Source organism: Herminiimonas sp. GW821-FHT09C12 (assembly GCF_059416385.1).
The window spans coordinates 403700-865072 of the sequence record NZ_JBWKPC010000001.1 but is presented as its reverse complement, the minus strand read 5'-3'; the positions used below and the strand labels follow the sequence as shown (position 1 = coordinate 865072).

The following is a 461373-nucleotide window of genomic DNA, read 5'->3' as shown; positions in this document are numbered from 1 at the left end:
TATCCTGATGGTTATACCTTGCTGTTGATCAGCAACGGTACGGCAGTCAGCGCTGGCTTGTTCAAGCGTTTGCCGTATGACACGCTCAACGATTTCGCCCCTATTTCTACTTTGGGCTTCTTTGATCTCGCCATCATTTCGAATAACAAGGCACCGTTCCGTAATGTTGGTGAACTGATTGCCTTTGCCAAAGCTAATCCGAACAAACTCAACATCGGCACCATCAATCGCGGCAGCACACAAAATCTGGCTGCGGAATTGTTTACGACGGTAGCAGGCATGGACGCATTGATCGTGCCTTACAAGAACACACCGGATGTAGTGACTGCAGTGACCACTGGCGAACTGGATGTCGCGGTAGAAATTCTTGGCCCGACATTGCCACAGATCAGATCCGGTAACGTGCGAGCGCTGGCCGTAACGTCGAACAAACGATTCTCGGGTTTGCCGGATGTTCCTACCGTTTCGGAAAGTGGTTTGCCTGCCTATCAGGCTGCGTCATGGAACGGTTTGGCTGCACCAGCCAAGACACCTCTTCCTATCATCGAGCGTCTGAACAAGGAAATTCTTGCAGCAGTGAATTCTTCCGACGTACAAAAGCGCCTTTTGAGTTTTGGTGTGACTGCTCAGGGCAGTACGCCTGAAGCGACCAAGCAATTACTCGCATCGGATATGGCCAAGTGGGCCGCCGTCATCGAAAAAGCAAAGATCGAGAAGCAGTGATCGATAGTTAGATCGCAGCAGACAGATTGATATGGCGTTCGCCATATCTGCCAAAGAATTCGTACACATGAACGAATAAACGCCCGCGGGGACGGTGGGCAACCTTTGTCTAATTACTTACAAGAGTCATCAAAAATGAAAAAAAAATATCAAAGCATGATGCGTATGGGAGTGGGGTGCGTCGCGATGGGAGCCGCGATGAGCACTCTGGCGCAAGAGACCTCCAAGGTCGAGATCTACGGCCTGGTAGGCGCGTATGTCAGTTCATCGGAACGTAGCGGCGGACCGAAAGCGGTTACGCAAGTGGGACATGGTGGCTTGACCACTTCCTTCTTCGGTATCCGCGGTAGCGAAGATCTGGGTGGCGGATACAAGGCCATCTTTGCATTGGAAAGTTTCTTCCGCACCGATACCGGCGCGCAGGGACGCAGCGATACAGATCCTTTCTTCTCGCGTAATTCTTATGTTGGTATTGAAGGTGGTTTCGGTAAATTGACGTTTGGACGTCAGACCAATCCAACTTATATCAATATGGGTACGCTCAGCCCGTTCGGCGTATCGGTGGTATTTTCACCGCTGGTCTTGCAATCATTCGTGGCGACTTACAACGGCGCCTTTATCGGTGACACAGTCTGGAACAATGCGATCCAGTACAGTACACCGCGTGTAGGTGGGTTTGCCGGCAATCTGGTGTACGGCATGGGCGAAGTAGCTGGTCATACAGGCACCGCCAATCTGGGAGCGCATGGTAATTACGTGAACGGTAATTTCACTGCCGCATTCTCGGCACAAAGTTTCCGTGCACCAGTGACCGCACCGATGACACGACAAGATGCTTATCTGCTTGGCGCTACCTATGATTTCAAAGTGCTCAAGGTTTATGGCTCGCTCGGAAAATCGAATGCTGAAGGCACCAAAAATGACACGCGTACTGTCGACCTGGGTGTAAAAATTCCAGTGACAGCAGCTGGTTCTATCCTGGCTGAGTGGGCACAAACCAAACGCACACGTGATCTGGTTCCGCGCAATACACGCGATACAGTATCGGTCGGCTACGATCACTTCCTGTCCAAGCGTACCGATGTCTATGCGATCTATTCGTATGATAAGCAAACCGCATTTAATTCGGCAGGAACTTACGGTGTAGGCATACGCCACACCTTCTGATCTGTATTTGATTCGGACCTAAAAAAAGCGGCGCTGCATTTGATTGCAGCGCCGCTTTTTTTTGTACATGCACAAAACGTGCATCTTCTCTTTAATCTATGTAACGCAGGCCGAGCTTCGCCAGCGGTTCGCGGAAATTGTACATATCGAGACCCAAGGTGCCGGCAGCAAGTTTGGCGCGCTTGGTTCTTTCATTCTCTTCGCGCGCATCGGCAGCATCTGCAACCAGTTGTGCAATCGCTGCAGGTACCACTACGACACCATCATCATCAGCAATCACGACATCGCCAGGATTGACCAGTGCACCGGCACACACCACAGGGATGTTGACCGAACCTAAGGTTGCCTTGATCGTGCCTTTGGCGCTGATCGCTTTGGAGAAGGTTGGGAATTGCATCGCAGTCAATTCTTTTACATCACGCACACCGGCATCAATCACGATGCCCTTGGCGCCACGCGCTTGAAATGAAGTCGCCAGCAAGTCGCCGAAATAGCCGTCAGTACATTCTGCAGTGACGGCAGCGATGACAACGTCTCCCGGTTGAATTTGTTCTGCTGCGACATGCATCATCCAGTTGTCGCCGGGATGCAGCAATACCGTGATGGCCGTGCCGCACATCTGCGCGCCGGTATAAGCAGGACGGATATACGGCAGCATCAGACCGACGCGGCCCATGGCTTCATGGATGGTGCCGGAGCTGAAACGAGACAGTTGTGCGACGGCGTCTTTATCTGCGCGGACGATGTTGCGTTTGACGATGCCGAGATTATTCAATTCCATGTGATTCTCCTATTAGATGCCTTTGGCCTTCAGGGCCGTATCGAGTCGGCTGAATACGCGACGCGCATTGCCTTCATAAAGTTGGTAACGTGTTTCTGCGTTGAGGTGTGGCGATGCTTCGATGTAGCGCTTGGTATCGTCGTAGTAGTAGCCGGTTTCCGGATCGATGCCGCGTACTGCACCTATCATTTCGGAAGCGAACAGGATGTTGTCGACCGGGATTACCTTGGTCAGCAAATCGATGCCGGGTTGGTGATAGACGCAGGTGTCGAAGAAAATATTTTTCAGCAAATGATCTTGCAGCAAAGGTTTTTTCATCTCTTGTGCCAGACCGCGGAAACGTCCCCAGTGATAAGGCACTGCACCGCCGCCATGCGGGATCAGGAATTTCAGCGTTGGGAAGTCGCTGAACAAATCTGACGTCAGACATTGCATGAAGGCCGTCGTGTCAGCGTTCAAGTAGTGCGCGCCGGTGGTGTGGAAGCAGCTATTGCAACTGGTGCTGACGTGGACCATCGCAGGGATGTCGTACTCCACCATCTTTTCGTAGATCGGATACCAGTGACGATCCGACAGTGGTGGCGCAGTCCAGTGACCGCCGGATGGATCTGGATTCAGATTGATGCCGACAAAGCCGTAATCGTTGATGCATTTTTCCAGTTCAGGAATGCACGTTGCCGGATCGATACCTGGTGATTGCGGCAACATTGCAGCGCCGATGAAATTATCCGGGAACAATTCCGACACGCGATGACACAGTTCATTGCAAATGCCCGCCCATGTAGCACTGGTATTGAAGTCACCGATGTGATGCGCCATGAAGCTGGCACGTGGCGAGAAGATGGTCAGATCAATGCCACGCTCGCGCATCAAACGCAACTGATTGCGTTCTATCGATTCGCGCAATTCATCGTCGCTGATTTTCAAATCGGCGACTTTCGGACCTGCATCCGGGGCATTCAGATTGTCGATCTGCTTGCGACGCCATTCTTCCAGTGCCTTGGGTGCTGTGGTGTAGTGACCGTGGCAGTCGATGATCAATGGATCACGCATTATTATTTCCTTTCCATACTGTTTCGTTAATCATTACTTCGCCGCGCATGATGAGACGTGCGGTGCGCAACAGCGCAGCCTTGGTCACCACTTGCGGATTATTCGGATCGGTGGCGAGTTCAACGCTGAATTCGCCGGATGGATGTTCTACTGAGACGTTCTTCAACTCACCATCGTTGATGACAGCCAGCTTGTCAGCGACCGAGCCGTCAAGGATGCAGGCGCTCGCGACCGTGACTGCCGCCAACACACCGATTGCGTCGTGACATACGTGCGGAATGAAGCAACGTGTGCTGATGCTGCCGCCATCTTTGGGCGCTGCCAGCAGACACATCTTCGGATAGCTTTTTTTGCTCACATCACCAAGACCCATCAACTGTCCGGTCTTGAGGCGCAGTGCTTCCAACAAGGTTTTCAATTCACTGTCGGCATTCATTTCAGCGACTGATTCGTAACCGCTACGACCGACATCGGCTGCACGCAGCAACACCATAGGCATGCCGTTGTCTATACAGGTCACTGCCAGTTGTATTTGTGTATCGCCGATTTCTAACGTGATGAGGTCTTGCACATTGCCGCTAGGTAGCATGGAACTGCATACCGAACCGGCGGTATCGAGAAAATTGATCGCGATCGGTGCGGATGTTCCTGGAACGCCATCGATTCTTGTATCGCCGTCGTAGCGCACCTTGCCGCCAGGTGTCTGTACGGTGATGTCGCATTGCATGCCGGTGTTCAAGGTCAGGACGCGCACGGTAGTGTTCTCGCCTTGTGCGGTAATCAGGCCGCGTTCCAGCGCGAAGGGCACCACGGCGGCCAGCATATTGCCGCAGTTCGGCGTGGTATCGACGATGTCATTCGTTGGCTGCAATTGAGCGAACAGAAAGTCCAAAGCAACATCTGGCGTGGTGCTTTTTCTGACGATTCCTACTTTGCTGGTGAGCGGATTGGCGCCGCCCAGTCCGTCTATCTGACGTTGATCGGGCGAACCCATTACGGCCAGTAGCACGCGGTCACGCTGTGCAATGTCTGCAGGCAGATCGGATGCCAGGAAAAAGGGCCCACGAGAAGTACCGCCGCGCATCAAATAGCACGGTATCGCGCTTAAACCCGTGTTCGTTTCGGACATGTGGCTACTCCATTTGTAATCTCGGCTTCCAGTATTGCAATTGCCACCTTGTCGAGGGTTGCCTTCTCGAGGTATAACCGTTCTAATTTGTTTATCGGTGGTTGGCAGGTGGATGTGCCAAAAATGCATGGAAAGCGTATATGTCCTCACTTAATCTTCATCATTTACGGACCTTTTGTTCTGTTGCGGCAACTGGTGGAGTTCGACCTGCGGCAGAAGTACTGTTGCGCGCGCCATCGGCGGTGGTGCGTGCAGTTGCAGCACTGGAGTCGGATCTGGACGTGCCCTTGTTCGAACGCAAGGGGCGCGGCATGTTGCTTACCGGTGCTGGCGAGATGGTGTTGTTGCGGGCATTGCGGATTGACGGTGAATTGAATGCCGTGCGCGAAGATGCGGTGCGCTTATGCGGACAAGGTGCACGGGTTGCTGCTGTGGATGTTTTGTTTAATACAAGTCGTTTGTCTATCGCGTCACTGCTGGCTCAGACACATCACATGCCTAGCGTTGCGCGCGCATTGGATTTATCGCAACCGGCAGTGAGTGCTGCCATTGCAGTGCTGGAGCAAGCATTGTGTCAACCCTTGTTCTTGCGTAGTGCGCGTGGCATGGTGCCGACTGATGTTGGTATACGCTGGATCGTACGCTTTGATCGCGCTCTTGCAGAGTTGACGCATATCGAAGCTGATATCTCTGCTTTGAATGGAACCTTGAAAGGTGTCGTGACTATCGGTGCTCTGCCGCTGGCGCGCACATCTATTCTGCCTGCGGCTATCGTCGCCCTACTCGCGCGTCATCCGAAACTGCAAGTGCGCTCTCTGGAAAGTCCCTATGAAGAACTGTGCGGGGATCTACTCAGTGGCAAGGTAGATTTCATCCTCGGCGGATTGCGGCCGGCATTGGATAAACAGTTGGTGACGGAGTTTTTGTTTGAAGAACCCACCGTACTGATTAGTCGTTCTGCGCATCCATTGGCGGCAAAAGCGCATCTTGATTTCAACGACATCCAGAAATTTCCGTGGGCACTGTCACGTGCCGGCACACCTTTGCGTGATGAATTTGAAAGCTTCTTTATTGAATCGGGCCAGACGCCACCGCAGCCAGCCGTTGAAACAGGCGATCTGGCTTTACTGCGTGGATTGCTTTTGCACAGCGATATGTTGACCGCGCTCACCGCGCATCAACTGCAGTATGAAATGGAAGCAGGCAGCCTGACGGTGTTGCCGTTTGAAATGAAAGGGATAGTGCGTGCTATCGGGATCACGACGCGCGCTGGTGCGCATCTGTCACCTGGTGCCGTGGCATTGCTGGCGGAAGTGCGTCGCTTGAGTTCTTTGCACGGCAGTATTCCAGAGCCGATTGCAAAGTAATCAGAGCTTGGTGCTTGAAGTTATATCTTCAAGCACCAAGCCACTACATTTACTTGCCGATACAGAAGCGGCTGAAAATCACACCGAGCAAATCGTCCGATGTGAATTCGCCTGTGATGCTGCTCAAACGTTCTTGCGCCAAACGCAATTCTTCCGCGAACAGATCGAGTGCCGGATCAGTTGTTTCGCTATCGTGTGCCGCATGTTGCGCTGCCATTTCCAGATGATCGTGTGCTGCTTTCAACGCGATCAAATGACGTTCACGTGCCAGATACAGCGACTCACCAGTTTGCTGCCAACCTACCAGTCGCAACAATTCGGTACGCAGTAAATCCATGCCGAGCAAATCAGTCGCCGACAAATAGATATGCGTTGCATCCGGCATGCGATCAATCGCTGGTCTGTGGCCGGAGAGATCGATCTTGTTCCAGATGCGCATCACAGGCACGTTGGCCGGGAAGCGTTCAACGATTTGTTCATCAGCACGTGTCGGGCCACGATTGGCGTCCAGCATGTGCACGATGACATCGGCCGTTTGTACTGCAGCCCAGGTGCGTTCGATACCGATGCGTTCGACTTCATCGCCAGCGTCAGCAGCATCACGGATGCCGGCGGTGTCGATCACGTTAACTGGTATGCCTTCAATCTGTATCGTTTCGATGACCTTGTCACGTGTGGTACCGGCTATCGGTGTGACGATGGCGACATCGCTGCCAGCCAGCGCATTCAACAGTGACGATTTGCCGACGTTGGGTTGGCCAGCGAGCACGATGTTCAAGCCGTCACGCAACAAGGCACCTTGCGATGCCTGGCTGAAAACGTTGCGCAATGCTTCGCGTATGCCGTCGAGCTGGCCGCGTGCATCGGATTTTTCCAGGAAGTCGATTTCTTCTTCCGGGAAATCCAGCGTGGCTTCAACCAGCATGCGCAGATTGGTGATCTTGTCGACTAACTCTTGTATGGTTTTTGAGAATGCGCCAGACAAGGATTGCGATGCCGATTTGGCCGCAGCTTCAGTGGACGCTTCGATCAAATCGATTACGCCTTCGGCTTGTGCCAGATCCAGTTTGTCATTCAGGAAAGCGCGATGTGTAAATTCACCCGGTTGCGCCAAACGCAAACCGATTTCCGTACCTGCTTCCAGACAGCGCGCGAGCAGCATTTGCAACACGACGGGACCGCCGTGGCCTTGCAACTCCAGCACGTCTTCGCCGGTGTAGGAATGCGGTGCCTTGAAATAGATCGCCAGACCTTGATCAATCACGCTGCCATCGGCATTAACGAAGTTGGTGAAAGTGGCGTGACGCGGCTGCAGTTCGGCACCTTTGGTGGCGCACACTGCCTCGATCACGGAAGAGAGATTTTTACCGGAGACGCGTACGACGCCGATGCCGCCACGGCCTGGTGCGGTGGCGATTGCTGCAATAGGGGAAGAGTCAAAGTTCATGCAGCAATTCTATAGGTTGTTCAGATGTTTTAGGCAACAAAAAAGCCCGTAAACAACACGGGCTTTTTTTATTTGCGGTAATCGATGATTACCGGTGCAGATTTAGTTCACGATGCCCATCTTTTTGCTGATGGTCCATTGTTGCGCAATCGACAGGATGTTGTTGACTACCCAGTACAGCACGAGGCCGGCAGGGAAGAAGAAGAACATCAGCGAGAATGCGATCGGCATGAACATCATCACTTTAGCCTGGATAGGATCTGGTGGTGTTGGGTTCAGCTTGGTCTGGATGAACATCGAAATCGCCATCAAGATAGGCAAGATACCGATCGTCAGATGGAAACCGAAGATGTTGTATGCACCGAACAGAACGTCTGGTGAAGCCAGATCGGTGATCCACAGCCATGGCGCATTACGCATCTCGACGCTGGCCAGCAATACCCAGTACAGCGAAATGAAGACTGGAATCTGAATCACGATAGGCATACAGCCGCCCAAAGGATTGATCTTCTCTTTCTTGTACAGCTCCATCATGGCCGCGTTCATCTTTTGCGGCTCACCTTTGTACTTGGTACGGATTTCGGTCATCTTAGGCGTGACCAATTTCATCTTCGCCATGCTGCGATAGCTGGCAGCCGACAATGGGAAGAAGGCCAGTTTGATGACGATGGTCAGGACGATAATGGTCCAGCCCCAGTTGCCGAGCAATTGGTGAATCTGAATCATCAGCCAGAAAATCGGCTTGGCGATAATCGTCAACCAGCCATAATCCTTGACCAGTTCAAAGCCAGGAGCAACTGCTTCCAGACGTTTGGATTCTTGCGGGCCGGAGTACAGCGTCGCATCCATCGATTGGGTTGCGCCAGGAGCGACTGCGCCCATAGGCATGATCGCGCCAACTGCGTACAGATTGGTTGCCAGTTTCTTGGTGAAGTACTCACGTGGCACATCAGCAGGTGGTACGAAAGCGGAAACGAAGTAATGCTGCACCATCGCGATCCAGCCGCTGTCAGCTTTCACAACGTGGTCGATTTTGCCTTTTTCGATTGATTCGAAAGTGACCTTCTGGAATTTGTCGGTGTTCGAGTAAATAGCAGGACCGGTGAAGGTGCTATAGAACATCGATTCATTATTCAGCTTGGAACCGTCGCGTACCAATTGCAGGTACAGCGATGGGTTGATAGCCGCAGCAGTATTGTTCACGACATCGTGTTTGATATCGATCTTGTATTCACCGCGTTTAAAGGTGAAGGTCTTGATCAGCTTGACGCCGCTTTGTTCAGCTTCCAATACCAGTTGTACCTGGTCGGAATTATCCAGTGCGCGTGGACCTGGACGTGCTGTAAATACGGACTTGTGATTCGGGTATGCGCCGCCGATCAAACCGGTTTGGCCGAGATAAGTGCGTGGCGGAGTGGAGTCGAACAGCACGACATCTTTGCTCGAATCCGAGCTTTCGTGATGCTTCAACAATTCCAGATGGCGGATTTCGCCGCCGGCGGTATCGATTTCGACTTTAACCAGATCGGTGGTGACCGTGATCAGTTCGCTTTTGCTTGGCGCTACGCCATCCGGCACGCTGCCTGCGTTAGCTGCATGTCCGCTGGAGGTCGGTACATCTGCAGTTGGCGCTGCTGCCGCTGCGGTGCTGCCGTCGCCCGCTGCTGCAGGTTTAGCTGCTGCTTGCGTGGTCGGATTGTCGAAGAAGATCGATGGTTTGCCGGTGTAGCGATTGTAGTTGTCCCACAGCATCAACAGTGAAAACGAGAACACAACCCACAGGACGGTACGTTTGATATCCATAAGTGTCTTAATCAGTAATCAGGAATGGCCGCAACCGCAAGCGGTTGTAGATGAAGTTTTGGATGATGATTTTTTCGGTACCGGATCAACTCCACCGGCATGCCACGGATGGCATTTGCACAGGCGCTTGGTCGCGAGAAAACTGCCCTTCCAAGCACCATGCTCTTCGAGCGCTTCGATAGCGTAGCTAGAGCAGCTTGGATAAAAGCGGCAGTTCTGTCCGAGAAAAGGGCTGATACCCAATTGGTAAGCGCGTACCAATAACTGCAGGATCGTTTTCATTTGCTTGCCTCCGGCAAACACTGCGAAACACCTTGATGCAGACTTTGAGAAGCAAACAGTCGCGTCAATTCTTCCCGCAATGCGACTTTCAGGCTGGCCGTGGTGGCGGGCCCTTTTTTCGTATTGACAGGTTGCGACAGGCGAACGATGCAATCGATGGACGGCAAAGCCGTTTGTCGGAACAGTTCGCGCGTCACGCGCTTGATGGTATTACGTGTCACGGCGCGAGGCGCAAGGCGTTTGGCAGCGACCACACCCAAACGGGCGTGCGGCAAATCGGTTTTGCGCACATAAAGAACAAAGTGCGCAGTACGTTGCACGGGTCGCAAACGAAAAACGGATGAAAATTCATCCGTTTTAACGATCCGCCGATCGCGTGCAAAGTCGAGCGAACGATCGCCGGTCACGCCATTCGCTTAAGCAGCGAGGCGTTTACGGCCTTTGGCGCGACGTGCATTGAGCACAGCGCGGCCACCGCGGGTTGCCATACGGACGCGAAAGCCATGGGTGCGCTTGCGGCGAACGACGGAAGGTTGGTAAGTACGTTTCATGTTGGTCTCGCTAATCAGCAAATAATAAATCGGAACATCACGCGCCCGTCGCCAAATTTCTGGGCAGCTGGTGCATGCTGATGCCTGACTGGCGACAACACAACTTACCAACATCCTGGGTAGTGAACCCTGAATTAGACAGCATTTTCTGCTTCCCTGTCAATCACTTAGCATACTTTTGCTGAATTAGTACTTATTGAAATAAGCGTCCAGCCTGTGGATAACTTTGCTCAGCAAGGGTAGAATAGCTGCAACATGTGGCGCGCCGACCGGCATATAAATAGACCACCCATGGCCGCCGCAGCATTACCCTCGAACAAATTCACGTAGAAGATTCATGGAAAATTTCTGGCAGACCTGCTCCGCCCAGTTGGAGCAGGAGTTGACGCCTCAACAATATAGTGCGTGGATCAAACCACTCGCGCCGCTCGATTACGAGGATGGCACGTTGCGGATTGCCGCGCCGAATCGTTTCAAGCTGGATTGGGTCAAAACCCAATTCGCCAGCCGCATCACGAGTATCGCTGCACAATTTTGGGACATGCCGGTAGACGTTCAGTTCGTACTTGATCCTCGCCTCAATTCGCCGAAGAAGCCGGCCGCACAAACCAGCAGTGTCGCCTCATCGCAATCTGACGAAGTGCCGTCCAATGTACTGGAACCTATCCCGTCCAGTGCCGCGGAACAAACTCCGCGCCGCGATCAAAGCCGTATTAATACAGCACTGACATTTGACAGTTTCGTTACCGGTAAAGCCAACCAGTTGGCGCGCGCGGCAGCGATTCAGGTTGCCAATAATCCTGGTAGTTCCTACAACCCGCTGTTCTTGTATGGCGGCGTTGGCTTGGGTAAAACCCACTTGATACACGCCATCGGCAATCAGGTTCTGGCCGACAATCCTAACGTAAAAATTCGCTACATCCACGCAGAACAGTACGTTCGCGACGTAGTGACTGCTTACCAACGTAAGGGCTTTGACGATTTCAAGCGCTATTACCACTCGCTCGATCTGTTGCTGATTGACGACATCCAATTCTTTGGCGGCAAGAGCCGCACGCAGGAAGAATTCTTCTATGCATTTGAAGCGCTGATCGCTGCCAAGAAGCAAATCATCATCACCAGCGACACTTATCCGAAAGAAATTACCGGCATGGATGATCGCCTGATTTCACGTTTTGACTCGGGTTTGACGGTGGCAGTAGAGCCGCCTGAGCTGGAAATGCGCGTTGCCATTTTGCTCAAAAAAGCGGTGCAAGAAGGCGTGACCTTCTCCGATGATGTGGCATTTTTTGTTGCCAAACATTTACGATCCAACGTCCGTGAGCTGGAAGGTGCACTGCGCAAGATTCTTGCTTACTCCCGTTTTCATGGGAAGGACATCACGATTGAAGTTGTCAAGGATGCACTAAAAGATTTGCTGTCGGTACAGAACCGCCAGATCTCGGTAGAGAACATTCAAAAGACCGTGGCGGACTTTTTCAATATCAAAGTGGCGGATATGTATTCCAAAAAACGCCCTGCGAATATTGCGCGACCACGCCAGATAGCGATGTATCTTGCCAAAGAATTAACGCAAAAGAGCTTGCCGGAAATCGGCGAGTTGTTTGGCGGACGTGACCATACGACGGTCTTGCACGCGGTACGCAAGATCGCCGCGGATCGGGGCAAGAGCCCGGAATGCAATCACGAGTTACACGTTTTAGAACAAACCTTAAAAGGTTGATGGGTAAATCGCTGCTGCCTATCGTCCTGTGGATAACTTTGTGGATATCCTTGGGATAAGCGGTTGATAACAGGTGAATAAGTAAGAAGCGGGACAAAATCGCGTCAAACCGGCTTTTAGACGAGGGTTTCTGTCAAAATACGGGGTGTCGTTACCAGTGCTGTTCAGTTAAAAATGCCGCACCCTACTTTGCCCTTTTATATAGGCATGAACGGGATGACGGCCAAAAAGAATACTGGGTGGCATCAAGTTGACCCGCATCTATATGAATAAGTAAGTTGCAGGTTGTGCGCATCAGGCATTTGTTTCACTGAATACCGCATTCGTTTAACTATCGATAAGGATCTAACTATGCAATTGGTCAAAACCCAACGAGACGCGCTGCTACGTCCGCTGCAGATCGTGAGTGGTATTGTCGAGCGTCGGCACACATTGCCGATTCTGGCCAATATCCTCATACGCAAGGATGGCGAGAGAGTCTCATTCCTGTCGACCGACATCGAAGTGCAAATCACCACGCATGCACAAGTCGGTAGCGGCAATGAGATTGCATCAACCACGGTAGCTGCACGTAAATTGCTCGACATCTTGCGCGCCTTGCCGGACTCCGGCGATGTATCGCTGACGCTGGCCAACAAACGCATGACCGTGCAATCGGGCAAGTCGCGCTTTGCTTTGCAAACTTTGGCAGCGGAAGAATTCCCTACCGTTGCGCAAGCCGAGCAATACAACGCAAAAGTCACGCTGCCACAAAAAACATTGAAGCACCTTTTCAACATGGTGCACTTCTCGATGGCGCAGCAAGACATCCGTTATTACCTCAACGGTTTGTTGCTGGTAGTCGATGGCAAGAACGTGATTGCAGTGGCCACCGACGGTCACCGTCTGGCTTTCTGCCAGGTTGAAACCGATCAGGAATTCGCGCGCCAAGAAGTCATCATCCCGCGTAAAACCATCATCGAATTGCAACGCCTGCTGGAAGATACCGATCAGCCTGTCGATCTGGAAATCGCCAACAACCAAGTCAAGCTCACGTTCGGCGATATCGAACTGATTTCGAAATTGGTCGAAGGCAAGTTCCCGGATTACACCCGCGTCGTACCTAAGGGTTACAAGAACAACTTCACGATCGGCCGCGATGCTTTGCTGCGTTCGCTGCAGCGCGCTGCGATCATGACGTCCGACAAGTTCAAAGGTGTGCGTTGCATCATGAGCCCGGGCAGCATGAAGATCAGTTCGACCAATGCCGATCAGGAAGAAGCAGTCGAAGAAATCGAAATCGATTACGGTGGAGATAGCGTCGATATCGGCTTCAACGTGACCTATTTGCTGGACGTATTGAACAATCTGAAAGGCGACAATATCAACATCGCCCTCGGCGACGCCAATTCATCCGCACTGATCACCGTGCCGGATAATCCTGACTTCAAATACGTCGTCATGCCGATGCGTATTTAAGCCTCAAAATAAGAGTCAGAAAAGGGGATAAATCGCTTTAAAAACAGCGGTTTGTCCCCATCTAAGAAAGTGACGCAAAGCATGATTGCTACCTTTGTTTTCTTATGAGATAAAGGTGGTTAGGCTTTGCAGTAGTAGCACTGATTTGTAGCTTGTTTTACAGCAATTTTTTGTAGTTAAGTTATTTGCAAGCATGTGTGAGGTCAAGCCAGCCAGCGCGGTAATCCGCGCAAGCCCGCTCTTTTCCTTCCAGGAAAAAGCCGGATAGGTCAGCCTCTTTGAGTAACCGCCAGGTATTCAAACCCGCCTTCCGCTTTTTCTCTTCTCGATCACCGCGCGGTGACGAGAGAAGGCCTAAGCTCCCACTGTTGGCAATGACTTAGTAACCGTTTTTTAAAGGTAGCCATGTCCGCGATCCCTAACGACAACACCCCGCAGTCGCAATCCGCTCAATACGGTGCGTCTTCCATCCAGATCCTCGAAGGGCTGGAGGCAGTGCGCAAGCGCCCAGGTATGTACATTGGCGATACGTCGGACGGTACCGGCTTGCATCACTGCGTGTTCGAAGTGCTGGATAACTCCATCGATGAATCGCTGGCCGGTCATTGCACCGAGATCCACGTCACCATCCATTCCGATAATTCGATCTCCATCACCGATAACGGTCGCGGTATCCCGACCGGCATCAAGTGGGACGACAAGCACGAGCCTAAACGCAGTGCGGCAGAAATCGTCATGACCGAATTGCACGCAGGCGGCAAGTTCGATCAAAACTCATACAAAGTCTCCGGCGGTTTGCACGGCGTTGGTGTGTCTTGCGTCAATGGTTTGTCCAAACTGTTGAAGCTGACGATACGTCGCGATGGCAAAAAACACGAGATGGAATTCGTCCGCGGCGTACCGCAGAATCGCCAGATCGAAACCATCGACGGCATGGTCGTCTCGCCGATCAAGGTTGTGGGCGATACCGACAAGCGCGGTACTGAAGTCCACTTCTGGGCCGATGAAGAAATTTTCAACAATGTCGAGTTCCACTACGACATTCTGGCCAAGCGCATCCGCGAACTGTCCTTCCTGAATAACGGCGTCAACATCAAGTTGAGCGATCAACGCACCGGCAAGGAAGAAATTTTTGCGTTCGAAGGCGGCACACGCGGTTTCGTTGAATACATCAACAAAGCCAAGAGCGTTTTGCATCCAACGATTTTCCAGGCAACTGGCGAACGTTTGTCCGATCAAAACACCAACATTACCGTTGACGTCTCCATGCAATGGAACGACGCCTACAACGAACAAGTGCTCTGCTTCACCAACAATATTCCACAACGTGACGGCGGCACCCATCTGACCGGCCTGCGCGCTGCGATGACGCGCGTCATCAACAAATACATTGAAGAACACGAGTTCGCCAAAAAAGCGAAAGTCGAAGTCACCGGCGACGATATGCGCGAAGGTCTGACTTGCGTCTTGTCAGTCAAAGTACCTGAGCCAAAATTCAGCTCGCAGACTAAAGACAAACTCGTATCGAGCGAAGTGCGCGGCCCGGTTGAAGAGATCGTTGCCAAAACATTGAGCGACTACTTGCAAGAAAAACCAAACGACGCCAAGATCATTTGCGGCAAGATCGTTGAAGCAGCACGTGCGCGCGAAGCAGCACGCAAGGCGCGCGACCTCACCCGTCGTAAAGGCGTGATGGACGGCCTCGGCCTCTCCGCCAAGCTGGCCGATTGCCAGGAAAAAGATCCAGCTTTGTGCGAACTCTACGTAGTCGAAGGTGACTCCGCGGGCGGCTCGGCCAAGCAAGGTCGCGACCGTAAGTTCCAGGCGATCCTGCCACTGCGCGGTAAAGTTTTGAACGTTGAAAAAGCGCGCTTTGAAAAAATGCTCGCCAGCGAACAGATCACCACACTGATCGCAACGCTCGGCACCAGCATCGGTGCGGACGAATTCAATATCGAGAAGCTGCGTTATCACCGCATCATCATCATGACCGATGCTGACGTCGACGGCGCTCACATCCGCACCCTGCTGCTCACGCTGCTGTATCGCCAGATGCCGCAACTGGTCGAGCGCGGCCACGTCTACATCGCGCAACCGCCGCTGTATAAGGTCAAGCACGGCAAGGATGAGCGTTATCTGAAGGATGACGTGGAAGAAGCCGTCTACATGATGCAGATTGCATTGAACGATGCAGCATTGATTCCGTCGGAAGGCGCAGCGCCTATCAGCGGCGATGCGTTGGCTGAACTGGTACGTCAATACAACACAGCCAATGCCATCATCAATCGTCTGACCCGTGCCGTTGATGGCGCAGCCCTCACCGCCATCATGACCGGCGTCACGCTGGATCTGAGCTCGGTAGCCGCAGCGGAAGATTCGGCGCAGCGTTTGCAACAAGGCATCAACGAACCATCGGTGACCGTGACTGTGAAGTCGGATGAATTGTCCGGCAAACACACCTTGCGTATCAACCGCATGTACCACGGCAACGTCAAAGCCAGCAGCATCGACAGTGACTTCGTCACCGGCGCAGATTACACCGTACTCGCAGCTGCTGCAGCAACCTTCAAAGGTTTGATCGGCGCAGGTGCAATGGTGCAACGTGGCGTTGGCGAAAAAGCCAAAACCATCGGCATCAACGACTTCCACCAGGCGATGAACTGGCTGCGCAGCGAAGCAGAACGCAACGTCGGCAAGCAACGCTACAAAGGTCTGGGCGAGATGAACCCATCGCAACTGTGGGAAACAACCATGGATCCAACCGTGCGCCGCTTGTTAAAAGTGCAGATCGAAGACGCGATTGCAGCGGATCAGATTTTCACTACCCTGATGGGCGATGATGTAGAACCACGTCGTGCGTTTATTGAGTTGAATGCGCTGTCTGCTGGGAATATTGATATTTGATTTGTGCAAGACTGTAGGTTTTCACAGATAATGAAAAATTAATCATTGGCGTGAAAAAAATTATGCACAAAAGATGAAGAATATTGATTAAATACTCGATCTATCGAAAAAAAGGACCCTATGGGTCCTTTTTGTTTTTCGGTATGTGCAGGTGCTAGGATTTTAGATGCACTAAGGTACTTACTGATAAATCCAACTTTGTAGCCGATGAGTCTTGAGTATGGGGCGCTCTACGGACTCTGGATAACACTCAGCCTCTATCGCTACGTTCAGCTAATCAAACTAGTCAGGAACTGAGATCGTTGAATTGCACCAAATACTGACGCGGAATTTGCTCAGAATTCTGACCCGCTCAGTTAATGATATTTTGAGATTAGGTAGTTGCTAATCGGGTCTTTTTTCCTTCTCGTGTTGATATGCTCGGAGAGTTGATCCACTGATCCACCACCCACTGTCTGGCGAAGGCTGCGATCCGCTAATACGACCCCGCATACCCCAATGAGCGCAAGTCGATTTGCATCTGTATAGGATGCGACGTTGCTTGCGTGACTTCGTTACCTCAGTCTTTAACGAGGCGCAAAGCTTGAGCGCGTACTTGTCGAGAGAAGTCGGAGAACGCCGATCAGCGTAGGCCGGTTCGATAGTTACAGCGAGTAGCTAACACCTGACTGTATTTCGAGAGATCTCCAATCGTTTGGATACCTCTCTCAGGGACAAGTGGTCACGAAGGTGGCAGTGTCGTAGAATTACAAGGAATGCCACGTCTATTATTTCAATCTATCTCTCACTTTGGTAAGTAGGATTGTGTTCTAAACGTGGGTCAGTTTTCGATGCAAATCAACACTCCCTGCTCTTCTTGAGCGGAGTTAATTCTGAGGCGTGAAAATCATTTTACGTTTGATGCTTACTTAGCAGATTCTGCAACAGGTCGCTCAGCTCAGACACATTCTCTGCTGTAGCCAGCGCCCCGTTGAAATTATAGCCTTCGGTAAATTTCGATCGCAATACAATGCATGGGATGTGAGCAGCTCTTGCGGCAGCAAGCCCGCGAGGAGAGTCTTCAATTGCAACGCACTCAGTCGCTTGTAGATTCATCTGCTCCAGGGCCAACAAATATGGTATTGGAGAAGGCTTGACTGCTTTTGATTCGTCTGCCGTAACCACATTCTCGAACAATTGCCGAAGGCCTGACCGATTATGAGATAGTTCGAAATGATGTCTATTGGCACCGGTCACTACGCCCATCAAAACTTTGGGTTCTAACGAAAGAAACAAACTTCTCATTTCATCGCTGGTAAGAAAATCACTATTTTTCTCAAGCTCATCAGAATAAAGTTGATCTCGTTGTTGACGTATTCGTGCTAGTTGGTCCGTTGAAAATTTCTTGTTATCAAACAGATGCCAGGCAGCGCGGTCTGTGAGGAGATACCAATCAAAAAAATCACGCTCGCTGAAATTCAATTTGTACTCGGCAAGAGTTCTACCCATCACTTCAAAAAAAAGTTTCTCAGTGTCGACTAGAACACCATCGTTATCCCATAAAATTGCTCTTATAGACATGATATAACTTTCAGAAGTTAGCTATTGCGAATTGACTGAGGCGACAACCTAGAAGCGATGGTTGGGATTTGAAAAGTCAAATCTATTGCACCGACAATTAATTTTTCATATCGAATTTTTTGGAGTGCGGGACAGTCTTGGTTGAGGCTTTGAAGGATGTAAGAAACTTCCTCAAGTAACGAATGGCCGAGCATATCGAGTACATAGTTTATGTTCACTGAAGGAATATCTTTTCCTCTAAAAGAATGAAATCCTTCGAGAACAGAGCGAAAATTTTTGATGTATTCATCTTGGGGATATGGATTTCCATCTGAGTTGATGATAACCATGTTTCTGATAGCAATGGCGAGCTCTAGTTCGCAACTAGCCATTCCCGATCGCTCAAAATCTATAATCGCGTGCGGCAAACCATTCGAACTAAAGATTACATTTGAAAACCGTAAATCGGCATGAATTAGTGTAGTACGCTCTTGCTTGAGCAACATCTTGTAACTATGGCTGGATAATTCATTTATCGAAATTAGTTTGTCCACAACGTATGGCGAGAGGTAATTTAGTTCGCCAGCTTTTGCTTTTTCTATAAAGTTAATTAAAGTTTTCACCTCCTCTGCAATATCCAAAAAGGGGTCGCCGGGAGTGGGAATAAATTTTGGGACTCGCGAAAGCAAGCTTACAGACTGAGCGCATGCCTTTCCAATCGATAATGCGAGACCTTCTTCAATAGAAAATGAGCCAAAAGGCTTTCTAGAAAATCCTTCTATAAAATTCGTCAGAAGACCGATATTTTCATTCGATCGCCCAATAAGTGTTCCACTTCGTGTCAAATTTAGATGTGGAACACTAATTGGCGGAAGTCGAATAGTACCTAAGAACTTTAAGAGATTTGCTTCCGACTCAAGCTTCTGTGACATCGCATTAAACAAATGCAATACGAATTTTTCATTTGAGGAGGTCTCGACCAGATACACAAGTCTAGATCTCCCTTGGGTGATTCTATTGACAGAGCGTACATTGATCTTCCACCGATTCTCGATGAGAGATTTAAGATTTTGTTCACTCAGATGAGGCAAGGCCTCAATTCTCGGTAGATGTCGAAGCAGAGTGATCTCGCAAATGGATAAAGTAAATTTCAGTTGATAAGCATCTTAGATGCCCAATACAGATATACGACGTAGTGATTGGCAGTGAATTTCGCTTATCTTATCGAAGCCTTAACGAGGGTTGATAAAGACTCGGCTGTGGCTAAATTCTCCGGGACAATAGCTTCATCATCAATGCTCGTTTGGAAAAGGTTTTCAATTTCAAGGAGTATGGAAATTATTTGAACAGAACTAATTCCAAGATTTCGTAATGAATCATTTAACTCAACCTTGGTATCAATATTCAACGAGTTAGAATATTTTTGAACTATTTTTAATACTTGCTCCTCTACGGAATCATTCATTTCTAGTCTTTCAATAATTTGTGAATAGAGATTTTTTATTCTACGAAATCGATTTCAATTTTGTGCGATCAACTTTTCCATTCTTTGTGATTGGTAGCATTGTTAGGAAAACCCATTTTTTGGGAATCATATAAGAAGGCAAAGAGCGTGCTAGATAAAGATGTAGAGCGTCTTTGGATGGCGCAAGCTTTATAGAAGATGGCACTACAAATGCGACTATTTCTTGCTCAGCGTCGTCTTGAACAGTTACCGCAACTGCAGAAACTTCTGGGTGGCAAAGAAGCGTGTATTCAATTTCAGCGATTTCGATACGAACACCTTGTAATTTGATCTGTTGATCAATCCGACCTAGATATTCAAGATTCCCGTCAGGAAGAATTCTTCCGTGATCGCCACTTTTGTAGAGATAGGCTTCAGCAGAAGAAAATGGCGAAAGAATGAATTTCTCGCGAGTTAGTTCGGCTTGATTTATATATCCTGCAGCAACTCCTGCTCCTCCAATATAGATCTCACCCCGGGATCCTGGATTCACTGGAACCATGTGCTCATCTAGTAAGTAGATATAAACATTTGAAATGGATTTTCCTATAGGCGACGGGCGATCCAAGTGGTCAAATGAATCTAGCACAGTGGCGTAGATAGTGGCTTCCGTGGGGCCGTATCCATTTAAAAGTACCAAATTTGGTAGGGCATCTTTGATGCGAGCTAGAAGTCGTTCAGATATGGGTTCGACACCGACTAAAAGAGATTTCAAGCTCGCGACGGGTAAGCTTGCAACTTCTTCTAGCATGAATGGAGGGAGGTACGCTGAGTCAATTTTCTTTTCCGTAAGCCATGCTACGCAAGATCGCGCATCAAACCTAACTCGTTCTGGAATTGGAAATAACGTCTTCCCAAAACAAATCGCAGAAAAAATCTCGAATACAGCTACGTCAAAAGTTGCGGCGCACCACCAAGAGAAACGACTCGGTTCATTTTTAAGACGAGAGTGCCAATCGATCAGTAAATTTACTACTGATTTATGCCTGACTAATACGCCTTTTGGCTTTCCTGTGGAGCCCGACGTATAGATACAGTATGCTAGGTCAGATTGACTTACGTTAATTGTGGGATTTGATTGAGATGAGGTTCCCCGAAGGGGATGAATATCATCAACGGAAATTACATTAAGGCCTTCACATCCCAATTTCTCTTTCAGCCCTTTTCGAGTCAGGATAATTGACAGCTGGGTATCGGAAACAATATGCGCTGTCCGCAAGGGCGGGCTGGTGGGATCAATTGGCGCATAGATGCCGCCAGCTTTTAGTACTGCCAAAGCAGACAATACAAACTCTATAGATCGCTCTATGTATATGCCAATGGGTGTTTGCGGAGGCATTCCGCTCCTAATCAGTAAGGACGCTAACTCGTTTGCTTGTAGATTTAGCTCCGCATAAGTGATCGAGCGATTCCTATCAAAAATAGCTATGCCAGTCGGGTCTGCAAGCACAGCTTGCTCAAAAAGCTGATGCAGACATCGCGCATCAATCCCATTTGCTCCTGTTGAAACATCGCTATGCAATTTTTTTGTCGGTAGGGGCGTCATCGGCCTTGCAAGTATAGGGAGTGACTTTGTTGGCTCACTCAAAGTAGTCGATGCAGATACTCTGCGAGTTGCTATCTTTCATATTTTTCAAAGAAAATGCCGTCGAACCGCACCATAAAATTCTACAAGCAGTAATTCAGCTTTATCTTCTGAAAGCATTTTTGAAAGTAATGGATGGAATAGCTGCGGTCAAACAACAAATACTTATATATAAAGAAGTTGAGCGAATATGAAATGGCTTCTACCGGAAACTATGATCAAAGAGAATCTCTTGAAAATTAATTGAACAGAACATTTCAATATATGAATATCAGAAATCATTGGTTGTTGAAAAATTGAATATTCAAGTACGCTAAAAACATAAACATTGATATCGAAGTAAGTGTGGCTTTGACTAAATAATCAAAAAGAGAGAAAAATTTTTAGGTAAAAAACGACATATTACGAGTGGATTGGCTTTGGCTTAAAGAGGGCATAAATACCTCGTCGATTCAGGATGATATATGTCGACTTAATTGAAAGTTGATATGCATGAGTATGTATTGCGCGGATACACAAGTGAATCTGCAATTGCTACAAAAATTATTGATACGGACTATACCTAACCTATGAGCACTGCTTTCTGGCCTTTAGTAGATGCAATCAATAGAAATTTTGATTCTCTTGATCCACATGAAAAACGCCTGCTATTGCTAGAGGCCGACGAAGAGAGTATGAGGCAAGCTGATAGCGTGCTTCTTGTTCTTTGGTTGATCGATCAATGGTTTGAACGAGAGTTTAGCTATCAGGGTATCTATGTATTAGAAGAGTCGGGATTGTATAAATTGATTCCGGAGCTAAATGAGCAGATGTCCCAAGGCACATGGCATCGCTCCCTTGTCGCGCTCCATATAAGCCAATTGATATACAGGTTTACCGCTGCTAAGAAATTCGGCTTGCTAGACCGTACGATAAAACAACTTAGAGTAAATAGTTGGGGGCGGGAACTACTGGCGCATGGCGTAATTTCTGATCAACAGAAGAAGAAATTTGAAGAAAGTATCCAGGTAAGTTTAAGTGCATGTCGGCCTAAGATATCTCGTGCGATGGAAATTTTGCGGGGTCATCTAGGTCGAGAAGAAGTTTCAGAACTTAATTCTATTAATCTAAATCTTCCAATTAGATTGGTCCAATAAAACCATGGAAGAAAATCTTGTATCCAGTGTTGGTGATTTGTCTGCGATATCTCTGGACGAATTGCAGGAAAGAGTCAAAAAAATCTATGGAGTTTATGACCAAGAAAAAGCTCTATTGTGGCTCTGCGAGGAGGTCGGCGAGTTAATACAAGCTATTCGGCGACATCGTCCCGCTGCAGAAATCGCTGGAGAATACCAAGATGTACTTGCTTGGGTCTTATGTCTATCAAATATTCTCGGCCTTTCATTGAATCAAAGCGCCGAAAATGCATTAAACAAAGAAGCTGCTAGGCAGCTAAGTTCTTACGGAAAACTTAAGTATTGGCGTTAAGAGTTACATGGTAAATCAGCAGATATCTACTCCGTTTGGCTTAATAAATTTTCAGAATCAACTTGATACTAACGTCAATTATTCGGACGTTCTAGGGGATAGTCTTCCTGATGTTGGACTATGTGTTCCCAAGCAGTTCATCTATCGAACTGGAGTTTTTGATGAAGGGCTAAATTCTTCATACCGCTCAAATGTCATGCAGCGAGGGATTCATGTGGGACATCATTTTGGCAAGCCAGGACATTCATATGTCGACCTGAATCAGATACACGTACGTTTACGTGACGGCTGTGCAGCCGATTACGAAAGATTGTTTTGGAACTATTCGCTTAAAATTCTCCTTACTCTGGAAGCTATGCGTGCTCGTGCGGCCCATATAAAAGCGACGATGTTATCGACAAATGATGGGAAGTGCATTCTATTGGTTGGAAGGGGCGGAGCTGGGAAAACTACGTTGGCCAACACTTTGAATTTGCATGGCTTTAAATTCTGCTCAAATACGCATGTAATAGTTCGAAATAATTTGGCGTGGCCTATTCGTACTTGGATACGAAACAGAACGACTGATGGCGATATTTATAAGCCACCGCCAACTATTGGGACGAGTAGTTCATACCCTATACATGCAATAGTTATCTGCGACAAAAATAACCAAGATGATTTCGACATGCGGGAAATTGGCGCTCTCGAAGCACAATATTTTCTAAAGAATTTTTCGTTTGCAATAGGAGCATATGATTTAAAGGAGGATGTTTGCGACGCATATCTAGAATCTGATGCCAAAGCAGATGTGGTCTCGATAATGTGTGACGCCGAAAAGATCTTTGACGAGGTGCTTCGATCTGTTCCGATATACAAACTTAACAGTGACGCTTTTGGGGAAAAGTCATTGAAACTAACGATCAATTCTCTAAAGTCTCTTTAAGATTTTCTGTCGCTCTCTAATTCAAGGTCTCTTAAATGGCAGTTATAGCGTTTCTTCCATCCTCCGATTTGAGCTATGAGTCGGGCAGTGTAATTTTCGCAAAGGCGCTTGCTAATCATTGCGCGAGTGCTGGGCACGTAGTCCAGATACTGGCAAGTCGACGGCCTAAATTGGGATCGTTGTCGGCAACAGTATTGCTTACGATAGAGGAGTCGTTGCTTGAACATCCAATTGTTACAGATCGAGTAATCACTGACGCGGAATTTCATGATTCCGAGGAAATTTGCTACCGTTTTTTAGAATCGGCGCATGCAAGGTCAGAGTTGGATTTGATTTATGTCCAGTATCTTTCATTTGGAAGCAAGGCCGCATGTCGATTCGGTAAGAACTTCGGTATTCCGGTGGTTGTGTCCAGTTTTGGACGCGACCTAAATGTGGGAACAAAGGAAGATCATCGCATAAATGATGCTGCTTTTGAGTCGCTAGAGCAGATAGCGGCCTTTATGGTTCCAAGTGAAGAGATACTTCGCGTTCTTGTTGCTGATTTCGGAGTGTCTAAAGAGAAGATATATTTAGTCGAACCTCCGATTGATAAGGAATTTCTGACCGCGAACGAAGAAGTTTTTTTTGCGGAAGATAAGGCCAATGCATTTATTTTGCTGACCGTGAACTCCTGCTTTAAACCTGATAAAGGTATTGAGACTATTCTTCAGGCAGTGGCCAAGTTGAAGCGTGATGAAAGAGTTAAATTTAAACTCTGTATAGCTGGTAGTGACGATCATCCATTACTACAGAATGAAAAGCGAATTAGGGATCTTGTTGCCACTTTGCAGATAGGAGAAGAAGTGGAATTTCTGGGCTACCTGGATAGAAAAGATGTTCGATCGGCGATGCTGGAGGCCAATGTAGTAGTAGACGCACGACATACTTCAAGTTTTAGCTCGGTTCTATTGGAAGCATTGACATGTGGAGCGGCAATTTGCTGCTCCAAAACTAGTGCATCTGAAAAATTCATCGCGCATGACGAAAATGGACTTCTTTTTTCTCCAGGGGATAGCCGTCAATTAGCCGCGAACTTATTGAGACTTGCGACAGACAAGAATTTGCTCTCAACGCTAAAAATACATACTGCACAATGGGCTGATGAATATGGCGCTCAGTATGATGAGACTTTAACTTTTAGGAGAGCTACTGAGTTGCTAGAAGCTGTTTCAAGGGATAGGCCATGATTATTGCGCTCCCTAAAGGGGGAGTTGCAAAACGGTCACTTAGTGTCATAGATGCGCTTCAAGGAACTCAATCTGAAAAAGGACAACTGTCGTTTGATTGTGGCGATAACTTAAAAATAATTCTGGTAAAACATAGAGACATTCCGCGGCTGTTGCGTCTAGGTCTTGTCGATGTGGGCGTCACCTCTACTGATTGGCTAGAGGAATGTGGTTTCGAAGGAAATATTATCTCGCATACAAATTGGTGCGAAAGCAAAATATCCCTTATAGCAAAGAATGAGTTTTCAATAGAGAAAAGTTCAACAGAGATAGTACGCTGCGCGACGGAGTTTCCAGTCCTGGCTAAACGATTTCTGACTCAGCTTGCACCCCCTTGGGCATTTGAAATATTGCCCGTTTCTGGATCAACTGAAAGCTATATCGGGTCTGTAAGCAACATCGCAATTGATTGCGTAGAAACTGGCGCCACGCTACAGGCAAATGGGCTGTGCGAGAAAAGAGTATTTTTTAACTCAAATATTGTGATTGTTGGCGCTACTAGTTACGTAAAAGAGAATCCACTAGTTGAACGGTTATTAAAGGCTTGTGCAGAGGTAGAGTCATGAAAAGAATTTTGTTAACCGGTGCAAGTTCAGGTATAGGCTTGGCGTTGTTATCCAGATTGAACGATCTTACGGAATGGGAAGTGGTGTCGGTTTCCAGGCGAAAGCCATCAGTGAAGGGAAACTATGTTCATATATCTTGCGACTTCAAAAATTTGAAGGACGTTGAAAAACTCGGATCACGTTTGTCCGATACCTACGGGCATTTTGATGCAATAGTTATGAACGCTGGCTTCGGTGCATTTGGCCCGATAGAGAAATTTCCACTTGTCGATTTTCAAGAACTACTAGCGGTCAATCTTCTTTCTCCTTTTCTACTTGTGCAATCACTGGTAGGGCATATGCGCGATAGTGGGAAAGGGAAATTGTTGTTTGTATCATCGGATGCTGATGCTGCCGGATTTCCTGGTGCTGCGGGCTATTGTTCTTCTAAGCATGCACTTCGTGGCCTTGTTGCTGTATTGCGCGAAGAGTTGAAAACGAGCGGGGTCGGAACATATATTGTTTCCCCCGGTAGGGTTGATACTTCGTTTAACAATAAGAGCCCTGGTGACAGGCCGCTTTCGTTAGATAGCGAAGAAATTGCCGATACATTGATGTTTATACTTAGTCGGAGTGACCGCTGTGATATTAGCTCGCTTCGCATTCAATCTAATTTGGAGTAATTATGTCTGACGAATATTCGAAGCTCGGCGTTTCAGCAATGAAAGCCGACGTACACAAGGCGATTCGAGGTTTGCCTGCCCCTTTGTATCCCGGCGCTTTCTGTCATCTTGTTCAAGATCCTTGGGATTCTTCCCAGGCTGTAGCTATTCATGCAGATGGTGCTGGGACTAAAGCAAACGTGGCATATATTGCTTACAAAGAATTAGGCGGAACGTCATGGTTTAGAGAGCTTGCACAGGACTCTACGGTCATGAACATTGATGATCTAATTTGTATAGGTGCGACAGGCCCTTTTGTTTTGTCTAATACTGTTGGCAGGAATGCTCAAATTATTAATGGCCAGATACTTAGTGAAGTTTTGGAGGGCTATTATGATTTCTCCTCTGATATGGCACAGCATGGGGTGGATATTATCCTTGCTGGTGGGGAAACGGCAGATTGCGGCGATACAGTACGCACTTTAGTTGTAGATTCAACGGTTTGTACTAAGCTCTCCAAGAAATCTGTCATTGATTTTTCAAGGGTTTCCGCAGGAAACGTTATTGTCGGATTGTCGTCGATCGGGCAGGCGACATATGAGAAAAAGCCGAACTCAGGAATAGGATCTAATGGCTTTACATTAGCGCGGCATGCACTTCTTTCGTCAAGCTATAGAGAAAGTTATCCAGAGACTTACGCCAGTGAGCTTAATAAAAGCGATGTCTATCGAGGAAGCTACCTGATTGGTGATCTGTTACCTGGGACAGACTTTACGGTGGCTGAAGCACTACTTTCGCCAACTCGAACATATGTCCCTATCTTGCAATCTGTGCTTAGAGAGATGCCTGATGCAATTACTGGACTTATTCACAATACAGGCGGAGGTTTGACGAAATGCATTCGCTTTGGCAAGGGATTGCGTTTTGTTAAGCGAGATTTATTTGGCCTACCGCCGGTTCATCAGGCAATTCAAGAAGCTAGTGGTATTAAACCTAACGCTATGGCTCAAACTTTTAATTGTGGTCATCGAATGGAGATATATTGCGACATTGATAGTGCCGCTTCAGTTATCGCTATTTCTAAAAGATATGGGATTGACGCCAAGATAATTGGAGAAGTTGAACAGTCGCGTGACGATTCGAATCAAGTAGAGGTTTTGCTGGGAGGTGAGACGCTTATATTTAACTCTGCGGATTAATTATCCTTTTGCAAGTCGCGATGGAAAACGCGATTCTAAAGAAATATAAATCTTAGTTTGTCGTTGCGGACATGGATCGCCGCTTGTTGTTTTTTTTGTGTAGAAAATTAATGTTCCAAATAAGGCTCGTTCGGGTATCTCTGACGAGCCTTATTCTATATGCGCTTTTACTTTGTATTAGACATCAAGCAGATGGTACGTAAATTTGTGGACAAATTTCAAAAGCTAATTTGTATGTTCGATTTGTGGAAATGAGATTGCGAATCTCCACAAGAAATTTAGAAACCAAATGAAGATACTCAATTGCTTCTTCAGTTGTAGAAAATTTACTGGGGAATAAAATTTTTAGACCGAAATCGGCGGTTTTATTAAAGAGTACTTTTTCATCACTCGCGAGTGTTGATTCATAGCGCTTTAGAAACAGCAGCCATTTGTCCCCAAGCCCAGCGAAACCGTTGCTGGCGAAAAATGCCCGGAATCCATTCTCAACTGCTAAGCGGCCTAGATATGCTGTTAGAAAAAAATCTCTTTGAGTTGCTGGCTTGGCATCTTCAAACAACTTGAGTGCGTTTATATAGAGCTGGGTTGACGCAAAAACATAGACTACGCTTTCATCGACACGTAACTTCGATGACTGGTTCTCACGTTCAAATAGTGTCCACCCTTTTTGCACCCTACTTAACAGCGTAGTTTCCTGCGTTGTAAGACGAGTTTTGCCTTTCTTAAGTCGATCATAAACGGACAGAAACTTCTCTGTTAAGACAACTGTAATGTCAATTTCAACACCTGATCGAATGCTATTTAAACCTGTTAGCACAAGCTCATTCACATCAGGATTAAACTGTAGTGAACTGCTATCTTCAATGGTATTTTTGCGAATATTTTTATCTGAAACCAAGACGACAAAATCGACATCTGAAACACTCGTGGCGGTTTGAAGTGGTAGAGACCCAGTTACTACTATTTTATCTATTGCTTCCGGATTCAACGATTCTTTAATAAAAGATACTGGGTCTATTCCCATGTGCTGGTCAAAAGTATAAATGAACTCCTCTCGGGTTCTGGCCTTGTATAAATTATGGTCTGCTTTGGAGTTGTAAAAATTTCCCATGTCTTGCTTTATGTCTAAATGAAATATTGCGAATCAGTAGAGTATGAAATTGGATTTCACTAGCCTGGTTTGAGAAATCCGATTCAAGGCGCGTTATGAAAGTAGTCCCCAGAGGTAGTTATTCCAGGAACATGGAAGGTTCTATCGTAGCTAATAAGGAAGGAGCCATTTTTAATGCTGGAACAGGAAATTTTTCTAGCAAAGAAGTGATCAAAAAAAATAATCTACTTGGTTAAAGAACAGAAAGATCAGTGTTCGGAGAGTCATCTATTCTGAGAAACCAAGAATAATTCCTCATGTTTTCGCAGTGAGTCACTACATCTCCAAGCCCTTTTTCAAAAGCTATATCGGAGATCCTAAGGGACACAACTTAAAACTCCAAAGCAGAAATATTTATATTGAAATTCTGATGTCTTTATATGCACATCCATTTTTGTGCCTTGTCTTCATACAACATTTACGGATATTGTTTGCTCAGTCAACGTGTCCGGATGCTCCTTAATGTTTAATCTGATCTTCGTAACTCTAAAAACACAAATAAAATTATCTTTACGAGATTGGGATGTGCTAACACCTATTTTTGTAATGCCTTTACAAGTGCTCCCGGCGTTGGCGGTCTTCGTCGCATCGCATCGTATAGACCTTGCAGGCTACGCTTTAACCGCAGCACTATTGTTTGTCGTCGGACAAATGTGCTTTTCGGTTAGTAGCGAGATCGTATCTAATGACAGAAGAAATGAACGTCTAGAGCTGTTTGTGGCAACGCCCGCCAATTACGCAGTGGTTTTGGCATCACGCTCACTGGTTTTATCGATTTTTGCATTAACTGGGATTGTGGAGGCATGGCTACTTGCACGCTTCGTCTTTGGCCTTTCGATAGAGGTGCATCATCCGGGGATATTGGTCGCGGCGCTCACTGCGACCGCCTTAGCGTCGGCGGGTACTTCTGTGCTCACAGCTGCCTTATTTAGTCTTGCTCGCGCCACCAGAACAATTCAAAACGCAGTAAATGGGCCGTTCTATCTGATGAGTGGCATTCTAGTGCCAGTCACTTTTTTGCCAGCTTGGTTGCAGATATTTTCTCCCTTCTTTTTCTTTTACTGGTCGGCAGGTTTGGTGCGCGACACGTTAGCGGCTACTGAAGTAGTAGATGCCGGATTCCGAGTGACAATGCTGATTGGATTGGGCCTTGTTGGAGCCGCCATTGGTACCCTGGTCCTCACCAGAATGCTCGATCATTTACGCCGTGAAGGCAGATTGGGGTTAGCATGAATTCACTACGCGTCTTCCGCTATGGGCTGCTTGTAGGCACGCGCGACTTTGCAATTTTCTGGAGTTGGAAGAGCTGGTTAGGCGGATGGATGCTGCGCATACTAACTAACGCACTGATCTGGGTATTGGTTGGTCGTTTGCTCGACTCTACAACCTTATTGAACTATCTTCTGATTGGAAATGCGGCGACTGCCGGATTCGGCACTTGGGCCGTTGCCGCGGCAGCCTGGGATAGAAATGATGGTACTTATCCCCTCTTAGTCATTGCACCCGCAAATTTAGCGGCAGCAATTATAGGTAGGATGTCGATATGGATGTTTGGCTGGGTCGTATCATCCTTTCTCACTTTTGTTCTCCTATTTGCTCTATTTGATTTTCGTCCGCACTGGCAAGCGTTAGTCGCGCTACCAGCAATCATCGTTCTGCTGAGTGTGAGTACATTCTTCTTCTCGACATTCCTTGGTTCGTTTGCCAACTTGGTTCCACAACTGCGAAATTTGATCGGGTGGGCGCTCATCTTTGGAATCATGACATTTACCGGTGTCACCGTCCCTGTGAATTTTTGGGCTGAAGGCGTGCAGCTTGTCGCTGCTGTTTTACCGGTAACCCATGGACTAGAGGCATTGCGGCTTCTGCTGAACCACGGGGCAATTATGGATATTTTGATTGGCTTAGGACTTGAGATGGTAGTGGGTCTAACGTGGTTGGCGCTGGCAGTAATGAGCTTCAATCGCTTTGCTGAACGCGGCCGTGCCGACGGCTCTATAGAATTTGTTTAAGAAAGTACCAAGATGAGCGCGATAAAAATAGATGGGTTGCAACGTCGGTATGAGAACAAGGGAAACGGGAGTGACATTCTCGCATTGGCCGATATGTCATTAGAGATTGAGGAGGGAGAAGTTCGAGGTTTGCTGGGGCCGAATGGTGCTGGCAAAACGACCTTGGTAAAAATATTGTCGACGGTGTTGCTGCCGACTGCGGGTCGAGCATCAATACTTGGGCACGATGTTGTGAAAGATACTGCTGCAGTCAGACGCTTGATCGGAATTGTCTTTGGTGGCGATCGTGGCTTGTATGCACAACTCACGGCACGTGAGACTTTGCGTTACTGGGCTGCACTCTATGATGTTCCAAAGCGTGAAACTGACAGCCGTATCGACAAATTACTAGAACGAGTCGGGCTAGCAGATCGTGCGGATACGAGAGTGGAAACATACTCACGCGGCATGAAGCAGCGCTTGCATTTGGCTCGTGGTTTGGTTTCCAATGCACGCGTCTTATTTCTAGATGAGCCAACTATAGGTATGGATCCAATAGCCGCACGTGATTTTCGGCTGTTGGTAAAAAGTCTGAAAGCTAGTGGTTGTACCATTCTTATCACCACGCATGACATGGCCGAAGCTGAGGCAGTATGCGATAGAGTGGCATTGATCGACAAGGGACGTCTGCTCGCTGTAGAGACCCCATCCAGTTTGGCAAGACTTATATCTGAACATGAGCGTGTTGATTTTGTGCATGATGATGCTGGAGTGATTGAGGTGCTGAAGAACATGCCAGGAGTGTCCTCCGTAGGAAAATTGTTAAGTGGTTTCGGCGCGCATCGCATCGAATTGAACAATGCCGCGGCTTTGAACCCAGTATTGGAGTTTCTTGTGGCATCCGGCGTGCGTCAGCTCGCCACGTCGCGTCCAAGTCTAGAAGAAGTCTACGTCAATATGATTGGGGACCGCGGGCTTAGAGTTTGAATCAGTTTCCGTATGGAGTGTTACTTTCACATTTGAGCTACAACATTCAATCTGGGATTAAATAATGTCTTTGTCGTTATCCATTCAAGATGTTGTAGCAATTGCTGCTAAATACGCCGACAACGTCGATATCGACAGTCGCTTTCCTGCCGAAGCAATAGATGCGTTAAAAAAATCTGGCCTTCTAGGGCAGGTAATCCCGGAACACCTTGGCGGTGAGGGGAAAACGCTTCTAGATGCCATGAAGACTAGTTTTCTTCTGGGACAAGCTTGTGCTTCTACCGGGATGATTTTTGCGATGCATCAAGCGATTGTTGGAACTATTGTTAGTCACAGTGCGGACAATTCTTGGTATTCAGAGTTTTGCAAGCATGTCGCCTCTGATTCGTTGCTAGTCGGAGGCTCGACCACCGAGCTCGGAACCGGGGGAGACCTAAGTAAAAGCATTTGTGGCTTAGAGATAAAAGATTCTGAGTTCACCATATCGAAAAATGCGCCTGTAATATCTTATGGGACGCATGCTGATGCGTTATTTATTACTGCTCGCAGATCTGTATCTAGTGCCAGCACGAACCAAGCGATAATCGTTTTGCATAAACATCAATATAAGTTGACTAAGACGTCACTTTGGGACGCTCTTGGGATGCGGGGTACATGTAGCGAAGGTTTTAAGTTAGATGGCGCGGGTCACATCGCTCAGATACTTCCTGTTGAGTTTGAAAAGGCGCACATAGAAACGATATTGCCTTGGACGCATCTTCTGTGGGGTAGCGTTTGGTTGGGGATTGCCGCAAATGCAGTCAAACGGACACGTTTATTCATAAGAAAAAAAGCTAGTTCGGATGGCAATCATGTCTACTCAAATTTTTTCCATTTAGTTGCAGAGTTGCAGGCATTAAAAAAGATAATTCATTCCTCTGCAGTTTCACATATTCACCGTTCAGAAGCTGGTATCCCTGCTAGTTCAATGGAATACACAATTGAACTGAATGGCCTAAAAATTATGGTTTCTGAGGGCGTACAAAAAATAGCACTATCGGCATTATCCATAATCGGTTTAAACGGTTATCTCAATAATGGCCCATACAGTGTCGGCAGACATATTAGAGATCTACTATCTGCGTCTTTAATGATCTCGAACATTAGAATTAGTAATGACACATTACCCTTGTCGCTTGTGTCGAATCTAGATGAAAAATGGGAGCTTAACTAATATGGCTGATAAGGCGGTTTAGCTTATGTCGATGCGCAGTGGAAATGATATTTATGCCTGCTCAGGAGAACTTCAGAACCATCCTGGTATCAAAAGCATCTATATTGGAGCGAGTCAGATAACAGATTCCGATGCACCGATTTACTGGCAGATAACTCCCTCGGATGACTGGTTAAAAGATCGCCATTTTAAAAATCAAGAAAAAAATAGAAAAATAAAACTCCGCCGGTCACAGCTTCTATTTGAATCTACGTACAGAAATGAAGATCCCATAGATGCTCCATACGTTGGCTGGACGAATAGTCTGACGGGTATTCCCTATTCGTTAGATGAAATGAATGAGTGGTCCAGGGCTACAATTTCCAAAATTCGTAATCTCCCATTCAGATCAGTTCTCGAAATGGGTTGCGGTTCTGGAATAATCGCAAAAGCACTGTTGCCAGATGTGGAGACCTATTATGCCTATGATATCTCTCCAACCGCTGTTCGATCTCTTTCCGAATGGCATAGACATACCCAATTCTTGGGATCATTGCATGTGTCTCAGGGAGACGCGACTGCACTTGCTGATGTCGCTGACAATTTGGTTGATTTAGTCGTTCTTAATTCAGTCATCCAGTACTTTCCTGACGAACATTACCTTGCCAATTGTATTTCTGAGTGTCTGCGAATACTGAAGCCAGGTGGTTATCTTTTTATAGGAGATATTCGAAATGTCTATCTAACGCCGTATTTGCATATTTCGGCAATCGGAAATGACCAACGTTCTAAGGGGCGGGAGCATATCCGATATGCGCTATGCCAATCTATCTTACGAGATGAAGAGCTCGCAATCTCTCCGGACTGGTTCTCATCCCTTTCATTTTTAACCGGGCAGAGGCTGAAAATACATACTTCAGTACGTCGCGGAATATTCAATACGGAAATGAATAATTTCCGATTCGATGCAATATTGACGAAAAATGAGTGTCTTAATGATGAGACATTTACGGAAACTGATTGGAGTAGATATATGCATCAGTTTTCCTTGTTAAAGAAGGAGATAGAAGAAAATGGAAAAGGTCTACGAGTTAAAAATATTCCTAGCTCGCGTATAGAAAAATGTAGAGATTCATTGAAGGAAATATGCGGTGATTTCGTGAGGCTTGAGTGTCTTGAAGATGATGTTGAAGTTAATGATGTAGGCATTGATACCGACGAATTTTCAAGGAGGCTTGAAGCAGAGGGCATAGTTTCTAGCTTCTCTTGGGATCCAATAAATACTGCCGGACGTTTGGAGGCATTCCTTTCCAAGCCCCCTTTTCCAGTTGCTGAAAGATCATACACTCCATTTCAAAATATGGGCGTTAGGGAGAATCAAGACCGGATAGTCTGGGATTCTGCGTACGCTGAAGCTTGTAAATTGTTGCTGTCTGAAGTCGTAGAGATAATGGTTTCCTATGGGTTATCTAGTCAGCACATTCCCTATATTGATATCTTAGGAAAAAACTGCTCTGTGAGTCAGTAAAGTCCATGGATTTTTTTATATGTTGTTGAAGAAATCGACCAAGGTTTGTGCTATCGATGCAAGGTGGTCTCCCGCCTTCTTGGGCGAGCCAGCTAATTTGCTAGCTTCTCAATGTGTAGAGATTTGGCTTTTAGGGATCGATGAATCAAGCGATATAGAATTTTTTAAAAAATCTTTATGTCCGGACGAAATTTCTGTTCTTGAGGCGTTAAAGGGACGCGATGCAAAGTTACAGTTTGCAGCATCTCGCTATTTGCTTCGTAGGGCACTTTCTTCTTATGAAAATTTTCCCGTAACAGATTGGCGATTTGGAAAGGGGAGGTACGGGAAGCCATATGTTTCTTATCCCATACTTGATCGGCCATTAAATTTTAATGTGTCTCATACCCACGGATTAGTAGCTTGTGCGATTACTCGCGACCTAGAGGTTGGTGTAGATGTCGAATATAGCAATATGGACTTGAGTGATTGTCTCTTATCGAAAAGAATTTTTTCACAAGATGAATTTCTCCTACTTAAAAATGAATCGATCCAAGGAAGAAAAAGTCTATTTTTTAAATTATGGACTTTAAAAGAAGCCTATTTAAAGGCAAAAGGCATAGGTCTTGTCGGGGACCTGAACAGTGTATCGTTTTCTTTCGACGATGAAGTTCCAGCTGTGCTTTTCTTTTCCAATACAGAGAAAGCCTATGCCTGGTCTTTCTTACAATTTAAACCCACAATTCACCATCAATTAGCAATAGCTATCTCAACCAAGAATCTTCCGTCTACTTCAGTACCAATTCATTGGATTGTCAAAAATTGGTGAGCTCTACTCGATCAATTTTATCTATCGAAACTGTGTCATTGGTCTTCTCTAATAAGGTCATTTTTCAATTGAACTTAGTGCGCTTGTAATGGGAGTCAAAGTAGATGAAGCCCCTCCTGTTAAGTTGGAAATGTTTCGGACAGCATTTGGAATATGAAAATTAGCAACGTAGAAAAGCTGATGCCCATAAAAACTGCACCTGATAAGGATATGAGTATTTATGCGTTGTCTTATCAACTTTCATCAATTAGCATTTTTGATGAATGTTAACGTCACAGATACTTGGCAAGTATCCCACGCTTTAGACTGAAAGTCTGGAAAGAATTAAATCGAAAGACACGTTGGACCGTCGCAATACGTTGCGCGAATCTGCCTCCGTGGCTCCTATTCCATAGCCACAACAAAGAAGATTATCTATGTTCTCCTTTAAGGAAGATGTTTCGTCTAACCATAAAAGACTTTTATTTCTCGATCAATTACATTCTGACGTACCTCTTTATAACGTACCACTTGCTTTTGATGTTCGTGGACCGTTGAATGCCGAAGCCTTTAAGAAGGCTATTCGAGCACTGGTTTCTCTCTACCCTTCTTTAAGGTTAAATTTTTCCCGTGAAGATGAGCAAGTAAGATTGATCTTCCGAGACGCAGAGATCTTCCGAGTTGAGTTTATTGACGGAATCGGCACAGAGGAGGATCTAAAAAAACGTTTACTATTTGAAAGCAAGTCACATATTGATCTTTTTTCAGATCGCCTATTTCGCGTTTTGGTTTTTCGTAAAGCCGCGGAAGAATTTACTGTACTAATAATTTCCCATCATATTATCTGTGACGGACAATCAATATCCATTCTGCTCCAGGAGATGGATAGTTTATATCGATCATTTTGTACCGTAGATGACGTTAAGCGATGCCTAAATGTCAGAAAGGAAAGTCAATTTAATGAACAGTTGCTCCCATCAAAAAGAGAAACCTATCGAGAAAATTTGAGCTATTGGAAGACGCAGCTTGATGGGATGTCACCACTAATTTCTTTCCCTATCGATCGACCTAGGCCTGCAACAAAGAGCTATCAGGGACAGGCACTTAGTTTCAACTTGTCGCCCGAACTGACACAGCGGATAAAAAAATACGCAATAAAAAAGCGTGTGACGGTATTTATTGTTCTTTTAACGGCATATCAGATTCTTCTTAGTAAGCTTAGTGGTCAGAGCGACATAATTGTCGGCGTCGCAGTCTCGGGGCGAACGAAGCAAAATAGCTCAAAACTTGGGATGTTTGTAAACACGCTACCTATTCGAACAATACTTAGCGAGAGCAAAACATTTGATGAGTGCGTTGAACGAGTTCGAAATACGTTTTTAGATGCGGAGTCAAATCAGCAAGTGCCGTTTGAAGAGATCGTCGAGGCGCTTAACCCTTCTCGAGATTTAGGATTGGAGCCGCTTTTTCAAACGATGATGAGTTTTAACAGAGAAAGGCCAATTCTATCCCTGGGCGATCTTCCAATTACACCCAGATCAGTTGGTTTGTCTATTGCTCGCTTTGACATTACGCTTAATTGGCATGATTGTTCGAATGTAATAGAGGGAGAATTTAATTTTGCGACGGACATTTTTGAGAAAGAGACGATTCGCAGATGGAGCTTGCATCTAGTAGAACTACTGGGAAATTCCGTTTCAGAGCCGGGAAATTCTATTTCAAAATTATCGGTTTTGACAGAATCAGATAGATCGCATCTTGTTTATGAACTAAACGATACGAAAGTGTCTTTGCCGAACATAAAGTCTCTTCATGAGGTAGTTCGGGCTCAGAGTATTGCTAATCCCAAAGCGATCGCTCTTATTTTGGGTGACGAAGAAATTAGCTACGAAGAGTTAGAGGCAAGATCTAACAACTTGGCTGTATCTATACTTAGCCAATATTCCATCCCTCAAAATTCTATCGTTGCGATTTGTCTTTACAGATCATTTGACATGATCGTTTCAGTACTCGCATCAATCAAAATTGGAGCGGCATACTTGCCATTGGATCCAGAGGCACCCTCATCCCATTTAAACAAAATTTTGCAAGATTCCAAGGCCGCGTTGCTGATCACGAATGAAGACGTAGCTTTTGATTTACACACTACAGGCATTAATGTCATGAAAATTGGGAAGATGGTGCCCGCTTCTGATGTTTTTGTTGATTTTCCGATTAGAAGTGTCGACGTTGATGACCTAGCATGCATCATTTATACGTCTGGCTCGACCGGTGCTCCAAAAGGAGTGATGATTAGCCACCGAAGTATTGTGAACAATCTCGCTTGGATTGAGGATCGATTCCGTCTCGATTCGGGGAGCAAAATGCTATTAAAAGCGAATTACTGTTTTGACCAATCCATATCAGAGATATTTTGGCCTCTCACTAATGGTCATACTCTGGTGCTTGTTCCGCCTGGTCATGAGGCCGATGGGCCCCATTTGATCTCGTTAATGAAGAAGCATAAGGTATCGATAGTACATTTCGTCCCATCCATCCTATCTGCTGTTTCTCAATACGCTGATCAACTAAAAGAGATCGCTTCGTTAAAAACAATCCTATGTGGCGGAGAAGCTCTTTCACCCACATTGTTGAATAAATTCGTTGGCGACGACCTGCAAATTCATAATGTCTACGGTCCCTCCGAAACCACAATTGAGTCTACAGCATGGGGGACGAACGAGATCTGTTCCGAATCGCTTGTGCCGATAGGGCGTCCTATTTGGAATAATCAAGTATATGTTTTGGATTCGAGCATGCAGCCTTGTCCAATCGGAGTCGTTGGAGAAATATTTATCGGTGGTGTTGGCTTGGCCCAAGGTTATCTTAATCGGCCTGATATCACGGCCGCACGGTTTCTGCCGAATCCGTTTATTGAAGGTGGTCGCATTTATCGAACGGGAGATCTCGGGGCGGTTCTTGCGACGGGGGACATAAGTTATCGAGGAAGAATCGATCACCAATTGAAGTACAACGGGCACCGGATCGAGGCCGGTGAGATTGAAAGCGCGATCAAGGCTCATGCCTACATCGAAGAAGTAATCGTTTGCTTGCGACACGATGTAGCAGAGATGCCTAAGCTAGTAGCTTACCTAGTAATTAAGAATGCTGATGATTTCGACAGAGAAAATTTGATACGAGCGCTTTCGGAAAAACTACCCAGATACATGCTCCCAACCCATTTCGTTTGTCTTACCTCTTTTCCGGTAACCCAGAACGGGAAATTAGATAGGGCGGCGCTTCCTCCTCCTGATACTGCTCAAACAAAAACATATCAACAGTCTGGCTTTGCAAATCCGATTGAGGAGGCTGTTGCGATTATATGGTGCGAGGTTTTGGGTGTGGATTCGTTTGATAGAGAAGAGGACTTCTTTTCGCTGGGTGGGCACTCTCTTATGGCCGCAATAGTTTTGATGAAAATTAATGAGATGTTTGCCGTCAACGTGACTTTCAGATTCTTCTTTTTGAATCCGACATTTGTTAGCGTGAGTGAAGAGATATCAAGGCAGTTGAAACTGAATGCTTATTCTCAATAAAAACTACGATGAACTTGCCGAACCAGGATGTGAGTATTAAAGAGATTGTGGAAAAAAACTTTCCAGTTATCGCTGTACAGAGATGGGGGAAAATTTCTGAGGACACTGCATGCATACTTTTGCATGGGTTTAATGAAAATCGACATGTATGGGGACCCGTCGCTAAGTTTATAAACAAGCACCAAGCATATGCAATTGATCTGAGAGGGCACGGTGATTCTGGTTGGTCAAAAGAACGAAAGTATCATGTAAACGATCATGTGAATGATATTGAACGAGTAATTAACAGTCTGAATTTGCGCCGCTATGTTCTTATGGGACATTCATTTGGCGGCATAATTGCGTTACGAATAGCTGCAAAAAGACCAGCCGAATTGGGTGGTTTAGTAATCGTTGACGCAAGTCCGAGTCCGCCATCTAGTGTCGGAAATTACGTTAAAGAACAAGCGTTAAAAAAACTGAAAGCGTATAAATCGGTAGATGAATACTGGAACTTATTGCGCGCTGAGCGGCCGCTTGTCGAGCCAAAGGATTTGTGGGACTTCGCTAAAGAATCGCTTCTTCTTGAAGGTACTATATATAAGCTGAAGAATGATCCTGCACTACTTGGAGAAAATTATAAGGTAGAAGGCGATAGTAACTTCGAGCGTTGGGAGGCACTCCGATTGGTAGCTTGTGAGACGTTGGTGATTAGGGGGGCGGCTTCAGCAGTATTGGATCGTAGCACAGCTAAACGAATGGTAGAGGTGTTGGATTCCGGAGTGGAAGCAGAGGTTTGTGGCGCTGGCCATGGAGTTTTGCTAGACAATCCTGCGGGATTTTATAATGTAGCTGAGCCAGTGTTAAATCGGATGTTAGCGACTAGCTGAGGTTAGACGAAAACCCCTTGAATGCTGCGGGTACACTTTCTCTGCTAGCGGCGTGTCAAGCACCTCCAAGTTGCGGTTATAGTCAGAAATCTAGTAATCTGATGCACGGCAATATTCAGCTAGTTAAATAGAAATGGAAGATCGTGCCGGAGCAGCGCTGCGAGATCGTGATCGGGGAATTTGTCCATGGCAGCTTTCCATACCTGCCGTGCTTCTTCCGCTTCTCTAGCGTTCCAATACACGCCGCCCATGTTGAACCATGCTAATGCGCAAGTGGGATTCAACTCAATTACCTTTTTATAGGCGTCGATTGAATCGCTCGTGTACCCCAATTTCTCATAGGCCAGCGCTACCTGAAACCAGCTCATATCGTCTGGCTGAATATCCGTGGCTTGAGAAAGCAAAATCGGAAGACTCTCTTTTGGTCTATCAAGGAAGTTCAGGGCAACGCCGAGACAATAGCCATACTGACCACCAGCAAGATCATACGCGGCGCGAAAGCACCGCACCGCTTCTTCCCAGTTATCGTCTTCCTGTGCCCAGTGCCCAAGACGGTCCCATAGGAAAGCTGCTGGCTCATTTCGAACATACCGGATACCCGCTTCGAACTCGGCTTTGAACTCAGGATAGATCAAATCTGCAGCCAGACCTTCTGATCGAAGATATAGTTGGTTCAGCAGTTTTTCTCGGATGCCGCTCGGACAGTCTTTATATACCTCTAAATATCGATTCCAGAAAGGTATGCTGAGCCTAGCATTGTCTGGCGAAATACGTCCGAAGTTAGCAACTTGCTGAGCGCACCATGGCCAAATCCAAGCATCTTCTCCAGCATCGTTTAATAATGCATTTATTTCGCGAAACGCGGCCTTGCCATCATCTAGATTGAAAAATAGGTTGACTCGCCATCCTGAGACCGAAGATTTTTTTGCTAGAGTAGGCTCACCGAAGACCACCTGATCGAAATGTTCTAGTGCTTGCTCATACTTCCCCGTCCGGTGATAAACAACGCCTATGGCGAAGTGAGCTTCTGCTAACAAGGGGTTGTGCCGCAACGCTTCGTGGAAACACTCAACGGCCCGTTCGCCATTACCTAGCTTCTCATAGCTAGTCCCAAGATTCTTGTAGCATTCTGCAATGGACGTATAGTCGCGCATGATCAGCAAGCGCTGAAGAGCCAGTTCGTATGCTATGACGGCGTCATTATTTCGTTCTAATGCGGAGAATCCGTTACCAATCGAATAATAAAGGTTTCCTGCATCGAAGCGATTCCTTGTGAGCATTGATTCGAGATAAGAGATGCCGTCCGTGATGCGGTCAATATTATTGCTAAGCTTAGCCATACCTAGATTGATCTCTGCCATGTAGCAGAAAATCATTGCATCATCGTCGCGAGAGAAAATAGATGAGAATTGCTCAAAAGCTGCACTAATTATGTCGTCAGCACCGCAGTCAAATAAGCTAGAGAGCATAGCTTTAGCTTGGTCTTTTTCTTCTGGAACATGCAGATCGAGGCGAGCAGATTTGACTATACGAGGTAAATCTTCGGGGCGAGCTAATGTTTGAGCGACCCGTCTATTTCTCATGGTTGCTGAGCTAGCTCTGGCCAAAGCTGCCAACGACTTAAGGCGCTCGACCGTAAGTATTTCAGAGAAAATTACGGTGAGGGTTTTTTGCTTGGTCCAATTCTGTCCGCTATGTTCGTATCGTCGTGCCACTGTGTCTGCGGAACAAAACCTCAATGTGTTAGTTTGAGCGTGATAGCAAACAAAGAAAGAATGCGGCTGCATTAGAAGGTAGTTAAGATTAAAGCGCTTTATCTCGACGCTAACGGTTCCATCTGCATTTTCATCCTTTTCTGTTCCCTTTAATTGGACATGAACTCTGACATTCGTCACGTTTTCACGATCGACAACTTCGATCTGATAGTCGCTCCCATAGTCCTTATGGTCGGATGTCTGCAGAATAAAATCTTCGGAACTCGCTAGCAAGTTCAGAAATGCTGATTCTGCCTTGTTTTCAGTTACATGAGTTTTGTGACGCTGAGGTAGATCATCGAAGTAACTCATACTTTTTACCTACATTCTCAAACATAGACGGATTTCGTACAGCATGTATACATCTTAAAAGTTCATAGATCTATGGACTTAATCATTGAAGCGATTTCATTTTGTCATACAAGTTCGGGAAAAATAAAATTAAACAACGCGGCATGCGTATCGTCGCTATCCCACTTCGTATAGTTTTGTTGCATCTCCATACGATATTTTCTTGCCTTGCGCTGCCAACTTCCATTTGAATCCCCCTTACGAATCAAGTCAGCTCGATCATAATGACTCAAAGCATGGCGAAATCTTCGGAGTTGCCCTGGGTATCGATCATAAACATGATGAGCCAGTTGAACGAGTGACTTGAAGCCCCAACCAATAGGCCTTCCAAACTTGGCGGAGTACAAAATATTAAGCTCGCGAAGCGGTAGATGATCTGGCCATTGTGGAAGCTCAATACCATGTTTCTCAAACTGAACGCGTAAGTTCGCCCATCTTTGGCCCCCTAGCCCTTGCATGTCTAGGGGGCCATGCACATAATCGAAAAAATCTGTATGAAGTGCTTCTATTTCTGATTTTGCAGCTAAGGTCATTTCCCGAGTTGATACATCGTTTCTAATAGTTTCTACATCAACGAAAAATACTTGCTGCTTAACTAGGTCAATAGTAAGTTCACTAAACTCAACCTGCTTCTTTTCTAGATGGGGATCAGCACCTCCTATCGTAGGCGTTGCCCACAGACACTCAAATATGAGCCTATGATTTTCTTTTGATCTCTGAGTGCTTTCTTCATTAACAAGGAATGCATTCTGATTATTGTTAAAGAAGACATCATCTTGCATTAAACGTCTACCAGTTTCATTAAACTCGGCAAACACCCAAAATAGTAATGCCCCTTCCGCTTGGTAGAAGACTCGACGTTCAGCGATTACATCCAGAAATGTTGTAGAAAGCTGTACTTCGAACACGATAGGGATCGGTATGGCATCGGGAGTAGGTCGATAGCGGGCCTGCACGTCTGGCTGTCGCCACTTTCCATTTGCGCCACTCCAGTGCTTCTCAGATTTTAAATCCGTAAATCGTTTGTCCTCGCGAAGTGATTGAAGCAGCAATGCTTTCATTCTGCGATGTTTGTCGCTCTCCTTCGCGCCGTTATACTGCCGTGCCTTAATTTCTTCTTGGGATAAACTGCCTTTTGTTTGATAACGGCAACGCCCATCTTCATGTTGATGTCGAAAAAAGAAACGTCTTGTATCGTGGTGCTGGAGAAGTGATACAGGTACATGGCATTCACTGCACACGTAAACTGGTCTACCGCGAATCATTGCTTCTTTGATTTCCATGCGTGTTTGCATTAACACGGCCCTAGATTTGCTAACAACGAGCTCTAAGGACTCATGTATGCCGGTTCTCATATTTAGAACCACTGGAATAGCAGGTTTGGTAACGGACTCAGATAACATTGCTTTTATCCATTAGACAGAAACAAGACTTGAGTCTAAACCTTATGTTTCTCAATGGCAAAAGCCTGACATTGCCGAGCTCGATCGTGCAGTGAGGTACGCGTGTCGCTACTAGTTCTTAGAGAAAAATTGCTAGACGAACTCAAGGCTTGTACGAATGTCCGCTTTCGACCCAAAGCAAATACTCGGCTATCGCGGGCCTCTCATCGGTTTGCAGTGATTGCTGTCGGTTGCACCTTTCGCCTTGCTGACAACAGGGGCCTGGCTCGAAAGCAATTATCCAGATGGCATATCCGTCTACGCGGGGAGCTATAGAGAAAAAATTCTTGGCCGCGACCTATTTGAATCACGCGTACATGTGTTGTCGAAGCTTGTCGGAACATTGGCAGCAGTTCTGTAGGGAGTCTTTGCATCGCTCTAATATCGGACTCATGAAGCATACAAGGTGCGAGATTCTAAGGCTTGTATGGCTGATAGAGCGGCTTTACCTGCAGATGAGTGGTCATGGAAACTGCGGACGAGTGTGAGATCGGTCGATTTTCCAAAGCTTCCGAGAACGTGGAGACAGAAGCTGCAGATGCCGTCTGTGCCACCAAGGATATTCCCTTCGTAGTAGCTGCGTTGAGCGTCTGGCTGACGCAGTGCCGCACGGCTGACGGCTACTGCCAAATCGGGATAGATCTGTGCTAACGACGGTCTAGTTCCGTCATTACTGAGCATCCATGAGGACGTCAGCGCGAGTGCTCCGGCTGCGGAAAACGTACATTCGTTTAGCAGGGTATTCCTAGCGTGTAATGTGAGCGGTGAATTGGGAGCGTCAGTCACATCTGGCCGTGAAATCCAGTAGTAAAGGTCAGCGCATGCTTGCATCGCGCGATCTACTTCGATCAGTTCTTCGCTTTCGTACCTCTCCAATCTCAGCTTTTCGTTAAAGGCCATGCCAGTTGTCGCGTTCTAGCCTCATTTCGCATAATTCCCTGTAGAAATTTTCCTTGTCGGAAACACAAATCGGTAGACTTGTAATCCACGGCACGCTTGCTTCGTGATGGCGCAGCGTCAACCTAAAAATCATAATAACTAACGCTGCCCAAGGGCGATCCGATGAAACACCGTTTTGTATCTTTGCTTGCCGGCGCTTTGCTGGCAATAGTCAGTGCTGCCACTTGTGCCGCCGATGCTGACAACACTTCCCTCCACTTCGATATCAATCGTTTTGACGTTCGCGGTAACACGCTGTTGTCGACGCAGACGGTTGATAAATTGGTTGCGCCCTACCTTGGCAAGCATCGCGATTTTGCTGATGTGATGGGTGCGCTGGAAGCGCTGGAGGCGGCTTATCATGTACGCGGTTATCAACTGGTGCGCGTCGATCTACCAGAGCAGGAGCTGGATCACGGCACCGTAGTGCTGAATGTGGTGCAGACCAAGATCGGTAATGTGGTCATCGAGGGTAATAGCCATTTCGATGATGCCAATATCCGTCGCTCGTTACCCGCCTTGCATGAAGGACAAACGCCTGACCTGAAGGCAGTGTCCAAGAGCTTGAAGCTGGCCAATGAGAATCCGGCCAAGAAGGTTACGATGCGCATGAAGTCCGGTGCGCAGGACGATGAAGTCGAGGCGACGTTAGCGGTGGTTGACGAGTCGATCTGGCGTACTACGGTGAATTTGGACAATACCGGCACGTCTTCAACGGGCCGCACGCGTGCCGGTGTGGTGCTGCAGAACGCCAATATGTTCGGCCTCGATCATGTGATGAGCTTGCAGTACACGACCACGCTGGAAGAACCGAGTCGTGTCGGCGTGTATGGCGTCGGTTATCACATACCGCTGTATGCGCTCGGTGATTCGATGGATTTCTATGCGAGTTATTCGGATGTGAATGCGGGCGTCTTAAAAGTTGCAGTTGGAACGGGTACTTCAGATATCGGTATTAGTGGCAAAGGTAGTATGTTTGGCGCGCGGTATAACCAAAATTTGCAAACACGAGGGAATTACGAATCGAAGGTGATTTACGGCATTGATTACAAGATATTCAAAAATAATGTACAGGTAGATCAGATAGACATGTCGTTCTATTCAGGTGCTGATGTAACCGTTCATCCAATCAGTGTTGGATACCAAGGTGACTGGACATTGGAGAGTGGTTCTGCAGGGATGGCCTTAACTCTTCTGCACAATATTCCGGGTGGTGCGCGCGGTAGTCAAAAAGATTTTGAAAATGCCAAGCCTGAAGCAAATGCGGATTACACAGTACTTCGTTTTGCTGGGAGCCTGACGCAGGCTTTGCCATCCGAATGGTTGGCACGCGCAATCATAAACGGTCAGTACACTAAAGATGCTTTGATTTCTGGTGAGCAGCTCGGGGCCGGTGGCTCAACATCAGTTCGAGGATTTAATGAGCGTGAAGTTGCGAGTGATTACGGTGTTATTGGGAACTTCGAGGTTTACACGGCACCTTTGTGCGGCAATGGTAAGTGGCAATGCCGTGCTTTGGCTTTTTATGACAACGCATATCTCAAGCCTAACCATGTTCAACCAATGGATTTTCGCAAAATTTATATCAGCAGCATTGGTTTAGGCGTACGTTTGCAAATGGGTAATGACGTTAACCTGCAAGTAGACGTTGGTCATGTGCTGCATGATTCGGCGCTGACGGTCACCCGCAGCGGTGACAACCGTGTCCATGCCCGTCTTGCTTTGTCTTTCTAAGGTGCCATGATGAAGAAATCTATGAATATGGCTTTGAATAAATCAGCAATCCTGGCACGCTCTATTCGCTATGCGTTCCTGCCATCTGTGCTGGCGGCTTGTCTGGGCGTCGCCGGTATTGGTAGTGCGGTGGCGAATCCATCGAATCCGACGGTGGTGAATGGGCAAGTGACCTTCTCGCAGAATGGTAATGTTTTCACGATTACGAATAGCCCGAATGCGATCATTAATTGGGCTAGCTTTTCTATCGGTGCCGGCGAGATGGTGCGCTTCATCCAGCAGAACAGCAGTAGCAGCGTACTCAACCGCATTACCGGTCAGGACCCGAGCCGCATTATGGGGGCCTTGCAGTCGAATGGTCGCGTTTTCCTGATCAATCCGAACGGCATTATGTTTGGTGCAGGTTCGCAAGTGAATGTGGCCGGACTGGTGGCATCGACGCTGGCGATTTCGAATAGCGATTTCCTCGCCGGTAAAAACAAATTCACTGCAGGTGATGTTGCCGGTGCAGTGAGCAACATGGGTGCTATCACCACGCCGTCCGGCGGGCAGGTCTACCTGATTGCACCGGATGTCACGAATAGCGGCATCATCACTTCACCTAAAGGCGATGTGGTGCTGGCGGCAGGACGTAGCGTGCAATTGGCCGATTCCACCAATCCCGATATGCACGTCGTCGTATCGGCGCCGACTGATCAGGCGCTGAACCTGGGCGAAGTCATCGCGCAAGGTGGCAAGATCGGCATCTACGGTGCCTTGATCAATCAGCGTGGCAAGTTGAATGCGAACAGCGCAGTCGTCGGCGAGAACGGCAAGATCATTTTGAAGGCGAGCCGCACGACGCTGCTGGAAACCGGCAGCGTGACGACGGCGACAGGTATCAATGCCGGTGGCGAGATTCATGTGCTGGGTGAACAGGTCGGCTTGATGGGTGATGCACGTGTTGATGTCAGTGGACAGAACGGTGGCGGTACGGCGCTGATCGGCGGCGATTATCAGGGCAAAAATGCAGCCGTGATGAATGCGCAGCAAGTGTTTGTCGGCAAGGATGCAGTGATCAAGGCAGATGCCATTGCGAGTGGTAATGGCGGCAAGGTCATCGTCTGGGGTGATCAGACTGCGCAGGTTTATGGCTCCATCTTTGCACGCGGTGGTGCGGCATCGGGTAATGGTGGCTTTATTGAAACCTCAGGCCTGCATCATCTGGATGTGGCAGGGATACGTGTAAATGCTGGTGCGCCGAAAGGGAAAAACGGCCAGTGGTTGCTTGACCCGGAAAATATCATTGTGAACGATGGGCCGTCACCTTTGAGTGATGCTGCGGCATTTGACAGTCGTCCCGGCGAAACTACAGAAATTAGTGCGCAGTTACTGTCGGATGCGACAGCAGATGTCATTCTGCAAGCGACTAACAACATTACTTTTCAATCTGGTGTCGGCAACACACATGAAGGTGTGAGTCTCACTGCTCAGGCCGGCAACAACATATACGTGGATGCGATGTTGATTTTCACTGAAAACATAACGCTGGCTGCGAATTACTTTGGTACTGGCGAGGGGCGGGTTCTAGGTGATGGTATAAATGCCATCAATGCCGGAGGGATCAAGACCATTACAGACTATTTGAATCCGCCCGTCGTAGTCCCTCCTGTGATTCCACCCGTCGTAGTCCCTCCTGTGACACCACCCCCTTCCGCTGACATCTGTAGCATCGCGCCCAACTCGGCCTTGTGCCAGGTACTGTCGCCACCAACCGCCAGTGAGCCGGTCAAGCCGGTACAACAGGCAAGCAATGAAGTAATCAAGACTATTACTTCATCGACGCCGAAGACCGATTTCGATCAGGTGGCTTTCCTCGATACGAAAAAGCAAGGTGATACATCATCGAGTGGATCGGGATCATCATCAGCCGCAAGTACATCCGCACCAGATGATAAAAAGTCCGATGACAAAAAGCCCGACACCAAAGAAGTCGCATCCAATGACAAGAGTGAGTTAAAAAATGAACCAGCTAAAAAACTTTACTGCAATTAAGTCTCTGCTGTTGCTGGCAGCCTTGTGTGCGGCAACAGTGGTTCAGGCTGCATCTGGCGTCGGTACGGTCACGCATCTGAGTGGTCCTTTGCTGGCGAAGAAAGCGAACGGCAGCGTGCGCGTGCTGGGCGCGAAGTCGGCGGTTGACGCCGGCGATACGCTGTCGACCCAGGGCAAAGGCTACGCACAAATCAAGTTTAGCGATGGCAGTACGCTCATCCTGCAACCGGATACGGTGCTGACGATCGACAAGTTTTCGTATGACGTAGCGAAACCGGCGGCGGACAGTATTGCCTTCACTCTGGTGCAAGGCGGTGTGCGTTCGAACACGGGTTTGCTTGGCAAGCGCAGCAAGGATAGTGTGCAATTGGTGACGCCTTCGGCAACCATTGACATGCAGGCTGCGAATGTCGTTGTGCAATACGTCAAGCCAAATGCCGAAGCGGTTGCAGTTGCGCGCCAGGCTTATTTATTGGCGAGTACTGCTGCGCTGGACATGTCCATGCAAGCTACGCATAGCGATATGCCCGCGCCTTCTGCCATCCAGCCTTTGCTGCTGGCGCAACTCAATATACCTGTGCCGAAGAACGGGCCGCTGACGGCCACTCCCGGCACATCACCAGCATTGCAGCCGGGTTTGTATGTGCAGGTAATCGATGGTTTGATTAATGTGGCGAATAAGGGCGGCGCGCAGACTTTTTCTGCCGGTCAGTTTGGTTTTACTGCCAATCCGACGGTGCCTCCTGCTCTCGTGCCGAAGAATCCGGGGCTGCAGTTCACGCTACCAGTGGCATTTAGCGCGCCTCCTCCGGTCACGAATAGCAGTGCACCGCCTAGATCCAATACAGTTGATTGTGTGGTTCGTTAAACAATAGACTCGACATGATGATTGATCATGTGGGGAATGATTTGCTGTGACTGCTGTCGTATAAGCTGATGTCGCTCATTTTGGCGATTAAGTTGATACAGTGAGTGCAATGAAACAATCTCAAAAATATTTCAGACTAGGCTTGGTTCTATTGTTACCTGCCCTTTTAGTTCTTGGTGGATGTGGCGGATATGCGCGTACGCCCAACAGCAGTTCTGGTATAGATGCTTATGGTGTTATCGATGTGGGTGTGCAACACGAAAGTCGCTAGGCTTTGTGCGGTATCACCCGCTTCTTGCAAAAAGGCTTCCTCGGGAAGCCTTTTTATTTATGCACTGAATATGTCGCAGTCAGATATCAGACCGGATTAGCAATCCACCAATAACCAATGCCGCTGCCATTGCGTAAAACGTAACGCACATTGTTGACGAAGCGTTGCGGGAATTTACTGGCGTCGTTGTTGCTGCCGACTTCTCTCATCATGTCAGTGACGAGTTCGGCGCTTTTGTTTTTACTCAGTTTGGGATTGACTGTTGCGGCGACAACTTCTGATATTGCCACTACATTGCTGCGGCTATCGGCTTGCGAGTTATCTTCTGCGACCAAGGCGGTGACGCTGGTGACGTGCCCGGTTTCCTTGGAGACGGCGGCAGTCAGCGATATTCCGCTGGAGAATGTTTGCTGAAAGTAATCGTGTGCGGAGCCATGCTGCACATCGACTTTGTTGATTCTGAATGCCTGGCCATAAGTGCGCGCGGCAGCGTTGAATGCAGTGGCAAATTGTTCTGGCGTTAATTCAAACGCAGCTTCCTTGCTGAAGCTGTTTTGTGTTTCTGTCATCGCTGCCGTTTTTGTCTCGACGGCTTGCCCGCAGGCGGCCAAACTTAACACCAGCAAGGTGCAAGCTAACTTCTTCATGTCTCCTCCAAAGCCACCGCTATAGCGATGACTGTCTATGTCTGTTTGAATCTATTTTTTTATTTTGTGTGCGGCCTCACTGGCTCCGCACAATTTGCAGATTACACCAATCGGATTGGGTATTTGCAGGTTTCTGCATGGGTGTTGTCGGTGGCCGACGTCTTGTAAAAAAGAGGTGGCTGGAGAAGATGTCTGGGATGCAATTTTTGGCATTTTTCAGATGCCGGATGTCGTCCGTGGTCGCGATCGGACGCTTGATTATTCCTGATAGCGCAAGGCGTCAACCAAGAGTCTGAATGCCGGTGACGCTTGTCGGCGGCTTGGATAGTAAAGGTGATAGGCCGGAAACGTCGGGCACCAGTCCTGCAGGACGTAAGCAAGTTCGCCGCTGGCAACATAAGGTTCCACCATATCTTCCGGTAGATACGCCAGGCCAAAACCTGCCAAGGCTGCTTTCATGATGGCGGTTCCTGTGTTGAATACCCATTGGCCATCCACATGCGCTTTCAAGGGCAGATTGTTTTTTTCGAATTCCCAAACCAGCAGGCTGTCGTGGGTAGGCAAGCGTAGATTGATGCAACTATGTGCGGCCAGTTCCTGTGGCGTCTTCGGTGCCGCATGTTTAGAGAAGTAAGACGGCGCACCAACAACCGCCATGTGCAGTTCCGGACTGATGCGCACGGCGATCATGTCTTTTTCTACTTGATCGCCAAGACGCACGCCGGCGTCAAATCGTTGCGCAACGATGTTGGTCATTCCATAGTCGAGATTGATTTCGACCTTGATGTCCGGATAGTCCGCCAGAAGTTTGGACAGCTTGGGCCAAATAATATGGTTCGCAGCATGTTCAGCTGTCGTGATGCGGATGGTGCCGGCAGGTTTGTCCCTCAGTTCGCTCAAGGCGGCGAGTTCTGCCTCGATTTCTTCAAAGCGTGGTCCTATGTTCAACAGCAATCGTTCCCCTGCCGCTGTTGGCGAAACACTCCGCGTGGTGCGAGTGAGCAGTCGCAGTCCCATGCGTGTCTCCAAACCACGGATGGTGTGGCTCAACGCAGATTGAGAAACCCCGAGCTGGGCTGCCGCTCTGGTAAAGCTTCCTTCGCGTGCTACCACCAGGAAAGCTTGGAGATCGTTGAAGTTTTCGCGTGCCATTGATGAGTTTAATTCATTAACCTATGCTGATTATAGGCTCTAATCAAGATAAAGCTTTCCCGTTACATTATGGTTAGTAATCAACGGCGCTTGAGCTGTATGCGGCCAGTGATATCCGGATCAACCAATTTTTGGAGATGAGGAAAACATGACTATGAACGTTCTGGGTTATGCGGCACAGTCCGCGCAGGAAGCTTTAGCCCCCTTCCGCTTCGATCGCCGTGATCTGCGTGCAGATGACGTAGCCATCGAAATTCTTTACTGCGGTGTGTGTCACTCGGATTTGCATAGTGCGCGCAATGACTGGGGAAACAGCATGTATCCGCTGGTGCCGGGACACGAAATCATAGGTCGTGTGTTGAGCGTGGGTAAAGCGGTCACGCGTTTCAAAGCGGGCGACCATGTGGGTGTTGGCTGCATGGTGGATTCTTGTCAGCAGTGCGATCCTTGCAAACAAGGGCATGAACAGTATTGCGTCAAATTTCCTATCGTGACTTATAACGCGCATGACAAGCACGACCACACACCTACTTACGGTGGTTATTCCGAGAAGATCGTGGTGTCGGATAAATTCGTGTTGAAAGTACCGGATGGCCTCGATCTGGCTGGTGCTGCGCCACTGCTGTGCGCCGGGATCACGACCTGGTCGCCCTTACGTCACTGGAAGGCCGGTAAGAACAGCAAGGTTGCCATCATTGGTCTGGGTGGTTTGGGCCACATGGCATTAAAACTGGCAAGCGCGCTGGGTGCAGATGTCACTCTATTCACGCGTTCCAAAGGCAAGGAAGACGATGCTACGCGTCTGGGTGCAAAGCATATCGTGCTGTCCAGCGATGACGCGCAAATGGCTGCAGTTCATGGCAAGTTCGACTTGATCATCGATACCGTGCCGTATGTGCACGACCTTAATCCCTACGTCACGACGCTGGCTATTAACGGCACGCTGGTTTTGGTTGGCTATTTAGGCGAGCTTGATCCCATGCTTAATACCGTTCCGATGATCATGGGGCGCAAAGCAGTGGCCGGTTCCCTGATAGGTGGTATTGCAGAAACGCAGGAGATGCTGGATTTTTGCGGCAAGCACAACATCACCTCCGACATTGAAATGATCAATATGCAAGAGATCAACGATGCCTACGAACGCATGCTCAAGAGCGATGTGAAGTATCGCTTCGTCATCGATATCGCCACGCTCAAAGCCTGAGCAAACAGTATTCATGAACATCACTTTGGTCGCGCACAGCGCGGGCCAGAAAGAAAAGGAAATTCAAAATGGAAATCAAACGTAGCGGCTCACAAGCATCCGGCAAAGGTCCGGTTGAATATTTCACCGGCACTGTGCGTGTCGATCCACTGTTCACTGCACAGGCGCCTGCTCGTGCCTTGGGCGTCAGCGTCACTTTTGAACCCGGTGCCCGGACTGCCTGGCATACGCATCCATTGGGTCAAACGCTGATCGTCACTGCTGGCGCTGGACTTGTGCAAAAACGCGGCAGTCCTATTCAGGAAATTCGACCAGGCGATGTGGTGTGGATTGCGCCGGGCGAAGAGCATTGGCATGGTGCGCAGGCGACGACTGCCATGACCCATATCGCAATTCAAGAAGAGCTCGAAGGAAAAACTGCTGATTGGCAGGGGCAAGTGCGTGAGCAGGAATATCTGGCGCACTAATTTTGGTGGCAGTGAGTGATGGGAATCGGGAGCAAGTGATGACGGACGTTGAAAGTAATAAAGGTCGAGAAAAACAGCGAGAAATGGTACTGCTGATCGTTTTGGTCAGCTATCTGATGCTCGTGCTCGACATTTCTATCGTCATCACAGCGCTACCGAAGGTACAGCAGGATCTTGGCTTCTCGTCGGCCGGGCTTTCGTGGATACAGAACGCTTATATGCTCTCCTTTGGCGGCTTGCTGCTGTTGGGTGCACGTGCCGGTGACATCCTCGGGCGTCGTCGCATGTTCGTGAGCGGCTTGATATTGTTCACCGCCGCATCACTTGCGATTGCATTGGCACAGTCGCCTGCATGGTTGCTGTGTGCACGCGCGATACAAGGCGTGGGCGCGGCGATTCTTGCACCATCGACATTGGCTCTGCTAACAGCCAATTTCCCGGAAGGCCCACAGCGCACGCGTGCAATTAGTCTTTATGGTGCGACCGCTGGTGTGGGTGCCAGTATCGGTCTGGTATTGGGCGGGATAATCGCGGACTGGTTGTCCTGGCGCGTTGGTTTCTTTATCAATCTGCCCATCGGCATCGCACTGATTGTCGGCGCGTTACGTTACATCAAAGAGACCGAACGTCACTCAGGACAGTTCGATCTGCTGGGTGCTGTGAGCTCGACATTAGGTATGAGCGCATTGGTTTATGGCTTGGTTCGTTCGGCCAGTACCGGATGGCATGACCCTCTTACTGTCAGCTCTCTTGTGGCTGGCGTCATATTCATTGTGCTTCTGGTTTGGAATGAGTCGAGAGTAAAACATCCGATCATGCCGCTGCGTTTGTTCGCGAGCCGTGAGCGGACAGGTGCTTATGCAGCGCGTGTTTTGTTCCTTGGTGCGATGGTGGGCTTCTGGTTTTTTACGACGCAGTTCATGCAAGGTGTGCTGGGCTTCAGCCCGTTTGAAGCCGGCTTGGCTTTTCTGCCGACGACCTTGCCTAATTTTGCAGCAGCAATGGCGGTGCCGATGTTGATTAGACGATTTGGCAATGGGCGTGTTCTTGCGGGCGGGCTGGTCCTGTCACTGATCGGTATGGCTTGGCTTAGCCAAGTGTCGGCACATACATCCTATTTAACAGGCGTCGCCCTCCCCATGATTTTGATAGGTATAGGTCAAGGCGGAACACTCAGCCCGCTCACGGTTGCAGGCATCGCTGGCGTACCTGCAGCAGATGCTGGTGCGGCATCTGGGCTGGTGAATGTTGCGCATCAATTGGGTGGTTCGTTTGGGCTAGGCATTCTCGTGGTTGTATTTGCGGCGGCGGGCAGCGGTTTATCTGGGGCAAACTTACTGGCGCATCAAATCGCAGCGTCATTTACCGCTGGTGTCGTGATGCTCGCAATCGCACTTGCCGTCGTCTTGTGGCTGATTGTTTGGCCGGGGATGTCGAGAAAGTCGGAGTCACTTTTAGTCCACTAGGTCCGCATTCTGCTTGGGTAGTCACGGACTGCTGGTTCGCAGATAGCACTTAGCACTCGCTAACCTTCCCTAAAGTCACCACTTATTTGATGGTGGCTTCTTTCTATCGGTTGGATGGGATCTGGGCAGTTTTTTGCATAAGTAATCTTGTGCAAAGAAGAATGTCTTGCTGGAAACATTTTCCCGCCAAGAGCGTAGAATCGCTGCCTCGTCGTTGCTGAGGTTTGAGCCGGAGAAAACTGACAAATTTGTCATTTCCCGGTAAGCAACAAGACATGGATGGCACGGTATATTGATTAACTTGCGGGCTTTTTATTCAAAGCGCTCGCTGTTTTGCCAAACGAGGATGCGGCCCTCGGTGGTACTGCCTCTGTTGTATCTAATACAAGAACGGAAATTACTCGATGTGGATAGTCAAAATCGCCTTGCGGCGACCGTATACCTTCCTTGTGATGGCACTGCTGATTTTTCTGGCGACGCCGATTGCATTGACACGCATGGCGACCGATATCCTGCCGGATATCGATATCCCGGTCATCAGCATCATCTGGAATTACAACGGTTTGTCCGCACAGGAGATGGGGCAGCGCATCACGGGCATCAATGAACGTGTGCTGACGACGACCGTCAACGACATCGAACATATTGAATCACAAACGCTGGCCGGCGTGGCTGTGATCAAGGTCTTCTTCCAGCCGAACGCGAATATCCAGACCGCGATCGCGCAGGTCGGTTCGGTATCGCAAGCGATTCTGCGTCAAATGCCACCTGGTATTACCCCGCCGTTGGTCATCAAATATTCCGCTTCCAGTATTCCAGTCATGCAGCTCGGTTTGTCCAGCCCGACGATGTCGGAACAGGGTTTGTTCGATCTGGCCTTGAATGCGGTGCGAACCAAGCTGGTGACGATACCTGGCGTTGCTATTCCTTATCCTTATGGCGGCAAGAGCCGCGTCGTCTCGGTTGATCTGGATGCACAGGCTTTGCAATCCAAGGGTTTGTCACCGATTGATATCGTCAACGCGATTAATGCACAGAATTTGATTTTGCCGGGCGGCACCGCCAAATTCGGCTCGACGGAATTTACCGTCAGCATGAACGGTTCACCGCGTGCGCTGGATGAATTGAACGATCTGCCAGTGCGCACGCTGAATGGCGCAACTACTTATCTGGGTGAAGTGGCGCATGTGCGCGACGGTTTTACACCGCAAACCAATATCGCGCGACAAGATGGTCAGCGCGGCGTGTTGTTGTCGCTGTTGAAGAATGGTGGCGCTTCCACGCTGGCGATTGTTGATAACGTGCGCGCTGCATTGGCCGACATCATTCCGGGTTTGCCGGATGATGTGAAAGTGACGGCGCTGTTCGATCAGTCGGTCTTCGTCAAGGCAGCGATTAGCGGCGTGATGCATGAAGGCTTGATCGCGGCTTGTCTGACAGCGGCGATGATTTTGCTCTTCCTTGGTAACTGGCGCACGACTTGTATCATCGCGATTTCGATTCCTTTGTCGGTGCTGTCATCGATACTTGCGCTGCATGCACTCGGCGAGACGATCAACATCATGACGTTGGGCGGACTCGCACTCGCGGTCGGTATTCTGGTCGATGATGCGACGGTGACGATTGAGAATATCGAACGCTATCTGCATCTAGGCCACGATCTGGAAACGGCGGTGCTGGAAGGCGCGGGCGAGATTGCGATCCCGACGCTGGTAGCGACACTGTGTATCTGTATCGTGTTCGTACCTATGTTCTTCCTCACTGGCGTGGCGCGTTACCTGTTCGTGCCGCTGGCTGAAGCGGTGATGTTTGCGATGATTGCGTCTTATATCCTGTCGCGTACCTTGATCCCGACCTTGGTCATTCTGTTCATGCGCAAATCGCATGGCACTGGCGCTGATGCGGATGCACAAAAAACCGGCAAGCCGAGTTTGCTGCAACGTACTTACAAAAGTTTCGATGCGCGTTTCGAGCGGATGCGCCGCGGTTATATTCTGGTGCTCAGCGCCTTGCTGCCGCGGCGGCGCTTTTACGCTTCGATCTTTCTCGGATTTACCGTATTGTCGAGTGGCCTTTATTTCACCTTGGGGCAGGACTTTTTCCCGAGCGTGGATGCCGGTTTGATACGTCTGCATTTCCGCGCACCGACTGGCACGCGGATAGAAGAGACGGCGCGTCTGGCTGATCAAATTGAAGCTGTGATACGCGAAAAAATTCCAGCCAATGAATTGGAAACCATACTCGACAATCTTGGCTTGCCGTATAGCGGTATCAATCTGTCGTACAGCAACGCCGGCACCATAGGTACGCTCGATGGTGAAATCCAGATCGCGCTGAAGAAAGACCATGCGCCGACGAACAAGTACGTCGAACAATTACGTGCAGAATTGCCAAGTCGTTTCCCCGGCATAGAATTTTTCTTCCAGCCGGCTGATGTGGTGACGCAGATCCTCAACTTTGGTTTGCCGGCAGCGATAGATGTGCAATTCGCCGGTAACAATATCAAGGAAAATTATCGCCTCGCCACGCAATTGCAGAATGCAGTGAAGCAGATCCCCGGTGCAGTGGATGTACACATACAGCAGCGTATCGATCAACCAACGATGAAGTTGATGATGGATAGAAGCCGCTTGCAACAGATGGGATTGAGCGCGAGCAATGTGGCGCAGAATGTCTTGATCCCGCTATCCGGCAGTTCGCAGACGGCACCATCGTTCTGGCTCAATCCGAATAACGGCATTCCATACAGCATCAGTGTGCAGACGCCACAGTACAAAATTGATTCCATTGATGCACTGATGCAGATACCAGTAAGTACCGGCGGTGCAAACGCGCAGACGCAATTGCTGAGCAATCTGGTGGACGTCACATCTGGTCGTGAACAAGCGGTCATCTCGCGTTACAACATTGAACCGGTGATCGACTTGTACGTCAGCGTCAACGGTCGCGATCTCGGTTCGGTTGCAAAAGATGTAGAGAAAGCGATAGAACCGATACGCGCACAATTGCCTAAAGGTTCGAAGATCACGATGCGCGGCCAGGTAGAAACGATGAAGTCTTCCTTCGTCGGTTTGGCGATTGGTCTGGCGATGGCGATTGTGTTGGTGTATCTGCTGATCGTGGTCAACTTCCAGTCGTGGATAGATCCTTTCATCATCATTACCGCACTGCCGGGCGCATTGGCCGGTATCGCATGGATGCTCTTTCTAACCGGCACTACACTCAGTGTGCCGGCGTTGACGGGGGCGATCATGACGGTGGGTGTAGCGACGGCGAATAGTATTTTGATGGTGTCGTTTGCGCGACAGCGTTTGCTCGCTGGTGAACCACCATTGTCGGCTGCACTGGAAGCGGGTGCGACGCGCCTGCGTCCGGTCCTGATGACGGCGCTGGCGATGATTATCGGTATGTTGCCGATGGCACTCGGCTTCGGCGAAGGTGGCGAACAAAATGCGCCGCTGGGTCGCGCCACTATTGGCGGCTTGCTGTTCGCGACTGTATCCACTTTATTCTTTGTGCCGCTGGTATTTGCCGGCGTTCATCAATTCCTGGCGCAGCGTGCAGCCAAAAAAGGTTTGCCGCCGCTCCACACTGCCGTACTCGAAGGAAAGAACTGATATGACTGAAGAACGCCACGCCAATATTGGCATCCAGGGCTTGCAGGCACACGGAGCTGCACGCGGTATCCATCGCCTGCGTTTGCTCGGTCGCGTGCAGAAATTCGCTTTACTGATTGTTTGTGTACTCATCATCGGTGCAGCCATCGTCATCGGTTTGCGTTTCGCCAAGGCGAGTGAGTTGGCGGATGTCTCCAAGCAGCAAGCGATGCGCTACGTGACAGTGGTGAATCCGCGCGACGCTGCCGCCGATAACTTGCTGCGTTTGCCTGGTACCTTGCAAGGCGCCATCGAAGCACCGATTTACGCGCGCACCAATGGTTACGTCACACGCTGGGTCAAGGACATCGGTGATCCGGTCAAGCGCGGCGATTTGCTGGCGCTGATCGATACGCCGGAAGTGGCACAGCAATTGAACGAAGCGAAAGCCACGCAGGCACAAGCTGTCACCAATCTGCAATTGGCGAAGAGCACCTTCGAACGTTGGGATGCCTTGCGCAAACGCGATGCAGTATCGCAACAGGATCTGGATGAGAAGCGTAATACTCTGGCCGTTGCAGTTGCGGCAGATAATTCCGCCAAGGCGACTGTGCAGCGCTTGCAAGATCAGCTCGGTTATAGCCGTGTCATTGCACCTTTCGATGGCATCGTCACGCGTCGCAATATCGATATCGGTACCTTGATCGATGCCGGTGGTGGTGCCCGCGTATTGTTCACCATGGCGAAAAGCGATCCCTTGCGCGTTCATATCTACGTGCCGCAAGGTTATTCGACGCAAATCAAGACTGGTGACAAGGTTGGTATCACCTTGACTGAAATTCCAGGCAAAGTATTTGAAGGCAGCATCGCGCGCACTGCCGGTGCAATCGATACGCTGACACGTACCTTGCAAGTCGTCGTTGACTTGCCTAATCCTAACGGCGAGCTGTTGCCCGGCGCGTATGTACAAGTTGCCGTCAAAGCGAACGGTAGTGGCACCGGAGCATTGACGATACCTAGCAATGCCTTGTTGTTCCGTCCGGAAGGAACGCGCGTGGCGATTGTTAACGATGGCAAGGTGCATTTGCAGCCGGTCGTGATTGGTCGTGAGCTGGGTGTGGATGTCGAACTGGCCAGCGGCGTAAAAGCGCAGGATAAATTGATCATCAATCCATCCGATTCCTTGAGCGAAGGCGATGCCGTCAGCGTGATCGTGCCGAAGGACGCCAAGCCTGCAGGCGGCAATACTGCACCCAAGGGGAAAGCATCGTGATGCTGCGTCGTGCCCCTGCTTCTGCATTGTTGCTGACGTTGTTGGCCTTGGGCGGTTGCGCAGTTGGTCCCGATTATAAAAAACCGGATGCGCCGATTGCACAAGCATGGAAGGCCGAACCAGGTTGGCAAGCCGGCAATCCGCGCGATGGCGAATTGAAGGGCGCGTGGTGGGAAGTTTTCAGCGATCCCGAATTGAATGCTCTGCAGGAACAGGCGCTGAAGAATGGTCAAACCATGGTCATCGCGCAAGCGCGTGTTGATCAGGCACGTGCGCAAGCGAATGTCGCCAACAGTGCCTTCTTCCCTAAAGTAGGCGTGCAGGCCGGTACTACGCGTAATCGCACTTCCGCCGACAGGCCGCTGACGAATCCTGCGACGCAGAATGTATCCATCATTCAAAACGACTTTAACGCCAGCTTCAATGTTAATTACGAATTGGACTTGTTCGGACGTGTGCGTAGACAGGCTGAAGGTGCAAGCGCCAGTGCGGAACAAGCGCAAGCCGATTTTGAAAATACGCGTCTGATCCTGACGGCGGAACTTGCTGCGGATTATCTGGCTTTGCGCCAGAGCGATAGTGAAATTGATTTGCTGCGACAAACGTTGGGTGCGCAAACCAAGGCGCTTAATTACATCAGTACCTTGCATGAACTGGGTGCGGTATCTGGTCTGGATTTGAATCAGCAGCAAGGATTGACCGCAGCGACACAAACGCAACTCACCTTGCTGGAAGATCAGCGTGCGCGTTATCAAACTGCGATTGCCACGTTGGTCGGTGTACCCGCGCCAGACTTCACTCTGCCGGTTAATTTGAAATTGGTTGTGGTGCCCAAGATTCCATTGACGGCACCGGCTGCCTTGCTGGAACGTCGGCCGGACATCGCTGCTGCCGAACGCGCGATGGCTGCGGCCAATGCGCAAATCGGTTTGGCGCGTAGTGCATTCTTCCCATCGCTAGGTTTGTCTGGATTGGTGGGCAGCGATGCGAATCAACTCAGCAATCTGTTTAGTGCACCGGCGCTGTTGTGGGCAATCGGTGTGAGTGCATCGCAGAATATTTTTGATGGTGGTCGTATCAGCGCCAATGTTGATTTTGCGAAAGCGGGTTATCAGCAATCGGTCGCCACTTATAGACAAAGCGTGTTGACGGCATTCCAGGAAGTGCAGGATGGCTTGAGCGGTGATGTGGCATTGGAACGTGCGGCAGGATCGGCCAAGATAGCTGCCGATAGCGCAGATCGTTCGCTCGGTTTATCGATGGATCGTTATCAGCATGGGATCACGACGAATCTGGAAGTGGTGATTGCACAGCAAACCTTCCTCAACTATCGTCGTCAGGAAGTGCAATTGCATGGACAGCGTTTGCTCAATACCGTACGCCTGGTCAAGGCATTGGGTGGTGGTTGGCACGCAGTGCATGAATAAATTTTTTACTCGGCTTTACTGATGCCGCTCGTTACGATTTATCTATCGACTCGGGAAATGGTGATGGTATGAAAATCCTGCTGGTTGAAGATGAAGTAAAGACAGTCGCCTATCTGCAGCGCGGATTGACTGAGCAAGGCTATGCCGTTGATGTCGCGAGTAACGGCATCGATGGTCAGCATCTGGCATTGACGGGTGACTACGATGCCATCGTGCTCGACATCATGCTGCCGGGTCGTGATGGTATCGAGGTCTTGCAGGCTTTGCGACTGCACAAGAGTACGCCGGTCATCATGCTGACTGCGCGTGGTGAAGTCGATCATCGCATTCATGGCTTGCAGAGTGGTGCCGATGATTATTTGGTCAAGCCGTTTTCCTTTCTTGAATTGCTGGCGCGATTGCAGGCGCTGAGCCGCCGCGGCCGTCCACAGGAATCGACGCATATCCGTATCGCCGATCTGCATATAGACCTGATGGCGAGACGCGCAATGCGCGGTACGCGGCGACTTGATCTTACGGCCAAGGAGTTTGCCTTGCTGGCGGCGTTGGCGCGGCATCGTGGTCAAGTTTTGTCGAAAACTGTCATCGTCGAAATGGTATGGGACGTCAACTTCGACAGTAATACCAATGTGGTTGAAGTGGCGATCAAACGCCTGCGCGCCAAGCTGGACGAGCCATCCGACATCAAATTGCTACACACGATACGCGGCATGGGTTATCTATTGGAAGAACGTAACGAGGCTGGTGCATGAGCGCGAAACTATCCGTCAATACACATTCAATTGCACGCCGCCTTGCCTTGATGTTTGCGGTAGCGGCGACGCTGGTGTTTTCCATCACCGGTTATGCCTTGTATCAATTCCAGTGCATAGAATTGCGTCGGCATCAGTTGCAGGAGCTGAATACGCGTTTTGATTTTGTGGAAAACATCATCGTCAAGCGCATCAACAATGCGCATAGATGGACGTTGCTGGAAGAAAAAATGGTGGACCTCGTGCCGCAGGATGGCAGCGTTGTTTATCTGGTCGAAAGCAATGATCCGCAGTATCGACTTGGTACGCCATTTGCCGCCGATGCGCAGGTCAGCAATGAAGGCAATCGCATGCGTCGTATCGAGACGGCGACGCGTACCTATCTGACGATCAGCGGCGAAGTTGCTGCATATGAAGACAGGCCGGCGGTGTTGTTGACGGTGGGTATGGATGCCAGCGCTTTTGATACAACTGCTCGTGCGATTAATGCGGGATTGGTGTTTGCTTTTTTCTTCTGTGTCGTTGCTGTTGCCGGTCTGGGTTGGTGGATTGCGCGCCGCGGATTGGCAGCAGTCGATGAACTGTCACGTCATGCGGAAAAATTGAGTCCGTTGAATTTGGCTGAGCGCTTGCCCGCACGTAATCTGCCTAGTGAGCTTAATGGTTTGGTGTTGTCGTTCAACGGTGCGCTGGATCGTGTTGAACAGGCGTATGTGCAATTGTCGACATTCAATGCAGATGTGGCGCATGAGTTGCGCACACCACTTGGTAATCTGATTGGCCAGACACAGGTGATCTTGTCACGTGAGCGCTCGGCAGAAGAATTGACGGAAGTCTTGCAATCCAATCTGGAAGAATTGGAGCGCTTGCGGACCATTATTAACGACATGCTCTTCCTGGCGCAGGCTGATCGCGGCATGCGTGCCGATAATTTGAAACTGACATCGATAGCGGCAGAAGTAGCCAAGAGTGCAGAGTTCCTCGATATGCTGGTCGAAGATGCAGGCGTGTCCTTGTCGATAGAGGGTGATGCCGATGCCTGTATAGACCGTTCCCTGTTCGGTCGCGCGATTACCAATCTCTTGTATAACGCAATCCAGCATTGCGATCGCAATTCAACGATACGCATATATATCGAAAAAACCGCTACCGATGTGGTGATCAATGTCAGCAATCAAGGTGTGCCGATTGCTTCACATCACCTAGACCGTCTATTCGACCGTTTTTATCGCGTCGATTCTGCGCGTACCGATAGCGGCAACAGTCACGGCCTTGGCCTGGCGATTGTTCAGGCAATTGCTCTGATGCATGGTGGTACGGTGTTTGCCGCCAGCAATGAGTATGTGACGACGATAGGATTTACAGTGGCGGACGGCTCTGCATCTGCCTAGTAAGGCAATAGTGAACATTTCTGCAACGTAAATGGGCATCAGCTTGATCCAAATGGCATACAACATTATGGTCGCAGCGTAGAATAATGGCAGCCATAGTTGAAGAGGATCAAAATGAAAAAAGTGGAGTTGGAGCACATACAGATAGTCTGGTATCAGGATTCCATTTCTGGTGAAACCGCCTCGGCTGGTTTTCAGGGGAAGACGCAGAACTTCTGGGTGCATCTGGAATACTTTCCGCGCGAAGTGACGGAAGCGTATTTGATGGATGAAGGTGAAGCCAGACCACATCCGAAAGACCATTGGGCCTATGCACGTGGAATTCTGGTTTAAGTACTGACGACAAGAAATAGTTTTTCTTGTTCACAAGTAAAACTACAGCTGTGTAGTTTCAATTCTCGTGTGAACCCTTAATTCCGATGTCGCTCTTCCCGTCTTTCAGAAGTAATGATGACGGGAAGAATGTTCGTGAATTATTTGGGGAATATCTCGAACGCTTCGCCTACTTTCAAGGCAACCAGATCGTAGAGTGAGTGGCGTGGCTCAGGCCCGGTACGTTCGAATCCTTCCACCGTATCCGGCTCTACACCTTCCGGTGGTGGCACAAACTGCATCCAGTCTTCATAACCGGGATGATCCTTCAGATTGCGATTGAGTTCGTCCAGAAACTCTTGCTTGCTCAGCTTTTTCACAGCCATGGCGACCTCCTTGAAGTATGGTTCATCTTAGCACGCTGAGTTGCGCATTGTTTTGCATCTATGCGTAAGGTCGCGCTGATGAATTTCTACAGAGTATCGCCTGATGTCAAAACAAAGCGCCACGTGCGGATACCGGCCATGCATGCTCCACCGTCTTGCCGCGAAATGCGATGAGCCAATCGTGCAGATTGACAGTCGGATCGCAATGACTGGGGATCAATCTAACCTTATCACCGACTTGCAAAGGTGCAGCGGTATCGTCGGGAATGATCACTGTGTGTTCGTCCGATAATGTTTTGACCGACCATCCTGGTAATTGAATACGCGGCAATCCTTGATCGACAGCAAATGCCTTCAAGCCGCCATCCAGTACTGCATGACCAGCTTGCACGCTGATTACTGTGCATAGACCGAACAACGCATGTTGCAAAGGCGTGCTTCCTTCTTCCAGCTTGTTCGCGGCGTAATCGGTATCCATCAATACATACGAACCTGGCTGTACTTCGGTGTACAAGGCGGAGCTTGCTTCATGCATATAGGTGCCGGTGCCACCGCCGGTAATCGTGGTGCATGGGAAACCGGCTGCTTCCAGTTCCTGCACGATGTTACGTACTTTTTCTACGGCAGATGTAACTGCAGCTGCACGTTCCTGCGGTTGTCGCATGTGTTGCGCTGAACCGCGGAAGGCATGTATGCCGACAAAGCGTAGATGTGGATGATACTGCTGGATGGTGCGTGCGAGATCGATAGCTTCAAACGCATTTGCTACACCGCAACGACCATGGCCGATATCGACTTCGACCAGCACGTCAATATGCGTGCCTTCTTTTACGACAGCATCGCCGAGTTGTTCGATCTGTATAGGATGGTCGGCACAAACACCAATATGCGCTCGACCGGCCAGTGCAGCCAGACGGTCAACCTTGCGCATGCCGACAATTTGATTCGTGATCAGTACATCTTGTATGCCTGCATCAACGAAGACTTCTGCTTCGCTCACCTTCTGGCAGCAGATGCCGTTGGCGCCAGCACCAATTTGTTTATGTGCGATGGCAGGGCTTTTGTGTGCTTTGCCGTGTGGGCGCACCTGTAATCCTGCTTGCAGGATCCGTGTATGTACGTGGGCCAGATTGTCTTCGAGTGCATCGAGATCGACCAGCAAGGCCGGCGTGTCCACGCTGTGGAGTAAATCACCGGTAGCGGCTGGTGCGGCCTGTATTTTGTTGAACGATAAATCCTTGTAATTCATGTGTTCCCTTAATGCGCCGAATTAATGCGCAAGAATATTGGAGAGGAATTGTTGCGCTCTTTCCGAGCGGGCATCCAGATTGCCAAAGAATTCTTCCTTGCTGCAATCTTCGACGATGATGCCTTTGTCCATGAAGATGATGCGATCTGCCACTTTACGGGCAAATCCCATTTCATGTGTGACGCACATCATGGTCATGCCTTCCTGTGCGAGTTCCACCATGACATCCAGCACTTCATTCACCATTTCCGGATCGAGCGCAGAAGTCGGTTCATCGAACAACATGCAGATCGGATCCATCGACAGTGCGCGTGCAATTGCTACGCGTTGCTGCTGTCCACCGGATAATTGCCCTGGATATTTATCGGCCTGCGTCTTCAAGCCGACGCGCTCCAGATACAGCATGCCTTTTTCCATCGCCTCTTCCTTGCTGCGTCGCAAGACATGTACTTGCGCCAGCGTCAAATTTTCGCGGATGGATAGATGCGGAAATAATTCAAAGTTTTGAAACACCATGCCGACGCGCGAGCGCAGCTTGGGCAAGTCGGTGCCGTGTGCGTTGACCGAGATGCCATCGACCATGATCTTGCCGGTGGTGATGGGTTCCAGGCCATTGACGGTTTTAATCAAGGTTGATTTTCCCGAGCCGGATGGGCCGCAGACGACGACTACATCGCCTTTGGCAATCTGCGTTGAGCAATCGGTTAATACTTGAAAATTGCCATACCACTTCGATACACGATAAATATCGATCATGATTTTTTTGCTCCTGATAAGCGCTTGACCAGCATGGATGCGGTGAAGCAAATAATGAAATAAGTTGCGCCGGCGACCAGCATCATTTCTTCGACGCGACCATCGCGTTCACCTATGCCTTCGGCACTGGTGAAGAAATCTGCCAGCGAGATGATGTAGACCAGCGAAGTGTCTTGAAACAGAATGATCAATTGCATCAAGAGCAGCGGCAGCATATTGCGGAATGCTTGCGGCAGGATGACCAGACGCATCGCTTGCATGGGACGCATACCCAATGCATAGGAAACGGCGAGCTGCCCTTTGGGTATGCTTTGTATACCGGCGCGCATGATCTCTGCGTAATAAGCAGACTCAAACAAGGCAAAGCCGATCAGTGCAGACAACATGCGAGTGTCCATCGTTTGCGGTACCCAGAACAAACTCTTGAGTAACTGCGGTACCACCAGATAGAAGCCCAGCAAGACCATGGCCAAAGGCATGGAACGAAAGAAGTTGACGTAAGCGGCAGAGAACAGCGACAGCACGCGGAAGCGTGATAGTCGCATCATTGCCAATACAGTGCCCCATATCAAGCCGACGGCCAGTGCAGTGCCCGCTACCTTCAGGGACACTTCCATGCCTTCGATCAACACGCTGATGGCTTCCGGCGTGAGGATACTAAAATCCAGACCTAGCATGATTTCCCCTTAATTTCCTGCAGTGCCGGGAATGCGCATGCGCTTCTCCAGCAAGTGCATCGCCAGCATGACGGTCAGGTTGATGATGAAGTAGCACACGATGACGGCGATGAAGGATTCATAGGCACGTGCGGTGTAATCGTTCAATTGCCGCGTGCGGGCAAACAGATCGATCACGCCTATCGTTGCTGCGATGGATGAGTTCTTGAAAATACTCAGCATCTCCGATGTCATGGGTGGCAGGATCACGCGGTAAGCAATCGGCAACAGAACGTAACGATAAGTTTGCGGTGTGGTAAATCCCATTGCCAGCGCAGCATTACGCAAGCCACGCGGTACCGATTGAATGCCTGAATACACTTGTTCACACACGCGTGCTGCAGTGAAAAATCCCAGGCCCAACGTTGCGGTCACGAATGCCGTCGTGGCCGGCGGTTGTGAGAACAACCATGAGCGCCAAGTCTCAGGCAGAAATTTTGGTGCGAGGTAATACCACAGGAATAATTGCACGATCAGCGGCACGTTGCGTACCACTTCCACATACGCCGTCGCGATGAAGGATAGAAAGCGATGGTTGGCAGTGCGCATAACGCCGAGGATGGAGCCAAGTACGAAGGCGAGTATCCAACCCAGCACGCCCATCTTGATGGTGGTCCAGAAGCCGGACAGCAGCCAGTCAAAATAAGTCTCGCGTCCATTGGCCGATTCGAGAAAAATTCCCCAATACCAGTCATAAGTCATGATGTTTCCTTAGCTGTTTCTTGTGATGCAGACGTTGCAAAGCCGGGCGACGCATACAACATGCCGCCCTTCCTATGCATGCGTTTGACTTGTTTATTGAATGGCTTTGTCGTTCGGATGGGCGTACAGATTTTTCACGTCATCCGATACGGGATAGCTGAGTTGCAACTGGCGTGGAGGAATAGGATTCTCAAACCATTTTTTGTAGATAGGCATAATTTGGCCGGACTTCATCAAATCGGCGACTACACCATCAACTAATTTCTTGAATGGAGCATCGTCCTTGCGCATCATGCAGCCATACGCTTCACGCGATTGCGGTGTGCCGACGACATGCCATTTTTCTGGATTCTTGGATTTGGCGCGTTCGCCGTAAAGAATCGCATCATCCATCATGAAGGCCACCGCTCGCCCGCTATCGACAGATAAAAATGCCTGGCCGTTTTCCTTGGCGGCGATGATATTCATGCCCAGATTTTTTTCATCATTGACCTTGTTGAGCAAGCGTTCCGAGGTGGTGCCTGCTGTGGTCGAGACATTCTTGCCTTTCAGATCAGCGAAATCCTTGATGCCGGAATCCTTGGCGGTCAGCAGACGTGTCCCGATGATGAAGATGCTGTTAGAGAAGGCAACCTGCTTCTGACGATCTTCGGTATTGGTGGTGGTGGAACACTCCAGATCGAGCGTGCCGTTTTGCATCAACGCAATACGATTCTGTGCGGTGAAAGGCATGATGCGGTATTGCAGGTTAGGAATTTTCAATTCGGTTTTTAGATGATCGACGACCTTCATCATGATATCGACTGAATAGCCGACGAATTGCGAACCTTCAAGGTTGTAGCTGAATGGCGCGGTAGATTCACGTGCACCCAGCGTGATCATGCCGGTGTCCTTGATTTTCTTGAGCGTACCTGTGAGTTCTTGTGCATGCACGACACCTGCGAACAGACCGGCGGAAAGGATTAAAGCGAAGCTATTAACAATTTTCATTTGATCATCCTGAAAGTGAACAAGGACGCAAGCTGTCTCGGCGGTATCATCGTGACGATGCCGCGCAGAATAAATGGTTTGCTACGGATAGGGCCGAGACGTGACATGCAGGGATTACTTGCGTCAAATAATTAGCCGCCCCGCTGTCCTATTTACCTGAGAGTTTCGCGAGCATTGCCCGCTTTCCCCTTCGGTGGGTTGCGTACCAACTATTCGCAACCTCTCTCCAGATCGGCCAAATTACGCCGCAGTTGTTGTTGCCTGAGTGATTATGGGGATGCACCTTCGGCGGGGGAAAACCCCTCTCTCCTGCGGAGTAATACCGATACAGCAATTGTTGTGCCACGGAAGATGCACAATCTTGGTGAATGAACGTTTTGCTTATTTTTTAGGCAAGCTCTTGTTTGCTATTTTGCAGAGAGAAGATGTTTAATATACAGCGCATCTGGAAAAAAATAATGGCGCCGATTTTCCATGTCTGATGGAAAACGGCGCCATGTATAGGATCAGTAATATTTTTTATGCAGCTTCTTTTTCGATACGCTTGTGACGAGCGCTTGCGTTATCTGTTCCGAGTCGCAGAGTATTTTTCTCTGTCGAAATTTGTTTGCGTCCTGGCTTGATCTGTTGCGTTGCACCTACTTCTTTATACACACCGCAACCGATAATCAAATCCTGATACTTGTCGAGGTACATGGACTTGGCTTCCATCTGTTTCGAGATGGGATTGAGGAACATGTAATCCTGCCAGCCCTTGCCGTGGTTCTTGATGATGGAGAGGCGTTCCTGAATGAACAGATTGCCGGCACCGTCTTTGGCATTGATTAAATCCTTGCCTATCAATGCAGGGTTGGCACCGTGTGCCAGATTCTTGCCGTGCATATCGTAGACCACGACGTATAGATCGCGATCGCAGAATGGGCCGAGCTTGTTATTGATCTCGGCGAAAGTTTCTGTCTTGCCGTTTGCATGCAGGGATGCAATCGCACGCGTGACCATCTCGCTTGCTTCTTCCATCGTGCCATGACTACCGTTCTTGATTTTGAAGACGTCAACGACATTATTCAGTTCTGTTGTTTGGTTTTGCAGCGCTTCTGCGGCAGCAGCAGCTTGTTCAACCAGCGCGGCATTTTGTTGTGTCACTTGATCCATTTGTGCGATGGCTTGGTTGACTTGTTCTATACCTATGCTTTGTTCGCGGCTGGCGGAACTGATTTCACTCATGATGTTGTCCACGCGTTGGATGCTGGTGACAACTTCATTCATGGTGGCGCCGGCATGTGCGACCAGCTTGCTGCCGCTTTGTACTTTGCTGACTGAGTCTTCGATCAGCGATTTTATTTCGCGTGCTGCGGCTGAGCTGCGTTGCGCCAGACTGCGAACTTCTCCTGCGACGACGGCAAAGCCACGTCCTTGTTCACCTGCGCGTGCTGCTTCAACAGCTGCATTCAATGCCAGGATGTTGGTCTGGAAGGCAATGCTGTCGATGACGCTGATGATGTCTACAATTTTCTTCGATGATTGATTGATCGAGTCCATCGTGTTGACGACCTCTGCCACGACGTTGCCGCCTTTTACTGCGACTTCGGATGCGGTGCGTGCTAATTGATTGGCTTGCTCTGCATTGGCTGCGTTTTCTTTCACGGTGGAAGTCATTTCTTCCATCGCCGATGCGGTTTCTTCCAGCGAGCTGGCTTGCTGTTCGGTGCGTGATGACAGATCCAGATTGCCGGCAGCGATTTCATTGGTTGCTGTCGATAAGGTTTTGGTACCGTTACGAATATTCCATACGACGTTGGCGAGTCCTTGACCAATACCGTTGATGGCATTCAGCAGATGGCCGACTTCATCCGAACGATTTGTTTGCAGTCTGACAGTGAGGTCGCCAGTAGAGAGTTTGCGTGCGGCTTGTGTTGCTTGTGCAAGAGGAGTGATCAACATCTTGCGGATGGTTGCGTATAACAGTGCAGCTAAAATCAGTGCAGCAGCCAGTGCAGCAGCAGCGAAAATATTGCGCAACATGCCGGCTTCCTGCGAGAACTCATAGGCATAGGTATCGCCGACCACTACCCAATTTTTATCTTTTGCATACGTGAATGTGGCTATGCGTTCAGATGAATCTGTAGCAGAGCGATAGCGGACGAGCCCTTCTTTCTTGCTCAGGATGTCTTTGATGAATTCGCGGCCATCGCTGGCTTTGCTTGCCAGAATGTTTTGTCCTTCCTTATTCGCCGCGATGATCAGCTTGCCGTAGTCTTTGCCTTGGTTGGCATCGAGTACATAGTAGCTTCCGGTCTGGCCGACTTTAAGCGATAGCAGCTTGTTCTTGATGAGTGCAGTATCGTTCGTCATGCCGAGTATCAGTTGGCTCTTGGCGTTGACTTCTTCTGCCGCGCGCTGTTCCAGCACATCAGATGTCGCTTGCTCGCTGATCCATACAAATGCACCGAAGACCACAGCAATGAGTAAAAAGGATATGGCAGAGAGTTTTACACCGACACCACGCTTGGCTATATAACGCTTAAGGCTGTTCATTTCTTACTTCCATCCATGATGAAGTTGTACGAAAACTATAACGAGCGGTTATTCCTGATGGAAACATCATAACTGTATATCTGATGATTTCTGCAGGAATCAAAATTGCTGCATTGCACGATGTTGTGTGCAGACAGCAGCATCTAATTCCATACAAATGACAGTCAGACATTAAAATCAAATGATTCAAACAGTTAGCCTGTAATGCTTCGGAACAGGAAGAGGTTGATGAAAACCCTATATATTTGTTATCGGCGACATTTTTAAAAACAATAGCGGTCAAATCAGGGCCGCACATTGACATAAATCAAATGAATCCCATTGTTCGCAGCCTGCTGGAAAACGATTTATACAAATTCACGATGTGGCAGGCCTTGCTGCATAGCCATCCCGATGCACAGGCTGAGTACGCATTCGTCTGCCGCAACACGCCGGCTTATCCTTTAAGTGAGTTGAAAGCGGATGTAGAGCGTGAGCTGGATCATTTATGCACGCTGTTCTTTGCGGAAGACGAATTGGCTTATCTGAGAAGCTTGCGTTTCATGAAAAGCGACTTTGTGGATTTTTTGACAGTGTTTCGTTTTCAACGGAAATTCATTACGGTGACGATAGATGGCGAGACACTGAATATTCACGCGGTCGGTCCGCAAGTGCATGTGATGGGTTTTGAGATTTTTGTTTTATATATCGTCAATGAACTCTACTTCCGTCGTTTCGATCAGCAAGCCTCATTGCTTGAAGGACGCAAACGCTTACAAGAAAAAATTCAGATGCTGCACGCATTTGGTGAAGACGTCGCGAAGAAGAATCAATTTGAATTTTTTGACTTCGGAGTGCGCAGGCGTTTTTCTGCTGCATGGCATGAAGAAGTTGTTGTCACGCTAGCGAAAGAAGTACCGCAATATTTCAAAGGCAGTTCGAATGTGTATTTCGCCAAGAAGTATGGACTGACGCCGATAGGTACGATGGCGCATGAATATCTGCAAGCGTATCAATCGTTCGGTGTGCGCCTGCGTGATTTTCAAAAAGTGGCACTGGAAGATTGGGTACAGGAATATCGCGGAGATCTGGGTATTGCATTGACGGATGTGGTTGGCATGGATGCCTTCCTTGCCGATTTCGATTTGTACTTCGCCAAGCTATTCGATGGCTTGCGCCATGATTCTGGCGATCCAGTTGTATGGGGTGAGAAGGCGCTGGCGCACTATGCCAAGTTGCGGGTGGATGCGAGTAACAAGCGTTTTGTATTTTCTGATGCGCTGGATCTGCCGACAGCATTTTCCCTGTATCGACATTTCGCAGATCGTGTGATGACGGGTTTTGGTATCGGCACTAATCTATCGAATGATACCGGTGTACCTGCGTTGAATATCGTGATGAAGTTGATGGCATGTAACGGACAGCCTGTTGCCAAGCTGTCCGATTCTGCGGGTAAGACTTTATGTACTGATGAAACTTTCCTGGCTTATTTACGGCAGGTTTTTCATCATCCTGCCGTCAAGTAGGCTTAGAACTTGTAGCCTAGCGACAAGAAGGTGACTGTTGGATTTATTGTCAGCGTGGTCGTGTTTCTGGAGATAACCGTGCCGGCAGCATTTCTGCCAATAATTTCTGCATCTGTTTTAAGTGGGATATAGGCAACCGAAAATCCGAGTGACCATCTCTCATTGAAATTATAGGTAATACCAACATTGGCGACCGGTGCCCACGATGAGCTGAGGTTAGCTGTTGCTGAACCACCGGCGCCACCAAAAGGAGCGGTAACGGCGTTTTGCAAGGAAGGCGTTAATTGAACACCCGTGTACCAGACGCGCGTTGCACCTAAACCGACAAATGGGCGGAATTTTGAAGTCTTATCACCGAAATACCATTTTGCAATGACCGCTGGACTCCATTGTTTGGCTTTGCCGAGTTCACCAAGACCGGAAAGCGTTCCACCACCATACAGTTTGAATTTTGGCGGTATGCCTAAGTCGGCAGTGAGAGCGAAGTTGTCGGTGAAGAAGTGAGTGAAGGCAAGTCCGAGTGTGTCTGCATTGCTGATGGTAGCGCTACTACCCGCGACCTGTCCGGGGGCAGGAAAGCTACGAGTGAGTGGTTCGCTTGATTCGTCGGGTTGCAAATGAAACCAACCAACATTGACGATATTGTCGCCGGCACTTTGCGCAGCAGCAGGCAAAGAAAATGCCGCGAATACAGAGATGGCGGCAATTTTTGGCAATACGCTAAAAGCTTTATTCATACATGTCCCCTCATAATGTTTATGTGGTGTTTGTTTTATATTGCACCTTTACATTACGCTCTTCAAAAAATATCTACAACTCCCATATTCATTTGTTGTGCGACTTCGCCACAGTTTGTAAAACTTACTCACTAGACGCGATGCAATTGCGACCGTTTCTTTTCGCCTGATAAAGACGTCTATCGACGGCTTCAATAAACTTGATGGGTTCATCATGATGGGTCGGGACTATCGTGCCGACGCCGAGGCTGATGCTCAGTATCTGGCTGACCTGGGATTTTTCGTGCGGTATCTGTTCCTTGAAAATCAGGCTGCGGCATCGTTCTGCTACCGTGAGGGCTGATTTTTCATTCGTCTCGGGAAGCACCAATATGAACTCTTCTCCGCCAAAGCGAGCAAAAAAGTCGTGCGATCGGGTTGCGGCAGAGCTCAAGGCTTTTGCTACTTGCTTCAGACAGTGATCGCCCTGGATATGGCCATAGTGATCGTTATATTGTTTGAAGTAATCGATATCCAGCAAAATGATGGAGAGTGGCTGGCTGTTGCGCCTTGCATTGGCCCACTCCATTTCCATGACAGTATCGAACATGCGTCGATTGGGGACGCCAGTTAAACCATCGTTGAAGGATAGTGTTTCCAGTTCTTTCTGCAGATCGATTAATTTTGCTTCCGTTTTTTTTCGCTCATTGATGTCAAACATGAATCCGATCAAGGAGTTGACCGAGCCATCGTCGTTACGCACGACATGTACAACATCACGTATCCAAACCGTCTCGCCATTCTTGGCAAGAGCGCGATAGTCTGCCTCGTGATCAACACCAGCTTGTGATTGCGCAACACAGAAATTGACGATGCTCTCTCTTTCATCGGGATGAATTCTTGCCGCCCAGTCTTCCACACCCACCCAACTGGATGGCGTCCAGCCAAGCAAACTTTCTATTTGCGGTCCGATATAGGCGAATTTCATCGTGGCCCAGTCTATTTTCCATGGAATGGCTTTTGTGGATTCCAGCAGGGTTTTATAGACGGCGCTATCTGGTTCCATCTTTGCGGCAATATCGGTCATGGTTTGCAACTCAATCGATTAAAGGCAATTTCTCTATGGCGTCTTGGATAGCTCATTATTTCAATAGTCAACCACCTTCAAAGAGTGGTTTGCCTTGCTAAGGTGGAATAACTCTACCATGCGTTGCATGGAAAAATGCCGTACGAGCATTGCCAGTCCTTGGATGAGCGCTGATAAATGGCGGAATGTTGTGCGTTCGCACCAAGCTATGCATGCGCGGAATATTACAAATCGGAGCGTTGCAACTGAGTATGCTTGGTTGGACTTTTTTCCTCGTGATAATGCGGCTTGGTGGCTTCGGCCATCATCGTGTCTTGATTGCCTAGAATTGTGGTGGTCAGCAAGGTCGCGTTCCCTTTCATAAACCAGCAGGCGCGGGCAGAGTTTCTGTTGCCATGTAAGTCAAGAATCAGGCGTCGTGGGTCGTGATAGCAAGTGTTATTAGGTGGGCTGGGGGCGACTTTTGGCGGAAGCAAAATGGCATCACCCGGTTTAACCCATAAATCGGCCAGTGCGATTTCATTCACGTAAGGACGCCAGCGTGCCACGCTGATGACTAACGGTGGTCCGCCAGCTCGTGAAAAGAAAACATGCGGAAAATTGTGATATTCCAGATCAGTTGGGTTGATGGGGAGTAGTTCACGGTCACGACCCGGACCAAGATACGGTGACTGATGTCCAGCCCATTTGCCGTAGGTGAAATCGCTACTAATCAGACCTTTGTATGGAAATGCCACACATTCGCCGCTCTTCAACAAGGTCATGCCGAAGGCTTGTACATTTTCCTTGTTAGCGGAAAAAGGCGTGTAATGCACTTCGCTGGCACCGAAATCAAATGAGGTTATTTCGTAGGTCACACCGCTATCGGAAGTGATCGTTTTGGGGGCGTGCTTGATATTGAAGTATTTGTTACCAAGATCGAGATCGGGATTATCGCGCTCGATGGTGATCAGTTTTCCATACACATCACTGTGCTGTTCACCTAGGCCGTTATTGTTATAAAGAAATGGGAATGCCACAGGATCTTTTAAATCCCGCGGTTTGCCGTCTTCGATGAAAGTGATGGAATCGAATTTTGTTTCGTCTTTTACCAAGGCTGGCTCCATGAGATAACAGTAAAATGGGCGACGATAGATTTATTGCTGCGGATACGCCCTTGTCCGAGCATCAACATTTTCGACAGCGATCAGCATCATGCCCGTTGCACTCACGACCATAGTGGTCTGAGGCGAGGAGATGATGCCTATTTCTATTTTGCTAAGCAAAAACTTTACCATGCGACAAGATGTCTATCGTGGTGCATAGCGCGCAAGATATTTAATTACAGAGAAGAACATGACAAAAAACGAAGCGATCAAGCGAGTCAACGAAGAGTTGCATGCCAACTTGCTGAATGACAGCAACACGCAATGGTCAACGGTGGTGCCGTATGCGGGAGATGAAGGATGGTGGCTGAATATTCCGCTATCCGGTTTTCGGCAGGAGCGGCATTTTCTGATTTGTAGCGAAAAAGCCAAGAGCTTCCGCCATATCAGAATCAAGGCGAATACGATACTGAGCCCGGCAACGAGATTCCGTTGCAAGGATCAGATGGCAGATGTTTTTATCTCGGCAAAAAATGCAAAACGATTGGTCGATACGCTGCCGGGCGGCACCAAGTTTAGTTTCGACAAATACGTATTCGGTGAATACAACTTTTAAAAGCGGTATCTTGTGATGCTCTTATGCCAGCAACTCCAGCAAGCTCCACGCAATTGCTTTGGTCGCAACGGACAGTGTAAATAGCGGGACTTTCTCATCTGCGCGATGGCCATTGGCTTCCAGCAGTGTGCGTGGTCCGGCACCATACATCACGGTAGCAACACCGGCTTCTGCATAAAGACGGGCATCGGAATACAGTGGCACGCCTATCGGTGTGACTTCTTCTCCAAGTGCGACAGATGCTTCTGCGCAGACGACATCACGTAAACGCACCGCATCACCAACCGGCTTGAATGGACTGGCCAGCAAAATACGTTCTACCTCACAGCGTATGCCGGGCATGCCATGCAGGGCGCGTTCAATTACGGCACGCAATTCTGCTTCCACTTCTTCTGGAATTTCTTCCGGGATGATGCGTCTATCCAGACGCAAAGTCACTTCATCCGGCACCACATTGGTGTTGATGCCGCCGTTGATCGTACCGACTACCAGCGATGGTGAGGTGATGCCATTGATTGCTGAAGTGCGATTCTGCAAGGTGTCGCGATAGCTGTAGAGCGCGGCCAATAGTTTGGTCGTCGCTTCCAGTGCATCGTGTCCGGTGTCGGGACGCGCTGCATGTGCGGAGACGCCATGCACTTTTATTTCCAGATGCAGGCAGCCGTTGTGTGCGGTCGTCACGTTGTATGAAAAGCCGGCGCAGATGGCGTAATCCGGTTTCGTTAAACCTTGTTGCAGTAACCAGCCAGGGCCGGCCAGACCGCCGGTTTCTTCATCGTAAGTCAAATGCAGTTCGACTTGGCCACGCAATGGAATCGACAATTCCTTCAAGGCGCGCAGGGCGAAGGCATACGTCGCGAAGTCGGATTTAGAGACAGCTACGCCGCGCCCTATCATCCAGCCATCGCGCACGGTGGCGGAGTATGGATCCACGCTCCAGCCGCTGCCTGGCGGCACGACATCGCCGTGCGCATTCAAGGCGACAGTTGGACCATCGGCAAAACGTTCACGTACGATCAGATTGATCGCACTTTCCAGACCTGTGCTGCGGGCAAATTCATTTGGTACTGCATGCTGCTCAACGGTGAATTGCATCTCCTCCAGCAAAGCCGCAGTCATGAGCGCATGCGGCGCGCAATTGCCGGGCGGATTGTCAGACGGGCATTGCACGACCTTGGCAAGAAAAGCGATTTGCTCGTCAGTATGCTGATCAACCCATGTAGCGATCTGTTGTTTGAGTAAGGCTTTATCCATCTTGGTTATCCAGTGGTGGAAATAATCGGTAAGCAAGCATCAGTATTTCAGAACGAATGCGTAGTGATGTAAGCAGCGTTCTGACAACACATATTGTTTAACGCAATATGCTTATGCGGCGTTCTTGTTCAAAGCATCGAAATGTTCGACAAAGTCCATGAAGACATCGGATGCCAGCGCAGCGTCTTCTACCGCCATGGTTTCTGCCGGATTGTGGCTGATGCCGCCATTGCCGCAGCGGACGAACAGCATCGCGATCGGAGCGACGGTAGCGATCGCCATCGCATCATGACCTGCACCGGATGGCAGGCTACGCATAGTGCAGCCATTGCGTTCCAGTGAGGCACGCCAACCTTGTTGCAGCCAATCGGCACAGACAGCGCTGGATGTTTCATAGGTTTTTTTCAAAGTGCTGCGGACGCCGCGTCGCGTACAAATGCGCTCAAGTTCTGCCGTGATATCCGCCGTGGCTGACAAGCGTTGCGCATCGTCGCCGGCGCGTACGTCGAGTGACAGAACGACGCGTCCCGGGATCACATTGGTCGCGCCATTCGGCACGGTCCATTGACCGATGGTGCCTACTAACTCGGGTGTATTACTGCAACGTTGTTCGACGAATAGCGCAAACTCCGCCGCCGCCATTGCAGCATCATGGCGCATATTCATAGGCACGGTACCGGCGTGGCCGGCGATACCTTCCAGTTCCAGCATGTAACGTGTGGCTCCGGCAATCGCGGTCACCACACCCAGCGCCAAATCCTCATCGAGCAGTACTGGGCCTTGTTCAATATGGACTTCGACAAAGGCGGCAATGCCGTCACGCGGTGCGGCAGCCGCAGTAATTTGCAAAGGATTGAAATCAGCAGCCTTCATTGCATCGCGCATCGTGATGCCTAGCTCATCGACGTGATCCAGTACGCTTTGCTGGAAAGTGCCGGCAATCGCACGGCTGCCCAGCATAGGCGCTTTGAAACGCACACCTTCTTCTTCACTGAAAGCGACGACTTCAATCGGAAACGGAAAGCGCTGGCCTTGTTTATGCCAGCTTGCAATGCAACTGATGGGTAACAGAATTCCCAGTAAGCCGTCATAGATGCCGCCGTTGCGTACGGTATCGAAATGCGAACCGGTCATTAACACTGGCGCATCTGCATTACTGCCTTCATAACGACCGATGACGTTGCCGACAGCATCGCGTCGCACCGTCATGCCGGCATCGCGCATCCATGCGGCTATCTGTCCGGCGGCGCCGCGATGAGCGGGTGTCAGATAGGTGCGCGTCATCATGCCATCCTGCTCGGTATATTGCGCCAGCAGATGCAGGCGCTCCATGATTTCATGGCCGATGGTGGGCTGGATGGCGCTGCTAAAAGTAAGACTCATGATGGTTCAGATCGTTGATTTTTTGTCAGACATCGTATTGACTACATGCGTATCAAGCTGCTGCCATCCCCAGAAACTGTTTCAATTCAGGTGTTTCAGGATGTGCAAAGATTTCTTCCGGTGCACCTATCTCATGCACTTTGCCCTGATGCATGAAGACGACGCGATCGCATACTTCGCGTGCGAAACGCATCTCGTGCGTCACCATGATGAGCGTCATGCCTTCTTCGGCTAGACCGCGTACGACATTCAATACTTCGTTGACCAATTCAGGATCGAGCGCGGATGTAACTTCATCGCACAGCAAAGCTTGTGGTTCCATGCTGAGCGCGCGCGCGATGGCGACACGCTGTTGCTGTCCACCGGAAAGTTGATCGGGAAAGCTGTCGAACTTTTCACCCAAGCCGACGCGCTCCAGATTTTTGATCGCGAGTGCACGCGCATCTTTCTCCGACACACCTTTGACGATCATTGGCGAGATCATCACGTTGCGACCCACACTTAAATGTGGAAATAGATTGAACTGCTGGAAGATCATACCGACCTTCAAGCGTAGATTGCGCAGCTCCAGTTCTGTCTTTCCCAAGTGTGTGCCGGCGACGCTAATCGATCCTTCATCTATGCTTTCCAGGCCGTTAATGCAACGCAGCAGCGTGCTCTTGCCGGAACCGCTCTTGCCGATGATGGCAATCACTTCGCCGGGTTCGACATCGAGGCGTATGCCTTTCAGAACTGAATTGCTGCCGTAGCTTTTCTTGACGTTATCAATGGCGATGAGCGGCATGGAACTTCCTTTCCAGGAATTGGCTGTACTTGGATAAAGGCCAGCAGAGGATGAAATAAAAGAAACCGGCAGCCGCATACACGGTGAACGGCATGAAGGTGGCGTTGGTGATGACAGTCGCCGCCTTCGACAATTCGACAAAGCCGATGATGGACGTAACCGCCGTACCTTTAATGATCTGTACGCTGAAACCGATAGTCGGTGGAATCGCGATGCGCAGTGCTTGCGGCAAAATGATGTAACGCATCTGCTGCACATAATTCATCGCCAGCACGGAAGATGCTTCCCATTGCCCGCGCGGAATCGCTTCGACGCAGCCGCGCCAGATTTCGGCAAGAAACGATGCGCTCCACAAAGTCAGTGTTAAGCCAGCGGCCAGCCATGCTGGCACTTCGACGCCGAACAAGGCGATGCCGAAGAACACCAGGAACAATTGCATCAGCAGAGGCGTGCCCTGGAATACTTCGATATAGACGCGTGCAACATTACGCAGCGTGCCTTGCTTGGACGTACGCATGAACAAGATCAACAGACCCAGCATGCCACCCAGTAAGAAGGTGACCAGCGACAAGACCACAGTCCAGCGTCCGGCTAAAAGCAGGTTGCGCAGAATATCCCACAGCGAAAAGGAAATCATGTGGGTCTCCTTCCAGAAATAAAGCGATTGCCGATTAGCCGCAACAGTTGCCGCAGCAGTATCGCCATGACGAGATAAATAGCAGTCGCGACCAGATACGCTTCAAATGCGCGGAAGTTGCGCCCCTGAATAAAGTTAGCAGCGAATGACAATTCTTCCACCGCGATTTGCGAACATACCGCTGAGCCCAGCATTACGATCACGATCTGGCTCGACAATGCCGGCCAGATTTTTTGCAAGGCCGGGCGCAGAATGATGTGACGGAATATTTGTAATCGCGTCATCGACAAACTCTGTGCAGCCTCGATCTGTCCTCGTGTGACAGCGACGACACCGGCACGAATAATCTCGGTGCTGTAGGCGCCCAGATTAATGACCATGGCCAGGATGGCCGCCTGCATTTCTGTAATTTGCACGCCTATGCTCGGCAAACCAAAGAAGATGAAAAAAAGCTGAATCAGGAATGGCGTGTTGCGGATCAACTCGACATAGGCGCTCACCAGCGGCCGCAACCAGCGCGGTCCCTGCGTGCGCGCCCATGCGCCGAAAATACCGACGGCAACACCGAGTACGCCGCCGACTGCAATCAATTCCACCGTCGTCAGCACGCCTTTGACGAGCACGCCGGTGTAATCGAAGGTCGACAGAAAATCAAATTGATAAGCCACGCTAGCTCCATTTCCTACAAGTGAGGTGCATTTCTGACAGCGCCTGTTTCAGCATGCATCCGCAACATGATGTGCGGATGCGTTTGCTTTACATATTGGCTGGCAGCGGCAGACCCAACCATTTTTCGCTCAAGGCATTGAGTGAGCCGTCCTTTTTCGCTTGTGCGAGGATGGTGTTCACTTTTTCCAGCAGTTTTTCTTCACCTTTGTTCAAGCCGATCGAGCATGGCGAGTTCTTGATGAGGAATTTTGTTTCTGGTTTTTTCGGTGGATTCTTCGCGATGATGGCAGCGGCGATCACGTTGCCGGTAGCAACCAGTTGCACCTGATTCGACAGGAAGGAACTGATGGTGCCGTTGTTGTCTTCATAGCGTTTGATGGTGGCGGTTTCGGGTGCGATCTTCGATAGTTCCAGATCTTCGACTGAGCCACGTGTGACGCCGATAGTCTTGCCTGCCAGATCAGCAGGAGCTGCGACTTTTTGATCAGCAGGGCCGAATACGCCGTTGAAGAACGGTGCATAGGCTGCGCTGAAGTCGATGACTTTTTCACGCTCGGGATTTTTACCCATGCTGGAAATTACCAGATCAACTTTTTTCGTTTGCAGATAAGGAATGCGATTGGCGCTGGTGACCGGAACCAGTTCGACTTTGACGCCCATCTTTTTCGCAATCAAGGTGGCAACGTCGATGTCCAGGCCTTGCGGTTTCATGTCGGTGGTGACGGAGCCGAATGGCGGGAAATCTTGTGGCACGGCGACGCGTAACACGCCTTTTTTCTGAATATCGTCGAGCGCATCGGCGCGCGCGAAACTGGTGAACAGAAGAGTACTGGCCATCAGGCCGATCAGGATTTTAGAGAGCTTCATTTTTTCATTTCCTTTCCAGGTGAATACGATAATGCATGCGATAGGGATGACGAGATAGTTGCTGCATTAGCCGCCCGGCTCGTCTTTGCCCGTGCGGTGGATTTTTTGGCTGGCTGTTTTTCGCTTGGGATGGTCGCTGCTGACTTCGATGCTTTTGCTGCAGCAACTGGCGTCAGCGCAGTACGCAATGCATTCAATGGATCGCTGGGAGCAACGTCGTACAGCGTGCTTTCCACAATTTGCAGATGGTCCAGCATCAGGCGCTCGGCTTCATCGATATCACCGCTTTCGAGCGCAGCTACGATATGCACATGGTCTTCGCAAGAATCTACTGCCTGTGATGGTGATTGACGCAACATTGCGGTCAAGGTGGTGCGTGCAGTCAGATCGCGCAGTGTGTCGGACAATAGATTGTTGCCCAGGCATTCGCACAGGCAGACGTGGAAATCGCCTAATAGATAACTACGCGCACCGACATCGTTGCCGGCAATCGCAGCCTGTTCGCGTGCGATGTGGTCGTGCAATTGGTTGATGGCAGTTTTGGAAAGTGGGCGTGCATGGCGCAAGAGGCCAAGTTCAATCACACGACGCGCTTCAAATGCTTCGCGTGCTTCGCTGGCGGTTGGCTCGATGACAAACCAGCCGCGGCGTGCGCTGACCATCACGATGCCGCGTGTTGCCAGGCGCATCAAGGCTTCGCGTATCAAGGTGCGCGACACGCCGAACAGATCGGCCAATTGCTGCTCGCCCAACCTTGTGCCGGGCGCGAGTTGTTTGGCCAGTATCGATTCTGTAATACGTGCAGCGATCTGGATCGATGATTTGAGTGGGTTCTCGGAAGTCATGACCATACCTCAGCAAGTTGTATGCCTATCTGATGGACAGTACTTGTATACAAGATTTAAGGCAAATATTTGTGTTGTTTTCCCTCTGATTTTCGTGCAAATGGATGGAAAAACAGGGCAGCTACGGACGGTGGCACTAGGTGTTTCTACGCTCACCATTCAGGTGCGTTGATGTCTTTTTGGTGCGGGATTGGTGGTTTGCTTGTGGCGGGATAATGCGATATGGCAATAAATTTCCGCCATAGATATATGGTGAGGCGGATATCGTCAGCTTCTATTGCCAAAAGAAAAAGCCGCATTGCTGCGGCTTTTTTATGGAGCGACTACTTAACTTAGGCTGTAACAGCTTCGCTGTTCGCTGGTGCTTCAACTTCATCCGTATCCGAACTGCGGATCAGATAATCGAAAGCGGAGAGCGATGCTTTAGCACCTTCGCCAACTGCGATCACGATTTGCTTGAACGGTACCGTGGTCACGTCACCGGCAGCGAACACGCCTGGTACCGAGGTACGGCCATGCGAATCAACTTCGATTTCGCCATGACGTGACAAGGCAACTGTGCCTTTCAGCCATTCGGTGTTAGGCACCAGACCGATCTGGATGAAGACGCCTTCCAGTTCGACTGTTTTGATTTCTTCGGACTTGCGATCCTTGTAAACCAAGCCGTTGACGCGTTTGCCGTCGCCGGTGATTTCTGTCGTTTGTGCCGACGTGATCACAGTGACATTGGCCAGGCTATGCAATTTGCGTTGCAAGACTGCATCGGCACGCAGTTCTGCACCGAATTCGATCAAGGTCACATGACCGACGATACCCGCCAGGTCGATCGCTGCTTCCACGCCGGAGTTACCGCCGCCGATCACCGCTACGCGTTTACCTTTGAACAGTGGACCGTCACAGTGCGGGCAATACGCAACACCTTTATTACGGTATTCGTTTTCGCCCGGCACGTTGATGGTTTTCCAACGTGCACCAGTTGCCAGGATCACGGATTTGCTTTTCAGCGAGCCGCCATCTTTCAGTTTGATTTCGATCAATTTGCCTGGCACCAGCTGGGAAGCTTGCTGCACATTCATGATGTCGACTTCGTAGCTGCGTACGTGCTGTTCCAGCGCGACGGCAAATTTCGGGCCGTCGGTTTCCTGTACCGATACGAAGTTTTCGATCGATAAAGTATCCAGCACTTGACCGCCGAAACGTTCAGCTACTACGCCGGTACGGATACCTTTGCGTGCTGCATAAATCGCAGCTGCAGCACCTGCAGGTCCGCCGCCGACGATCAAGACATCGTACGGTGCTTTGGCGCTGAGTTCTTCTTGCTTGCGCTTGTTACCGCCGGTGTCGAGTTTGGCCAGGATCTGTTCGATGCTGACGCGACCGGATTCGAACGGTTGCCCGTTCAGGAAAGTCGTTGGCACGGCCATGATTTCGCGTTCCTTGACTTCGTCCTGGAACAAACCACCATCGATCGTGACGGCACGGATGCGCGGGTTGATCAGCGCCATCACGTTAAATGCCTGCACGACTTCCGGGCAGTTATGGCAAGACAAAGACATATAGGTTTCGAAGTGATAGTCGCCGTCCAGATTACGGATCTGTTCAATGACTGATTCTTCGAGTTTCAATGGATGGCCGCCGGTTTGCAGCAGGGCCAGTACCAGTGAAGTGAATTCGTGCCCCATCGGAATCGCGGCGAATTGTATGCCTGCGTGAGCGTCTGGGCGCTTGATGACAAAAGAAGGTTTGCGTTCGTCGTCATCGGTGCGTTCGACCAGAGTGATCTTGTCGCTCAACACTACGATTTCTTGCAGCAGTTCCTGCAATTCACGAGATTTATCGCTGCCATCGAGTGACGCGACGATCTCGATCGGTTGCACGATCTTTTCCAAATAAGCGGCTAATTGGGTTTTGAGATTTGCATCCAACATGATGGTCCCTACTTTCTTTACGATTTAAATTAAGTCCTGCATGTCCGGGCCACACGGCCCGGACAATATTGCAACTACTTCAAATTACAACTTAGATTTTGCCGACCAGATCCAGCGATGGAGCGATGGTTTTTTCGCCTTCTTTCCATTTAGCTGGGCAAACTTCATTTGGGTGCTCTGCAACGTATTTAGCTGCTTTCAGTTTACGCAGTGTTTCCGAAACGTCACGAGCGATTGCATTGTCATGCACTTCCAGAGTCTTGATGACGCCTTCTGGATTGATGACGAAAGTACCGCGCAGTGCCAAACCAGCTTCAGGAATGTGTACGCCGAATGCGTTGGTCAATGCGTGGGTTGGATCGCCAACCAGTGGGAATTTTGCTTTGCCAACTGCTGGCGAAGTTTCGTGCCAAACTTTGTGCGAGAAGTGGGTATCGGTAGTCACGATGTAAACTTCTGCGCCCAGTTTTTGGAATTCTGCGTAGCTATCAGCTGCATCTTCAACTTCTGTTGGGCAGTTAAATGTGAAAGCTGCTGGCATGAAAATCAGAACGGACCATTTGCCCTTCAGGGATTGCTCGGTAACTTCAATGAACTTGCCATTATGGAAAGCTTGGTTCTTGAACGGCTGGACTTGAGTATTAATAAGAGACATGTCGTTATTCCTATACGGGGTTAAAAAATGGTGTGAGTACGAATAGTAGAGGACCATCAATCATTTGTATAATTGATTTATTTTACAAATTCGATTTGTTTTCGCTATCGACAAGCGTTGCAGCAACGTTCCTTCGCTAACGAACCACCTATTATGCAGTTTTACTGCGACTAGGGTATGACAGTCCTGTTTCCGGTATAAAAATGGATAGTAAACGGTGGATTTCAAGAGGAATCGGCATCTGTCCGACTATGACTTTATAATTTCATCCTTCGTGACGCTCAAGGCGTCTTTCGCTACAGATTATTAGCAAGGTGATATGACTACCCCAACAATCCAGACTCCACCGACCGGTATCAGTGCCGCCGAATGGCAGGTTCGTATCGATCTCGCCGCCTGTTATCGTTTATGCGCGTTAAAGAATTGGGATGACCTGATTTACACGCATATCTCCGCCACCGTGCCGGGCGAAGATGGTCGTTTTCTGATCAACCCTTTCGGCTTCCGTTTTGATGAAATTACTGCATCGAATCTGGTGAAGATTGATTTGCAGGGCAATATCATCGGCGATCAGACTTATCGCGTGAACGTGACCGGTTTCGCAATCCACGGTGCCGTGCATGCAGCGCGCGCGGATGCGATGTGCGTCATGCATTTACATAATGAAAATGGTGTCGCCGTCGGTATGCAACAAGGTGGCTTGCTGCCTTTGTCGCAACACGCGATGCGTTTCTATCAGCAGATGGGTTATCACGACTATGAAGGTTTGGCCTTGTCGCCAGTCGAGCAGACGCGATTGATTGAGCGCCTCGGTGATTATCCGGCAATGCTGTTGCGCAATCACGGCACGCTGATCAGCGGCCGCACGATAGCGGAAGCCTATGTATTGATGGATACGCTGGATAAGGCGTGTTCGTTCCAATTGAAAGCGCAATCTGGCGGCGGTCCGCTGAATATTCCACCGCCAGAAGTGTGTGCAAAAACGTACAAGGAATTGCTCGGCGACGGCTCACCCGAAGGCATCCTCGAATGGCCATCTTTGCTGCGCAAGCTCGATACCTTGTCGCCGTCCTATCGCGACTGATTTATTCATTATTCTTATCAACTAAAAAAGGAAAACTCATGCCAACTATCAACGTCCAATTATTTGAAGGTCGTACCGTCGAACAAAAACGTGCTTTCGTTAAAGCCGTCACTGAAGCAACTGTCGCCACACTCGGCTCCAGCGCTGAATCCGTCGATATCATCATCGAAGACGTGAAGCGTGAAAACTGGGCAACTGGCGGCAAGCTGTGGTCTGACGTTTAATCTTTATGTTGATGTACACGCGGCCATATCCGCACATTAGGCTGGCGGATGTCTGCTGTACATCAGTGACCTCATCTCGGTGATGACAGTGATGACGTTCTGCTCTGTGCTTTAATTCCCACATGCCAACTGACTCGAGTCTCGAAGACCTGCGCCGCTACGCGGTCGCGCGCACCCTGTTTACGCCGACCACACTGCCGGCAGCGATCCAGCGTCTGGGTTTTGTGCAAGCTGATCCGATTCGTGCCCCGGCTCGGGCGCAGGACTTGACGCTGCGCCACCGTGTCAAAGACTATCGTGCCGGCGATCTGGAACGTCGTTACGCGCGTCTGGCGATCGACGAAGATTGCCTGGTCAACTACGGCTTCCTGCCCAGCCAGCACTTGGCGTTGATGCATCCGCGTCAGGCCAAGAAAGTCTGGGATACCGAGACACAGCGCAAGGCCGCAGACGTGCTGGCCTTCGTGCGTGAACGTGGCGTGGTTCATCCGCGCGAGGTTGATCAGCACTTCGCGCACGGGCGTGTAAAGAACTATTGGGGTGGTTCGAGCAACGCCAGCACGCACCTGCTAGACGGTCTGCACTACCGCGGCCTGTTGCGGGTGCAGCGGCGCGATAGCGGCACGCGCGTTTACGAGGCGGCTATGCATCCGGCTGCAGACGACAGTCCCGCTGCAAGCGCCCGGCGCGCAGCTGCTTTGATTGACCTGGTGGTGAGCAAGTACGCACCGCTGCCAGCCGCCAGCCTGACCTATCTGGTGAGGTTGCTCGGCTACGGCGCACCACATCTGACGGCGCAGACCCAGGTCGCGCTGCGGCTGGCGCGCGAGCAGCTGGCCAGTTGCCGCATCGACGGGACCACCTGGTACTGGCCTGCCGACGAAACCCCCCGCTCGCGCCGTTACGCCATCGATGACAGACTGCGGCTGCTCACTCCTTTCGATCCCGTGGTCTGGGACCGGCACCGTTTTACGCTGTTTTGGGACTGGACGTACAAATTCGAGGCCTACACACCACCGGCCCGGCGCCAGTTCGGCTACTACGCGCTGCCGATGCTCTGGTATGGCCAAGTAATCGGCTGGGCCAATGTGTCGACGCGCGAAGGCCGACTGGAGGCAGCATTCGGCTATGTGGCCGGCGCAGCGCCAAAAGGTGCGGCATTCCGCAGTGCATTGGACGAGGAACTGCAACGCATGGAGCAATTCCTCGGCTTGTGTTGATGCAGAGGGCACTTGCACTTCAAGGCTTGATGGGCACCTCATGCGGCAAAATTTCCGATTGAGATCTGCGTGCAGTAGCGCACAGTAGCTTCTGCAGGGATGCGTTAAGGTAGCCGTTCATGCATAAGCAGTGCAGGAGTGCGACCATGAACAAGGCTTTTGTCAAAGAAACGGGCGACGACGATACGCTATCGTTGCAACCGGAGATGCCGCTAGACGTGAAGAATTACATCACGCCAGAGGGATATCAGGGTTTGCAAAATGAGTTATTGGAATTGGTGGAGGTCACACGCACCAATGTTTTGCAAAACGAGCAAGACGGTACAAATCAAACATCTCTGGAGTTTGATCCCGAGCGCACGCTGCGTGAAATAAACCAGCGTATCCACTATCTACAAACGCGTTTGGAGTCTGCAGAAATTGTTGATCCAAGCGTGCATGTCGATGGCGATCAAGTCTTCTTTGGCGCAAGCGTCACCTATAAAAACGAAATTGGCGAGCAACACACCGTCACCATTGTTGGTCTGGATGAGCTGGACCCGGCGCATGGCAAGATAAGCTGGCTTGCACCACTTGCACAAACATTGCTCGGTGCACACGAAGGCGACACCGTATTGCTGGAAAGTCCAGCCGGCACAGAGAAATTGCAGATCATGGACGTACGTTATCCACGCAGTAGTTGAACCGGATGCGGATGGCAGTGTCCTATAGATAAGCGCATAGGCATGAGATGTCTGTGACAAGTACCAGATGGAATGGCTTGATCAGCGTCAAGCCTTGCATGCCCTGAACACTCTTCATATAGCAAGGAGTTCCAAATGGCACATCATGATTCTTCAACAAAATCCAAGACAGTTACGAAGCATGCAGCAGCACCTGCATCACATTCGCGTGAAGAACGCCAATTGGATGATGCGCTGGAGCAAACCTTTCCTGCCAGCGATCCGGTAGCGGAGATGCCGACTGAGACGGTGGCATCTGAAGGAGAAGTAGCAAAAGAAACATTGCTCGATATCGCGATTGAAATGACTTTTCCCGCCAGCGATCCCATCTCGGTTTCATCCGGTATTACGCATATACAAAAATCACCGGATTCAGCCAACGCGCATTTCGATCATCAAAATAGTCACGAGTCGGAAAAAAGCGAGAAGAGTAAAAAATAGAAATCAATTCGTCGTGCCAGGCATTCGTTCTGCACATCTTTGATAGTCACGCCGCCTACTTCCACGCCTCCGAAGACTAGCCATCTTGCCAATTGATCCTGGTTAAGATCGGCGAAATTCGCTGCAAAATACAACAAAAATGCCATTTCGCACGCTTATTCTTTCGTGTTAGTATGCGGCCACGCTAGGGGTCCTGAAGAGCTAAACGTCTTCGGGTGAGAAAAAACCCTCCGTACCTGACCTGGATAATGCCAGCGTAGGGAAGCGCAAAGTCCACGCAATTTCTTTGTCCATTCCTTCGCACGCATTCGTTTTTTAACGCGATTGATTGAACAAAACATGTCTGCATCACACTCCCGTCGTTCCCTGATTGCCTTGGCTGTTGCGCAAGCTTGTGCATTTGCGCCTGCTGCCATGGCTGAATCTTCCGAAAACGTTTTGCCTGAAGTTGTTGTGACTTCCGATACAAGCAAGGACGGGATTGCGCGCAATGCGAGCATAGGTGGATTCTCGGAAGCGCCCTTGCGCGAGACGCCGGCATCCATCAGTGTCATCACGCGTGAACAGATGCAGGATCGCAGCATACGCACAGCCACCGACGCGGTGAAATACGATGCGAGCGTACAAAATTCCTATAACGCGGTTGGTCTGTCCGACTGGTTCGCGATACGTGGTTTTGTACTCGATCAGGGATCCAGTTATCGCAAAGATGGTTTGGTCATCCTCGCGCAATCGTCGATTCCGATGGAGAACAAGGAAAGCTTTGAAATTCTCAAGGGTTTGGCCGGTTTGCAGTCAGGTATTGCATCGTCGGGCGGCGTCCTGAATTACGTGACCAAGCGTCCTACCAATGCACCTTTGCGCACAGCGACGGTTGAGGTGAGTGAGCGTGGCACGCGCTATGCAGCGGTTGATCTGGGCGGGCGTTTTGAAGATCAGCGCTTTGGTTATCGCATCAATGCGGCAGTGGAAGATATACGTTCTTACGTGCGTGGTTCCAATGGCGATAGGCGCTTCGTGTCCGGTGCCTTTGATTGGCGCATCAGTCCACGTGCCTTGTTGCAAGTCGATGTCGACTATCAACATAAATCGCAATTGACGGTGCCTGGCTTTCAGTTGCTCGGCTCTGACTTGCGCATTCCTACCGGCGTCAGCGGCAAGACCATGCTGAACGATCAGCCGTGGAGCCGTCCAGTTACCGATGACACCAATAATCTGGGCGTGAAGTTTGAATATGAATTGAACGATAACTGGCGTACTACTTTGCAGGCCAACGCGTTTGCCTTGCGTAGAGATGATGCGGTTGCCTTGTCTGTCGGTTGTCCGGCAACTTTATCGTTCTCCAATTATTGTGCGAATGGTGATTACGGCTTATACGATTTGCGGCGCGATAATGACAAGCGCACAGTGAATACTACGCAGGCTTTGTTGCAAGGTAAATTCAGCACCGGCACAGTCAAACATGAATTGACGACGGGTGTATCGACATTGAATCGTCGCGATAGCTTTGCCGATTATTTGTTCGATTTCGTCGGTACCGGCAATATCTATAACCCGGTGTATTACAACTACACCTTGGGGCCGACGAATCCCGTCAGCCTGCGTCGCAAGGATAACGAGCGTTCGGTCTTCATGCAGGACATCCTGAGTCTGACGGATAAACTCAAGCTGCATGCCGGTGTGCGTTACACGCAATTGAAGCGCGATCAGTTCAATGCTGGTGGCACATTGCTGCGTCATACCGACGAAGGATTTGCCTTGCCGAATGTAGCCTTGGTGTTTAGTCCACAAGAGAACTGGTCTATCTATGGTTCTTACTCGGAAGGTTTGGACCCGGGCGGTGAAGTTCCTGACGGCGCGACCAATCAAGGCACGGTCTTGGATCCGTCGCGCAGCCGACAATATGAGGTAGGTGTCAAGACAGATATCACCAGCAATGTCAGTGTTGCGGCCGCTTTATTCCAGATCAAGCGCACCAATGAATACATCGATTCCAGCAATACCTATGTGGTAGCTGGCGATGCGATTCATCGTGGTGTTGAGTTATCCGCACAAGGTCGTGTCACGCGCAATCTGATGATCGGTGCCAGCATGACGGCCTTGCAAGCTATCGCGGAAAATACCGGTGATGCACAGATAGAAGGCAAACGCGTCGGTAATGTGCCCAAGCTCAAATCGGCTCTGTACATGGATTACGCATTGCCGCAAATGCCTGCGTTGAAACTCAACGGAACCTGGATCTATTCGAGCAGCAAGGAGTTTGTGCCGAATCGTGATATTCGCACCGCTATCCCTGGTTACAGCGTGTTGAATCTGGGTGCGCGTTATGCGACCAAGGTCTCCGGTGTGAAGACAACCTTCCGCTTCGGTGTTGATAACGTCTTCAATAAATTCTACTGGGGCGACGCATCGAATGCCTTTGGCGGGTATCTGATTCCTGGCGCGCCGCGTGTCTTTAGACTGTCAGCGCAGATGGATCTTTAATCGCAGAGTTTTCATCGCAGCACTGATGAATACGCCACCACTAGGATCGGAAATCTAGCGGTGGCGTTTTTATTACGTGTCTACTTTTTTTCAGATAAATACTTCACCACTTGCTGTACACGTTGTTCTACTTCCCCTGATACCAAGAGAAAAGGGATGGTTTCTGTAGCGAGTGTAGCCAGCAACAGTGTGTGAACTGCTTGCCGTACATCATCAGATTCGCGTTGCAGACCATCAGCGATCCAGGGAGTGCTTGGCTCAGTGACGACAGTGAAGCTGTATCGATGCGCGCGGACCAAGTTTTCCAACGCCGTGTCTATGCTGCCAAAATAGAACTGACTGTAAACGCTAGTCATCAGCGGCGTGGTATCGCAAAACAAAAATGAATTCGCGTTTCGTGCTGCATCGTTTTCCCTTGCAAGCTGCGTATTGGCAATCATGAGTTGTTCTGACTCCTGCGGCGTACGCTGTTTTTCTTCTACAAACTCACGCAGATATTCCGGTACCCAAGTGGTACGGTAATGCGCAGCTAATGCTGCAGCCAAGGTTGACTTGCCGGTTGATTCTGCGCCGAGTAGCGCAACACGTAATGGCGTTGTGCTCATCAATTAATGACTTCGGCAGATTGGTCTGCGAGAGATTTTTTCCAGATGCGCAATCCAACGGCAGCCAGGATCACAAAAAGGGAAAACAGCAAGGCAGTGAGATACAAATTCTTGTGTATGTACAAGCCGATGTAAATCAGATCGATGCCTATCCAGACGAGCCAATTTTCCAGTTTTTTACGTGATAGCAAGAGCTGACCAACCAAACTACCCGAAGTCAGGAAGGCATCGATATGCGGCACGTCGGTATCGGTGAACAGACGCAGGAAGGAAGCGATAGCAACAAAGCCGAACAGCCATGCGAGTCCTGAATATAGCCACCCTTTTGACGTAAGGCGCGACACCAGCACGCCATGATGCGAGACGCCGCCGAACAACCATTGATACCAACCCCACAGCGAGACGGCGATAAAGAAAAATTGCAGCGACATATCGCCATACAATTTGCTGTCGTAAAACACAACGACATACAAGGCGGCTGATGTGATGGAGAATAACCACGCCCATGGAGATTGGCGGATATTCAATACAACCATGACAAGCGCGAGCGCGAACGATACGATCTCAAGAAGTGAGGTGTGGACCAAACCGAAGAGCGTGAGTGGATCGTTCATGCAAGGTATGCGAGTAGATTTTTGTTGATGCAGATGATGGAGCGGACGAACGCGTATTTTGAGCTGAGTATGAATACGCAGCACATGCGACTCCGCAGTATATTAAAGAAAGCGACACCTCGAACGCTATTTCTACATTTTCAATATGCCTACAGCCAAGTATCCCGATGATGCACCACCCGTTCCGCCGGTGCGGCCAGACAACGACGAATGTTGTCATAGCGGTTGCGAGCCATGCATTTTCGATTTGTATGAACTTGAAATGGAACGTTATCGCCTTGCGTTGAAGGCATGGGAACAGCGCATGGAAGACAGCAAATCACGTAAGAAAGTGTCGCGTAAAGCACCGCTTCACTCAAAGTGATTTGTATGGCATCCATGTCAACGCCATATCCAGCCCCATAATCCCGGCAGTACTACTGGTTCTGATCCATCTTTTACCGTACGTGCCAGTGCGGCGCGTTCAAGCGCAGCACGATCTTTGTAAAAAGCCTGATCGCTGACAGGCACATTTAATTCCTTGGCAACGTCGAGCAATATTTGCAGATATTCATTCAGGTGACGCGCCGTATAGGAATTGGTGTCGTGGAAGGTAACGACGATGGGAATGACATCGTCGACGAGGGGCAAGCTTCCTGCAACCATCTTGGTTCGCATAGCTGCGAGTTGATTGTGTAAATTGATACGCCTGCGCGGACTACCGTTGAAGCCCCATGTTTTGCCATCGTTTGCACTCAGATCCGTTAGCAGCATGTGCAAGCCGTGTGCTTGATATGCAGTAAACGTACGAGTGTCATAACTCCAATAAGGTGGTCTTACTAAAGTTGGGGCCGTGCCGGTCGTGCTGCGTATATCAGCAATACCATTTTCCAGCGAGGCGATGAAATCTTCTGGTGATAAAAAGCGATGATTGCTATGCCCAGAAGTCGATGTATGAAAGCCGATCAGATGACCTTCTGCATATTCACGTGCCAATAATTCACGTCCCGGTGAATGTAGTGTCGTACCACGTGTCTGCACAAAGAACAGAACTTTAATGCCTGGTTGTACCGGGTTGTGAGCCAGATCTCCAAGTATGGATTCAGTTGAATTCTTATAGCCCGAAGAGCTTGGGCCATCATCGAAAGTCAGCAAAAAACGAATAGGGTGCGAAATCGGTTCGCTTGTTGAAACGTTTGACGGCAATATCAGCGCGCAACCGGACAATGCCAGACTGACAAACAGAATGGCTCCTGCGAAAAATATTTTCTGGAAGCGCGCGTTGAAGTTGATGCGTGTTTGCACAAGATGATTGCGGAATGTATGTGTGGCGATGTGTGGCATGAGGATGGTGAGTTGAGCGTGCTGAAATGACAGGCGCAAGCGTAACTGAAAGAAGGTTGGCAAGTTTGCTTTCCTGCTTTCTGGAAAACGAAGATGACGCAGATAGACAACAGCTTGCCATGTAGGAATTTCCCCACAAGCAATCGGCATGAACACCTATAGTTTCCCCAGTTCATCTTCTATACATTACAAACTTATCGAAAGCTGCCTTGAGAACGGGAATCAATATGATCAACATAGCGAAAATCTTATCAACGACGGGCATGATCGTCGCCATGGGATGGTTTGCGATGAGGCCGGAGTTCGCTGCGGTACTGGTTGGTATTTTGTCCTTATCCGTTTTCATGCTGACGTTTCTACCAATCACATCGGATAGCAAGCGCTAACTTACCCAGAGCGTAAAGTGCGCAATGCACATAGCGTTGGCTTTCAATTAAGCAATATTTGACTGCAAGAAAACACAATCAAACGATTTAATTAAATCAAACGTTTGATTTATGTGCTCTAATGCTGGTCATGACTACTACCAGCAATAAATTTTCCCCCAAGCCGCAGCATCCTGCCGATTCCACTAATGCGGATGGCGAGGCACGCAAGCAACGTTCCGATGGTGCCGAGGCGCGTGCGCGCTTATTGCAGATGGCCTTGCGTTTGTTCGCCGACAAAGGCTTCAGCAAAACCTCCACCCGTGAAATCGCGCAGGCGGCCGGCGTCAATATCGCATCGATTAAATATTATTTCGGCGACAAGGCGGGTTTGTATCGCGCCGTGTTTACCGAACCCATGGGCGGCCCGTGCGAATACACTCCCGTCAATCAAGACACACTTACTTTGCATGAATCGCTGGCAGGTTTCTTCACCAATTTTCTGGAGCCCTTGAAGCAAAGCGATCTGGTGCAACTATGCGTGCGTCTGCATTTCCGCGAAATGCTGGAACCGACTGGTTTGTGGGAGGAAGAGATAGGTAGCAATATCAAACCCGCCCACGCCGCATTAGTTGCGATTCTGATGCGTCATCTGAATGTGACAGAAGAAGATGATGCAATACATCGATTGGTATTTTCCATAGTCGGTCTGGCTGTGCATCTGATGATTGCGCATGAAGTCGTTGATACGATACGACCCAACCTGATCAATACACCGACAGCCATCGATCAATGGGCCGAGCAACTGACTGCTTACGCAGAAGCGATGGTCGCAGTTGAGACAACACGCCGCCGCTCTCTCATTCAATAGAAAAAATCATGAAACGAATTCAGCTACTCGCGTATGCGAGCCTGCCGTTTTGGCTCGCCGGTTGCGCTTTGACTGCGCCGCCGGAAACAGTCTCGGTGCAACCGCCTAACAAATGGTTCGCGCCTTTGCCGACTACACCAACCGTCGATAAGAACGTGGAAAACTTGCCGCATGGCGGCACGTTAACCGACTTGTCCAAATGGTGGGAACAGCAGAACGATCCTGTACTTGTGGAGCTGATCCAGTCGGCGGAGACAGTCAGCCCGACGGTGGCAACTGCGGTCTCGCGCATAGAGCAATCGCGTGCGACCAGTGTGTCAGCCGGTGCGGCACTGGGACCGAAACTGGATGTAACGGCGAGTTCGCAGCGTAGCAATATGCAAGCACCGCTTCCTTTAGGAACGACCACGCAAGCAGCTTTGCAGCCTTCATGGGAAATCGATGTGTTCGGTGCCAATCGTGCAACCAGCCGTGCAGCGCAAGCGCGCTTGCAAGGTGCGCAAGCGAACTGGCATGACGCGCGTGTCTCGGTCGCAGCAGAAGTGGCGAATCGTTATTACAGCCTGCGTACCTGCAACAAGCTGGAGATCGTGACGCGTGCAGATGCAGATTCGCGTGCTGAAACTGCTCGCCTGTCGGAGTTGAGCGCGAAGGCAGGTTTCCAGGCACCAGCAACAGCCGCATTGGCACGCGCCAGCGCAGCAGAAGGCAATGGTCGTGCGACGCAGCAGAGTGCTTTGTGTGATCTGGACGTCAAGGCCTTGGTATATCTGACGGCCATGGATGAGCCAACTTTGCGCAGCAAGATGGCAGACAGCAGTGCGCCACCAATATCGGCGACCTTGTTGAATATAGATAGCTTGCCGGCACAAACCCTGTCGCAACGCCCGGACATCTTTATCGCCGAACGTGAAGTGGCAGCAGCCAGTGCAGAAGTCGGCAGCGCGCAGGCGCAACGTTATCCACGCCTTAGTTTGAGCGGTTCGATAGGCGCGGGCAGTTTCCGTTCCGCTGGTACGACTACCAATATGAATACATGGTCGGTCGGTCCTTTGTCGCTGTCCCTGCCTATCTTTGATGGCGGTACTCGTGTGGCAAATATCGATGCAGCAAAAGCACGCTACGAAGAAGCCGTCGTCAATTACCGCGCCAGCGTGCGACAAGCCGTGCGTGAAGTCGAAGAAGCGCTGGTGAATCTGCAAAGCACTGCATCGCGCAGCGAAGATGCACGCGTTGCAGTCGAAGGTTATCGCGCATCGTTCAACGGCACGCAAAGCCTGTACCAAAACGGTTTGGCCAGTCTGATTGATCTGGAAGATTTGCGTCGCACTCGCTTGGCAGCTGAATTGAATGCGGCTTCGCTGGAACGCGAGCGCATGTCCGCCTGGATTGCTCTATACCGCGCTGCTGGCGGCGGCTGGGTCAATCCGCAAAGTACAGCTGCAACAACAACTAAATAAAACCATCCTGAATCTGAATGACGGACGCAATCATGAAACGTTTCAACAAAAAAACCATCGTTACCGCTGTGGTCGCCGTGCTTGCACTGGCCGCGATTGTGATCGCAATGAGCAGTGGCAAATCCGAAGCAGCCAAGAAAAAAGATGACACCGGTCCCAAACCGGCATTGGCTGTGACGACTGCGCAACCATCGCAGGCGCATTTGCCGATCTACTTGACCGCCAACGGCACCGTAACCGCATGGCAGGAAGCCGTCATAGGAAGCGAATCGAATGGTTTGCAATTGATGGAAGTGCGCGTCAATGTAGGTGACGTCGTCAAGCGCGGCCAAGTATTGGCGACCTTCTCGGTTGCTTCAGTGAAGGCTGATGTGGCACAGGCACGCGCCAGTTTGATGGAAGCGGAAGCCAATGCTGCCGATGCGAAAAATAATGCAGAGCGCGCACGTACGTTGGAGACAACCGGCGCTTTAAGTACACAGCAGATCAATCAATACCTGACCACGGAACAAACCGCCAAGGCGAAAGCGGAAGCAGCGAAAGCCGCATTGGAAGTACGCATCGTGCGCTTGAATCAAACACAAGTGCTGGCACCGGATGATGGTGTGATTTCGGCGCGTAGCGCAACAGTAGGTGCGGTTGTGAGTGCAGGTACCGAACTGTTTCGCATGATCCGTCAGGGTCGTTTGGAATGGCGAGCTGAAGTGACTTCGGCCGAGTTGGGGCGTCTGGCAACGGGTACGCCGGCCTTGATTACGGCGGCCAACGGTACGCAAGTCAAGGGCAAGGTACGCATGATCGCACCTACGGTCGATGCGCAAAATCGTGCAGCGCTGGTGTATGTCGATCTCGCGCCGACAGCAGCGAAGATCGCACCGGTGCGTGCCGGTATGTTCGCTACCGGTCAATTTGATCTCGGTGTTTCCACCGCAGTGACAGTGCCGCAGCAGGCCATCGTGATTCGTGATGGCTTCAGTTATGTATTCCGCGTGAATGCAGATAGCCGCGTGACACAAACAAAAGTCCAACCCGGACGTCGCCTAGCTGACAGGATTGAAATCGTATCCGGTATTCCAGCGGATGCAGTGCTGGTGGCAAATGGTGCCGGCTTCCTTAACGATGGCGATCTGGTGAAAGTCGTACCAGCGACGCCGCCGGCAGCAGGTAGTGCATCGCAAGATGCGGTCACACCTGCGCGTGCGACTACAGCGACCAAATAGGAGCACGCGTGAATTTTTCTTCACTTTCCATCAAGAACCCGATTCCGGCCATCATGTTGTTTGCATTGCTGGCCTTGGGCGGCTTGCTCGCGTTCAAGTCGAACGCGGTGCAGGATTTTCCTGATATTGAATTGCCTATCGTCACAGTTTCTGCTTCCCTGCCCGGCGCTGCGCCGGCGCAGTTGGAAACCGAGGTGGCGCGCAAAATAGAGAACTCGGTCGCGACGCTGCAAGGCATCAAAAATATTTATACCAAGGTACTCGACGGTGCAGTCACCGTGACGGTGGAGTTTGTACTTGAAAAAAATATCTCGGATGCGGTCAATGACGTGCGTGATGCGGTTGCATTGATACGTGCCGACTTGCCGGCTGATTTGCGTGATCCATCGGTGACCAAAGTATCGACCGCCGGACGCGTGATTCTGACCTTTACCGCAGCTGCTGCGCCGGGCAGTCAGCTCGATGAACAGGAACTAAGCTGGTTCGTTGACAACACGGTTTCCAAACGTTTGCTCGCAGTACCGGGCGTCGGCTCGGTCAAGCGTGTCGGCGGCGTGACGCGTGAAGTAAGAGTCGAACTCGATCCAGCCAAGATGGCAGCCTTGAATGTTGCCGCTGTCGATGTGTCGCGTCGTTTGCGTTTGGTACAGCAGGAAGCACCAGGTGGTCGTGGTGATGTCAGTGGTGCCGAGCAAGCAGTGCGTACTATCGCGACTGTGAAGACTGCGGCTGAGTTGTCTAAGCTGGATATTCCGTTGGCCGATGGCCATCACATCCGACTCGATCAAGTTGCCAATGTGACCGATACCATTGCGGAACGACGTTCGTCGGCTTCGCAGGATGGTCGCACGGTCGTCGGTTTTGAAGTGTTCCGTACCAAAGGTGCGAGCGAGTTGGCAGTTGCCAATGGCACTAAGGCAGCAGTAGAGGAATTGCAGAAAACGAATAGCAATATCATCTTCAAAGAAGCAATTGATAACGCCGAGCCGGTCAAAGAAAACTTCGAAGGTTCGATGGAATTGCTGTACGAAGGAGCGATCCTTGCGGTGTTGGTGGTCTGGTGGTTCTTGCGTGATTGGCGCGCCACACTGGTCGCATCAGCAGCTTTGCCTTTATCGGTGATTCCAACCTTCCTCGGTTTGAGCTATTTCGGCTACACCTTGAATACGGTGACCTTGCTCTCGCTGGCTCTGGTAGTCGGGGTGCTGGTCGATGATGCGATTGTGGAGATTGAAAACATCTCACGCCATCTGAACATGGGCAAGACGCCGATGCAGGCAGCGATGGAAGCGGCTGATGAAATCGGTATGGCGGTGATTGCGACTACCTTCGCACTAGTTGCGGTGTTCCTGCCGACTGCATTCATGGCCGGTATTCCGGGTTTGTTCTTCAAGCAGTTCGGCTGGACCGCGGTGCTGGCGGTGTTGGCATCCTTGGTCGTCGCGCGTTTGCTCACGCCTATGATGGCGGCGTACATTCTGAAGCCGGTCAAGCATCATGTAGAAAAAGATAGCTGGATGATGCAGCGTTACTTGATCATCATGCGCTGGTGTTTGACGCATCGTCTGACGACGGCGATTGCTTCAGGCGTGTTCTTTATCGGCTCCATCTTGCTGGTACCTTTGCTGCCGACGGGCTTTGTACCGCCGGCAGATCGTGGCCAGACGCAAATCAATATCGAGTTGCCTCCGGGTAGTACGCTGGCAGAAACAACCGCCGTGGCAGAACGAGTGCGCCTTGCAGTGTCGCAGGATAAAAATATCAAGAGCGTTTTCAGCTCTATCGGTGGCGGTTCCAGCGGTGATGCATTTGCGCCGGGTGCTTCGGCTGAAGCACGTCGTGCGGTGCTGACCTTGACGACCACGCATCGTAATGACAGGCACGAATCGATGTCGGATATTGAAACCAGGATACGCGCGAATATTGCCGATATCCCCGGTGCACGTTTCAACGTTGGGCCACCGGATACCGGCGTCAAGATGCAGTTGGTATTGCGCAGTGAAGATCCATTGGCATTGTCGGAGGCAGCACAAAAAGTTGAACGTGAATTGCGCGGCCTGAAAGGTATAGGAAATGTCACTTCCAGCGCATCGCTGGTGCGTCCGGAAATCATCGTGCGTCCCGATACTGCGCGTGCGGCTGATCTCGGTGTGACAACCTCCAGCATGGGCGAAACCGTACGTGTTGCCACTGCCGGTGACTACGATATGAATTTGCCCAAGCTGAATTTGTCCGAACGTCAGGTGCCTATACGTATCAAGCTGCCAGACAATATGCGCGCCGATCTGGGTGCAATTGAACGTCTGACCGTGCCAGGTAAAAACGGTCCGGTGATGCTGGGCAATGTCGCGTCTGTGTATATGGATAGCGGTCCGGCACAGATCGATCGTTTGAATCGCAGCCGTAATGTGACGCTGGATGTAGAACTGGGTTCGCGTTCGCTGGGTGAATTGAATACCGAAGCACGTGCCCTGCCATCGATGCGCAATCTGCCACCGGCAGTGAAGATCGCTGAACTGGGTGATGCGCAAGAGATGCAGGCGCTGTTCAACAGCTTTGGCCTGGCGATGCTGATTGGTGTCTTGTGTATCTACTGTGTGCTGGTCTTGCTGTTCAAGGACTTCATGCAGCCGATCACGATTCTGGCTGCTTTGCCTTTGTCCATCGGTGGTGCTTTTGTGGCACTGCTGTTGACTGGTCGTGCCTTGTCGATGCCATCGATGATCGGTTTGATCATGTTGATGGGTATCGTAACGAAGAACTCAATCTTGCTGGTCGACTACGCAATCCTGGCACGCCAGCAAGGGATGAATCGCTATGATGCCTTGGTTGACGCCTGTCACAAACGTAGCCGTCCGATTATCATGACGACGATTGCGATGGGCGCCGGCATGTTGCCACTGGCACTCGGCTGGGGCGCTGATCCTAGTTTCCGTTCGCCGATGGCGATTACGGTAATCGGTGGCTTGATTACCTCGACCTTGCTGAGCTTGCTGGTGGTGCCTGCCGTGTTTACCTATATTGATGATCTGGAGCATTGGGTCAAGCGCATGATGCGCAAGGCACGCGGTATCAAGGAAGAACCACTCACGCCACCGCAAATAGCGTTGGAAAAATAATGGCAGATATTTTTTGCTGATCAAAAATTCAAGGAACATCATGACTCGCCCTGTTTTATCTTCTGACAAATTGTCGCCGGATGTCACTCGTTACATCGCAACTTATCATCAAAAAACTGTCAACGAAGTAGCCCATGCCATCGCATCTAATAAAGTTGTGGTGGTGGGCATGGGAATGAATCCCTTCGTTAAAAAAGCACGTGCTGCCTTGTCGGAAGCCGGTATCAATTTCGAGTATCTGGAATACGGTAATTACTTTTCAATGTGGAAGCCGCGCCTGGCAATCAAGATGTGGAGCGGCTGGCCTACATTTCCGCAAGTGTTCGTCGATGGCAAATTGATAGGTGGTTTCAAGGAAACAGTCGCGGCATTGAAGGCCGGCACCATAGTCAAGTGATCAAGGTTCGATGATGTTTTCATCATTACAGACATCGGCTAAGGGCGTGCCACTGAATCTGCATCAGTTGTCCTTGCCTGCGCCATTGACACTGGTGGTGCTGGCACCGCATCCGGATGACTTCGATGCGATCGCTGTTACCCTGCGTTACTTTCATCAACGTGGCGATACGATACATCTGGCGGTATTGACGACAGGTGCAAGCGGTGTGGAAGATGGTTTTGCCGATGCACATACGGATGATGAAAAAGCCGTACTGCGCGAAGCTGAACAAGTTGCAAGTTGTGCATACTTTGGCTTGCCGTCGGAACGTCTCAGCTTCCTGCGTTTGCCGCCGGATGAAAAAGGTAATCCGCGTCTGGATGCCGCGAATCAGGAAATCATTCGTGATTACTTGTCGCAACGTCAACCCGATCTGGTGTTTATGCCGCACGGGAACGACAGCAATGTGACGCATCAACGCACCTATGCCTTGTTTCGCGCAGTTGCTTTGGCTGAGAAATTGTCAGTGTGGGCGGTGCTGAATCAGGATGCAAAAACAGTCGCGATGCGCACCGATCTCTACACACCATTCGATGTTGACAGCGCCGCATGGAAAGCGGAATTACTGCGCTTGCATCGCTCGCAACATCAGCGTAATTTGAATACACGCGGACAAGGATTTGATGAACGCGTGCTGGCCGTCAATCGTAAAACAGGACATGAGCTTGACGCAGAATATGCCGAGGCTTTCGAGTTGGAACGATACGGTTTAGATGATTAATGCATAAAAAAGAATTGGTAAGAAGGAATTGAAATGGTTTGCGATCACAAGAAAGTGCTGGATTTAGAGAAGGCCGGAAACTGGGAAGAAGCGCACGCATTGGTACAAGTGCATTCGGATGAACTGTCCTGCCAGATACATGGCTATCTGCATCGGGTGGAAGGCGATCTCGGTAACGCGCGTTACTGGTATGGCCGAGGCAATAGTTCATTGCCAAAAAATACGCTGGAAGAAGAGTTCGCGCGTTTGTACGGCAAACTCGACCACTGATATTTTTCGATCAATATCTGGCGTGTTGCAACGATATCAACGCGGCTTGCCGTACTCGGCGTCGATCCAGTCGGCTGCGCTGCTACGTGTCAGTTTGAAGTTCGCTGCCACGCGCACTTCGGCTATCTGATCACCTGTTTCATCCTGTGCGGCCAATAAAGCGTAGGGATCATCTTCATCCGGCACGATGTCCAGCGTTACCGTAATGCTGCTTGTTGCGGTATTGACGGTCACGCTTTTGTGCAGATCAGCATGCAATTGCTGTTCGTGGCGTCGCAAGACTTCCGATGCGGTTTTGACCAGCGTATGGAAGGCGGGCGTGTCCAGCGGCTTGGGATTCTTCTTGTCGCGCCCCATGGTCCATGGCCCGACCAATGCCGGTTCGGATTCACCATCCTTGATCATGGCAACTGCCCAGCCTTCATCGTCTTCATTCTTGATAACGCGTGCGGTCCAGCCATTGTCGCGCCATAAACGCGGTTCGTGTATTGCGCTGTCCGGATCTGTTTCGATCGCGTCGTGTGCTTCCATGTTGTGCATTGAATATCGCTTTTATTGATTCCATCGGGTTGCGTATCATAGTTGGATTTCGCGATGGCCGCGCGCCCTCGCATCAAATCTGCAAAGAGCTCTTACTGCGTGTAGACTTGCGCCCTTGCGACGGTTCTCGTCAAATGCGCTGAACGCATCAAGATCAAATCCACGAATTAAATATCCATGTCCACTGCTTCAAGAATGCCTTGCGTCGATGCGCTCAAGGCCGTTGCCTGTTTGTTGATAGTCTTGCATCACCTCGCGTTTTACGGTCCGATGTCCGATATTGCTTATCCGCTCATGCCGACTGTGATTGATCTGTTTTACCAATATGGCCGGATGGCGGTGCAGGCTTTCTTTGTGATCGCAGGATTCTTGCTGGCTGCAAAATTTGCACCGGATGGCGCTACTTCTCTGACGCATCCGATCAGGGCAATTTATCAACGTTATCTGCGTCTGGTGATTCCTTATCTGGTGGCGCTGGTATTTGCGATTCTGTGCGCGGCGCTGGCACGCGAGTGGATGACCAGCGATTCGATCCCGGATGCGCCTAGTCTCGCGCAGTTGTTGCCGCACATTTTCTTGCTACAGGATTTGATGGATCAGGAAGCCTTGTCTGCTGGCGTCTGGTATGTGGCGATTGATTTGCAACTGTTTGCTGTTGCGGCCTTGTTGTTATGGCTGGGCGGAAAAGTTGAAGTGCATTATCCGAAATTGCGCATCATCGGTCCTTTGTTCATTGCGGTGCTGACTTTCGCGTCCCTGTTTGTCTTCAACCGGAATACAGGACTGGATGAAACCGCCTTGTACTTTTTCGGTTCATATGGTTTGGGTGCCTTGGCTTACTGGGCGTCGCGTCGTCCGCTGGGCATGATGTGGCTGGCAGCTTTGGGTCTGGTGGTGGTCGCGGCACTGCTGTTTGATTTCCGCGGACGCATACTGGTGGCAGGTTGTGTGATGCTGATACTGGGTGTCGCACGTCAGCTGGGAGTATTGGAGCGCTGGCAGATGCCTGGCTTCTTGACTTACCTTGGTCGCATCTCGTACTCAGTCTTCCTGATTCACTTCCCTTTGTGCATGATCGTGAATGCGGTGTTCTTCCATTTCTTCCCGCAACAGCCAATCGTAAACGTCATCGGCATGCTGATCGCTTTGTGCGTCAGCATTATCGGTGGAGCATTATTGTTCAAATGGGTGGAAGACAGACCGAGCAGCAAGCGCCGTTTGCTGGCGCCGACGGGTTTGTTGGTGAGCGGCATGCTAGTCGCCCACCAGATGAGTTAAGACTTTATGAGCGGCATTCTGCGCTGATATCCAGCGACTTATCGTAATACTTCGATTCGATTTGCAGCATGCCGAGGATGGAGTGGAACAGATTGTCCTGGCTGACTGGATTGGCGGCACGCTTTGCCAGGCAGTCTTTGTTCAGATGGAAGCTGTTGGCAAAACCTTGTGACAGCCACATCACCATCGGAATTTGCGTTTGCTCTTTAGGAGCGATCGAGTACGGCAAGCCGTGCAGATAAATGCCGTGTTCCCCCAGCGATTCACCATGATCCGACAGGTACAGCATCGCGGTATCGTAAGACGTTTGTGTCTTCAGATAAGCTATGGTTTTCGCCAGGAAGTGATCGGTGTACAGCACGCCATTGTCATACGCATTGACGATCTGTTCGCGTGAACATTTGCTCAGATCGGATGTGTCGCAAGTTGGCGTAAAGGTACGCATAGATGCCGGATAACGTCGGTAATAAGCCGGTCCGTGATTACCCAGTTGATGCATGACGATGAACAGATTGCCGTTCTTCGCTTTATGTATTTCGCCATCCATGTTTTCCAGCATGATCTCATCGAGACAGCGTTCGCCGTCACACAAGGCGGGATTTTTGCTATTGCCTAGCTGCTGTTCTTCGAGGCCATCGCATACACCTTTGCAACCAGCCTGGTTATCGCGCCATACCGTTTTGACGCCGACATGATCGATGATGTGCAACAGCGATTCGTGATTGCGTATCTTTGCTTCGTCGTAGTTACGTCGGCCATAGATAGAGAACATGCACGGGACTGATACTTCGGTATTGGTGCCACATGAAGTTGCATGCGGGAAGTTCATCACATCCAGTTTGCTCAACTCAGGTGTGGTTTGGTGTTCGTAACCATTCAAGCCCCAGTTCGCGGCGCGCGTCGTTTCGCCCACTACCAATATAAAGAGCATGGGTTTGGTACGTTGACCCCAAGGTGCAGCCAGCTTGGCATCTTCACTGATTTTGACGCGTGGTGTGTTGGCGTGTGCCGTATCGGCGACGACTACGCGCACCAGCGAGTAAAGATAATTGCTGGGTGTGATCAGGTAACGCACTTCCTTCTGATTGCGCATCAGAGAAGAGAAATCCTGATAGACCAACATGGTAGAGCCAACCGTAACGGCGAGTGCGCCAATGATATACAGCAGACGAGTTGGAATCGCGCGATACCAGGATGTTGTTTTCAAACGCAGACGCCATAGCAGCAGTATCGGCAGCACGGCGAACACGAACATATGTACACAGAAGCTCAGCGAGAATAGTTCACTGGCTTCCTTGACGTCGGTACGCAGAATATTTCTCACCATGTCCGAATCGAAGAACACGGTGTACTTGTTCATGTAATACGTGGCGGCTGCCGTGACGAGAAGCAGCACGGTAAGTACTGGTTTGGCAGTCCAGCGATTCAGCAGGAAGAGCAGCGCTGTAGATTGCAATGCCGTGATCGCAACGAAGATTGCGCCGGCAAAAAGCCAGGAGTCGAATTGCGCCCAATTGCGTCCAGTCACTGCCGCTGAAAAGAACAAATAATTGGATGTCAGCGAAAAGAACAGGCTGGCCAATATGGCGAGTCGTTCGGTACTGATGGCGGGAAGACGATCTAAGAAACGGAGAAAGTGGCCGTTGCCACGTGCTTCAAGTACTGCGCCGGTGCTTCCGGTTGCTTGCGATGGTTTCAAGACAGACACCGACCTCAGATTGGACAATCTAATACGCTAGCGTCTGTGGCGTTAAGGCCGCGTTAATGTTGACGAAATGCTTCTTATTATGAGATCAATGGCAATCATGCGGCTGGCTAGATCGCTGTTCTATCAGAGAGGAAAGTTCCGATTCTCGATATAAGCGTTGGGTGGGAAGGCCAGAATAAAACGGCTGCCACCGCCTGCTGGACTTTCATATTGAATCTGCCAACCTAGATGATCCGCTACTCGTTTAACAATTGCCAGGCCGAGGCCGGAGCCAACGTGATGGTTCTCGCTGCCACGTACGAAACGCTCGAACAGGCGGGTGCGTACATTGTCTGGAATGCCAGGCCCATTATCTTCAATTGTTAATTGTTGCGTCGTTAGCTGCACCTTGACGGTGCCTTCTTCCGTGTACTGACAGGCGTTGCGCAGCAGATTGCCGATGGCGATCCCGACCAGCTCCGCACGTGCATATACCCAAACATCACTAGATGCACCGAATTCAATTTGCACCTGCTTGCCGAGCAAGAGTTGACGGCAGCGCTCGATTTCGCGCTCAATTAAATGCGTAAGTGAGAGTTGTGAGCCGCCCAGGGTATTCGGTGATTGCGACAACATAAGCAAGGCACTGACGCGTTCCGATGCCTCGGCCGCCACGCGACGTATGCGTTCGGCCACGGCCAATTGATCTGGCGATTGCGCCAACTGTACTTTTAATAATTCTGATGCGCCCAGAATGATAGTTAGTGGCGTGCGCAACTCATGGCTGACATCGCCGGTAAACAATTTTTCATCGGCGAGAAATTGTTGTAACTGATCAGTACGTTTGGTGAAAGCGCGTGCCAGCATGCCGACTTCATTTTGCGTATTGAGCGATGGCAGTGTGGACGGCATGTCGTTATGCTCTACCGAAGTTGCCAATGCGGTCAGCGGTGCGATGACATGTTTGGCAAATGTACGACCGAGGCCGACTGCGAGCAGGAGGCTGGTAATAAAGCCGGCCGCGATGGCAAAGAAAATCAGTAATTCGGTACGCTCGAAATCACTGGTGTCATCGGCAATGACAAAGTGTTGATCGTTGGCCATGCGCACGACGACGTGCATTTCTGTACCTTCGTTTTCAATCTCATGAATGCCGGGAGGCAGTTTGCGCAGGGTATCTGGAATGTCTGCATCGACGTAAAAACTGATGTCAGGTGGTAATTCCAGCGTACGGTGATTGATGTATTGGCCGATCAGATTGGTTGCCAGCTTATCGAGATTATTATCGATCAGCTTGGACTCCATCAACTCGACCGCGGTATAGGCAGCCAGCGAAAAGAAGCTGCACAGTACAAATGCCAGCAGGACAAAAGCGCCGGCAATACGGTTCTTCAGTGATTGACTAGGTTTCATCATGGTCGATCAGGCGATAACCGCTGCCTGGTAATGTACGCAACATGGGTTTCACAAAAGGTCTATCCATCGCATGGCGCAAGGCATGAATGTGCGTGCGCAGCGCGTCGCTATCGGGTGGATCGTCACCCCAGATTTCACGCAACAATTCTTCGCGCGTGATCAGCGCTGGTGCTTTACGCATCAGCGATTCCAGCAATTTGTAGCCGGTTGGCGTCAACGCGAGTTTGTGGCCAGCGCGTTTGGCTTCGCAACGACTGAGGTCGAAACGTAATTCGCCGAACTCCAGAATATGTTCGACATTCTCATTGCGGGCGCGACGTACCAGCGCTTTCAATCTGGCTTCCAGTTCAACGAGTGAAAAAGGCTTGACCAGATAATCGTCGGCACCGACCTCAAAGCCGGTCAACTTGTCCGTGACGGTATCGCGTGCGGTCAGTATCAGAATGGGGGTGGCGAGGCGATGCTCTTTGCGCAGTTGGCGGCAGACTTCGATACCGTCTATGCCCGGTAATTCTAGATCCAGCACAATCACATCGTAGTGTGCGCTGGTGGCACGCGTGACGCCAGCCGAGCCGCTCAGGGCGACATCCAGCGTGTAGCCTAGCGGCTCCAGGAATCCGTACAGATTGGCGACGATATCCGGATTATCTTCGATGATCAGTGCGTACACGTTTTCTTCTCTTCGGTCAGCTGGTTGAAAATCGGATTGCGTATGCGGTGATTGTAACGCGCAGCGCATGCAATCACGCATGCGCTGTTTCAGCTAGCAGATTCTTCTATAGGCACAAAGCGTTGTACGGTTTGCCCCTGATGCTCAAACTTTTCAAAGAACACGCTTTCCGGCCGTGTCCAGAATGAACCGTCCGCGGCGGTATACACAATCATCACGATGCTGGGATCGGATTCAAGCTTGGCGGCGCAAACAAAATTGTAGATGCCGCCTTTGTAGTGTCTGAATTGCATGATGACCTCTTGCTTACATTCTGACGATCCAGCTCGCCACGACCAGTACCACACCGATATTGATAGGAATATTGATACCTGGTTGTGTGCGACCGTAGGCCTTCATGGCGTTGGATACAGCAAAGCCGCCCCACACCAGCAGATTGCCGCCGCCGCGCAGCCAGTCGACTTCATTCGCGCCGGTAACTAATTGATATGCACCCATCACGGCAAAGTAGCTGCAGAGCACGGTGAGTGTCAGCCGAACCTTCTTTTGCGCCAACAGTTCGTCGAGCGATTTTCCTGAAAACATAGAGACTCCATTTGTAGAGCCGCTATTGTAAGGGAGTAAGGCGACCGAGACAGTTTTAATCCAGTGTTGCATCTGCACTCATTTGCGACGATATCGGCGCAAGCAAACTGGCAAGCCGCATGGCCTTGTGAGATTATCTGCTCAATTGATGCGCGGCAAGATGTCGGCATAACGGAAGATGGAACGCAATAATGAGTGATGTAAAAAGCGACATAAAGAGTGATGCAAAGACGGAGTCAACGAGTGTCCTGATCGTCGATGACGATGAAGAAATTCGTCATTTGCTGGCAAACTATCTGGCCGACTTTTCCATCCGGGCGCATGGCGTTGCGGATGGTGAGGCGATGCGCGAGGCGATGGCGACGACGCATTTTGATGCCATCATTCTGGATCTGATGTTGCCGGGCGAGGATGGTTTGTCACTCTGTCGGCAGTTACGTACGACGACTGATATTCCCATCATCATCCTGACGGCGCGCGGTGAATCGACTGATCGTGTGGTCGGATTGGAGCTGGGCGCTGACGATTATGTGATGAAGCCTTTTGACCCGCGTGAACTGGTTGCGCGCATACACACGATTCTGCGTCGTACCAAGGATGGCAAAAAGCGTGGACAAATTGCAGATGAAAATGCCGAGTTATGGCATTTTGAAGGTTGGACGATCAATCGTCTGGCACGTCAGCTTGTCACGCCGCAGCGCATGGTCGTGCCTTTATCCAATGCAGAATTCCGTCTGTTGTCTGTCTTTATCGAACGGCCCTACCGCGTCTTGAGTCGCGATCAATTGATGGATGCAGCGCGTGGTCAGAACGCGACGGCATTCGACCGCAGTATTGATTTGCTCGTTTCGCGCCTGCGTCAAAAGCTGGAAGAAGATCCGAAAGACCCTAAATTCCTCAAGACGATACGAGGTGAAGGCTATATGTTCGATGCCAAGGTCGTGCGATGAAGTTGATTCCAAACACCATTTTCGCGCGTCTGTTTGCGTTGGTGGTGATGGCACTGGTGGTCAGCCACGTCATGACATTCGTCTTGCTTTTCCAATTCTTTGATCGCGATTTTCCACCACGGCCACCGCATATGCGGGCGCAGGCCGGACAAATGGCAGAACCGGATGCATTTATGCGTCGCCCTCCACCTCCCATGTGGGAAATCGGCGGTTACACCTTCCGACCGCTGCCGCCGGGTTTGTGGATAGGCTTGATTGTCCAGTTCATTACGCTGACGGCGACAGCCTGGTTTGGTGCGCGCTTCCTGGCGCGACCCATGCAGCAAGTCGCGCATGCATCGGCACAGCTGGCGAAAAATCTATACAGCGTACCGATGAAAGAACAGGGGCCGGATGAAGCGCGCCAGACGGCACGTGTGTTCAATGACATGCAACACAAGGTGCGTGGGCAAATTGAAGAGCGCGAACGTTTTGTCGCCGCCGTGTCGCATGATTTGCGTACGCCACTTACGCGCATGAAGTTGCGCATCGAGAATCTGTCCGAGAATTACGCCAAACAAAAGCTGCGCGATGACATCGGCGAGATGGCCGATATGCTGGATGCGACGCTGGATTATTTGCGTGAACGTGTATCGACTGAGCCTTTGCAATTGCTCGATGTACAGTCGCTGATTGAAGTGATCGCCGAAGATGCCGGTGACAAGGTCAGCATGTCGGGTACGGCAGAGCCTTTGTTCACTCGACCGATAGCCTTGCGTCGCTGTCTCAGCAATTTGGTGGAAAACGCTTTGCGCTACGGACAGGAAGCGGTAATCACGCTGCGTGATACGCAAGATACGCTGGTGATAGAAGTACAAGATCGCGGTCCCGGGATTCCGCCGGACAAGATGGCAGCAGTATTCGAACCTTTCGTGCGGCTTGATCCTTCTCGCAACAAGGCCTATGGCGGCGTGGGTTTGGGACTTTCCATCGCACGTGAAGCCGCAATCCAGTGTGATGGTCGCCTCACCTTGCGCAATGCGCCGGAAGGCGGCTTGATTGCCAGCATCGCCATCACACGCTAGCTGTTGCAAATTTGCCGAATGTATCAATCTCGATACAAAGTACACATGCCGTGGATACATTGCACTGACATCCTGAGATCGCCTGCATAGAGATAGGGTCTCTGCCGGCGTCAATCAATGGGAGAAAAAACATGGCAATCGGCGGAGTGAGCAGCAGTACATCATGGACCGTACAGCGTCCGGACGCGACCAAGATAGCGAACGATTTGTTCGCCAAGGTCGATACCAAGAATCAGGGTTATATCGACAAGGCTGCATTACAGTCCGCGCTGGAGCAAGTTTCGGCAGACGGCAGCTCAACTTCTACCGATGTCGATCAATTCCTCAGCAAGATAGACACGGACAGCGACGGCAAGATCACCAAGCAGGAACTGACGGATGGCGTCAAGCAATTGGCGGATCAGCTGGATGCGCAATTCGATAGCTCGCGCGTTGCACGCGCTGGCGCTGGTGAGCCGCCACCAGCACCGCCATCGATAGATGATATTTTCTCCAGTCTGGATACCAAGAATCAAGGCTATCTTGACAAGGAATCGCTGCAAGCGGCTTTCGATAAAAACTCGACCGATACCGAAGCCAATACGGCTAAAGTGGAAGAAATCTTCAAAGCGCTGGATACCGATGGCGACAACAAAATCACCAAGGAAGAACTGGCCGCCGGTATCGATCAATTGGGTGGGCCAGAAGGCGCGGCAAGTGCAAGTGCCGCCAGCGGCAGCGGCGCAACTGAACAAGCGGCGGGTGCACGACCAGCCGGCGGAGGTGGCGGTGGTTCAGCAGAAAGCAGCACCACGAAAACCTACGAAGCAGCCGACACCAATCAGGACGGCACCGTCAGTTTGCAGGAATTGGTTGCTTATCAATTGAGTGAAGCTTCTAAAACTGCCAGCAGCGAAACTGACAAGAAAACCAGCATGGATGCTGTGATGAAAATTATGACGCAACTGGCACAGACCTACGGCAAGTTCGATCAGGATATTGCCAACTCAACCAGCAGCGTCAACGTCATCTCCGAAACGGCCTAACCGTTGCCATTTATCGCGCGGGCACCAAACGCAGCAATTGCCCGCGCGCTTCATCCGTCAGTATATAGAGCAAGCCATCCGGTCCTACACGTACATCGCGTACGCGTTGTTCCAGATCCGGCAGCAGGCGTTCTTCCTGCACGACTTTGCCATCCTTGATTTCCAGCCGTGCCAGATAGCGGAACTTGAGCGAGCCTACAAACAGATTGCCTTGCCACGCTTTACCGTATTTGTCGCTCTGCAGAAAAGCCATACCGGATGGCGCTATCGATGGCGTCCATTGGTAGAGCGGTTGCTCCATGCCTGCTTGGGCTGTCAGCCCTGCGCCGATTTTGCCGCCGCCGTAATTTTCACCGTAAGTGATGACGGGCCAGCCGTAGTTCTTGCCAGCTTGCGGGCGATTGATTTCGTCACCGCCTTGTGGGCCGTGTTCATGCATCCATAATTTGCCATCTGGTCCCAGCGTCGCGCCTTGTGAGTTGCGATGGCCTATGCTCCAGATTTCTGGTAGTGCGCCGGCTGTGCCGACGTATGGATTATCCGGCGGCACTGAACCATCCTTGCGGATGCGTATGACTTTGCCGTGATGATTGTCCAGCGTTTGTGCATCTTGCATACGGCTGAAGCGATCGCCTAGCGTGAGGAATAAAGTGCCATCGCTGTTCTCGACGATGCGACAACCGAAGTGGGCGCGGCTGGCGAATTTGGGTTGCTGGCTGAAGAGGACTTTGACTTGCTCCAATTTCTTTAAATCATTCGACAGTCGTGCTGATGCAAGCGCGGTGGAGTTGCCGCTACCACCGGTGCGGCTATTCGCCTCTTCGCTGTAGCAAAAATAAATGGTGCGATTATCGGCAAAGCGGCTGTCTGTAATGACATCGAGCAAGCCGCCCTGACCACCGACTTCTATCTTCGGCAAACCAGATAATGGTGCCGAGAGTGGCGCGCCTGCTTGCACGATGCGCATATTTCCGGAGCGTTCGGTCACGAGCATGCGATTGTTGTCGATGAAGGCAACAGCCCACGGATGATCCAGACCTTGCGCGATGACTTCGGTACGTATCTTGTTTGTTGATTGTGCAAACGCGCTGAGCGATGTCATGTACATCATCGTTCCCAGTATGCAGATGACTTGCGACCAGGGTGCGCGTGTTGCAGAACGGTGCAGCGAGGATGATGGTGTGTGCATGCTGGCCTGTAGATATAAAAACCGCCCGGCGGGTGCCGAGCGGATTAATTGAATTGCTGCAGATGTGGTGTACAGCGTAGTGCACATAGTGCAAACACCATCGTATGGTGCTATCCGGCGCGAGTGGATGCGGGGCGCGTTGTGGGCTGTGACATCTGCTGCGGTTTTAATTAGATATTTTATGAAGGGCGAGGTGGTTTACTCGGCAGTGCTTTGACGCTGGTGATGGCATATCCCTTTGCATTGATTTGTCCGAATGGATTATCAATCGCAAAGTCTGCCAGATGCGTGGCATTGTCTGCGAGATCGACGCTGCGATCTGTCGGTTCCCAATCGGTGTTGACGACTTCTTCTGGAAGTAATCGGCCTTCCGGCACTGCGAGGTATGAAAAGTGGCCTGCGTGTTCTGCTCTCCGGTAAATATCTATGCGCATGACAAGTCCTTGGAAAAATGAGTGGGGGTCTTGTGCGACCTTACATAGCGACAAAGGTTGCGTCATCAGCATAGCTGATCTTTTTAAAACAGGATGGCGTGATATTTGCTATGGATTGCTGCTTAGTAAGGTTTTTTTGATAACTGGGATGGCAGTTGGCTAAAAGTTAGAGTTTTGCGCGTAGATAGTCGCTTTTTTGCACAAAATAGGGACATTTCTGTTGCTGTAGGTTACGTTTCGGCAACCAAATGCTTGACTGCGTGTTAATCTGCCAATTCGTTGCGCCAGATTGGTGACATACGCGAACTGCTCCATTTGTGCGAAGTGTAGGAGGTGGTCATGTTGAAATACGATTTTTCAGTGAAGACGCGCGAAGGCCAAAAGCTTGAAAGCATAGTCATCGGCGGTATGGATCGTGGTGATGCAGAACGCAAGCTGCGACAAATGTATCGACATTGCGAAGTTCTGCGTTGCGATATCAAAGGCGCTGTTCAGCGACCGGGCATTGCGCAATCAGTTGACGATATCTTGACGCTCATCTCGCGTTGAGTCTGGCTGCTGGATAAAGCCGTCGGCTAGTAGTTCATCGAGCAAGGTTTCGTAATCCTGTGCACCACGGCTGTTTGGTGCGTGCTCAAAAATGGTTTTGTTGTGCGCAGGACTCTCAGCGAGGCTGACGTTCTCTGCAATGCGCGTGCGACAGACATCGGCACCGAACTTCTCTTCCAGCACTTTCAATACTTCCCAGGCCATGCCGCGTCGTCCGTCGAAGCGCGTTAACAAATAACGCCGATTGACGCGACGCTTCAAGACCGGCTCCAGCGCGCGTAGCGTTTTCTCAATTTGCATCGCGCCTTTTGCCGACAGATGATCGGCAGATACCGGCACGATCAGACTATCGCAGGCAAAGATGGCATTGAGCGACAGCACGCCTATCAGTGGACAGCAATCGATCAGTACCGGTGTATTTGCATCGTGGAATTTTTCTGCGCGCAATGTGGCGTTGAGCATATTGACGATGTTGTAGCCTTTGCCGAACAGCGTATCGACTTTGGATAATTCCATGTGCGCGGGAATCAGGCCGAGGCCGCTGGTGGCGGACGTTTGCACTAATTCTTGCAGTGGGCGATTACGTTGAAACAGACTGAGAATGGTGTCGTCGCCGGAGTTTGCCGTGATGCCGGCAATGGCGCTCAAGTGTGCTTGTGGATCGAGATCAATACCGTAGGGACGACAACCGCGCCGCGCCAACGCAGCAGCCAGATTCAATGCAGTGGTGGTTTTACCCACACCGCCCTTCTGGTTGAATACCGTGACTATCGTCATAAGCTTTCCGCCTCTGTTACTGCGATGCATATTTATATGCAGTTTCAGAATAGTAACATTCGCTTATTTCTAATCATCAAGTATCGCTACACAATTCTATTCAATAGATATCGTGACTGTGGAGTGCGCGGTTTACTTAGGTGTATTTAAGTCGAGTTTTAAACTGCTCTGAGTTTTTTCCCTAATCTGCGCCATCCAATAATTACACCGGTAATGCTGAGTGTCGCGCCTCCCACACTCAATATGATCAGCAGAATGTCCCATAGCGGACGTCGGCCCAGTAGTGGTAGCCAATCCCAGCTATGCAGCATCGCAAAGAGCCAGCGACTTGTGCGTTTATGGTTGTCGATTTTGCCCAAGACTAAGCCTGTATGCGGATCAATGTGTACCCAAGTAGCGTGCGGATCATCAAAAATCACACGGAGTATAGGTAAAGGTTTTTCGCTGCCACCTCCCATCGTGTGAGGTTCACGTGCGTAGTAATACAGATCGTATTGATTAAGTTGCTCAACACTTGCCACCGGTGCTGCCAATAGCTGTCGTGCACTGGCTAGCAATGCATCCTGATCAATTGTTCGCGCTGTTGCGCTGTGACTATCCAGTAGTGAAGGTGCGCCTACTGCGCCATAGGCTAGTACGGTGGATAGAGCAAGGTTATGCGTCCAGCGCAATTCACGAACAGGGTGATCAATAGCGGTTAGCAAGTTTTTCGGTGCTGCATCTTGCGCTGAAATCGTCAGCGGTCCGCCTTGCATCAATTCTGTGCGCAAGGGTTGCGCGCCACTGTCAAAGATACGCCAGGGATTCATGGACATCAGACCGCTGAAAATCCAAGTGATCGTGATCAGCGCAAAGAGCAAGCCTGCGATGTGATGCCACTTCATGATTCCATTTTGATAGGGCGAACGCGAGCCATTGCGATACGGCCTGGAAAATCGCCAACGCGTGATGCCGACAATCGTTCCGGTGATCGCGGCTACGATGCCGAGGATGGATAAGTAAATAACGATATCCGTCCAATAGGCGTTAAAAAAATTGCCGCGAAACGGATAGAGCCAGTGTATCCATGCGCCTGCATAGTTCCAGAGACGCTCGTTGCGGGTTGCATCTCTTACGACCTCTCCCGTTTTGCCCGAAACATAAACCAGCGTCGCATCCTGATCATTGATTTCTATTCGATACAGCGGTCTATGCGCATCAAGTGCGCGTGAGTGAGTAAATGCATCTTCATCCACGTTATCAAGGTAGCTGACGGTGGCGTCCTTGCCTGCATAAGCGGCAGCGCTGGCAAGTGCATGTTGAACATCTACATTGCGCAAGCGCTCGCCGCTTTGCGCATCGATGACTACCGTACTACTTACGTGAGCGGGCTTCTTGCTTCCTGGTGCATCCGGATTTTTGTTTTTGGGGACAACCAGATAAACCGGCTTACCCGCACTCGCATTAGCCAATCGCAATTCAGATAGGGGGCCCGTGATACCGGCAGCATCAAGTGCCTGCTTGGGAGAAAGCAAATTGAGCTGTGCATCAATAGGTGGCAAGTGTTGCAGACGTTCCCGTTCCGTGAGTTTGGGATAACCGACATACATCATCACTACGCCCGAGATAAACCACATCGCAAAGAAAACGCAAGCGACAATACCTAGCCACCTATGTACAAGAAACAAGTAACGTTTCAAGCGGATCCGCATCAATTTCTCCGATTAAAAAGTGATACGCAGCGTCACGTCTGCCGTACGTGGTGCACCGAGGTAGGCGGAGGTAGCACTGACGTTGGCGGCGTAGATTTTATCGGTGGCATTACGGATACGTCCTATCAAGGAGACATTGCGATTGATCTGATAACCCAGGCCGAGATCAAGCAGCGTGTAGCTTGGCCAAACCATCGTGTTTGCAGCATCGGCATAGACTTTGCCGACACGGCGTATTCCCATACTGGCTTGTAGAGCCGGAGTAATTGCATATGATGTCCACAGATTTGCTACGGTCGCTGGTATGTTGGTTGGGGTTTTACCCGCCAGAGAAACGCCGCCCTGCCTGAAATCTTCGTATTGCGCATTGACGTAGGTAAAGTCAGCGCGTACTGCCCACTGGCGTGTAGCTTGCAAGCCGACTGACAAATCAATACCCTTGGCGCTTTGTTCTCCCACCAGTATCGTCAACGCACTATTGCTTGGATCTTGGGTCGCGATGTTCTTGCGGACGATACTGTAGATGGCTGCCGTCGCACTTCCTTTTCCTTGCCAGAAATCCAGCTTGGTGCCGATTTCTAACTGACGCCCTGTTGTGAGTTCGGTATTGGTGATGGCATTTGCAAAAGACGCTGTTGCAAGTGAGCCTGCCGGTGGATCGGCTGCCGTTGCGTACTGCATATAAGTCATTGCGTTTGGTGTGATGTCCCAGACCAGACCAACACGACCTGTAGTGGGGTTGTAACTGCGCTCATAGCTCGCTGGATTACTGGCGTTTACAGCACCACGATTGATCAAGTTCAAATCGATACGTTCATGACGCAATGCCGTTACGAGATTTAATGCTGGCAGTAGTGATGTTCGATTTTCTACATACAAGGCGGTGGTTGTAACCTTGTTTGTCATGCTTGGCACAAAACCCGGTGTCATACCTGGGACATCAAAAAAATTCTCTGTCACAAAATTGTAGGGATCAACGGTACTAAATGATGCAGGCAAACTTTTCGGAAAGCGAGTCTGTTTGTTTAATGCCATATCCAAACCAAAGGACCAATCGCTGCGAAGTCCTGCGAGTTCACCTTTATATGTGCCATCAATTCGATTACCGATTACGCGTTGATCATGCCGTTGTAGCAATGCACCTGAGCGTATGACTTGTGTATTGTCGGCATTAAAACGGTAACTTTCAACGTTACGGTAATCGCGCTGAGCATCATAAGCGTAAAAAGTATTCTTGAAATGCAGTGCATCATTGACTTGCAAATCAGTGATCGAACGCAGCCATTGCACACGTTGTTTGTAAATACCATCGGCGCTGTTGTAGTTTTTGAAGCGCGTGCCGTCATCTATCCGCAAGGTACCAGCAATTGGATTTAGCAAAGGCGTGCCCCAATAAGGACGATCAACCGCATCATTCTGATATTCATACGCCAGAGTATGCGTAAGGCCTCGTCCGAAGTCTGACAGCAGTGAAGTTGCCAATTGGGTGGAATGTGTTTTAGTGCCATCCGACCATCCATCCGAATGGTGATCATTCAAATCGATACGCAAGTAATGTGATGGCGTCCCTGAATCATCGCCTGCTATGCGGCGATTCAATCCGATTGATGCCTCTTTCAAACCCTCGGTTCCTACGCGCAGGCGCGCCTCGGAAACATCGTCACGCTGAGCGATCTTGGTAATGTAATTGATCGAACCACCAACGGCACCTGCACCGTATAAGAAACTAGACGGCCCACCGATGGCTTCGACGCGATCATAGATCCAGCTATCGACTGCCCGGTTCGCGATCGTGTAGTTCAAATCTATGCCGTTGTACAACTGACTGACCGAGCCGCCACTGAAGCCGCGATAACGAACGGTAATATTGCCGGGCGCATTGTGTGCGCTTACACCCGGAATTGCCTTGAGAATTTCCTGCGTATCTTCTGCGCCGCGTGCATCTATGGTGGCTCTATCCACCACGGTTACTGTCGCAGGTGTTTCGCGCGGTGTCAGACCGAGACGGCTACCGGTAGTCGTCGGTGTATCCAGACTGATGATGCCGTTTGCCATAGGTGCTTCCACCTCAACAACAGGAAGGGTTTTTTCGGCCGTCGATTGTGCATGAACTGGACGCATAGGCATCGCCGCGGTAGAAAACAGCACAGCTAGCAAAAGCGCTGTCTTTGCAGGTTTAAAAGAATGTGACATCCGGGTGTAGTCATGATTGCTAATGTTAATAACGCGAGAAGGCGCGTAGCGATCAGAGACGGAAAATAATATTGTTCGTTGTGAAAATCTTGGTGAAGACATGTCTACTTTCTTTCCTGAATAAATATAGGTAACGCCTTGCGGCATTGGGTGCTTCACTCATCATCGAAACATCGTGCTTTTGTTCGACGGGCGTAAAGCGCTAGTCAGGAAAGAAAGGGTGGTGCACGCGACTGTGCCGCTGTCCATATAAAAAGTGGCTGAGGCGATTGGTAAAACAGCGATGGCAGCGTCAACTCGCTAGCGGCACGCGGTATCGCGTATTTGCTGGAAGGCGGCAAACCAAGCGCGCCGGCATGGTTCAAACAATATGGACAATCTTTCATATGCAAACCGTGCTCGTCCGGCGCAGAAGAATCAGATGATTGATTATCTGTTTGAATAAAGCGCACGCCATCGGCTGAGCAGATTTCCGCCCACGACGCAGCTTGCCCACCTTTTGCATTCAGCGCATGCGAAATCGAGGGTGCTAGCGAACCAAACAAGATCACAAACAATGTAATCCAGCTCATAAGGACAAGGCGATAAGGACTCGATGTCATGTCAGTCGCCTAGGTATTCTGATAAAGAAGTTCATGCATTCTTATTGGGCAGAATGACTTGCTATGCCAAGCGCCGCACGGCTCGTGACGACACATGACGCACCACATCCGGTTTGATGTGAATCGACCAAGACAGGGAGCGGGACTAGCTGCATTTCGACCACATGGCCGAGCGACGATGGCGATGCGAGTGATGGATCGCGGCCGATGCTGAACAACAGTGCGGCAATGAGCAGCGCGATCAGATTGAGTGTGATGACGAATTTACGGCGAGTTGACATGGTGAACTCCTGTTTCGATATGAAGACACACCGACAGACGAACGCCATCAGGCGCACGTGCTATCGGTACTCAGCAACGATCAGGAAAAAGCCGGGGGAGCGCGAGGTTGTGCGACGACCCATGCGAACAGCGGGCGCGATGCTTGATAAAACAGAGGAGGAAGTACGTGGTCGCCACTGACAACCGGCATGACGAAGTCAGCGGAAGGCGGCAAACCGAAGGATCCAGCGTGCGTTAAACAGAATGCGCAATGCTCGAAGTGCGTTGCCTTTTCAGCCGGTGCAGGCGCTTGTTGATTCTGGTCGCCATCGACCTTCATCATCTTGCTGCCTTCTACGGTACAAATTTCTACCCATGCATTTGGCGCACCTTTGGCAGCAGCAACCGCGTGAGAAATCGAAGGCGCAAGCGATGCCAGCAGAATCGCAAAACAGGCGATCCAGGTAGCAAATCTATGCGTGGCTCTTGTCATTCTCATGGCAGGACATTGACGAGGAAAAGGGTTTGCTTGCGGATTTCGTATTCGAAAAGTACAAGCACATCGCCGCGGATTATAGCCGGGCTTGGCTGGAAAGGTACAGGATCTTAACTATCAGGCATGGCGCAATTACCACGCTTAGGCACGCCGGGATTGCATGACGCGGGGTAGTTAATTTAAAATGAGAATAATTCTTATTCTCTTCTATGTGATCATTTTGTCCGCCTCGGCCCCCGTTCCGCAACATGAAGTGCATGCGCTGTATAGCAATCATCATGGATGGTTGCTTGGGTGGTTGCGCGGAAAACTTGGTAACGCTTTTGATGCGGCCGATCTGACGCATGACACCTTCGAACGTTTGTTGTCGCGGCTGGACCGTCCCATGTTGCGTGATCCGCGCGCCTATCTGGCCACGATTGCGCACGGTTTGGTCGTCAATCATTGGCGTCGACTCGAGATCGAACGTGCTTATCTAGATACCTTGTTGCTGGTGCCGGAGAGTCTGGCGCAGTCGCCGGAAGAGCGTGCGCTGCTGCTGGAAACCTTGTGTGAAATCGACGCCATGCTTGATAAGCTCAATCCCAAAGCGCGTAGTGCTTTCTTGATGGTGCAATTGGACGGTCTGACTTATGGTGACATCGCACAACGCATAGGCGTGTCCGAACGCATGGTCAAAAAATATATGGTGCAAGCGATGCTGCATTGTCTGCAGTTTGCCGAGGAACACTTGTGAGTTCGGTGTTGATGGAGAATGGCAAGCCTCTCGATGAACAGGTGCACGGTTCGGGCAAGCTGGATTTTCAGGTATTGCAGCAAGCGGCAGAATGGTTTGCAGTATTACGCTCGACCGCTGTCAGTTCGACCGATGTGCAGCAATGGCAAGACTGGTGCAATGCCGATAGTGCACATCGTGCTGCATGGGCAAGAGTAGAAGCGATCAGCGGCCGCTTCGAACAGTTGCCGGATGCCGACAAGCCACACACACGCACGACGCTTGATGTTGCTGCACAACGTCAGCGCAATCGCCGTCGTGCAGTCAAGATGCTGACCTTGTTGTGTACTGTAGGCAGTGCCGGTTGGCTGGCGACGCAGGCGACACCGTGGCGGGCATGGACTGCGAGTTATCGCACGGCGATAGGTGAGCGTCGCCAGATTCAATTGGCTGATGGCAGCAATATCTGGCTCAACACGGCGAGTGCGATGGATGCAGAGTATGACGACAACTTGCGTCGCATTCGTCTCTACGTCGGTGAAATACTGATTGAAACCGCGCGCGATACAAGTGCGCCAGCGCGCCCTTTTGTTGTTGATACTGTGCAAGGTCGCATGCGTGCGATAGGTACGCGTTTCAGTGTGCGTCAGTTCGACGATGCCAGTCTTCTTTCTGTATATGAAGGTGCAGTTGAAGTGCGTCCTGCCAAAGATACGGAAGCGAAAATTATCCGTGCCAACGAGCAAGTTCGATTTACTGAGCAAGGTATAGAGCCAGTTAGCACGGCCATGTTTGCGCAACAGGCTTGGAGTAAGGACATGTTGGTTGCCGACAATATGCGATTGGAAGACTTGATCGCAGAACTATCGCGTTATCGTCGGGGCTATCTTGGCTGCGCACCGGAAGTCGCTGATCTGCGTGTGGTCGGCGCTTATTCGCTCAACGATCTTGATCGTATTTTGGCCGCATTGGAAGCGACCTTGCCCATACGCATACGACGCACCATGCCGTGGTGGCTGGTGGCGGAAGCGCGCTGATCTTCATTTGATTTCGTTTTTGAAAAAATATTTTTGATTGTGGTTCCCTTTTTGTCTGGTTCGATTGGCTTACGGATTGAAAGCAGTCTCAATTCATCGAACCGTAAAAAGGATGTCTTCATGTCTTCATCTTCCCGTCCTGCCTTGAGCAGCCATGCAGAAGCACACGCACTGCCGCGCCCCAAGCTGCTCGTGCAAACCATACACGCACTGTTCGTCGCCCTCCCTTTGCTGGCCTTCTTGCCTGCGACACAGGCGATTGCGCAAACGACTGACGCTGCAAGCCGTAGCAACGCTACTCGCAACTACAATATTCCCGCCGGTCAGTTGAGCAGCGTCTTGTCACGCTTTGCTGCCGAAACTGGCGTGCAGTTGTCGGTCGATGCTGCGGTCACAGCGAACTTGAATAGTTCTGGCTTGAAAGGCAGTTATACCGTCTCATCCGGTTTTGCTGTATTACTTGCCGGTACCGGACTGGAAGCTGCAAGCCGTGGCAATGGCGAATACACCTTGCGCAAGCTGCCAGGCGCAATGGAAGTGACGCTGCCCGCAGTTAACGTCGCGCCAATAAATGAGGAGATCGGCACAGTCAAAGGCTATGTTGCACGTCGTAGCGCAACGGCGACTAAAACCAATACTTCACTGGTAGAAACGCCACAGTCGATTTCCGTTATTACTCAGGAAAACATGGCAGACCGTCAAGTGCAATCGGTCAGTGAAGCTTTGCTGTACAGCGCCAACGTGAACGGTCAGCGTTACGGTGCAGATACGCGCTCAGATTACTTCACGATACGTGGCTTTAACTCAGACTTGTATCTGGATGGTTTACGCGTGCCGCAAATCGCCAGCCAGACCGGTGGCTATGCCGGCTTTCTTATAGAACCGTTTTCATTAGACCGAGTGGAAGTATTGCGCGGCCCTAGTTCTGCCTTATTCGGTCAAAGCAATGTGGGCGGCATCGTGAATATGGTGAGCAAGGAACCGCAGGCGACACCTTCCGGTGAAATCTATGCACGCGTCGGCAGCTTCGATCGCAAGGAAGTCGGTTTCGATATGACCGGTCCTATCAATAACGATCCGCGTTTGACGTATCGTATCAACGGCATCGTGCGCGATAGCGATACCTCGTTTAAGTTTGGCAAGAATGATCGCATCTCCATCAATCCGAGCATTGCATGGCGTCCGGATGCGAACACCAGCTTGATCGTTTCTGCCGGTTACATGAAAGATGATATCGGTCAGGCCGGCGTCATTATTCCAGCCAAGGGTAGTGTGCTTCCTAATAGCCTGGGTTTGACTATTCCAACTGATTTTTCAGATGGCGATCCGCGCTATGCGGTTTATAAAAAGGAAATCAGTTATGTAGGCTATCGCTTTGAGCATACCTTCAACGATACCTTTACGCTGCGCCACAATCTGCGTTATTCCAAGCTGAAGACGGATTATCGCAATTTGTATACCAGAGGTTTGGAGGCAGATGAAAGAACGATTACGCGCACGACCTACAATGCGCAGCCGGAATTGGATGCACTTGCCGTCGACACGCAACTAGAATCAAGATTCGATACCGGAGCGGCCAAACATACCTTGCTGACAGGTTTGGATATGCAATGGCAAAAACTGGTGAATAACACGGGTAGTAACACTGGCCCGAGCCAAAACCAAGACCTCTTTAATCCGATCTATACGCAAGTCTTGGTACCGGCACCCTTGACGGACCGGACTGAGCAGAAGCAATACCAGACCGGCATTTATATCCAGGACCAGGTGAAGTTGGGGAGGTTGAATGTATTGGCTTCTGCACGCAAGGACTTTGTGCGCGTGAATACAGACAACACTAGATTGGCTACAGGTGTAGTTACACCTTTCAGACAGGACCCAGAGAAAATGACCGGCAAAGTCGGTGCGTCTTATTTGTTTGATTCAGGATTCGCACCGTATGTGCTGTATTCCACATCTTTCCTTCCTACACTGACAACAAATACAACGCCGCTCAAGCCAACCACAGGCACATTGAAAGAAGTCGGTCTCAAGTATGCGCCGTTAGATAAGAATTACTCAGTCACGCTGTCCGCTTTCGAAGCGACGCAACAGAATGTGGTGAATCGGGTGAGTGGCGTTATTTATCAAACCGACGAAGTGCAGGTCCGTGGTGTCGAACTGGAAGGAGTCGCTTCTTTCTCCAAACGCCTGAACGTTACTGCAGCGCTGAGCGTACAAGATCCTGAGGTTACGAAAAGTGCGATCGCGACTCAGGTAGGCAAGTTGCCGTATACCGTACCCAAAACTCAGCAATCCCTGTTCGCCAGCTATAAATTATCGTTGCCACAAGATATGCGCGGCGAGCTGACGATAGGTGGCGGTGCACGCCGAATAGGTAAAACTGCCGGTGATACAACCAATACCTTTTTCGTGCCGTCTTACACTTTGGTCGATGCTTTCCTGCGCTATGACATAGATAAGTACAGTTTTCAGATCAATGGTTACAACCTGGGTGACAAGACTTATGTTGCCGGTTGTAATGCGCTGATTCAGTGTTATTACGGTCAGGGACGTACCGTCGTGGCGACCGTGCGCATGCATTGGTAATGCCGTTCTAGATCATCTCGGCAATAACAAGAAAAAAGGGTATGGTTGATGCTAATTCATTAACCATACCCTTTCATGCAAACGTATAACCCTCCCGCGAGCCAACGTCGTTGGCTACTACTCGCAATTGTTCTGATCGCACTTGCGCTGATTGTTTCCTTCATTAAACCGTATGACCGTTTGACCTGGCTGATGGAAGTCATGCCGGTGTTGATTGCCATACCGTTTCTTGCCGTCACATACAAGCGCTTTCCGCTGACGAATCTGTTGTACTTCCTGATCTTTTTGCATGCCTTGATTTTGATCGTCGGTGGTACTTACACTTATGCGCATGTTCCGGCTGGTTTCTGGGTACAGGATCTGTTTTCGCTCGCGCGTAATCCCTACGACAAGCTCGGTCATCTCTGGCAAGGCTTGGTGCCAGCATTGGTGGCGAAAGAAATTTTTGTACGCAGGGAATTTGTCTCCGGCAAGAAAATGGTGGCCTTTCTTTCGATATGTGTCGCGATGGCAATCAGTGCCTGGTATGAATTGATCGAATGGTGGGCGGCACTCATCATGGGGCAAGGCGCGGATGAATTTCTCGGCACGCAAGGCGATCAGTGGGATACGCAATCCGATATGTTCATGGCATTCATCGGAGCAACAGTGGCAGTTGTGTTGCTGGCTAAACTGCATGACAGGCAAATCGCCAGATTAAAAGAGCCTAGCTAACCGGAGCTGTAAAAAGCGAGCCGCTCGCATACGATGTAAGCTCGCTAGTCGTTTTTAATTAAAACAAAGAGGAGTATTCGACATGAGTACGGATCGTCACGTTACTTTATTCCACTCACCGAATACGCGTTCGACTGGCACATTGATCATGCTGGAAGAACTGGGCGCTGATTACGATTTGCATGTTCTGAATATCAAAACGGCAGAACAGCTAGCGGCTGATTATGTGGCGATCAATCCCATGGGCAAGGTGCCGGCGATCCAGCATGGCGATGCCTTGATTACCGAACAGGCTGCGATTTATATGTATTTGGCGGATCTGTATCCAGAAGCGGGTCTGGCACCGGCCATCGGTGATCCTTTGCGCGGTCCGTATTTGCGCTGGATGGTGTTTTACGGTTCCTGCTTTGAGCCTGCGTTAATTGATTTCTCACAGAAGAGCGATCCTGCACCGAGGGGGCTGAGCCCTTATGGTGATTACGCTACCGTCATCAAAACTGTGAACGATCAATTGGCCAAAGGCCCGTATATATTGGGCGACAAATTCACGGCGGCAGATGTATTGTGGGGCATCGCCTTGAACTGGACTACGAAGTTCAAACTGCTGGAGGTAACGCCGGTTATACGCGAGTATATCGATCGCATTGTTCCGCGGCCGGCAGTGAGACGAGCACGGGCCAAAGATCTGGAGTTGTTGGCGGCACAAACAAGCTGATTGAATATTTTGCATATTACTCAACCTGAAGCAGGAGTAGACCATGCATAAGCACGATGACGCTGCTAGAAAACTGTTTGGAAAATCCTACGATCAGTTGGATGAGAGCGCCAAAAAAGTCACGCATCATGTTGTCGAGCGTACGCACATTGCCAGGGATGTTGCCAAGGATGCGGAGGCAGTGACGAGTCGCGGACAACGCGCAGCAGATGCAGTTGCTACGTTCGGTGGTTCGTGGACGTTCATAGGTTTGTTTGCTGCGGTGATGGTTGTCTGGGTATTGCTGAACTCCTATATTCTGCTGCGACACGACAAAGCCTTCGATCCTTATCCTTACATCTTGTTGAATCTGGTGTTGTCTATGCTCGCAGCAATACAAGCGCCTATCATCTTGATGTCGCAGAATCGGCAGGCTGAGAAAGATCGGCTTACGGCACAACACGATTACGAAGTGAATTTGAAGGCCGAACTGGAAATCATGCTCTTGCATGAGAAGCTGGATATGCTGCGGGAAGGACAGTGGAGCACTTTGCTGGATATTCAAAAAGAACAGGTTGCATTACTGAAGAGCCTGATTGAGAAAAATCGACCTGCCGGATAAAAGGATAGACCTTGAACCAACAAGTACTTCAGCAATATCTGCACGAGCAAATTCCTTTATCCCAAGCGATGCACGTTGAAGTACGCAGTGCACAGTTGGAGGAAGTGATACTCGCCGCACCACTGGCACCGAACATCAATCATCAGGCAACCGTGTTTGGCGGCAGCGCTTCGGCCGTGGCGATACTGGCAGCGTGGTCCTTGTTATACACGCGACTCAGACATGAGGGCGTTAATAGCAATCTCGTCATACAAAGCAATACGATGCAGTATGTATTGCCTATCAATGGTACGTTCACGGCGCGCTCGTATCTGGAAGAAACGGCTGACTGGCCGCGGTTTATGAATATGTTGATACGCAAAGGACGCGCACGGATGTCGGTCACGTCGGTGCTGGAATATGAGGGTCGGGAAGTAGGCAAGTTGCAGGGCGAATTTGTTGCTTTTCTAGTCGAAGAGGATTGATTACAGATTTCCAGGTCTTGTCTGACCTCAAGAGCGCTTTTCCTTTTTTAAGATATAGTGCTGCTCACGCAAGACCGCAGCGGCTATCGCTATCGTGGCTAGTGCCTTGAAAAATGCCATTTTTGTACTAGGCGCATGCGCAATATTTCCAATCTGAGCCACCCCTTATTTCATACTTTTTAAATCATGAGCACCGACAATTTCAACGCAAAAGATGTAACCCGTCCAACCGGTAAAGCACCGGACCCTAATGCCAAGTTCTGGGATATCGCCGATACCTTCGTTCACCTGGCGAATGAAAACTGCAAAGGCGCAGATCGCGGCCAGGTTTGCGCTGCGATGATGTATGCGGCAGCACGCTTCAATGCATTTACCGCTTCAGTCGATGCGCCATCGGCAGACATGTTCAAATCTGAACTGAATCCTGCCATTGCCTACTTCCGTGGCGAGTTCGAAAAAATGCTGCAAGAAAATTTCCGCGATTACGCTGAGAACTTCAAAAGCTACCATCCAGAAAAAGCGTGATGTGAGTTTGACCGTGTAATACGGTCAGCGCATTAAAAAAGCCGCGTTACTGTCAGTGCGACAGCAGCGCGGCTTTTTTGTATTCGTAGTCCCGATTTATATGGGTATTACGCCGATTTGGACAGAATGTTGAAGTGCTCAACAACTGGTGGCGAGGCAAAGAATGGGCCGACAATTGCGCGCCAATCCTGAAATGCCGCCGAACCGCGGAAATCGACGGTATGGTTTTCCAATGTTTCCCAGTAGATTTGCACGACGTAGCGTTCTGGCGTTTCTATGCATTTGTTGATGACGTGTGACTTGTAGCCTTTTGCCTTGGAAATCACTTGTTCCAGGCCGCGTTGTACAGCCGCGTCAAATTCGGTTTGCTGGCCTGGCGGGATGCGGATATCGACGAGTTCGAGAATCATGTTTGCTTCCTGTAGAAGTTTTGAGGATGCGGAATTATTACATGTTGGCTGCTGTGCTGCATCTGTCCCGGTTTTTGCTCTTGTGCTGCTGATTCAGTGTGTCCCCAATTTGTTTGGGTTTGCCACTGGTCAGTTCCGGGCTATATGCGTAATCTGTCTGTATTGCAAATCGGTTGAGTGCTCTTGAAGCGCCGCCTTATGTACTCATCTTGAGTTAAACGATTAAGCGGGAGAAGACCATGCAGAAAATTCTTGCAGGAATCATGTTGGCGGCTACGACGGTGTTGGCGATGCCGGTACACGCACAACAGATAGGTGAAGTCAGCACGGCATTTCGCTGGTTAGGCAAGAACGATCGTATCGTGATCGAGGCGTATGACGATCCCAAGGTGGTGGGCGTTTCCTGCTTTGTATCGCGGGCGCGTACTGGTGGTGTGAGCGGTACGGTAGGTTTGGCGGAAGATACGGCCGATGCATCAATCGCCTGCCGTCAGGTCGGCGACACCTTAACCTTCAAGGGAAAATTGCCGCTGCAGGAAGATGTCTTCTCCGAACGTCAATCGATCTTGTTCAAGCGTCTGCATATCGTGCGCGTGGTTGATCCGGTGCGTAATACCTTGGTGTATCTGACGTATTCAGACAAGCTGATCGACGGTAGTCCCAAGAATGGCGTGACGGCAGTGCCCGTGCCGCGCAGCAATCCGATTCCGTTGAAGTAATCTCTTTCACCTCATCTGCTCCAATCATGAACGATCAAAATAAAATCAGCCCCGTTGTGATTGCCTCGTATCTATTGGCGGCAGCGAGCTTGCTGTTGGTGATGCATCAGGGTTTGCTGGCAGCCTTGTTCTCCGGCTTGCTGGTGTATTCACTAGTGCAATTGCTGGCGCCTAAATTAGGCAAGAAGCTGGTTGGGCGGAGAGCGCAAGTAGTTGCCGTTGCCTTGTTGAGCTTTTTGATCGTGACTTGTTTGGCAGTGGCGATCTGGGGGGCGATTACGTTTTTCCGTAGCGATGCTGGTCGCATTTCGGTGTTGTTGCAGAAAATGGCAGACATACTGGAAGCTTCGCGTAGTCAGATTCCTTTATGGATAGCCGCGTATATCCCGGTTGATGCGGCAGCCTTGCAAACCATGATTACAAGTTGGCTGCGTTCGCATGCACTGGAAGCACGCTCTATGGGTAGTGAGGCTGGCCGGATATTTGCACATATTTTGATCGGTATGATCATCGGTGCGATGGCTGCCTTGTATGACACGACAACGACACGCGTCTATAAGCCTTTGGCTGAGGCTTTGCATGCGCGCATGGTCATCTTGCATGATTCTTTCCGCAATATCGTGTTCGCGCAGGTGCGGATTGCTGCTATCAATGCAGTGCTGACCGGTATTTATCTGATCATCGTGTTGCCATTGGCAGGTATTGAATTGCCACTGCGTAAAACCATGGTGGCGGTGACCTTCTTCGTTGGCTTGTTGCCGGTAATCGGCAATCTGATTTCCAATACGATATTGGTGATTATCGGTTTATCGCATTCTTTGCATACGGCGTTTGGTTCGTTGGTATTCCTGATGACGATACACAAGCTGGAGTATTTCCTGAATGCGAAAATCATCGGTCAGCATATCAATGCGCGTACCTGGGAATTGTTGACGGCAATGCTGGTGATGGAATCGATCTTCGGGATTCCCGGCGTGATCGCAGCACCGGTGTTCTACGCGTATGTGAAGAAAGAATTGAGTGATCGCGGCTTGGTGTAAGCGCGAGCAAACAATTCTTTCTTTGCATTACTTTTGAGCTTGCAGCCATGCGACTGCACCGAGGCCAGCGTTGCGCCCGCTGGCAAAACAGGCTGTGAGTAGATAGCCGCCGGTAGGCGCTTCCCAATCCAGCATTTCGCCCGCACAAAATACGCCGGGCATTGCTTGCGCCATTAATTGTTCATTCAAGGTTTCAAATATGACGCCGCCTGCGCTGCTGATGGCTTCATCGATAGGGCGTGCCGCGATCAAGCGCAGCGGTAAAGCCTTGATGGCGGCGGCGAGCTTGTGCGGCTGCGCATAATCCGCCTTGCTTACGCATTCATGCAACAGCCCTGCTTTCACACCGGCGATGCCAACCTTGCTTTGCAGATGACTGGCCATGGAACGCGAGCCGCGTGGGTGTGCAACTTCCTCCATCACGCGTTCCAGCGTTTTACCTGGAGCGAGGTCTAGCGTCAGTATTGTTTCACCCTGTGCGGCAATCTGATCGCGCAAGTGTGCCGATAGTGCATAAATCAAGCTGCCTTCAACACCGCTTGCCGTCACGACGAATTCGCCCTGCCGTTGGTGTGTGACGCCATGAATATCGATGCAGCTTGCAACGACAGGCTTGATAGGCTGACCGGCAAAGCGCTCCTGAAAGTGCGCACTCCATGCCATGTCGAAGCCGCAATTGGCCGGTTTCAATGGCGCAGTTTCTATGCCCTGTTGTTCCAGTAAAGATGTCCATGCGCCATCGGAACCGAGTCTTGCCCAACTGCCGCCGCCAAGAGCGAGTACGACTGCATCCGGTTTGATAGTCAGTTCTCCATCCGGTGTATTGAAGCGCAGGCTGTGATCATTACTCCATCCTAGCCAGCGATGCCGCATGTGGAAGCGCACACCAGAGTCACGTAGCCGCTTCAGCCATGCGCGTAATAAAGGTGCAGCTTTCATATCGGTGGGGAAGACACGACCGGAGCTGCCGACGAAGGTAGGAATGCCCAAATCGTGTACCCAGGCGCGCAATGCTTCCGGATCGAAGGCTTGCAACATAGGCGCAATTTGCTGCGCGCGCGCGCCATAGCGCGACAGGAAAGGTTCGCTTGCTTCGGTATGTGTGAGGTTCATGCCACCTTTACCGGCCAGCAGGAATTTGCGGCCGACGGATGGCATCGCATCGTACAAATCAACGCTGATGCCGTGGGCGGCCAGAACTTCTGCCGCCATCAAGCCGGCCGGGCCACCGCCGATAACGGCAACTGTACGTGTTTGCAGATTCGACATCATGCCCATCCTGCGCGCAGAGTGAGTGCGCTATGTATTGGCTGTGGATGAAAGGCTAGTGTAAAACGCATGAAATTCCAGTCTGGATGCCGGATGGCAGAATTTGCTGTGCCATCCATAGAAGGCGCCATTCTTGATCAAGGCAGGGATTTGTACAAGCCTTGTGCAAAACGATGAACTAGCGCACATGGGTGATAATGACGCATCACTGACGCCGTTACTCAACCAATCCTATTTCTCGAACATGACACTTACTCGTTGTAGTTGGGCCAATCCAGCCAATCCGCTTTACCTCGCTTATCACGATGAAGAATGGGGCGTGCCTTGCCATGATGAAACGCGCTTGTTTGAAATGCTGAATCTGGAAGGTGCGCAAGCAGGGTTGAGCTGGTCGACGATACTCAACAAGCGTGAGACTTATCGCGCCGCCTTCGATCAGTGGGATGCGGAAAAAATAGCGCGTTACGATGCGAAAAAGGTTGCCTCGCTGCTAGCCGACCCAGGTATCGTGCGCAATAAACTGAAAGTGGCCGCCACCATTAGCAATGCGCAAGCTTATCTGCGTTTGCGCGATGAAGTAGGTGGGCTGGATCCATACTTGTGGGCGTATGTAGGCGGCAAGCCACTAGTCAATGCGTGGCCTAGCGCGAAGGAAACACCGGCAAAGACAGAATTGTCGGATCGTTTGTCGAAAGATCTGGCCAAGCGCGGTTTTAAATTCGTGGGATCGACCATCATTTACGCCTATATGCAGGCTATCGGCATGGTGAATGATCATGCGGTTGATTGCTTTTGCCATGTCTCGCCAAAAAGAGCGAAAAAATGAGTATCTGTATCGATTAGGCAAAAAAAAAGCCCGCACAGGAGGCGGGCTGAATCTATATCAAAGGAGGAGACATAGAGGAGACAACTGAAGTATAAGGATGGCCGTGTTATCAAGCTACTTTCCTTTTATGATATCGGACATTCACATTGTGAATACCATGAGTTATGGTCATTTTGATATGTCAGCAGTTATGTCAGTGAATTGCTGCATGTAGCCAAACGTAGCTGCTCAATTCTATAATTCTGGGCAAAAAAAAGCCCGCGCAGGAGGCGGGCTAAATCTATATCAAAGGAGGAGACATAGAGGAGACAACTGAAGTATATGAAGTATTGCCGCGTCGCACCAATTTCCTTTTCAAATAACAGATATAGATTATTTGCATAAGATGATCTTTTTTGCTTTTGCTCCTGAATCCACGGGGCTGTAAAAGAGAGTAACTACTCGCATAACCCCCTTTTTGCTGTTGTGTAAACCGCAGCATACCGGCCGCAAATATGTCAGTGCGCAGATTTTACGCGGCACAAGCTTGCATATCTCTGGCTTAATGCACATTTTCGCACTATAATGGTGCGTTATATATGTGCGCCACCATGCATCTCGCATGTTCGCTGGCAGAACAAGGAAGTGGGGACGACCCCACCGCTCCATCAACATTCGAGGACGGCCTTCGACTTTATAGGAGATCTATTTATGTCTTGGCTTATTCTCGTAATCGCAGGCGTGCTCGAAGTGGGCTGGGCAATGGGCCTTAAATACACCGAGGGCTTTACCAAGCTATGGCCTACTGTCGGCACTGTGCTTGCGATGGTGGTGAGTGTTGCCTTGCTGGGTATCGCCATGAAGACCTTGCCGGTAGGAACTGCGTATGCGGTCTGGACCGGCATCGGTACGGTCGGTACTGTGATCCTGGGTATGGTATTGCTGGGTGACGCAGTCACTGCCGTGCGCATATTCTGCATCTTGCTGATTGTTGCTGGCATCGCAGGTTTGAAACTCTTCAGCCCAGCCTGATCCCATAAAAAAACCGGAGCCTCAGCTCCGGTTTTTTATTAGTCTTTCTTCTTTTTCTTTGAGCGTTTCTTCTCTTTTGGTGCCAGCATCGTATTGCGGCAGGTTTCTGCACCACAGCGACATTCGTAAGCTTTTTTGATTTCCTTGGTTTGGCGTTCTTCAACGATCAAACCGTAGTCGTAGTTGAATTCTTCACCACGCTTGATATCGCGCAAGGTATAGATAAAGACCTGACCTTCTTCTTCGCGTGCTTCACAATTTGGTTCGCAGGCATGATTGATCCAGCGTGCATCGCTGCCGTCTACGCCACCATCGATCAGTTTTCCGTTTTCCAGACTGAAGAAAAACGTGTGATACGGATTGGCCGGATCGGCGCCATGTCGTTTGGCTGCTTTTTTTGCACTGATGCGTTCGCCTTCATATTCCACCAGCAAGGTATCAGCCGGTATTTTGCGTGTGGCGAAAACGCCGCGACCGTGGATGGGTGAGTTTCTGACGATGAAGGCGGGTTTGTCTGATGCTGCGGACGGTGTCTTGCTCGATTTGGTCATGTTGAATCTGGTGGCGAAAGAATGAGTTGGTTCAGGCTTGCCTGGTTTCGACAAACGTTTGCAAGAAGCGTTCCACTTGCTACGCGCGCTATTGTCACTCAATACGCGTGGAACGACAATTGTCTGCGCCGTATTGCATGGCAATCAGTGCGGAATTGATACGATGTTATGCGAGATGACAGATACGACATCAACGTGTCATAAAAAAATGCATGCAAATCAAATCACATATTCCTTGCTAAGGATGGCTGTGGATGACGTGCATGCAACATGATTGTGCAGCGGATAGTAATCCGCTGAAATCAAACTAGTTGTTTAAAACTCTTCCCAATCATCACCGTTCTTGTCGACCGTAATCGGTTTTTGCGGCTGGCTCGGTGCTTTGCGTGTAGCCGCAGGTGGCGTTACTGGTTTGCTTGTGGTTTCGATTTCGGGCATCGGTGCGCTGGGTGCTTGTATCCGAGGCGCGGAGTATGTGACATCGTGTTCATTCAGACGGAAGGTGCCGACGGCGCGGGACAATTCGACTGCTTGGTCCTGCATGCTTTGCGCAGCGGCGGCAGCCTGTTCTACCAAGGCGGCGTTTTGCTGTGTCATTTCATCCATCTGGCTGATGGCGCGATTCACTTGTTCGATACCAGCGCTTTGTTCCTGACTGGCAGAAGTGATCTCATTCATGATGTCGACCACGCGTTTGATCGAGGTGACGATTTCTCCCATTGTCACGCCAGCTTGATCAACCAGTTTGCTGCCGATATCAACTTGGCCGACTGAGTCGTCGATCAGGATCTTGATCTCTTTGGCGGCACTGGCGCTGCGTTGCGCCAGATTACGCACCTCACTGGCAACGACGGCAAAGCCGCGCCCTTGCTCACCAGCACGTGCAGCTTCGACCGCTGCGTTCAATGCGAGGATGTTGGTTTGAAATGCGATGCTATCGATCACGCCGATGATGTCGACGATTTTGCGTGACGAGGCATTGATGGAACCCATCGTATGGACGACTTGGCTGACGACGCTACCGCCTTTGACTGCGACTTCGGATGCGGAGACGGCAAGTTGGTTGGCCTGACGTGCATTATCGGCATTCTGTTTGACGGTTGAAGTCAGCTCTTCCATCGAACTGGCAGTTTCTTCCAGCGAACCAGCCTGCTCTTCGGTGCGTGAAGATAAATCCTGATTGCCGACGGCGATCTGGCCGGAAGCTGTGGCTATCGTGTCTGTCGATTGTTTAATCTTGCCGATGACTTCGGTCAACTGATATTGCATCTGCTTGATGGAATACAGCAGGCTACCGGCATGCGCTGAACGCGTTTCCACTTCGCCCGTCAGATCGCCATCGGCAATGCGACTCACGACTGCTGCGGCGTAGCCTGGCTCACCACCCAACTGACGCGCCAATTGACGTGCGACCAGCATGCCCAAGCCAACACTGACGATAATGCCTGCGAGTGCCAGTACGGCGATCAACAGGCGTGATGTTTGATACGTGTTGCCGACCTGATCCACGCTGGCCTTGGCGCGCTGGTCACTGTAGCGCACCATGTCTTGCAGTACTTTTTCAACGCCGCGTGAGCTCTTCAGCAATTGCGCGCTGTTTTCACTCACATTGCCGTCGAATTGAGAATTGTCCAAAGACTGTTTGGAAATCAGCGCGATGAAATCCAGCAGACCTTGTTTCAACGGTGGCATCAGGCTTTCATATTGCTGATAAAGCTCCTGCCCTTCCTTGGTATCTTGAAACAGTGGTTTGACTTTGGCGAGTTGCTCTTCAAGATGCTGCAAAGAGCTCGTCAATTCCTTGATGCCGGCGTTGCGATCACTACGGGTAGAAGCCGACAGCAGCGTCATCTGAGCACGGCTGGCGTAGATCAGATCGATGTTGGCTTCCTGCGCCGCCTTCAGTGCGTGCAACTCATTGTTGTACAGACTTTCGGTCGATGCATTGATATTGCTCATGTGAAAAATACCAAGTGCACCGATCGCACCACCTACTGCTGCGACAATTAAAAAACAAAGAATAAGTCTGACTGTTACGCGTAATTGTTGAAACCACTGCATTTTTCTCTCCTAATAATTCAGAACCGCAGAACCGTGTTCGTTACTGCAAGATGTGATGGGACGGTAGGGCGGGCTTCTTTAGAATTCTTTCCAATCGTTGTCAGTGCCCGTAGCCATGGTCAGCTTGGGTGTTGATGTCGGATTGTTCTCGTGTCGTGCAGGCAATGCCTTGTTTTTTGTTTTAGCGGCAGCACTAGAGATGGGTGTGACGCGGGCATGCGTTGTTACTTTTTGTCTGTCGGTATTCAGTTTGAATACGCTCACGACTTGCGACAGACTACCGGCTTCTTGTTGCAGCGCTGTGGCTGCTGCGGCCGCTTGTTCTACCAGTGCGGCATTCTGTTGCGTGACTTGATCCATTTGCGCAATGGCCTGGTTCACTTGTTCTATTCCGGCAGTTTGTTCCTGACTGGCGGCGGTGATTTCGCTCATGATGTCGGTCACGCGTTTGACGCTGTTGACGATTTCTTCCATCGTCTTGCCGGCTTGCGTAACTTGCAAGCTGCCTTCTTCGACCTTGTGTACAGAGTCGCCGATAAGCGCCTTGATTTCCTTGGCTGCGGCTGCGGAGCGTTGTGCGAGATTACGTACTTCGGAAGCGACTACTGCAAAGCCGCGACCTTGTTCACCGGCACGTGCGGCTTCAACCGCGGCATTCAAGGCCAGGATATTGGTCTGGAAAGCGATGCCATCGATGACACCGATGATGTCGACGATCTTGCGTGAACTATCCTTGATGGATCCCATCGTTTGCACGACATCACTGACGACCTGGCCACCTTTGACTGCGACTTCGGAGGCGGAGGCTGCCAGTTGATTTGCCTGCAGTGCATTGTCTGCATTCTGGCGCACCGTCGAAGTCAGTTCTTCCATCGAGCTGGCGGTTTCTTCCAGCGAGCCTGCTTGTGATTCTGTACGGCTGGACAGGTCGGCATTGCCGGAAGCGATTTCGCCAGAAGCGGTGGTGATGGTTTCGGTACCATGTCGTACTGCGCTGACGGTTTTGGACAAGCTGTCATTCATATCCTTGATCGCTTGCAGCAACTGCCCGGTTTCGTTGGATGATTGCACCTTGATCTGTTGTGTCAGATCGCCGGCGGCAACGCTCTTGGCAACCTGCACTGCTTCGCGCAGCGGACGCACGATCAGACGTATCAGCCAGAAGGCCATGAAGGCGGCAAGCAACACGCCGAAGGCAATGAATCCGAACGAGAGATTACGAACCAGGGTGAAGCGTGTTTGCGATTCTTCGAACTCTCTTTTTGCTTCCTGCAATTGAAAGTCGATCAAGCCGTGCACATCATCACGCACCGGCTTGACTAGCTCTTCCATCGGGCCGTTGACGATTTCAGTCACGCGCAAGACATTACCGCCGCGTGATGCTGCAATGGCTGGCAGCAATGCTTTGTCGAGAAAAATTTTGTGGCTTGCAGAAAATTTGTCAGCCAGCTCTTTTTCAGCTGGTGTCAATTTGGTCTGCATGTAGTCGGCGAATGCCTTGTGAATTTCCTTGGTGCGTTTTTCTATCGCATCCATCTTTGGTATGACCAGATTAGGGTCGCCGTAAATCGATGCGGCCAAGTCGAGTTGATTGATGGTCAGCAGTGTGATGACGACGTTCAATTCTCCCAGTGCCACCGTGCGATCTTCATACACGCTCTTCAAGGCCTTGTTGGTGGTGTCCAGCGAGGTCAAGCCCAGTGCACCGGTTGCAATCAGCAAGATGGATAGAATGCCCATCGCAAACAAGAGTAGCGATTTGATCGTTATATTCTTTAACATATGTATCCCAAACAAACAGGTTGTAGTTGGAGCAGGGTAGTCGCAGATGATAGTGCTGCAGGCGCGAACCCATCCGGAGAGATGGGTTGGACGTGACTGGGGCTTTACAACGCGTGCTGTTCGATCAAACCCATCTCGTTGCTAGACATCAGCTTGTCGATATCGACCAGGATCAACATGCGCTGATCGACGGTGCCCAAGCCAACCAGATAATCGGTAGCCAGTGCGCCGCCCATTTCCGGTGCGGGTTTGATTTGTTCAGGCGTCAAGGTAATGACGTCGGATACGCTATCGACCACCATGCCCACCACGCGACCGCCGATATTGAGAATCACGACTACGGTAAATTGATCGTAAGTCGGTGAGCCGAGATTGAACTTGATGCGCATGTCGATGATGGGCACGATGATGCCGCGCAGATTGACGACGCCCTTGATGAAGTCGGGTGCGTTTGCGATGCGCGTGACGGTATCGTAACCGCGCAGTTCCTGCACTTTTTGTATGGAAACGCCGTACTCTTCGTTACCCAGCGTGAAAGATAAAAATTCCAGCGATTCGCCCGACATTGCATCGGTGACGGATTGTGTGCTGTTTGCGGTCATGTGCACCTCCTTGCAGTCTCTGTTATGCGTTCTGAGAACGTCTATTTTTAACGGATAGTTGCGGTTGCTGTAAGGCCCCTGTAAGGCTGTGGCCTTGCGCTGATTCACCTTAAACAAATAGTTTCCACGAGTCAACGGCGGTTACGATTTAGTCGTATGGGGAAGATGTATGTCTTGCATGGGTAAAAAAGCCGGTTTCCCATAGCGGAAAGTTCGCGTGCCACAAGAGCAGATTTCACATGTTTTACACGTCTGACATGTCTGTTTAATCGAAAAATATTGTTAAATCCTGCTTTTGCATACCCGTGTGTTGGATTGCTCGATATGCGGTCTTATTCTTTGATTAAAAACGACTGGAGTAAAATAGCGCGCTGCCGACCGACACGACCCTGGCGGCAGCACAGTTTTTTACAGGGCCTGGCTGGAAATAAGTATGTTGCGATTGACCGACGTTCAACTCCCACTCAACCATCAAGAAGAAGATCTCGCCGCCGCGATTGTGGCGCGCTTGGGTATTGCTGCAGATGATTTGATTAGCTATACGATATTTCGTCGTGGCTATGACGCGCGCAAAAAAAGTGCGATCACACTTGTCTACACGCTGGATGTGGAAGTCAAAAATGAAGCACAGACGCACAAGCGTTTGGCTGGCAATCGCCATGTAAACACGACACCGGATACCAGTTATCACTTCGTGGCAAAAGCGCCGGCGGGTTTGACGATGCGTCCGGTGGTGATTGGTACCGGCCCTTGCGGTATTTTTGCGGGATTGATACTGGCGCAGATGGGTTTCAAACCTATCATTCTCGAACGCGGCAAAGCCGTGCGCGAACGCACCAAAGATACCTTCGGTCTGTGGCGCAAGCGCGAGCTGCATCCGGAATCGAATGTGCAATTCGGTGAAGGCGGTGCGGGTACGTTCTCAGATGGCAAGTTGTGGAGTCAGGTTAAAGATCCCAAGCATTACGGCCGCAAGGTATTGATGGAATTCGTCAAAGCCGATGCGCCGGAAGAAATCATGTACGTCAGCAAGCCGCACATCGGTACTTTCCGTCTGGTGAAGATGGTGGAATTGATGCGCGCGTCAATTGAAGAGCTGGGCGGCGAATTCCGTTTCGAGAGCAAGGTCGATGACATTGAAATTGAAAACGGCCATGTACGCGGTTTGAAATTGTCGGACGGCTCGCACATAGCGACCGATCATGCAGTACTCGCAATCGGCCATAGCGCACGCGATACTTTCCAGATGTTGCATACACGCGGCATCTATATCGAACCTAAACCGTTTTCGATTGGCTTCCGTATCGAGCATCCACAATCGCTGATAGATCGTTGCCGCTTCGGTTCGAATGCAGGTAACGATATTCTCGGTGCGGCCGATTACAAACTGGTGCATCACGCCAAGAACGGTCGCTCGGTCTACAGCTTCTGCATGTGCCCAGGTGGTACGGTGGTTGCGGCGACATCAGAGCCGGGACGCGTTGTTACTAACGGCATGAGTCAGTATTCGCGCAATGAGCGTAATGCGAATGCTGGCATTGTGGTTGGTATCACGCCAGCAGATTATCCTGGTCACGCTTTGGCCGGGATGGAATTCCAGCGCGAGTGGGAATCACGTGCGTTTGAATTGGGCGGCGGTAATTACGATGCGCCGGGACAATTGGTGGGTGACTTCATCGCAAATCGTCCATCGACGAAATTGGGCTCCGTCATACCTTCGTACAAACCGGGTGTGAAATTGGGTGACTTGAATCCATCGCTGCCGACTTACGCGATTGAAGCGATACGTGAAGCCTTGCCTGCCTTCGATAAACAGATCAAGGGTTTCTCGATGGCGGATGCGGTGTTGACCGGTGTGGAAACACGCACTTCATCACCTATACGCATCAAGCGCAATGACGACGATTTGCAGAGTTTGAATACGCGCGGATTATTTCCAGCCGGTGAAGGAGCTGGTTATGCCGGTGGCATTATGTCGGCAGCAATCGACGGCATACGTGTTGCTGAAGCCGTCGCGCTCAGTATGTTGGAAGGTATTGCGCGCGGCACAACGAAGTAAAGCTTGGTCTTCGTTGTCGCGCGGTTTGGACTTGCTATAACCAGCCGGATTTTTTGAAGCGGTAATACAGATAGCTGCAGACGCAGACGACTAGCAGCACCGAGATGGGGTAGCCGTACTTCCAATCCAGTTCCGGCATGAACTTGAAGTTCATGCCCCACAGGCCGAAGAAGGCGGTAGCCACCGCAAAAATCGCAGCCCATGCGGCCAGACGTTTATTCACTTCACTTTCTTCAATCGTCACCATCGACAAGTTAACTTGAATCGCGGTGGCGGCGGTTTCGCGGATCGCATCGGTCAGTGCATTGATGCGATACAAATGATCGCCGACATCGCGAAAGTAATCGCGTGTGCTTTCACACAACACAGGTACACGTCCACCAGACAATTTTCCGACCGCTTCCATCAGTGGCGCAACCACATGCTTGAGCATCACGACTTGTCGCTTCAAATCGTATAGTCGTTCGATGTTCAGACGTGCCAGACCTTTTTCGAAAATCTTGTCTTCAATCTTTTCCAGTTCGCTTTCCAGACTTTCCACCACCGGGAAGTAGCGATCCACTACCGCATCCATCAAGGCATACAGCACGAAGGCCGAGCCTTTGCGCAATTGTTCCGGTTCTTGCTCGCAACGTGCGCGCACACCGAGAAAACCCTGATTGCTGCGATTGCGTACTGACAAGACATAATTCTTGCCGGTGAAAATATCGATCTCGCCTATTTGTAATTCGCCGTCGACCATTTCCGCGGTCTTGACCACGGTAAAAAGCGAATCGCCATATTCTTCTATCTTCGGACGTTGATGACCATTGCGCGCATCTTCCACCGCGAGTTCATGCAGATTGAATTCTTCCTTCATCTGTTCAAGTTCAGCCGGTTCTGCATCTTTCAGCGCAACCCAGACGAAGCAATCCGGACGTTGCAGATAGTCACTGATTTCCTCAATGGGAATGTCGGATAATTTATTGCCGTCCTGATAGGCGACGCAATTGATGAGCATGAATAAAGTCTCCGAAAATGTATATGTTCTTGAATGCCGGGTTTGGATGAGAGTACACACTCACCCTGCTGCTTCGTCAAGTCTTAGCTGTAGATAGATCCTATTAAGGACTACCGCGTTCGACAGAAGTTGCACAAGTCGCTTTTACTGCGATGCGATTCTGCTCCTTGCGGGTGAGCACGCAGGAACGGTAGCGCTCGACATAGGCGTTGAAAACGGTACGTGCCTGCGCGACAGGCAAGGCCGCCAGACGTTCTGCCATAGGGCGACTGACTTGAAAATGCTGATAATCAATAGGCGCATCCCAATTGCCGCCCCAGATCAAGAAGCCATGTTCGGCAAAGACATCAACTACTTCTTCCGCCATTCCTTTGCGCGCGGGTTTGCCCGGTCGGATAGGTAGACGATTGGCATACTTGCTGCCGCTAGTCGGACTGTAAATAGCCTTACCGTCTGCTTCAAATTGCAGATATGGGTTTTGAACCGGATTGATATCGATGGCCAGACCGTAGGCATGCAGCGATGGTGCGTTGCCGTTGGTGATGCGTCTATCGTTGAAGGCGGAGGTGTTGTTGTCGCGCATGGCCGCCAGATCGTCACCGTGATAGTGATCCATCAAGCGTGCACCGGCGATGGCAAATTTGCGTTTCAGCAGCGTATCGAAGATGGCTTGCACGTGTTCGGCAACGGCCGCCATCACCATGATCTCGCCATCGTTACGCAACTTGTCGTCGAAGTCCAGATAGGAAAAATGCACGATGCGCAGTTGCGCACAACTGACCGGCGCATCTTTCTGTAATACGCCATTGCTGCGCATCGCATTGCAAGCGGTGGTGTCGATTTCGGTGATGCGTGCCTCTGCATGGGCAGTGCTGGCAAGGAGCAAGGGAAAGCAGAGGAGCAAGCCGGCAAGGTATGGGAATCTGATCATGGAGCGCGGTGAGTATCGTGTGTTGCCTGCCCGCTATGTGCGTGCAAGTCGGATCATTATAAGAGCGCATGTTGTCAGTTGTGCCAAATCCGCTCTGGTTTCGGATATAGCGGCGTAAAATGGCCGTTTCGTTGTTACTGCCGCCTCATGACCATACTGCTTTCCACACTCAACGCCCGTTACACGCATGCATCGCTGGGTTTGCGCTGCCTACAGGCAAACATGGGCGACTTGCAGGACGTCACGCAATTGCAGGAATTCGTCATCGGCGCGCGCACGACCGATATGGCGGAAAAGCTATTGCAGAACAAGCCACGCATCATCGGCTTCGGCGTCTATATCTGGAATGTGGAAGAAACCACCAAGCTGGTCGCCCTGCTCAAACGCGTCGCGCCGGAAGTTGTGATCGTGCTCGGTGGGCCGGAAGTGTCGTATGAGTCATCCGAGCAGAGCATTGTGCAACTGGCGGACTATCTGATCACCGGTTGGGGCGATGTCACCTTCCCGCAATTGTGCAAACAGATCTTGCACGGTCCAAAGCCATTGATGAAGATACATGCCGGTGTGCAACCGCCATTGGCTGAGTTGAACATGCCGTATGACTTATATACCGACGACGACATCAAGAACCGCACGCTGTATGTAGAGGCGTCGCGCGGTTGCCCGTTCAAATGTGAATTCTGTTTGTCAGCACTGGACAAGACCGCGTGGCCTTTCGATCTGGATAAATTTCTGGGCGAGCTGGAATCGCTGCATGCGCGTGGCGCACGCTTGTTCAAATTCGTCGATCGTACTTTCAATCTGAATATCAAATCCAGCTTGAAGATCATGCAGTTTTTCCTCGACAAGCTGGAAGCGCATCCCGACGATCCGGTCTATGCCCACTTTGAAGTCGTGCCCGATCATTTGCCGGATGCCTTGAAAGAAGGCATCAAGAAATTCCCGGCCGGTACGTTGCAGTTTGAAATTGGCATCCAGAGTTTTAATCCCGATGTGCAGACTTTGGTCAGCCGCAAACAGAATAATGAAAAAGCGGCAGAGAATATCCGCTGGTTGTGCGAGAACTCGCATGCGCATTTGCACGTCGATTTGATTGCAGGCTTGCCGGGTGAAGATATCGCCAGCTTCGCTCAAGGCTTTGATCGCCTGCTGGAATTGAAGCCGCATGAAATTCAATTTGGCATCCTGAAGCGCTTGCGCGGCACGCCGATTATTCGCCATACCGCAACCTATGGCCTAGTGTTCGATCCGCATCCACCGTACACGATCCTGGCAACGGACCGTATCGACTTCAATGCGATGCAGCAGTTGGTGCGCTTTGCCCGCTACTGGGATTTGATCGCCAACTCGGGACGTTTTGCACATACCTTGCCGTTGATACTGCACGCGTCTGCATCAGATTCGCCATTCGCCAATTTCATGCGTTTGTCGAACTGGTTGTATGCCACTACCGATGCGACCAACCGGATTGCCTTGGAGCGTCTGGCAGTGCTGGTTGCGCAATGGCTGGTGACGGAAGGCATGGATGAAGAAGAGGCTGGGGATGTGTTGCGTAGCGATTACGCCGGGCAGGCCAATACCAAGCTGAAGGCACAGGCGGCGCGCAAGACGGAGAAAGCCTTGCTGCAACGTCAAGCGCAGCACATGGCGGTAAGTTGATTTCAGGCAGTTTGTTTGCGCCAGGCATCTATCAATTGCCGGCAAGCCTGATCCAAGGATGTGTAGGAAATGGATTTTTGTTGGTGGAAGATCATGAGCGCGTACAGCTTTGCCAGTTCGTTGACTTCCGGCGATAGCGCGCGTTCCTCACCTAGCGAGGGACGCAAGTTGCGCCAATAGTTGATCGCTTCTTCCAGCTCTGGCAGTGTGATATCCATCGGCTTATTGTACGCGTGCTCATAGTCGCGGTAAAACGAGTAGGCCATGAGCAACAGCGTTGCACAGCGGCAAGCTGCAGTGGGCTGAGTCAATTTAATCAAGCAGTATTTCTGAACAGTATTTCCCCAATATGAATTCTGGTTTCGACATCAAACGGTTTTTCCCTTTTCTGAACTGGCCGCGGCCGACTGTGGCGTCGTTGAAAAACGATGCGTGGGCAGGTATCAGCGTTGGTCTGGTCTTGATTCCGCAAGCGGTCGCGTATGCGACCTTGGCCGGGATGCCGGCTGCGACGGGTTTGTATGCGGCCTTGATTCCGAGCGTGATTGGTATCTTGTGGGGATCGTCGGCCTTGCTGGCAGTTGGCCCGGCAGCGTTGACCAGCTTGCTGGTGTTCGGTTCGCTTTCACCTATGGCGGCGCCAGCGAGTATGCAGTGGGTGACGCTGGCGATCTGGTTGTCGATTTATACCGGCGGGATTCAATTCTTGTTGGGGGCATTCCGGCTCGGCGGTTTGGCGAATCTGGTATCGCAACCGGTCATCATCGGCTTTATCAATGCGGCGGCCATCATCATCATGATGTCGCAATTACCGGCCTTGATTGGTGTGCCTGATTTGTTTGTGGCGAATATAGGAGATGTCGTCACGCGCGTGATCGCTGCGCCTTCCATCATGCTGATGACGAGTGCATTCGGCATAGGCACCTTGATTTTGCTGATCGCGAGCAAGCGTTTCTTTCCGCGTTTCCCTGGGATCTTGCTGGTGACGATACTCGGCACGATCTTGAGCTGGGCGGTTGGCTATGGCGCGACTGGTGCGGAGATAGTCGGCGATATCGACAAGGGTTTGCCACCACTCCTTTTGCCGTCAGCGATCTCATTCGACCAGCATCGCGATTTGTGGTCGGCGGCCTTGGTGCTGGCCTTGATCAGTTTTACCGAAGCGATGTCGAGTTGCCGTGTGTTGGCGCGCAAGCGGCGTGAGCGTTGGGATGAAAATCAGGAATTGATTGGTCAAGGTTTGGCGAAAATGGCGAGCGGCTTCAGCGGTGCCTTCCCGGTCAGCGGTTCCTTTTCGCGTTCGGCGCTGAATCTGTATGCGGGTGCGACTAGTGCATGGTCGACCTTGTTCAGTGCCTTGTGCGTGTTGTTCAGTTTGCTGTTTTTGGCGGATCTGCTGTATTACCTGCCGCGTGCGGTATTGGCGGCGATGATTATCGTGCCGGTATTCGGACTGTTCGATTTTTCTGCATTCAAGCGTTTGTTTGTGATCTCACGCGATGATGCGGCGATTGCGATTGTGACCTTTGTCGTGACGATTATTGCGATGCCACGTTTGCATTGGGGCGTGGTCGCCGGTATTACGCTGACAATGGTTTCTTATCTGTATCGTCACATGCAGCCGCGCATTATCGAAGTCAGTGAACATGAAGATGGTACTTTACGCGACAGTTTGCGCTTCGAATTACCACGACTGGCACCAGGCGTGCTGGCAGTGCGTATCGATGCGGCGCTCAACTTCCTGACTGGTGCAGCCTTGGAACGCTTTGTCGTCGCGCGTTGCAGCGCGGATCACGATATCCGTAGCGTCTTGTTATGTGTAGGTTCGGTCAATGATATCGATGCCAGCGGTGTTGATACGCTGGAATCCTTGCATGTGACTTTGCACAGTCAAGGCATCACCTTGTATGTGTCTGCCATCAAGAAACAGGTATGGGATGTGCTGGATAATGCGGGCTGGATCAAGGCCTTGGGTCAGGAGCATATCTTCATGACCGATCATGAAGCGATACTGGCAATGCGGAAAACTACCTGATCGGAAAGCTATTCAATAAAAAACGGCGCGATAAAGAATTTCTTTATCGCGCCGTTTTTTTATTTGTCCGCTGCTGCTTCGTCGGATGCATACGGCGCATGCAGATGCACGGGCTTGGCGCGTGAACGCATGCGGATGTTGATCAATTCCACCACCAGTGCAAATGCCATCGCGCTGTAGATATAGGCTTTAGGAATGTGTTGATCGAATCCTTCAGCAATCAGCACGATACCGATAGCGACCAGGAATGCCAGCGCCAAAATCTTGATCGATGGATGACGCGAGACGAAGCGACCAATAGGCCCGGCAAACAACATCATCAAGGCAACGGAAGAAATCACTGCCGCCACCATCACTTCGATCTGCTCAACCATGCCGACTGCCGTGATGATCGAGTCCAGTGAAAACACCATATCGACCACCATGATCTGCAGGATCACGGCAGTGAAGGTTGCCTTGACCGTGCTCGACGTGTGGCCCTCTTCGCCTTCCAGCGATTGATGGATTTCACCCGTACTTTTCCAGATCAGGAATAAGCCACCGCCTATCAGTATCAAGTCTCGCCCCGAGATTTCCTGATTCATCACGGTAAATAGTGGTGCTGTCAGGCCAACTATCCAGGCCAATACCATCAGCAAGCCTATGCGCATGAACATGGCGATGAACAAGCCCAGCTTGCGCGCGAATTCTCGTCGTTCGACGGGAAGCTTGTCGACCAGGATGGAAATAAAAATGATGTTGTCTATGCCCAGCACTAGCTCCAGTGCGGTCAAGGTAATGAAGGCCATCCAGATTTGCGGATCTGAGATCAGTTCAAGCATGGGCAATTCTCCAGTGACATTCGAGATGAAAGAGGGTGGTTTCTCTACTGCAAGTATTGCGTTCGGATATTGCCGGATGACGTGGTGCGGGTCGCCATGCGGCCGCGCTGTGTGATGCCGTCTCCATGTTTCTTATTTGCATATTGACTACGCTTTGCACATTAGCAGGTAAAACAGCGCGCGCCAACAGAATCGAAACAGATGCTTGACAGCGTCTTCGGATATAACTAATATATCAGTCATACACAATAAGAATAATTCATCTACTTCTGGAGATTTATCATGATGAGTGAACGCCAGCGGAAATTCCGCGAACAATACAAGGCCGACATCAGCCCGCTTTACAACGGTTTATTACATATCGGCGTGATGTACGCGACCGGTATAGCCGCAATTTGGTATTGCCTGACGCAATTGCAGAATTCAGGCTGGGAATGGCTGATCGTCATTCCGGTATTTTTGGCCGGTAATTTTGTCGAATGGGCCATGCATCGCTTTGTCATGCATCGCAAAATCGATGTCTATGCACTGCGTGCAATCTACGACCGACACACCCGTCAGCATCATCAGTACTTCACTGACAATGAAGCGACGATCGATACAACACGTGAATTCCGCATAGTGTTTTTCCCGTGGCGCGTCTTGATTACCTTGGGTGTTGGTGGTTTGACTCTGGGTTATCTGGCATCAATCATCATCAATACGAATGCAGGCTACATCCTGTTCATGACGATGGTTGCGCAGTACTTGATCTACGAAACATTCCACTATTGCTGCCACGTGCATGAGAACTGGTTTGTACGCAACATCCCGTTCATCAACACGATCCGTCGTCACCATACAGCGCATCACAATCAAGGGATCATGATGAAGTACAACATGAACCTGACCTTCCCGATTGCTGACTGGGCGATGGGTACGACAGATCTGGATCGCGGTTTGCTCGGCCATCTGTTCAACGGCTATAGCGAAAAGCACATCAAGGAAGATCTCAAGCCGATTATCAAGCGCTTCCGTTACGACGATTCTCGCGTAACGCTGGACGGCCCGCAGTTGACCAAGGAAGAAGAAGCAACCATCGATCGCGGTCTCGTGATTTGATGCAAGAACGCCGGGCATGCCCGGCGTTCTTTTGTCATCACATATCCGACATCAATGTAGCTTTGGTGAAGGTTTCGATGTTATCCAGCAGCAGGTCGAGATTCTCGCCGGCTGCATTCACGTCACCTTTGGCTATGGCTCCTGCGACTGCTGCATGCAAGCGCGCCATTTCAGGCAAGTCGGCAGCTTGCTTGTAGTGGAAGTACCAGAAGCGACGGGACAGACCATGCATCAAGCGCATCGCACCTTCGGCAAATTCATTGCGCGCTGCGACTAAGGACAATTCATTGAATTCCCGATCGGAGCGCATGAAGGAAACGTCATCGTCGGTAGCGGAGGCATGCATGAATTCATCATGCAAACGAGCAAAGCGCTCACGCTCTTCAGGCAATGCGCGACGTGCAGCGCTCTTGCAGATCAGGCGCTCTACTTCACGACGTGTTTCCAGCAGTTTGAGTTGTTTGCGGAGATCGATTTCTGGAACCAGCAAGCCGCGTTGTGGCAACACCAGCAATAAGTGCTCACGTGCCAGGCGCTGGATTGCTTCACGAATTGGGGTGCGACCGATATTCAGCATCTCGCTCAAGGTCAGTTCGGAAATCACTGATCCAGGCGGAATGCGCAAGGTGATGATCGCTTCTTCGATTTGTTCGTAAGCGATATCAGTCAGCTTGAGCTTGGGTTCAGCCATGTCTTGCATGGTGCTTTGAGAATTGGGCGTTTTCGCCTGTCTCGGTGCTTTTGTGGCGCTGGATTTGCGCGGCACTTTTTTGGTAGCTGTCATGGGGTCCGATTGAGTTTGTACGGTCAGTTCAGAAGCAAGATACGTATGTAGATGACTGCTATATGCACGTAATTATGGTTTTAAAAAGATGTTTTGCATACTGTAATTCATCTCATATATGGGTTGTATCAGTTATTTCAATGGAGGCGGAATGCAACAAATCGATGACATGGATGTGATTTGTCGCGGAGATGCCGGCACTACGATAGTGGCCGTGCACGGGATTCAGGGTACGCGTGCCAGCTGGCAGCCGCTGACGGCAGCCTTGCACGATGAAGTGCGCTGGGTCTTGCCGAATCTGCGCGGTCGCGCCAACGCATTTCGCGGCAATAGCAGTGCCGACTATACGCTGGAGCAATTCGCCGGCGAGGTGGGTGAAGTGATTGCACGTCATGTTCATACGCCGCAATTTGTTTTGGCCGGTTGGAGCATGGGCGTCTCTGTGGCGCTGGCGACGATGGCTTTATTGCAAAGAGACGGTGCGCAGTTGCCGCAGGCCTTGGTTTTGATGTCGGGCAGCCCGGTATTGCAGCAAACGCGCTGGTTTCATGAAACAGAACATGAAGCGCTACTGGAAGAGATTGCTGCGCGTGAAGTGCGGCTCGGCTTGCGCGATGCAGCCGACCGTGACGCCGTGGCGTGGACCTGGCAAAGCATAGGGCCAACCGATCAGCGTGCGCTGTTGCCTACGATAGATATACCGACATTGATCGTGCATGGCCGTGCCGACGAGGATTCGCCCTGGACCCATGCGCAGTTATTAAAACGCGGTTTGCCACAAGCACGACTGAGCACGATAGACGATGCCATGCACAGCATCCTCACGCAAAACACGGTGCGCGTCGCTGAAGAAATGCGCTCTTTTTTATCTGATATTCCTACCCTTCGGAGTTCCCATGAGAAGCAATGACCTGATTCACTTTTGTCCGCCAGCACGTCTGGTATTCGGTTGCGGCAGCCGCGCGCAATTGGCACCGCTGCTGGCACGTTTGGGGTATCGCTCCGGTGTATTGATTACCGACACCTTCTTCAGTGAGAAAACACCTTGGGTGCGCGAGTATGTGGAAGCCGCATCTGCACTCGGGATATTCACGGTTGTCTACGATGGCGGCAAGCCAGACCCGACGACCACTTTATGCGATGAGGCGACGAAGATCATCCGCGCAGAACTCGGCGATATCCGTCCGGATCACGTCATCGCTTTAGGCGGTGGCAGCAATATCGATTTGGCAAAAGCACTGTGCCTGACGATTCCCGATGGTCGCCCCGTCAGCAACTTCATCGGTGCTTTGCCGAATGCACCGCAAGCCTTGCCTATGATCGCCTTGCCAACCACTGCCGGCACTGGTTCGGAAGCAACGCCAGGCGCGATCCTGATCGATCCGACCAATGCCACCAAAGTCGCGGTGATGGACAACGTCTTGCGTCCGGTGATTGCGCTGATCGATCCTGAATTTACCTACACTTGCCCACCACGCGTGACCGCCGATTCCGGTGTTGATGCATTGACGCATGCGCTGGAATCTTATCTGACGCTGGATTCATCCGAGTTTGATCGTGGCGGTCATCCAGATCCTGGATACAGCGGCCGTTCGTCGCTGACGATGATGTTCGCGCATGAAGCGATCAAGCTGTGCGCGCAATATCTGATGCGTACTTACAACAATGGCAGCGATACCGACGCGCGCATAGGCATGGCTTATGCGAGCCACTACGCAGCCTTGTCTTATGGCGGTGCAGGCTTGAATGCGGTGCATGGCATCGCTTATGCCGTCGCTGGTTTGACACATCAATCCCACGGCAGCACCAATGCGGTGATGTTGCCTTATGTACTGGATGCCTTGCGCCCGGTACGACATACCGAATTGCTGGAAATCGCCCGCTTGTTCGGCATAACTACCAGCGATGAAGCGAGTGCAGTACGTCAGTTGCCGGTGTTGATACGTGATCTGGTCGCGCAACTTGGCATTCCGACCACGCTGGAAGCATTTGGCATTGCGCAAGAGCAATTGCCTGCCTTGACAGTCGATGCACTGGCCGTCACACGTTTGGCAAAGGCCTTTCCGGTGGCAGATGTTCCTGCGACTTATGGCGACATCGTCAAGCGTGCCTGGCACGGCAAGTTGGGCGATTGAGCTGGGAATCGCAATCTAAAAAATCTATTGCATGCTACTGAAATTCATATAATATATCAGTGCGTTAGATTGCAAAGAAACTAGAAAATCAAAACAGAACCGCCAGCCGCGGTTCAACAGGAGACAGATATGGATGCTTACACCGGAGTTCGACTCCGTGCCAACGTAGCAGCCCGCCTTGAGCGGTTGCCTATGACCCGTTACCAGCGCTCGCTGTTCGCAATTATTGCGACTGCCTGGTTCTTCGATTCGATGGATCTGGGGATCATGACCTTCGTGCTGGGTTCGATCAAAGCTGAATTCGGCTTGAGCACAACGCAAGCTGGTTTGCTGGCTAGTTCGAGTTTTCTCGGCATGTTCCTCGGCGCTGCAACGGCCGGCATGCTGGCAGATAAATTCGGCCGCAAGCCGGTGTTCCAATGGAGTATGGTTTTTTGGGGCGTTGGCAGTCTGGCCTGTGGTTTCGCTACAGATGTCACATGGTTGATGGTTTTCCGTGTTCTCCTCGGCTTCGGCATGGGTATGGAATTCCCTATCGGTTTGTCCATGGTGTCGGAGATTGTTCCGGCCAAGAGCCGTGGTAAATATGTCGCGATTCTGGAAGGCTTCTGGCCGCTCGGCTTTATCGCTGCCGGTATCCTTGCTTACCTGACTCTGCCTTTGATTGGCTGGCGCGGTATCTTCATCGCCTTGTCGATTCCTGCCGTGTTTGTTTTCATTGTGCGTCGTTACGTGCCTGAATCACCACGCTGGTTGGAAGAAGTCGGTCGCGATGCAGAAGCAGATGCGGTCACCACCAATATCGAAAAGCACGTGATCAAGGCCAATGGCGGCAAACCTTTGCCAGCAGCTGCACCACCAGTTGATAAGCCAGCCAAAAAAGAAGACAAGCGTGCCTTGTTTGCCGAGTTGTGGCACGGCGTATATGCCAAACGTACGATCATGCTGTGGGCATTGTGGTTCTTTGCCTTGCTCGGTTACTACGGTTTGACCACATGGTTGGGCGCACTGCTGCAGCAAGCCGGTTACGCAGTCACCAAGTCGGTGATGTATACGGTCTACATTTCGCTGGCGGGTATTCCTGGTTTTATTTTCTCGGCCTGGTTGCTGGAAAAATGGGGACGCAAACCGACCTGCGTATTGATGTTGTTAGGTAGTGCGAGTGCGGCTTATGTGTATGGTCAGGTTGCGACAGCACAAGCACCAGTGGCACAGTTGATCGGAGCTGGTTTGTGCATGCAGTTCTTCCTGTTCGGTATGTGGTCGGTGTTGTATGCGTACACACCGGAACTGTACCCGACACGTTCACGTGCAACCGGCTCAGGTTTCGCTTCATCTGTTGGTCGTCTTGGTTCGCTGCTTGGACCGTTCGCAGTTGGCGTGATCTTGCCGTTCACTGGTCATACTGGCGTGTTCACACTGGGCGCGATTTCGTTCGCTATCGCAGCGTTGGTTGTGATTGTGATGGGAACTGAGACTAAAGGACTTTCGTTGGAGGAAGTGTCTGGTTGATGTTTGTTTGTGATTGGGTGGCGCTTGTTTAATTGAGCGTCATTTGATTGGAATAAGTTTTATGTGTGCAACGCCTTTGGTGCCGTTCAGTTTTTTACTGAGCGGCATTTTTTTATTGGGGCTTAGTTATTGCTGATGTTGTTCTCTCTTCGAAGATGCTTGGGTTGCCGGGGGCGGCCCGGCAGCCGCTCACTTTTCTTGCTTCGCCAAGAAAAGTGAGCAAAAGAAGGCGACGCAAAAGCCGTTGCCCGCTAAAGCGGGTACCCAAGACAAGTAATCGCCAGTCGGGGTCGCAAACCAACTCGCTACGCTCAGACATGTTTGCGCCCTTTATCCGTCTGACGATTGCTTGCCTTGGCAACGTCAATGCGGGCACCTCAAAAACAACAGCAAGGGCCACAGCTTTGCTAATTTAAACTGGGTGAGTGACTCAAAGAAGCTGTTGAAGTGAACCGCTCTGACGCTGCCGTTTGTGCAGGGCAGAAAATGGATCAAGAAGTGAACGTTGTCTGAGCGCAGCGAGTTTCGTTCGCTTCCCATTTTTTGTCCTGCACAAACGGGAACCCAAAGGGCAGCGGCTTCGCGGTCGCCTTCTTTTGCTTACTTTTCTTGGCGAAGCAAGAAAAGTGAGTAGCCGCCGGGCTACCCCCGGCATACCTAGCCCGACCAAAGAAAGAACACCATCAGCAACAACAGAAACCACCCAAGAAATAAGACAAGTAAATCAGCCCCTTGTGGCATTTTTACGTCGCCCAAACAAACTTGAAAACCCTTCTGTAAAATTGATTGACACAACTAATATATAAGCAGAATATATCAATCAGGTGCAAAAGCACCACCAACCAGACCGTGCGATTTACGAGTTTGCGCGGCAAAATAATCAGGAGACAAAACATGTTCAACCGCCTCAACGCCACACGTGCGTCGCTTTCTTTCGTCGCCGCAACCATGCTCTGCTCCACGGCCTTCGCATGGGAACCAACCAAAGCCGTCGAAATGGTCTTGCCTTCCGGTAGCGGTAGCGGCACCGATCAAATGGCGCGCTTGATGTCCAGCATTGTTGTCAAACACAGTCTTGCCAACAAGCCATACATAGTGACACCTAAAGGTGGTGCCGGTGGTGCGGAAGGTTTCATCGATTTGAAAACCTCGCCAGGCAATCCAAACAAGATTCTGATTTCTGCATCACACATGTACATGCTGCCGCTGACGGCGAATGTTCCTTTTACTTGGAAAGACATGACGCCTGTCGCCAATCTGGTGATGGATGAATTTGTACTGTGGGTGAATGCTGCTTCGCCATACAAGACTGCCGCTGAATTGCTGGCAGCAGCCAAGGCCAAGCCAGGTGAAATTCGCGCTGGTGGTGCTGGTTCCAAGCGCGAAGACAATCTCTTGTTCGCCGCAATTGAGCAAGCAGCTGGCGTCAAATTTAATTACATCCCATACAAAGGCGGCGGTGATGTAGCGACGCAACTGGTCGGTAATCACATCGATGTCTCCGTCAACAATCCAGTCGAAGCCGTCTCGCAATGGCGCGCTGGTCAGCTGCGTCCGCTGTGCGTATTCGATGACAAGCCGATGGCACAAACCGACAAGATCACTGCGACGGAATCATGGTCCAGCATCCCAACGTGCAAATCGGTTGGTCTGAATGTGACTTATCTGATGCAACGTAGCGTGTTCCTGCCATCAGGCGTTAAGCCGGATCAGGTTGCCTATTACGTAGATCAGATGAAGAAAATCGTTGCAGCACCGGAATGGAAAGATTTCTCCAATCGCAATGCTTTCAAGGATGCCTTCCTCACTGGTCCAGCCTTGCAAAAATTTCTGCAGACAGATGCAGACATGCATTACGACTTGTTGAAAAAAGCCGGTTTCCTGGCAGCGCCTCAATAAACGGAGCGTCTACAAATGGATAGCAATGAAAAAGAGGGCCGTGTTCTTATCAAACACGGTGTGGCGGAATTCGCCTGTGCACTGGTGTTTCTGATCGCCGGTGGTGTGCTGATGTGGGATAGCTACCATCGCGGCGCAGGCTGGGGAACTACCGGGCCCAAGTCCGGTTACTTCCCTTTCCGCATCGGCGTGATCATGTGTATTGCAGCCTTGTTCGTGATGTACAACAGCACGCGCAACAAGGCGCTCAGCAATTCATCTTTCGTCACGCGCGAACAGCTCAAGCCGGTATTGCAAGTGTTGATACCGATTATCGGTTTCGTCATCGTGGCGCAATTCCTCGGCATGTACATCGCAGCGATTGCGTTGATCGCTGGCTTCATGCGCGTGCTGGGCAAATACAGTTGGCTGAAATCGGCAAGCGTCAGTTTGGCAGTCGCAGCAGTCGTGTTCTGGTTGTTCGAAATTCAATTCATGGTTCCGTTGATCAAGGGCCCACTTGAAGCGGCGTTCGGGTACTGAATACCGCTAATAAAGATATCCATAGAAGGAGACATTCATGGAAGAGCTGGGTTATTTGATGCACGGGTTTTCTGTCGCCCTTACGGGACAGCATATTTTGATGATGTTCATAGGTGTCACGCTGGGCATCCTGATCGGCGTATTGCCGGGATTGGGTGGGCCGAACGGCGTGGCGATTCTATTGCCGTTGACGTTTTCGATGGAGCCGACGGCCGGCATCATTTTGTTGTCGTGTCTGTATTGGGGCGCTTTGTTCGGTGGTGCGATTACTTCGATTCTGTTCAATATTCCGGGCGAGCCGTGGTCGGTTGCAACAACCTTCGACGGTTATCCGATGGCGCAGAAAGGTAAAGCCGGCGAAGCATTGACGGCGGCTTTTAGCGGTTCCTTCATCGGTGCGTTTTTCTCGGTTGTACTGATCACCTTCCTCGCGCCGCTGGTTGCTTCGTTCGCTTTGAAGTTTGGTCCGCCGGAATTCTTCGCAGTCTATCTGCTGACCTTTTGCAGCTTTGTTGGTATGGGTGGCGGTTCGCCATTCAAAACCATACTCGTAATGATGCTGGGTTTCGGTCTTGCCACCATCGGCATGGACACCATCACCGGCGGCTTGCGCATGACGTTTGGTTTTGATGAGTTGTTGCGTGGTGTCGATTTCCTGATCGTCGTGATCGGTTTGTTCGGCATAGGCGAGATCTTGTTGACGATGGAAGAAGGTTTGGCCTTCCGTGGCAAGCAGGCAGGTATCAATCTCAAGGTCGTTTTGCAGACATGGCGTCAGTTGCCGCGTTACTGGGCATCGCTGGTTCGCAGCTTCCTGGTTGGTGCATGGATGGGTGTCACGCCAGGTGGTGCGACGGCGGCATCCTTCATGGGTTACGGCATTGCGCAGCGTTTCTCGAAAGAGAAAGATCAGTTCGGTAAAGGCAGTCTGGAAGGCGTACTGGCACCGGAAACCGCAGCGCATGCATCCGGCACGACAGCGCTGCTGCCTATGCTGGCACTCGGTATCCCGGGTTCGGCGACAGCGGCAGTGTTGCTGGGTGGCTTGATGGTGTGGGGTTTGCAACCGGGGCCGATGCTGTTCGTCGAGCAGAAGGATTTCGTCTGGGGTTTGATCGCAAGTATGTATCTCGGTAACGTGGTCGGCTTGATCGTGGTCTTGAGTACCGTGCCTTTCTTCGCTGCGATTTTGCGGGTGCCCTTCACCATCGTTGCTCCCATCATCATCTTGTTATGTGCGATTGGTGCATACACCGTGCATGGTGCGATGTTCGATGTCTGGCTGATGGTCTTGTTCGGCGTAGTTGGTTATGTCTTGAAGAAGCTCGACTATCCCTTGGCACCTTTGGTATTGGCGATGGTGCTGGGCGACAAGGCAGAAGATGCTTTCCGTCAAACCATGTTGTTGTCGCATGGTGGCATGAGCATTTTCTGGTCCAACTATCTGGTCGGCACGATCACTACGCTGGCATTGATCACCTTGGTATGGCCATTGATTTCCAGCTTGCTCGGCAAGCGCACTAAAGTAGTGGAGGTCGTAGCATGAAAATGTCCCCGGACTTTCAGTGGGATACGCTGGCACGTAACACAGCGGCGCGCCTGAAACGCGGCGCGCCACACGCCAACGGCAAAGTAGTTGCAGCAGAAAATATCGCTGCATTGCTGCACTCGGTCATTGAATCAGGTGACCGCGTGTGCGTCGAAGGCAATAACCAGAAGCATGCCGATTTTCTGGCGCTGGCTTTATCCAAACTCGATGCCAATCTTGTGCACGATCTGCACATCATTCAATCGAATCTGGCTTTGGCTTCGCATCTGGATGTGTTCGAACGTGGAGTCGCATCGCGCCTTGATTTTTGTTACTCCGGTGAGCAAGGCGTGCGGCTGGCGCGCCTGATCAAAGCCGGAAAAATCAATGTCGGTGCGATCCACACCTATCTGGAACTGTACGGTCGCTACTTCATGGACCTGACACCGCGCGTCTCGCTGATAGCCGCACAAAGTGCAGATGCCAATGGCAATTTGTACACCGGGCCGAATACCGAAGACACGCCCGCTGTTGCCGAAGGCACGGCATTCAAGAACGGCATCATCATCGCGCAAGTCAATGAAATTGTTGATACGGTACCGCGCGTCGATGTGCCGGGTGATTGGGTCTCGTATGTGGTGCAAGCACCCAAGCCGCATTACATCGAACCTATCTTCACTCGCGATCCGGCGCAGATTACCGAGACGCAAATCCTGATGGCGATGATGGTCATCAAGGGTTTGTATGCACCGTACGGTGTGACGCGTTTGAATCACGGCATCGGTTTCGATACGGCTGCGATTGAATTGATCTTGCCGACGTATGCCGAGTCATTAGGTTTGCGCGGCAAGATCTGCAATTACATGACGGTCAATCCTTGTCCGACATTGATTCCAGCGATTGAATCCGGTTTCGTCAAAGGCATACATTGCGCCGGCTCCGAACTTGGCATGGAAGAGTATGTGCGCGCGCGTCCTGATGTGTTCTTCAACGGGCCGGATGGCAGCATGCGTTCGAATCGTGTGTTCTGCCAGATCGCAGGTCACTATGCTGATCTCTTTATCGGCTCGACCTTGCAAGTTGATACGCAAGGCAATAGCTCAACCGCCACGCTCAATCGCATCACTGGTTTTGGCGGTGCACCCAACTTCGGTTCCGAATCGCGTGCACGTCGTCACGTCAGTTATCCGTGGTTGAAGGCAGGCCAGGAATCAGCGGCAGCCACAGGCGCTACCATGCCGCGCGGTCGCAAGCTGGTCGTGCAAATGGTTGAATCCTTCCGCGAAAAAATGAGCCCGACTTTTACCGAGAAGCTGGATGCATGGCAGTTGATGGAAGACCTCTCGCTCGATCTGCCACCAGTCATGATCTACGGCGATGACGTGACGCAAATCGTGACCGAAGAAGGCATCGCGCATTTGCATAAATGCAGCAATCCGCAAGAGCGTGAGCAAGCGGTACGCGGTGTTGCCGGTTTTACTGAAGTCGGTATGAAGCGTGACCAGCGTGTAGTCGATAACTTGCGCGATCGTGGTGTCATTCAGCGCCCGGAAGACATAGGCGTTGATGTATCGCTGGCAACGCGTGATCTGCTGGCTGCCAAGTCCATGAAGGATTTGGTCAGATGGTCAGGCAATCTCTATCAACCCCCTAACAGATTCAGAAATTGGTAGGCATCCATGCAAACACTTGAATTTGAAATCGGTCCTTGTGCCAACCCTGATCGCAGCATAGGTAGCGGTCTGGTCGGCGTAGTCGGCTCAGGAAATCTGGAAGTGCTGTTCGAACCAGCAGCGCTGAACGACAAGGTGAAATTCGTGATTGAAACCTCGGTACATGGTTTCGATGAAACCTGGCGCGCGGTTACACGCACTTGCGCAGAACGCTATCGCCTCGCCAATCTGGTCATCACCATCAACGATGCCGGTGCCACACCTGCGGTCGTGAGCTTGCGCCTGATGCAAGCGGTGGAAGAATTCAGGAGTACACAATGAGCGAACAGCATAAAAGTTATCTTGAGCGCACCGCACGCAGACGCGTCGCCGATCTGCTCGATGCCGGCAGCTTTCACGAAATTCTGCCGCCGTCGGAACGTCATTTCAGTCCGCACCTTCCTGTGCTTGGACAACCGGTTGCATTCGATGATGGCATCGTGATTGGTGAAGGATTGTTGAGTGGTGCCAAGGTATTGATCGCGGCGCAGGAGCCAGCCTTTATGGGTGGTTCGGTCGGAGAAATTCATGGTGCCAAGATGACGGGCTTGCTGGAGCGCGCGCTGGTACAGCGTCCAGCTGCCGTGTTGCTCTTGCTCGATACCGGCGGCGTACGCTTGCATGAAGCCAATGCAGGTTTGATCGCCATTTCAGAAATTCAGCGTGCTGTGTTTGACGTGCGTCATGCAGGCATACCTGTGATTGTCTTGATCGGTGGCTCCAACGGTTGTTACGGCGGTATAGGCATCGTTGCCAAATGCTGCGATCACATGATCATTTCGGAAGAAGGTCGCTTGTCGGTGTCCGGTCCCGAAGTCATTGAAGCAGCCAAAGGCGTGGAAGAGTTCGACGCACGTGATCGCGCTCTGGTCTGGCGCACCATGGGCGGCAAGCATCGTTATCTGATGGGTGATGCCGACATGATCGTGCCGGACGATGTAGCAGCATTTCGCGATGCTGCAGTCAGTTTGCTCGGTGCATCAAAACCGCTGACGCTGGAAACCATCACGCAAGAACATCAGGCATTGCAATCACGTATGCAGCGTTTCTCCGCTTGCGCCGATGCGACGCAGATCTGGCAGGCCTTGGGTGTGGCCGAGCCCAAGAATGTGCCATTGGCAGAGATCCCGGAATTCCTTGAGATGAGTGCGCACGTCAGGAGAGAAGAACATGCTTGAGTGGAAAGAATTATGCGATCAGCTTTTCCCGGATGGACATACGGTCAGCGCCAACGGCGCAGTGCTGAGCGGTCAGGGACGGGTAGATAACACGACGATAGCGGTCATAGGCACGTCCGGTCACGCAGCGATTGGTGTGGACATCGCCTTGCAGTTATCGGACGCGGTGATAGACATCATGAACCAGCAGCCGGGCGCACCTATCCTGATGCTGGTTGATACGCAGGGTCAGCAGCTTTCACGCCGTGATGAATTATTGGGCAACAGCCCTTTCCTCGCGCATCTGGCGAAATGCTTTGCAGTGGCGCGTACACGTGGGCATCAACTGTTGAGCGTGGTGTATAGCGAAGCAGTCAGCGGTGGTTTTCTGTCGTTTGGCATGATGGCAGACGAGACCTATGCCGTGCCCGGCGCGCAGATACGCGTGATGGCTTTGCCAGCGATGTCGCGTATTACCAAATTACCGCTGGAAGAATTGGAAGCACTCTGTCGTACCTCACCGATACTCGGACCGGGTGCGCATAACTTCGTCGCACTGGGTGCGGTCGAAGCGATCTGGGAAGGTCCGCTGGACGTCTGTTTGAAAACAGCATTGGCAAAGAAAAACACCATAGACCATCGTCGTGAATTGGGTGCAAGTCGTGGCGGTCGCACGGGTGCGGTAAAGATAGCAAAACTGGTGCGCGAGCATAGAGCCTGAAAAAATGATCAAGTTGCAATCACCTTCATTCGTATTCAAGCGGCATGCACGCGTCTGGCTGAATTGGCCGGATGCGGCTGAGCAGATATGTTTGAATAATGCAGCGCAGCGTGAGGCGATACACCAACATGCAGCACGTGGCTTGCCCTTTGTTGCGCGCAGCAGGCAGCCGGACGATGCTGTTGATCTTGTGCCGCTTGGTTTGCGTATGCCGCGTACAGAGGCGGCGCGTTCACTTGCTTTTTGTGTACCGGCATCGGCCATACGCGATGTCGCCGATGCACTATCGTTATCTGAAGCACTCTCATCTGAGAACAACTTGCCGCCACTTTGGCACGATACGCTATCGCATTTGCAGTCGGATGCAGAACGTATAGGTTTGACGCTGCGTGTGTACGGTTCTTTATCTTGGCAAATCATGAGTGGTACGCAATACATGGCGGACAATTCGGATATCGATTTATTGGTGATCCCAGATTCAGAAGAACAGGCATGTGCAGCTTTACGTTTGCTGGATGCGGTAGAAAAAGAAGGCCATGTACGACTGGATGGCGAAATGATTTTTCCGGATGGTCGTGCCGTCGCATGGAAGGAATTGTTGGCGAATACACGATTGGTGCTGGTTAAAACCTTGGCTGGTGTCACGCTCACATCAATGGAGTGCGTATGGAAGCAGGCGGCATGGCGTTGATAGCGACCTCGGCAACGGCGCTACGTACGCAACAAGTCGTGCAGGCTGCCGTGCGTGCGCTTTACGATGAGATGTGTTTGTATCCCAAACCGGGTCTGGTCAGCAAGATAGACAACGGCAGTCACGATGACATGACGCCTGCATCTTTCGTAAAGAGTCTGTTTTCATTGCGCCATTTTTTCAGCGCAATTTATCAAGCCGGTACGCGTGGTGCCGGTTTCGTAGAGTTGGTGCAATTGGGGCTGGCGGCGGAAGCCAGAATGTTGCGCGCAACTGCAGGTGTCAATACGCATCGCGGTGCGATCTTCAATCTCGGTTTGTTGTGCGCGACCTTGGGCAAGGCTGATGTGAGTGAGCATCGCGTTGATATGCCGCAATTGCTGATCGATAGTTGGGGCGATGATATCAAGGCGGCAGATAGCAGGAACGGCAGCAATAGCAACGGCAGTGTCGTGTGCCGACAATATGCTGTCGGTGGCGCACGCGGTGAAGCGGCTGCGGGATTTCCACATGTTTTCAAAATCGGCTTGCCCGCTATTATTGCTGTGCGTAATGCAGGCGGTAACGATACTGCTGCACGCTGCCAGGCTTTCTTCGCCATCATGGCTTCGCTGGAAGATACGAATCTGCTGCATAGAGGCGGTGCACATGGTTTGCACTATGCGCGCACTGCTGCGGTTTCCTTTCTTGCCGACGGCGGTGTATACGCGCTGGATTGGCAGCAGCGTGCTGCGCAAATACATCATCAATTTGTTGCGCGTCGTTTGAGTCCGGGTGGCACCGCCGATATGTTGGCAGCAACCTTGTTCATCGATGGTTTGAGTGTACGGAATATTGCGGTATGAGCGGATTGGCCATCGCATGCCCAGGTCAAGGTGCACAGCATCCGCAGATGTTTGATCTTGCGCTGCAGTCTTCCGCTGCGCGCGATTGGTTGAAAACTTATTCCGATGCGCTGGGTGTCGATGTCGTCGATCTTGCTGCACGCGGTGAAAATTTATTTAATAACCGCAATGCGCAGTTATTGATCTGTGGCGCTGCGATTGCAACGTGGACCGCATTGCAAGAACGTTTACCGCAGCCGGAATTATTTATCGGTTATAGCGTCGGAGAGCTTGCTGCTTATGGATGTGCCGGTGCATGGGATGTACAAGCGATGGCAGTGTTGGTGCCGCAGCGCGCAATCTTGATGGATCAAGTTGCGCCTAAAGATGCAGGCATGCTGGCAGTGAAAGGACTGGATGCCGCAGCGATGCGCACGCTATGCCAGCAATATGATCTGGAGCTGGCCATCATCAATGGCGAAGATCATTTCGTACTTGGTGGTGTGCGTGCGAATATCGAACGTGCAGTTGCTGCTATCACTGCAGCAGGTCACTGGTGCAAGGCACTGGATGTGGCGATTCCATCGCATACCTCAGTCATGCAGGCGGCAGTACAGCCCTTCCGACAATTGCTGACGACGATGACTTTGCATCCACTCATGGCGCCAGTGCTGGCTGGTATAAATGGCATCCCGACTGACGCGAGCACGATCGCGACTACCTTGTCGGCACAAATTGCCGAGCCGGTGCGCTGGCAGGATTGCATGAATGCGACTCTGGAACGTGGTGTGACTGTGTTGCTGGAACTCGGTCCCGGTCGCGCGCTGAGTCGCATGTTTGATGAAGTGGCCGCGCCCGTCGAGGCACGTTCAGTAGAAGATTTTCGTACCCTAGATGGCATTGTCAAATGGGTAGAGACACGACTTTCCGCGTAATAAAATCAGTGCAACAAGAATCAGAAAAAGAAAAGAATATATATGCCGACTAATCGTATTGCCCCCAAACCTGTCAGCCCCGCCGACGTTCAGGTTGCGCGTCAGCCCTTGCCGTCGCCACGTCCTTCAGTTGCGAGTTCAGCAGAACGTGCTTACCGCCGCATAGAAGAAGCCATCGTCACGATGGAGATTCAACCAGGCACGGATGTCAACGAAGCCTTCTTGAGCGACATTGCCGGTTTCGGTCGCACGCCTGTGCGCGAAGCTGTGCGCAAACTTTGCTTTGAACATTTGCTGGTGGTGAAGCCCAAGCGCGGCATTTATGTGACCGAGATCAATCCGGTGGCGCAACTGCGTTTGCTGGAAGTACGACGAGAAATAGATAGACTGGTTTTTCAAAATGCAGCGCGTCGTGCAACGCAGGAGCAACGTCGCCAGTTCGCCATGCTGGGTGAAAATTTCCGTCGCTCGGCACAAGCCGGAGACAAGATGTTGTTCATCCGTTGCGATAAGGAATTCAATGAGCTGTGCCTGAATTGCGCGCGCAATGAATTCCTCACCGGCAGCTTGCGTTCGATACAGGGCTTGTCGCGGCGCTTCTGGTTTTGTCATTACCAAACCTTCGATTACCTGTCGGTGACGGCGCTCTTGCATGCAGGTGTGGCCGAAGCGATTGCCTTTGGCAGTATTGCGTTGGTGGCCGAAGCGGCCGAACGTTTGGTCGATAGCGCAGAGTCGCTGGCAAAACGGGTGGCTGCATTGGATGGCATTTTGTCGTCGGATGACGACGCGCCTTTTCATACCAACACTACCCGCCAGTAACAAACTTGCCCGGATGCCATCGCGTGTATCCGGGCTGATTTTCCCTCCGCATCCGAGTACCTGAGCTAGGCAATTTCACGCCGCGCCAGAAACAGGCACTTCCCTTAGAATACGAAGTCACATATCAGGATGCTATGGACGCGCCTCGGCGCAGACATGTTTCTCTGTTACATCAATTTCATCTATTCAATCAGTTCTATGCATATATTTACCTACGGTTCGCTGATGTTTCCGGAAATCTGGCAGCGCGTCGTTCGCGGCGATTACCGATCCGCAGCAGCGACGGCGCAAGGTTACGCCCGTTATGCGTTGGCTGACGATACTTATCCCGGCATGATTACGCGGCCGGAGGCGGCAGTGGAAGGCGTGGTTTACTTCGATGTGAATGCGCAAGACATCGCTGCGCTGGACGCTTTTGAAGGTAGTGAATATCGTCGTGATTCCGTCAATGTTGTAATAGAATCAGGTGAAACCGTGATAGCGTGTACTTACATCTTTTTAGCGGAGCATCGTCTCTCTGATCTGCCGTGGGAGCCGCAGGCTTTCCAGATGTCACGCTTTATTGGATCGTATTGCCGCGACAAATTGGACGGATGAGCGCTGGCTAGCCAGTATAATTCCGTCTACGTTTATTCCTATTCAATATTCGGTCTTGTACCGTCAGAAACAACTCCATGCTCGCAGCACAAAAACAACGCCTCACCGAACTCTTCCAAGCCGCCGTCGCACCACTGGTGGCCGGCACCGATTTGCAGCCAACCATCACATTGGAACGTCCACGCGATCCATCGCATGGCGACGTAGCTTGCAATCTGGCAATGCAAATTGCCAAACCGCTCAAGAAAAATCCACGCGAAGTAGCGCAGGCGCTGGTCGCCGCACTGCTCGACAATCCAGCTAACCGCGATCTGATCGAATCGGCTGATATCGCCGGTCCAGGTTTTATCAACCTGCGTCTGACCGCAGCATCGCGCCAAGGCGTGGTCAAAGCCGTCTTGCAGCAAGGTGCGGAATACGGCAAGAGCAATCTCGGCAATGATAAAAAAGTCATCATCGAATTTGTCTCCGCCAATCCAACCGGTCCTTTGCACGTAGGTCATGGTCGTCAAGGCGCATTGGGCGACGCGATGTCGTCCTTGTTCCAGGCACAAGGTTATGCCGTCACTCGCGAGTTCTATTACAACGACGCCGGCGTACAAATCGCCACGCTCGCAACTTCAGTACAGGCACGGGCCAAGGGTTTGAAACCAGGCGTAGATGGCTGGCCTGAATCGGCATACAACGGCGACTACATACAAGACATCGCCAACGACTTCCTCGCGAAGAAAACAGTCTCTGCCAGCGATGGCTTGCCTGTGACTGCCAGTGGCAATATCGATGACATCGAATCGATACGCGCATTCGCCGTTGCTTATCTGCGCCGCGAACAGGATCTGGATTTGCAAGCCTTTGGCGTCAAGTTCGATAACTACTATCTCGAATCGTCTTTGTACAACGACGGCAAAGTTGCGCAAACAGTTGATGCCTTGATCAAGGCTGACAAGACGTATGAACTGGATGGCGCACTGTGGTTGCGCACCACTGATTACCGCGACGATAAAGATCGCGTGATGAAGAAGTCTGATGGTACTTACACTTACTTCGTACCGGACGTCGCTTATCACACAGTTAAATGGCAACGCGGCTTTACGCAAGCGATCAACGTGCAGGGCAGCGATCACCATGGCACGATTGCCCGCGTGCGCGCTGGTTTGCAGGCACTTGATATCGGTATCCCGCAAGGCTATCCGGATTACGTGCTGCACAAGATGGTCACCGTCATGCGTAATGGCGAAGAAGTAAAAATTTCCAAACGCGCCGGTTCCTACGTCACGCTGCGTGATTTGATCGAATGGTCGAATGGCGAAGTAGTTGAGGGCGAAGTGCGTGACCTCACACGTGGTCGCGATGCAGTCCGCTTCTTCCTGATCTCGCGCAAGGCTGATACCGAATTCGTCTTCGACGTCGATATCGCTTTGACACAAGGCGACGAGAATCCGGTTTATTACGTGCAATATGCACACGCCCGTATTTGTTCCGTGCTGAAACAAGCCGAAGGTGCTGACTTTGATGAAGCCGCGCTGGTGAATGTCGATCTGTCGCCATTGACCGCACCACGCGAAGCATCGCTGCTCGCCAAGCTCGCCGAATATCCAGAGATGCTGCAAAAGGCATTGGAAGAATTAGGCCCGCATCAGGTCGCGTTTTATCTACGCGACTTAGCAGGCGAATTGCATAGCTACTACAATGCAGAACGCGTGCTGGTAGATGATGTCTCATTGAAGATGGCGCGCATTGCCCTGATGCATGCAACACGACAAGTATTACGTAACGGTCTGGCCTTGATTGGTGTTTCGGCACCGACCCGGATGTAACAGGAACTCTATGATTAAAAAGATGAAGCAGCGGGAAATTAAAAAGCAGGCCGGTGGTACTTTGCTCGGCTTGATACTCGGCCTTATTATCGGTTTGGGTATTGCAGTTGGTGTGGCCTTGGTCATTTCCAAAACGCCATTGCCGTTCACCAATAAAACTGGTGCGCAGCCGGAGCGCTCGACGCAGCTGCCGCCAGCCACCAACGACTTGTCCGATCCGAACAAGCCTTTGTATGGCAAGAAGCAGCCTAAACCGGTAGAGACTACCGACCCGTCCGCGTCTGTTGATACCACCAAAGCACCGGTAGTCGACAAGGCAACGCAGGCAAAAGACAAAGCGCAAGCCAAGGTAGAAGCTACAGCCAAGGCAGAGAGCGCTGATGAAAAATGGATCTACTATCTGCAAGCTGGCGCTTTCCGCGAAAGAGCAGATGGAGAGAACATGAAGGCAAAATTGGCTTTGCTGGGTTTCGAGGCAACTGTCTCCGAATATAAGGCGGAAACCGGCGCACTGTATCGTGTGCGTGTCGGCCCGTTTGGTCAGTTGGAAACAATGAACCGAGTACGCGGTAAGCTGTCTGATAATGGCGTCGATGTCGCAGTGGTGCGCATCGGCAAATAACTGAAAGGAATCTCATGCGTTTTATTCAACACCTGTTGGCTGTCGCAAGTCTGAGTCTGTTTGCTGCGACCGCCGGCGCATCGCCGACCGCACCGGTTAATGGCACCGATTACCGCACGCTGGAAAAAGTACAGCAAACCGATAGCGGCAAGAAAGTCGAAGTCACCGAATTCTTCTGGTACTCCTGCCCGCATTGCAGCGCGCTCGAACCAGCACTCGAAGCCTGGGTGAAAAAGCAAGGCGACAAGATCGTTTTCAAACGTGTGCCAGTCGCCTTCCGCGATACCTTCATCCCGCAGCAAAAACTCTACTACTCGCTGGAAGCCATGGGCTTGGTTAACACCATCCACGGCAAAGTATTCCGTGCGATCCACGTAGAACGCCAACCGCTGGATACGGATAAACAGATCGCCGACTTCATCGCCAAGCAAGGCGTTGATTCTAAGAAGTTTGCCGAGGTTTATAACTCCTTCGGCGTACAAACCAAAGTACAGCGCGCGACGCAATTGCAAGCCGCGTACAAGGTTGATGGTGTTCCTATGATCGCGATCGATGGTCGTTACATCACTTCGCCATCCATCGTCGGCGCATCGCTCGGCAATCGTCCGGAAGGCGTCTTGCATGACGCAACCTTGCAAGTCATGGACTGGCTGGTTACCAAATCAGCAAAGTAAGATTACCTCGCTGATTTTTTCAGCAAAAGATCGCATGAGTAAAATCCGCAACTCGCAAGATTGCGGATTTTTTATTTGGAGCGCATGTGGGAGTATTCATGACTAGTAATGTGCAACGCGTATTCATCACAGGCGCATCCAGCGGACTCGGTGCAGCTCTTGCACGCCAGTATGCGCAACAAGGCGCCATCCTCGGGCTGGTCGCGCGTCGCGGCGAAGTGCTGCGTGAACTGGCCGACAGCTTGCCCGGTGCAGCAAGTCACAGAATTTATCCGCTCGATGTAAATGATCATGCCGCGCTGGCACATGCTGCTGCTGATTTCATCCAGCATGCGCAAGGCATCGATATTGTTATCGCTAACGCCGGCATCTCGCGTGGCACCTTGACTGAACATGCGGAAGACCTGCAAGTCTTTGAGCAAGTCTTCGCTACCAATGTGATGGCAACTGTTGCCACCTTCTCATCCTTCATCAACACCATGCAGGCGCAAGCCGCTGCCGGAGATACCGGTTGTCGTCTGGTTGGCATAGGTAGCGTTGCCGGTATACGCGGCTTGCCGGGTGCGGGTGCTTACAGCGCATCCAAGTCAGCTGTTATCAGCTATTGCGAATCTTTACGGGTGGAGTTGAAGAAGAGTGGAGTGAAGGTTGTGACGATAGCGCCGGGTTATATCGATACGCCTATGACGCAGGTGAATGATTACGCGATGCCGTTTTTGATGCCGGTGGAGAGGTTTGCTGAGGTTGCTGTTGCCACGATAGCTGGAGGGTGTAGTTATCGGGTGATTCCTTGGCAGATGGGAGTTGTTGCTAAGGTACTGCGTATGTTGCCGAATTGGCTTTATGACTTGTTGTTTGCTAATGCGCCGCGGAAGGCGCGGAAACTTTAGTTCATGCGAATTAGCTCAGCATGCCGGGGGTAGCCCGGCGGCTACTCACTTTTCTTGCTTCGCCAAGAAAAGTAAGCAAAAGAAGGCGACCGCGAAGTCGCTGCCCTTCGGGTTCCCGATTTCGCAGTACCTGAAATGGGAAATGAAAGAACTCGCTACGCTCAGACAGCTTTCATTTCTGATCCATTTCACGCACCGCAAAATCGGCAGCGTCAAAGCGGAATTTAAAGCCGAGATGCGGAGATAGTGTGCAGGACTGATAGCGGGACTTTTCTGTGGATGGGTGTATTGTTTGATCCATCATGTTTTGAAAAGGGTTGCGAATGCTTACTATACTTTTCCTTTTGTTAGCTCTAGGGGCTGGTTGGCTAGCTATCGTTGTATATCGCATAGGTAAAAACGTCAAAGAACAGCCTTTCAAAGTTATGGCTGGTAATCACTTCGAACATTTGTCTGGGATTGAACGTGTTGAAATGCAAGAACGCTGGGGTTCTCGCATGGGCTTGAATTTTTATATTTGGATATTGCTAGCAATTATCTTTGCAATTTTTGCTATCGCAACTTTAGTGATGGATTACTAAAAATTTGTAAGATGGTTTTTTGAAATTCGTGAATCTATTCCTATTTTGGCTCAGATCAATAAGTCTGAAACCGAATCACCCCATCACTGCTAATAATCCGCTTCAACATCCCATCCTTCCAAAGCTTGTGCAAATGCGCCAGCGCTTCTCCAAGCGCGAAGCTCAATTGATGGGCATCCAATTTGCGCACAAACATAATCGGCACAATATCCGCCGCCGATTGTGGTGTGACACAAACCGCTAATACTTCTTCCAATCGCGCCGCATGATGATCGAACAATTGCTGTATGCGCGTATGCAAACCACGGAAAGGTTTGCCGTGTGATGGCAGTACCAGCGTGTCTTCCGGCAAGTCTTTGAACTTCAATAATGAATCGAGAAACTGCTGCACCGGATTCGATTCCGGTTCGACTGCGAAGACAGAGACGTTGGTCGAGATGCGCGGCAGCACCATATCGCCGGAAATCAGCAGATTCAAATCTTCGCAATACAGCGCCGCATGTTCTGGTGCATGGCCGAAGCCGGTGATGACGCGCCATGCGTGCGCGCCTATGCGGAAGCTTTGCGTGTCGTGCATGCGTATGTAGGAGATCGGTACGCTAGGTACCAGCGTTGGGTAATAGCTGCGACGACCTTCCAGTTCCGCCAGCATTTGCGGATCGGCCAGGCCGTGACGTTTGAAGAAGGGGAACATCGAGGTGCCGTCAGCGCCCGGCAGCGCGGCGGACATCATGCGGGCGAAGGTGTATTCGCCGGTCGTCATCCACAGCGGGACATCCCAGCGCTTGCATATCCAGTCGGCGAGGCCGACGTGATCAGGATGGCAATGGGTGGCGATGACGCGCACGATGGGCAGACCGTTTAATTGCGTGGCAAAAATGCTTTCCCAGGCGGCGCGTGTGGCATCGTTGGAGATGCCACAATCGATGACGGTCCAGCCGCGTACGGTGCCGTTCTCCGATTCGAACTCATCTTCCAGCAGCCAGAGATTGATATGGTTGAGCGCAAATGGCAGACCCATGCGCAGCCACTTTACGCCGGGCGTGATCTCGAACGTGCTGCCAAGATCTGGCAAGGTGTCGTCAAATGGGTAATTTAGTTGTGCTTCAAGCAAATTCATCGTGGTCCCGTGGCTAGCCAATAAGATTCACATTCACTGCGGGCGCGCCTACAATAGCCGTCGGAAATGCATGGTGTCATTCTAAACGGTGTTACATCACACCGCGCCATTGCATGATAGGCAAGTGAAACAGATCATGACAAAACCAAATACAGCTGCTGGTCCCGTTTGTCCGTGCGGCAACGGAGATTATGCGCTTTGTTGCCAACCGTATCACGACGCTACAACAGCATCGACCGCAGCACCGACTGCCGAGGCATTGATGCGCTCACGTTACAGCGCTTACGCCTTGGGTTTGATGCACTATGTACATGCGACCTGGCATGCATCGACGCGGCCGCCGCTGACGGATTTTGTGCATGACGCTTCGACTAAATGGCTGGGCCTGGAAGTCAAAAAATTCATTCCTGGACAGGATGAGGCCACGGTCGAATTCGTCGCGCGCTCCAAGAGTGGCGGACGCGCACAACGTTTGCATGAAGTCAGCCGCTTTGTAAAAGAAGACGGGCGCTGGTTTTATATAGACGGCGTGTTCCCCGATTGAGTCATCGTCAATAAAGAATATCTGGAGTCATGTTGGACGCAATGAATCAAACACCATCAGGCAAGCAATCCGATCTGGTCGCGCGCAGTCTGCGCAGCGTGTGGCATCCGTGTACGCAAATGCAGCATCACGAAACGCTGCCGCTGGTGCCGGTCAGTCACGGTCGCGGCGCGTGGTTGTACGACACCAACGGTGATCGCTATCTGGATGCGATCAGTTCGTGGTGGGTCAATCTATTCGGTCATGCCAATCCGCGTATCAATAGCGCATTGAAGTTGCAGCTCGATCTGCTGGAGCACGCAATGCTGGCCGGCTTTACGCATGAGCCGGTAGTGCAATTGTCGGAGCAGCTTGCAGCGCGTACTGGTGATGTGCTCGGCCATTGCTTTTACGCATCCGATGGCGCATCGGCGGTGGAAATCGCATTGAAGATGAGCTTTCATGCGTGGCGCAATAACGGACAGAGTGACAAGCGCGAGTTCGTTTGCCTGAAGGGTAGTTATCACGGTGAAACAATAGGCGCGCTGGCAGTAACCGATGTGCCTATCTTCCGTGATGCCTACGGCCCGATGCTGCAGCATGCACATGTGGTGATGAGCCCCGATGCGCGTGCTGCGCGCGATGGTGAATCCGCCGTCGATGTGGCACGTCGTGCTGCGGCCGAACTGGAAGCCTTGTTTCAAGACCGTTCCAAATATATTGCCGCTATCATCGTCGAGCCGCTGGTGCAATGCGCGACTGGCATGGCGATGTACGATCCCGTCTATCTGCAGGAAGTGCGTGCACTGTGCGATCGTTATCACGTGCATTTGATCGCAGATGAAATTGCAGTTGGCTGTGGTCGCACCGGTACTTTCTTCGCGTGTGAGCAAGCTGCGATCTGGCCGGATTTCTTGTGTCTGTCTAAAGGCATTAGTGGCGGTTATCTGCCTTTGTCTTTGGTGATGACGCGCGATGCGATTTATCAGGCGTTTTACGATACGGATGTGGCGCGCGGATTTTTGCATTCGCATTCCTACACCGGCAATCCACTTGCCTGTCGCGCTGCATTGGCGACGCTGGCGATCTTTGATGAAGATGATGTGATCAATGCCAATCGCGTGCGTGCTGCGCGCTTGACTGATGCATTGGCGCCGTTGGCTACACATGCGCAAGTCAGCAACTTCCGTCAGCGCGGGATGATTTGGGCCTTCGATGCGGTGATTGATGATGCCGATGCGGCAGCGACTTTCTCGCGTCGCTTCTTCACGACTGCGCTGGAACATGAGTTGTTGCTGCGCCCTATCGGTCGCACGGTCTATATGATGCCGCCCTACATTTTGAATAATGAAGAAATCGATGGCCTGGCAGCGCGTACGCACACTGTTTTTGAAAAGGTCATGCGCGGATGAGCAAGCTGATCGCGGGACTGGAACAACAACTTGCTCAACTCGATGCGCAAAGCTTGCGTCGTCGCCGTCGCACAACTGAATCACCATGCGCGCCACGTGTGCAAGTTGATGGACGCGAGATGCTGGCTTTTTGCAGCAACGATTATCTCGGTCTGGCTGCGCATCCACGCATAGTGAATGCCTTGCAGGAAGGCGCAAGTATCTACGGTGCTGGCAGCGGTGCATCGCATTTGATCAGTGGTCATTCGCGCGCGCATGCCGAGCTGGAAGAGCGGTTGGCTGAGTTTGTATCGCCGCAGATAGCAGATGCGCGTGCTTTGTATTTCTGTACCGGTTACATGGCGAATATCGCCATTCTCAGTGCCTTGTCCGGCAGCGGTGCTGATCTGTTTTCTGAATCACTGAATCACGCGTCGTTGATAGATGGTGCGCGTTTGTCGCGTGCGAATGTGCATGTGTATCCGCATGGCGATCTGGATAAGCTCGCTGCTTTGCTGGCTGCCAGCACTGCCGATAACAAGATGGTGGTGACCGATAGCGTCTTCAGCATGGATGGCGACCTGGCCGCCCTGCCGCAATTGCTGGCTTTGTGTGAACAGCATGATGCGTGGCTGGTAGTCGATGATGCACATGGTTTTGGTGTGCTGGGTGCGCATGGTCGCGGTGTGCTGGAACATTTTGCTTTGAGTTCACCTAATCTGGTTTACATGGGTACGCTGGGCAAAGCTGCTGGTGTTGCGGGTGCATTTGTCGCCGCGCATAAGAGCGTGATTGAGTGGATGGTGCAACGTGCCCGTCCGTATATTTATACGACGGCTGCGCCACCGGCAGTCGCACATGCCTTGCTGACCAGCCTCGACATTATCGAAGGTGCGGAAGGTGCAGAACGTCGTGCGCATTTGCAGACCTTGATTGCGCAATGGCGCAGTGCTTTGCAATTGCAACGCTGGCAAGCCTTGGCTTCGGATACTGCGATTCAGCCAGTGGTCATTGGTGCGAACGATGAGGCGATGAAGATCGCTGCAGCTTTGTACGAACAAAATATCTGGGTGCCGGCAATACGACCGCCAACTGTACCTGCCGGTACCGCGCGTTTGCGTGTGACCTTGTCGGCAGCGCATAGCGCCGCCGATGTCGCGCAGCTCGTTGAGGTGCTGCACCAACTGGAAAAGCGAGATTGAGATGACAGCTACTTTTAATTGTTTTGTGACCGGCACCGATACCGAAATCGGTAAAACCATGATTTCCACCGCCTTGTTGCATGCGCTGGTGGAAAGAGGCGTACGCGCGGCAGCGATCAAAAGCGTTGCTGCCGGAGCAACTGCAATTCAGACAAGCGCCGGTCAGGTCTGGCACAATGACGACGCTGACGCGCTGGCGCAGGCTGCAAACGTGGCTTTGCCCCCCGAATTGGCGACGCCGTATTTGCTGCATGAAGCGGCTGCGCCGCATGTTTCGGCGAAGTTGCAAGGTGTTGCTATAGATATCGCGCATATTAAGAACTGTTATGCGCAAGTCTGTGAGCTGGCAGATGCCGTGGTGGTTGAGGGTGTTGGCGGCTTCCGCGTGCCGTTATCGGACCATGCTGATACTGCGGATTTAGCCCAAGAACTGGGTTTGCCGGTCATAATGGTGGTCGGGCTGCGGTTGGGCTGCTTGAATCATGCCCTGCTGACCGCCGATGCGATTGCTGCGCGTGGGCTGAAGTTGGTGGGCTGGGTAGCCAATACAGTCGATGCTGGCATGTCGTTTGCTGAGGATAATGTCGAAGCATTGGTTGCGCGTTTGCCCGCGCCGCTGCTGGGTTGTGTGCCGCGTTTGGCTGCGCCCTTGCCTGCTGCCGCTGCTGCGTATCTGGATTTTTCGTGTTTGCCGAACTGGCCCAAGGCCTGATCTGGCGAATACCCGATTTAAATTTTAGTCAGGAGTTTTTCGATGTCGTCGCAACCTGTAACTTTCCAAGCGCCTGTCGCACCTATCGTTCCAACCGCGTGGCCGGTGGATGAGGTGTTGGCCTTGTTCAATCTGCCGTTCAACGACTTGATGTTCCGTGCGCAAACCGTGCATCGTGAAAACTTCGATCCGACGGAAGTGGAACTGGCGACTTTGTTGTCGATCAAGACCGGTGGCTGCCCGGAAGATTGCGGCTATTGCCCGCAAGCTGCACGCTACGACACCGGCGTGACCGCACAAAAAATTCTGCCACTGGAAGAAGTCCTGACCGCAGCGCGTGAAGCAAAAGCGCACGGCGCGACCCGCTTCTGCATGGGTGCAGCATGGCGCGAACCAAAAGACCGCGATCTGGAAAAAGTCGAAGAGATGGTGCGTGAAGTGAAGGCCATGGGCCTGGAAACTTGCGCAACGCTTGGCATGCTGGGCGAAGGCCAGGCAGAGAAACTGAAAAACGCCGGTCTCGATTACTACAATCACAATCTGGATACCGCACCTGAGTTTTACTCAAATGTGATCTCGACTCGCGATTACCAAAATCGTATCGACACACTCGGTCGTGTACGTGGCGCCGGTATCAAGGTGTGCTGCGGCGGTATCGTCGGTATGGGCGAATCGCGTTTGCAACGCGCTGGCCTGATCGCGCAATTGTGCAATATGGATCCGTATCCAGAGTCAGTGCCAGTCAACAATCTGGTGCAGGTTGAAGGTACGCCTTTGCACGGTACCGATCCTATCGATCCATTGGAATTCGTACGTACTGTAGCTGTCGCTCGCATCACGATGCCGAAAGCGCGTGTGCGCCTGTCCGCCGGTCGTCGTGAAATGGGTGAAGCAATTCAAGCGCTGTGCTTCGTTGCTGGCGCGAATTCGATTTTCTACGGCGACAAGTTGCTGACTACCGGCAATCCAGAAGCGATGGCTGATCAAGAATTGCTGGAGAAGCTCGGCATGCATACTCGCAGCACCGCTATCGATGCACGTTGCGACGTAACACCGTCCTAATGACGTCTTTGTAAATATCGTCAGACGATATAGCTACGGCCGGTTGATTTTATCGACCGGCCGTTTTTCCTTCCAATGAGGTTCCTCAATTGAATCTTGCCAAACAACTGCCAGCATCCGTCAAGATCGTCGAAGTCGGTCCGCGTGACGGCTTGCAGAACGAGCAGCAAACCATTAGCGCCGAGACCAAGATAGAGCTGGTGAATCGCCTATCGCAAGCTGGCTTTCCGAATATCGAAGCGGCGTCCTTCGTCTCACCGAAGTGGGTGCCGCAGATGGCGACGTCATCCGAAGTGATGGCTGGTATTGCACGTAGGCCCGGCACGATCTATTCAGCTTTGGTGCCGAATATGAAGGGCTTCGAAGCTGCGCTCGCAGCAGATGTTGATGAAGTGGTGATCTTCGCTGCGGCATCGGAAGCTTTCTCGCAAAGGAATATCAATTGTTCTATCGCTGAATCGATCGCGCGCTTCCGCGATGTTGCACAGGCGGCCAAGCAGCACAATCTGCGTTTGCGTGGTGCGCTGAGTTGCGCTTTCGGTTGTCCGTATCAAGGTGTAGTCACCGCAGATAGTGTGGCTGATGTCGTGCGTCAATTACGAGAACTGGGTTGCGATGAAATCGATATCGCCGACACCATAGGTGTAGCGACACCGCGTCATGTGCAAACAGTGATGCAGCGTGCGATAGAAGAATTCCCGATTGATCGTTTATCCGGTCACTTCCACGATACTTACGGTCAGGCGCTGGCGAATATTTATGCGAGTCTGGAAGTTGGTATCTCGATTTATCACGCGTCGGTAGCGGGTCTTGGTGGATGCCCGTACGCGAAAGGTGCGACCGGTAATGTCGCGACTGAAGACGTGCTGTACATGATGCAGGGATTGGGTATCGCAACCGGCATTGATCTGGATGCAGTAGTGGATGCGGGACAATTCATCTCGGAGAAGTTGGGGCGTAAGGCAGTGAGTCGTGCAGGTAATGCGATTGCAGCGAAACGCTCGCCTGCTTGCAGCTGAAAAAATTAATTCGTAGTTCAAATAAAAAGGGATGCAACCAATTGGTTGCATCCCTTTTTTAATATTGCCTGACGATTGCTCGTCGTTCAGTCATCAATTCCCGTAAAGGAATTCCGGCAGCCACAAGGTCATGCCCGGCCACAGATACATCAGGACCATGCAAATGATCACGATGAACATATAGGGCATCATGCCGGCAAAAATCTGGTTGAGGGTGACATGCTTAGGCGCCACTCCTTTCAGATAGTAGGCTGACATCGCCACCGGCGGTGACAGGAAGGCTGCCTGCAGGTTGACGAAGACCAGCGTGCCCCACAACAAAGGATTGATGTCGAAGTGGTGCAGCATAGGCAGGAAGATAGGCACGAAGATCACAATGATCTCGGTCCATTCCAGCGGCCAGCCCAGGACGAAGATGATGGCCTGCGACAGCAGCATGAATTGCAGCGGCGTCAGGTCCAGCGACAACACCCATTGCTCCACCAGTGCCTGGCCGCCGAGGATGGCGAACACGGCAGAGAAAATTGCCGAGCCGACAAACAGCCAGCACACCATCGCCGTGGTTTTGGATGTCAGGAATACCGCTTCCTTGATCTTCTTCCAGGTCAGGGTCCGCGCTTGTATCGCCAGCAGGAAGGCGCCAAACGCACCAACCGCCGCCGATTCAGTTGCCGTGGTAATGCCGAACAGGATCACCGCCAGCACCAGGAAGGTCAGCGTCGCCAGTGGCAGCGTTGAAGACATCAGCAACTTCAGCAACTGGAAGAGCTCGGCTTCCATGATCCAGTAGTAGTAAATCAGCAAAGCTGCCGAGACTACGCACAGGATGGAGAAGTAAATATAGAAACCTGATGGCGGACCGGTGTATTCATGTGCCGGTATCGAAGCTTGCAGCTCGGCGTCACCCATCTCTTGCAAACCGACTGAAGAATCTTCGTCCGCTTCCGCAGTTTGTTCACCACCCAACTCTTGCAGCGGTGCTTCTGCCAATGCATGCGGATCGCTGCTCTCTGTAGCCGGTGCCTGGCGCGTTTCCATGGCAACTGGTCGTGTCGGCTCGACTTCATCCGGTTGTTGATGGATGACGACATACCACCACACCAGCCACACGGTGAGCACGGTCATGAAGAGTGGCATCAGCACCGCGAGGAAGTTCTTGAACAGCTTCCAGTAAGTGATCTGCTTGCCATCGACTTCTATGCGCAGCGCTTTGCCCGGCATCGCAACTGCAGCTACCAAGGCCGGCAGCATTTTCTTCGAATATGCTTCCTGCAGTTTGGTGGTCCATGGTTCAACCGGAATATGCGTTGCGCTTTCCGGCAGGCGTGGCGCGATCTTTGGATTGATCATCGCCCAGCCTATGATGTAGACCAGATACAGGAAGGCGAGGAAGAAGCCCGGCAGCATCGCGGCTGCATACAGTTTGACGATGGATTCGCCGGCCACTGCAGCAAACACGATGATCATCACCGATGGTGGGATCAGGATACCCAGCGTGCCGCCGGCAGTGATGACACCGGCAGCCAGCCGTGTGTCGTAACCAGCCTTCAGCATAGGGTTGAACGCAATCACGCCCATCAGCACCACCACAGCGCCAACCAGGCCGCTGGCGATACCCCAGAAGGTACACACGATCAGCGAAGCGACAGCCAGCGAAGCCGGAACCCGGCGGAACGCGAGCTGGAAGCTGTAGAACATTTTGTCCACCAGCGCCCCTCGCTCCATCACGTATCCCATGAGCACGAATAGCGGTATCGATACCAATACATCATTCGTCATCGCACCGTAAGCGCGCTGCACCATCAGATCAAATACCTTGTTGTGTACCCATGATTGCGACGGATCATAAAACGCAATAAAACCAAATGCAGTGCCTAGCCCCATCAAGGTGAACGCAGTCGGAAATCCCAGCAGGATGACCACTACGATCAGGCCCAGCATCAACATACCCATTGCCGGATCGCTCATAGTTTCGCTCCATCGCCCATGCCGCGTTGTTTTGCCGCTTCTTCGATTGAATGTGCACGTTCGATTGCATCCTTGCGGGTTTCTGCATCGACGTACTCGCTATTGGCAAGTTGCTGTTCGACGACGTCGATTTCTTCAGCATCTTTCAGACGTGGTGGCCACTCACCGGTTTTCAGACAGACCACACAGCGCACTATTTCGGCCAGACCTTGTAACATCATCAAACCACCTGCCAGCGGAATGATGGCTTTGAAGTGATAGATAGGCGGGCCATTCGCAGTCAATGTGGAATGTTCCTGGATACGCCATGAATCGCCGGCATAATCCCAGCCCGCATAACAGAGCGCCAGAACGCCAGGGATGAAGAAAACGAAATACAGAATGAAATCGAGCGTGGCCTGGGTACGCGGCTTCATGCTGCTATACAGGAAGTCGCCGCGGACATGGCCGTTCTGCGCCAATGTATAAGCACCGCCGAGCATGAATAATGTGCCGTACAGCATATTGGTGGCATCGAAAATCCAGGCTGTTGGTGCGTTGAGTAGATAGCGTTTGAAGACTTCCGCACAGATCATGAGCATCAGCGCCATGATCAACCAGGAGGCGGCTTTGCCGGCCCAGGTATTGATGCGGTCTATCCTGTTGAGGAAAAGTTGGACGGTCATGGATTGCACCTTTTGCAGAAAACAGTGCTGCTTAAAAAACGGGCATCACTCCCGCTCGCGATCAGGAGTGATGCCCGCTTGTCTCAGATAATCATCAAGCCTTGGACGGTGTTTTCTTAGGCCCGAAGTAATGATTGAAGGCCATGCGCCTGTTGTTGTTGGTATCCATATCCCAGCGCATTGCACGCTCGGCAAATGCACGTTGCGAAGCTTCGACTTCGCGGAACAGTGCATTATCTTTACCTTTTCTCGCTACCACGTCGTCCCACACGGTGAGTTGTGTTTGCAAGACGGCATCTGGCGTTTTGTAGAACTTGACGCGGTCTTTGGTTTGCATTTCACGATAGTCTTTTGAATAGCGATCAATTGCTTTCCATGACATATCGGCCGACGATGCTTCTACCGCATTTGCGATGATGGCTTTCATCTTCGGTGGCAGTGCGTCGTACTTGGTTTTGTTGAAGCTGATCTCGAATTGCTCCGAGCTTTGATGGAAGCTTTGCAGCATGCAGACCTTGGATACATCAGGGAAGCCGAGGATGCGATCTGAACTGGCGTTGTTGAATTCCGCGCCATCCAGCAAACCTCTATCCATAGCGGATACGATTTCACCGCCCGGCAATGCATTCACGGCAGCGCCCATTTCAGTGAACATATCGATCGCGAGCCCGTTGGTGCGGAACTTCAAGCCTTGCAGATCTTCTTTCTTGGTGATTGGTTTTTTGAACCATCCTAGTGGTTGCGTTGGCATCGGACCAGTGAGGAATGGTGTGACGTTTGCGCCGATGGATGCATAGAGTTTATCCAGCAGTTCTTTGCCGCCGCCGTACTTATGCCATGCCAATACCATGTTCGCATCCATGCCGAATACCGGTCCGGAGGTCCACAGTGCAATCGCACTTTGTTTGCCGTAGTTGTAACCCATCACGCCATGGCCGCCATCGAGCGTACCTTTCGATACCGCATCGAGTAGACCGAAAGCAGGTACCACTGCGCCAGCAGGTAGCACTTCAATCCGCAGTTCACCACCGGTCATGTCATTTACTTTTTTGGCGAAGTCCTGTGCGTACTCGTGGAAAATATCTTTGCTAGGCCAGGTACTTTGGAAGCGCATCTGTGTGACAGTTTGCGCAGTAGAGATCATCGGAAAGCTGAGTGCGGCTGCTGCGCCGGCAGTTGTTGCGGTACCAAGAAACTTACGACGTGTGGAAGGGGAAGTCTGATTCTGTTTGAGGCTTTTCTTCATTGTGTATCTCCTATTATATTTTTTAGAAATCACTTTGATTCATCAACCGACAGATCGCATCCATTGGGAAATGGCGGCAGTACTGACGAGCGTAGAATGCGCTTTCGTGGCGATAAGTCAAGTCGCAATGCAACAGGCAAAGAGGCTCTTTTTGGTGCATTTTTCGACGGATATGACAGATGAAGAGCAAGTGTTAAATATTCTTTTAAAAGTTCACAGGCATCGATTTTTATTTTTTAAGGTCGCATTTTTACGCAAGAAAATACGATGTTTTCAGAGGGAAATTTTGATTTTTTAAAACGGATATTGAGCGTGTGTGTGAAAGATTTTTAAAGAGGTATCGACATCGACTTTATGTATCTATTCCGTCAATGGAAAATCGATTTGTGACGATGGGATTAATCTGATTAAATGGCTTAATTATTTTTTGTGCATGATCATAGTGTTGTGATTGCATCCGTTTTTCTTACACCACGCTTACAAAAAAGTAAGCTCATCCAACTCCCATGTCATATATCGATCTCATTCAAATTAATTCGCAAGGATCGCCCGTCAGCAAGGTTGGTACGCTGGATAGCATCGCGCAGCAAGTGTGTGCTGCAACGGCCTCGTTATATGTAGATGCAGGTTTTGTTTTGCCGTGGGTAGGCTATCTTGCGGAGAAGAATGGAAAGGTAGTTGGTGCGTGCGCATTCAAGGCACCACCATCGGATGGAAAAGTGGAAATTGGTTATTTCACTTTTCCTGATTCAGAAGGAAAAGGAATCGCGACCTTGATGGTGCGACAGTTGCTGGAGATTGTGCAGACAGAGCAAGCTGAGTTGACTGTCGTTGCACATACTGCGAATGAAGAGAATGCTTCGAATGCGATCTTGAGTAATCTCGGTTTTCGCTTCATGCATGTATTGGAGCATCCCGAGTATGGCGAAATGTGGGAGTGGCATTTGGTAAGCGAACAATCAGTATCGGAAAATAAAAATGTTTGAAATGAAAACGATAGGCCTGTTTGTCTTGACGGCCATCGCTGAGATTGTCGGTTGTTATTTGCCGTACCTTTGGTTACGGCAGGCTGGATCAGTCTGGTTGCTGATTCCTGCTGCGCTTAGTCTGGTTTTGTTTGTATGGTTGCTCTCGCTACATCCAGAAGCTGCAGGCCGCGTCTATGCCGCATACGGTGGCGCGTATGTTGCCGTCGCATTGCTTTGGTTGTGGATCGTCGATGGCATCAAGCCCACCAATTGGGATTTCGTCGGCGTCGCCGTTACACTGGCAGGCATGGGCATCATCTTGTTTGCGCCGCGCGCTTGATGGTCACACTTCCGGCTTGAGCGTAGTGCTTATTGCGTGCTGAATAGCGTTGGGAAGATTTCTATTCCAGTCGCATTCAGCGTCGCAAAAATACGCCCGTCTTCATGCGTCGTCACATCGACGATACCCGCCGCTTCAAACTCGCTGAGATTGCGGCGCAAGGTGCTCATCGGTATGCAGGAGCGCTTGCTGAGTTTGGCCAGCGACCACAATGCGTTCTCTTGTGAGGCTTCCCATAAGTGTCGCAGGATGGTGACTTTAACCGGATCCAATTCGTCTTCTTGTTGCGATGCGTCCGCGTTGACCATGTGATGGGCTTTCCTTTTTGTGCATAAATGCTGATGCTCGATTTGTTCGCTGTAAGGCGACACTTGTTGCAATCGAACATCCCGTCTCCGATGCGCTCTCTATGTAGCGTCATAGGCACGACAGCCTGGAAGCTGCGTGTTATCTCATATTATAGTTTTCGCGCGTCCGTGCATCAACTGCGCGTTCTGCCTGGCGCATGCAATCGACGACCAGCTTGCCGATGGTCTTGAGCGCTTCTTCTATGCTGGCTGACCACGGATAGCTGTAGTTCAGACGGATGAAGTTGCTGTAGCCGTTGGTGGTGGAGAACATATAACCCGGTCCGATGGTGATGCCATGCTGCAAGGCAAGTTCATACAACTTCATTGAATCAACTAATGCTGGCAATTCCACCCACAAGACATAACCACCTTTTGGTTCAGACGTTTGTGTCCCTTCCGGGAAAAAACGTTTGACTGCAGCGCGCATCATGTTCGCTTGTTGCGCGTAGATTTTTCTGATGTGGCGCAGATGATGTTCGTAACCATCGTGCTCTAGATATTCGGCTATCGCCAATTGCGGAATGGTGGGCGTCGTCAGCGTATTCAGAAATTTCAATTTTTCTACTTGATCGCGATAACGTCCCGGCATTGCCCAGCCTATGCGATAGGCCGAGGTCAGGCTTTTTGAAAACGAAGCGCAGTGCAGTACCAAGCCTTCAGTGTCGTAGGATTTGAGCGAAGTCGGATGCGCATCGCCAAAGTACAACTCGTTATAGACATCGTTTTCAATGACCGGCACATTGCGCTCGGTAATCAGCTTGACCAGTGCGCGTTTCTTTTCATCCGGCATTTGAAAGCCGAGCGGATTTTGAAAATTCGGCATCACCATGCACGCGGCAATCTGATGCATGTCGAGTATCTCTTCCAGTGCGGCCAGATCGATACCTTCGCGTGGATGCGTGGCCACTTCTATCGCACGCATACCCATACGTTCGATCGCGTGCAACATCGCATAGAAGGTAGGCGATTCGACTGCGACGATATCACCCGCTTTGCCGACTGCTTGCAAGCAGAGATTGATGGCTTCGGTCGCACCTACTGTGACGACGATTTCATTCGGATCGATGGCGGTGCCATTTTCCAGATAGCGACGTGCGATCTGGCGTATCAGATCCGGATGGCCAGGTGGTAGCGCATCGGTCACGCCCCATTTGGTTTGACGTCGTGTGATGCCGTAGGCATAGCGATTGATTTTTTCTGATGGGAACTGACTGGGATCGGGATACGGTGAACCGAGTGGAACGGCATCATCGGCATTGATGGAACGTAGCGTGGATAGCACCAGACGGCTGACGTCCACCTGCGACGATATCGCGAGCGGTTGCGAGGTGCGTAATTCCTGCGGCACTTTGCCGTTTGCTGATTGTGGTGTGACGCGTACGAAGTAACCCGATTGCGGATGACTTTCGATGACGCCTTTGCTTTCCAGTAAAAGAAATGCGTGCACAACAGTCGTGATACTGAGGCGATGATGCTGGCTGGTTTGTCGTATCGACGGCAAGCGTTCGCCGGGTCGGAACACGCCGTTCTCGATCAGCTCTTCAATATCTTTTGCCAGCTTTTCATACAACTTCACAAATGCCCCTGATGCTTGTCATGTTAATTTTTTCGCTTGTAATGACTCATATTCATTACTCAAATACCCTAGTGTTTATACGGTTCTCCAGCGCTTGTTGCTAAATACTTAAGCGGAAATAAAAGCACAGATACGTCGCTTTTCAAACTGTACTCTTTTTATTTCAAGCTATGTGTACGCTCATCAAAATGACATAGCGCTCTAAGCTTTGGTCACTCGGCACACAAGGTGCTCATGCATGAATGAACTCGCATGACGGTGCGCCGGATCAAAGGAAATTTGTCGTGGAAAAGTTGAAGTCGCAAGGCAGTATTGAAACCTATGATCACCCAGCCGGTGGTTGGGGTGCGGTGAAGTATGTCGCCATCAATATGATCAAGGAAAAAGTCTCCGGTGGAAATTACCGTACCTTGTTCAAACAAAATCAGCCGGAAGGTTTTGATTGTCCAGGTTGTGCATGGCCTGATCGTCAGCATGCGTCCACCTTTGAATTTTGTGAAAACGGTGTCAAGGCCGTCGCGGCGGAAGCAACCAGCAAACGCGTTACGCCTGCCTTCTTTGAAAAAAATACAGTCGCTGCATTGCTGGAGCAATCCGACTACGAGCTGGAACAGCATGGTCGTCTGACCGATCCTATGCGTTATGACGCAGCTACCGACAAGTATGTGCCGGTAGCGTGGAGTGACGCGTTCAAACTGATCGCATCGCATTTGCACAAACTCGACAATCCGCATCAGGCTGCGTTCTATACCTCTGGTCGTGCCGGCAATGAAGCGGCGTTTGTGTATCAATTGTTTGTACGCATGTTCGGTACCAACAACTTCCCCGATTGCTCGAACATGTGTCACGAAGCGACCAGCCGTGGTTTGCCATCTACCGTTGGTGTTGGTAAAGGTACGGTCACGCTGCATGATTTCGAGCATGCCGATACCTTGCTGATCTTTGGACAAAATCCGGCAACCAATCATCCACGCATGTTGGGTGAGTTGCGTGAATGTTCGAAGCGCGGCGCTGTCATTGTTTCCATCAATCCTTTGCGCGAGCGTGGGCTGGAACGTTTTGCCGATCCGCAAAGCGTGGTGGAAATGTTGACGCTATCGAGTACCAAGATTGCCTCGACTTTTATTCAGCCTAAGCTGGGCGGCGACTTCGCCTTGATTAAAGGTGTCGCGAAACGCACGCTGGAGCTGGATGATGAAGCGCTGGAGCAAGGTACGGAACGCGTACTGGATACAGCTTTCATTGCGGAACATTGCGCAGGCTTCGAGGATTTTGCAGCGGATTTGCGTATGCAGGATTGGCAGGAGCTAGTTGATGAGTCCGGTGTCTCGCGTGACGATATCGAAAAGCTGAGCCGCATCTATGTGAACGGCAAGCGCGTGATTGCAACCTGGGGCATGGGTATTACGCAGCACAAAAATTCTGTGCAAACCGTACACATGTTGTCCAATCTGATGATGATGCGCGGGAATATCGGTCGCGAAGGTGCAGGCCTGTGCCCGGTGCGCGGACATTCAAATGTGCAAGGCAATCGCACCGTCGGTATTGAAGAAAAACCTTCGCAGGAATTTCTTAATCGTCTGGGCAAGGTCTTTAACTTCGAGCCACCACGTGAACACGGTTACGACGTCGTGGAAACTATCCATGAAATGCTGGAAGGCCACGTCAAAGTATTCATCGGCCTGGGCGGCAACTTTGTGATGGCAACGCCGGATACGCCACGTACGTTTGAAGCACTGCGCTCATGCAATCTGACTGTGCATATCACGACCAAGCTCAATCGCAGCCACCTGGTGCATGGCAAGGATGCCTTGATCTTGCCTACACTGGGTCGTACCGAGATCGACAAGCAAAATGGTGTGGCGCAAGGCGTGACGGTGGAAGACTCGATGAGCATGGTGCACATCTCTTACGGCATGAATACGCCTGCATCGAAAAACCTGATGTCGGAAACAGCGATTGCAGCCAATATCGCGCATGCGACGCTTGGTTCAGACAAGGTCGACTGGTTGGCTTACGCTGCAGATTATTCGTTGGTGCGTGACGCGATGGAAAGCATCTTCGATGGTTTTGAAAATTACAACGAACGCATCGCCAAGCCGGGTGGCTTCCATCTGCGTGTCGCTTCCCGCGAACGTGAGTGGCTGACCGATACCGGTAAAGCGAATTTCATCGTCCACAATATCGAACAGGACACGCCTATACGTCGCGCCAAACAGCAGCATGGCGACAAGCTGATGACTTTGATGACGACGCGTTCACATGATCAGTACAACACCACGATTTACGCGATGGATGATCGTTATCGTGGCGTGTTTGGTCAACGTCGCGTGGTTTTCATCAACCCGGAAGATTTGTTGATGCTGGGCTTCAAGGCTGGTGAATGGGTGGATATGAGTACGGTGTGGGACGACGGCATAGAGCGTCATGCCAATCGCTTCCTGCTGGTGGAATACGATATTCCACGTGGTTGTATCGGTGCTTATTATCCAGAGACGAATCCGCTGGTTCCTCTCAATAGCGTGGGCGATGTGTGTAACACGCCGACTTCGAAATCGATACCGGTCTTGCTGCAACGTTCCCAAGCGGTAGCACTCGCCGCCTGAGGCCTTTTCCTTCGATAAGCGGCCGTCTGTCCATTCTGGCAGGCGGCCGCTTATACTGTCGGGCATCTACTATCATCCCGGCTCAACCATCATGCGCAGAAAACCCGCGCGCCCTGAAGATCTCGACGATCTGATTTCCTTTCTCGATCTAGCTGCGACGCCTTTGCCCTCACCATGCATAGGTATCTGTCGTGTCGATACTCGTACGACGTTTTGCACAGGTTGCCTGCGCACGATAGAAGAGATCACAGAGTGGGGTGCTGTGGACGATCAGCGTAGGCGACAAATCTGGGGCGAAATTATCCGTCGGCACGATGCCGTGCGTCATTAATGGAGATGACATTTTCGACTGCGACGGTTAGATGTGCGATCATTCGGCCACGTTCACGAATCGAGCAGTAACAATATGACAATGAATTTTTACAAGCCGGAAAAAACCGTCACCGGGCCTTCATACAGCCGCTGGTTCAAGCTATTGGCTACCGTGTTTTCAATCAGCCTGCTGGTGTACGCCGCCGATATCATGCGACGTTATCCTTTGCTGGAATACGGTCTCAGCGTCAAAGTTTTACTGCTTTGCGCGGCACTGATGCTGGTTGTCAGTTATTACTGGTTCTTGCGCTCGACGATTACCATCGATGACAAAGGCATTACGCAAACCTGGCTCTACAATCGCCAAGTTGAATGGCGTGATGTCCGCAGCGCGAAGATGATAGGCATTCCTTTCCTCAGCTGGTTATTTCCGCCACGTTTGGTGGTGCGTACCGGTAATTCTTTCAGCACCTTCAATGGCGGCACGAAAGAAATCCTGATCGAATTCGCCCACATCTCTTTGGCATTCCAGATACATAAACAAGTCGGTAAGTAATATGCATGTCGGGATGCATCCACAGCAATGCATCCTTCTACGACCAGCAGAGCGTCATCTGCGTGAAAGTACCCCTCCGAGGATCTTGTCCGAAAACGGCTAGACGCTGCATAAGTCCACGCGTATAAATACGGCATGGACATGCGCAAATTCAACGACCACACCCCTGATGCAAGCTTGGTTGCAGAGAGTTGCTATCGCGCATTGGCGGCGAAGGATGCGCGTTTCGACGGCGTGTTTTTCGTTGGCGTGAAAACCACCGGCATCTATTGCCGCCCTGTCTGTTCCGTCAGAACCCCACGTGCATCGTCATGCACCTACTTCAGTACGGCTGCAGCTGCAGAAGCAGCAGGCTTTCGTCCATGTCTGCGTTGCCGTCCTGAACTCGCTCCGTATGCACTACAACAAAATCTTGCTTATGCAGTGTGGCAAAGGATTGCTGCGGGCGCTTTGAATGATGGCGATACAGAAAGATTGGCAGAAGAAGTTGGATTGTCATCGCGTCAATTGCGCCGTGTTTTACTGGAGCACTTCGGCGTCACGCCTGTCGAGTTGGCACAAACACAGCGTTTGCTGTTCGCCAAAAAGTTACTGCAGGAAACCTGCTTGCCCATGAGCGATGTGGCTTACTCCGCCGGTTTTGGCAGCATACGACGCTTTAACGCCCTGTTCCTGGCGCGCTATGGCATGGCACCGACCAGCATCCGCCGCGCAGCAGGCACGCCTTCCAACGATGGGCAGGAAGCCATCACATTGCGCCTTGCCTATCGTCCGCCATACGCGTGGGCAGCGATGCTGCGTTACCTCTCAGGACGTGCCATACCGGGCGTAGAAGCCGTGATAGAGCATGCGCCCGGTACCATGTCGTATGTGCGTAGCGTGAAGCTGGATGACGCTAGCGGCTGGCTACGTATTACGAATCTGCCAGCCAAGAATCAGCTCGAACTGTCTTTGCCTGCGAATCTTGCACATGTGTTGATGCCCTTGCTGGCGCGTGTACGCAGTCAATTCGACCTCGATGCGAACCCGGAAATCATAGCGGCGCACCTATCGCTGGATCCTTTGTTGGCTAAGCAGATAAGCAAGGTGCCGGGTTTGCGTGTGCCTGGTGCCTTTGATGTCTTTGAATTGGCAATCCGTGCGGTGTTGGGGCAGCAAGTTAGTGTGGCCGGAGCGACTACCGTGTCCGGTCGATTGGTGCGGCGCTTTGGCACACTTGCGGATACGCCTTTCATAGGGCTCAGTCATCACTTCCCTACGGCGGAGCAACTTGCTGATGCCCAGGTGGCGGATATTGCAGCGATTGGAATGCCGACGGCGCGTGCTGGCGCCATTCTTAATCTGGCGCAATTTGCAGCACAAGGCAGTTTGAAAATGAAGCCGGGCGTATCTCTGGAAGAAACCGTCGCACATTTGAAAACGGTGCGTGGCATCGGCGAATGGACGGCGCAATACATTGCCATGCGCGCACTGCGTTTTCCGGATGGTTTTCCTGCTGGCGATTTGGGTTTGCAAAAAGCGGCAGTGGAAGTGGAAGGCGGAGAGCGTTTGACGGAAAAGCAGCTCCTTGAACGCGCGAAAAACTGGTCGCCATGGCGGGCGTATGCAGCGCTGTTGTTGTGGAACTCAATTAGTTGAAGAGTTGATTTATTAAATGAACAGGTCGATGTTGATGTCAACGAAGGAGTAATCATGATTTCCTATATCGAACATCCAAGCCCGGTTGGTATCTTGCTGATCGCTGCGACGGATAATGGAATTTGCGGTATCTATTTTGAAGAGCATAAGCATTTCAAAGGTAAAGATGGCTGGCAAGCAGCGTTGGCGCAATCGACTGCATCACAGCACTTGCAGCGTACGGCACAACAATTGGACGAATATTTTTCCGGCAAGCGGACTGAGTTCGATGTGTCGCTGGATTTGGCTGGAACAGATTTTCAGCGTTCGGTTTGGCAAGAGCTGAGCGCCATTCCATTTGGTAAAAGCGTCAGCTATGCGCAGCACGCGCAACGACTTGGTAATCCCAAGGCATTGCGCGCTGTCGGTTCAGCCATCGGGAAAAATCCGATATCGATTATCGTGCCCTGCCACCGCGTGATCGGCTCATCGGGTGCGGTGACTGGCTACGCGGGCGGATTGGAGCGCAAGCGCTTTCTGCTCGCGCTGGAAGATATCGCGGTTAACTAAGGTGTATAGCCGCGAGAGTGAACGCGGCTATTCTTGACTATTTATGGTTGCGTGCTTGCAGCCATTCAATCACGTGTTCCGCATCGCCATCCGACGGGAACACTGGATAAAACACTTCCTCGATTCGACCGGCACGTATGATCAGCGTGAGGCGCTTGATCAACTCCAGGCCCGCGAACGTGAAAGTCGGTAACTGCAACGCTTTCGCCAGTATGAGTTGTTCATCGCTCAGCAAGGGGAAAGGTAGATGCAATCTTTCCACCGCTTCGCTTTGATACTCGGTGTCTTGCGTGCTGAGGCCATAGACATTCGCCCCCAAAGCTTGCAGTTCCGCATAATGATCGCGATAGCCACAGGATTGCGGCGAGCAACCACGTGCGCCAGGAATCGCATTCCACGCATCCATACCACCGGGTAATTCATGACCGGGCCGACCGGTACGCGGATAGCAATACACCACAACCCAGGGCGCTTGCTCTTTCGACAGATCGACGGTCACGCCAGATGTTGCCTGCAAAGCGATGGATGGCAGTGTTGATCCACACAAGTGATTGCAGGCGCCATCGTTGTGCGGAACGGGCAGATCGACAGGAAAAGAAAGGAAATTTTCTGTGGCCATATTTGGAATGGAATTAAATGTGTTTGTGAATTGTGCAGTGGGAAAAGAGTATCTCGCTTTTCCCACCTCGCAAATTTTACTGCACCAAACGAACCGCAAATGGATATCGATAGTCTTGTCCCTTGGAAGCTGCAACAGCCCCCAGAATACAGAAAATCAGATTAACGATCAGCAAGATAGGGACGAAGATCACGCCGATCAGGATGAATGCCAGTAGCCACGCAATGATGAAACCGATGGTGATCGTGATTTGGAAATTCAATGCTTCTTTGGCTTGTGATGCGATGAATGTGGAATCGTCTTTCTTGAGCAGCCAGATGATGAGTGCACCGAGAAAGCCGGTAAAAATGCCCAGTAGATGGGAGAGCATGGCGATGTTGCAATCGTCTTTGCTTGGGACGGTGGATTCAAGTTGATCCATGAGAGTTCCCCTCGGTTGGTGATACAAGGTTTGCGTCGAAAATTGATGCAACTCGTTCCATCACGTAGGCGCATTGTTGAATGATCGAACCTGATGGATGCTTCTGCTGCCGTGCAATGTGTATTCGCTTACTTGTTCTAACCTGGATACAACTCAAGTGTACTGCGCATGCGTGCGATGCGCAGTACGATCTTTCTTTTTTACGCGGCTGCTTTCTTGGCGGCCGGTTTTTTCTTGGCGACAGCTTTCTTGGCAACTGGTTTGGCGGCTGTTTTTTTGGCGGCTTTTACCGGTGCGTCATTGCTGGCTTCTGTCTCACCATCTGCAACAGCCGCTGCTTTACCTTTGGCTGGTGCTTTCTCTTTGCGTGGTTCAAATTCGAAGCTGGTCTTGCCGTCTTTGCCACGTACGAGGAAAGCCTTGAACGCGCGACGTGTGCGTTGCGAGACAAAGCCAGGCAACAAATCAGTTTTACCTTCGTTGAGCAGTTTGCTCATTTGTTCAGGCAAAATTTCTTGTTGCAAGATGATGCGACCGCTACGGAAATCGCAAGTCTTCGGTTTGGCGACTGAGTTTTCGCAAACGTAGGACAAAGGCAATTCGTACACATTGCCAGCACATTTCGGGCAAGGACCAAGAGCGGTCTGGCCTGTGAAATCCATCGCTTCGGCGTTTTCATCGTCGTCGTTTTGACCGAAATCGAATTCCAGTTTGAAATTCTTGATCTCTTCATCGCGCGAGATTTTCAACACGGCAGCGAACGGACGGCCCATCTTCGAACGGAAGCCTTGCAGCGGTCCGATGGTTTTATTGGTCAGCAGTTCTTCGACTTCAGCGATTTCAAACTGACGGCTGCCTGGCGTTTTGCTCATCGAAAATTCGCATTTGGTGCAGGCGAAGCGACGATAGTTTTCTTTCACCACGCTGCCGCAATTTGGGCATGGTGTTTTCAGTGTCGCGTAATCGCCGGGGATCGTATCGTTGTCGTATTCCTTGGCGCGCTTGACGATGATTTGCGTCATCTGTGCAATTTCGCGCATGAATTCTTCACGACTGATCTTGCCGCGTTCCATCTCCGACAGCTTGTATTCCCATTCGCCGGTCAGTTCAGGTGCGGTCAATTCATTGACGCCTAAACCACGCAGCAAAGTCATCAACTGGAATGCTTTTGCGGTCGGGATCATTTCCCGGCCTTCGCGCAGCAGGTATTTCTCGTTCAGCAAACCTTCGATGATGGCGGCGCGGGTCGCTGGTGTACCCAAGCCTTTGCCAGCCATTGCATCACGCAAGCCGTCGTTGTCGATCAGCTTGCCGGCGCCTTCCATCGCCGACAACAGCGTCGCTTCAGAATAGCGTGCGGGCGGTTTGGTGACGAGACCGTTGGCGACTACCGATTCGGTTTTGACCTTCTCGCCTTTGGCGACAGGAACCAGCGTGCCGCTGTTTTCCGGATCTTTTTCGTCTATGACTTCCTTGCCGTAAACCGCGAGCCAGCCCGGATTGGTCATGACCTTGCCTTCAGTTTTGAACTGATGGCCGGAGACTTCGGTAAAGCGTGTCGTGACCTGGAATTCTGCCGCAGGGAAGAAGATCGACATAAAGCGACGTGTCACAAGGTCGTACAGCTTTTGCTCAGGCTCGGACAGATTCTTCGGCGCTTGTGTGGTCGGGATGATCGCAAAGTGATCACTGATCTTCGTGTTATCGAAAATCCGCTTGTTCGGCTTGACCCACTTGTTGTCGGTGATCTGCTTGGCGAACTGGTGGTAATTATTGTTCTCGGCGATAACTTCCAGCGTCTCCAGCACGGTCGGCAGATAATCTTCCGGCAAGTGGCGTGAGTCGGTACGCGGATAGGTCAAGACCTTGTGCTTTTCATACAGCGCTTGTGCCAGACCCAACGTGTTCTTGGCAGAGAAGCCGAAGCGCGCATTGGCTTCGCGTTGCAAGCTGGTCAGATCGAACAGCGCCGGTGCCATTGAAGTAGTCGGTTTCGACTCTTCGGTGACATTGCCTTGCTTGCCGCGGCAGGCAGCGACGATGGATTCGGCCGCAGCCTTGCTCCACAGACGCTCGGCGCGACGTTCCGGATCAACTTCATCCTTTTTGAAGGATGTGTCCAGCCAGCGACCTTGATAAATACCGGCAGCGCAGACGAACTCTCCGCGCACTTCCCAGTAATCACGCGGGACGAATTTTTTAATCTTCTCTTCGCGCTCAACCACGATGGACAGCGTCGGTGTCTGTACTCGACCAACGGTGGTCAGGTAGAAACCACCTTCCTTCGAGTTGAAGGCGGTCATCGCACGGGTACCGTTGATGCCGATCAGCCAGTCTGCTTCACTACGGCAACGCGCGGCGTCAGCCAGTGGCAACATTTCTTCATCGCTGCGCAGATTCTTGAATGCTTCACGAATCGCGCCTGGCGTCATCGATTGCAGCCACAGACGTTTGACCGGTTGTTTGGCTTTTGCGTGTTGCGCGATCAGGCGGAAAATCAGTTCACCCTCACGCCCGGCATCGCATGCGTTGATCAGGCCGGTGACATCTTTGCGCTTGATCAGCTTGTTCAGTATTTTCAGGCGCGATTCGGTCTTGGCGATCGGATTGAGCGCGAAATACGGTGGAATCATCGGCAAATGCGCGAATGACCATTTGCCGCGTTTGACGTCGTATTCTTCCGGGACGGCGATTTCAAGCAGATGGCCGACGGCGGATGAAAGGACGTATTCGTCGGATTCAAAGTACTCATCGTGCTTGGTAAAGCCGCCGAGCGTCTTCGCGATATCGTTCGCGACGGATGGCTTCTCGGCAATGATGAGGGTCTTTGTCATAGTAAATAGGGTCTCGAAATGGACGCGTCAATATACGCGCTATATGCTGCACAACATGCGGCTTGCAGCTTATCAAACGGGCGGTTTCTCATGAAAACGCTGCCTAATATAATAATTGCATAGCCGTCAAGCGGCCAATGATAAGCGCGTTGCTGGGAAATCCGCAAGCGGGAGGCAAAAGAGATGCGAAAAAGAAAGCTGGTGTGTTGTTGAAGAAGCATGTCCGGGATGGCCGGACATGCTGGAACGGCATACTTCAGTGCAGCATCCGTGGTGGGGCGTCGTCATCGTCGAGAAATAACTCGTCGAATATCAGACCGTCCGGTTCCTTGCCCTGGCTCCACAAGACCATCAATACGATGACCTTCAGCTTTTCGAGCGAAATCGGCGATTCGCCGGCTGCCAGTGCGCGTTCGATGACGATTTCGCGCTGGACCGGGTTGATCAGCTTGGCCGATTCGAGGAATTGAATGAAGCCGACCGCAGGCGTACCGAGTACATCCATCTCTTGTGTCGCGTAGATGCGGATGCCGAACGAGAACGCCGTCTGATGCGGATAAGAGTCGGAGAGCTCATTCGTGGTCTCGGCAAGCGCAGTTAGCCAGCCGAGAGCCTTCTCGATCTCTTCTTCTTCAAAGCCGATAGCGGATAGTTTTTTTACCAGCGCCTCAGAGTCCGGGCAGGCATCGGGCCGGTAATAGGTTTCGTACAGATAGACTAGAACGTCAAACATGGCTTCACCGTAGCGCTTGGGTTAAGACGTCACCATTGCTGGTGCCGCCTGGATCGGATGCGTATGAATCACGCTCTTTACACAACACACACTACAAAGAGGTGTTACGACAGCGGCAGATCAAAAAACAGCGCTTACTGAGAAGAAGGATACCACTAAAAATGCTACTGCCAATAGGGGCGGAAATTTTGTGTGCAAGGATGCGATGTCAAATTGAAATGATCGTTGTGTTTGTGTGCTGAAGCATTAGCTAAACACTCATTAACGATAATCTTCAGGCAATGCGTCGATATAAGCCGCCCGGCAACATTTCTGCCAGACCATCTAATTCCAGAGAAAGCAGATGTGCATTGATGGCGGCGATGTCGAGCTGGCAACGCATGGCTAAGGTGTCGGCATCAACGGGATCGTGCCCCATCGTTTGCAATACCTGTGCGTAGGGCGCATTGATTTCAATTTGCTCTACAGGTGCATTTGTTGTCATCGCAATTGGCGCGTATTTCAGTTCTTCCAAAATATCCTGTGCTGATTCCACCAGCTTTGCGCCCTGCTTGATCAACTGGTGGCAGCCTTTCGATAAAGGCGAATGTATCGAGCCGGGAATTGCAAACATGTCGCGCCCTTGCTCGGCGGCCATGCGTGCCGTGATCAACGAGCCGGATTGCAAGGCAGCTTCAACTACTAGTACGCCGCGTGCCAAACCGCTGATGATGCGATTGCGACGTGGGAAGTTGGATGCGATGGCCGGCACGCCAAGTGCGTATTCGCTGAGGATGCAACCTGCTGCTGCAATTTGATGTGCGAGTGTGCGATTGCGTGCGGGATAAACAATGTCGGCACCCGTGCCGATGACGGCGATGGTGGAGCCTGCGCTTTGCATTTTTTGTATGGCTTGTAATCCGCCATGATGCGCTGCTGTGTCTATGCCTAAGGCCATGCCGGAGACTATGCTTAATCCGGCCAGACTGAGTGCTTCGGAAAATTTCTCTGCGTTGCTGATGCCTTGTGCTGTTGCATTGCGACTGCCGACGACGGCTAGAGAGGGGCGCGACAATAATTCGACGCGTCCTTTTGCATAAAGCAGGATAGGCGGATCGGAGATTTCAAGCAGGGCCGCTGGATAATCTGCATCGGCTAACGTGAAGACATGATTGTCTGTCTGCGTTGCCCATTCCTGCGTACGTGCTATCAGTGTTTTGCTTGGTTCGGAAAGTGGTGCCAGCAGCGCATGCGCGATGCGATCCGAGACTACGGCTTGTAATGCGGAGAGATTGGCGTTGAAGATATTTTCCGGCAGGCCGAACGCACTGAGCAGTTTGCGTGCGGTCTCCGGGCCGACACCGGGCGTTTGCTCCAGCCGGAGCCAGTGTGCAATATCGTCCGATGCAGGCATCGTTGTGACCTGTGATGGAAATGTTATTCCGGCGATTTGGCGATATCGCCAACTTGCACCGTATCCCTTACCTGCATCACCAGACCATAAGAGATATTGTTGAAGACGCGGAAGACGAACAGCTCGCCGTATTGTTCATCCGGCAGTTTGATCAAGCCGCGGCCGTTGCCTGTGGTGCGATCCGGCACCATCAAGCCGAGACGACGCAGTTCCAGCACAGTGCCGATATCGACGCCGTCTTTGGCACCGCGATTGATCGCTACGATCTGGTTCTGTCCGGCTTGCGACACGCCGCCGTATACGGACACGATGCGCGCTTCAAGTGGCTGTTCAGGTGCATGTGGCACGTAGTTGATGAATGGTGTCGGTTCTTCCGGAATCAGGCGATCGCCGACGCCCATTTCTTCCTTGGCGGTGATTACCGTCAAGGTGTGCGGTTCGTTCTCGGCTTTGCTCAGGCGTTGCAGTTTCAAGGTGCCGAGGTACATGGCTTCGTAGCCGATGATTTGCTTGGTGACCGGATCTTTCAAAGGCTTGCCCGGACGGAAAGCCTGGAATGAGGTGCGGCCCTGCAAATCACCGCGTACATATGCCTTGTCGCCGCTGGCAAGAAAGACGTGGCCTTCCTGTGTGGCAACGATGCGTGGCGTATTTTTCAGCTCGTCGACTTCAACGATCAAAGGTTTGGTCAGGAATTGTTCTATCGATTTAAACGAAACGGCAGAAATCGCATCCGAGGCGGCATCGGTGGAGCGCACTTGTGGCGACAGGCGCACGGTAGGCACGCCGCTATTGTCGCTGCCGACTTCTTTGCCTAGGCGCAAACGCCCTGCAACGCGGTCGAAATATACGGTTTGCCCTGGATAAATCCAGTGTGGATTGCGAATTTGTTCGCGATTCATGTCCCAAACTTGTGGCCAGCACCAAGGACGCTCCAGAAACTTGCCTGAAATACCCCACAAGGTATCGCCACGCACGACCACATGTTGATCGGGTGCATTGGCCAGAAAAGCACAGCGGGCATTGCCTGAGACGGCATTTGACGGTGTTTGGGAGAAGGCTGTTGCGGGTAAAACGGCAGAGACAAGTGCGAGGAAGAGTGCAGCTGTGCTAAAATTTTTCATGGTCTGTCCGGTAATTGGCCAATTTTGACGCTGTGCTGCAGCATGTTAATAACGAACCAACGAATTCGTGAAAAAACTTGCCAAATTGAATCAAATTCTGCACATAAATCCTTGAAGTAGCAAGAAGAACCACGCTCCTAACCCGCCGCCTTGTTGCGCAAAAGCACGTATGTCCATATTAAATATCTTGCGTTACCCCGATCCACGGCTGCATAAAGTTGCCAAGCCGGTCACCGTGTTCGATGAACGCATCAAGACGCTGGTCGCCGACATGGCAGAAACCATGTACGAAGCGCCGGGCGTAGGCTTGGCCGCGTCACAAGTCGATGTACACGAACAAATCATCGTGATCGACACTTCGGAAACGCACACCGAATTGCGTGCCTACATCAATCCGGAAATCATCTGGGCCAGCCCGGAAATGCAGGTCTACGACGAAGGCTGTCTGTCGGTTCCCGGTGTGTACGACGGTGTAGAACGACATGCTCAAGTGAAAGTCCGAGCTTTCGATGCAGACGGCAAACAATTCGAACTGGAAGCAGATGGCTTGCTGGCTGTGTGCATCCAGCATGAAATGGATCACCTCAAAGGCAAGGTTTTTGTTGAATATCTGTCGCCGCTCAAGCGCAATCGCATCAAGGCAAAAATGTTGAAAGAAGAGCGTGAGATCAATCGCGCCAACAAACAGCGTTCGGCGCAATCCTGACTGTTGTTGCCGGACTCAGCGTGAGTCCGGTATTGTTGTTTCCAATCAATAGCACGCATGGGTTCGCATCCTGTGCTGCTCGTACTACAATCCCCTCATGAAAATTATTTTTGCCGGCACACCGGAATTCGCGGCGGTCGCCTTGGCGTCGCTGCACGCAGCAGGTTTTGAAATTCCGCTCGTCTTGACGCAGCCGGATCGACCTGCCGGTCGCGGCATGCAATTGCACGCGTCTGCCGTCAAACAGTTTGCTTTGGCGCATGACATTCCTGTCGCGCAGCCAGTATCGCTGCGCCTCGACGGCAAATATCCCGATGTTGCCGCAGACGCACATGCCTTGTTGAAGGCAACGCCACATGATGTGATGGTGGTCGCTGCCTATGGTTTGATCCTGCCGCAATCGGTGCTGGATATTCCGCCACGTGGTTGCATCAATATTCATGCATCCTTGTTGCCGCGCTGGCGCGGTGCCGCGCCTATCCATCGCGCGATAGAAGCTGGCGATGCGGAAACTGGCGTCACCATCATGCAAATGGAATTGGGTTTGGATACCGGCCCTATGCTGGCTATGCAAAGTTTGCCAATTACGACAGATGATACGACCGCGAGTCTGCACGACAAGTTGGCCAAGCTGGGCGGCGAGATGATCGTTGATACTTTACGGAAGCTGGAGCAAGGCGATCTGCATGCCGAGCCACAGCCTGATGGTGCCAACTATGCAGCGAAGATTTTGAAGGATGAAGCGACGCTGGATTTCACGCAGTCCGCTGTCGTGTTGGCGCGCAAGATACGCGCTTTCAATCCTTTCCCCGGTGCTGCTGCGACTTGCGATGGCACGCTGATCAAGTTTTGGCATGCGGAAGCGGTGCCTGCTTCCAATCAATTGCCGCCGGGTCAGGTGATCGCGGCGAATCCGCACGACGGTGTACTGGTTGCTTGTGGCGATGGCGCATTGCGCGTGACTGAATTGCAAAAGCCGGGCGGCAAACGTTTGTCGGCGGTGGAATTTTTGAAGGGCTTTGAGTTGGAAGATAAGCGTTTCCAGTAAGACGTTTTTGCAAAGTTTCTGGCAGATGTTGCGGTCTTGTTCGACGGGAGATGTGCGATGAAAAGAAGCATCATTTTGCTGACACTGTTTTTAGCTGCCTGCCAGAGTGCAGATGCGATCAAGCAGAAAACGGTAGCACCGCAGCCAGAACGAAATATGCAAATGGCCAACGTGGTGATCTGGTGGGCGCACGGTAATGAGCCATTCTGGAAATTCACTGCAGACTTCAGCAAGCTGCGCTTCGAAAGTCTGGGTGAGGAAGCCGAATACTTTGTCTATACCCCATTCGGCAACGATGGCGCGGCGCGTACCTTCACAGCGAAGAACGAGCGCACCTCTATCCAGATCCGCATGTTGCAGCAAACCTGTACCGACAATATGTCGGGCGCACAGTATCCATGGACGGCTGAAGTCACGATAGGCAGCCGCAAGCTGCAAGGCTGCGGCGAACGTGGTCGTTTGATGGAGTAGGTTAATCCGGTAGCGGCAAAGGGCTGGCGGGTTTGATTTCTTCCAGGCAGACCATAGACCGTACACCAGCGACGCCGGGTACCTGCATCAAGCGATCAGTCAAAAAAGACGACAGCGATTTCAGATCGACGGCGACGACTTTCAGCAGGTAGTCGAAGTCGCCGGAGATGGTGTAGCACTCTAGAATTTCCGGGAATTGTCGTATTGCTTTTTCCAACTCGCGCACTTGCTTGAACTGTTCGCGCGCAATATTCAAATTCACGAAAGCGGTGACGCCGAGACCGAGCGCAGCCGCATCGACTTGCGCGCTATAGCCGCGTATCACACCTTCCTGTTCCAGTCTTTGCACGCGTCGATAGCATTGTGGCGGCGATAAATTGACGCGCTCTGATAGCTCCACATTGGAGGCGCGCCCGTGGCTTTGCAGGGTTTCCAGCAGGATGCGGTCGTAGCGGTCGAATTTCTCCATAAATATCTCTTTATGTGCACGATTCGTTCACTTTATACCTAAATGACGTTCAATAACGCAGAAATATTTCTCGGCATTAGTCTTACCATGTAAGGGTGAATTGCATCGTTCCGCAGGGGTTTTCTTTTGAGGGAGCGTCATCGTGAGCAGTCATCGCATCGCATTGGAAGATCGCTATTGCGCGCATAACTATCAGCCTTTACTGGTCGTATTGACTAAAGGCAAAGGTATCTGGTTGTGGGATGAAGACGGCAAGCGTTATATGGACATGATGTCCGCGTATTCCGCCGTTAGCTTCGGACACAGTCATCCCGACTTGGTTGCCGCACTCACGCATCAGGCTGGCCAGCTGGCCGTCACTTCACGCGCGTTTTACACCGATCAGTTAGGCGCATTTTTGCAATTGCTGTGCGAGATGACCGGCATGCCAAAAGCCTTGCCGATGAATAGCGGCACCGAAGCGGTGGAAACTGCTTTGAAAGCGGCGCGTAAATGGGGCTACAAGGTCAAAGGCATACCCGATCAACAAGCCGAGATCATCGTTTGCCACGGTAATTTTTCCGGACGTACAACGACCATTGTCGGTTTCTCTTCCGAGGCGCAGTACCGCGATGGTTTTGGCCCGTTTGATGGCGGCTTTGTGACGATACCTTTTGGCGATGCGGCGGCACTGGAAGCCGCGATTACGCCGCGCACTACGGCTTTTCTGGTCGAGCCAATACAAGGTGAAGGCGGCATCATCGTGCCGCCGGATGGCTATCTGGCGCAATGTCGCGAGATATGTACGCGTCACAATGTGTTGCTGATCTGCGATGAAGTACAAACCGGTTTGGGACGCACCGGACGCTTGCTGGCTTGTGATCATGAAGGCGTCAAACCGGATGGTCTGATTCTGGGTAAAGCGTTGGGTGGCGGCTTGTTGCCGGTCTCGGCATTTTTGGCGCGACGCGATGTGATGGATGTATTTACGCCTGGCGATCACGGCAGCACTTTCGGCGGCAATCCTTTGGCTGCGGCAGTTGGTCATGCAGCGCTGTCCTTGCTGCGTGATGGCGAGTTAATTGCAACGGCGCAGCGACTGGGGCAACGTTTGCGTGATGGTTTGCATGCGCTACAGCATCCGGCAATACGCAGTGTGCGCGGCAAGGGTTTGCTGATAGGACTGGAACTGGATCCCAGAATTATTTCGGCGCGCAGCTTCTGTGAGCTTTTGATGGAAAACGGCGTGCTGTCGAAAGAGACGCATCACACCGTCGTGCGTTTTGCGCCGCCCTTGATTATCAGCGCAGAAGAAATCGATGCAGCATTGCGCATCATCGAACATGTATTCGCCACTTTACCCACGCCACATACGGAGGATTGCACATGAAACATCTCGATACCTTTCTGATGTGCGCGCCTGAGCATTTTGAGGTTTCCTACATCATCAATCCGTGGATGGAAGGGAATGTCGCGCATGGCGATCGCCTGACTGCGCAAGGACAATGGCAGGAGCTTGTTCATGCCTTGCAAGCAGTAGCGCGCGTCGAGTGCATGCCATCGGCGGAGGGCGTGCCGGACATGGTATTTACTGCGAATGGCGGCCTGGTACTTGGTGACAATGTGATTTTGTCGAGCTTCCGTCATGTTGAACGCAAACCTGAGGAAGCATATTTTGCCGCATGGTTCGCTGCGCGTGGATTGAACGTGTTGCACATGCCGCATGCATTGCCGTTTGAAGGTGCCGGTGACGCTTTGTTGGATAGAGGCAGCGATCTGCTGTGGTTCGGTAACGGTCATCGTTCGGATGTGGCATGCGCGCCTTTGATCGCCGAGATGCTGAATATTGAAGTGCAATCTTTGAAACTGGCTGATCCGCGCTTTTATCATCTGGACACTTGCTTCTGTCCTTTGCAAGGCGGGTATTTGCTGTATTACCCGGATGCCTTCGATGCCGCTGCACAAGCGCGTATTGCGGCACGCGTGCCAGCGCAAAAACGCTTTGCCGTATCGCAGGGCGATGCACTTCATTTCGCCTGTAATGCAGTCAATAGCGGTACGCATGTGTTCCTGAGCCAGGCGTCGTTGAGCTTGTGCGCGCAACTGGAGCGTTGGGGTTTTAACGTCCATCAGATTGCTTTGACGGAATTCATGAAGGCGGGTGGTGCAGCCAAATGCCTGACCCTGAAAATGAATGAATCACGAATGCCCAAGTCGAAACATGCGACAGACGGCAACTTGGTCGAATCGGCACCAGCGATGTAGTGACTGACAGCCGGGTTTGTGTCTGTTGTGAAAAGGATAAGAAGCGGCTAAGGACATGGGGTTTAACGTATAATTTCACCTAGTTTTCATACTTGTTAACCCGGCGCGGCCTGTGTCCGGGTTTTTGCTTTTATGTGGCTGCACCGATAACGAATAGATAAAGAATTGACGATGAAACGCGACGCTCTCTGCCCTACTGAAGTTCTCCTGCGCGACCTGATGGCGCGCCGCATCCTGATTCTGGATGGCGCGATGGGAACCATGATTCAGCAATACAAGCTGACGGAAGAGGATTATCGCGGCACGCGTTTCGCAGATCTGGCTGCTGCTGGCGTACATGTACCGCCCGGCAGGGAACTGTTTGTCAAAGGCAACAACGAATTGTTGTCGCTGACGCAGCCGCATATCATCAGCGAAATTCATGAAAAGTATCTGGCCGCTGGTGCTGACCTGATTGAGAGCAACACCTTCGGTGCGACCACTGTCGCGCAAGACGATTACCACATGGCTCATCTGGCTTACGAGATGAACGTGGCCTCGGCGCGTCTGGCGCGTGCAGCATGCGACAAGTATTCGACACCGGACAAGCCACGCTTTGTTGCCGGCGCTTTGGGACCCACACCGAAGACTGCGTCGATCTCACCGGACGTCAACGATCCGGCGGCGCGTAACGTCACCTTCGATCAACTGGTTGCTGCGTATCTGGATCAGACGCGCGCGCTGGTGGAAGGCGGTGCCGATGTGCTGCTGGTTGAAACCATTTTCGATACGTTGAACTGCAAAGCGGCATTGTTCGCGATCGACCAATTCTTCGAAGAATCCGGCAAGCGTTTCCCGATCATGATTTCCGGCACCGTCACGGATGCGTCCGGTCGTATTTTGTCGGGACAAACTGTGCCTGCCTTCTGGCATTCGATCCGTCATGCGCGGCCATTGACTGTGGGTTTGAACTGCGCACTCGGTGCTGCGCTGATGCGTCCGTATGCGGAAGAGTTGTCGAAGATCGCTGATACCTACGTTTGTATCTATCCGAATGCGGGTTTACCTAATCCGATGAGTGATACCGGCTTTGATGAAACGCCGGACGTTACTTCTTCGCTGTTGAAGGATTTTGCGGAAAGCGGTTTCGTCAACGTCGCGGGTGGTTGCTGCGGTACCACGCCGGATCACATCAAGGCCATTGCTGACATCGTGAAGAATATCGCGCCGCGCGTGATCCCGACGATAGCGCCGACCATGAAATTGTCTGGCCTGGAGCCTTTCATCATTGATGATCAATCGCTGTTCGTCAACGTCGGTGAGCGTACCAACGTCACCGGCTCCAAGGCGTTCGCACGTCTGATCATTAACGAGCAATACGATGAAGCATTGGCGGTTGCACGTCAGCAAGTCGAGAACGGCGCGCAAATTATCGATATCAATATGGATGAGGCGATGCTGGATTCGCAGGCAGCGATGTCGCGCTTCCTGAATCTGGTGGCATCCGAGCCGGATATTGCACGCGTGCCTATCATGATCGATTCTTCAAAATGGTCGGTGATCGAAGCGGGTTTGAAATGCGTGCAGGGCAAGGCCATCGTCAACTCGATTTCGATGAAGGAAGGCGAAGAAAAATTCCTGCACGAAGCCAAGTTGTGCCGTCGTTACGGTGCGGCCGTGATCGTCATGGCCTTCGATGAAAAAGGTCAAGCGGATACCTTCGAACGCAAGATCGAAATCTGCGAACGCGCGTACAACTTGCTAGTGAAAGAAGTTGCTTTCCCGCCAGAAGACATCATCTTCGATCCGAACATTTTCGCGATTGCGACTGGTATCGAAGAGCACAACAACTACGCAGTTGATTTCATCAACTCGGTACGCTGGATCAAGGAAAACCTGCCGCACGCAAAAATCAGCGGCGGTGTGTCCAACGTCAGCTTCAGCTTCCGCGGCAACGATCCTGCGCGCGAAGCGATCCACACGGTATTCCTGTATCACGCGATCAAGGCTGGTATGACGATGGGTATCGTCAATGCCGGTATGGTCGGCGTCTACGATAACCTGCCGGCGGAATTGCGCGAACGCGTGGAAGACGTGGTGCTCAACCGTCGCGAAGATGCGACCGAGCGCATGATCGAAATCGCGTCGACACTGAAAGCCGGCGACAAGAAAGAAGAAGCGACGCTCGAATGGCGTAGCGGCACGGTACAGCAGCGCCTCGCGCATGCACTGGTGCAAGGCATCACGCAATGGATAGTCGAAGACACCGAAGAAGCGCGGCAGGAATTGCTCGCGAATGGCGGTCGTCCTATCCATGTGATCGAAGGCCCGTTGATGGACGGTATGAACATCGTCGGCGACCTGTTCGGTCAGGGCAAGATGTTTCTGCCGCAGGTGGTGAAATCCGCGCGTGTGATGAAACAGGCGGTAGCCCACCTGATTCCATACATCGAAGAAGAAAAGCGTTTGCTGCAAGAGCAGACCGGCATCGTCAGCAAACCGAAGGGCAAGATTGTTATCGCCACCGTGAAAGGCGACGTCCACGATATCGGCAAGAACATCGTGTCGGTGGTGCTGCAATGTAATAACTTCGAAGTCGTGAACATGGGCGTGATGGTGCCGTGTTCCGAAATCCTGGCCAAAGCGAAAGAAGAGAATGCCGACATTATCGGTCTCTCGGGTTTGATCACGCCTTCACTGGAAGAAATGGCTTACGTTGCGAAAGAAATGCAGCGTGACGAATACTTCCGCGGTTTGAAAATGCCTTTGCTGATCGGTGGCGCAACGACCAGCCGTGCACACACGGCAGTCAAGATCGCACACAACTATGATGGTCCTGTCGTGTATGTGCCGGATGCCTCGCGTTCGGTTTCGGTCGCGCAATCGCTGCTGACGCCAGAACAGCGTGATGCCTACATCGCTGAAGTTGCAGCTGATTACGAACGCATACGTGAACAGCATGCGAATAAAAAAGCTGTGCCTATGCTGACGCTGGAACAAGCGCGCGCCAACAAGATGAAGCTGGACTTCACCGGTAAGTACGCGCCGGTCAAACCGAAGTTCATCGGCCGTCGTGTGTTCAAGAATGTTGATCTGGCGACGATAGCGCAATACATAGACTGGGGCCCATTCTTCCAGACTTGGGATTTGGCTGGCCCGTATCCTGCGATCCTGACAGATGAAGTAGTCGGCGATGCGGCGACCAAGGTTTTTGCTGAAGGTCAGGCTTTGTTGAAAAAAGTCATCGAAGGTCGTTGGTTGCAAGCGAATGGCGTGATTGCCTTGTTGCCGGCGAATACGGTGAATGACGACGACATCGAAGTCTATACGGATGAAACGCGCACCAAGGTGGCTTTCACTTACTACGGCTTGCGCCAACAAACAGTGAAGCCGGTGATCGATGGTGTGGCACGTCCTAATCAATGTCTGGCCGATTTCATTGCGCCTAAATCGTCCGGTGTGGCTGATTACATCGGTCTGTTTGCTGTTACCGCGGGTCTTGGTATTGAAAAGTACGAGAAGCGTTTTGAAGATGCGCATGACGATTATTCATCGATCATGTTGAAGTCATTGGCAGATCGTCTGGCAGAAGCCTTTGCCGAGCATTTGCACGAACGTGTACGTAAAGATTTGTGGGGCTATGCGGCTGACGAGAAGTTGTCGAACGAAGCGCTGATCAAGGAAGAGTACAGCGGCATCCGCCCTGCTCCTGGTTATCCGGCTTGTCCGGAACATACGGTCAAGAAAGAAATGTTCCAGACCTTGCAGGCGGAAGAGATCGGCATGATGCTGACCGATTCCTACGCGATGTTCCCTGGTGCTGCGGTGTCGGGCTTTTACTTTGCACACCCGGAAGCCAAGTATTTCGTGGTCGGTAAAGTCGGTGACGATCAAGTCAACGATATGGTGGCGCGTCGTGGTGCCAGCAAGGAAGATGTTGAGCGCTGGTTGGCGCCGAATTTATCCTAAGACGATCATTGTCTTAAACGGCAGGTATTAATAAAAAAGCTGCAGGAAATTTCCTGCAGCTTTTTTTTGTCGTCTTGATCTGAAAAATATGTGGCGTTTAAGGCAGCGGTAATCCGTCGATAAACACTTTCAATTCACCACTCTGGAATTGTGTCCATGTTTCATTCGTGGTCAGAGGTTCAGTCACGATGATGGCGACACGATCATTCGGTGTCGTCACTTCAGAAAAATTCACCTTCACATCTTCATCACACAATGTCGCTTCTGCAAACGGATGCTGACGCACGATGTAATGCAGATTGGTCGAGCAATGTGCAAACAAGGCAGAACCATCCGACAGCATCATATTGAAGGTGCCGTGTTGCGCAATTTCCTTGGTTAACTCGGCGATGGCTGCGGTCAATTCCGGCAGCATAGGCAAGGCATCGTCAAAGCGCCGGCGTAACTCCTGCAGGATGTAGCAGAATGCGGCTTCGCTATCGGTCGTGCCTACCGGTTGATACGGACCGTTCAATTCAGGATTGAAATCCTTGAGATCGCCATTGTGTGCAAAGACGAAGTAACGTCCCCATAATTCGCGCACAAAGGGATGACAGTTTTCCAGAGCAACATGGCCTTGGGTCGCCTTGCGGATATGGGCGATGACGTTTTTCGATTTGATCGGAAAGCGTCGAATCAGGTCCGCAACCGGCGATGCGATGGCAGCTTGATAGTCGACAAAGTGGCGCACACCGGCGCCTTCAAAAAATGCGATGCCCCATCCGTCATTGTGGACATCGGTACCGCCACCGCGAGTCGCGAAGCCGGTGAAGCTGAATACAATGTCAGTCGGGACATTGCAATTCATTCCAAGAAGCTGGCACATGTGTTTCCGTTGGTTGAAGCTGAATGATAGCTACAGTATCTCACGACTGTGAGTGGGCTTGTCTGTCGAGGAAAATAATATGACGAGCGTGTTACCGCTTAGCCTTTGAAAATGACGGTTGTCGTATTTTCTTCACGCGGGGAAAAAATGCCGACCTTATTGCTTGTGCAGTCTGTAATGTCAAAATCTGGTCATAATTGTCCACTAGCATGAACGCAATCCATCCACCATCAGGTGAGCTATGCGCACTCGGGATTTGCTGATGCACAGCAGTACCGGCCTCGTGCAAGGCGCGCGTTGTGATATTGACTCGCCGCCTGATGCTGTGCGCGTATCATCTGTAGCTATGGCACGCTACGCACTCTACTTCACTCCTCCCGCCGATTCTGTCTGGGCGCAAGCTGGCAGTCATTGGCTGGGGCGCGAGATGCAGGTGGCAGAGTCGCCTGCGCAAATCAACATTCCCGGTATTCCCAAATTATTGCTGGCCAGCTTGACCGCAGATGCGCGTCGCTACGGCTTTCATGCAACGCTGAAAGCACCCTTTCGCTTATTCGAAGGTTTTACTGAAGCGCATTTACTCGAAATGGCTGCCGCGTTTTGCTCGACGCAAAAAGCGATCGTGCTGGATGAGCCGCGTGTGCGGCCACTGGCAGATTTTTTGGCATTGCAGGTTAATGGGCCGCTGGATGAAATCGGCGGGCTGGCGATGCGATGCGTTACCTATTTCGATTTATTGCGTGCGCCTTTGACGGAGCTGGAATTGGCGCAACGTCGAAGTGGAGGATTAACAGCAAGACAGAGTGCGCTTTTGCAACGCTGGGGTTATCCATACACGGAGGAATTCTTTCGCTTCCATATGACCTTGAGTGATGCGCTCTTGCACGTTGATGCCGATGTGATTTACGCAATACGTAAAGCAGCGGAACAACATTTTTCTGCAGCGCTGGAGCATGCGCCATTGACGATAGATGCATTGACGATCGCGCGTGAAGATTATCCGGGTGCACCTTTCGTTGAGTGGAAGCGGATTCCCTTTTCTGCCCAAAGTGAGCGGGCGACGTTGCCAACTAGCGGACGCATATTTTTTTGTGTAGGTCCTTCCGGTGTGGGCAAAGATGCCTTGCTGCAGTGGGTTCGGGATCATTGCTCCGGTAGCGATAAGGTGATGTTTGCGCAAAGAACAATCACGCGTGCAGCGCAATCAAACGAGGCACACGAAGCGGTGGATGTCTCGACTTTCTGGCGGCTGGCAGCAGGTGGTCAATTTTCTATGGTGTGGCAAGCCAACGATCTTTGTTATGGCATACGACGTGGTATAGAGGCGGATCTGAAAGCGGGACATGATGTTGTCATCAATGGTTCTCGCGCCTACGTGCCGCAATTGCGTCAGGCATTTCCTGATGCGATTGTTGTATGGGTGGAGGCGAATGAAAATTTGTTGCGTGAACGATTGGAAGCGCGGCAGCGTGAGAAGGGGCCAGCTTTGCTGAAACGCCTCAAGCGCGGCAAGGAATTTACAGCGCCGGACGAGCCGCAAGTGATACGACTGGATAATAGCGGCCCGCTGGAAGTGGCGGGACAGCGCTTGCTCGAAATACTACGAGAGAAGAATTAATGTCGGATGCGTTTCACGCATGCACAAGCTGTGTCCGGCAGCGCCATAGTGTGTGACCGGATGCCAGATATTTCTGTTCGAATGGCGTGATGCAGTGATCCGGAACGTAGGATGCACTGCTGACAGTTTGTTGCGTCAATTGTGTCAGTGCGGCAGAAAACTCTTCTATATAAATTTGCCAGTTGCTGCGGCATTCCAACTCGCCACCCAAGGCGACGATAGTCGGAAATATCGGATGACCATGCCAGCGTCGCGCCAGATGCCCAATCTTCGGCCATGGATTCGGATAGAGAATGTAGTGTCGCGCCGGACGTATCCCGCTTTGTAATAGCAGACGCCAGTAATCCACCAGATCGGCACGTACACGCAGGCAATTCGACGGGATGGCATCGGGCCATTGCGTGTTACGCGTAATGCGATCTGCCGATTGATCAACACCAATCACGAAATGATCGGGGAATTGTGCAGCCAGATTAAATGTAGATAAACCGACACCACAACCGGCATCCAGGATCAGTGGCGGCGCGCCAGCGGCTTGCCATGTCGCAATGCTGTGTTCAAATGCGCTGCGATTGTAGGCAGTGACCGGTTTCTGGAAAGTGTGTGTTGCATGTCGTGCAACCTGTGCTTGTAGCTGCAGGTGTGCTTCGGTTTGTCGACTGACGATGAAATGAGAGTTCGCGTACATCGCGATAGAGCGCTAAAGAAGAAGCGGGAATTATGCCTGCATTGGGCGCATCCGGCCAATGCAGGCAGTAGAAAACAGCTTAATGTATCGTGACTGCCTGGCTCATGAATGAATCGTAATTGCCAAGAAACTCATCGATCTCTTCCACGCTAGGTTCGGTCGCAATCAGTTCCCGCACATTCTGGCGGAATGACTCTGCGGATGCTCCGGCGATGAAGATTTCACGTTTGGCCGGTTTGTCCATGATTTCAAAGCCGCCAAAACGCAGGGCGTCCTGCCCATCGTCAACGCCGAATTCCACGACGCTGTATTGCTCGCTGTTGTAGATCACGTTCATATAATTCTCCTGTCGCTATTGCAATGAAGAAATCATCGCGTTGATAGGGAAGTGGCGCTACTTGGAGCAATTTCAAGTGTTGGACATTCATTCCGTCCATAAGTTGGTAACGGCGTGTAACAACAGAAATTAAGTGCTGTGAGGCAAGATTAACAAGGTAGTACGTGATAACGCGTAGAGCTTGTCGGTTATCTCTTGTAAGAACGCGTCATTCCCGCATCGGGTTGACGCAGAAAATTCGGTTTTCAGAAGATCGTAAAGGGTTCTTAGTGCGGCGCTGCGTTGTCGCACACGATATCGTCGGTGAGCATGAGCAAACTATCGTAAGGCGCTTGTGTGAGGAAGAGACGGAGTTGCGCGATGTGTTCGCTGTTGGCAACGCTGATATACAGTCGTGCCGGTTTGTCGCGCAGCATGCGGTTGAGGGTAACGCGCATGATCATGTTGCCAGTACAACACATGCAGCCGGGGGCTATGCGTGCGATCTTCAGCTTGGAGTTGACTGCCAATGCGTCAAGGTCGCTGTGCCCGTCGGGCAAACCTTCGAGGATGATGGCAGTGTCTAGATTGGCGTCGATGTGAGTGTAGATCGTGGCTTCGCGGATGGCGGCGCGTCCGCCCAGCACCAGAGACGCAAGTGTCATAGTCCTTTTTTGGCGATCTTGCCTGGTTCAACACCAAGCTGCTTGAGCTTGCGGTACAGATGCGTGCGTTCCAGACCGGTCTTTTCGGCTACGCGCGTCATGCTGCCGCCTTCCTGGCCGAGATGATGCTCGAAGTAGGCGCGTTCAAAGGCGTCGCGTGCTTCGCGCAAAGGCAATTCAAACGAAGCGGTAAAGAATTGCGTATCGGCTGACATCAGCGGAGACGGGACGATTTGCGGATACATTTGGCTGGAGGCCGTAGGTACAGATTTGTCCAGTGACAGATGGTTGTGGCTATCAACAGACGCGATCGGTGCGCGTACCGGCATCGTTGCGATCCGTGTGACTTCCTGCCCACGTGTGAGGCCCTGTTGCACGGCCTTCAACAATTTCTGCAGCGAAATTGGTTTTTCGAGGAAGTTGAGTGCGCCGATGCGGGTGGCTTCTACTGCGGTGTCGATGGTGGCATGACCAGACATCATGATGACTGGCATGGTCAGCATACCGTCGCGTTGCCATTCCTTGAGCAGTGTGACGCCGTCGGTATCGGGCATCCAGATGTCCAACAGGACCAAATCGGGTTTAGCTGCCGCACGGAGCTCGCGCGCCTGCTGTGCATTCTCTGCGGTTGCCACGACATGCCCTTCATCCCCGAGGATTTCCGAGAGCAATTCGCGTATGCCCATTTCGTCGTCAACAACTAGAATATTTGCCATCTGTTTCCCTCCCTCATCTTGATTGCCCTCCCAATGCGCTGTGTTTTATTTCAGCTTTCATCGGAAGATAACTTTAACAGCAAAATCGCCACTTTCGCACCGTTCATATCACTGCGGTTCTTTATATCGATGCGCCCACCGTGCTCTTCGATAATTTTCTTTACCATCGCCAATCCTAGGCCGGTGCCGCGTGGTTTGGAGGTGATATAGGGTTCAAATGCATGCGCCAGTATCTTCGGCGTGAAGCCGGGACCGTTGTCGGTGATCGTCAGCTGTACAGCGTTACTGACGGCGCCATCTGAACTCCGATAATGAATTTCCTCGGTAATGATATCAATACGCGGAGCAGCTTCCTGTTCGCCACGATCGGCTACGGCATCTTGCGCATTTTGCAGCAAATTATGGATAACCTGACGCAACTGGGTCGGATCACCCATGATCATTGGCAAGTCTTGTGCCAGTGAAGCATGAATGATGTCGCGCTCATCTCCGGCCAGGTAAAGGTGCAGGATTTCCTCAATCAAGGCATTCAAATCCAGCGACGATAAAACGGCCGGCGGCGTCTTCGCGTAATCGCGGAAGTCATCGACCATGCGCTTCATCGCAGAGACCTGATTGACGATGGTGGTCGTGCTGCGCTCGAGGACTTGTGCATCCGGCCCGCTTAATTTGCCTTCCAGCTTCATCTGCAGTCGTTCGGCCGATAGCTGAATCGGCGTTAACGGATTCTTGATCTCGTGCGCCAAACGACGGGCGACTTCGCCCCAGGCTATCGAGCGCTGGGCAGAAATCACGTCGGAAATATCATCGAACACGACGACATAACTACCTTCTCTTGCACCAGGTAGACGCGAACCACGCGCCAACAAGGAAATATCGTTTTCCATTTCCGGGCCGCCCATACGGCGCGGGACATCAATTTGGTGTTGCCAATGCAAGGTTTCGGCTCCAGCGCGGCCGGCTGCCGATTGTGCACTTTGTTCGGAGAAGGATTGCGTGATCACTTGCGCAAAGGCACTGAGTCCATCGATCTCTTTCAATGGTTTGCCGATGTGCTGGGCAAAATCATGCTGCAGTATGCGCTCAACTGATTCGTTACAAGTAACTAGTTTGAAGTTGCGATCCAAAACCATCACGCCGGCCGACATATTGGCCAATACCGACTCTAGGTAGCTTTTGGCATTTTCCAGTTCTGAGCGATTTTTTTCAACCGATGCGCGTGCGTCAAATAGCTGGCGCGTCATCGTGTTAAACGATTGCGTCAGCGTGCCGAGTTCGTCCGAGGTGGCAATGATAGGACGCGGTGACAGATTGCCTTCCGCGACGGCCTTGGTACCTTCGGCCAGCAGCAGCAATGGTTTTGCCAAGTCAGTGGCGATCAGGAATGCGCCGGCGATGGCACCGAAAATGGCGAGCAGCAGGGTCAGCGTCAGTGTCACAATATAAATCTTGCGCAAGCCGGTACGTGCCAGATAACGTTCCTGATATTCGCTATAGGCCACGCGCAAGGCTTCCGCATTCGCTGCAAGCTGTGCCGGTACCGGTTGCAACAATTGCAGATAGCGCGATTCGGTTTGCAGCGATAGCGCCTTGCTGGAGTTGGGGATTTCGACCACAACGCGCAGATGCAAACTATCGGCGGCATTGGTTGCCGTCAGCGTATTGGTTTTAGGTTTCTTGATGGATGGAATGTCATCCTGAAAATCGTTATTGCCTTCGATCACCGCATACGCGCGGGTCAGACGTGCCTGACGCAGCATGGCGGCAGTGGGTAGATCGGGTAATAGTGCACTCAATTGCGAGCCTGAGCTGGCGATCATCTGTCCGTTGCTGGTGACGATGACTGCTTCCTGCATCAGGTTTTGATCACGCATGCGCGATAGCTGCGTGATCTGCATCGCATCCGACAGATCGGATAATTCCAGCGCCATATTGCGCGCCTTCGTTTGCAGCTCATTCAGTGAGGAGTCGAGCGCGGCACGACCAAGGTTGAGGCCGGATTCCAGTGCAGATTCGACGCGCACGTCAAACCATGATTCGATGGAGCGCGAAACGAATTGCACGGAGACGGTATAGATCACGACGCCGGGCAGAATGCCGATGATGGCAAACAAAAATACCAGGCGCATCATCAGCTTGGAGCCGAACTTGCCGCGTTTGTAGCGCTTGAACAGACGCACCAGCAGCAATACGACCAAAGTCAGCAAAGCTGCTGCGACGACCGCATTGAGTATCAGCAGCCACGGGTAATTCTGTTCGAACAGGTTGGAATTTTCAGATGCTGATGCGAGCAGGAACAACAAGATACTGACAACTGCCCCACCGACAACGAGCAGATATCGAAGCAGTCTGGTCACTGACGTTCTGCCGTATAAGTAAAGCGCTTCCAGCTCGATGACAAGCGCCAGTCGCTGCTGTTCATCGCATGTACCTGGAAGGGTTTGGGCAATTGGGCGACGTCGAGTTGCATGCGGATCGCAACTTCGTAGGTTTGCCCGACTTTCAAAGCATTGCTGTCTGCTACTACCCAGCGATTCGGGCGACGCACCATGGACAAGGCATCATCCAGCGTGGCAAAGCTTTGTTGCAGACGGCCACTAATCGCAGCGTGGTATTGGCGTGTGAGGACGTTATAAGAAATCCGGATGGTTTGACTCTCGGTGATTTCTTTGGCGTCAAACCAATACCAGCGTGGCTTGGTAATTTCGATATCGGTCGTGAAGTAGAGTGGGATGCCGCGCATCAACGCATCTTCCAGGCCGCGGCTCAGATCGAAGGAGTAAGTCGCAGAGAGACGATAACCTTCGCTGCTGTCTTCCAGACGTGCTTGTTCTATCTCTATACTTTCAGCAGCGTATGCAGCCGTGTGTTGCAGCGAGAACGCCAGCATCACAATGGCGCACAGCCAGTAGAAAGAAAGAGAAAGTTTTCGTTTCACGCGTCTTGGGAAGGCAGATCAATCTGCCTGATAAGTTAAGTAGGTTGCGTTAAAAGCTCAGGATGCTGATTTCTGAAACAGTGCATAAAACAAGCCATCATGATCATTCTCTGCATTTGCGGTCGGTAATAATTGACCGGGTGCAGGCAAACGAATCGCATTATTCCGCACAGCAAATGCTGCAGCTTGCGCTTCCGACTCCTGCGGCCACAGAGAACAAGTGACAAACAGCAATTTACCATCCGGCCCTAGCATCTGCCAAAGGTTGTCTAGGATTTCGGCTGAAATTGTCGCCAGTTGTGTTGTATCCGCTTTGCGACGCAACCAGCGTATATCCGGATGACGTCGCACGATGCCAGAAGCGGTGCATGGAACGTCAGCCAAAATGCGATCGAAAGGTTTGCCATCCCACCAGCTGGTATCGCTGGCGTCACCTGTTTGCAAGGATGCGGTCAACTGAAGACGTGTGAGATTCTCTTCGATACGCGCCATGCGGCGTGGGTCGTTGTCCAGCGCGACTAATTCGACGTCGGCAGTTTCCAGGATGTGACCGCTTTTGCCGCCTGGCGCTGCGCAAGCATCCAGTACGCGCATGCCATCCCGCACATCCAGCAATGACGCGGCTAATTGTGCCGCGGCATCTTGTACTGAGACCAAACCATTGCTGAAGCCGGGAATTTGATTCACCGGTGTTGGTTGCGCCAGCTTGATCGCATCAGGGCCAATTTTGGTGGCAACGATGTCTTGCTGCGCCAAAGTGGCAAGGTAATCGGCTATGTTTGTTTTGCGTTTATTGACACGCAAGGTGAGCGGCGGTGCTGCATTGCCAGCTTCGAGTATGGCTTGCCAATCTTTCGGATAAGCCGAGCGCATGCGGTCTATCCACCAATCCGGATAATTCCAGCGCGCTTTTTGCGTGCCACCGACGCTTTTTTGCAGTGCATCACGTTCGCGCAGGAAGCGGCGCAGAACGGCATTGACCATGCCTTTTGCGTGCGCCATGTCAGGATCTGCGGCTGCGGCAGTAACAGCTTGATCGACAACCGTAAATGCACTGTAACGTGCGTCAGACTCGGTTTCATTCGGATCAGAAATCAACGCCAGTGCACAGCACAGCAAGCCGTGCAAAATTGCCGGTTCGGTTTGCTTGGTGGTCATGGCATCGAGCAAGGCTTCGGCGCGTCCGATGTGGCGCATGCAATGATAAGAAAGATCTTGAATTGCGCCGCGTGCTTGTGGCGTTGCGCCGGTTTTCGCAAATATTTGCGCGAGCGCTTGCGGTAATGCAACGCCGCGGCCGACAGCGGCGATAGCTTGCGCTGCGCCATGCAGGCTGAAGGAAAGCGAGTCCGGCTTTAAATGAATGGTTGTCACGTTAGTTTTTCGTTAAAGCCAGGCGTGCCGAGTGCGGTAATGATGTCGCTCACGGAGTGTTCCAGCCAGAACCCGATGCCTGATGCCATGCATGAGTTCTTGAATTTTCAATGACGTGATTGTAGCGGCGCAAGCCGGTGCGCGCGCATCAAGGCGAGATAAATTACAAAAAGTTTGGGATATTGCGGGTAGCGTGCCGTGTTGGTGTTAATCCAGCCTATCTGGCTTGAATGCGCTGGACTTGTTGTGCAATGGGCATGAAACGAGGCAAAACAGGTGGAACAAGGCAGTTTGCAAGATGGAAACTGCCCTGCTCTTGCCGCCGTGGAAACGGGTGGCAATATTTCAATCAAAAACAGTGAGTATTAGACGCCCCACATTACATCGCGGTTTTCTGCATGCGCGGCGCGCAGCATTTCTAGTAATGGGTAGGCACGGGACGAGAAGTGGACGATTTGCGGTTGCTCGTGTTCATTATCATCGCCATTTTCACCGTGATGAGCGACAACATCGCGTTGCACGGCTTCAGATGCGAAATGGGCTTTGCTTTCCACGATTTCCGATTCCAGCAATTTAATGGCATTTGCTGTTTCTGCTGCGGTGATGACACCGCGTTTATGGTCTTTGTGTAGGAGATCGAGAATACGTTTTGCGTGTTCTTCGTACATCAATACCTCGGCGGCAGCTTTGGATTTGAACGTGATTAACATGAGCAGCCTCCTTGAAGTGAACGACGATTAAACATTAGCACGATTTTAATAACTCTTCTAGCAGAGTTGCATGCCGTGCGGCACTGTTTTCAATTCAGTTTGAAAGATGAAAAAAATGTGCCGACCAGCTCGCGCGTGACGGCTTTTTCAGAGCCGGTTACCACCAGTTGATATACGCGCTTATCTTTTGCGACAAAGCGTGCAAACAATACGCGTTTCTGATCATTGGTTGCAGCGCTGGCTGGTCCGTTTGCTTCCACTTCCATGACGGCGAGTTGGCCTGTTGCTGCGCCGTGTGCCATCGTCGACATTTTTTCTTGCTTGATGGTGCCGCCGATATTGTTGACCAATGCGGTTTTCATCGCGTTGAGTGACACTTGCGCTTGCATCGCATCAGGCAACTCTGCGGTACCGACCGCGAAGGTTACGCCATCGATGGACGATGCCGTCATCGTCATCGACACTGGTATGCCGTTCAAGTCGATCTTGCGAGTGAGCGTGGTTGGTTTGCTTGGCAAGGCGACCACGTAAGGTGCATCGCTGCTACGCACTTCGCGCCAATCGTATTTGGGTGTACACGCCACGAGTATGAGTGCAGCGGTGACGATTGTGATTTTAAGGATAAACCTTGCAGCAAAATTCATGGCAATAGATGTGAGCAATGCGTTCGGACGTGTATGGTACACCGCAGTGATGTCGCACCATGTAATGTCTGGATGCGAGGAGGTGAAGCAAGATTATTCTGCACGTGATGTGAATGATGCGAATAAAAAAAGACCAGCGTATGTGCTGGTCTTTTTTATGTGGGTTTGCTTCACTGAGAATTAAAATTCTTCCCAGTCATCGCCACCGCTAGTGACGGCAACTTTATCTTTCTTTGCAGAGTTGGTCAGCAATGGTTTTGCAGCTTGTGCACGTATGGCTGGTCTTGCAGTGTGCACGCGCGGTGCTCTTTCAAACGCGTCGGACAATGCGAGCTGGTTGCCATCTAGTTTGAATCGGCTGACGACCTGTGCCAGATTGCTGGCTTGGTCCTGCAACGATTCGGCGGCGGCAGCAGCTTCTTCAACCAATGCGGCATTTTGTTGTGTGACTTGATCCATCTGTCCGATCGCTTGATTGATTTGATCGATGCCTGAACTTTGTTCCTGGCTGGCGGCCATGATTTCCGCCATGATGTCCGTCACGCGCTTCACGCTGTCGACGATTTCATTCATCGTGCTGCCAGCTTCGTTCACTAGCTTGCTGCCAGCTTCGACTTTGCTGACAGAGTCGCCGATCAGTGTTTTGATTTCTTTGGCGGCAGCGGCAGAGCGTTGTGCCAGATTGCGCACTTCGGTCGCAACGACGGCAAAACCGCGACCTTGTTCGCCAGCGCGGGCTGCTTCGACGGCTGCGTTCAGCGCGAGAATATTGGTTTGGAAAGCGATGCCATCAATGACACTGATGATGTCGACGATCTTGTGTGCCGATTCATTGATCGATTCCATCGTGTGCACGACTTCCAATACAACGGAGCCGCCTTTGACTGCGACATCGGAGGCGGAGCCTGCCAGGCTGTTGGCTTGACGCGCATTGTCTGCATTCTGTTTGACGGTCGATGTCAGCTGGCCCATGGACGCAGCAGTTTCTCCGAGTGAGCTGGCCTGTTCTTCCGTGCGTGACGATAAATCCAGATTGCCGGACGCAATCTGACGTGATGCCGTGGCGATGGTTTCTGTGCCGTTGCGAACTTCTGATACGGTTTTGTGCAGACTGCGTGTCATGTCTTTCAAGGCTTGCATCAATTGACCTGTTTCATCATTTGATTCCACATCGATCTTCACCGACAGATCACCGGCCGCAACAGTGCGTGCGACATCGACAGCGTGATTCAACGGTCGCGTGATACTGACAGCCAGACGCCATGCGAAGAAGACGCCGAGTGCGACAGCGGCTAGTAACAAGCCTATCAGCAAGCTGCGACCAGAGATAAATGCTGCATTGATTGATGTGCCGGCCTCATCGATCAGGCGTTTTTCGTTATTGAGGATGGCTTCTATCGATTTGGTATAGGCGCTCATCGCAGGCAACATGATGTCTGTCGTGACCTGATTAACGTCCGCCATACGACCTTCTTTTTTTGCCTTGAAGACTTCTTGGCGGCTATCCCGATAGACGGCACGTGCGCTGAGAACTTGTTCGAACAGGCGCTTGTCTTCCGGCGTTTTGATCAAGCCTTCCACTATTTTTTGTATGTCATTGACGCGCGCGCTTTGTGTCGCCATCTGATCTTGAAAGAGTTTTTCGTCTGCAGCATCTGTTGCTTTAGCCGCGGAAAAAGTGCGTACGCTGTTGAGCGCAACTGCGTTTAACCATTCTTGTGCCAAGCGTTCCTTGGGCAGCATTTCATCGGCGACGACATTGGTGGCATTGCCGACTTCTTGCAAGCGCAAGATGCCAACGACTGTCATTACGATCATCAAGGTGAGCAGTAAAGCGAAGCCGAGACTGAGCCGGGTACTGATTTTAAGATTTGTGATTTTCATGGTGTTTCCAAGGTACGGCAGGTGAAATGGATATGCTGCGGAACGTACATGGCATCTTGTCGAAGTATTCGACCGTCATGCTGAGAGGCGGGCAGGCGTGTTTGCTGATGTGCAGAAGCAGAGGCGCACTAGCAATGAATCGGTCGCCATTATGACTTAAATGTTAAAAATTGCCATGTGGAAACATTGCGATTGTTGGTGACTATCGCAAATATGCGACAAGAGATTGCCATTTTGTTGCTATATGCATAATTCATATGCAATTTCGGCGTTCTAAACGCTTGTAGAATGCCTATCTTTATTCGGCGCGAAGAGTTCCTTTGCGCTGTCGTTTGAATAAGGCTCCATTTCATGGGAAAACTGCTCGCGATTGACGGCCTTAACATTGTGCGGCGTGTGTATGAAGCCAATGTCGAGCCGGATACATCCACCAAAGCGGATGCCGCCTTGCGCCATTCCCTCGCATCGTTCAGAAAATTATTGGCGACGCATCAGCCTACGCATGTATTACCTGCCTTCGATTTCGGCGGCCATACGTGGCGGCACGATCTGTATGCGCGCTATCGCGAAAATCGTGAAGCCATGCCATCTGTACTGAAAGAGCGTCTCCCCGATTTTTATGCGCAGTTATCCGAATTGGGATTGCATGTTGTGTCCGTGCCGGAAGTGGAGGCTGATGATGTGATTGCAACCGGTGTGTTGCGTTGGCTGGCTGAAGGGCGTGGCGAAGCCATCATTGCATCGACAGACAAGGATCTGCATACCTTGATCGCACAAGGTGCAATTGTCTGGGATCACTTCAAAGGCGAATGGCACGATAGCAAATGGGTGGAAAGTAAATTCGGTGTGCCACCCGAGATGCTGGGCGATTTGCTGGCGTTGATGGGCGATGTCTCGGACAGTATTCCCGGCGTTTCCAAAGTGGGTGTGAAGACGGCCGCCAAGCTGTTGCAGAGTTACGGCAATATCGAGCGCATCATGGCAGGTGCCGGTATTCTGAAAGACACATTGGGCGAAAAATTGCGCAAGGATAAAGATCAGCTTTATCTCTCACGGCAATTGGTCGAACTGAAATCCGATGTGCGTATGGGCGTGACGTGGAATATGCTGGCTTTTGATGCAGAGCACGTGCGCTGATGGCGCAATTTATCTTCAATATTGTGTAAAAATTATTATGACTAACATTGATCAACGTTACATCGTTCAGCAACGCAGAACAGAGCCGCAGGAAAAAGATTTGCCGGTTTATGCGAAAGCAATGAAAAGCAAAGAAGGCGTCTTTGAAGGAGTCTCCTTTATCCGCAGTCGGGATAAGGCATCGGTCATGACCTTGGCAGAAGCGCAGCAAGCAGTCGCATGGGCCAAGGCGAAAAAACCTTTGGCCAAGTTATATGAGACGACGATTGTTCCGGTCGAGGAATAATCTTTCCTACGTTGGATGACTTGAGGAGTAAGAGACATGCGTCATATTTTTCTACTCGGTATTCTTGCTGCAATCACAGCACCAGCAATCGCCTCATCACCTGCGGCGTGGGATGAGTTGTACAGCGCAACAGCTAAAGCTTGTCTGCAAAAAAGCGGTTTGAAAAATCCGAGGATTGTTGAAGGTCCTGTGCTTTTCTCAGCAAATATTCTGTACCGTATTCGCGGTACTTGGCCACAGCCACACATGAAAGGCAAGACGGGCAAAGAGTATTGCCTGCATCCTTATCCAAACGGTGAGCCGGAAATTGTCGAAGCGCGCTGAGTGCGTGACGTATCTCTTACTTTAAAAAGCAAAACATAAAGCGCTCGATTGCCGATCGATAAAAGGGAAGAATATCGACCGGCAACGTCATCACGCAAACTTGTTGGAACGAAGGTATCCTGATAAAGGACATTCTTTGTTACTTGTTCTATATCCTTGAGTTAGCAATTCCCATGCCAGTGACATGTCAGTGTTGCCTATTCGCAATGCTGCTGTGGATGTTCTTGCTAATGCTCCGCTCACTGCTCACGCAAGGCGCGTCTATATTGAATGGCTTCTGCCACATGTGAATGACCGATCACTGGCGCATCGGCCAGATCGGCGATGGTGCGCGCGACCTTTAACACGCGATGATAAGCACGCGCCGACCAGTTAAGACGCGTCATTGCGGTGCGTAGCAGTTGTTCGCCAGCGTCATCGGGTTTGCAATGATGTTCTATCTCGCTGCTGGACAATAAATTATTGTTTTTGCCTTGGCGCGTGCTTTGCCGAGATGAGGCGTGTGCCACGCGTTGCGCGATATCGGCGGAAGGCTCGCCATTGGATTGCTTGAGCAAGTCTTCATGTGGCAGTGCGCCGACTTGAATCTGCATATCAATGCGATCGAGCAAAGGGCCGGAGATTTTTCCTTGGTAGCGTGTGATGACGTCAGGCGTGCAGCGGCATTTATTGGATGGATGTCCCAGGTATCCGCATGGGCAGGGATTCATTGCTGCGATCAATTGGAATTGCGCGGGGAAGTCCGCCTGTCGCGCTGCGCGTGAAATTGTGATTTGTCCTGACTCCAGCGGTTCGCGTAATACTTCCAGTACTGTACGACTGAATTCAGGCAGCTCATCGAGGAAAAGCACGCCGCGATGTGCGAGTGAAATTTCTCCCGGCCGTGGTGTGCCGCCGCCGCCAACCAATGCCACACCGGATGCAGTGTGATGCGGCGCACGATAAGGCCGGACTTTCCAGCGTGCACTACTGAAGCCGCTGGTCAGTGATTGCACGGCAGCGGATTCCAGTGCTTCATCATCCGTCATCGGCGGCAGAATGCCGGCAAAACGTGCAGCGAGCATGGACTTGCCTGTGCCTGGAGGACCAACCATTAGTAGACTATGGCCGCCAGCGGCCGCAACTTCCAATGCGCGTTTTGCCTGTATCTGCCCTTTTACTTCAGCCAGATCCGGGTAGCTGGGGCGGATGCTGATTGGTGCGGCGATATGGCGCGTCAGCCGCGCATCCGGGTCAAGAGCGGCGAAGTGTGCGCACACCTGCAAGAGCGAATCGGCTGGAAGTATCGTGACATCGTTGACCAAGGCCGCTTCGTCGGCATTCATGCGCGGCAAGATGAATGCACGCTGTTGGCCGCTTTTATCACCAGAACGGTGCATCGCAAAAGTCATCGCAAGCGCGCCGCGTATCGGACGCAATTCTCCGGACAAGGAGAGTTCACCAGCAAATTCGTATTGATCCAAGGTGTCGGCCGGCATTTGGCCGGAGGCGGCGAGTATGCCGAGCGCAATCGGTAAATCAAAGCGTCCCGATTCCTTGGGTAGATCAGCTGGTGCCAGATTGACGGTGATGCGACGTGCAGGAAATTCAAAGCCGGCATTCTGCAAGGCAGCACGCACGCGATCCTTGGATTCCTTCACTTCGGTTTCAGGCAGGCCAACTATTGTAAAGCTGGGTAATCCATTGGCCAGATGTACTTCGACGGTGACTTCCGGTGCTTGCATACCAGTCAGTGCGCGACTTCTCAAAACGGCTAAGCTCATTACCTTCCTTTTCGGATTGTTTTTGTTGTGGGCTTGTTGCTTTCAGTGTTTGCAATGCTTGGTGTGTTCCAGCTGCGTGATCACCGCCTTCACGATGGCGAATCTGATGGCCTGGCATTTACTTGGATGATCGGAAAAATGCACGACGGTTGTGCCAATGTGGACAGCTTTGCCGTTTGGATCAGTTGTTCCTTGATCGTAGCTGATGATCAGTTCGTATTCGGCTATCAATGGTCCGCAGGCTTGCCAGTCACGGGTCCATTTGGGCAAAAGCTTGGTATTTTCCCAGAGCGAGCCTGCACTCTCGTAAAACTCTTCTACATTGTGATGACCCAGCAGTTGCGCCAAGTGCCGCTCCTTGGCGACGCAACTGCGGAAATATTCTTCGTCGCTCATACGCATGGCTAGCCCCTTTTATTCTCATGTGCTGAAACGATACGGCCGTCGCGCTCGATAGAACTGAGCACGCTGTCAGTCATATCGTGTGTGACGCATATAAATACAGGCTGGGTGCGCCTTTATTTCTTCAACTGCGCTTCCAGAGCTGCGACTTGGGCTTCCAGTGTTTCAAGCTTGGCACGAGTGTTGGCCAATACTTGCGCCTGCACGTCGAATTCTTCCCGCGTTACCAGATCCAGTTTGGAAAATCCCTGGCTCATCATCGCCTTTACATTTTTTTCAATGTCCTTGGCTGGTGAGTTTTCCAGAGCCTGATTGATCTTGTCTTGCATATCAGTAAAGAAATTTGGCTTTTCCATCATATCCTCGAAATAAAGTGGTTATTTAGCACCATAAAGGTGCAATTGAGATTTGTGCGTGCTATAAAAGTGCGTATCGGGGCATATGCAAACAAGAAATATACGATCCGATAACTGTAAATGGTAAAAATGATAATACATCTAGTCTAAAAAAGGCTGGCATGAGTCCTGCTAAATAGGAATCGAAGATAACCAACGTTTGGTTTCTACATTCAACTTTAAAGGGAAGATCATGAAAAAACTGATTATTGCGGTTGCTGTGATGGGTGCATTCGCTGGTGGCGTGGCACACGCTCAAGAAGCTACACCAGAACATTCGTTCACTGGTAATTTTTCTGTAGTAAGCGACTATCGTTTCCGCGGCATTTCGCAAACCTTTAAACAACCAGCTGCTCAAGGTGGTTTCGACTACGCTCATTCTAGCGGTTTCTATGTCGGTAACTGGAACTCGAACGTCCACGATACAGCAATTAACGGCGGCTCTATTGAGATGGACTTCTACGGTGGCTACAAATTTGACATCGCGCCTGATTTGACTGGTGATGTCGGTGTTCTGTACTACTACTACCCAGGCGCGTTAAGCACTGCTTCTGGTAAAAAATACAATACGACAGAGCTGTATGCTGCCGGTACCTACAAATGGTTCACTTTGAAATATAGCAGCACAGTTTCCGATTTCTTCGGCGCTCCTGATACAAAAGGTTCGGGCTATGTTGAATTGAATGCAGCATTTGAAGTCGCTGATAAAACCACATTGGGTTTCCACGTTGGTCACCAAAAAGTACGTCATAACAGTGCGTCGGACTATACAGACTACAAAGTTTCCATCGCTCGTGATTTCGGCTTTGCGACCATTGGCTTAGCCGTCGTTGGTACTGATATTGATGGCGACCTTCCACTTGCTAATGCAAGCGGCAAAGTGAAAAAGACCGCTGGCACAACCGGTGTATTGTCGATCTCCAAAGCTTTCTAATTTAAAAATAACGTAAGAGGTTCCAATGAAACTGATTACCGCCATTATCAAGCCCTTCAAGCTGGATGAAGTGCGCGAAGCCTTGTCTGCGATCGGTGTGCAAGGCATTACCGTAACTGAAGTCAAAGGCTTCGGTCGCCAAAAAGGCCATACAGAGCTGTATCGTGGTGCTGAGTATGTGGTCGACTTTCTGCCTAAGACAAAAATCGAAGCTGCTGTCGATGATGCGATCGTTGATCGTGCCATCGAAGCAATCGAAACTGCGGCAAGAACCGGCAAAATAGGCGACGGCAAAATTTTCGTCTATGACTTGCAACAAGTCGTCCGCATCCGCACCGGCGAAACCGGTAAAGAAGCACTTTAAGGGGAATGAGATGAGTATGAAGAAAATGTTCACAAGTGCCCTTGCAACTGGTGCTTTGTTACTGGCGGTTGGATTTGCCGCACCAGCGATTGCTGAAGATGCTGCACCTGCAGCAGCGCCGGCTGCTGAAGCAGTGGTCGTTGTTACAGAAAAAGCAGTCGTAGAAGCTCCTGCAGCAGCGCCAGCCGCAGCGGCACCTGCTGCACCGGCCGCGCCGGAAGCAGTATTGAACACTGGTGATACTTCCTGGATGTTGACATCAACGATGCTGGTTATCTTGATGACGATCCCTGGTCTCGCCTTGTTCTACGGCGGCTTGGGTCGCTCGAAAAACATGTTGTCCGTGTTGATGCAGGTCTTCGTGATTTTCTCGACGATCACCATCCTCTGGTGCTTGTATGGCTACAGCCTGGTGTTTGCTGACGGTGGTTCCTTCGTTGGTACCTTCGGCAAGCTCTTCTTGAATGGCATCAAGCCGGAAACGCTGTCGGGGACCATTCCTGAATATGTGTTCGTTGCGTTCCAATCGACTTTCGCTGCGATTACTTGTGCACTGATCGTTGGTGCTTTCGCCGAGCGTATGAAGTTTGCTGCAGTGCTGGCTTTCAGCGTGCTGTGGTTCACATTCAGCTACATCCCGGTTGCACACATGGTGTGGGCTCCTACCGGTCTGTTGTTTGCTGATGGTGCACTCGACTTCGCTGGCGGTACCGTTGTTCACATCAATGCAGGTGTTGCTGGTTTGGTTGGCGCTTACATGGTTGGCAAACGTATCGGTTTCGGTAAAGAAGCAATGCCTCCGCATTCGCTGACATTGACGATGGTTGGTGCATCGTTGCTGTGGGTGGGCTGGTTTGGTTTCAATGCTGGTTCCGCTCTGGGTGCAAATCCGATTGCTGGTCTGGCATTCATCAACACGATTCTGGCAACTGGCGCTGCGACTCTGTCATGGATCACTGCTGAATCCATGCTCAAAGGTAAAGCTTCGATGTTGGGCGCTGCTTCGGGTGCGGTTGCTGGTCTGGTTGGCATCACGCCAGCTGCCGGTTTCGTCGGTCCTATGGGCTCCATCATCCTCGGCTTGCTCGTCGGTGTGATCTGCTTGTGGGGTGTAACTGGTCTGAAACGCTTGTTGGGTGCAGATGATGCGTTTGACGTGTTCGGCGTTCACGGTGTTGGCGGTATCTTCGGTGCACTTCTGACCGGTGTATTGGCTTCGCCATCATTCGGTGGTACCGGTGCAGCAGACTTCTCGATCGCTCATCAAGTGATGGTGCAATTCAAAGCTGTAGCGATCACCATCGTGTGGACTGCAGTTGTTGCCTTCATCATCTTCAAACTGGTTGATCTGGTTATCGGTCTGCGTGTCTCTGATGAAGCAGAACGCGAAGGCCTGGATATCACCAGCCACGGTGAAACAGCGTATCACTCCTGATTTGTTCCTCTCCCCGCGCAAGTGGGATTTGCAAAGCGCCTCTTCGGAGGCGCTTTTTTCATTTGGGGCTTTAAAAAAGCTTTTCAGCCCTAATCTACGTATGCCAAATTGAGTAAATCCGATTGCAATGCGGACGACGCAAGCGGTATTTCCCGTTAGAATCAGCTTCAATTAACGATAGTTTCAGAACATAAGGTTTATATGGTTCCGCATCTCGTCACGGCCTTGAATGGTCCGCTGCTCGACCTTGAGAAAAAAATCCTGAGCGCTACGCCAGCCATCGAGCGCTGGTTCCGGCTGGAATGGCAGGAACATACGCCGCCCTTTTATTGCTCGGTCGATTTGCGTAATGCCGGTTTCAAGCTGGCGCCAGTCGATACCAATCTTTTCCCTGGTGGTTTTAACAACCTTTCGCCAGAAATGTTGCCACTGGCGGTGCAGGCAGCGATGGCTGCGATTGAAAAATATTGTCCAGACGCCAAGAATTTATTGCTGGTTCCTGAAGGGCATACGCGCAATACCTTTTATCTGCAGAACGTCGCCCGCTTGATGCAGATCTTCCGTCAAACCGGTTTGAATGTACGTCTCGGCTCTTTGTCTCCAGATGTGACCGGACCGACGCCGATTGAGCTGCCGGATGGCACGACCTTGACGCTGGAGCCGCTGGAGCGCTCGCACAACGGTCGCCGCGTCGGTTTGAAGAACTTTGATCCGTGCACCATTCTGCTGAATAACGATTTATCGTCCGGCCTGCCGTCGATACTGGAAAACGTGAACGAGCAAAATCTGTTGCCGCCTTTGCACGCTGGCTGGGCTGTGCGACGTAAGACCAATCACTTCTCCGCCTACGATGAAGTGGTCAAGAAATTTGCCAAGTTAATCGACGTTGACCCATGGATGCTGAATCCGTATTTCATGAAATGCGAGAACGTCAATTTCAACGAGCACACAGGCGAAGATTGCCTGGCCTCAAATGTCGATACCCTGCTGGCGAAGATGCGCAAGAAGTACAAGGAATACGGCATCAAGGAAAAACCGTTCGTGATCATCAAGGCCGATGCCGGCACTTACGGCATGGGCATCATGACCGTGCACGATGCGAGTGAAGTCAAGGATCTGAACCGCAAGCAGCGTAACAAGATGTCGGTCGTCAAAGATGGTCTGGAAGTCACAGACGTGATTATTCAGGAAGGCGTACCGACTTTTGAGCACATCAATGAATCGGTCGCGGAGCCTGTGGTCTACATGATAGATCGCTACGTGGTTGGCGGCTTCTACCGTGTGCATGCAGAGCGCGGCAATGATGAAAATCTGAATGCGCCGGGCGCACATTACGTGCCGCTGGCATTTGCACACCAACACGCATTGCCGGATTACCAAGCCAAACCTGGTACTGCGGCGCCAAATCGCTTCTATATGTACGGTGTTGTTGCACGACTGGCCTTGCTGGCAGCGTCACTGGAAATGGAAAAAACCGATCCTAATCCGGAAGTGTATTAATGCTAAATTCGCCACCCTAACCGGTGGCGAATTTACTTCCTCGGTGAAAAAATCGACTTGGTGTCACAATTGAGTGGTTTGCAAATATGCCCACCAATAACATGCTTGCCCAGATTCAGTCGGGCAGCGCGCTTCTCAGGATGTATTGAATGAAATTAGCTTTTGTTGCCGATCCGCTGGATGGTTTCAAGATTTACAAGGACACGACGTACGCGATGATGACCGAAGCGGCACGCCGCGGTCATACCATCCATGTGTTTCAACACAAAGATATGGCCTTCGAAGGCGGCAAGGTCATCGCGAATGTGTCACGCGTAACGTTGACTGGCGGCGAGCAGGATGACTGGTATCGTCAGGACGCGCCAGTGGCACAGGAATTGACGGCCTTCGATGCAGTACTGGAACGCACCGATCCGCCCTTCAATATGGAATACATCTACGCGACCTATTTGTTGGAGTTGGCGCAGCAACAAGGCGCACGCATCTTCAACAAGCCGGAGGCGGTACGCAGCTTCAATGAAAAGCTTGCGATTGCACAATTCCCGCAATACATCGCGCCTACGCTGGTCACTAGCGATGCCGCTCGCGTGCGCGCTTTCCATCAAGAACATCGCGATATCATCCTCAAGCCGCTGGACGGCATGGGCGGTGCTGGTATCTTCCGCGTCAAGGACGATGCGTTGAACCTGGGTTCCATCATCGAAACGTTGTCGGATAACGGTCATCGGACCATTATGGTGCAGCGTTATATTCCAGAGATTACCGAAGGCGATAAACGCATTTTGTTGATAGGTGGACAAGTTGTGCCTTACTGCCTGGCGCGTATTCCGCAAGGGTCGGAAATCCGCGGTAATCTGGCAGTAGGCGGAATTGGTGTGGCGCGCGAAATATCGGCACGTGACCGTGAAATCGGTGAGGCTTTGGCGCCACTTTTGTTAAAAAGAGGCTTGTTACTGGTAGGATTGGACGCAATTGGTAATTACATGACTGAATTAAATGTAACCAGCCCAACTTGCTTCCAGGAAATTAAACAGCAAACCGGCTTCGATGTCGCTGCAATGTTCATCGATGCGCTGGAAAAGCACGCTGAAACATGGAATTCCTAAGTATTTGATGGGACTTGCCGGATTTTGCCGGCAATTCTGTCGTGAAAAAACGTTTGGATTAATTAAATAGATGGTCGGTATCCTGTTATTGACGCACGCACCTTTGGGGCAAGCCTTTATCTCGGCGGCAACCCATGTGTTCCGCACACGCCCGGAACGGCTGGATGCGGTCGACGTCAACGCAGATCAGGACACGCGTGAAGTTGAGCAACTCGCCAAGAAGGCCATCGTTGGTCTCGACGACGGTGCCGGCGTGCTGGTGATTACCGATGTCATGGGCGGGACACCATCGAACTGTACATTGGGCTTGTGCAATGTACCGAATGTGGCGGTCATTGCCGGTATCAGTTTGCCGATGTTGTTGCGCGCAATTACGTATCGGCAAGATACGCTGGATGTAGTAGTGGAAATGGCACTGGCGGGTGGTCAGGGCGGCGCGGTGAGGGTAGACAACCGTGTGCGGCTTTCGCCTAATTAATTTGAATTCAAATCTATAAGAAAAATGATTGAACAAGAAATTGAAATTATCAACAAACTCGGTCTGCATGCACGCGCATCGGCCAAACTGACGCAATTAGCCGCCAAGTACAAAAGCGAAGTCTGGATGACGCGCAATAAGCGTCGAGTCAACGCCAAGTCCATCATGGGAGTCATGATGCTGGCAGCCGGCAAGGGCGCCAAGGTCACACTGGAGACTGACGGACCGGACGAGAAAGAGTGCTTCGATGCGCTCGAACTGCTGATACAAAATAAATTCGGTGAAGGCGAGTAAGCCAGTAGACGTGGCAAGCGCCTTGCTTGCATCTGCAGGCTTCATTTTCGTATTGTCTTCAGGCCCTACTGATTCGGACCGATCCCGATGACTTCTTTTACGCTACACGGCATTCCAGTATCGCGCGGCATCGCAATTGGCCGCGCGCATATTCTTGCGCCAGCTGCACTCGATGTGCAGCATTATCTGGTGGCCGACGACCAAGTTGAAGCTGAAGTAGCGCGACTGCAATCGGCAATTGCCACCGTGCATGCCGAATTACAAAACATCTGGAACGAGCTACCGAAAGATGCACCAGCAGAGCTGGGCGCATTCATCGACGTGCACGCTTTGATCCTCTCCGATCCAATGATTTCCGAAATGCCTTTGGACATTATTCGCTCGCGTTATTACAACGCTGAGTGGGCATTGGTTACGCAGATTGAAGAATTGTCTGCGCAGTTCGAAGAAATCGAAGATACCTATTTGCGCGAACGCAGAGCTGACATTCAGCAAGTCGGCGAACGTGTGCTGAAAGTATTGACCGGTAGTGCCAATTTGTTGCCGAAGGCCGATGGCAGCGAAGGTAGTGCCAGCATGATCGTCGTGGCGCACGATATTTCACCGGCAGACATGCTGCAGTTTCGTAACCGCGCGTTTAATGGATTCATTACCGACGTCGGCGGGCAGAACTCGCATACCGCCATCGTTGCACGTAGCCTGGATATTCCGGCTACGGTTGGTGTCTCCAATGCTTCGGCACTGATAGTGCAAGGTGACTGGATCATCATCGACGGCGATGCCGGTGTGGTGGTGGTGGACCCGACATCGGTCGTACTTGATCAATATCGTGAGAAGCAGGCGCGCCAGATACGTGATCGCAAGAAGCTCGGCAAGCTGAAGAAAACACCATCGCTGACCATCGACGGCACGCCGATTACCTTGTTGGCAAATATCGAATTCCCGGACGATTGCGGCCATGCAATGGATGCTGGCGCGCATGGCGTTGGTTTGTTCCGTTCCGAATTCCTGTTTATGGGGCGCACCGGACACGCGAATCAATTGCCATCGGAAGATGAGCAATTTGCATCTTACAAGCGTGCCGTGATTGCAATGAAGGGACGTCCGGTCACGATACGTACACTGGATATCGGTGCCGATAAACCTTTGGACTTTGCCGAGCAGACAGCACTCAATCCAGCGCTGGGTTTGCGTGCGATTCGTTTTTGCCTGTCCGAACCACAAATGTTCCTGACGCAATTGCGTGCGATCTTGCGTGCATCCGCATTTGGCCCGGTCAAAATGCTGGTGCCTATGCTGGCACATGCGTTCGAGATCGATCAAACCTTGCTGATGATAGAGCAGGCGAAGACGCAGTTACGCGCAGAGAAAATCAAGTTCGATCCAGAGATGCCGGTAGGCGCAATGATAGAAATTCCTGCAGCTGCCTTGACGCTGCCGCTCTTCATCAAGCGCATGGATTTTCTGTCGATAGGTACGAACGATTTGATTCAATACACGCTGGCCATTGATCGCGTCGATCACGAAGTTGCGCACTTGTACAACCCTCTGCATCCTGCTGTGCTGTACTTGCTGTCGACTACGATTGCGATTGCAGCCAAAGCCGGTGTGCCGCTTTCTGTCTGCGGTGAGATGGCGGGCGATATCAGTATGACGCGCTTGCTGTTGGGCATGGGCTTGCGTGAATTCTCCATGCATCCGTCGCAATTGCTGGCCGTGAAGAATGAAATTTTGAATAGCGATTTGGGTGTGCTGGTACCGGCAACACGCAAAATCGCACGTACGTTTGAACCGAAGGCGATTGCCGAAGCGGTTGAAAAACTGCGTACCTTGTAATCAGGTGCCTGGCGCGCTGATGAGCGCGCCATTATCTACACCAGCCCCAACCATCCCAGCAAGGCACCTGCCGCCAGCAGCCACAGTATGTGTATGCGGGTTTGCAGAATCAGAAACATCGCGGCACAGGTAATCAGCCAGAGCGGCCAATCTTCCGATGGTGTGCTGTGCGCGCTGGCGAGTATCCAGCCGGTGGCAAACACCAAGCCAACCACGATAGGCCCCATCCCCAATTTGAAGGCGCGTACGGCACGTAGCTCGCGATTGCGATGTACCCAGCGCGTTGCCAGATACGTGAACGTTGTACTCGGCAGCAGTATCCCGACCATCGTCACTGTCATGCCGAACAGTCCCGTCGCCATGTCGCCCGCGTTTAAGCCTATGTTCCATCCCATCAGCGCAACGAACAAGACATTCGGTCCCGGTGCTGCTTGTGCGAGCGTGATCGACGTGCTGAATTGAGGATCGGTTAGCCAGTGTTGTTCGGCCACTAGATAACGATGCATTTCCGGTGCGGCTGCAATCGCACCACCTAATGACAATAGCGACAGCGACATGTAATGCAGGAGCAGATGCAGCCAGTCGGCGGACTGCATGGAGAGACGCAAGGTGTCGTTCATGGCGCCAGCTTTCGATAAGCCAGCACACAACTGATCAGGCCGAGTCCGAACAGTGGATAAATCAGCGGCAATCGCAGTAATGCGACAGCGCTAAAACACAGAAAGCCGAGCGCGACGCACAGGCGTGGCCCAAGTGGATTGTTTTTCAAACCACGCGCCAGCTTGACGCCGGTTGCCAGTATCAGTCCGGCGGCGACAGCACCCATCGCGCGCAAGGTATCGACGATCCTCGGATCATGGGCATACGGTGCGTAAATAATCGCGATGGTGAGTATCAGCAGCAGTGGGCACAACAACATGCCGCTTAATGCCGCAAGTGCGCCGGGCAAACCGAAATAACGGCCGCCGATGATGATCGATAAATTCACCACATTGGGACCAGGCATGATTTGCGCGACGGCCCAGTCTTCAACAAATTCTTCTTGTGTCAGCCACTTCTTTTTCTCGACCAATTCACGCTGCACGATGGCCATTACGCCGCCGAAACCTTGCAAGGCGAGCAAGGTAAAGGAAACAAACAGATCGGTGAGCGACTGAGGGTGTGGTTTGTCGTTTGTTGGTACGGTATTCATTGGATGTCGATGACGTAAAGCGTGAATGTGCTGGTGTGACCGCAGTACAGCGCATAGACAGACGCTGCGTACAGCGTGGCTGGTAATGCATGTTTTGTGAGAGCGGCCATTTTCTCGACGTAAGCTTTCGGAAGAGCTGTGTGATGAATGGCGGTGGCTTGCCATCGAACTTGTCTTGATGCGATGGGCGCAAGTTTAACATTCGGCTGCGGGTGAAGTGCGGAAGAAATGATCCGACTCAGGGTGAGATGCAGTCCGGTATTTATTGAGTGCGAGACTGCATGCTAGGAGTAACTGGATGTTTGGATAGCGTCGTGTCAGGCCGATATGAGTAGCAATATGCTCATCAGTATTCAGCCTGAATTTTCTTTTGATGTCGGAGTCTGAGATCGGATTTACAGATGTGTAGCGGCATGCGCGGGCGCTGTGCGCCTGTACAAGAAGTTTTGCTGATTCTTGACGATAGCTCCAAAGGTTTTCAACAAGGATGCGGCTTCAGCACTCTCTACGGCTTGCGGTATCTTCGCTTCGGTTTGTACGGCATCTTTTTGCAAAGATGTCGCCAGACGTTGTATGTAGCGTTGCGCTATTTCACGGTTGAATTCTGGATGGAATTGCACGCCCCATGCGTATGCGCCTACGCGATATGCCTGATGTGTTTCAAATTCGTTGCTCGCCAGTAGAACGGCATTTGGTGGCAGCTGCCGCACACTTTGTCTATGTGCTTCCTGTGCTGAAAATTTCATCGGCATATCCTTAAATAAAATATCCGATGTCGCCGCGGGTGTTTTTTGTATCTCTACACTGCCCAACTCCAGACCCTGTGGATGAAAGCTGACTTCACCGCCGAGTGCGTGTGCCAGCAGTTGGTGGCCGAAGCAGATGCCCAGCACGGGCGTATTGTGCTTGACCAGTTTGGCCAGCCAGACAGCGAGTTCCTCGCTCCACGGCGCACGATCCGTCACCATGGAATCGGAGCCGGTTAGCACCACGCCGGCAATCGTGTCGATGGCGGGAAGTATGCCGCCGTGTCGCGGATCGATGACTTGCACCGGAAGATTCAATTCGCCGAAACCTTCATTGATCCAGTGCTCATAGTCGCCGAACTCTGCGGCGAGTTCAGGGTAGGTATCGCCTGTTTTGATGATGAGTAAAGGCTTCATGTGATTCATTTTTTAAATGGTGATGTATGCACGCTGCTATTCAAACAGCTAGAATTAAATTCTATACGTTCTTGCTATTCGATATTGTCCGAGACATGCGTAAAGCGTATCAAGTGCGGTTCAGTTTCTTCCGTTTCATCACTTGCTTGTACTTCAGCTTCCGGCGGATGTATCAATGCTTCCAGACGCGCTTTGGTCGCCAGAAATTCTGGTGAACTGGTTTGGTTCAGCGCGCGTGGGCGCGGCACCGGCACTTCGATCAATTCCTGTACTTCTCCCGGATGGGCTTTTAACACAAGGATGCGATCTGCCAGCAAGACGGCTTCATCCAGATCATGCGTGATGAAGAGTATGGTGATGTCGATGTTGCGCCAGATATCCAGCAGATGATTCTGCATCTTGGTGCGCGTTTGTGCATCGAGTGCGCCGAAGGGTTCGTCCATCAGCAGGATGCGCGGCTTGTTGGCGAGTGCGCGCCCTATCGCCACGCGTTGCTTCATGCCGCCAGAGAGTTGATGCGGGTAGGCATTGGCGAACTTGGTGAGCCCAATGAGATCCAGCCACTGACGTGCTTCGGCTTCGGCGGCATTGTGGCCGACGTTGTTCATCTCCAGACCGAACATGAGATTCTTTTTCACGGTCAGCCAGGGGAATAGTGTGTAGCCCTGAAACACCATGCCGCGATCCGGGCCAGGGCCGTTGACCGGTTTGCCATCAAGCAGCACTTCGCCTGAACTATGCGATTCCAATCCGGCGAGTATGCGGATCAAGGTCGATTTACCGCAACCGGATGGACCGATCACGCAGACAAATTCGCGTCTATGGGTTTTGAAGTTGATGTCCTTCAGCGCGACGACTTCGCCTTGTGTAGACGTGAACGTTTTCCCCAGTGACTTGACCTCAAGTACTACATCGCGTTTTTTCAAACTCTCAAAGCGCTCTCGTACTGCTGGAGATTGCTTGAGGTAATCCTTGTTATCTTGCGTCATCGCTGGCTCCATATTAAGTCTTGTCCTGAGCGACATTCCACGGGAACAGCGTGCGTCCCAGGAGCGCCAGCAGCAAGTCGATGCCCAGTCCTATGATCCCTATCATGGCGATGGCGGCGTAGACGTTTTCAAAATGCTGATAACGCGCTTGTTGCGTAATGAAAAAAGTAATGCCGGAACTGGTGCCGACCAGCTCGGCCACGATCAGATAAGTCCAGGCCCAGCCGAGCAGCACGCGTTGATCTCTATACAAATCAGGCAGGACGCCTGGAATCACGACTTTGGAAATCAGGCGAAATCCTTTTGTGCCCAAGGTCATCGCCGCTTCCAGCAAACCGAAGTTGAGTTTGCGCGTGGTGTTGGCGACGATGAGTATTTGCTGGAACAGTGTGCCGATCACGATGATGGCAATTTTTGGCCCGTCGTAAATGCCGAGGATGGCAACCGCCAGCGCGCCGAAGGCCGGTGCCGGCAAGTAGCGGAAGAATTCGACAAAGGGTTCGATCAGACGTGAGATGGGACTGTAAGTGCCGCATACGATGCCGAGTGGCACGCCTATGATGGATGAGAGTAAAAAGCCGAAGAAGATGATCTTGATGCTGTGCCATAAACTTTGATACAACCATGGCGCATCCTGCTGTTCCGGCGGTGTGGTGAAGGCTGTGTAGAAAGCCTTTGCAACAGCATGCGGTGCTGGCAGATAAACCGGATTGGCAGGTTCGCCTTGTGGCTGGGCTTTTCCTTCTGCGGCCATTTCTGCCAGTTCTTGCGCATAGATCGCTTTATCAACCCGCATGCCGATTTGAAAATAATCGACATCGCCGGGATTGGATACGAGTACTTGTGGATGCCAGACAAATGGCAAGTAACTCACTGCTGCCCACAGAAAAAGCGGCAGCAGAAACGATCCGATTCCGAGCAGGAATTTCTCGCGCGGCGATAGCGCCGCGCGTACTCTGAATAATCCAGACTTGCTCATAGATTTACATTTGTCAGAATATTAAAGAGGCATTACTTCGCATCGATCAGGCGACCATCGATATAGCTGTTGACGTCTTGCGCCTTCTTGTAGACATCGTTCTTCACATTGAAGTCGTCTGCAATTTTTGACGAGCCGTACAGGGATTGGAAGCCATCGGCTTTCACGAAAATTTTCTTGCCTTCGCTGAGTGACAATAATTTGGTCCCTTTGAGCAGCGGCAAATACGCTTCTGGTGAAATACCGACACGCGCTGCCATGATCTTCACAGCATCGGCTTGTGTTTTTGGATCTTCGATATAGCTGACGACCTTGTCCCATACCTTCACTACTTTTTGCCAATCGGCCTTGCGGTTAGCGAGGCTGCTCGGATTGACTGCCAATACGTCGTAAATCAAGCCTGGTTCGTCAGCGGAGGTATAGATAGGGCGTGCACCTGGCGAACCTTTCATGGCCTGGCCTGCGATCGGTTGCCATGCACCGACAGCAGCGACATCGCCGGATGCCAGTACTTGCGGCATTTCATTGGTTTTGGCGTTGATGATTTTGACGTCGGATTCTTTCAAACCGGCTTTCTTCAAACCATTGAGCAATAACAGGTGCTCAACCAGACCTGCTTCCACCGCGACTTTTTTCCCTTTCAAATCCTTCAAGGATTTGATGCCGGGTTTGCCTATGATCATGTCGTTGCCATTGGAATAATCGGTCAACATAATCATGACGCTTTTGGCACCACCTGCGCCGCTGACCAGTGCATCACCGTTGGTCATGGTGACTGCATCAATCTTGCCGGCAGAAAAAGCATCCATCGATGCTGAATAATCAAACCATTCAAATGAGACATCGACGCCTGCCTGTTTGAACCAGTTTTTTTCAATAGCAACTTGCCATGCAACCCAACCCGGCCAATCGCTGTAACCGATCTTCAGCGGGGTAGCGGCGTAACTGAGGTTGAGACTGAATGCCAACGATGCTGCGAGGATGGCCTTGCTCCAAATCTTTGATTTGCGTAATGCTGAAATCATGATCCAACTCCTAAAAATGGTTGCTGTGACGCATATGGATGAATATCAAGTACTGCACACATGACTTGCCTTGCATAAATCGTGCAAGCCGCTTCTTTAGAACATGTAGCTGTAACGCTCAACTTCCCACTGACTCACCGACAGGTGATATGTCTCCCACTCTTCCGTCTTGTATTTGATGAATTCATTTCTTAATTCCGTTCCTAGCGTGCGTTCGATCAAGGGATCGGCTGCGAAGGCTGCAACTGCTTCCTGCAGGGTTTGTGGCAGGAATTCAATGCCGCGTGCACTGCGTTCGGCGTCGGAGATCGCGTACAGGTTGTCTTCGTTCGGTGCGCCCGGATCCAGGTTCTCGCGTATGCCTTCCAATCCTGCAGCGAGCGCAATGGCAGCAGCCAGATAAGGATTGACGGCGCCATCGGCATTGCGTGATTCGCAACGTCCGCCGCCGGCTGGAATACGTACCGAGTTGGTGCGGTTATTGGAGCCGTAGGAATTGAAGACCGGTGCCCATGAGAAGTAGCTCATCGCACCACGTCGTACCAAGCGCTTGTAACTATTGACGGTAGGTGCGAGCACGGCACACAGCGCGCGACCGTGCTTGAGTATGCCGGCGACGAATTTGTAACCCAACGGTGTGAGGCCGATGCCGCGCGGATCATCTTTTGGTTCGCAGGCGAACAGGTTCTTGCCGGTTTTCAAATCATAGAGCGACATATTGAAGTGCGCACCGGTGCCGGTTTTGTCGGCGAAGGGTTTGGGCATCATGGTCGCGAGCAAACCTTCTTCCTTGGCGTAATGCTTGGCCATCATGCGGAAGAAAGTCAGGCGATCGCAGGAAGTCAGTGCGTCGGCAAAATTGAAATCGAATTCGAACTGACCGTTGGCATCTTCATGATCGAAGGAATACAAATCCCAGCCGAGATCATTGATACAGGAGCCGACTTTATCCAGCCAGCTAAAGCTGTCGATAAAGCCGCGCACGTCATAGCAAGCCTTGTTGAGTTTGTCGTCAGGGTTGGGGACGGAGAGTGTGCCATCTGCATTTTGCTTGAGCAGATAGATTTCGCATTCGATGCCCAGATTCATGCCGTAACCCATTTCAGCTGCTTGGGCCAATACCTTCTTGAGTGCGACGCGTGTGCTTAATGGGTAAGGCTTGCCCTGGAAATGATTGTCGGCCGGCATCCATGCAATCTTCGGTTCCCACGGTAATTGCACGATGTGATTCAAGTCCGGCACCGAGGTCAGTTCATCATCGTTCGGCGCCTGGCCCAAGCCATCGACGGCGTAACCGGTGTAGCGTTCCGATCCAGCCGCCATTTGTGGCAGGTGATCGATAGGTACTACCTTCGCTTTTTGAATGCCGTGAATATCGACGTAGGCACCGATGCAATACTTGACGCCTTTGTCTTTGAGGTTTTGTTGGATGGTTTGAATTTCTTCTGGGGAATGCATGAAATAAGCTCCGTTAAATACTGCGGTGACAGATGAAAGATGAACGAGCGGCGCGCATGATTTACGTCGCTCTATCCAGATAGGAATGCGCCAGCGGTGGTGTTTCCTGCATGCCGCGGCGTATCAGTTCGGCCAGGTCTTGCACCATCCACAAAAAGCCTTGTATGCCTTTCTCGACAGTGGCAAGGCTGGGTGTGCCGGTGACACCGTTACCGCTGGTGCGATTGACTGGATGGGCGAAGACGTGTCCTGTAGTGCGGTCGGGATCGTCGGCTTGCGCGATTTTTTCTGGGCGCACCATGTCGGGTGCGATGGCCAGCATCAACGATGTTTCTGCATCATTGGCATGCCAGTCTTCGGCATCGGCAAAGTGGAATTCCTTGACGCGTTTGCTGATGGTCGGCGTGTTGATCAGAGCGACCATCAAGTCGTCATGCTCGGCGCGCAGCATTTCCAGCGCACAGCGCAAAGGAGCGCCATTGCCGACGTGACCGTTGACGATGAACAAACGTCGCACGCCACTGTAATAAGCCCAGTCGCCGACTTGCTTGACCAGTTCAATCAATGTGATGGGTTGCAAGGCAATCGTGCCCGGCCAGCGCTTGCTGTGACCGATGGAGCAACCGTAAGGCAGCAAGGGCAGCATGGGTACAGAGATTTGTTCGGAGACGGTTTTGCACAGCTCTTCCGCGATGACAAAATCCATGCCGCATCCCATGTGCGGCCCGTGCTGCTCGGTCGCACCAATCGGCAGGATGGCGGCATATTGTGCAGCTTCCAGTATTTTCGGGATTTCATCCCACGTCAGTGTTGACCACAACATAGATAAAACCTTATCGATAAATTGCTGCATACATCGCTAGTCGAGCGCGCTCTGCACGGCTTTTGCTAGTAACAAGATAGGCACATTAAAATTGCAGTATTACTAAAATACATTTTGGTAATACTGCTAAACTGAGCATTAACCGTGCCAATGCTTTTGCGTGCGGAAAGCCCGAGATGAAGTCTGGCTTGATGTGTGAGGAACACCAATGCGGTGAAGTCGCGCTCTTTTTTGAGCTGGCTTGTTTTGTTTTGGTGCGCTTGTTGAAATGCGCTGGAACGAATGGCAACAAGAGGATTGTTGCAAGGCAAGCTGTGTTGCAGATGCTTGGGACGATGTGCTGCACGCTGCTGAAAGATTAACTGTACGCATCAGGAAAAAATGAAAACGAATCCAGAGAAAGACACCTCATCGGTGGCGCGCATCAGCATCTCCATCCTGCCGGAAGTGCTTAGCGAGCTTGATCAAATGGTTGAAGAGCGCGGCTATGGCAGTCGTTCGCAAGCCATCACGGATATGGTCAATCAGCATTTGATCGAACATAAACGGCAGTTGGGTAATGAGGTGATGGTCGGCACCATCACACTTTTTTATGATCGTTCGGTGCCAGAGCTGCAGGAGAAATTATCGAATCTGCAGTACAAGCACATCGATGAAGTCATCAGCTCGCTGCACGTGCATCTGACCGAAAACAAGATGATGGAAGTCATACTGGTTCAGGGGCCGACACCCAAGCTGCAGGCAATTTCCAACTCGATGACGGTATTAAAAGGAGTCATTACCGGACGCTTGCAATTGATGGCCGCCGTGATTCCACAGTTGCATACCAAAAACGCTAAGACCACGCGCTGATGGCGTTTGGCTGCTTTGTGTTCTCAGGTTGCGCTTGTTGATGGCCTGCTGGCGGGGATATTCCTATTTATATAGTGGAGGCTGTGCCTCCCGTGCTTGCCATTTAGCTATGGGCTGTTCCCTTAATGTTGATAATTCATTATCAACTCGCAGGCAGCCCGTTTGACGGCGCGGGGCGACTTGTTTATTCTTATGGCATTGCGCCGATTTGACATCAGCTTGCGGGCGCATAATAAATACGGCTAAAGCGTGCTCGAAACTGAGTCTCGAATTTAGCCCGATTAGCGTATCGCTTTCGGGCTTTTGTTTTTTTGAAGTACCTGAGAAACCAGTGCCGCTTTGTGCGGTGCTACGCAATTGATGAAACCATGCAAGCGAGTCTTTGTGTGCCATACGTCGTTGCAAATCCTCGCAATAGTTAGGCTATTGCTGTGGTTTGCGCCTAGTCTGACGCACAAATCCTTCACTTTCATGGCCCCACCAATTACGTAGTACCGCACTAGCACCCTTCTCCTGAATAGATAACATGACCTCACTCGGAATCGTTGCCCCACAATCCATGTTTTTCTCGACACCGCTGCCTTTGCAGAGCGGTGCGGAACTTACCGATTACACGCTGGTGTATGAAACCTATGGCACGCTGAATGCAGATCATTCAAATGCAGTGCTGGTTTGCCACGCGCTGAACGCTTCGCATCACGTTGCTGGCAGCTATAGCGAAGATGCTGGCACCACGGGCTGGTGGGACAATATGGTCGGCCCAGGCAAGCCGCTCGATACCAATCGATACTTCGTCATCGGTGTTAATAACCTCGGTTCCTGCTTCGGCTCGACGGGTCCTATGCACATCAATCCGGCGACTGGTAAACAGTACGGTGCACATTTTCCGGTAGTCACGGTCGAGGATTGGGTGCAATCGCATGCGCGTCTGGCTGATGCTTTGGGTATCAAACAATTCGCTGCCGTGATGGGCGGCTCGCTGGGGGGTATGCAGGCGCTGGCGTGGAGCATCCTGTTCCCGGATCGTTTGCGTCATTGTGTGGTGATCGCTTCTACGCCTAAATTGACGGCGCAAAATATTGCTTTTGATGACGTCGCACGGCAGGCAATTTTGACTGACCCGGATTATCACGGTGGCGATTTTTATTCGCACGGCGTCGTGCCTAAGAATGGTTTGCGCGTGGCGCGCATGCTCGGTCACATCACGTATTTGTCGGATGACGACATGGCAGCCAAGTTTGGTCGTGACTTGCGTTCCGGTTCTTATCAATTTGGTTTCGGCATCGACTTTGAAATCGAATCGTATCTGCGCTATCAGGGCGACAAGTTCTCGACTTACTTCGACGCGAATACGTATTTGCTGATTACCAAGGCACTTGATTACTTTGATCCGGCGAAAGATTTCGGCGGCGATCTGACCAAGACTTTATCGAATACCACTGCGAAATTTTTGCTGGTGTCGTTTTCGACTGACTGGCGTTTTTCACCTGAGCGCAGCCATGAAATGGTACAGGCGCTGGTCAATAATAATCGCACCGTGACGTATGCAGAAATCGATGCACCGCACGGACATGATGCTTTCCTGCTCGAAGATCAGCGTTACATGAATGTGGTGCGTTCGTATTTTGAGCGTGCGTATCGCGAAATTGAAGGTGGTAGTTTGAAAGCAGGAGCAGGCGCATGAACTTTGAACAATTGAGCGCATTGCGTCCCGACCTCGCCTTTATCGCGCATTGGGTTAACAACGGCACCAAGGTGCTGGATCTCGGTTGTGGTGATGGCGTGATGCTGGACTACCTGCAATCGGACAAGCAATGCAGCGGTTACGGCATCGAGATCGACGACAAGGAAATTCCTATTTGTATCGCGCGTGGTGTCTCTGTGATTCAACGTGATCTGGAAGCGGGCCTGGCGATCTTCGCTGATAACGCATTCGATACAGTGCTGTGCCTGTCGGCGTTGCAGATGATGAAAGATGTCGAAGGTGTGTTGCGCGATATCTCACGCGTCGGCCGCGATGCGATTGTGTCCTTCCCGAATTTCGCCTACTGGCCGCATCGAATTGCCTTGTTACGCGGTCGCATGCCTGTGTCGAAAAGCTTGCCTTACGAATGGTATGACACGCCTAACTTGCGCTGCGCCACGATCAAGGATTTTGAAGAGCTGGCCAATGAGGTCGGACTGGAAGTGGTCGAACGTGTAGCGCTGGATGAAGGCAAGCCTATCAATTTCCTGCCTAACTGGCGCGGCAGCCTTGCCGTGTTCCGCCTGCGCAAAAAGCAATAATCGCTAGCTGTTGTGGTTCGTCTTCGGTGCAGTCTTGGCGGCGAACCACAGTAATACGATCACCGGCAGTCCTAACAAGGCAGTACCAGTAAAGAAGCTGCCGTAGCCGTATGCATCGACATACGCGCCGGAATAGCCCGCCAGAAATTTCGGCAGCAACAACATCATCGAACTGAACAGCGCATATTGCGTCGCCGAGTAACTGACATTGGTCAGGCTGGACAGATAAGCGATGAAGGCCGCACTCGCGATACCGCTCGCCAGATTGTCGGCAGAAATCACCAGCACCAAAGCTTGCACATCATGGCCATGTCCGGCCAGCCATACAAACAACAGATTAGTTGCCGAGCTCAAGATCGCGCCGAGTGCAAGTATGCGCATCATGCCAAAGCGCATCGATAATGCGCCACCGATAAAGGCACCGACCAGCGTCATGATGACGCCGAATATTTTGGTCACTGCCGCGACTTCATCCTTGCTGTAACCCATGTCCACGTAAAAGGGATTGGCCATGATGCCCATCACCACATCGCTGATGCGATAGATCGCGATCAGGGAGAGGATCAGCAAAGCTTGCCAGCGATAGCGCACGATGAATTCGCGGAAAGGGCCGATCACCACATCGTCCAACCAGGCCGCGACATTTTTTGCCGGTGGCAGTATGCGGCGCACCGGTTCGGCAGAGAACAGCACCGTTGCCACACCAACCAGCATGGATACCGCCATCGCCAGATAAGCGACGCGCCATGCGCCGGGCTGATAGGCACCAGCGCCGCTAATTTCAGCGCGTGCCGCTATCCACAGCACGCCTGCGCCAGCCCAAATCATGGCAAGGCGATAACCGGTTTGATAACTGGCGGCGAGCGCAGCTTGTCTATCTGTGTCGGCGGATTCAATGCGGAAGGCATCGAGCGCGATATCTTGCGTGGCAGAGCCGAAGGCCACCATCAGCGCGCACCAGACGACCGGTTGCAAAGCCAGATGCGGATCGTTGAGTGCCATGCCGACCAGGCCGGTCATGATCGCCAGTTGCGATAGCAACAACCAGCTACGCCGACGTCCCATCCAGCGCGTCAGCAGAGGAATCGGCATGCGATCGACTAAAGGTGCCCACACCCATTTGAAGGCGTAAGCGAGACCAACCCAGCTCAGGTAACCGATGGTGCTGCGATCTATGCCTGCTTCACGCAGCCAGAAGCTGAGCGTGCCCAGTACCAGCATTAAAGGCAGACCGGCGGAGAATCCAAGGAACAGCATGCGCAAGGTGGCGGTTTCGCGATAGACCTTGAAAGTGTCTGACCATGAGCGCCGTGCTACACCGCTGTTGCGAAAAATCATCTTTTCTTACCTTGATTGGAGGGGATGTCGGCGTCATGCCGACAGGGAGAGATGCTGACACAAGAGCGCATATGCAGCAAGCGATGCGAGGTGGCTTGTATCGATAATGCTGACTTCCCCGTCATTTTGCTTGCCAAACACAAAGCAAATCTTTATTCAGCCACGTTGCGGTTTATCATGGAGTCCTTCAATTACTGCGCACTAAATTTATTCCCATGCTGATCATTACTATTAAACAAGGCAAAGAAAAAAGCCTGCTCGAACGCCAGCCATGGATTTACGCATCGGCAGTCGAGTGGGTTGACGGCAAGCCGGCGGAGCGCATGAAATCCGGCGGGACCGCCATTGTGCGCTCGTCATCGGGTAAATTTCTCGCGCGTGCTGCACATGCGCCCAAATCGCAAATCCGCGCGCGCGTATGGACATTTGACGAAGAGCAGCCAGTTGATCACGCATTGATCAAGCGCCGGGTCAAAGTTGCAGTGCATAAGCGCATTGATGCCGCCAAGGGTAAACGGATCGGTGCTGCCAAGCGTTTGCCGTTGGTGATCGGCGATGAAGATGAATTGTCCGGTTTGCTGGTTGATTGGTATGGCGATCAAAAGGGTTATCTGATTTGCGAATTCCAGTCGGCCGGTGTCGATGCGTGGAAAGTTGCGATCGTCCAATCCCTGATGGCTGAAACCGGTTGTCCGAATGTGTACGAACGTGCGGATGAACTGATCCGTAAGGGCGAAGGCTTGCCGGTGAATTACGGCGTATTAGCGGGTGAGGAGCCACCGGACATGCTGTTGACTGAAAACGGTGTGCGCTACGAGCTGGACCTGAAGACTGGTGAGAAAAGGTTTTTCAAATAATGTCGGCCCTCGCCAAGCAAGAATTTTGGTCGCATTCCGGCTTCAAGCTTGCCGGGCGCGATGCCGATGGCCGTTTGTTACTGAGCGACGATTTATTGCGTGCTTGGTGGCATAGACCCGAAGTTGCACCTATCGCCGAATCCTGCGAGCAGGAACTTGCCTTGCATGCAGCCTTGCTGGCAGCACCGCGGCGCGCAGTATCTGAAGCCGAGATCGCTGCCCTGCAAGATACCGATGCACAGGATAACTATCGCGTCTTGCTGACGTGGCGTGATCGTTTGCTTGCTGCGCCTACGCTGGAAGCGGCTTATCTCGAATTGTTCCGCGCTGGTAGCGTGACGGCTCCGCCTGTCTTCATCGATCAACTGACGCAGATGATCGTACAAGGCATGCTGGCTGGCAGCGAAGAACCTTTGCAAGTGCGCGCGGCGGAATTATTTTTCCGCAAGCAAAAGGTCGCGATTGAAGATGGTGCCGTCATGTTGGCCGATGCCGCGACTGTAGAGCTGCATGCTACCGGCGGCAACTACGGCGATATCGGCAGACTGCTGATAGAAGCCAATACCAAGCCACGCCGCGTAGAACTCGATGTGATCGATCAGGAAAATGCTGACACTTATTGGGCACGCAATGAGCGGCACGATACCGTCATCAGCTTTGCTTACGGCCGCGCTGCATTGACCGCCTTCTGTCGCGTGATTGAAAAATGGATAGACCATTTCTATGGTGTGGCCGTAGTGGTCAGACCATTGCGGTCTATAGAAGCCAAACACTGGGCCTGGCATATCGGACTGGATGCAGAAGCGACCAGTATCCTGAATGATTTATACGCCGGTGTGGAATTGGATGAAGAGCGCAATCGTCGCATCCTGTCGCTATTCCAACTTGATTTTGTTGATCCTGCGGTGGCACGTGCGGATGTGGCTGGTCGTCCGGTTTATCTTGCTTGCGCAATGAATGCGGATGAAATTCTGCGCATCAAGCCGCAAAATCTATTATTGAATTTGCCTCTGGCATCTATTTCCTGATTTATTTTCCTCTAGAGTCTCAAACTTTCCCGTCGGATTGTTTCCGCATTTCATGAAAGCCTGGTTCGCATTGCGAACCTTTGGTGGAAACCCGAGTCTATTGCGGTTCACGCTTGAACCCGCGCAAGTCCCTGAAGTTTTTCAAGACAGACTGAGAACGTTTGTCGATATCATCAAATGAATAAATTAATACCGCGCCGCTGGGAGCTTGATGCCCTGCGCGGCTTGATGTTGGTCATGATGTTTTCTACGCACCTGCCTACGCGCTTCAGTGTTGGATTGGGGCAGACGCTGGGTTATGTATCTGCGGCCGAAGGCTTTGTCATGCTGTCCGCATTTATGGCCGGCATGATTTATACAAGGAAGGCATTGCACGATGGTGTGGAGGCAATGCGCAAGGCATTCTTCAAACGCACCTTGACCGTCTATGCCTGCCATGTCGCCTGCTTGTTCTTGCTGTTCACCTTGATTGCGGCGCTGGGACTGAAATTCGACCAGCCTGGATTGAAAAACCTGATTGGCTTTTATCTGGAGAATCCAATTACCGGTTTGCTGGGTGGCATGTTGCTGATTTATAACCCGCCCTTGCTCGATATCCTGCCGCTGTATGTGATGCTGCTGCTGATCAGCCCGTGGATATTGGCATATGGGATGCGGCATGGCTGGCGTGGCATTTTCATCGTGAGCATTGCCTTATGGCTCGCCGCGCAATTTGGTTTGTCTTCATTCCTGTACGGCATATTGGTATCGCTTACCGGCTTGCCGATACCGTTTCGCGAGACAGGTTCCTTTGAAACCTTTGCCTGGCAGTTACTGTGGGTGTTTGGTTTGTGGCTGGGTTCGCTGGATGCCAACGGCTTATTGCGACAGCGCAAACCATTCTCGCCACGCTTGCTGATTGCGGCAGTAGTGATTGCCGTCTTGTTTTTTATCTGGCGGCATCTGGTCGGTCAAGTGCCGTTTCCAGGTAATGACATCCTCAACCTTTGGTTGGATAAATGGCATTTGGCGCCATTGCGTTTGCTGAATTTCTTTGCGTTGCTGGTGATCGTCATGCACCTTGACAGTAGCGAGCATTGGCACTTGCCTCGTTTTAAATTTCTTGAAACGATAGGTGCTGCCTCCTTGCCAGTATTTTGTGCGCACCTGATTTTGGTGTTACTCACACTGGCGATATTGGGCGATGCCTTCGATGAGCGTTTTGACTGGATGGATGAAATGCTGCTGAGCGGTGGTCTGGTCTTGCTGTATATGTCGGCTTCTGCCTCGCTTAGATTGAGACACAAGCAGAGTCGCAATTAAGTCCTGGAATTTATTCGAGCCAACGTGCACGACTGGCAGAGATCGCAATTGCAATCGCCATCACACCGATCAAACCGAGGGCAACCTGCATGCCCCAACCTTGCGCCAGAAAACCTATGACAGGTGGCCCGATCAAGCCACCGCTGTAACTGAAAGTGGCGACCGCCGCCAATGCTGTTGCACCATGGCGACCGGCCGAGCTGAAGACGAAGGGAAAGACCGAAGCGAAGCCGGCACCAGCCAGTGCAAAGCCGAGTATGGTCAGCGGTATATTGAACGCGGCAACTGCAAGAAAAATTCCGCACGCCGCCAGCGATGCACCAGCCGCCACGACACGTCGTGCACCATAACTATCTTTCAAACGATCGCATACCAAACGCGCCAACAACATCAAGGCTGCGAAGCCGGCATACGCCAGCGGCGCAACGCCATCATGCGCACCCATCCGATCTTTCATGAAGACGCCACTCCAGTCGGCAATCGAACCTTCTGCCACCGCACCACAAAAACCAATAATGCCAAGCGCAACCAAAGGACCGTGCGCAATCGCGAAGTACTGTTTGCTCGTAGGCTTCTCAACTTGTTCCGGTGGCAAGGCTTGGTAAGCGATGTACAAAGGCAGCAACAAGGCGAGCGCTGTGATGCTGAAATGCACAACAGGTGTAATGCCGAAGCCAGCCATCGCGCTGCCAAACAAGGCGCCGCTTACTGCACCTACGCTGAACCATGCATGCAACAGCGACATGGTGGAGCGGCCAGCGAGTTTTTCATGTGCGGTGCCGATTGCATTGATGGCGACGTCGAAGCAACCGGAGGCTGCGCCCAAAACAATCGCGGCGATGACCAGCCACGACATAGTCGGTGCGAGTGCGAGTGCTGGCAATACGGCGATCAAGCCGAGGCCGGCATACCAGGCTGCGCGTCGTCCGCCAAAGTGGCCGACCAACCATGCAGCTAGTGGAAATGAAGCGACTGCACCAAAACCGCCGCCCAGTAAGACCATGCCCAGTTGTGCCGGGCTCAATTGCAATACATCGCGGATTGCCGGGATGCGCGCTGCCCATGAGGCATAGATCACGCCTAGCAGTATGAAGAGAAAAGGCGTAGCCGCTGACTGTAAACGAGGGAAGCGGGATGGTGCGGACAATAGGGAATCAGTGGACATGAGGTAGTAGAGCGGGTACGGCGAACTGGCGCAATGCTGAATTGTATTGTGTTCAACCGAATTGCGTGCGGCGATATGAGAAAAAGGTAGGCACACCTTGGTGTACCTACCTTTAATGACATATCAGCATTGAACGCTTGGAATTATGCTTTAGATAATTTGGGTTGGGCCGGATCAGCTGTCAGATAACCAACAGCCGCGCTGAACCTGTCGTTGTAGTTGGTCTTGATCAAAGGATCCAGCTTGTCCTTGACCTTGCTGTGCAATTTGCCGCTCCAGTCGCCAGCATGCTGGAAATTGCTCATGATGTAAGTCCAGCCATTGATTTCATCGACGGCATGCAAGCCGGTCGCTTCGGCACCAGATGGCATGGACATGATGCGCGCCAGTTTTTTCGTATCGACGTTGTATGCCCACAGAAAATTATTTACATGTGTGCTGCTGTCTTCGCCGATGAAGAGCGTGCGCATTTTTTCCGAGAACTTCAAATTGTCCGGGTTTGCAATCTTGTCTGGATTGGCAAGATTGCCCAGGGCATCGGCAGCGATGTCTTCACCGATCAGCAAGGCGCGGGTTTGCACTGGTACCCACTCGCTGGCAATCGCTGTACCGCTGGCGTCGCGTTGTCCGCCTGTCAGTTTGTGCGCGAACACGCCGCCGGCAACAATGGCTTTGTCTACCGTGATGCCACTGGCTGGATTCCATGCGGGATCGTTTTTCACCATTGAGTTTTGAATATTCTGCAATGCTGAATACGCGATCTTGTCTTTGATGTTGACGGTCGTGCCTTCCATCTTGGTAAAGCCCATGCTGGCACCGACCAGATTCGCGTAGCGATGTGTTTCGAGGAAGGCAGCGGCGCGTTCCATGCCCGGTTTGGGCTTGACCCAGTTCGCAATGCCATCGGCATACAGCTTGGTGTAGCTGGCGTCGTTTGGATCGGCTTTGACGCTGTGCATGATGTCGGAAGGCTTCAAGGTATTGGCCAGCTTTTCGATTTCTGCACTGCTCGCATGTCCCAATTTAATCCAGCTCAGTGCAGCGCCCGGTGCCGATGGATCGACCGAGAAACCAGCGCCGACTTTCGCGACATACAGAGTACCCGCCGACAAATCTTTTTCTTTATCAGCGATGAACATGAAGAAGCCGCCGTTGGTGTAATCGTCGCCCATCAAGACGGTGCGATTGTCCGGCATCACTTGTATCAGTTCATGTGAAATGCGACCAAGGCAAAAGTGTTTCTTGATGCTGCCGCTGCCATCTGGGTTAACGGTGACTTCCGGCAGATGACCGTAGTGATACGGATTGGCCTTGTTCTCGTCGCCGAACAGATTCTTGCTGAATTTTTTGAAGAAAGGGTTATCGCTGATGAACTGCGCATCCGGCTCGTATTCTTCGCTGGATAGATGGGTGTTCCATGGCGACAAGCTGGCACCACAGGTAATCCACAAGCCATGCACGCTGGACGTATCAACGTTGTGATATTTGACTAAACCGAGTTTGCCATTGCCTTGATCCTGATCCAGCGTCAGTACTGCAATCGGCGATGGCAAGGTGCCGTAAGCGTTGTTCTTGCCGCTTTCTGCACCGAGTTGATCGCGCGTGGTGTATTCAAATTGCACGACGGCGAAGACGGCCTTGCCTTTGATGTTGTTTACAGTTGGATTCGGTAGTGACAGCAGAGAAGTGCCATCCGGCGAGTCTGAAAAAATTTGTCTTTCCTTGCCGGTGACGGAGCGATCAATGATGGCTTTGTTATTGATGTCGAAATAACCGCCGCTCAATATCTTTCCACCGTTGCCGTCGGGTACTTGCTGGCCGGTGATAAAGAATGGTTGATAAGCAAGTTGATAACTTTGCACCGAGTTATCAACGTAATGCACATTCAGCGTAGAGCCGACTGCAGTGCTTGCCATTGCTGCTGCATTGGCCAAGCTAGGCGCAGCCATAGGTGTAAAGCTGGTCGCAACGTAGTCTTTGCTAGCAGTTGTTGTGGTCGTGCTGCAGGCGGCAAGCAGTGCGGATGATGCGCCCAGCGGCAACAGTGGTGCGCTGGCGAGAAATTTGAGTGCCTGGCGGCGGGCAAGATGCGGCAGATCGGACATGGTTATTTCCAGAATGGTTGAGTTGCGATGCGCTGGTGGCCGCAAGCCTTGCTATGGAAATAGTCGTGCGATCCCCGCGTTGTCCTGGATTATAAAAATGCTTTATGACCGCTTCGTGAAAAGCGGCCATGCACTCATCCCTTCCAGTCGTAGCCTATCGTCAACGGAGCGTGATCGCTGAAGCGTTCATCTTTGTAAATCGCAGCAGTGTGCGCTGTCGCTGCCAGTGCAGGTGTTGCCACCTGGTAATCAATACGCCAGCCGACATTCTTTGCATAAGCTTGGCCGCGATTGCTCCACCATGTATAGCATTCCTCGGTGGTGGTCGGGTGCAGATGACGATACACGTCAACCAAGCCTACTTCATCGAATACACGTGTCAGCCATGCGCGTTCTTCTGGCAGGAAGCCGGAATTTTTGCGATTGCCTTTGAAATTCTTCAGATCGATTTCATTGTGCGCAATATTCCAGTCGCCGCAGATGACGAACTCGCGCCCTTGCGCCTTCAGTTCCTGCAGATGTGGCAAGAAGACATCCATAAAACGGAACTTGGCTTGCTGTCGTTCTTCGCCCGATGAGCCGGACGGGCAATACACCGAGATCACGCTCAGATTGCCAAAATCACATTGCACATAGCGTCCTTCTGCATCGAACTCAGGGCAGTTAAAGCCGATCTGCACATGGTCTGGTTTGGTCTTGCAGTACACACCAGCGCCGGAATAGCCTTTTTTCTCGGCGTAGTGGAAGTAGCCAAAATAACCTTCAGGCGTCAGAAAGTCCGGCGTCATATCCGCTTCCTGCGCTTTCAATTCCTGTACGCAGATGTAATCGGCAGCATGCTTGGCCATCCATTGGAAAAAGCCTTTTTTAGCGGCTGAGCGTATGCCATTCAGATTGGCAGAAACAATTTTCAACATAGCGTCGTTCAAAAAAATGAGGCGATCAGGATAACCGATTCGATGCCGCGCGGCTTGCTTTCAGTCAGAGCGATGCGGGATCGATCAGGCATGGGCTTTGCATTTACAGGCATGTAGACCCGATAACGCTTTAAAATGTGGCTTTAGTCGAGCAAATAACGACAATTTTCGTCACTTTTACCCGTTATGGAGTTGTTTTGAACAATTTACGGCAAGAATTTATCAAGTTTTCGGTTGAAACCGGCGTACTGCGTTTCGGCGAGTTTGTGACCAAGGCTGGTCGCACATCGCCTTACTTTTTTAACGCTGGCTTGTTTAATCAGGGCGGCACGCTGGCAGCGCTGGCAGAGTTTTATGCACAGACCCTGATCGATTCGGGCATCGAATTCGATATGTTGTTTGGCCCTGCTTACAAAGGCATCACGCTCGCTTCTGCGACTGCAGTGGCGCTGGCGAACAAAGGCCGCGACGTATCGTTTGCGTTCAATCGCAAGGAAGCCAAGGATCACGGCGAAGGTGGCACGATAGTCGGTGCCAAGTTGCAAGGGCGTGTAGTGATCATTGACGACGTGATTTCTGCCGGTACCTCGGTGCGTGAGTCTGTCGACATGATACGCGCCGCCGGTGCGACGCCATGCGCCGTGCTGATTGCGCTGGATAGGATGGAGCGATCTGGCAAGGATGGTGCATTGTCAGCACATTCGGCCGTGCAGGAAGTCAGCAATACCTACGACATGCCGGTGGTGTCGATAGGCAATCTGTCAGATTTGTTTGAATACCTGTCAAATGCCGGTGCGGATTCTGAACAGGCGAAGTACAAAGAAGCTGTCGCTGCTTACCGTACGAGGTACGGCGTGGCATAACCATCGTTATTCTTCTCGGGGAGTGAAATGAAAGGTGCAATCAAGACACTGTTTTTCTTCTCAATGTTTATCGCAGCATCTGCGCACGCCAAGGTTTACATGTGCAAGGATGCTGCGGGCAATACACTCACCTCAGATCGTCCAATCCCGGAATGCGCTGACCGCGCTGTGCGCGAATACAGTAGCAACGGCGCAGTAAAAAAAGACATCGCCGCCCCGCTCACCGCTGAGCAAAAGCGCGTACTGGAACTGCAGCAGCAAAAGAAAAAAGCAGAACAAGCTGCCGCTGACGAACGAAAAAGATCTGATCGCGCACTCTCCGCGCGTTATCGCAGCGAAGACGATATCGTCTCAGCACGAAAACGTGATACCGAACTCGTGAACGAACAAATCGCCCAGCAAAAGCGTACCTTGTCGGATGCTGAGAAAGAACTGGGCGTGACCCAAACGGCAGTCGCTGCGCAAAAACAAAAAGGTGGCGTCTCTGCCGCCTTGCAGGTGAAGTTAGGGCGATCAGAGCAGGATGTGCGTGAGTTGAAGAAGAGCGTCCAAGACAGCGAATTGGAGCTTGCACAGGTTAATGAAAAATACGATCTGACTTTGCGACGGTATCGCGAGATTACGAGAACAGCTTCATCAAATTAGGTGTGTTATAGATAAACGTAATTAATCCAGGGGGCGCAAAAGTAGAGCAAGCGCTTATCTTTAGTCGTGACTAAGAAAAATATGAATATACGTTTTAAGAGAATTTTCTTTGCTTCTTTGACGGTTTTATTTGGCAGCTCCCTTGGCTGGTTTCTTAATTATTCTTATTGGGAAATTAATTTTTCTCCAATGAGTAATTTATTCGTTAGTGTCTTGACGTCTCCTGTCGGCACATCATTGCTCGAAAATATTTCGCGCCAAGTTGCAATTTTTTTGCTTATCGTTCTTAGAGCATTCCCATGGAGTGTGGCGATAGGTTTGGTAGCCGGTTTCGCGTTTCTAAAAATAAAATATCAAAGACTCTTTTGCTATTCGACTCTTTTATTTCCAATTATTAATTTCTTATTTGGTTACTACGCGTTATCTTCCAGCTCGGCAGCATCATCGTATAACTCATTTCTATGGACTAGATTTGGGGAGCATCAACAAGTAAATTTTGCTATTTATACTTGGTATTTCATTGCACTTTACGCATCTTCTTTATTTATTAACCGAGCCGTACGTAATCGTAATAGGCATTGAGAAAATATTTTCAGGGCTGATATATTAAAAAAAGCGCGTTCGTTTTACGAGACGCACTTTTCATTGAAGTGAATAGCAACGTCACTAATAGGTCGTACGTGAAATAATCTTGGTGTAAAAATTACTTAACTCTACGCCTGCCTCACTATCAAAAAAAGTTGCTGCACGGCGCGCAATGTCATCCATGGTTTCCGGTGGCGTCAGATATTGCTCCCAGTTGCTTGCATGCATGTGCGTTGTCAATTGCGGCGCGTCCGCAGGTATGGTGTCCTTCAATAAAAACTCGAGAAATGACGACGCTACATCGTGTGTAACCGGGCGCTTCATTTGCAAGGCTTCGATGAAGAGTTGGACCTGAGTGCTGTGTTGTGTATGCAGGATGTGTGAGGCTTCACCGTTGGACAAATGAGCTGCGATATTGAGCGGGTAACCTAGGTCTTCTGGGCGTGCGGCACCGGGATCGGCCGGGCCTGCTGGTGTGTTTGGCGTGTTCATTGGATTGTCCATAGATGAGTGTAAAACACTGATTGGACACGTCGTGGCAAAAATAGTTTGCATGTGAATCAGCGGACATGACGATGTTGCACGCATGCATTAATTATTTGTTGCTAATGCTGCAAAATAAAAAAGCGCGCTCGTTTTACGGAGCGCGCTTTTTATCGTGCGGTTGACTTGCTTACTTGATGCTTATGCAGTCAGTTTTTTCTTCAGCAATTCAGTGAGCTGCGCTGGATTGGCTTTGCCTTTGCTGGCTTTCATCGCTTGTCCCATCAGAGCATTGATGGCTTGCTCCTTGCCGGCACGGTATTCGGCAACGGATTTTTCGTTGGCTGCCAATACCTGATCAATGATTGCTTCCAGTGCGCCGCTGTCGGAGATTTGTTTCAGACCTTTCGATTCGATCAATTCATCTGCTAGTGCGACGCTATCCGATTTCGCTTCCCACATTGCGTTGAATATTTCTTTCGCAATCTTGTTGGAAATCGTACCGTCGGCAATGCGCTTCAACAGCAAAGCGAGTTGTGCAGCAGCGACTGGTGCGGCAGCGATGTCGATGTCTTCACGATTGAGTGTCGATGCAACATCACCCATCAGCCAGTTGGCGGCTGGCTTGGCTTGTTCTTTACCAGCGGCGGCAACCACGGCTTCAAAATAATTCGCCATGGCCTTCGATTGCGTCAGTACTGCCGCGTCGTATTCCGACAGGCTGTAGTCGCGTACAAAGCGATCACGCATGACGCCCGGCAATTCCGGCATCGCTGCCTGTACGCGTGCGATCCATTCTGCGCTGACGACCAGCGGTGGCAAATCAGGATCAGGGAAGTAGCGGTAATCGTGCGCGTCTTCCTTGCTGCGCATTTCGCGCGTTTCTTTTTTGTCCGGATCGTATAAACGCGTTGCTTGCACCACGCGACCGCCGTCTTCGATCAATTCGATCTGACGACGTACTTCGTAGTTGATCGCATCTTCGAGGAAACGGAATGAGTTCAGATTCTTGATCTCGCAGCGTGTGCCGTATTCTTTTTGTCCAACTGGACGTACGGAAACGTTGGCGTCGCAGCGGAAGGAGCCTTCCTGCATATTGCCGTCACAGATGCCGATCCAGGTCACGAGTGTGTGCAAGGCCTTGGCGTAGGCGACAGCTTCAACCGCGCTGCGCATGTCCGGTTCGGTGACGATTTCGAGCAGCGGTGTGCCGGCACGATTCAAGTCGATGCCGGTCATGCCGTGGTAATCCTCGTGCAGCGATTTGCCGGCGTCTTCTTCCAAATGTGCGCGTGTCAATTGCACGGAACGGATTTCTGTTTTGCCGTCGACTTCCATCGCGAACGATACACGGCCACCTTGTACGATAGGCAGATCCATCTGACTGATCTGATAACCCTTGGGCAAATCAGGGTAGAAATAATTTTTACGCGCAAAGACCGAGTGCGGTGCAATGGTCGCGCCGATGGCGAGGCCGAATTGAATCGCACGTTCCACTGCGCCGCGATTCATCACTGGCAATGCGCCCGGTAAGGCTAGATCGACCGGCGATGTTTGCGTGTTTGGCTCAGCGCCAAACTGTGTCGGCGAGCCGCTGAAAATTTTTGTCTGGGTCGTCAACTGCGTGTGCGTTTCCAGACCGATTACCACTTCCCACTGCATATATTTCCTTACTCGCTGTTAGCGTATTAAAGTTCGTCGCGCTGTACTGATAGTGCTTATTCGGCAGGTTGGCGCAGATGCCAGTCGGTCGCTTGTTGATATTGATGTGCGACGTTCAGCAACTTTGCCTCGGCAAAATAATTGCCGATGATTTGTAAACCAACCGGGCGCTTGGAATTCTTTTCGCCCTGGCCGAAACCGCAAGGAATCGACATGCCAGGCAAGCCAGCCAGACTGGTCGACAGCGTGAAAATATCAGCCAGATAGTTGGCGATAGGATCGTCAGCCTTGTCACCCAGATCCCACGCTACAGTCGGCGACACCGGTCCCATGATGACGTCACATTGTGTGAATGCTTGCTGGAAATCCTGTGCAATCAGACGACGGATTTTTTGTGCTTGCAGGTAGTAGGCATCGTAGTAACCATGTGACAGCACATAAGCACCGACCAGGATACGACGTTTGACTTCGTCGCCGAATCCTTCCGAGCGCGTCTTGCGATACATGTCCGACAGATCGGTGTAATCCTTGGCGCGATAGCCGTAACGCACGCCGTCAAAGCGGCTCAGATTGGATGATGCTTCTGCTGGTGCGATGACGTAATAAGTTGGAATCGACAGTTCGGTTTTCGGCAAAGAAATATCGACCAGTGTCGCGCCCAATTTTTCATATTCCTTGAGTGCAGCACGTACTGCTTGTTCTACATCGGCAGCCAAACCTTCGCCAAAATATTCGCGTGGCAGCCCGATTTTCAAGCCTTGCAAAGGTGCGTTCAGATCGCGTGTGAAATCTTCCTGCGTGCGTTCGATGCTGGTCGAATCACGTGGATCGAAACCGGTCATCGCGTTCAAGAGCATGCCGCAATCTTCCGCCGTTTTTGCAATCGGGCCACCTTGATCCAGTGACGATGCAAATGCAATCATCCCGAAGCGCGAGACGCTGCCGTAGGTTGGCTTGATGCCGGTCACGCCGCACATTGCTGCAGGTTGGCGGATTGAGCCGCCGGTGTCGGTTGCTGTCGATGCCGGTGCCAGACGTGCAGCAATCGCTGCTGCGGAACCACCAGAAGAGCCACCAGGAATCGCTGCTTTATCCCACGGATTTTTTACTGCGCCGAAGTAGGAATTTTCATTCGATGAACCCATCGCGAATTCATCGCAATTCAATTTGCCCAGATGGACCATACCAGCTTGGTTGAATTTTTCCACGACGGTTGCATCGAATGGGCTGACGTAGTTTTCCAGCATCTTGGAACCAGCAGTCGAACGCCAATCGCGTGTGACGAAAATATCTTTATGTGCAATCGGGATGCCGGTCAGTGCGGTAGTATCGCCGCTGGCCAGACGTTGATCTGCCGCCGCTGCTTGCTGCAAAGTCAAAGCAGAGTCTACGTGCAGGAATGCGTTCAAATCGCTTTGCTTGATGCGATCCAAAAACAGATTTGCCAACTCCGTCGCGGAAATTTTCTTGGCATGCAGCAGTGCCGATAATTCTTTAAGTGTCTTGGTATGCATAGTGAATTTCTGGTGTTCGGTTGTCGGAGCAATCAATTGCTCCAAGTGCGCATTTAATAAAAAGCGCTGGCGATTTATTCGATGACTTTAGGCACCAGATATAAACCGTCTTGTGTCGCCGGTGCGACTTGTTGGTAATCGTCGCGACGATTCGCTTCGCTGACGACATCGTCACGCAAGCGCAGCGACAAATCTGGCTGCATCATGGCGATAGGGTGATTCAATGGTTCGATACCCGTGGTATCGACGGCACGCAATTGTTCAACCAGGGCAAAAATACCATTGAGCTTGTCCAGCGTTTGCACGGATTGCTCGTTGGTCAGTTCAATTTGCGCGAGCATTGATAGGCGTTTGACATCGGAAAGTTCGAGGGACATGGTCGGATTGCGGTCGGGCCGCTGTTCAATGTTAAGGAAATCGAAAGGAGCAAAAGTCTTCTAGTGTTGGCAAAAGCTTCGCAAAATAGCGCATCAAGCGGATATTTTTGCCTTTTGAGACGACTAATTTAAGGTAAATTATAAGGTAGAATATCGGGTTAATGCCTTGCTGGCGCCGATATTGGGCCGCCGCGGCTAATAAAACCCTTTTCTTTTACTTAAGCGCACCATTGCTGCGCAACCAGGACAATTCATGTTTGGATTTTTACGTAGTTACTTTTCGAATGATCTGGCAATCGATCTGGGTACCGCCAACACCCTGATTTATGTACGTAGCGCAGGTATCGTGCTGGATGAGCCCTCTGTAGTGGCAATTCGCCAGCAGGGTGGCCCGAATGGCAAGAAAACCATCATGGCTGTCGGTAAGGAAGCCAAACAGATGCTGGGCAAGGTCCCAGGCAATATCGAGGCGATCCGCCCGATGAAAGACGGCGTGATTGCCGATTTTACCGTTACCGAGCAAATGCTCAAGCAGTTCATCCGCATGGTGCACGACACCAAACTCTTCAAACCTTCCCCTCGTATCATCATTTGCGTACCTTGCGGCTCTACTCAGGTGGAACGTCGCGCGATCCGTGAGTCGGCGCTGGGCGCAGGTGCAGCACAGGTTTATCTGATCGAAGAGCCTATGGCTGCTGCGATCGGTGCTGGCTTGCCGGTATCGGACGCAACTGGCTCCATGGTGGTTGATATCGGTGGCGGTACGACCGAAGTCGGCATCATTTCGCTGGGTGGCATGGTTTATAAAGGCTCGATCCGCGTCGGTGGCGATAAATTTGACGAAGCGATCGTCAACTACATCCGTCGTAACTACGGCATGCTGATCGGCGAACAAACCGCTGAAGCGATCAAAAAAGAAATCGGTTCCGCCTTCCCAGGCTCCGAAGTGCGTGAAATGGAAGTCAAGGGCCGTAACCTGTCCGAAGGCATCCCACGTTCGTTCACAATCTCCAGCAATGAAATCCTGGAAGCGCTGACTGATCCGCTGAACAATATTGTTTCCGCAGTGAAAAACGCGCTGGAACAAACTCCTCCGGAACTGGGTGCCGATATTGCTGAAAAAGGCATGATGCTGACCGGCGGTGGCGCATTGCTGCGCGATCTGGACCGTCTGCTGATGGAAGAAACCGGTTTGCCGGTCATCGTTGCAGAAGATCCTTTGACTTGCGTGGTGCGCGGTTCGGGCATGGCGCTGGAACGCATGGATAAATTGGGTTCGATCTTCTCTTACGAATAATCGTCCACAACGCATTACCATCAGACTGGCTGACATGAACAATGTCATGAAAGCACAACACTTCGAAACACAGATCGCGGCTGCCGGACATCACGTCTCGGCAGCGCGGTTTGTTGTGAAGCTCTTCGGCACGCTCTCCAACAAGTAATACATGGAATACAGCCCACCACCACTCTTCAAACAAGGTGCATCGGCACGTGCAAAGATGGTGTTCTTCGCCTTGATTGCGTTGGTGTTGCTGGGTGTGGATTCACACATGCGCTCACTCGCGGTCGTGCGGCAAGTCATCTCGACCGCGCTCTACCCCTTGCAAGTCGTTGCCTTGGCACCGCGCGATGCACTCTATTACGTTGGTGACTATTTCACATCACTAACGAGTGCACAGGCGGAAAACGAAAAACTCAAACTGCAGCAAACGCTCGATGCGCGCACCTTGCAGCAAGGACAGCAGCTGCTCGCTGAAAATGCGCAACTGCGTCAATTGCTGGGCGCCAGCGAACGCTTGCAGGTGAAATCTTTGTTGGGTGAGATTCTGTATGACACCCGTGATGCCTTCACGCGCAAGATCGTGCTCAATCGCGGCAGCCAACACGGCGTCGAGGCCGGGCAACCAGTGATCGATCATGTTGGTGTCGTGGGTCAGGTCACACGGGTATTTCCTTTCAGTTCGGAAGTAACGCTGTTGACGGACAAGAATCAGGCAATCCCGGTGCAGGTCGTGCGTAATGGTTTGCGCAGTGTGGCGTATGGTCGCGGCCAATCCAATGTGCTGGATCTGCGCTTCATGCCGACCAATGCCGATATTCAAAAAGGCGATGTGTTGGTGACATCCGGCATCGATGGCATTTATCCGCCGGGTTTGGCTGTCGCGACGGTATCGCAAGTTGAAAACAAATCAGTTGATTCCTTCGCACGCATTATTTGTCAGCCGACGGCCGGCATCGATCGCAATCGCCAGTTACTGATTTTGTTGACCGAAAACAAATTCGAGCCGCGCGCCGCGGACGATAGCAAAGACAAGAACACCAAGATGGCTGGCATCCTGCGACATGCTGCCAGCCGTACCAATGGAACTTCCGGCAAGGGCATAGATCTACAACCCGCCCAACCATCTGCACCACAGCCTGCGACTGCTCCGCGATGAACCATCAGCCTCATTACATTCTTTTGCCGGCCAGCCCACTTTTCATCGTGGTGAGCTTGATCGTCGCTTTTTTACTGAACTTGCTACCGTGGGGACAGTGGATAGGCGTACCGGATTTTGTTGCGCTGATACTGGTGTTCTGGAGCATGCATCAGCCGCGCAAGGTCGGTATCGGCGTTGCCTTCTGCATGGGCTTGTTGATGGATGTGCATGATGCGGCGGTGCTTGGTGAGAATGCCTTGGCGTACACCTTGCTATCGTATTTTGCGATCATGATACATAGACGCGTATTGTGGTTTCCCAATGGTACGCAGGCGCTGCATGTCTTTCTGTTGCTGTTGATGACGCAAGTGGTCGAGGTGATCGTTCGACTGTTTGTCGGTGGCAATTTCCCTGGTTGGATGTATTTTTCCGAAAGTGTTGTGGCTGCCTTGTTATGGCCGGTAGTGACATGGATCTTGCTCGCACCACAACGTCGCGCGATCAATCGCGATGATACGCGGCCGATTTAAGCCGCCTTCCCTGTTGTTTATCCGGTATTTGAAACCGAATGACTGAATTAAAAAATACCGAACGCGAACTACAACTCTTCCGTCTGCGCTTGTCAGTCGCCGGTGTGGTGGTGTTCATTCTGTTCGCGTGTTTGCTGACCCGCTTTATCTGGTTGCAGGTATATAAACACAATGATTATGTAGCGCAGGCGGAAGATAACCGTATTTCTATCGTGCCGGTGGTGCCCAATCGCGGTTTGATCGTTGATCGTAATGGCGTTGTGTTGGCGCGTAATTATTCTGCGTACACGCTGGAAATCACACCATCAAAAATCAATGGCGATCTTGAAACACTGATCGATGAATTGGCCACGCTGGTCGATATTCAACCCAAGGATAGAAGGCGCTTCAAGAAGCTGCAGGAAGAATCGCGCAATCTGGCCAGCTCGCCTATTCGGGTGCGTTTGACCGATGAAGAAGTCGCACGTTTTTCCGCACAGCGTTATCGCTTTCCCGGCGTTGAAATCCAGGCGCGCCTGTTCCGCCAATATCCGCTGGGCGCAGTTGCTTCGCATGTGATTGGTTATATCGGTCGCATCAATACGCGTGAAGCGAAGGAAATAGACGATAGCGACGACGCGACCAATTATCGCGGCACCGAGCATATCGGCAAGGAAGGCCTGGAAAAAAATTACGAAGACAAGTTGCACGGCCGTACCGGTTACGAAGAAGTTGAAGTCTCAGCCGGTGGTCGTCCTATTCGTACCTTGTCGCGCACGGCGGCAACGCCGGGTGACAACCTGATCCTGTCTATCGATATTGAATTACAGAAGGTCGTTGAACAGGCGTTTGGTGATCGACGCGGTGCCTTGATAGCGATTGAGCCATCGACTGGCGACGTGCTGGCCTATGTATCGATGCCGACCTTCGATCCTAATTTGTTCGTTGAAGGCATTGATCAGCAAAACTGGGATGCACTGAATAACTCGCCGGACCACCCTCTTCTGAATCGTCCCTTGTCAGGTGCTTATCCACCAGGTTCGACGTACAAACCGTTTATGGCGCTGGCAGCATTGGAGTTAGGCAAACGCAAACCATCAGATGCGATTTCCGATCCGGGTTACTTCTGGTTTGGTAATCATAAATTCCGCGATGATAAAGAAGGCGGGCACGGCATAGTCGATATGTATAAATCGATCGTGCAATCGTGCGATACCTACTATTACGTCCTTGCCAATGATCTGGGCGTTGATGCGATTCATGATTTCATGAAGCCTTTCGGTTTTGGCCAAAAGACCGGTATCGATCTTCGCTTCGAACGTACAGGCGTGTTGCCATCGACAGCATGGAAGGCCGCTGCATATAAAAAGCCGGAGCAAAAGAAATGGTATGCAGGTGAGACCATTTCCATCGGTATCGGCCAGGGTTACAACTCATTTACACCATTGCAACTGGCGCATGCGACGGCAACGCTGGCCAATAACGGCATAGTGATGAAGCCGCATTTGGTCAAGATGATAGAAAACGGCACGACACGCCAACGCACGCTGACCGTGCCGAAAGAGAGCTATCGCATTCCCTTGAAGCAAGAAAACATCGACATCATCAAGAACGCGTTGGTAGGCGTGAATAAAGAAGGTACTGGTGCCCGCGCCTTCGCGCGAGCCGAGTATGTATCTGCTGGCAAAACGGGTACCGCGCAAGTGATTGCGATCAAAAAAGGCGAGAAATACGACTCCAGCAAAATCTCGGATCGTCATCACGATCACGCTTTATACACAGCGTTTGCTCCTGCAGACAATCCACGCATAGCCTTGGCTATCATTGTAGAAAATGGTGGTTTTGGTGGCGCAGCGGCGGCGCCGATTGCCAGGGCAGCGATGGATTTTTATTTGTTAGGTAAACGTCCTGACACTAAAGCACCAGTCAAGCCGAAGAACGAGCCTAAGGAAGAATTCGTCGAATGAGCACACAGATGAATAAACGCTCGTTTGGGCAAATCGTTCAACCCTACATTCAAGTGTTCGACGGTCCCTTGATCTTGATCGTCAGTTTGATTCTGGCGGTGGGAACGGTGACGCTGTATTCAGCCGGTATCGATTTCCCGGGCCGGGTGGAAGATCATGTGCGTAACATCATGATCGCCTTTGTCGTGATGTGGATTGCGGCTGCGATTCCGCCGCAGACCTTGATGCGTTTTGCCGTGCCTTTATATCTGACGGGCATCGTTTTGCTGTTGGCGGTAGCGCAGTTTGGTTTGATTCGTAACGGTGCGCGACGCTGGGTTGATCTCGGCGTGATTGTGCAGCCATCAGAAATCATGAAGATCGCCATGCCGATGATGCTGGCATGGTTCTTCCAGAAGCGCGAAGGCATGACGCGCTGGCGCGAATTTTTGTTTGCCGGTTTGCTCTTGATTGCACCGGTTGGCTTGATCATGCGCCAACCGGATTTGGGTACATCCTTGCTAGTCTTGGCCGCAGGTTTCTATGTGATCTTTCTGGCAGGTTTGTCCTGGAAAGTACTGGTAGCGGCTGCCGTGGCGGTAGGTGCCAGCTTGCCTGTGGTGTGGTCGATGATGCATGACTATCAGCGCGGACGCGTGTTGACACTGATCGATCCGACGACCGATCCGCTTGGCAAAGGCTTTCACATTATTCAATCGACGATTGCGATTGGGTCTGGTGGTGTTACCGGTAAAGGCTGGTTGAACGGCACGCAGGCACATCTGGAATTCATTCCTGAGCGCACTACCGATTTCATCTTCGCCGTTTATTCGGAAGAGTTTGGTTTGATCGGCAATTGCATTTTGCTGTTCCTCTATTTATTGTTGATCGGACGCGGCATGATCATTGCGGCGAATGCGCCGACTTTGTTCAGTCGTTTATTGGCGGGTGCGATTACCTTGATCTTCTTCACCTATGCATTTGTGAACATGGGGATGGTCAGTGGTATTCTTCCGGTCGTTGGTGTGCCTTTGCCTTTTGTCAGCTACGGTGGCACCGCCTTTGTCACGCTCGGATTGGGCGTCGGCATTTTGATGAGCATTCAGCGGCACAGGAAGTTGATGCAAAGCTGATGTGATCGATTCATCGATTGCGTTGTGGATATTTCTGTAGCGCAATCATCATCAGGAGCATGCGATGCAATTTCGCCCGCATAAGGCAGTACAGTTTTTATCCATACTCTTCATCGTCGTTTTGGCCGGTTGCAGCAGCGTACCGCTATCGACACCATCGACAGGCAAAGCGCCTGCATCTGTATCACGTTCCTCAACTCATCCTGTTTTACCGCCAGCCGGTTCTGGTCGTGGCGGCTATTACAAGGACGATGGTCCGGGCGAAGATATACCGGATGGTTTGGAAAACTTGCCGGATGCTGAGCCTAGAGTAGAGCCGTATGCAAAGCGCGGCAATAAACCGTACGTCGTGTTCGGCAAACAATACGTGCCGATAGTGAATGAAGAGCCGTTCAAGCAGCGCGGACGCGGCAGTTGGTACGGCAAGAAATTCCATGGCCAGAAAACTTCATCCGGCGAGCCTTACGATATGTATCAAATGTCGGCCGCGCATCCGACCTTGCCGATTCCATCGTATGCACGCGTAACGAATTTGAGTAATGGCAAGCAGGTGATAGTACGTGTGAATGATAGAGGCCCATTTCATTCGAGCCGTGTCATTGATTTGTCTTATACCGCGGCATTAAAACTAGGCTATATCGGGCATGGCAGCGCAGAGCTGGAAGTTGAGCGATTACTGCCTGCCGATATCGAACGCATCAATGCCAACAAGAGTAATGAGCCTGTAGCGGTAACAACGCCGGCACCATCGCCAGTGCATGTCCCTACCGTTGAGACAACGTCGCTGGAGCCAATTGCGATGCAAACCCAGACTACGCCAGCGGATACGCAAGTTGTGGCAGCTCCGAGCAAAGGGTTCTATTTACAGTTCGGTGCGTATTCGCAGGTAGCCAATGCTGAAGCGGTGCGCGTACGCTTGGCGCAGGAGGTAGGGAAGAATTTGCCGCAGTTGAAAGTGGAGCCGTCGAACAATCTATATCGACTGTATAGCGGCCCCTTTGCCAGTCGCGATGAAGCGGCCGCGGCGGCCGCACAAGTACAACAAGCAGGTGTCAATAAACCCTTAATCGTGCAACGTTAATCGTTTGAATTATCGCTGTCGTTTTTCATCTGCAGGGCGCGGTCGTACAAGGCATTCTTTTTCTGGCCGGTAATCTGTGCGGCGAGTGTCGCGGCTTGTTTGACTGAGCATTCTTGCAGCAGTATCGTCAGAATGCGCTCTGCTTCGATCTGGTCTTGATCGCCGGCAGTTGGTGCGCCTTCCAGCAATATGACGAACTCCCCTTTTTGCCTATGCGCATCCGCATTGATCCATGCGCTGGCTTCGGCCAGTGTGCAGCGATGCGTTTCTTCAAACAGCTTGGTCAATTCTCGTGCGAACACGATTTGTCGCGTTGGCTCGAATGCAGCTGCTAATGCTTCGACTGCTTCCGTAATGCGATGCGGTGCTTCGTAAAACACCATGGTCGCAGCAATTGCTTTCAATCCGAACAAGAAGGTTTCGCGCTGCTTGGCTTTCGCAGGCAGAAAACCAACAAAATAAAATTGGTCGTTGAGTAAGCCGCTGGCTGACAATGCAGTAACAGCAGCGGATGCACCCGGCAATGGGACCACGCGCAAACCAGCGCTACGCACGGCATCAACTATGCGTGCGCCAGGGTCGGAGACGGCCGGTGTGCCAGCATCGGAGACCAGTGCAATGCGTTCACCAGCTTGCAAGCGGCTGATCAATTTGTCAGCGACTTCACGCTCGTTATGCTGGTGCGCGGCGATCAAATTCTTCGATAAGCCGTAACGTGTCAGAAGATGACCAGTATTGCGCGTATCTTCGCAGGCGACGGCATCGACGATGGATAAAGTGTGCAAAGCGCGCAACGATATATCGCCCGCATTCCCGATCGGTGTAGCCACCACATATAATGTCGCCGAAGGATAGGTCTGCTGTGAGACATCATGCATAATCGGCAAGATCGCGGAGAGGCTGTTGCTTGTATCAGTCATTGGGAGAATCGGATGTTGGGAAATTTAGCGAGAATGTTCGTGCTGGCAAGCGTCATCAGCGGATTGTGCTCGCCTGTACTGGCAAATACAACTGCTGGCGCCGCCGCTGCTAGCGTTGCCAGTGTACTCGGCATTCAAGATCAAAGGTCGTCGATTGACAGGATACAGCTCGCACAGACTGATTTGGCGTTGCCAGATGCCATGCATGCTCCGATAGATGAGCCTATAGTCGAAGCGATCGAGATTCCGGTCGTGACAACCAGATTGCCACCGGTGCGGATCGCCCTGCTATTACCTACACGTGCGGAATCCCTGGCGCGGGTTGCCGAAGCGGTACGCGCCGGGTTCATGGCGGCTTATCAACATGAACCGGGGAACATTACTGTCAATTTGGTGGAAACCGGCGATGCAGCGCAAGACATCTTGTCCGGTTATCTGGACGCAGTGTCGAAAAATGACATCGTAGTAGGGCCATTGACGCGCAGCGGCGCAGCCGCAATCGTCCAAAATAACAGCACCAGCAAGCCGACCATTGTGTTGACGCAATTGAATGCCGCGGATGACGTGGAAGTACGCGTGCCGTCCAATATGTTGGTGATGGGTTTGTCGATTGAAGATGAAGCGCGTCAGGTAGCGAATTGGGCAGGTGCGAAGCGGTCGCGCTTGAAAGCTTTTGCGATTTCAACCAATGTGTCGTGGCAAAAGCGTGCAGTAAAAGCCTTTGCTGCCCAATGGAGCCATCTCGGACTGCAGTCCGAAGTCATGGAGCTGGGCATGACGGGTGGCTTCATTAACGCCAATACCTTGGTACAACTGAAAAAACGCATACAAGCGGAAAAGCCGGGCTTGATTTTTGTCGGTCTCGATGCGGCACAAGCAATTCAATTACGACTCGGCATCGGCGGCGAAGTGACGATGTACGGTACGTCGCAATTGAATCCATTTGCACTAAAGGATTGGACTGATGCTGATCGCCTGACTGATCTGGAAGGCGTGCGTTTAGTGGATATGCCGTGGCAGTTGCAAGCTGACCATGCCGCCGTGATGACTTATCCGCATCTTGCAAAAAACAACGAGCAACGCATCAGCCCGGATATCGAACGTTTGTATGCGTTGGGTATCGATGCTTATCGTGTTGCTGCGAATGTCGCGATCAAGCAAACCGATTTCGATATCGATGGCGTGACCGGAAAACTGACAGTGCGCTTCGGCCGTGGCGCGCCATACTTTGAGCGCGTATTGCAACCGGCGATTTATCGCGAAGGCATGGTGCAACCGCTGGACGTGCAATAAGCCTGAGCTGATGCGGCTACCCGACTTTCTTCGCCCTCGTACGGCCAAACAGATAATCGGACAAGCCGGCGAAGACGATGCGCTTGCACATTTGCAGCGACAAGGTTTGACACTGGTCGAACGTAATTTTCGCTGCAAAGGTGGCGAAATCGATTTGATCATGCAAGATGGCAAAGAATTGGTTTTCGTTGAAGTCAGAAAACGTGCGGACAAAAACCATGGCGGTGCCGCCGCCAGTGTCACGGCTAGCAAACAGAAGCGTTTGATCATTGCCGCGCAGATTTATCTGCAGCGTTACAAGATGCCGCCACCCTGCCGCTTCGATGTAATTGCATTTGATGACAACAAAATGACATGGCTGAAAAATGCCATCGAGGCTTGAATTCTTTTGAACCACGCGATTCATCGCGATGGACTACTCTATAATCCACCACATCATGACCAATCAACGTATCCTCAGTCACTTCCACGAAAGTGCCGAGCTGAAAATCCAGGCAGCCTCGTTATTAGCGCAACCAATTGAACAAGCAGTTGAACTAATGTTCGGTGCCCTGTCTAACGGGAACAAGATTCTTGCGTGCGGCAATGGCGGGTCGGCCGCAGACTGTCAGCATTTTTCGGCACAACTGGTGGGACGCTTTGAACGCGAACGCCTGCCCTTGCCGGTGATGGCGCTGACGACCGACACATCCATTTTGACCGCAATTGGTAACGACTATAGTTACCAGGAAATCTTCAGCAAGCAGGTACAGGCGTTCGGACAATCCGGCGATGTCTTGCTGGCTTTATCGACTTCCGGCAATTCAGCCAATGTCATGGCCGCCATTGAGGCAGCGCTGGAACGCGATATGCGCGTTGTCGCACTGACCGGCAAAGGCGGTGGTGCGATAGCCAAATTGCTGACGGACGCAGATGTCCATATCTGCGTTCCGCATGACCGAACTGCACGGATACAGGAAGTACATTTATTAACGATACATTGTTTGTGTGACGGCATTGACGTTGCATTATTTGGAGGAGATGAGAATGATTAATTTGAACCGTTACATGGTTGTAGCACGACGTCCGTTGGCATTGATTTTGGTGTGTGGTGTAGTTGCAGTTAGTTTGCAAGGTTGCTTCGCAATGATGGCCGGTGGCGTTGTTGCTGGCACATTGGCTGCGACTGATCGTCGTACGCTGGGCGCACAGACGGAAGACAAAGCGATCATGGTCAAGGGCGAGGCCCGCATTCCGGGTGTGGTTGGTGAAGCTGGTCACGTGAATGTCACCAGTTTCAATCGCAAGGTGTTGCTGACCGGCGAAGTACCTACCGAAGCTGCTAAAGAAGCGGCTGGCCGCGAAGCTGCCAGCATCGAAGGCGTGCAATCGGTGGTGAATGAATTGGCTGTATCGGGTGCTTCAGGTTTCGGTTCGCGTTCAAACGATAGCTTGATCACCGGCAAGGTGAAGGCATCGTTTGTCGATAACAAGACACTCTATGCAAATGCGATCAAGGTGGTAACTGAGCGCGGCATTGTTTATCTGATGGGGCGTGTGACAGAAAACGAAGGTAATCTGGCAGCTGAGATCGCACGCGGTGTGAGCGGTGTTCAAAAAGTCGTCAAGGTGTTTGAATACATCAGTGATGACGAGTACCGCCAGATGACCAACACATCGGATACGCAACAGAAAAAATAAGAGTTAATCGTGATTACATCGATCCTGTATCGGTGTAATGCGAGAGTGATATATTGAAGCCGTGCAGCATATTGCTGTACGGCTTTTCTTTTTGGGAGAGAAAAGATGCAACTGATTTTTCCGGTTGGATTAATCTTGATTGTTGTCATGTGGGGTGTTTTTTCACCCGAATCACTAGGCACCATTTCCCATATCGCGATGGCGGCGATTACCAAAAATTTCGGTTGGCTGTACCTGTGGGTAGTGCTGGGTCTCGTACTGTTTGCTGCCTTCCTCGCCTTCAGCCGCTACGGCAATCTCAAACTGGGGAAAGATGACGACGAGCCGGAGTTTTCCCTGCCCGCCTGGTTCGCCATGCTGTTTGCCGCAGGCATGGGTATCGGTCTGGTGTTCTGGGGCGTCGCGGAGCCGCTTTCCCATTTCACGCAAGGTCCACCCGGCACCATCGCCAGAACGCCTGACGCAGCCGGGACGGCGATGCGTTACAGCTTCTTTCACTGGGGCATACATCCTTGGGCGGTGTACAGCATAGTCGCATTGACTATTGCCTTCTTCCAGTATCGAAGACAAGGCGTTGCCTTGATCAGTGAATCGACCAATGCCTTGCCATGGCGGCCAGTACAGCGCATGTCGGGTTTGTTTAATGCGCTTGCCGTGATCGCGACCGCTTTCGGTGTGGCGACCTCGCTTGGCATGGGAGCAATGCAGATCAACGGCGGCTTGGCGGCAGTGTTTGGATTGACGATTAACAAGTACACGCAGGTTGGCATTATTGTGGTCGCGGCTACCCTTTTCATCCTGTCTGCTGTGAGTGGCGTTGAAAAGGGCGTCAAATGGTTGTCATCGGCCAATATGTTGGTTGCAGCTTTGCTGACCGTGATGGTTTTTCTGCTTGGCCCTACCGTTGCAATCATCGATACCTTTACGAATACGCTGGGTAGTTACCTCAGCGAATTCGTGCGCATGAGTTTGCGCATGACGCCTTTCCGCGATAGTGAATGGGTGGGTGAATGGACAGTTTTTTACTGGGCGTGGTGGTTGTCCTGGTCGCCTTTCGTTGGTTTGTTCATCGCACGTGTATCGCACGGCAGAACGATACGTGAATTCATTGTAGGGACAGTGATTGCACCTTCGATTGCTGCATTCATCTGGTTCTCGGTCTTTGGTGGCACAGCGCTGCAAATGGAAATCTGGCAAGGCATACCGATTGCGGAGGCAGCCAAGGCGGATTTGTCGACGGCGCTCTTTACGATGCTGGATGCGATGCCTTTGGGTTTGATTATGTCGGTCATCGCGACTTTGCTGGTGTTGGTATTTTTTGTTACCTCTGGCGATTCGGCGATACTTGTATTGGGGATGATGAGCAAGGGTGGTGAGCCTAATCCTTCGGCAGGCGTCAAAATTACCTGGGGCGTGCTGATTGCCGGTATTGCGATTAGTTTATTACTTGCAGGTGGGATCGATGCATTGCAAACGGCGACGATAGTGTTTGCCCTGCCGTTTACCATTGTTGTGATCCTGATGGCGATATCACTATGGCGAGCGATACGTGAAGACTGGAAAGAAGAACAACGTATCGAGCGAGAGCTGCGGCAGCGCATGCGGCAACTCATATCGAAATAAAGCCATGCCAATGTCGATAGCCATCGGCATGGCATACGCCATTTGCTCGACCTGACTATAATAGGCGCACTGAACTTTTCGAATTGTCGATCATGCAAGCATCTTCTTCTGCACCTAAACGTACTTGGCTCAAAGTACTGGCCGCTCTCATCATTGTGGCGCTGGCTGGGGTCGGCTATATGTCAGTGTCGAAAAAAGATGTGATCCCCGAGGTGACCTTCATCAATCTGCAAGGCAAGAAAATCACTTCACAGGATTTGCGCGGGAAAGTAGTGATGATCAATTTCTGGGCAACGTCATGCGTGACGTGCGTGAAAGAGATGCCGGAGATGGTCGATACCTATAACAAGTACAAAGACAACGGTCTGGAATTCATCGCGGTAGCGATGGCTTACGATCCGGCAAACTATGTGTTGAATTTTGTCGAGACGCGCAAACTGCCGTTCACGGTTGCGCTTGATGTTCAGGGCGAACTGGCGAAATCATTCGGCGACGTGAAGTTGACGCCAACCACTTTGGTGGTAGACAAAGACGGTCATATCATTAAGCGTTATGTCGGCGAGCCGGATTTCGCCACCTTGCATCAACTACTGGAAAAAGCGCTCGCCGCTTGATGCTACAGGCGGGACTTCTTCCCGCCGCTTACGCGTTCTATACCAGCCAGATCGCGCCAACTCTGCACTTCTTCAAATCGATTTTCGCTCAGTAGCTGACGCACAGCCGCTGCTTGATCGTAGCCATGCTCCATCAGCAACCAGCCATCTGCCTTTAAATGAGAGGCCGCACCTTGGCTGATGATTTGCAACGCAGACAATCCATTCGCATGATCGGTCAAGGCATCGACTGGCTCAAAGCGTAAATCACCTTCGGATAAATGTGCATCGCCAGCAACGATGTACGGCGGGTTGGACACGATCAAATCGAAATCTTGATTTTCCAATGCAGAGAACCAATCGCTGCACAAAAAACTTACCTGAGCATTGTTCTTCTTGGCATTGCCTTGCGCAATGGCCAGCGCTTGTTCACTGACATCGAGTGCGGTGACACTCGCGTCTGGCCGCGTATGCGCAATGGCAATGGCGATGGCACCGGAGCCTGTGCCCATATCCAGCACGCGACCTTGCGGTGGCAGATATTGCAAGGCCAGTTCAACCAGTAATTCCGTGTCGGGACGCGGGATTAAAACGGCTGGAGTGACGTCAAAAGACAAGCCGTAGAATTCGCGTTCGCCGGTCAGATAGGCGATCGGTTCGCCTGCGAGTCGTCGCTCAAACAGACGGGAGAGTTGTTGTGCTTCCGCCAGGTTCAATTGACGTTCAGAGTGTGTAATCAACTGCACGCGCGATAGCTTTGTGACATACCCAATCAAGATGCGTGCTTCCAGTTGAGCAACTGGTGCGCGCTGCATGATGTCAGCGATGGTATCGCCCGCTTGAATAACTGAATGCATCAACGATTTTTCTGGAACACGGCATAGGCTAAATACAGCGCGATCACGACAAACCAGACCAATGCCCATTGAGGCAAGGACAAGCCCATGATGGGTGCGTATTCAGTCGTGCATAAACCGTCAGCCTGGAACAGGAAGGGCAATAACTTCGCCGTTGGAATGGTGTTCAAGGATGTTTCCAGTGGATCGATGCCGCAGGATACGGTTGGATGTGCCTTGATATAAATATGCCAGCCGGCGACACCAGCACCCGCGATGGATGCCAGAGCGGCAAGTGCGGTCGCGAACCTGGCTGCGCCTCGTGGCAAAAACAGGGCGATGATGCAAATCAAGGCAATCGCGGCAAAGGCGTAGCGTTGAATGACGCACAGTGGACAAGGTTGCATGTTCTCTACATGTTGCAGATAAAGTGCAACTGCCAGCAAGGCTAGAGAAACAAAGATGACTGCGAGTAAAACAGGTTTGGAGTTTTTCATCGGTGGATTCTCGAAAAAGGATGCACGGTAAGAGTAATACTTGCCTGAATAGTTGCAATCAATTTGCGTCGCCGAGCGCCGCCAGTAATTCTGCCTGATGCTCCGCTGCCAGTGCATTGGTCAACTCGGTCAAATCGCCATCCATGATGAAGTCGAGTTTGTACAAAGTCAGGTTAATGCGGTGATCGGTCATGCGGCCTTGCGGGAAATTATAAGTGCGTATGCGCTCGCTGCGGTCGCCGGAGCCGATCAGGGATTTGCGCGTTGCCGCTTCCTTCGATTGTTGTTCACGCAACTGCACGTCCTTGATGCGCGCTGCCAAAACCTTCAATGCCGAAGCCTTGTTTTTATGCTGGCTGCGATCATCCTGACATTCGACCACGATGCCGGTCGGGAGATGCGTGATGCGGACTGCGGAATCGGTTTTATTGATGTGCTGACCACCAGCGCCCGAGGCGCGGTAGGTATCGATGCGCAAGTCAGCCGGATTGATGTTGACGTCTTCTACTTCATCGGCTTCCGGCATGATGGCGACGGTGCACGCGGAAGTATGGATGCGTCCTTGTGTTTCGGTTGCTGGTACGCGCTGTACGCGATGTCCGCCGGATTCGAATTTCAATTTTGAATATGCGCCGGAACCGACGATGCGCACGATCACTTCCTTGTAGCCGCCGACTTCGGATGCGGATTCCGACACCATTTCTATCTGCCAGCGATTGCGTTCGGCAAAGCGCGTGTACATGCGTAATAAGTCGCCAGCAAATAATGCCGATTCATCGCCACCGGTGCCGGCACGGATTTCGAGGAAGATATTGCGATCATCGTTGGGATCTTTCGGCAACAGCATTTTCTGCAGATCGATTTCCAGCTGTTCCATGCGCGTTTTGGCGGCCGTGATTTCTTCCTGCGCAAATTCCTTCATGTCCGGATCGGACAACATATTTTGCGCATCCTTGATGTCGTTATCGGCTTGCGTGTAGCTGCCGTATAAAGCGACAAGCGGCCCTAGTTCAGCATGTTCGCGAGTCAGCTTGCGATAGTTGTCCATATTGGACGTGACGTCTTCCTGCATCAACAGCACATTCAATTCGTCCAAGCGTTCAGTCAGTTGATTGAGCTTGGCGAGCATGGATGGTTTCATCATATTTTTTAATCTTGTATAGCTATGAGTAGTTTGGGTAGATTGCATCGCATGACAGGATGCAAACAGGTGTGTCTGCGCAAGGGCAGACTGAGCAGGAAGAGCGTCGCTAGCGCTTGGTACGGAATAACTGCGGCAGCAATGCGGCGAGGCGTGCACGTTCGTCGCCTTGTGCATTGTTCAGCGCTTGTTGCGGACCATGCAGGAATTTGGCTGTCAAACCCTTGGACAAGGCTTCGAGTACGGCGTCGATATCTTCGCCTTTGGCCAGCAATTTACGCGCACGTTCCAGTTCTATCATGCGCATGGTTTCGCTGGATTCGTGCAAGTCTTGAATGACTGGCACAACGGCACGTGCATCTATCCAATGCATGAAGGAACGCACGCGGGTTTCGATAATGGCTTCGGCTTGTGCGACCGCCGCTTGACGATTTTCAACACCAGTTTGTACAAAGGTGCCGAGATCATCGACGGTGTAGAGGAAGACGTCGTCCAGATGGCCGATTTCTTCTTCGATATCACGCGGTACTGCCAGGTCGACCATGAACATCGGCTTATGGCGGCGCGCCTTGATTGCACGCTCCACCATGCCGAGACCGATGATAGGCAGCGATGATGCAGTCGATGAAATAAGAATGTCGAAGTTGGCCAGTTGATCCGGCAGATCAGCCAGACGAATGGCGCGACCATTGAAGCGATGCGCCAATGCTTCGCCACGTTCCAGTGTGCGATTGGCTATCGTCACGGATTTTGGATTCTGTGCGGCGAAGTGCGTTGCACTTAATTCGATCATTTCGCCAGCGCCGATGAACAACACATTCTGTTCCGAGATCGTATCGAAAATGCGTTGCGATAAACGTACTGACGCAGCCGCCATCGAGACGCTGTGTGCGCCGATCTCGGTGGTGCTGCGGACTTCCTTCGCAACTGCAAATGTGCGCTGGAACATTTGATGCAAATAAGTGCCGAGTCCGCCAGCTGCATCGGCCTGGCGCACAGCATCTTTCATCTGGCCCAGAATCTGCGGCTCGCCCAATACCATCGAATCCAATCCCGATGCAACGCGGAAGGCGTGGCGTACTGCATTGTCTTGCGGCAGTGCGTACAGATAAGGACGCAATTCTGCGTAAGGTAGTTTGTGATAATCCGCGAGGAAGTGCGCAGTGATATCGATCGCTTCGTCCACGCCGCCGGGCAGATTGCTGGCAGCGTATAACTCGGTGCGATTGCAGGTCGACAGGATCGCTGCTTCGTCGGTATAAGTTGTCGCGTCGCTGCGGCCATACCAACTACGTGCGGAAGCCACCGCTTGACCAAGCTGGTCAGCAGGAAAGGCTACCTTCTCGCGCAGAGAGACAGGCGCGGTAGTGTGATTAAGGCCGACGGCAAGCAGTTGCATTTATGGCACAAATATTCAAGGGTTGAATAGCGCTACATTATAGCCTGTTGCACTATGGCACGAGACTGTTGCCGCTAGGCAGTTACGTACCGTGACAATAAGGCAAGGTGAGTGTGAAAGTAGTGCCATTACCGACCTGACTGCTAAAGCTGATATCGCCTTGATGGCGCTCAATTACGGTTTTCACAAAGACCAGTCCTAATCCTACGCCATCATGGCGCGGTTGGTTCGGTAAATCGACACGCTGGAAGCGGTGGAACAGCTTGCTTTGATCGGCTTCAGCTATGCCATAGCCGTGATCGCGGATGCGACACATGACATAAGACGGATCGCCTTCCTGTTGTGACCAGACTGAACAAATGATGCTGGTGTGATCCGGACTGTAGTTGATTGCATTGGACAACAGATTGGTCAGCGCGCGTGTCATCAGCGTGCGATCGACCTTGACTGGATATTCACCTTCGGCGATTTCCATCTGAACAGTGATGTGGCGGCTTTTTGCCAAGGACCACATTTCATCGGTGGCATCGAATAGCAAATCCTGGAAATCGACTTCTTCCAAGCGATATTCATGCGATTCCGCGCGTGCCAGTTGCACGAAGTTGTCGGCCAGCCCCAGCGTTTTGCGTGAAGCTTTTTCAATACGGGCAAAAAGTTCTGATTGCGGTAACGCCGACGACACTTCATTTTGCAGTTCGAGCAAAGCCAGAATCGATGCCTGTGGTGCGCGCATATCGTGTGACAAGAAGCGCAGCGTTTCATCGCGACTGCGTTCAGCGGCGCGTATGGTCGAAATATCCAGCACGCTGATGATCCAGCCAGTTAGCAGATTGGCTGCCGAGTAGCAGGGACTGCTTTTGACCAGCAAATCACGGCCATTGTGATCTTGCGCAGAGATGCCGTTACTCAATGCTTCCGCACGATCGAGATCAAGCAATTCAGGCCAATCGAAAGAGAGATTGGCTGCAAGGTCGACTGGTTGCGGCGTTTTCAGTTGCGACAATAAATCAAGGATGCTGACGCCGAGTACATTGTCAAAACCGATGGAGCGGTAGTAATCGTTGGCATGTTTGTTGGCGAGCAGGACGCTGCCTTCAATCGATGTAACCAAAGTCGCATCCGGCAAATTATCCAGATTGTCAGAAACAAATTGACGCAGATCGCGTACGCGACGTGCTGCATTTTTCATTGCGGTGATGCGCTGCTCCAGCACGTCAGCCATTTCAGTTTCTGGTGCCGCAGCCATTTCTTCCGGCAGTAAATGCGGCTCTTTGTCGAGGCGCGTAAATTCTTGTCCCAGATAGGTGATGGCAGCTTCCAGCCGTCGCCAACTCCACAATGGATACGAGATGATCAGCACTATGATGGATGCCGCCGGTGCAATCCACAGACCCAGGCGCAAGCTAATGTAGCTGGCGGTGAGCGTGATGATCATCCAGATACCTGTCGCAAAGAGAGACAGGCGCGGCGATAGCAACAAGTAACCTAGCAAGGCCATGAAGACTGGCACGGCATTGAACAAGGCAGTTTGCCATGGTGATGCGATATGAATATTGTCACCATCCAGCAAACTGGCCAGCACATGCGCATTGATTTCTATGCCAGGCATGGCGCCTGAATTTCCAGAAACTGGCGTTGGATAAGAGTCCGCCATACCGAGCGCTGTCGCACCTACCAGTACATATTTGTCGGTGAAGAATTCATCAGCAACTTCACCGCGTAATACCGAGACATAAGGAACCGATTGAAAATGACCGATGCTGCCGTCAAACGGGATATAGATTTGATCGCCGCGTTGCACGGTATCGATTGATGATGGTATGACGGTTTTTACTTGCGGCGTAGTCGCACCGGAGTATTGAATGTTTTCGCCAGTTTCCAACAACGCTGCTGCGAAATGTGGCCACACTTTGCCGTTCTGACCTTCGTATAAAAATACGCTACGCACTACACCGTCGGTATCGTGTTCCAGATTTATGTGTCCGAGTGCATGTGCCGCCTCTGCGAATTCAGGAATCGGCAAACCGATGGTCAGACCACGGCCAGCGTTCGTCATGACCACCGGCAGTACGGTGCGCCCGCTTTGCATCAAGGCTGCCGAGAGTTTTTTATCACCAGGACGACTACCATCCGGCTGCGGTGGTTCCGTTTCGGACAGAATGACGTCGAGTCCGATCGCGCGCGGTTTGGCTTTATTCAGTTTGTTAATCAGGTCCGCATGTAGCGTACGCGACCAAGGCCAGCGACCAAGTTGCGACAGACTGTAATCGTCGATGGCAACGATGATGATGTCATCGCGTACGGGTTTGCTGTCGACCGAGACAAAGAAGTCATACAGAGATTGATCGAGTCGTCCCAGACCATTCTGCCAGCCCAGTGCGAGGGCGAGGGCTAGCAGACCGATGAATAGCATCAGCCATTCGCGCAATGCGAGGCGCCGCACGAACGGGGAAAGCCAACGTATCTTCATCGAAACTTAGCGTCGATCTGCTGAGCGGGAGGTGTCGCGCGAGCTTTCTTTCGCACGTAATGGGTGGCCGTCGTTGATGATCCATTGATCCGTGACGATCAAGGTTTGTGCGGACGAAAATGGATTGGTGCTGCCATCGGCATTGACGCTTTGTACGCGAGCGAAATAAGTACCAAATGATGGCCGCGGTAGTTTGATCTCGTTGCCGATGACGCTGCTTGTAAACAAGAGCCAGCTAAATTCCACATCGCGCGCGACTTGCACGTTGTACTTTTGCGTCGCCGATCCTTGCCAACGTAATTCCAATTCCTTGCTGTAATTATTTGAGACTGATGGTGCAGCTTGAATCGGTAATTCTTTGATGGGATCAATACGATTTTTGATCGTGACGGCAATGGTGCTAGGCATACCCTCTAATCCCAAGCTATCGATTGCAGATATATGGGCGAAGTAATTTCCCTCTGCAATATTCTCGATGGTGACGTCGCGCATCTTGCTTTTCGCTTCGGCCAGCAGGTGCAATGCTTCAGCATCTTGCGAGAGCTGTACATGATAAGCACGGGCGCCATTGATAGGCTCGATAGAAAATTGTGCCGCACCATCTTGTCTGTATGGCATACCTGCTAATTGGGGTCCCGGTAATAAATCGACGGCGCGTCCGATGGAATTGCTGGCGATGATATTGCCCTTCGCCAGATCGAGCATGCGGGTTTCCGGCGTACGTGGTGAGCCTACGACGACGCGGCCACGTAGTACTTCCGTTGCTACATTCTTGCCATCAAGGCCGACGCGGAAATAAGTACCGCGTACACCAGCGACAGATGAAGGCGTGCGCACTTCAAAGCGTCCTTTGTTGGCATCTAATGGAGAGATACGCGATACAACTTTTCCCCGTAATAATTTGACTTCGGTACGGGGGCTGCCGGTGTAGCGAGATTTACGAAGTTTGGTGAGCAGGACGCTGCTATTGGAAGGTACTGAGATGCGTGATTCATCTGCTAGCGCAATGGTCAGGAAGCTGTTGATGCCGGTATTGATGCGCATGCCTTCGACAATTTTGCTACCGATGTCTATGACGGTCACGCTGCCGTCGGCGGTTGTTGCGGTGATATTGCCATTGCGGGCGATGACGCTTGCTTCAGTAGGGTCCTCTGCCAAGAGATCCGCTGGAATCGCTATGGCCGTGCCGATAGGAATGTTGCTGTCTTTGTTGATGTGGTTGATGCTGCCGAGCGTAACCCAATTGCCGGTTTTGGTCGTAAGGCGCTGGGCGATCGATATGAGCGTGTCGCCTGCTTGTGCGTAGTAAGTGATGCCGGATGGGTGGACATCAATACTGCCTGGAGCTTGTATGGGTATAGCTGACCATGCGATAGGGATATTCCCTATCGTCAGTGCCATAACCAACATCAATGTATGAAGGGTAATGCGCATGTCTATTCTCCGCGCAACCCTGGTGCGCCTTGCTTAACCCGTCATCTGCTCCAAGCGGTAGCCGTAGCTATACACTGGAGCCAACCGAAAACCATGCTCTGGACGCAATTGTAACTTGCTCCGGACTCTGGAGACATGTGTGTCCATGGTTCTCGATGGAATTTCAACATCACGTGCCCACACTGCTTCCAGAATATAAGCGCGCGACAATGGGCGGCCCAGATTGCGGAAGAACAGCAATGCGAGATCGAATTCTTTCTGTGTCACCTCAATCGGTGCGCCGGACATGGTCAAACGGCCAGTGCGCGCTTCGAAGATGAAGTTGCCAAATTGGATCTGCTCGATCGGATTCTGACTTGGATAAGCGCGGCGTAACAAAGCCTGTACGCGTGCCAGCAACTCGCCACGGCGTATCGGCTTGATCATGTAATCGTCGGCGCCAGCGGCCAGACCCGCCACGATGTCATCTTCGCCGGAACGGCTGGTCATGAACAAGACAGGCAAATTGGTAGGCAATTTTTCGCGTGCCCAGCGTAATACATCGGCACCGCTTAAATCGGGAACCTGCCAATCGATAATCAGCATATCGAAGCTCTCACGGCGTAACTGATTCAGCAATTCCTTACCGCTTTGGAACGGGTGACAGAAGTGGCCGGCGGCGCTGAGCACTTGACAGACTAAGTCTGTCTGGCTGCGGTCATCATCAAGTACGGCAATTCGCATATTTTTATCGCTTGAATAGCGGGTTGTATTTCGTTGCTCTAATTTAACAAAGTATTCCCCTACTGGGTCTTCAATGATTGCGATGTGACAATATTTCACAAAATACGAGGGTGAATGCCGATCATTTATTGTTTTTTTGCATCATGTCAGTCTTTTTCTGACGACATGAAGTGATAGAAATTACCTTCATCTCACTGCGAGATGAGTGATTAACGCCGAATAACGAACATTTATTGCTGGTACTACGACGCGTTTATTCTCGCGCAAAAGCAAAATGTGTGTCTTGTAGTTATACGCAATTGTGAACTCATTGGAGTCACATTTTTTATCTTGAGCAGATATTTCTGCAAAAGAATATTGCTTGTTCCGCAGCATTTCCTATACTGAAAACGCAGTATCCGAGGAAGCTCACCTTAGAACTAACTGGAGGCAATCATGAAACTGCATGTCTTTGATTCATGGCATCTACCTCACGTTACACGCTCAAGCGCTAAAAAAATGGATGAAGATGGCGATCTTGTTCCCATCGCTGCTTTTGTCGTCGGTGCGCCTATCGTGACTTTGGGTTGCGTATCTCTGATCGAGATATTGTTTAGTCTGGAAGCATCTTGAGTTTGGTGACAAGTTTGCTTTAGAAAGTGAGGCTGCATGAATCAATTCAGGTTCATAAGGCCATACCGTTTATCTTAATCGCGTCCGGTCATTCTGACCTTGCAGACGCGATGCTCCGTTCAATGTTCGCGATGAAGTGCTTGTATAGCCATGCGAACATGTGGGCTGCAATAAAAATGGGCGGAACTGCATGCAGTTCCGCCCATTGTTTTTGAGACGAGGATTAAATTATTTTTTCGACAGGCAGGTTTTCATGAATGCTTTGCGGTCATCGCCTTTTTTGCCTTCGGCATCCTTGTTGCAACTTGCCATTTTGTCGCGCTGCGCTTGTTGTGCTGCGCTGACTTTTGGTTTGCTGCTGAGGCAATCTTTCATGAATGCTTTACGGTCATCGCCTTTTTTACCTTCGGCATCCTTGTTACAGGTTGCCATCTTCGTTTGTTGAGCGGTTTTTTCGTGTGCAGGAGCTGCTGGGGCAGGATCGGCGGCGAATGCACAGGTGGCAAATGCGCTTGAAATGACTAGGGCTAGAAGCTTATTCATTGGAACCTCGCAAGTAAGGGTCATTGGGAAACACTTTTTTATTAAGTATTGGTGTGACTACAACCATGCTGCCTAGACTACAACGACTTGGAACTCTATTCAGTTGACGATTGGTGCATCAACTTTGTCGGGAGAGGCAGATTTGTTTGTCTGCTGCTCCCAACAATAACGCTAACCGAAGAATTTTCCCTTCAGCATGCCTAAACCTTGTTGCAACAGATCACCACCTTCTGGAACTTGCCCGTTTGGTGTGAGTTTGTCAATAATTTGTGGCAGAAGTTCTGCCAAGCCAGCTGAGGCGCGCTCTGGTTCTACACCTGCTTGCTGCGCAATTTGCTGGACGTTGTCTTCTCCCAGCGCATTCTTGATTTGATCGGCAGAGACCGGTTGATTTTCACCGGTGCCTATCCATGACGCGACCTGGTCGCCCAAGCCCCCGTTTTGCAGTTTTTCCAGTAACCCTTGAACGCCGCCTGCGCCATCGACCAGTCCCATGACGCTACTCATTAAATCACCCTGTGTACCGGCACTATTCTGCCCGCCGAGCGAACCCATTACCTGTCCTGTCAGTTGATCGAGTAATCCCATCATATCCTCCAAAAATGGCGATAAATACGTACCGAGTCGGCACGATATGGGCGCCTGAACAACCCATCCAGCCATACTAGATCAAAACAAGCGTCTGTTGGAGACTTCCTTTTTGACCAGTGATGGTGTGGAGTATGGAGAAAACAGGAACGCAGGAAGATGCAAAGTAAAGCGGGCGAGAATGCAGGTTTTACATTTGTCGGCACATTGGAGACAGAAGCCAGGTGCGGCTTTGCACGCTGTTAAAATGCCGTGACTTGTTTCTCGCAAGCATCTAGCATCGGGGTCGTAAGCGTCATTTTATTTACCAAATGGCGGATTCAATATTCTGATTTTTCCGTACGGCAACGCAGAGAGTTCTTGAATGAGGAATGGCATCGTCAGCCCATCAAGATAGGGACCATGAAAAAATTAATCAACGCGTTATTTCTCCTTCTGTTGTTCATCAATGTTTCGTCCCATGCAGCGACACGGAATGTTTGCGCAAGCGGCGCAACGTATTCAACGATAGCCGCTGCGCTAGCCGCAGCAGGGAACGGCGATCAAATCGTTATCTGTCCGGGTACTTACAACGAGTCCCTTACCTTCACACAATCCAATCTGACGATACGTTCGTCTACCGGCAATAGAAGTGACGTCAAGATCAACAATAGTGCGACCGTATTCACGATCAGCGGGCAAAACGCCACGTTGAGAAATCTGACGATTACGTCTACCGGCAGTGGTAATGCAGCGATTGCCAACGATTACAACAATGGCGTAGGGAAGCATACATTCCAGGATCTGGCGATTACGGCAAGAGGGACCGGCATCTATTTGCAAACCGGTGGCCCGCATACTTTCAAGCAATTGAATATCATCAGTAGTGCAGGCAGCGGTATCAATGTGGGATACAACGCAGATGCCGCACATGTTTTCGATACTGTGACGGTTAATAGTTTTGACGATGGCATTGTTGCGGCGCGCGGCGTTGACTCGATGGAGGCGATCAATGTTTCCTCATCCAACGGGGTAGGTATCACTGTCGGCAGTAAGTACAAGGCAACTTTTGAGGACATGACGGTTACTGCTCAAAAGACTGCTTTTCAGATGAATTATGTGGAGAATGCGCAGCCCCATTCATTTAAAGATCTGACGTTGACATCACAATCGGGAAGAGGAATGTATGTCGATCTTTCCGGGAAGTTGACCTTCAATACTGTTGTCGTCACATCGAACGGTGGCAATGGCATTGAGTTGACTTCCAATGCAAATGGGGCGCATACATTTAATACAGTGACGGTCACGAGTACAGGAGACGGTATCAAGGCCGATCGTGGTCTTGTTTCCATGCAGTCCGTGACAGTCACAGCCGGTGGTGCAGGGATAGCTCTGTATGATGTTTCTTCAATAAAAACCGCCAGCATCAGCTCGCAGGGTGTTGCGCTCAACATCAGTAATCCGAGCAGTGTGACGCTTGATGGCGTGCTTGCCAAATCGGCTAACGCAACGGCCATCAATTTGGACTATGGAACAACAGCTGGTGTTCATAACTTAAAGAACATCACGATCAATAGTGCAGGCGTGGATGGGTTGGAGGTTTCTCGCTCCAGCAAGGTTATTGCGGACAATATTTGCGTCAATTCTGCGACCAGATACGGTTTGTCTTTCAATTACAACGCAGAGAGTGTGACGCTGAAGAATTCCATCATCAAGGGCAATGGTAACTATGGCGTTAATCTCCAATCGAATCCTGATTCATCCAGCCATGTGAACAGAAGCTGTTTTTATCAGGCACCGTGTGCCACAGCGTCCTATTCCGGCAGCGCACGCGATTTTAGCGGTAACTATGCAGCGCCGGCCAATTGCAACAATGGTACTTATGCGACATTTACATCGTCGCTTCCCAACTGTCCTTTGGTAACCAGTAATTGTTATGTAGGGATACCGACGGCAGCGACAGTGGGAGGATTCAACGCATTTGAATCGTCGACTGCCGCTGCTGCAATCACTGGCGTGATCAAGACAAAAATTGCTGGTGCCGCAATCGGTTTGGACGTGATTGTATTGAATGCCGCAAAAACGGCAGTAGAGACAGGATTTGTCGGGGATGTGAAAGTCGAATTGCTTGGTAATGTAGATTGGAACGGTACATTGGATGCCGTCAATTGCCCGGCTTCATCAACGCTGCTTACTTCGCAAGTCATGACATTCGCAGCCGCAAATGCCGGACGGAAAAACGTCGCTATTGCTGCTGTGCCTAATGTGTATCGCGATGTGCGTGTGCGGCTGAGTTATCCTGCGACCGGTACGGCGACTACGGTTGCGTGTTCGACGGATAATTTTGCCATTCGTCCCGATAAGTTCATCAACGTTTCTGCAAAAGATGGTGATTGGAAAACGTCGGGCACGACGAGAACCTTGGCCAATAGTGCGGTGACCGGCGGCAATGTGCATAAAGCAGGCCAGCCTTTTACTCTCAGTGCGACGGCAGTCAATACCGCTGCGGTTACAACAAGTAATTACACCGGTAGACCAAGTGCAACCATTGCCTGCACATTGCCGACACCGACTTGTACAAATGGTGTGTTAACCACGACAGTATGGGATGGTTTAGGGAGTTTGGGGACAACGATATCAAATGATGCAAAGTATTCAGAGGTCGGGAGTTTTGATCTCACACTGACAGACTCCGAATTTGCCAATGTTGATATCAATGATTCGTCTGTAGCTGAATATACTATTTCCAGCGATCAGATATTTGTCGGGCGTTTTGTGCCGGATCATTTCTCACTGACGGTGGATACTATTCCGGTATTCCAGACCTTCAATGCGACTTGTACTGATACACGTTCCTTTACTTATATTGGTCAGCCATTCAAATATAAGACTCCGCCGAAAATTACCCTTACGGCGCAGAATGCCGATGATGGCACGACTAGCAATTACAGGAATACATTGTGGACATTGACTGATGCAGGGATTGATCAGGTTTATTCACCAGTTTCCCCTGAGCTTAATCGTGTGGCTGTGGTGGGCCCTGTTACCTTTTTTAAGGCGAATGGTACGGGCACCATTGAGATCAATTCTGCAGATGAGCTGGCATTTCAACGTGATCCCGCGTTACCCAGAGTACCATTTAACGCAAATATTTCTTTGAAAGTCAGTATTGCAGAAGTGGTGACTGGTCACGGAGAAGTGAATGGGGGCGGCAAAATCGTTTCTAACACGCTTACTTTTGATGGTAATGCGGCTACCGGCATTGCCTTTGATTCAGGAAACCAGTTCCGTTACGGCAGAATGCGGATGGACAATGCCAACGGTTCGGAGTTGTTGAATTTGTCGCTGCCTATCAGAACCGATTTCTGGAATGGTACGAACTTTGTCACGAATGCGGCCGATAACTGCACCACCGTTGCTGCGGCTAATGTGGCGTTCCGTGCTTATGTGGGTGGTGTTAATGTGAACAATATGCCGGTGGCAACGCATGTGGCGAATGGCAGCACGCTCAGACAGGGTGTTGGTCGCATTGTATTGACAAGGCCGGCACCTGCGCCAGCGAGTAACGGTAGTGTGGATGTCTGTGTTGATTTGGGGCCCGATACTGCGCCGCCAGCAGGAATTGCATGTACGGCCGTGACTTCTGCAGCACAACCCTGGTTGCAAGGGCGTTGGTCGCAAATTTTGTTTGACGACGATCCCGGCGCGCGCGCGACTTTTGGCGTTTATAAAAGCGGTCCGGTGATTTATATGCGGGAAGTATATTGATGCATGACTCGTGCTGCATTTACGGAGAAAACATTTCCGTAAAAGAAGCCGACAATAAAAAACGCCTCATGCGAAAACATGAGGCGTTTCTATTTGAATGCTTTGGTGGCCCGGGGCGGAATCGAACCACCGACACAAGGATTTTCAATCCTCTGCTCTACCGACTGAGCTACCAGGCCAAGCGCGCAATTATAGCAAAACTATTGAAGTCTGCAAGAGGTATGTGCAATTTGAATTATTTTCAGCCGCTATAATGAGCGTGCTTCAGTAATTTCCTCCCTCTTCTTTCACGGATTTGGCTTTATGCATGTGCAAAGCGACGTTTGTATTATTGGCGATGGCGCCATCGGTAAAGCCGCTGCGCTTGGTTTTGCGCAGGCTGGACTGAAGGTCAGCTTGTTGAGCCCTGCTGCGTCGACTGCATCTTCCGTCGCAAAAGAAGAGTGGGATGTGCGGGTCTATGCGGTAAATCATATTGCGCAGACTTTATTGTCTTCCGTGAAAGTGTGGGATGCGCTCGATGCAAGTCGCGTAGAACCTGTTGATTCCATGGTGGTGCATGGCGATGGTGCCACTGCCGGTGAGTTGGCATTTGATGCCTATGGCGCACGCGTTGGCACATTGGCATGGATAGTTGAAGACCGTAATTTGAATCAAGCGCTCGATGCTGCCTTGAAATTCGCATCGAATGTACAGATCGTCCATGGACGTGCGGTCAGCCTGCAAGCAAACGACAGCAGTGCGCGCGTGCAGCTCGCCAATGGCGATACGCTTGCGGCGGAGTTATTAGTTGGGGCCGACGGCGGACAATCGTGGGTGCGTGCGCAGTGCAATATCGATTTCGACTATCGGCCTTATGGTCAGCGCGCCATTGTTTCCAACTTCGCTTGTGAAAAACCGCATCATGGCGTGGCGTATCAATGGTTCTCCGCAGCAGAGGGCATCATTGCACTCTTACCATTGCCGGGACAACGCGTGTCACTAGTGTGGTCGGCGCCGGAGACCTTGGCCGAGACATTATCAAAAGAATCGCTCACGCAACTTGCCGCGCGGGTAACAGATTTGTCGACGCAACAACTCGGCACCTTATCTCCTTTGCAACCAGAGATGATGAAGTCATTCCCGCTGTCCTTGATACGTCCGCATACCATTACTGCGCCGCGCATTGCGCTGGTTGGTGATGCCGCGCATGTGATCCATCCGCTGGCAGGACATGGGATGAATTTGGGTTTTGCCGATGTCGCCGCACTGATCAAAACAGTCACTGAGCGCGGTATGCACCGCGATTGCGGTGATGCGCGCGTGTTGTCGCGTTATGCACGTACACGCAAGGAAGATATACTGTTGATGCAATTGGCAACCGATGGTTTGGCTCGGTTGTTTGGTGCTGATCTGGAGCCTTTGCGAGTTGTACGCAATATAGGATTGAACTTGGTGAACAAGTTGCCAGTCTTAAAAAGACGCCTGATTGGGCACGCACTGGGAAAGTCTTTGTAATACCACTCCCATCTGAAAAATCTTAACGGAATGTAATATGAAAATAATCAAGGCTGCAGCAGCGGCATTGTTGGGCTTGGTCTTTGTCAGCGCCTTTGCTGAAACGGCACAAGAAGTAGCGGTGCGCAAAGCAATTGAGCCACGCTTGGGTAGCGATGCGAAAGTGGCATCGGTAACCAAAACGCCTTATTCCGGTTTGTATGAAGTGCAAGTAAATGGCGACATCATTTACACCGATGCAAAAGCACAATTTTTGTTCATCGGCCGCGTAGTCGATACCAAGACATATCAGGATTACACCAAAGCACGCCTAGAAGAAATCAACAAGGTTGCTTTCAGTGATCTGCCATTGGACGCTGCGATGAAGCAGGTCAAAGGTAATGGCAAGCGTGTGATCGCGGTATTTGAAGATCCGAACTGCGGCTACTGCAAACGCTTCCGTCAAACGCTGGAAGGTATCAATGACATTACTGTCTACACCTTCATGTACAACATACTGTCGCCGGACTCGATCGCTAAATCACGCAATGTTTGGTGTTCAGCAGATCGCAATAAAGCGTGGGACGACTGGATGCTGAATGGAAAAGCGCCAGCTCCTGCGTCCGATAAATGCACAACGCCGCATGAAAAAGTGTTGGCATTGGGACAAAGAATGGGTGTTACTGGTACACCAACCATCATCTTCACCGACGGCTCACGCATTCCTGGCGCAATTGATGCAAAAGGTCTGGAAGCTAAATTGGCGACTATAAAGTAAAAAATATTTGGCAATATTGAAAACGGCTACGCTTGCGTAGCCGTTTTCATTTCTGAGCAGTATTCCGATGATGGAAATGGCGCGCGTTCATCATTTCTATTTAACGCGTGATCTGCGTACGCAGGCAGATACCGCTAAACTAACGTTCTTGTACCTTACAACGGCTCAGCATGAAAAACGCAATTCAATACACCATCGTTCCTAAAGATTTGGCCGCGCATTTATTTGCCGTGAGCGTGACGGTCAGTCAGCCTGATCCGGCTGGACAGCGCTTCTCTCTGCCTGCGTGGATTCCGGGCAGCTACATGATTCGCGAGTTCTCCAAGAACATCGTACGTATACGTGCTGAATCCGGTGGTTATGAAGTTGCGCTGAACAAACTGGATAAGCATACCTGGCTCGCTGATGTGTGCACCGGTCCATTGACCGTACACTATGAAGTCTATGCGTGGGATTTGTCGGTGCGCACTGCACATTTGGATCAGACGCATGGTTTCTTTAACGGCACTAGCGTTTTCCTGCAGGTCGATGGTCAAGAGCAGCGCGTGCATGAAGTGGATATTCAGAAGCCACAAGGTGACACTTATGCAAAATGGCGTGTTGCGACGGCGATGCGCCAGCTGAAAGCCAAGCGTTACGGTTTCGGTTCTTATATCGCGTCGAACTACGATGAATTGATCGATCACCCGGTGGAGCTTGGCACCTTCGCCCTCGCCAGCTTCAAGGCACATGGCGTGCAGCACGATATGGTCTTTACCGGGCGGGTACCAAACCTGGATCTGCCGCGCCTGAGTGCCGATTTGCAAAAAATCTGCGAAGCGCAAATCTCTTTATTTGAGCCGAAGACGCATCGTGCACCGGTAGACCGTTATGTCTTCATGACAATGGTGGTCGGTGATGGATATGGCGGGCTGGAGCATCGTGCATCGACTGCGCTGATTTGTTCGCGTGCCGATTTGCCGGTCAAAGGGCAAAAGGAAATGACCGATGGTTATCGCACCTTCCTCGGTCTTTGCAGCCATGAGTACTTCCATACGTGGAACGTCAAGCGCATCAAGCCAGCCGCTTTCGCACCTTATGATTTGAAGGAAGAAGGTTACACGCCACTGCTCTGGTTGTTTGAAGGTTTCACTAGTTATTACGATGACCTGATGCTGGTGCGTAGTGGTGTCATTAATGAATCTGCTTATCTGAAGCTGGTAGCGAAAACAGTCAATAACGTATTGCGTGGTACTGGTCGTCATAAACAAAGTGTGGCCGAATCAAGCTTCGATGCATGGGTTAAATATTATCGTCAGGATGAAAATGCACCGAATGCCATCGTCAGCTATTACACCAAGGGTTCATTGGTCGGTCTGGCGCTCGACCTGACTATCCGTGAGCAGACCAAAGGCAAGAAATCGCTGGATGATGTGATGCAAGCCTTGTGGCAGCAATACGGGCGTGACTTCTATCAGGATGGCAAAGCCGGTCGCGGTGTGACCGAAGCTGAAGTCGATGCGCTGTTCGACAGCGTCACCGGTCTCAAGCTGAAAAAAGTACTGGATCGCTGGGTACGCGGTACTGAAGATATTCCGCTGGCAAAATTGCTGGCACCTTTCGGCGTCGACTTCGCCGACGAGCGCAAGAATGCAAAACCGGGTTTGGGCATGCGCACTGTGCGTGATGGTAATGACTGCAAGGTGGCGAATGTGTACGAAGGTGGCGCTGCGCACAAGGCGGGTTTGTCGGCTGGTGACGTGCTGGTGGCCATCGATGGCTTGCGAGTGACGGCGACTAATCTGGATAGCCTGCTGAGCCGTTATCGTGTCGGTCAGACCATCGGCTTGCACGCTTTCCGGCGCGATGAATTGATGATCTTCAATGTAGCGTTGGCACCATCGGATGTACCTGCTGTTACGCTGAAGAGCGCAGACAAGCCGGCAGCGGCTTTACGTTTGCGCAAGGCATGGCTGAATTTGCAGGATTAAAGTAGGAAGTAAAACAGAAAGTAAAACAAGAAGCAGGTGCGCAGTCTATGCGCACCTGTATGAATCGCCCAGCTAAGTGAATTACTTAAACAGGCGGCTCAGTTCGACGCCTGGATCCGGCGCGCGCATAAAGGCTTCACCCACCAGGAAAGCGTGTACATCGGCATCACGCATTTTCTTCACATCGTCAGGTGTGACGATGGCTGATTCGGTAATGATCAGTTTGTCCGGCGAAATGCGCGGCAACAAATCCAGCGTGGTTTGCAGCGAAGTCTCGAAGGTGCGCAGATTACGGTTGTTGACACCGAGCAGGCTGGTTTTCAGTTTCAATGCTGCAGTCAATTCCTCTGTGTTGTGCACTTCCACCAAAACATTCATGCCCAGTTCATGCGCGCAGGCTTCGAGCTCTGCCATCAAGCCATGGTCCAGTGCTGCAACGATCAGCAAAATACAATCGGCACCCCAGGAGCGCGCTTCATACAATTGATACGGATCGACGATGAAATCCTTGCGCAAGGCAGGCAAGGCGCAGGCAGCACGCGCCTGTTTCAGGTATTCCGGTGAGCCCTGGAAGAATTGCACGTCGGTCAGTACGGATAAACAGGCAGCACCATTCTTTTCATAGCTGACAGCGATCTCGGCCGGATGAAAGTCCGGGCGTATCACGCCTTTGGATGGCGAAGCCTTTTTGATTTCAGCAATGATGCCTGCATTTCCTGCTGCAATTTTCGCCCGCAGATTTGCTTCAAAGCCACGAATGCTGGCGCGCGCTTCTTTGTCGCTCTCTACTTCGCTACGTAAGCTAGCCAGACTGCGATATTTTTTGGCAGCGGCGACTTCGTCAGCTTTAACGTCGAGAATTTTATTCAGAATATCGGACATGATTTTTCAGTATCTTTAATGGCAGGCTGTGCGTTATGCGCTCAAGCCTTGCCGAGTGCTTGTGTAACCTGCACGAATTGTTCGAGCTTGGCACGCGCCGCACCGGATGCAATGGCCTCGCGTGCTTTTGCTAAACCGTCGGCGATGGAGCTGGCGACGCCAGCCGCATACAGGGCAGTGCCGGCATTCAATGCAACGATGTCACGAGCTGCTCCATCAACGTTATCCAGCGCTTCAAAGATCTTGGCTTTCGATTCCACCGAATTTGCGACCTTCAGGTTGCGGCTGGCGATCATTTGCAGGCCGAAATCTTCCGGATGAATTTCATATTCGCGGATTTCGCCGTTGACCAGTTCGCCGACCATGGTGGCTGCACCCAGCGAGACTTCATCCATATTGTCGCGTCCCCAGACCACGATTGCATGTTGCGCGCCAAGGCGTTGCAGGACGCGTACCTGGATGCCGACCAGATCCGGATGGAACACGCCCATCAGGATATTCGGTGCGCCCGCAGGATTGGTCAGTGGTCCCAGGATATTGAAGATGGTGCGTACGCCGAGTTCCTTGCGTACCGGTGCTGCATGTTTCATTGCCGCGTGATGATTCGGGGCAAACATGAAGCCTATGCCGGTCTGTGCGATCGATTCGGCGACCAGTTCCGGTTTCAGGTTAATGTTCGCTCCTAATGATTCCAGCACGTCGGCACTGCCCGACGATGACGAGACGCTGCGACCGCCATGCTTGGCGATGCGCGCACCGGCCGAAGCCGCGACAAACATCGAAGCGGTGGAAATATTGAAAGTGTTGGCGCCATCACCACCGGTGCCGACGATGTCGAGCAGATTGGTGGTATCGGTCAGCGGCACCTTGGTGGAGAACTCGCGCATGACTTGTGCCGCCGCTGCGATTTCTCCTATGCTTTCCTTCTTCACGCGCAGGCCCATCGTCAATGCCGCGATCATGACCGGCGACATTTCACCGCTCATGATCTTGCGGAACAAATGCAGCATCTCGTCGTGGAAAATTTCACGATGATCGATACAGCGCAATAAAGCTTCTTGTTCGGTGATCGGCATGACGATGCTTTCTGGTTTCAAATGATTTGCTGCAATATCCATCAGCGTACGAGGAAATTCTTCAGCAGCGCATGTCCGTGTTCGGACAAAATCGATTCAGGATGGAATTGCACGCCCTGGATATCGAACTCCTTGTGGCGTACGCCCATGATTTCGCCATCATCGGTCCATGCGGTAACTTCCAGGCAATCCGGCAAGGAGGCGCGTTCGATTGCCAGCGAGTGATAACGGATCACTGTGTATGGCGATGGCAAATCCTTGAATACGCCGACGCCGGTATGTGTGATTTGCGAAGTCTTGCCGTGCATGACTTGCTGCGCACGCACCACCTTGCCGCCGAATGCCGCGCCTATCGCCTGGTGTCCGAGGCAGACGCCGAGGATAGGCAACTTGCCTGCAAATTGTTGCAGGATAGGTACCGATACGCCGGCTTCATGTGGTGTGCAAGGACCGGGCGAAATGCAGATGCGCTCAGGGTTCAGCGCGGCGATTTGTTCCAGTGTGATCTCGTCATTACGCACGGTGTGCACGTCTTCGCCCAATTCGCCGAAGTATTGCACCAGGTTGTAGGTGAACGAGTCGTAGTTATCGATCATCAGTAACATTTAAATCTCCCCGTCCAAACCGTCTTGTACCTGTTCCGCTGCACGCAATACTGCGCGTGCCTTATTCTCGGTTTCCTGCCATTCCATCTCGGGCACTGAATCAGCGACGATACCGGCGGCGGCCTGGACATACAGCATGCCATCCTTGATGACGCCGGTCCGGATCGCGATCGCTAGGTCCATTTCACCGCCGAAGGACAGGTAGCCGCAAGCGCCGCCATAAATGCCGCGCTTGGTTGGTTCTAGCTCATCGATGATTTCCATCGCGCGTACTTTAGGTGCGCCGGACAATGTGCCGGCCGGGAAGGTTGCTTTTAATACGTCCAGATTCGACAAACCTGATTTCAAGGTACCTTCGACATTGGAAACGATGTGCTGCACGTGCGAGTATTTTTCAATCACCAGCTTGTCGGTGACTAATACGCTGCCGGTTTCTGCGATGCGACCGATGTCGTTACGTGCGAGGTCGATCAGCATTACGTGTTCTGCGATTTCCTTCGGATCGGCCAGCAATTCTTTTGCCAGTGCCGCATCTTTTTCCGGCGTCGCGCCACGTGGGCGGGTGCCAGCCAGCGGACGTATCGTGATTTTCTTTTTGTCTTCTGAAACGGTTTCGTTACGCACCAGGATTTCCGGCGACGAACCGACGATTTGCATATCGCCGAAATTGTAGAAATACATATACGGCGAAGGATTCAGCGAACGCAGCGCACGGTACAGCGTGAGCGGCGAATCGACATACTGCTTCTTGATGCGCTGACCGATCTGTACCTGCATCAGGTCGCCGGCCATTACATATTCTTTGGCTTTGGCGACGGCGGCCAGATAAGACTCTTTGTCGAATTCGCGTATCGTTTCGGTGCGTACCGAGGCAGTCGTTACTGGCAATTCAACCGCGCGATGCAACATGGCGCGCAAGTCTTTCAGGCGCTGCCGACCTTTGCTGAAGGCTTCCGGCTGGGTTGGATCGGTATACACGATCAGATACAGTTTGCCGGACAGATTGTCGATGACGGCCAGTTCTTCGGTCAGCAGTAATTGGATTTCCGGCAGGCCGAGGTCATCTTTCGGTGTGGAATGCGCCAGACGTTTTTCCACATGGCGCACAGCGTCGTAACCGAAGTAACCAGCCAGGCCGCCGCAGAAGCGTGGCATGCCGGGCAAAATCGCTACTTTATAGCGCGCTTGGAATTCAGCGATGAAATCGAGCGGATTGCCTTCGACGGTTTCAACGATCTTGCCATTCTTGACGACTTCGATGCGCGTACCAAAGCTGCGCATCAGCGTATTGGCTGGCAAGCCGATAAAGGAATAGCGTCCGAAACGCTCGCCACCGACGACAGATTCCAGCAGGAAGGTATTCTTCCCGCCATTCTGGGTTTGTGCCAGTTTCAGGTAGAGCGTGAGCGGTGTTTCCAGATCGGCGAAAGCTTCGGCGATCAGTGGAATACGGTTGTAGCCTTGCGCGGCTAACGATTTGAATTCGAGTTCAGTCATAGTTCTCTCCGGACCGCTATTGTAGACGAGCGGTTTAGTACTTTAGTAAGTACTGTAAAAAACGTTGCTGATCGCGCAAAAGATATAGGCGATCAGCGGCAAGTGGTGTTTAAGACCAGTTTTGCCAGCCTCGCCATAGCCAGGCCTCATGGGCGCCCGGTGTTGCGATACGTTTTTTGTCGAGAGACATGATGATTTATGTTGGTGAAATAAGATGTGCTGCGTCTAGCAGCGAGGAAACTATACCATCGGTATCGACATCTTGTATAGCCTGCCCGTGGTTGTAGCCATAAGGTACGTTGAGAACTTTGCAACCTGCCGCACGCGCTGCCTGCGAGTCGTTGATGGAATCGCCGATGGCTACGATTTGTGCTGGCGCCAGATCAAAATCAACGCATACCTGCAGCAATTGCATAGGGTCTGGCTTCTTTTTCGCAAACGAGTCGCCACCGTAAATCACTTCAAAATAATCGTGCAAGCCGGTTTTTTTCAGCAGCGGCAAAGTAAATGCCATCGGCTTGTTGGTGACGCAAGCCATGCGCAAACCTTTGGCTTTCATTTCTTGCAGACCTTCGTGTACGCCGGGATAAGCGCTGGCGAATTCGCCGTTGACGTCAAAGTAATGCTGCTCGAACAAGGCCATGGCTTCTGCGAAGCGCAGTTCAACGTCGCTAGGCGAAAAATCGACACCTATGGTTTTGCGCACCAAGTTCTCTGCGCCCTTGCCGACAAAGCTGATGGCGGTATCAAGATCCAGTGGCGCTAGCCCTAAACCATCGCGCATGCGATTGATGGCGATATGCAAATCCTGCGCGGTATGCAGCATGGTGCCGTCGAGGTCGACGATAACGCCACGTATGCCGTGCAGCACCTTGTTTTCAGTCGCGTTGCTCAAACTCATACTTTCGCTAATTCGCTGCGCATCGCATCGATCACGGCTTTGTAGTCTGGCTTGCCGAAAATGGCAGAGCCGGCGACGAAGGTGTCTGCGCCAGCGCGTGCTGCGGCTTCGATATTGTCGATTTTGATGCCGCCATCGACTTCCAGCATGATGTCGCGGCCGGATTCATCGATCAACTTGCGTACGGCAGCGATTTTTTTAAGTGTGTGAGGAATGAAGGACTGTCCGCCGAAGCCGGGATTGACCGACATCAGCAAAATGATGTCGAGCTTATCCATCACGTGTTCCAGATAATCCAGCGAAGTTGCCGGATTCAGTACCAGACCGGCTTTGCAGCCATTGTCACGTATCAGTTGCAGAGTGCGATCGACGTGGTCGGACGCTTCCGGGTGGAAGGTGATGATGTTGGCGCCAGCCTTGGCAAAATCGGGGACAATGCGATCAACCGGCTTGACCATCAGATGCACGTCGATCGGTACTTGTACATGCGGGCGTATGGCTTCGCATACCAAAGGTCCTATCGTCAGATTCGGAACATAATGGTTATCCATGACGTCGAAGTGAATGATGTCGGCGCCGGCGGTGACAACATTGCGCACTTCTTCACCAAGACGGGCGAAATCGGCGGATAGGATGCTGGGAGCGATGCGATAGTTAGGCATGGTCGTGACTTTGAAGAAGAAGCAGCTATTTTAACCCGCGACTCTTCGGTGGTGCCTTGCATGGCGTATGAATTTCGTGTGCAATGGGCTGCTATGTATATATAAGAGCAATTGAATGTGCGTTGCTCGACAGAATTGAACGATAAAAGCAGCGCAGGGAACTTGCTGCACAAAAGGAATCAAATGGCATCTTACGAATTTACCGTGACCGTCAATACGCAGTATCTGGAAGAGCAATCCGATCCAGGTCGTTCTAACTATGTGTTCGCGTATGCGGTGACGATCAAGAATACCGGGCAAGTGGCGGCGCAATTGATTTCGCGCCATTGGGTGATTACCGATGCCAACAACCATACGCAGGAAGTGCGCGGTCTGGGTGTTGTTGGTAATCAGCCATTGTTGCAGCCTGGGGAGCAGTTCGAGTACACCAGTGGGACGTCTATGCCGACTCCGCAGGGTTCAATGACTGGTGAGTATTTCTGCGTGGCAGAAGATGGCGAGCAATTTGAGGTGAAGATTCCTGAGTTTGTGTTGTCTCTGCCGCGTACTTTGCATTAATTCTGCGATTGATCCGCTGTATCGTCCTTGGGCGGTAAGGCTTTCTTTGCTGGTGGATGGTTCGGTTTTTGTCCCGAGAACATCGTCCACCACACGATAAAGAACAGTAAGAACAGTGCGATTCCCGCTTCAACCAATAATAGCCACATTGCCAATTACTCCCATGTCATTTATTCGCCTTAGTTTACTCGCATCCATTCTGCTTGGTCTTGTTTCCTGCTCGACACTCCCGCCCGAGAAGCCAGTTGTGCCGACGAAACCGGTTGTTACACCGGGTGATTTACCTAAAACTGAAGTCAGTCCAGCCTTGCGCCCGACGACTTTCGCTGCTTTACCGGGTTGGAAGGCCGACAATCAGCGCGAAGCCTGGCCTGCATTCCAGTCGTCTTGCTCAGTATTGATTAGAAGAGTGAATTGGAAAAATGCGTGCGCGGCTGCAGCAGGTGTCGATAGCAATAATGACGAAGCAGTGCGCCAGTTCTTTGAAACTTACTTCACCCCTTACCAAGTAATGAATCCCGATGGTTCGGATAATGGCTTGGTTACCGGTTACTACGAACCTTTGCTGCGCGGTGCGCGCAAACGCGGCGGCCCATATCAGACGCCTTTGCATCGCGTGCCCGACGATATTCTGACGATCGACTTGGCGAGCGTGTACCCAGAGTTAAAAGGTATGCGTTTGCGTGGACGCTTGGTCGGCAATAAAGTGGTTGCCTATCCATCGCGCGCAGAAATGGCGCAATCAAACTCCTTGGCCGGCAAGGAAATCCTGTGGGTAGACGATCCTATCGAGGCTTTTTTCCTGCAAGTGCAGGGTTCTGGCCGTGTGCAATTGGCCGACGGTAAAGAAATCGTGCGCGTTGCCTACGCTGATCAAAATGGCCAGCCTTATAAGTCTATCGGTCGTTACTTAGTCGATAAGGGCGAGATGACACTGGATCAAGCTTCCGCGCAAAGTATTAAAGCGTGGGTGATTGCCAATCCGGGGCGACAACAAGAGTTATTGAATGCCAATCCAAGCTATGTCTTCTTCAGGGAAGAAAAAGTGCTTGATCCCAAGGTTGGCCCGAAAGGTGCGATGGGCGTGCCATTGACGCCGCAGCGATCGATTGCGATCGATCCACAATATATACCGCTGGGTGCTCCGGTGTTTTTGGTAACGACGCAGCCGAACAGTAATGCAGCTTTGCAGCGCCTGGTCATGGCGCAAGATACGGGGGGCGCGATCAAGAATGCCGTACGTGCTGATTACTTCTGGGGGTTTGGTGCGCAAGCAGGTGAACTGGCTGGGCGCATGAAGCAACGCGGGACGATGTGGGTTTTATTACCAAAGTGATGTCTGAATAGTATCTAGTGCAGCATATATAGGAGCGATTCCATGCAATACGAAAATATTCTGGTCGAAATCCACGGCAAAGTCGGACTCATTACACTCAATCGGCCTGCCGCCCTGAATGCGCTCAATGACAAGTTAATGGATGAGCTGGGGCAAGCGCTGCAATCGTTTGATGCCAATGACGATATCGGTTGCATGATCATTACTGGTAGCGAAAAGGCATTTGCAGCCGGTGCTGATATCGCTCTGATGGCAACGTATACATATATGGATGTATATAAAGGCGATTACATCACGCGTAACTGGGAGCAGATTCGCAGCATCCGCAAACCGGTTATCGCAGCGGTAGCTGGTTATGCCTTGGGTGGCGGTTGTGAGTTGGCCATGATGTGCGATTTCATTATCGCTGCTGATACTGCCAAGTTCGGCCAGCCGGAAATCAAGCTAGGCATTATTCCTGGTGCGGGCGGTACGCAGCGTTTGCCGCGTGCAGTATCTAAGGCCAAGGCAATGGATCTATGTTTGACGGCGCGCATGATGGATGCGGCTGAAGCTGAGCGTGCGGGTTTGGTGTCGCGCGTTGTTGCTGCAGATAAGTTGATTGAAGAAGCGTTGGCAGCAGCAACAGTAATAGCAAGTATGTCGCTACCTATGGTGATGATGGCTAAAGAGTCTATCAATCGCGCCTATGAAACGACGCTGGCAGAAGGTGTGCAATTCGAACGTAGATTGTTCCATAGCACCTTCGCTACAGAGGATCAGAAGGAAGGAATGCAGGCATTTTTGGAGAAGCGTTCACCTAGTTTTAAGAACGTTTAAAAGCCTCTGCAAAAAGAATTTATATTATTTTCAGAAAAGCGCTTGCCAAGTTGAAAGAAGCTTTGCTATAGTTCGGCTCCCGTCGCAGAACACGCAGCGAAACGCGAAGTAAGCGAGCTGAAATGTGAGTGTGATGGGGGTGATAAGTGGTTTGTTTTTCGGGTCCGTTTTAGATGTTTTAAAGCGAGTCTTTTTAGGAAGTTTTTTAGAAGAGTTTGTAAAAAATCTTTTAAAAAATAAATTAAAAAGATGTTGACGAAAACGAAGACATGCCACATAATCTCATCTCTCTGCTGCTGACGAACAAAACGATTCGCAGCGACGCAAACGACGCAAGTTGATAGCGAAGCAGAACAGGTTCTTTAAAAATTAACAGTCGATAAGTGTGGGCGTTTGATGGAAGCGCGGCAGCGAATTTATTCGTTGTCATAACTTTAAACATTAAATGCTCACAAAGAAATATAGATACTTTCAGTTAAATGAAAGTACCTGTCAGTATTTTGAGTGAGCGACCGGTTCGAAAGAACCATGTCAGCAATGACATAAAACAGAGATTAAACTGAAGAGTTTGATCCTGGCTCAGATTGAACGCTGGCGGCATGCCTTACACATGCAAGTCGAACGGCAGCATGGGAGCTTGCTCCTGATGGCGAGTGGCGAACGGGTGAGTAATATATCGGAACGTACCCTAGAGTGGGGGATAACGCAGCGAAAGTTGCGCTAATACCGCATACGATCTACGGATGAAAGTGGGGGATCGCAAGACCTCATGCTCATGGAGCGGCCGATATCTGATTAGCTAGTTGGTGGGGTAAAAGCCTACCAAGGCATCGATCAGTAGCTGGTCTGAGAGGACGACCAGCCACACTGGAACTGAGACACGGTCCAGACTCCTACGGGAGGCAGCAGTGGGGAATTTTGGACAATGGGCGCAAGCCTGATCCAGCAATGCCGCGTGAGTGAAGAAGGCCTTCGGGTTGTAAAGCTCTTTTGTCAGGGAAGAAACGGTGAGCTCTAATACAGTTTGCTAATGACGGTACCTGAAGAATAAGCACCGGCTAACTACGTGCCAGCAGCCGCGGTAATACGTAGGGTGCAAGCGTTAATCGGAATTACTGGGCGTAAAGCGTGCGCAGGCGGTTATGTAAGTCAGATGTGAAATCCCCGGGCTCAACCTGGGAATGGCATTTGAGACTGCATGGCTAGAGTGTGTCAGAGGGGGGTAGAATTCCACGTGTAGCAGTGAAATGCGTAGAGATGTGGAGGAATACCGATGGCGAAGGCAGCCCCCTGGGATAACACTGACGCTCATGCACGAAAGCGTGGGGAGCAAACAGGATTAGATACCCTGGTAGTCCACGCCCTAAACGATGTCTACTAGTTGTTGGGTCTTAATTGACTTAGTAACGCAGCTAACGCGTGAAGTAGACCGCCTGGGGAGTACGGTCGCAAGATTAAAACTCAAAGGAATTGACGGGGACCCGCACAAGCGGTGGATGATGTGGATTAATTCGATGCAACGCGAAAAACCTTACCTACCCTTGACATGTACGGAACCTCTGAGAGATTAGAGGGTGCTCGAAAGAGAGCCGTAACACAGGTGCTGCATGGCTGTCGTCAGCTCGTGTCGTGAGATGTTGGGTTAAGTCCCGCAACGAGCGCAACCCTTGTCATTAGTTGCTACGAAAGGGCACTCTAATGAGACTGCCGGTGACAAACCGGAGGAAGGTGGGGATGACGTCAAGTCCTCATGGCCCTTATGGGTAGGGCTTCACACGTCATACAATGGTACATACAGAGGGCCGCCAACCCGCGAGGGGGAGCTAATCCCAGAAAGTGTATCGTAGTCCGGATTGTAGTCTGCAACTCGACTACATGAAGTTGGAATCGCTAGTAATCGCGGATCAGCATGTCGCGGTGAATACGTTCCCGGGTCTTGTACACACCGCCCGTCACACCATGGGAGCGGGTTTCACCAGAAGTAGGTAGCCTAACCGTAAGGAGGGCGCTTACCACGGTGGGATTCGTGACTGGGGTGAAGTCGTAACAAGGTAGCCGTATCGGAAGGTGCGGCTGGATCACCTCCTTTCTAGAGTTTGCGTGAAAGTTAAGCGTCCACACTTATCGTCTGTTAGTAAGAAAAGAACAGTTAATGTCGGCAGTGCGCAGGCTGAATCAGTCTGCGGGTTGTTGGTTGGTACTGATCCAAACGGGTCTGTAGCTCAGTTGGTTAGAGCACCGTGTTGATAACGCGGGGGTCGTTGGTTCGAGCCCAACCAGACCCACCAAGAAATACGTATAACCGGTTTCGGGGGTTTAGCTCAGCTGGGAGAGCACCTGCTTTGCAAGCAGGGGGTCGTCGGTTCGATCCCGTCAACCTCCACCAAGATGTCAAACCTAAGTTGATCTGCATGAAAGTGCGGACGTGATTTAGGTTTGATCTTTTAGATAGATCATTGGCTGTTTTTGTTCTTTAACAATTTGGAAGAAGTAAAGATTTATTGGTGCAAACCAATGATGCGCAAGCATTGTTGAGATGCGCTGATGGGTTTTGATTGTATCAAATCAAATAGTATTGACGATCAGTTATCCGAAAGGATAATCCAGTGTCAATACAGCAAACACGTAGTACTTGTTTGCCTTATAACCGTCTCTTGAAAGTGCAAGCGATTGAGAGGCTAAAGTTATAGGGACAAGCGAATAAGTGCACATGGTGGATGCCTTGGCGATATCAGGCGATGAAGGACGTAGTAGCTTGCGATAAGCTGCGGGGAGCTAGCAAACAAGCTTTGATCCGCAGATTTCCGAATGGGGAAACCCGGCCCTTTGGGTCATCACTCACTGAATACATAGGTGTGTGAAGCGAACGCGGCGAACTGAAACATCTAAGTAGCTGCAGGAAAAGAAATCAACCGAGATTCCCAAAGTAGTGGCGAGCGAAATGGGATCAGCCGCAAGTTTTAGCATCAGATATAGTGGAATGCTCTGGAAAGTGCAGCCATAGAGGGTGATAGCCCCTTACACGAAATATGTGGTGTGGAACTAAGCTTGCAACAAGTAGGGCGGGACACGAGAAATCCTGTCTGAACATGGGGGGACCATCCTCCAAGGCTAAATACTCGATATCGACCGATAGTGAACCAGTACCGTGAGGGAAAGGCGAAAAGAACCCCGGAAGGGGAGTGAAATAGATCCTGAAACCGTGTGCATACAAACAGTAGGAGCGGACTTGTTCCGTGACTGCGTACCTTTTGTATAATGGGTCAGCGACTTACATTCAGTGGCAAGGTTAACCGTATAGGGAAGCCGTAGAGAAATCGAGTCCGAATAGGGCGTTCAGTCGCTGGGTGTAGACCCGAAACCAAGTGATCTACTCATGGCCAGGTTGAAGGTGCGGTAACACGCACTGGAGGACCGAACCCACTAATGTTGAAAAATTAGGGGATGAGCTGTGGGTAGGGGTGAAAGGCTAAACAAACTTGGAAATAGCTGGTTCTCTCCGAAAACTATTTAGGTAGTGCCTCAAGTATCACCATCGGGGGTAGAGCACTGTTATGGCTAGGGGGTCATCGCGACTTACCAAACCATTGCAAACTCCGAATACCGATGAGTGCGAGCTTGGGAGACAGACGTCGGGTGCTAACGTCCGGCGTCAAGAGGGAAACAACCCAGACCGCCAGCTAAGGTCCCAAAGATTGGCTAAGTGGAAAACGAAGTGGGAAGGCTAAAACAGTCAGGAGGTTGGCTTAGAAGCAGCCATCCTTTAAAGAAAGCGTAATAGCTCACTGATCGAGTCGTCCTGCGCGGAAGATGTAACGGGGCTAAGCCAGTCACCGAAGCTGCGGATATATCTTCGGATATATGGTAGGAGAGCGTTCTGTAAGCCTGCGAAGGTGTCTTGTAAAGGATGCTGGAGGTATCAGAAGTGCGAATGCTGACATGAGTAGCGATAATGGGGGTGAAAAGCCTCCACGCCGTAAGCCCAAGGTTTCCTGTTCAACGTTCATCGGAGCAGGGTGAGTCGGCCCCTAAGGCGAGGCAGAGATGCGTAGCTGATGGGAAGCAGGTTAATATTCCTGCACCGTCGTTAGATGCGATGGGGGGACGGATCGCGGAAGGTTGTCCGGGTGTTGGATGTCCCGGTTCCTGTGTCATAGAAGGCTGTTAGGCAAATCCGGCAGCGTAATTCAAGGGCATGGGACCAACGAATTTATTCGTGAAGCAATCGGAAGTGGTTCCAAGAAAAGCCTCTAAGCTTCAGTCTAACGAGACCGTACCGCAAACCGACACAGGTGGGCGAGATGAGTATTCTAAGGCGCTTGAGAGAACTCGGGAGAAGGAACTCGGCAAATTGGTACCGTAACTTCGGGATAAGGTACGCCCTTGTAGTTTGACCACTTTACTGTGGAAGGATGAAGGGGTTGCAATAAACTGGTGGCTGCGACTGTTTAATAAAAACACAGCACTATGCAAACACGAAAGTGGACGTATATGGTGTGACTCCTGCCCGGTGCTGGAAGATTAAATGATGGGGTGCAAGCTCTTGATTGAAGTCCCAGTAAACGGCGGCCGTAACTATAACGGTCCTAAGGTAGCGAAATTCCTTGTCGGGTAAGTTCCGACCTGCACGAATGGAGTAACGATGGCCACACTGTCTCCTCCCGAGACTCAGCGAAGTTGAAATGTTTGTGATGATGCAATCTACCCGCGGCTAGACGGAAAGACCCCATGAACCTTTACTGTAGCTTTGCATTGGACTTTGAACCAATCTGTGTAGGATAGGTGGGAGGCTTTGAAGCGGGGACGCTAGTTCTCGTGGAGCCAACCTTGAAATACCACCCTGGTTTGTTTGAGGTTCTAACCTTGGTCCGTTATCCGGATCGGGGACAGTGCATGGTAGGCAGTTTGACTGGGGCGGTCTCCTCCCAAAGTGTAACGGAGGAGTTCGAAGGTACGCTAGGTACGGTCGGACATCGTGCTAATAGTGCAATGGCATAAGCGTGCTTAACTGCGAGACTGACAAGTCGAGCAGGTACGAAAGTAGGACATAGTGATCCGGTGGTTCTGTATGGAAGGGCCATCGCTCAACGGATAAAAGGTACTCTGGGGATAACAGGCTGATTCCTCCCAAGAGTTCATATCGACGGGGGAGTTTGGCACCTCGATGTCGGCTCATCACATCCTGGGGCTGTAGCCGGTCCCAAGGGTATGGCTGTTCGCCATTTAAAGTGGTACGTGAGCTGGGTTTAAAACGTCGTGAGACAGTTTGGTCCCTATCTGCCGTGGGCGTTGGAAATTTGAAGGGGGCTGCTCCTAGTACGAGAGGACCGGAGTGGACGAACCTCTGGTGTACCGGTTGTCACGCCAGTGGCATTGCCGGGTAGCTAAGTTCGGAAGAGATAACCGCTGAAAGCATCTAAGCGGGAAACTTGCCTTAAGATGAGATTTCCCAGAGCCTTGAGCTCTTTGAAGGGTCGTTCGAGACCAGGACGTTGATAGGTCAGGTGTGGAAGTGCAGTAATGCATTAAGCTAACTGATACTAATTGCCCGTACGGCTTGTCCCTATAACCTTAGCAGGTGTAGGCAACAAGTACACGTGAGTGCGAACTTGATTCGTGCAATCAAAACCGCTGTACCATCACCCATGGTTACAGTGTGATCTTTACTTCTTCCAGATTGAGTTGTTTGCTCAAGTCAGCTTTAACGACTTAGCAAGTGGCTTTACAAGTTATGCCTGATGACCATAGCGATTTGGTACCACCCCTTCCCATCCCGAACAGGACCGTGAAACGAATTTGCGCCGATGATAGTGCTGCAACCAGTGTGAAAGTAGGTCATCGTCAGGCTTTTATTTAGAAAACCCCTCAGCAGAAATGCTGGGGGGTTTTTGCTTTGGAAAATCGGTTTTACATCCTCGATCGTTCGGGAAAATCCAGGCTCTACGTCATCGGAAACTGGAGACGATAGCACCAATTCAGACCGCACTTCGTTCCATTTCCTCTTCCGTTCGTCCTGATACACGCTACAGCAAATAATATCGACTGCCCAAGTACGCTCAAGCATGATCGCGATCCTCGATCGCTTACTTCTCGCGGATATTTCTGCAGCCTACGCGTTACATTGATGGAATTACTTGAGTGATTTGAGCGGATTGATGGCCGGGAGCCACACTGAGGAACGCCTAGCCAAATGCAAATTGGCTAGGCGCGTCATGTGAGTTGATATACGCTATTGAGATTGTGGACTCGTACTGTTCGTAAGGTGCACTGCCATAATTTTAAGCAGCAAAGACTAGCAATTACTCTAGAAAGCGCGTTTTGCGCAACAGTTAGATTCTATTTTTTGGTAGAATAGTCGGCTTCGCTGATGTAGCTCAGTTGGTAGAGCAACTGATTCGTAATCAGTAGGTCGGGTGTTCGATTCGCCTCATCAGCACCAGTAAAATCAAAGGGTTACCGTGTAAACGGTAACCCTTTTTGTTTTTAAAGGGATTATTGCTGCAAAAATGCTGCAATTCATGCGCCTCAGAAAACCATATACGTTTAGCGTACCAATATCAGCGTGGTTTGGAGGCAACGGCGGAATTGCGCGGATTTTTTTTGACCGACGCCGCTGCAAAAGATACTCAAATCCTCCGTGAAGATTTCTACTAAGCGAAGGAGTTGCCAAGTAAGACCTATTCCATCCGAAATGCGAAGATAGAATGCCTAAGAGAGTACTTTTTCCAGCGCCATTTGCACCCGTAAGAACGGTTAACCGAGGGTGAAACTCGATATTAACGTTGCTGAACTGCCGCCAGTCGCTGACGGTTAAGTTGCGAAAAACTCTAGTGCCGTTGGACACATCAACTCCCTAATTAATTATTGTTTTTGCAAGAAAATTTAACTTTATATCGAGGATTTTCCACGATTTAATAGAATAAAGTCATCGCATATATTAATGAAGCACTTTAGTAATAATGTTTGCTGCGCAAATGTTGTAACACTACATACTCCGGCGGTAAGAAACCACCTCTGGTCAAAAGGATGGGCAGAGTATCCGCATGGTCGAGAGTGACCGTGCAGCATTTTTCAACGTTCACTTCCTTTCTCGCTATTGAACTACCGCGGTTCAAAGTTCGTCAGATTGTCCGCCAAGACTGCCTGCCAACGCGAAACTACAATGGGCTGCCAATCCTTAATCCTATAATTGGCGCCCCAAAACAGTAATGCATGTACAACGTCACTTAATTTGACCTAAAAATCACATCGGTTAATACAGTATTTGGTTGATGCTAAAAATGGTGTTGCGTTTATTGCGTTTGTTTCGTATGATTTGTTTACAATGAATTTAATGCCTCTCCATTTAGAAAAGGAATTACTAATTCCTTTTCTAAATGGAGAGGCGGCGAGAGAGGATTGATTTGCTCTTTGGCAACTATGGAGAATTACTATGACTACCCCTATCCTTGACTTGGAAATGTCTCTTGAGAGCCAAGAAGAGGTTGAGCTCGCAAAGGCGGCACAACGTTGCATCATGAGTGCTTTAGACCATTCAAAAGCAGAAAATATTGCATTGATGGAGGAGGATTGTGTGGAGCGTGTGGACGGACAACCCATCCTTAAACTTCCACCGAAAGTTTTGAGACTTATGGCCAATTTACTTGGCAATCTTGCACAGGGCAAGGGAGTTGTATTGATGCCCAAAGATATGGATTTGACCACGCAAGTTGCGGCTCAATTCCTAAATGTGTCCCGCCCTTATCTGATTCGCTTGCTTGAGCAGGGCAAGATTCAGCATCATATGGTTGGGTCACATCGTCGTGTGCGCCTGGCTGATGTAATGGCATATAAAGAAGCAAGAGCATTAAAAGCTAAAGAGAATCTGAACGCGCTACTTGAGCAAGCTCAAGAACTTGATATGGGCTATTCCCGTTAATGGCCGGCGTTTTGCCATACACAGTAGTACTGGATGCGTGCGTGCTATATCCCGCACCACTAAGGGATATTCTAATTAGGCTTGGCGTTCGTGGGGCGTTTCACGCCCGTTGGACGGCACGCATCCATGATGAATGGGTATCCAATTTACTAAAGCAGCGGCCGGAATTAACGTTCGCCAGTCTATCTAGGACCGTAGAGTTGATGAATGACTCTATCGAAGATTCCGTCATTGAGGAATATGAATATCTGATTGATTCTCTTGTACTTCCAGACGCTAATGACCGCCATGTTTTGGCGGCGGCGATTGTAGGCCATGCAGATGCAATTGTTACTTACAATAAAAAAGACTTTCCTCCTGAGGTGGCTAAAAAACACAATATCGAAATATTGCACCCAGATGATTTTTTGGTATTTCAATATGATTTAGGTAATGTCCCGTTCTTGAAAACGGTTAAAGAACTGAGAGAAGGTTTAAAGAAACCACCGACAACTGCAGAAATGCTAATCGAAACATATAAGGCAGTACAATTACATCAGACTGCGGCATTGTTAGCCAAAGCGATTGAGCTAATTTAATAGCTCGCGCATTCAATTCTGCACTACTCAGATAGCCACCTCCAAGGATGGAGGTGGCTGAGAGAATAGACCGGTCGAGGATAACTGGTCATTACTATTATCTGATATAGCTTATCCTCTTTCGCTATTCGAACCACCACGGCTCAAAATTCGTAGGACCATCCGCCAAGATAGCCCTCCGACGCATCACTACAATGGGCTGCCAAGCCCTAATCCCTTTTGGGAACCACACTACTTTTCAACTGCTGGCAGTTTTCGAGCATCCGAAGATTCGCCTCATGCTTGACTGATTAAGTCTCGCAATCGGCTCAAACTCTACTATCCGCCTCTCCCTCTCTTGTACTCATCTTCACCAGTGCCACCCGGTGCAAGAGCCGTCAGAGATTCCCACGTTAGCTAACCGTGTCGAAACCACGATTTAGGATTGCGGCATCTCAAAGTCAAAGCATCGCGTACGCTTACCCAGTTGCCTGGTTTCAGTCGCCCGATGTTCCATAGCGGCGACCTACCCGCTTCGACTTGTCATCAATGCATCACTCCCGAAAGAGCGCACCCAAGGTTTCTTACTGCGATAAAGAGGACTCTCACCTCTATTTACATGCTTAAGCTATCCAGCGACCCTTCCATTACGAAGGTGCCAGGGATTCCAGGTTTCCCCTCCTCACCCCTAGTGCATTTCAACACTCTCAGCAGCCCACACGCGCAGCATCCGTCACGCCGTTCATTTCCGTACGTCCCGAATGATGGGGCTCTATAGAGTAGAGATGAATCCCAACATGACACACGTCTTTCAAACAGGAATTACGTTTATCTCACTCGATATCCGCACCAAATTACGCACGCTCAATGACCCTCTTGCAATGTGGTTGTACGATTTCTATGAAACGCACGAGGTTCCTCATGCCATCACAATAGAAAAAATCAAAAAACTCGCAGGAAGAGAGCAGATGCTAGATTCGCGCGGGAATCAGTTAAAACCAGCGCAACAAAGAAGTAAGTGGCTTGTAGAACTAAAAGAATCATTGTTGACGCTCGAGAAAGCCACGGACTGGGAAGTGCGCTTGGAGAAAGACAAAGTAATCGTACGAAAGCAAACTTCACCCAAAAGGAATGTAGTTGAGCCTGCTCAACTTATTAGTGAGCAGGATGAGGAAAACGATATCTAATGAATGACGAATTGCTTCAATCGAACTTCGTTTATAACTGCAACTCAAGCACGATTAACGCGATTGGCTATTTCTTCGGCTTTAGTAGGTCGTCCCACGCGGCGGGATTGAATAGGGGCAAAGGACATGGCAGATTTCGAGTCAATCCAGGCCTCTACATCGCTTGACCTCCATCGGAGGGATTTCCCGAGTTTAATAAGGGGTGGCAAATCGCCGCCTTTATTCACCCGGTTGTAGATAGTCTGTTTAGCCAAGCAAATGACGTCGCTAAGTTCGTCAATGTTGAGAAAGCGCTGCATATGATAAAGTGGTTACGCAGTCACATGACTGCGTAAATGTATAGAGTTCCTGAGTGACCATGGTGATACCTCACTTTACCTAGCGCTTTTCCTTTTGCTGCAAATTTGCTGCAGCAAGTGCAGTAACTTTAGGGAAAATGAAGTAAGAGTGGGTAAGATAACCCGTTGATTTTATGAGGTTTTGATGTGTGAGGCCCCTTGCAAATACTGATTCGTAATCAGTAGGTCGGGTGTTCGATTCGCCTCATCAGCACCAGTAATTTTAAAAGGGTTAGCGTAAAGCTAGCCCTTTTTCATTTGTGTGGACGCTTATCGTTCACGTAAATTTGGTGTCTCAAACTTTCAAGAAGAACGACTCCTTGATATCCAATTGGGCTTGGAATATGTCGAGCCAAGTCAGTAGATAGCAGCTCCTAAGGCGTAGAAATCCTGTCATGGGGCAATTTTCTCGTCTCAAAACGCGCTACTTCCTTGATAAATATCTCAATATATTCAATGCCTTACGATTAAATTAATTTATCGTTAAGAGTTATTTAACGTTATTTTAATATTTCCATTGACACTGAGTATTCCGTCACCTATGTTGAATACAAGTAGTCGCCCTAAAGGGGAGTAGCTTTACTGCATACGCCGTCATTACGGGAAAATTCCCCGGCCTGCAGGCAACGGCAACGTTGTAGCGAGACCTTTACCGAATAGAGGTAAAGGTTTTTTTTCGTTCCAACCTTTTTCAATATTCGGCGGTGAGTGAATGCCAGTCGGGTGTGAGGAGGAGCCATGGAATTATTCTCAGCGGAATTCTTCTCTGCATTACTGGCAATCATTGTGATTGATCTTGTTTTGGCTGGAGATAACGCGATCGTCATTGCGCTGGTCGCACGAAAACTGCCTAAGCATTTGCAGCGCATCACGATCATAGGCGGCACGATAGGTGCGGTTGTTGTGCGGATCGCGATGACCATCGCAATTGTCTGGCTGTTGAATGTTCCTGGGCTGTTGCTGGTTGGTGGTGTGTTACTGGTTTGGATCGCTTATAAATTGCTGGCACCTATCCATGATGACAAGAAGCAGCTTGATCTAGCGTCGTCACGTGTCGGTTTGTGGGCTGCAATACGTACCATCATCGTGGCGGATGCAGTGATGGGCATGGATAACGTGTTGGGTGTGGCTGGTGCAGCACATGGTGAGTTCTTGCTGGTGGTGCTGGGATTAGTGATCAGCGTTCCGATCATGGTGCTAGGTAGCACGCTGATTTTGAAATGGGTAGAGCGTTATCCGGTCATCATTTATCTGGGTGCAACAGTACTTGCATGGACGGCGGCAAAAATGATTGTGCAAGAGCCGATATTGCAGGAGTTTTTTGCGCAGAATGAATTTGTAGTCTGGTTACTGTACGGCTTGGTCATAGGCGGAGTCGTACTGAGTGGTTTGCTTAGAAATGCGCCTATCAAATCGACGCACGGGGAGGCAAGACCAAAACATCCTTGAAGACCGTTCACAAAAATTACTAACGTTTATACATTGCGAGGAGATCATCATGCTCAACATTCTCATACCCGTAGACGGTTCGCGGAATGCGTTGCGTGCAGTGGAATACGTTATTCAATACCGTGCAATACATGACGAATTGATCAACGTGAACCTGGCCAATATACAACCCCGTCTGTCGAGATACATCACGCGTTTTGTACCATCAGCCAATGTTCGTTTGTTGCAACAAGAGCGGGCTGAGCAAGCACTGCAAGGTGCCGTCGACTTGTTGACTAAAGCTGGCGTTGAACATTCTGTTCACATCAACAAGGGCGATGCTGCAGAAGGTATCGTTGCATGCGCTCAAGAAACTGCATCACAAAAAATCGTGATGGGCACCACGCGGAAAAATGCACTGTCGAGATTTTTTCAAGGTTCTGTCGTGAGTAAAGTCATGGCTTTGACGGATCTGCCAGTCGAAGTTGTCGCGAAAGAAAATGCGACGAAACTGGCGCGCTTTGGCATACCAGTTGGTGTCGGATTGGCAGTATTGTGGCTTGCAGTAGAGTAAAAAACGTTGTGTATTCCAAGCAGCGATAGCATGATTTTTGTATAGTGCTTGAATCTTGAAATAAGTGACGTAGATATTGAAGGGCCAGCTTTATAGCTGGCCCTTCTTGTTTTAAAACTGATTTGAAGAAGGAAATTCAAACTCCATTTCTCCACTTTGCATCACATACGACTCACTATGTGATCGCCTCTAGAAAAATTCTCCATCCATTTGTTCGCAGCAGATACTGCCTCAATGGCAGAGCAATATTCAATCCTCCTACCGTTCTTTATGGCCAAAAATGGTAAGTCTTCCCCATCTTTTCTTTGTTTATTTAGTGTTGGGTCAATTTCAATATTCGGAATTTAGATATGAAAGAAACTGGATATAGAAGTGAAATTTTGTTGGTATTGAATCGGAAAACACGATGCTATTCTGGCAGCGATAGGGAAATTATGCCGCTTTGCAGAACCCATGCATAGCTCGTATTTTTTGAGAATAACGCTCTGCGTCTTCAAGGAAACGAGCAAGCTGAGTGTCGATAGAGTCAATACTCCATGCGCGAAATATCGACTGTATGTAGTTAGCGTTTCGTGGTGATGGATGCGTCACGCATTGTAATCCCTGTCTGTAGTAATCGAAATTTTCAGCAATGCAGAACAGCGCGTTGGGCTTTCCTTTTTGTGATGCCTGCAACGCATGGAGAAATAAATTGGATTTCACATTAGAACCGCAACAACAGTATTCAACAAAATCAATCATCAGTATTGGTGCGACCGTATTGCTGCATTTGGTGATTGGTTATGCATTGGTCACCGGCCTTGCGCGTGATGTGATCAATGTCATTACCAAGCCGATCGAGACGCGCATCATTGAAGAAATAAAACTGCCGCCACCGCCGCCGCAGGTCAAGACTCCGCCACCACCGAAATTCGTGAAGCCGCCACCAGCGTATGTGCCGCCACCTGAAGTGCAGGTTAACATTCAGCCGCAACAAAATGTAATTGCAGCTGTCAGCAGTGCGCCGCCTGAGCCGTATGTGCCGGCCACGCCGACGCCGGCAGTTGCCAAGGTCGGGTTGGCTTGTCCGGATTCCACTCGCATTCGCCAATCGCTGGAATATCCACGTCAAGCTTTGCAGAACAATATTTCCGGCAATGTACTGGTTCAGTTTGTGGTGGGTACGAATGGTGAATCTAAGGATTTCAGTTTGATTCGTTCGGCACATCCGTTGTTGAACCGTGCTGCGCTTGATGCGGCACATCGTTTCAATTGCGTAGGTCAAGGCCGCGAAGTAGTGGTGCAAGTGCCATTCGAATTCAAGGTGGAGTAGGCGTTGTCATCGCCCCACCGACATTAATCATTGCAGCAAATTTTGTTGCGAATATATTTTCATTGGAGAAATCATGTTGAGCCGTAATCGTTTATCCACCGCCGCTGTTGTGTTGGCACTTTTCTTCAGCGCTCCTGCCTTTGCTGCGACGGCATCTACAGTGGCAGCGCCGGCAATTGCTAGCGCATCTGCCATTACCGCTGCGCAAGCATCCGCCGGCAATGCTGCGGCAGTCGCTGGTGATCATGCTAAAGAATCCAATCCTTATGGTATTTCCGCTTTATGGAATGGTAGCGATGTCGTAGCGAAAGGGACGCTGCTGATTCTGCTGCTGTTCTCCATCGGTAGCTGGTACATCATCATCGCCAAGTTGTTGGCACAGCGCAAACTGCATAAGCAGGCACGTGATACCGAACAAACATTCTGGGATGCCGGCACAGTACGCCAAGGTCTAGATACGTTGGAGAGTGGAACACCGTTTCACTTTATCGGCACGCTTGCGTTGAAAGCAACCGAACATCACAGTGGTTTACTGGCGCATGTGGACTTCAATACCTGGGTAGTGCAATCCTTGCATAGCTCGGTCGATACGGTGAAGAACCGCTTGCAAGATGGCTTGGCATTTTTAGCGACGGTTGGCTCTACCGCACCATTCGTTGGTTTGTTCGGCACTGTGTGGGGCATTTATCACGCGCTGACGGCGATTGGCTTGTCTGGCCAGGCATCGATCGACAAGGTAGCTGGTCCGGTTGGTGAAGCGCTGATCATGACCGCTATTGGTCTGGCAGTTGCTGTGCCGGCCGTTCTTGGTTACAACTTGCTGGTTCGTCGCAACAAGGCTGCGTTGGAAAGAGTACAAGACTTCAGCTCTACTCTGCACGCCGTCTTGCTCAGCTCTGCGCCAGCCAAAGCGAGCTAAATCATGGCACTTACCTTTGGCAATGGCGGGGAAGAAGATAACGTCGTATCCGAGATCAACACCACGCCGCTAGTCGACGTGATGCTGGTGCTGCTGATTATCTTCCTGATCACGATCCCGGTCGTCACCAACACGATTGCAGTGAATCTCCCGCATGAAGTTAATCATGTGCGCGAAACCAAGCCGGAAAACATCAATTTATCCGTCGACAAAAACGGCAAAATTTATTGGGATCAAGAATCGGTTGCCAGTGTGGATGCATTGGCGACGCGACTGAAAACAGTTTCGGTACAAGAGCCGCAACCAGAGATTCAGATACGCGGCGATGGAGATGCCAAATATGAAGCAATCGGTCGCGTGATATTTGCATGCCAGCGTGCGGGGATAGTGAAGATAGGTTTTATCACCGAGCCGGCACCGCGCGGTGCATAAATTTTGACGAGAAGGAATAAATCATGAGTATGAGTGTAGGCTCCGGCGGCGATTCAAGCGAGCTGGAAGTCATGTCGGAAATGAATACCACGCCGCTGATCGATGTGATGTTGGTGTTACTGATCATGTTGATCATCACCATTCCAATTCAGTTGCATAACGTAGAACTCAATTTGCCAGCGGGTAATCCTCCTTCACAAACGGTGATCCCGGAGGTGGTGCAGGTCGATATCAATGCAGCAGGTGTCGTGAGCTGGAACGGTGAAGCTATTCCAGATCGAGAAGTACTGGATATCAAACTATCTGGTGCGGCAGCGCAAGAGACGCAACCTGAACTGCATCTGCGCGCAGATCGCAATGCACCGTACAAAGCGGTGGCCGCTGTGCTGGCATCGGCGCAACGCCTGGGTGCGAACAAACTCGGACTGGTCGGGAATGAACAATTTGCGCAATAAAGTTATTCGTTTTACCGGACAAAAAAGAAGGTAAGCATGGCCGAGGTATTGAGTTTCAATAAGCAAGGCAGCAAGGTAGAAATCTATGCGCAGTTGCTACCGCAGATTAAATCCTTACTCGCCAGTGAATCGGATGTGATCGCTAATTTGGCAAACATCTCTGCGGTCTTGAAAGAAGCATTCGATTTCCATTGGGTAGGTTTTTATCGTGTGCAGCAGAATGAATTGGTACTTGGTCCATTTCAGGGGCCGGTTGCTTGCACACGGATTCAAAAAGGTAAGGGCGTGTGCGGCAGTGCATGGCAACAAGCCGCGACTATCGTTGTGCCGGATGTAGACCAATTCCCAGGTCATATTGCATGCAGCTCCTTGTCGCGTTCAGAAATCGTCGTGCCTTACTTCGATAGCGACGGTAATGTAGCTGGCGTTCTGGATGTCGATAGCGACAGACTGGATGCGTTCTCCGCAATCGATCAACTGTGGCTGGAGAAAATCGCAGTGCTCTTGCATTAAAACACCTCTTCAATCGGTGAGTAGATATCTGCTCTCGCTGATTATTATTCCCATCGCATCAAGCAGTGAATTCTGGATCGCAGCAATGCGTATCCGGCTACGCATTGCGTGATGCATATTCTCAAGAAGATTTACATGGCACTTACTGACTATCGTAACTTTGGACGTACCGGCGTCAAGATATCTCCGTTGACATTGGGCTGCATGATGTTTGGCAACAAGACCGAGCTGGATGAAACCATAAGCATCGTTGATCGCGCGATAGAAGCTGGTATCAACATTATCGATACCGCCAATGTGTATGCGCGTGGTCGTAGTGAAGAATTCACTGGTGAAGCGCTTAAGCGCAATGGCAAACGTCACGATATTTTTCTCGCATCCAAAGTGCATCTTCCCATGCATGATACTGACGGCAATCTACGTGGTAGTTCTCGTCGCCACATCATTCAGCAAGTAGAAGAAAGCCTGCGTCGCCTGCAAACGGATTATCTCGATCTGTATCAAATCCATAGGCCGGAACCGACGACAGCTATCGATGAAACTCTGCGTGCATTAGATGACCTGGTAAAGTCAGGAAAGGTACGCTACATCGGCTCGACCACCTTCGCCGGTTGGCAAGTGGTCGAAGCTCTGTGGGCCAGCAAGGAACTGGGTCTGAATCGTTTTGTCTCGGAACAGCCACCATACAATTTGCTCGATAGACGCATAGAGCGCGAGCTGCTCCCGGTTGCAGAAACCTTCGGCCTTGCTGTCATTCCGTGGAGTCCTATTGGCGGCGGTCTGCTGTCTGGTAAATACCGTAAAGGTCAGCCCTTGCCACTGGATTCGCGCTATACCAATCCCAATCCTATGCAGGCCAAGCGTTTTGTCGATCGCGTGTTCGATGTGATAGAGCCGCTCTCCGAATTGGCCGCAGAAAAAGGCGTGCCATTGTCGCAACTGGCTTTGGCATGGACGGCGCAACAGCCTGGCATTACCAGCGCCATCACCGGGCCGCGTACGCTGGAACAATTGGAAGATGCGATCAAGGCAATTGACGTGACGTTCACGCCAGAAGACCTCAAACGCATCGATGCGATCATTCCACCTGGTACGCACATCGCACCATTCTACGAAGCCAACTTTGGTGCCAGCGCATATCGCTGGTAAGTCTTTATCGGTGCGTGGCATCACTTTGTTACGCACCGATCTGTTATCCATCTATTCAGCTAAGCATTGCACGTCGTCTGCATGAACTCCGAACAAAATCGGAATAATGAAATGAAATTTGCTTGGTTCTTAAGCCGACACTGAATTGATATTGTTCTTTGGTCGGGCCGCTTAATCCTCGCCATGGCGAGCGACTCCGCTGGGTTGTCGACGACAGCAATAAAAATCCCAAGAGTTGGTACATGTAATCAGCGCGATTAGTTATCGCGCATCTCTGGAGTCCTTTATCGATGTTGTTGCCACCGTTATCAGTGCGGTGCGCTTCCGCTATGGCTTTTCACCAATAGATAAATTTTTCGCAACAGATCGAGATAAAGAATGAGCAAGAAGATCCGCATGAACGCTTTCAATATGAACTGTGTCGGTCACATACATCACGGTTTGTGGAAGCACCCACGCGACAACTCCGTTGATTACACCAAGCCGGAATACTGGACGGAATTGGCGAAGCTGCTGGAGCGCGGTTTGTTCGATGGCATCTTCCTTGCGGATATCGTCGGCGTGTATGACGTGCTCGGTGATGGCATAGAAACGACAGCGCGTGAAGCAGTGCAGCTGCCAGTCAACGATCCGCTCTACGTGGTTCCCATCATGGCGCAGGAAACCAAACATCTCGGCTTTGGCGTGACATGCAACCTGACGTATGAGCAGCCGTATTTATTTGCGCGTCGCCTCGCCACGCTGGATCATTTGAGTAATGGCCGTATCGGCTGGAATATCGTCACCGGTTATCTGGATAGCGCTGCACGCGCGATGGGCTTGACGCAACAGATTGACCATGACGATCGCTATGAGCGCGGCGACGATTTTATGGAAGTGTTCTACAAGCTGCTGGAAGGTAGCTGGGAAGATGATGCCGTGTTAAAGGATCGCACACGTGGTATCTATGCCGATCCTAAAAAGATACATCGTGTTCATCACAACGGTCCGTATTACAAAGTTGATGGTGTCTATAACCTGACCGAGCCATCACCGCAGCGCACGCCAGTCTTGTATCAAGCAGGTGCATCGCAACGCGGTAATGAATTCGCCGCCAAACATGCGGAGTGCGTATTCACCGGCGCACCTACACGAGAATTGCTGGCGAAGGGCATTGCCAATATTCGTAGTCTTGCTGTCGATGCTGGCCGCCAACCAAATGACATTTTAGTGTTCACCGGTTTGACGGTAGTAGTTGATACCAACGAAAAAGCTGCGCGTGAAAAATACGAAGACTACAAACAATACGCCAGTGCAGAAGGCTCACTCGCACACATGGCCAGTGGACAAAGCATAGATCTTGAAAAGTTTGAACTGGATGAGGAAATCACGCCAGAAAAACTGGAGATACTTTATCCAGGACGCTTGAAGCGTGTCGGTAGCGCACGTGGTCGCAACTTCCTCGAAGGAACGACGCGTCGCAAGTTGCTGGCAACGCGTGGCTTCGGTGCGCAGAACTCCGCCATCGTTGGTACGCCATCGCAAGTTGCGGATGAAATCGCCAAGTATGTGGCTGAGACCGATGTCGATGGCTTCAATCTGACGCGCACCATTGCACCGGAAACCTATCGCGATTTCATTGATCTGGTGATTCCAGAATTGCAAACCAGAGGTTTATACAAAGAGGCTTATGAAGAAGGCACATTGCGGAAAAAGTTGTTTGGCCAAGGTGCCAAGCTTCCTGATAACCACACTGCAGCCCAATATCGAACATGGAAATAATCAGGTGCACTGAGCGCCAGCCTTATTGATGCAAGGAGAAAAAAATGAGTACACCCACAACATTGCAGTATGCCGATCACGGCAAAGTCACAGTGCTACGCAGCGATGAAGAGGCGCTGGCCGTGGCGCAAGTCCTAGCCGATGAGTTTGCGCAGGAGGCTTCGTTACGTGATCGTGAGCGTCGTCTGCCTGTAGCGGAACTGAAAAAAATCACTCAGAGCGGCTTGTGGGCGATTACGGTACCGAAGGAGTATGGTGGTGCGGGCGTTTCCTACGTCACGTTGGCACAGGTCTTTGCGATATTTGCCAAGGCAGATGGATCTATCGGTCAGATTCCTCAGAATCATTATTTTGTTATTGAGTTAATACGTGAACACGGTAGCGAAGAGCAAAAGAAATTTTTCTTTGAGCGCATACTCGCCGGCGACCACTTTGGTAATGCATTGGTAGAACTCAACGTCAAGAAGCCGGAGGACAGGGAGGTAAGCTTGTTTGACGATGGTGATGAACACTACCGCGCCAATGTCCGCAAGTTCTATGCGACCGGCTCGCTCTATGCAGACTGGATACCGACTGCGCTTAATACAGAAGACAAGGAAGAGCATCACCTGGCATTTTTTTCTCGCCATGCAGAAGGCTTGACGATCATCGATGACTGGGCGGCGCTGGGGCAACGCACAACCGCTAGCGGCAGCGTGATTCTGGATAACGCACGTATCGAGAAGAAGTTCGTTATCTCGCACCGGGAGAAGAAAGAGCATGTATCGCCGGTCGGCCCTACCGGACAGATCATGCATGCCGCGATTGATACCGGTATCGCGCGTGCTGCATTTGAGGCGACGATAGCCTTCATTCGTGGGCGTAATCCCAAGAAGTCGGATGCCGCGCCCGATGCGAGTTGGGAAGATGATCAATTGACGATACGTGAGATAGGCGATCTATCGGTCGCTTTGCATGGGGCAGAAGCGTTGCTGGAACGCGCCGGCAGGATCATAGACCATGCGTATGAGACTGGCTTGCAAACGGACTGGACCAGAGCGTCCATCGCGGTATCTGAAGTGCGCGCTGCCAGTACCCATGCGGCACTGTTGATTACCAACAAGCTGTTTGAATTTTCAGGTACGCAATCGACGGCTAGTAAACACAATCTGGATCGCTACTGGCGTGATGCGCGTACCCATACCTTGCACGATCCGGTGCGATGGCGTCTGTTTGATATCGGCAATTATTATTTGAACGACAAAGTTCCGCTACGTCGCCGCTTTAACCAGATAGAAAAAAAGGTTGAAGAAAAAGTGCAGGAGCCAGTGGTGGACATTAATGTTGTAAACATAGCGAATGAGGCGCTATCCAGCGTCTGACAACTCGGCCGAGCTAAGCCTGATTGAAAAAAGAAAGTGGTGAAACATGCAATACGAAAATCTGGGGAAAAGCGGCCTGAAAGTATCCCGTCTGTGTCTGGGCGCGATGATGTTTGGCGGTACCGCCGATGAAAAAACCTCGCATCAAATCATTGATCACGCATACGAACAAGGCATCAACTTTATCGACACCGCCGATGTATATACCAATGGTGAATCGGAACGCGTAGTAGGCAAGGGTATTGCCGCTCAGCGCGATAAATGGGTGTTAGCCACCAAGGTCGGTAACGGTTCCGATAAGTGGCCGAATGAAAAGGGTTTGTCACGTCGTCGTCTGGTACAGGCAGTAGAACAAAGTCTGCAACGTCTGGGTACTGATTACATCGATATCTATTATCTGCACAGACCGGATGCGACGACGCCTCTGCGCGAGACGATACGCACACTGGGTGAATTGATCGCGCATGGCAAGATACGTTACTTCGGTTTGTCCAACTTCAGCGCATGGCAAGTGGCAGAGGTTGTGCATCTCAGCAAAGAGCTGGGCGTTGATCAGCCTATCGTGTCGCAGCCGTATTACAACGCAGCCAACCGAATGCCGGAAGTCGAGCATCTACCGGCATGCAACTTCCACGGTCTGGGCGTGGTGCCATACAGCCCCTTGGCGCGTGGTGTACTGACAGGGAAGTATCTGCCTGGCAGCGAACCGGATCAAAACAGCCGAGTCGGCCGTGGCGACAAGCGTGCGCTGCAAACAGAGTGGCGTCAGGAATCATTGCAACTCGCGCAAGCGATATACGAGCACGCACAAGCACACGGAACAACGAATGTGGAATTGGCACTGGCCTGGGTGTTGAACAATCGCCTGGTGACTTCAGTCATTGGCGGTCCGCGCACTTTTGAACAATGGCAAGGTTATCTGAGCGGATTGAACTATCGCTTCACGCCAGAAGATGAGGCGCTGTTCGACAAACTCGTGCCACCCGGCCATCCGAGTACACCGGGTTACACCGATCCAGAATATCCAGTAACAGGTCGCGTGCCTCGTAATCTGATTGTTTGATCGCGATGGGTTGCCTCATGCAGACAGCTCATCTGTGCAGCGTATGCATGGAATTTTAAATAACACTATTTTGTGGATAGCCGTTTTATGAGTATTTCTTCTGTCCCTTCTGCGGACGACCCTGACGCCAGTCCTGCCATCAACATCGCAAGCAAAGCGAAGAAGCCGATACCTAAAGTGTTGCCGCATCATTCGGAAGAGATCGATGTACAAGCCATGCCGCAGGTGCTGGGGCGTTTGACGCGATTGGCAGTACGTTATCCATGGCGTTGTACATTCGCGATTCTGGCGGCGCTGGGTGCCGCCGTTTTCAACTTGCTGATGCCATTGCTGCTTGGGCATGCGGTGGATCAGGCTGGCCATCTGCTCGCTGATGCCAAACTGGGTGCCGACGTTGTACAGCATGCCTTGCTGGTAACGGGGGGATTGATCGTTGTCGTCTGCGCAGTACGTGGCATTCTGACTGGGTTGCAAGGTTATCTGGGAGAAACTCTGGCGCAAAAGGTTGGTTACGATTTGCGTATGGCTTTCTTTGAAAAGCTGCAGAGGCTCAGCTTCAGCTATCACGACAAGATACATACCGGCGATTTGATTGCACGCGGGATGCTGGATCTGGAAGGTGTACGAGCTTTCCTGGAGTTCGGTGTATTGCGTGTCATCACATTGGTCTTGTTATTGAGTGTCGGTTCATGGCGCTTGTTGAGCATAGATGTCACCTTGGGTTTGCTGGCCTTGAGCTTTGTTCCTTTTGTCGCGTGGAATGCGGCACGTACCGGTTTGAACTTGCGCATCAGCTGGCAGCGATTGCAAAAGATGATGTCCGAAATGACATTAAACATGGAAGAGAATTTGCAAGGCGTGCGCGTGGTCCGTGCCTTCACGTCGCGCCTACATGAGATGGCCAAGTTCGACAAGATATCCGACCTCGCCCTGCGTTTATCCAATCAGCGCATCACGGTGCGTATGGGCTCGATGAGCACGATGACTCTGGCGTATTACACCTCGATGGCTTTGGTGTTGTGGGTGGGCGGCCAACGTGTAGCGAGCGGTGCCTTGACGGTGGGTTCGTTAACGGAATTCCTGACCTTCATCACGATCCTGCAACAGCCTCTGCGTCAGATCGGCATGATCATCAACGCCAGTGCGCGTGCAACCGGTTCGGGCGCACGTTTGTTTGAAGTGCTGGATACCGATCCAGAGATCAAGGATGCAAAAGATGCGCACGATCTGATTATCGATAAAGGTGTGCTGCGTTTTGAATCGGTCAACTTCGCCTACGGTCATGGGTCCAATGATAGAGCGATATTGCACGACATTAATTTTGAAGTAAGACAAGGCCAGGTGCTCGGCATAGTCGGTGCACCAGGTAGTGGCAAATCGACACTTGCACATCTGATTCCACGCTTCTATGAAGTTGATTCCGGTCGCATCACGATCGATGGTCAGGACTTGCGCTCATTGAAATTGACATCCTTGCGGCGTGCCGTCGGTCTGGTGCAGCAAGAGAATTTTCTGTTCGATACATCGATACATAACAACGTGGCGTATGCCGAGCCTTTGATTGATGAGGCACGCGTGATTGATGCTGCATCGATTGCGCAGATACACGAACACGTAGAGCAATTGCCCAAGGGTTACACCACACGCGTTGGTGAGCGTGGTGTTGCCTTGTCTGGTGGTCAGCGTCAACGCATGACGATTGCGCGTGGCTTGTTGGATCAGCCCGCAATCCTGATTCTCGATGACTCTACGGCAGCAATTGACCCAGCGACAGAACAACGCGTACGCGCTGCTTTGCAGGAATCGATGAAGAATAGTGCAACCATCATCATTGCGCATAGGTTGAGTTCGCTTAAACACGCTGATCAAATCATCGTGTTGGATGAAGGTCGTATCGTTGAACGTGGTACGCACGCAGAACTGGTCGCTGCCGGTGGACACTACGCCGCTTTATGGGCTTTGCAGAATCGCGGAGCGCAGGAGCAAAGAAATGCAGTCAATGAATTAGTTGCTGCTACGGCGATACAGAACGATAACGTGGAGTTGGCATCTTGAGCGCACCAGAACAAAAAAAGAGCATCGACCTGAATGCAGAAGTACGTGGCGAAGAGATTTTCTCTCGCTACGATAGTCGTGTCGTTTCACGTCTATGGGTTTATATAAAGCCACATCGCTGGGCCTTGCTTGCGGTTGTCTTTACGGTTGCCTTGTTCACGATAGTACAAGTGTTGATTCCGGTGACGGTGCGCTATGCGGTCGATAGCGCGGTAGGTAATTCCAGTTACGCATTCAATACCATCCTGATCGCATTCGGCTTCCTCATCGTGTTGAATTCGGTATCCAACTTCTTTCAGGAATGGGTGGCGGCACGTTTGGCACAACGCGTGATTTTTGATCTGCGGCGCGCGATGTTCAATCACTTGCAACATGTATCGCTGTCTATTCTTGATCAGACACAAGTCGGACGTCTGATGTCGCGCCTGCAAGGCGATATTAATTCCTTGCAGGAATTCATGGAGACATCGGTTTCTGCAGTCGGCGATTTTTTCCTGTTGCTGGGTATCATCACTGTGCTGTTGCTGATGGATGTGAAGCTGGGTTTGCTGACCTTGTGCGTATTGCCGATGATGGTGATCGTACGCAAGATATGGTTGCCGTGGGCACGCAAGGCATTCACACGTGCGCGTGAAGCGTCGTCTAGCGTCAACTCTGCATTGGCAGAAAACATCAACGGCATACGTACCGTACAAGAGAGTCGTCGTGAGATCGTCAACTTCCAACGCTACGATGTGCGCGCAATAGAAAATCTGGAAGCACAAATTGGTTCTTCGCGCGCCGCACAGGTGATGATGCCAACAGTGGATACGCTCACTGGATTCGCAATGGCGATCGTCGTCGTCGTCGGTGGTTCATCAGTCGTGTCGGGACAGCTTGATGTTGGCGTAATGGTCGCTTTCATTTTTTGTGTGCAACGCTTCTTCGATCCGATACGTACATTAACGATGCAATACACCGTCATGCAACGTGCGATGGCATCGGGCCACAGGATTTTTGAAGTGCTGGATGTTGAAGTTACCTTGAGTGACAAGGCAGATGCTCAAGAATTGGCAGACGTACCCCCCGCGATTGAATTCAATCATGTCACCTTCGGTTATCGTCCCAACCAGCCGGTGTTGCACGATTTGAATCTGCATATTCAACCGTATCAAACAGTGGCCCTGGTCGGCCCGACCGGTTCCGGTAAAACCAGTATCGCAGCATTGATACATCGCTTCTACGATGTGTGGGATGGCGAAGTCAAAGTCGGCGGGCAGGATGTACGTGATCTGACACTGGATTCATTGGGGCAATGCGTCGGTATGGTGTTGCAAGAGCCGTTCTTATTCAGCGGCACGATTGCAGACAATATGCGTTACGGCTTGCAATGGGCAACCCGCGAGCAGGTCATCGAAGCTGCCAAGGCCGTACGTGCACATGACTTCATCATGCGCTTGCCGGATGGTTACGATACACAGCTGGGCCAGCGTGGCCGTAATCTATCGATAGGCCAGCGTCAGCTATTAAGTTTTGCCAGAGCGTTGTTGGCGAAACCGAAGATTCTGATTCTGGATGAAGCGACCGCGAATATTGATAGCTTCACCGAACTGGAAATTCAACGTGCGTTGAATGTGCTGCGTAAAGGAAGAACCACCATCATCATTGCGCACCGTCTTGCAACAATACGGGATGCGGATGTGATCGTGGTGCTTCAAAAAGGTCGTATCGTTGAGAAAGGTTCGCACGAAGAACTGCTTGGGAATAAAGGTTTATATGCGAAGCTGCATGCCAGCAGCAATGAATCGTTTGATGATTTTGTCGAGGCAGCAGACGAACATGTCCAGAATAGCTAATCTTAACGATGAATTTCTTTGATCCTTTAAGTCTAATAAACGGAAATTAATGTTGATAGTCAGACCTGCAGTTTTTGCTGATTGCGGTGCAATAGAAAAATTGCTGCTGCAGCTTGGTTATGCAATTGATTTCGAAGAAGTGAGAAAAAAGATTGCAGCGACTAGCGATTTTGATCATGTATTTGTAGCGGAATTGAATCGGAAGGTCGTCGGTAGCATCAGTATTCATGCTTTTCAGCTATTCCATGTAAAGGGAAGTATGGGACGGATTACTTCTCTGGTTGTAGATGAAGCGCATCGCCGGGAGCAAATTGGCATTGCCTTGATGGATGTGGCCGAGCAATGGTTTCGTACAAAAGGTTGTATCAAGTTTGAGGTGACGAGCAGCAATAAGCGTCTTGATGCTCATCATTTCTATGAGAAAAATGGATATGCATTAGATGGTCTGAGATTTTCAAAAATAATGAAAGAATGAAGCTCGTTCCTTTTGTAGTTTAAATACCTCCTCCAATTCTGGAAAATTGAAGAGAGGCATCTTTAGTTCCACTTCATCTTCACGCGCACTTGCCATCCTATCCACAACCCTCCGAAAAGAAAGAGCGCAAATATCCAGCCTGATGCCGCGCCTGCCATGATTCCGGATAGCAACGTGCCGACTGTGCAACCCAGCGCGACCAGAGAACCCCAGCCCATCAGGATGCCGCCAACAAAAGCGCGGCTGATTTCAGGAAGTTTGGGGCGGCGCGGTTTGAAGTCGCCGGCAGAGAGTGCGGCAGCCAGCGAACCGAATATGAGACTGAGGACGAATACGCCGTTTTTCGACCACAAGGTTTCCTTGATGACGGTGGCGCAACCGGAGAAGGTGTCTATTCCTTCCAGTCGGCTTGGCAGCCAGTGCAGGTGGTCTGCGGTGGTGCGTGCGATGCTGCCGAGTTCGGCAGTGACGCCCAGTGGCGCAATACGGAAGTAAGCCAGCACACCGAGGAAGCCGATCAGCAAACCGCCTACATATGTCGGCCAGCGTCTTTCCCATTTGCTGTCGGGAGTTGCTTCTTGTGCCTTATGTCCACGCCAGAGCCAGATGGCCAGCGCAGCCAGTACGATGAGTTGCAATGCCACCGATCCGGCATAGCCGAAGTGATGCGGCAGCCAAATGACCGGCGCTTGCTGTATGCCGGAAAGATACAGCGTGTTCCAGCTCAGGAAACCCAGGACGAAACCAAACAGGGCGCCGAGCAAGGCAAACGGCGAGACGGTAGAGCCTTCGCCGAGGCGATATAGATGTGCGCTGATGCATGAACCTGCGATCGCCATGCCAAAGCCGAAGCTGAGTGCACCTGCCGCCAGTATCCAGCTGACAGGTCCTATATGGGCTTGCGGTGGAAGACGACCAATAGTCGGGGTCGGCATGAAGGCGCCGAAGACCAGGTGATAACCGAGTATGCCAATCACGAGCGCGGCAATGATGCCGAGCAAACCACGGGCATCGCGTCGCTCAATGAAGTCGCGACTGACGCAAAAAAAACAGAAGCGCGAACGCTGCAGGAAGATGCCAAATGCAATGCCAAAAAGGGCAGACAGTGCCAGTTCGCGTCCACCCTCGGCAACGCTGCCAAGGGTGTGAGAAAACCAGACTGCTGCCATCAGGACAATGACAGATGGCACAAGCCGCCGAAGCGGCGGCAATGCCAGATCAGCCAATTATTTGCCGCCCCATACTGTGCCGGCCAGATTCGTCACCGGTACACCAACTGCGTTGCCGTATTCCGTCCACGAACCATCGTAGTTGCGGACGTCATAGCCCAGCAGTTTTGTCAGTGCGAACCAGGTGTGGCTGGAGCGCTCGCCGATGCGGCAGTAAGTGATGACTGGTTTGCTGCCATCGATGCCGGCTGCCGCATAGATTTTCTTCAGTTCATCAACCGATTTGAAAGTGCCATCCGCTGCAACAGCTTGGCCCCAAGGCACGTTAGCTGCGCCCGGGATGTGACCGGCGCGGATAGCCAATTCTTGTACGCCGGCTGGTGCGAAGATTTTGCCGCTGTATTCATCAGGTGAACGAATGTCGACCAATGCCACATTGCTTTTCTTTTCTGCTGCTGCAACGACATCGCTCAAACGTGCGCGCAATGCAGGATTGGCTGCGCTGACTTTGATATTGCCAGCTGCCGGCAATTTGGTCACAGCAACCAGTGGGCGATTTTCTGTTTCCCATTTTTTGCGACCGCCATCCAGCAGTTTGACGTTCTTGATGCCATAGATATCGAATACCCATGCGCCCCATGCCGCGAACCAGTTATTGGTGTCGCCATAGAGTACGACAGTGCTGTCGTTATTGATGCCGGCGTTACGCAGCAGTTTTTCAAAGTTTTGCTGGCTCGCGATATCGCGACGGACTGTGTCGACCAGATCGGTATGCCATTCAAAATTTACCGCGCCAGGGATGTGCGCGCGTTCGAATACGCCGGGATTAACACTAACTTCAATCAGGCGTAATTTCGGATTGCTGATGTTTTTTTCCAGCCAGTCTGTGCTGACGAGGAAGTCACTAGGCGCAGCATGTGCCGCACCTAAAAACAAGCTGCCTGCAATCAGCAGGGACTTGATGATTTTCATGTTTGATTCTCCTCCGGTTGTTAAGAAAGCGTTACGCATTCACATTACCGAAGAGATTGCCGACGAACAACGAAGCATTTTCAATATCGATATTCAGAAAATGCATGTTCCATAAAGTGGAATAAATATTCGATGATCAAGCAGTCAGGAGGGAGAGATCTTTCCACACGAAGCTCTCTTGCTCATACTCTTCCGATCCAAGTTGGATCGGTTTGATGCTTTCAGAATAGGCACCGAGATGTGCGTAGAAATGCCGAAATGGATTGTTGGTCAATGCCCATACCCTCAGAGATTTTTTATCGTGTTTGATTAATTCGGTGGCAATCGCATTGACGAGCTTGCGTCCAATTCCATGGCCTTGATTTTCTTTGCGTATATAGATTGCGTATAGCTCGACATCGCAAGGTTGCTCAATCGTTCGATCTGGCCCAGCGCGGGCAAATCCCACAACCTTCCCATCCTGGTTCGTCGCTACGTAGTACAGAACATTTGCCGCTTCCAGCGTCTTGCGATGACGTGCTTCTTGTTGTGAGTAACTCAGGCTGTCGAGAAATGATGAAGTAATGTGGCCTTGAAAAGTTGTGCGCCATGTATCCACCAATACGCGTGCAATGTCAGAAATGTCCGTTTCATTTGCGTATCTGATGGACACTTGATCTACGATATCTGACTTGATCACGCGCTCTTCAAATCTTCCAATCTCAAATTCGGCGCAAACGTTTCCAGGAAGCGATAAGCGAACGAAGGCAGAAAGGTGCCGTTCCTGACAGCGACCAGGGTCGTGCATGAGCCGAACAACGTACCTTCTGTCTCTAGTACCGTCAAGCCGTTCTTCTCTATGCCATCCAAAGCCATTTCTGCCACGATGCCGACACCAAGTCCACGTTCGACATAGGTCTTGATGACGTCTGCATCCATTGCTGTCAGGCGGAAGTCAGGTATTAAACCTGCCTGATTGAATGCAGCATCGACGCATTTACGTCCAGTGAATTGCGGGTTGTAAGTGATCAATGGATATTGCGCGATGTCTTCCAGTGTGACCGGTGATTTTTTCACTAATGGGTGATCGATAGGAACGATGACCTGGTGATTCCAGGAGAAGCATGGATAGGAAATAAGGTCTGGTGATTGGTCGAGTACTTCGCTGGCGATGCCGATATCTGCTTCGCCGTTGCTGATCATGGCGGCGACCTGATTCGGTGTGCCTTGATGCAGTTCCAGTTTTACTTTGGGGAATTCATTATTGAATTGTTCGACTACTTTTGGCAGCGTGTAACGCGCTTGTGTGTGCGTGGCGGCGATGATCAATTGACCGGTATCGACGCCTGAGTATTGACTGGCATATCGTCGCAGATTTTCAGTTTCCAGCAGGATGCGTTTGACGATTTCTACCGCGCCATCACCTGCACGCGTGACAGAGGTCAGTCGCTTGCCTGAGCGGACGAAGAGGTCTATGCCTAGTTCGTCTTCCAGATCCTTGATCTGTTTGCTCACACCGGATTGCGATGTGTATAGCACCGCTGCAACCTCGGTCAGATTGAGATTGTTCCGTATCGCTTCGCGTACAAATCGTAATTGCTGAAAATTCATGAAGCTTTTTCTCCGTTAATACTGATTGCTACTACCTTGCGTATGTGTTGCAGAAGAGGGCAAAGTTTATTCATTCGAATGCTTATGTATTCCGTGTATTTATACGGCGACACGATGCCAATTTATTTAGCATAACAATCCGAATTTCATATAAGAACCAATTAAAAATTGTTTGCATATTCCGCTAAACGTTAAAGATATTTGATATATGCATGCGGCTCTAAGTACTTAAAAAAATAGACGCTTAAAACAGTAATGAAAGCATCGTTAAAATTTATCGTATAGGAGACACGGAATGTTTCTCTGCAATGGACGTGCTCATTTCAGAAATGAGTGCTTGATGAATTTCATTCCTTAATTGCAACTATCTATTGCTATGCAGTGATGCTAATCATAGAAATTCTTGCCAGTGCTTGGCAACGAATTTGTACGAATATGCATATCTGAAGTTTGATATGCACATCCCGAATTTATAAGCATGAATTGCTTCGTTGGATGTATGAGAAGGAGAGGCTAGGATTCAACTTGTCATTGTCCGATATCTCTCAAGATTGGATTTAACCCGCGCCGCAAGGTCGCGGGTTTTTTTATGGCGCAAACCATTAATCGTGTTTGCTGATGCGAGGCATCGATCAAACGATATATCAAATCTCTTGCTATAGATCGCAGTTTTTATTGTTTGTGACATGGAGATGAAGGCGGTAACTTCACAAAAAAATTATTCGCTTGCATATCGCAAGCCTGAGTGTTGTTGAAGAAGGAATCAAGATGGCATCGCCCCCACGCCAAATGAGTATTGGCATGAATATCCTCGGTCTCGGAGGACACGGTTCGGCATGGCGCTTCGCAGAAGTGCCGAGCAGCGCATTGCTTGGCGTGGAATATTTCCAGAACATCGCACGTATATCGGAGCGTGGCACGCTCGATGCCATTTTTCTGGCGGATGGCCCTGCGCTTAATGGCAATGTCGCTACCAATCCTATCGGTGGACTGGAGCCTACGGTATTGCTTACCGCGGTTGCACTCGCAACCAAACACATAGGTGTGATTGCCACCGCATCAACGACATATAACGACCCTTACAACTTGGCACGTCGTCTTGCTTCGATCGATCACATCAGCGGTGGACGTATCGCATGGAATGTGGTGACGACAGCTGGCGATATCGCTGCGAAGAATTTTGGTTTGAATGGTGCGCCTCTGCATGAGGATCGTTACGGCCGTGCCGCAGAATTTATCGATATCGCACTCAAGCTGTGGGATAGCTGGGAAGACGAAGCGATTATCAATGACTGGAAAAAAGGCGTGTTCGCTGATGCGAGCAAGGTGCATGCGATCGATCATGTCGGTCAGCATTTTTCAGTAAAAGGACCGTTGAATGTGCCGCGCTCACCGCAAGGTCGACCGGTATTGGTGCAAGCCGGATCATCTGAAGGTGGCAAGTCGGTTGGCTCGCGTTATGCCGATGCGATCTTTACGACGCAAACTACCTTACCGGATGGTCAGGCCTTCTATAGCGAGATGAAAAATCGCGCACGTACATGGGGTCGTGATCCTCATTCCTTGAAGATCATGCCTGGCCTGTCTACTGTCATCGGTAGCACCGAGGCGGAAGCGCATGCACGTTGCGATGAGCTGGACAGCTATCAGGGCGAACTCGGTTTGGCTGGACAGATCGCAGCGCGTATCGGCATTGCGGTCAGCGATCTGGATTTGGATGCGCCATTGCCGTGGCATCGTATTCAAGATGTACGTGAGATGACACGTGATCCTGCAGCGCGTGCACTCGGTGCAGGATCACATGGCTTCTTCGATGCGCAAATCAATCTGGCGAAACTTGAAAACCTGACCGTTCGTCAATTATCCAAACGCATACGCAGCGGCCATCGTCTGGCAGTCGGTACGCCGGAACAAATTGCCGACACGCTGGAAGAATGGTTCAAGTCCGGCGCTGCTGACGGCTTCAACATCATGCCGGACATGTTCCCGTCTGGTGCTGAGATTTTTGTCGATCAGGTCGTACCGATTTTACGTAAGCGCGGCATTTTTCGCACTGAATATACCGGCACTACCTTGCGTCATCACCTCGGCTTGTCACGACCAAGAAGCCAGTACGAAGAGGAAGAAGTGTGCGAGAGCTTGCTCGCCGTCTGACCATCTTCACCGCACGCATCATCGCGTAATTAACTCCCCATTAAAACGATCACCGAGGTTTGTCCGCAATGAGTACTTTACCCGCAATGAGTACGGGATCAACAGTTCAACTGGAGGCGCCTGATTTTGGCGCGACGCTCGATCAGTCGATTGCGCGCGGTGGGCGCTTGTCCAATCGCCTGAATGATTGGCGCAACTTGCGTCCTGGTTTGGTTCTGGCTGCCATCTTCGTCCTCTTTTTAATCGTCGCTGCTCTGCAGCCGAGCTGGATTACTTCGGGTGATCCTTTGGCAGCATCGGCGCGTGAAGCATTCCGCCTACCTAGCGCAGTGCATTGGCTGGGCACGGATGAAAACGGACGTGATGTCTGGACGCGTTTGATCTATGGCGTACGTCCATCACTGCTGATGGGTTTGGCAGCGACAGTGATCGGTCTGATCTTTGGTGTGACGATAGGTTTGTTCGCCGGTCTGGGTAATCGCATTGTAGATAATCTCTTGATGCGTGTGATTGATGTATTGCTGTCATTCCCCGATCTGTTGCTGGCGCTGGTCATCATTACCTTCTGGGGACAAGGCATGTTCAACACGATCGTCGCTGTTGGTGTTGCCAGCGTACCGCGTTATGCCCGCATGGTACGTGCACAAACATATAGCGTGCGTCATGCGCAATATGTGGAGGCGGCGACTACTCTGGGTTTGCGTCGCTCGACGATCATCCTGCGTCACGTATTACCGAATACGATCAAACCGGTTTTGATATTGGCGACGATAGGCATAGGCGGAAAAATTGCTGCCGGTGCGGCATTGAGCTTTCTTGGTTTTGGCGCACCGCCACCTTCACCGGAGTGGGGATCAATGTTGTCAGTCGGCCGCAACTTTTTGTCGAACGCATGGTGGCTGGTCACGGCACCAGGTGTTGCAGTGACCTTGACGGTGATTTCCATCACGGCATTGGGGCGTGAGTTGTTATTGCGTAGTGAAGGCAAGCGCACATGACAACGCAGGCAAGCAAGGCACGACCGTTGGTGGAAGTGGAAAACCTGCATGTCCGTTTTGGGCATGACGGTCCCACTGTCATTAAAGGCATCTCGTTCAACTTGCATCGTGGCGAATGCCTGGCACTGGTGGGCGAGTCTGGTTCCGGCAAAAGCGTTACTTCACGTACGCTGGTTGGCTTGACCGGGCATCGCAGCACACTGCAGGCAGATCGCTTGCAATTCGATGGCGATGATCTGCGTCATTTTAATGAACGCACGTGGCGCGATATTCGCGGTCGTCGGGTCGGCTTTGTGATGCAGGATGCGCTTGGTTCGCTGGATCCTTTGCGCACGGTAGGAGCAGAAGTTGCCGAGCCGCTCAAATTACATGGCAACTTCACCAAACAGCAGCGTGAAGAAAAAGTCATCGCCTTGTTGCGTTCGGTCGGTATGCCCGATCCTGAATCGCGTCTGCGTCAGTATCCGCATCAATTGTCTGGCGGCTTGCGTCAACGTGCATTGATTGCTTCTGCAATTGCCTGCAATCCTGAACTGCTGATTGCTGATGAGCCGACTACCGCACTCGATGCGGCCGTGCAGGCGCAAGTACTGGATTTGCTCGAATCCTTGCGCACGCCAGATAACGCAATGCTGATCGTCAGCCATGACTTCGCAGTGGTATCGCGCCTGGCTGATCGCGTGGCCGTGATGTGGCATGGCGAGATCGTTGAGCAAGGACCGCTGGATGCCATCCTGCACGATCCGCAACATCCTTATACCAAATCATTATTGTCTGCTGTGTCTTCTGTGCAGAAGCGCGGTCCGGCTCGTCAAAGAGTTGCCGTCGCAGAAGATGGTCATTTAATCAGCGTGCCGACCGAGCTGCCTGCCAGCGTCCTCAACAAGCATCCTATCGTTGTGGAATGCAACAACCTGACCAAGATTTTCTACGGTGCCGATGGCGTCAAGCGCATCGCGGTATCCGAAGTGTCCTTCGCTTTGCGCAAAGGCGAGACCGTTGGCATCGTCGGTGAATCCGGCTCCGGCAAGACAACCTTGACGCGCATGGTGCTTGGGCTGGAAACGCCCAACATCGGCAACGTGCGCTTGCGTGATCGGATCTGGAGTGAGCTCACTGCTGACGAACAACGCGCAGAGCGCAAACGCATACAAGTCGTTTTTCAAGATCCGCTCGCTTCTTTCGATCCGCGTTACACGGTAGAGCGTGTGTTGGCTGAAGCACTGGGCGTAGCTGGTTATACCGATGCAGAAAAAACGCGGGCACGCGCTATTGAACTACTGCATCTGGTGCGACTTGATCAAAGTTATCTGCATCGTCGTCCTATCGAATTATCCGGCGGACAACGCCAACGCATTGCCATCGCACGCGCACTCGCGCCGGAGCCGGAAGTGCTGGTCTGCGACGAACCGGTTTCCGCACTTGATGTATCGGTGCAAGCACAAATTCTCGACTTGCTGATCGATCTGAAAGATCGCCTGGGTTTGTCCTGTCTGTTCATCTCGCACGATCTTGGCGTGATCCATAGGATCAGTGACCGGATTCTGGTGATGAAGGATGGTGTGGTCGTCGAATCTGGCGGCGTGCACGAAGTCTTCGAGAATCCTCAGCATCTTTATACGCAAACGCTACTGAGTGCAGTGCCACAACTGGGAACAAGAAAACGCGTAGCGCATTCAATTGATATCGGGAGTAGGGAAAGTGAAAAAGAAGGTGAACTTGATGCAGCATGATTCAGCGCGCAAGCGATCAATCGATGACAAGAAACAGAAGCCCAGTATGGAAGTCATTGAGTGCCGATGTCGTGATGTATTGCCTCCAGAATTTTTATAAAAACGATAAGAGAGATTCGAGGAGCAGTACGGCAACTATCTATGCGGACGCAAGCAGCATGACTGCTAGTCCCATTGCAGTTGTAAAGAACGAGTCGCTCATTTGATCAATATTGGGAGTAAGAAAAGTGCAGAAGAAAGTGAATTTAACGCCACATAAAGGGCGCATTGTCCAACCATCGACACATCGTGCTTTACGCGCATTGAGTGTAAGCGCAGTGTTGTGCATGGCGAGCGGTGCCATCTACGCGCAGCAAGCTACACCGCAAGTGGAAGATACGGTTGTCATCAAGGGCAAGGCATTGAAGTCATCCGAAAAAGCAAAAGCAAAGCTGGATGAAGTGCCAGGTGGTACCAGTCTGGTCGGTAGCGATACGGTTGAAAAAGGCCGTGCTTCTACCAATGAAGATGTGCTGGCTTATCAGCCTGGTGTATTTGCACAAGCGGCTGGTGGCGCCGATGGCCTCAAGATTTCGATCCGTGGTTCCGGTATTAATCGCGGTACCAACTTCTTCCGTTCCGGCGTCTTGTTCATGTTCGATGGTTTGCCGGTTACCGGGCCAGGTGGTACGCCATATGAATTGTTCGAGCCCTTGGGCTTGAGCTATACAGAAATTTTACGTGGTGCGAATGCCTTCGATTACGGTGCGTTGACATTGGGTGGCGCGATTAATTACGTGACCAAAACAGGTTACGATGCGGCGCCATTTGAAGTACGTCTTGAAGGTGGCAGCTTTGGCTATCGCAAAGAACAAGTGAGCTTTGGCAAGGTGATCGGGGCGCTCGATTACTACGTCAGTCTGACTGATTCATCGCGCGATGGTTATCAGCAGCAATCTAAAAGCAGCAGTCGTGGGATAGTTGCAAACATCGGCTACAAGATCAATCCTGATCTGGATACACGCTTCTACTTCCGTTATCGTGAAACGAAAAATCAGCAACCGGGTTTGTTGACGCGTGAGCAAATTGCACAAGATCCATCGCAGGCAAATGCGACCAACGTTGCTTTGGACTCTGCGCGAAATCAGCCTGGATCAACCTGGATCGGTAACAAGACCACATTACGTATCGATGATGTATCCAAGCTTGAAGTTGGCTTCAACTATCATGATTATCCGATCGATCAGCAAATAGGTATCAGTAGCGGCACATGGGGTTTTACCGACGTATCCTTGCTGGCGAACTACAGTCGCTCTGACACTTTGTGGGGTAAGGCCAGCAATACCAAGGTCGGCGTACTTTTCACCAAACATCTGGATGCTTACCTTGACTCCGCAGTGCGTCGTTCAACCGGTATTAACGCAGGCGTTCCAGTCGGTACGCTTTATCGACACGCCGATTATGGTGGTTCAGATACGGTTCTCCATGCAAGCAACGATCTGGAAATCGCGCCTAGTCTTTGGTTGACCAGCGGACTTTCTGCCATCCATACCGAGCGTTCTACCCAAGTCACTTTTCCTTCGAATGAGCCATATAGCCGTTCAACCAATGACCTAGCGCCACGCATAGGCTTGCGTTACAACATCACGCCGGATGTCCAGGTTTACGGTAACGCCAGTCGTTCGGTAGAACCACCAAACTCGTGGGCTTTCTTGACTCCTCCACCTTCTTATCCAACAGGTAGTGGGCCACTGTCAGGTGCAGCGCGCAGAGGTTTGGATCTGAAGGATCAAAAAGCCAATACTCTTGAACTTGGCGCGCGTGGGAAAACGGGTAAATCCGAGTGGAGCTTGAGCGCGTATCGCTCACTGATTAAGAATGAATTGCTGTCGGTGGAAATCATTCCAGCCTCGCTCGGTGTTAGTCAGGTCACTGCAGAATCCAATGCCAGCGCGACGATTCATCAAGGCGTGGAAGCTAGTCTCGGGAATGTTTTGTGGGAAGCCGGCGGGCAGAGAATTTCATTGCGCCAAGCCTATACGTTTAACGATTTCAAGTTCAAGAACGATAGCAAGTTTGGAAAAAATGAATTGCCAGGTATTCCGCGTCACTTCTATCAGGCTGAATTGCAGTACGCACATACGAGTGGATTCTATATTGGTGTGAATACGCAAGCGGCAGCGGGGAATTATGCCGATTATGCAAATAAATACAGAGCTAATGGCTATACGCTCTTCGGTGCCTCTGCCGGTTTTGAACATCCGACTGACGGTTGGAAGGTGTTCTTGGATTTACGTAATCTTGGTGACAAGCATTACGCCTCCAGCACTACTCCGCTTTACTCAGTAAATACCGTGGCTGACCAGGCTCGCTTTGCTGCAGGTGATGGCTTCGGTGCATTTGCTGGCGTCTCGTATGCATTCAAGTAATCGGTAGCTCATTCATTACACATTAGAAAAATAAATAGCTGACGCGTCTTTTAAAGACAGCGTCAGCACTTCGCCCTGATTTTTATCAGGCATTACTTAAGGGGTTATTTTGAAACAAGTACTTCCTCCATCGCAGATTATTTCCCGCGTAGTGGCTTCTATTTTCCCGCGGGCGCATCGTTCAAAATTATTGCATGCCAGCGTTGTGTTTTGCATGGCCAGCGGAATGGCTTATGCGCAGGAAACGACACCGCAAGTAGAAGACACCGTCGTCGTTAAAGGTAAAGCGCTCTCGACCATAGACAAAGCCAAAGTGCGACTGGAGAACGTCGCCGGCAGTGTCAGTGTGGTGAAAAATGCCGATGTGGAAAAAGGTCGTTCATCGACGCTGGAGGATGTGCTCGCTTTTGAACCGGGCGTCTTCGCGCAGTCCACTGGCGGTAACGATGCCATCAAGATTTCCATACGCGGTTCAGGTATTGCCACCGCTGGTGGCGTATTCCGGGAAGGCACTGCATTTCTTTTGGATGGATTGGCGCTGACTGGTTCCGGCGGTACGCCTTATGAATTACTGGAAATGTCCGGGATTGATTACACAGAAGTGCTGCGTGGTGCCAATGCTTTTCAATATGGTGCGTTGGCATTGGGTGGTGCGATTAATCTGGCGACGCATACAGGACGGACGTCGCCTGGTGTGTATGGGCGCTTTGAAGCTGGCAGTTTTGGCTGGCGTAAACAACAGTTGAGTGTAGGCGGTGTATCAGAATCAGGAGACAACGATTACTACGTCAGTGTGAGCAACTCCGAGCGGCGCGGTTATCAGCAAAACACTAACGTCGAGACGAAGGGCATAGTCGGTAACTTTGGTTTTCGCCTGACGCCGCAGTTGGAGACACGTCTCTTTGTTCGTTATCGCGAGGAGTATCACCAAAATCCTGGCCTGCTCACAGTCGCGCAGTTGAAGGCTGATAGCAGGCAGACCGATCCTGCCGTGGTTAATGGGCGTCAAGATGGCACCAAGCCTGGTTCGACTTTCATTGGTAGTAAAACGACTTATACGATCGATGACGTTTCCAAACTCGAGTTTGGTTTGGTTTATCACGATTACCCGCAGATTCTTAATGTGAATGCTCCAGGGGCGACGGGGACACCGAACTATTGGACGTGGAGAGATATCAATGCATCGCTGCGCTATCTGCGTAGTGAGCAACTATTCGGCTTGCAAAGTGAAACCGCAGTCAGCTTTACACGAACCCAGGCTATTAACTCCAGCGTTAAAACGTACAACGGAGCAACAGGGGCTTTACGCAAGTACGCGACGTATGACAGCTCATCCGACACCGTTCTGGCTGCAGGCAATGAACTGCAGCTTAATCCGCGTACCTGGTTATCGACAGGATTATCTGTCGTGAATATACGTCGTGATGTCAACACGCTTTATTCCGATCTTCCTCTTTCAAACGCTGGAACAACATACAGCCATCTTTATGCGGCCCCACGTCTGGGGCTGCGATATGAACTGGCGCCGAAACTTGTCGCGTTTGCCAACGTCAGCCGTTCTATTGATCCGCCAGTTACGTGGGGCTTTACCGGTTCCGGTACCCTCATTAGCCAAAATTACGTCAAAAACCTGACCGAACAAAAGGCCAATACTGTTGAAATCGGTTTGCGTGGAAGTAACGACACCTTCACTGGCAGTGTGGCGCTTTATCGCTCTGCGGTACGCAATGAATTGTTGACGGCGCAAATCCCGGGTGGATTGCCTACCGATATCGAAAAGCGCAACGCCTCGCCGACAGTACACCAAGGGTTGGAAGCTGGACTGGATGCACGTGTGTGGAAAGGCAAAGGTGGCGACAACATCGTTTTGCGCCAGGCGTATACCTATAACGACTTCCATTACAAGAACGATCCTATCTACGGCGCTAACGAATTGCCAGGTCTGCCTAAGCATGTCTACAGCGCAGAAGTGCAATACCAACATCCAAAAGGCTACTACGTTGGCTTCAATGTGCGTGCCGCTTCGAAAACGTGGATCGATTACGCCAACTCATTGGCCGCACCTAATTACACAATCTTTGGTGCCAAGGTTGGCTACGAAGAACCAGGTGGTAAATGGAGCGTCTTCCTCGATCTGAAAAACCTGACTGACAAGGCTTATGCATCAGCTATCAGCCCGCAATACAACGTGCGCGGCTTAGACACCACGCGCGCGATTTATGCAGGTGATGGCTTCGGTGCCTTTGCTGGTGCGTCGTTCCGCTTTTAATCGATCTTTAACTGATCTTTAAATGAAATAAATGAAGGGCTGTAAATATGATGCGGATTGCCAAAGGCAGTGGATCGATCTCTTTGCTGAATGCGCTATTACGCATCAGCTTGCTGGCGGGCGTTTGTGTGTTGAGCGCCTGCTCGTCGGGTGACGCTGACAAACCTGCCGAACAGAAGCAAGCGAATGTAGCCGGGAGTGGAACTGTGCGCGATGGTTTGCTCAGCTATGCACCTGAAGATTATTACCAGCAGAGCGAAGGTAAACCTGGTGGTACTTTGCGCGCAACCGTGGCGCTGGATACTGGGACCTTCGATGTGCATGCTATCTCGCACGGTAATGTGCAGTGGTTGGGTCGCATCCTGTACGACGGTCTGGTTTATCAGGATGAGCAAGGGAATATCTCGCCTTGGTTGGCCAAGTCATGGGACATCTCGCCAGATGGGAAAACGTATACCTTCCATTTGCGCGATGACGTCACTTTCAGCGACGGTGTTCGCTTCAATGCAGAAGCCGTGCAGGTGAATCTGGAACATATGCGCGACCCGGCGACCAAATCGCCTTTGGCCGCTGCCTACATCCGTCCTTATCTGCGTGGTCGCATCGTTGATGAATACACGTTTGAGGCGACGCTGAGCGAGCCGTATACACCTTTCCTCGATGTGCTGGCGCAATCCTGGTTGAGCATGATTTCGCCCAAGCAGATTAAAGAAAATCCCAAGTCGATTGCGGAACATCCGATCGGCTCCGGTCCCTTCGTGCTGGAAAGTTATGTGCGTGCGCAAGGTGCGAACTTCGTCAAACGTGCTGACTACAACTGGGCGCCGCCGGTGGTTCGGCATAAAGGTCCGGCTTATCTGGATCGCATTGAACTGACTTTCGTACCGGAAGCGATGATTCGTTATTCTGCACTGCAGAACGGGCAATCTGATTTCACGCTGGATGCACCGGCACAGAATGCGCAAGCCATACGTGCCGATCCATCTCTGCGTTTCCATAGTCGAGTACGCAAGGGCAATCCATTCCGCAGCCTGACACTTAATGTAGAGAAGGCTCCGTTTAATGATGTGCAAGTGCGGAAGGCTCTGGCGTTTGCGATCGATCGTGATGGTATAGCGTGGATTACCGGCTTTGGCGAGTATCAGTCGAAAGGAGATTTCCTCGCGGCCAATTCGCGCTACTACGATCCTTCTTTTAAAGATGTGCTGACGTATAACGTGGCGGAGTCTAATCGTCTGCTCGATCAGGCTGGCTGGACGGCAAGGGATGATAAAGGTTATCGGGTCAAGGATGGCAAGCGTCTGTCCGCCACCGTGTTGATTGCTGAGAATCCGGCTTTCCCGAATAGTGTTGCGGTCGCAATCCAGGCCGATGCACGCAAGGTCGGCTTTGAATTGAAGATAGAACTGGTGCCGATAGTCGTGGCGACCGATAGACGTTACGCCGGCGATTATGAAGCGCTGGGCGGTGGTTACTGGCATACGAATACACCGGATGGTTTGTACATTCTGTATCACAGCAATTCGATCGCCAGTGAAAAACTGATAGGACAAAACAGTTCGCGTCTGCGTGATCCTGAACTGGATGATGTCTTGGAGCGTGCGCGCCAATCGAATGATCCGGTCGAGTTGAAGGCGCTATACAGCCAGGCGCAACGACGCTTGACGGAGTTGGTGCCGGCCATTCCTGCTTACGAAAGCATTCACATGATTGCCTATCGCAGCAATGTGAAGGGCGTGATTTTTGATACCTCGCATAACACGCCATTGTTTATCGGTGTCTGGCTGGACAAGGAGGCGCCATGAGTTTGCTGAAGCGAATATTGTGGCGCTTGCTGGCTGGCGTGGGCGTGTTGTGGGCTGCGGCGACTTTGACTTTCATCGCCATCAATGTCACAGCAGGTGATACCGCACTGGCCATCGTCGGTGGACCGGATGCGATGCCGACTGCCGAGGTGCTAGCGCAGGTGCGCCTTGAGTATGGGCTGAATGATCCACTGCTGACGCAATACGGACACTATATAAGCAAGCTGGCCAAGGGCGATCTCGGTGAGTCCTATCGCCTGCGTATGCCGGTTGCCAAAGTAATCAGCCAGCAAATCGGCGCGACTATTCAGCTGGCTTTCTGGGCGGCAGTAATTGCGCTGGTGTTGTCGATTGCGCTATCCCTGTTGACGGCCAAGCGCGCACGCTGGATACGCTCATTCTCATCTGGCTCCGAGCTGGTGTTGTCATCGATGCCGGCGTTTGTGCTGGGAATCTTGCTGTTGCTGGCATTCGCTTTCCGTTTGCCCTGGTTTCCCGCCTCCGGTACACAAGGCTGGAAGTCCACGGTATTGCCGGCACTGACATTGGCATTGCCTATCGTTGCCGTATTGACGCAAGTATTGCGGCAGGAACTGGAAGACATACTGGAGCAACCCTTCATCATGACAGCGCGTGCGCGTGGCATGAGTGATGCAGGCGTACGACTGCGCCATGCCTTGCGTCACGCACTGATTCCTATCGTGACCTTGTCCGGTTTTCTCTTTGCCAGTTTATTCGGCAGCGCAGTGATTGTTGAAACATTGTTTGCGCGACAAGGAATAGGCAGTTTGATCGTGCAGGCAGCGAGTGGCAAAGATTTGCCCGTCGTGGTCGGCATTACCTTGCTGATCGCCTTCATCTACGTGATTGTCAATATCGCAGTCGACGTTCTCTACAGCTTCATCGATCCACGCGTGAGGGCTGCATGATGCACAAGAAAATCATGCGTCGCTGCATCATTAGCTGTGCCGCATTATTCATCGGCTATTAGATATTGCTTACTCGGCACGATTCATTTTCATCCTGTGTGCATCAGGACATTCATTTTTATAGAAACAAAGCATCATGACAAATACTGCTACCGCCACTATTCATCATCTTGAACAAAAAACTGCGCCTGCACTTCCGACTTATGAAGAGCTGGCGCAACATTTTCGCCCTATCTTTGCGCGTATTGCAGAAGGTGCGGTGCAGCGCGAACAAGAGCGCGCATTACCGTATGAGCCGGTGCGCTGGTTGCGCGAGGCAGGTTTTGGTCGTGTGCGTATTCCGCAGTTGTATGGCGGCTTTGGCGCAACGATTTCGCAATTCTTTCGTTTGCTGGTGGAGCTGGCGGAGGCTGATTCCAATGTGTCTCATTTATTGCGCGGACACTTTGCTTTTCTGGAGAGCCGTCTTAACCATACCGATGAAGCGGTGCGCGCATTCTGGTTCCCGAAAATTGTCGAAGGCGCATTGATCGGTTATGCAATGGCGGAGTTGACGGAAGTGACCGGTACCAGCGCAACCGTCACACAACAGGATGGCAAGTGGTTCCTGAATGGGAAAAAATATTACAGCACAGGCACTATCTACGCCGACTGGATTGTTGCTTCCGTAGTCGAAGGCGTAGAGCGCGTAAGCGTGGCATTGCCAGCGACCGCGCCAGGTGTGACGCGCGTGGATGATTGGGATGGCTTCGGTCAGCGTATGACGGGCAGCGGCACGACGATATTTGACAACGTCGAGATCTCGGCAGATCACATTACACGTCGTACCACTGGCAAGGATAGTTATGCGCAGTCTTATCAGAAGGCATTCTTGCAATTGATTTTGCTGGCATCTATTTCTGGTGTCGGTCGTGCTGTTAAACGCGACGGCATCGCCTTCGTGCAACGCAAGACGCGCGCCTTCGGTGTGTTGGGTGAATCCAGTCCGCGCCATGATCCGCTGGTGCAACGTGTGGTTGGTCGCTTGGCAAGCTTGTCGTTTGCGGCTGATACGATAGTCGAAGGCATTGCACGCACATTGGATGAAGTGCATCAAGAGCGTCTGGCGGATACCGCCGATGAAGCCTTGTATGTAGAAACCGAGGTCAAGGCATTCCAGGCGCAGCAAATCGTTATTGACCTGGTGTTGCAGGCCAGTACCTTGTTGTTTGAAGTCGGTGGTGCATCCGCTACCAGCGAAACACGTCGTCTGGATAGACACTGGCGCAATGCACGCACGGCTGCTTCGCATAATCCTGCGATCTTCCGCGAGCGTGCGATTGGTGATTACTACTTGAACGGTACGGTGCCGGATGCTGCGTGGATAGAAGCGGAAAAAGAACAGGAAGCGGCGAGGGCGAAAGCGGCCACTGAAGGTAGGGAGTAATCGCTGGGGAATTTATGTGATCGGTATGTGTCTATTGCTTGAATTTTCACAAGAAGGGGTAAAAATTGGCACAGCAGATAGACGCATCTTTGCAACCATATTACGCCGCGCGTGCGTCGGAGTATGACGCGGTTTACCTAAAGCCTGAACGGCAGGCTGATTTGCGTGAGATAGAACAATGGTTGCCATCACATTTTGTTGGCAAGCATATACTGGAAGTGGCATGCGGAACTGGATACTGGACGCAGTTCATTGCGCCAGTTGCATCCGGTATCACGGCTGTCGATGCTGCGGTCGAAACACTGGAGATCGCTGCCAAACGTGTATCCGATGGCAAGCTTGAGTTTCTGGTTGGTGATGCGTATGCCTTGCCGCAAAGAGATGGGAAATTCGATGCTGCATTTGCCGGTTTCTGGTTCTCGCATGTGCCGAAGGCAAGGCAACGGGAATTTCTTTCTGGCTTGAATGCCACTTTGAAACCAGGAGCGAAGGTAGTGTTGCTGGACAATCGTTATGTTGAAGGTAGTAGTTCCGCTATCGTTGAACAAGATAGTGAAGGCAATACTTTTCAAACCAGAACGCTGGGTGATGGTAGCAAGCATCGTGTGCTCAAGAATTTTCCTTCGGAGATTGAGTTGCAGTCTTTGGTGAAGGACTTCTCGAGCAAGGCAACATTCACAGCATGGCCTTTTTTCTGGGCATTTGAATATGAAATTATTTAAGGCAGCAACTAAGTGATACGTCATGCAACAGTCGAGGATGCAGTAGCCATAGCAAAGATACACGTGCGTACATGGCAGACGGCTTACGCTGAAATTTTCCCTGCTGAATTTCTTGCGAATCTTTCAGTTGAAAAGCGCACAGCGGCTTGGCTGGACTTGCTGGCAGACAATCAGAGCACGACCATCGTCGCCGAACATGACGGCGTTATTGCAGGATGGGCATCGGGCGGTGTCAGTCGCGATGCAGATGCTGCGGACAGTTCCGAGTTGCATGCCATCTATGTGTTGCCGGAGTACTGGGGTAAAGGTATTGGTGCCCAGTTAATACTGGCCATCGATGCAATTTTGTCGCAACCTTTGACGACTACTTTGTGGGTATTGCGTGACAATGAGCGTGCTCTTCTCTTTTATGAAAAATTCGGTTTTATAGAAGACGGTGCACAAATCGAATTGGAACGCGGTGGCGTGAAACGTTGGGAAATCAGACTGCGAAAAACGCGTAGCAGGATAGCTTAAGCTTCAGGACGTTCCCAAGCCTGTGATCGTTCTACTGCACGATGCCATGTGTGCAAACGTTGTTCGCGTTCATCGGCAGTCATGTTCGGATCAAAACGCTTTTCCATTTTCCACTGCGCTGCAATCTCTTCTTTCGATTCCCAGAACGACACGCCAAGTCCGGCAAGGTAGGCCGCGCCCAATGCAGTGGTTTCCGTGATGACGGGGCGGATGACGGGCACATCGAGAATATCTGCCTGAAACTGCATCAACAAGTCGTTGTGTGCCGCACCGCCATCCACGCGTAATTCCTGTAACGCAAGCTGCGCATCTTTTTTCATTGCATCCAACAAATCGACGCTTTGATACGCGATGCTTTCCAGTGCGGCGCGTGCAATGTGTGCCTTGTTGCTGCCGCGTGTCATGCCGATGATGGTGCCGCGTGCATAGGAATCCCAATACGGCGCGCCGAGGCCGCTGAAGGCTGGAACGAATACCACGCCGCCGTTATCCGGCACGCTCCTCGCCAGCGCTTCGACGTCAGAGGATTTTTGGATGATGCCTAAACCATCACGCAACCATTGCACGATGGCGCCGCCCATGAAGACGCCGCCTTCGAGCATGTAATCGGTGCGCGCAGATGCGCCTGTACCCAAAGTCCAGCCTATAGTCGTCAATAAATTATTGTGCGATGTAATAGCTTGCTCGCCGGTGTTGAGCAGCATGAAGCAGCCGGTGCCATATGTATTCTTGGCCATGCCTGGTTTGTGACAGGCTTGGCCAAAGGTGGCGGCTTGCTGATCACCCGCGATGCCGGCAATCGGAATCGGGCTACCGAATAACTCTGCGTGGGTATGACTGGTAACGCCGCTGCTGGCGACTACGGTCGGCAATAGCGAGCGTGGAATATCCAGTATGGCGAGTAGTTCATCATCCCATTGCTTGGTGTGGATGTTGAACAGCAGAGTGCGTGAAGCATTGCTGCTGTCTGTCATGTGTTCGCCGGACAGCTTGAAGATCAACCAGCTATCAATGGTGCCGAATGCGAGTTCGCCGCGTTCCGCTTTTGCGCGTGCGTCCGGCGTGTGATCGAGCAACCATTTGACCTTGGTACCGGAAAAATACGAGTCGAGCAGCAGTCCGGTTTTTTGCTGGAATAATTCGGTTTTTCCTTCTGCTCGCAATTGATCGCAGAAAGCCGCGGTACGTCTGTCTTGCCACACGATGGCATTGGCGATCGGTACACCGGTCTTGCGATCCCAGATGACGGTGGTTTCGCGCTGATTGGTGATGCCGATGGCTGCAATATCGGATGCGCTGACCTGATGTTCTTTCAATACTTGCTGTGCGACAGTGAGCTGGGTATCCCAGATCGCATTCGCATCGTGTTCTATCCAGCCCGGCTCCGGATATATCTGCGGATATTCTTGTTGCGCGACGCCGTGTATCTGTCCGTCATGATTGAACAGGATCGCACGTGAACTGGTCGTGCCTTGATCGATCGCGAGTATGAATTTGCTCATCGTGGGCTGAAGTAGATTTAAACGAGATAGGCGTGTTCAGGAAGGCCGGGGACATCGACGCGTACACTCAGTATGCAACCGGACAAGGGGTATTGTTCCAATTCGGCTGCCGGGCGATTCTTGCTGACTGTCGTGATGTAGAGCGTGCGTAAATCATCACCGCCGAAAGCCATCATGGTCGGGCAGCGTGCAGGCACTGCAATCTCATTCAGTACATCGCCGTTTGGCGACAAACGCAGAATTCTTCCACCTTCATACATTGCGCACCAATAAGCGCCTTCGCTATCGACGGTAGCACCGTCCGGACGGCCGCCGTAATTATTCAATTTGTCTGTCGAGAATTGCTTCAACAAACGGCTGCCTGCAATGTCGCCGGTAGCGAGGTCGAATTCATAGGCAAAGATGCGATGTGTAGTGGTATCGGCGTGATATAGGGTTTTGTTATCCGGACTAAAGGCGACACCATTCGATACTGTCGCAAGCTTGCCGCTATCGCGTATGGTGCCGTGTTCAATGCAGTACAACGCCGCATTCGGATGATCACGCGGTTCGTATATCGTGCCTACCCACAGGCGGCCGGCGGCATCGCAGCGGCCATCGTTGAAACGGGTGGTTTTCGGATCGTAAGGCGCATCGGCGATCGCTGTCAGTTTCCCGCTAACGGTGTCCAGTAATGCGAGGCCAGTGCGCAAGGCAACGAGCAGGCCACCGGCAGCGTTAACCGCAATACAACCTGGTTCGGATGGCATGGCCCACTGCTGATGTGCACCGCTGGCCGGAATGTGGCGATGCACGGCGCATCCATCGATATCTATCCAGTACAAGGCAGCTTCCTGCACATGCCACAGCGGGCACTCACCCAATTGCATGCGTGTAGGCAGAAGTGGCTGGATTTCGTGCATCGACATGGCAGTTGCTTTTTGTGGGGGGAATGCGCCATTATGCAGTGAAAATCTTGTGCATAAAGGAGTTTGAATTGAATCAGTCTGCATCTACACCGATCATGAAACCTGTCGTCGCTTTTCTGGGCATAGGCCTGATGGGCAAGCCTATGGCGACCCGCTTGTTGCAGGCAGGTTATGAGGTCACCGCATGGAACCGTACACGCAGCAAGGCGGATGAGCTCGCGCCGCTGGGTGCAAAAGTAGCGGAGCAGGTGGCGGATGCTGTGCGTGAAGCGGATATCGTGATCACCATGCTGGAAGCTGGCCCGATTGTGGCGCAGGTGATAGACGCCGCTTTGCCGGGTTTGCGCCGTGGTGCACTGGTAGTAGAGATGAGCTCGACCCGTCAATCCGAAGCGCAGGAAGTGCATGCCAAACTGGCTGCCGCTGGGGTACGCTTTATCGACGCACCAGTCTCCGGCGGTGTGGTTGGCGCGCAAGCCGGTTCGCTGGCAATCATGGCAGGTGGCAGCGCGGCAGACTTTGCCGATGCAGAAGCTGTGTTGACCGTGATGGGACGTCCGACGCTGGTCGGTCCTGCAGGTTGTGGTCAGATCGCCAAGCTGTGTAATCAGTTGATCGTTGGCGGCACTTTGAATATCGTGGCCGAAGCCTTGTTGCTGGCGCAGGCCGGCGGTGCAGATCCAACTGCAGTGCGGGCGGCGATACGCGGCGGTTTTGCAGAAAGCCGGATTTTGGAAGTGCATGGTCAGCGTATGCTGGAGCGTAACTTCCTGCCGGGTGGTCAGGTCAAGAGTCAGTTCAAGGATCTGGAAAACGTGTTGATCGCAGCAGCCAACGCCGGTTTGCGTTTGCCCGTGACAGAGCTGGTGACGGAAAATTATCAAAGCGTGTTGCAGCGTGCGCCACAAGCCGATCAATCGGCCGTGTTGCTGGCGCTGGAACAAAGCAATCCCGGTCAGCGTTTAGGTAAAGTCGCAGATCAATTGCCTGGCTAAGTACACGGCAATATTGCGTATCGATATGAACATTTATTCGTTTTATCGGTCTACTTGCTTCAACTCTGAACAATGTTCTTCCTGATAATACTCAGACTGTCTTACTCAATGGTTCACCATGCCTAAAGAACGTATCGATTGGCGCGCCGTCTGGCGTTTGATTCAACCTTATTGGGTATCGGAAGAAAAGTGGCGTGCGCGCGGATTGCTGCTCACCATTGTTGCGCTCGCCTTGGGCATGGTCTATCTCGAGGTATTGTTCAATACTTGGAATCGCGAGTTCTATAACGCGCTGGAGACGAAGAACTACAAGGTATTTACCGAGCAGTTGTGGCGCTTTACTTATCTTGCCTTCATCTTCATCGCCGTTGCCATTTACCGTATCTATCTGACGCAAGCGCTGCAAATGCGCTGGCGTATGTGGATGACCAAGCAGTACATGGCACGCTGGTTGAATCATCAGGCTTACTATCGGATCGAACAAACGCACACTGCGGATAATCCGGATCAACGTATCGCAGAAGATTTAAATCTCCTTACCGCCGGAACCTTGTCACTGTCGCTAGGTTTTCTGTCTAGCGTCGTCACGCTGATTTCCTTCATTGGCATCTTGTGGACAGTCAGCGGGCCGATTTCATTCATGCTTGCTTCGCAGGAAATAACGATACCCGGTTACATGGTGTGGTTTGCGATTGCCTATGCCGGTATCGGATCAGTGGTTGTCGGTTTGGTCGGCTGGCCTTTGGTTAGCAAGAATTATTTGCGTCAACGCTTTGAAGCAGATTTTCGTTTCGGCCTGATACGCGTACGTGAGAATGCCGAAGCGGTAGCGCTGTATCGTGGCGAAGGCGAAGAAGGTGTGCAACTGAATGACCGCTTCCAGCGCATACGCGATAACTGGTGGGGCATCATGCGCACCACAAAGAGCTTGAATCTGGTTTCCACTTTCTATTCGCAATTCGCCAATATCTTTCCCTTCCTGATGGCTGCGCCGCGCTATTTTTCCGGCGCGATCACGCTGGGTGGCCTGATGCAAATCAGTTCGGCTTTTGGGCAAGTGCAGGGTGCCTTGTCATGGTTCATTTCTGCTTTTACCGACTTGGCTGAATGGAAGGCCAGCGTTAATCGTCTGGCTGGATTTCATACGGCCGTCGATGCTGCACAAATGGATATAGATGGCGTGACGGTAGAGACGAATAATGTAGGCGCAATTTTGATTGATCGCCTCACATTGAATTTGCCGGATGGACAGCCATTGACGTCTGCGCTGACCGTCGATATCCAGGCCGGTCAGCACATTTTGATTGCAGGGCCATCCGGTTGCGGTAAGTCGACGCTGGTGCGTGCGATTGCCGGTATCTGGCCTTACGGTAGCGGTAATATCGAAATTCCGAAAAGCTGGAAGCTGCTGTTCCTGCCGCAAAAAAGTTATCTACCTATCGGTACCTTGCGCACTGCGGTCGCTTATCCTGCCGGTGAAAAAACGTATACCGATTTGGCGATTCAACATTATTTCGACCTGTGCAAATTGCCGCACCTGAAGCAGCAACTCGATCATGTCGATAACTGGAGTCAGCGTTTGTCTCCCGGCGAGCAGCAACGTGTCGCTTTTGTACGCGCCTTGCTGACGCGGCCGGATGTGCTCTTCATGGATGAGGCAAGTAGTGCGCTGGACACGGAAACGGAAGATCTGGTCTATCAATTAATCGTGCAAGAATTACCGGAAGCAGCGATAGTCAGCGTCGCACATCGTGAGAGCGTGGCGAAGTATCATAAAATGCGTTGGCAGTTCGTCGCAGATACGAGCGCGCCGCTAGTCGACAGCGACGAGTGGCAGCGTGGACAATATACGATTCAATGCACGAAGCAGAGTAAGACATAGCAAATTAATCATCTTGCCATCTAGTGCGAATCACCGAAACAAATACGCTTTGTCTGTGCCGAGCGTAATCATGATGACAAGAACATGAAATTAATTTCCACAATTGCATTGCTATCCTTACTTGCCGGTTGCGCGCAAGTGCCAATCAGTACGGATGCTGACTCTGCTTCGGTCAATACGCGTATCGTTCATTTCTCTGAGGGGGCGCCAGGCAACATGCCATCCGCCTGGGAGCCGATGATCATTCATCGCAACAAGAAGCTGACTGAATATTCTCTGGTTGACGATAATGGAACAACGGTCTTGCATGCGCGTGCAGCCAAGGCGGCATCGGGCTTGATGCAAAAGGTGGACATCGATCCCATGCCGGATCTGATGATCAACTGGAAGTGGCGCATCAACGGTCTGGTCGAATCGGCAAATAATTATGATCGCGGTTTGGAAGATGCACCTGCGCGCATTATTCTGGGTTTCGATGGTGACAAGGATAGTTTGCCTTTCTCTGACCAAATCATGTTTGAAACAGCACGCTTGCTCACGGGACGAGAAGTCCCCTATGCGACGCTGATGTATATCTGGGGACGTAAAGCACCGGTAGGCACAGTGATTCCGAATGCGCGTAGCAATCGCGTCAAGATGGTGGTGGCGGAAAGCGGTCGTGAAGGTATAGGTGAATGGCACAGTTTTACACGCGATATCGTTGCCGATTATGAAAAAGCCTTTGGTGAAAAACCAGGCAAGTTGATAGGCGTCGGTGTGCTGACCGATACCGACAACACGGGTGAAACGGTAGAAGCCTGGTACGGCGATATCAATTTGTTACGCTAGCAGACTACCTTCAATTTGCGCTAGAATGGCGGCAGGCATGACAGGATGCCTGTTCTCGCAAAAGCCGATGCACCTGTTTCTTGTGATTTTTCAGTTCGGATCAGCTGCAACCAAGCAGCAAAAAACCGCACGTTAAACCTTGATGTCGTAGCGAGAAACGACAATATGAAAGGAACGTCATGTGGTCTACATCTCTCCCCGTCGGCAACGACTCCCATAACAATCTCGGCAGCAATCTTTCCAATAGCGATTTTTTACGCAGATATGCGCGTCGTTTATTGCGTAGTGCGCAAGCCAGTGAGCCCAGCAAAGCATTGCCCGTTTTGAGACGCATCATTGCGATGAAGATCATGCCGGAATTGCGCGTTACCGATCTGTATGCCGTGCGTGAAACAGTACAACTCAAACATATCTTGCATACGTTGGCGAAGGAACTTGGCTTTGCTGCGTGGGAAGTGTGCAAGAGCCAGATCGATGCAATGCCGACTGCCATCTTGGATCGCTATCGATTGGAGCTGGGCATGTTTGGCGACTACCAGCAGAACTGGTTTGCCGATGCAGCAACTGCGCGTGATTGGCAGCAGCAGAATGGTGGTTATCTGATTAGTTACGGTCAGCAGGCCGTAGCGATTCTTGCTTAATCAGTGGTGATTTTTTCTGCGCCGGGTTTATTCGGCGCAGAAAATTACTTTATGCCTGCTTCAGGAAAGTCTCTGCCAAGCGCACCCAATAGGTCGCGCCTATAGGCAATAAATCATCGTTGAAGTCATAGCTGGGATTATGCAGATTGCATGGACCCAAGCCGTGTCCAGCCGAGCGGTGATCACCTTCGCCATTACCGATGAATACATAACAACCGGGTTTGTCTTGCAGCATGAAGGCAAAATCCTCCGCGCCCATGGTTGGCTCAACTTTGGGATCTACCTTGTCGACACCGACGATGGACTGCATGACCTCAACCGCGAATGCGGTTTCTTTCGCATGGTTGATCAGTGGTGGATAGTTGCGTCGGAAGTTGAATTTGACCGTTGCATCAAACGCCTGAGCGGTGTGCTCTGCGATTGCGCGCATGCGTGTTTCTATCAAATCCAATACTTTCAGATCGAAGGTACGCACCGTGCCGACCAGCGTTGCATCGTCCGGAATCACATTCGTGGTGCTGCCGGCGTGGATTTGCGTGATCGATAATGCTGCAGCATCGATAGGGCTTTTGTTGCGCGTGATGATGGTTTGCCAGCTCTGTGCAATTTGCACTGCCACCATGATCGGATCGATGCCTTTATGCGGTTGTGCAGCATGCGCACCTTTACCGCTGACGATCACTTCGAATTCATTGCTCGATGCCATCATCGGGCCGGGTGTCACGCTGAATTGGCCGACAGCAATGCCGGGCCAGTTATGCATGCCGAATACTGCTTCCATCGGGCATTGCTCGAACAGGCCGTCATCTATCATGCGCTTCGCACCGCCGCCACCTTCTTCCGCCGGTTGAAAGATCAGATAAATGGTGCCGTCAAAATTCTTGTGTTGCGACAGATAATGCGCAGCACCCAAGAGCATCGCGGTATGGCCATCATGGCCACAGGCATGCATCTTCCCCTGATTTTTGGAGGCGTGAGCAAAGGTGTTGAGTTCTTGTATCGGCAAGGCATCCATATCGGCACGCAAGCCGACTGCGCGTTTGCTGTTGCCATTCTTGATGATGCCGACGACGCCGGTGACGCCCATGCCGCGCACAATGGGTATGCCCCATTCAGTTAATTTTTTCGCGACCAGCTCAGCAGTGTCGCGTTCTTCAAAGCACAACTCAGGATGTGCGTGAATTTCATGACGAATCGCTTGCAATTCGTTGTGAAACTGGATGATGGGATCAATCAACTTCATGGTGTCTCCACATTCTTGCGGCGTGCTTGATTGTCGTTTTGTTTTACGACAACTGTTGCTTGATTTGTACTGCGAGAATTGTCTATCTTACGCCAACTGCGCAGAGTGCGTAACGATGGTGGCGCTGTAATAGAATAGATTTTTAGAAAAATATGGCAGAGCATGCCATGTTCTGGTGCAAGATGGTTTTGCTCATAGCAATACGTATTCCCTTATTACATTATTAAATGGGAAGTATGAATAGTTCGCCGCCATTGCATGTACGTAAAACAATATATCGATGGCAGACATGGATGCTGATTTGCAGCGCCTTGTTGGTTGGCGGTTGTGCGCAAATCAGTTACTACGCGCAAGCGACGCATGGACAATCCTCTTTGCTTGCTGCGGCTAGACCAATAGACGATTTATTGCTTGATCCAGAGGTGGATGGCAAGCTTAAACAGCGGCTTGCCAGGGTCAAGGAGATGCGCCAATTTGCTGTGCAGGATCTGGGTTTGCCGGATAACGCCAGTTATAAAAACTATGCTGATTTGCAGCGGCCATATGCGTTATGGAATGTGGTGGCGACACCGGAATTGTCTATGCAGCCATTGCAATGGTGTTTCCCGGTTGCTGGTTGCGTTAGTTATCGCGGGTATTACAGCAAGGACGATGCGCAGGATTTTGCAGCTAGTCTGCGCGCTGATGGTTACGATGTGCAAATCATAGGCGTACCTACTTATTCGACTTTAGGTTGGTTCAAGGATCCGGTCTTGTCCACGTTTATACGCTTCCCTGATGGTGAGGTGGCGCGACTGATCTTTCATGAGCTGGCGCATCAGGTCGTATATGTCAAAGACGATACGCAATTCAATGAATCTTTTGCCACGACGGTAGAAGAGGTCGGTGTTGAACGTTGGCTGGCAACGCATAGCGATGAGAAAACGCGACTGCTGTATGCTGATTCGGCGCAGCGTAAAAAACAATTCGTCGCCTTGTTGCTGAAGTATCGCCAAAAGCTGGTCGACAATTATGCTGATGATGTGAGCGATGCGGAGAAGCGGGCGAGCAAGAAAGAAATCTTCGCTGCACTGCAAAATGAATATCAGACCTTGAAAGTCTCGTGGGACGGATACTCAGGTTATGACCGCTGGTTTGCCGAGCCTTTGTCGAATGCGCATCTGGCCTCGATTGCGACGTATCATGATTTCGTCCCCGGCTTCCGTGCCTTGTTGCATGAGCAAAAGGACTTTGCCGATTTTTATCGCGCGGTGAGTGAGATGGCGGCGTTGAGCAAGCAGGAACGCGATCAGGAATTAACAAAGCTGGGTGCGTCTGCTTCTACAATCACGCACGCCGGGCGGTAAGCGAGGCCCACGATCATTGATGTATATCAAAGAGGGTGCGGGATCTTCAATCAAAATGCTTGCACATAGACGCGCTGCCCGATAGCATCGACTTACCTGAGTAACAATGACGGCAATCACTCTCACAACAAAAAAGACTAGAGGTGAAAATGGACAAGTTTTGGCTAAAGTCGTATCCAGAAGGCATACCGGCAGAAATCGATTCTAACCAATACGGTTCTTTGGTTGAATTGCTGGATGAGTCGTTCAAGAAATTCGCTGACCGCAAAGCCTGCATTTGCATGGACAAATCCCTCACGTATGGTGAGGTAGATGTTTTTTCCAGAGAACTGGGTGCGTGGTTACAGAGCATAGGTTTGGCAAAAGGCGCACGCGTGGCCCTGATGATGCCGAACATCTTGCAGTACCCGATTGCCATTGCCGCAGTCCTGCGCGCCGGCTACGTCGTCGTCAACGTCAATCCTCTATACAAACCGCGTGAGCTGGAACATCAGCTGACCGACTCCGGTGCGGAAGCCATCATCATTCTGGAGAACTTTGCCTCCACACTGGAAAAAGTCATCGCCAGCACGCAGGTCAAGCATGTCATCGTGGCATCGATGGGCGATATGTTTAGCGGCGTGAAGGGCGCGATCGTTAATTTTGTCGTGCGCCATGTGAAGAAAATGGTGCCTGCTTACACCTTGCCATATGCCGTTACCTTCAAGGATGTGCTGAAGCAGGCAGAAGGCATGACCTTGCAAAAACAGACGCTGGGCCATCAAGACCTCGCCTTCCTGCAATACACCGGCGGCACGACTGGCACTGCCAAAGGCGCGATGCTGACGCACCGAAACATCATCGCCAATGTGCTGCAAAACGAGGCGTGGATTTCGCCTGCCTTGAACAAGCTGCCCAAGGACAAAGTACTGATTTTCGTCTGTGCGTTGCCGCTGTACCATATCTTTGCATTGACGACGTGCGGCATGCTGGGTGCACATCTGGGCGTCACGAACCTCTTGATTCCGAATCCGCGCGATATTCCCGGTTTCATCAAAGAATTGATGAAGTACAAGGTGAATTTCCTGCCGGCGGTGAATACCTTGTACAACGGTTTGTTGAATAATCCTGATTTTGCCAAGGTTGATTTTTCCGAACTGATGCTGTGTAACGGTGGTGGCATGGCAGTGCAACAGATCGTCAATGACAAATGGAAGGCGTTGACAGGCTGCGCTATTTGCGAAGGATACGGTTTGTCGGAAACCTCACCGGTTGCGACGGCCAATCCTGTTACTTCAAACGAGTTTTCCGGCACGATCGGTTTGCCGGTTTCGTCAACCGAGTTGAAAATCATCGACAGCAATGACAGTGAAGCACCGCACGGCAGTCCCGGCGAAATCGCTATTCGCGGCCCGCAAGTAATGGCTGGTTACTGGAACAATCCGATCGAGACGGCGCAGTCGATGACGGAAGATGGTTTCTTCAAGACAGGTGATATCGGCGTCATGGATGAGCGTGGTTATACGAAGATCGTCGATCGCAAGAAAGACATGATTCTGGTATCCGGCTTCAATGTCTATCCAAGCGAAATCGAAGGCGTGGTTGCTGCGCATCCTGGCGTGCTGGAATGCGCTTGCATAGGCGTTCCGGATGAACACACGGGCGAAGCCGTCAAGTTATACGTGGTGCGTAGAGACCCAGCTTTGACCGAAGAAACCTTGATGGCTTATTGCAAGGAACAATTCACCGGTTACAAGAAGCCGAAATGGATAGAGTTCCGCACCGAATTGCCGAAATCAAATGTAGGAAAAATCTTGCGGCGTGAACTGCGGGATGAGAAGGTTACAGCTTGATAGATGGCTGCGTCATTCCTGCATAAATGGGAATGACGCAACTATCAAAAGAAGAGTTTATTTATGTGGTGCGATAGCCGGTGGTAATGGTCGTGCTTTGCGATCATCACTCGTTGCAACATAGGTAAGCGTCGCTTCGGTTACTTTTACGATTTCCACATCCAGACGATTGCGTTCTGCATAGCATTCCACATTCACGGTTACCGAGGTATTGCCGACTTTGACGATCTCGGCATAGATGGACAGCAGATCGCCGACGAATACCGGATGTTTGAATAAAAACGAATTCACTGCAATGGTAACGACGCGGCCATTGGCGCGGCGTGTTGCGCATACTGCGCCGGCCAAATCGACCTGTGCCATGATCCAGCCGCCGAATACGTCGCCGTGCATATTGGCGTCATGCGGCATTGGTACGACGCGCATTTGTGGAATCTTCCCTGCGGGCAGGTCTGTGTGGTGTTCACTTGCCATGTTGTCTCCTGTGGATAATTTCTTTAACCGCTACAATCCTGAACCCGAAGCATAAACCATCTGACCAAACCTTGCCCCATGCGCCGTTCTTCCGCTTCATCCGAGCCAGCTCCACCATCCAGCAATCGTAGCGACTGGAGCACGCTCAAGACCCTGTTTCCCTACTTGTGGACATACAAGTGGCGAGTTGCGCTTGCTTTGGTATTCTTGATCGGAGCCAAGGTCGCCAACGTAGGCGTGCCGTTGGTGTTGAAGCGTTTGATTGATAGCCTGACAATTAGCCCGGGCAGCCCGCAAGCTTTGTTGGTGCTGCCACTCGGTATATTGGTTGCATACGGTGCATTGCGTTTGTCGACCACTTTATTTACCGAATTACGCGAATACACCTTTGCCAAGGTTACGCAGCGCGCAGTGCGCACAATCGCCTTGCAGGTATTCCGTCATCTGCATTCCTTGTCCTTGCGCTTTCATTTGAATCGTCAAACTGGCGGCATGACGCGTGATATCGAGCGCGGTACAAAAGGTATTTCCTCGCTGATTTCCTACACGTTGTTCAGCATACTGCCGACCTTGATTGAAATCGCATTGGTGCTTGGCTATCTGGCGCTGCATTACGATATCTGGTTCACAGTGATTACTGGCGTGGCGCTGGTCAGTTATATCGCATTCACCGTCGTGGTGACGGAGTGGCGCACGCACTTCCGCCGCACGATGAATGATCTCGATTCCAAGGCGAATACCAAGGCCATCGACTCGCTGATCAATTACGAGACGGTCAAATATTTCGGCAATGAAGATTACGAAGCCAAGCGTTACGACGAAGGCTTGAAGCGTTACGAAACAGCTGCCGTCAAATCGCAAACGTCCTTGTCGCTATTGAATACCGGGCAATCGAGCATCATTGCGATTGCCGTCACCTTGATACTGTGGCGCGCAACGCAAGGTGTGATCAATGGCACGATGACTTTGGGTGATCTGGTGTTGGTCAATGCCTTCATGATCCAGTTATATATTCCATTGAATTTTCTCGGTGTGATTTATCGCGAGATCAAGCAAAGCCTTGCTGATATGGAACGCCTGTTTGCGCTGCTCGATCAACATCGTGAAATCGCCGACAAGCCAGATACGCAAGCGCTTGTGACAGATGGTGCTGAAGTGCGTTTTTCGCACGTCGATTTCAGTTATGAAGAGAAGCGACAGATACTGTTTGATGTAGATTTCACGATAGCGGCCGGTACCACGACTGCGGTAGTCGGGCATAGCGGCTCCGGCAAGTCCACCTTGTCGCGTTTGCTGTTCCGTTTTTATGATGTGAACAAGGGCGCGATTCTGATCGATGGGCAAGATGTGCGGGATGTCACGCAAGCTTCCTTGCGTCAGGCCATAGGTATCGTGCCGCAGGATACGGTGCTGTTTAACGATACGATCGAATACAACATCGCCTACGGTAAACCGGGTGCAAGCAAGGAGGCGATTGTTGCTGCCGCCAAGTCTGCCTACATCCATGATTTCATTGAATCCTTGCCTGACGGCTATGCCACGATGGTTGGTGAGCGCGGCTTGAAATTATCCGGTGGCGAAAAGCAGCGTGTGGCGATTGCGCGTACCTTGCTGAAACATCCTGCGATTTTGATTTTTGACGAAGCGACGTCAGCACTGGATTCCAAGTCGGAGCAGGCAATACAGGCGCAGCTCAAGGAAATTGCAAAAGACCGAACTACATTGATCATTGCGCATCGCCTGTCGACAATAGCTGATGCAGAGCAGATATTGGTACTGGATCGTGGCCGCATTGTCGAACGTGGTTCGCACATGCAATTGCTGGCAGCCGATGGCGCTTATGCGCAAATGTGGATGCGCCAGCAAGTGCGGCAGGATGACGAGTTGGCGTCACCTTTGCCAGAGGATGCTGAAGACACTGCTGAGAATGCGCCGCCCAAGCTGCCTTTTGATTTGTATTAAGTTAATGGCAGGCGCATGGAACTTCGCCTGCCCATGATGCTCTACAGGAAGAGATCAAACCAGCAGACCACATTGAAATTTTTCCCGAAGTCATCAGCGATTGGCATAAGATGTTCCGTATGCTTTACGAATGAGCTTGCACAGAATTACCCGGGTTTTTCTTGATGTCATCGTCGATGGCATTGGTTTGAAAACTTCAGGAGCGTATTCTCGATGTCCAGCCAGCATGAACTGCCTTCCTATCTGACCCCGTCCGGCATTGGCGCATGGGGTGTCTATCTCGAACAAATCGATCGCGTTACGCCTTATCTCGGTTCGCTTGCGCGCTGGGTGGAAACGCTCAAGCGACCCAAGCGCATCCTGATCGTCGACGTACCGATTGAACGTGACAATGGCACGGTGGCGCATTTTGAGGGTTATCGCGTACAGCACAATACTTCACGTGGTCCCGGCAAGGGCGGTGTCCGTTTTCATCAAGATGTCACATTGTCGGAAGTAATGGCCTTATCGGCGTGGATGACGGTCAAGAACGCGGCGGTGAACGTACCTTACGGTGGTGCCAAAGGTGGCATACGCGTCGATCCCAAAACGCTGTCGAAAGCCGAGCTGGAGCGCATGACACGGCGTTACACCAGCGAGATCAATATCATCATCGGCCCCAACAAGGATATTCCGGCGCCAGACGTCAACACCAATGAGCAAATCATGGCGTGGATGATGGATACCTATTCGATGAATCAGGGCAGTACCGCATCGGGTGTGGTGACTGGCAAGCCGATTTCATTGGGCGGTAGTTTGGGACGGCACGATGCAACCGGTCGAGGTGTCTTTGTGGTTGGTTGCGAAGTGGCAGCCAAGCGCGGTCTGGATATTCAGGGGGCGCGGATTGCGGTGCAAGGTCTGGGTAATGTTGGTGGTGTTGCTGCAAGGCTTTTCTTTGAGGCGGGTGCGAAGATTGTGGCGGTGCAGGATCATGCATCTACCGTGGTGCGTGCGAGTGGCCTCGATATCGTGGCATTGCAGGCCTATGTTACGAAGAACGGTAGCGTTGCTGGTTTTCCCGATGCGGATGAATTGAAGGATGCGTCCCAATTCTGGGCGCTGGATTGCGACATTCTGGTGCCGGCTGCACTAGAACAGCAAATCAACGAAAGCAATGCGCATCAGATCAAGGCTTCCATCGTGCTGGAAGGTGCGAATGGCCCAACCACACCGGAAGCCGATGATATCCTGCACGACAGAGGTATATTAGTCGTGCCTGATGTGATTGCCAATGCGGGTGGCGTGACGGTCAGTTACTTTGAGTGGGTGCAGGATTTTTCCAGTTTCTTCTGGACTGAAGATGAAATCAACTCCCGTCTGACGCGTATCATGCGTGAAGCATTTGCTGCTGTGTGGGCCTTGGCAGAAGAGAAGAAAGTGTCGCTGCGTACGGCGGCATTTATTGTTGGCTGTACGCGCGTATTACAGGCGCGTGAAATGCGTGGTTTGTATCCATAGATGAAAATCATAGAAAATACGCACTAGATTTTTGCCTTTGCAGGGATAAAAATGAGCTGGCCTGAAATTTGCCAGATACGTTTCAAAATATTGACGACACGTTTTGAGGAGACACCATGAATTTGAAGACCTTACTTGCCATCACGCTCGGTGCAGGAACTTTGGTAGCGGCAGCGCCTGCAGTGCAAGCGCAAGAACTGACCGGGACGCTGAAAAAAATCAAGGAAACGAATTCCATCACGATAGGCTATCGCGAGTCGTCGATTCCATTTTCATTTCTTGATGACAAGCAACAACCGATAGGTTATGCCGTTGATCTATGCATGAAGATAGTCGATACGGTCAAAGCAGATTTGAAGTTGCCTAACCTCAAGGTTGTGATGCAACCTGTGACATCGAGCAATCGTATTCCACTGTTGCGCAACGGCACTATTGATCTGGAATGCGGCTCGACTACCAATTCAAAGGTGCGGCAGGAGCAGGTGTCTTTCGGCCCGAATTACTTCGTGATCAATGTCACGGCAGCGGTGAAAAAGACTTCAAACATCAATACGCTGACTGACCTCAACGGCAAGACTATCTCTACCACTTCAGGTACTACCTCGGTACCGCTGTTGAAGGGTTACAAGAAAACCGAGAATGTGCAGGTAAAAGAAATCTACGGTAAAGATCATGCAGAAGCCTTCTTGCTGATGGCGGATGACAGAGCCGTTGCTTTTGTCATGGATAACGTTTTGCTTGCGGGACAAATCGCCAATTCCAAACGTCCAGGCGACTACAAGATATTGCCAGAGTCCTTGAGCGAAGAACCGTACAGCATGATGTTGCGCAAGGATGATCCGCAATTCAAAACCTTGGTTGATAAGTCGATAGTCGCAGTCATGAAGTCGGGCGAGATCAACAAGATTTACGCTAAATGGTTTACCAGCCCGATTCCACCTAAAGGAATGAATTTGAATTTCCCGATGACGCCGCCGATTCAGGACGCATTCAAGAATCCTAGCGACAAAGGCGTGTAATCGCATGACGATCTTGCGGACTGCATTGATCTAGGGGAGCGGCGATGGATTTCAGCATATTTCTGGAGCAGGTTCCTGATGGCGATGGCACATGGGCGGAGAGTTTGTTGTCGGGGCTATGGTGGACCCTGGCGGTGGCTTTCTTTGCGTGGATATTTGCCTTTGTAGTCGGCTCGATCGTCGGTGTGGCGCGTACCAGCGAGAAGAGCTGGCTGGTACGTCTAGGCGGTGCTTACGTTGAATTGTTTCGCAATATTCCCTTGCTGGTGCAATTCTTCGTTTGGTATTTCGTCGTGCCGGGATTGGTGCCGGCGGTGAAAGCCTGGGTTATCACGCTTGATCCGACTGAGCATCAATTCGTCACGGCGGTTGTTTGTCTCGGCTTCTTTACGTCATCACGGATTGCCGAGCAAGTGCGCTCAGGCATTCAAGCCTTGCCGCGCGGTCAGCGCTATGCGGGCTATGCCTTGGGTTTGACAACCATGCAAACCTATCGCTGCGTGTTGTTGCCGATGGCGTATCGCATCATCATTCCGCCGCTGACTTCCGAGTTGATGAATTTGATCAAAAATACAGCAGTCGCTTATTCAATCGGTTTGGTCGAGCTGTTCTTCCGCACACGTGAAATGGGAGAGATGACTTTCCGTTATTTCGAAGCTTTCGGTGCGGCGACGCTGATCTACGTAATCATCGCCATGACAGCCAATCGTGTGATGGCCTTGATCGAGCGGCGTGTTGCTATCCCGGGTTATATCGCGGGAGGCAAACATGGGTGATCTCGATTTTGAAATCATCACGCGTACCTGGCCGTATCTATTAACGGGTTTGCAGTACACCTTGCAATTGACGGTGGTGGCGACAATAGGTGGTGTGATATTTGGCACAGTATTGGCGATGGCGCGCTTGTCGCGTTTCAAGACGCTGTCCCTGATTGCTGCTGCGTATGTGAATTTGATGCGTTCGGTTCCACTGTTGTTGGTGATCTTCTGGTTCTATTTCCTGATGCCTATCATCTTGCAAAAGATCACGGGATCGGAACGACCAGTCCAACTCGGTGCGGATCGCTCGGCTTACATCACCTTCATTTTGTTTGAGGCTGCGTACTTTTGCGAAATCATGCGCGCCGGGATACAGAGTATTTCCAAAGGGCAGGTGAATGCCGGTTATGCCTTGGGTCTCACCTACGGGCAATCGATGCAACTGGTCGTGTTGCCGCAAGCCTTCCGCAATATGTTGCCGATCTTGCTGACGCAAACCATCGTGCTGTTCCAGGATGTGTCACTGGTATCACTGCTGAATGTGACCGATTTCGTCGGCGCATCAGTCAAGGTTGCACAGCGTGATAGTCGCGTAGTTGAGATGTATCTGTTTGTTGCCGTCGTTTATTTTGTGCTCAGCTTCGCACTCTCGATGGGCGTCAAGCAGTTGCAAAAACGGTTTGCCATCATTCGATAAGGATAAGAACATGATTGAATTGGAAAACGTGAGCAAGTGGTACGGGGCTTTTCAAGTGCTGACCGATTGCACGACGCAAGTTGCCAAGGGCGATGTGGTTGTGGTGTGCGGCCCATCTGGTTCCGGTAAGTCGACGCTGATTAAAACCGTGAATGGACTGGAGCCTTTTCAGCACGGAAAAATCACCGTAGATGGTATTTCGGTCGGTGATCCGAAGACCAATTTATCCAGCCTGCGCTCACGCATAGGCATGGTGTTTCAGAACTTCGAATTATTTCCGCATCTATCGATCAGCGAAAACCTGACGCTGGCACAAGTCAAAGTATTGAAGCGCAGCCTGCCTGATGCAACCGAGCGCGGTTTGAAATATCTGGATCGCGTCGGCCTGATCGCACAGAAGGATAAATTCCCTGGCCAGTTGTCTGGCGGTCAGCAACAACGCGTGGCGATTGCGCGAGCCTTGTCTATGGACCCGATTGCGATGTTGTTCGATGAGCCGACTTCGGCACTTGATCCAGAGATGATCAATGAAGTGCTGGATGTCATGGTCGGCTTGGCGCAAGACGGCATGACGATGATGGTAGTGACGCATGAAATGGGATTTGCCAAGAAAGTGGCCAATCGCGTGATCTTCATGGACAAGGGTTTGATAGTTGAAGATTGTACAAAAGATGAATTTTTTGGCACGACGCGCTCGGATCGTGCGCGTGACTTTTTAGCCAAGATTATTCATTGACCTGTCTTTTTGGCATTACTCAGCCGTCTCGTTTAAAAGCCGAGGCGGCTTTTTTATTGGGTGAACGGGTAAAATAGCGGCAATCTCCAGAAAGAGCCGCTATGACCACGAAATCTGTATCGAATCGCCCTTCCAGCATCACTATTACCCGTCCTGACGATTGGCATCTGCATTTGCGCGATGGTGCAACGATAGCCTCCGTCTTGCCTGATACGGCGCGTCAATTCGCGCGCGCCATCGTCATGCCCAACCTCAAGCCGCCGGTTACCACGACTGCACAAGCTGTCGCTTATCGTGAGCGCATTCTGGCGGCCTTGCCGACCGGCATGCAGTTCGAGCCCTTGATGACCTTGTACCTGACCAACAATACGCCACCGGAAGAAATCCAGCGTGCGAAAGAGAGCGGTGTTGTGCATGCTGTGAAGTTGTATCCGGCTGGTGCAACGACTAATTCAGATGCCGGCGTCAGCGATTTGGCCAAATGCTATAAAACTTTGGAAATGATGCAAAAGGTTGGCATGCCGTTTTTGGTGCATGGCGAAGTAACCGATCCAGAGATTGATATTTTTGATCGTGAAGCCGTGTTCATTGATCGCGTGATGAAGCCATTGCACCGCGATATGCCGGAGTTGAAGGTGGTGTTCGAACACATCACAACCAAGGATGCTGCACAGTACGTGGCAGAAGCAGACGGTCACGTAGCTGCAACAATTACCGCGCATCATTTGCTGTACAACCGTAACGAACTCTTCAAGGGCGGTATCCGTCCACACTATTACTGTTTGCCGGTATTGAAGCGTGAAATACATCGTCAAGCCTTGGTCGCAGCAGCGATCTCCGGCAGCAATAAATTCTTCCTCGGTACCGATTCGGCACCGCATGCTAAAGGCTTGAAAGAACATGCTTGCGGTTGTGCTGGTTGCTATACCGCGCTGCACGCGATGGAGCTGTACACGCAAGCCTTCGACCAAGTAGACGCGCTGGACAAGCTGGAGCAGTTCGCCAGTTTCAACGGCCCGGACTTCTACAAGTTGCCACGCAATACCGGTACCATCACTTTGCAACGCGAAGAATGGCAAGTGCCTGCCGAAGTCCCGCTGGGCAATACAACGTTGGTACCTTTGAACGGTGGCGAGACGATAGGCTGGAAGTTCGTCTGACGAGCCGTTTGAATCCCAAGTCGTTTCAAGTATTGCGATTCAACTTTGAATTTTTGTACAGCGATTAATCGATGAAGCCATCATTTCTGGATAACATTGATTGGTCGCGCCCCTGGCTGGCCTGTGTACGTACTGTCGGTATGACTATCGCAGAAGCCAGCGATTGGCGTCAGGAGTTGAATCGCCGCGCATCGAGTATGCTTTTGCGCAATCATCGTGACTTGCCACTTTGCTTTGTGCTGCAGGCCGACCTGCCGTCTGATACTGCGTATGAAACCTTCATTAGCAATACCGGCAATGTTCCTACGCGCGACAATCTGCACGATTTCTTTAATGCCTTGGTCTGGCTGACTTTCCCGCAAATAAAAATTCAATTGAATGCCTTGCAAGCGCGAGAAATTGAGCGCTCGATGGCAGAGCAGGCGATTGCACCACGCGGCAAGCTGCGTGATGCCGCGACGATATTCGATGAGAATGCAGCACTGCTCATTACATCCAATCACGATCTGGTGCGAGCCTTGCGCACGCATGAATGGGAGGATGTGTTCCTCACGCATCGTGCAGATTTTCTGCAAGAGTGCGCAGTGTTTTTATTCGGTCATGCCTTGATGGAAAAACTGGTGGCGCCGTACAAGGCGATCACGGGGCATGCGTGGATAGTGGCGCTAGAGTGTCCTGCGTCTGATCTTGCACTGGAAGAGCAATGCCGCTGGGTTGATACGACGGTGGCTTTGCAACTGGCCCATGGTTTGAGTACAGCTGATTTTTCACCGCTGCCGGTATTAGGTGTGCCGGGTTGGTGGCCTGAACAGGATGCTGAATTTTATGGTGATAAAACTGTCTTCCGACCGAAGCGCAGAGCGTAAGTACTACTCTTTGCTTCGACCGAAAAACAATTCAAACTGCATGCATGGCAGCGCTACTGAATAAGCTGACTTAGTCGCGTGACGTGCTTGCGGCGACTGCAGGAGCTGCCTCTGCTTTCGTTTCTTTATCAGCACGATTCCACCATCCGCCACCCAAAGCTTGGAATAACGCTGCGGTATCTCCCAAACGTGTAGCGCGCGCTTGTGCAACGTTCAAGGCCGCTTGCCGATATCCCTGTTCTGCCGTGATCAAGGTAAGGCGGTCGACGTAGCCGCGCGCATGTTGCCTTTGGGTCAGATCCAAGGTGGTTTTGGTCGTATCTGCGACATCGGCTGCGAGCTTGAACGATTCGGCATCGGCATGAATCGCATGCAAGGTATCGGCCACATTCTGGAACGAAGTAATCACGGTTTCCTTGTATTGCGCTGCGGCTTGCTTGTACGATTCTTCTGCCGCACGTTGACGATGACGCAGTACGCCACCATCGAACAGCGGCATGGAAAGGTTGGCCGCTAGCTCAAAGAAACGCCCAGAGCTCCAGAACATTTGGCTGAACTGATTGGCAGCGCCACCCCAAGTTCCATCGATAGAAAACTGCGGCAAGCGATTGGCGAGTGCAACGCCGATCTGGGCACTGGCTGCACGCAATTGTTCTTCTGCAGCGCGCACATCAGGGCGTTGTTCAATCACTTGCGATGGCAAGCTTAAAGGCAAATTTTCCGGCAATTGCAATGAAGCGAGATCGAAGGACTCAGGCAAATCGCTATCCTGCATGCCGCCTGCAAGTGCACGCAGCAGATTGCGGGTTTGCTCAAACTGTTTCTGCAACGGTGGCAATTGCTCTTTCGCTTGCTGCAGTGTGGTCTGCTGCATCGAAAGATCGAGTCGCGATGCGTAGCCGGCCTTCAATTGTCGCTGTACCAATTCCACTGATTGGGTATTGGATTCGATGATGCGATTGAGGATTGCAATCTGTTCACGCAACAAAGCTTCTTGTATGGCAGCGGCAGTGACGTTGGATGCCAGGGTGATGTATGCAGCTTCGAGTTGCAGTTTCTGATACTTCGCTTCTGCTTCCAGACTTTCTACTTGTCTGCGGTTGCCGCCAAATACGTCAGGTGCATATCCGACCGTCAGTTGCGTCGTGTGGAAATTGTAGATGACGGGACCAACGAATGGCGAAGATGGTTTTTCGGTTGTGCTGATGTTGGTGCCATTGCCCTGTAGGCCAGGCGAATTACCACCTAGATTGCCGGCGATCTTGGTGCGTGCCGGCGAGTAACCGGCTTGCACTGTCGGGAAGAAAAAACCACGCTGTGCATAAACATTTTCCTGTGCGACACGCAATGCTGCTTGTGCCGACTCGATAGTTGGATTGGCGGCGAAGGCTTTCTCAACCAACGCGTTCAATTGTGGCGAACGAAACAGTGTCCACCAATCTGCCCGAATATCTTGCGACAAAACAAAATGCTGCGCGTTACCTCCCGGTACTGGCGAGGCAGTCGTTGCTGCTGGCAGTGGCTTAGGAGAAAAGCCTGTTGATGGTGTCAATTCAGGTCTGCTGTAGTCGGGGCCAACAGCGCAGCCAGCCAATAAACTGATGGCTGCTGCGATGACGATACGGCGCTGCGCATGGCCTGATTTCTGGCGTGTCGAAATAGACGGTACCGCTAGCTCAAATATTTGATTCTTCATGTCGCTTACTCCTTGCTCACTGCAGGTGTTGGACCGGCAGGTGCATAGTCATCTTTTCTATCGCCCGTTTCGGAAAAATTTCCGAACAAACGTATCGCGACAGGCAATATCAGCAGCGTAAAGATCGTACCAGTGATGACACCACCTACAATCACGCAGGCGAATGGACGTTGGGTTTCACTACCGATGCCACGTGAAAGAGCGGCAGGCAGCAAGCCCAGACCAGCCATCAGTGCGGTCATCAGAATCGGTCGCAGACGGACCACGGCGCCTTGCACAATCGCTTGTGTGATCTCTGCACCTTCGCGTACCCGCAGTATCACTTCCTCGACCATGATGACACCGTTCTGCACAGAAATACCCGCGACCGCAATGAAGCCAACCGCAGCAGATACTGACAAGTGCAAGTCGGACAGGCCGAGTGCCGCCAAGCCACCGATCAGTGTGAACGGCACCATGCCGAGTACCAGACTTGCCAGACGCATGGAGCGGAAAGCCCAGAACAACAGCGAGAAAATCAAAAGTACGGTCAATGGGATGATTACCATCAGACGCTTGGCCGCACGTTGTGAGTTTTCGAATTGACCACCCCAAGTCAAGTCGTAGCCTGGTGGCAGTTTCACTTGCTCGACTACAGCACGTTGCGCTTCCTCGACGAAGCTACCTTGGTCACGACCGAGCAGATTCATCTTCACAATCACACTACGCGAGCCAGCTTCACGCAAGATGCGCGACGCGCCTTGTTTGACTTCGATAGTGGCGACGTCGCTGAGGGCGATAGTGCCAGGGCCATTGCCGACTTGAGATCCAGGGATCGCGAGTTGCAGATTGCCGATGGCATCAACGCTGTTACGGTTCTTTTCACCTATACGTACGACGACATCGAAGCGTTTGTCTTCCTGGAAGAAACTGGTGACGGCGACGCCGGACATTGCTTGCGTTACCAGCGTGTTGACGTCACCAACCGTGATGCCGTAGCGCGCCAGACGCATGCGGTCCGGTGTGACGACGACTTCAGTTTGTCCACCTATGCGCGTGGCTTCAACGTCAGTAGCGCCGCGTATGCCTTGGACGACGTCGACAACTTGCGATGCTTTATTTTCCAGAATGTCGAGATTGTTGCCACTGATCTTGGCAACGATTTCACCGCGGAATCCTGACAGCGATTCTTCTACGTTATCTTGAATAACTTGCGAGAAATTGGTCGTGATGCCAGGGATAGATGCCAGATTTGCGGACATATTCGCAACCAGAGCATCCTTGTCAGCGAAGCGCCATGTCTTGCGTGGCTTGAGGTCGACCAGACTTTCCAGATTGTTAGGCCCTTTAGGATCGGAGCCATCGTCAGGGCGGCCAGCTTGCGTGATGATGTGCGCTACCTCGGGATAGGCGATGAGTTTGGCGCGTACCAAGCGCTCGACATCCTTGGTGGTTTCCAGCGAGGCGGAAGTGGGCAGCGTGATGGTCAGCCAGATGTTACCTTCGTCCAGCTTGGGCATGAATTCACTGCCGAGGCGCGGTGCCAGCAAAAATGCAATGACGACAGGAATGGCGGAAATCCATAGTGTCTTCTTCGCATGCGTCATCGTGTATTCCAGCGCACGCTGATAACGTTGTTGCAGCCAATCCAGCCACGGCTTATGTTTCTCAGCCAAGGTGCGTCTTTGCAGCACATACGACAGCAAGGTCGGCACCAGCGTAAATGTCAGCAATACCGCGCCGAGTAGTGCGAACGTAAGTGTCAGTGCTACCGGCGTGAAGATCTTTCCTTCTACGCGCTGGAAGGTAAAGATAGGCACGAAGGCCAGAATGATGATGGCCTTGGCAAACAGCACCGGATGCGACATATCCTTCATCGTGCGGTACAGAATGCTCAAGCGATGTGAGCGTGCATCGATGGGATTTGCATCATGCACAGACTTGACTGCCAGACGTACCATCAAAGCTTCAACGATCACAACGGCGCTATCGATGATGATGCCGAAGTCGACAGCACCCAGAGAGATCAAATTGGCAGATACACCGCGTGCATTCATCAGGATGAAGGCGAACAGCAGTGATAAGGGAATGACGGTGGCAACGATTAGTGCCGCAACCCAACTGGAGAGAAATATGACCAGGACGGCGATGACCAGCAAGGCACCGATGATCAGATTTTCTGCCACCGTGGTGACAGTGTGACGCACGAGTTCGGTACGGTCATAGATCGGAATGATCTTCGCACCTGCTGGCAACCTGGGTTGCAGTTGTTCGATGCGCTGCTTTAACTCGGCATTGATCTTGGATGGATTGCCACCCTTGGTCATCGAGACAATGCCTTCGACGATGCTGTCGCGGTGATCTGCGGCGACGATGCCGAAGCGTGGGCGCTCACCCTCGCGTACCGTTGCAATGTCACCTACAGTGATTGCTCGCCCTTGTCGTGCGGCGACGACTACTTTGCGTATATCTTCGGTACTGTTGAACAAACCTGCAGAACGCACAACCAGTGATGCATCACCTTGTCGCAGCAAGCCACCGCCAGCGCTACCGCTGCCATTGTTGACGGCCTGACTGAGTTGATCCAGCGTGATTTGGTACTTGCGCAGTGCGAGCGGATCAACCTCGATCTGGTATTCCTTGATTGCACCACCGAAGCTGACGACGTCGGCGACGCCTGGCGTCATGCGCAGAACCGGACGGATGGTCCAATCTTGCAGCGTGCGAATTTCAGTGTCTGATAATCCTGGAGCTTCAATGGTGTAACGATAGACCTCACCAACAGCAGTAGAGAGCGGCGCGAGTTCCGGTTGAACGCCGCTTGGCAACGTCACTGTCGCCAGTTTTTCTGTTACTTGCTGACGTGCGAAATAATTGTCTGTGTCCTCGGCAAACGTGAGGGTAACAATAGACAGGCCGGTCATGGTGACCGAGCGCACGTTAGTGAGTCGTGGAATGCCGGCCATCTCGCGCTCGATAGGCAAGGTGACAGCGCGCTCCATATCTTCCGGTGCTTGTCCGGGTAATTGCGAGATGACGCGTACTTGCACGTCTTGTACATCGGGGAAAGCTTCAATCGGCAAGTTCGATAATGCATAACCACCAAAACCGATTAATGCGCCAACCAGTACAAACACAAACATTCGCTGCGTCATCGCGAAGACGATGAGTCGATCAATCATGGCTATCGCTCGCGCTCATTTCTGCATCCAGCAATAACGCGCCTTTAACGACAACACGTTCTGCTCCTTGAAGTCCTTCGCCGACGTAGCTGATATCGCTACCTTGCGTCAGCAGCTTGACCTTGCGCCGTTGAAATTCTCCGGGCGCAGTTTGTACAAAGACGAAGGTATAGATGCCGCGAGTAACGATGGCGCTATTCGGTACAGGCACGCCGCTACCGCTGTCTTGCAGCACGGAGGCGCGTACGAACATTTCTGGCAGCAGTTTTGCGCCGGGATTGTCCAAGCGAGCGCGCACTGTGGCGCGGCGTGTATTTGGATCAACGGCTTGGCTCAGCTGTACGATCTTTGCGTTGAAGCGTTCGTTGGGATAGGCATCGCTCTCGACAGAAACGGTGCTGCCCAGCTTGATGCGTCCTAGTAATTTTTCTGGCAGATCTATCATCAGCCATAGACGTTTGGGATCTGTGACAACGAATAATGGGGAGGACATACCAGGGCTGACTTCCAACGCTGGCGTCGCAGTACGTTCTGTGACCACGCCGTTCATCGGACTAACGAGGCTGATGCGTTGGCCGCGTATGGCGAGTCCGTTTGGATTCAGATTCTTCAGACGCAGTTCGGCGCGTGCTGTTTCTGCTTTTGCCTGCGTATAGTCGGCTTGTGCACTTTCCAGATCTTTGAGTGCGATGGCTTCGCCTTGTGCCAAGTCTTTGGCGCGTTCGAGAACGGTGTGTTTGTGTTCTTCATCGGCGCGTGCCTTGCTGATATCAGCGTAGACAGTGCCGACATCGGGGGAGTCGATTTCTGCAAGTACTTGCCCAGCTTTTACGGCATCACCTGGTGCTGCTTTCAGCGCGACAATTCGTCCGGAAATGCTGACACCGATACGCGCAGTGACGTCATCGTCGTAGACGAGATGCGCACTTAATTGATCAGTTAATGGTACCGCTGAAGCTGGAATGCTTTGCGATTGCAGCATGACCAATTGCGGCGCGGTGCTTGAATAGCGCAAAGTGTCGCTTCCATTCTTGATGGCGGACACCGCTGCCTTGGCTTCTTGTACTTCCGGTGCTGGCAGCTGCAGTTCTTTGTCCTTGCTGTCGCAACCCGTCATGCCTACAACTAAACCTGCTCCCAATGCTGCCGCTATCGTTATTCTTCTAAACTGTTGCATGTCTCTTCATCCTTTGATTCGCGTGTGTACACGGTCTTTTGTTCTTTCTGTTTTTTGTAGGCAGAAAGACGCAGCGTATATGCAGTGAATCTTACGGGAGTGTCAGAAAAGCGGTATTACCATTCGGTAACGTGTTGGCGGGCGGAGACATCCGCCATTTCCAGAGAATCGGAGTTTGTTACGCAGGGTGGGGCGCTAGTGTCATACGGACAATGAGTCCTGGTGAGGCGTCGGAAAATTCAAGATTGCCACCATGCAGGCGTGCAATTGCCAGAACGCTGGCCAAGCCCAAGCCATAGCCTGGACGGCTGCGATCCAGACGGTAAAAATGGGTGCCAATACGTGACAATTCGGCTGCAGGGATGCCTATGCCATTGTCGCGTACGGTAATGGAAGTACCATGTGCGTCTTGTGCCGTTCGTACTTCCACAATGGCGGCTTCACCAGCATATTTCAGTGCATTGTCGACCAGGTTGGCGATCGCACTGGCAAGCAGGTCGCGGTCTCCGTTGGTTATCGGTTCAGCATCGAAAATGGCTGATAGATGTACGGATTTTTCTTCTGCGACCGGCTCATAAAATTCCAGCACATCGGCCACGACTTCGTTCAGTGAAACCGGTGTAAAAATCTGGCGTCGCGTGCCCGATTCGACTTCGGCTAGGTTCAGCAACTTGTCGAACATCACGCTCAATTCTTCAATTTCCTGCAAGGCGAACTGTAATGCTTCATCGCGCGCCTGTGCGCCCTCACGCTCGCTTTTCCGCAGGCGCAGCAGGATGCGGGTCATCGGTGTGCGCAAATTGTGTGCAATAGTGTTGGAGATATGACGTACGCCGTCCATCAGGCGTTGTTGCTGATCCAGCATGCTGTTGATGTCGCGGCTGAGGCGAGAAAATTCATCTTCTTGCTGAAAAATGGGAATACGTTGGCTCAGATCGCCTGCTTCGATGTGTGTCACTATCTGCTGTATCCCGCTCACGCGCCGTCTGAGTTCGCGGCGGAATAGCAGGGCACCAACGATGGACATCAGCAAGCCGATCAAACCTGCGATCAGGCTGGCGCGATCAAACAGCCGTTCGATTTCCAGTTGTTGATTGATATCACTGCCGACGACCAACTTGCTGTCGTCAGAGAGGCGCTGTATGTACATGCGGCCGATGGCTTCGTGGCCGTTACGCATGATACGTGCCTCTACCATGCCTTCCTTGTTCTTGTATTTATGCGGGATGGCAGGGATGTTGCCGATGACTTTTTCGCCATAGGGATTAACCAATAGGTAAATTTCTGTATCGGAATAGACCCCATCCCGCAAAATATCCTTGATTTGCTGCGCCAGGGCCGCTTCACCATGCTCGGAAAAAGTACTCTCTAGGCGATGGGAATTGGACGCAATGTGACGGTCGATGCGGCTTTGCAGAACATTGACGGTTTGCGTGTAGAAAATGGCAAGCAACACCAGCATGGAGAGCACCAGCAGCGCGCTATAGTTGAACGCCATGCGAAAGGCAACGGAGCCCCACAGCTTGAAGCCGTTTATTTTCATGAGGCCGATTTCGAGGTGTTTTTCTGCACAGCAGTCTCTTCGATGTTTTCCACCTGGGGATTGGCCGACATGATGTAGCCGAGATTGCGACGTGTGTGGATCAGCGGTACTGCAAATCCTTTATCGATCTTGTTGCGCAAACGGCTGATGTGGGCGTCGATCACATTGGTTTGCGGATCGAATTGATAATTCCATACGGCTTCCAGCAACATGGTGCGGGTCATGATCTGACCTTCGTGCGTCATCATGTAAACCAGTAAACGGAACTCTCGCGGTTGCAAGGTGAGCGGCTTTCCGCTGCGCTCTACGCTGCGGGTCAGTAGATTCACTTTCAGATCTGCCATGCGCAGTTCGCGTATGACGTCGCCGGGCTGCGTCCATCGGACCAAGGCTTCGACGCGTGCTGCCAGTTCAGAAAATGCAAAGGGTTTGGTCAGATAATCGTTGCATCCGGCTTGCAAGCCACGTACTCGCTCATCAATTGCGGACAATGCGCTCAAGATAAGAACGGGAGTGCGCTTCCCCATTTCACGTATGGTTGCCAGTATGGAAAGACCATCGACACCCTGCGGCAAGATGCGGTCAAGAATGATGACGTCCCACTGTTCGTTAATCGCGCGTGTAATGCCATCGGCGCCATCCGAACAGACGGTGGCATCGTAGCCTATCTCTTTCAAGCCTTTGGCGATGTAGCGCGCGTTATGTGTATCGTCTTCAATAATCAGACAGCGGTGCATCTGGTCTCCAAGCATGGTGCTTTGATTTGATTGTTCTTCGTAGACTGGATTCTACGATGGATAGGCCGAATTGTTGCGTCGACCAGAATGATGCGAGTTGTTTGAGTGTCGAGAAGGTAATAAAAAAGGCACCCGAAGGTGCCTTTTTCTGTCTTGCAGTTCAAACCAAGCAGGCTAGGCCTGCTGGGAATTAGAACTTGTGACGGATACCAACGTTGAAAATCGATGGATCCAAGCCTGTAGTAGCACCTGTGACTACGTTTGCATCGTTTGATGTTTTCGAGTAACCGGTGTACAGGTTTGTACGTTTCGACAGATCGTACGAGTACGAAATAGCGAATTTTTTCGTATCAGCATTTTGAACGCCGTTGGTTTTGTTGTCGTTGACCGAGTACGACGCGAAAATGGTGCCTGGACCGATTGGTGCACTTGCGCCAATCAGATAGTTACGATATTTGCCTTCTGCAGCACCAATCGTTGTTTCCAGTTTCGAATCTGCGAACGCGCCGTGCAGTTTAACTACGCCGAAATCATAAGTTGCACCGATGAATGTCAGCTTGTTTTTCGCTGCTTGTGTGAATGGAGCAACGATAGCAGAGCGGTCTTGGTTATGGTAAGCGAATTGGACATTCAATGGACCATTTGCGTAACCCAGTCCGAGGCCGTAGTTGCTGTTTGCACTTGTCGAACCAGCTGTTTCACCGAAGCCATAAGCAACGTTTGCTTTGAAGCCAGCGTACGAATTCGATGTGTATTTAACCGAATTGGAGATACGGCCGTAGTCACCATTCAATGCACCATTGAAGAAAACGTTGCTGATCGCGCCAACTGTGCCGCCGTCACCGAACGGATCGATTTGGTCGTATGCATCTTTGATTGCCGAAGTTTGGCGACCCAAGTTCACTGCACCGAAAGCACCGGACAAACCAACAGTCGCGAAACGGTTAAAGCCGCCAGCACCGTTTTGGGCGCCAACGTTAGGGCTGCCTGCGCCTGGCAGTGCTGTTGTCGGGGAGCCAAATGCCGAGCCAGTATCAGCTTGGATTGTGGATTCCAATTGGAAGTTGGCTTTCAAGCCATTGCCCAGATCTTCTGTACCTTTGAAACCGATACGGCTAGCCGATTGACCGCCGGAAGTGATGCCGTTGGTACGGGAGTTACCTGCTGCGCCGGTGTCGGTGCTGCTGAATCCCAAGTCAACGATACCGTAGACGGTAACGGACGATTGTGCCGATGCAGCACCTGCAAATGCGCCCAAAACGGCTAATGCCAGAAGCGATTTTTTCATTTAAATGTTCCTCAAATGTTGTTGTAAATATACGCACTCGCTAGGCAAGTGGTACATGAAGTCCTGCGGAGCTGCCTGTCTTGCCTAGTTCAGATGGCAAGACGACGATTGATTGAAACAAAATACGCTGACAGTGACAACCAAAATATCAAAAGCGCATGGGTGAAATGGCTTAAGTGACGTTTTTTCGCAACAAAGCGGTGCGCTTGTATCCCAAAATGAGGCGAAGATGATTTGTCTTGATGCATGAAAAATTATCTATTTTGCAATTTGTCTGTTGAGGTGTGATCGAGTGCTATATCTGTCTTGTTCGGATGGCTGCATCTGTGGATGTCATTGCTAAATTGATGTCTTATAGATGCGTGCCTTAAAACATATGGTTAATGCCGATGGAAATGCCGGTCTGCAGCGTTTTCTTGTCCGCTGTTAAAGAAGCAATGCCTCTCAACGACGCTTTATCGAATCCGGTGTAGATGTTGGTGTGTTTGGATAAGGCATAGGTTGCGCCGATGATCAGCAGATTGCGTCTGGCGATTTCGTTGCTTGTCGCTTCAAGCGTGGTTCTGTAATAACCGGCGGTGAGGCTGATAATGGGAGTGAAATCGTAGTTTGCGCCTAGCCATGTGTTTTTCGCGTGATTAGTGACGGCTGCTTTGGTTGTTGTTTCTAAATAACCGCCGGCAATGCGTAGCGCTCCGTCTTTATAGGCAGCGCCAAAGGTGATCTGGTCTTGATCTCGGTAATCAGGTGTGTTGCCGGAGGCGATATTTGGTTTCTGCAGGGTGTAGGCACCACCGACTGTGAAAGCTCCGGTTGTATAGGCTAAGCCCATCGCTTTGGCTGATGCGTTATTGCTGCTGCCGGCCACTTCGCCCATTACATACTCTGCGCTGGCCGTAAAGCCACCGAATTTGCCGAAATACTGGATCCCATTACTAAAGCGAGGACCATCGACTGTGCCAAATGGTCTAGTGACGTTGCCATCCATATTGCCCGCGACTGCGCCCGCTAGCGGAATAATCTGGACGTAGCGATACTGGAAGGGCTCGTACAAATAAACAACCTTGCAGGCAACGGACGGTTGGCGGCCAAAGTCTATGGAGCCAAATGGTCCGGCCAATCCCAGGGATGAAATGCGGTTGAAGAAACGATTGTCCTTGTTATCAAGCGCGCCGGTGCCGGTGTTGAAGCCTGTTTCGAAGTGGTAGTGGACATCCATGCCTCCGCCCAGATCCTCCCTGCCTTTAATCCCGATGCGATTGTTGTAATACTCGCCATTCGAGCCCATCTTCAAAGTGCCGCCACCGTTTTTTGTAGTGTTGGTAACATTGCGTATGCCTGCGTCTATCGTGCCGTAAATGTTGACCGTTGATTGATATGGCGCGTTGAAAGGCGTTTTGCGCGGCTGTTCGCTGTCGGTCTCGTCAGGCGTTTCCTTGAAAGTGCCGTAAATCGTCATGCTTGGTTCTGCGTAGGCAAGGCTGGTGAAACTGCTGGTAAGAGCAAGTGCAAAATGCAAGGTCTTCATTGATTCAGTGGGTTTCTAGAGTGTTATGTTGCGTGGGTTGGGATACGGTCACGCAATCAAATTTTGTTTTGTATAGCTTGTTCGCACTTTGATAAGTGCTTGTTTTTTATTGCGAATAATGGAAATTGGCATTCCATTAAGCTTGATTGAGCCAAGGCTAAGCTAATTCCGGGCTATATCTTTTTGATATACGTTAATATTTTACAAATGACACATTTGCTTCGTTCTGGCGTGTCGTTCGTATGCAACATTTTTGAGTTTTTGGATAGGTTACAAACGATATGGTTTTTTCTGATCGCTTGATTCAGCATTTTGATAGCGCTTTACGCGTGATGAGTGGTGTGTCGGTCGCCGAGCGGCCCAATCCTGCGGTGAAGATTGCAGAAGGTGAGTTGGACAGTGCGAAGCGGCGCCATAGTGCTGGCTTGATGCGGGTCAATCATGTGGGCGAAGTGTGCGCGCAAGCTTTGTATCAGGCGCAGGCACAATTTGCGCGTAGCGAAGCCATCAAGCAGCAATTTCTGCTAGCTGGTCGTGAGGAAGAGGATCATCTGGCGTGGACCGCAGAGAGATTGCGGGAGCTGGGATCCCGTCCTAGTTTATTGAATCCCTTGTGGTATGCCGGTGCTTATGCCTTGGGCGCGGTTGCCGCGACCTTGGGCGACGCGCGCAGCCTTGGATTTGTCGTTGAAACCGAACGCCAGGTCGAGGCGCATCTTAATCAGCATCTGGATAGCTTGCCGCCACAGGATGCCAAATCGCTGGCTATCGTCGCGCAGATGAGCGCAGATGAGGCAGCGCATGGTGCAGCAGCGCAAGCGTTGGGGGCGCAAACAGTCTCGCCTTGGGCGCAGAAAGGCATGCAAGCCATGTCGAAAGTCATGACGAGCACGGCTTACTATCTGTAATGCTTTATATATAGTTGGATTTGATGTCGGCCGTGATTGTGCGGCCACGCAGGAAGAGGATGATTCTCTTCCTGTCGCTTTATCGAGGTGATGTCAAAAAGTTAGGCTACTACAGGTGCTGCGTCGTCCACGATCTCGAAAGAGTGGGTAATTTCTGCGGTCTTTTCCATCATGATGGACGCTGAGCAGTATTTGTCGTGTGACAACTTGATCGCACGCTCCACCACGTTGGCCTTCAGGTTGCGGCCAGTAACGGTGAAGTGGAAGTGCACTTTGGTAAATACTTTAGGATCGGTTTCCGCACGTTCCGATTTAAGTGTGACTTCGCAGCCGCATACGTCCTGACCGCTTTTGCGCAGAATGACGACCACGTCGTAAGCGGTGCAGCCGCCGGTGCCGAGCAGAACAACTTCCATCGGGCGCGGTGCCAGATTGCGGCCACCACCTTCAGGCGCGCCATCCATCGCGACGACATGGCCGGAGCCGGTTTCAGCTAAAAAAGTCATGCCGGACAAGCCGGTCCAACGTACTGTGCATTCCATGGTGTTCTCGTAAAGTTGCAGGTTGATTTTGTGACATTGTAACTGCTCGGGACTAATTGAATAAGCACGAAAATTGTCGGATGCGCCTCGATCAGATGACTTTTCGCCATCAATTGGGCTGGATCACAACGGTTTTTCGTGTAAATCACCACTTCAATCTGATTAAATTTGACGCTAAGTCCTTGAAAAGACTATAATCTGCGGTTCTTTCGTTTGCTCAGGAAGAGATAACAAGGCCGAGTACGCGGGCAGTATCAAGGAAGTCGAAGCCGCGTAACCACCATTTGAGCGATTTATTTAATTAGGAAGTCATCATGAAAACCTTCTCCGCTAAAGGACACGAAGTCCAGCGCGATTGGTTCGTGATTGACGCGACGGACAAAGTCCTCGGACGTGTTGCCAGCGAAGTGGCACTCCGACTGCGCGGCAAACACAAACCGGAATTTACTCCTCACGTCGATACAGGCGACTTCATTGTCGTCGTCAACGCAGGCAAACTGCGCGTGACCGGTACCAAAGCAACAGAAAAAACATACTATCGCCACACTGGTTACCCAGGCGGTATCTATGAAACGAACTTCAAGAAAATGCAAGAGCGTTTTCCAGGTCGTGCGCTTGAGAAAGCGGTCAAGGGCATGTTGCCTAAAGGCCCACTCGGCTACGCGATGATCAAGAAGCTCAAAGTGTACGCTGAGGCAACTCATCCGCACGCTGCGCAGCAACCTAAAGCACTTGAACTCTAAGGAATAGACATGATCGGTAACTACAATTACGGAACCGGCCGTCGCAAGAGTGCAGTGGCTCGCGTCTTCATCAAATCCGGCTCCGGCCAAATCGTCGTCAACGGCAAGCCAGCGAATGAATATTTTTCGCGCGAAACCGGGTTGATGGTGATTCGTCAGCCTTTGGAATTGACCAACAATGTTGAAACATTCGACATCATGGTTAACGTCAACGGTGGCGGTGAATCCGGCCAAGCGGGCGCTGTGCGTCACGGCATTACCCGTGCTCTGATCGACTACGATGCAACCTTGAAACCAGAACTGTCGAAAGCCGGTTTTGTTACTCGCGATGCACGTGAAGTTGAACGTAAAAAAGTCGGCCTGCGTAAAGCACGTCGCGCAAAACAGTTCTCCAAGCGTTAATCAGCGTTTTCAGAGCATCGAAAAGCCGCCCGGTTTACGCCTGGCGGCTTTTTTTATCTGGAGCCTCTGTTTGTAAAGTACGCGTGAGTGCAAACGTTTGTGCTCTATCGCCTGTTAAAATAAAACGAAGTACATTTTGCTAGGAATAAACATGATTAAGGTTGGCATCGTCGGCGGCACCGGTTATACAGGCGTGGAATTATTACGCTTGTTGGCAACGCACCCGGAGGTTGAACTCACCGCTATTACTTCGCGTAAGGAAGATGGTTTGCCAGTGGCAGATATGTTCCCTTCATTGCGTGGGCGCGTGAATCTGGCTTTTTCGTCTCCAGAAAAAGCCAAGCTGACTGAATGTGATGTCGTCTTTTTTGCTACGCCGCACGGTGTGGCGATGGCGCAAGCGCCAGAATTGCTGGCGGCTGGTGTCAAGGTCATTGATCTGGCAGCGGACTTCCGTTTGCAGGATATTGCTGCATTTGAGAAATGGTACAAAATCCCGCATACCTGCCCTGAGTTACTGAAAGAAGCGGCTTACGGCTTGGTTGAATTGAATCGCGATGCAATCCGCAAGGCGCGCATCGTCGGCAATCCAGGTTGCTACCCAACTACGATGCAGCTCGGCCTCGCACCATTGTTGCAGGCAGGCGTCATTGATGCTTCGCATCTGATTGCTGACTGTAAATCCGGTGTTTCCGGTGCTGGTCGCAAGGCGGAAGTGGCGACGCTGTTCTCGGAGGCTGGCGACAACTTCAAAGCCTACGGCGTATCTGGTCATCGTCATTCGCCAGAAACGCTGGAACGTTTGCGTTTGCTGACCAAGGAAAAGGTTGGCTTGTTGTTCACGCCACATCTGGTACCTATGATCCGCGGCATGCATTCGACCTTGTATGCGCGTTTGACCAAGGATATCGATAACGCAGCGCTGCAGGCTCTGTTTGAAAAAGCTTACGGCAATGAGCCATTCATCGATGTGATGCCATTTGGATCGCATCCGGAAACACGCTCTACGCGCGCGTCGAATATGTTGCGTATCGCGCTGCATCGTCCGGATGACGGCGATACCGTGGTCGTGCTGGTGGTGCAGGACAATCTGGTCAAAGGTGCGTCCGGCCAGGCAGTGCAATGTATGAATCTCATGTTCGGTTTGGATGAGACCGCAGGTTTGATGCATATTCCGGTTCTGCCGTAATGATGTGTATCTGATTCATGAGCAAGCCCAAACCGGTTTTCAAATCCCTGCAGCGCAAGCTATGGCTGCGTCGCTGGTCGATTTCGGCGCCACGGATGACGATCAAAAATCATCTGCCGTGGCCGCTGCGCGCGGTATTCATTGCGATTGTGGTGGGTTTGGGCGGTGCAATGGCAATGTGGGCCTACGATCTGGGGCGCAGCTTTACCGGTTTCAAGCCTGCTGTAACATCGGCTCAATTGGTCGAAGTGCAGGAACAACTCAAGCTGGTTAGTGCCGAGCGGGATAAGTTTCAAACGACGGTGAATGCGGCAGAAAGCCAGCTGAATATAGAGCAATCTCTGCAGGCGCAATTATCGCGTCAGATTAAAACGCTGGAATCCGAGAACACCAAGCTGAAGGAAGATCTTTCTTTCTTTGAAAGCTTGTTGCCTACCGACACCGGTGCGCAAGGCATTACCATTCGACGTTTGAAGATCGAAATGGTAGAGCCGACGCAACTGCGTTACCGTTTGTTAATCATGCAAGGCGGCAAAGTCGCGCATGATTTCATAGGGAATTATCAGCTCGTTGTGACACTAATGCAGGGTGGCAAAAGTGCTATCATGACTTTACCTAAATCGGACGAGCTGGAGAAATTCAAGCTTTCGTTCAAGCATTATCAGCGCATTGAAGGCATGTTTACCGTACCGGAAGGCGCTATCGTCAAATCCGTCCAGATCAAGATTCTGGAAAAAGGTGCCTTGCGCGCGCAACAGTCTGCAAATTTGTAAAGGAGCGTCATCATGTTTGGCCGTAAAACCAAAAGTACGATAGATAGCCTGATTGGCGCCTCAACGATTATTACCGGCAATGTGCACTTCAAAGGTGGCTTGCGTATAGATGGATGTGTGAAGGGCGACGTGATCGCCGAAGCGGATGAAATCAGCATGTTGGTGATTTCCGAGCATGCACGGGTCGAAGGTGAAGTGCGTGTTGCGCATTTACTTGTCAATGGTGAAATTGTCGGTCCGGTATTTTCGTCAGAATTGCTTGAATTGCAGCCGCGCGCCCGCATAACTGGGGATGTAAACTACAAAGCACTGGAAATGCACGGCGGTGCCGTCGTTTCCGGCAAGCTGACGCACGAGGTCGATGAACCGATTTTGAAGCTGGCCGTACCTATACTTGCCGCGAATAATACGTAAAGCGCGGCTAAGGTCTATAATGAACTACCGTTTTCCAGCAGGAGCCTGAAATGAATGCAGTTGCCGAAATGCCATCCCCTATCTTATTCAGTGACAGCGCTGCGATGAAAGTCGCGGAATTGATCGAAGAAGAAGGTAATCCAGATCTGAAATTGCGCGTGTTTGTGCAGGGCGGCGGTTGCTCCGGCTTCCAGTACGGTTTCACGTTTGATGAAATCGTTAATGAAGACGACACCACCATGACCAAGAACGGCGTGCAGCTGTTGATCGATTCAATGAGCTACCAGTATCTGGTCGGCGCTGAGATCGATTACAAGGATGACCTCGAAGGTGCGCAATTCGTGATCAAGAATCCGAATGCAACCACCACTTGCGGTTGCGGTTCTTCGTTCTCGGCTTAATATCACTGACGACGTAGTTCGATTCCTGATGTAAAAAAGCGCAGAAGATTCTGCGCTTTTTTTATGTCCTTAAACTTTGCGTGTTCAGGCCGGATACAGCGCACCTAAAATCCGCAAGCCACGCGCGCCAGTGACTGACGGTAGGTTACCTGGTTCACGCACATGGAAGCGTTGTGCCAGCCATGCAAATGCCAGAGCCTCAACCTGATTGGGCGCAACGCCCAAGGCTTCCGTCGACTCTACTCTGATAGCTGGATGATGCAATTTCAACGCATAGTGAATGAGCGTCAATAAATAGCTGTTGTAAGCGCCTCCACCACAGATATAAACCGCCTGGGTTTGTGACGCATACCGCACAATCGCATCGCTCAGTGTCGTGGCGGTAAAGATGGCCAGAGTTGCTTGTACATCAGCACTTGCCAAGCCCGGGAAGTTCTCCAGCTTTTGCGCCAGCCATGCAGGATGAAATAAATCGCGTCCAGTACTCTTGGGTGGCGGTGCGTCGAAGAAGGGCTCGTCGCGCAATTCTTTCAGCAGTTCAGCATTTACCTTACCGGTCTTTGCCCATGCACCATCAGCGTCGTATGCCTGCCCGTTATGCTGCGCTATCCACGCATCCATCAATACATTGCCAGGGCCGGTATCAAAGCCGATCACAGGCGCATTGCTATTGGATGGCAGCACACTGATATTGGCGATGCCACCGATATTCACGACGACGCGGTTTTCATTTGATGCACTGAATAGTGCGCGATGGAAGGCTGGTACCAAAGGCGCGCCTTGGCCACCAGCCGCAATGTCGCGGCTGCGCAAGTCGGCGATAACGTCGATGCCAGTCAGTTCTGCCAGCAAGGCCGGGTTATTGATTTGCCGCGTGTAACCGGATTCGGGTCTATGACGGATGGTTTGTCCGTGTACGCCTATGGCCGTGATGCGCTCGGCTGCGATATGCGCTTCTTGCAAAAGAGCGGCAACACACTCCGCATAATATTTAACCAGTGCATTGGCTGCGACCGCCTCACGATGAATTTCATCCGGTTCTGCAGTTTGCAGCGCCATCAAATCGGCACGCAATGCATCGGGGAAGGGCACGTAGGCGGCTGCTAAGGTTTGACGTAATACACCGTCATCGGAAAACGACGCCAGGATGCCATCGACACCGTCGAGACTGGTGCCGGACATCAAGCCGATGAAAAGGGATGCGTTTGAATTGGGAGTAGACATAAAAAAAACCGTTTGTCAGAGTAGAGATGATTTTAAGTCACTCTACGCTAGGCAAGCGGTTTTTTGCTACTAGGTCAGCTAATGATTAGCTGACTCGAATGATTCGGATTACTTTAATGCCAATCTGGAATTGCTGTTTTCCGGTGTCAGCAAGGCGAAGCGATGCGACATGTCGGCAGCGACAGCGCGGAATTTTTGCATCTGTGCTGCAGCCAAAGGTTGCGCATTTGGAATGTCAACCGACAGAGGATCACGTGCTTCGTTGTTGACGCGGAACTCGTAATGCAAATGTGGTCCGGTTGACCAGCCAGTCATGCCGACGTAACCAATCACCTGGCCTTGGCTGACTTTCGTGCCCTTGCGCAGATTGGTAGCAAAGCGGCTCATGTGCGCATAAGCGGTGGAATATTTTGACCAATGTTTGATAACGACCACATTACCGTAACCGCGTTGCACGCCGGCAAAATCGATTACGCCATCGCCGGATGCGCGGATCGGTGTACCGATTGCAGCTGCGAAGTCGACGCCTTTATGTGCTTTCCACAAACCGGAAATCGGATGCTTGCGTACCGAGAAACCGGATGAAATACGCGAGAATTCAAGCGGCGATTTCAGGAAGGCCTTCTTTAACGATTTGCCGTCGAAGCCGTAGTAGCCGCCGCTTTGTGCAACGCTAGGATCTTCAAACCAGACTGATTGATAAGTCGCCGGGCCGTTCATGAATTCGCCTGCGAGCACGCGACCGGCGTAGACGTATTCACCGTTTTGCCAGAATGTTTCGTACACCACATTGAAGCGATCACCACGACGCAGGTCGGAACCGAAGTCGATGTTGGTAGAGAACATGTCGACGATTTGCGAAGCAACGTTGTCTGGAATTTGTGCGGCATCGGTTGCGGCGAACAGCGATGATTTGATTTCACCGGAACGCATTTCTATGCGTCGTTCCATTGCGATAGGTGTTTCTGTCGCCTTGAAACCATTGCCTTCGCGTTTGATGACGAGATTCTTCAGATTGCCGGCACCGCTGCCAACTGTGCTGCTGAGCCAGTTCAGATCGCCTTCTTCGGTGGTTTGTGCCTGTACGCGCTTGCCGGCTTTCAGTTGCATCACGTTGCGTGCAATCGCATCGGATTTGATGAAGGCGGTAGCGTCGGCATCTTCCACGCCAAGGCGGTCGAGCAGAGTGGCGAGCGTGTCGCCGGAGCGTACGCGTTCTTCGCTGATGTAATTTTGCTGGAGGTCGTCGAGCGCGGCGATCTGGTCGGCCAGATGCGGCAGCTTCAATTCCTGCGTGATGGATTTAACCGGGATATCATCCGCATCGGGGGCCATAGGCGCCACACCTGCGGCACCAAACGCACACACCGCCAATAACAGCGCGGAGGCTGAAACGATACGAGTTTTGCGAGATGATCCGAGTAGTAGTTTTTTGCTAGCTGAGCTTGCGTTAAGTAATTTATTTAATGTGAACATGCAATAAGTTAAAATCTGCCGCTTGTTCGGTATCTATTTCTTGTGCTTTTATTAGTTGATTGAACGGCAAGGTTAGAGTAGCTGGAATTTAATTTAAAAAGCATTGTACCGAGTTCTGTTTTTCTTACCCCCTTTTATTACAATTTATTTCCCGATATGGACGTTTCTTCTAGCAGCAAAGCGGTGCAATTGCCTCTCTCCGACGCAGTTCAAGAGGCTATGACGGTCGCTAAGCGCGGCGTTGAAGAATTGTTAATCGAATCAGAGTTCGCGCAGAAGCTGGCGCGGTCTGAACAAACTGGCAAGCCTTTGCGCATCAAGCTCGGCTTGGACCCAACTGCACCAGATTTGCACTTGGGCCACACAGTCGTACTCAACAAGATGCGTCAGTTGCAAGATCTAGGCCATCAAGTCATTTTCCTGATCGGCGACTTCACGTCGATGATCGGCGATCCGTCGGGCCGCAACATTACGCGTCCACCATTGACGAAAGAGCAAATCGCAGAGAACGCGAAGACTTACTTTGCGCAAGCCAGTCTGGTGCTGGATCCGGTCAAGACTGAGATCCGCTATAACTCGGAATGGTGCGATCCGCTGGGTGCACGCGGCATGATCGAGCTGTCGGCCAAGTACACGGTGGCGCGCATTTTGGAGCGTGAAGACTTCACCAAACGTTTCCATTCGAATACGCCTATCTCCTTGCATGAATTCCTGTATCCACTGATGCAGGGTTATGACTCGGTGGCGTTGAAGTCGGATCTGGAGTTGGGCGGCACTGATCAAAAATTCAATTTGCTAGTCGGACGTGAGTTGCAAAAGAGCTATGGCCAGGAGCAGCAATGTATCTTGACCATGCCTTTGCTTGAGGGTTTAGACGGCGTTGAAAAGATGTCGAAATCCAAAGGCAATTACATCGGCATCACCGAGCCGGGCAACACCATGTTCGCCAAGCTGATGAGTATTTCCGATGTGATGATGTGGCGTTACTACGAATTGTTGTCTTTCCGTTCACTGAGCGAAATCGCTCAGTTCAAGCAAGAAGTCGAAGGCGGCCGCAATCCGCGCGACATCAAAGTCTTGCTGGCGCAGGAAATCGTCGCACGCTTCCATTCGGTGCAAGCTGCAGAAGATGCGCTGACTGATTTCGTCAATCGCTCCAAAGGCGGTATCCCTGACGATATTCCGGAAGTTGCATTGAGTGGCGCACCTTTGGGCATTGGACAATTGCTGAAGCAAGCTAATCTGTGTGCATCCACTTCGGAAGCGCTGCGCATGGTTGAGCAAGGCGGCGTGCGTATTGACGGCACCGTCATCAGCGACAAGGGCTTGAAGGTTGAGGCTGGAACGCTGGTAGTGCAAGTCGGTAAGCGCAAGTTCGCTCGTGTGACTTTGGCTTGATTGGATATTCGTGCGTAGTTCGTTTGCTGGTGCATTGCTAATGCGCGGGAGTACAACATGATTGCCTTGTTGCAACGTGTGGCGCATGCCAGCGTAGTAGTAAGCGGCGCAACGGTGGGCGCGATCAATGCCGGCTTGATGGTGTTGTTGTGTGCTGAACGCGGCGATACAGAAAAAGAAGCTGATGCCTTGTTGGGCAAGCTCTTGTCGTACAGGGTGTTCTCCGATGATGCCGGCAAGATGAATCGCAGCGTGACTGATACGGCGGGCGGTGTGTTGCTGGTGCCGCAATTTACGCTGGCGGCAGATACACGCTCTGGTACACGACCATCTTTTACGCCGGCAGCGGCACCGGATGTGGCACGTGCATTGTTTGATTATTTTGTGGCGCAAGCGCGTACTAAACATGCGGATATCGCCACCGGACAATTTGGTGCCGACATGCAGGTTTCATTAACGAATGATGGGCCGGTGACATTCTGGTTGCAGGTTAAACCGACAGTTTGAATATCGATGCGGCACGATTTGCGTAGCGCCGTTAAAATGTTTTCACTTATTGGAAAGTCGAGTACACGATGAAACTATGGAGTGATTCCTTCAAGGATGGCGCGGCCATCCCGGGCGAGTTCGCATTTTGCGTAATTGATCCAGCTACGCATGTCGCATTATCGAACAATAGAAATCCACATTTGGCCTGGAGCGATGTGCCGGTCGGCACCAAATCGCTGGCCTTGATCGTGCACGATCCAGATGTGCCTTCGCGTGGCGATGATGTGAATCAGGAAGGCAAAACTGTACCTGCCGATTTGCCGCGTGTAGATTTTTTCCACTGGACACTGGTCGATATTCCATCGGATACACAGCGGATTGCTGCGGCTTCTTTTGCTGATGGTGTGACGCCGCGTGGTAAGGCAGGTCCGACGATAGCCAATTCTGCTATCAAGGGTGCGCGTCACGGCATTAATGATTACACCAGCTGGTTTGCGCAGGATGCCGATATGGGCGGTGATTATTTTGGTTATGACGGTCCGTGCCCACCGTGGAATGATGCGATTGTGCATCACTATGTATTTACTTTGTACGCGCTGGATATCGCCCATGTGCCTGTCGATGGTAAATTTACCGGGCAGCAAGTGCGCGCTGCAATTGCCGGGCATGTTTTGGCCGAGGCGAGTGTGACTGGCAGCTATACCTTGAATGCGGCATTGGCGATTACGAAGTAACGAGGATGATGTGACAGAAATATTATTGATTCGCCACGGCGAAACAGAATGGAATGTTGGTAAACGCTTGCAAGGGCATACGGATATTGGTCTGAACAGCGAGGGCGTGCGTCAGGCTGCAGCGCTTGGTCGTGCCTTGCTGGATGAGCCGCTGGATGCGATTTTTTCCAGCGACTTGCGGCGCGCATACGATACTGCACAAGCCGTCGCGCTACCGCGTGGCATGAAGGTGCAAACCGAGCAGGGTTTGCGTGAGCGTTGCTTTGGCGCGTTCGAAGGTTTGAATCATCCGGAAATCAAAGAGCGTTATCCGGAAGATTATCTCGCATGGCAGCATCGCGAGATCGATGCACGCTATCCAGATGGCGAGCGTCGTGCAGAAACGCTGCGTGAATTTTCCACACGTGCCGTTGCCTGCATCAGCCGTTTGGCCAGCACACCTGGTTATCGCAAGATTGCTGTCGCAACACATGGCGGTGTGCTCGATTCGATTTATCGTCGTGTGAAGAATATGGGTTACGAGCATCCGCGTGACTTTGATGTTCTGAATGCCAGCGTCAATCGCGTTACCTGGGATGGGCAAAACTTCCAGATTCTGCAATGGGGTGATGTTGCGCATCTGGAGCATGCGTCGCTGGATGAGGGCGATAACCCGAAATAAGCAAACTGGCAACTAGTTGCGATTAAATACAACGTTTGCCGTATTTAATCGTGAAGCTGCATGAGTAGTAGACGGATGGGGATAAAATAGCGGTTTTCCTCAGCACATCTCCTCCGTGAACATCGGCCCATATTCCCTTCCGAACAATGTATTTGTTGCCCCTATGGCTGGGGTGACGGATAGACCGTTTCGCCAATTGTGCAAACAGTTGGGCGCAGGATATGCCGTGTCGGAGATGGCTGCGTCCAATCCGCGCTTGTGGGCGACGGATAAATCCACGCGCCGTACCAATCACGATGGTGAAGTAGAGCCGAAAGCGGTGCAGATTGCCGGCGCCGATCCGCTCATGCTGGCAGAGTGCGCAAAATTCAATGTTGATCGCGGTGCGCAAATCATCGATATCAATATGGGTTGCCCGGTCAAAAAGGTTTGTAATAGCTGGTGCGGTTCCGCTTTGTTGCAACACGAGACCTTGGTCGCAGAGATACTCGAAACCGTGGTCGCCGCAGTGAATGTGCCTGTCACACTGAAGTTTCGTACCGGTTGGGATAGAGCGCACAAGAATGCATTGAACATTGCGCGTATCGCCGAGCAGAGCGGTATTGCGATGCTGACCTTGCACGGCCGCACGCGCGCCGATGGTTATAGTGGTGACGCTGAATACGAGATGATCACGGCCGTGAAAGCGGCAGTGTCTATCCCTGTTGTGGCGAATGGCGATATCACCACGCCGGAGAAAGCCCGCTTCGTGCTGGATACGACGGGGGCGGATGCCATCATGATAGGTCGTGCAGCACAGGGACGGCCGTGGATATTCCGCGAAATCGATCATTACCTGCGTACTGGCACGCATTTGCCGGCCCCCATGATTGCAGAAGTACGCGCATTGATGGATGAGCATTTACGTGCGCACTATGCGTTTTACGGCGAATACTTGGGTGTACGTACCGCGCGCAAGCATATTGGCTGGTATGTGCGCGAATTGATCGGTGGCGAAGCATTTCGTCAACAAATGAACAAGCTGGAAGACTGCGAACAGCAGTTAGCGGCCGTAAATACATTCTTTGAATTGCAGTTGGTCCACGGCGAACGGTTACAATATCGTCCGACTGAAGAAAAGTTGGCCGCCTGATACAGGGTTAATACATTGTCATCTGGCAATGTGCGGACCCCGACAAATTATAAAAACGCGCAATCAACTAAGCACATGAGCAAAGATAATATCCAAGAAGTCGTCAAGAAAAGCCTGGAAAAATATTTCAAGGATCTGGGCGAGCAAATGCCATCGAATGTCTATGAGATGGTGGTTTTTACTGTAGAAAAACCCATCCTCGAAGCAGTGATGGAACGTGCCGAAGGCAATCAGTCGCATGCGGCAGATATGCTGGGCATCAATCGCAATACGCTGCGCAAGAAATTGCAGCAGCACGATCTGCTGTAACGGCTTTGTACACCAAACTTTCTTCCCGCAGTTCTGGCGGGAAGTGAATAAGGTAAGGGCGGCGGTGTAGTCGCGTAAGTTCAACCGTTGTTGCCTCGCGCCTTTATCTTATTTAATTTACTTCCACTATTTTCATCATGATCAAACAAGCTCTTATCTCGGTCTCTGACAAAACTGGCGTTCTGGAATTTGCGCGCGCGCTGTCAGGCATGGGCGTCAATATCCTGTCGACTGGCGGCACGGCAAAATTGCTGGCTGAAAATGGTATCAGCGTCACGGAAGTAGCGGATTACACCGGCTTCCCGGAAATGCTCGATGGCCGTGTTAAAACCTTGCACCCTAAAGTGCACGGCGGCATTCTGGCGCGTCGCGATTTTCCTGAACACGTCAGCGCTCTGGAAAAACACGGCATCCCGAATATCGATATGGTGGTCGTCAATCTGTATCCATTTCAGGAAACCGTTGCACGCGAACATTGCTCACTGGAAGACGCGATCGAGAACATCGATATCGGCGGCCCAGCCATGTTGCGTTCGTCGGCCAAGAATCATAAAGACGTTGTTGTCATTTGCGATCCGACCGATTACAGCCAAGTGTTGAGCGAGTTGAATGCCAACAAAGGCGAAGTAACATACGAAACCAAATTTACGCTGGCGAAAAAAGTATTCGCACACACTGCGCAATACGATGGTGCGATCACCAACTACTTCACTTCGTTAGGCGCAGACAAGCAGCACGCAACGCGCAGCGCTTATCCTTCGACCTTGAATCTGCATTTTGAAAAAGTGCAGGAAATGCGTTACGGTGAAAACCCGCATCAGTCGGCTGCCTTCTATCGCGAGAGCAATCCGCAAGTAGGCGCATTGGCGAACTACACGCAATTGCAAGGCAAGGAACTGTCGTACAACAATATCGCCGATGCAGATGCAGCGTGGGAATGCGTAAAGACTTTTGATGAGTCTGCATGCGTCATCATCAAGCACGCCAATCCATGTGGCGTGGCCGTCGGCGCAAGCCCATTGGAAGCGTATAGCAAGGCACTGCAAACCGATCCAACTTCAGCCTTCGGCGGCATCATCGCATTTAATCGTGAAGTTGATGGCAATGCTGCAGAAGCGGTAGCCAAGCAATTTGTCGAAGTCTTGATCGCGCCATCGTTTACCGAGCAAGCGAAGAAAATATTCGCAGCCAAACAAAACGTACGCTTGCTGGAAATTCCACTTGGTAATGCTGTTAATAGCCATGACTTCAAACGCGTAGGTGGCGGTTTGCTGGTGCAATCGCCAGATGCAAAAAACGTTGCCCTGGCCGAACTGAAAATCGTCAGCAAAAAGCAACCAACACCACAGCAATTGCAAGACTTGATGTTTGCATGGCGTGTCGCCAAGTTCGTTAAATCGAATGCAATCGTGTTCTGTGCAAATGGCATGACCATGGGCGTAGGTGCAGGTCAGATGAGCCGTATTGATTCTGCGCGCATTGCTTCGATCAAGGCACAGAACGCTGGCTTGTCACTGGTTGGCACCGCGGTTGCGTCTGATGCTTTCTTCCCGTTCCGTGATGGTTTGGATGTTGTTGTTGCCGCAGGCGCGACTTCTGTGATTCATCCGGGCGGTTCGATGCGCGATCAGGAAGTCATCGATGCTGCTGATGAACAGGGCATCGTGATGATGCTGACTGGCACACGTCATTTCCGTCATTAATCAAAAAGGATGATGCGACTGATGCCGCATTGCCTTTAATTATCTGCCCATATATCCAATATGAAAATTCTCGGCATCGATCCCGGTTTGCGTACTACCGGTTTCGGTGTGATCGAGAAGCATGGCAACAAACTCACTTATATCGCCTCGGGCACGATCAAGACGCCTGATGCCGATTTGCCGCAGCGGCTGAAAACCATACTCCTTAGCGTTGCAGAAGTCATTGCTACCTACAAGCCAGATTGTGCTGCGATAGAAAAAGTCTTCGTCAACGTTAATCCGCAATCGACACTATTACTCGGTCAAGCTCGTGGCGCTGCAATTTGCGCGCTGGTAGGTGCTGACTTGCTGGTGGCGGAATATACCGCTTTGCAAGTGAAGCAGGCCGTGGTCGGACAAGGCAAGGCGCAGAAGGCACAGGTGCAGGACATGGTGCAGCGTCTCTTGAAGTTATCGGGATTGCCCGGCACCGATGCTGCTGATGCCTTGGGCGTGGCAATATGTCATGCGCATAGCGGTGACACACTCAGCGTGCTGGGGGCGCTGGCACCTGAGTTGGCGAAAAAAGGTTTGCGCATGCGCGGCGGTCGTTTGGTCGGATAATGTGCAAGCTCGCAATCCGTACTACTCTCGATAGCTGAACAAAAATATTCAATCATTTCTATTCAAGGTCATCACGATGATAGGTCGTCTTTCCGGATTGTTGCTCGAGAAAAATCCACCGCAATTGCTGGTTGATTGCAATGGCGTCGGTTACGAAGTGAATGTGCCTATGAGCACCTTCTACAATCTGCCTGGCCTCGGCGAAAAAGTTGTGTTGCTGACGCATCTGACGGTGCGCGAAGATGCGCACATCCTGTTTGGTTTCGGCACGAATGAAGAGCGAAATGTCTTCAAGCAATTGGTGAAGATTACCGGCATAGGCGCACGCACGGCTTTGTCGATTTTGTCCGGCATGTCAGTCGCTGATCTGGCGCAGGCGATCACGATGCAGGAAGCTGGACGATTGACCAAGATTCCCGGTATCGGCAAAAAAACTGCCGAGCGTTTGCTGCTGGAGTTGAAAGGAAAATTGGGTGCAGACCTTGGCGTAGCAGGTACGGTTACATCGGATACGACTTCCGATATTTTGAATGCGCTGTTGGCGCTCGGCTATTCGGACAAGGAGGCGATGCTGGCCTTGAAACAAGTGCCAGCCGGTACGGGTGTTTCCGATGGCATCAAGCTGGCGTTGAAATCGCTGTCGAAAGCGTAAGCACATATCCCTTATTCAATTTAGAAGCCGTCACGCTACAATGCGACCATGAGTATTCAAACCGACGATTTCAGCGAACAACGCATCATTGCAGCGACCCCTGCCTCCGCCAACGAGGAGGCCATCGAGCGCGCGCTGCGCCCCAAGCAGTTAGATGAATATGTAGGTCAGGAAAAAATCCGTGGCCAGCTCGAGATTTTTATCACGGCGGCACGGCAGCGACGCGAAGCCTTGGATCACACTTTATTGTTTGGTCCTCCGGGTTTGGGCAAGACCACGCTGGCGCACATCATTGCGCGTGAGATGGGTGTCAACCTGCGTCAGACTTCCGGCCCGGTGCTGGAGCGCGCCGGCGATCTGGCAGCGTTGCTGACCAACCTTGAAGCGAACGATGTGCTCTTCATCGATGAGATACATCGCCTGTCGCCTGTGGTTGAAGAAATTTTGTATCCGGCGCTGGAGGATTACCAGATCGATATCATGATCGGTGAAGGTCCTGCTGCGCGTTCCGTACGCCTGGATCTGCAACCGTTCACGCTGGTCGGTGCGACCACACGTGCCGGCATGCTGACGAATCCTTTACGCGATCGTTTTGGTATCGTTGCACGCCTTGAATTTTATACGCCGCAAGAGCTGACGAAGATCGTCACACGCAGCTCTTCCTTGCTGAATGCGCCTATCGATGAAGAGGGCGCATTTGAAATCGCCAAGCGCAGTCGCGGTACGCCGCGTATTGCCAATCGCTTGTTGCGTCGCGTGCGCGATTACGCGGAAGTCAAAGGCGATGGCAAAATCACCAAGGCGATGGCAGATGCAGCGCTGGTGATGCTGGATGTCGATCCGGTTGGTTTCGATCTGATGGATAGAAAATTGTTGGAAGCCGTACTGTTCAAATTCAACGGTGGTCCGGTCGGGCTCGATAATCTAGCGGCAGCGATCGGTGAAGAGCGTGACACGATAGAAGACGTGCTCGAACCCTATCTGATCCAGCAAGGCTTCTTGCAACGTACGCCACGTGGCCGTATCGCGACGCAGCTGGCTTATGCGCACTTCGGTGTCGTTGCACCGCAGACTGGGCCAAACGGCGAGTTGTGGGGCAGCTAACAAGCTTGCCGGCATTGCCGTTATTTGCTGCACGACGCTTATCCCTGCGTATTACATTCCTGCAAAAAGAAAATCATGCAAATCTGGGTTGATGCCGACGCTTGTCCTAACGTGATCAAGGAAGTCTTGTTTCGCGTTGCAGATAGGCTGGAAGTGCAAGTCACCTTGGTGGCAAATAAATTATTACGTACACCGCCTTCGCGCTTCATCAGGGCGATACAAGTGCCGGCCGGCTTTGATGTGGCTGACAATGAAATCGTGCGTCTGGTGCAAGAAGGCGATCTGGTGATCACTGCCGATATTCCGCTGGCAGCCGATGTACTGGAGAAGGGCGGTCATCCGCTTAATCCGCGTGGTGAGTTTTATACTAAAGATAATATTCAGCAACAGTTGACGATGCGAGCTTTCATGGATGACTTGCGCAGTAGTGGCGTTGACACCGGCGGGCCCTCAGCCTTTAGCCAGAGCGATATTAGAGCGTTTGCCAATCAGCTGGATCGCTATCTGGCGCGACAACGCAAGCAGCCCTGAACCTATGCACAAGTTGGTGCAACAAGTACTAATGTTGCAGTGAATCATTAGTCAAAAGTCATCTCTGCATTAAAAAATTTCATCTGATACGTGCTTCCTGGGACAATTTGCTCCTTTGCAGGGCATCGACCTTGTGTGAGAATGTTGCATCGCAAATAAGGCTTTATTTCCTTTATTCAACTTCTCTGCGCGAGCCAGCCATGTTGATGTCTACCCAAGCCAATCGATACGCGCACCAGTTACTGGCGGCGCGAGCGGATGCGCAACAAATTCCCTGTTTGAGCAAAGACGATAATCTATCGATCGCCGATGGTTACGATATTGCCAAATGCATAGTCGATATTCGTACTGCGCAAGGGGAGACGCCGATAGGGCGCAAGATCGGTTTTACCAATCGCAAGATTTGGCCCAATTACGGTGAGCGCGAGCCTATCAGTGCACCGATCTGGGCGCATATGTATGACGATACGGTTCGTTATTCGGAGAATAATCACGGCCTGCAGGATTTGACCGGCGCGGTACAGCCGCGCATAGAGCCGGAGATCGTATTCAAACTGGCGAAGGCGCCACCAGCAAATGCCACGCTGGAAGATATTGCGAATTGCATCGAATGGATGGCGCACGGATTTGAAGTAGTTGTGTGTCCGTTTCCCGATTGGAAATTCGAGGCTGCCGATGCCGTCGCTGCTTTCGGTTTGCATGGCGCATTGATTTTGGGTGAGCCACATATGTTGTCGTCGGCGACACGTGCGCATTTGGCAGACATCCTGACTGCGGCTAGCGTATCGCTGTCGTATAGCGACGGAGATGAGTTCAGATTGCACAGCGCCGGTTTTGGCAGCAATGTTTTGGATAGCCCGGTACATGCTTTGTTGAATCTGCATCAGACCTTACAGACGCAACCGCAGTTTGAGCCTTTGGCTGCCGGTGAAATTATTGCAACCGGGACGCTGACTGATGCTTATCCGGTGAAGGCTGGAGAAACTTGGTCGACTGCATTTTCTGGTGTGGCTTTGCCTGGGCTGTCATTGTCATTTGTTTGATTTTTAAATTCCAAATAAAAAAGCGGCTGACGTAGTTTTACGTCAGCCACTTTTTCTTTACGCATGTCACCCCATTTTCTGAAATGACATGCGCCTCACGTTTTACAACTTGGCAAATTGCTCGCGCAGCTTGCTCAGTGTTGCCGAGAAGTTGGCGACACGTTCTTTCTCTTGTGCCACGACTTGTGCCGGTGCGCGGGCGACGAAGCTTTCATTGTCGAGTTTGGAATTCGCCTTGGTGATTTCACCGTCGAGACGCGTGATTTCCTTGCTCAGGCGTTCGCGTTCTGCGGCGACATCAATTTCCACTTTCAACATCAACTTCGCTGTGCCAACGATGGAGACTGGTGCAGGCGATTCCGGCAGTTTGTCAGCGACATTGACTTCCGACAGCTTGGCCAATGCTTGCAGATACGGCGCGAACGATTGCAGTTGCGCTGTTTGTGCTGCGTCCGTTGCTTCCATGATCAGCGGTACGCGCAAGGCTGGCGACAATTGCATTTCACCGCGCAAATTGCGGCAGGCATCCGTCATCGATTTCAAGTCAGCCATCCAGCTTTCAGCCTGTTCATCGATCTTGCCGGCTTGCGCTTCAGGATACGGTTGCAACATGATCGAGTCGCCGGCCGGATTGAGCTTGTAACCTGTGAGTGGTGCAACGGTTTGCCACAGTGCTTCCGTGATGAATGGAATGACCGGATGCGCCAGACGCAAGATGGTTTCCAGTACACGCAACAAGGTACGACGTGTCGCGCGCTGTTGTGCTTCGCTACCGGTTTGAATTTGTACCTTGGCGACTTCCAGATACCAGTCGCAATATTCGTCCCAGATGAACTGATACAACGAGGCAGCGATATTGTCGAAGCGGTAGTCAGCAAAGCCTTTGGCGATGTCTGCTTCGGTGCGCTGCAGCTTGGACACGATCCAGCGATCGGCTTGCGAGAAGTCGGTATAACCATCTGGATCACAATCGCCAGCTGCACATGGCGCATCACGGAAACCGCAATCGTGGCCTTCGCAATTCATCAGGACAAAGCGCGTTGCATTCCACAGCTTGTTGCAGAAGTTGCGATAGCCTTCGCAGCGGCTCAGATCGAAATTGATATTGCGTCCCAGCGAAGCATAGCTCGCCATCGTGAAGCGCAGCGCATCGGTACCGTAAGCAGAAATGCCGGAAGGGAATTCCTTGCGCGTCGATTTCTCAATGCTGGTCGCTTGCTTGGGATTCATCAAGCCGACGGTGCGTTTGGCGACCAATTCATCAAGGCTGATGCCGTCGATCAGATCGATAGGATCGAGCGTATTACCTTTCGACTTGGACATTTTTTGTCCACTGCTGTCGCGTATCAAGCCGTGTACGTACACGGTTTTGAACGGTACCTTGCCGGTGAAATGCGTGGTCATCATGACCATGCGCGCAACCCAGAAGAAAATAATGTCGAAGCCGGTGACCAGTACCGACGATGGCAGGAAGGTTTTGAAGTCCGGTGTTTCTTCCGGCCAGCCGAGTGTAGAGAACGGTACCAACGCTGATGAGAACCAGGTGTCGAGTACGTCTTCGTCACGGGTCAGTGTGCCGGTATAGCCTGCAGCCGCTGCCTTGGCTTTCGCTTCTTCTTCATTGCGGGCAACATAGACTTTACCTTCGCTGTCATACCATGCCGGGATTTGATGGCCCCACCACAATTGACGCGAGATACACCAGTCCTGGATATTGTTGAGCCACTGGTTATAGGTATTGGTCCAGTTCTCCGGCAACATTTTGATTTCGCCGTTTGCCACTTTTTCCAGCGCGACTTCGGTAATCGATTTGCCCGGGAAGTAAGTGCCTTCCGGTGCCGGTTTGCTCATCGCGACAAACCATTGATCGGTCAGCATCGGTTCGATCACGGTGTTGGTACGGTCGCCGCGCGGCACCATCAATTTGTGCGGCTTGACCAGTTCCAGCAAGCCTTGTGCATCGAGGTCAGCGACGATTTGTTTGCGCGCAGCAAAACGATCAAGACCTTGATACGCGGCCGGTGCGTTTTCATTGATCTTCGCATCCAGTGTCAGGATGCTGATCTTGTCGAGGTTGTGGCGCTGGCCAACAGCGTAATCGTTGAAGTCATGTGCCGGCGTGATCTTCACACAACCGGTACCGAATTCCTTGTCGACGTAATCGTCGGCAATCATCGGAATTGCACGGCCGCACAAAGGCAGCGTGAGCAATCTTCCGACTAAGTGTTGGTAGCGTTCATCTGTAGGATCGACCGCAACAGCAACGTCGCCCAGCATGGTTTCTGGACGGGTGGTGGCGACCACGATGAAGTTGCGTTCTTCCCATTCGGTCGCATTGCCTGCTTCATCGTATGCGATCGGGAATTTGTAGCTGGAGCCGTCAGCCAGTGGATAACGGATATTCCACATCTGGCCGTCTTCTTCTTCCGATACCACTTCCAGATCGGAGACTGCGGTGCCGAGCACTGGATCCCAGTTGACCAGACGTTTGCCGCGATAGATCAAACCTTGTTCGACCAGGCGGACAAATACTTCGGTCACGGTTTTCGAGCGTGGCTCATCCATCGTGAAGTATTCGCGGCTCCAGTCCGGCGAAGCGCCGAGGCGGCGGATCTGGCCGGTAATGGTGGAGCCGGATTTTTCTTTCCATTCCCACACTTTTTCGACGAACTTCTCGCGGCCGAGGTCATGGCGCGTGATTTTTTGCGCATCAAGCTGGCGCTCAACCACGATCTGGGTCGCGATACCGGCGTGATCGGTACCGGGAATCCAGGCAGTGTTGAAGCCGCGCATGCGGTGGTAGCGCGTCAAGCCATCCATGATCGTTTGATTGAATCCATGGCCCAAATGCAGAGTGCCGGTCACGTTCGGTGGTGGCAACTGAATACTGAATGCGGGTTTGTCTGCGTCGGTGGTGGCGGTGTAGTAACCGCGTTTCTCCCATTCGGTGCCCCAGAATGCTTCAATGTCGGCGGGATCGAAAGACTTGGCTAATTCCATGATTTTTAATGAATTGAATCGAATCAAGCATTATAAGTGACGATGAGGGGGCGTATTGCCTCTGATCTTGCAAATGAAGGTAGAATTCTGGTCTTCTTTGCTTGTCTGAGTCGTTATGCCTTGCCAAAAGTTGTTTTGACTGGATGGCAAGTCAGGCTTGTATCGCCTGCGCGACTGACTGCAACGTTCGTAAACAAATTGCCGCTGATGTGTGCGGTAGACCGGATGCAAAGCCGTAAGCCCTTGAATAAATGACAAGGTGGTCAGCGGCAAGCAGCCACCCTTGAAAATAGTGAAGTGACAGAGTGAAGTGATGCTGGAAATCGAATTGAACGGCGCCATGCGCCAGGTTGAGAATGGCCAGAATGTGGCTGACCTGATAGAGGAGTTGTCGCTGTCCGGTAAAGCCGTAGCGGTCGCCATTAACCGTGAAATCGTCCCGCGCGGGCAATGGGCGCAGCGCCAATTGCAGGCGGCTGACCGTATCGATATCGTGCGCGCCATAGGCGGCGGCTGATCCTCTTGTCAACACCGGCGGCTTAGGCTGCTTTGTGTGTTTGATATTGTTTGCTTTGATTCCCATGCAGCTTGCTCCATCCTGCACCCACGTACTTGGAACTCCATCATGACCAGCGCACTTTTCCCTGACGATCAACTGACAATCGCCGGCACCACTTATCGCTCCCGCCTTTTAGTCGGCAGCGGCAAATACAAAGACCTCGAACAAACACGCGCCGCCAGCGAAGCCAGCGGTGCACAAATCGTTACCGTCGCAATTCGTCGCGTGAATATCGGTCAAGATCCGAATGCACCGAGCTTGCTCGATGTTTTGCCGCCTTCCGAATACACCTTGTTGCCGAACTCGGCCGGTTGCTATAACGCAGCTGATGCTGTTTACACCTTGCAACTTGGTCGTGAAATCCTCGGTGGCCACAAGCTGTGCAAGCTCGAAGTGCTCGGTGATGAAAAGACCCTGTTCCCGAATATGCCGGAAACCTTGAAAGCGGCAGAAACGCTGGTCAAGGATGGCTTTGATGTAATGGTCTATTGCAGCGATGACCCAATTCAAGCCCGTATGCTGGAAGACATCGGTTGCGCCGCCATCATGCCGCTGGCTTCACTAATCGGCTCCGGCATGGGCATCCTCAATCCGTGGAATCTGTCGCTCATCATTGAACAAAGCAAAGTCCCGGTCATTGTTGATGCAGGTGTTGGTACTGCTTCAGATGCCGCGATTGCAATGGAACTCGGTTGCGACGGCGTCTTGATGAACACCGCGATTGCCGGTGCGCAAGATCCGGTACGCATGGCGCATGCAATGAAATTAGGTATTGATGCAGGTCGTAACGCCTACCTGGCAGGTCGTATCGCTCGTAAATTCGCCGCATCCCCATCGTCGCCGATGGCCGGACGCGTGGTTTAAGTCGTTAAGCAAGAAGGCAAAGACGCATGAACTCTAATCTGCACGGTCTCTATCTCGTCACTCCTGATTGGGATGACACCCGCAAACTGCTGGAAATCACTGAACTCGCATTGAAAGGCGGCGTCAGTCTGCTGCAATATCGCCACAAGACTGCTGATGCAGCTTTGCGTCAGGAACAGGCTGAATGTCTGCAAGCGCTGTGCCGCAGCTATGAAGTGCCATTCATCATCAATGATCACATCGATCTTTGCATGAGTATCAATGCAGACGGTATACACGTCGGCGGTACCGATAAATCGGTGGCGGAAGTACGTGCCCTTATAGGCCCAGACAAAATTCTCGGTTCTTCCTGCTACGGTGATTTGAGGCTAGCGCATGCTGCAGAGGCGGCGGGAGCCAGCTATGTGGCCTTCGGCGGTTTCTATCCATCTAAGGTCAAGAAATATCCAGTCACGACAGAAGCAACTATCGTCACCGACTGGAAAGCACAAGGCAAGGTGCCTAGTTGCGTTATCGGCGGCATGACGAAGGAAAACTCTGCACCCCTGGTAGCCAATGGTGCGGATATGGTCGCAGCGATCAGCAGCGTCTATCTGGCAGGTGATCCGCAAGCGGCGGCACGTGCATTCGTCAGTTTGTTCATCAAGTAATCTGCATCATCGGTCGGTGCGCAGCAGCAAGTGCGCACCGATACTGTCTTCTGTTTTTAGTCTGGCAAGATTAGCTGTCTAAAAACCATCCCTTTATTTGCTTCCTATCGCATGCCGCAGAGCAAGAGACGTGTAATCAGCGGCATGCCGCTAGCCGTCACGGCTATAATCGATAGATGCAAAATCTTCTTCACAATCTCAATCCCGAACAACTCGCCGCTGTCACCTTACCCGCACAGCCTGCATTGATTCTGGCAGGTGCCGGTTCCGGCAAAACCCGTGTTCTGACTACGCGTATCGCCTGGCTGATCCAGACCGGTCAGGTCTCGCCCGCGGGCATACTCGCCGTGACCTTTACCAACAAGGCCGCGAAGGAAATGATGACGCGCCTGTCGGCGATGATGCCTATCAATACGCGTGGTATGTGGATAGGCACCTTCCACGGATTGTGTAACCGCTTGTTGCGTGCACATTATCGTGATGCCGCCTTGCCGCAGACTTTCCAGATTCTCGATTCGCAAGATCAACTGTCGATGATCAAACGTTTGCTCAAGGCAAACAACATCGATGATGAGAAATATCCGCCGCGTAATTTGATGTACTTCATCAATAGTGCGAAGGATCAGGGTTTGCGCGCCAGTGCAGTGGAAGCCTTCGATGACTACAACCGCAAGATGGTTGAGTTGTACGATATCTACGATCAGCAATGCCAGCGTGAAGGCGTAGTCGATTTCGCAGAATTGTTATTGCGTACCTACGAATTGTTGAGTCGAAATCAACCTCTGCGCGAACATTATCAATCACGCTTCCGCCACATTCTGGTCGACGAATTTCAAGATACCAATGATCTGCAATACAACTGGTTGAAGATGATGGCTGGTACGCAGGGTGCCGTATTTGCCGTTGGTGATGACGATCAAAGTATTTACGCTTTCCGCGGTGCCAACGTCGGCAATATGAGTGCCTTCGAGCGTGAATTCAAAGTCGAGAATCTGATCAAGCTGGAGCAGAACTATCGCTCGCACGGTCATATCCTCGATACCGCGAATACGCTGATTGCGAATAACACCAAACGCCTCGGTAAAAATTTGCATACCGATGCCGGCCATGGCGAACTGGTGCGTATCTACGAAGCCACCAGCGATTTGCAAGAAGCGCAGTGGATAATCGAAGAGACTAAAAGCTTGATCGCAGAAGGCGCGGCGCGTAGTGATATCGCCGTGCTGTATCGATCGAATGCGCAGTCGCGCGTGATCGAGCATGCACTGTTCTCTTCTGGTATTCCGTATCGCGTGTACGGCGGTCAGCGCTTCTTCGAGCGTGCCGAAGTCAAGCATGCGATTGCGTATTTGCAATTGATGGACAATCCACACAACGATTCTGCTTTCCTGCGCGTGGTGAATTTCCCTACGCGCGGCATAGGCGCACGTTCATTGGAACAGTTGCAGGATGCTGCCAAGCAGTATGGAATTTCTCTATATGCAGCGGTGCCTTATGTCGCAGGTAAAGCGGGAACCTCGCTGGGTGCTTTCATTAAATTGATAGAAGCCGCGCGTTTCGAAACACAGAACTTGCCGCTGCCGGAAATGGTGCAAGTGGTGATCGATGCCAGCGGCTTGATCACGCATTATCAGAATGAAAAAGAAGGCGCCGATCGCATAGAGAACTTGGAGCAGGTAGTTAGCGCTGCAACTCTGTTCGTATCTGAAGAAGGTTTCGGTCATGACGCGCCGGCATTGATGGGGCCAACCAGTCAGCAGATGGCCGGTCCTGCGATCGTTACGCAAGATGGTATAGAAGTGCTGGATGCTGATGCGCCATTGCCGGCTGTGATGTCGCCTTTGTCTGCCTTCCTGTCGCATGCCTCGCTGGAAGCGGGCGACAATCAGGCGCAAGCGGGGCAGGATGCCTTGCAATTGATGACTGTGCATTCAGCCAAGGGTTTGGAATTCGACGCGGTGTTTATTACCGGTCTGGAAGAAGGTTTGTTCCCGCACGAGAATTCGCAGAAAGAAGAAGGCGGCGTCGAAGAAGAACGTCGCTTGATGTATGTCGCGATTACGCGTGCCAAGCGTCGTCTCTACATCAGCTTTTCGCAAACACGGATGTTGCACGGGCAGATGCGCTTCAATTTGAAGTCGCGTTTCTTTGACGAGATGCCGGAAGATTCTCTGAAATGGTTATCGCCGAAAGTACAGCCGCAGCATCACTGGACGCCACATCCAAAAGCTGCGTGGGAAGATGCGCTGGGTGCCGGCAGCAATAGGATTGCGCAAAACATAGCCAAGACGGATGTCGGCTGGCGCATCGGTGAATCAGTCGCGCATGGCAAGTTCGGTGAAGGTGTGATCGTGAATATAGAAGGCAGTGGCGGCAGCGCGCGTGCACATATCAACTTCGGTAAGCACGGAATGAAGCTATTGGATTTGAGTATCGCCAAGCTCGACAAGGTAGCGGGCTGACGATGTGAAGAATGAAGCAAGCGCAATCAGACGCGCTTGCTTCATTTCTATCAGAACGGAAGTTCGTCCGGCGGATTACCGAACAGATGTGTGTAAGTTGGGTAAAACGAGCAGTACATAATCACTGTCAGTACCAGCGACATCGGCAGCAGTATGAAGATAGACGCTGTTGCCGAATTCAATATCATTCCCAGGATAGAGCTCACGATGACAGGCAAAATCATGCCGATAGTCACCCAGGCCAAACCGTAAATCAAGAAGGCTTTGCCGGCACGACGCACAGCGAAGAAGCTGTAAAAAATCGCCTTGCCGACGCCCATGCCTTGCCACGCGATCAACGGTGCGGCAAACCAGAATGCCATCGCTGCCGGTGTATATACCGCAGCAGCAAACAACATCGCCATCGTCATATTGGAGTCGCGTACAGTCTCCGCATCCAATGTGATTTGACCGGTAATCGCCTGCCAGAACACGCCACCATCTACCAAGCTGGAAGCGCCAACCGCAACGATCGCTGCGACCAGATACAAGGTGCCCAGCTTGATCAAGGTACGTACTGCCGGCGAGCGAAAGCCTACCAATAATAAATTGGGATACACGCGCTTCTCGGTTGTCACATGCACACATGCATGCATGAACGTCATTGAGAACAGCGGAATCAAAATCAGTGGCAGCAATTGACCAATGACAGGGATGATGCCGACCGCCAGCATCAAGAACATATAGCCGAAAAAGAGTGTCGATAATTCAGCCGGTTGCTTGCGGAAGATGGCGAAGCCTTCTTTGACCCAGAGCCAACCGGTTATTGCAGGGAGTTTGTCCATCATCCAGCCGATGTAAAAAGAGGGGGAGTTGCTTGTTCGATACGCAAACGCAGAATACGTTCAAAGTGTACCGGATCGTGTGGCGTCAGCATTTCTGCATCGCGCGGCAAATGGAAGTCGTATAAGCGCGACAACCAGAAGCGCAGGGCACTCGCGCGCAACATGGCTTGCCATGCAAGTTGTTCTGCCGCGGTAAATGGGCGTACATGATGATAAGCATCCAGCATCGCACGTACGCGTGCCTGATCCAGTTCACCGCTTTCCAGATCGATACACCAGTCGTTGACGGTAACAGCGACGTCGAACAGCCATGTGTCGCAACCGGCAAAGTAGAAATCGAAGAAGCCCGTTAAATGGTCGCCGTTGAACATCACATTGTTGCGGAACAGATCGGCGTGGATAGGACCGTTCTGCAATTGGCGATACGTATCCGATGCAGCAAAGTCATTCTGGAAAGTCATTTCCGCTGCCAATAGTTGCTTATTGCTATCGGACAAATATGGCATGACGACCGGTGCAGTTTCATTCCACCAGGTAATTCCACGCAGATTCGGCTGGTGAATAGTGAAATTCTCTGCCGCCACATGCATGCGTGCCAGCATAGCGCCCACTGCTGCGCAATGTACGGCTTGCGGTTCTAATTGAGATTGACCTTCCAGCTTGCTCACGATGGCTGCTGGCTTGCCATGTAATGCATTGATCAGCGCGCCGTCGTGCGTTGCAATCGGCGCAGGCACCAATACGCCACGCTCAGCCAGATGACGCATCAAATTCAAATAGAAAGGCAATTGCTCAAACGTGAGCTTCTCGAATATCGTCAATACGTATTCGCCGAACTCAGTCGTGATGAAGAAGTTGGTGTTTTCTATGCCGGAAGGAATCCCTTTGATCGAGAGCGCTTTGCCCAGATCGAATTGTGTGATCCATTGTGAGAGGTCATCCAGGCTGACCGGAGTAAATACTGCCATGAGGAAATTAGAAAGAAATACGTGTCATCAAAAACAAAAAATAACGCACCGGGGTGCGTTATTGAGCAGGAGCTTTACAACTGAAATCGGTGTCGCTTACTTTGTTGCCGGTGGCAGTGTTTGAACAGGTTCTGGAGCCGGCTGGCTTTTTGGTGGTCCGAACTCGCCGATCTGGAACTGCACAGGACGCGTAGTGTCGCTTTGTCCGTCACCGCGCATGGCGCTGCCAGCCGGATCGTTAGGATGTGCGTAATACGTGGTTCTGCCGGTTTGTACTTTGACTTCAGTTACGCGGCCTTGAGATTTTTTCTCGGTAATTTTTTCTTTGGTATCCGGTTGACGAATTGTCACCGCAGGCGCTTCGCCTTCTTCCAGGCGCTGCATTTGTGGCGGCGGTGGTGCAACGTCATTGGATTGTGCGTTCACAACCATAGGCGTAGCGATAACCGCGGCGGAAATCGTAATAAGTGACCAGAATTTGGATGTGCGCATAGTGTATGAATGAGCCGTCGTTGAAAGGAAATGTAGCAAGATGGTTCATTGTAACAAACAGGCTAAACCCTGCCGAAAATAGTTCATTTTGTTACCAAACGTCCCATAGACACAGTTTTCCCAGGCAAAGCAAGTACTCATGGTGCGGCGCAGGAGGTGAAGCTGAGTGATTCGGCAACGCAAACTCTGCCATAATCGTAGCCATTTTCCATGCTGCATGACGTGCATGGTGCGCTTTACACAAGACTCTGTAGTCGCCGCCCGTTTTTCTTACTGAATCCCTATGAATAAAACCCTGTTGTTAGTTGATGGTTCCAGTTACCTATATCGCGCATTTCATGCGATGCCGGATTTGCGTGGGCCGAATGGCGCGCCGACCGGTGCCATCTACGGCATGATCAATATGCTGCGTCGCCTGCGTAAGGATTATCCGACAGCGGATTACATGGCTTGTGTGTTTGATGCTAAAGGTAAAACTTTCCGCGACGATCTGTATGCCGAATACAAGGCGCAACGCGCCTCCATGCCGGATGATCTGGTCAAGCAGATCGAACCTATCCACGAAGCAGTACGCGCAATGGGTTGGCCCATCCTGATGGTGGAAGGCATAGAAGCGGATGACGTCATTGGTACGCTGGCAGTCGAAGCGGTCAAGCACGGTATGGATGCAGTGGTATCGACCGGTGACAAGGATTTGGCGCAACTGGTCAATGATCACGTCACGCTGATCAATACGATGAGCAATGAAAAGCTGGATCGCGACGGCGTCATCGCCAAATTCGGTGTGCCACCTGAACGCATCATCGATTACCTGACTCTGATCGGCGATACCGTCGATAACGTACCGGGTGTAGACAAAGTCGGTCCCAAAACCGCAGTGAAGTGGTTGACGCAATACGGCACGCTGGACGGTGTCGTTGAACACGCGGCAGAAATCAAAGGCGCAGTTGGCGATAATCTGCGACGCGCACTCGACTGGCTACCGCAAGCCAAGACCTTGATCACCGTTAAAACAGATTGTGATTTGTCTGAACACATGAAGTCGATCACGGAATCGTTGACGCAGCGGCCGGAAGATAAAGATGCCATGGTCGACTTCTTCACGCGCAATGGTTTCAAGACCTGGTTGCGTGAGTTGAGTGACAAACCGGAAGCATCCGATAAAGCTGAAACGTCGGATACCGCGACTGCACCGCAAGGTGCCTTGTTTGCCGATGAAGCGCCAGAAGTGGAAAAACATTACGAAACGATCTTGACCGAAGCAGAGCTGGATCGTTGGTTGAAAAAAATAGATGCAGCCGCGCTGACATCTATCGATACAGAAACCACTTCACTCATTCCGATGCAGGCGCAACTGGTCGGCATCTCCTTGTGTTGCGAGCCCGGTGTCGCGGCTTACATTCCGGTTGCTCATCATTATCAAGATGCGCCGCAGCAGTTGTCGCGTGAGTTGGTACTGACAAAAATGAAGGCATGGCTGGAAGACGACAGCAAGCCAAAAGTCGGACAAAACCTAAAATATGATAGTCATATTTTCGCCAATCAAGGCATCAATTTGCGCGGCATCGTACATGACACCATGCTCGAATCCTATGTGTTTGAATCGCATCGCAGTCACGATATGGATAGCCTGGCTTTGCGTCATTTGAACCGCAAAACCATCAGCTTCCAGGAAGTGTGTGGCAAGGGCGCATCGCAAATTGGTTTCGATGAAGTCGAGATCGCTCGCGCAACAGAGTACGCAGCGGAAGATGCAGACATCACGCTGCAATTGCATCAACGCATGTGGCCGCAGGTGGCGGGCGATAAAGGCCTGACCTTTGTCTATGAAAACATTGAATTGCCAACCGCAGTGGTATTGCAGAAGATAGAACGCAACGGCGTGCTGATCGATCCTGATTTGCTGGCCAAGCAATCGAATGAACTAGGCAAGCGCATGCTGGAGATAGAGCAGAGCGCGTATGAATTGGCGGGTCAACCTTTCAATCTGAATTCGCCGAAACAAATCGGTGAAATTTTCTTTGAAAAATTGAAGCTGCCTGTCGTCAAGAAGACACCATCCGGTTCGCCTTCTACTGATGAAGAAGTGCTGCAAAAACTGGCAGAAGATTATCCGCTACCGAAAGTGTTGCTTGAGTATCGCGGTTTGGCGAAACTGAAATCGACCTACACCGACAAATTGCCGAAGATGATAGATCCGACTACTGGTCGTGTGCATACCAACTATGCGCAAGCGGTGGCGGTGACCGGACGACTCTCATCCAACGATCCAAATCTGCAGAATATTCCTATTCGTAATGCAGAAGGTCGTCGCATACGTGAAGCATTCATTGCGCCACCGGGTAGCGTCATTGTGTCTGCCGATTATTCGCAAATCGAATTGCGCATCATGGCGCATATCTCAGGCGACGAAAACATGTTGCGCGCCTTTGCCGAAGGCGAAGATATTCACCGTGCAACTGCGGCAGAAATTTTTGGTGTTGAGCGCGCAGATGTCGATAGTGAACAGCGTCGCTACGCAAAGGTGATCAACTTCGGTTTGATCTACGGCATGAGCGCATTTGGCTTGGCTGGTAATCTGGGTATCGAGCGTGCTGCTGCGCAAAGCTATATCGAGAAATACTTTTATCGTTTCGCCGGCGTGAAGCGCTACATGGATGAGACGCGACTGGAAGCAAAAGCACGCGGCTATGTGCAAACGGTTTTTGGTCGCCGCTTGTGGCTGCCAGAAATCAATTCACCGAATGGTCCACGTCGCCAAGGTGCAGAACGTGCAGCGATTAACGCACCTATGCAAGGCACCGCGGCTGATTTGATTAAGCTCGCGATGATAGCTGTGCAAGGCTGGCTGGAATCGGAAAAACTGCAATCGAAAATGATCATGCAGGTACACGATGAATTGGTACTGGAAGTGCCGGAAACAGAATTGGCATTGGTACGTGAGAAACTGCCGGAACTGATGCGTAATGTTGCAGAGTTGAAGGTACCTTTGATTGCCGAAGTTGGTGTAGGCAAGAACTGGGATGAAGCGCATTAATTACTAGTGCGCATGCGACACGGATATTGATTTAGCCGTTTGCTGGCTTTGTGCGTGAGTATAGGACAGCGAATATTTTCAATCGAGATGAAGAACTACTCATAGGAGAGTCGCAATGGAGAATTTGAAAGAAGATTTCGATAGTCTGGTCGCAAAAACGTCTATCTCCGATGGCGTTGATAGACGTGGTTTTTTGAAAACAGCATTGGGTACGGGTTTTGCGGCGGCAGTGTTGCCGATTGCCGCGCACAGTGCGGTGACAACGGATAGCAAAGGTCTTACGGTAGGCGAAATCACGGTTAACGTGAATGGTCAGGCGGTGCCGGTTTATCGCGCACAACCAGAAGGCAAAACCAATCTGCCGGTGATCTTGGTCATCTCTGAAATTTTTGGCGTGCATGAATACATCGCTGATGTGGCGCGTCGCTTTGCCAAGCTTGGTTATCTGGCGTTGGCGCCTGAACTGTTCGTGCGTCAAGGCGATCCTGGTTCCTACGGCACGATTGCTGAACTGCAAAAGGAGATCATCTCCAAAGTGCCGGATGCGCAAGTGATGGGCGATCTGGATGCAGTGGTGGCATGGGCCAAGGCCAATGGCGGCAATACGAACAAGCTGGGCATTACCGGTTTCTGCTGGGGTGGTCGTGTGACGTGGTTGTATTCCGCGCACAACCCGAAGGTCAAGGCCGGTGTCGCCTGGTATGGTCGTCTGGTCGGCAGCAACAACGCACTCACGCCGGAGAATCCGGTTGATATCGCCACCAAGTTGAAAACGCCGGTGCTCGGTTTGTACGGTGAGCAGGATGGCGGCATTCCAGTGACGACTTTGGTGCAGATGAAAGATGCGCTGGCCAAAGGCAGCAGTAAATCAGAATTCGTTTTGTTCAAGAATTCCGGCCATGCCTTCCACGCCGATTACCGTTCCAGCTATGTGGAAGCGGATGCGAAAGAAGGCTGGACGCGTTGTGTGGAGTGGTTCAAAACCCACGGCGTTAGCTGATCATTAGTTCTGTTTGATGACGACGCGAGGACATGAATAACGCATGTTCTCGCGTTTTTATTTGCTGAAATAGCCGGGATATGCTTTAATTTGCAACCTTGTTGCATTAAGCCCGGAGCCAAAAATTAATTCCACGCTCGTTTCCATCCTGTTGACTACCGCGATCTCCGGTGTCTTCAGCATTTCCGCTGCGGCCTTATTCTCGTTTTCGCTGTTGTCCAAACTGGTTGATCGCATGGTCAGCCTGTCGGTCGGGATATTGCTTGCGACCTCGCTGCTGCACGCATTGCCGGAAGCGTTTGAGTCGGGTGCCGATACGCATGCCTTGTTTGCATTATTGCTGGCAGGTTTGCTGGGTTTCTTCCTGCTGGAAAAATTCGCCATCCTGCGTCACTCGCATCATCACGAAGATGACGGCCACGGGCATGAGCATGGACATGATGCGAAGGAAGCCGGTGCTGCCGGCTGGATGATTTTGGTGGGCGATAGTCTGCACAATTTCACTGATGGTATTTTGATCGCAGCCGCTTTTCTGGCTGATCCTCATCTTGGTATCTTGACCGGCCTGGCGATCATTGCACATGAAATCCCGCAAGAGATTGGTGACTTTATCGTCTTGCTGAATGCTGGTTTTACCCGTAGACGTGCTTATGCGTACAACATCATTTCCGGTTTGACGGCGGTGGTCGGTGGTCTCGTTGGCTACTTTATGCTGGACCGCTCGCAAGAATGGATTCCATACGTGCTGGTGTTTGCATCATCGGGATTCATTTACATTGCGGTGAGTGATTTAATGCCACAGATGCAACGTCGCGCATCCATGCGCGAGACGATTCCGCAAATCGTGTTGATCGCGCTGGGCGTTTGTATCGTGTTGTTTTTGACAGGACATGCGCACGCGCATTAAGTGTTGCGCGTGCGGTTATTCCAGATATTGAGTTATGCGACTGGTCGTGACGGATCAGCGCACCATTCACTCCACGAGCCTGGATAAAGTGCAGCGCCCGACAAGCCTGCCACTTCCAGAGCCAGCAAATTGTGGCAAGCGGTCACACCTGAGCCGCATTGCATGACAGCCTTGGATGGATCGCTGATGAATGCGTTGAATTCGCTACGCAGTTGCTCAGCAGATTTGAAACGACCGTCAGCCTGCAAGTTCTCTTTAAAGAAACGATTCTTTGCGCCGGGGATATGTCCGCCGACTGGATCTATCGTTTCATTCTCTCCGCGGTAACGATCAGGTGCGCGTGCATCGACGATGGTGCGCTTTTCATCTGATAGATTATTCAGAATATCGCTAACGCTAACGGTCGATGTGAGTGCAGGTTTCTCTGCTATATCGCCGCGTACGTGCAAGGATGCTTCGGTAGAAAGCCACATGCCATTCGCCAGCCATGCCGGCACGCCGCCATCCAGTACGGCGACCGCTTCGTGCCCAACCCAACGCAACATCCACCACAAACGTGCGGCGAACATGCCGCCATGCACATCGTAGACTACGACTTGCGAGGTGTCATTGATGCCCCAGCTTTGCAGTGTAGCGATGAGGCTGGCGCGATCCGGCAACGGATGGCGACCGCGGAAAACATTATCTGCACCTACTTTGTCACCAGCCAGATCGGTATCCAGATGGGCGAATTGCGCATTCGGAATATGTCCTTCCGCATAGGCGATGCGACCTGCCTCCGGATTGGCGAGGTCGTGGCGGCAATCGAGAACTATCCAGTCTGGCTCGAATAAATTCTTGGACAAATCTTCTGCAGAAATCAGTGTGGTGTAAGCCATGTTCTACCTTTTAAATTGCCGTGTGCTTTTGGCGCACGCGCATGATCATTTCAAACGAGCTTTTAAATTTCTGTCGCAATCGGGTCGGCGGAAGTAATGTTTTTGACCGTCGCCGAATTGCGGATATTGTAGAACGTTGCCACGACGCCGCTGGCCAGAATGACGGCGATGCCGAGCCAGCCATAAAGTCCCAGTACATCATTCCAGATGATGATGCCCCACAAGCTTGAAAAGACGATGCCGGTGTATTGCAGATTGGCCGTGACCAGTGTGTTGCCGAGTCGATAGGCGCGTGTCATTGCCATCTGTGCCATAGCCGCGAGTACGCCTATGCTGAGCAGCAGCGTGATGCCATAGGTGGAATGTGTGCGAATAATGCTGACGGGTTCGCCTTGCAAGCCTGGTCCGAACATGCAGCCGAGAAAGCCGGCGAACAAGCCGGTAGCGGAAAAATAAAACACTACGCGTGATTCCGGTTCGCCGAGTTGGCCGAGATGTCTTACCTGCAAATACGCCAATGCCGATAGCGCACCGGAAAATAGTCCAATGACGCCGCCTAGCCATTGATCGTCATGTATCGATGGTCGCAACAGCAAAGTAACGCCGATGAAGCTGGCAAGGATGGCTGTCACCAGACCCCATTCAAAGCGCCGTTTTCCCAAGCGCCAGGCAGCAAAGAACAAGATGCCGGAAATCCAGATCGGTGCCATGTAATTGAGTGTCATCGCGGTTGCCAGAGGTAGCAGGGTGATCGCGTAAAACCATAGCCAGACGGCGACTGTGCCGATGAAGCAGCGCCATAAATGTTGCCAGATGAAAGGCGTCTTCAAGCTACCGTTCTGGCGCAGGATCAAGGCGTAAATGAAGATCACGCCGATCAGGCCGCGATACATCAGGATTTCGGCGACGGTATAGGTTTCTGATGCCAGCTTTACGCACACCCCCATGATGGCAAAGGAGAAGGTGGCGAACAGCATCCAAAGTGATTGCATGAGTATTGAAGAGAGGTGAGGCGGTTGATGCTGCAGGAGTGCAAATATTCGTTGTCGGGATGATGCGTGCGCATCACCCCGACAGATTTACTTCTTAAACGTCTAACTGGCGGCGATACCATTCATGGAAGTGTTGCATGCCATCTTCCATAGGCGATTGATACGGACCTACTTCATTTTCGCCACGGTCGAGCAAAATCTTGCGGCCGGCATCCATGCGCAAGGCGATCTCGTCGTCTTCTTCGCAGGTTTCCATATAGGCTGCGCGTTCGGCTGCAATGAATTCGCGTTCGAACAACACGATTTCTTCCGGGTAGTAAAACTCGACTACGTTGCGTGTTTTTTGCGGACCGTTCGGCCACACAGTCGACACGACCAACACATGCGGATACCACTCGACCATGATGTTTGGATACAGCGTCAGCCAGATCGCGCCGTATGGTGGTGCTTCGCCGTTGCGGAATTGCAGGATCTGTTCTTGCCACTTCTGATACTTTGCCGAGCCGGATTTGGCCAGTGCGTGATGCACGCCTACGGTTTGTACACTGTACTGGTCGCCGAATTCCCATTTCAGATCATCGCAGCTGACAAAGCTGCCAAGACCAGGATGGAAAGGCTCGACGTGGTAATCCTCCAGATAGACTTCAATGAAAGTCTTCCAGTTGTAATCGCACTCGTGTACTTCAACGTGGTCCAGCATATAGCCGCTGAAATCCAGATCCTTGGTGACGCCAAGCTTGCCGAGAATGTTGGCAACATTCATGCCGTTTTGTTCAAACAGCAAGCCGTTCCAGTTTTGCAATGGCGTATTCGACAGGTTCAGGCAAGGCGTCTCGCCGAAATGCGGCGCGCCTATCAATTCACCCTTGAGGTCGTAAGTCCAGCGATGCAGCGGGCAGACGATATTCTTCGCATGGCCGCGACCATTGAACATTTTCGCCTGGCGATGACGGCAGACGTTAGATAGCAATTCGATACCGTGCTGATTACGTACCAACATGCGACCTTCGTTTTCCCACGCGAGCGTGGCAAAGTCGCCGACATTCGGCACCATCAGCTCATGACCCGCATAACGCGGTCCTTCACGGAACAATTGCTGGATTTCTTGCTTCAACAGCGCTTCGTCAAAATAGACGTTGACTGGAAGTTGCGCGTTAGAACGCGCGAGTTTGGCGAGATTAGCCAGATCGGACATCCCCACCCCCAAATTAATTTGCACCAACCTAAGAGGAAAGAATCCGCAAAAACCTTAATCAAACGAGATAAAGAGGCAATTTTGGACAGAACCGAGGATTATACCCCAGAGTCTCGCGCTCCGACGAGCCGCCAAAGCGCCAGTGCACGCCATATTTTGATAATTAATAAAAAGAAAATGTTTCTCGCCAGTGCCGGTATGGCGCTCGAAAAATCGAGATAACGGGCAGCATTTACGCTTTTTTTCGATAAAAAGCGCGTTTTCCGCATTTGAAACCGATGGATATGCTGCGTTTATCAACAGTGCAGGGTGGTTTGCTCTAAAATAACGGGCTAAACCATTTACCAGTTCTTATGTCAAAAAAATCTACCTCTGCCGCCTTGCCTTCGTCGTTTGAAGAAGCGATGGCAGAACTCGAACAGTTGGTCGCACGCATGGAAGCAGGCGAACTGCCGCTGGAAGCATCGGTTGCGGCCTACAAGCGTGGCTCCGAACTGGTGAAGTATTGCGCCGCGCAACTCGAAAAAGTCGACAATCAGGTCAAAGTGCTGGAAGGCGAGATGCTCAAGCCATTCAACGCCGATCGTGCAATCGAGGCGGATGAATGACGACTATGCAATCGTTTGACGGCTGGATGAAAGCAACGCAGGCGGAAATGGAATTGGCACTGGTGCAGCATTTGCCGCCGGTGGCCCTAACGCCTGCGCGCCTGCACGAAGCCATGCATTACGCAGTGCTGGATGGCGGCAAGCGTGTACGGCCCTTGCTGGTCTATGCCGCCGGTGCCTTGTTCGATGCCGACGCCGCGGAACTGGCGCGTGCTGCCGCTGCGGTGGAAATGATCCACGCGTATTCGCTGGTGCATGACGATATGCCGTGTATGGATGACGACGCGCTGCGTCGCGGCAAGCCGACCGTGCATGTGAAGTACGACGAAGCATGTGCCTTGCTGGTTGGCGATGCTTTGCAATCGCAGGCGTTTGACGTGTTGGCCGATGGCGGACTCGATCCGGTGCGGCAATTGGCGATGGTGCGCCTGTTGGCAAAAGCATCCGGTTCGCTCGGCATGTGTGGCGGTCAGGCAATTGATCTGGCAAGTGTGGGTTTGAGTTTGTCGCTGGAAGAATTGGAACAGATGCACCGTTTGAAAACCGGTGCCTTGCTGCGTGTATCGGTATTGCTGGGCGCACTCGCCGGCAAATCTTTATCCGCAGAAGAAACACAGGCGCTTGATAGCTATGCGGCTGCCATCGGCCTTGCATTTCAGGTAGTGGATGATGTGCTGGATGCGACTGCAGATTCGGTCACGCTGGGTAAAACTGCGGGCAAGGATGCTGCTGACAACAAGCCGACGTACGTATCGATATTGGGGCTGGAACAATCGAAGACCCTGGCAGAAAAATTGCGCAACGATGCTCATCGTGCGCTGGAGCAGTTTGGAGAAAAAGCACGACGCTTGCGAGAACTCGCAGATTTGATCGTGCAGCGGAAGGCTTAGTATGAATTTGCTTGAAACTATTAACGACCCTGCCGACATACGGCAATTCTCACGCCCACAGCTCAAGCAGCTGGCGGATGAGTTGCGTGCGTTCGTGCTGGAATCCGTGTCGGCAACTGGTGGCCACTTGTCGTCCAATCTCGGCACGGTGGAACTGACGATTGCCTTGCATAACGTCTTCAATACACCAGAAGATCGCATCATCTGGGATGTGGGTCATCAGACTTATCCGCACAAGATATTGACCGGTCGTCGCGACAAGATGCACAGCCTGCGTCAGATCGATGGTATTTCGGGTTTCCCGCGTCGTGATGAAAGCCCTTACGACACTTTCGGTACTGCGCATTCATCGACTTCCATTTCTGCCGCACTGGGTATGGCACTGGCTGCCAAAACCAAAGGTGAAGATAGACACGCAATCGCTGTGATCGGCGATGGTGCGATGACGGCCGGTATGGCGTTTGAAGCGATGAACAATGCCGGCATCCATGACGATATCAATTTGCTGGTAGTGCTCAACGATAACGATATGTCGATCTCGCCACCGGTTGGCGCATTGAATCGTTACTTGGCACGTCTGATGTCGGGACAGTTTTATGCCGCGGCGAAAAATGTAGGCAAGACTGTTTTGCCTGCGCCTATGCGTGAACTGGCGAAACGCTTTGAAGAACATGCGAAGGGCATGATAGTACCGGCCACGATGTTTGAAGAATTCGGTTTCAACTACATTGGTCCTATCGACGGTCACGATCTGGATTCGCTGATTCCAACGCTGCAGAATCTGAAGAATTTGAAAGGCCCGCAATTCCTGCACGTGGTGACGCGTAAAGGTCAGGGCTATAAACTGGCGGAAGCTGATCCTGTGCTGTATCACGGTCCGAGCAAATTCAATCCAGCCGAAGGCATCAAGCCGAGCACAACAAAGAAAGTCACTTACACCAGCGTGTTTGGTGACTGGTTGTGCGATATGGCTGCCGCTGACAAGCGATTGATAGGCATCACGCCGGCGATGCGTGAAGGTTCGGGCATGGTTGAATTTGAACAGCGCTTCCCGGATCGTTATTACGATGTCGGCATTGCTGAACAGCATGCGGTGACCTTTGCTGCCGGTATGGCGTGCGAAGGCTTGAAGCCGGTTGTCGCGATTTACTCGACCTTTTTGCAACGCGGTTACGATCAATTGATACACGACGTTGCGCTGCAAAATCTGGATGTGACTTTTGCGCTGGATCGTTCCGGCCTGGTCGGTGCCGATGGCGCGACGCATGCCGGCAACTATGACATTGCCTTCCTGCGTTGCATTCCCAACATGGTCATCATGGCGGCATCGGATGAAAACGAATGCCGTCAGATGCTCTCGACCGGTTTCCAGCATCCAGGGCCGGCTGCAGTGCGTTATCCGCGTGGTGGTGGTATCGGCGCCAAGGTCGGCACTGATCTGGCAACGATTCCGCTCGGCACTGGCGAAATCAAACGCGAAGGCAAAGGCATTGCGATCCTGGCATTTGGCACGATGGTCGCACCTAGTGTGCAAGCAGGTGCAGAGCTGGATGCGACGGTTGCCAATATGCGCTTCGTCAAACCGCTGGATGTGGAATTGCTCAAACGTTTGGCAGCGACACACGATGCGCTGGTCACGGTAGAAGAAGGTTCCATCATGGGTGGTGCTGGTGCAGCAGTGGCAGAAGCCATGGCCGCCGCAGGCATCGTCAAACCATTATTGAATCTGGGCTTGCCGGATCAATTTATCGATCACGGTGATGCAGCAAAATTGCTCGCCTTGTGCGGACTGGATGCAACAGGCATCGCCGCCTCTATCCGCAAACGCTTCGGCAAAGACCAGCCACGCCTGGTCGTCAATCAGTAAGCAATGATTTCTGTGCGGTGCCGCAATGGCACCGCCTACTTTAAGGTTTAAGTATGAATACTCGCGATCCTGGCTTGAGCGCCATCCCCGATGTACAAAGCACGCCGGATACCCGTCGTATTGCGATTCAGCGTGTTGGTGTCAAAGGTGTGCGTTATCCGATTACGGTAAAAACACTGTCTGGTGTACAGCCATCGGTAGGCAGCTGGAATATGTATGTGCATCTTGCAGAGGAGCAAAAGGGCACGCACATGTCGCGCTTCATCGCGTTGCTGGAAGAAAATACGCAGCCGTTGGACGTGAACGTATTTGGCGAGATGATGCGCAAGATGCTAGCCTTGCTGGAAGCAGATGCTGGCCGTATCGAAGTGTCGTTCCCATACTTCATCAACAAGACTGCGCCGGTGTCGGGCGTGCAGAGTTTGATGGATTATGAAGTTGGCCTGAATGGTGAATTCAAGGACGGCAAGCTGGAAGTGACCTTGAAAGTCTTGGTGCCGGTAACGAGCTTGTGCCCATGCTCGAAAAAGATTTCTGCATACGGTGCACACAATCAACGTTCACACATCACTGTGCATACCTTGCTGGATGGCGATGTGATCGTGGAAGAATTGATTGCGAATATTGAGGCGCAAGCTTCGTGTGAATTGTATGGTTTGTTGAAGCGTCCAGATGAGAAGTATGTGACGGAGCGTGCGTATGACAATCCGAAGTTCGTCGAAGATCTGGTGCGCGATGTCGCCGTGATGTTAAACAATGAAAAACGCGTACTGGCCTATACGCTGGAAGCGGAGAATTTTGAGTCCATCCATAACCATTCGGCTTATGCACTGATTGAACGCGACAAGCGTTTGAATTAAGCGCTACACGATATAAAAATGCCGTTCAGCTCTTCACTGAACGGCATTTTTTTTGTGTCGTTGCAGCTAACTAAGTGGCTGCGACAAGAGCAAATTCAGGAATCAATATCCCTGACTCTTTCCTTCTCCCACAACACATCCGACCCGCCCGCATAACGATTCAATACGCGCGACAACACAAACATCAAGTCAGACAAGCGATTCATGTATTGACGTGGATTGTCGTTGAGCTTCTCTGCCTTGCCCAAAGTGACGATAGTGCGCTCAGCACGACGACACACGGTACGGCAGATATGCGACTGTGCAGCGGCACGTGAACCAGCTGGCAGGATAAATTCTTTCAATGGCGGCAGCGTGCTGTTGTACTTGGCCAGCAAGCCATCCAGCCGCGCAACCTGTTCATCATGTATCAGCGTATAGCCGGGGATGCATAACTCGCCGCCCAGATCGAATAAATCGTGCTGTATCGAGATCAATTCTTCACGCAAAGCTGGCGGCAAGTCTTCGCACAGCAACAAGCCCAGATGTGAATTCAATTCATCTACATCGCCCATCGCGTGTACGCGCAACGCATCCTTGTCGACGCGGCTGCCATCGCCGAGTCCGGTCGTGCCTTTGTCGCCGGTACGTGTTGCGATTTTTGAAAGTCGATTGCCCATGAATAAGAATGGAAAGTGGAAGGAAGGCCTGAGGATACGGGAAAACGGCTGACTCAGGCTGCTCACTAAAAGACTCGGTGCGCTTCAATTTTCTACGGTTAAGGCGATATTTGTTGTGAAAATTGCATTTGAATAAGTTTTACTGGCTTTAAAACAAGCACTTAGCTAAAAGAAGCCGGTGAAGCCGGTAAAATGATGCCTTGATAACCGACGATAGATTGACGCAATGGCAATAAGACTTCCTCCTGTGCATGCCCTTTCCGCTTTTGAGGCCGCAGCGCGCCATGGTTCGTTTGCAGTTGCTGCAGAAGAGTTGTGTATTACGCCATCGGCGTTTTCCCATCGCATACGCTTGCTGGAAGAGTTCGTTGGCGAGCGCTTGTTTGCGCGCGATGGCCGTAGTGTCAGCCTGACCGAATTCGGTCGCCGCTATCTGGATGTGGTGCGTGACGCCTTGCGCTCGCTGGCAGATTTTCCCTTGCCGCATCGTCATCCACTGGCACAGCCGCGCGTCAAGATTACGGTGCCGCCTACTTTTGCGCGCTATTTGTTCTTGCCGCATCTGGCCGAATTCACCACGCAATATCCAGACATCACGATTGAGACTTTTCTCTCTGTTCCGCTCTATGACATGAGTTTGTCGGAGACGGATCTGGAAGTGCGCTTCGGTGCCGGAAAATACCCAGACACGACCACTGAGAAATTATTTGAAGAACCAGCGTTCCCGGTAGTTAGTCCCGCCTATCTGGAAAAAATCGGTGGGCTGCAAACGCCAGCCGATTTGCAAAAAGCACAGTTGTTGCGTTCCGCCTTGGAGCCGTGGCAGCCATGGTTCGAGGTGGCAGGTCTGGATTGGGCCGAGCCGGCGACGGGCTTGCGTATCGATGATCTCGGTTTGTTGCTGGAAGCCGTCCGGCACGGCTATGGTGTGGCGCTGACGCGCAAGCATTTCGCCGATGAAATGATCGCGCGCGGTGAGGTTGTTCCTCTCTTTGATATCCAGTTGACGACGCCGCAGCATGCTTATTACCTTGTGTACGAGCAAAGCGTACGCGAGCGGCCTGAGGTCGCGCTGTTCATGAATTGGATGACGGAGCGTTTTAATATGCAGCGTATGGCTCAGTGAGCTGAATCGCTGACATTTTTCACATCACTTGAATAATTTTCACCCTGGCAGGTAAAGCTTTCAGTCCAGCAAGGGTGCGTATTCGTTACACTCTGATCAGACCTCGTGCGGCTGTCAGTAACAGACGCGAAAATTGCAATCAGGATTGATGATGAATACAACTTCGGCACCTCCATTTACAGCGGCGTACCAGCGCACGGTAGTGGACGCATTGCGTGCTGCTCTGCCGGAACGTTGCGTACTCTTCAACGAAGAAGATACGCGACCATACGAATGCGATGGCCTCGCGGCATACAGTCAGCTGCCTATGGTGGTGGTCTTGCCCGACAATGAAGAGCAGGTCATCGCCGTTCTCAAAATATGTAACGCCCTCAAAGTGCCTATCGTGCCGCGTGGTGCCGGTACCGGTTTGTCCGGTGGTGCCTTGCCGATTGCAAATGGCATCGTGCTGTCGACCGCGCGCTTGAACAAGATCGTTAAAGTCGATGCATATGCACGTACTGCTGTCGTACAGCCTGGCGTGCGCAATCTGGCGATCTCTGAAGCGGTTGCGCCGCTCGGCCTGTACTACGCTCCCGATCCATCCTCCCAAATCGCCTGCACTATCGGTGGCAACGTTGCCGAAAATTCCGGCGGCGTGCATTGCCTCAAATACGGTTTGACCGTGCATAACGTGATGCGCGTGCGCGTCGTCACGATAGAAGGCGATGTGATTGAATTGGGCGGCGCTGCACTCGATGCGCCAGGTCTGGATTTACTCTCGGTATTCGTTGGTTCGGAAGGCATGTTGGGCATGGTGACCGAGGTGACAGTCAAACTGATTCCTAAACCGAAATTGGCGCGCGTGATTCTGGCGTCTTTCGACGATGTGGTTAAAGGCGGTAACGCAGTCGCCAGCGTGATTGCTGCCGGCATCATTCCAGCCGGGCTGGAGATGATGGACAAGACATCAACGCGCATGGTCGAACCTTTCGTCAAAGCCGGTTACGACATCGATGCAGAAGCGATTTTGCTGTGTGAATCTGATGGCATTCCGGAAGAAGTCGAAGAAGAAATCGCACGTATGACGGAAGTGCTGAAGCATTCAGGCGCTACCGCAATCGCGGTGTCGCGTGATGAGGCTGAACGCTTGCGCTTCTGGTCTGGCCGTAAAAATGCATTCCCTGCTGCTGGTCGTATTTCTCCTGATTACTACTGTATCGACGGTACGATTCCGCGCCGCAGTCTGGCTGATGTATTGACCGGCATTGCGCAGATGGAAATCAAATACGGCTTGCGCTGTGCGAACGTGTTTCATGCGGGCGACGGCAATTTGCATCCGTTGATTTTGTTTGATGCCAATACCGAAGGTGAATTCCATCGTGCTGAATTATTCGGCGCTGAAATTCTGGAAATGTGTGTTGCCGAAGGTGGCACCATCACCGGCGAACACGGTGTGGGTTTGGAAAAAATCAATCAGATGTGCGTGCAGTTTTCGCGTGCAGAGATCGATGCCTTCTTCGCCGTCAAACGCGCCTTCGATCCAGTCTCTCTGCTTAATCCTACCAAGGCAATTCCAACGCTGCAGCGCTGTGCCGAGTACGGCAAGATGCACGTCAAGCGCGGCATGCTGAAGTTCGCCGATTTACCGCGCTTCTAATTTTTTCAAGGCCAGCATGGAACAGGTAATCGAACAATTTAAAGAAAGCATACTCGCTGCCGGTCGTCAAAAGCAGCCATTGTGCATACGTGGCGGCGGTACCAAGGATTGGTATGGCCAAACGCCTAGTGGAGCGATACTCGACACGCGTGCGTATAGCGGTGTCGTCGCTTACGATCCAACCGAATTGGTGATCACTGTCCGCAGTGGTACGCCGCTGGTTGAGGTGGAAGCAATTCTGGCAGAACAGAATCAGATGCTCGCATTTGAGCCGCCACATTTCGGTCCTGGTGCAACGGTAGGCGGCATGGTCGCTACCGGTTTGTCTGGCCCGCGTCGTGTCTCCGTTGGTGCAGTGCGCGACTTCGTGTTGGGCGCAGTAGTGATGGATGGCAAGGGCGATGTGCTGCATTTCGGTGGTCAGGTGATGAAGAACGTCGCTGGTTACGATGTGTCGCGTTTGCTGACAGGCGCACTCGGTACGCTGGGTTTGTTGCTGGAAGTGTCGCTCAAGGTCTTGCCTAAGCCGTATGCAGAAACCAGCTTGCGACTTGAGATGAACGAGGAAGATGCGATCCGTCGCTTGAACGAGTGGGGTGGTCAACCTTTGCCTATCTCTTCCAGCGCATGGTACGACGGCACGCTCGTGTTGCGTTTGTCTGGTGCGAAAGCGGCGATCGTCGCAGCACAGCAAACCATAGGCGGCGAAGAAGTAGAAGGCAACGATTTCTGGATCGCGATGCGCGAACAAAGTAATGAGTTCTTCACACAATCAGATGTGTTGTGGCGCTTGTCGGTGCCATCGACTACACCACCGCTTGCACTGGCCGGTGAACAGTTGATCGAATGGGGAGGTGCGCAACGTTGGTTACGTTCTGATGAAAGCGCAGAGACCATACGTGCAGCGGCAGCACAAGCCGGCGGCCATGCGACGCTGTTCCGTGGTGGCGACAAGGATGTCGGCGTGTTCCAGCCATTGGCACCTGCGGTTGGTCGGATACACCAAAACCTGAAAAACAGTTTTGACCCTGAAGGTATCTTCAATCCGGGTCGTATGTACGCGCAGTATTGAGCGACAGTATTCATCGTTACTTGTTTGACCGTGCGTGAGTAGTGACCATGAATGTTTGGTCACTCCCGCAGTAAGACTCTTCAGAGAATTGTAGGATTCAATGCAAACCAATTTAGCCGATTTCATCAAAAATACTCGCGAAGGCCAGGAGGCGGATGCCATTCTGCGTAGCTGCGTACATTGCGGATTTTGCACGGCAACCTGCCCGACCTATCAATTGCTGGGTGATGAACTCGACGGTCCGCGCGGCCGTATTTATTTGATCAAGCAAGTGCTGGAAGGCAAAGAGCCGACAGCGAAAACCCAGTTGCATCTGGACCGCTGCCTGACTTGCCGCAATTGCGAAACAACTTGCCCGTCCGGCGTGAAGTACGGACGTCTGATCGATATCGGTCGCAAGGTAGTCGAAGATCGCGTGCCGTATTCCTTCTCGCAAAAATTGAAACGCACGGCATTGAAAGAATTATTGCCGCGCAAATGGCTGTTTGAGCCGGCGATGAAGACTGGCCAATTGTTCCGCCCGCTGTTGCCGCAGGCGCTGAAAAACAAAGTGCCACGCAAGGAAAACGCCGGTACCTGGCCTACACGTGCGCATGAACGCAAGATGCTGTTGCTGGATGGTTGCGTACAGCCTGCGATGTCGCCGAATATCAATGCCGCCACTGCGCGCGTACTCGATGCACTCGGCGTGCAATTGGTCGTAGCGCCGAAGGCTGGTTGCTGCGGTGCGATCCGTCATCACTTGAACGATCACGAGGGTGCCTTGAATGATATGCGTCGCAATATCGATGCATGGTGGCCATTGGTGGAAGCTGGTGCAGAAGCCATTGTGATGACGGCCTCCGGTTGCGGTGCAACGGTCAAGGATTACGGTCATCTGTTGGCGGAAGATGCTGCGTATGCAGAAAAAGCATCAGTGATCTCTGGTCTGACCAAAGACTTGAGTGAAATCATGCCGGCCTTCGAAGCGGAGCTGCAAGGCAAGTTGAATGGAAAAATTTCCAAGCGTGTGGCTTACCATCCTCCTTGCACTTTGCAACACGGCCAGCAAATCCGCGGCAAGGTTGAAGGCGTCTTGCGCGCAGCTGGTGTGGATGTGCAGTTGTGCGGTGATAGTCATTTATGCTGTGGCTCGGCTGGTACCTACTCGGTGATGCAGCCAGAGTTGTCGTATCAATTGCGTGACAACAAACTTGCCAAGCTGGCAGAGACCAAGGCTGAGATGATAGTGTCAGCCAACATCGGTTGCTTGACGCATCTGCAATCCGGCACCGATACACCGGTCAAGCACTGGATAGAATTGATCGATAGTGCATTGAAGGCAGCGCACTAAACAACGCACGGCAACAATAAAAAACGCTGGCGTACTTCACAGTACAGCCAGCGTTTTTTATTGTGGTTGCCGTTTTATTCGGCGAGTAATTTGTTGATGTCGTCTACCAATTCTTCCGGCTTGGTTTGCGGTGCATAGCGTTTGTAGACTGTGCCGTCTTTCTTGATCAGGAACTTGGTGAAGTTCCATTTGATAGTTTCACTACCGAGTAGACCGGGTGCAGCGTGCTTCAAGTATTTGAACAGCGGATCGGCGTTATCGCCATTCACATCAATCTTGGCAAACAGCGGAAAGGTCACGCCGTAATTTTTTTCGCAGAAAGCACCAATCGCATCTGCATCGCCCGGTTCCTGTCCGCCGAATTGATTGCAAGGGAAGCCCAATACTTCCACACCCTTGTCGCTGAACTGTTGATATACCGCTTCCAGTCCCTTGTATTGCGGTGTGAAGCCGCACTTGCTGGCGGTATTGACGATCAACAAGACCTTGCCGCGATATTGTGCGAGATCGATGGCTGCGCCGGCGAGGCTGTTGGCTTTGAAGTCATAGATGTTGCTCATACGATTCCCAAATGTTCAGTGCCTTTGCTCAGATCGCGTGTCTGCGCTTCCTTGCCATTCAATTTGATGGAAAGGCGCAAATCATTGACTGAGTCGGCGTTGCGTAATGCATCTTCGTAAGAAATTTTTCCTGCTTCATACAAATCGAATAAGGCTTGATCGAAGGTTTGCATGCCGAGTTCGCGCGACTTCTTCATGATCTCTTTAATCTCGTGCACATCACCCTTGAAGATCAGATCAGAAACGAGTGGTGAGTTCAGCATGATCTCTACTGCGACGCAGCGACCTTTGGTATCTTTCAATGGAATCAAACGTTGCGAAATCATAGCCTTCAAGTTCAGCGACAAATCCATCAGCAATTGCTGGCGACGTTCTTCCGGGAAGAAATTGACGATGCGATCCAGTGCCTGGTTCGAGCTATTCGCATGCATGGTCGCCAGACACAGATGACCAGTTTCGGCAAAGGCGATCGCGTAATCCATGGTTTCGCGATCGCGTATCTCACCGATGAAAATAACGTCAGGTGCCTGACGCAAAGTGTTCTTCAGTGCGATACCCCAGCCATCGGTATCGACGCCGATTTCACGTTGTGTGATGACGCAGTTTTTATGAGGATGCACATATTCAACCGGATCTTCGATGGTGATGATGTGACCGTAGCTGTGTTCATTGCGGTGGCCGATCATTGCGGCCAGCGTGGTCGATTTGCCGGAGCCGGTTGCGCCGACCATGATGACCAGACCGCGCTTGGTCATCACGATGTCTTTCAATGTTTCCGGTACGCCGAGATCTTCCATTTTTGGAATGGCAGTCGTAATGGTGCGGATGACCAAGCCGACGCGACCTTGTTGCACAAATGCAGATACGCGGAAGCGACCGATGCCACCTGGGCTGATCGCGAAGTTGCATTCTTTCGTCGCTTCAAATTCTGCCGCTTGCTTGTCGCTCATGATGGCGCGCGCCAACTCGATGGTGTGCGCAGCCGTCAACGGTTGATTCGATACTTGCGTCATCTTGCCGTCGATCTTGAATGCAGGCGGGAAATCAGCCGTGACGAAAAGATCGGAGCCGTTCTTGCTCAGCATCAGGCGCAGCAAGTCGTACATGAATTTAGTGGCTTGATCGCGTTCCATATTGCCTCTTTCTTAGTTCAATTCTTTCAGCTGTAAAGCTTCGTGCGTCCCACCTCGTAGCTTGCAAGCTGCTCAGATTCAGGCGGCGCAAAGCATGCTTTGCGCAACCCCGCCGTCATCCAGGAAAGTTATCCGGCGTCTTGGCAGCAGCGCGTGCCGTTGCATTTGAAATGATGTTGCGACGAACGAGATCGGTCAGATTGCTGTCCAGCGTTTGCATGCCGACGTTGGAGCCGGTCTGGATGGCCGAATACATTTGTGCAATTTTCGCTTCGCGTATCAGATTGCGGATCGCTGGCGTGCCGAGCATGATTTCATGTGCTGCTACGCGACCTGTGCCATCTTTTGTTTTCAGCAAGGTTTGCGAGATGACGGCTTGCAAGGATTCGGACAACATCGCGCGCACCATTTCTTTTTCATCGCCAGGGAAGACGTCGATGATACGGTCTATAGTTTTCGCAGCAGATGATGTGTGGAGTGTACCGAATACCAAGTGACCAGTTTCTGCGGCCGACAAGGCAAGACGTATGGTTTCCAGATCGCGCAACTCACCAACCAGAACGACGTCGGGATCTTCGCGCAGCGCCGAGCGCAATGCGTTTTCAAACGAGTGCGTATGCGGGCCGACTTCACGTTGATTGATCAGACATTTTTTCGAATCGTGGACGAATTCAATCGGATCTTCAATCGTCAGAATGTGGGCGTATTCGTTTTCATTGACGTGATTGACCATCGCCGCCAGCGTCGTCGATTTGCCGGAACCAGTTGGCCCTGTGACGAGTACCAGACCGCGTGGTTTTAATGACAGCTCGGTAAAAATCTTCGGCGCATTCAAATCTTCCAGGCTCAGAATTTTGGAAGGAATGGTACGCAGTACTGCAGCCGCACCGCGATCCTGATTGAAGGCATTGACGCGGAAGCGTGCCAAGCCGGGAATGGCGAAGGAAAAATCGATTTCCAGTCTTTCTTCATACACTTTGCGCTGACCGTCGTTCATGATGTCATAGATCATGCCGTGCACATCTTTGTGCTCTAACGGTGGCAAATTGATACGACGCACATCGCCGTGCACACGAATCATTGGAGGCAAGCCGGCGGATAAATGAAGATCGGATGCTTTATTCTTGACCGAGAACGCAAGTAGTTCTGAAATGTCCATTTATAATCCCTGAGCCTGCTTCAAAAAGGTGAGTCGCACTATGCGTGATACCGATGGTATCGTGACGATTAATGATGCTTTAAAAGAACTTTGATTATGTCTGTAATACGCCAAAACTTGCAAGCTGTGCGTCAGCGTATCACCGACGCTGCGAACAGCGCGCAACGCGACGTGCACGGCGTTGAATTGCTGGCGGTATCCAAGACTTTTGGTGCGGATGCCGTGATCGCGGCGGCGGAGGCCGGGCAAGCCGCTTTTGGGGAAAACTACCTGCAGGAAGCGTTGGAGAAAATAGCGGCTGTGCAGGCTACGCGCCCCGATCTGGAGCTGGAGTGGCACTTTATCGGACCGATACAGAGCAACAAGACGCGTCCGATTGCTGAACACTTCGACTGGGTGCATTCAGTCGATAGGGAAAAAATCGCACACAGGCTTTCCGAGCAGCGTCCGGCGGATTTGCCGCCTTTGAATATCTGCTTGCAGGTCAATATCAGTGGCGAGGCGAGTAAAAGTGGCGTCTTGCCGACAGACGTGAGCGCCGTCGCACAAGCGATCGTCGCTTTGCCACGTTTGCGTTTGCGTGGCTTGATGGCGATACCGGAGGCGGAAGGCGATGCAGAACAACAGCGGGCACCGTTTCGGCAGTTGCATGCATTGTTCGACCAATTACGCGCCGAGGGGTTGGCGCTCGATACATTATCAATGGGGATGTCTGGCGATATGGCCGCGGCGATAGCCGAAGGTGCCACTATCGTGCGGATAGGCTCTGCAATTTTTGGAACCAGGGACTATGCAAAATAATCTGAAAATCAGCTTTATCGGTGGCGGCAATATGGCTGCTGCCTTGATCGGTGGTCTGGCCGGAAAATTAACTGCGGCGGACAACATTCATGTGGTCGATATCAATGTCGATTCATTGGCGAGACTGCAACAGCAATTCGGCGTTAAAACGTCAGCGGAAATAGATGCGACGATAGCCGGCAGCGATGTCATCGTGCTGGCCGTCAAGCCGCAACAAATGAAAGGTGTGGTCGCGCAATTGGTGCCACACGTTAAAGCGCAGTTGATCTTGTCGATAGCTGCCGGTATTCGCGCAGTGGATTTGTCACGCTGGTTGAAAGGGCACACAGCCATTGTGCGCACGATGCCGAATACGCCAGCCTTGATAGGCAAAGGCGTGACCGGCATGGTTGCAACCGCTGGTGTCAGCAAGGAACAACATGCCGCAGCGGATGCCATCATGCGCGCAGTGGGCGAGACAGTTTGGCTGGATGATGAAAAGTTGATCGATCCTGTCACGGCTGTATCGGGTAGTGGTCCGGCATACGTGTTTTATTTCATCGAAGCGATGCAGCAAGCCGCGCAAGAGATGGGGCTGACGGCAGAACAAGGTAATGCCTTGGCGATTTCAACCTTTGTCGGCGCGGCACAATTGGCGGCACAAGCGACAGATCCAATCGCGGTATTGCGTGAGCGTGTGACGTCAAAAGGTGGGACGACTTACGCGGCATTGACGAGTATGGAGAATAGCGGCGTCAAGCAGTCCATTATCGCAGCAATGAAAGCGGCCGCAGCGCGTGGACAGGCTTTGGGCGAAGAGTTCGGTCAGGACTGAGTGCTGCTAAAGACACAGGCCTGAAGTTTCGTGGAAACTTCAGGCCTGCGGTAATGCGTCAGAGCAGATAGTTTTGTTGCTTAATGGCCGAGCAGAATTTGCGCAATGATGCCGGTTGCGATCGCGACCAGCACATAGTCACCACCGGTTTGCACCCATTGGTAACCGCGAGGTGGTGGATTCAGACGGTGACTACGCCAGTCGTTCACCACATATTGTCTGTTGCGATATTCGCCGGAAAGGCGATCACCTTTGTAGAAGTTATGACTTGGACCGGCACCGCGACCATCGCGACGGTCATCGTGACGGTTATTGCCACGATCATCGCGTCGATTATCATGGCGATCACCTGGGCCGCGATCGCCGCCTGGACCACCGCGTTGCATTTGTTGCTGGTCACGGTCGTTGCGACGGTCATAGCCTTGGGCGAATGCTAGGCTGCTTGCAGCCATAGTCATTACCATGATCGAAGAAATAATGATTTTGCTTTTCATATCTGCTCCTTTGAATGGCGGGAATACACTCTGCGCCGTCGATATAACTCTGTCAATCCCATGGATTAATAGGCTGAAGGAGCTGCGCCCTACATCTTCTTGAGTGCTACCTTGTTAGATATAAAATTGGCATTTAATTCCCCAATGACAAAACTAAAGTAGTCGCCTGATGTTGCCGAGAGGCATTGCCGCAGGAGATGTCTCTTTAACCTTAGCTTTGAACGGAGAAGGCTGCGTGGTAATGAACATTGCCTTTGGGACGTTCCCCGTCAAAGGACAGGGCCAGGAAATATTCTGGTGGCACGCCTTCCAGAATTAAATTGGCGTTATGTTGAAATCCAAACCGACGGTAGTACTCAGGCTCGCCCAATAAGACGCAGCCTTGCGCATGGTTTTCTTTTAATAAAACCAATCCGTGATTGATCAATGTTTTCCCTATTCCTTGTTTTTGCCATTGCGGTAAAACAGACACAGGGCCAAGGCCATACCAATTGCTGCTGCCATCAGAAATGCTGACAAGCGAAAAGGCAATGTGGCCTACGACTTGACCATCAATTTCTGCCACCAGAGAGATCGATAGGGCACCAGCATCCCGCAAGGCATTGATAATGAATTGTTCATAGTGATCGCTGTGCGGATGATCAGCGAAAGCTGCACGCGTGACATCAGCGATGGTTTGAATATCGCCGTGTTGTTCGGGACGTATGATCATTTACTGACGATGACTTTATCGTGCTGCTGGCTCAAGAGGAACGCGTCGCACATTCGATTCCGGGTATGGATATTCCATGTGACGCGCGGTCGCACGCGCAATGTTTTCTCCACAATATCGCTTCACTATAGTCAGCGCCATATCGATACCAGCCGAGATGCCAGCCGAGGTAATGACCTTGCCTTGTTCCACTACCTGAGAAACAGAATCAACCGTCACTTGCGGGAAGCGTTCCTGCATCAATGCGAGCGAGCGCCAGTGTGTGGTGGCGCGCAAGCCATTCAGCAAGCCTGCATTGCCCAGAATTAAAGCACCGGTACAAACCGAGGTCAGCGTTTCTACTTCTGCTGCGCGTGCAGTGACAAATGACAGCATCGTCTCGTTATTCATTTCGCTGCGTGTGCCCCAGCCGCCAGGAACCAGCAATATATCGAGAGGCGGACATTGATCGAATGTCGTGTCGGGAAGAACCTTCATGCCGCCGGTTGTCGTAATAGGTCTATCGAATTGCGCCACTAGCAGTACCTCAAATGGCGATGGTTCTTCGCGCCTGCGTTCGTTGTTGATACGCGTGACCGAAAGCACTTCGAACGGGCCGCAAAAATCCAGCACTTCAACATCATCGAAAATGACAATACCGACTCGTTTGCGATTCATGAATAGTCTCCAGAATATTGTGGTTTATTTTTAGTGCAAAAAATTACTGTGTTGATACGTGTCCTTTGCTGACGGCTTCACCATCATTGGCGCGTAGCGTCCAGAACGACAGCGAAGACAGTATCGTCAAACCACCCAAGGTAAGGAAGGCGTGATGCAGGGCATTGACGACGGCCGCACGATCGGATTGTGGCAAGTCGCCGAGATACCATGCCGCGATGATGGAGCCGAACGCCAGGCCGAAGCTCATCGACATCTGCTGCATCGAGCTGGCAATGGTGCTGGCCATGCTGGAATCTTCGACCTTGATATCCGCGTAAGCCATCGAATTCATGCTGGAAAATTGCAGTGAATTGAAAAAGCCTTGTGCCAAGCCGAGTAGCAGAATTACTGCAATAGGCGTGGTCGGTGTGATGATGGAAAACATGCAGATCGTGACGCCTATCATCACGGTATTGACGATCAAGACTTTGCGATAGCCGAAGCGTCCCAGCACTTTGACCGAAATCAACTTCATTGCCATTGCCGCCGCAGCTGTCGGCATCATCATCAATCCTGATTGCCATGCAGGCAGTCCCAAGCCGATTTGATACAGCAAGGGAAGCAGAAAGGGCAGGCCGCCTACGCCTAAGCGCGTAATGAATCCACCGACGACAGAAACGCGGAAGGTGCGTGTTTTAAACAGCGCGAGTTGCAGCAGCGGATGCAGAGTGCGTCGCGCATGCAGGCAATAAGTCGCGAGCAGCGCGATAGATATCAGAAACAAAATAGCGGTCGAAGTCGCATCAAGATAGTGTTCGCCAAATATTTCCAGTATCCATGACAGCAACGCTATGCCGGAGCCAAACAGCACCAGACCGATGACGTCCAGCGGCCGTGGCGCATCCGAACGATAGTCCGGCATGTGCTTATGGATCATCCATTGCGCCGCTAATCCTATCGGCACGTTCACAAAGAAGATGGCTTGCCACGGCAGCCAGTGCACGATCAAACCGCCGATTGTTGGCCCAAGCAAAGGGCCGATCAATGCCGGGATGATGACGAAATTCATCGCCGCCAGTAATTCAGATTTGGGAAAAGTGCGTATGACGGTCAAGCGTCCGACCGGCATCATCATGGCTGCGCTGAAGCCTTGCAGGATACGTGCAGCCACCAGCATGGGAACACTCGTCGACAAGCCGCAGAGTATGGATGCAAACGTGAACAAGCCTACGGCGGTACTGAAGACGCGTCGTGTACCAAAACGATCTGCCATCCAACCGCTGATAGGAATGGAAACAGCCAGACTCAGAATGTAGCAACTGACCACCGCTTTCAGACTCAATGGTGTGACATTGAGGCTGGCCGCCATCGAAGGAATAGCGGTGTTGATAATGGTGGAATCCAACTGCTCCATGAACAGCGCAATCGCTACTACCCAAGGCAAATAGCGTTTGACGTTAGGGTCGCTAGTGCTAGGCGCTGATGATGGAGGAGGCATGGATGAGTGCGTGATTAGCGCAATAAGTAATCGAGTGCAACGCCGCCAAAGATGGCAGCACCTAACCAGTTGTTATGACGGAAGGCGGCAAAGCACGCGTTGCGTTCGCGCTCACGTATTAGCGTGTAGTGATAAATCGCGCAGGCAACTGCAATCAGCAAGCCGGCTACAAACCAAATTCGCAAACCGAATTGCCAGCCGACGATGAAGATCAAGCCCAAGGTAACTGCGTAACAAAGCATGACGATAGCAACATCAAAGCGACCGAAGGTGATCGCCGATGTCTTCATGCCTATCTTCAGATCGTCTTCACGATCAACCATCGCATATTCGGTATCGTAAGCAACTGCCCAGAAAACATTGGCGACCAACAGCCACCATGCTGCTGCCGGCACCGTGCCTTGCACCGCCGCAAAACCCATCGGAATACCAAAGCCGAATGCGATGCCGAGATAAGCCTGCGGGATTGCAAAGAAACGTTTGAAGTAGGGGTAGCTGGCCGCGATGATGACCGCCGCGATGGAGAGTTGCTTGGTCAAGGTATTGAGCGGCCAGATCAGTGCGAATGAGATTAGCGTCAATACCAGTGCAACCAATAAAGCTTCATAGGGTTTGATCTTGCCGCTGGTGATCGGCCTATCGACTGTGCGCTGCACATGTTTATCGAAATCGCGGTCCGCGTAATCGTTGATGGCGCAACCAGCTGAACGCATCAAAATCGTGCCCAGCGTAAAAATGCCGACCAGCGTCCAATCCGGTTTGCCATTTGATGCCAGCCACAAGGCCCACAAAGTTGGCCACAACAGCAGCAAAATGCCTATCGGTTTATCGAGGCGGATCAGGCGAAAATACAGTTGGAGGCGGTTCATCTAGCGGTGTTCGGTTGTACAGGAATAAGAGAGCAGCCTGATGTTCTAAATTTTAAGCTTCAGTATCAGGCTTCAGACAGTGGTTCATGTGGCAGCATCGTCACGCCTTGCAAATCGCAAGACAACAATGCTTGCCGGACAGCTTCGATAGCGGCGCCGCGTGTGAAACTTTTGCGCCATACCAGCACGACGCGACGCGACGGTCCTGGTTTTTCAAACGGGATGTAACGCAACATGCCATCCTTGGCTTGCATGTCCGGTACCGATGCTTGCGGCAAAACAGTGATGCCTATGCCGGAGGCAACCATGTGCCGTATGGTTTCCAGCGAAGAGCCTTCGAAGGTGCGTGCAATGCCATCACCGGAAGTGGAGAAGCGCGACATTTCCGGACAGACTTCCAGCACCTGATCGCGGAAGCAATGGCCGTTGCCGAGCAAGAGCATTGTTTCCGATTTCAGATCGTCGGTGCTGACGCTAGTGCGATTCGCCCACGCATGATTTTTTGGCACAGCGACGATAAACGGTTCGTCGTATACCGGCTGTGCCAGCAAGCCTTGATCAGGGAAGGGCAACGCGACGATGGCGGCATCCAGTTCACCCTGACGCAGCAGGTCGAGCAATTTGACGGTGAAATTTTCCTGCAATACCAGGGGCATCTGCGGCACGCGATCTATCAGCGTTTTTACCAGCGGCGGTAGCAAGTAAGGCGCGATTGTATAAATGATGCCGAGGCGGAAAGGACCGACCAGCGGGTCCTTGTTCTGCTTGGCGATTTCCTTGATGGCGGCGGTTTGTTCCAGCACGCGTTCGGCTTGTGCAACGATTTGTACGCCTAGTGGCGTCATCGAAATTTCGCTGCCGCCGCGCTCAAAGAGCGTGACGCCCAGCTCATCTTCCAGTTTCTTGATGGCGACTGACAATGTGGGCTGGGCGACGTGACAAGCTTCTGCCGCATGACCAAAATGTTTTTCACGTGCGACGGCAACGATGTATTTGAGTTCGGTAAGCGTCATGATCTTCTTGTCTGGGCCGGTACGAGTAGCCTATTTTATACCTTCAGGTAGTCCTCACGTGCGCCGAGCCAACGCGCCAGGTGCGCTTCGACGGTTGCCAGGTCGTCACGCAGCAAGACTTGCGCAAGGTCGCGCGCTCTATCGACCAGCCATTGATCGGTTTCCAGATCGGCAAAACGCAGCATGGCCTGGCCGGATTGGCGTGCGCCAAGGAATTCGCCGGGACCGCGGATTTCCAAATCCCTGCGTGCAATTTCAAAGCCGTCAGTCGATTCACGCATGATGCCCAAGCGCTGTTTGGCGACTTGCCCGAGCGGACCCTGATACAGCAGCAGGCACACGCTGGCGGTGGAGCCGCGCCCTACGCGTCCGCGTAATTGGTGCAACTGTGACAGACCAAAACGTTCTGCATGTTCGATCACCATCAGCGATGCATTTGGAACATCGACGCCGACTTCGATGACGGTGGTAGCCACGAGCACGTGTATCTCGCCACGTGTAAAGGCATCCATCACTTGTTGTTTCTCGGCCGGCTTCATGCGACCGTGTACCAAGCCTACGCTCAAGTCTGGCAATGCTTCGACCAAGGTTAGATGCGTGTCGGTCGCCGTTTGCAATTGCAGCGCTTCCGATTCTTCGATCAGTGGGCAGACCCAATATACTTGCCGTCCTTCCAGCGCGGCAGCATGTACGCGCTCTATCACTTCATCGCGGCGATTCTGATCGATCACGCGTGTCACGATAGGTGTACGGCCAGGTGGCAATTCATCGATGACGGAGACTTCCAGATCGGCGTAGTAAGTCATCGCCAAAGTACGTGGAATCGGTGTGGCAGACATCATTAATTGATGCGGAATCTTTTGTTTGTGTGGCGAGACGTTGTTGTCCAGACCTTTGTTGCGCAGGACTAGACGCTGGCCGACGCCGAAGCGGTGCTGCTCATCGACGATCACCAAGCTTAATTTGGAAAACAATACGTCTTCCTGTATCAGCGCATGCGTACCGATGATCAGTTGCGCTTCGCCAGATTCGATACGAGCCTTGGCTTCCAGCTTTTCTTTCTTCTTCAAGCTGCCGGTCAGCCACGCGACGTTCACGCCCAGCGGTTCCATCCAGCCGGCGATTTTGCGGAAATGCTGATCAGCGAGTATCTCGGTCGGTGCCATTAATACAGCTTGAAAGCCGCTGTCGATAGCTTGCGCTGCAGCCAATGCTGCGACCACGGTCTTGCCGCTACCGACATCGCCTTGCAGCAAGCGTTGCATAGGGAAAGATTGCTTGAGGTCGGCACGGATTTCTTCCAGCACGCGTTGTTGCGCACCGGTTAATGAAAACGGTAGTTGCTTGAGGAAGGCTTTCGACAAGGTGCCGACTTTTGGCAGCACTGCAGCACCTTTGGCGCGTCGCGCCATTTGCGCGCGTTTCATCGATAGCTGTTGCGCCAGCAATTCGTCGAACTTCATGCGCACCCAGGCGGCATGTGAGCGATCAGCCAGTGCGCTTTCATCGATATCGGGCGGCGGGTTGTGTAACAGTCGTACCGCTGGCTCGAATGACATCAAGTCCAGCGAGTTGCGTAATGTGTCAGACAGCGTATCGCGCCATTCGATGCGCGTCATTGCGTCGATGACGGTTTTGCGCAGCACGGTTTGTGACAGACCTTCGCCGGACGGATAAACCGGTGTCAGCGCGGCAGGCAAAGGCGCGCCTTCGATCACCATCTTGTAATTGGGGTGCACCATTTCCGCACCAAAGAAGCCGTGGCGCACTTCGCCGCGTGCGCGTACGCGATTGCCTTCGGCCATTTGTTTGACCTGGCTGCCGTAAAAATTCAGGAAGCGCATCACCAACTGACCGGTATCGTCGGAGATCGTCACCACCAGTTGGCGGCGCGGGCGGAATGCGACTTCGCAGGAAGTTACGACACCTTCGACCTGTATTGCACGACCAAAAATGAAACCGGCTGCGCTGATGCTCTTGATCTCGGTTTCGTCCTCGTAGCGCATGGGCAGATGCAGGACCTTGTCCATGTCTGAGCGCAGGCCGAGCTTGATCAATTTGTCGTCGATTTTTTCAGCGCGTGTGGGTGCCGCCGCCGTTGTTGATTTGGTGGCTTTTTTGGCAACAGGTGCGGGCTTTTTCTTCAATACAGGCATATCAGGCCGAAAATGGGCGGCAGGGCGTAAAATAGCGGGTTTTGTGATGACTACAGCGATGACTTCATGTCTTGCGTATTGCATCACATGAAAGTGCCGATCCGGCAAGCTTTGCAACCATAGCAGTTCTGCAGCGCGATTGCATATAAACAGATTAAATTTGTATGCGTCACACCTCGGACCGTAAAACCGATGTCTTCAACTATTAGCCACATGTATTCTCTTTCCGATTTCGATTTCGATTTGCCGCAAGACTTGATTGCGCAAACTCCCTTGGCTGAACGCAGCGTATCGCGTCTGCTACACGTCGCTCCAGACAAAATGATAGATCGCAACTTTGCCGATATCGTCGACTTGCTGTCGCCTGGCGATTTGCTGGTTTTCAATGACACGCGCGTGCTGAAGGCACGCTTCTTCGGTGTGAAAGAAACCGGCGGCAAAGTGGAAGTGCTGATCGAGCGCGTAGTGGATGCGCGCAATGTGCATGCACAGATACGTGCTTCCAAGTCACCAGTCGCCGGCATGCAGATACGTCTGGCCGATGCCTTTGATGTAACAGTCGGCGAGCGCGTGGGCGAATTCTACGAATTGCAATTCCCTGACGATGTATTCGAGTTGATAGAGGCGCACGGTCGTTTGCCTTTGCCGCCGTATATCGAACATGCGGCCGATGCCTACGATGAAACACGTTATCAAACCGTGTACGCGAAAACGCCGGGTGCAGTGGCTGCACCGACCGCGGGTTTGCATTTCGATCAAGCGTTGCTGGACGCCTTGACGGCGAAAGGTGTGCAACTGGCCTACGTTACTTTGCATGTAGGCGCGGGTACTTTCCAGCCTGTACGCAATGAGAATCTGGCTGAACACAATATGCACAGCGAGTGGTACACCATCTCGCAGCAAACCGTGGATGCGGTGCAGGCGACGCAAGCTGCCGGCGGTAATATTGTTGCGGTTGGCACCACCAGCATGCGCGCGCTGGAATCGGCCTCGCAAAGTGGCGTCTTGCAAGCCGGTAGCGCCGATACTCGACTGTTCATCACACCGGGCTATACCTTTAAGACAGTGACGCGCCTGATTACCAATTTCCATTTGCCGAAGTCGACGCTGCTGATGCTGGTGTCGGCGTTTGCCGGCTATGACACTATTCGTGCTGCATACCAACACGCTATTTCCCAACGTTATCGTTTCTTCAGTTACGGCGACGCGATGTTTTTGACCAGAATGCCATCATGCTAAATTTCAAATTACTTAAAACTGACGGCAACGCACGTCGCGGCCAACTGACGCTGAATCACGGTGTGATCGAAACGCCTATCTTCATGCCAGTCGGTACTTACGGCTCGGTCAAGGCGATGTCGCCGCTGGAATTGAAAGAAATCGATTCCCAGATCATCCTCGGTAATACCTTCCATCTTTGGTTGCGTCCGGGCAATGACATTATCGCCAAGTTTGGCGGTTTGCATGATTTTATGGGCTGGGATAAACCTATCCTGACTGACTCCGGTGGTTTTCAGGTGTTTTCGCTGGGCGAGATGCGCAAGATTACTGAAGAAGGCGTGCATTTCAATTCGCCTATCAACGGCGATAAATTATTCCTGTCGCCGGAAGTATCGATGCAGATCCAGCGCATCCTGAACTCCGACATCGTGATGCAGTTCGATGAATGCACACCGTATGAAATCGACGGCCGTCCGGCTACCACCGAAGAAGCGGCTAAATCGATGCGCATGTCCTTGCGCTGGGCTAAACGCTCGCTGGACGAATTCAATCGTGAGGAAAACCCGAATGCGCTGTTTGGCATTGTGCAGGGTGGCATGTTTGAAAACCTGCGTGACGAGTCGCTGGCTGGCCTGGAGGAACTGAATTTCCACGGCGTGGCGATCGGCGGTTTGTCGGTCGGTGAGCCGAAAGAAGACATGATGCGTGTGCTGGAACATATCGGCCCGCGTCTGCCTGCCAACAAGCCGCATTACCTGATGGGCGTTGGTACGCCGGAAGATCTGGTGCAGGGCGTGGCCAACGGCATCGATATGTTCGATTGCGTGATGCCGACGCGTAATGCGCGCAATGGCTGGTTGTTCACCCGTTTTGGCGATATCAAGATCAAGAACGCACGTTACAAGGATGACAAGAAGCCGCTGGATGAAACCTGTGGCTGCTACTCTTGCCGCAATTTTTCGCGTGCTTACTTGCATCATTTGCATCGTACTGGCGAAATTCTTGGTGCAAGACTGAATACTATCCACAACTTGCACTACTATCTGGACCTGATGCGCGAGATGCGGGAGGCGATTAGCGAGGGCCGATTCCAGCTCTTTGTGAAGCAATTCCATGAAGATCGCGCACGCGGAGCCTGAACTTTCTTCCACGAAAGACCGTCTAGACGGGAAAAGCAATTTTCCAGTGCTAAAATAACCGACCATTTATTACTACAACCTGGAGCATTCACGTGTTTATTACCAACGCTTACGCTGCAACAGCCGCTGGCGGCATCATGGGCAACCTGACCCAATTCGTGCCTATCATCTTGATGTTCATCGTGCTGTACTTCCTGATGATACGTCCACAGATGAAACGTCAAAAAGAACACAAGGCGATGATCGAAGCAGTAACACGTGGCGATGAAGTCATCACAGTCGGTGGTGTACTGGGCAAGATCACTAAAGTTTCCGACGTCTACTTGTCGCTGGAAGTGCAAGACGGTACCGAGCTGGTCATTCAAAAGAGTGCAGTGACGACCTTGTTGCCAAAAGGTACGATCAAATCGCTGTAATGGGTTAAATGCCCCACCTCCGCTGGTCGGACGTGGGGTTGATTTTTGTCTGACGTTCCACCCCGAACCCTGAATCAATATGAATCGCTATCCCCTCTGGAAGTACATTACGATCGCCGTCGCACTGTTGTTGGGTGTGTTGTATACCTTGCCGAACTTCTTCGGTGAGTCGCCAGCGGTGCAAATCAGCAGTGCCAAGGCTACCGTCAAAGTAGACAGTTCCCTGATGACTCAGGTTGAGCAGTTACTGAAGAAAGACGGTCTCCCTTACGATGGGATAGTCTACGAAACAATAGGTACGCAAGGTACCGTACGCGTACGCTTCGCCAATACCGATGTTCAGTTCAAAGCCAAGGGCGTCCTTGAGAAAGAACTGAATGCCGATCCTGAAGACCCAACTTATCTGGTGGCATTCAATCTGTTGCCAAATACACCGTCCTGGCTGCAAAGCCTGAACGCAGCGCCTATGTATCTGGGTCTCGATTTGCGCGGTGGTGTGCATTTCCTGATGCAGGTCGATACCAAGGCTGTCATGAACAAGCGTGTACTCGGCTTGCAAGCCAGCGCACGCAGCATCCTGCGCGACAAGAATATTCGCCATGCCGGTATCTCGCGCAGTGGTGACAATATTGAAATCCTGTTCCGCGATGCAGATACACGCAGCAAGGCACGCACCTTGTTAACTAGTGAGTTGCGTGAACTGGTGCTGACTGACGCTGGTAGTGGTGAAGATCTCAAATTGGTCGGCACCTTGAACCCGGCTGCATTGAAACAAACGGTGGAAGACGCTGTACAGCAAAACATCACCACACTGTCGAAGCGTGTCAATGAATTGGGCGTGACCGAGCCATTGATTCAGCGTCAAGGTGCAGATCGCATCGTGGTACAGATGCCAGGTGTACAAGACGTTTCACGTGCGAAAGACATTATCGGTAAGACAGCGACTCTGGAAGTACGTCTGGTCGATGAAACGGTTACTCGTGGTACTGAAGAAACTGCAGCCATTCCGTTCGGCTCCGAACTGTTCAAGGTCGGCAAGAATGCACCTGTGGTCTTGTATAAAGATCCGATCATTACCGGTGAATACATCTCCAGTGCATCCGCCAGCTTCGATCAAAATCATCAGCCTTCAGTCAGTATCGATCTGAACGGTGACGGTGGTCGTCGCATGCGTGAAGCTACCCGTATGCGCGTAGGCAAGTCGATGGCGATTGTTCTGTTTGAAAAGAACAAGGGCGAAGTTCTGACCGTTGCCACGATTCGTGATGAATTGGGCGCACGCTTCCAGATCACCGGTATGGGTTCGGCTGAAGCAGCCAGCGACTTGGCCTTGCTGTTACGTGCCGGTTCCCTGGCAGCTCCGATGGAAATCATCGAAGAACGCACAATCGGACCGCAACTCGGTGCAGAGAACATCAAGAAAGGTTTTGACGCAACGCTGTACGGCTTCATCGCCATCGCGATCTTCATGATTGTTTACTACCGCGCATTCGGTTTCTTCAGCGTGTTTGCACTGGCGGTCAACGTGATGTTGTTGATTGCCTTGTTGTCGATGCTGCAGGCGACATTGACCTTGCCAGGTATTGCCGCGATTGCGCTGACGCTAGGTATGGCGATTGACGCCAACGTGCTGATCAATGAGCGGATACGTGAAGAACTGCGAGCGGGTCATGCACCGCAGACCGCGATTGCGATGGGCTTTGAACGTGCATGGGCAACCATTCTCGATTCCAACGTCACAACCTTGATCGCCGGTTTGGCTCTGTTGATTTTCGGCTCTGGCGCGGTGCGCGGTTTTGCTGTTGTGCATTGCCTGGGTATTCTGACCTCGATTTTCTCTTCCGTGTTTGTATCGCGCGGTTTAGTCAATACATGGTACGGCCGCAAGAAAAAACTGACATCGGTCTCTATCGGTCAAGTCTGGAAACCGACTGCCTGATTGAATGTTCCACGGTGCGCATAGCTTGCGCACCATGTCGTACCTGATTGAATTGTATTTAGATAGACCGCTGGATGACGCGTTATCGCGACAACATCAAGCGGTCGCCATGAGAGGAAAGTGATGGAGTTTTTCCGCATCAAAAAAGATATCCCGTTCATGCGCAATGCGTTGATTTTCAACGTCATTTCCGCACTGACATTTGTCGCCGCTGTGTTCTTCCTGCTGCATCGTGGTTTGCATCTGTCGATTGAATTTACCGGCGGTACGGTGATGGAAGTTGCCTATTCCAAACCAGCCGACATCGAAGGCGTACGCGGCAAGCTGACTGAACTCGGCTATGCTGATATGCAGGTGCAAAGCTTCGGTACTGCTCAAGACGTATTGATACGTTTACCGGCGCAGCCAAATGTCGATTCGGCGCAAATCAGCGAACGCGTCATCGGTGCATTGAAAGCACAGGACAGTACGGTTGAATTGAAGCGTGTGGAGTTCGTCGGGCCGCAAGTCGGCGAGGAGTTGACGCATGACGGCTTGATGGCACTGGGAATGCTGGTGATCGGCATCATGATCTATCTGGCGATCCGCTTCGAATGGAAATATGCGGTCTCAGCCATCTTGGCTAACTTGCATGACGTGGTGATTATTCTCGGCTTCTTCGCCTTCTTCCAGTGGGAATTCTCATTGACGGTTCTGGCAGCGGTGCTGGCGGTACTCGGTTACTCGGTCAATGAATCGGTGGTTGTATTTGATCGTGTACGTGAAACCTTCCGTGATCGTCGCTTCGGCAAGCTGGCAACAGCTGACGTGTTGAACCATGCAATTACCAGTACCATTTCACGTACGATGATTACGCACGGCTCGACACAGTTGATGGTCTTGTCCATGTTGTTCTTTGGTGGTCCGACCTTGCATTACTTTGCGCTCGCATTGACGATCGGTATCTGCTTCGGTATTTACTCTTCCGTGTTCGTGGCAGCAGCATTGGCGATGTGGTTGGGCGTCAAGCGTGAAGACTTGATCAAACCGATCAAGGAAAAAGATGAGCATGACGGCGCGGTAGTTTAAATAACGCACAAACAAAAAAGCCGGCAGATGCCGGCTTTTTTATTGTCTATACCAAGCTTCAGAAAATCAGTATTTTGATTTCGGTTCGTGTCCGGTCAGGTTCGCATGCAGCTTGCTTAGTTCTTTCTCCAATGCTTCAAAATCCTGTTCGTCATAGCTCGCAAATGGTTGTTTGGCGAAGGCGATTTGCGGCGCGAATACGCGTTCGAATTCGGCTTCTCCTTTTGGGGTGAGGCGCACCAATGTGCTGCGTCTGTCTTCCAGTTGTGTCACGCGAGCGACCAAGCCTTTTTCTTCCAGCCTATCTACTACGCCAGTCAATGTACCTTTGGTAATCAGTGTTCTTTCGCCCAGTTCCTTGAAGCTCATGCCGCAGGTATTGCCCAGCGTCGCAATGATGTCGAACTGTGGTGGTGTAAGTCCGGTGCGGCAGCGGATGTTTGCGCCAGCCTGACGCTCGAATGCGTGGAAGCATTCAGCGAGTAATCGGATGCTGCGGAGATATCGTTCAGCCATAAAAATACTCAGTGTTTACATTAAAAAGCCGACGTGAAATGACGTCGGCTTTTTCAGTGTTTTACGTCATTTGCTTAGTCAGCTTTTACTGCTTCTACCTGAATCGCCAGTTTGACGATAGGTGAGAAGCCGTAGTTCAAAGCATAGTTCAGACCGAAATCACCGCGGTTGAATTCAGCGGATGCATCGGCACCGCAGACTTCACGTTTCAACATTGGATGCTGGATACATTTGAATTTGTTGAGTGTGAGTGTCACTGGTTTGGTCACGCCCAGCAAGGTCAACTCGCCTTCAACTGCCACCGGTTTGTCGCCATCGAACTTGAAGGATTTGCTTTTGTAGACAGCAGTAGGGAATTTCTCTACGTTGAACATATCCTTGCTTTTTGCATGCTCATTCATTTTGGCATGGCCGAAATCGATAGAGTTGGCATCGATGACGATATCCAGCGAGCCGGTTTTTGCTGCGCGATCCAGCGTGACGGTGCCGCTGGTTTTGTCGAACTTGCCGCGCCATACCGAGATGCCCATGTGATCGGCTTCAAAGCTTGGGTAAGTATGGCTAGGGTCGATCGTATAGGTTTGTGCGAAAGCGGAAGTCGCGCCGGCGGTGAGCAGGCAAATCAGTGCAAGTTTGGATTTCATTCAATGGCTCCTGTGTTGTGTAAGTTAATTACTTTTTGTTGCGTTTGTGCTGCGATACATACGGCAAATCGTGCTGCTTATTGCGTCGTGACGACGCGGAATTTAATCGTGACTTCATCGGCCACCATACTGGTGTCTTTCCATTCGCCTTCACCTATGCTGTAGGTCAGGCGTTTGATCGGCAATACGCCTTCAAATACTTGATTGGTACCTTCTTTTTTCACAGTCAAAGGGAAGCTGACATCAGTGGTTTTACCTTTGATGGTGAGCTTGCCGCTGACATCCAGTTTGCCTGCTGCGCCAGATTTGATCTGGCTGGAAACAAAACTCGCTTTAGGGAATTGTGCAGCGTTAAACCATTCTTTTTTCAGGACTTCCTTGTTGTATTCCGGATCACCCAAATCGAAGCTGCTGACATCGATGTCAACATTGGCTTTGGAGGTTTCTGGCTTGGCATTGTCGTAGGTAATTTGTGCGTTGAATTTTTTAAACTTCGCATCGACCGGTACGTTCAGTTGCTTGAATGTGATGGTGACATTGCTTTTTGCTGCATCAGTTTTCAGTACTGTGGCCGCAAGAGCCGGCAAGGCTACGCAAACACTGGCGATGGCTAGCCAGCGTGTGGTTTTGCTGGAAAGTGAACTAACGAACATGGTGATCCTTTCGATAAAAATGAATTCACGGAAGCATGCGTTGCAGCGTGCGATCGCGATCTATGAATTGATGCTTCAGTACGGCCAGTATGTGCAGCCAAAAGACGATGAGTAATGTGACATTACATGCGTAATGCACTTGCTTGAGCACAGCTCTTAATTCTTGATCGGGTCCGATCAAGACGGGCAGTGGCACGATGCCGAGATAAACCACAGGTACGCCAGCGGCCAGGCTGTAAAAATAACCAGAAAGTGGTACGGCAAAAATCAGTAAATACATCAAGCCGTGCGATACGCGCGCAGCTTTCTTTTGCCAATCGGCCATATTGCCGGGGTGTGGTGGCGCAGGATGTGTGATGCCCCACAGCAGACGTAGACAGGCGAGGCCTAATACGGTGACGCCCAGCCATTTATGCCAGGAGAAATATTTGAGCTTGGTAGGAGTCAGGCCGGGAATGTCGACCATGGTCAGGCCCAGCAGGAAGGTGGCAATGATGAGTGCCGCCATGAGCCAGTGCAGCGCAATGGCTGTCAGCGTGTATTTACGCATAAGTGGGTTTTTGCTTATTAGTTCAAGTTAGGACTAATATAGCAAAATAAAATCAAGTCTGCAGGCGGCGCATTTTCATGCGGCCTGCAGCTTGATTCGCATTTAGATTTCTTTTGCCAGCTTGGTGGCGTAGCCGATGTAATTGGCTGGTGTCATGGCCATCAAATGATCTTTGGCTTCTTGCGGGATTGCCAAGGTGGCGATGAATACTTGCAGAGCTTCTTTCGAAATGCCTTTGCCACGGGTCAAATCCTTCAATTGTTCATACGGATTCTCGATGCCGTAGCGACGCATCACGGTTTGTACCGGCTCAGCCAATACTTCCCATGTTTCGTCCAGATCTTGTGCGATGCGCACAGGATTGACTTCCAGCTTGTTCAAGCCGCGCAGGCAGCTGTCGTATGCCAGCAAGGCATAACCGAAGCCGACACCGATATTGCGCAACACGGTGGAGTCGGTTAGATCACGCTGCCAGCGTGAAACAGGCAACTTCTCAGCCATGTGTTTCAACACGGCGTTAGCCATGCCCAGATTGCCTTCGGAGTTTTCGAAGTCGATCGGGTTGACCTTGTGCGGCATGGTCGAAGAACCGATTTCGCCAGCTTTGGTGGATTGCTTGAAATAGCCGAGCGAAATGTAGCCCCAGATATCGCGGTTCAAATCCAGCAGGATGGTGTTGGTGCGTGCAATCGCATCGAACAGTTCCGCCATGTAGTCATGCGGTTCGATTTGAATTGTGTATGGATTGAAAGTCAGACCGAGGCGGTTTTCGATCACGCCTTTCGAGAATGCCTGCCAGTCGGTATTTGGGTATGCGGACAAATGCGCATTGAAGTTGCCGACTGCGCCATTCATCTTGCCGAGAATTTCTACCGCTGCGATACGATCAACTGCGCGTTTCAGGCGTGCAACGACGTTGGCCATTTCCTTGCCGAGCGTAGTCGGGCTGGCTGGCTGGCCGTGCGTACGCGACATCATAGGCACCGCTGCATTGTCGTGTGCCAGTTGTGTCAGCTTGCTGATCAAGCCTTGCAGCGATGGCAGCAACACGGTGTCACGTGCAGCTTTGAGCATCATGCCGTGCGATGTGTTGTTGATGTCTTCGGACGTGCAGGCGAAGTGAATGAATTCGGTTGCTGCGACCAATTCAGGCACGTCTTTGACTTGTTCCTTCAGCCAGTATTCAACCGCTTTGACGTCGTGATTGGTAACGGCTTCGATGTCTTTAATGCGTTGTGCATCGGCTTCTGTGAAATCGGTCGTCAGCTTGTTCAACAGTGCGTTGGCGCCGGCAGAAAACGGTTTGATTTCTGCAAAGCCGGCTTCCGACAATGCTTGCAGCCATGCAATTTCCACTTTCACGCGATGATGCATGAAGCCGGATTCGGACAGAATCGGACGCAATTTATCGGTTTTAGTGGCGTAACGGCCGTCTAATGGAGAAAGGGCGGAGAGCATGGAAAGAGGCATGATGAAGGGCGACAAGCGCAATGACGTGGATGGAAAAGCTGCCGAAAATACAAAAACGGCGCAAATTGAGGAAGACGACATTCTACCACTTGGCGCGACTTGAAGCCCGGATATGGGTTGTTGTACGCAATGGGTAGAGCGGTTTTTCAGTTTTTGCCGATGTTATAATCGCCTTCCGATTTTAGAAGTAAAGCATCTATGAAACTGATTGGTTCCCTTACCAGCCCTTACGTACGTAAAGTGCGTGTTGTCATGTTGGAAAAAAAGATCGATTACGATTTCGTTCTTGAAAACGTGTGGGGTGCTGATACTACGATTCAAGAATCCAATCCGCTAGGCAAAGTGCCATGTCTGGTGATGGAAGATGGCGGCGCGATGTTCGATTCGCGTGTGATAGTCGAATATCTGGATACTTTGACACCTGTTGGTAAATTGATCCCAGCTCACGGCCGCGAACGTGCCGAAGTCAAATGCTGGGAAGCGCTGGCTGACGGCGTTGCAGATGCTGCCATGTTGTTGCGTCTGGAGCACACTCTGCGTACGCCTGAGCAACGCAGTCAAGCCTGGATAGATCGTCAAACCAGGAAGGTCAATGATGGTTTGAAGGCGATGTCAGTCGGTTTGAAAGACACGGCTTTTTGCGCTGGCAATCAATACACGCTGGCTGACGTTGCAGTTGGTTGCGTGCTGGAATGGCTGTCGTTCCGCTTCCCGGAAATCTCGTGGCGTAGCGAATATCCAAATTTGGAGAAGCTGTTGGAAAAATTATCTGAACGTCCATCGTTCAAGGAAACACCACCAAAATAAGTGGTGCATCGGAAATGAAAAAGGGACGCAGCTAGCGTCCCTTTTTCATGCTCGATTGCATTGAGCATTGCAGCGTTACTACCGGTATTTATTCGCCTGCCATTTGTGTCTGCAGGTAATTCTGGATGCCGACTTTTTCGATCAAATCGAGTTGCGTTTCCAACCAGTCGATGTGCTCTTCAGTGTCGTCCAGTATGTACTGGAACAGTTCGCGCGAAACATAATCGCTACTGGCTTCACATGCTGCGATGCCTTCTTTCACTGTTTTTTGCGCCAGTTTTTCCAGCTTCAAATCGCAGCTGAGCATTTCCGGTGTGTTCTCACCGATCATCAATTTATGCAGTGCTTGCAAATTCGGCAGGCCATCCAGCATCAAGATGCGATCGATCAGTTTGTCGGCATGTTTCATTTCGCCGATGGATTCTTCGTACTCTTTCTTCGCGATCTTTTCAAAACCCCAGTGCTTGTACATGCGTGCATGCAGGAAGTATTGGTTGATTGCGGTCAGTTCGTTTGTAAGCTGTGCATTGAGCAGCTTGATGATATTGCTGTCACCTTTCATGGGAGCCTCGAAAGTGATGTTGAAAATGGGCTGCTGGGCATCTGACGATCTGTTGTCAGCGTGCTCGGTCAGCAAAGAACGCACATGATAGCCCAGGATGTCCAATTTATGATCATTTTGCCTTCATTTTGCTAACTGGAATCATTCGTGTTTCGATTGCAAAAGTGAAGCTGGGCGCGGGTTTGCGGGAAATGGTGTGGCGTGAGGGCGAGGGTGATTGGGCAAATAAAAACGCGCTGTAGCGAGTGGCTAAGCGCGTTTTTTTCAGGTCTGTTCGAGCAGGTTTTTAGCCTGTTCGCAGGTGAGTGATTACTTCGGTGCTTCGGTCACAAAGCCCATTTTTGTCAGGCCGCCGGACTGTGCTGCAGCCATGACTTGTGCGACTTTTTCATACGGTGTGAGACGATCTGCGCGCAGATGCAATTCCGGTTGTGGCGTTACTTTTGCTGCATCAGCAATGCGCGATAGCATTTCTGTTTGATCCAGTTCCACATTGTTCCAGTAAACCTGTCCTGCGGCATCGATCGATACATTGATCGTTTCCGGCTTGACGTCGTTAGGCTGGTTTGCAGCGTGAGGCAGATCAAGCTTCACTGCATGGTTCATCACAGGGATGGTCATGATGAAGATGATCAGCAATACCAACATCACGTCGACTAGCGGCGTGGTGTTGATCTCTGGATTGAAATCGTCGTCATCCGACAGAGAACCCATGGACATCATTTACCTCCGACGACAGCAACCAGTTTGGAGCCGCTTGCATTGCTGCCAGCATCTTTGGCGCGCGCACCGGTAACGAATAATGCGTGCAGATCGAAACCGAATTTATTCATTTTTGCGATCACTGATTTGTTGCCGCGAACCAGTGCGTTGTAGCCGAAGGTTGCAGGAATCGCCACTGCCAGACCGAGCGCAGTCATGATCAGTGCTTCACCGACCGGGCCGGCCACTTTGTCGATACTTGCTTGACCGGACGTACCAATCGCAACCAGTGCGTGATAGATGCCCCATACGGTACCGAACAGGCCGACGAATGGTGCTGTTGAACCGACGGATGCCAAGACGGCCATGCCGGTTTGCAGGCGGGCCTGTGTTTCGTCGATGGCTTGACGCAGTGACAGCGTGATCCAGTCGCTGACCGACAGTTCGTCGTGCAGATGACCTTTGTGTGCTTCGTGATGTTCCATTGCGGTTACACCAGCTTCTGCAATCGCGGCAAACGGATTGCCAGTGCCCAGAGTTGCCATGCCTGATTTCAAATCGGTTGCATCCCAGAACTCATGTCCTGCTGCACTTGCGGAGTTGCGATATTGGAAAAGTTGCAGTGCCTTGGTAACGATGACGTACCACGACGCAATCGACATTGCGACCAGTAACACCGCTACACCCTTGGTGACAAAGTCACCTTGCGCCCACAAACTCTCTAAACCGTACGGACTGACTTCCATGATGATTCCTTCTTTTATCTATTTAGCGTGAAATTAATTGGTACGATTGCGTAGGCAGGAGCTGGTCTCCCGTCTTCCAAATAAGGCTTGAATAATGCGCGCATCACGGCATCCCGTGCTGCATCGTCCATGCGCAATGAGCCTGAAGACTTCTGAACTTCTACTTTTTCGGCGCGACCTTTTTCATTGATCAGCACACGCAAAGTGACGGTGCCTTCATTACCCATGCGCGCATCGAGCGGCGGGTAAACCGGGCGCGGTGCATTGATGTAAGAAACGCCTGAAATCAATTTTGGTGTGGCTGGAACCGACGGCGCGGATGGTGCTGCTGGCGCAGGAGGCGATGGCGGCTCATTCGATTGAGGCGTTGGTGCGGCGGTTTCAGTAATAGCTTGTGGTGACGGCGCTTCGGTCACGACCGGACGTGGCGTTGGGCGTGTCTCTTGTTTCTTCACGACTGGAACGGTTTTTGGTTCAGCTGGTTGCGGCTTGGGCTGCGGCGCTGGTTGTTCGGTGATGAAGTTGGCGAAGATTTCGCGCGGCAATACTTTAGCGACCTGATGTACCAGGCCGCTACGCAATGCGTAAAACAAAGCGATATGGATCGCAATGATTGCGATCAGAGGTCCGAATCGTCTGAGTTGCTGTGATAAGAGAGGCGGTAAAAGCGGTGCTGACGACTGGGTGGTTGTTGCGTTCATAAAGAAATTGCTTATGCGGCCAATGCGTTAGGGTGAAACATTATAGGGTGAGATGGGCGAGCGTCGGCAAGGCATTCGCGCAGAACGCGTTTGGCACAGGAGTGGCACTTGCCACAGCAAGTGCCAACTTCCAATTCATTACGCAATTGCGTCATCGACGTTGTTCCGTTATCAACTGCTTGACGGATTTTTCGTTCGGAAACATTGCTGCAAACACAAACAATCATCGATGCCTCTTGCCACTTTCTTTGTAGGTAACAATCACAAAAAATGCCACTAAGTCTAAGGTTCCAAATGCCGGTGGTCTGATTGCACTTCGCGGCTTTACATCAATTAACGCGTGCTCCAGTAACGAGGCGCGTAAACAATTTAAATTTCTCTGGTTGCGGCATTGCCCGTTCAACCACCATCGCCCATTGTTCCGATAACTGCTGGCATGTCGCGCGTAACACTGGTGCCAGATCGGGCAGATCGGCCAGTGCTTTCAAGTGTCGCTCAATGACTGAGGCCAGCTTGATGCACGAACTGCTTTCCTGATTGTTCGCGGTGTAATGCGACATCAAGTGCAACACGGCTGAAACTAATAATTCTGGTTGAGCCGGCGCTGCGTTTGGTTCTTGTAATACTTGCTCCGTTTTTTCGATTGCCATCAAACTCTCCTTTTGGGTTGGTTTGGCTGGCTAGTGCAGTCTGGCACGGGCTGGCTCAGTTGCGAATCGATGATGCTAGTTATGCTGTCAAAATCAATTTATTCAACTGCGTTAAACGAAGGCGGTAAATCCGTCCTTCATGTGCAATTTCCACTTCGCGCATTTGTCGAAACAAATCACGACTATTGATGCGTGTTATTGGCTGTTCCATTGCAGCGTTATTACGTGGAGCAGGAGGAGCATTTTCCTGTGCGTCACGTGGTGCCGAGATCGCCATGATCAACCTTTTCATGTAAATGAGAACAATTCGTGTTTAGATTATTGGGCATTTGGCCGCAGATTGCAAGTTTTTTCGCGAGGGTTTGCATGGCCAGATGCTAAATAAATCGAATTTGTGGTGATCACGGCAATGAAAGTTGTTAAGCGACTATTCCTGAGAGGGAAAACAAACGAATTCTTAACAAAAGGAGGGTTGCGGCGACTATATGGTCGCCGCAGATAAGGCGGATGTTTGAGGGGGTAAGTACTGCTGGAGTCAGCGTATCGGGTGAAACGATTCTGCCTGCGAAATGGGCCAGTATTTGCCAAATACCTCGGGTAAATCGCTGCCTGGGTTTGCCTCAGTCAGTAATTGGCCGACTTCAAGATAGGGTAGCAGCGCGGATGCGAGTTTGACTTGATTGGCTGATACGCGTCGTACCAGATGATGTGGCTTGAGTTCGGATGGGTGCTGTAAGCCGGCTGCTGCAATTAATTCAGCGAGTGCTTTCAGTGTGTTTCGGTGAAAGTTGGCGACGCGCTCAGCTTTATCAGGAACGACGAGTGCGCGCTGGCGCAATGCATCCTGCGTTGCAATACCAGTTGGGCAGCGATCGGTGTGGCAGCTTTGTGATTGTATGCAGCCGAGTGCAAACATGAAGCCACGTGCCGAATTGCACCAGTCCGCACCAAGTGCGAGTGTGCGTACGATATCGAATGCGGTCACGATCTTGCCGGATGCGCCTATCTTTACTTTGTCGCGCAGCTTGGCGCCGACTAATGTGTTGTGCGCGAGTAGCAATGCTTCCTGCAAAGGTACGCCGACATGATCGGTGAATTCAACCGGCGCTGCACCAGTGCCGCCTTCGCCGCCATCAATCACGATAAAGTCGGGCGTAATGCCGGTTTGCAGCATGGCTTTGACGATGCCGAAGAATTCCCATGGATGACCGACTGCCAGTTTGAAGCCGGTCGGTTTGCCGCCAGACAGATTACGTAGCTGCTCAATAAAGTGCAGCAAGCCGATGGGTGTATCGAATGCTGAGTGTGACGACGGTGAAATGCAATCGACACCTTGCGGCACGCCGCGTGCGGTCGCAATTTCGATCGATACTTTTGCGCCAGGTAGGACGCCGCCGTGACCAGGTTTGGCACCTTGCGACAGTTTGACTTCTATCATTTTGACTTGCGGCAGATTGGCGTTGATCGCAAATTTCTCTGGTGAAAAACTGCCATCATCATTACGGCAGCCGAAATAACCGGAGCCTATCTCCCATACTAAATCGCCGCCGGTATCATTCGCATCGTCCGGACGATGATAGCGACTGATGCTGCCTTCACCCGTGTCGTGCATGAAGCCGCCTTTTTGCGCGCCTTGATTCAAGGCGCGAATCGCATTAGCGGACAGCGCACCAAAACTCATCGCAGAAATATTGAATATGCTGGCTGAGTACGGTTGCGCGCGATCGGCGCCAACAGTGATGCGAAAGTCGTGCGAGCCCACTTTCGCTGGCACGATGGAGTGATTGATCCATTCATAGTCGCTTTGATAGACATCCATTTGTGTGCCGAATGGGCGCTTATCGATCGCTTGCTTGGCGCGTTGATACACCAAGGAGCGTTGATTGCGTGAGAACGGATTTGCTTCGGCGTCATCTTCGAGAAAATACTGACGTATCTCCGGGCGCACCGATTCAAACATGTAACGGAAGTGACCGAGGATAGGGTAGTTGCGCAGTACCGCGCGTTTGGTTTGCAATACATCGCTGATGCCGACTACGGTCAAGAGGCCAAAGAGTGCAACCAGCCACCAGACATTATCGTGTTGCGGCGTAAAGATCAGGGAGAGGATGAAGAGAAGCCCGGATGCTACAAGGGCGAGATAACCGATTGGAAACAAACGCATTTTTTCTCCAGACAGAATATCTGCCGCAGGGCAGATGAATTGCCGGACAGTGTACAACGTGGAGTGGAAATTTTCTGGTGGCTAGCCGACGAGATTTACGTACGGCTAGCTAATTTCCTGTATTGTCGGCGGTTAGCTTGGCGTAGACGATGTATTGATGATTCCGCCGCCAAGGCAAACATCGCCTTGATAAAGAACGGCAGATTGTCCTGGTGTCACCGCCCATTGTGGGGTGGCGAAAGCAAGAGAGAAACTATCAGTGCTTGCGTGCTGAGAACAGGCAACGTCAGCTTGTCGATAGCGCGTTTTAGCCGAAACCTGTTCTTCACTAGGCGGACTGCCTGCGACCCAACTCATTTGTCCTGCACTCAGTTCGGACGATAACAACCACGGATGATCGTGCCCTTGCACGATATATAAAGTATTCGTCGCAACATCTTTGCGCGCGACGTACCAAGGCTCGCTGTTGCCATCGATGTTTTTGTGCGCTTTCATGCCGCCCAAGCCTATGCCTTTGCGTTGCCCTAATGTATAGAAACTCAAGCCCACGTGTTCGCCGACGGTGACGCCGTCTGGTGTTTTCATCGGACCTGGTTGGTAGGACAGGTAACGATTCAAAAATTCCCGGAATGGACGTTCGCCGATGAAGCAGATGCCGGTGGAGTCTTTCTTCGTCGCATTCGGCAATTTCAATTGTTCTGCGATCTTGCGCACTTCCGTTTTATGGATTTCGCCGAGCGGGAATAATGTTTTCGACAATTGCGCTTGATTCAATCGGTGCAGAAAGTAGCTTTGATCCTTGCTGGCATCCACTGCTTTTAATAACTGGGTTTGACCGGCGTTTGGTCCAGAAGTGACTTCGCGTACGCGTGCATAGTGGCCGGTGGCGATCATGTCGGCGCCGAGCAGCATCGCGTGATCGAGGAAAGCTTTGAATTTGATTTCGGCGTTGCACAGCACGTCGGGATTCGGCGTGCGACCAGCTTGATATTCGCGCAGAAATTCGGCGAAGACGCGGTCTTTATATTCCGATGCGAAATTGACGGCTTCGATGTCGACGCCAACAACGTCGGCTACGCTGGCGGCATCTATCCAGTCTTGCCGCGTCGAGCAGTATTCAGAATCGTCGTCATCTTCCCAGTTCTTCATGAACAGGCCGATCACTTCGTAACCTTGTTCTTTCAACAGCCATGCTGAAACTGACGAGTCGACGCCGCCGGACATGCCGATGACGACACGTTTTTTAGCCATTACTAATTACCTCATAGACGGACGGATCCGTTTGTAGCAGCGATAGTGGTGCGCGTTTCCCGGCCAGATAGTCGTCCACGCGCGCCAATACGGAAGGGCTGCGATGTTTTTCCTGGCACGCGACCAATTCGTCGTAGTTCATCCAGACGGCGCGCAGGATGCCGACATCCAGCGGCTGGTCGTGTTTGGCACCGACTTCACCACAAAAGCTGAAACTTAAATAAGTTACATCGTGGCCGGTGCGCGCAGAAACGTAACGCGACATATACATGCCAACCAGTGCGGTAGGCGTGAAATCGTGTGCGGTTTCTTCCAGCGTCTCACGGATCACTGCTTCTTCCAGTGATTCGTGCGGGTCCAGATGGCCGGCAGGTTGATTAAAGCGAATTCCTTCACTGGTCTCTTCTTCTACCAGCAGGAAGTACCCATCACGTTCGATGATGGCCGCAACAGTAACAGATGGTTTCCAGATATCAGGCATATTGGCTCTCGGAATAACCCTCTATTCTAGCGCGCACCAGAGAAGGTTGCTGGCAATGTTTCCTCCACAGGAAATATTGTAATAAAATGAGTCAGGTCAAGATTGCTCATCTTTATCTTTGCCATGGTGGGCATTTGGCTTTATGCTTATCAATTCGCTTCCTTGTAAAACCCCTACGGAAGTTAGCAGGCGTTGGCCCGACCCGGGCAATTACCCTGCTGCTGAGCGGAGATCCCGCTGCAGGAATGTATGGTTTACTGCCTCACATTAGTGGAAGCGCAGGGCCATGAACCACATAATTAATTGATTGCCTTCGCCGGGCTTTGGCGTTGAGGTGATGTTTTAAGTAACGAAACGGAATAAAAAATGCAACGTGTCATGCTCAGGTCGAAAATCCACCGCGTAACGGTGACTCAGGCCGACTTGCATTACGAAGGCTCGTGCGGGATTGACGAGGATTTGTTGACGGCAGCGGACATCCTTGTCGGCGAAAAAATTGAGTTGTACAACATTAATAACGGCAAGCGTTTCTCCACTTACGCCATTAAAGGCGCCAAAGGTAGTGGTGAAATTTCGCTCAATGGTGCTGCTGCACGCTGCGCGCAATTGGGTGATTTGCTGATTATTTGCACCTACGGCTCTATGGCAGACGAAGAAGCCAAGACTTATGTGCCGAAGATTGTCTTTGTCGATGAAAAGAATAAGTTCGCCGGATTGAAAAAATAGCGATAGGCAGTCGTAGTAATTAGAAACCCGGTCGCGCCGTTTTAGGGCTGCTTGAGCCGGGTTTTTATTCGTTTGCTGGTCGTGGCGATCAAACAGAATTTAAACAAACTATGAGAGATGTTATATGTCTTTAGTTATAGGGGTACCACGGGAGTCATTCCCCGGGGAAAAACGGGTGGCCACTGTGCCAGAAGTCGTTGAAAAGCTGATCAAACTCGGCTTTTCCGTTAACGTAGAATCCGGCGCCGGTGACGACGCCAACTTTAGCGACGATACTTACCGCGCTGCCGGTGCACAGATCGTGCAAGGCGCTGCCAACTTGTGGTCCGGGTCCGATATCGTCTTCAAGGTGCGCGCTCCAAGTGCCGAGGAAGTCGGTCTGATTCGCGAAGGCAGCACCCTGATCGGCTTCATCTGGCCGGCACAGAATCCTGAATTGATGCAGCAGCTTGCGGCTAAGCGCGTTACCGTGTTGGCTATGGACTCGCTGCCACGCACGCTGTCGCGCGCGCAGAAGATGGATGCTTTGACCTCCACCGCCGGTGTCAGTGGTTATCGCGCCGTCATCGAGGCTGCCAATGCTTTCGGTCGTTTCTTCAACGGCCAGATCACGGCTGCAGGCAAGGTTCCTCCGGCTAAAGTATTTATCGCAGGTGCTGGCGTGGCCGGTTTGGCTGCGATCGGTACGGCTGCCAGCCTGGGCGCCATCGTGCGCGCCAACGATACTCGTGCCGAAGTGGCCGATCAAGTTGTTTCGCTGGGCGGCGAATTCGTTAAGGTCGATTATGACGAAGAAGGTTCGGGCGGCGGCGGCTATGCCAAGGTCATGTCCGAAGGCTTCCAGGCTGCGCAGCGTGAGATGTACGCCCAACAGGCCAAGGAATGCGACATCATCATCACCACCGCGCTGATCCCGGGCAAACCTGCTCCGAAACTGATCACCGCCGAAATGGTTCAGTCCATGAAACCCGGCAGCGTGATCGTCGATATGGCGGCCGAGCAAGGCGGCAACTGCGAACTGACCGAACCAGGCAAGGTTGTGGTGAAGCATGGCGTGACCATCGTTGGTTACACCGACCTGCCGAGCCGTCTGCCTAAGCAGGCTAGTACGCTGTACTCAACAAACCTGCTGCGTCTGACCGAAGAGCTGTGCAAGGACGCTGAAGGTAAAAAGACGACTGATGGCACCATCAACGTCAACATGGAAGACGAAGCCATTCGTGGGCTGACAGTCATCAAGGAAGGCAACATAACCTGGCCGCCTCCACCGCTGAAACAAGTGGCTGCTCCGGCTGCCAAACCAGCTGCGGCGCCAGCGCCGGCGCACGGTCATGGCCCAAGCACTACAGTTTCCTCACCTAAGCGTGTAGTCACAATGTTTGTCTTCGCGACCTTGTTGTTCGCTTTGATTGGCTATGGTGCACCTACCGCTTTCCTCGGTCACTTGACCGTGTTCGTACTGGGTTGCTTCATTGGTTACATGGTGGTCTGGAATGTTACTCCGGCATTGCATACGCCTCTGATGAGCGTTACCAACTCCATCTCGTCGATCATCGTGATCGGTGCGTTGGTGCAGGTCGCTCCTCCGCTGGCTGATGGTATGGCACGTCCCGAGCTGCTGATTAAGTGTCTCGCTGCTGCTGGCATCGCTTTGACCGCAATCAACATGTTCGGCGGCTTTGCTGTTACCCGTCGCATGCTTGATATGTTCCGTAAGAATTAAGGAGACCACAATGTCTGCAAATCTGGCCACTGTCTCCTACATCGGAGCAACCATTCTTTTTATCCTCAGCCTGGGTGGCTTGTCGCATCCAGAAACTTCGCGTCGCGGTAACCTCTACGGCATGATCGGTATGGGCATCGCGGTGCTCGCTACCATCTTTGGCCCACGCGTAACTGCTGACGGCTATGCATGGATTATTCTTGCGCTGCTCGTCGGTGGTGCAATCGGCCTGTATGCCGCCAAGAAGGTCAAAATGACCGAAATGCCGGAGCTGGTTGCATTGATGCACAGCTTCGTTGGTCTGGCTGCTGCACTGGTTGGTTTCGCTAGCTACATCGATCCGTCTATCCATCTGGAAGGCGCTGAAAAGGCGATTCACCAGGTTGAAATTTACGTCGGTATCTTCATCGGCGCGGTAACGTTCTCAGGTTCCCTGATTGCGTTTGGTAAATTGAACGGCAAAATCGGCGGTAAGCCATTGCTGTTGCCAGCTCGTCACTTCATCAACCTGATTGGTTTGGTGCTCGTGATCTGGTTTGGCCGTGAATTCGTTAATGCGCCTGACGTTGCCAGCGGCATGACCCCGTTGATCATCATGACTGTGATCGCTCTGCTGTTCGGTATTCACATGGTGATGGCTATCGGTGGTGCTGATATGCCGGTTGTCGTATCGATGTTGAACAGCTACTCTGGCTGGGCTGCTTCGGCTACCGGTTTCATGCTCGGCAATGATTTGCTGATCGTGACTGGTGCGCTGGTTGGTTCGTCAGGTGCGATTCTGTCGTACATCATGTGCCAAGCGATGAACCGCAACTTCTTCAGCGTGATCGCCGGTGGTTTTGGTGGTGGTGCTCCGAAGACGGGCGGCGCTGTTAAAGAGCAGGTTGGTGAAGCGACTCCTGTTTCTGCACAAGAAACCGCAGAACTGCTGCGTGAAGCAAAAAGCGTTGTTATCGTGCCGGGTTACGGCATGGCAGTGGCACAAGCTCAGCACACGGTGAATGACATCACCAAGTTCTTGCGTGCCAAAGGTACCAAGGTTCGTTTCGCGATCCATCCTGTTGCAGGTCGTATGCCTGGCCACATGAACGTGTTGCTGGCCGAAGCCAAAGTACCTTATGACATCGTGATGGAAATGGACGAGATCAACGAAGACTTCCCGGATACGGATGTAGTCATGGTGATTGGTGCCAATGACATCGTGAACCCGGATGCGCAAGAAGATCCGGACAGCCCGATCGCTGGTATGCCAGTGCTCGAGGTCTGGAAGGCTGAAACTTCGATCGTCATGAAGCGTTCGATGGCTTCCGGTTACGCTGGTGTCGACAATCCGCTGTTCTACAAAGAAAACAATCGCATGTTGTTTGGCGATGCGAAGAAGATGTTGGATGAAGTCCTGACAACTCTCAAAGCCTAATAGCAATACGTCTGTTACAAAAAAGCCCGCTGATGCGGGCTTTTTTTATTGGGGTTGGGTGGTGTCGAACTTAGTGAAGCAAGCAAAAGTTAGTGCTCACCTGCTCCAATAACCAGGCTGGCTATACATCATTTTCAAGTGTGAGATGAATAGGCGTACTTTGGCTGGGACGTTTCTTTGTTGCGGATAGACCGCCATGATGTCGTATTCAGGGATTGCATAATCATCCAGCACGGTTTCCAGCATGCCACTCTCTAATTGACTCTGGATCTCCCATACAGAGCGCCATGCGATGCCCAGGCCTTCAGTCATCCAGCGATGTAGTAACTCGCCATCATTGCAGTCCAGGCTACCCTGAGCACGCACAGAGACGGTTTTGCCACGGTAATTAAAATACCAGCCGCGTTGCTGTCCGCCTTGAAGATTAAAGGAGAGACAATTATGATTAGCAAGATCGTCTAGTGTCTTTGGTTTGCCGTGCTTCTTGAAGTATTCCTTGGTGCCACATACGACTCGTTTATTGGCGGCAAGTTTAATTGCCACGAAGTTGGGGTCGATGTTCCCGCCTATGCGTATGCCCATGTCGTAACCTTCTTGCACCAAATCCACGACGCGATCTGTCAGGTTGAATGACATCTTGAGGCCAGGATGCTGCTCCAGGAATTCCTGTGCATAAGGCGCGACATGCTGGCGGCCGAATGAGGCTGGAGCAGAAACGATCAAATGACCTGTGACCTTGTTATGGCCCGCCGAGAGTGCGCTTTCAGCCTGATCCAGTTCGCCCAGCATTTTGCGGCAGTGTTCCAGATAGACGGAACCTTCTTCCGTGAGGGCGAGTCGACGGGTGGAGCGATGCAGCAGGCGGACGCCCAGGCGTTTCTCCAGAGTATCGATGCGGCGCCCGACCATAACGGGTGTTACTTGCAAGGCTAATGCCGCTGCCGCAAAGCTGTTATGCTCGACCGCCATCACAAATGCTTCGATCTGTTTGAGCTTGTCCATTCGATACCTGAAGTATTTAATTGGTTAATTAATTGTCCTATTCTAAAAGTAATGCATAAGAATTACTATAGATGCTAGGAAAATTTCATTTCAATGGAGATATGTAATGGCAAAGATGACAGCAGCCCAAGCAGCAGTTTGGGTAATGCAAAAAGAGGGTATTGATCAGGCGTTCGGCGTACCAGGCGCAGCTATCAATCCGTTTTACTCCGCAATGCAAAAGCAAGGCACGATCAAGCACATTCTGGCACGCCACGTAGAAGGCGCGACACACATGGCCGAGGGTTACACCCGCGCCAAAACCGGCAATATCGGTGTTGCTCTCGCTACTTCGGGTCCTGGCGGCACAGACATGATCACCGGTTTGTACTCGGCAATCGCTGATTCGATTCCAATTTTGTGTATCACTGGTCAAGCGCCACGTGCACGTTTGCACAAAGAAGACTTCCAAGCTGTTGATATCGAAACGATCTCGAAGCCAGTAACAAAATGGTCGGTGATGGTTCGCGAACCAGCACTGGTTCCACAAGTGTTCCAACAAGCTTTCCACATCATGCGTTCGGGCCGTCCAGGTCCAGTGCTGATCGATTTGCCGTTCGACGTGCAAGTTGCTGAAATCGAATTCGATCCAGATCTGTACGAGCCATTGCCAGTCTACAAGCCAGCAGCGACCCGTAAACAAATCGAAGCTGCAATCACCATGTTGAACGCTGCAGAGCGTCCATTGCTGATTTCCGGCGGCGGCGTGATCAATGCAAACGCAACACCGTTGATGCTCGAATTCGCTGAGCTGGTTAACGTTCCTGTCGTTCCAACCCTGATGGGCTGGGGCACAGTACCTGATGATCATCCTCTGATGGTCGGTATGGTTGGTCTGCAAACTTCGCACCGTTACGGTAACGCGACGATGCTGGCTTCGGACTTCGCATTCGGTATCGGTAACCGTTGGGCTAACCGTTTCACCGGTTCGATCGACGTTTTCACCAAAGATCGTAAATTCGTACACATCGACATCGAGCCGACACAAATCGGTCGCGTGTTTGGCCCAGACCTCGGTATTACTTCCGACGCTGGTGCAGCACTGAAATTGATGATCGAAGTAGCGAAAGAATTGAAAGCTGCTGGCAAACTGAAAAACCGTGATGCATGGTTGGCTGAGTGCCAAGAACGCAAACGCACCATGTTGCGTAAAACGGATTTCGACGTAACGCCTATCAAACCACAACGTGTTTACCAAGAAATGAACACAGTGTTCGGCAAAACAGCGCGCTATGTTTCGAACATCGGTTTGTCGCAAATCGCTGCGGGTCAATTCCTGCACGTGTACAAAGAACGTAACTGGATCAACTGCGGTCAAGCAGGTCCATTGGGCTGGACTATCCCAGCTGCTCTGGGTGTTCGGGCTGCTGATCCAACCAGCGAAATCGTTGCTATCACAGGCGATTACGACTTCCAATTCCTGATCGAGGAACTGGCAGCTGGTGCGCAATTCAACCTGCCATACATTCACGTTCTGGTGAACAACTCGTACCTGGGCCTGATCCGTCAAGCACAACGTATGTTCACGATGGACTACTGCGTATCGCTGGCGTTCGACAACATCAACTCGACCGAAAACGCTTCGTACGGTGTTGATCACGTTAAAGTTACTGAAGGCCTCGGCTGCAAAGCAATTCGCGTCTACAACCCAGACGATATCCAACCTGCGCTGCGTAAAGCACAAGAGTGGATCAAAGAATTCAAAGTGCCAGTCGTTGTTGAAATCATCCTTGAGCGCGTAACCAACATCGCGATGGGTACAGAAATCAACGCGATCAACGAATTCGAAGAAATCCTCGACGTTAAGGGTGCTTAAGATGACGAAACTTGCTGCTAATCTGACGATGCTGTTCAACGAGGTCCCATTCATGGACCGCTTTGAACAAGCTGCAAAGAATGGCTTCAAAGGCGTTGAATTCTTGTTCCCATACGATTTCCCTGCGGCTGATGTTGCAGCGAAATTGAAAGAGAACAATCTGGAAATGGTTTTGCACAATCTGCCAGCCGGTAACTGGGCTGGTGGTGAGCGCGGTATCGCTTGCCATCCAGATCGCGTAGAAGAATTCAAAGCTGGTGTGGACAAAGCAATTGAATACGTCAAAGTGCTCGGCACCAAACAGGTCAACATCCTGTCCGGTATTGTGCCTGCTGGCGTAACGCATGAACAAGCAGAAGCAACTCTGGTTGCCAACTTGAAATATGCAGCTGCCAAATTGAAAGCAGAAGGTATCCCGTTGTTGATCGAAGCGATCAACACATTCGATATCCCAGGCTTCTTCTTGACCGGCACCAAACAGACTCTGGACATCATTGCCAAAGTTGGTTCGGACAACTTGTTCTTCCAATACGACATCTATCACATGCAACGCATGGAAGGTGAATTGGCGAACACGATGAAGAACAACCTCGCGGTTATTCCTCATCTGCAACTGGCAGATAATCCAGGTCGTTTTGAGCCAGGTACAGGTGAAATCAACTACACCTTCCTGTTCAAGTTCCTGGATGAAATCGGTTACAAGGGTTGGATCGGTTGTGAGTACAAGCCTAAGGCTGGTACGGTAGAAGGATTGGGCTGGCGCGCAGCGCACGGCTTATAATGTAGCGTCTCTAAGCATACTGAGCGGTCCGACATCGGGCCGCTTAGTATTTTTACTGAGTATGTAGTTAATACACCGCAGTTAATACACTTAAATAATCAGGAGTCAGTCATGGCAAAAGTTGGATTTATTGGTTTGGGTATCATGGGCGCACCAATGGCGCTGAACCTGCAAAAGGGTGGTCACCAACTGTTTTTGCATGATCAAAAAGCACCAGCACAAGAATTAGTCGATGGTGGCGCAACTGTTTGCGCATCAGGTGCTGAAGTCGCTAAAAATGCAGACATCATCATCACCATGGTGCCGGATACCCCGCACGTGGACGCAGTTCTGTTTGCAGAAAACGGCGTTGCAGCTGGTTTGTCGAAAGGCAAAATCGTTGTCGACATGAGCTCGATCTCGCCTATCGCTACTAAAGAATTCGCGAAAAAAATCAACGCTCTGGGTTGCGAATACCTGGATGCACCAGTATCTGGTGGCGAAGTCGGTGCTAAAGCTGCATCGTTGACCATCATGATCGGCGGTTCGGAAGCAGCATTTGCAACCGTTAAGCCATTGTTCGAATTGATGGGCAAAAACATCACTTTGGTTGGCGGTAACGGCGATGGTCAAACCACCAAAGTTGCTAACCAAATCATCGTTGCATTGAACATCCAAGCTGTTGCTGAAGCTCTGTTGTTCGCTTCGAAAGCTGGCGCAGATCCTGCAAAAGTTCGTCAAGCATTGATGGGCGGTTTCGCTAACTCCCGCATCCTGGAAGTACACGGCGAGCGTATGGTTAAACGTACCTTCAACCCAGGCTTCCGTATCGAACTGCATCAGAAAGATTTGAACCTGGCATTGCAAGGTGCTAAGGCGATGGGCGTGTCTTTGCCTAACACAGCAAACACCCAAGAACTGATGAATTCATGCGCAGCAAACGGCATGAGCGGTCTGGATCACTCGGCACTGTGCCGCGCGATCGAAATCATGTCGAACCACGAAATCGCCAAGGCGTAATTCGTCAACGACGTTTGTACTGCGGCCGACATTGCACTGATGTGTGATGTCGGTTTGATTCAAATTTTTTAAAAGTATCTCGTCCATGTCGATTGATCCACGTCAGTTTTTGAATGACCTGTATGCCACTGCAGTAGAGGCTGTGAGCGCACAGAAATGTATGCCTGCCTATTTGCCCAAGCAATCTGCCAAAGGTCGTACGCTGGTGATCGGTGCCGGCAAAGGTGCTGCCGCAATGGCCAAGGTTGTTGAAGATACATGGCCAGGCAAAGTGGAAGGCTTGATCGTGACGCGTTATGGTCACGGTGCTGATTGCAAACAGATCGAAGTTGTTGAAGCAGCGCATCCGGTACCGGATGAAGCAGGCCGTGCAGCAGCTGGCCGCATGCTGGAACTGGTCAAGGGTTTGACTGAAGATGATCTGGTGTTATGCCTGATCACAGGCGGCGGCTCCGCCTTGTTGAGTTTGCCGGGTGAAGGCATCTCGCTGGAACAAAAACAAGCATTGAATAAAGCATTGCTGAAAAGCGGTGCCACGATTTCTGAAATGAATTGCGTGCGCAAGCATTTGTCCGCAATCAAAGGTGGTCGTTTGGCCTTGGCATGCGCACCTGCACGTGTCGTTACACTGTTGATCTCCGACGTACCTGGCGACGATCCTGGTGTGATTGCCAGCGGTCCAACTTTGCCTGATCCAACTACCTGCGCAGAATCACTCGCGATTCTGAAAAAATACAAAATCGAGATTCCAGAAAATATTTTGAAGCATTTGGAATCCGGCGCTGGCGAAACACCAAAACCAGGCGATGCACGTTTTGCGCGCAATGAACATCACGTCATGGCAACAGCACAGCATGCGCTGGAAGCTGCTGCAGCCAAGGCACGCGAGCTTGGTATTACGCCCTACATTTTGTCCAACGATCTGGAAGGTGAATCGCGTGACGTTGGTATGGTGCACGCAGCATTGGCAAAACAGGTTGCGAAGTATGGTCAGCCTTTCGCCAAGCCATGCGTCATCCTGTCCGGCGGCGAAACTACCGTTACCGTGCGCGGTAAAGGTCGTGGCGGTCGCAATGCAGAATTCTTGTTGAGCCTGGCAGTGTCCCTGCAAGGTACGGCTGGTATTCACGCATTGGCATGCGATACCGACGGTATTGATGGCTCCGAAGATAATGCCGGCGCGATCTATCAACCTGACTCATGGACGCGTGCTACCGAGCAAGGCTTGAATGCAAAAGCCATGCTCGAGAATAACGACGGCTATGGTTTTTTCAGCGCACTTGGTGATTTGATTGTCAGCGGACCGACACGTACCAACGTTAACGATTTCCGCGCAATCCTGATTTTGTAATTTATTTTCCGCTGTGTTTGTATTGCAGGCATAGCGGTACCCATTTTTCATTTTTCATTTAAGAAGAAGATCTGTCATGAGACGTAATCGCAAAGCAAAAATCGTTGCTACCCTGGGCCCAGCAAGTGGTGATGTGGAAACCATCAGCGCATTGTTTGAAGCTGGCGTGGACATGTTCCGCTTCAACTTCAGCCATGGTTCGCACGAAGATCACCGCGCACGTCACGAAATCGTGCGTAGCCTGGAAACCAAATACGGCCGTCCAGTTGCCATCCTCTGCGATCTGCAAGGTCCGAAGATTCGTCTTGGCACCTTCAATGGCGATTCCGCTATGTTGACTGAAGGTTCGGAATTCGTGCTCGACCGCGATCAGACTCCAGGTGATGCAACACGCGTTTACCTGCCACATCCTGAGCTGTTCGCGGTTGTCAAAGCTGGTCAAAACCTGTTGTTCGATGACGGCAAAATTCGTGTTTCGATCGAAAGCAACTCGGGTGACCGCATCGTCACACGTGTGACTACGGGCGGCAAGATTTCAAACCGCAAAGGCGTCAACGTGCCAGACGCAATTCTGCCGATCCCTGCAATGACACCGAAAGATCTGGTTGATCTGGAATTTGCATTGTCGTTGGGCGTGGACTGGGTAGCTCTGTCGTTCGTGCAACAAGTTTCTGATATCGAAGACGCACGCAAGATCATCGGTGACCGCGCCCTGATTCAATCGAAGATCGAAAAACCAGCAGCAATGCTCGACATCGATGCGATCTGTAAAGCTTCTGACTCCGTCATGGTTGCTCGTGGTGATCTGGGTGTTGAATTGCCGATCTCGCAAGTGCCGCGCGCTCAGAAAGAAATCATCCGTGTATCGCGTAAATACGGTCGTCCAACTATCGTTGCAACACACATGTTGGAATCGATGACCGAATCGCCTATGCCAACCCGTGCAGAAGCATCGGACGTTGCCAACGCCATTTACGAAGGCGCAGATGCCGTGATGTTGTCCGCGGAATCGGCCAGCGGCAAGAACCCTGTTCGTGCTGTTCAAATGATGGACAGCATCATCAGAGAAGTGGAAAGCGATCCGGTCTACCGCACGCTGCTCGATGCACAGCAAGTGACACCACGTCCAACGGCGGAAGATGCAATCTGCAACGCCTTGCGTGACACCACGGCTGCGATCAAAGCTGTCGCTACTGTGACATACACCAAATCCGGTAGCACCAGCATGAGCGCTGCGCGTGTACGTCCGACTACGTCGATCCTGAGCATCACTCCAGAACTGAAGACCGCACGTCGTCTGGCATGGGTTTGGGGTATCCACTCGATCGTTGGTGGCAAGGATGTGCATTCTGTTGATGACATGGTCAGCGAAGCAGTGGCGGCGGCCGTGCATGAAGGTTTTGCCAAGAAGGGTGATTACATCGCTATCTCGGCTGGCTTGCCATTCGGTGAATCCGGTACGACCAATCTGTTGCACATCGCAACGGTTAAGTAATACAGCGCATTAGTTGTATTACAGTTTCTGGGAGATGGCAGTCTTGCCATTTTCCAGAACTGACATGAATGGAGTATTGCGTTGCAGTAACCCATTCATGTCAGATGTAAAAGTCTGACGTGGGTCAATTGACATAGTCGTTTTATGGCATAGACTACGAATCGTAGTTTGATTCACCTGTTGTAGAAGTAAAAAGCTAGGGGTCCTAGGTAGATGCGTTCCGCATTTGCCGGGTGAGAAAAACCCTTGAACCTGATCTGGATAATGCCAGCGAAGGGAAGCTACCGAGAACGTGTATTGCATCCGGCATCCGAATTGTATTTATCGATGTCCAAGCTGATACGGTACATGTTCTCGAAACCTCCTGAGCTGGCTCCAAGCCAATGTAGTTAGCCAAGGAGCCAAAATGAATGCCAATCCGAAATTTCTGTCCGCTACCGCCACGGTAGATGAAGCAGCGATCCAACCATTACCAAATTCCACCAAAGTTTATATTCAAGGTTCACGTCCGGATATTCGCGTGCCCATGCGCAAGATCACGCAATCCGATACTGCCGCATCGTTTGGATTCGAAAAAAATCCGGCGATCTATGTCTACGATACTTCCGGCCCGTACACCGATCCGGAAGCAAAAATCGATATCCGTTCCGGCCTCGACACACCACGTCTGCCGTGGATACTGGAACGCAGTGACACCGAAGAACTAGCAGGCCCAACATCAGAATACGGCATCGAGCGTTTGAACGATCCCAAGCTGGCTGAACTGCGTTTCAATCTGCATCGCAAACCACGTCGCGCACTCGCAGGCAAGAACGTGTCGCAGATGCATTACGCGAGACTAGGCATCATTACGCCAGAAATGGAATTCGTTGCGATCCGTGAAAACATGAATCGCCGTGCTTATCTGGAAGAGTTAAAACACTCCGGACCAAAAGGCGAAAAACTAGCCGAGCTGATGGGGCGTCAACACCCGGGGCAGTCATTCGGTGCAGCTATTCCGCAAGAGATCACAGCTGAATTTGTGCGCAGCGAAATCGCGCGCGGTCGTGCCATCATTCCTGCCAATATCAATCATCCGGAAATCGAACCGATGATTATCGGCCGTAACTTCCTGGTCAAAATCAACGCGAATATCGGTAACTCGGCAGTCACTTCTTCGATCGGCGAAGAAGTGGAAAAAATGACGTGGGCGATACGCTGGGGCGGCGACAACGTGATGGATCTGTCGACCGGCAAACATATCCATGAAACACGCGAATGGATCATCCGCAATTCACCTGTGCCTATCGGTACCGTGCCTATCTATCAGGCGCTGGAAAAAGTTAACGGCAAGGCGGAAGACCTCACATGGGAAATTTTCCGTGACACATTGATCGAGCAGGCAGAGCAGGGCGTCGATTACTTTACGATCCACGCTGGTGTGTTGCTGCGCTACGTTCCTATGACTGCCAAGCGCATGACGGGTATCGTGTCACGCGGTGGTTCCATCATGGCGAAGTGGTGTCTCGCGCATCACAAGGAATCTTTCCTGTATGAGCACTTCGAAGACATTTGCGAAATCATGAAAGCCTATGACGTGTCGTTCAGCTTAGGCGATGGTTTGCGTCCAGGTTCGATCTACGATGCCAACGATGAAGCGCAACTCGGCGAATTGAAAACGCTGGGTGAACTGACGCAGATCGCATGGAAGCACGACGTGCAAGTGATGATCGAAGGCCCGGGCCACGTGCCTATGCATCTGATCAAGGAAAACATGGATCTGCAACTGGAGCAGTGCCACGAAGCACCGTTCTACACGCTCGGACCATTGACGACCGACATCGCACCTGGCTACGACCACATCACGTCTGGCATCGGCGCTGCGCAAATCGGCTGGTACGGTACAGCCATGCTTTGTTACGTTACGCCGAAAGAACATCTAGGCTTACCGAACAAGGTCGACGTCAAGGACGGCATCATCACGTACAAGATTGCCGCACATGCTGCCGACTTGGCGAAAGGTCATATCGGTGCGCAGATACGCGACAACGCTTTGTCGAAAGCGCGTTTCGAATTCCGTTGGGACGATCAATTCAACATCGGTCTTGATCCGGATAAGGCACGTGAATTTCATGATGAAACTTTGCCTAAAGACTCCGCCAAAGTCGCGCACTTCTGCTCGATGTGTGGTCCGCATTTCTGCTCGATGAAAATCACGCAGGAAGTACGCGAATATGCCGCACAACAAGGCATCACTGAAATTCAGGCTTTGAAAAAAGGTATGGAAGTGAAGTCGATTGAGTTCGTGAAAAGCGGCTCTGAAATTTATCAAAAACAGTAATGATCAATATTGAAATAGAGCTCAATGGCGCTAGCCATCAACTCGCAACGTGTAAGAACGTTGAAGAGTTGATGGCTGATTTGTCACTATCAGGCAAAGCAGTTGCCGTTGCCATCAATCGCGAAATCGTGCCGCGTAGTCAGTGGCAGCAGCGGCAGTTACAAGCAGCTGATCGCGTTGATGTGGTGCGTGCGATTGGCGGTGGTTGATCACTGAAGTAAATACGAGGCAGCCACGAGCTGCCTCGTATGTTTGTTGCGTATTAATTTTGCATATCAAAGAAACAGGACTATCCATGACTACCCCAATCTTCTTCGACGACCAATTGACGATCGCTGGCACCACTTATCGCTCCCGCCTGTTGGTTGGCAGCGGTAAATACAAAGACCTCGAACAAACACGTGCGGCCAGCGAAGCCAGCGGTGCACAAATCGTTACCGTCGCGATTCGTCGCGTGAATATCGGTCAAGATCCGAATGCACCGAGCTTGCTCGATGTCTTGCCACCTTCTGAATACACCTTGCTGCCTAACTCGGCTGGTTGTTACAACGCTGCCGATGCGGTTTATACGCTGCAACTTGGTCGTGAAATCCTCGGCGGCCACAAGCTGTGCAAACTCGAAGTGCTGGGTGATGAAAAGACCCTGTTCCCGAATATGCCGGAAACCCTGAAAGCCGCTGAGACCCTGGTCAAAGATGGCTTTGACGTCATGGTCTACTGCAGCGATGATCCGATTCAAGCTCGTATGTTGGAAGACATCGGCTGTGCCGCCATCATGCCTCTAGCATCGTTGATCGGTTCCGGCATGGGCATCCTCAATCCGTGGAATTTGTCGCTCATCATCGAACAAAGCAAAGTCCCGGTCATTGTTGATGCAGGTGTTGGTACTGCTTCCGATGCTGCGATTGCAATGGAACTCGGTTGCGACGGCGTCTTGATGAACACCGCGATTGCTGGTGCGCAAGATCCAGTCCGTATGGCGCATGCAATGAAACTGGGCATCGATGCAGGTCGCAATGCTTACCTGGCAGGTCGTATCGCCCGCAAATTCGCCGCATCCCCATCGTCACCGATGGCTGGACGCGTGGTGTAAGAAGAATAAGACCGTGTTGCGCGGGAATTATGCGGAATGTTGAGTTGATTGGCAGATAAATGGATTATCGAATATCCTTGCTGCCTTCAACGTCATCACATTAAAGGATTTACCATGCGCGCAATCGAGATTACTCAGCCAGGCCCACCAGATGTATTGAAGCTCTGTGAGCGCCCGATGCCAGAACCTAAGGCTGGCGAGGTACTGATCAAGGTGCACGCCGCAGGTATCAACCGTCCTGACGTGTTGCAACGCACTGGTAACTATCCTGTCCCTAAGGGTGCATCGGATTTGCCAGGCTTGGAAGTCGCGGGCGAAATCGTCGGTGGCGATCTGGCCGGTAGTGATTTAAAAATCGGCGACATGATTTGCGCACTGGCGCAGGGTGGTGGTTACGCTGAATACTGTACAGCGCCTATCGAGCAGTGCTTGCCGATTCCAAAAGGTCTGGATGCAGTCGAAGCAGCATCCTTGCCAGAAACCTTCTTCACCGTATGGAGTAACGTCTTTGATCGCGTCGGTTTGAGCGGCGATGAAACATTGCTGGTGCAGGGCGGCACATCCGGTATCGGTGTAACGGCGATCCAGATCGCCACGGCACTCGGCCATCGCGTATTTGCTACAGCTGGTAGCGATGACAAAGCCCGCGCCTGTGAAGTGATGGGTGCTGAACGCGGTATCAATTACAAGACAGAAGATTTTGTTGAGATCGTCAAGGCCGCTACCGGCGGCAAGGGTGTTGACGTGATTCTCGATATGGTTGGTGGCGATTATGTGCCGCGTGAAATTCGTTGCCTCGCCGATGATGGACGCTTGGTCTTTATCGCACTGTTGGGTGGCAACAAGGCAGAAGTAAGTCTGGGTCAAATTCTGCTGCGTCGTTTGACGATTACTGGTTCAACTCTGCGTCCGCGTCCTGTTGCATTCAAAGCGGCGATTGCGAAGCAGTTGCGTGAACGCGTCTGGCCTTTGATTGAAGCTGGCAAGATCAAGCCAGTGATCTATCAAACTTTCCCATTGGAAGAAGCAGCGCAAGCGCATGCCTTGATGGAAAGCAGCACGCACATCGGTAAAATTATCTTGAAGCTGTAAGTTCAAGTTAATACGATAAAAAAGCCCGCTAGTCTTGTTTGACTAGCGGGCTTTTTAAATTCTGATACGGCATATTCGTTACATCATTTTTTGTTTTTCGGTAGCGATTTGACGGGGACATTACTTAATTGCTGCTGTCCAGGTCTTGGACTGTAACGGATGAGGCGCTCGATCAATTCAGGTCCTTCTGTCAGCAGGAAGTTTTTAAACGCTTGCGCGACAGGCGGCAGGCGTTTGTTTTTCCGGTGCACGATATACCAGTTCAACATGACGGGGAAACCTTCGACATCCAATACGGCCAGACTGCCAGCCTGCAATTCCAGACTGATGGTGTGTGCTGATAGGAAGCTGATACCCATGCCCGCGATCACGGCCTGCTTGATGGTCTCGGTACTGCGGATTTCCATCGCGATATTGAGGTCGTTGATGCGCTCACCGAATCCGTCTTCCATCGAATGCCAGGTATCCGAACCTTTTTCCCGGACGACAAAGGGTTCATGCATGAGCGTACTCATAGGGATATTTTTTTGCGACACCAGAGGATGGTCAGGCGCTGCCACGATCACATAAGGATGAGGTGCAAAAGCCTCGTTGATCGTATCCATATCGGTAGGTGGGCGCACCATGATCGCAATATCGGTCAGATTGCTGGTCATCTGATTCAACAGACCTTCGCGATTGTGCACAGACAGATTCAGCGTCACACCTTGATGACTGCGCGCAAATTCAACCAACAGGCGCGGGAAGAAGTAATCGCCTGCGCTGATCACGGCCACATTCAATTTGCCGCCGGTGATGCCCTTGAATTGGGTCATCGCATCTTCCGCTTCCTGGAACTGCTGGATGATGCTGCGACTGTAGTGCAACAGTTCCGCGCCGCCCGGCGTCAGATAGATTTTCTTGCCTAGTTGTTCGAACAGGGCAAGCCCGGCGTGCTCTTCCAGCTTTTTAACCTGGGTGGAAACCGCTGGCTGCGTCAAATGCAGTTCTTCCGCAGCACGAGAGAAGCTCAAATGGCGGGCAACGGTCTCAAAAACCTTCAGTTGCCGGAGTGTTGCGTTCTTCATAGGGTGTAGTACTCGATGTATAAGCTAAAAGGAATCATTATGATCAAATACTTTAACTATTCCTAATCATTTTTTACCCCTAAGATGCATTTAAGTTTGAAAAAACACCAAATAAGTACCAAAAGTACATACAGGAGAATTACTATGCTCAAGGTCGCGTTGAATCAATATGCTGATGATGCAGCAGATTTGCATCGTAACGCCTATAACGCGGCGTTTTATGAACTTGGCTTGAGCTGGTACTGGGATGCGAACACCGACGATGATCTTACCGTCATAACAGGTGGCCGTAACCGTCTTCAACATTATTTGAATACATGCCAAGCGCATCTTTTGAAAGTGTATGAAGCCGATTTCCTGATTGAAGCTATACAAGCCGCCAAAGCACGCTGCTATGAAACCATGACTGCCTCCGGAACCCGCGTAACACGCTCGGTGAATTGGGCCGAATTTCAGCGGGGTGAAGTAGGCGTTTGAGCACGGCATCCTTGTGGATTGTGTCATGACCTGACCGCAATCGCAGTGGATGCTAGGCGATTTGACTGTGTACATCAACCTATCGGTTCGATGTTGCGCCGCGTCAAATTTGCAGCTCACTCCCTTTAGTTGTATCTGATGCGAAATGTTGTTCGCTTGTTCGCTATTTCTTAATCGTTTTTTGCATAAGTACATTCGATTAAGGCGCGACAAGTATCGAATCTTAACCGTGGTCAAGGATATCGAGATACGCTTCTCGGACAATCCACGTCACCGTTTTATTCGGTTTTGCAACAGTTGAAATGAGCAGCTTTTTTGCTGGGAGTATCAACGGTTTTTGCGTGGATTTAAGCAAAGTAAAATTATCGTAGCGGTTCGCTGCCAAAAATTGATTATCAATAAGGACAATCATGAATATCCACGAGTATCAAGGAAAAGAAATACTGCGTAAGTACGGTGTTACGACACCAAAAGGTTTCCCCTGTTTTTCCGTAGATGAAGCTGTACAAGCTGCCGAAAAACTCGGTGGCAAAGTCTGGGTTGTTAAAGCACAGATTCACGCTGGTGGTCGCGGCAAAGGCGGCGGCGTTAAAGTTGCAAAATCGCTCGACGAAGTACGCAAGTACGCGAATGACATTCTCGGTATGACACTGGTAACACATCAAACTGGACCTGAAGGCCGTTTGGTAAAACGTCTGTTGATCGAAGAAGGCGCGGACATCAAGAAAGAACTGTACGTCGGTATGGTGGTTGATCGTGGTAGCCAACGCGTTGCCTTGATGGCATCCAGCGAAGGCGGCATGGACATCGAACACGTTGCTGAACACACTCCTGAAAAAATCCACAAGGTATTCATCGACCCAGTCAAGGGTTTGCTCGATAGCGAGGCTGATGACATCGCCCGCAAAATCGGCGTACCTGAAGGCTCGGTTC

432 protein-coding genes, 4 tRNA genes, 3 rRNA genes and 3 riboswitches (2 of these 442 only partly in view) are annotated in these 461373 nt (G+C 51.3%); of the genes, 257 read left to right on the top strand and 182 right to left on the bottom strand.

Annotated elements, in window-relative coordinates; genetic code table 11:
• Both AC07N2_RS04065 and AC07N2_RS04060 read left to right on the top strand, forming a co-directional pair.
• On the top strand, window positions 1-723 hold the 3' portion of the coding sequence (locus tag AC07N2_RS04065) for a Bug family tripartite tricarboxylate transporter substrate binding protein (RefSeq protein ID WP_494777127.1). Its footprint begins 243 nt before the window's first position; the window shows 723 of its 966 coding nt (coding positions 244-966); its start codon lies off the left edge, out of view; the stop codon is at window positions 721-723.
• A 135-nt stretch (window positions 724-858) separates the two neighbouring features.
• Window positions 859-1890: a porin gene (locus tag AC07N2_RS04060; RefSeq protein ID WP_494777126.1), complete on the top strand. Its 1032-nt coding sequence runs from the start codon at window positions 859-861 to the stop codon at window positions 1888-1890.
• 91 nt (window positions 1891-1981) lie between these two features.
• On the opposite strand, the gene ligK is transcribed toward AC07N2_RS04060, so the two are convergent.
• Genes ligK through AC07N2_RS04045 form a run of 3 tightly spaced genes read right to left on the bottom strand, consistent with a single transcriptional unit; the run spans window position 1982 to window position 4853 of the window.
• Window positions 1982-2671, bottom strand: a complete 690-nt coding sequence (gene ligK, locus AC07N2_RS04055) for a 4-carboxy-4-hydroxy-2-oxoadipate aldolase/oxaloacetate decarboxylase (RefSeq protein ID WP_494777125.1) — start codon at window positions 2669-2671, stop codon at window positions 1982-1984.
• A gap of 12 nt (window positions 2672-2683) precedes the next feature.
• Window positions 2684-3712 (bottom strand): amidohydrolase family protein, encoded by a 1029-nt coding sequence (locus AC07N2_RS04050; protein WP_494778108.1) that lies wholly within the window; start codon window positions 3710-3712, stop codon window positions 2684-2686.
• Window positions 3713-3716: 4 nt separating this feature from the next.
• A complete protein-coding gene (locus tag AC07N2_RS04045; RefSeq protein WP_494777124.1) occupies window positions 3717-4853 on the bottom strand; it encodes a 4-oxalomesaconate tautomerase in 1137 nt (378 codons plus the stop codon).
• Window positions 4854-4993: 140 nt separating this feature from the next.
• Here AC07N2_RS04045 and AC07N2_RS04040 point away from each other — a divergent pair, with 140 nt between their 5' ends.
• Window positions 4994-6220 carry a LysR family transcriptional regulator gene (locus tag AC07N2_RS04040; protein ID WP_494777123.1) on the top strand — a complete coding sequence of 409 codons (1227 nt, stop codon included), beginning with the start codon at window positions 4994-4996 and terminating at the stop codon, window positions 6218-6220.
• Window positions 6221-6269: 49 nt separating this feature from the next.
• Here AC07N2_RS04040 and mnmE read toward each other — a convergent pair whose 3' ends face one another.
• The 5 genes from mnmE to rpmH all read right to left on the bottom strand — a co-directional run bounded on the left by mnmE (window position 6270) and on the right by rpmH (window position 10303).
• Window positions 6270-7667, bottom strand: coding sequence for a tRNA uridine-5-carboxymethylaminomethyl(34) synthesis GTPase MnmE (mnmE, locus tag AC07N2_RS04035; protein ID WP_494777122.1), 1398 nt, complete (start codon window positions 7665-7667; stop codon window positions 6270-6272).
• A gap of 102 nt (window positions 7668-7769) precedes the next feature.
• Entirely contained in the window at window positions 7770-9470 is a 1701-nt protein-coding gene (gene yidC / locus AC07N2_RS04030; protein WP_494777121.1) for a membrane protein insertase YidC, read from the bottom strand.
• 18 nt (window positions 9471-9488) lie between these two features.
• Window positions 9489-9752, bottom strand: a complete 264-nt coding sequence (yidD, locus tag AC07N2_RS04025) for a membrane protein insertion efficiency factor YidD (protein WP_076592766.1) — start codon at window positions 9750-9752, stop codon at window positions 9489-9491.
• The gene (rnpA, locus tag AC07N2_RS04020) at window positions 9749-10159 is read right to left on the bottom strand and encodes a ribonuclease P protein component (protein ID WP_494777120.1); all 411 of its coding nucleotides are present in this window, start codon (window positions 10157-10159) and stop codon (window positions 9749-9751) included. Before rnpA ends, yidD begins: the two co-directional genes overlap by 4 nt.
• Before the next feature lie 9 nt (window positions 10160-10168).
• Window positions 10169-10303 (bottom strand): 50S ribosomal protein L34, encoded by a 135-nt coding sequence (gene rpmH / locus AC07N2_RS04015; protein WP_011872825.1) that lies wholly within the window; start codon window positions 10301-10303, stop codon window positions 10169-10171.
• 337 nt (window positions 10304-10640) lie between these two features.
• Between rpmH and dnaA the strand changes: the two genes are divergently transcribed.
• The 3 genes from dnaA (at window position 10641) to gyrB (ending at window position 16388) form a co-directional block, all read left to right on the top strand.
• Complete coding sequence (dnaA, locus tag AC07N2_RS04010) at window positions 10641-12026, top strand: chromosomal replication initiator protein DnaA (protein ID WP_494777119.1); 1386 nt, start codon at window positions 10641-10643, stop codon at window positions 12024-12026.
• Between the two features lie 351 nt (window positions 12027-12377).
• On the top strand, window positions 12378-13484 hold the full coding sequence (gene dnaN / locus AC07N2_RS04005) for a DNA polymerase III subunit beta (RefSeq protein ID WP_494777118.1): 1107 nt from the start codon (window positions 12378-12380) through the stop codon (window positions 13482-13484).
• A 405-nt stretch (window positions 13485-13889) separates the two neighbouring features.
• The gene (gene gyrB / locus AC07N2_RS04000; RefSeq protein WP_076592762.1) at window positions 13890-16388 is read left to right on the top strand and encodes a DNA topoisomerase (ATP-hydrolyzing) subunit B; all 2499 of its coding nucleotides are present in this window, start codon (window positions 13890-13892) and stop codon (window positions 16386-16388) included.
• A gap of 891 nt (window positions 16389-17279) precedes the next feature.
• Here the strand turns inward: gyrB and AC07N2_RS03995 are convergent.
• The 4 genes from AC07N2_RS03995 to AC07N2_RS03980 all read right to left on the bottom strand — a co-directional run bounded on the left by AC07N2_RS03995 (window position 17280) and on the right by AC07N2_RS03980 (window position 20977).
• The gene (locus AC07N2_RS03995) at window positions 17280-17948 is read right to left on the bottom strand and encodes an HAD family hydrolase (protein WP_494777117.1); all 669 of its coding nucleotides are present in this window, start codon (window positions 17946-17948) and stop codon (window positions 17280-17282) included.
• Window positions 17949-17965: 17 nt separating this feature from the next.
• Entirely contained in the window at window positions 17966-19018 is a 1053-nt protein-coding gene (locus tag AC07N2_RS03990) for a phosphotransferase (protein ID WP_494777116.1), read from the bottom strand.
• A 125-nt stretch (window positions 19019-19143) separates the two neighbouring features.
• Entirely contained in the window at window positions 19144-19392 is a 249-nt protein-coding gene (locus tag AC07N2_RS03985) for a phosphopantetheine-binding protein (protein WP_494777115.1), read from the bottom strand.
• A gap of 40 nt (window positions 19393-19432) precedes the next feature.
• The gene (locus AC07N2_RS03980; protein WP_494777114.1) at window positions 19433-20977 is read right to left on the bottom strand and encodes a non-ribosomal peptide synthetase; all 1545 of its coding nucleotides are present in this window, start codon (window positions 20975-20977) and stop codon (window positions 19433-19435) included.
• Between the two features lie 608 nt (window positions 20978-21585).
• Here AC07N2_RS03980 and AC07N2_RS03975 point away from each other — a divergent pair.
• The 7 genes from AC07N2_RS03975 to AC07N2_RS03945 are packed head-to-tail and all read left to right on the top strand — an operon-like array spanning window position 21586 to window position 27082.
• Window positions 21586-22152, top strand: coding sequence for a hypothetical protein (locus tag AC07N2_RS03975; RefSeq protein ID WP_494777113.1), 567 nt, complete (start codon window positions 21586-21588; stop codon window positions 22150-22152).
• Window positions 22153-22156: 4 nt separating this feature from the next.
• Complete coding sequence (locus tag AC07N2_RS03970; RefSeq protein WP_494777112.1) at window positions 22157-22483, top strand: MazG nucleotide pyrophosphohydrolase domain-containing protein; 327 nt, start codon at window positions 22157-22159, stop codon at window positions 22481-22483.
• Window positions 22484-22490: 7 nt separating this feature from the next.
• The gene (locus tag AC07N2_RS03965; RefSeq protein ID WP_494777111.1) at window positions 22491-23408 is read left to right on the top strand and encodes a hypothetical protein; all 918 of its coding nucleotides are present in this window, start codon (window positions 22491-22493) and stop codon (window positions 23406-23408) included.
• Between the two features lie 35 nt (window positions 23409-23443).
• A complete protein-coding gene (locus tag AC07N2_RS03960; protein ID WP_494777110.1) occupies window positions 23444-24637 on the top strand; it encodes a glycosyltransferase family 4 protein in 1194 nt (397 codons plus the stop codon).
• Entirely contained in the window at window positions 24634-25242 is a 609-nt protein-coding gene (hisG, locus tag AC07N2_RS03955; protein ID WP_494777109.1) for an ATP phosphoribosyltransferase, read from the top strand. The genes AC07N2_RS03960 and hisG overlap by 4 nt, the downstream gene beginning before the upstream one ends.
• Entirely contained in the window at window positions 25239-25904 is a 666-nt protein-coding gene (locus tag AC07N2_RS03950) for an SDR family oxidoreductase (protein WP_494777108.1), read from the top strand. The genes hisG and AC07N2_RS03950 overlap by 4 nt, the downstream gene beginning before the upstream one ends.
• Before the next feature lie 2 nt (window positions 25905-25906).
• Window positions 25907-27082: an AIR synthase-related protein gene (locus AC07N2_RS03945; protein ID WP_494777107.1), complete on the top strand. Its 1176-nt coding sequence runs from the start codon at window positions 25907-25909 to the stop codon at window positions 27080-27082.
• 184 nt (window positions 27083-27266) lie between these two features.
• Here AC07N2_RS03945 and AC07N2_RS03940 read toward each other — a convergent pair whose 3' ends face one another.
• Window positions 27267-28193 (bottom strand): hypothetical protein, encoded by a 927-nt coding sequence (locus AC07N2_RS03940; protein ID WP_494777106.1) that lies wholly within the window; start codon window positions 28191-28193, stop codon window positions 27267-27269.
• A 501-nt stretch (window positions 28194-28694) separates the two neighbouring features.
• Here AC07N2_RS03940 and AC07N2_RS03935 point away from each other — a divergent pair.
• From AC07N2_RS03935 to AC07N2_RS03900, 8 genes are all read left to right on the top strand, one after another.
• Complete coding sequence (locus AC07N2_RS03935; protein WP_494777105.1) at window positions 28695-29465, top strand: ABC transporter permease; 771 nt, start codon at window positions 28695-28697, stop codon at window positions 29463-29465.
• Complete coding sequence (locus AC07N2_RS03930) at window positions 29462-30244, top strand: ABC transporter permease (protein ID WP_494777104.1); 783 nt, start codon at window positions 29462-29464, stop codon at window positions 30242-30244. Before AC07N2_RS03935 ends, AC07N2_RS03930 begins: the two co-directional genes overlap by 4 nt.
• A gap of 12 nt (window positions 30245-30256) precedes the next feature.
• Window positions 30257-31210, top strand: coding sequence for an ABC transporter ATP-binding protein (locus AC07N2_RS03925; RefSeq protein ID WP_494777103.1), 954 nt, complete (start codon window positions 30257-30259; stop codon window positions 31208-31210).
• Window positions 31211-31274: 64 nt separating this feature from the next.
• Entirely contained in the window at window positions 31275-32423 is a 1149-nt protein-coding gene (locus AC07N2_RS03920) for an acyl-CoA dehydrogenase family protein (RefSeq protein ID WP_494777102.1), read from the top strand.
• 25 nt (window positions 32424-32448) lie between these two features.
• Window positions 32449-33930 carry a class I SAM-dependent methyltransferase gene (locus tag AC07N2_RS03915; RefSeq protein ID WP_494777101.1) on the top strand — a complete coding sequence of 494 codons (1482 nt, stop codon included), beginning with the start codon at window positions 32449-32451 and terminating at the stop codon, window positions 33928-33930.
• 19 nt (window positions 33931-33949) lie between these two features.
• A complete protein-coding gene (locus AC07N2_RS03910) occupies window positions 33950-34738 on the top strand; it encodes a 4'-phosphopantetheinyl transferase family protein (protein ID WP_494777100.1) in 789 nt (262 codons plus the stop codon).
• Window positions 34739-35154: 416 nt separating this feature from the next.
• Entirely contained in the window at window positions 35155-38292 is a 3138-nt protein-coding gene (locus AC07N2_RS03905; RefSeq protein ID WP_494777099.1) for a non-ribosomal peptide synthetase, read from the top strand.
• Window positions 38293-38300: 8 nt separating this feature from the next.
• Window positions 38301-39161, top strand: coding sequence for an alpha/beta fold hydrolase (locus AC07N2_RS03900; RefSeq protein ID WP_494777098.1), 861 nt, complete (start codon window positions 38301-38303; stop codon window positions 39159-39161).
• A gap of 119 nt (window positions 39162-39280) precedes the next feature.
• Here the strand turns inward: AC07N2_RS03900 and AC07N2_RS03895 are convergent, their stop codons facing one another.
• Together AC07N2_RS03895 and AC07N2_RS03890 are read right to left on the bottom strand one after the other, a co-directional pair.
• Window positions 39281-41227, bottom strand: coding sequence for a tetratricopeptide repeat protein (locus tag AC07N2_RS03895; protein WP_494777097.1), 1947 nt, complete (start codon window positions 41225-41227; stop codon window positions 39281-39283).
• Window positions 41228-41331: 104 nt separating this feature from the next.
• On the bottom strand, window positions 41332-42621 hold the full coding sequence (locus tag AC07N2_RS03890) for a DUF6035 family protein (protein ID WP_494777096.1): 1290 nt from the start codon (window positions 42619-42621) through the stop codon (window positions 41332-41334).
• 552 nt (window positions 42622-43173) lie between these two features.
• Between AC07N2_RS03890 and AC07N2_RS03885 the strand changes: the two genes are divergently transcribed.
• The 4 genes from AC07N2_RS03885 to AC07N2_RS03870 all read left to right on the top strand — a co-directional run bounded on the left by AC07N2_RS03885 (window position 43174) and on the right by AC07N2_RS03870 (window position 48283).
• A complete protein-coding gene (locus tag AC07N2_RS03885) occupies window positions 43174-43359 on the top strand; it encodes a hypothetical protein (RefSeq protein WP_494777095.1) in 186 nt (61 codons plus the stop codon).
• Between the two features lie 411 nt (window positions 43360-43770).
• Complete coding sequence (locus AC07N2_RS03880; RefSeq protein ID WP_494777094.1) at window positions 43771-45381, top strand: ShlB/FhaC/HecB family hemolysin secretion/activation protein; 1611 nt, start codon at window positions 43771-43773, stop codon at window positions 45379-45381.
• A gap of 6 nt (window positions 45382-45387) precedes the next feature.
• A complete protein-coding gene (locus AC07N2_RS03875) occupies window positions 45388-47415 on the top strand; it encodes a two-partner secretion domain-containing protein (protein ID WP_494777093.1) in 2028 nt (675 codons plus the stop codon).
• Complete coding sequence (locus AC07N2_RS03870) at window positions 47384-48283, top strand: FecR family protein (protein WP_494777092.1); 900 nt, start codon at window positions 47384-47386, stop codon at window positions 48281-48283. The genes AC07N2_RS03875 and AC07N2_RS03870 overlap by 32 nt, the downstream gene beginning before the upstream one ends.
• Window positions 48284-48640: 357 nt before the next feature.
• On the opposite strand, the gene AC07N2_RS03865 is transcribed toward AC07N2_RS03870, so the two are convergent.
• Window positions 48641-49201: a hypothetical protein gene (locus tag AC07N2_RS03865; RefSeq protein ID WP_494777091.1), complete on the bottom strand. Its 561-nt coding sequence runs from the start codon at window positions 49199-49201 to the stop codon at window positions 48641-48643.
• A 258-nt stretch (window positions 49202-49459) separates the two neighbouring features.
• Complete coding sequence (locus AC07N2_RS03860) at window positions 49460-50353, bottom strand: LysR family transcriptional regulator (protein WP_494777090.1); 894 nt, start codon at window positions 50351-50353, stop codon at window positions 49460-49462.
• Window positions 50354-50507: 154 nt separating this feature from the next.
• Between AC07N2_RS03860 and AC07N2_RS03855 the strand changes: the two genes are divergently transcribed.
• The 9 genes from AC07N2_RS03855 (at window position 50508) to AC07N2_RS03815 (ending at window position 62262) form a co-directional block, all read left to right on the top strand.
• A complete protein-coding gene (locus AC07N2_RS03855; RefSeq protein WP_494778107.1) occupies window positions 50508-51557 on the top strand; it encodes an NAD(P)-dependent alcohol dehydrogenase in 1050 nt (349 codons plus the stop codon).
• A gap of 68 nt (window positions 51558-51625) precedes the next feature.
• Window positions 51626-52024, top strand: a complete 399-nt coding sequence (locus AC07N2_RS03850) for a (R)-mandelonitrile lyase (RefSeq protein WP_494777089.1) — start codon at window positions 51626-51628, stop codon at window positions 52022-52024.
• 38 nt (window positions 52025-52062) lie between these two features.
• Window positions 52063-53490: an MFS transporter gene (locus AC07N2_RS03845; RefSeq protein WP_494777088.1), complete on the top strand. Its 1428-nt coding sequence runs from the start codon at window positions 52063-52065 to the stop codon at window positions 53488-53490.
• Window positions 53491-53894: 404 nt separating this feature from the next.
• On the top strand, window positions 53895-57107 hold the full coding sequence (locus AC07N2_RS03840; RefSeq protein ID WP_494777087.1) for an efflux RND transporter permease subunit: 3213 nt from the start codon (window positions 53895-53897) through the stop codon (window positions 57105-57107).
• Between the two features lies 1 nt (window position 57108).
• The gene (locus AC07N2_RS03835) at window positions 57109-58359 is read left to right on the top strand and encodes an efflux RND transporter periplasmic adaptor subunit (protein ID WP_494777086.1); all 1251 of its coding nucleotides are present in this window, start codon (window positions 57109-57111) and stop codon (window positions 58357-58359) included.
• Entirely contained in the window at window positions 58359-59786 is a 1428-nt protein-coding gene (locus AC07N2_RS03830) for an efflux transporter outer membrane subunit (RefSeq protein ID WP_494778106.1), read from the top strand. Before AC07N2_RS03835 ends, AC07N2_RS03830 begins: the two co-directional genes overlap by 1 nt.
• 68 nt (window positions 59787-59854) lie before the next feature.
• Window positions 59855-60538, top strand: coding sequence for a heavy metal response regulator transcription factor (locus AC07N2_RS03825; protein ID WP_494777085.1), 684 nt, complete (start codon window positions 59855-59857; stop codon window positions 60536-60538).
• Window positions 60535-61929, top strand: coding sequence for a heavy metal sensor histidine kinase (locus AC07N2_RS03820; RefSeq protein WP_494777084.1), 1395 nt, complete (start codon window positions 60535-60537; stop codon window positions 61927-61929). The genes AC07N2_RS03825 and AC07N2_RS03820 overlap by 4 nt, the downstream gene beginning before the upstream one ends.
• Before the next feature lie 114 nt (window positions 61930-62043).
• Entirely contained in the window at window positions 62044-62262 is a 219-nt protein-coding gene (locus AC07N2_RS03815; protein ID WP_076592745.1) for a hypothetical protein, read from the top strand.
• A 140-nt stretch (window positions 62263-62402) separates the two neighbouring features.
• Here the strand turns inward: AC07N2_RS03815 and AC07N2_RS03810 are convergent, their stop codons facing one another.
• The 7 genes from AC07N2_RS03810 to AC07N2_RS03780 all read right to left on the bottom strand — a co-directional run bounded on the left by AC07N2_RS03810 (window position 62403) and on the right by AC07N2_RS03780 (window position 69575).
• A complete protein-coding gene (locus AC07N2_RS03810) occupies window positions 62403-62627 on the bottom strand; it encodes a hypothetical protein (RefSeq protein WP_494777083.1) in 225 nt (74 codons plus the stop codon).
• A 106-nt stretch (window positions 62628-62733) separates the two neighbouring features.
• On the bottom strand, window positions 62734-63876 hold the full coding sequence (locus tag AC07N2_RS03805) for a DSD1 family PLP-dependent enzyme (protein WP_494777082.1): 1143 nt from the start codon (window positions 63874-63876) through the stop codon (window positions 62734-62736).
• A gap of 21 nt (window positions 63877-63897) precedes the next feature.
• The gene (locus AC07N2_RS03800) at window positions 63898-64632 is read right to left on the bottom strand and encodes an amino acid ABC transporter ATP-binding protein (protein WP_494777081.1); all 735 of its coding nucleotides are present in this window, start codon (window positions 64630-64632) and stop codon (window positions 63898-63900) included.
• Window positions 64629-65312, bottom strand: coding sequence for an ABC transporter permease subunit (locus tag AC07N2_RS03795; protein WP_494778105.1), 684 nt, complete (start codon window positions 65310-65312; stop codon window positions 64629-64631). Before AC07N2_RS03795 ends, AC07N2_RS03800 begins: the two co-directional genes overlap by 4 nt.
• A gap of 6 nt (window positions 65313-65318) precedes the next feature.
• Window positions 65319-66050, bottom strand: coding sequence for an amino acid ABC transporter permease (locus tag AC07N2_RS03790; RefSeq protein WP_494777080.1), 732 nt, complete (start codon window positions 66048-66050; stop codon window positions 65319-65321).
• 93 nt (window positions 66051-66143) lie between these two features.
• Window positions 66144-67040, bottom strand: coding sequence for a glutamate/aspartate ABC transporter substrate-binding protein (locus tag AC07N2_RS03785; protein ID WP_494777079.1), 897 nt, complete (start codon window positions 67038-67040; stop codon window positions 66144-66146).
• 135 nt (window positions 67041-67175) lie between these two features.
• Window positions 67176-67280, bottom strand: a riboswitch (glycine riboswitch).
• 279 nt (window positions 67281-67559) lie between these two features.
• Window positions 67560-69575: a methyl-accepting chemotaxis protein gene (locus tag AC07N2_RS03780; RefSeq protein ID WP_494777078.1), complete on the bottom strand. Its 2016-nt coding sequence runs from the start codon at window positions 69573-69575 to the stop codon at window positions 67560-67562.
• A gap of 311 nt (window positions 69576-69886) precedes the next feature.
• On the opposite strand from AC07N2_RS03780, the gene pncB reads away from it, so the two are divergent.
• On the top strand, window positions 69887-71080 hold the full coding sequence (gene pncB / locus AC07N2_RS03775; RefSeq protein WP_494777077.1) for a nicotinate phosphoribosyltransferase: 1194 nt from the start codon (window positions 69887-69889) through the stop codon (window positions 71078-71080).
• Between the two features lie 2 nt (window positions 71081-71082).
• Here pncB and AC07N2_RS03770 read toward each other — a convergent pair whose 3' ends face one another.
• From AC07N2_RS03770 to AC07N2_RS03760, 3 genes are all read right to left on the bottom strand, one after another.
• Window positions 71083-71817 carry an OmpW/AlkL family protein gene (locus tag AC07N2_RS03770; protein ID WP_494777076.1) on the bottom strand — a complete coding sequence of 245 codons (735 nt, stop codon included), beginning with the start codon at window positions 71815-71817 and terminating at the stop codon, window positions 71083-71085.
• A gap of 124 nt (window positions 71818-71941) precedes the next feature.
• The gene (locus tag AC07N2_RS03765) at window positions 71942-72883 is read right to left on the bottom strand and encodes a GGDEF domain-containing protein (RefSeq protein ID WP_494777075.1); all 942 of its coding nucleotides are present in this window, start codon (window positions 72881-72883) and stop codon (window positions 71942-71944) included.
• Window positions 72884-73107: 224 nt separating this feature from the next.
• Complete coding sequence (locus AC07N2_RS03760; RefSeq protein ID WP_494777074.1) at window positions 73108-73989, bottom strand: hypothetical protein; 882 nt, start codon at window positions 73987-73989, stop codon at window positions 73108-73110.
• A gap of 229 nt (window positions 73990-74218) precedes the next feature.
• Here AC07N2_RS03760 and AC07N2_RS03755 point away from each other — a divergent pair, with 229 nt between their 5' ends.
• Entirely contained in the window at window positions 74219-74584 is a 366-nt protein-coding gene (locus tag AC07N2_RS03755) for a hypothetical protein (RefSeq protein WP_076592733.1), read from the top strand.
• A 21-nt stretch (window positions 74585-74605) separates the two neighbouring features.
• Here AC07N2_RS03755 and AC07N2_RS03750 read toward each other — a convergent pair whose 3' ends face one another.
• The 9 genes from AC07N2_RS03750 to ahpC all read right to left on the bottom strand — a co-directional run bounded on the left by AC07N2_RS03750 (window position 74606) and on the right by ahpC (window position 83606).
• Entirely contained in the window at window positions 74606-75838 is a 1233-nt protein-coding gene (locus tag AC07N2_RS03750; protein ID WP_494777073.1) for a M20/M25/M40 family metallo-hydrolase, read from the bottom strand.
• Between the two features lie 111 nt (window positions 75839-75949).
• Window positions 75950-77221: an allantoate amidohydrolase gene (locus tag AC07N2_RS03745; protein WP_494777072.1), complete on the bottom strand. Its 1272-nt coding sequence runs from the start codon at window positions 77219-77221 to the stop codon at window positions 75950-75952.
• A gap of 52 nt (window positions 77222-77273) precedes the next feature.
• On the bottom strand, window positions 77274-78005 hold the full coding sequence (locus AC07N2_RS03740; RefSeq protein ID WP_076592730.1) for an amino acid ABC transporter ATP-binding protein: 732 nt from the start codon (window positions 78003-78005) through the stop codon (window positions 77274-77276).
• Window positions 77986-78642: an amino acid ABC transporter permease gene (locus AC07N2_RS03735; protein ID WP_076592729.1), complete on the bottom strand. Its 657-nt coding sequence runs from the start codon at window positions 78640-78642 to the stop codon at window positions 77986-77988. Before AC07N2_RS03735 ends, AC07N2_RS03740 begins: the two co-directional genes overlap by 20 nt.
• Window positions 78639-79310, bottom strand: coding sequence for an amino acid ABC transporter permease (locus AC07N2_RS03730; protein ID WP_494777071.1), 672 nt, complete (start codon window positions 79308-79310; stop codon window positions 78639-78641). The genes AC07N2_RS03735 and AC07N2_RS03730 overlap by 4 nt, the downstream gene beginning before the upstream one ends.
• An 88-nt stretch (window positions 79311-79398) precedes the next feature.
• Entirely contained in the window at window positions 79399-80178 is a 780-nt protein-coding gene (locus tag AC07N2_RS03725) for a transporter substrate-binding domain-containing protein (protein ID WP_494777070.1), read from the bottom strand.
• Window positions 80175-81023 carry a GntR family transcriptional regulator gene (locus tag AC07N2_RS03720; RefSeq protein WP_494777069.1) on the bottom strand — a complete coding sequence of 283 codons (849 nt, stop codon included), beginning with the start codon at window positions 81021-81023 and terminating at the stop codon, window positions 80175-80177. The genes AC07N2_RS03725 and AC07N2_RS03720 overlap by 4 nt, the downstream gene beginning before the upstream one ends.
• Window positions 81024-81355: 332 nt before the next feature.
• Complete coding sequence (gene ahpF, locus AC07N2_RS03715; protein ID WP_494777068.1) at window positions 81356-82951, bottom strand: alkyl hydroperoxide reductase subunit F; 1596 nt, start codon at window positions 82949-82951, stop codon at window positions 81356-81358.
• Window positions 82952-83042: 91 nt separating this feature from the next.
• Entirely contained in the window at window positions 83043-83606 is a 564-nt protein-coding gene (gene ahpC / locus AC07N2_RS03710; protein ID WP_494777067.1) for an alkyl hydroperoxide reductase subunit C, read from the bottom strand.
• A 319-nt stretch (window positions 83607-83925) separates the two neighbouring features.
• On the opposite strand from ahpC, the gene AC07N2_RS03705 reads away from it, so the two are divergent.
• From AC07N2_RS03705 to AC07N2_RS03680, 6 genes are all read left to right on the top strand, one after another.
• Window positions 83926-84690, top strand: coding sequence for a class II aldolase/adducin family protein (locus tag AC07N2_RS03705; protein ID WP_494777066.1), 765 nt, complete (start codon window positions 83926-83928; stop codon window positions 84688-84690).
• 38 nt (window positions 84691-84728) lie between these two features.
• Entirely contained in the window at window positions 84729-84914 is a 186-nt protein-coding gene (locus tag AC07N2_RS03700; RefSeq protein WP_011979267.1) for a 4-oxalocrotonate tautomerase, read from the top strand.
• Between the two features lie 122 nt (window positions 84915-85036).
• Window positions 85037-86134 carry a DNA glycosylase AlkZ-like family protein gene (locus AC07N2_RS03695; protein ID WP_494777065.1) on the top strand — a complete coding sequence of 366 codons (1098 nt, stop codon included), beginning with the start codon at window positions 85037-85039 and terminating at the stop codon, window positions 86132-86134.
• Window positions 86135-86280: 146 nt separating this feature from the next.
• On the top strand, window positions 86281-86817 hold the full coding sequence (locus AC07N2_RS03690; protein WP_494777064.1) for a GreA/GreB family elongation factor: 537 nt from the start codon (window positions 86281-86283) through the stop codon (window positions 86815-86817).
• A 135-nt stretch (window positions 86818-86952) separates the two neighbouring features.
• On the top strand, window positions 86953-87297 hold the full coding sequence (locus tag AC07N2_RS03685) for a hypothetical protein (RefSeq protein ID WP_494777063.1): 345 nt from the start codon (window positions 86953-86955) through the stop codon (window positions 87295-87297).
• Window positions 87298-87473: 176 nt separating this feature from the next.
• Window positions 87474-87577: riboswitch (TPP riboswitch) on the top strand.
• Window positions 87578-87636: 59 nt separating this feature from the next.
• Complete coding sequence (locus AC07N2_RS03680) at window positions 87637-89781, top strand: TonB-dependent siderophore receptor (protein ID WP_494777062.1); 2145 nt, start codon at window positions 87637-87639, stop codon at window positions 89779-89781.
• A gap of 80 nt (window positions 89782-89861) precedes the next feature.
• On the opposite strand, the gene AC07N2_RS03675 is transcribed toward AC07N2_RS03680, so the two are convergent.
• Both AC07N2_RS03675 and pnuC read right to left on the bottom strand, forming a co-directional pair.
• On the bottom strand, window positions 89862-90386 hold the full coding sequence (locus tag AC07N2_RS03675) for an AAA family ATPase (RefSeq protein ID WP_494777061.1): 525 nt from the start codon (window positions 90384-90386) through the stop codon (window positions 89862-89864).
• Complete coding sequence (gene pnuC, locus AC07N2_RS03670) at window positions 90386-91000, bottom strand: nicotinamide riboside transporter PnuC (RefSeq protein WP_494777060.1); 615 nt, start codon at window positions 90998-91000, stop codon at window positions 90386-90388. The genes AC07N2_RS03675 and pnuC overlap by 1 nt, the downstream gene beginning before the upstream one ends.
• A 145-nt stretch (window positions 91001-91145) precedes the next feature.
• Between pnuC and AC07N2_RS03665 the strand changes: the two genes are divergently transcribed.
• Complete coding sequence (locus tag AC07N2_RS03665; RefSeq protein ID WP_494777059.1) at window positions 91146-91364, top strand: oxidoreductase-like domain-containing protein; 219 nt, start codon at window positions 91146-91148, stop codon at window positions 91362-91364.
• A 17-nt stretch (window positions 91365-91381) separates the two neighbouring features.
• On the opposite strand, the gene AC07N2_RS03660 is transcribed toward AC07N2_RS03665, so the two are convergent.
• Window positions 91382-92386, bottom strand: coding sequence for a polysaccharide deacetylase family protein (locus tag AC07N2_RS03660; protein ID WP_494777058.1), 1005 nt, complete (start codon window positions 92384-92386; stop codon window positions 91382-91384).
• Window positions 92387-92550: 164 nt separating this feature from the next.
• Between AC07N2_RS03660 and AC07N2_RS03655 the strand changes: the two genes are divergently transcribed.
• The 8 genes from AC07N2_RS03655 to AC07N2_RS03620 all read left to right on the top strand — a co-directional run bounded on the left by AC07N2_RS03655 (window position 92551) and on the right by AC07N2_RS03620 (window position 100788).
• The gene (locus AC07N2_RS03655; protein ID WP_157889155.1) at window positions 92551-92709 is read left to right on the top strand and encodes a hypothetical protein; all 159 of its coding nucleotides are present in this window, start codon (window positions 92551-92553) and stop codon (window positions 92707-92709) included.
• A gap of 130 nt (window positions 92710-92839) precedes the next feature.
• Window positions 92840-93559 carry a CerR family C-terminal domain-containing protein gene (locus AC07N2_RS03650; protein WP_494777057.1) on the top strand — a complete coding sequence of 240 codons (720 nt, stop codon included), beginning with the start codon at window positions 92840-92842 and terminating at the stop codon, window positions 93557-93559.
• 8 nt (window positions 93560-93567) lie between these two features.
• Window positions 93568-95019, top strand: a complete 1452-nt coding sequence (locus AC07N2_RS03645; RefSeq protein ID WP_494777056.1) for an efflux transporter outer membrane subunit — start codon at window positions 93568-93570, stop codon at window positions 95017-95019.
• 32 nt (window positions 95020-95051) lie between these two features.
• The gene (locus AC07N2_RS03640; protein WP_494777054.1) at window positions 95052-96239 is read left to right on the top strand and encodes an efflux RND transporter periplasmic adaptor subunit; all 1188 of its coding nucleotides are present in this window, start codon (window positions 95052-95054) and stop codon (window positions 96237-96239) included.
• 8 nt (window positions 96240-96247) lie between these two features.
• Window positions 96248-99358 (top strand): efflux RND transporter permease subunit, encoded by a 3111-nt coding sequence (locus AC07N2_RS03635; RefSeq protein ID WP_494777053.1) that lies wholly within the window; start codon window positions 96248-96250, stop codon window positions 99356-99358.
• Window positions 99359-99398: 40 nt separating this feature from the next.
• The gene (locus AC07N2_RS03630) at window positions 99399-99755 is read left to right on the top strand and encodes a glutaredoxin (RefSeq protein WP_494777052.1); all 357 of its coding nucleotides are present in this window, start codon (window positions 99399-99401) and stop codon (window positions 99753-99755) included.
• 10 nt (window positions 99756-99765) lie between these two features.
• Complete coding sequence (locus AC07N2_RS03625) at window positions 99766-100518, top strand: PIG-L deacetylase family protein (protein WP_494777051.1); 753 nt, start codon at window positions 99766-99768, stop codon at window positions 100516-100518.
• Between the two features lie 33 nt (window positions 100519-100551).
• Complete coding sequence (locus tag AC07N2_RS03620) at window positions 100552-100788, top strand: hypothetical protein (protein ID WP_494777050.1); 237 nt, start codon at window positions 100552-100554, stop codon at window positions 100786-100788.
• 36 nt (window positions 100789-100824) lie between these two features.
• Here the strand turns inward: AC07N2_RS03620 and AC07N2_RS03615 are convergent, their stop codons facing one another.
• A complete protein-coding gene (locus AC07N2_RS03615; RefSeq protein ID WP_494777049.1) occupies window positions 100825-101328 on the bottom strand; it encodes a hypothetical protein in 504 nt (167 codons plus the stop codon).
• A 177-nt stretch (window positions 101329-101505) separates the two neighbouring features.
• Between AC07N2_RS03615 and AC07N2_RS03610 the strand changes: the two genes are divergently transcribed.
• Complete coding sequence (locus tag AC07N2_RS03610) at window positions 101506-102606, top strand: acyltransferase family protein (RefSeq protein ID WP_494777048.1); 1101 nt, start codon at window positions 101506-101508, stop codon at window positions 102604-102606.
• Window positions 102607-102610: 4 nt separating this feature from the next.
• Here AC07N2_RS03610 and AC07N2_RS03605 read toward each other — a convergent pair whose 3' ends face one another.
• The 5 genes from AC07N2_RS03605 to AC07N2_RS03585 form a co-directional block, all read right to left on the bottom strand.
• On the bottom strand, window positions 102611-104314 hold the full coding sequence (locus AC07N2_RS03605; RefSeq protein WP_494777047.1) for a phosphoethanolamine transferase: 1704 nt from the start codon (window positions 104312-104314) through the stop codon (window positions 102611-102613).
• Between the two features lie 123 nt (window positions 104315-104437).
• Window positions 104438-105709 carry a sensor histidine kinase gene (locus AC07N2_RS03600; RefSeq protein WP_494777046.1) on the bottom strand — a complete coding sequence of 424 codons (1272 nt, stop codon included), beginning with the start codon at window positions 105707-105709 and terminating at the stop codon, window positions 104438-104440.
• Window positions 105696-106379: a response regulator transcription factor gene (locus AC07N2_RS03595; RefSeq protein ID WP_494777045.1), complete on the bottom strand. Its 684-nt coding sequence runs from the start codon at window positions 106377-106379 to the stop codon at window positions 105696-105698. Before AC07N2_RS03595 ends, AC07N2_RS03600 begins: the two co-directional genes overlap by 14 nt.
• Before the next feature lie 89 nt (window positions 106380-106468).
• Complete coding sequence (locus tag AC07N2_RS03590; RefSeq protein ID WP_494777044.1) at window positions 106469-106672, bottom strand: DUF1653 domain-containing protein; 204 nt, start codon at window positions 106670-106672, stop codon at window positions 106469-106471.
• A 13-nt stretch (window positions 106673-106685) separates the two neighbouring features.
• Complete coding sequence (locus AC07N2_RS03585; RefSeq protein WP_494777043.1) at window positions 106686-106964, bottom strand: hypothetical protein; 279 nt, start codon at window positions 106962-106964, stop codon at window positions 106686-106688.
• Window positions 106965-107155: 191 nt separating this feature from the next.
• Here AC07N2_RS03585 and AC07N2_RS03580 point away from each other — a divergent pair, with 191 nt between their 5' ends.
• The 3 genes from AC07N2_RS03580 to AC07N2_RS03570 all read left to right on the top strand — a co-directional run bounded on the left by AC07N2_RS03580 (window position 107156) and on the right by AC07N2_RS03570 (window position 110003).
• The gene (locus tag AC07N2_RS03580; RefSeq protein ID WP_494777042.1) at window positions 107156-107914 is read left to right on the top strand and encodes a response regulator; all 759 of its coding nucleotides are present in this window, start codon (window positions 107156-107158) and stop codon (window positions 107912-107914) included.
• On the top strand, window positions 107911-108978 hold the full coding sequence (locus tag AC07N2_RS03575; protein ID WP_494777041.1) for an ATP-binding protein: 1068 nt from the start codon (window positions 107911-107913) through the stop codon (window positions 108976-108978). The genes AC07N2_RS03580 and AC07N2_RS03575 overlap by 4 nt, the downstream gene beginning before the upstream one ends.
• 131 nt (window positions 108979-109109) lie before the next feature.
• Window positions 109110-110003, top strand: a complete 894-nt coding sequence (locus AC07N2_RS03570) for an EF-hand domain-containing protein (RefSeq protein WP_494777040.1) — start codon at window positions 109110-109112, stop codon at window positions 110001-110003.
• 10 nt (window positions 110004-110013) lie between these two features.
• On the opposite strand, the gene AC07N2_RS03565 is transcribed toward AC07N2_RS03570, so the two are convergent.
• Complete coding sequence (locus tag AC07N2_RS03565; RefSeq protein ID WP_494778104.1) at window positions 110014-111114, bottom strand: PQQ-dependent sugar dehydrogenase; 1101 nt, start codon at window positions 111112-111114, stop codon at window positions 110014-110016.
• Window positions 111115-111371: 257 nt separating this feature from the next.
• Complete coding sequence (locus tag AC07N2_RS03560) at window positions 111372-111626, bottom strand: DUF6139 family protein (protein ID WP_076592702.1); 255 nt, start codon at window positions 111624-111626, stop codon at window positions 111372-111374.
• Window positions 111627-111965: 339 nt separating this feature from the next.
• On the opposite strand from AC07N2_RS03560, the gene AC07N2_RS03555 reads away from it, so the two are divergent.
• The gene (locus AC07N2_RS03555; RefSeq protein WP_076592701.1) at window positions 111966-112175 is read left to right on the top strand and encodes a hypothetical protein; all 210 of its coding nucleotides are present in this window, start codon (window positions 111966-111968) and stop codon (window positions 112173-112175) included.
• On the opposite strand, the gene AC07N2_RS03550 is transcribed toward AC07N2_RS03555, so the two are convergent.
• The 6 genes from AC07N2_RS03550 to AC07N2_RS03525 form a co-directional block, all read right to left on the bottom strand.
• The gene (locus AC07N2_RS03550) at window positions 112140-112952 is read right to left on the bottom strand and encodes a ParA family protein (RefSeq protein ID WP_494777039.1); all 813 of its coding nucleotides are present in this window, start codon (window positions 112950-112952) and stop codon (window positions 112140-112142) included. The two genes, AC07N2_RS03555 and AC07N2_RS03550, sit on opposite strands and share 36 nt — an antisense overlap.
• 158 nt (window positions 112953-113110) lie before the next feature.
• A complete protein-coding gene (locus AC07N2_RS03545; RefSeq protein WP_494777038.1) occupies window positions 113111-114643 on the bottom strand; it encodes a PepSY domain-containing protein in 1533 nt (510 codons plus the stop codon).
• A 12-nt stretch (window positions 114644-114655) separates the two neighbouring features.
• The gene (locus AC07N2_RS03540) at window positions 114656-116836 is read right to left on the bottom strand and encodes a TonB-dependent receptor (RefSeq protein ID WP_494777037.1); all 2181 of its coding nucleotides are present in this window, start codon (window positions 116834-116836) and stop codon (window positions 114656-114658) included.
• A gap of 206 nt (window positions 116837-117042) precedes the next feature.
• A complete protein-coding gene (locus tag AC07N2_RS03535) occupies window positions 117043-117438 on the bottom strand; it encodes a DUF2946 domain-containing protein (RefSeq protein WP_494777036.1) in 396 nt (131 codons plus the stop codon).
• Window positions 117439-117479: 41 nt separating this feature from the next.
• A complete protein-coding gene (locus AC07N2_RS03530; protein WP_494777035.1) occupies window positions 117480-117719 on the bottom strand; it encodes a hypothetical protein in 240 nt (79 codons plus the stop codon).
• 80 nt (window positions 117720-117799) lie between these two features.
• Window positions 117800-118198: a DUF2946 domain-containing protein gene (locus AC07N2_RS03525; RefSeq protein ID WP_494777034.1), complete on the bottom strand. Its 399-nt coding sequence runs from the start codon at window positions 118196-118198 to the stop codon at window positions 117800-117802.
• Window positions 118199-118379: 181 nt separating this feature from the next.
• Here AC07N2_RS03525 and AC07N2_RS03520 point away from each other — a divergent pair, with 181 nt between their 5' ends.
• The 8 genes from AC07N2_RS03520 (at window position 118380) to AC07N2_RS03485 (ending at window position 125555) form a co-directional block, all read left to right on the top strand.
• Window positions 118380-118931, top strand: coding sequence for a sigma-70 family RNA polymerase sigma factor (locus AC07N2_RS03520; RefSeq protein WP_494777033.1), 552 nt, complete (start codon window positions 118380-118382; stop codon window positions 118929-118931).
• On the top strand, window positions 118928-119947 hold the full coding sequence (locus AC07N2_RS03515) for a FecR domain-containing protein (protein ID WP_494777032.1): 1020 nt from the start codon (window positions 118928-118930) through the stop codon (window positions 119945-119947). The genes AC07N2_RS03520 and AC07N2_RS03515 overlap by 4 nt, the downstream gene beginning before the upstream one ends.
• Before the next feature lie 120 nt (window positions 119948-120067).
• On the top strand, window positions 120068-122536 hold the full coding sequence (locus AC07N2_RS03510) for a TonB-dependent siderophore receptor (protein WP_494777031.1): 2469 nt from the start codon (window positions 120068-120070) through the stop codon (window positions 122534-122536).
• 75 nt (window positions 122537-122611) lie between these two features.
• Window positions 122612-123250: a DUF2238 domain-containing protein gene (locus tag AC07N2_RS03505; protein WP_494777030.1), complete on the top strand. Its 639-nt coding sequence runs from the start codon at window positions 122612-122614 to the stop codon at window positions 123248-123250.
• Between the two features lie 82 nt (window positions 123251-123332).
• Window positions 123333-123965 (top strand): glutathione S-transferase family protein, encoded by a 633-nt coding sequence (locus tag AC07N2_RS03500; protein ID WP_494777028.1) that lies wholly within the window; start codon window positions 123333-123335, stop codon window positions 123963-123965.
• 43 nt (window positions 123966-124008) lie between these two features.
• Window positions 124009-124566, top strand: a complete 558-nt coding sequence (locus tag AC07N2_RS03495) for a DUF1003 domain-containing protein (protein ID WP_494777027.1) — start codon at window positions 124009-124011, stop codon at window positions 124564-124566.
• A gap of 11 nt (window positions 124567-124577) precedes the next feature.
• Window positions 124578-125030: a YiiD C-terminal domain-containing protein gene (locus tag AC07N2_RS03490; protein WP_494777026.1), complete on the top strand. Its 453-nt coding sequence runs from the start codon at window positions 124578-124580 to the stop codon at window positions 125028-125030.
• Between the two features lie 186 nt (window positions 125031-125216).
• A complete protein-coding gene (locus AC07N2_RS03485; protein ID WP_083664448.1) occupies window positions 125217-125555 on the top strand; it encodes a DUF3144 domain-containing protein in 339 nt (112 codons plus the stop codon).
• A 107-nt stretch (window positions 125556-125662) separates the two neighbouring features.
• Here AC07N2_RS03485 and AC07N2_RS03480 read toward each other — a convergent pair whose 3' ends face one another.
• Window positions 125663-125965 carry an antibiotic biosynthesis monooxygenase family protein gene (locus AC07N2_RS03480; protein WP_494777025.1) on the bottom strand — a complete coding sequence of 101 codons (303 nt, stop codon included), beginning with the start codon at window positions 125963-125965 and terminating at the stop codon, window positions 125663-125665.
• 239 nt (window positions 125966-126204) lie between these two features.
• Here AC07N2_RS03480 and AC07N2_RS03475 point away from each other — a divergent pair, with 239 nt between their 5' ends.
• Together AC07N2_RS03475 and AC07N2_RS03470 are read left to right on the top strand one after the other, a co-directional pair.
• Window positions 126205-126684, top strand: coding sequence for a CreA family protein (locus tag AC07N2_RS03475; protein WP_494777024.1), 480 nt, complete (start codon window positions 126205-126207; stop codon window positions 126682-126684).
• Between the two features lie 26 nt (window positions 126685-126710).
• Window positions 126711-127724, top strand: a complete 1014-nt coding sequence (locus AC07N2_RS03470; RefSeq protein WP_494777023.1) for an AI-2E family transporter — start codon at window positions 126711-126713, stop codon at window positions 127722-127724.
• A gap of 27 nt (window positions 127725-127751) precedes the next feature.
• Here the strand turns inward: AC07N2_RS03470 and AC07N2_RS03465 are convergent, their stop codons facing one another.
• A complete protein-coding gene (locus AC07N2_RS03465; protein ID WP_494777022.1) occupies window positions 127752-128996 on the bottom strand; it encodes a TIGR03862 family flavoprotein in 1245 nt (414 codons plus the stop codon).
• 241 nt (window positions 128997-129237) lie between these two features.
• Here AC07N2_RS03465 and AC07N2_RS03460 point away from each other — a divergent pair, with 241 nt between their 5' ends.
• Together AC07N2_RS03460 and sugE are read left to right on the top strand one after the other, a co-directional pair.
• Entirely contained in the window at window positions 129238-129819 is a 582-nt protein-coding gene (locus tag AC07N2_RS03460) for a DNA-3-methyladenine glycosylase I (RefSeq protein WP_494777021.1), read from the top strand.
• Window positions 129820-130509: 690 nt separating this feature from the next.
• Complete coding sequence (sugE, locus tag AC07N2_RS03455; protein ID WP_494777020.1) at window positions 130510-130830, top strand: quaternary ammonium compound efflux SMR transporter SugE; 321 nt, start codon at window positions 130510-130512, stop codon at window positions 130828-130830.
• Window positions 130831-130868: 38 nt separating this feature from the next.
• Here sugE and AC07N2_RS03450 read toward each other — a convergent pair whose 3' ends face one another.
• The 4 genes from AC07N2_RS03450 to AC07N2_RS03435 form a co-directional block, all read right to left on the bottom strand.
• The gene (locus AC07N2_RS03450) at window positions 130869-131381 is read right to left on the bottom strand and encodes an SET domain-containing protein (protein WP_494777019.1); all 513 of its coding nucleotides are present in this window, start codon (window positions 131379-131381) and stop codon (window positions 130869-130871) included.
• Window positions 131382-131696: 315 nt separating this feature from the next.
• Entirely contained in the window at window positions 131697-133442 is a 1746-nt protein-coding gene (locus AC07N2_RS03445; protein WP_494777018.1) for a methyl-accepting chemotaxis protein, read from the bottom strand.
• A 78-nt stretch (window positions 133443-133520) separates the two neighbouring features.
• Window positions 133521-135224: a methyl-accepting chemotaxis protein gene (locus AC07N2_RS03440; RefSeq protein WP_494777017.1), complete on the bottom strand. Its 1704-nt coding sequence runs from the start codon at window positions 135222-135224 to the stop codon at window positions 133521-133523.
• A 104-nt stretch (window positions 135225-135328) separates the two neighbouring features.
• Window positions 135329-135826 (bottom strand): chemotaxis protein CheW, encoded by a 498-nt coding sequence (locus AC07N2_RS03435; protein WP_494777016.1) that lies wholly within the window; start codon window positions 135824-135826, stop codon window positions 135329-135331.
• A 433-nt stretch (window positions 135827-136259) separates the two neighbouring features.
• On the opposite strand from AC07N2_RS03435, the gene AC07N2_RS03430 reads away from it, so the two are divergent.
• A complete protein-coding gene (locus AC07N2_RS03430; protein WP_494777015.1) occupies window positions 136260-137885 on the top strand; it encodes an NAD(P)/FAD-dependent oxidoreductase in 1626 nt (541 codons plus the stop codon).
• Between the two features lie 34 nt (window positions 137886-137919).
• Here AC07N2_RS03430 and corA read toward each other — a convergent pair whose 3' ends face one another.
• Both corA and AC07N2_RS03420 read right to left on the bottom strand, forming a co-directional pair.
• Window positions 137920-138885, bottom strand: coding sequence for a magnesium/cobalt transporter CorA (corA, locus tag AC07N2_RS03425; protein ID WP_494777014.1), 966 nt, complete (start codon window positions 138883-138885; stop codon window positions 137920-137922).
• 103 nt (window positions 138886-138988) lie between these two features.
• On the bottom strand, window positions 138989-139816 hold the full coding sequence (locus AC07N2_RS03420; RefSeq protein WP_494777013.1) for a M15 family metallopeptidase: 828 nt from the start codon (window positions 139814-139816) through the stop codon (window positions 138989-138991).
• Between the two features lie 147 nt (window positions 139817-139963).
• On the opposite strand from AC07N2_RS03420, the gene AC07N2_RS03415 reads away from it, so the two are divergent.
• Entirely contained in the window at window positions 139964-141475 is a 1512-nt protein-coding gene (locus AC07N2_RS03415; RefSeq protein ID WP_494777012.1) for a B12-binding domain-containing radical SAM protein, read from the top strand.
• Window positions 141476-141477: 2 nt separating this feature from the next.
• Here AC07N2_RS03415 and AC07N2_RS03410 read toward each other — a convergent pair whose 3' ends face one another.
• Window positions 141478-141795, bottom strand: a complete 318-nt coding sequence (locus AC07N2_RS03410) for a DUF3717 domain-containing protein (protein ID WP_494777011.1) — start codon at window positions 141793-141795, stop codon at window positions 141478-141480.
• Window positions 141796-141824: 29 nt separating this feature from the next.
• On the opposite strand from AC07N2_RS03410, the gene AC07N2_RS03405 reads away from it, so the two are divergent.
• Window positions 141825-143510, top strand: a complete 1686-nt coding sequence (locus AC07N2_RS03405) for a SulP family inorganic anion transporter (protein WP_494777010.1) — start codon at window positions 141825-141827, stop codon at window positions 143508-143510.
• 59 nt (window positions 143511-143569) lie between these two features.
• On the opposite strand, the gene AC07N2_RS03400 is transcribed toward AC07N2_RS03405, so the two are convergent.
• Window positions 143570-144331: a TerC family protein gene (locus AC07N2_RS03400; protein ID WP_494777009.1), complete on the bottom strand. Its 762-nt coding sequence runs from the start codon at window positions 144329-144331 to the stop codon at window positions 143570-143572.
• Window positions 144332-144613: 282 nt separating this feature from the next.
• Between AC07N2_RS03400 and AC07N2_RS03395 the strand changes: the two genes are divergently transcribed.
• Entirely contained in the window at window positions 144614-145432 is an 819-nt protein-coding gene (locus tag AC07N2_RS03395; RefSeq protein WP_494777008.1) for a sterol desaturase family protein, read from the top strand.
• Window positions 145433-145469: 37 nt separating this feature from the next.
• On the opposite strand, the gene AC07N2_RS03390 is transcribed toward AC07N2_RS03395, so the two are convergent.
• A complete protein-coding gene (locus tag AC07N2_RS03390; protein ID WP_494777007.1) occupies window positions 145470-146216 on the bottom strand; it encodes a GntR family transcriptional regulator in 747 nt (248 codons plus the stop codon).
• Window positions 146217-146367: 151 nt separating this feature from the next.
• Here AC07N2_RS03390 and AC07N2_RS03385 point away from each other — a divergent pair, with 151 nt between their 5' ends.
• The 20 genes from AC07N2_RS03385 (at window position 146368) to AC07N2_RS03290 (ending at window position 165855) form a co-directional block, all read left to right on the top strand.
• Window positions 146368-147126: an alpha/beta fold hydrolase gene (locus AC07N2_RS03385; protein ID WP_494777006.1), complete on the top strand. Its 759-nt coding sequence runs from the start codon at window positions 146368-146370 to the stop codon at window positions 147124-147126.
• Entirely contained in the window at window positions 147113-148351 is a 1239-nt protein-coding gene (locus AC07N2_RS03380; RefSeq protein WP_494777005.1) for an iron-containing alcohol dehydrogenase, read from the top strand. Before AC07N2_RS03385 ends, AC07N2_RS03380 begins: the two co-directional genes overlap by 14 nt.
• 129 nt (window positions 148352-148480) lie before the next feature.
• Complete coding sequence (locus AC07N2_RS03375) at window positions 148481-149863, top strand: MFS transporter (protein WP_494777004.1); 1383 nt, start codon at window positions 148481-148483, stop codon at window positions 149861-149863.
• 894 nt (window positions 149864-150757) lie between these two features.
• Window positions 150758-151762 carry a Bug family tripartite tricarboxylate transporter substrate binding protein gene (locus tag AC07N2_RS03370; protein WP_494777003.1) on the top strand — a complete coding sequence of 335 codons (1005 nt, stop codon included), beginning with the start codon at window positions 150758-150760 and terminating at the stop codon, window positions 151760-151762.
• A 15-nt stretch (window positions 151763-151777) separates the two neighbouring features.
• Window positions 151778-152284: a tripartite tricarboxylate transporter TctB family protein gene (locus AC07N2_RS03365; RefSeq protein ID WP_494777002.1), complete on the top strand. Its 507-nt coding sequence runs from the start codon at window positions 151778-151780 to the stop codon at window positions 152282-152284.
• A gap of 37 nt (window positions 152285-152321) precedes the next feature.
• Window positions 152322-153830 (top strand): tripartite tricarboxylate transporter permease, encoded by a 1509-nt coding sequence (locus AC07N2_RS03360; protein WP_494777001.1) that lies wholly within the window; start codon window positions 152322-152324, stop codon window positions 153828-153830.
• Window positions 153827-155485, top strand: a complete 1659-nt coding sequence (mdcA, locus tag AC07N2_RS03355; protein WP_407928028.1) for a malonate decarboxylase subunit alpha — start codon at window positions 153827-153829, stop codon at window positions 155483-155485. Before AC07N2_RS03360 ends, mdcA begins: the two co-directional genes overlap by 4 nt.
• A gap of 6 nt (window positions 155486-155491) precedes the next feature.
• On the top strand, window positions 155492-155806 hold the full coding sequence (gene mdcC / locus AC07N2_RS03350) for a malonate decarboxylase acyl carrier protein (RefSeq protein WP_494777000.1): 315 nt from the start codon (window positions 155492-155494) through the stop codon (window positions 155804-155806).
• Window positions 155803-156702, top strand: a complete 900-nt coding sequence (locus tag AC07N2_RS03345) for a biotin-independent malonate decarboxylase subunit beta (RefSeq protein ID WP_494776999.1) — start codon at window positions 155803-155805, stop codon at window positions 156700-156702. Before mdcC ends, AC07N2_RS03345 begins: the two co-directional genes overlap by 4 nt.
• On the top strand, window positions 156695-157402 hold the full coding sequence (locus tag AC07N2_RS03340; protein WP_494776998.1) for a biotin-independent malonate decarboxylase subunit gamma: 708 nt from the start codon (window positions 156695-156697) through the stop codon (window positions 157400-157402). The genes AC07N2_RS03345 and AC07N2_RS03340 overlap by 8 nt, the downstream gene beginning before the upstream one ends.
• A gap of 4 nt (window positions 157403-157406) precedes the next feature.
• Window positions 157407-158093, top strand: coding sequence for a malonate decarboxylase holo-[acyl-carrier-protein] synthase (gene mdcG, locus AC07N2_RS03335; protein ID WP_494776997.1), 687 nt, complete (start codon window positions 157407-157409; stop codon window positions 158091-158093).
• Entirely contained in the window at window positions 158069-158938 is an 870-nt protein-coding gene (gene mdcB, locus AC07N2_RS03330) for a triphosphoribosyl-dephospho-CoA synthase MdcB (protein ID WP_494776996.1), read from the top strand. Before mdcG ends, mdcB begins: the two co-directional genes overlap by 25 nt.
• Window positions 158935-159852, top strand: a complete 918-nt coding sequence (locus AC07N2_RS03325; protein WP_494776995.1) for an ACP S-malonyltransferase — start codon at window positions 158935-158937, stop codon at window positions 159850-159852. Before mdcB ends, AC07N2_RS03325 begins: the two co-directional genes overlap by 4 nt.
• A gap of 42 nt (window positions 159853-159894) precedes the next feature.
• Entirely contained in the window at window positions 159895-160674 is a 780-nt protein-coding gene (locus AC07N2_RS03320; RefSeq protein WP_494776994.1) for a GntR family transcriptional regulator, read from the top strand.
• 198 nt (window positions 160675-160872) lie between these two features.
• Complete coding sequence (locus tag AC07N2_RS03315; RefSeq protein ID WP_494776993.1) at window positions 160873-161271, top strand: gamma-glutamylcyclotransferase family protein; 399 nt, start codon at window positions 160873-160875, stop codon at window positions 161269-161271.
• Window positions 161272-161348: 77 nt separating this feature from the next.
• Complete coding sequence (gene argS, locus AC07N2_RS03310) at window positions 161349-163088, top strand: arginine--tRNA ligase (protein WP_076592658.1); 1740 nt, start codon at window positions 161349-161351, stop codon at window positions 163086-163088.
• 10 nt (window positions 163089-163098) lie between these two features.
• Window positions 163099-163710: an SPOR domain-containing protein gene (locus tag AC07N2_RS03305; RefSeq protein ID WP_494776992.1), complete on the top strand. Its 612-nt coding sequence runs from the start codon at window positions 163099-163101 to the stop codon at window positions 163708-163710.
• A gap of 14 nt (window positions 163711-163724) precedes the next feature.
• Window positions 163725-164384, top strand: coding sequence for a thiol:disulfide interchange protein DsbA/DsbL (locus tag AC07N2_RS03300; RefSeq protein ID WP_494776991.1), 660 nt, complete (start codon window positions 163725-163727; stop codon window positions 164382-164384).
• 98 nt (window positions 164385-164482) lie between these two features.
• Window positions 164483-165274, top strand: a complete 792-nt coding sequence (locus AC07N2_RS03295) for an SDR family oxidoreductase (RefSeq protein ID WP_494776990.1) — start codon at window positions 164483-164485, stop codon at window positions 165272-165274.
• A 323-nt stretch (window positions 165275-165597) separates the two neighbouring features.
• A complete protein-coding gene (locus AC07N2_RS03290; RefSeq protein ID WP_494776989.1) occupies window positions 165598-165855 on the top strand; it encodes a hypothetical protein in 258 nt (85 codons plus the stop codon).
• A gap of 55 nt (window positions 165856-165910) precedes the next feature.
• Here the strand turns inward: AC07N2_RS03290 and AC07N2_RS03285 are convergent, their stop codons facing one another.
• Window positions 165911-166975: an MBL fold metallo-hydrolase gene (locus AC07N2_RS03285; protein ID WP_494776988.1), complete on the bottom strand. Its 1065-nt coding sequence runs from the start codon at window positions 166973-166975 to the stop codon at window positions 165911-165913.
• A 136-nt stretch (window positions 166976-167111) separates the two neighbouring features.
• Between AC07N2_RS03285 and AC07N2_RS03280 the strand changes: the two genes are divergently transcribed.
• The 6 genes from AC07N2_RS03280 to AC07N2_RS03255 all read left to right on the top strand — a co-directional run bounded on the left by AC07N2_RS03280 (window position 167112) and on the right by AC07N2_RS03255 (window position 172884).
• Window positions 167112-167519, top strand: a complete 408-nt coding sequence (locus AC07N2_RS03280) for a YchJ family protein (protein WP_494776987.1) — start codon at window positions 167112-167114, stop codon at window positions 167517-167519.
• A gap of 29 nt (window positions 167520-167548) precedes the next feature.
• Window positions 167549-168910 (top strand): adenosylmethionine--8-amino-7-oxononanoate transaminase, encoded by a 1362-nt coding sequence (gene bioA / locus AC07N2_RS03275; protein WP_494776986.1) that lies wholly within the window; start codon window positions 167549-167551, stop codon window positions 168908-168910.
• On the top strand, window positions 168907-170091 hold the full coding sequence (bioF, locus tag AC07N2_RS03270; protein WP_494776985.1) for an 8-amino-7-oxononanoate synthase: 1185 nt from the start codon (window positions 168907-168909) through the stop codon (window positions 170089-170091). Before bioA ends, bioF begins: the two co-directional genes overlap by 4 nt.
• 1 nt (window position 170092) lies before the next feature.
• A complete protein-coding gene (gene bioD / locus AC07N2_RS03265) occupies window positions 170093-170803 on the top strand; it encodes a dethiobiotin synthase (protein WP_494776984.1) in 711 nt (236 codons plus the stop codon).
• Window positions 170804-170845: 42 nt separating this feature from the next.
• Complete coding sequence (gene bioB / locus AC07N2_RS03260) at window positions 170846-171865, top strand: biotin synthase BioB (protein WP_494776983.1); 1020 nt, start codon at window positions 170846-170848, stop codon at window positions 171863-171865.
• Window positions 171866-171954: 89 nt separating this feature from the next.
• Window positions 171955-172884: a hydroxymethylglutaryl-CoA lyase gene (locus AC07N2_RS03255; RefSeq protein WP_494776982.1), complete on the top strand. Its 930-nt coding sequence runs from the start codon at window positions 171955-171957 to the stop codon at window positions 172882-172884.
• A gap of 93 nt (window positions 172885-172977) precedes the next feature.
• Here AC07N2_RS03255 and AC07N2_RS03250 read toward each other — a convergent pair whose 3' ends face one another.
• The 3 genes from AC07N2_RS03250 to AC07N2_RS03240 all read right to left on the bottom strand — a co-directional run bounded on the left by AC07N2_RS03250 (window position 172978) and on the right by AC07N2_RS03240 (window position 176763).
• Window positions 172978-174852: a TRAP transporter large permease gene (locus tag AC07N2_RS03250; RefSeq protein WP_494776981.1), complete on the bottom strand. Its 1875-nt coding sequence runs from the start codon at window positions 174850-174852 to the stop codon at window positions 172978-172980.
• A complete protein-coding gene (locus AC07N2_RS03245) occupies window positions 174849-175517 on the bottom strand; it encodes a TRAP transporter small permease subunit (protein ID WP_494776980.1) in 669 nt (222 codons plus the stop codon). Before AC07N2_RS03245 ends, AC07N2_RS03250 begins: the two co-directional genes overlap by 4 nt.
• A 94-nt stretch (window positions 175518-175611) precedes the next feature.
• Window positions 175612-176763 carry a TRAP transporter substrate-binding protein gene (locus AC07N2_RS03240; protein ID WP_494776979.1) on the bottom strand — a complete coding sequence of 384 codons (1152 nt, stop codon included), beginning with the start codon at window positions 176761-176763 and terminating at the stop codon, window positions 175612-175614.
• Window positions 176764-177269: 506 nt separating this feature from the next.
• Here AC07N2_RS03240 and AC07N2_RS03235 point away from each other — a divergent pair.
• A complete protein-coding gene (locus tag AC07N2_RS03235) occupies window positions 177270-177749 on the top strand; it encodes a GNAT family N-acetyltransferase (protein WP_494776978.1) in 480 nt (159 codons plus the stop codon).
• Complete coding sequence (locus AC07N2_RS03230) at window positions 177742-178071, top strand: YnfA family protein (protein WP_494776977.1); 330 nt, start codon at window positions 177742-177744, stop codon at window positions 178069-178071. The genes AC07N2_RS03235 and AC07N2_RS03230 overlap by 8 nt, the downstream gene beginning before the upstream one ends.
• Before the next feature lie 29 nt (window positions 178072-178100).
• On the opposite strand, the gene AC07N2_RS03225 is transcribed toward AC07N2_RS03230, so the two are convergent.
• The gene (locus AC07N2_RS03225) at window positions 178101-178379 is read right to left on the bottom strand and encodes a transcriptional regulator (protein WP_494776976.1); all 279 of its coding nucleotides are present in this window, start codon (window positions 178377-178379) and stop codon (window positions 178101-178103) included.
• Window positions 178380-178518: 139 nt separating this feature from the next.
• Window positions 178519-179997: an aminotransferase-like domain-containing protein gene (locus AC07N2_RS03220; protein WP_494776975.1), complete on the bottom strand. Its 1479-nt coding sequence runs from the start codon at window positions 179995-179997 to the stop codon at window positions 178519-178521.
• A gap of 242 nt (window positions 179998-180239) precedes the next feature.
• Here AC07N2_RS03220 and AC07N2_RS03215 point away from each other — a divergent pair, with 242 nt between their 5' ends.
• From AC07N2_RS03215 to AC07N2_RS03195, 5 genes are all read left to right on the top strand, one after another.
• The gene (locus AC07N2_RS03215) at window positions 180240-182603 is read left to right on the top strand and encodes an FdhF/YdeP family oxidoreductase (RefSeq protein WP_494776974.1); all 2364 of its coding nucleotides are present in this window, start codon (window positions 180240-180242) and stop codon (window positions 182601-182603) included.
• Window positions 182604-182694: 91 nt separating this feature from the next.
• Window positions 182695-182934, top strand: coding sequence for a DUF1289 domain-containing protein (locus AC07N2_RS03210; protein ID WP_494776973.1), 240 nt, complete (start codon window positions 182695-182697; stop codon window positions 182932-182934).
• Between the two features lie 75 nt (window positions 182935-183009).
• Window positions 183010-183471 carry a hypothetical protein gene (locus AC07N2_RS03205; protein ID WP_494776972.1) on the top strand — a complete coding sequence of 154 codons (462 nt, stop codon included), beginning with the start codon at window positions 183010-183012 and terminating at the stop codon, window positions 183469-183471.
• Window positions 183472-183612: 141 nt separating this feature from the next.
• On the top strand, window positions 183613-185109 hold the full coding sequence (locus tag AC07N2_RS03200; protein ID WP_494776971.1) for a DNA-3-methyladenine glycosylase 2 family protein: 1497 nt from the start codon (window positions 183613-183615) through the stop codon (window positions 185107-185109).
• Between the two features lie 54 nt (window positions 185110-185163).
• Window positions 185164-185658, top strand: coding sequence for a methylated-DNA--[protein]-cysteine S-methyltransferase (locus AC07N2_RS03195; RefSeq protein ID WP_494776970.1), 495 nt, complete (start codon window positions 185164-185166; stop codon window positions 185656-185658).
• Window positions 185659-185695: 37 nt separating this feature from the next.
• Here the strand turns inward: AC07N2_RS03195 and AC07N2_RS03190 are convergent, their stop codons facing one another.
• From AC07N2_RS03190 to AC07N2_RS03165, 6 genes are all read right to left on the bottom strand, one after another.
• Window positions 185696-186277, bottom strand: coding sequence for a peroxiredoxin (locus AC07N2_RS03190; RefSeq protein WP_494776969.1), 582 nt, complete (start codon window positions 186275-186277; stop codon window positions 185696-185698).
• Between the two features lie 76 nt (window positions 186278-186353).
• Complete coding sequence (locus tag AC07N2_RS03185; protein ID WP_494776968.1) at window positions 186354-186698, bottom strand: DUF4870 domain-containing protein; 345 nt, start codon at window positions 186696-186698, stop codon at window positions 186354-186356.
• A gap of 200 nt (window positions 186699-186898) precedes the next feature.
• Window positions 186899-189532: a DNA topoisomerase III gene (locus AC07N2_RS03180; RefSeq protein ID WP_494776967.1), complete on the bottom strand. Its 2634-nt coding sequence runs from the start codon at window positions 189530-189532 to the stop codon at window positions 186899-186901.
• A gap of 256 nt (window positions 189533-189788) precedes the next feature.
• A complete protein-coding gene (locus tag AC07N2_RS03175; protein ID WP_076592633.1) occupies window positions 189789-190265 on the bottom strand; it encodes a Smg family protein in 477 nt (158 codons plus the stop codon).
• A 274-nt stretch (window positions 190266-190539) separates the two neighbouring features.
• Window positions 190540-191658, bottom strand: coding sequence for a DNA-processing protein DprA (gene dprA, locus AC07N2_RS03170; protein ID WP_494776966.1), 1119 nt, complete (start codon window positions 191656-191658; stop codon window positions 190540-190542).
• Window positions 191659-191681: 23 nt separating this feature from the next.
• On the bottom strand, window positions 191682-192782 hold the full coding sequence (locus tag AC07N2_RS03165) for a LysM peptidoglycan-binding domain-containing protein (RefSeq protein WP_494776965.1): 1101 nt from the start codon (window positions 192780-192782) through the stop codon (window positions 191682-191684).
• A gap of 169 nt (window positions 192783-192951) precedes the next feature.
• On the opposite strand from AC07N2_RS03165, the gene def reads away from it, so the two are divergent.
• The 3 genes from def to AC07N2_RS03150 all read left to right on the top strand — a co-directional run bounded on the left by def (window position 192952) and on the right by AC07N2_RS03150 (window position 195007).
• Entirely contained in the window at window positions 192952-193488 is a 537-nt protein-coding gene (def, locus tag AC07N2_RS03160; RefSeq protein WP_494776964.1) for a peptide deformylase, read from the top strand.
• Between the two features lie 97 nt (window positions 193489-193585).
• Window positions 193586-194536 (top strand): methionyl-tRNA formyltransferase, encoded by a 951-nt coding sequence (gene fmt / locus AC07N2_RS03155; protein ID WP_494776963.1) that lies wholly within the window; start codon window positions 193586-193588, stop codon window positions 194534-194536.
• A 57-nt stretch (window positions 194537-194593) separates the two neighbouring features.
• The gene (locus AC07N2_RS03150; RefSeq protein WP_494776962.1) at window positions 194594-195007 is read left to right on the top strand and encodes a COG3650 family protein; all 414 of its coding nucleotides are present in this window, start codon (window positions 194594-194596) and stop codon (window positions 195005-195007) included.
• A 1-nt stretch (window position 195008) separates the two neighbouring features.
• On the opposite strand, the gene AC07N2_RS03145 is transcribed toward AC07N2_RS03150, so the two are convergent.
• Entirely contained in the window at window positions 195009-195476 is a 468-nt protein-coding gene (locus AC07N2_RS03145) for an Lrp/AsnC family transcriptional regulator (RefSeq protein WP_494776961.1), read from the bottom strand.
• A gap of 142 nt (window positions 195477-195618) precedes the next feature.
• On the opposite strand from AC07N2_RS03145, the gene rocD reads away from it, so the two are divergent.
• The 3 genes from rocD to metH all read left to right on the top strand — a co-directional run bounded on the left by rocD (window position 195619) and on the right by metH (window position 201668).
• A complete protein-coding gene (gene rocD / locus AC07N2_RS03140) occupies window positions 195619-196845 on the top strand; it encodes an ornithine--oxo-acid transaminase (RefSeq protein WP_494776960.1) in 1227 nt (408 codons plus the stop codon).
• Complete coding sequence (locus AC07N2_RS03135; protein ID WP_494776959.1) at window positions 196842-197720, top strand: dimethylarginine dimethylaminohydrolase family protein; 879 nt, start codon at window positions 196842-196844, stop codon at window positions 197718-197720. The genes rocD and AC07N2_RS03135 overlap by 4 nt, the downstream gene beginning before the upstream one ends.
• A gap of 171 nt (window positions 197721-197891) precedes the next feature.
• A complete protein-coding gene (gene metH, locus AC07N2_RS03130) occupies window positions 197892-201668 on the top strand; it encodes a methionine synthase (protein ID WP_494776958.1) in 3777 nt (1258 codons plus the stop codon).
• Between the two features lie 97 nt (window positions 201669-201765).
• On the opposite strand, the gene AC07N2_RS03125 is transcribed toward metH, so the two are convergent.
• Window positions 201766-202533 carry a class II glutamine amidotransferase gene (locus AC07N2_RS03125; RefSeq protein WP_494776957.1) on the bottom strand — a complete coding sequence of 256 codons (768 nt, stop codon included), beginning with the start codon at window positions 202531-202533 and terminating at the stop codon, window positions 201766-201768.
• 241 nt (window positions 202534-202774) lie between these two features.
• Between AC07N2_RS03125 and phnN the strand changes: the two genes are divergently transcribed.
• A complete protein-coding gene (gene phnN, locus AC07N2_RS03120) occupies window positions 202775-204151 on the top strand; it encodes a phosphonate metabolism protein/1,5-bisphosphokinase (PRPP-forming) PhnN (protein ID WP_494776956.1) in 1377 nt (458 codons plus the stop codon).
• 13 nt (window positions 204152-204164) lie between these two features.
• Here the strand turns inward: phnN and trmB are convergent, their stop codons facing one another.
• From trmB to AC07N2_RS03075, 9 genes are all read right to left on the bottom strand, one after another.
• Entirely contained in the window at window positions 204165-204839 is a 675-nt protein-coding gene (gene trmB, locus AC07N2_RS03115) for a tRNA (guanine(46)-N(7))-methyltransferase TrmB (RefSeq protein ID WP_494776955.1), read from the bottom strand.
• 79 nt (window positions 204840-204918) lie between these two features.
• Window positions 204919-205176, bottom strand: coding sequence for a BTH_I0359 family protein (locus tag AC07N2_RS03110; protein ID WP_494776954.1), 258 nt, complete (start codon window positions 205174-205176; stop codon window positions 204919-204921).
• A 266-nt stretch (window positions 205177-205442) separates the two neighbouring features.
• A complete protein-coding gene (locus AC07N2_RS03105; RefSeq protein ID WP_494776953.1) occupies window positions 205443-205820 on the bottom strand; it encodes a GTPase in 378 nt (125 codons plus the stop codon).
• Complete coding sequence (locus AC07N2_RS03100; RefSeq protein ID WP_494776952.1) at window positions 205817-206536, bottom strand: response regulator; 720 nt, start codon at window positions 206534-206536, stop codon at window positions 205817-205819. Before AC07N2_RS03100 ends, AC07N2_RS03105 begins: the two co-directional genes overlap by 4 nt.
• Before the next feature lie 50 nt (window positions 206537-206586).
• A complete protein-coding gene (locus AC07N2_RS03095) occupies window positions 206587-208893 on the bottom strand; it encodes a sensor histidine kinase (protein WP_494776951.1) in 2307 nt (768 codons plus the stop codon).
• Window positions 208890-209426, bottom strand: a complete 537-nt coding sequence (locus tag AC07N2_RS03090; RefSeq protein ID WP_494778103.1) for a DUF4390 domain-containing protein — start codon at window positions 209424-209426, stop codon at window positions 208890-208892. Before AC07N2_RS03090 ends, AC07N2_RS03095 begins: the two co-directional genes overlap by 4 nt.
• A 105-nt stretch (window positions 209427-209531) precedes the next feature.
• Window positions 209532-210848, bottom strand: a complete 1317-nt coding sequence (gene rsmB / locus AC07N2_RS03085; protein ID WP_494776950.1) for a 16S rRNA (cytosine(967)-C(5))-methyltransferase RsmB — start codon at window positions 210846-210848, stop codon at window positions 209532-209534.
• Between the two features lie 365 nt (window positions 210849-211213).
• Window positions 211214-211558, bottom strand: a complete 345-nt coding sequence (locus AC07N2_RS03080) for a DUF1840 domain-containing protein (protein WP_076592614.1) — start codon at window positions 211556-211558, stop codon at window positions 211214-211216.
• An 89-nt stretch (window positions 211559-211647) separates the two neighbouring features.
• Window positions 211648-212142, bottom strand: coding sequence for a hypothetical protein (locus tag AC07N2_RS03075; protein WP_494776949.1), 495 nt, complete (start codon window positions 212140-212142; stop codon window positions 211648-211650).
• Window positions 212143-212146: 4 nt separating this feature from the next.
• Here AC07N2_RS03075 and AC07N2_RS03070 point away from each other — a divergent pair, with 4 nt between their 5' ends.
• Window positions 212147-212386 (top strand): hypothetical protein, encoded by a 240-nt coding sequence (locus tag AC07N2_RS03070; protein WP_494776948.1) that lies wholly within the window; start codon window positions 212147-212149, stop codon window positions 212384-212386.
• On the opposite strand, the gene AC07N2_RS03065 is transcribed toward AC07N2_RS03070, so the two are convergent.
• On the bottom strand, window positions 212383-214086 hold the full coding sequence (locus AC07N2_RS03065) for a methyl-accepting chemotaxis protein (RefSeq protein ID WP_494776947.1): 1704 nt from the start codon (window positions 214084-214086) through the stop codon (window positions 212383-212385). The genes AC07N2_RS03070 and AC07N2_RS03065 overlap by 4 nt on opposite strands.
• 351 nt (window positions 214087-214437) lie before the next feature.
• Between AC07N2_RS03065 and AC07N2_RS03060 the strand changes: the two genes are divergently transcribed.
• The 3 genes from AC07N2_RS03060 to AC07N2_RS03050 are packed head-to-tail and all read left to right on the top strand — an operon-like array spanning window position 214438 to window position 215833.
• Window positions 214438-215223 (top strand): 5'-3' exonuclease, encoded by a 786-nt coding sequence (locus tag AC07N2_RS03060; protein ID WP_494776946.1) that lies wholly within the window; start codon window positions 214438-214440, stop codon window positions 215221-215223.
• Window positions 215224-215260: 37 nt separating this feature from the next.
• On the top strand, window positions 215261-215509 hold the full coding sequence (locus tag AC07N2_RS03055; protein ID WP_494776945.1) for a hypothetical protein: 249 nt from the start codon (window positions 215261-215263) through the stop codon (window positions 215507-215509).
• Between the two features lie 36 nt (window positions 215510-215545).
• On the top strand, window positions 215546-215833 hold the full coding sequence (locus AC07N2_RS03050) for a hypothetical protein (RefSeq protein WP_494776944.1): 288 nt from the start codon (window positions 215546-215548) through the stop codon (window positions 215831-215833).
• A 239-nt stretch (window positions 215834-216072) separates the two neighbouring features.
• Here AC07N2_RS03050 and AC07N2_RS03045 read toward each other — a convergent pair whose 3' ends face one another.
• From AC07N2_RS03045 to AC07N2_RS03035, 3 genes are all read right to left on the bottom strand, one after another.
• Window positions 216073-217596 carry a YifB family Mg chelatase-like AAA ATPase gene (locus AC07N2_RS03045; protein WP_494776943.1) on the bottom strand — a complete coding sequence of 508 codons (1524 nt, stop codon included), beginning with the start codon at window positions 217594-217596 and terminating at the stop codon, window positions 216073-216075.
• Window positions 217597-217638: 42 nt separating this feature from the next.
• Window positions 217639-217998: an aminoacyl-tRNA synthetase gene (locus AC07N2_RS03040; protein ID WP_494776942.1), complete on the bottom strand. Its 360-nt coding sequence runs from the start codon at window positions 217996-217998 to the stop codon at window positions 217639-217641.
• A gap of 116 nt (window positions 217999-218114) precedes the next feature.
• Complete coding sequence (locus tag AC07N2_RS03035; RefSeq protein WP_494778102.1) at window positions 218115-218354, bottom strand: accessory factor UbiK family protein; 240 nt, start codon at window positions 218352-218354, stop codon at window positions 218115-218117.
• 232 nt (window positions 218355-218586) lie between these two features.
• Here AC07N2_RS03035 and AC07N2_RS03030 point away from each other — a divergent pair, with 232 nt between their 5' ends.
• From AC07N2_RS03030 to ptsP, 8 genes are all read left to right on the top strand, one after another.
• Complete coding sequence (locus AC07N2_RS03030) at window positions 218587-219327, top strand: TorF family putative porin (protein ID WP_494776941.1); 741 nt, start codon at window positions 218587-218589, stop codon at window positions 219325-219327.
• A 25-nt stretch (window positions 219328-219352) separates the two neighbouring features.
• On the top strand, window positions 219353-219691 hold the full coding sequence (locus AC07N2_RS03025) for a P-II family nitrogen regulator (RefSeq protein WP_011869727.1): 339 nt from the start codon (window positions 219353-219355) through the stop codon (window positions 219689-219691).
• A gap of 16 nt (window positions 219692-219707) precedes the next feature.
• Window positions 219708-221126, top strand: a complete 1419-nt coding sequence (locus AC07N2_RS03020) for an ammonium transporter (protein ID WP_494778101.1) — start codon at window positions 219708-219710, stop codon at window positions 221124-221126.
• A 201-nt stretch (window positions 221127-221327) separates the two neighbouring features.
• On the top strand, window positions 221328-222626 hold the full coding sequence (gene gshA / locus AC07N2_RS03015; RefSeq protein WP_076592598.1) for a glutamate--cysteine ligase: 1299 nt from the start codon (window positions 221328-221330) through the stop codon (window positions 222624-222626).
• 149 nt (window positions 222627-222775) lie between these two features.
• A complete protein-coding gene (gene gshB, locus AC07N2_RS03010; protein ID WP_494776940.1) occupies window positions 222776-223732 on the top strand; it encodes a glutathione synthase in 957 nt (318 codons plus the stop codon).
• Window positions 223733-223802: 70 nt separating this feature from the next.
• Window positions 223803-224210 carry a PTS sugar transporter subunit IIA gene (locus tag AC07N2_RS03005; protein ID WP_076592596.1) on the top strand — a complete coding sequence of 136 codons (408 nt, stop codon included), beginning with the start codon at window positions 223803-223805 and terminating at the stop codon, window positions 224208-224210.
• 24 nt (window positions 224211-224234) lie between these two features.
• Window positions 224235-224504: an HPr family phosphocarrier protein gene (locus AC07N2_RS03000; protein WP_011979400.1), complete on the top strand. Its 270-nt coding sequence runs from the start codon at window positions 224235-224237 to the stop codon at window positions 224502-224504.
• An 87-nt stretch (window positions 224505-224591) separates the two neighbouring features.
• Window positions 224592-226340 carry a phosphoenolpyruvate--protein phosphotransferase gene (gene ptsP, locus AC07N2_RS02995; RefSeq protein WP_494776939.1) on the top strand — a complete coding sequence of 583 codons (1749 nt, stop codon included), beginning with the start codon at window positions 224592-224594 and terminating at the stop codon, window positions 226338-226340.
• 35 nt (window positions 226341-226375) lie between these two features.
• Here ptsP and AC07N2_RS02990 read toward each other — a convergent pair whose 3' ends face one another.
• The 8 genes from AC07N2_RS02990 to AC07N2_RS02955 all read right to left on the bottom strand — a co-directional run bounded on the left by AC07N2_RS02990 (window position 226376) and on the right by AC07N2_RS02955 (window position 233969).
• A complete protein-coding gene (locus AC07N2_RS02990) occupies window positions 226376-226960 on the bottom strand; it encodes a chromate transporter (protein ID WP_494776938.1) in 585 nt (194 codons plus the stop codon).
• On the bottom strand, window positions 226957-227532 hold the full coding sequence (locus AC07N2_RS02985; RefSeq protein WP_494776937.1) for a chromate transporter: 576 nt from the start codon (window positions 227530-227532) through the stop codon (window positions 226957-226959). The genes AC07N2_RS02990 and AC07N2_RS02985 overlap by 4 nt, the downstream gene beginning before the upstream one ends.
• 395 nt (window positions 227533-227927) lie before the next feature.
• A complete protein-coding gene (locus AC07N2_RS02980) occupies window positions 227928-228695 on the bottom strand; it encodes a glutamine amidotransferase (protein ID WP_494776936.1) in 768 nt (255 codons plus the stop codon).
• Window positions 228696-228769: 74 nt separating this feature from the next.
• A complete protein-coding gene (locus AC07N2_RS02975) occupies window positions 228770-229684 on the bottom strand; it encodes an ABC transporter ATP-binding protein (RefSeq protein WP_494776935.1) in 915 nt (304 codons plus the stop codon).
• Between the two features lie 13 nt (window positions 229685-229697).
• Window positions 229698-230663, bottom strand: coding sequence for an ABC transporter permease (locus AC07N2_RS02970; RefSeq protein ID WP_494776934.1), 966 nt, complete (start codon window positions 230661-230663; stop codon window positions 229698-229700).
• Window positions 230664-230695: 32 nt separating this feature from the next.
• The gene (locus AC07N2_RS02965; protein WP_494776933.1) at window positions 230696-231688 is read right to left on the bottom strand and encodes an ABC transporter substrate-binding protein; all 993 of its coding nucleotides are present in this window, start codon (window positions 231686-231688) and stop codon (window positions 230696-230698) included.
• Window positions 231689-231784: 96 nt separating this feature from the next.
• A complete protein-coding gene (gene glnT, locus AC07N2_RS02960; RefSeq protein ID WP_494776932.1) occupies window positions 231785-233146 on the bottom strand; it encodes a type III glutamate--ammonia ligase in 1362 nt (453 codons plus the stop codon).
• 61 nt (window positions 233147-233207) lie between these two features.
• Window positions 233208-233969, bottom strand: a complete 762-nt coding sequence (locus AC07N2_RS02955; protein WP_494776931.1) for a creatininase family protein — start codon at window positions 233967-233969, stop codon at window positions 233208-233210.
• Window positions 233970-234145: 176 nt separating this feature from the next.
• Here AC07N2_RS02955 and AC07N2_RS02950 point away from each other — a divergent pair, with 176 nt between their 5' ends.
• Both AC07N2_RS02950 and nikR read left to right on the top strand, forming a co-directional pair.
• On the top strand, window positions 234146-234331 hold the full coding sequence (locus tag AC07N2_RS02950; protein ID WP_494776930.1) for a hypothetical protein: 186 nt from the start codon (window positions 234146-234148) through the stop codon (window positions 234329-234331).
• A gap of 19 nt (window positions 234332-234350) precedes the next feature.
• Window positions 234351-234821, top strand: coding sequence for a nickel-responsive transcriptional regulator NikR (gene nikR, locus AC07N2_RS02945; RefSeq protein WP_494776929.1), 471 nt, complete (start codon window positions 234351-234353; stop codon window positions 234819-234821).
• Window positions 234822-234884: 63 nt separating this feature from the next.
• Here nikR and AC07N2_RS02940 read toward each other — a convergent pair whose 3' ends face one another.
• Complete coding sequence (locus AC07N2_RS02940) at window positions 234885-235214, bottom strand: hypothetical protein (protein ID WP_494776928.1); 330 nt, start codon at window positions 235212-235214, stop codon at window positions 234885-234887.
• A gap of 133 nt (window positions 235215-235347) precedes the next feature.
• Between AC07N2_RS02940 and metX the strand changes: the two genes are divergently transcribed.
• Window positions 235348-236505, top strand: a complete 1158-nt coding sequence (gene metX, locus AC07N2_RS02935) for a homoserine O-succinyltransferase MetX (RefSeq protein WP_494776927.1) — start codon at window positions 235348-235350, stop codon at window positions 236503-236505.
• Window positions 236502-237107 (top strand): methionine biosynthesis protein MetW, encoded by a 606-nt coding sequence (metW, locus tag AC07N2_RS02930; protein WP_076592585.1) that lies wholly within the window; start codon window positions 236502-236504, stop codon window positions 237105-237107. The genes metX and metW overlap by 4 nt, the downstream gene beginning before the upstream one ends.
• Before the next feature lie 3 nt (window positions 237108-237110).
• On the opposite strand, the gene AC07N2_RS02925 is transcribed toward metW, so the two are convergent.
• Window positions 237111-238445 (bottom strand): AmpG family muropeptide MFS transporter, encoded by a 1335-nt coding sequence (locus AC07N2_RS02925; RefSeq protein ID WP_494776926.1) that lies wholly within the window; start codon window positions 238443-238445, stop codon window positions 237111-237113.
• 215 nt (window positions 238446-238660) lie between these two features.
• Between AC07N2_RS02925 and AC07N2_RS02920 the strand changes: the two genes are divergently transcribed.
• The 3 genes from AC07N2_RS02920 to opgC all read left to right on the top strand — a co-directional run bounded on the left by AC07N2_RS02920 (window position 238661) and on the right by opgC (window position 241632).
• The gene (locus tag AC07N2_RS02920; protein ID WP_076592583.1) at window positions 238661-239302 is read left to right on the top strand and encodes a class I SAM-dependent rRNA methyltransferase; all 642 of its coding nucleotides are present in this window, start codon (window positions 238661-238663) and stop codon (window positions 239300-239302) included.
• The gene (locus AC07N2_RS02915; RefSeq protein WP_494776925.1) at window positions 239302-240330 is read left to right on the top strand and encodes a DUF6352 family protein; all 1029 of its coding nucleotides are present in this window, start codon (window positions 239302-239304) and stop codon (window positions 240328-240330) included. The genes AC07N2_RS02920 and AC07N2_RS02915 overlap by 1 nt, the downstream gene beginning before the upstream one ends.
• Window positions 240331-240507: 177 nt before the next feature.
• Window positions 240508-241632, top strand: coding sequence for an OpgC domain-containing protein (gene opgC, locus AC07N2_RS02910; protein ID WP_494776924.1), 1125 nt, complete (start codon window positions 240508-240510; stop codon window positions 241630-241632).
• 10 nt (window positions 241633-241642) lie between these two features.
• Here opgC and AC07N2_RS02905 read toward each other — a convergent pair whose 3' ends face one another.
• The 3 genes from AC07N2_RS02905 to AC07N2_RS02895 form a co-directional block, all read right to left on the bottom strand.
• Window positions 241643-242797, bottom strand: coding sequence for an MFS transporter (locus AC07N2_RS02905; RefSeq protein WP_494776923.1), 1155 nt, complete (start codon window positions 242795-242797; stop codon window positions 241643-241645).
• Between the two features lie 143 nt (window positions 242798-242940).
• Window positions 242941-244902: a PhoX family protein gene (locus AC07N2_RS02900; RefSeq protein ID WP_494776922.1), complete on the bottom strand. Its 1962-nt coding sequence runs from the start codon at window positions 244900-244902 to the stop codon at window positions 242941-242943.
• 134 nt (window positions 244903-245036) lie between these two features.
• Complete coding sequence (locus AC07N2_RS02895) at window positions 245037-245819, bottom strand: exodeoxyribonuclease III (RefSeq protein ID WP_494776921.1); 783 nt, start codon at window positions 245817-245819, stop codon at window positions 245037-245039.
• Window positions 245820-246016: 197 nt separating this feature from the next.
• Here AC07N2_RS02895 and pyrE point away from each other — a divergent pair, with 197 nt between their 5' ends.
• The 3 genes from pyrE to AC07N2_RS02880 all read left to right on the top strand — a co-directional run bounded on the left by pyrE (window position 246017) and on the right by AC07N2_RS02880 (window position 247909).
• Complete coding sequence (gene pyrE, locus AC07N2_RS02890) at window positions 246017-246682, top strand: orotate phosphoribosyltransferase (RefSeq protein ID WP_076592578.1); 666 nt, start codon at window positions 246017-246019, stop codon at window positions 246680-246682.
• Window positions 246683-246709: 27 nt separating this feature from the next.
• A complete protein-coding gene (locus tag AC07N2_RS02885; protein WP_494776920.1) occupies window positions 246710-247327 on the top strand; it encodes a DUF4124 domain-containing protein in 618 nt (205 codons plus the stop codon).
• A gap of 81 nt (window positions 247328-247408) precedes the next feature.
• Complete coding sequence (locus AC07N2_RS02880) at window positions 247409-247909, top strand: hypothetical protein (RefSeq protein WP_494776919.1); 501 nt, start codon at window positions 247409-247411, stop codon at window positions 247907-247909.
• Window positions 247910-247993: 84 nt separating this feature from the next.
• Here AC07N2_RS02880 and AC07N2_RS02875 read toward each other — a convergent pair whose 3' ends face one another.
• The 4 genes from AC07N2_RS02875 to gatC form a co-directional block, all read right to left on the bottom strand.
• A complete protein-coding gene (locus tag AC07N2_RS02875; RefSeq protein ID WP_494776918.1) occupies window positions 247994-248404 on the bottom strand; it encodes a hypothetical protein in 411 nt (136 codons plus the stop codon).
• A 192-nt stretch (window positions 248405-248596) separates the two neighbouring features.
• Complete coding sequence (gatB, locus tag AC07N2_RS02870; protein WP_494776917.1) at window positions 248597-250057, bottom strand: Asp-tRNA(Asn)/Glu-tRNA(Gln) amidotransferase subunit GatB; 1461 nt, start codon at window positions 250055-250057, stop codon at window positions 248597-248599.
• A 56-nt stretch (window positions 250058-250113) separates the two neighbouring features.
• Window positions 250114-251571, bottom strand: coding sequence for an Asp-tRNA(Asn)/Glu-tRNA(Gln) amidotransferase subunit GatA (gatA, locus tag AC07N2_RS02865; protein WP_494776916.1), 1458 nt, complete (start codon window positions 251569-251571; stop codon window positions 250114-250116).
• A gap of 74 nt (window positions 251572-251645) precedes the next feature.
• The gene (gatC, locus tag AC07N2_RS02860; RefSeq protein WP_494776915.1) at window positions 251646-251948 is read right to left on the bottom strand and encodes an Asp-tRNA(Asn)/Glu-tRNA(Gln) amidotransferase subunit GatC; all 303 of its coding nucleotides are present in this window, start codon (window positions 251946-251948) and stop codon (window positions 251646-251648) included.
• A 253-nt stretch (window positions 251949-252201) separates the two neighbouring features.
• Here gatC and AC07N2_RS02855 point away from each other — a divergent pair, with 253 nt between their 5' ends.
• From AC07N2_RS02855 to AC07N2_RS02830, 6 genes are all read left to right on the top strand, one after another.
• Complete coding sequence (locus AC07N2_RS02855; RefSeq protein WP_011979422.1) at window positions 252202-253245, top strand: rod shape-determining protein; 1044 nt, start codon at window positions 252202-252204, stop codon at window positions 253243-253245.
• 151 nt (window positions 253246-253396) lie between these two features.
• Complete coding sequence (gene mreC / locus AC07N2_RS02850; protein ID WP_494776914.1) at window positions 253397-254389, top strand: rod shape-determining protein MreC; 993 nt, start codon at window positions 253397-253399, stop codon at window positions 254387-254389.
• Window positions 254386-254901 carry a rod shape-determining protein MreD gene (mreD, locus tag AC07N2_RS02845; RefSeq protein WP_076592571.1) on the top strand — a complete coding sequence of 172 codons (516 nt, stop codon included), beginning with the start codon at window positions 254386-254388 and terminating at the stop codon, window positions 254899-254901. The genes mreC and mreD overlap by 4 nt, the downstream gene beginning before the upstream one ends.
• Window positions 254902-254939: 38 nt before the next feature.
• The gene (gene mrdA, locus AC07N2_RS02840; protein WP_494776913.1) at window positions 254940-256847 is read left to right on the top strand and encodes a penicillin-binding protein 2; all 1908 of its coding nucleotides are present in this window, start codon (window positions 254940-254942) and stop codon (window positions 256845-256847) included.
• Window positions 256844-257959, top strand: a complete 1116-nt coding sequence (rodA, locus tag AC07N2_RS02835) for a rod shape-determining protein RodA (RefSeq protein WP_494776912.1) — start codon at window positions 256844-256846, stop codon at window positions 257957-257959. Before mrdA ends, rodA begins: the two co-directional genes overlap by 4 nt.
• 64 nt (window positions 257960-258023) lie before the next feature.
• On the top strand, window positions 258024-259040 hold the full coding sequence (locus tag AC07N2_RS02830; RefSeq protein WP_494776911.1) for a septal ring lytic transglycosylase RlpA family protein: 1017 nt from the start codon (window positions 258024-258026) through the stop codon (window positions 259038-259040).
• On the opposite strand, the gene rsmI is transcribed toward AC07N2_RS02830, so the two are convergent.
• Window positions 259037-259960, bottom strand: coding sequence for a 16S rRNA (cytidine(1402)-2'-O)-methyltransferase (gene rsmI, locus AC07N2_RS02825; protein WP_494776910.1), 924 nt, complete (start codon window positions 259958-259960; stop codon window positions 259037-259039). The two genes, AC07N2_RS02830 and rsmI, sit on opposite strands and share 4 nt — an antisense overlap.
• A gap of 12 nt (window positions 259961-259972) precedes the next feature.
• On the opposite strand from rsmI, the gene AC07N2_RS02820 reads away from it, so the two are divergent.
• From AC07N2_RS02820 to AC07N2_RS02795, 6 genes are all read left to right on the top strand, one after another.
• Window positions 259973-261253, top strand: coding sequence for a penicillin-binding protein activator (locus AC07N2_RS02820; protein WP_494776909.1), 1281 nt, complete (start codon window positions 259973-259975; stop codon window positions 261251-261253).
• A 10-nt stretch (window positions 261254-261263) separates the two neighbouring features.
• Window positions 261264-261635, top strand: a complete 372-nt coding sequence (locus tag AC07N2_RS02815) for a YraN family protein (protein ID WP_494776908.1) — start codon at window positions 261264-261266, stop codon at window positions 261633-261635.
• A 55-nt stretch (window positions 261636-261690) separates the two neighbouring features.
• A complete protein-coding gene (locus AC07N2_RS02810; protein ID WP_076592565.1) occupies window positions 261691-262287 on the top strand; it encodes a phosphoheptose isomerase in 597 nt (198 codons plus the stop codon).
• Window positions 262280-262933 carry a BON domain-containing protein gene (locus AC07N2_RS02805; protein ID WP_494776907.1) on the top strand — a complete coding sequence of 218 codons (654 nt, stop codon included), beginning with the start codon at window positions 262280-262282 and terminating at the stop codon, window positions 262931-262933. Before AC07N2_RS02810 ends, AC07N2_RS02805 begins: the two co-directional genes overlap by 8 nt.
• 105 nt (window positions 262934-263038) lie before the next feature.
• Window positions 263039-264556, top strand: coding sequence for a BCCT family transporter (locus tag AC07N2_RS02800; protein WP_494776906.1), 1518 nt, complete (start codon window positions 263039-263041; stop codon window positions 264554-264556).
• Window positions 264557-264648: 92 nt separating this feature from the next.
• Window positions 264649-265170, top strand: a complete 522-nt coding sequence (locus tag AC07N2_RS02795; protein ID WP_494776905.1) for a TlpA disulfide reductase family protein — start codon at window positions 264649-264651, stop codon at window positions 265168-265170.
• 2 nt (window positions 265171-265172) lie between these two features.
• Here AC07N2_RS02795 and prmC read toward each other — a convergent pair whose 3' ends face one another.
• From prmC to AC07N2_RS02760, 7 genes are all read right to left on the bottom strand, one after another.
• Window positions 265173-266006 carry a peptide chain release factor N(5)-glutamine methyltransferase gene (gene prmC, locus AC07N2_RS02790; protein ID WP_494776904.1) on the bottom strand — a complete coding sequence of 278 codons (834 nt, stop codon included), beginning with the start codon at window positions 266004-266006 and terminating at the stop codon, window positions 265173-265175.
• Window positions 266006-266482: a disulfide bond formation protein B gene (locus AC07N2_RS02785; protein ID WP_494776903.1), complete on the bottom strand. Its 477-nt coding sequence runs from the start codon at window positions 266480-266482 to the stop codon at window positions 266006-266008. Before AC07N2_RS02785 ends, prmC begins: the two co-directional genes overlap by 1 nt.
• A gap of 58 nt (window positions 266483-266540) precedes the next feature.
• The gene (gene prfA / locus AC07N2_RS02780; protein ID WP_494778100.1) at window positions 266541-267623 is read right to left on the bottom strand and encodes a peptide chain release factor 1; all 1083 of its coding nucleotides are present in this window, start codon (window positions 267621-267623) and stop codon (window positions 266541-266543) included.
• A gap of 109 nt (window positions 267624-267732) precedes the next feature.
• Window positions 267733-269022, bottom strand: a complete 1290-nt coding sequence (gene hemA / locus AC07N2_RS02775; protein ID WP_494776902.1) for a glutamyl-tRNA reductase — start codon at window positions 269020-269022, stop codon at window positions 267733-267735.
• Window positions 269023-269104: 82 nt separating this feature from the next.
• Window positions 269105-271492, bottom strand: a complete 2388-nt coding sequence (locus tag AC07N2_RS02770) for a CHASE2 domain-containing protein (RefSeq protein WP_494776901.1) — start codon at window positions 271490-271492, stop codon at window positions 269105-269107.
• 6 nt (window positions 271493-271498) lie between these two features.
• Window positions 271499-272926 carry a FecR family protein gene (locus tag AC07N2_RS02765; protein WP_494776900.1) on the bottom strand — a complete coding sequence of 476 codons (1428 nt, stop codon included), beginning with the start codon at window positions 272924-272926 and terminating at the stop codon, window positions 271499-271501.
• A 33-nt stretch (window positions 272927-272959) separates the two neighbouring features.
• Entirely contained in the window at window positions 272960-273649 is a 690-nt protein-coding gene (locus AC07N2_RS02760) for a response regulator transcription factor (RefSeq protein WP_011979443.1), read from the bottom strand.
• A 435-nt stretch (window positions 273650-274084) separates the two neighbouring features.
• Here AC07N2_RS02760 and AC07N2_RS02755 point away from each other — a divergent pair, with 435 nt between their 5' ends.
• Window positions 274085-274261 carry a hypothetical protein gene (locus AC07N2_RS02755; RefSeq protein ID WP_157889152.1) on the top strand — a complete coding sequence of 59 codons (177 nt, stop codon included), beginning with the start codon at window positions 274085-274087 and terminating at the stop codon, window positions 274259-274261.
• A gap of 228 nt (window positions 274262-274489) precedes the next feature.
• On the opposite strand, the gene AC07N2_RS02750 is transcribed toward AC07N2_RS02755, so the two are convergent.
• Both AC07N2_RS02750 and AC07N2_RS02745 read right to left on the bottom strand, forming a co-directional pair.
• Window positions 274490-274804 carry a PsiF family protein gene (locus tag AC07N2_RS02750; RefSeq protein ID WP_076592555.1) on the bottom strand — a complete coding sequence of 105 codons (315 nt, stop codon included), beginning with the start codon at window positions 274802-274804 and terminating at the stop codon, window positions 274490-274492.
• Window positions 274805-274975: 171 nt separating this feature from the next.
• Window positions 274976-275395, bottom strand: a complete 420-nt coding sequence (locus AC07N2_RS02745) for a YidB family protein (protein WP_494776899.1) — start codon at window positions 275393-275395, stop codon at window positions 274976-274978.
• Between the two features lie 846 nt (window positions 275396-276241).
• Between AC07N2_RS02745 and AC07N2_RS02740 the strand changes: the two genes are divergently transcribed.
• The gene (locus AC07N2_RS02740) at window positions 276242-279139 is read left to right on the top strand and encodes a right-handed parallel beta-helix repeat-containing protein (RefSeq protein ID WP_494776898.1); all 2898 of its coding nucleotides are present in this window, start codon (window positions 276242-276244) and stop codon (window positions 279137-279139) included.
• A gap of 103 nt (window positions 279140-279242) precedes the next feature.
• Here the strand turns inward: AC07N2_RS02740 and AC07N2_RS02735 are convergent.
• Window positions 279243-279318: transfer RNA gene (locus AC07N2_RS02735), tRNA-Phe, on the bottom strand.
• Window positions 279319-279442: 124 nt separating this feature from the next.
• Here AC07N2_RS02735 and AC07N2_RS02730 point away from each other — a divergent pair.
• The 3 genes from AC07N2_RS02730 (at window position 279443) to AC07N2_RS02720 (ending at window position 283363) form a co-directional block, all read left to right on the top strand.
• Window positions 279443-280636, top strand: a complete 1194-nt coding sequence (locus tag AC07N2_RS02730) for a UbiH/UbiF family hydroxylase (protein ID WP_494776897.1) — start codon at window positions 279443-279445, stop codon at window positions 280634-280636.
• Between the two features lie 37 nt (window positions 280637-280673).
• Window positions 280674-281393, top strand: a complete 720-nt coding sequence (locus tag AC07N2_RS02725) for a DsbC family protein (protein ID WP_494776896.1) — start codon at window positions 280674-280676, stop codon at window positions 281391-281393.
• Window positions 281394-281563: 170 nt separating this feature from the next.
• Window positions 281564-283363, top strand: a complete 1800-nt coding sequence (locus tag AC07N2_RS02720) for a M61 family metallopeptidase (protein WP_494776895.1) — start codon at window positions 281564-281566, stop codon at window positions 283361-283363.
• 81 nt (window positions 283364-283444) lie between these two features.
• On the opposite strand, the gene trpC is transcribed toward AC07N2_RS02720, so the two are convergent.
• From trpC to rpe, 6 genes are all read right to left on the bottom strand, one after another.
• Entirely contained in the window at window positions 283445-284245 is an 801-nt protein-coding gene (gene trpC / locus AC07N2_RS02715) for an indole-3-glycerol phosphate synthase TrpC (RefSeq protein WP_494776894.1), read from the bottom strand.
• Window positions 284246-284286: 41 nt separating this feature from the next.
• Window positions 284287-285321, bottom strand: coding sequence for an anthranilate phosphoribosyltransferase (trpD, locus tag AC07N2_RS02710; RefSeq protein WP_494776893.1), 1035 nt, complete (start codon window positions 285319-285321; stop codon window positions 284287-284289).
• Between the two features lie 41 nt (window positions 285322-285362).
• On the bottom strand, window positions 285363-285926 hold the full coding sequence (locus AC07N2_RS02705; RefSeq protein WP_076592547.1) for an aminodeoxychorismate/anthranilate synthase component II: 564 nt from the start codon (window positions 285924-285926) through the stop codon (window positions 285363-285365).
• Window positions 285927-287423, bottom strand: a complete 1497-nt coding sequence (gene trpE / locus AC07N2_RS02700) for an anthranilate synthase component I (protein ID WP_494776892.1) — start codon at window positions 287421-287423, stop codon at window positions 285927-285929.
• 196 nt (window positions 287424-287619) lie between these two features.
• Window positions 287620-288324, bottom strand: a complete 705-nt coding sequence (locus AC07N2_RS02695; RefSeq protein ID WP_494776891.1) for a phosphoglycolate phosphatase — start codon at window positions 288322-288324, stop codon at window positions 287620-287622.
• Window positions 288321-288986, bottom strand: coding sequence for a ribulose-phosphate 3-epimerase (gene rpe / locus AC07N2_RS02690; RefSeq protein ID WP_494776890.1), 666 nt, complete (start codon window positions 288984-288986; stop codon window positions 288321-288323). The genes AC07N2_RS02695 and rpe overlap by 4 nt, the downstream gene beginning before the upstream one ends.
• A 183-nt stretch (window positions 288987-289169) precedes the next feature.
• Here rpe and apaG point away from each other — a divergent pair, with 183 nt between their 5' ends.
• The gene (gene apaG, locus AC07N2_RS02685) at window positions 289170-289544 is read left to right on the top strand and encodes a Co2+/Mg2+ efflux facilitator ApaG/CorD (RefSeq protein ID WP_494776889.1); all 375 of its coding nucleotides are present in this window, start codon (window positions 289170-289172) and stop codon (window positions 289542-289544) included.
• Here apaG and AC07N2_RS02680 read toward each other — a convergent pair.
• Entirely contained in the window at window positions 289541-289693 is a 153-nt protein-coding gene (locus tag AC07N2_RS02680; RefSeq protein ID WP_494776888.1) for a hypothetical protein, read from the bottom strand. The two genes, apaG and AC07N2_RS02680, sit on opposite strands and share 4 nt — an antisense overlap.
• A 14-nt stretch (window positions 289694-289707) precedes the next feature.
• Here AC07N2_RS02680 and mltA point away from each other — a divergent pair, with 14 nt between their 5' ends.
• The 8 genes from mltA (at window position 289708) to AC07N2_RS02640 (ending at window position 298138) form a co-directional block, all read left to right on the top strand.
• Window positions 289708-290880 (top strand): murein transglycosylase A, encoded by a 1173-nt coding sequence (mltA, locus tag AC07N2_RS02675; RefSeq protein ID WP_494776887.1) that lies wholly within the window; start codon window positions 289708-289710, stop codon window positions 290878-290880.
• A gap of 42 nt (window positions 290881-290922) precedes the next feature.
• Window positions 290923-291699, top strand: coding sequence for an enoyl-CoA hydratase (locus AC07N2_RS02670; protein WP_076592542.1), 777 nt, complete (start codon window positions 290923-290925; stop codon window positions 291697-291699).
• 556 nt (window positions 291700-292255) lie between these two features.
• Window positions 292256-293788 (top strand): 16S ribosomal RNA (locus AC07N2_RS02665).
• 122 nt (window positions 293789-293910) lie between these two features.
• Window positions 293911-293987: transfer RNA gene (locus tag AC07N2_RS02660), tRNA-Ile, on the top strand.
• Between the two features lie 22 nt (window positions 293988-294009).
• Window positions 294010-294085: transfer RNA gene (locus AC07N2_RS02655), tRNA-Ala, on the top strand.
• A gap of 304 nt (window positions 294086-294389) precedes the next feature.
• Window positions 294390-297264, top strand: a 23S ribosomal RNA gene (locus AC07N2_RS02650).
• Window positions 297265-297433: 169 nt separating this feature from the next.
• A 5S ribosomal RNA gene (rrf, locus tag AC07N2_RS02645) occupies window positions 297434-297546 on the top strand.
• Together the 16S, 23S and 5S rRNA genes with 2 tRNA genes alongside form the textbook arrangement of a ribosomal RNA operon.
• Before the next feature lie 516 nt (window positions 297547-298062).
• Window positions 298063-298138 (top strand) — tRNA-Thr (locus AC07N2_RS02640).
• A 6-nt stretch (window positions 298139-298144) separates the two neighbouring features.
• Here the strand turns inward: AC07N2_RS02640 and AC07N2_RS02635 are convergent.
• Window positions 298145-298543 (bottom strand): AAA family ATPase, encoded by a 399-nt coding sequence (locus tag AC07N2_RS02635; protein WP_494776886.1) that lies wholly within the window; start codon window positions 298541-298543, stop codon window positions 298145-298147.
• 588 nt (window positions 298544-299131) lie between these two features.
• Here AC07N2_RS02635 and AC07N2_RS02630 point away from each other — a divergent pair.
• From AC07N2_RS02630 to AC07N2_RS02620, 3 genes are all read left to right on the top strand, one after another.
• Window positions 299132-299617 (top strand): helix-turn-helix domain-containing protein, encoded by a 486-nt coding sequence (locus AC07N2_RS02630; protein WP_494776885.1) that lies wholly within the window; start codon window positions 299132-299134, stop codon window positions 299615-299617.
• Window positions 299617-300195 carry a PIN domain-containing protein gene (locus tag AC07N2_RS02625; protein ID WP_494776884.1) on the top strand — a complete coding sequence of 193 codons (579 nt, stop codon included), beginning with the start codon at window positions 299617-299619 and terminating at the stop codon, window positions 300193-300195. The genes AC07N2_RS02630 and AC07N2_RS02625 overlap by 1 nt, the downstream gene beginning before the upstream one ends.
• A 764-nt stretch (window positions 300196-300959) precedes the next feature.
• Window positions 300960-301361: a hypothetical protein gene (locus AC07N2_RS02620; protein ID WP_494776883.1), complete on the top strand. Its 402-nt coding sequence runs from the start codon at window positions 300960-300962 to the stop codon at window positions 301359-301361.
• Window positions 301362-301405: 44 nt separating this feature from the next.
• Here AC07N2_RS02620 and AC07N2_RS02615 read toward each other — a convergent pair whose 3' ends face one another.
• The gene (locus tag AC07N2_RS02615) at window positions 301406-301660 is read right to left on the bottom strand and encodes a helix-turn-helix transcriptional regulator (RefSeq protein WP_494776882.1); all 255 of its coding nucleotides are present in this window, start codon (window positions 301658-301660) and stop codon (window positions 301406-301408) included.
• Between the two features lie 777 nt (window positions 301661-302437).
• On the opposite strand from AC07N2_RS02615, the gene AC07N2_RS02610 reads away from it, so the two are divergent.
• From AC07N2_RS02610 to AC07N2_RS02545, 14 genes are all read left to right on the top strand, one after another.
• Window positions 302438-303148: a TerC family protein gene (locus AC07N2_RS02610; protein WP_494776881.1), complete on the top strand. Its 711-nt coding sequence runs from the start codon at window positions 302438-302440 to the stop codon at window positions 303146-303148.
• A 49-nt stretch (window positions 303149-303197) separates the two neighbouring features.
• A complete protein-coding gene (locus AC07N2_RS02605) occupies window positions 303198-303701 on the top strand; it encodes a universal stress protein (protein ID WP_494776880.1) in 504 nt (167 codons plus the stop codon).
• A gap of 691 nt (window positions 303702-304392) precedes the next feature.
• Window positions 304393-305013 (top strand): TonB family protein, encoded by a 621-nt coding sequence (locus AC07N2_RS02600; RefSeq protein ID WP_494776879.1) that lies wholly within the window; start codon window positions 304393-304395, stop codon window positions 305011-305013.
• Between the two features lie 73 nt (window positions 305014-305086).
• Window positions 305087-305932 carry a MotA/TolQ/ExbB proton channel family protein gene (locus AC07N2_RS02595; protein ID WP_494776878.1) on the top strand — a complete coding sequence of 282 codons (846 nt, stop codon included), beginning with the start codon at window positions 305087-305089 and terminating at the stop codon, window positions 305930-305932.
• Between the two features lie 3 nt (window positions 305933-305935).
• Window positions 305936-306364, top strand: coding sequence for an ExbD/TolR family protein (locus tag AC07N2_RS02590; RefSeq protein ID WP_494776877.1), 429 nt, complete (start codon window positions 305936-305938; stop codon window positions 306362-306364).
• A gap of 23 nt (window positions 306365-306387) precedes the next feature.
• On the top strand, window positions 306388-306819 hold the full coding sequence (locus AC07N2_RS02585) for an ExbD/TolR family protein (protein ID WP_494776876.1): 432 nt from the start codon (window positions 306388-306390) through the stop codon (window positions 306817-306819).
• Between the two features lie 36 nt (window positions 306820-306855).
• Entirely contained in the window at window positions 306856-307332 is a 477-nt protein-coding gene (locus AC07N2_RS02580; RefSeq protein ID WP_494776875.1) for a GAF domain-containing protein, read from the top strand.
• Between the two features lie 135 nt (window positions 307333-307467).
• Window positions 307468-308481: an aldo/keto reductase gene (locus AC07N2_RS02575; RefSeq protein ID WP_494776874.1), complete on the top strand. Its 1014-nt coding sequence runs from the start codon at window positions 307468-307470 to the stop codon at window positions 308479-308481.
• Window positions 308482-308877: 396 nt separating this feature from the next.
• The gene (locus AC07N2_RS02570; RefSeq protein ID WP_494776873.1) at window positions 308878-310242 is read left to right on the top strand and encodes an LLM class flavin-dependent oxidoreductase; all 1365 of its coding nucleotides are present in this window, start codon (window positions 308878-308880) and stop codon (window positions 310240-310242) included.
• Between the two features lie 44 nt (window positions 310243-310286).
• Window positions 310287-311603: an SfnB family sulfur acquisition oxidoreductase gene (locus AC07N2_RS02565; RefSeq protein ID WP_494776872.1), complete on the top strand. Its 1317-nt coding sequence runs from the start codon at window positions 310287-310289 to the stop codon at window positions 311601-311603.
• Window positions 311604-311649: 46 nt separating this feature from the next.
• Window positions 311650-312666 carry an aldo/keto reductase gene (locus AC07N2_RS02560; RefSeq protein ID WP_494776871.1) on the top strand — a complete coding sequence of 339 codons (1017 nt, stop codon included), beginning with the start codon at window positions 311650-311652 and terminating at the stop codon, window positions 312664-312666.
• Between the two features lie 87 nt (window positions 312667-312753).
• Window positions 312754-314721 (top strand): ABC transporter ATP-binding protein, encoded by a 1968-nt coding sequence (locus AC07N2_RS02555; RefSeq protein WP_494776870.1) that lies wholly within the window; start codon window positions 312754-312756, stop codon window positions 314719-314721.
• Window positions 314718-316556, top strand: coding sequence for an ABC transporter ATP-binding protein (locus tag AC07N2_RS02550; protein ID WP_494776869.1), 1839 nt, complete (start codon window positions 314718-314720; stop codon window positions 316554-316556). Before AC07N2_RS02555 ends, AC07N2_RS02550 begins: the two co-directional genes overlap by 4 nt.
• Window positions 316557-316605: 49 nt before the next feature.
• Entirely contained in the window at window positions 316606-317031 is a 426-nt protein-coding gene (locus AC07N2_RS02545) for a GNAT family N-acetyltransferase (protein ID WP_494776868.1), read from the top strand.
• A 62-nt stretch (window positions 317032-317093) separates the two neighbouring features.
• Here the strand turns inward: AC07N2_RS02545 and AC07N2_RS02540 are convergent, their stop codons facing one another.
• The 4 genes from AC07N2_RS02540 to AC07N2_RS02525 all read right to left on the bottom strand — a co-directional run bounded on the left by AC07N2_RS02540 (window position 317094) and on the right by AC07N2_RS02525 (window position 320762).
• A complete protein-coding gene (locus AC07N2_RS02540; protein ID WP_494776867.1) occupies window positions 317094-318200 on the bottom strand; it encodes a YeeE/YedE family protein in 1107 nt (368 codons plus the stop codon).
• Window positions 318201-318257: 57 nt separating this feature from the next.
• Window positions 318258-319172 carry a sulfurtransferase gene (locus AC07N2_RS02535; protein WP_494776866.1) on the bottom strand — a complete coding sequence of 305 codons (915 nt, stop codon included), beginning with the start codon at window positions 319170-319172 and terminating at the stop codon, window positions 318258-318260.
• Between the two features lie 136 nt (window positions 319173-319308).
• Window positions 319309-319851: a GNAT family N-acetyltransferase gene (locus AC07N2_RS02530; RefSeq protein ID WP_494776865.1), complete on the bottom strand. Its 543-nt coding sequence runs from the start codon at window positions 319849-319851 to the stop codon at window positions 319309-319311.
• Entirely contained in the window at window positions 319848-320762 is a 915-nt protein-coding gene (locus tag AC07N2_RS02525) for a CysB family HTH-type transcriptional regulator (RefSeq protein ID WP_494776864.1), read from the bottom strand. Before AC07N2_RS02525 ends, AC07N2_RS02530 begins: the two co-directional genes overlap by 4 nt.
• Before the next feature lie 768 nt (window positions 320763-321530).
• Here AC07N2_RS02525 and AC07N2_RS02520 point away from each other — a divergent pair.
• The 10 genes from AC07N2_RS02520 (at window position 321531) to AC07N2_RS02475 (ending at window position 335722) form a co-directional block, all read left to right on the top strand.
• The gene (locus AC07N2_RS02520; RefSeq protein WP_494776863.1) at window positions 321531-322916 is read left to right on the top strand and encodes an LLM class flavin-dependent oxidoreductase; all 1386 of its coding nucleotides are present in this window, start codon (window positions 321531-321533) and stop codon (window positions 322914-322916) included.
• 68 nt (window positions 322917-322984) lie between these two features.
• Window positions 322985-323914 (top strand): ABC transporter permease, encoded by a 930-nt coding sequence (locus AC07N2_RS02515; RefSeq protein ID WP_494776862.1) that lies wholly within the window; start codon window positions 322985-322987, stop codon window positions 323912-323914.
• Window positions 323911-325647: a dipeptide ABC transporter ATP-binding protein gene (locus AC07N2_RS02510; protein ID WP_494776861.1), complete on the top strand. Its 1737-nt coding sequence runs from the start codon at window positions 323911-323913 to the stop codon at window positions 325645-325647. The genes AC07N2_RS02515 and AC07N2_RS02510 overlap by 4 nt, the downstream gene beginning before the upstream one ends.
• 227 nt (window positions 325648-325874) lie before the next feature.
• Window positions 325875-328055 carry a TonB-dependent receptor family protein gene (locus tag AC07N2_RS02505; RefSeq protein WP_494776860.1) on the top strand — a complete coding sequence of 727 codons (2181 nt, stop codon included), beginning with the start codon at window positions 325875-325877 and terminating at the stop codon, window positions 328053-328055.
• 109 nt (window positions 328056-328164) lie between these two features.
• Window positions 328165-330324, top strand: coding sequence for a TonB-dependent receptor family protein (locus AC07N2_RS02500; protein ID WP_494776859.1), 2160 nt, complete (start codon window positions 328165-328167; stop codon window positions 330322-330324).
• Window positions 330325-330371: 47 nt separating this feature from the next.
• Window positions 330372-332129: an ABC transporter substrate-binding protein gene (locus AC07N2_RS02495; RefSeq protein WP_494776858.1), complete on the top strand. Its 1758-nt coding sequence runs from the start codon at window positions 330372-330374 to the stop codon at window positions 332127-332129.
• Window positions 332126-333058, top strand: coding sequence for an ABC transporter permease (locus AC07N2_RS02490; protein WP_494776857.1), 933 nt, complete (start codon window positions 332126-332128; stop codon window positions 333056-333058). The genes AC07N2_RS02495 and AC07N2_RS02490 overlap by 4 nt, the downstream gene beginning before the upstream one ends.
• Window positions 333059-333194: 136 nt before the next feature.
• Window positions 333195-334484 carry an acyl-CoA dehydrogenase family protein gene (locus tag AC07N2_RS02485; RefSeq protein ID WP_494776856.1) on the top strand — a complete coding sequence of 430 codons (1290 nt, stop codon included), beginning with the start codon at window positions 333195-333197 and terminating at the stop codon, window positions 334482-334484.
• 65 nt (window positions 334485-334549) lie between these two features.
• The gene (locus tag AC07N2_RS02480; protein ID WP_494776855.1) at window positions 334550-335206 is read left to right on the top strand and encodes a class I SAM-dependent methyltransferase; all 657 of its coding nucleotides are present in this window, start codon (window positions 334550-334552) and stop codon (window positions 335204-335206) included.
• Window positions 335207-335269: 63 nt separating this feature from the next.
• Window positions 335270-335722 (top strand): GNAT family N-acetyltransferase, encoded by a 453-nt coding sequence (locus tag AC07N2_RS02475; protein WP_494776854.1) that lies wholly within the window; start codon window positions 335270-335272, stop codon window positions 335720-335722.
• On the opposite strand, the gene glpK is transcribed toward AC07N2_RS02475, so the two are convergent.
• Together glpK and AC07N2_RS02465 are read right to left on the bottom strand one after the other, a co-directional pair.
• Window positions 335719-337224: a glycerol kinase GlpK gene (glpK, locus tag AC07N2_RS02470; protein ID WP_494776853.1), complete on the bottom strand. Its 1506-nt coding sequence runs from the start codon at window positions 337222-337224 to the stop codon at window positions 335719-335721. The genes AC07N2_RS02475 and glpK overlap by 4 nt on opposite strands.
• A gap of 17 nt (window positions 337225-337241) precedes the next feature.
• Window positions 337242-338132, bottom strand: coding sequence for an SMP-30/gluconolactonase/LRE family protein (locus AC07N2_RS02465; RefSeq protein ID WP_494776852.1), 891 nt, complete (start codon window positions 338130-338132; stop codon window positions 337242-337244).
• Between the two features lie 92 nt (window positions 338133-338224).
• Between AC07N2_RS02465 and AC07N2_RS02460 the strand changes: the two genes are divergently transcribed.
• The 4 genes from AC07N2_RS02460 (at window position 338225) to AC07N2_RS02445 (ending at window position 342478) form a co-directional block, all read left to right on the top strand.
• Window positions 338225-339127, top strand: coding sequence for an NAD(P)-dependent oxidoreductase (locus AC07N2_RS02460; protein WP_494778099.1), 903 nt, complete (start codon window positions 338225-338227; stop codon window positions 339125-339127).
• Window positions 339128-339245: 118 nt separating this feature from the next.
• On the top strand, window positions 339246-341009 hold the full coding sequence (locus AC07N2_RS02455) for an ABC transporter ATP-binding protein/permease (protein WP_494776851.1): 1764 nt from the start codon (window positions 339246-339248) through the stop codon (window positions 341007-341009).
• Window positions 341010-341093: 84 nt separating this feature from the next.
• Complete coding sequence (locus AC07N2_RS02450) at window positions 341094-341837, top strand: DUF3047 domain-containing protein (protein ID WP_494776850.1); 744 nt, start codon at window positions 341094-341096, stop codon at window positions 341835-341837.
• Window positions 341838-342016: 179 nt separating this feature from the next.
• Window positions 342017-342478 (top strand): hypothetical protein, encoded by a 462-nt coding sequence (locus tag AC07N2_RS02445; RefSeq protein ID WP_494776849.1) that lies wholly within the window; start codon window positions 342017-342019, stop codon window positions 342476-342478.
• 49 nt (window positions 342479-342527) lie between these two features.
• Here the strand turns inward: AC07N2_RS02445 and AC07N2_RS02440 are convergent, their stop codons facing one another.
• Window positions 342528-343721 (bottom strand): M20 aminoacylase family protein, encoded by a 1194-nt coding sequence (locus AC07N2_RS02440; RefSeq protein WP_494776848.1) that lies wholly within the window; start codon window positions 343719-343721, stop codon window positions 342528-342530.
• A 293-nt stretch (window positions 343722-344014) separates the two neighbouring features.
• Here AC07N2_RS02440 and AC07N2_RS02435 point away from each other — a divergent pair, with 293 nt between their 5' ends.
• Together AC07N2_RS02435 and AC07N2_RS02430 are read left to right on the top strand one after the other, a co-directional pair.
• Window positions 344015-345067, top strand: a complete 1053-nt coding sequence (locus tag AC07N2_RS02435) for an aminopeptidase (RefSeq protein ID WP_494776847.1) — start codon at window positions 344015-344017, stop codon at window positions 345065-345067.
• 149 nt (window positions 345068-345216) lie between these two features.
• Window positions 345217-346899, top strand: a complete 1683-nt coding sequence (locus AC07N2_RS02430) for a long-chain-fatty-acid--CoA ligase (protein WP_494776846.1) — start codon at window positions 345217-345219, stop codon at window positions 346897-346899.
• 57 nt (window positions 346900-346956) lie between these two features.
• Here AC07N2_RS02430 and AC07N2_RS02425 read toward each other — a convergent pair whose 3' ends face one another.
• The gene (locus AC07N2_RS02425) at window positions 346957-347373 is read right to left on the bottom strand and encodes an acyl-CoA thioesterase (RefSeq protein WP_494776845.1); all 417 of its coding nucleotides are present in this window, start codon (window positions 347371-347373) and stop codon (window positions 346957-346959) included.
• A gap of 78 nt (window positions 347374-347451) precedes the next feature.
• Between AC07N2_RS02425 and AC07N2_RS02420 the strand changes: the two genes are divergently transcribed.
• The 8 genes from AC07N2_RS02420 to AC07N2_RS02385 all read left to right on the top strand — a co-directional run bounded on the left by AC07N2_RS02420 (window position 347452) and on the right by AC07N2_RS02385 (window position 356071).
• Window positions 347452-349335, top strand: coding sequence for an ABCB family ABC transporter ATP-binding protein/permease (locus tag AC07N2_RS02420; protein ID WP_076592521.1), 1884 nt, complete (start codon window positions 347452-347454; stop codon window positions 349333-349335).
• Between the two features lie 213 nt (window positions 349336-349548).
• Window positions 349549-350835 carry a Glu/Leu/Phe/Val family dehydrogenase gene (locus AC07N2_RS02415; protein ID WP_494776844.1) on the top strand — a complete coding sequence of 429 codons (1287 nt, stop codon included), beginning with the start codon at window positions 349549-349551 and terminating at the stop codon, window positions 350833-350835.
• A gap of 116 nt (window positions 350836-350951) precedes the next feature.
• Window positions 350952-351854, top strand: coding sequence for an amino acid ABC transporter substrate-binding protein (locus AC07N2_RS02410; RefSeq protein WP_494776843.1), 903 nt, complete (start codon window positions 350952-350954; stop codon window positions 351852-351854).
• Between the two features lie 44 nt (window positions 351855-351898).
• Window positions 351899-352630, top strand: a complete 732-nt coding sequence (locus tag AC07N2_RS02405) for an amino acid ABC transporter permease (protein WP_494776842.1) — start codon at window positions 351899-351901, stop codon at window positions 352628-352630.
• Window positions 352623-353309, top strand: a complete 687-nt coding sequence (locus AC07N2_RS02400; protein WP_494776841.1) for an amino acid ABC transporter permease — start codon at window positions 352623-352625, stop codon at window positions 353307-353309. The genes AC07N2_RS02405 and AC07N2_RS02400 overlap by 8 nt, the downstream gene beginning before the upstream one ends.
• Before the next feature lie 10 nt (window positions 353310-353319).
• Window positions 353320-354045 carry an amino acid ABC transporter ATP-binding protein gene (locus AC07N2_RS02395; RefSeq protein ID WP_494776840.1) on the top strand — a complete coding sequence of 242 codons (726 nt, stop codon included), beginning with the start codon at window positions 353320-353322 and terminating at the stop codon, window positions 354043-354045.
• Between the two features lie 101 nt (window positions 354046-354146).
• Complete coding sequence (gene pyrC, locus AC07N2_RS02390) at window positions 354147-355205, top strand: dihydroorotase (RefSeq protein WP_494776839.1); 1059 nt, start codon at window positions 354147-354149, stop codon at window positions 355203-355205.
• A 71-nt stretch (window positions 355206-355276) separates the two neighbouring features.
• A complete protein-coding gene (locus tag AC07N2_RS02385; RefSeq protein ID WP_494776838.1) occupies window positions 355277-356071 on the top strand; it encodes a DUF3025 domain-containing protein in 795 nt (264 codons plus the stop codon).
• A 70-nt stretch (window positions 356072-356141) separates the two neighbouring features.
• On the opposite strand, the gene AC07N2_RS02380 is transcribed toward AC07N2_RS02385, so the two are convergent.
• The 7 genes from AC07N2_RS02380 to AC07N2_RS02350 all read right to left on the bottom strand — a co-directional run bounded on the left by AC07N2_RS02380 (window position 356142) and on the right by AC07N2_RS02350 (window position 367201).
• Complete coding sequence (locus AC07N2_RS02380; RefSeq protein WP_494776837.1) at window positions 356142-357767, bottom strand: efflux transporter outer membrane subunit; 1626 nt, start codon at window positions 357765-357767, stop codon at window positions 356142-356144.
• A gap of 5 nt (window positions 357768-357772) precedes the next feature.
• On the bottom strand, window positions 357773-360928 hold the full coding sequence (locus AC07N2_RS02375) for an efflux RND transporter permease subunit (RefSeq protein ID WP_494776836.1): 3156 nt from the start codon (window positions 360926-360928) through the stop codon (window positions 357773-357775).
• On the bottom strand, window positions 360921-362105 hold the full coding sequence (locus tag AC07N2_RS02370; RefSeq protein ID WP_494776835.1) for an efflux RND transporter periplasmic adaptor subunit: 1185 nt from the start codon (window positions 362103-362105) through the stop codon (window positions 360921-360923). Before AC07N2_RS02370 ends, AC07N2_RS02375 begins: the two co-directional genes overlap by 8 nt.
• Window positions 362106-362283: 178 nt before the next feature.
• Window positions 362284-363648: a sensor histidine kinase gene (locus AC07N2_RS02365; protein WP_494776834.1), complete on the bottom strand. Its 1365-nt coding sequence runs from the start codon at window positions 363646-363648 to the stop codon at window positions 362284-362286.
• Window positions 363645-364385, bottom strand: coding sequence for a response regulator transcription factor (locus AC07N2_RS02360; protein WP_494776833.1), 741 nt, complete (start codon window positions 364383-364385; stop codon window positions 363645-363647). The genes AC07N2_RS02365 and AC07N2_RS02360 overlap by 4 nt, the downstream gene beginning before the upstream one ends.
• Before the next feature lie 190 nt (window positions 364386-364575).
• Window positions 364576-365673 (bottom strand): porin, encoded by a 1098-nt coding sequence (locus tag AC07N2_RS02355; protein WP_494776832.1) that lies wholly within the window; start codon window positions 365671-365673, stop codon window positions 364576-364578.
• Between the two features lie 367 nt (window positions 365674-366040).
• A complete protein-coding gene (locus AC07N2_RS02350; protein ID WP_494776831.1) occupies window positions 366041-367201 on the bottom strand; it encodes a porin in 1161 nt (386 codons plus the stop codon).
• 281 nt (window positions 367202-367482) lie between these two features.
• On the opposite strand from AC07N2_RS02350, the gene coq7 reads away from it, so the two are divergent.
• Entirely contained in the window at window positions 367483-368109 is a 627-nt protein-coding gene (gene coq7 / locus AC07N2_RS02345) for a 2-polyprenyl-3-methyl-6-methoxy-1,4-benzoquinone monooxygenase (protein WP_494776830.1), read from the top strand.
• Window positions 368110-368210: 101 nt separating this feature from the next.
• Here the strand turns inward: coq7 and AC07N2_RS02340 are convergent, their stop codons facing one another.
• A complete protein-coding gene (locus tag AC07N2_RS02340; protein WP_494776829.1) occupies window positions 368211-368651 on the bottom strand; it encodes an OsmC family protein in 441 nt (146 codons plus the stop codon).
• Between the two features lie 314 nt (window positions 368652-368965).
• Between AC07N2_RS02340 and rplM the strand changes: the two genes are divergently transcribed.
• The 6 genes from rplM to erpA all read left to right on the top strand — a co-directional run bounded on the left by rplM (window position 368966) and on the right by erpA (window position 372573).
• Window positions 368966-369394, top strand: coding sequence for a 50S ribosomal protein L13 (gene rplM, locus AC07N2_RS02335; RefSeq protein WP_076592506.1), 429 nt, complete (start codon window positions 368966-368968; stop codon window positions 369392-369394).
• Window positions 369395-369403: 9 nt separating this feature from the next.
• Window positions 369404-369796, top strand: a complete 393-nt coding sequence (gene rpsI / locus AC07N2_RS02330; protein WP_011869816.1) for a 30S ribosomal protein S9 — start codon at window positions 369404-369406, stop codon at window positions 369794-369796.
• Between the two features lie 151 nt (window positions 369797-369947).
• Window positions 369948-370985: an N-acetyl-gamma-glutamyl-phosphate reductase gene (argC, locus tag AC07N2_RS02325; RefSeq protein ID WP_494776828.1), complete on the top strand. Its 1038-nt coding sequence runs from the start codon at window positions 369948-369950 to the stop codon at window positions 370983-370985.
• A 17-nt stretch (window positions 370986-371002) separates the two neighbouring features.
• Complete coding sequence (locus tag AC07N2_RS02320) at window positions 371003-371758, top strand: DUF6776 family protein (protein ID WP_494776827.1); 756 nt, start codon at window positions 371003-371005, stop codon at window positions 371756-371758.
• A 12-nt stretch (window positions 371759-371770) separates the two neighbouring features.
• Entirely contained in the window at window positions 371771-372172 is a 402-nt protein-coding gene (locus AC07N2_RS02315) for a bactofilin family protein (RefSeq protein ID WP_076592503.1), read from the top strand.
• 50 nt (window positions 372173-372222) lie between these two features.
• A complete protein-coding gene (erpA, locus tag AC07N2_RS02310; RefSeq protein ID WP_076592502.1) occupies window positions 372223-372573 on the top strand; it encodes an iron-sulfur cluster insertion protein ErpA in 351 nt (116 codons plus the stop codon).
• 84 nt (window positions 372574-372657) lie between these two features.
• On the opposite strand, the gene AC07N2_RS02305 is transcribed toward erpA, so the two are convergent.
• Both AC07N2_RS02305 and AC07N2_RS02300 read right to left on the bottom strand, forming a co-directional pair.
• A complete protein-coding gene (locus AC07N2_RS02305) occupies window positions 372658-373797 on the bottom strand; it encodes an anhydro-N-acetylmuramic acid kinase (RefSeq protein WP_494776826.1) in 1140 nt (379 codons plus the stop codon).
• Between the two features lie 108 nt (window positions 373798-373905).
• On the bottom strand, window positions 373906-375273 hold the full coding sequence (locus AC07N2_RS02300) for a M23 family metallopeptidase (RefSeq protein WP_494776825.1): 1368 nt from the start codon (window positions 375271-375273) through the stop codon (window positions 373906-373908).
• 156 nt (window positions 375274-375429) lie between these two features.
• On the opposite strand from AC07N2_RS02300, the gene tyrS reads away from it, so the two are divergent.
• The 12 genes from tyrS (at window position 375430) to AC07N2_RS02240 (ending at window position 385632) form a co-directional block, all read left to right on the top strand.
• The gene (gene tyrS / locus AC07N2_RS02295; protein ID WP_494776824.1) at window positions 375430-376671 is read left to right on the top strand and encodes a tyrosine--tRNA ligase; all 1242 of its coding nucleotides are present in this window, start codon (window positions 375430-375432) and stop codon (window positions 376669-376671) included.
• A gap of 57 nt (window positions 376672-376728) precedes the next feature.
• Window positions 376729-377178 carry a D-aminoacyl-tRNA deacylase gene (gene dtd, locus AC07N2_RS02290; protein ID WP_494776823.1) on the top strand — a complete coding sequence of 150 codons (450 nt, stop codon included), beginning with the start codon at window positions 376729-376731 and terminating at the stop codon, window positions 377176-377178.
• A 68-nt stretch (window positions 377179-377246) separates the two neighbouring features.
• A complete protein-coding gene (locus AC07N2_RS02285) occupies window positions 377247-377894 on the top strand; it encodes a YbhB/YbcL family Raf kinase inhibitor-like protein (protein WP_494776822.1) in 648 nt (215 codons plus the stop codon).
• Window positions 377895-377904: 10 nt separating this feature from the next.
• Entirely contained in the window at window positions 377905-378555 is a 651-nt protein-coding gene (locus tag AC07N2_RS02280; RefSeq protein WP_494776821.1) for a histidine phosphatase family protein, read from the top strand.
• A gap of 115 nt (window positions 378556-378670) precedes the next feature.
• On the top strand, window positions 378671-379687 hold the full coding sequence (gene dusB, locus AC07N2_RS02275; RefSeq protein WP_494776820.1) for a tRNA dihydrouridine synthase DusB: 1017 nt from the start codon (window positions 378671-378673) through the stop codon (window positions 379685-379687).
• Between the two features lie 75 nt (window positions 379688-379762).
• Complete coding sequence (locus AC07N2_RS02270; protein ID WP_041296317.1) at window positions 379763-379996, top strand: Fis family transcriptional regulator; 234 nt, start codon at window positions 379763-379765, stop codon at window positions 379994-379996.
• Between the two features lie 137 nt (window positions 379997-380133).
• Window positions 380134-381699 (top strand): bifunctional phosphoribosylaminoimidazolecarboxamide formyltransferase/IMP cyclohydrolase, encoded by a 1566-nt coding sequence (purH, locus tag AC07N2_RS02265; RefSeq protein WP_494776819.1) that lies wholly within the window; start codon window positions 380134-380136, stop codon window positions 381697-381699.
• A 60-nt stretch (window positions 381700-381759) separates the two neighbouring features.
• Window positions 381760-382302, top strand: a complete 543-nt coding sequence (gene ruvC / locus AC07N2_RS02260) for a crossover junction endodeoxyribonuclease RuvC (protein WP_494776818.1) — start codon at window positions 381760-381762, stop codon at window positions 382300-382302.
• Between the two features lie 76 nt (window positions 382303-382378).
• Window positions 382379-382954, top strand: a complete 576-nt coding sequence (gene ruvA, locus AC07N2_RS02255) for a Holliday junction branch migration protein RuvA (RefSeq protein ID WP_494776817.1) — start codon at window positions 382379-382381, stop codon at window positions 382952-382954.
• Window positions 382955-383002: 48 nt separating this feature from the next.
• The gene (gene ruvB / locus AC07N2_RS02250) at window positions 383003-384058 is read left to right on the top strand and encodes a Holliday junction branch migration DNA helicase RuvB (protein ID WP_494776816.1); all 1056 of its coding nucleotides are present in this window, start codon (window positions 383003-383005) and stop codon (window positions 384056-384058) included.
• Between the two features lie 75 nt (window positions 384059-384133).
• On the top strand, window positions 384134-384589 hold the full coding sequence (locus AC07N2_RS02245; protein ID WP_494776815.1) for a YaiI/YqxD family protein: 456 nt from the start codon (window positions 384134-384136) through the stop codon (window positions 384587-384589).
• 200 nt (window positions 384590-384789) lie between these two features.
• Window positions 384790-385632, top strand: a complete 843-nt coding sequence (locus tag AC07N2_RS02240; protein WP_494776814.1) for a 2-keto-4-pentenoate hydratase — start codon at window positions 384790-384792, stop codon at window positions 385630-385632.
• 102 nt (window positions 385633-385734) lie between these two features.
• On the opposite strand, the gene AC07N2_RS02235 is transcribed toward AC07N2_RS02240, so the two are convergent.
• Window positions 385735-388632 carry a valine--tRNA ligase gene (locus AC07N2_RS02235; protein ID WP_494776813.1) on the bottom strand — a complete coding sequence of 966 codons (2898 nt, stop codon included), beginning with the start codon at window positions 388630-388632 and terminating at the stop codon, window positions 385735-385737.
• A gap of 313 nt (window positions 388633-388945) precedes the next feature.
• Here AC07N2_RS02235 and thiS (AC07N2_RS02230) point away from each other — a divergent pair, with 313 nt between their 5' ends.
• From thiS (AC07N2_RS02230) to AC07N2_RS02215, 4 genes are all read left to right on the top strand, one after another.
• A complete protein-coding gene (gene thiS, locus AC07N2_RS02230) occupies window positions 388946-389149 on the top strand; it encodes a sulfur carrier protein ThiS (RefSeq protein ID WP_494776812.1) in 204 nt (67 codons plus the stop codon).
• Between the two features lie 108 nt (window positions 389150-389257).
• On the top strand, window positions 389258-390055 hold the full coding sequence (locus AC07N2_RS02225) for a thiazole synthase (protein WP_076592485.1): 798 nt from the start codon (window positions 389258-389260) through the stop codon (window positions 390053-390055).
• 26 nt (window positions 390056-390081) lie between these two features.
• Window positions 390082-390705, top strand: a complete 624-nt coding sequence (thiE, locus tag AC07N2_RS02220) for a thiamine phosphate synthase (protein ID WP_494776811.1) — start codon at window positions 390082-390084, stop codon at window positions 390703-390705.
• Window positions 390706-390881: 176 nt separating this feature from the next.
• Entirely contained in the window at window positions 390882-393167 is a 2286-nt protein-coding gene (locus AC07N2_RS02215) for a UvrD-helicase domain-containing protein (RefSeq protein WP_494776810.1), read from the top strand.
• Between the two features lie 50 nt (window positions 393168-393217).
• Here AC07N2_RS02215 and AC07N2_RS02210 read toward each other — a convergent pair whose 3' ends face one another.
• The 3 genes from AC07N2_RS02210 to AC07N2_RS02200 all read right to left on the bottom strand — a co-directional run bounded on the left by AC07N2_RS02210 (window position 393218) and on the right by AC07N2_RS02200 (window position 395451).
• Window positions 393218-393991 (bottom strand): BPSS1780 family membrane protein, encoded by a 774-nt coding sequence (locus AC07N2_RS02210; RefSeq protein WP_494778098.1) that lies wholly within the window; start codon window positions 393989-393991, stop codon window positions 393218-393220.
• A complete protein-coding gene (locus AC07N2_RS02205; protein ID WP_494776809.1) occupies window positions 393991-394959 on the bottom strand; it encodes a homoserine kinase in 969 nt (322 codons plus the stop codon). Before AC07N2_RS02205 ends, AC07N2_RS02210 begins: the two co-directional genes overlap by 1 nt.
• A gap of 96 nt (window positions 394960-395055) precedes the next feature.
• Window positions 395056-395451, bottom strand: a complete 396-nt coding sequence (locus AC07N2_RS02200) for a DUF2782 domain-containing protein (protein ID WP_494776808.1) — start codon at window positions 395449-395451, stop codon at window positions 395056-395058.
• Between the two features lie 283 nt (window positions 395452-395734).
• Here AC07N2_RS02200 and polA point away from each other — a divergent pair, with 283 nt between their 5' ends.
• From polA to AC07N2_RS02185, 3 genes are all read left to right on the top strand, one after another.
• Window positions 395735-398488: a DNA polymerase I gene (gene polA / locus AC07N2_RS02195; RefSeq protein ID WP_494776807.1), complete on the top strand. Its 2754-nt coding sequence runs from the start codon at window positions 395735-395737 to the stop codon at window positions 398486-398488.
• 115 nt (window positions 398489-398603) lie between these two features.
• Window positions 398604-399488, top strand: a complete 885-nt coding sequence (locus AC07N2_RS02190; protein WP_494776806.1) for a dienelactone hydrolase family protein — start codon at window positions 398604-398606, stop codon at window positions 399486-399488.
• Between the two features lie 148 nt (window positions 399489-399636).
• Window positions 399637-400395, top strand: a complete 759-nt coding sequence (locus tag AC07N2_RS02185) for a ZIP family metal transporter (protein WP_494778097.1) — start codon at window positions 399637-399639, stop codon at window positions 400393-400395.
• A 32-nt stretch (window positions 400396-400427) separates the two neighbouring features.
• On the opposite strand, the gene AC07N2_RS02180 is transcribed toward AC07N2_RS02185, so the two are convergent.
• The 3 genes from AC07N2_RS02180 to AC07N2_RS02170 form a co-directional block, all read right to left on the bottom strand.
• Window positions 400428-401273, bottom strand: coding sequence for a sulfurtransferase (locus tag AC07N2_RS02180; protein ID WP_494776805.1), 846 nt, complete (start codon window positions 401271-401273; stop codon window positions 400428-400430).
• Window positions 401274-401335: 62 nt separating this feature from the next.
• Window positions 401336-402265 (bottom strand): DMT family transporter, encoded by a 930-nt coding sequence (locus AC07N2_RS02175; protein WP_494776804.1) that lies wholly within the window; start codon window positions 402263-402265, stop codon window positions 401336-401338.
• 94 nt (window positions 402266-402359) lie between these two features.
• Entirely contained in the window at window positions 402360-403460 is a 1101-nt protein-coding gene (locus tag AC07N2_RS02170; RefSeq protein WP_076592475.1) for an aromatic ring-hydroxylating oxygenase subunit alpha, read from the bottom strand.
• A gap of 353 nt (window positions 403461-403813) precedes the next feature.
• On the opposite strand from AC07N2_RS02170, the gene AC07N2_RS02165 reads away from it, so the two are divergent.
• Genes AC07N2_RS02165 through folE2 form a run of 4 tightly spaced genes read left to right on the top strand, consistent with a single transcriptional unit; the run spans window position 403814 to window position 407685 of the window.
• A complete protein-coding gene (locus AC07N2_RS02165; RefSeq protein WP_494776803.1) occupies window positions 403814-404068 on the top strand; it encodes an exodeoxyribonuclease VII small subunit in 255 nt (84 codons plus the stop codon).
• Window positions 404069-404073: 5 nt separating this feature from the next.
• Complete coding sequence (locus AC07N2_RS02160) at window positions 404074-404958, top strand: polyprenyl synthetase family protein (RefSeq protein WP_494778096.1); 885 nt, start codon at window positions 404074-404076, stop codon at window positions 404956-404958.
• A 1-nt stretch (window position 404959) separates the two neighbouring features.
• Complete coding sequence (gene dxs, locus AC07N2_RS02155) at window positions 404960-406825, top strand: 1-deoxy-D-xylulose-5-phosphate synthase (RefSeq protein ID WP_494776802.1); 1866 nt, start codon at window positions 404960-404962, stop codon at window positions 406823-406825.
• A gap of 53 nt (window positions 406826-406878) precedes the next feature.
• Entirely contained in the window at window positions 406879-407685 is an 807-nt protein-coding gene (gene folE2 / locus AC07N2_RS02150) for a GTP cyclohydrolase FolE2 (protein ID WP_494776801.1), read from the top strand.
• Between the two features lie 95 nt (window positions 407686-407780).
• On the opposite strand, the gene AC07N2_RS02145 is transcribed toward folE2, so the two are convergent.
• Window positions 407781-408344 (bottom strand): cob(I)yrinic acid a,c-diamide adenosyltransferase, encoded by a 564-nt coding sequence (locus AC07N2_RS02145; protein ID WP_494776800.1) that lies wholly within the window; start codon window positions 408342-408344, stop codon window positions 407781-407783.
• Window positions 408345-408570: 226 nt separating this feature from the next.
• Here AC07N2_RS02145 and AC07N2_RS02140 point away from each other — a divergent pair, with 226 nt between their 5' ends.
• The 4 genes from AC07N2_RS02140 to glcF all read left to right on the top strand — a co-directional run bounded on the left by AC07N2_RS02140 (window position 408571) and on the right by glcF (window position 413514).
• Window positions 408571-409470, top strand: a complete 900-nt coding sequence (locus AC07N2_RS02140; protein ID WP_494776799.1) for a LysR substrate-binding domain-containing protein — start codon at window positions 408571-408573, stop codon at window positions 409468-409470.
• 151 nt (window positions 409471-409621) lie between these two features.
• Window positions 409622-411109 carry an FAD-linked oxidase C-terminal domain-containing protein gene (locus AC07N2_RS02135; protein WP_076594054.1) on the top strand — a complete coding sequence of 496 codons (1488 nt, stop codon included), beginning with the start codon at window positions 409622-409624 and terminating at the stop codon, window positions 411107-411109.
• A 16-nt stretch (window positions 411110-411125) separates the two neighbouring features.
• Window positions 411126-412181, top strand: coding sequence for a glycolate oxidase subunit GlcE (glcE, locus tag AC07N2_RS02130; RefSeq protein WP_494776798.1), 1056 nt, complete (start codon window positions 411126-411128; stop codon window positions 412179-412181).
• Window positions 412182-412281: 100 nt separating this feature from the next.
• Entirely contained in the window at window positions 412282-413514 is a 1233-nt protein-coding gene (gene glcF / locus AC07N2_RS02125) for a glycolate oxidase subunit GlcF (RefSeq protein WP_494776797.1), read from the top strand.
• A gap of 74 nt (window positions 413515-413588) precedes the next feature.
• Here the strand turns inward: glcF and AC07N2_RS02120 are convergent, their stop codons facing one another.
• The 3 genes from AC07N2_RS02120 to AC07N2_RS02110 form a co-directional block, all read right to left on the bottom strand.
• On the bottom strand, window positions 413589-414074 hold the full coding sequence (locus tag AC07N2_RS02120; RefSeq protein WP_494776796.1) for a glutathione peroxidase: 486 nt from the start codon (window positions 414072-414074) through the stop codon (window positions 413589-413591).
• Window positions 414071-415207, bottom strand: a complete 1137-nt coding sequence (locus AC07N2_RS02115) for a PilT/PilU family type 4a pilus ATPase (RefSeq protein WP_494776795.1) — start codon at window positions 415205-415207, stop codon at window positions 414071-414073. The genes AC07N2_RS02120 and AC07N2_RS02115 overlap by 4 nt, the downstream gene beginning before the upstream one ends.
• 115 nt (window positions 415208-415322) lie before the next feature.
• Window positions 415323-416366, bottom strand: a complete 1044-nt coding sequence (locus tag AC07N2_RS02110; protein WP_494776794.1) for a type IV pilus twitching motility protein PilT — start codon at window positions 416364-416366, stop codon at window positions 415323-415325.
• A 96-nt stretch (window positions 416367-416462) separates the two neighbouring features.
• On the opposite strand from AC07N2_RS02110, the gene AC07N2_RS02105 reads away from it, so the two are divergent.
• Together AC07N2_RS02105 and proC are read left to right on the top strand one after the other, a co-directional pair.
• Complete coding sequence (locus tag AC07N2_RS02105) at window positions 416463-417167, top strand: YggS family pyridoxal phosphate-dependent enzyme (RefSeq protein ID WP_494776793.1); 705 nt, start codon at window positions 416463-416465, stop codon at window positions 417165-417167.
• Window positions 417157-417981, top strand: a complete 825-nt coding sequence (gene proC / locus AC07N2_RS02100) for a pyrroline-5-carboxylate reductase (RefSeq protein ID WP_494776792.1) — start codon at window positions 417157-417159, stop codon at window positions 417979-417981. Before AC07N2_RS02105 ends, proC begins: the two co-directional genes overlap by 11 nt.
• Window positions 417982-418061: 80 nt before the next feature.
• On the opposite strand, the gene AC07N2_RS02095 is transcribed toward proC, so the two are convergent.
• The 7 genes from AC07N2_RS02095 to recG all read right to left on the bottom strand — a co-directional run bounded on the left by AC07N2_RS02095 (window position 418062) and on the right by recG (window position 425362).
• The gene (locus AC07N2_RS02095) at window positions 418062-418475 is read right to left on the bottom strand and encodes an RcnB family protein (protein WP_494776791.1); all 414 of its coding nucleotides are present in this window, start codon (window positions 418473-418475) and stop codon (window positions 418062-418064) included.
• 211 nt (window positions 418476-418686) lie between these two features.
• The gene (locus AC07N2_RS02090) at window positions 418687-419187 is read right to left on the bottom strand and encodes a GNAT family N-acetyltransferase (RefSeq protein WP_494776790.1); all 501 of its coding nucleotides are present in this window, start codon (window positions 419185-419187) and stop codon (window positions 418687-418689) included.
• Between the two features lie 15 nt (window positions 419188-419202).
• Window positions 419203-419844, bottom strand: a complete 642-nt coding sequence (locus AC07N2_RS02085; protein WP_494776789.1) for a DJ-1/PfpI family protein — start codon at window positions 419842-419844, stop codon at window positions 419203-419205.
• A 43-nt stretch (window positions 419845-419887) separates the two neighbouring features.
• Window positions 419888-421324, bottom strand: a complete 1437-nt coding sequence (locus tag AC07N2_RS02080; RefSeq protein ID WP_494776788.1) for a DHA2 family efflux MFS transporter permease subunit — start codon at window positions 421322-421324, stop codon at window positions 419888-419890.
• A 14-nt stretch (window positions 421325-421338) separates the two neighbouring features.
• Window positions 421339-422193 (bottom strand): 4-hydroxybenzoate octaprenyltransferase, encoded by an 855-nt coding sequence (ubiA, locus tag AC07N2_RS02075; RefSeq protein ID WP_494776787.1) that lies wholly within the window; start codon window positions 422191-422193, stop codon window positions 421339-421341.
• Window positions 422194-422258: 65 nt separating this feature from the next.
• Complete coding sequence (locus AC07N2_RS02070) at window positions 422259-423206, bottom strand: LysR substrate-binding domain-containing protein (protein WP_494776786.1); 948 nt, start codon at window positions 423204-423206, stop codon at window positions 422259-422261.
• A gap of 35 nt (window positions 423207-423241) precedes the next feature.
• Window positions 423242-425362, bottom strand: coding sequence for an ATP-dependent DNA helicase RecG (gene recG / locus AC07N2_RS02065; RefSeq protein ID WP_494776785.1), 2121 nt, complete (start codon window positions 425360-425362; stop codon window positions 423242-423244).
• Between the two features lie 213 nt (window positions 425363-425575).
• On the opposite strand from recG, the gene queA reads away from it, so the two are divergent.
• The 5 genes from queA (at window position 425576) to secF (ending at window position 431145) form a co-directional block, all read left to right on the top strand.
• Entirely contained in the window at window positions 425576-426601 is a 1026-nt protein-coding gene (queA, locus tag AC07N2_RS02060) for a tRNA preQ1(34) S-adenosylmethionine ribosyltransferase-isomerase QueA (protein WP_494776784.1), read from the top strand.
• Window positions 426595-427722, top strand: coding sequence for a tRNA guanosine(34) transglycosylase Tgt (gene tgt, locus AC07N2_RS02055; protein WP_076592455.1), 1128 nt, complete (start codon window positions 426595-426597; stop codon window positions 427720-427722). Before queA ends, tgt begins: the two co-directional genes overlap by 7 nt.
• A 137-nt stretch (window positions 427723-427859) precedes the next feature.
• The gene (yajC, locus tag AC07N2_RS02050; protein WP_231949433.1) at window positions 427860-428138 is read left to right on the top strand and encodes a preprotein translocase subunit YajC; all 279 of its coding nucleotides are present in this window, start codon (window positions 427860-427862) and stop codon (window positions 428136-428138) included.
• A gap of 79 nt (window positions 428139-428217) precedes the next feature.
• Entirely contained in the window at window positions 428218-430077 is a 1860-nt protein-coding gene (gene secD, locus AC07N2_RS02045) for a protein translocase subunit SecD (protein ID WP_494776783.1), read from the top strand.
• Window positions 430078-430200: 123 nt separating this feature from the next.
• Complete coding sequence (gene secF / locus AC07N2_RS02040; RefSeq protein WP_494776782.1) at window positions 430201-431145, top strand: protein translocase subunit SecF; 945 nt, start codon at window positions 430201-430203, stop codon at window positions 431143-431145.
• 66 nt (window positions 431146-431211) lie between these two features.
• Here secF and AC07N2_RS02035 read toward each other — a convergent pair whose 3' ends face one another.
• The 5 genes from AC07N2_RS02035 to purB form a co-directional block, all read right to left on the bottom strand.
• Window positions 431212-431661: a MarR family winged helix-turn-helix transcriptional regulator gene (locus tag AC07N2_RS02035; protein ID WP_494776781.1), complete on the bottom strand. Its 450-nt coding sequence runs from the start codon at window positions 431659-431661 to the stop codon at window positions 431212-431214.
• Between the two features lie 74 nt (window positions 431662-431735).
• A complete protein-coding gene (locus tag AC07N2_RS02030) occupies window positions 431736-432305 on the bottom strand; it encodes a YceI family protein (protein ID WP_494776780.1) in 570 nt (189 codons plus the stop codon).
• Between the two features lie 77 nt (window positions 432306-432382).
• Window positions 432383-432958: a YceI family protein gene (locus AC07N2_RS02025; protein ID WP_494776779.1), complete on the bottom strand. Its 576-nt coding sequence runs from the start codon at window positions 432956-432958 to the stop codon at window positions 432383-432385.
• A gap of 25 nt (window positions 432959-432983) precedes the next feature.
• Complete coding sequence (locus AC07N2_RS02020; RefSeq protein ID WP_494776778.1) at window positions 432984-433508, bottom strand: cytochrome b; 525 nt, start codon at window positions 433506-433508, stop codon at window positions 432984-432986.
• Between the two features lie 102 nt (window positions 433509-433610).
• Window positions 433611-434978: an adenylosuccinate lyase gene (gene purB, locus AC07N2_RS02015; RefSeq protein WP_494776777.1), complete on the bottom strand. Its 1368-nt coding sequence runs from the start codon at window positions 434976-434978 to the stop codon at window positions 433611-433613.
• 198 nt (window positions 434979-435176) lie between these two features.
• Between purB and AC07N2_RS02010 the strand changes: the two genes are divergently transcribed.
• A complete protein-coding gene (locus tag AC07N2_RS02010; protein ID WP_494776776.1) occupies window positions 435177-435785 on the top strand; it encodes a glutathione S-transferase N-terminal domain-containing protein in 609 nt (202 codons plus the stop codon).
• Between the two features lie 88 nt (window positions 435786-435873).
• On the opposite strand, the gene bfr is transcribed toward AC07N2_RS02010, so the two are convergent.
• The 10 genes from bfr to AC07N2_RS01960 all read right to left on the bottom strand — a co-directional run bounded on the left by bfr (window position 435874) and on the right by AC07N2_RS01960 (window position 443042).
• Complete coding sequence (gene bfr / locus AC07N2_RS02005) at window positions 435874-436347, bottom strand: bacterioferritin (RefSeq protein WP_494776775.1); 474 nt, start codon at window positions 436345-436347, stop codon at window positions 435874-435876.
• 309 nt (window positions 436348-436656) lie between these two features.
• Window positions 436657-437067, bottom strand: coding sequence for an ExbD/TolR family protein (locus tag AC07N2_RS02000; RefSeq protein ID WP_494778095.1), 411 nt, complete (start codon window positions 437065-437067; stop codon window positions 436657-436659).
• Window positions 437067-437795 (bottom strand): MotA/TolQ/ExbB proton channel family protein, encoded by a 729-nt coding sequence (locus AC07N2_RS01995; RefSeq protein ID WP_494776774.1) that lies wholly within the window; start codon window positions 437793-437795, stop codon window positions 437067-437069. The genes AC07N2_RS02000 and AC07N2_RS01995 overlap by 1 nt, the downstream gene beginning before the upstream one ends.
• A 14-nt stretch (window positions 437796-437809) precedes the next feature.
• On the bottom strand, window positions 437810-438496 hold the full coding sequence (locus AC07N2_RS01990) for an energy transducer TonB (protein ID WP_076592443.1): 687 nt from the start codon (window positions 438494-438496) through the stop codon (window positions 437810-437812).
• A gap of 11 nt (window positions 438497-438507) precedes the next feature.
• Window positions 438508-438723 (bottom strand): (2Fe-2S)-binding protein, encoded by a 216-nt coding sequence (locus AC07N2_RS01985; protein ID WP_494776773.1) that lies wholly within the window; start codon window positions 438721-438723, stop codon window positions 438508-438510.
• A gap of 102 nt (window positions 438724-438825) precedes the next feature.
• Window positions 438826-439146: a hypothetical protein gene (locus AC07N2_RS01980; RefSeq protein WP_076592441.1), complete on the bottom strand. Its 321-nt coding sequence runs from the start codon at window positions 439144-439146 to the stop codon at window positions 438826-438828.
• 79 nt (window positions 439147-439225) lie between these two features.
• Window positions 439226-439438, bottom strand: a complete 213-nt coding sequence (gene hemP / locus AC07N2_RS01975) for a hemin uptake protein HemP (protein WP_231949314.1) — start codon at window positions 439436-439438, stop codon at window positions 439226-439228.
• 243 nt (window positions 439439-439681) lie between these two features.
• Window positions 439682-441310 carry an FMN-binding glutamate synthase family protein gene (locus tag AC07N2_RS01970; RefSeq protein WP_494776772.1) on the bottom strand — a complete coding sequence of 543 codons (1629 nt, stop codon included), beginning with the start codon at window positions 441308-441310 and terminating at the stop codon, window positions 439682-439684.
• 132 nt (window positions 441311-441442) lie between these two features.
• Window positions 441443-442561, bottom strand: coding sequence for a tRNA 2-thiouridine(34) synthase MnmA (gene mnmA / locus AC07N2_RS01965; RefSeq protein ID WP_494776771.1), 1119 nt, complete (start codon window positions 442559-442561; stop codon window positions 441443-441445).
• Window positions 442554-443042, bottom strand: a complete 489-nt coding sequence (locus tag AC07N2_RS01960) for an NUDIX hydrolase (RefSeq protein ID WP_494776770.1) — start codon at window positions 443040-443042, stop codon at window positions 442554-442556. The genes mnmA and AC07N2_RS01960 overlap by 8 nt, the downstream gene beginning before the upstream one ends.
• A 366-nt stretch (window positions 443043-443408) precedes the next feature.
• Between AC07N2_RS01960 and panD the strand changes: the two genes are divergently transcribed.
• From panD to pntB, 3 genes are all read left to right on the top strand, one after another.
• Window positions 443409-443768 (top strand): aspartate 1-decarboxylase, encoded by a 360-nt coding sequence (gene panD / locus AC07N2_RS01955; protein ID WP_494776769.1) that lies wholly within the window; start codon window positions 443409-443411, stop codon window positions 443766-443768.
• A gap of 124 nt (window positions 443769-443892) precedes the next feature.
• On the top strand, window positions 443893-445491 hold the full coding sequence (locus AC07N2_RS01950; protein WP_494776768.1) for a Re/Si-specific NAD(P)(+) transhydrogenase subunit alpha: 1599 nt from the start codon (window positions 443893-443895) through the stop codon (window positions 445489-445491).
• A gap of 10 nt (window positions 445492-445501) precedes the next feature.
• Window positions 445502-446908, top strand: a complete 1407-nt coding sequence (gene pntB / locus AC07N2_RS01945) for a Re/Si-specific NAD(P)(+) transhydrogenase subunit beta (protein WP_494776767.1) — start codon at window positions 445502-445504, stop codon at window positions 446906-446908.
• Between the two features lie 96 nt (window positions 446909-447004).
• Here pntB and AC07N2_RS01940 read toward each other — a convergent pair whose 3' ends face one another.
• Complete coding sequence (locus AC07N2_RS01940; protein WP_494776766.1) at window positions 447005-447910, bottom strand: LysR family transcriptional regulator; 906 nt, start codon at window positions 447908-447910, stop codon at window positions 447005-447007.
• A gap of 106 nt (window positions 447911-448016) precedes the next feature.
• Between AC07N2_RS01940 and gcl the strand changes: the two genes are divergently transcribed.
• The 9 genes from gcl (at window position 448017) to AC07N2_RS01895 (ending at window position 458896) form a co-directional block, all read left to right on the top strand.
• The gene (gene gcl, locus AC07N2_RS01935; protein WP_494776765.1) at window positions 448017-449765 is read left to right on the top strand and encodes a glyoxylate carboligase; all 1749 of its coding nucleotides are present in this window, start codon (window positions 448017-448019) and stop codon (window positions 449763-449765) included.
• A 1-nt stretch (window position 449766) separates the two neighbouring features.
• Window positions 449767-450546, top strand: coding sequence for a hydroxypyruvate isomerase (gene hyi, locus AC07N2_RS01930; RefSeq protein ID WP_012078245.1), 780 nt, complete (start codon window positions 449767-449769; stop codon window positions 450544-450546).
• Between the two features lie 111 nt (window positions 450547-450657).
• Window positions 450658-451545, top strand: coding sequence for a 2-hydroxy-3-oxopropionate reductase (gene glxR / locus AC07N2_RS01925; RefSeq protein ID WP_494776764.1), 888 nt, complete (start codon window positions 450658-450660; stop codon window positions 451543-451545).
• A gap of 85 nt (window positions 451546-451630) precedes the next feature.
• Complete coding sequence (locus AC07N2_RS01920; protein WP_494776763.1) at window positions 451631-452896, top strand: glycerate kinase type-2 family protein; 1266 nt, start codon at window positions 451631-451633, stop codon at window positions 452894-452896.
• 76 nt (window positions 452897-452972) lie between these two features.
• Window positions 452973-454391 carry a pyruvate kinase gene (gene pyk, locus AC07N2_RS01915; protein WP_494776762.1) on the top strand — a complete coding sequence of 473 codons (1419 nt, stop codon included), beginning with the start codon at window positions 452973-452975 and terminating at the stop codon, window positions 454389-454391.
• Window positions 454392-454579: 188 nt separating this feature from the next.
• A riboswitch (TPP riboswitch) is annotated at window positions 454580-454687 on the top strand.
• Between the two features lie 110 nt (window positions 454688-454797).
• Window positions 454798-456711 carry a phosphomethylpyrimidine synthase ThiC gene (gene thiC, locus AC07N2_RS01910; RefSeq protein WP_494776761.1) on the top strand — a complete coding sequence of 638 codons (1914 nt, stop codon included), beginning with the start codon at window positions 454798-454800 and terminating at the stop codon, window positions 456709-456711.
• The gene (gene thiS, locus AC07N2_RS01905) at window positions 456711-456920 is read left to right on the top strand and encodes a sulfur carrier protein ThiS (protein ID WP_494776760.1); all 210 of its coding nucleotides are present in this window, start codon (window positions 456711-456713) and stop codon (window positions 456918-456920) included. The genes thiC and thiS (AC07N2_RS01905) overlap by 1 nt, the downstream gene beginning before the upstream one ends.
• Before the next feature lie 86 nt (window positions 456921-457006).
• Window positions 457007-457804 (top strand): thiazole synthase, encoded by a 798-nt coding sequence (locus tag AC07N2_RS01900; protein ID WP_494776759.1) that lies wholly within the window; start codon window positions 457007-457009, stop codon window positions 457802-457804.
• A gap of 114 nt (window positions 457805-457918) precedes the next feature.
• On the top strand, window positions 457919-458896 hold the full coding sequence (locus tag AC07N2_RS01895) for an NAD(P)H-quinone oxidoreductase (RefSeq protein ID WP_494776758.1): 978 nt from the start codon (window positions 457919-457921) through the stop codon (window positions 458894-458896).
• 83 nt (window positions 458897-458979) lie between these two features.
• Here the strand turns inward: AC07N2_RS01895 and AC07N2_RS01890 are convergent, their stop codons facing one another.
• Complete coding sequence (locus AC07N2_RS01890; RefSeq protein ID WP_494776757.1) at window positions 458980-459963, bottom strand: LysR family transcriptional regulator; 984 nt, start codon at window positions 459961-459963, stop codon at window positions 458980-458982.
• 144 nt (window positions 459964-460107) lie between these two features.
• Between AC07N2_RS01890 and AC07N2_RS01885 the strand changes: the two genes are divergently transcribed.
• A complete protein-coding gene (locus AC07N2_RS01885) occupies window positions 460108-460440 on the top strand; it encodes an HAD family hydrolase (RefSeq protein WP_076592424.1) in 333 nt (110 codons plus the stop codon).
• 223 nt (window positions 460441-460663) lie between these two features.
• Here the strand turns inward: AC07N2_RS01885 and AC07N2_RS01880 are convergent, their stop codons facing one another.
• Window positions 460664-460852, bottom strand: coding sequence for a hypothetical protein (locus AC07N2_RS01880; protein WP_494776756.1), 189 nt, complete (start codon window positions 460850-460852; stop codon window positions 460664-460666).
• Between AC07N2_RS01880 and sucC the strand changes: the two genes are divergently transcribed.
• Window positions 460851-461373: the start of an ADP-forming succinate--CoA ligase subunit beta gene (gene sucC / locus AC07N2_RS01875; RefSeq protein ID WP_494776755.1), read on the top strand. 644 nt of this gene lie beyond the right edge of the window; the window shows 523 of its 1167 coding nt (coding positions 1-523); the start codon lies at window positions 460851-460853; its stop codon lies off the right edge, out of view. The genes AC07N2_RS01880 and sucC overlap by 2 nt on opposite strands.

Excerpts from the sequence above, each read along its gene's own strand:
- AC07N2_RS04060 (WP_494777126.1), top strand. The coding sequence starts at position 859 with ATGAAAAAAAAATATCAAAGCATGATGCGTATGGGAGTGGGGTGCGTC.
- ligK (WP_494777125.1), bottom strand. The coding sequence starts at position 2,671 with ATGGAATTGAATAATCTCGGCATCGTCAAACGCAACATCGTCCGCGCA.
- AC07N2_RS04045 (WP_494777124.1), bottom strand. The coding sequence starts at position 4,853 with ATGTCCGAAACGAACACGGGTTTAAGCGCGATACCGTGCTATTTGATG.
- AC07N2_RS04040 (WP_494777123.1), top strand. The coding sequence starts at position 4,994 with ATGTCCTCACTTAATCTTCATCATTTACGGACCTTTTGTTCTGTTGCG.
- mnmE (WP_494777122.1), bottom strand. The coding sequence starts at position 7,667 with ATGAACTTTGACTCTTCCCCTATTGCAGCAATCGCCACCGCACCAGGC.
- yidC (WP_494777121.1), bottom strand. The coding sequence starts at position 9,470 with ATGGATATCAAACGTACCGTCCTGTGGGTTGTGTTCTCGTTTTCACTG.
- yidD (WP_076592766.1), bottom strand. The coding sequence starts at position 9,752 with ATGAAAACGATCCTGCAGTTATTGGTACGCGCTTACCAATTGGGTATC.
- rpmH (WP_011872825.1), bottom strand. The coding sequence starts at position 10,303 with ATGAAACGTACTTACCAACCTTCCGTCGTTCGCCGCAAGCGCACCCAT.
- dnaA (WP_494777119.1), top strand. The coding sequence starts at position 10,641 with ATGGAAAATTTCTGGCAGACCTGCTCCGCCCAGTTGGAGCAGGAGTTG.
- dnaN (WP_494777118.1), top strand. The coding sequence starts at position 12,378 with ATGCAATTGGTCAAAACCCAACGAGACGCGCTGCTACGTCCGCTGCAG.
- gyrB (WP_076592762.1), top strand. The coding sequence starts at position 13,890 with ATGTCCGCGATCCCTAACGACAACACCCCGCAGTCGCAATCCGCTCAA.
- AC07N2_RS03995 (WP_494777117.1), bottom strand. The coding sequence starts at position 17,948 with ATGTCTATAAGAGCAATTTTATGGGATAACGATGGTGTTCTAGTCGAC.
- AC07N2_RS03985 (WP_494777115.1), bottom strand. The coding sequence starts at position 19,392 with ATGAATGATTCCGTAGAGGAGCAAGTATTAAAAATAGTTCAAAAATAT.
- AC07N2_RS03980 (WP_494777114.1), bottom strand. The coding sequence starts at position 20,977 with ATGACGCCCCTACCGACAAAAAAATTGCATAGCGATGTTTCAACAGGA.
- AC07N2_RS03975 (WP_494777113.1), top strand. The coding sequence starts at position 21,586 with ATGAGCACTGCTTTCTGGCCTTTAGTAGATGCAATCAATAGAAATTTT.
- AC07N2_RS03970 (WP_494777112.1), top strand. The coding sequence starts at position 22,157 with ATGGAAGAAAATCTTGTATCCAGTGTTGGTGATTTGTCTGCGATATCT.
- AC07N2_RS03965 (WP_494777111.1), top strand. The coding sequence starts at position 22,491 with ATGGTAAATCAGCAGATATCTACTCCGTTTGGCTTAATAAATTTTCAG.
- AC07N2_RS03960 (WP_494777110.1), top strand. The coding sequence starts at position 23,444 with ATGGCAGTTATAGCGTTTCTTCCATCCTCCGATTTGAGCTATGAGTCG.
- hisG (WP_494777109.1), top strand. The coding sequence starts at position 24,634 with ATGATTATTGCGCTCCCTAAAGGGGGAGTTGCAAAACGGTCACTTAGT.
- AC07N2_RS03950 (WP_494777108.1), top strand. The coding sequence starts at position 25,239 with ATGAAAAGAATTTTGTTAACCGGTGCAAGTTCAGGTATAGGCTTGGCG.
- AC07N2_RS03945 (WP_494777107.1), top strand. The coding sequence starts at position 25,907 with ATGTCTGACGAATATTCGAAGCTCGGCGTTTCAGCAATGAAAGCCGAC.
- AC07N2_RS03940 (WP_494777106.1), bottom strand. The coding sequence starts at position 28,193 with ATGGGAAATTTTTACAACTCCAAAGCAGACCATAATTTATACAAGGCC.
- AC07N2_RS03935 (WP_494777105.1), top strand. The coding sequence starts at position 28,695 with ATGTTTAATCTGATCTTCGTAACTCTAAAAACACAAATAAAATTATCT.
- AC07N2_RS03930 (WP_494777104.1), top strand. The coding sequence starts at position 29,462 with ATGAATTCACTACGCGTCTTCCGCTATGGGCTGCTTGTAGGCACGCGC.
- AC07N2_RS03925 (WP_494777103.1), top strand. The coding sequence starts at position 30,257 with ATGAGCGCGATAAAAATAGATGGGTTGCAACGTCGGTATGAGAACAAG.
- AC07N2_RS03920 (WP_494777102.1), top strand. The coding sequence starts at position 31,275 with ATGTCTTTGTCGTTATCCATTCAAGATGTTGTAGCAATTGCTGCTAAA.
- AC07N2_RS03915 (WP_494777101.1), top strand. The coding sequence starts at position 32,449 with ATGTCGATGCGCAGTGGAAATGATATTTATGCCTGCTCAGGAGAACTT.
- AC07N2_RS03910 (WP_494777100.1), top strand. The coding sequence starts at position 33,950 with ATGTTGTTGAAGAAATCGACCAAGGTTTGTGCTATCGATGCAAGGTGG.
- AC07N2_RS03905 (WP_494777099.1), top strand. The coding sequence starts at position 35,155 with ATGTTCTCCTTTAAGGAAGATGTTTCGTCTAACCATAAAAGACTTTTA.
- AC07N2_RS03900 (WP_494777098.1), top strand. The coding sequence starts at position 38,301 with ATGAACTTGCCGAACCAGGATGTGAGTATTAAAGAGATTGTGGAAAAA.
- AC07N2_RS03895 (WP_494777097.1), bottom strand. The coding sequence starts at position 41,227 with ATGAGTTACTTCGATGATCTACCTCAGCGTCACAAAACTCATGTAACT.
- AC07N2_RS03890 (WP_494777096.1), bottom strand. The coding sequence starts at position 42,621 with ATGAGAACCGGCATACATGAGTCCTTAGAGCTCGTTGTTAGCAAATCT.
- AC07N2_RS03885 (WP_494777095.1), top strand. The coding sequence starts at position 43,174 with ATGGAAACTGCGGACGAGTGTGAGATCGGTCGATTTTCCAAAGCTTCC.
- AC07N2_RS03880 (WP_494777094.1), top strand. The coding sequence starts at position 43,771 with ATGAAACACCGTTTTGTATCTTTGCTTGCCGGCGCTTTGCTGGCAATA.
- AC07N2_RS03875 (WP_494777093.1), top strand. The coding sequence starts at position 45,388 with ATGATGAAGAAATCTATGAATATGGCTTTGAATAAATCAGCAATCCTG.
- AC07N2_RS03870 (WP_494777092.1), top strand. The coding sequence starts at position 47,384 with ATGAACCAGCTAAAAAACTTTACTGCAATTAAGTCTCTGCTGTTGCTG.
- AC07N2_RS03865 (WP_494777091.1), bottom strand. The coding sequence starts at position 49,201 with ATGAAGAAGTTAGCTTGCACCTTGCTGGTGTTAAGTTTGGCCGCCTGC.
- AC07N2_RS03860 (WP_494777090.1), bottom strand. The coding sequence starts at position 50,353 with ATGGCACGCGAAAACTTCAACGATCTCCAAGCTTTCCTGGTGGTAGCA.
- AC07N2_RS03855 (WP_494778107.1), top strand. The coding sequence starts at position 50,508 with ATGAACGTTCTGGGTTATGCGGCACAGTCCGCGCAGGAAGCTTTAGCC.
- AC07N2_RS03850 (WP_494777089.1), top strand. The coding sequence starts at position 51,626 with ATGGAAATCAAACGTAGCGGCTCACAAGCATCCGGCAAAGGTCCGGTT.
- AC07N2_RS03845 (WP_494777088.1), top strand. The coding sequence starts at position 52,063 with ATGACGGACGTTGAAAGTAATAAAGGTCGAGAAAAACAGCGAGAAATG.
- AC07N2_RS03840 (WP_494777087.1), top strand. The coding sequence starts at position 53,895 with ATGTGGATAGTCAAAATCGCCTTGCGGCGACCGTATACCTTCCTTGTG.
- AC07N2_RS03835 (WP_494777086.1), top strand. The coding sequence starts at position 57,109 with ATGACTGAAGAACGCCACGCCAATATTGGCATCCAGGGCTTGCAGGCA.
- AC07N2_RS03830 (WP_494778106.1), top strand. The coding sequence starts at position 58,359 with ATGCTGCGTCGTGCCCCTGCTTCTGCATTGTTGCTGACGTTGTTGGCC.
- AC07N2_RS03825 (WP_494777085.1), top strand. The coding sequence starts at position 59,855 with ATGAAAATCCTGCTGGTTGAAGATGAAGTAAAGACAGTCGCCTATCTG.
- AC07N2_RS03820 (WP_494777084.1), top strand. The coding sequence starts at position 60,535 with ATGAGCGCGAAACTATCCGTCAATACACATTCAATTGCACGCCGCCTT.
- AC07N2_RS03815 (WP_076592745.1), top strand. The coding sequence starts at position 62,044 with ATGAAAAAAGTGGAGTTGGAGCACATACAGATAGTCTGGTATCAGGAT.
- AC07N2_RS03810 (WP_494777083.1), bottom strand. The coding sequence starts at position 62,627 with ATGGCTGTGAAAAAGCTGAGCAAGCAAGAGTTTCTGGACGAACTCAAT.
- AC07N2_RS03805 (WP_494777082.1), bottom strand. The coding sequence starts at position 63,876 with ATGAATTACAAGGATTTATCGTTCAACAAAATACAGGCCGCACCAGCC.
- AC07N2_RS03800 (WP_494777081.1), bottom strand. The coding sequence starts at position 64,632 with ATGATCGATATTTATCGTGTATCGAAGTGGTATGGCAATTTTCAAGTA.
- AC07N2_RS03790 (WP_494777080.1), bottom strand. The coding sequence starts at position 66,050 with ATGACTTATGACTGGTATTGGGGAATTTTTCTCGAATCGGCCAATGGA.
- AC07N2_RS03785 (WP_494777079.1), bottom strand. The coding sequence starts at position 67,040 with ATGAAAATTGTTAATAGCTTCGCTTTAATCCTTTCCGCCGGTCTGTTC.
- AC07N2_RS03780 (WP_494777078.1), bottom strand. The coding sequence starts at position 69,575 with ATGAACAGCCTTAAGCGTTATATAGCCAAGCGTGGTGTCGGTGTAAAA.
- pncB (WP_494777077.1), top strand. The coding sequence starts at position 69,887 with ATGAATCCCATTGTTCGCAGCCTGCTGGAAAACGATTTATACAAATTC.
- AC07N2_RS03770 (WP_494777076.1), bottom strand. The coding sequence starts at position 71,817 with ATGAATAAAGCTTTTAGCGTATTGCCAAAAATTGCCGCCATCTCTGTA.
- AC07N2_RS03765 (WP_494777075.1), bottom strand. The coding sequence starts at position 72,883 with ATGACCGATATTGCCGCAAAGATGGAACCAGATAGCGCCGTCTATAAA.
- AC07N2_RS03760 (WP_494777074.1), bottom strand. The coding sequence starts at position 73,989 with ATGGAGCCAGCCTTGGTAAAAGACGAAACAAAATTCGATTCCATCACT.
- AC07N2_RS03755 (WP_076592733.1), top strand. The coding sequence starts at position 74,219 with ATGACAAAAAACGAAGCGATCAAGCGAGTCAACGAAGAGTTGCATGCC.
- AC07N2_RS03750 (WP_494777073.1), bottom strand. The coding sequence starts at position 75,838 with ATGGATAAAGCCTTACTCAAACAACAGATCGCTACATGGGTTGATCAG.
- AC07N2_RS03745 (WP_494777072.1), bottom strand. The coding sequence starts at position 77,221 with ATGAGTCTTACTTTTAGCAGCGCCATCCAGCCCACCATCGGCCATGAA.
- AC07N2_RS03740 (WP_076592730.1), bottom strand. The coding sequence starts at position 78,005 with ATGCCGCTCATCGCCATTGATAACGTCAAGAAAAGCTACGGCAGCAAT.
- AC07N2_RS03735 (WP_076592729.1), bottom strand. The coding sequence starts at position 78,642 with ATGATTTCCTTTTCGCTGTGGGATATTCTGCGCAACCTGCTTTTAGCC.
- AC07N2_RS03725 (WP_494777070.1), bottom strand. The coding sequence starts at position 80,178 with ATGAAGCTCTCTAAAATCCTGATCGGCCTGATGGCCAGTACTCTTCTG.
- AC07N2_RS03720 (WP_494777069.1), bottom strand. The coding sequence starts at position 81,023 with ATGACTTCCGAGAACCCACTCAAATCATCGATCCAGATCGCTGCACGT.
- ahpF (WP_494777068.1), bottom strand. The coding sequence starts at position 82,951 with ATGTTGGATGCAAATCTCAAAACCCAATTAGCCGCTTATTTGGAAAAG.
- ahpC (WP_494777067.1), bottom strand. The coding sequence starts at position 83,606 with ATGTCTCTTATTAATACTCAAGTCCAGCCGTTCAAGAACCAAGCTTTC.
- AC07N2_RS03705 (WP_494777066.1), top strand. The coding sequence starts at position 83,926 with ATGACTACCCCAACAATCCAGACTCCACCGACCGGTATCAGTGCCGCC.
- AC07N2_RS03700 (WP_011979267.1), top strand. The coding sequence starts at position 84,729 with ATGCCAACTATCAACGTCCAATTATTTGAAGGTCGTACCGTCGAACAA.
- AC07N2_RS03695 (WP_494777065.1), top strand. The coding sequence starts at position 85,037 with ATGCCAACTGACTCGAGTCTCGAAGACCTGCGCCGCTACGCGGTCGCG.
- AC07N2_RS03690 (WP_494777064.1), top strand. The coding sequence starts at position 86,281 with ATGAACAAGGCTTTTGTCAAAGAAACGGGCGACGACGATACGCTATCG.
- AC07N2_RS03685 (WP_494777063.1), top strand. The coding sequence starts at position 86,953 with ATGGCACATCATGATTCTTCAACAAAATCCAAGACAGTTACGAAGCAT.
- AC07N2_RS03680 (WP_494777062.1), top strand. The coding sequence starts at position 87,637 with ATGTCTGCATCACACTCCCGTCGTTCCCTGATTGCCTTGGCTGTTGCG.
- AC07N2_RS03675 (WP_494777061.1), bottom strand. The coding sequence starts at position 90,386 with ATGAGCACAACGCCATTACGTGTTGCGCTACTCGGCGCAGAATCAACC.
- pnuC (WP_494777060.1), bottom strand. The coding sequence starts at position 91,000 with ATGAACGATCCACTCACGCTCTTCGGTTTGGTCCACACCTCACTTCTT.
- AC07N2_RS03665 (WP_494777059.1), top strand. The coding sequence starts at position 91,146 with ATGCCTACAGCCAAGTATCCCGATGATGCACCACCCGTTCCGCCGGTG.
- AC07N2_RS03655 (WP_157889155.1), top strand. The coding sequence starts at position 92,551 with ATGATCAACATAGCGAAAATCTTATCAACGACGGGCATGATCGTCGCC.
- AC07N2_RS03650 (WP_494777057.1), top strand. The coding sequence starts at position 92,840 with ATGACTACTACCAGCAATAAATTTTCCCCCAAGCCGCAGCATCCTGCC.
- AC07N2_RS03645 (WP_494777056.1), top strand. The coding sequence starts at position 93,568 with ATGAAACGAATTCAGCTACTCGCGTATGCGAGCCTGCCGTTTTGGCTC.
- AC07N2_RS03640 (WP_494777054.1), top strand. The coding sequence starts at position 95,052 with ATGAAACGTTTCAACAAAAAAACCATCGTTACCGCTGTGGTCGCCGTG.
- AC07N2_RS03630 (WP_494777052.1), top strand. The coding sequence starts at position 99,399 with ATGACTCGCCCTGTTTTATCTTCTGACAAATTGTCGCCGGATGTCACT.
- AC07N2_RS03625 (WP_494777051.1), top strand. The coding sequence starts at position 99,766 with ATGATGTTTTCATCATTACAGACATCGGCTAAGGGCGTGCCACTGAAT.
- AC07N2_RS03620 (WP_494777050.1), top strand. The coding sequence starts at position 100,552 with ATGGTTTGCGATCACAAGAAAGTGCTGGATTTAGAGAAGGCCGGAAAC.
- AC07N2_RS03615 (WP_494777049.1), bottom strand. The coding sequence starts at position 101,328 with ATGCACAACATGGAAGCACACGACGCGATCGAAACAGATCCGGACAGC.
- AC07N2_RS03610 (WP_494777048.1), top strand. The coding sequence starts at position 101,506 with ATGTCCACTGCTTCAAGAATGCCTTGCGTCGATGCGCTCAAGGCCGTT.
- AC07N2_RS03600 (WP_494777046.1), bottom strand. The coding sequence starts at position 105,709 with ATGATGAAACCTAGTCAATCACTGAAGAACCGTATTGCCGGCGCTTTT.
- AC07N2_RS03590 (WP_494777044.1), bottom strand. The coding sequence starts at position 106,672 with ATGCAATTCAGACACTACAAAGGCGGCATCTACAATTTTGTTTGCGCC.
- AC07N2_RS03585 (WP_494777043.1), bottom strand. The coding sequence starts at position 106,964 with ATGTTTTCAGGAAAATCGCTCGACGAACTGTTGGCGCAAAAGAAGGTT.
- AC07N2_RS03580 (WP_494777042.1), top strand. The coding sequence starts at position 107,156 with ATGAGTGATGTAAAAAGCGACATAAAGAGTGATGCAAAGACGGAGTCA.
- AC07N2_RS03575 (WP_494777041.1), top strand. The coding sequence starts at position 107,911 with ATGAAGTTGATTCCAAACACCATTTTCGCGCGTCTGTTTGCGTTGGTG.
- AC07N2_RS03570 (WP_494777040.1), top strand. The coding sequence starts at position 109,110 with ATGGCAATCGGCGGAGTGAGCAGCAGTACATCATGGACCGTACAGCGT.
- AC07N2_RS03565 (WP_494778104.1), bottom strand. The coding sequence starts at position 111,114 with ATGATGTACATGACATCGCTCAGCGCGTTTGCACAATCAACAAACAAG.
- AC07N2_RS03560 (WP_076592702.1), bottom strand. The coding sequence starts at position 111,626 with ATGCGCATAGATATTTACCGGAGAGCAGAACACGCAGGCCACTTTTCA.
- AC07N2_RS03555 (WP_076592701.1), top strand. The coding sequence starts at position 111,966 with ATGTTGAAATACGATTTTTCAGTGAAGACGCGCGAAGGCCAAAAGCTT.
- AC07N2_RS03550 (WP_494777039.1), bottom strand. The coding sequence starts at position 112,952 with ATGACGATAGTCACGGTATTCAACCAGAAGGGCGGTGTGGGTAAAACC.
- AC07N2_RS03545 (WP_494777038.1), bottom strand. The coding sequence starts at position 114,643 with ATGCGGATCCGCTTGAAACGTTACTTGTTTCTTGTACATAGGTGGCTA.
- AC07N2_RS03540 (WP_494777037.1), bottom strand. The coding sequence starts at position 116,836 with ATGTCACATTCTTTTAAACCTGCAAAGACAGCGCTTTTGCTAGCTGTG.
- AC07N2_RS03535 (WP_494777036.1), bottom strand. The coding sequence starts at position 117,438 with ATGACATCGAGTCCTTATCGCCTTGTCCTTATGAGCTGGATTACATTG.
- AC07N2_RS03530 (WP_494777035.1), bottom strand. The coding sequence starts at position 117,719 with ATGTCAACTCGCCGTAAATTCGTCATCACACTCAATCTGATCGCGCTG.
- AC07N2_RS03525 (WP_494777034.1), bottom strand. The coding sequence starts at position 118,198 with ATGAGAATGACAAGAGCCACGCATAGATTTGCTACCTGGATCGCCTGT.
- AC07N2_RS03520 (WP_494777033.1), top strand. The coding sequence starts at position 118,380 with ATGAGAATAATTCTTATTCTCTTCTATGTGATCATTTTGTCCGCCTCG.
- AC07N2_RS03510 (WP_494777031.1), top strand. The coding sequence starts at position 120,068 with ATGTCTTCATCTTCCCGTCCTGCCTTGAGCAGCCATGCAGAAGCACAC.
- AC07N2_RS03505 (WP_494777030.1), top strand. The coding sequence starts at position 122,612 with ATGCAAACGTATAACCCTCCCGCGAGCCAACGTCGTTGGCTACTACTC.
- AC07N2_RS03500 (WP_494777028.1), top strand. The coding sequence starts at position 123,333 with ATGAGTACGGATCGTCACGTTACTTTATTCCACTCACCGAATACGCGT.
- AC07N2_RS03495 (WP_494777027.1), top strand. The coding sequence starts at position 124,009 with ATGCATAAGCACGATGACGCTGCTAGAAAACTGTTTGGAAAATCCTAC.
- AC07N2_RS03485 (WP_083664448.1), top strand. The coding sequence starts at position 125,217 with ATGAGCACCGACAATTTCAACGCAAAAGATGTAACCCGTCCAACCGGT.
- AC07N2_RS03480 (WP_494777025.1), bottom strand. The coding sequence starts at position 125,965 with ATGATTCTCGAACTCGTCGATATCCGCATCCCGCCAGGCCAGCAAACC.
- AC07N2_RS03475 (WP_494777024.1), top strand. The coding sequence starts at position 126,205 with ATGCAGAAAATTCTTGCAGGAATCATGTTGGCGGCTACGACGGTGTTG.
- AC07N2_RS03470 (WP_494777023.1), top strand. The coding sequence starts at position 126,711 with ATGAACGATCAAAATAAAATCAGCCCCGTTGTGATTGCCTCGTATCTA.
- AC07N2_RS03465 (WP_494777022.1), bottom strand. The coding sequence starts at position 128,996 with ATGATGTCGAATCTGCAAACACGTACAGTTGCCGTTATCGGCGGTGGC.
- AC07N2_RS03460 (WP_494777021.1), top strand. The coding sequence starts at position 129,238 with ATGACACTTACTCGTTGTAGTTGGGCCAATCCAGCCAATCCGCTTTAC.
- sugE (WP_494777020.1), top strand. The coding sequence starts at position 130,510 with ATGTCTTGGCTTATTCTCGTAATCGCAGGCGTGCTCGAAGTGGGCTGG.
- AC07N2_RS03450 (WP_494777019.1), bottom strand. The coding sequence starts at position 131,381 with ATGACCAAATCGAGCAAGACACCGTCCGCAGCATCAGACAAACCCGCC.
- AC07N2_RS03445 (WP_494777018.1), bottom strand. The coding sequence starts at position 133,442 with ATGCAGTGGTTTCAACAATTACGCGTAACAGTCAGACTTATTCTTTGT.
- AC07N2_RS03440 (WP_494777017.1), bottom strand. The coding sequence starts at position 135,224 with ATGTTAAAGAATATAACGATCAAATCGCTACTCTTGTTTGCGATGGGC.
- AC07N2_RS03435 (WP_494777016.1), bottom strand. The coding sequence starts at position 135,826 with ATGACCGCAAACAGCACACAATCCGTCACCGATGCAATGTCGGGCGAA.
- AC07N2_RS03430 (WP_494777015.1), top strand. The coding sequence starts at position 136,260 with ATGTTGCGATTGACCGACGTTCAACTCCCACTCAACCATCAAGAAGAA.
- corA (WP_494777014.1), bottom strand. The coding sequence starts at position 138,885 with ATGCTCATCAATTGCGTCGCCTATCAGGACGGCAATAAATTATCCGAC.
- AC07N2_RS03420 (WP_494777013.1), bottom strand. The coding sequence starts at position 139,816 with ATGATCAGATTCCCATACCTTGCCGGCTTGCTCCTCTGCTTTCCCTTG.
- AC07N2_RS03415 (WP_494777012.1), top strand. The coding sequence starts at position 139,964 with ATGACCATACTGCTTTCCACACTCAACGCCCGTTACACGCATGCATCG.
- AC07N2_RS03405 (WP_494777010.1), top strand. The coding sequence starts at position 141,825 with ATGAATTCTGGTTTCGACATCAAACGGTTTTTCCCTTTTCTGAACTGG.
- AC07N2_RS03400 (WP_494777009.1), bottom strand. The coding sequence starts at position 144,331 with ATGCTTGAACTGATCTCAGATCCGCAAATCTGGATGGCCTTCATTACC.
- AC07N2_RS03395 (WP_494777008.1), top strand. The coding sequence starts at position 144,614 with ATGATGAGTGAACGCCAGCGGAAATTCCGCGAACAATACAAGGCCGAC.
- AC07N2_RS03390 (WP_494777007.1), bottom strand. The coding sequence starts at position 146,216 with ATGACAGCTACCAAAAAAGTGCCGCGCAAATCCAGCGCCACAAAAGCA.
- AC07N2_RS03385 (WP_494777006.1), top strand. The coding sequence starts at position 146,368 with ATGCAACAAATCGATGACATGGATGTGATTTGTCGCGGAGATGCCGGC.
- AC07N2_RS03380 (WP_494777005.1), top strand. The coding sequence starts at position 147,113 with ATGAGAAGCAATGACCTGATTCACTTTTGTCCGCCAGCACGTCTGGTA.
- AC07N2_RS03375 (WP_494777004.1), top strand. The coding sequence starts at position 148,481 with ATGGATGCTTACACCGGAGTTCGACTCCGTGCCAACGTAGCAGCCCGC.
- AC07N2_RS03370 (WP_494777003.1), top strand. The coding sequence starts at position 150,758 with ATGTTCAACCGCCTCAACGCCACACGTGCGTCGCTTTCTTTCGTCGCC.
- AC07N2_RS03365 (WP_494777002.1), top strand. The coding sequence starts at position 151,778 with ATGGATAGCAATGAAAAAGAGGGCCGTGTTCTTATCAAACACGGTGTG.
- AC07N2_RS03360 (WP_494777001.1), top strand. The coding sequence starts at position 152,322 with ATGGAAGAGCTGGGTTATTTGATGCACGGGTTTTCTGTCGCCCTTACG.
- mdcA (WP_407928028.1), top strand. The coding sequence starts at position 153,827 with ATGAAAATGTCCCCGGACTTTCAGTGGGATACGCTGGCACGTAACACA.
- mdcC (WP_494777000.1), top strand. The coding sequence starts at position 155,492 with ATGCAAACACTTGAATTTGAAATCGGTCCTTGTGCCAACCCTGATCGC.
- AC07N2_RS03345 (WP_494776999.1), top strand. The coding sequence starts at position 155,803 with ATGAGCGAACAGCATAAAAGTTATCTTGAGCGCACCGCACGCAGACGC.
- AC07N2_RS03340 (WP_494776998.1), top strand. The coding sequence starts at position 156,695 with ATGCTTGAGTGGAAAGAATTATGCGATCAGCTTTTCCCGGATGGACAT.
- mdcG (WP_494776997.1), top strand. The coding sequence starts at position 157,407 with ATGATCAAGTTGCAATCACCTTCATTCGTATTCAAGCGGCATGCACGC.
- mdcB (WP_494776996.1), top strand. The coding sequence starts at position 158,069 with ATGGAAGCAGGCGGCATGGCGTTGATAGCGACCTCGGCAACGGCGCTA.
- AC07N2_RS03325 (WP_494776995.1), top strand. The coding sequence starts at position 158,935 with ATGAGCGGATTGGCCATCGCATGCCCAGGTCAAGGTGCACAGCATCCG.
- AC07N2_RS03320 (WP_494776994.1), top strand. The coding sequence starts at position 159,895 with ATGCCGACTAATCGTATTGCCCCCAAACCTGTCAGCCCCGCCGACGTT.
- AC07N2_RS03315 (WP_494776993.1), top strand. The coding sequence starts at position 160,873 with ATGCATATATTTACCTACGGTTCGCTGATGTTTCCGGAAATCTGGCAG.
- argS (WP_076592658.1), top strand. The coding sequence starts at position 161,349 with ATGCTCGCAGCACAAAAACAACGCCTCACCGAACTCTTCCAAGCCGCC.
- AC07N2_RS03305 (WP_494776992.1), top strand. The coding sequence starts at position 163,099 with ATGATTAAAAAGATGAAGCAGCGGGAAATTAAAAAGCAGGCCGGTGGT.
- AC07N2_RS03300 (WP_494776991.1), top strand. The coding sequence starts at position 163,725 with ATGCGTTTTATTCAACACCTGTTGGCTGTCGCAAGTCTGAGTCTGTTT.
- AC07N2_RS03295 (WP_494776990.1), top strand. The coding sequence starts at position 164,483 with ATGACTAGTAATGTGCAACGCGTATTCATCACAGGCGCATCCAGCGGA.
- AC07N2_RS03290 (WP_494776989.1), top strand. The coding sequence starts at position 165,598 with ATGCTTACTATACTTTTCCTTTTGTTAGCTCTAGGGGCTGGTTGGCTA.
- AC07N2_RS03285 (WP_494776988.1), bottom strand. The coding sequence starts at position 166,975 with ATGAATTTGCTTGAAGCACAACTAAATTACCCATTTGACGACACCTTG.
- AC07N2_RS03280 (WP_494776987.1), top strand. The coding sequence starts at position 167,112 with ATGACAAAACCAAATACAGCTGCTGGTCCCGTTTGTCCGTGCGGCAAC.
- bioA (WP_494776986.1), top strand. The coding sequence starts at position 167,549 with ATGTTGGACGCAATGAATCAAACACCATCAGGCAAGCAATCCGATCTG.
- bioF (WP_494776985.1), top strand. The coding sequence starts at position 168,907 with ATGAGCAAGCTGATCGCGGGACTGGAACAACAACTTGCTCAACTCGAT.
- bioD (WP_494776984.1), top strand. The coding sequence starts at position 170,093 with ATGACAGCTACTTTTAATTGTTTTGTGACCGGCACCGATACCGAAATC.
- bioB (WP_494776983.1), top strand. The coding sequence starts at position 170,846 with ATGTCGTCGCAACCTGTAACTTTCCAAGCGCCTGTCGCACCTATCGTT.
- AC07N2_RS03250 (WP_494776981.1), bottom strand. The coding sequence starts at position 174,852 with ATGAGCGATCCGGCAATGGGTATGTTGATGCTGGGCCTGATCGTAGTG.
- AC07N2_RS03245 (WP_494776980.1), bottom strand. The coding sequence starts at position 175,517 with ATGACCGTCCAACTTTTCCTCAACAGGATAGACCGCATCAATACCTGG.
- AC07N2_RS03240 (WP_494776979.1), bottom strand. The coding sequence starts at position 176,763 with ATGAAGAAAAGCCTCAAACAGAATCAGACTTCCCCTTCCACACGTCGT.
- AC07N2_RS03235 (WP_494776978.1), top strand. The coding sequence starts at position 177,270 with ATGTCATATATCGATCTCATTCAAATTAATTCGCAAGGATCGCCCGTC.
- AC07N2_RS03230 (WP_494776977.1), top strand. The coding sequence starts at position 177,742 with ATGTTTGAAATGAAAACGATAGGCCTGTTTGTCTTGACGGCCATCGCT.
- AC07N2_RS03225 (WP_494776976.1), bottom strand. The coding sequence starts at position 178,379 with ATGGTCAACGCGGACGCATCGCAACAAGAAGACGAATTGGATCCGGTT.
- AC07N2_RS03215 (WP_494776974.1), top strand. The coding sequence starts at position 180,240 with ATGAACTCGCATGACGGTGCGCCGGATCAAAGGAAATTTGTCGTGGAA.
- AC07N2_RS03210 (WP_494776973.1), top strand. The coding sequence starts at position 182,695 with ATGCGCAGAAAACCCGCGCGCCCTGAAGATCTCGACGATCTGATTTCC.
- AC07N2_RS03205 (WP_494776972.1), top strand. The coding sequence starts at position 183,010 with ATGACAATGAATTTTTACAAGCCGGAAAAAACCGTCACCGGGCCTTCA.
- AC07N2_RS03200 (WP_494776971.1), top strand. The coding sequence starts at position 183,613 with ATGCGCAAATTCAACGACCACACCCCTGATGCAAGCTTGGTTGCAGAG.
- AC07N2_RS03195 (WP_494776970.1), top strand. The coding sequence starts at position 185,164 with ATGATTTCCTATATCGAACATCCAAGCCCGGTTGGTATCTTGCTGATC.
- AC07N2_RS03190 (WP_494776969.1), bottom strand. The coding sequence starts at position 186,277 with ATGGCCACAGAAAATTTCCTTTCTTTTCCTGTCGATCTGCCCGTTCCG.
- AC07N2_RS03185 (WP_494776968.1), bottom strand. The coding sequence starts at position 186,698 with ATGGATCAACTTGAATCCACCGTCCCAAGCAAAGACGATTGCAACATC.
- AC07N2_RS03180 (WP_494776967.1), bottom strand. The coding sequence starts at position 189,532 with ATGACAAAGACCCTCATCATTGCCGAGAAGCCATCCGTCGCGAACGAT.
- AC07N2_RS03175 (WP_076592633.1), bottom strand. The coding sequence starts at position 190,265 with ATGTTTGACGTTCTAGTCTATCTGTACGAAACCTATTACCGGCCCGAT.
- dprA (WP_494776966.1), bottom strand. The coding sequence starts at position 191,658 with ATGCCTGCATCGGACGATATTGCACACTGGCTCCGGCTGGAGCAAACG.
- AC07N2_RS03165 (WP_494776965.1), bottom strand. The coding sequence starts at position 192,782 with ATGAAAAATTTTAGCACAGCTGCACTCTTCCTCGCACTTGTCTCTGCC.
- def (WP_494776964.1), top strand. The coding sequence starts at position 192,952 with ATGTCCATATTAAATATCTTGCGTTACCCCGATCCACGGCTGCATAAA.
- fmt (WP_494776963.1), top strand. The coding sequence starts at position 193,586 with ATGAAAATTATTTTTGCCGGCACACCGGAATTCGCGGCGGTCGCCTTG.
- AC07N2_RS03150 (WP_494776962.1), top strand. The coding sequence starts at position 194,594 with ATGAAAAGAAGCATCATTTTGCTGACACTGTTTTTAGCTGCCTGCCAG.
- AC07N2_RS03145 (WP_494776961.1), bottom strand. The coding sequence starts at position 195,476 with ATGGAGAAATTCGACCGCTACGACCGCATCCTGCTGGAAACCCTGCAA.
- AC07N2_RS03135 (WP_494776959.1), top strand. The coding sequence starts at position 196,842 with ATGAAACATCTCGATACCTTTCTGATGTGCGCGCCTGAGCATTTTGAG.
- metH (WP_494776958.1), top strand. The coding sequence starts at position 197,892 with ATGAAACGCGACGCTCTCTGCCCTACTGAAGTTCTCCTGCGCGACCTG.
- AC07N2_RS03125 (WP_494776957.1), bottom strand. The coding sequence starts at position 202,533 with ATGTGCCAGCTTCTTGGAATGAATTGCAATGTCCCGACTGACATTGTA.
- phnN (WP_494776956.1), top strand. The coding sequence starts at position 202,775 with ATGCGCACTCGGGATTTGCTGATGCACAGCAGTACCGGCCTCGTGCAA.
- trmB (WP_494776955.1), bottom strand. The coding sequence starts at position 204,839 with ATGTACGCGAACTCTCATTTCATCGTCAGTCGACAAACCGAAGCACAC.
- AC07N2_RS03110 (WP_494776954.1), bottom strand. The coding sequence starts at position 205,176 with ATGAACGTGATCTACAACAGCGAGCAATACAGCGTCGTGGAATTCGGC.
- AC07N2_RS03105 (WP_494776953.1), bottom strand. The coding sequence starts at position 205,820 with ATGACACTTGCGTCTCTGGTGCTGGGCGGACGCGCCGCCATCCGCGAA.
- AC07N2_RS03100 (WP_494776952.1), bottom strand. The coding sequence starts at position 206,536 with ATGGCAAATATTCTAGTTGTTGACGACGAAATGGGCATACGCGAATTG.
- AC07N2_RS03090 (WP_494778103.1), bottom strand. The coding sequence starts at position 209,426 with ATGCTGGCGTTCTCGCTGCAACACACGGCTGCATACGCTGCTGAAAGT.
- AC07N2_RS03080 (WP_076592614.1), bottom strand. The coding sequence starts at position 211,558 with ATGTTAATCACGTTCAAATCCAAAGCTGCCGCCGAGGTATTGATGTAC.
- AC07N2_RS03070 (WP_494776948.1), top strand. The coding sequence starts at position 212,147 with ATGAGTGCAGCGGTGACGATTGTGATTTTAAGGATAAACCTTGCAGCA.
- AC07N2_RS03065 (WP_494776947.1), bottom strand. The coding sequence starts at position 214,086 with ATGAAAATCACAAATCTTAAAATCAGTACCCGGCTCAGTCTCGGCTTC.
- AC07N2_RS03060 (WP_494776946.1), top strand. The coding sequence starts at position 214,438 with ATGGGAAAACTGCTCGCGATTGACGGCCTTAACATTGTGCGGCGTGTG.
- AC07N2_RS03055 (WP_494776945.1), top strand. The coding sequence starts at position 215,261 with ATGACTAACATTGATCAACGTTACATCGTTCAGCAACGCAGAACAGAG.
- AC07N2_RS03050 (WP_494776944.1), top strand. The coding sequence starts at position 215,546 with ATGCGTCATATTTTTCTACTCGGTATTCTTGCTGCAATCACAGCACCA.
- AC07N2_RS03045 (WP_494776943.1), bottom strand. The coding sequence starts at position 217,596 with ATGAGCTTAGCCGTTTTGAGAAGTCGCGCACTGACTGGTATGCAAGCA.
- AC07N2_RS03040 (WP_494776942.1), bottom strand. The coding sequence starts at position 217,998 with ATGCGTATGAGCGACGAAGAATATTTCCGCAGTTGCGTCGCCAAGGAG.
- AC07N2_RS03035 (WP_494778102.1), bottom strand. The coding sequence starts at position 218,354 with ATGGAAAAGCCAAATTTCTTTACTGATATGCAAGACAAGATCAATCAG.
- AC07N2_RS03030 (WP_494776941.1), top strand. The coding sequence starts at position 218,587 with ATGAAAAAACTGATTATTGCGGTTGCTGTGATGGGTGCATTCGCTGGT.
- AC07N2_RS03025 (WP_011869727.1), top strand. The coding sequence starts at position 219,353 with ATGAAACTGATTACCGCCATTATCAAGCCCTTCAAGCTGGATGAAGTG.
- AC07N2_RS03020 (WP_494778101.1), top strand. The coding sequence starts at position 219,708 with ATGAAGAAAATGTTCACAAGTGCCCTTGCAACTGGTGCTTTGTTACTG.
- gshA (WP_076592598.1), top strand. The coding sequence starts at position 221,328 with ATGGTTCCGCATCTCGTCACGGCCTTGAATGGTCCGCTGCTCGACCTT.
- gshB (WP_494776940.1), top strand. The coding sequence starts at position 222,776 with ATGAAATTAGCTTTTGTTGCCGATCCGCTGGATGGTTTCAAGATTTAC.
- AC07N2_RS03005 (WP_076592596.1), top strand. The coding sequence starts at position 223,803 with ATGGTCGGTATCCTGTTATTGACGCACGCACCTTTGGGGCAAGCCTTT.
- AC07N2_RS03000 (WP_011979400.1), top strand. The coding sequence starts at position 224,235 with ATGATTGAACAAGAAATTGAAATTATCAACAAACTCGGTCTGCATGCA.
- ptsP (WP_494776939.1), top strand. The coding sequence starts at position 224,592 with ATGACTTCTTTTACGCTACACGGCATTCCAGTATCGCGCGGCATCGCA.
- AC07N2_RS02990 (WP_494776938.1), bottom strand. The coding sequence starts at position 226,960 with ATGAACGACACCTTGCGTCTCTCCATGCAGTCCGCCGACTGGCTGCAT.
- AC07N2_RS02985 (WP_494776937.1), bottom strand. The coding sequence starts at position 227,532 with ATGAATACCGTACCAACAAACGACAAACCACACCCTCAGTCGCTCACC.
- AC07N2_RS02980 (WP_494776936.1), bottom strand. The coding sequence starts at position 228,695 with ATGAAGCCTTTACTCATCATCAAAACAGGCGATACCTACCCTGAACTC.
- AC07N2_RS02975 (WP_494776935.1), bottom strand. The coding sequence starts at position 229,684 with ATGACGCAAGATAACAAGGATTACCTCAAGCAATCTCCAGCAGTACGA.
- AC07N2_RS02970 (WP_494776934.1), bottom strand. The coding sequence starts at position 230,663 with ATGAGCAAGTCTGGATTATTCAGAGTACGCGCGGCGCTATCGCCGCGC.
- AC07N2_RS02965 (WP_494776933.1), bottom strand. The coding sequence starts at position 231,688 with ATGATTTCAGCATTACGCAAATCAAAGATTTGGAGCAAGGCCATCCTC.
- glnT (WP_494776932.1), bottom strand. The coding sequence starts at position 233,146 with ATGCATTCCCCAGAAGAAATTCAAACCATCCAACAAAACCTCAAAGAC.
- AC07N2_RS02955 (WP_494776931.1), bottom strand. The coding sequence starts at position 233,969 with ATGTTGTGGTCAACACTGACGTGGGATGAAATCCCGAAAATACTGGAA.
- AC07N2_RS02950 (WP_494776930.1), top strand. The coding sequence starts at position 234,146 with ATGAAGTCTGGCTTGATGTGTGAGGAACACCAATGCGGTGAAGTCGCG.
- nikR (WP_494776929.1), top strand. The coding sequence starts at position 234,351 with ATGAAAACGAATCCAGAGAAAGACACCTCATCGGTGGCGCGCATCAGC.
- AC07N2_RS02940 (WP_494776928.1), bottom strand. The coding sequence starts at position 235,214 with ATGGCACACAAAGACTCGCTTGCATGGTTTCATCAATTGCGTAGCACC.
- metX (WP_494776927.1), top strand. The coding sequence starts at position 235,348 with ATGACCTCACTCGGAATCGTTGCCCCACAATCCATGTTTTTCTCGACA.
- metW (WP_076592585.1), top strand. The coding sequence starts at position 236,502 with ATGAACTTTGAACAATTGAGCGCATTGCGTCCCGACCTCGCCTTTATC.
- AC07N2_RS02925 (WP_494776926.1), bottom strand. The coding sequence starts at position 238,445 with ATGATTTTTCGCAACAGCGGTGTAGCACGGCGCTCATGGTCAGACACT.
- AC07N2_RS02920 (WP_076592583.1), top strand. The coding sequence starts at position 238,661 with ATGCTGATCATTACTATTAAACAAGGCAAAGAAAAAAGCCTGCTCGAA.
- AC07N2_RS02915 (WP_494776925.1), top strand. The coding sequence starts at position 239,302 with ATGTCGGCCCTCGCCAAGCAAGAATTTTGGTCGCATTCCGGCTTCAAG.
- opgC (WP_494776924.1), top strand. The coding sequence starts at position 240,508 with ATGAATAAATTAATACCGCGCCGCTGGGAGCTTGATGCCCTGCGCGGC.
- AC07N2_RS02905 (WP_494776923.1), bottom strand. The coding sequence starts at position 242,797 with ATGTCCACTGATTCCCTATTGTCCGCACCATCCCGCTTCCCTCGTTTA.
- AC07N2_RS02900 (WP_494776922.1), bottom strand. The coding sequence starts at position 244,902 with ATGTCCGATCTGCCGCATCTTGCCCGCCGCCAGGCACTCAAATTTCTC.
- AC07N2_RS02895 (WP_494776921.1), bottom strand. The coding sequence starts at position 245,819 with ATGTTGAAAATTGTTTCTGCCAATCTGAATGGCATACGCTCAGCCGCT.
- AC07N2_RS02885 (WP_494776920.1), top strand. The coding sequence starts at position 246,710 with ATGAAAGGTGCAATCAAGACACTGTTTTTCTTCTCAATGTTTATCGCA.
- AC07N2_RS02880 (WP_494776919.1), top strand. The coding sequence starts at position 247,409 with ATGAATATACGTTTTAAGAGAATTTTCTTTGCTTCTTTGACGGTTTTA.
- AC07N2_RS02875 (WP_494776918.1), bottom strand. The coding sequence starts at position 248,404 with ATGAACACGCCAAACACACCAGCAGGCCCGGCCGATCCCGGTGCCGCA.
- gatB (WP_494776917.1), bottom strand. The coding sequence starts at position 250,057 with ATGCAGTGGGAAGTGGTAATCGGTCTGGAAACGCACACGCAGTTGACG.
- gatA (WP_494776916.1), bottom strand. The coding sequence starts at position 251,571 with ATGCATACCAAGACACTTAAAGAATTATCGGCACTGCTGCATGCCAAG.
- gatC (WP_494776915.1), bottom strand. The coding sequence starts at position 251,948 with ATGTCCCTCGAACTTTCCGATGTCAAACGCCTATCAATGCTCGCGCAA.
- AC07N2_RS02855 (WP_011979422.1), top strand. The coding sequence starts at position 252,202 with ATGTTTGGATTTTTACGTAGTTACTTTTCGAATGATCTGGCAATCGAT.
- mreC (WP_494776914.1), top strand. The coding sequence starts at position 253,397 with ATGGAATACAGCCCACCACCACTCTTCAAACAAGGTGCATCGGCACGT.
- mreD (WP_076592571.1), top strand. The coding sequence starts at position 254,386 with ATGAACCATCAGCCTCATTACATTCTTTTGCCGGCCAGCCCACTTTTC.
- mrdA (WP_494776913.1), top strand. The coding sequence starts at position 254,940 with ATGACTGAATTAAAAAATACCGAACGCGAACTACAACTCTTCCGTCTG.
- rodA (WP_494776912.1), top strand. The coding sequence starts at position 256,844 with ATGAGCACACAGATGAATAAACGCTCGTTTGGGCAAATCGTTCAACCC.
- AC07N2_RS02830 (WP_494776911.1), top strand. The coding sequence starts at position 258,024 with ATGCAATTTCGCCCGCATAAGGCAGTACAGTTTTTATCCATACTCTTC.
- rsmI (WP_494776910.1), bottom strand. The coding sequence starts at position 259,960 with ATGACTGATACAAGCAACAGCCTCTCCGCGATCTTGCCGATTATGCAT.
- AC07N2_RS02820 (WP_494776909.1), top strand. The coding sequence starts at position 259,973 with ATGTTGGGAAATTTAGCGAGAATGTTCGTGCTGGCAAGCGTCATCAGC.
- AC07N2_RS02815 (WP_494776908.1), top strand. The coding sequence starts at position 261,264 with ATGCGGCTACCCGACTTTCTTCGCCCTCGTACGGCCAAACAGATAATC.
- AC07N2_RS02810 (WP_076592565.1), top strand. The coding sequence starts at position 261,691 with ATGACCAATCAACGTATCCTCAGTCACTTCCACGAAAGTGCCGAGCTG.
- AC07N2_RS02805 (WP_494776907.1), top strand. The coding sequence starts at position 262,280 with ATGATTAATTTGAACCGTTACATGGTTGTAGCACGACGTCCGTTGGCA.
- AC07N2_RS02800 (WP_494776906.1), top strand. The coding sequence starts at position 263,039 with ATGCAACTGATTTTTCCGGTTGGATTAATCTTGATTGTTGTCATGTGG.
- AC07N2_RS02795 (WP_494776905.1), top strand. The coding sequence starts at position 264,649 with ATGCAAGCATCTTCTTCTGCACCTAAACGTACTTGGCTCAAAGTACTG.
- prmC (WP_494776904.1), bottom strand. The coding sequence starts at position 266,006 with ATGCATTCAGTTATTCAAGCGGGCGATACCATCGCTGACATCATGCAG.
- AC07N2_RS02785 (WP_494776903.1), bottom strand. The coding sequence starts at position 266,482 with ATGAAAAACTCCAAACCTGTTTTACTCGCAGTCATCTTTGTTTCTCTA.
- prfA (WP_494778100.1), bottom strand. The coding sequence starts at position 267,623 with ATGAAACCATCCATGCTCGCCAAGCTCAATCAACTGACTGAACGCTTG.
- hemA (WP_494776902.1), bottom strand. The coding sequence starts at position 269,022 with ATGCAACTGCTTGCCGTCGGCCTTAATCACACTACCGCGCCTGTCTCT.
- AC07N2_RS02770 (WP_494776901.1), bottom strand. The coding sequence starts at position 271,492 with ATGAAGATACGTTGGCTTTCCCCGTTCGTGCGGCGCCTCGCATTGCGC.
- AC07N2_RS02765 (WP_494776900.1), bottom strand. The coding sequence starts at position 272,926 with ATGCGCATTACCCTTCATACATTGATGTTGGTTATGGCACTGACGATA.
- AC07N2_RS02760 (WP_011979443.1), bottom strand. The coding sequence starts at position 273,649 with ATGCGAATTGCCGTACTTGATGATGACCGCAGCCAGACAGACTTAGTC.
- AC07N2_RS02755 (WP_157889152.1), top strand. The coding sequence starts at position 274,085 with ATGAAACTGCATGTCTTTGATTCATGGCATCTACCTCACGTTACACGC.
- AC07N2_RS02750 (WP_076592555.1), bottom strand. The coding sequence starts at position 274,804 with ATGAATAAGCTTCTAGCCCTAGTCATTTCAAGCGCATTTGCCACCTGT.
- AC07N2_RS02745 (WP_494776899.1), bottom strand. The coding sequence starts at position 275,395 with ATGATGGGATTACTCGATCAACTGACAGGACAGGTAATGGGTTCGCTC.
- AC07N2_RS02730 (WP_494776897.1), top strand. The coding sequence starts at position 279,443 with ATGCATGTGCAAAGCGACGTTTGTATTATTGGCGATGGCGCCATCGGT.
- AC07N2_RS02725 (WP_494776896.1), top strand. The coding sequence starts at position 280,674 with ATGAAAATAATCAAGGCTGCAGCAGCGGCATTGTTGGGCTTGGTCTTT.
- AC07N2_RS02720 (WP_494776895.1), top strand. The coding sequence starts at position 281,564 with ATGAAAAACGCAATTCAATACACCATCGTTCCTAAAGATTTGGCCGCG.
- trpC (WP_494776894.1), bottom strand. The coding sequence starts at position 284,245 with ATGTCCGATATTCTGAATAAAATTCTCGACGTTAAAGCTGACGAAGTC.
- trpD (WP_494776893.1), bottom strand. The coding sequence starts at position 285,321 with ATGCCGATCACCGAACAAGAAGCTTTATTGCGCTGTATCGATCATCGT.
- AC07N2_RS02705 (WP_076592547.1), bottom strand. The coding sequence starts at position 285,926 with ATGTTACTGATGATCGATAACTACGACTCGTTCACCTACAACCTGGTG.
- trpE (WP_494776892.1), bottom strand. The coding sequence starts at position 287,423 with ATGACTGAACTCGAATTCAAATCGTTAGCCGCGCAAGGCTACAACCGT.
- AC07N2_RS02695 (WP_494776891.1), bottom strand. The coding sequence starts at position 288,324 with ATGAGTTTGAGCAACGCGACTGAAAACAAGGTGCTGCACGGCATACGT.
- rpe (WP_494776890.1), bottom strand. The coding sequence starts at position 288,986 with ATGCCTAACTATCGCATCGCTCCCAGCATCCTATCCGCCGATTTCGCC.
- apaG (WP_494776889.1), top strand. The coding sequence starts at position 289,170 with ATGGCATCTTACGAATTTACCGTGACCGTCAATACGCAGTATCTGGAA.
- AC07N2_RS02680 (WP_494776888.1), bottom strand. The coding sequence starts at position 289,693 with ATGTGGCTATTATTGGTTGAAGCGGGAATCGCACTGTTCTTACTGTTC.
- mltA (WP_494776887.1), top strand. The coding sequence starts at position 289,708 with ATGTCATTTATTCGCCTTAGTTTACTCGCATCCATTCTGCTTGGTCTT.
- AC07N2_RS02670 (WP_076592542.1), top strand. The coding sequence starts at position 290,923 with ATGCAATACGAAAATATTCTGGTCGAAATCCACGGCAAAGTCGGACTC.
- AC07N2_RS02630 (WP_494776885.1), top strand. The coding sequence starts at position 299,132 with ATGACTACCCCTATCCTTGACTTGGAAATGTCTCTTGAGAGCCAAGAA.
- AC07N2_RS02625 (WP_494776884.1), top strand. The coding sequence starts at position 299,617 with ATGGCCGGCGTTTTGCCATACACAGTAGTACTGGATGCGTGCGTGCTA.
- AC07N2_RS02620 (WP_494776883.1), top strand. The coding sequence starts at position 300,960 with ATGAATCCCAACATGACACACGTCTTTCAAACAGGAATTACGTTTATC.
- AC07N2_RS02615 (WP_494776882.1), bottom strand. The coding sequence starts at position 301,660 with ATGCAGCGCTTTCTCAACATTGACGAACTTAGCGACGTCATTTGCTTG.
- AC07N2_RS02610 (WP_494776881.1), top strand. The coding sequence starts at position 302,438 with ATGGAATTATTCTCAGCGGAATTCTTCTCTGCATTACTGGCAATCATT.
- AC07N2_RS02605 (WP_494776880.1), top strand. The coding sequence starts at position 303,198 with ATGCTCAACATTCTCATACCCGTAGACGGTTCGCGGAATGCGTTGCGT.
- AC07N2_RS02595 (WP_494776878.1), top strand. The coding sequence starts at position 305,087 with ATGTTGAGCCGTAATCGTTTATCCACCGCCGCTGTTGTGTTGGCACTT.
- AC07N2_RS02590 (WP_494776877.1), top strand. The coding sequence starts at position 305,936 with ATGGCACTTACCTTTGGCAATGGCGGGGAAGAAGATAACGTCGTATCC.
- AC07N2_RS02585 (WP_494776876.1), top strand. The coding sequence starts at position 306,388 with ATGAGTATGAGTGTAGGCTCCGGCGGCGATTCAAGCGAGCTGGAAGTC.
- AC07N2_RS02580 (WP_494776875.1), top strand. The coding sequence starts at position 306,856 with ATGGCCGAGGTATTGAGTTTCAATAAGCAAGGCAGCAAGGTAGAAATC.
- AC07N2_RS02575 (WP_494776874.1), top strand. The coding sequence starts at position 307,468 with ATGGCACTTACTGACTATCGTAACTTTGGACGTACCGGCGTCAAGATA.
- AC07N2_RS02570 (WP_494776873.1), top strand. The coding sequence starts at position 308,878 with ATGAACGCTTTCAATATGAACTGTGTCGGTCACATACATCACGGTTTG.
- AC07N2_RS02565 (WP_494776872.1), top strand. The coding sequence starts at position 310,287 with ATGAGTACACCCACAACATTGCAGTATGCCGATCACGGCAAAGTCACA.
- AC07N2_RS02560 (WP_494776871.1), top strand. The coding sequence starts at position 311,650 with ATGCAATACGAAAATCTGGGGAAAAGCGGCCTGAAAGTATCCCGTCTG.
- AC07N2_RS02555 (WP_494776870.1), top strand. The coding sequence starts at position 312,754 with ATGAGTATTTCTTCTGTCCCTTCTGCGGACGACCCTGACGCCAGTCCT.
- AC07N2_RS02545 (WP_494776868.1), top strand. The coding sequence starts at position 316,606 with ATGTTGATAGTCAGACCTGCAGTTTTTGCTGATTGCGGTGCAATAGAA.
- AC07N2_RS02540 (WP_494776867.1), bottom strand. The coding sequence starts at position 318,200 with ATGGCAGCAGTCTGGTTTTCTCACACCCTTGGCAGCGTTGCCGAGGGT.
- AC07N2_RS02535 (WP_494776866.1), bottom strand. The coding sequence starts at position 319,172 with ATGAAAATCATCAAGTCCCTGCTGATTGCAGGCAGCTTGTTTTTAGGT.
- AC07N2_RS02525 (WP_494776864.1), bottom strand. The coding sequence starts at position 320,762 with ATGAATTTTCAGCAATTACGATTTGTACGCGAAGCGATACGGAACAAT.
- AC07N2_RS02520 (WP_494776863.1), top strand. The coding sequence starts at position 321,531 with ATGGCATCGCCCCCACGCCAAATGAGTATTGGCATGAATATCCTCGGT.
- AC07N2_RS02515 (WP_494776862.1), top strand. The coding sequence starts at position 322,985 with ATGAGTACTTTACCCGCAATGAGTACGGGATCAACAGTTCAACTGGAG.
- AC07N2_RS02510 (WP_494776861.1), top strand. The coding sequence starts at position 323,911 with ATGACAACGCAGGCAAGCAAGGCACGACCGTTGGTGGAAGTGGAAAAC.
- AC07N2_RS02495 (WP_494776858.1), top strand. The coding sequence starts at position 330,372 with ATGATGCGGATTGCCAAAGGCAGTGGATCGATCTCTTTGCTGAATGCG.
- AC07N2_RS02490 (WP_494776857.1), top strand. The coding sequence starts at position 332,126 with ATGAGTTTGCTGAAGCGAATATTGTGGCGCTTGCTGGCTGGCGTGGGC.
- AC07N2_RS02485 (WP_494776856.1), top strand. The coding sequence starts at position 333,195 with ATGACAAATACTGCTACCGCCACTATTCATCATCTTGAACAAAAAACT.
- glpK (WP_494776853.1), bottom strand. The coding sequence starts at position 337,224 with ATGAGCAAATTCATACTCGCGATCGATCAAGGCACGACCAGTTCACGT.
- AC07N2_RS02465 (WP_494776852.1), bottom strand. The coding sequence starts at position 338,132 with ATGTCGATGCACGAAATCCAGCCACTTCTGCCTACACGCATGCAATTG.
- AC07N2_RS02455 (WP_494776851.1), top strand. The coding sequence starts at position 339,246 with ATGCCTAAAGAACGTATCGATTGGCGCGCCGTCTGGCGTTTGATTCAA.
- AC07N2_RS02450 (WP_494776850.1), top strand. The coding sequence starts at position 341,094 with ATGAAATTAATTTCCACAATTGCATTGCTATCCTTACTTGCCGGTTGC.
- AC07N2_RS02445 (WP_494776849.1), top strand. The coding sequence starts at position 342,017 with ATGTGGTCTACATCTCTCCCCGTCGGCAACGACTCCCATAACAATCTC.
- AC07N2_RS02440 (WP_494776848.1), bottom strand. The coding sequence starts at position 343,721 with ATGAAGTTGATTGATCCCATCATCCAGTTTCACAACGAATTGCAAGCG.
- AC07N2_RS02435 (WP_494776847.1), top strand. The coding sequence starts at position 344,015 with ATGCTGATTTGCAGCGCCTTGTTGGTTGGCGGTTGTGCGCAAATCAGT.
- AC07N2_RS02430 (WP_494776846.1), top strand. The coding sequence starts at position 345,217 with ATGGACAAGTTTTGGCTAAAGTCGTATCCAGAAGGCATACCGGCAGAA.
- AC07N2_RS02425 (WP_494776845.1), bottom strand. The coding sequence starts at position 347,373 with ATGGCAAGTGAACACCACACAGACCTGCCCGCAGGGAAGATTCCACAA.
- AC07N2_RS02420 (WP_076592521.1), top strand. The coding sequence starts at position 347,452 with ATGCGCCGTTCTTCCGCTTCATCCGAGCCAGCTCCACCATCCAGCAAT.
- AC07N2_RS02415 (WP_494776844.1), top strand. The coding sequence starts at position 349,549 with ATGTCCAGCCAGCATGAACTGCCTTCCTATCTGACCCCGTCCGGCATT.
- AC07N2_RS02410 (WP_494776843.1), top strand. The coding sequence starts at position 350,952 with ATGAATTTGAAGACCTTACTTGCCATCACGCTCGGTGCAGGAACTTTG.
- AC07N2_RS02405 (WP_494776842.1), top strand. The coding sequence starts at position 351,899 with ATGGATTTCAGCATATTTCTGGAGCAGGTTCCTGATGGCGATGGCACA.
- AC07N2_RS02400 (WP_494776841.1), top strand. The coding sequence starts at position 352,623 with ATGGGTGATCTCGATTTTGAAATCATCACGCGTACCTGGCCGTATCTA.
- AC07N2_RS02395 (WP_494776840.1), top strand. The coding sequence starts at position 353,320 with ATGATTGAATTGGAAAACGTGAGCAAGTGGTACGGGGCTTTTCAAGTG.
- pyrC (WP_494776839.1), top strand. The coding sequence starts at position 354,147 with ATGACCACGAAATCTGTATCGAATCGCCCTTCCAGCATCACTATTACC.
- AC07N2_RS02385 (WP_494776838.1), top strand. The coding sequence starts at position 355,277 with ATGAAGCCATCATTTCTGGATAACATTGATTGGTCGCGCCCCTGGCTG.
- AC07N2_RS02380 (WP_494776837.1), bottom strand. The coding sequence starts at position 357,767 with ATGAAGAATCAAATATTTGAGCTAGCGGTACCGTCTATTTCGACACGC.
- AC07N2_RS02375 (WP_494776836.1), bottom strand. The coding sequence starts at position 360,928 with ATGATTGATCGACTCATCGTCTTCGCGATGACGCAGCGAATGTTTGTG.
- AC07N2_RS02370 (WP_494776835.1), bottom strand. The coding sequence starts at position 362,105 with ATGCAACAGTTTAGAAGAATAACGATAGCGGCAGCATTGGGAGCAGGT.
- AC07N2_RS02365 (WP_494776834.1), bottom strand. The coding sequence starts at position 363,648 with ATGAAAATAAACGGCTTCAAGCTGTGGGGCTCCGTTGCCTTTCGCATG.
- AC07N2_RS02360 (WP_494776833.1), bottom strand. The coding sequence starts at position 364,385 with ATGCACCGCTGTCTGATTATTGAAGACGATACACATAACGCGCGCTAC.
- AC07N2_RS02355 (WP_494776832.1), bottom strand. The coding sequence starts at position 365,673 with ATGAAAAAATCGCTTCTGGCATTAGCCGTTTTGGGCGCATTTGCAGGT.
- AC07N2_RS02350 (WP_494776831.1), bottom strand. The coding sequence starts at position 367,201 with ATGAAGACCTTGCATTTTGCACTTGCTCTTACCAGCAGTTTCACCAGC.
- coq7 (WP_494776830.1), top strand. The coding sequence starts at position 367,483 with ATGGTTTTTTCTGATCGCTTGATTCAGCATTTTGATAGCGCTTTACGC.
- AC07N2_RS02340 (WP_494776829.1), bottom strand. The coding sequence starts at position 368,651 with ATGGAATGCACAGTACGTTGGACCGGCTTGTCCGGCATGACTTTTTTA.
- rplM (WP_076592506.1), top strand. The coding sequence starts at position 368,966 with ATGAAAACCTTCTCCGCTAAAGGACACGAAGTCCAGCGCGATTGGTTC.
- rpsI (WP_011869816.1), top strand. The coding sequence starts at position 369,404 with ATGATCGGTAACTACAATTACGGAACCGGCCGTCGCAAGAGTGCAGTG.
- argC (WP_494776828.1), top strand. The coding sequence starts at position 369,948 with ATGATTAAGGTTGGCATCGTCGGCGGCACCGGTTATACAGGCGTGGAA.
- AC07N2_RS02320 (WP_494776827.1), top strand. The coding sequence starts at position 371,003 with ATGAGCAAGCCCAAACCGGTTTTCAAATCCCTGCAGCGCAAGCTATGG.
- AC07N2_RS02315 (WP_076592503.1), top strand. The coding sequence starts at position 371,771 with ATGTTTGGCCGTAAAACCAAAAGTACGATAGATAGCCTGATTGGCGCC.
- erpA (WP_076592502.1), top strand. The coding sequence starts at position 372,223 with ATGAATGCAGTTGCCGAAATGCCATCCCCTATCTTATTCAGTGACAGC.
- AC07N2_RS02305 (WP_494776826.1), bottom strand. The coding sequence starts at position 373,797 with ATGTCTACTCCCAATTCAAACGCATCCCTTTTCATCGGCTTGATGTCC.
- AC07N2_RS02300 (WP_494776825.1), bottom strand. The coding sequence starts at position 375,273 with ATGTTCACATTAAATAAATTACTTAACGCAAGCTCAGCTAGCAAAAAA.
- tyrS (WP_494776824.1), top strand. The coding sequence starts at position 375,430 with ATGGACGTTTCTTCTAGCAGCAAAGCGGTGCAATTGCCTCTCTCCGAC.
- dtd (WP_494776823.1), top strand. The coding sequence starts at position 376,729 with ATGATTGCCTTGTTGCAACGTGTGGCGCATGCCAGCGTAGTAGTAAGC.
- AC07N2_RS02285 (WP_494776822.1), top strand. The coding sequence starts at position 377,247 with ATGAAACTATGGAGTGATTCCTTCAAGGATGGCGCGGCCATCCCGGGC.
- AC07N2_RS02270 (WP_041296317.1), top strand. The coding sequence starts at position 379,763 with ATGAGCAAAGATAATATCCAAGAAGTCGTCAAGAAAAGCCTGGAAAAA.
- purH (WP_494776819.1), top strand. The coding sequence starts at position 380,134 with ATGATCAAACAAGCTCTTATCTCGGTCTCTGACAAAACTGGCGTTCTG.
- ruvC (WP_494776818.1), top strand. The coding sequence starts at position 381,760 with ATGAAAATTCTCGGCATCGATCCCGGTTTGCGTACTACCGGTTTCGGT.
- ruvA (WP_494776817.1), top strand. The coding sequence starts at position 382,379 with ATGATAGGTCGTCTTTCCGGATTGTTGCTCGAGAAAAATCCACCGCAA.
- ruvB (WP_494776816.1), top strand. The coding sequence starts at position 383,003 with ATGAGTATTCAAACCGACGATTTCAGCGAACAACGCATCATTGCAGCG.
- AC07N2_RS02245 (WP_494776815.1), top strand. The coding sequence starts at position 384,134 with ATGCAAATCTGGGTTGATGCCGACGCTTGTCCTAACGTGATCAAGGAA.
- AC07N2_RS02240 (WP_494776814.1), top strand. The coding sequence starts at position 384,790 with ATGTTGATGTCTACCCAAGCCAATCGATACGCGCACCAGTTACTGGCG.
- AC07N2_RS02235 (WP_494776813.1), bottom strand. The coding sequence starts at position 388,632 with ATGGAATTAGCCAAGTCTTTCGATCCCGCCGACATTGAAGCATTCTGG.
- thiS (WP_494776812.1), top strand. The coding sequence starts at position 388,946 with ATGCTGGAAATCGAATTGAACGGCGCCATGCGCCAGGTTGAGAATGGC.
- AC07N2_RS02225 (WP_076592485.1), top strand. The coding sequence starts at position 389,258 with ATGACCAGCGCACTTTTCCCTGACGATCAACTGACAATCGCCGGCACC.
- thiE (WP_494776811.1), top strand. The coding sequence starts at position 390,082 with ATGAACTCTAATCTGCACGGTCTCTATCTCGTCACTCCTGATTGGGAT.
- AC07N2_RS02215 (WP_494776810.1), top strand. The coding sequence starts at position 390,882 with ATGCAAAATCTTCTTCACAATCTCAATCCCGAACAACTCGCCGCTGTC.
- AC07N2_RS02210 (WP_494778098.1), bottom strand. The coding sequence starts at position 393,991 with ATGGACAAACTCCCTGCAATAACCGGTTGGCTCTGGGTCAAAGAAGGC.
- AC07N2_RS02205 (WP_494776809.1), bottom strand. The coding sequence starts at position 394,959 with ATGGCAGTATTTACTCCGGTCAGCCTGGATGACCTCTCACAATGGATC.
- AC07N2_RS02200 (WP_494776808.1), bottom strand. The coding sequence starts at position 395,451 with ATGCGCACATCCAAATTCTGGTCACTTATTACGATTTCCGCCGCGGTT.
- polA (WP_494776807.1), top strand. The coding sequence starts at position 395,735 with ATGAATAAAACCCTGTTGTTAGTTGATGGTTCCAGTTACCTATATCGC.
- AC07N2_RS02190 (WP_494776806.1), top strand. The coding sequence starts at position 398,604 with ATGGAGAATTTGAAAGAAGATTTCGATAGTCTGGTCGCAAAAACGTCT.
- AC07N2_RS02180 (WP_494776805.1), bottom strand. The coding sequence starts at position 401,273 with ATGGCTTACACCACACTGATTTCTGCAGAAGATTTGTCCAAGAATTTA.
- AC07N2_RS02175 (WP_494776804.1), bottom strand. The coding sequence starts at position 402,265 with ATGCAATCACTTTGGATGCTGTTCGCCACCTTCTCCTTTGCCATCATG.
- AC07N2_RS02170 (WP_076592475.1), bottom strand. The coding sequence starts at position 403,460 with ATGTCCGATCTGGCTAATCTCGCCAAACTCGCGCGTTCTAACGCGCAA.
- AC07N2_RS02165 (WP_494776803.1), top strand. The coding sequence starts at position 403,814 with ATGTCAAAAAAATCTACCTCTGCCGCCTTGCCTTCGTCGTTTGAAGAA.
- AC07N2_RS02160 (WP_494778096.1), top strand. The coding sequence starts at position 404,074 with ATGCAATCGTTTGACGGCTGGATGAAAGCAACGCAGGCGGAAATGGAA.
- dxs (WP_494776802.1), top strand. The coding sequence starts at position 404,960 with ATGAATTTGCTTGAAACTATTAACGACCCTGCCGACATACGGCAATTC.
- folE2 (WP_494776801.1), top strand. The coding sequence starts at position 406,879 with ATGAATACTCGCGATCCTGGCTTGAGCGCCATCCCCGATGTACAAAGC.
- AC07N2_RS02145 (WP_494776800.1), bottom strand. The coding sequence starts at position 408,344 with ATGGGCAATCGACTTTCAAAAATCGCAACACGTACCGGCGACAAAGGC.
- AC07N2_RS02140 (WP_494776799.1), top strand. The coding sequence starts at position 408,571 with ATGGCAATAAGACTTCCTCCTGTGCATGCCCTTTCCGCTTTTGAGGCC.
- AC07N2_RS02135 (WP_076594054.1), top strand. The coding sequence starts at position 409,622 with ATGAATACAACTTCGGCACCTCCATTTACAGCGGCGTACCAGCGCACG.
- glcE (WP_494776798.1), top strand. The coding sequence starts at position 411,126 with ATGGAACAGGTAATCGAACAATTTAAAGAAAGCATACTCGCTGCCGGT.
- glcF (WP_494776797.1), top strand. The coding sequence starts at position 412,282 with ATGCAAACCAATTTAGCCGATTTCATCAAAAATACTCGCGAAGGCCAG.
- AC07N2_RS02120 (WP_494776796.1), bottom strand. The coding sequence starts at position 414,074 with ATGAGCAACATCTATGACTTCAAAGCCAACAGCCTCGCCGGCGCAGCC.
- AC07N2_RS02115 (WP_494776795.1), bottom strand. The coding sequence starts at position 415,207 with ATGGAACGCGATCAAGCCACTAAATTCATGTACGACTTGCTGCGCCTG.
- AC07N2_RS02110 (WP_494776794.1), bottom strand. The coding sequence starts at position 416,366 with ATGGACATTTCAGAACTACTTGCGTTCTCGGTCAAGAATAAAGCATCC.
- AC07N2_RS02105 (WP_494776793.1), top strand. The coding sequence starts at position 416,463 with ATGTCTGTAATACGCCAAAACTTGCAAGCTGTGCGTCAGCGTATCACC.
- proC (WP_494776792.1), top strand. The coding sequence starts at position 417,157 with ATGCAAAATAATCTGAAAATCAGCTTTATCGGTGGCGGCAATATGGCT.
- AC07N2_RS02095 (WP_494776791.1), bottom strand. The coding sequence starts at position 418,475 with ATGAAAAGCAAAATCATTATTTCTTCGATCATGGTAATGACTATGGCT.
- AC07N2_RS02090 (WP_494776790.1), bottom strand. The coding sequence starts at position 419,187 with ATGATCATACGTCCCGAACAACACGGCGATATTCAAACCATCGCTGAT.
- AC07N2_RS02085 (WP_494776789.1), bottom strand. The coding sequence starts at position 419,844 with ATGAATCGCAAACGAGTCGGTATTGTCATTTTCGATGATGTTGAAGTG.
- AC07N2_RS02080 (WP_494776788.1), bottom strand. The coding sequence starts at position 421,324 with ATGCCTCCTCCATCATCAGCGCCTAGCACTAGCGACCCTAACGTCAAA.
- ubiA (WP_494776787.1), bottom strand. The coding sequence starts at position 422,193 with ATGAACCGCCTCCAACTGTATTTTCGCCTGATCCGCCTCGATAAACCG.
- AC07N2_RS02070 (WP_494776786.1), bottom strand. The coding sequence starts at position 423,206 with ATGACGCTTACCGAACTCAAATACATCGTTGCCGTCGCACGTGAAAAA.
- recG (WP_494776785.1), bottom strand. The coding sequence starts at position 425,362 with ATGCCTGTATTGAAGAAAAAGCCCGCACCTGTTGCCAAAAAAGCCACC.
- queA (WP_494776784.1), top strand. The coding sequence starts at position 425,576 with ATGTATTCTCTTTCCGATTTCGATTTCGATTTGCCGCAAGACTTGATT.
- tgt (WP_076592455.1), top strand. The coding sequence starts at position 426,595 with ATGCTAAATTTCAAATTACTTAAAACTGACGGCAACGCACGTCGCGGC.
- yajC (WP_231949433.1), top strand. The coding sequence starts at position 427,860 with ATGGGCAACCTGACCCAATTCGTGCCTATCATCTTGATGTTCATCGTG.
- secD (WP_494776783.1), top strand. The coding sequence starts at position 428,218 with ATGAATCGCTATCCCCTCTGGAAGTACATTACGATCGCCGTCGCACTG.
- secF (WP_494776782.1), top strand. The coding sequence starts at position 430,201 with ATGGAGTTTTTCCGCATCAAAAAAGATATCCCGTTCATGCGCAATGCG.
- AC07N2_RS02035 (WP_494776781.1), bottom strand. The coding sequence starts at position 431,661 with ATGGCTGAACGATATCTCCGCAGCATCCGATTACTCGCTGAATGCTTC.
- AC07N2_RS02030 (WP_494776780.1), bottom strand. The coding sequence starts at position 432,305 with ATGAAATCCAAACTTGCACTGATTTGCCTGCTCACCGCCGGCGCGACT.
- AC07N2_RS02025 (WP_494776779.1), bottom strand. The coding sequence starts at position 432,958 with ATGTTCGTTAGTTCACTTTCCAGCAAAACCACACGCTGGCTAGCCATC.
- AC07N2_RS02020 (WP_494776778.1), bottom strand. The coding sequence starts at position 433,508 with ATGCGTAAATACACGCTGACAGCCATTGCGCTGCACTGGCTCATGGCG.
- purB (WP_494776777.1), bottom strand. The coding sequence starts at position 434,978 with ATGCCTCTTTCCATGCTCTCCGCCCTTTCTCCATTAGACGGCCGTTAC.
- AC07N2_RS02010 (WP_494776776.1), top strand. The coding sequence starts at position 435,177 with ATGAAACTGATTGGTTCCCTTACCAGCCCTTACGTACGTAAAGTGCGT.
- bfr (WP_494776775.1), bottom strand. The coding sequence starts at position 436,347 with ATGAAAGGTGACAGCAATATCATCAAGCTGCTCAATGCACAGCTTACA.
- AC07N2_RS02000 (WP_494778095.1), bottom strand. The coding sequence starts at position 437,067 with ATGTCCATGGGTTCTCTGTCGGATGACGACGATTTCAATCCAGAGATC.
- AC07N2_RS01995 (WP_494776774.1), bottom strand. The coding sequence starts at position 437,795 with ATGGAAGTCAGTCCGTACGGTTTAGAGAGTTTGTGGGCGCAAGGTGAC.
- AC07N2_RS01990 (WP_076592443.1), bottom strand. The coding sequence starts at position 438,496 with ATGAACGCAACAACCACCCAGTCGTCAGCACCGCTTTTACCGCCTCTC.
- AC07N2_RS01985 (WP_494776773.1), bottom strand. The coding sequence starts at position 438,723 with ATGATTGTTTGTGTTTGCAGCAATGTTTCCGAACGAAAAATCCGTCAA.
- AC07N2_RS01980 (WP_076592441.1), bottom strand. The coding sequence starts at position 439,146 with ATGGCAATCGAAAAAACGGAGCAAGTATTACAAGAACCAAACGCAGCG.
- hemP (WP_231949314.1), bottom strand. The coding sequence starts at position 439,438 with ATGAAAAGGTTGATCATGGCGATCTCGGCACCACGTGACGCACAGGAA.
- AC07N2_RS01970 (WP_494776772.1), bottom strand. The coding sequence starts at position 441,310 with ATGCGTTTGTTTCCAATCGGTTATCTCGCCCTTGTAGCATCCGGGCTT.
- mnmA (WP_494776771.1), bottom strand. The coding sequence starts at position 442,561 with ATGGCTAAAAAACGTGTCGTCATCGGCATGTCCGGCGGCGTCGACTCG.
- AC07N2_RS01960 (WP_494776770.1), bottom strand. The coding sequence starts at position 443,042 with ATGCCTGATATCTGGAAACCATCTGTTACTGTTGCGGCCATCATCGAA.
- panD (WP_494776769.1), top strand. The coding sequence starts at position 443,409 with ATGCAACGTGTCATGCTCAGGTCGAAAATCCACCGCGTAACGGTGACT.
- AC07N2_RS01950 (WP_494776768.1), top strand. The coding sequence starts at position 443,893 with ATGTCTTTAGTTATAGGGGTACCACGGGAGTCATTCCCCGGGGAAAAA.
- pntB (WP_494776767.1), top strand. The coding sequence starts at position 445,502 with ATGTCTGCAAATCTGGCCACTGTCTCCTACATCGGAGCAACCATTCTT.
- AC07N2_RS01940 (WP_494776766.1), bottom strand. The coding sequence starts at position 447,910 with ATGGACAAGCTCAAACAGATCGAAGCATTTGTGATGGCGGTCGAGCAT.
- gcl (WP_494776765.1), top strand. The coding sequence starts at position 448,017 with ATGGCAAAGATGACAGCAGCCCAAGCAGCAGTTTGGGTAATGCAAAAA.
- hyi (WP_012078245.1), top strand. The coding sequence starts at position 449,767 with ATGACGAAACTTGCTGCTAATCTGACGATGCTGTTCAACGAGGTCCCA.
- glxR (WP_494776764.1), top strand. The coding sequence starts at position 450,658 with ATGGCAAAAGTTGGATTTATTGGTTTGGGTATCATGGGCGCACCAATG.
- AC07N2_RS01920 (WP_494776763.1), top strand. The coding sequence starts at position 451,631 with ATGTCGATTGATCCACGTCAGTTTTTGAATGACCTGTATGCCACTGCA.
- pyk (WP_494776762.1), top strand. The coding sequence starts at position 452,973 with ATGAGACGTAATCGCAAAGCAAAAATCGTTGCTACCCTGGGCCCAGCA.
- thiC (WP_494776761.1), top strand. The coding sequence starts at position 454,798 with ATGAATGCCAATCCGAAATTTCTGTCCGCTACCGCCACGGTAGATGAA.
- thiS (WP_494776760.1), top strand. The coding sequence starts at position 456,711 with ATGATCAATATTGAAATAGAGCTCAATGGCGCTAGCCATCAACTCGCA.
- AC07N2_RS01900 (WP_494776759.1), top strand. The coding sequence starts at position 457,007 with ATGACTACCCCAATCTTCTTCGACGACCAATTGACGATCGCTGGCACC.
- AC07N2_RS01895 (WP_494776758.1), top strand. The coding sequence starts at position 457,919 with ATGCGCGCAATCGAGATTACTCAGCCAGGCCCACCAGATGTATTGAAG.
- AC07N2_RS01890 (WP_494776757.1), bottom strand. The coding sequence starts at position 459,963 with ATGAAGAACGCAACACTCCGGCAACTGAAGGTTTTTGAGACCGTTGCC.
- AC07N2_RS01885 (WP_076592424.1), top strand. The coding sequence starts at position 460,108 with ATGCTCAAGGTCGCGTTGAATCAATATGCTGATGATGCAGCAGATTTG.
- AC07N2_RS01880 (WP_494776756.1), bottom strand. The coding sequence starts at position 460,852 with ATGATTGTCCTTATTGATAATCAATTTTTGGCAGCGAACCGCTACGAT.